427 protein-coding genes, 7 tRNA genes and 4 pseudogenes (2 of these 438 running past the window's edge) are annotated in these 461,373 nt (G+C 51.8%); 245 read left to right on the top strand and 193 right to left on the bottom strand.

Annotated features, from left to right (window positions below):
* The 6 genes in view from J4G78_RS07885 to J4G78_RS07860 are tightly spaced (at most 9 nt apart) and all read right to left on the bottom strand, a layout consistent with a single transcriptional unit that may run on beyond the window.
* Positions 1-351 carry the start of a serine hydrolase domain-containing protein gene (locus J4G78_RS07885; protein WP_207989889.1) on the bottom strand. The gene continues 939 nt to the left of window position 1, outside the view, so 351 of the gene's 1,290 nt are visible here — the first part of the coding sequence; its start codon is at positions 349-351; its stop codon lies off the left edge, out of view.
* The gene (locus J4G78_RS07880; protein ID WP_207989887.1) at positions 335-1,318 is read right to left on the bottom strand and encodes an ornithine cyclodeaminase family protein; all 984 of its coding nucleotides are present in this window, start codon (positions 1,316-1,318) and stop codon (positions 335-337) included. The genes J4G78_RS07885 and J4G78_RS07880 overlap by 17 nt, the downstream gene beginning before the upstream one ends.
* Complete coding sequence (locus J4G78_RS07875) at positions 1,318-1,818, bottom strand: cupin domain-containing protein (protein ID WP_207989886.1); 501 nt, start codon at positions 1,816-1,818, stop codon at positions 1,318-1,320. Before J4G78_RS07875 ends, J4G78_RS07880 begins: the two co-directional genes overlap by 1 nt.
* Before the next feature lie 9 nt (positions 1,819-1,827).
* Positions 1,828-2,637 (bottom strand): alpha/beta fold hydrolase, encoded by an 810-nt coding sequence (locus J4G78_RS07870; RefSeq protein WP_207989884.1) that lies wholly within the window; start codon positions 2,635-2,637, stop codon positions 1,828-1,830.
* Positions 2,634-4,112, bottom strand: coding sequence for an aldehyde dehydrogenase family protein (locus J4G78_RS07865; protein WP_207989882.1), 1,479 nt, complete (start codon positions 4,110-4,112; stop codon positions 2,634-2,636). Before J4G78_RS07865 ends, J4G78_RS07870 begins: the two co-directional genes overlap by 4 nt.
* The gene (locus tag J4G78_RS07860) at positions 4,112-5,488 is read right to left on the bottom strand and encodes an MFS transporter (protein ID WP_207989880.1); all 1,377 of its coding nucleotides are present in this window, start codon (positions 5,486-5,488) and stop codon (positions 4,112-4,114) included. The genes J4G78_RS07865 and J4G78_RS07860 overlap by 1 nt, the downstream gene beginning before the upstream one ends.
* 126 nt (positions 5,489-5,614) lie before the next feature.
* Between J4G78_RS07860 and J4G78_RS07855 the strand changes: the two genes are divergently transcribed.
* Complete coding sequence (locus tag J4G78_RS07855; RefSeq protein WP_207989878.1) at positions 5,615-7,186, top strand: FAD-binding oxidoreductase; 1,572 nt, start codon at positions 5,615-5,617, stop codon at positions 7,184-7,186.
* 19 nt (positions 7,187-7,205) lie between these two features.
* The gene (locus J4G78_RS07850) at positions 7,206-8,375 is read left to right on the top strand and encodes an FAD-dependent monooxygenase (RefSeq protein ID WP_207989876.1); all 1,170 of its coding nucleotides are present in this window, start codon (positions 7,206-7,208) and stop codon (positions 8,373-8,375) included.
* 2 nt (positions 8,376-8,377) lie between these two features.
* Here the strand turns inward: J4G78_RS07850 and J4G78_RS07845 are convergent, their stop codons facing one another.
* A complete protein-coding gene (locus tag J4G78_RS07845) occupies positions 8,378-9,469 on the bottom strand; it encodes a class I SAM-dependent methyltransferase (protein WP_207989874.1) in 1,092 nt (363 codons plus the stop codon).
* Between the two features lie 13 nt (positions 9,470-9,482).
* Complete coding sequence (locus tag J4G78_RS07840) at positions 9,483-9,821, bottom strand: hypothetical protein (RefSeq protein ID WP_207989872.1); 339 nt, start codon at positions 9,819-9,821, stop codon at positions 9,483-9,485.
* Between the two features lie 139 nt (positions 9,822-9,960).
* On the opposite strand from J4G78_RS07840, the gene J4G78_RS07835 reads away from it, so the two are divergent.
* The 4 genes from J4G78_RS07835 to J4G78_RS07820 are packed head-to-tail and all read left to right on the top strand — an operon-like array spanning position 9,961 to position 15,233.
* Positions 9,961-11,865, top strand: coding sequence for an AMP-binding protein (locus J4G78_RS07835; RefSeq protein ID WP_243457272.1), 1,905 nt, complete (start codon positions 9,961-9,963; stop codon positions 11,863-11,865).
* A complete protein-coding gene (locus tag J4G78_RS07830; RefSeq protein WP_207989870.1) occupies positions 11,862-12,722 on the top strand; it encodes an isocitrate lyase/PEP mutase family protein in 861 nt (286 codons plus the stop codon). Before J4G78_RS07835 ends, J4G78_RS07830 begins: the two co-directional genes overlap by 4 nt.
* Positions 12,709-13,821 (top strand): alcohol dehydrogenase catalytic domain-containing protein, encoded by a 1,113-nt coding sequence (locus J4G78_RS07825; RefSeq protein WP_207989868.1) that lies wholly within the window; start codon positions 12,709-12,711, stop codon positions 13,819-13,821. The genes J4G78_RS07830 and J4G78_RS07825 overlap by 14 nt, the downstream gene beginning before the upstream one ends.
* A complete protein-coding gene (locus J4G78_RS07820; protein ID WP_243457271.1) occupies positions 13,818-15,233 on the top strand; it encodes an FAD-dependent oxidoreductase in 1,416 nt (471 codons plus the stop codon). Before J4G78_RS07825 ends, J4G78_RS07820 begins: the two co-directional genes overlap by 4 nt.
* Here J4G78_RS07820 and J4G78_RS07815 read toward each other — a convergent pair.
* The 8 genes from J4G78_RS07815 to J4G78_RS07780 all read right to left on the bottom strand — a co-directional run bounded on the left by J4G78_RS07815 (position 15,230) and on the right by J4G78_RS07780 (position 24,527).
* Positions 15,230-16,027, bottom strand: coding sequence for an IclR family transcriptional regulator domain-containing protein (locus J4G78_RS07815; protein WP_207989866.1), 798 nt, complete (start codon positions 16,025-16,027; stop codon positions 15,230-15,232). The two genes, J4G78_RS07820 and J4G78_RS07815, sit on opposite strands and share 4 nt — an antisense overlap.
* Before the next feature lie 86 nt (positions 16,028-16,113).
* Positions 16,114-17,718, bottom strand: a complete 1,605-nt coding sequence (locus tag J4G78_RS07810; RefSeq protein ID WP_207989864.1) for a GMC family oxidoreductase — start codon at positions 17,716-17,718, stop codon at positions 16,114-16,116.
* An 81-nt stretch (positions 17,719-17,799) separates the two neighbouring features.
* Positions 17,800-18,453 carry a class I SAM-dependent methyltransferase gene (locus J4G78_RS07805; protein ID WP_207989862.1) on the bottom strand — a complete coding sequence of 218 codons (654 nt, stop codon included), beginning with the start codon at positions 18,451-18,453 and terminating at the stop codon, positions 17,800-17,802.
* A gap of 296 nt (positions 18,454-18,749) precedes the next feature.
* A complete protein-coding gene (locus J4G78_RS07800; RefSeq protein WP_207989860.1) occupies positions 18,750-19,577 on the bottom strand; it encodes a YncE family protein in 828 nt (275 codons plus the stop codon).
* Positions 19,571-22,123 (bottom strand): TonB-dependent receptor, encoded by a 2,553-nt coding sequence (locus J4G78_RS07795; protein ID WP_207989858.1) that lies wholly within the window; start codon positions 22,121-22,123, stop codon positions 19,571-19,573. Before J4G78_RS07795 ends, J4G78_RS07800 begins: the two co-directional genes overlap by 7 nt.
* 105 nt (positions 22,124-22,228) lie before the next feature.
* Positions 22,229-22,498 (bottom strand): site-specific integrase, encoded by a 270-nt coding sequence (locus tag J4G78_RS07790; protein ID WP_207989856.1) that lies wholly within the window; start codon positions 22,496-22,498, stop codon positions 22,229-22,231.
* A 135-nt stretch (positions 22,499-22,633) separates the two neighbouring features.
* Positions 22,634-24,004, bottom strand: coding sequence for an aromatic ring-hydroxylating dioxygenase subunit alpha (locus tag J4G78_RS07785; protein WP_207989854.1), 1,371 nt, complete (start codon positions 24,002-24,004; stop codon positions 22,634-22,636).
* Positions 23,994-24,527 carry a nuclear transport factor 2 family protein gene (locus J4G78_RS07780; protein WP_207989852.1) on the bottom strand — a complete coding sequence of 178 codons (534 nt, stop codon included), beginning with the start codon at positions 24,525-24,527 and terminating at the stop codon, positions 23,994-23,996. Before J4G78_RS07780 ends, J4G78_RS07785 begins: the two co-directional genes overlap by 11 nt.
* Before the next feature lie 81 nt (positions 24,528-24,608).
* Here J4G78_RS07780 and J4G78_RS07775 point away from each other — a divergent pair, with 81 nt between their 5' ends.
* Positions 24,609-25,133, top strand: a complete 525-nt coding sequence (locus J4G78_RS07775) for a nuclear transport factor 2 family protein (protein ID WP_207989850.1) — start codon at positions 24,609-24,611, stop codon at positions 25,131-25,133.
* A gap of 46 nt (positions 25,134-25,179) precedes the next feature.
* On the opposite strand, the gene J4G78_RS07770 is transcribed toward J4G78_RS07775, so the two are convergent.
* Positions 25,180-26,082 carry a prephenate dehydratase gene (locus J4G78_RS07770; protein WP_207990538.1) on the bottom strand — a complete coding sequence of 301 codons (903 nt, stop codon included), beginning with the start codon at positions 26,080-26,082 and terminating at the stop codon, positions 25,180-25,182.
* Positions 26,083-26,302: 220 nt separating this feature from the next.
* Here J4G78_RS07770 and J4G78_RS07765 point away from each other — a divergent pair, with 220 nt between their 5' ends.
* Positions 26,303-26,959, top strand: coding sequence for a c-type cytochrome (locus J4G78_RS07765; RefSeq protein ID WP_207989849.1), 657 nt, complete (start codon positions 26,303-26,305; stop codon positions 26,957-26,959).
* Between the two features lie 15 nt (positions 26,960-26,974).
* Here J4G78_RS07765 and J4G78_RS07760 read toward each other — a convergent pair whose 3' ends face one another.
* Together J4G78_RS07760 and J4G78_RS07755 are read right to left on the bottom strand one after the other, a co-directional pair.
* Positions 26,975-27,844: an LOG family protein gene (locus J4G78_RS07760; RefSeq protein WP_207989847.1), complete on the bottom strand. Its 870-nt coding sequence runs from the start codon at positions 27,842-27,844 to the stop codon at positions 26,975-26,977.
* Between the two features lie 67 nt (positions 27,845-27,911).
* Positions 27,912-28,577, bottom strand: a complete 666-nt coding sequence (locus tag J4G78_RS07755) for an extensin-like domain-containing protein (protein ID WP_207989846.1) — start codon at positions 28,575-28,577, stop codon at positions 27,912-27,914.
* 134 nt (positions 28,578-28,711) lie between these two features.
* Between J4G78_RS07755 and J4G78_RS07750 the strand changes: the two genes are divergently transcribed.
* The 6 genes from J4G78_RS07750 to J4G78_RS07725 all read left to right on the top strand — a co-directional run bounded on the left by J4G78_RS07750 (position 28,712) and on the right by J4G78_RS07725 (position 35,189).
* A complete protein-coding gene (locus J4G78_RS07750) occupies positions 28,712-29,353 on the top strand; it encodes a protein-methionine-sulfoxide reductase heme-binding subunit MsrQ (RefSeq protein WP_207989844.1) in 642 nt (213 codons plus the stop codon).
* 45 nt (positions 29,354-29,398) lie between these two features.
* Positions 29,399-29,710 (top strand): PepSY domain-containing protein, encoded by a 312-nt coding sequence (locus J4G78_RS07745; RefSeq protein WP_207989842.1) that lies wholly within the window; start codon positions 29,399-29,401, stop codon positions 29,708-29,710.
* Positions 29,711-29,835: 125 nt separating this feature from the next.
* Positions 29,836-31,005, top strand: coding sequence for a phosphoserine transaminase (locus J4G78_RS07740; protein WP_207989840.1), 1,170 nt, complete (start codon positions 29,836-29,838; stop codon positions 31,003-31,005).
* A 118-nt stretch (positions 31,006-31,123) separates the two neighbouring features.
* On the top strand, positions 31,124-32,707 hold the full coding sequence (serA, locus tag J4G78_RS07735; RefSeq protein ID WP_207989838.1) for a phosphoglycerate dehydrogenase: 1,584 nt from the start codon (positions 31,124-31,126) through the stop codon (positions 32,705-32,707).
* 59 nt (positions 32,708-32,766) lie between these two features.
* Entirely contained in the window at positions 32,767-33,882 is a 1,116-nt protein-coding gene (locus tag J4G78_RS07730) for an ATP phosphoribosyltransferase regulatory subunit (RefSeq protein ID WP_207989837.1), read from the top strand.
* A 17-nt stretch (positions 33,883-33,899) separates the two neighbouring features.
* Complete coding sequence (locus J4G78_RS07725; RefSeq protein WP_207989836.1) at positions 33,900-35,189, top strand: adenylosuccinate synthase; 1,290 nt, start codon at positions 33,900-33,902, stop codon at positions 35,187-35,189.
* Positions 35,190-35,299: 110 nt separating this feature from the next.
* On the opposite strand, the gene J4G78_RS07720 is transcribed toward J4G78_RS07725, so the two are convergent.
* The 8 genes from J4G78_RS07720 to J4G78_RS07685 all read right to left on the bottom strand — a co-directional run bounded on the left by J4G78_RS07720 (position 35,300) and on the right by J4G78_RS07685 (position 43,220).
* Positions 35,300-36,538, bottom strand: coding sequence for a dicarboxylate/amino acid:cation symporter (locus J4G78_RS07720; protein ID WP_207989835.1), 1,239 nt, complete (start codon positions 36,536-36,538; stop codon positions 35,300-35,302).
* A gap of 76 nt (positions 36,539-36,614) precedes the next feature.
* On the bottom strand, positions 36,615-38,414 hold the full coding sequence (locus J4G78_RS07715; protein ID WP_207989834.1) for an SLC13 family permease: 1,800 nt from the start codon (positions 38,412-38,414) through the stop codon (positions 36,615-36,617).
* An 11-nt stretch (positions 38,415-38,425) separates the two neighbouring features.
* Positions 38,426-39,493 carry a chorismate synthase gene (aroC, locus tag J4G78_RS07710; protein ID WP_207989833.1) on the bottom strand — a complete coding sequence of 356 codons (1,068 nt, stop codon included), beginning with the start codon at positions 39,491-39,493 and terminating at the stop codon, positions 38,426-38,428.
* A complete protein-coding gene (locus tag J4G78_RS07705) occupies positions 39,490-39,918 on the bottom strand; it encodes a hypothetical protein (protein ID WP_207989832.1) in 429 nt (142 codons plus the stop codon). Before J4G78_RS07705 ends, aroC begins: the two co-directional genes overlap by 4 nt.
* 5 nt (positions 39,919-39,923) lie before the next feature.
* Entirely contained in the window at positions 39,924-40,727 is an 804-nt protein-coding gene (gene fabI / locus J4G78_RS07700) for an enoyl-ACP reductase FabI (protein ID WP_207989829.1), read from the bottom strand.
* 79 nt (positions 40,728-40,806) lie between these two features.
* A complete protein-coding gene (locus J4G78_RS07695) occupies positions 40,807-41,751 on the bottom strand; it encodes a YihY/virulence factor BrkB family protein (RefSeq protein ID WP_207989827.1) in 945 nt (314 codons plus the stop codon).
* 18 nt (positions 41,752-41,769) lie between these two features.
* On the bottom strand, positions 41,770-42,690 hold the full coding sequence (locus J4G78_RS07690) for a DnaJ C-terminal domain-containing protein (protein WP_207989825.1): 921 nt from the start codon (positions 42,688-42,690) through the stop codon (positions 41,770-41,772).
* Between the two features lie 71 nt (positions 42,691-42,761).
* Positions 42,762-43,220 carry an ABA4-like family protein gene (locus J4G78_RS07685; protein ID WP_207989824.1) on the bottom strand — a complete coding sequence of 153 codons (459 nt, stop codon included), beginning with the start codon at positions 43,218-43,220 and terminating at the stop codon, positions 42,762-42,764.
* 163 nt (positions 43,221-43,383) lie between these two features.
* Between J4G78_RS07685 and J4G78_RS07680 the strand changes: the two genes are divergently transcribed.
* From J4G78_RS07680 to J4G78_RS07670, 3 genes are read left to right on the top strand one after another with little or no spacing between them, the layout of a single operon-like run.
* Positions 43,384-44,202 (top strand): ImuA family protein, encoded by an 819-nt coding sequence (locus tag J4G78_RS07680; protein WP_207989822.1) that lies wholly within the window; start codon positions 43,384-43,386, stop codon positions 44,200-44,202.
* On the top strand, positions 44,102-45,658 hold the full coding sequence (locus J4G78_RS07675) for a Y-family DNA polymerase (protein ID WP_207989820.1): 1,557 nt from the start codon (positions 44,102-44,104) through the stop codon (positions 45,656-45,658). The genes J4G78_RS07680 and J4G78_RS07675 overlap by 101 nt, the downstream gene beginning before the upstream one ends.
* Complete coding sequence (locus tag J4G78_RS07670) at positions 45,655-48,975, top strand: error-prone DNA polymerase (protein WP_207989818.1); 3,321 nt, start codon at positions 45,655-45,657, stop codon at positions 48,973-48,975. Before J4G78_RS07675 ends, J4G78_RS07670 begins: the two co-directional genes overlap by 4 nt.
* Before the next feature lie 40 nt (positions 48,976-49,015).
* Here J4G78_RS07670 and J4G78_RS07665 read toward each other — a convergent pair whose 3' ends face one another.
* The 3 genes from J4G78_RS07665 to J4G78_RS07655 form a co-directional block, all read right to left on the bottom strand.
* The gene (locus J4G78_RS07665) at positions 49,016-49,693 is read right to left on the bottom strand and encodes a type 1 glutamine amidotransferase domain-containing protein (protein WP_207989816.1); all 678 of its coding nucleotides are present in this window, start codon (positions 49,691-49,693) and stop codon (positions 49,016-49,018) included.
* A 135-nt stretch (positions 49,694-49,828) separates the two neighbouring features.
* Positions 49,829-51,127: a DUF2254 domain-containing protein gene (locus tag J4G78_RS07660; RefSeq protein ID WP_207989815.1), complete on the bottom strand. Its 1,299-nt coding sequence runs from the start codon at positions 51,125-51,127 to the stop codon at positions 49,829-49,831.
* A 137-nt stretch (positions 51,128-51,264) separates the two neighbouring features.
* Positions 51,265-51,723 carry a hypothetical protein gene (locus J4G78_RS07655; RefSeq protein WP_207989813.1) on the bottom strand — a complete coding sequence of 153 codons (459 nt, stop codon included), beginning with the start codon at positions 51,721-51,723 and terminating at the stop codon, positions 51,265-51,267.
* A gap of 350 nt (positions 51,724-52,073) precedes the next feature.
* Here J4G78_RS07655 and J4G78_RS07650 point away from each other — a divergent pair, with 350 nt between their 5' ends.
* Complete coding sequence (locus J4G78_RS07650) at positions 52,074-53,102, top strand: DNA topoisomerase IB (RefSeq protein WP_207989811.1); 1,029 nt, start codon at positions 52,074-52,076, stop codon at positions 53,100-53,102.
* A 232-nt stretch (positions 53,103-53,334) separates the two neighbouring features.
* Here J4G78_RS07650 and J4G78_RS07645 read toward each other — a convergent pair whose 3' ends face one another.
* The 3 genes from J4G78_RS07645 to J4G78_RS07635 all read right to left on the bottom strand — a co-directional run bounded on the left by J4G78_RS07645 (position 53,335) and on the right by J4G78_RS07635 (position 55,869).
* Positions 53,335-53,562, bottom strand: coding sequence for a hypothetical protein (locus tag J4G78_RS07645; protein WP_207989810.1), 228 nt, complete (start codon positions 53,560-53,562; stop codon positions 53,335-53,337).
* A 70-nt stretch (positions 53,563-53,632) separates the two neighbouring features.
* On the bottom strand, positions 53,633-54,373 hold the full coding sequence (locus tag J4G78_RS07640; RefSeq protein ID WP_207989808.1) for a Crp/Fnr family transcriptional regulator: 741 nt from the start codon (positions 54,371-54,373) through the stop codon (positions 53,633-53,635).
* Positions 54,373-55,869 carry a sensor histidine kinase gene (locus tag J4G78_RS07635; protein ID WP_207989807.1) on the bottom strand — a complete coding sequence of 499 codons (1,497 nt, stop codon included), beginning with the start codon at positions 55,867-55,869 and terminating at the stop codon, positions 54,373-54,375. The genes J4G78_RS07640 and J4G78_RS07635 overlap by 1 nt, the downstream gene beginning before the upstream one ends.
* A 75-nt stretch (positions 55,870-55,944) precedes the next feature.
* On the opposite strand from J4G78_RS07635, the gene J4G78_RS07630 reads away from it, so the two are divergent.
* A complete protein-coding gene (locus tag J4G78_RS07630) occupies positions 55,945-56,517 on the top strand; it encodes a pyridoxamine 5'-phosphate oxidase family protein (protein WP_207989805.1) in 573 nt (190 codons plus the stop codon).
* A gap of 70 nt (positions 56,518-56,587) precedes the next feature.
* Here the strand turns inward: J4G78_RS07630 and J4G78_RS07625 are convergent, their stop codons facing one another.
* Positions 56,588-56,878 (bottom strand): ElaB/YgaM/YqjD family protein, encoded by a 291-nt coding sequence (locus tag J4G78_RS07625; protein WP_207989803.1) that lies wholly within the window; start codon positions 56,876-56,878, stop codon positions 56,588-56,590.
* Positions 56,879-57,043: 165 nt separating this feature from the next.
* Here J4G78_RS07625 and J4G78_RS07620 point away from each other — a divergent pair, with 165 nt between their 5' ends.
* Together J4G78_RS07620 and J4G78_RS18265 are read left to right on the top strand one after the other, a co-directional pair.
* Positions 57,044-57,832: a response regulator gene (locus J4G78_RS07620; RefSeq protein ID WP_207989801.1), complete on the top strand. Its 789-nt coding sequence runs from the start codon at positions 57,044-57,046 to the stop codon at positions 57,830-57,832.
* A gap of 8 nt (positions 57,833-57,840) precedes the next feature.
* Positions 57,841-57,972: a hypothetical protein gene (locus tag J4G78_RS18265; protein WP_259371353.1), complete on the top strand. Its 132-nt coding sequence runs from the start codon at positions 57,841-57,843 to the stop codon at positions 57,970-57,972.
* Positions 57,973-57,981: 9 nt separating this feature from the next.
* Here J4G78_RS18265 and J4G78_RS07615 read toward each other — a convergent pair whose 3' ends face one another.
* From J4G78_RS07615 to J4G78_RS07600, 4 genes are all read right to left on the bottom strand, one after another.
* Entirely contained in the window at positions 57,982-58,533 is a 552-nt protein-coding gene (locus J4G78_RS07615) for a sigma-70 family RNA polymerase sigma factor (protein ID WP_243457270.1), read from the bottom strand.
* 31 nt (positions 58,534-58,564) lie between these two features.
* Positions 58,565-58,846 carry a NepR family anti-sigma factor gene (locus J4G78_RS07610; RefSeq protein WP_207989797.1) on the bottom strand — a complete coding sequence of 94 codons (282 nt, stop codon included), beginning with the start codon at positions 58,844-58,846 and terminating at the stop codon, positions 58,565-58,567.
* A gap of 166 nt (positions 58,847-59,012) precedes the next feature.
* Positions 59,013-59,432 (bottom strand): BLUF domain-containing protein, encoded by a 420-nt coding sequence (locus J4G78_RS07605; protein ID WP_207989795.1) that lies wholly within the window; start codon positions 59,430-59,432, stop codon positions 59,013-59,015.
* 111 nt (positions 59,433-59,543) lie between these two features.
* Positions 59,544-60,956, bottom strand: coding sequence for a mechanosensitive ion channel domain-containing protein (locus J4G78_RS07600; protein WP_207989793.1), 1,413 nt, complete (start codon positions 60,954-60,956; stop codon positions 59,544-59,546).
* Positions 60,957-61,072: 116 nt separating this feature from the next.
* On the opposite strand from J4G78_RS07600, the gene J4G78_RS07595 reads away from it, so the two are divergent.
* The 3 genes from J4G78_RS07595 to J4G78_RS07585 all read left to right on the top strand — a co-directional run bounded on the left by J4G78_RS07595 (position 61,073) and on the right by J4G78_RS07585 (position 63,345).
* Positions 61,073-61,516, top strand: coding sequence for a PA2169 family four-helix-bundle protein (locus tag J4G78_RS07595; protein ID WP_207989792.1), 444 nt, complete (start codon positions 61,073-61,075; stop codon positions 61,514-61,516).
* A 40-nt stretch (positions 61,517-61,556) separates the two neighbouring features.
* Positions 61,557-61,739, top strand: coding sequence for a PLDc N-terminal domain-containing protein (locus tag J4G78_RS07590; protein WP_207989791.1), 183 nt, complete (start codon positions 61,557-61,559; stop codon positions 61,737-61,739).
* Between the two features lie 154 nt (positions 61,740-61,893).
* Entirely contained in the window at positions 61,894-63,345 is a 1,452-nt protein-coding gene (locus J4G78_RS07585) for a phospholipase D-like domain-containing protein (RefSeq protein ID WP_243457269.1), read from the top strand.
* Positions 63,346-63,507: 162 nt separating this feature from the next.
* Here the strand turns inward: J4G78_RS07585 and J4G78_RS07580 are convergent, their stop codons facing one another.
* Positions 63,508-64,518, bottom strand: coding sequence for an NAD(P)H-binding protein (locus J4G78_RS07580; RefSeq protein ID WP_207989789.1), 1,011 nt, complete (start codon positions 64,516-64,518; stop codon positions 63,508-63,510).
* A gap of 135 nt (positions 64,519-64,653) precedes the next feature.
* Between J4G78_RS07580 and bchI the strand changes: the two genes are divergently transcribed.
* From bchI to J4G78_RS07560, 4 genes are read left to right on the top strand one after another with little or no spacing between them, the layout of a single operon-like run.
* On the top strand, positions 64,654-65,655 hold the full coding sequence (gene bchI, locus J4G78_RS07575; RefSeq protein WP_207989787.1) for a magnesium chelatase ATPase subunit I: 1,002 nt from the start codon (positions 64,654-64,656) through the stop codon (positions 65,653-65,655).
* The gene (locus J4G78_RS07570; protein WP_207989786.1) at positions 65,652-67,355 is read left to right on the top strand and encodes a magnesium chelatase subunit D; all 1,704 of its coding nucleotides are present in this window, start codon (positions 65,652-65,654) and stop codon (positions 67,353-67,355) included. Before bchI ends, J4G78_RS07570 begins: the two co-directional genes overlap by 4 nt.
* A 2-nt stretch (positions 67,356-67,357) precedes the next feature.
* Positions 67,358-68,254 (top strand): alpha/beta fold hydrolase BchO, encoded by an 897-nt coding sequence (bchO, locus tag J4G78_RS07565; RefSeq protein ID WP_207989785.1) that lies wholly within the window; start codon positions 67,358-67,360, stop codon positions 68,252-68,254.
* 26 nt (positions 68,255-68,280) lie between these two features.
* Positions 68,281-68,448: a hypothetical protein gene (locus J4G78_RS07560; protein ID WP_207989784.1), complete on the top strand. Its 168-nt coding sequence runs from the start codon at positions 68,281-68,283 to the stop codon at positions 68,446-68,448.
* 26 nt (positions 68,449-68,474) lie between these two features.
* On the opposite strand, the gene J4G78_RS07555 is transcribed toward J4G78_RS07560, so the two are convergent.
* Together J4G78_RS07555 and crtD are read right to left on the bottom strand one after the other, a co-directional pair.
* The gene (locus tag J4G78_RS07555) at positions 68,475-69,437 is read right to left on the bottom strand and encodes a carotenoid 1,2-hydratase family protein (RefSeq protein ID WP_510621982.1); all 963 of its coding nucleotides are present in this window, start codon (positions 69,435-69,437) and stop codon (positions 68,475-68,477) included.
* Positions 69,368-70,924: a 1-hydroxycarotenoid 3,4-desaturase CrtD gene (gene crtD / locus J4G78_RS07550; RefSeq protein ID WP_207989783.1), complete on the bottom strand. Its 1,557-nt coding sequence runs from the start codon at positions 70,922-70,924 to the stop codon at positions 69,368-69,370. The genes J4G78_RS07555 and crtD overlap by 70 nt, the downstream gene beginning before the upstream one ends.
* A 76-nt stretch (positions 70,925-71,000) precedes the next feature.
* Here crtD and J4G78_RS07545 point away from each other — a divergent pair, with 76 nt between their 5' ends.
* From J4G78_RS07545 to pufM, 9 genes are all read left to right on the top strand, one after another.
* Entirely contained in the window at positions 71,001-72,149 is a 1,149-nt protein-coding gene (locus J4G78_RS07545) for a methyltransferase (protein ID WP_243457267.1), read from the top strand.
* Between the two features lie 103 nt (positions 72,150-72,252).
* Complete coding sequence (gene bchC / locus J4G78_RS07540) at positions 72,253-73,188, top strand: chlorophyll synthesis pathway protein BchC (RefSeq protein WP_207989782.1); 936 nt, start codon at positions 72,253-72,255, stop codon at positions 73,186-73,188.
* The gene (locus J4G78_RS07535) at positions 73,185-74,168 is read left to right on the top strand and encodes a chlorophyllide a reductase iron protein subunit X (protein WP_207989781.1); all 984 of its coding nucleotides are present in this window, start codon (positions 73,185-73,187) and stop codon (positions 74,166-74,168) included. Before bchC ends, J4G78_RS07535 begins: the two co-directional genes overlap by 4 nt.
* A 111-nt stretch (positions 74,169-74,279) precedes the next feature.
* Positions 74,280-75,716, top strand: a complete 1,437-nt coding sequence (gene bchY / locus J4G78_RS07530) for a chlorophyllide a reductase subunit Y (RefSeq protein WP_207990532.1) — start codon at positions 74,280-74,282, stop codon at positions 75,714-75,716.
* A gap of 64 nt (positions 75,717-75,780) precedes the next feature.
* On the top strand, positions 75,781-77,226 hold the full coding sequence (gene bchZ / locus J4G78_RS07525) for a chlorophyllide a reductase subunit Z (protein WP_207989779.1): 1,446 nt from the start codon (positions 75,781-75,783) through the stop codon (positions 77,224-77,226).
* Positions 77,227-77,353: 127 nt separating this feature from the next.
* Complete coding sequence (gene pufB / locus J4G78_RS07520) at positions 77,354-77,587, top strand: light-harvesting antenna LH1, beta subunit (protein WP_207989778.1); 234 nt, start codon at positions 77,354-77,356, stop codon at positions 77,585-77,587.
* A gap of 12 nt (positions 77,588-77,599) precedes the next feature.
* Entirely contained in the window at positions 77,600-77,785 is a 186-nt protein-coding gene (pufA, locus tag J4G78_RS07515) for a light-harvesting antenna LH1, alpha subunit (protein WP_207989776.1), read from the top strand.
* 122 nt (positions 77,786-77,907) lie between these two features.
* Positions 77,908-78,732: a photosynthetic reaction center subunit L gene (gene pufL, locus J4G78_RS07510; protein WP_207989775.1), complete on the top strand. Its 825-nt coding sequence runs from the start codon at positions 77,908-77,910 to the stop codon at positions 78,730-78,732.
* 15 nt (positions 78,733-78,747) lie between these two features.
* Positions 78,748-79,677 (top strand): photosynthetic reaction center subunit M, encoded by a 930-nt coding sequence (pufM, locus tag J4G78_RS07505; RefSeq protein ID WP_207989774.1) that lies wholly within the window; start codon positions 78,748-78,750, stop codon positions 79,675-79,677.
* Between the two features lie 79 nt (positions 79,678-79,756).
* On the opposite strand, the gene J4G78_RS07500 is transcribed toward pufM, so the two are convergent.
* The 8 genes from J4G78_RS07500 to J4G78_RS07465 all read right to left on the bottom strand — a co-directional run bounded on the left by J4G78_RS07500 (position 79,757) and on the right by J4G78_RS07465 (position 86,452).
* On the bottom strand, positions 79,757-80,032 hold the full coding sequence (locus J4G78_RS07500; RefSeq protein WP_207989772.1) for a hypothetical protein: 276 nt from the start codon (positions 80,030-80,032) through the stop codon (positions 79,757-79,759).
* Between the two features lie 8 nt (positions 80,033-80,040).
* Positions 80,041-80,523: a TspO/MBR family protein gene (locus J4G78_RS07495; RefSeq protein ID WP_207989769.1), complete on the bottom strand. Its 483-nt coding sequence runs from the start codon at positions 80,521-80,523 to the stop codon at positions 80,041-80,043.
* Positions 80,520-81,716, bottom strand: coding sequence for a geranylgeranyl diphosphate reductase (locus J4G78_RS07490; protein ID WP_207989768.1), 1,197 nt, complete (start codon positions 81,714-81,716; stop codon positions 80,520-80,522). The genes J4G78_RS07495 and J4G78_RS07490 overlap by 4 nt, the downstream gene beginning before the upstream one ends.
* A complete protein-coding gene (locus J4G78_RS07485; RefSeq protein WP_243457266.1) occupies positions 81,713-83,056 on the bottom strand; it encodes a BCD family MFS transporter in 1,344 nt (447 codons plus the stop codon). Before J4G78_RS07485 ends, J4G78_RS07490 begins: the two co-directional genes overlap by 4 nt.
* Positions 83,056-83,958: a chlorophyll synthase ChlG gene (gene chlG / locus J4G78_RS07480; RefSeq protein WP_207989767.1), complete on the bottom strand. Its 903-nt coding sequence runs from the start codon at positions 83,956-83,958 to the stop codon at positions 83,056-83,058. Before chlG ends, J4G78_RS07485 begins: the two co-directional genes overlap by 1 nt.
* A 103-nt stretch (positions 83,959-84,061) precedes the next feature.
* A complete protein-coding gene (gene ppsR, locus J4G78_RS07475; RefSeq protein WP_207989766.1) occupies positions 84,062-85,477 on the bottom strand; it encodes a transcriptional regulator PpsR in 1,416 nt (471 codons plus the stop codon).
* Positions 85,478-85,493: 16 nt separating this feature from the next.
* Positions 85,494-85,841, bottom strand: coding sequence for a hypothetical protein (locus J4G78_RS07470; RefSeq protein WP_207989765.1), 348 nt, complete (start codon positions 85,839-85,841; stop codon positions 85,494-85,496).
* Positions 85,841-86,452 (bottom strand): hypothetical protein, encoded by a 612-nt coding sequence (locus J4G78_RS07465; RefSeq protein WP_207989764.1) that lies wholly within the window; start codon positions 86,450-86,452, stop codon positions 85,841-85,843. The genes J4G78_RS07470 and J4G78_RS07465 overlap by 1 nt, the downstream gene beginning before the upstream one ends.
* Positions 86,453-86,597: 145 nt before the next feature.
* Between J4G78_RS07465 and bchF the strand changes: the two genes are divergently transcribed.
* From bchF to hemA, 14 genes are read left to right on the top strand one after another with little or no spacing between them, the layout of a single operon-like run.
* Entirely contained in the window at positions 86,598-87,197 is a 600-nt protein-coding gene (gene bchF, locus J4G78_RS07460) for a 2-vinyl bacteriochlorophyllide hydratase (RefSeq protein WP_310737259.1), read from the top strand.
* Positions 87,194-88,477, top strand: coding sequence for a ferredoxin:protochlorophyllide reductase (ATP-dependent) subunit N (locus tag J4G78_RS07455; RefSeq protein WP_207990526.1), 1,284 nt, complete (start codon positions 87,194-87,196; stop codon positions 88,475-88,477). The genes bchF and J4G78_RS07455 overlap by 4 nt, the downstream gene beginning before the upstream one ends.
* A 3-nt stretch (positions 88,478-88,480) precedes the next feature.
* Positions 88,481-90,031: a ferredoxin:protochlorophyllide reductase (ATP-dependent) subunit B gene (gene bchB, locus J4G78_RS07450; protein WP_207989762.1), complete on the top strand. Its 1,551-nt coding sequence runs from the start codon at positions 88,481-88,483 to the stop codon at positions 90,029-90,031.
* Positions 90,021-93,605 carry a magnesium chelatase subunit H gene (locus J4G78_RS07445; protein ID WP_207989760.1) on the top strand — a complete coding sequence of 1,195 codons (3,585 nt, stop codon included), beginning with the start codon at positions 90,021-90,023 and terminating at the stop codon, positions 93,603-93,605. Before bchB ends, J4G78_RS07445 begins: the two co-directional genes overlap by 11 nt.
* A 16-nt stretch (positions 93,606-93,621) precedes the next feature.
* Positions 93,622-94,512 (top strand): ferredoxin:protochlorophyllide reductase (ATP-dependent) iron-sulfur ATP-binding protein, encoded by an 891-nt coding sequence (gene bchL / locus J4G78_RS07440; RefSeq protein ID WP_207989758.1) that lies wholly within the window; start codon positions 93,622-93,624, stop codon positions 94,510-94,512.
* Complete coding sequence (gene bchM, locus J4G78_RS07435; RefSeq protein WP_207989756.1) at positions 94,509-95,204, top strand: magnesium protoporphyrin IX methyltransferase; 696 nt, start codon at positions 94,509-94,511, stop codon at positions 95,202-95,204. The genes bchL and bchM overlap by 4 nt, the downstream gene beginning before the upstream one ends.
* Before the next feature lie 53 nt (positions 95,205-95,257).
* The gene (locus tag J4G78_RS07430; protein WP_310737258.1) at positions 95,258-96,628 is read left to right on the top strand and encodes a BCD family MFS transporter; all 1,371 of its coding nucleotides are present in this window, start codon (positions 95,258-95,260) and stop codon (positions 96,626-96,628) included.
* Positions 96,629-96,664: 36 nt separating this feature from the next.
* A complete protein-coding gene (puhA, locus tag J4G78_RS07425) occupies positions 96,665-97,438 on the top strand; it encodes a photosynthetic reaction center subunit H (RefSeq protein WP_310737257.1) in 774 nt (257 codons plus the stop codon).
* Positions 97,435-98,055, top strand: coding sequence for a photosynthetic complex putative assembly protein PuhB (puhB, locus tag J4G78_RS07420; protein WP_207989752.1), 621 nt, complete (start codon positions 97,435-97,437; stop codon positions 98,053-98,055). Before puhA ends, puhB begins: the two co-directional genes overlap by 4 nt.
* Positions 98,052-98,528, top strand: coding sequence for a photosynthetic complex assembly protein PuhC (gene puhC, locus J4G78_RS07415; RefSeq protein ID WP_207989750.1), 477 nt, complete (start codon positions 98,052-98,054; stop codon positions 98,526-98,528). Before puhB ends, puhC begins: the two co-directional genes overlap by 4 nt.
* Complete coding sequence (locus J4G78_RS07410; protein WP_207989748.1) at positions 98,525-98,821, top strand: O2-dependent cyclase accessory protein; 297 nt, start codon at positions 98,525-98,527, stop codon at positions 98,819-98,821. The genes puhC and J4G78_RS07410 overlap by 4 nt, the downstream gene beginning before the upstream one ends.
* Entirely contained in the window at positions 98,821-99,912 is a 1,092-nt protein-coding gene (acsF, locus tag J4G78_RS07405) for a magnesium-protoporphyrin IX monomethyl ester (oxidative) cyclase (protein WP_207989746.1), read from the top strand. Before J4G78_RS07410 ends, acsF begins: the two co-directional genes overlap by 1 nt.
* The gene (gene puhE / locus J4G78_RS07400; protein ID WP_207989745.1) at positions 99,906-100,688 is read left to right on the top strand and encodes a putative photosynthetic complex assembly protein PuhE; all 783 of its coding nucleotides are present in this window, start codon (positions 99,906-99,908) and stop codon (positions 100,686-100,688) included. Before acsF ends, puhE begins: the two co-directional genes overlap by 7 nt.
* Before the next feature lie 13 nt (positions 100,689-100,701).
* A complete protein-coding gene (gene hemA / locus J4G78_RS07395; RefSeq protein ID WP_207989743.1) occupies positions 100,702-101,922 on the top strand; it encodes a 5-aminolevulinate synthase in 1,221 nt (406 codons plus the stop codon).
* 84 nt (positions 101,923-102,006) lie between these two features.
* Here hemA and J4G78_RS07390 read toward each other — a convergent pair whose 3' ends face one another.
* The 5 genes from J4G78_RS07390 to J4G78_RS07375 form a co-directional block, all read right to left on the bottom strand.
* Positions 102,007-102,534: a c-type cytochrome gene (locus tag J4G78_RS07390; protein WP_207989741.1), complete on the bottom strand. Its 528-nt coding sequence runs from the start codon at positions 102,532-102,534 to the stop codon at positions 102,007-102,009.
* A 110-nt stretch (positions 102,535-102,644) separates the two neighbouring features.
* Positions 102,645-103,904, bottom strand: coding sequence for a DUF3422 domain-containing protein (locus J4G78_RS07385; protein WP_207989739.1), 1,260 nt, complete (start codon positions 103,902-103,904; stop codon positions 102,645-102,647).
* A gap of 861 nt (positions 103,905-104,765) precedes the next feature.
* A complete protein-coding gene (locus tag J4G78_RS07380; RefSeq protein WP_207989737.1) occupies positions 104,766-105,518 on the bottom strand; it encodes a dienelactone hydrolase family protein in 753 nt (250 codons plus the stop codon).
* Between the two features lie 913 nt (positions 105,519-106,431).
* A complete protein-coding gene (locus J4G78_RS18430) occupies positions 106,432-106,827 on the bottom strand; it encodes a GFA family protein (protein ID WP_445669911.1) in 396 nt (131 codons plus the stop codon).
* A gap of 538 nt (positions 106,828-107,365) precedes the next feature.
* A complete protein-coding gene (locus J4G78_RS07375; protein WP_207989735.1) occupies positions 107,366-108,190 on the bottom strand; it encodes a MipA/OmpV family protein in 825 nt (274 codons plus the stop codon).
* Between the two features lie 118 nt (positions 108,191-108,308).
* Here J4G78_RS07375 and J4G78_RS07370 point away from each other — a divergent pair, with 118 nt between their 5' ends.
* Positions 108,309-108,455, top strand: coding sequence for a hypothetical protein (locus tag J4G78_RS07370; protein ID WP_207989733.1), 147 nt, complete (start codon positions 108,309-108,311; stop codon positions 108,453-108,455).
* A gap of 512 nt (positions 108,456-108,967) precedes the next feature.
* Here J4G78_RS07370 and J4G78_RS07365 read toward each other — a convergent pair.
* The 3 genes from J4G78_RS07365 to J4G78_RS07355 all read right to left on the bottom strand — a co-directional run bounded on the left by J4G78_RS07365 (position 108,968) and on the right by J4G78_RS07355 (position 111,813).
* Positions 108,968-110,257, bottom strand: coding sequence for a sensor histidine kinase (locus tag J4G78_RS07365; RefSeq protein WP_207989732.1), 1,290 nt, complete (start codon positions 110,255-110,257; stop codon positions 108,968-108,970).
* Positions 110,258-110,260: 3 nt separating this feature from the next.
* Complete coding sequence (locus J4G78_RS07360; protein ID WP_243457265.1) at positions 110,261-111,025, bottom strand: response regulator; 765 nt, start codon at positions 111,023-111,025, stop codon at positions 110,261-110,263.
* 320 nt (positions 111,026-111,345) lie between these two features.
* On the bottom strand, positions 111,346-111,813 hold the full coding sequence (locus tag J4G78_RS07355) for a pyridoxamine 5'-phosphate oxidase family protein (RefSeq protein ID WP_207989730.1): 468 nt from the start codon (positions 111,811-111,813) through the stop codon (positions 111,346-111,348).
* A gap of 190 nt (positions 111,814-112,003) precedes the next feature.
* Between J4G78_RS07355 and J4G78_RS07350 the strand changes: the two genes are divergently transcribed.
* The gene (locus J4G78_RS07350) at positions 112,004-113,599 is read left to right on the top strand and encodes an ABC-F family ATP-binding cassette domain-containing protein (protein WP_207989728.1); all 1,596 of its coding nucleotides are present in this window, start codon (positions 112,004-112,006) and stop codon (positions 113,597-113,599) included.
* Positions 113,600-113,722: 123 nt separating this feature from the next.
* On the opposite strand, the gene J4G78_RS07345 is transcribed toward J4G78_RS07350, so the two are convergent.
* Positions 113,723-114,238: an AAA family ATPase gene (locus J4G78_RS07345; RefSeq protein WP_259371361.1), complete on the bottom strand. Its 516-nt coding sequence runs from the start codon at positions 114,236-114,238 to the stop codon at positions 113,723-113,725.
* A 295-nt stretch (positions 114,239-114,533) separates the two neighbouring features.
* On the opposite strand from J4G78_RS07345, the gene J4G78_RS07340 reads away from it, so the two are divergent.
* Positions 114,534-115,700, top strand: coding sequence for a hypothetical protein (locus tag J4G78_RS07340; RefSeq protein ID WP_207989726.1), 1,167 nt, complete (start codon positions 114,534-114,536; stop codon positions 115,698-115,700).
* Between the two features lie 448 nt (positions 115,701-116,148).
* Here J4G78_RS07340 and J4G78_RS07335 read toward each other — a convergent pair whose 3' ends face one another.
* The 11 genes from J4G78_RS07335 to J4G78_RS07285 all read right to left on the bottom strand — a co-directional run bounded on the left by J4G78_RS07335 (position 116,149) and on the right by J4G78_RS07285 (position 125,591).
* Entirely contained in the window at positions 116,149-116,604 is a 456-nt protein-coding gene (locus J4G78_RS07335) for a nuclear transport factor 2 family protein (RefSeq protein WP_207989724.1), read from the bottom strand.
* A 211-nt stretch (positions 116,605-116,815) separates the two neighbouring features.
* Positions 116,816-118,237 (bottom strand): S41 family peptidase, encoded by a 1,422-nt coding sequence (locus J4G78_RS07330; RefSeq protein ID WP_207989722.1) that lies wholly within the window; start codon positions 118,235-118,237, stop codon positions 116,816-116,818.
* Positions 118,238-119,054: 817 nt separating this feature from the next.
* The gene (locus J4G78_RS07325; protein WP_207989721.1) at positions 119,055-119,657 is read right to left on the bottom strand and encodes a TetR/AcrR family transcriptional regulator; all 603 of its coding nucleotides are present in this window, start codon (positions 119,655-119,657) and stop codon (positions 119,055-119,057) included.
* On the bottom strand, positions 119,654-120,193 hold the full coding sequence (locus J4G78_RS07320; RefSeq protein WP_207989719.1) for a dihydrofolate reductase family protein: 540 nt from the start codon (positions 120,191-120,193) through the stop codon (positions 119,654-119,656). The genes J4G78_RS07325 and J4G78_RS07320 overlap by 4 nt, the downstream gene beginning before the upstream one ends.
* A 176-nt stretch (positions 120,194-120,369) precedes the next feature.
* Entirely contained in the window at positions 120,370-121,224 is an 855-nt protein-coding gene (locus J4G78_RS07315; RefSeq protein ID WP_207989717.1) for a hypothetical protein, read from the bottom strand.
* Between the two features lie 257 nt (positions 121,225-121,481).
* Entirely contained in the window at positions 121,482-122,450 is a 969-nt protein-coding gene (locus tag J4G78_RS07310) for a GlxA family transcriptional regulator (RefSeq protein ID WP_207989715.1), read from the bottom strand.
* Between the two features lie 129 nt (positions 122,451-122,579).
* Positions 122,580-123,185, bottom strand: coding sequence for a glutathione S-transferase family protein (locus J4G78_RS07305; protein ID WP_207989713.1), 606 nt, complete (start codon positions 123,183-123,185; stop codon positions 122,580-122,582).
* Between the two features lie 120 nt (positions 123,186-123,305).
* Positions 123,306-123,728 (bottom strand): hypothetical protein, encoded by a 423-nt coding sequence (locus J4G78_RS07300; protein WP_207989712.1) that lies wholly within the window; start codon positions 123,726-123,728, stop codon positions 123,306-123,308.
* Positions 123,729-123,734: 6 nt separating this feature from the next.
* On the bottom strand, positions 123,735-124,214 hold the full coding sequence (locus tag J4G78_RS07295) for an SRPBCC family protein (protein ID WP_207989710.1): 480 nt from the start codon (positions 124,212-124,214) through the stop codon (positions 123,735-123,737).
* Positions 124,215-124,226: 12 nt separating this feature from the next.
* Positions 124,227-124,673, bottom strand: a complete 447-nt coding sequence (locus J4G78_RS07290) for a DUF1330 domain-containing protein (protein WP_207989708.1) — start codon at positions 124,671-124,673, stop codon at positions 124,227-124,229.
* A 237-nt stretch (positions 124,674-124,910) separates the two neighbouring features.
* On the bottom strand, positions 124,911-125,591 hold the full coding sequence (locus tag J4G78_RS07285; RefSeq protein WP_207989706.1) for a glutathione S-transferase family protein: 681 nt from the start codon (positions 125,589-125,591) through the stop codon (positions 124,911-124,913).
* Between the two features lie 193 nt (positions 125,592-125,784).
* On the opposite strand from J4G78_RS07285, the gene J4G78_RS07280 reads away from it, so the two are divergent.
* The 14 genes from J4G78_RS07280 (at position 125,785) to J4G78_RS07215 (ending at position 143,179) form a co-directional block, all read left to right on the top strand.
* On the top strand, positions 125,785-126,084 hold the full coding sequence (locus J4G78_RS07280; protein WP_207989705.1) for a winged helix-turn-helix transcriptional regulator: 300 nt from the start codon (positions 125,785-125,787) through the stop codon (positions 126,082-126,084).
* 390 nt (positions 126,085-126,474) lie between these two features.
* Positions 126,475-128,760 (top strand): efflux RND transporter permease subunit, encoded by a 2,286-nt coding sequence (locus J4G78_RS07275; RefSeq protein ID WP_207989703.1) that lies wholly within the window; start codon positions 126,475-126,477, stop codon positions 128,758-128,760.
* Positions 128,761-128,923: 163 nt separating this feature from the next.
* Positions 128,924-129,565: an outer membrane lipoprotein-sorting protein gene (locus tag J4G78_RS07270; protein WP_207989701.1), complete on the top strand. Its 642-nt coding sequence runs from the start codon at positions 128,924-128,926 to the stop codon at positions 129,563-129,565.
* Positions 129,566-129,789: 224 nt separating this feature from the next.
* Positions 129,790-130,752: a hypothetical protein gene (locus J4G78_RS07265; RefSeq protein ID WP_207989699.1), complete on the top strand. Its 963-nt coding sequence runs from the start codon at positions 129,790-129,792 to the stop codon at positions 130,750-130,752.
* Between the two features lie 199 nt (positions 130,753-130,951).
* Positions 130,952-132,346, top strand: a complete 1,395-nt coding sequence (locus J4G78_RS07260) for a M1 aminopeptidase family protein (protein WP_207989697.1) — start codon at positions 130,952-130,954, stop codon at positions 132,344-132,346.
* A gap of 351 nt (positions 132,347-132,697) precedes the next feature.
* Positions 132,698-133,993: a threonine aldolase family protein gene (locus J4G78_RS07255; protein ID WP_207989695.1), complete on the top strand. Its 1,296-nt coding sequence runs from the start codon at positions 132,698-132,700 to the stop codon at positions 133,991-133,993.
* A 48-nt stretch (positions 133,994-134,041) separates the two neighbouring features.
* Positions 134,042-135,295, top strand: a complete 1,254-nt coding sequence (gene alr / locus J4G78_RS07250) for an alanine racemase (RefSeq protein ID WP_207989693.1) — start codon at positions 134,042-134,044, stop codon at positions 135,293-135,295.
* Between the two features lie 2 nt (positions 135,296-135,297).
* The gene (locus tag J4G78_RS07245; RefSeq protein WP_207989691.1) at positions 135,298-135,978 is read left to right on the top strand and encodes a GntR family transcriptional regulator; all 681 of its coding nucleotides are present in this window, start codon (positions 135,298-135,300) and stop codon (positions 135,976-135,978) included.
* Positions 135,979-135,980: 2 nt separating this feature from the next.
* On the top strand, positions 135,981-136,931 hold the full coding sequence (locus tag J4G78_RS07240; RefSeq protein ID WP_207989689.1) for a threonine ammonia-lyase: 951 nt from the start codon (positions 135,981-135,983) through the stop codon (positions 136,929-136,931).
* A 180-nt stretch (positions 136,932-137,111) separates the two neighbouring features.
* Positions 137,112-138,293, top strand: coding sequence for a class C beta-lactamase (ampC, locus tag J4G78_RS07235; protein WP_207989687.1), 1,182 nt, complete (start codon positions 137,112-137,114; stop codon positions 138,291-138,293).
* A 125-nt stretch (positions 138,294-138,418) separates the two neighbouring features.
* On the top strand, positions 138,419-140,194 hold the full coding sequence (locus J4G78_RS07230; RefSeq protein WP_207989685.1) for a CocE/NonD family hydrolase: 1,776 nt from the start codon (positions 138,419-138,421) through the stop codon (positions 140,192-140,194).
* A gap of 188 nt (positions 140,195-140,382) precedes the next feature.
* Positions 140,383-140,958 (top strand): PaaI family thioesterase, encoded by a 576-nt coding sequence (locus tag J4G78_RS07225; protein ID WP_207989683.1) that lies wholly within the window; start codon positions 140,383-140,385, stop codon positions 140,956-140,958.
* Positions 140,959-141,121: 163 nt separating this feature from the next.
* Positions 141,122-141,703, top strand: a complete 582-nt coding sequence (locus J4G78_RS07220; RefSeq protein ID WP_207989680.1) for a class I SAM-dependent methyltransferase — start codon at positions 141,122-141,124, stop codon at positions 141,701-141,703.
* Between the two features lie 438 nt (positions 141,704-142,141).
* Positions 142,142-143,179, top strand: a complete 1,038-nt coding sequence (locus J4G78_RS07215; protein ID WP_207989678.1) for a GSU2403 family nucleotidyltransferase fold protein — start codon at positions 142,142-142,144, stop codon at positions 143,177-143,179.
* Positions 143,180-143,347: 168 nt separating this feature from the next.
* Here J4G78_RS07215 and J4G78_RS07210 read toward each other — a convergent pair whose 3' ends face one another.
* The gene (locus J4G78_RS07210) at positions 143,348-144,067 is read right to left on the bottom strand and encodes a helix-turn-helix transcriptional regulator (RefSeq protein ID WP_207989677.1); all 720 of its coding nucleotides are present in this window, start codon (positions 144,065-144,067) and stop codon (positions 143,348-143,350) included.
* A gap of 87 nt (positions 144,068-144,154) precedes the next feature.
* Between J4G78_RS07210 and J4G78_RS07205 the strand changes: the two genes are divergently transcribed.
* Both J4G78_RS07205 and J4G78_RS07200 read left to right on the top strand, forming a co-directional pair.
* Positions 144,155-145,099, top strand: coding sequence for an alpha/beta fold hydrolase (locus J4G78_RS07205; protein WP_207989675.1), 945 nt, complete (start codon positions 144,155-144,157; stop codon positions 145,097-145,099).
* Positions 145,100-145,480: 381 nt separating this feature from the next.
* A complete protein-coding gene (locus tag J4G78_RS07200; RefSeq protein WP_207989673.1) occupies positions 145,481-146,410 on the top strand; it encodes a DMT family transporter in 930 nt (309 codons plus the stop codon).
* 312 nt (positions 146,411-146,722) lie between these two features.
* On the opposite strand, the pseudogene J4G78_RS07195 reads toward J4G78_RS07200, so the two are convergent.
* Positions 146,723-146,851 (bottom strand): annotated as a pseudogene (locus J4G78_RS07195) (IS110 family transposase); the annotation flags it as partial.
* A gap of 771 nt (positions 146,852-147,622) precedes the next feature.
* Between J4G78_RS07195 and J4G78_RS07190 the strand changes: the two are divergent.
* A complete protein-coding gene (locus tag J4G78_RS07190; protein ID WP_207989672.1) occupies positions 147,623-148,042 on the top strand; it encodes a hypothetical protein in 420 nt (139 codons plus the stop codon).
* A 314-nt stretch (positions 148,043-148,356) separates the two neighbouring features.
* Positions 148,357-149,235 (top strand): serine hydrolase domain-containing protein, encoded by an 879-nt coding sequence (locus J4G78_RS07180; RefSeq protein WP_259371360.1) that lies wholly within the window; start codon positions 148,357-148,359, stop codon positions 149,233-149,235.
* A 92-nt stretch (positions 149,236-149,327) separates the two neighbouring features.
* Here J4G78_RS07180 and J4G78_RS07175 read toward each other — a convergent pair whose 3' ends face one another.
* Both J4G78_RS07175 and J4G78_RS07170 read right to left on the bottom strand, forming a co-directional pair.
* Entirely contained in the window at positions 149,328-149,492 is a 165-nt protein-coding gene (locus tag J4G78_RS07175) for a hypothetical protein (protein ID WP_207989666.1), read from the bottom strand.
* Entirely contained in the window at positions 149,489-150,505 is a 1,017-nt protein-coding gene (locus J4G78_RS07170; RefSeq protein WP_207989664.1) for an alpha/beta hydrolase, read from the bottom strand. The genes J4G78_RS07175 and J4G78_RS07170 overlap by 4 nt, the downstream gene beginning before the upstream one ends.
* A 680-nt stretch (positions 150,506-151,185) precedes the next feature.
* Between J4G78_RS07170 and J4G78_RS07165 the strand changes: the two genes are divergently transcribed.
* The 4 genes from J4G78_RS07165 to J4G78_RS07150 all read left to right on the top strand — a co-directional run bounded on the left by J4G78_RS07165 (position 151,186) and on the right by J4G78_RS07150 (position 158,660).
* The gene (locus J4G78_RS07165) at positions 151,186-152,163 is read left to right on the top strand and encodes a DUF4350 domain-containing protein (RefSeq protein WP_207989662.1); all 978 of its coding nucleotides are present in this window, start codon (positions 151,186-151,188) and stop codon (positions 152,161-152,163) included.
* Positions 152,164-152,362: 199 nt separating this feature from the next.
* A complete protein-coding gene (locus J4G78_RS07160) occupies positions 152,363-152,620 on the top strand; it encodes a hypothetical protein (RefSeq protein ID WP_207989660.1) in 258 nt (85 codons plus the stop codon).
* The gene (gene rlxS / locus J4G78_RS07155; protein ID WP_207989658.1) at positions 152,617-154,590 is read left to right on the top strand and encodes a relaxase/mobilization nuclease RlxS; all 1,974 of its coding nucleotides are present in this window, start codon (positions 152,617-152,619) and stop codon (positions 154,588-154,590) included. The genes J4G78_RS07160 and rlxS overlap by 4 nt, the downstream gene beginning before the upstream one ends.
* A 281-nt stretch (positions 154,591-154,871) precedes the next feature.
* Positions 154,872-158,660 (top strand): anti-phage protein Upx-like protein, encoded by a 3,789-nt coding sequence (locus tag J4G78_RS07150; RefSeq protein WP_207989656.1) that lies wholly within the window; start codon positions 154,872-154,874, stop codon positions 158,658-158,660.
* A gap of 243 nt (positions 158,661-158,903) precedes the next feature.
* On the opposite strand, the gene J4G78_RS07145 is transcribed toward J4G78_RS07150, so the two are convergent.
* A complete protein-coding gene (locus J4G78_RS07145) occupies positions 158,904-160,076 on the bottom strand; it encodes a hypothetical protein (RefSeq protein ID WP_207989655.1) in 1,173 nt (390 codons plus the stop codon).
* A gap of 249 nt (positions 160,077-160,325) precedes the next feature.
* Complete coding sequence (locus tag J4G78_RS07140) at positions 160,326-161,702, bottom strand: Fic family protein (RefSeq protein WP_207989654.1); 1,377 nt, start codon at positions 161,700-161,702, stop codon at positions 160,326-160,328.
* 687 nt (positions 161,703-162,389) lie between these two features.
* Between J4G78_RS07140 and J4G78_RS07135 the strand changes: the two genes are divergently transcribed.
* From J4G78_RS07135 to J4G78_RS07100, 8 genes are all read left to right on the top strand, one after another.
* Entirely contained in the window at positions 162,390-163,673 is a 1,284-nt protein-coding gene (locus tag J4G78_RS07135) for an RES family NAD+ phosphorylase (protein WP_207989653.1), read from the top strand.
* A 323-nt stretch (positions 163,674-163,996) separates the two neighbouring features.
* The gene (locus J4G78_RS07130) at positions 163,997-164,302 is read left to right on the top strand and encodes a hypothetical protein (RefSeq protein ID WP_207989652.1); all 306 of its coding nucleotides are present in this window, start codon (positions 163,997-163,999) and stop codon (positions 164,300-164,302) included.
* A gap of 198 nt (positions 164,303-164,500) precedes the next feature.
* Positions 164,501-164,893 carry an antitoxin Xre-like helix-turn-helix domain-containing protein gene (locus tag J4G78_RS07125; RefSeq protein WP_207989651.1) on the top strand — a complete coding sequence of 131 codons (393 nt, stop codon included), beginning with the start codon at positions 164,501-164,503 and terminating at the stop codon, positions 164,891-164,893.
* The gene (locus tag J4G78_RS07120; protein ID WP_207989649.1) at positions 164,890-165,570 is read left to right on the top strand and encodes an RES family NAD+ phosphorylase; all 681 of its coding nucleotides are present in this window, start codon (positions 164,890-164,892) and stop codon (positions 165,568-165,570) included. Before J4G78_RS07125 ends, J4G78_RS07120 begins: the two co-directional genes overlap by 4 nt.
* A 51-nt stretch (positions 165,571-165,621) precedes the next feature.
* Entirely contained in the window at positions 165,622-167,019 is a 1,398-nt protein-coding gene (locus J4G78_RS07115; protein WP_207989647.1) for an SH3 domain-containing protein, read from the top strand.
* A gap of 72 nt (positions 167,020-167,091) precedes the next feature.
* Positions 167,092-167,490, top strand: a complete 399-nt coding sequence (locus J4G78_RS07110; RefSeq protein ID WP_207990879.1) for a hypothetical protein — start codon at positions 167,092-167,094, stop codon at positions 167,488-167,490.
* Positions 167,490-167,693, top strand: a complete 204-nt coding sequence (locus J4G78_RS07105) for a helix-turn-helix transcriptional regulator (protein WP_310737256.1) — start codon at positions 167,490-167,492, stop codon at positions 167,691-167,693. Before J4G78_RS07110 ends, J4G78_RS07105 begins: the two co-directional genes overlap by 1 nt.
* A 130-nt stretch (positions 167,694-167,823) precedes the next feature.
* Positions 167,824-168,246, top strand: a complete 423-nt coding sequence (locus tag J4G78_RS07100; protein WP_243457263.1) for a cupin domain-containing protein — start codon at positions 167,824-167,826, stop codon at positions 168,244-168,246.
* Positions 168,247-168,255: 9 nt separating this feature from the next.
* Here J4G78_RS07100 and J4G78_RS18375 read toward each other — a convergent pair whose 3' ends face one another.
* The 4 genes from J4G78_RS18375 to J4G78_RS07080 all read right to left on the bottom strand — a co-directional run bounded on the left by J4G78_RS18375 (position 168,256) and on the right by J4G78_RS07080 (position 171,319).
* Entirely contained in the window at positions 168,256-168,456 is a 201-nt protein-coding gene (locus J4G78_RS18375; RefSeq protein ID WP_207990514.1) for a LytTR family transcriptional regulator DNA-binding domain-containing protein, read from the bottom strand.
* Positions 168,457-168,710: 254 nt separating this feature from the next.
* Positions 168,711-170,054 (bottom strand): type II toxin-antitoxin system HipA family toxin, encoded by a 1,344-nt coding sequence (locus J4G78_RS07090; protein WP_207989645.1) that lies wholly within the window; start codon positions 170,052-170,054, stop codon positions 168,711-168,713.
* Positions 170,054-170,305 (bottom strand): helix-turn-helix domain-containing protein, encoded by a 252-nt coding sequence (locus J4G78_RS07085; protein ID WP_207989643.1) that lies wholly within the window; start codon positions 170,303-170,305, stop codon positions 170,054-170,056. The genes J4G78_RS07090 and J4G78_RS07085 overlap by 1 nt, the downstream gene beginning before the upstream one ends.
* 384 nt (positions 170,306-170,689) lie before the next feature.
* The gene (locus tag J4G78_RS07080; RefSeq protein ID WP_207989642.1) at positions 170,690-171,319 is read right to left on the bottom strand and encodes a helix-turn-helix domain-containing protein; all 630 of its coding nucleotides are present in this window, start codon (positions 171,317-171,319) and stop codon (positions 170,690-170,692) included.
* 276 nt (positions 171,320-171,595) lie between these two features.
* Here J4G78_RS07080 and J4G78_RS07075 point away from each other — a divergent pair, with 276 nt between their 5' ends.
* Entirely contained in the window at positions 171,596-171,868 is a 273-nt protein-coding gene (locus J4G78_RS07075) for an HU family DNA-binding protein (RefSeq protein WP_207989641.1), read from the top strand.
* A 388-nt stretch (positions 171,869-172,256) separates the two neighbouring features.
* On the opposite strand, the gene J4G78_RS07065 is transcribed toward J4G78_RS07075, so the two are convergent.
* On the bottom strand, positions 172,257-173,477 hold the full coding sequence (locus J4G78_RS07065; RefSeq protein ID WP_207989639.1) for a tyrosine-type recombinase/integrase: 1,221 nt from the start codon (positions 173,475-173,477) through the stop codon (positions 172,257-172,259).
* 162 nt (positions 173,478-173,639) lie between these two features.
* Positions 173,640-173,710, bottom strand: a tRNA-Glu gene (locus J4G78_RS07060).
* Between the two features lie 214 nt (positions 173,711-173,924).
* On the opposite strand from J4G78_RS07060, the gene repC reads away from it, so the two are divergent.
* From repC to J4G78_RS07040, 4 genes are all read left to right on the top strand, one after another.
* Positions 173,925-175,139, top strand: a complete 1,215-nt coding sequence (gene repC / locus J4G78_RS07055; protein WP_207989638.1) for a replication initiation protein RepC — start codon at positions 173,925-173,927, stop codon at positions 175,137-175,139.
* 422 nt (positions 175,140-175,561) lie between these two features.
* Positions 175,562-176,869: a M24 family metallopeptidase gene (locus J4G78_RS07050; RefSeq protein WP_207989636.1), complete on the top strand. Its 1,308-nt coding sequence runs from the start codon at positions 175,562-175,564 to the stop codon at positions 176,867-176,869.
* Between the two features lie 38 nt (positions 176,870-176,907).
* Positions 176,908-178,281, top strand: coding sequence for an MFS transporter (locus tag J4G78_RS07045; RefSeq protein WP_207989634.1), 1,374 nt, complete (start codon positions 176,908-176,910; stop codon positions 178,279-178,281).
* A 150-nt stretch (positions 178,282-178,431) separates the two neighbouring features.
* Positions 178,432-179,238, top strand: a complete 807-nt coding sequence (locus J4G78_RS07040; RefSeq protein WP_207989633.1) for an alpha/beta fold hydrolase — start codon at positions 178,432-178,434, stop codon at positions 179,236-179,238.
* A gap of 31 nt (positions 179,239-179,269) precedes the next feature.
* Here the strand turns inward: J4G78_RS07040 and J4G78_RS07035 are convergent, their stop codons facing one another.
* The 4 genes from J4G78_RS07035 to J4G78_RS07020 form a co-directional block, all read right to left on the bottom strand.
* Positions 179,270-180,289 carry an SMP-30/gluconolactonase/LRE family protein gene (locus J4G78_RS07035; protein WP_207989631.1) on the bottom strand — a complete coding sequence of 340 codons (1,020 nt, stop codon included), beginning with the start codon at positions 180,287-180,289 and terminating at the stop codon, positions 179,270-179,272.
* A gap of 41 nt (positions 180,290-180,330) precedes the next feature.
* A complete protein-coding gene (locus J4G78_RS07030; protein WP_207989629.1) occupies positions 180,331-181,269 on the bottom strand; it encodes an alpha/beta fold hydrolase in 939 nt (312 codons plus the stop codon).
* 100 nt (positions 181,270-181,369) lie between these two features.
* Entirely contained in the window at positions 181,370-182,635 is a 1,266-nt protein-coding gene (locus J4G78_RS07025; RefSeq protein ID WP_207989627.1) for a M24 family metallopeptidase, read from the bottom strand.
* A gap of 121 nt (positions 182,636-182,756) precedes the next feature.
* Entirely contained in the window at positions 182,757-185,156 is a 2,400-nt protein-coding gene (locus J4G78_RS07020) for a TonB-dependent receptor (RefSeq protein ID WP_207989625.1), read from the bottom strand.
* Positions 185,157-185,491: 335 nt separating this feature from the next.
* Between J4G78_RS07020 and J4G78_RS07015 the strand changes: the two genes are divergently transcribed.
* Positions 185,492-186,226 carry a GntR family transcriptional regulator gene (locus tag J4G78_RS07015; protein WP_207989623.1) on the top strand — a complete coding sequence of 245 codons (735 nt, stop codon included), beginning with the start codon at positions 185,492-185,494 and terminating at the stop codon, positions 186,224-186,226.
* 30 nt (positions 186,227-186,256) lie between these two features.
* Positions 186,257-187,078: an IclR family transcriptional regulator domain-containing protein gene (locus J4G78_RS07010; protein WP_207989621.1), complete on the top strand. Its 822-nt coding sequence runs from the start codon at positions 186,257-186,259 to the stop codon at positions 187,076-187,078.
* A 224-nt stretch (positions 187,079-187,302) separates the two neighbouring features.
* On the opposite strand, the gene J4G78_RS07005 is transcribed toward J4G78_RS07010, so the two are convergent.
* Complete coding sequence (locus J4G78_RS07005; RefSeq protein ID WP_243457262.1) at positions 187,303-188,148, bottom strand: helix-turn-helix transcriptional regulator; 846 nt, start codon at positions 188,146-188,148, stop codon at positions 187,303-187,305.
* Between the two features lie 258 nt (positions 188,149-188,406).
* Here J4G78_RS07005 and J4G78_RS07000 point away from each other — a divergent pair, with 258 nt between their 5' ends.
* From J4G78_RS07000 to J4G78_RS06990, 3 genes are read left to right on the top strand one after another with little or no spacing between them, the layout of a single operon-like run.
* Entirely contained in the window at positions 188,407-189,177 is a 771-nt protein-coding gene (locus J4G78_RS07000) for a ThuA domain-containing protein (protein ID WP_207989619.1), read from the top strand.
* Positions 189,174-189,743: a carboxymuconolactone decarboxylase family protein gene (locus J4G78_RS06995; RefSeq protein WP_207989617.1), complete on the top strand. Its 570-nt coding sequence runs from the start codon at positions 189,174-189,176 to the stop codon at positions 189,741-189,743. The genes J4G78_RS07000 and J4G78_RS06995 overlap by 4 nt, the downstream gene beginning before the upstream one ends.
* A 9-nt stretch (positions 189,744-189,752) precedes the next feature.
* Positions 189,753-190,508: an SDR family NAD(P)-dependent oxidoreductase gene (locus tag J4G78_RS06990; RefSeq protein WP_207989616.1), complete on the top strand. Its 756-nt coding sequence runs from the start codon at positions 189,753-189,755 to the stop codon at positions 190,506-190,508.
* Here the strand turns inward: J4G78_RS06990 and J4G78_RS06985 are convergent.
* From J4G78_RS06985 to J4G78_RS06970, 4 genes are all read right to left on the bottom strand, one after another.
* Positions 190,505-191,281, bottom strand: coding sequence for an SDR family NAD(P)-dependent oxidoreductase (locus J4G78_RS06985; protein ID WP_207989614.1), 777 nt, complete (start codon positions 191,279-191,281; stop codon positions 190,505-190,507). The genes J4G78_RS06990 and J4G78_RS06985 overlap by 4 nt on opposite strands.
* 129 nt (positions 191,282-191,410) lie before the next feature.
* Positions 191,411-192,112: a TetR/AcrR family transcriptional regulator gene (locus tag J4G78_RS06980; protein ID WP_207989613.1), complete on the bottom strand. Its 702-nt coding sequence runs from the start codon at positions 192,110-192,112 to the stop codon at positions 191,411-191,413.
* Positions 192,109-193,194 carry a cytochrome P450 gene (locus tag J4G78_RS06975; protein WP_207989612.1) on the bottom strand — a complete coding sequence of 362 codons (1,086 nt, stop codon included), beginning with the start codon at positions 193,192-193,194 and terminating at the stop codon, positions 192,109-192,111. The genes J4G78_RS06980 and J4G78_RS06975 overlap by 4 nt, the downstream gene beginning before the upstream one ends.
* Positions 193,195-193,351: 157 nt before the next feature.
* Complete coding sequence (locus J4G78_RS06970) at positions 193,352-194,710, bottom strand: aromatic ring-hydroxylating oxygenase subunit alpha (RefSeq protein ID WP_207989611.1); 1,359 nt, start codon at positions 194,708-194,710, stop codon at positions 193,352-193,354.
* Positions 194,711-194,939: 229 nt separating this feature from the next.
* Here J4G78_RS06970 and J4G78_RS06965 point away from each other — a divergent pair, with 229 nt between their 5' ends.
* The 8 genes from J4G78_RS06965 (at position 194,940) to J4G78_RS06930 (ending at position 207,639) form a co-directional block, all read left to right on the top strand.
* Complete coding sequence (locus tag J4G78_RS06965) at positions 194,940-195,713, top strand: SDR family NAD(P)-dependent oxidoreductase (RefSeq protein WP_207989610.1); 774 nt, start codon at positions 194,940-194,942, stop codon at positions 195,711-195,713.
* A 213-nt stretch (positions 195,714-195,926) separates the two neighbouring features.
* Positions 195,927-197,258: a spinster family MFS transporter gene (locus tag J4G78_RS06960; protein ID WP_207989609.1), complete on the top strand. Its 1,332-nt coding sequence runs from the start codon at positions 195,927-195,929 to the stop codon at positions 197,256-197,258.
* A gap of 332 nt (positions 197,259-197,590) precedes the next feature.
* The gene (locus tag J4G78_RS06955) at positions 197,591-200,008 is read left to right on the top strand and encodes a TonB-dependent receptor (RefSeq protein WP_207989607.1); all 2,418 of its coding nucleotides are present in this window, start codon (positions 197,591-197,593) and stop codon (positions 200,006-200,008) included.
* Positions 200,009-200,151: 143 nt separating this feature from the next.
* Positions 200,152-202,374 carry a molybdopterin-containing oxidoreductase family protein gene (locus J4G78_RS06950; protein ID WP_207989605.1) on the top strand — a complete coding sequence of 741 codons (2,223 nt, stop codon included), beginning with the start codon at positions 200,152-200,154 and terminating at the stop codon, positions 202,372-202,374.
* 451 nt (positions 202,375-202,825) lie between these two features.
* Positions 202,826-203,299, top strand: a complete 474-nt coding sequence (locus tag J4G78_RS06945) for a hypothetical protein (protein ID WP_207989603.1) — start codon at positions 202,826-202,828, stop codon at positions 203,297-203,299.
* A gap of 136 nt (positions 203,300-203,435) precedes the next feature.
* Complete coding sequence (locus J4G78_RS06940; RefSeq protein ID WP_207989601.1) at positions 203,436-203,831, top strand: hypothetical protein; 396 nt, start codon at positions 203,436-203,438, stop codon at positions 203,829-203,831.
* Between the two features lie 4 nt (positions 203,832-203,835).
* Positions 203,836-204,288: a hypothetical protein gene (locus tag J4G78_RS06935; RefSeq protein ID WP_207989600.1), complete on the top strand. Its 453-nt coding sequence runs from the start codon at positions 203,836-203,838 to the stop codon at positions 204,286-204,288.
* 729 nt (positions 204,289-205,017) lie between these two features.
* Entirely contained in the window at positions 205,018-207,639 is a 2,622-nt protein-coding gene (locus tag J4G78_RS06930) for an AAA family ATPase (protein WP_207989598.1), read from the top strand.
* Between the two features lie 133 nt (positions 207,640-207,772).
* Here the strand turns inward: J4G78_RS06930 and J4G78_RS06925 are convergent, their stop codons facing one another.
* Positions 207,773-208,180 (bottom strand): hypothetical protein, encoded by a 408-nt coding sequence (locus J4G78_RS06925; protein WP_207989596.1) that lies wholly within the window; start codon positions 208,178-208,180, stop codon positions 207,773-207,775.
* A gap of 4 nt (positions 208,181-208,184) precedes the next feature.
* The gene (locus J4G78_RS06920) at positions 208,185-208,559 is read right to left on the bottom strand and encodes a helix-turn-helix transcriptional regulator (protein ID WP_207989594.1); all 375 of its coding nucleotides are present in this window, start codon (positions 208,557-208,559) and stop codon (positions 208,185-208,187) included.
* A gap of 554 nt (positions 208,560-209,113) precedes the next feature.
* On the opposite strand from J4G78_RS06920, the gene J4G78_RS06915 reads away from it, so the two are divergent.
* Positions 209,114-210,187 carry a site-specific integrase gene (locus tag J4G78_RS06915; RefSeq protein ID WP_207989592.1) on the top strand — a complete coding sequence of 358 codons (1,074 nt, stop codon included), beginning with the start codon at positions 209,114-209,116 and terminating at the stop codon, positions 210,185-210,187.
* Positions 210,188-210,213: 26 nt separating this feature from the next.
* Here J4G78_RS06915 and J4G78_RS06910 read toward each other — a convergent pair.
* Positions 210,214-210,288, bottom strand: a tRNA-Glu gene (locus tag J4G78_RS06910).
* Between the two features lie 133 nt (positions 210,289-210,421).
* Positions 210,422-212,188: a single-stranded-DNA-specific exonuclease RecJ gene (recJ, locus tag J4G78_RS06905; RefSeq protein ID WP_207989590.1), complete on the bottom strand. Its 1,767-nt coding sequence runs from the start codon at positions 212,186-212,188 to the stop codon at positions 210,422-210,424.
* Positions 212,189-212,253: 65 nt separating this feature from the next.
* On the opposite strand from recJ, the gene J4G78_RS06900 reads away from it, so the two are divergent.
* Positions 212,254-212,745: a flavodoxin family protein gene (locus J4G78_RS06900; RefSeq protein WP_207989589.1), complete on the top strand. Its 492-nt coding sequence runs from the start codon at positions 212,254-212,256 to the stop codon at positions 212,743-212,745.
* On the opposite strand, the gene J4G78_RS06895 is transcribed toward J4G78_RS06900, so the two are convergent.
* Genes J4G78_RS06895 through glpX form a run of 3 tightly spaced genes read right to left on the bottom strand, consistent with a single transcriptional unit; the run spans position 212,729 to position 215,551 of the window.
* Positions 212,729-213,328, bottom strand: a complete 600-nt coding sequence (locus J4G78_RS06895) for a uracil-DNA glycosylase family protein (protein ID WP_207989587.1) — start codon at positions 213,326-213,328, stop codon at positions 212,729-212,731. The two genes, J4G78_RS06900 and J4G78_RS06895, sit on opposite strands and share 17 nt — an antisense overlap.
* Positions 213,329-214,576, bottom strand: a complete 1,248-nt coding sequence (locus tag J4G78_RS06890; RefSeq protein ID WP_207989585.1) for an alpha/beta hydrolase — start codon at positions 214,574-214,576, stop codon at positions 213,329-213,331.
* A gap of 3 nt (positions 214,577-214,579) precedes the next feature.
* The gene (gene glpX / locus J4G78_RS06885; RefSeq protein WP_207989583.1) at positions 214,580-215,551 is read right to left on the bottom strand and encodes a class II fructose-bisphosphatase; all 972 of its coding nucleotides are present in this window, start codon (positions 215,549-215,551) and stop codon (positions 214,580-214,582) included.
* Positions 215,552-215,607: 56 nt separating this feature from the next.
* On the opposite strand from glpX, the gene J4G78_RS06880 reads away from it, so the two are divergent.
* Positions 215,608-216,096: a hypothetical protein gene (locus J4G78_RS06880; protein ID WP_207989581.1), complete on the top strand. Its 489-nt coding sequence runs from the start codon at positions 215,608-215,610 to the stop codon at positions 216,094-216,096.
* A 10-nt stretch (positions 216,097-216,106) separates the two neighbouring features.
* Here J4G78_RS06880 and J4G78_RS06875 read toward each other — a convergent pair whose 3' ends face one another.
* Both J4G78_RS06875 and J4G78_RS06870 read right to left on the bottom strand, forming a co-directional pair.
* Entirely contained in the window at positions 216,107-217,405 is a 1,299-nt protein-coding gene (locus J4G78_RS06875; RefSeq protein ID WP_207989579.1) for a homoserine dehydrogenase, read from the bottom strand.
* A gap of 141 nt (positions 217,406-217,546) precedes the next feature.
* Positions 217,547-218,398, bottom strand: a complete 852-nt coding sequence (locus J4G78_RS06870) for a hypothetical protein (RefSeq protein WP_243457261.1) — start codon at positions 218,396-218,398, stop codon at positions 217,547-217,549.
* A gap of 262 nt (positions 218,399-218,660) precedes the next feature.
* Here J4G78_RS06870 and J4G78_RS06865 point away from each other — a divergent pair, with 262 nt between their 5' ends.
* The 4 genes from J4G78_RS06865 (at position 218,661) to J4G78_RS06850 (ending at position 221,324) form a co-directional block, all read left to right on the top strand.
* A complete protein-coding gene (locus tag J4G78_RS06865; protein WP_207989577.1) occupies positions 218,661-219,323 on the top strand; it encodes an energy transducer TonB in 663 nt (220 codons plus the stop codon).
* A gap of 80 nt (positions 219,324-219,403) precedes the next feature.
* Complete coding sequence (locus J4G78_RS06860; protein WP_207989575.1) at positions 219,404-220,180, top strand: MotA/TolQ/ExbB proton channel family protein; 777 nt, start codon at positions 219,404-219,406, stop codon at positions 220,178-220,180.
* A gap of 126 nt (positions 220,181-220,306) precedes the next feature.
* A complete protein-coding gene (locus tag J4G78_RS06855) occupies positions 220,307-220,828 on the top strand; it encodes an ExbD/TolR family protein (protein WP_207989573.1) in 522 nt (173 codons plus the stop codon).
* A 43-nt stretch (positions 220,829-220,871) separates the two neighbouring features.
* A complete protein-coding gene (locus J4G78_RS06850; RefSeq protein ID WP_207989571.1) occupies positions 220,872-221,324 on the top strand; it encodes an ExbD/TolR family protein in 453 nt (150 codons plus the stop codon).
* Positions 221,325-221,723: 399 nt separating this feature from the next.
* On the opposite strand, the gene J4G78_RS06845 is transcribed toward J4G78_RS06850, so the two are convergent.
* Positions 221,724-223,553, bottom strand: a complete 1,830-nt coding sequence (locus J4G78_RS06845) for an ABC transporter transmembrane domain-containing protein (protein ID WP_207989569.1) — start codon at positions 223,551-223,553, stop codon at positions 221,724-221,726.
* Between the two features lie 299 nt (positions 223,554-223,852).
* On the opposite strand from J4G78_RS06845, the gene J4G78_RS06840 reads away from it, so the two are divergent.
* The 4 genes from J4G78_RS06840 (at position 223,853) to J4G78_RS06825 (ending at position 226,342) form a co-directional block, all read left to right on the top strand.
* The gene (locus J4G78_RS06840) at positions 223,853-224,401 is read left to right on the top strand and encodes a TspO/MBR family protein (RefSeq protein WP_207989567.1); all 549 of its coding nucleotides are present in this window, start codon (positions 223,853-223,855) and stop codon (positions 224,399-224,401) included.
* A 43-nt stretch (positions 224,402-224,444) separates the two neighbouring features.
* Complete coding sequence (locus J4G78_RS06835) at positions 224,445-224,807, top strand: accessory factor UbiK family protein (protein ID WP_207989565.1); 363 nt, start codon at positions 224,445-224,447, stop codon at positions 224,805-224,807.
* A gap of 172 nt (positions 224,808-224,979) precedes the next feature.
* Positions 224,980-225,486, top strand: a complete 507-nt coding sequence (locus J4G78_RS06830; protein WP_207989563.1) for a type III secretion system chaperone family protein — start codon at positions 224,980-224,982, stop codon at positions 225,484-225,486.
* Positions 225,487-225,529: 43 nt separating this feature from the next.
* Complete coding sequence (locus tag J4G78_RS06825) at positions 225,530-226,342, top strand: pyrroline-5-carboxylate reductase family protein (protein WP_243457260.1); 813 nt, start codon at positions 225,530-225,532, stop codon at positions 226,340-226,342.
* A gap of 103 nt (positions 226,343-226,445) precedes the next feature.
* On the opposite strand, the gene J4G78_RS06820 is transcribed toward J4G78_RS06825, so the two are convergent.
* A complete protein-coding gene (locus tag J4G78_RS06820; protein ID WP_243457259.1) occupies positions 226,446-226,958 on the bottom strand; it encodes a MarR family winged helix-turn-helix transcriptional regulator in 513 nt (170 codons plus the stop codon).
* Positions 226,959-227,046: 88 nt separating this feature from the next.
* On the opposite strand from J4G78_RS06820, the pseudogene J4G78_RS06815 reads away from it, so the two are divergent.
* The 5 genes and pseudogenes from J4G78_RS06815 (at position 227,047) to J4G78_RS06795 (ending at position 233,000) form a co-directional block, all read left to right on the top strand.
* Positions 227,047-228,143, top strand: a pseudogene (locus J4G78_RS06815) (branched-chain amino acid aminotransferase).
* Between the two features lie 92 nt (positions 228,144-228,235).
* A tRNA-Gln gene (locus tag J4G78_RS06810) sits at positions 228,236-228,310 on the top strand.
* A 274-nt stretch (positions 228,311-228,584) separates the two neighbouring features.
* Positions 228,585-229,280, top strand: coding sequence for a response regulator transcription factor (locus J4G78_RS06805; RefSeq protein WP_207989559.1), 696 nt, complete (start codon positions 228,585-228,587; stop codon positions 229,278-229,280).
* A 14-nt stretch (positions 229,281-229,294) separates the two neighbouring features.
* Positions 229,295-230,650: a FecR family protein gene (locus J4G78_RS06800; RefSeq protein ID WP_207989557.1), complete on the top strand. Its 1,356-nt coding sequence runs from the start codon at positions 229,295-229,297 to the stop codon at positions 230,648-230,650.
* 64 nt (positions 230,651-230,714) lie between these two features.
* Positions 230,715-233,000 carry a CHASE2 domain-containing protein gene (locus J4G78_RS06795; RefSeq protein ID WP_207989555.1) on the top strand — a complete coding sequence of 762 codons (2,286 nt, stop codon included), beginning with the start codon at positions 230,715-230,717 and terminating at the stop codon, positions 232,998-233,000.
* 8 nt (positions 233,001-233,008) lie between these two features.
* On the opposite strand, the gene J4G78_RS06790 is transcribed toward J4G78_RS06795, so the two are convergent.
* The 5 genes from J4G78_RS06790 to J4G78_RS06770 all read right to left on the bottom strand — a co-directional run bounded on the left by J4G78_RS06790 (position 233,009) and on the right by J4G78_RS06770 (position 238,423).
* On the bottom strand, positions 233,009-233,527 hold the full coding sequence (locus tag J4G78_RS06790; RefSeq protein WP_207989553.1) for a DUF4136 domain-containing protein: 519 nt from the start codon (positions 233,525-233,527) through the stop codon (positions 233,009-233,011).
* 134 nt (positions 233,528-233,661) lie between these two features.
* Positions 233,662-233,895, bottom strand: coding sequence for a hypothetical protein (locus J4G78_RS06785; protein ID WP_207990877.1), 234 nt, complete (start codon positions 233,893-233,895; stop codon positions 233,662-233,664).
* 3 nt (positions 233,896-233,898) lie between these two features.
* Positions 233,899-235,272, bottom strand: a complete 1,374-nt coding sequence (locus J4G78_RS06780; protein ID WP_207989551.1) for a class II 3-deoxy-7-phosphoheptulonate synthase — start codon at positions 235,270-235,272, stop codon at positions 233,899-233,901.
* 120 nt (positions 235,273-235,392) lie between these two features.
* On the bottom strand, positions 235,393-236,772 hold the full coding sequence (locus J4G78_RS06775) for a cell wall hydrolase (protein WP_243457258.1): 1,380 nt from the start codon (positions 236,770-236,772) through the stop codon (positions 235,393-235,395).
* A 220-nt stretch (positions 236,773-236,992) separates the two neighbouring features.
* On the bottom strand, positions 236,993-238,423 hold the full coding sequence (locus tag J4G78_RS06770) for an MATE family efflux transporter (protein ID WP_207989549.1): 1,431 nt from the start codon (positions 238,421-238,423) through the stop codon (positions 236,993-236,995).
* A 39-nt stretch (positions 238,424-238,462) separates the two neighbouring features.
* Between J4G78_RS06770 and J4G78_RS06765 the strand changes: the two genes are divergently transcribed.
* The 3 genes from J4G78_RS06765 (at position 238,463) to J4G78_RS06755 (ending at position 241,605) form a co-directional block, all read left to right on the top strand.
* Positions 238,463-239,710 (top strand): DUF2891 domain-containing protein, encoded by a 1,248-nt coding sequence (locus J4G78_RS06765; protein ID WP_243457257.1) that lies wholly within the window; start codon positions 238,463-238,465, stop codon positions 239,708-239,710.
* A gap of 99 nt (positions 239,711-239,809) precedes the next feature.
* Entirely contained in the window at positions 239,810-240,877 is a 1,068-nt protein-coding gene (locus J4G78_RS06760) for a sensor histidine kinase (RefSeq protein ID WP_207989548.1), read from the top strand.
* A complete protein-coding gene (locus tag J4G78_RS06755) occupies positions 240,874-241,605 on the top strand; it encodes a LytR/AlgR family response regulator transcription factor (RefSeq protein WP_207989546.1) in 732 nt (243 codons plus the stop codon). The genes J4G78_RS06760 and J4G78_RS06755 overlap by 4 nt, the downstream gene beginning before the upstream one ends.
* A gap of 43 nt (positions 241,606-241,648) precedes the next feature.
* On the opposite strand, the gene J4G78_RS06750 is transcribed toward J4G78_RS06755, so the two are convergent.
* From J4G78_RS06750 to J4G78_RS06735, 4 genes are all read right to left on the bottom strand, one after another.
* Complete coding sequence (locus J4G78_RS06750; RefSeq protein WP_207989544.1) at positions 241,649-242,689, bottom strand: CaiB/BaiF CoA transferase family protein; 1,041 nt, start codon at positions 242,687-242,689, stop codon at positions 241,649-241,651.
* Between the two features lie 81 nt (positions 242,690-242,770).
* Complete coding sequence (locus J4G78_RS06745) at positions 242,771-243,181, bottom strand: PilZ domain-containing protein (protein ID WP_243457256.1); 411 nt, start codon at positions 243,179-243,181, stop codon at positions 242,771-242,773.
* Positions 243,182-243,409: 228 nt separating this feature from the next.
* The gene (gene dksA, locus J4G78_RS06740) at positions 243,410-243,820 is read right to left on the bottom strand and encodes an RNA polymerase-binding protein DksA (protein WP_375140362.1); all 411 of its coding nucleotides are present in this window, start codon (positions 243,818-243,820) and stop codon (positions 243,410-243,412) included.
* Positions 243,821-244,698: 878 nt separating this feature from the next.
* Positions 244,699-245,709: a ribosomal eL19 family protein gene (locus tag J4G78_RS06735; RefSeq protein WP_207989542.1), complete on the bottom strand. Its 1,011-nt coding sequence runs from the start codon at positions 245,707-245,709 to the stop codon at positions 244,699-244,701.
* A 92-nt stretch (positions 245,710-245,801) separates the two neighbouring features.
* Here J4G78_RS06735 and serS point away from each other — a divergent pair, with 92 nt between their 5' ends.
* On the top strand, positions 245,802-247,088 hold the full coding sequence (serS, locus tag J4G78_RS06730) for a serine--tRNA ligase (protein WP_207989541.1): 1,287 nt from the start codon (positions 245,802-245,804) through the stop codon (positions 247,086-247,088).
* A gap of 101 nt (positions 247,089-247,189) precedes the next feature.
* Entirely contained in the window at positions 247,190-247,957 is a 768-nt protein-coding gene (surE, locus tag J4G78_RS06725; protein ID WP_207989539.1) for a 5'/3'-nucleotidase SurE, read from the top strand.
* Positions 247,958-248,085: 128 nt separating this feature from the next.
* Here the strand turns inward: surE and J4G78_RS06720 are convergent, their stop codons facing one another.
* The gene (locus J4G78_RS06720; protein WP_207989537.1) at positions 248,086-248,532 is read right to left on the bottom strand and encodes a hypothetical protein; all 447 of its coding nucleotides are present in this window, start codon (positions 248,530-248,532) and stop codon (positions 248,086-248,088) included.
* Between the two features lie 240 nt (positions 248,533-248,772).
* On the opposite strand from J4G78_RS06720, the gene J4G78_RS06715 reads away from it, so the two are divergent.
* The 5 genes from J4G78_RS06715 to J4G78_RS06695 all read left to right on the top strand — a co-directional run bounded on the left by J4G78_RS06715 (position 248,773) and on the right by J4G78_RS06695 (position 253,261).
* The gene (locus J4G78_RS06715; RefSeq protein WP_207989535.1) at positions 248,773-249,846 is read left to right on the top strand and encodes a M23 family metallopeptidase; all 1,074 of its coding nucleotides are present in this window, start codon (positions 248,773-248,775) and stop codon (positions 249,844-249,846) included.
* Between the two features lie 7 nt (positions 249,847-249,853).
* The gene (locus tag J4G78_RS06710) at positions 249,854-250,921 is read left to right on the top strand and encodes a potassium channel family protein (RefSeq protein WP_207989533.1); all 1,068 of its coding nucleotides are present in this window, start codon (positions 249,854-249,856) and stop codon (positions 250,919-250,921) included.
* Positions 250,922-250,996: 75 nt separating this feature from the next.
* Positions 250,997-251,725: an esterase/lipase family protein gene (locus J4G78_RS06705; RefSeq protein WP_207989531.1), complete on the top strand. Its 729-nt coding sequence runs from the start codon at positions 250,997-250,999 to the stop codon at positions 251,723-251,725.
* A 65-nt stretch (positions 251,726-251,790) separates the two neighbouring features.
* Entirely contained in the window at positions 251,791-252,267 is a 477-nt protein-coding gene (locus tag J4G78_RS06700) for a hemerythrin domain-containing protein (protein ID WP_207989529.1), read from the top strand.
* A 97-nt stretch (positions 252,268-252,364) separates the two neighbouring features.
* On the top strand, positions 252,365-253,261 hold the full coding sequence (locus tag J4G78_RS06695) for a phytanoyl-CoA dioxygenase family protein (protein ID WP_207989527.1): 897 nt from the start codon (positions 252,365-252,367) through the stop codon (positions 253,259-253,261).
* 4 nt (positions 253,262-253,265) lie between these two features.
* On the opposite strand, the gene J4G78_RS06690 is transcribed toward J4G78_RS06695, so the two are convergent.
* Positions 253,266-253,676, bottom strand: a complete 411-nt coding sequence (locus J4G78_RS06690; RefSeq protein WP_243457254.1) for a DUF1761 domain-containing protein — start codon at positions 253,674-253,676, stop codon at positions 253,266-253,268.
* Between the two features lie 37 nt (positions 253,677-253,713).
* Positions 253,714-254,319, bottom strand: coding sequence for a hypothetical protein (locus J4G78_RS06685; protein WP_207989526.1), 606 nt, complete (start codon positions 254,317-254,319; stop codon positions 253,714-253,716).
* Between J4G78_RS06685 and rimO the strand changes: the two genes are divergently transcribed.
* Positions 254,282-255,649 carry a 30S ribosomal protein S12 methylthiotransferase RimO gene (rimO, locus tag J4G78_RS06680; RefSeq protein ID WP_207989524.1) on the top strand — a complete coding sequence of 456 codons (1,368 nt, stop codon included), beginning with the start codon at positions 254,282-254,284 and terminating at the stop codon, positions 255,647-255,649. The two genes, J4G78_RS06685 and rimO, sit on opposite strands and share 38 nt — an antisense overlap.
* A gap of 2 nt (positions 255,650-255,651) precedes the next feature.
* Here rimO and J4G78_RS06675 read toward each other — a convergent pair whose 3' ends face one another.
* The 4 genes from J4G78_RS06675 to J4G78_RS06660 all read right to left on the bottom strand — a co-directional run bounded on the left by J4G78_RS06675 (position 255,652) and on the right by J4G78_RS06660 (position 258,255).
* Entirely contained in the window at positions 255,652-256,302 is a 651-nt protein-coding gene (locus J4G78_RS06675; protein ID WP_207989522.1) for a glutathione S-transferase family protein, read from the bottom strand.
* A gap of 130 nt (positions 256,303-256,432) precedes the next feature.
* Entirely contained in the window at positions 256,433-257,083 is a 651-nt protein-coding gene (locus J4G78_RS18120; protein WP_243457253.1) for a PEPxxWA-CTERM sorting domain-containing protein, read from the bottom strand.
* A gap of 194 nt (positions 257,084-257,277) precedes the next feature.
* On the bottom strand, positions 257,278-257,793 hold the full coding sequence (locus J4G78_RS06665; protein WP_207989520.1) for a DUF1993 domain-containing protein: 516 nt from the start codon (positions 257,791-257,793) through the stop codon (positions 257,278-257,280).
* Between the two features lie 45 nt (positions 257,794-257,838).
* On the bottom strand, positions 257,839-258,255 hold the full coding sequence (locus J4G78_RS06660) for an MAPEG family protein (protein WP_207989519.1): 417 nt from the start codon (positions 258,253-258,255) through the stop codon (positions 257,839-257,841).
* A 212-nt stretch (positions 258,256-258,467) separates the two neighbouring features.
* On the opposite strand from J4G78_RS06660, the gene J4G78_RS06655 reads away from it, so the two are divergent.
* From J4G78_RS06655 to J4G78_RS06625, 7 genes are all read left to right on the top strand, one after another.
* Positions 258,468-259,355: a LysR family transcriptional regulator gene (locus tag J4G78_RS06655; RefSeq protein WP_207989517.1), complete on the top strand. Its 888-nt coding sequence runs from the start codon at positions 258,468-258,470 to the stop codon at positions 259,353-259,355.
* Positions 259,356-259,479: 124 nt separating this feature from the next.
* Positions 259,480-260,319, top strand: coding sequence for a GGDEF domain-containing protein (locus J4G78_RS06650; protein ID WP_207989515.1), 840 nt, complete (start codon positions 259,480-259,482; stop codon positions 260,317-260,319).
* Between the two features lie 80 nt (positions 260,320-260,399).
* The gene (polA, locus tag J4G78_RS06645) at positions 260,400-263,225 is read left to right on the top strand and encodes a DNA polymerase I (RefSeq protein ID WP_207989513.1); all 2,826 of its coding nucleotides are present in this window, start codon (positions 260,400-260,402) and stop codon (positions 263,223-263,225) included.
* A gap of 140 nt (positions 263,226-263,365) precedes the next feature.
* Positions 263,366-264,487, top strand: coding sequence for a hypothetical protein (locus tag J4G78_RS06640; protein ID WP_207989512.1), 1,122 nt, complete (start codon positions 263,366-263,368; stop codon positions 264,485-264,487).
* Positions 264,488-264,588: 101 nt separating this feature from the next.
* A complete protein-coding gene (locus tag J4G78_RS06635) occupies positions 264,589-265,425 on the top strand; it encodes a hypothetical protein (RefSeq protein ID WP_207989510.1) in 837 nt (278 codons plus the stop codon).
* Between the two features lie 174 nt (positions 265,426-265,599).
* On the top strand, positions 265,600-266,202 hold the full coding sequence (gene pdxH, locus J4G78_RS06630) for a pyridoxamine 5'-phosphate oxidase (RefSeq protein ID WP_207989508.1): 603 nt from the start codon (positions 265,600-265,602) through the stop codon (positions 266,200-266,202).
* A complete protein-coding gene (locus J4G78_RS06625) occupies positions 266,199-267,005 on the top strand; it encodes a PhzF family protein (protein WP_207989506.1) in 807 nt (268 codons plus the stop codon). Before pdxH ends, J4G78_RS06625 begins: the two co-directional genes overlap by 4 nt.
* A gap of 96 nt (positions 267,006-267,101) precedes the next feature.
* On the opposite strand, the gene J4G78_RS06620 is transcribed toward J4G78_RS06625, so the two are convergent.
* Positions 267,102-268,241, bottom strand: coding sequence for a serine hydrolase domain-containing protein (locus J4G78_RS06620; protein WP_243457252.1), 1,140 nt, complete (start codon positions 268,239-268,241; stop codon positions 267,102-267,104).
* A 29-nt stretch (positions 268,242-268,270) separates the two neighbouring features.
* Between J4G78_RS06620 and J4G78_RS06615 the strand changes: the two genes are divergently transcribed.
* Complete coding sequence (locus J4G78_RS06615; RefSeq protein WP_207989502.1) at positions 268,271-268,645, top strand: hypothetical protein; 375 nt, start codon at positions 268,271-268,273, stop codon at positions 268,643-268,645.
* 4 nt (positions 268,646-268,649) lie between these two features.
* Here J4G78_RS06615 and mnmA read toward each other — a convergent pair whose 3' ends face one another.
* Positions 268,650-269,795, bottom strand: a complete 1,146-nt coding sequence (gene mnmA, locus J4G78_RS06610) for a tRNA 2-thiouridine(34) synthase MnmA (protein ID WP_207989500.1) — start codon at positions 269,793-269,795, stop codon at positions 268,650-268,652.
* 199 nt (positions 269,796-269,994) lie between these two features.
* Here mnmA and J4G78_RS06605 point away from each other — a divergent pair, with 199 nt between their 5' ends.
* From J4G78_RS06605 to J4G78_RS06580, 6 genes are all read left to right on the top strand, one after another.
* Positions 269,995-270,297, top strand: coding sequence for a hypothetical protein (locus J4G78_RS06605; protein WP_207989498.1), 303 nt, complete (start codon positions 269,995-269,997; stop codon positions 270,295-270,297).
* 140 nt (positions 270,298-270,437) lie between these two features.
* Complete coding sequence (sciP, locus tag J4G78_RS06600) at positions 270,438-270,737, top strand: CtrA inhibitor SciP (RefSeq protein WP_207989496.1); 300 nt, start codon at positions 270,438-270,440, stop codon at positions 270,735-270,737.
* Positions 270,738-270,949: 212 nt separating this feature from the next.
* Positions 270,950-271,222: a GlsB/YeaQ/YmgE family stress response membrane protein gene (locus J4G78_RS06595; protein WP_375140361.1), complete on the top strand. Its 273-nt coding sequence runs from the start codon at positions 270,950-270,952 to the stop codon at positions 271,220-271,222.
* A gap of 260 nt (positions 271,223-271,482) precedes the next feature.
* A complete protein-coding gene (locus J4G78_RS06590) occupies positions 271,483-272,676 on the top strand; it encodes an efflux RND transporter periplasmic adaptor subunit (RefSeq protein WP_207989493.1) in 1,194 nt (397 codons plus the stop codon).
* 10 nt (positions 272,677-272,686) lie between these two features.
* Positions 272,687-275,842: an efflux RND transporter permease subunit gene (locus tag J4G78_RS06585; protein WP_207989491.1), complete on the top strand. Its 3,156-nt coding sequence runs from the start codon at positions 272,687-272,689 to the stop codon at positions 275,840-275,842.
* Between the two features lie 95 nt (positions 275,843-275,937).
* The gene (locus J4G78_RS06580; protein ID WP_207989489.1) at positions 275,938-277,143 is read left to right on the top strand and encodes a DUF445 domain-containing protein; all 1,206 of its coding nucleotides are present in this window, start codon (positions 275,938-275,940) and stop codon (positions 277,141-277,143) included.
* 7 nt (positions 277,144-277,150) lie between these two features.
* Here J4G78_RS06580 and J4G78_RS06575 read toward each other — a convergent pair whose 3' ends face one another.
* Together J4G78_RS06575 and J4G78_RS06570 are read right to left on the bottom strand one after the other, a co-directional pair.
* A complete protein-coding gene (locus tag J4G78_RS06575) occupies positions 277,151-281,833 on the bottom strand; it encodes an NAD-glutamate dehydrogenase (RefSeq protein ID WP_207989488.1) in 4,683 nt (1,560 codons plus the stop codon).
* A 187-nt stretch (positions 281,834-282,020) separates the two neighbouring features.
* Positions 282,021-283,373: a PAS domain-containing protein gene (locus J4G78_RS06570; protein ID WP_243457251.1), complete on the bottom strand. Its 1,353-nt coding sequence runs from the start codon at positions 283,371-283,373 to the stop codon at positions 282,021-282,023.
* Between the two features lie 216 nt (positions 283,374-283,589).
* Here J4G78_RS06570 and J4G78_RS06565 point away from each other — a divergent pair.
* Positions 283,590-283,665 (top strand) — tRNA-Thr (locus tag J4G78_RS06565).
* 216 nt (positions 283,666-283,881) lie between these two features.
* Here J4G78_RS06565 and J4G78_RS06560 read toward each other — a convergent pair.
* The 3 genes from J4G78_RS06560 to J4G78_RS06550 are packed head-to-tail and all read right to left on the bottom strand — an operon-like array spanning position 283,882 to position 286,185.
* The gene (locus J4G78_RS06560; RefSeq protein ID WP_207989486.1) at positions 283,882-285,498 is read right to left on the bottom strand and encodes a recombinase family protein; all 1,617 of its coding nucleotides are present in this window, start codon (positions 285,496-285,498) and stop codon (positions 283,882-283,884) included.
* Positions 285,491-285,949: a DUF2924 domain-containing protein gene (locus J4G78_RS06555; RefSeq protein ID WP_207989484.1), complete on the bottom strand. Its 459-nt coding sequence runs from the start codon at positions 285,947-285,949 to the stop codon at positions 285,491-285,493. The genes J4G78_RS06560 and J4G78_RS06555 overlap by 8 nt, the downstream gene beginning before the upstream one ends.
* Positions 285,946-286,185 carry a DUF3489 domain-containing protein gene (locus tag J4G78_RS06550; protein WP_207989482.1) on the bottom strand — a complete coding sequence of 80 codons (240 nt, stop codon included), beginning with the start codon at positions 286,183-286,185 and terminating at the stop codon, positions 285,946-285,948. Before J4G78_RS06550 ends, J4G78_RS06555 begins: the two co-directional genes overlap by 4 nt.
* A gap of 186 nt (positions 286,186-286,371) precedes the next feature.
* Between J4G78_RS06550 and J4G78_RS06545 the strand changes: the two genes are divergently transcribed.
* Positions 286,372-286,620, top strand: a complete 249-nt coding sequence (locus J4G78_RS06545) for a hypothetical protein (protein ID WP_207989481.1) — start codon at positions 286,372-286,374, stop codon at positions 286,618-286,620.
* 43 nt (positions 286,621-286,663) lie between these two features.
* Here J4G78_RS06545 and J4G78_RS06540 read toward each other — a convergent pair whose 3' ends face one another.
* Positions 286,664-287,341 (bottom strand): hypothetical protein, encoded by a 678-nt coding sequence (locus tag J4G78_RS06540; RefSeq protein WP_207989479.1) that lies wholly within the window; start codon positions 287,339-287,341, stop codon positions 286,664-286,666.
* 47 nt (positions 287,342-287,388) lie between these two features.
* Positions 287,389-287,625 carry a DUF2188 domain-containing protein gene (locus J4G78_RS06535; RefSeq protein ID WP_207989477.1) on the bottom strand — a complete coding sequence of 79 codons (237 nt, stop codon included), beginning with the start codon at positions 287,623-287,625 and terminating at the stop codon, positions 287,389-287,391.
* Positions 287,626-287,748: 123 nt separating this feature from the next.
* Between J4G78_RS06535 and J4G78_RS06530 the strand changes: the two genes are divergently transcribed.
* From J4G78_RS06530 to J4G78_RS06515, 4 genes are all read left to right on the top strand, one after another.
* Positions 287,749-288,069, top strand: coding sequence for a helix-turn-helix domain-containing protein (locus tag J4G78_RS06530; protein WP_207989475.1), 321 nt, complete (start codon positions 287,749-287,751; stop codon positions 288,067-288,069).
* A 44-nt stretch (positions 288,070-288,113) separates the two neighbouring features.
* Positions 288,114-288,917 carry an ImmA/IrrE family metallo-endopeptidase gene (locus J4G78_RS06525; protein WP_207989473.1) on the top strand — a complete coding sequence of 268 codons (804 nt, stop codon included), beginning with the start codon at positions 288,114-288,116 and terminating at the stop codon, positions 288,915-288,917.
* Between the two features lie 312 nt (positions 288,918-289,229).
* A complete protein-coding gene (locus tag J4G78_RS06520) occupies positions 289,230-290,807 on the top strand; it encodes an anti-phage dCTP deaminase (RefSeq protein WP_207989471.1) in 1,578 nt (525 codons plus the stop codon).
* Positions 290,800-290,967, top strand: a complete 168-nt coding sequence (locus J4G78_RS06515; RefSeq protein WP_207989469.1) for a hypothetical protein — start codon at positions 290,800-290,802, stop codon at positions 290,965-290,967. The genes J4G78_RS06520 and J4G78_RS06515 overlap by 8 nt, the downstream gene beginning before the upstream one ends.
* Positions 290,968-291,312: 345 nt before the next feature.
* On the opposite strand, the gene J4G78_RS06510 is transcribed toward J4G78_RS06515, so the two are convergent.
* Both J4G78_RS06510 and J4G78_RS06505 read right to left on the bottom strand, forming a co-directional pair.
* Positions 291,313-292,272, bottom strand: coding sequence for a hypothetical protein (locus J4G78_RS06510; RefSeq protein WP_207989467.1), 960 nt, complete (start codon positions 292,270-292,272; stop codon positions 291,313-291,315).
* A 48-nt stretch (positions 292,273-292,320) separates the two neighbouring features.
* Positions 292,321-293,814 carry a peroxidase family protein gene (locus tag J4G78_RS06505; RefSeq protein WP_207989465.1) on the bottom strand — a complete coding sequence of 498 codons (1,494 nt, stop codon included), beginning with the start codon at positions 293,812-293,814 and terminating at the stop codon, positions 292,321-292,323.
* A 191-nt stretch (positions 293,815-294,005) separates the two neighbouring features.
* Between J4G78_RS06505 and J4G78_RS06500 the strand changes: the two genes are divergently transcribed.
* Positions 294,006-294,659 carry a Crp/Fnr family transcriptional regulator gene (locus tag J4G78_RS06500; RefSeq protein WP_207989464.1) on the top strand — a complete coding sequence of 218 codons (654 nt, stop codon included), beginning with the start codon at positions 294,006-294,008 and terminating at the stop codon, positions 294,657-294,659.
* 10 nt (positions 294,660-294,669) lie between these two features.
* Here the strand turns inward: J4G78_RS06500 and J4G78_RS06495 are convergent, their stop codons facing one another.
* The 5 genes from J4G78_RS06495 to J4G78_RS06475 all read right to left on the bottom strand — a co-directional run bounded on the left by J4G78_RS06495 (position 294,670) and on the right by J4G78_RS06475 (position 299,706).
* Entirely contained in the window at positions 294,670-296,166 is a 1,497-nt protein-coding gene (locus J4G78_RS06495; protein ID WP_207989462.1) for a tetratricopeptide repeat-containing protein, read from the bottom strand.
* 1 nt (position 296,167) lies between these two features.
* Positions 296,168-296,890, bottom strand: a complete 723-nt coding sequence (locus J4G78_RS06490) for a hypothetical protein (protein WP_207989461.1) — start codon at positions 296,888-296,890, stop codon at positions 296,168-296,170.
* A gap of 11 nt (positions 296,891-296,901) precedes the next feature.
* Positions 296,902-298,461, bottom strand: a complete 1,560-nt coding sequence (locus tag J4G78_RS06485; protein WP_207989459.1) for a toll/interleukin-1 receptor domain-containing protein — start codon at positions 298,459-298,461, stop codon at positions 296,902-296,904.
* 145 nt (positions 298,462-298,606) lie between these two features.
* Positions 298,607-299,128, bottom strand: coding sequence for a tyrosine-type recombinase/integrase (locus J4G78_RS06480; RefSeq protein ID WP_207989457.1), 522 nt, complete (start codon positions 299,126-299,128; stop codon positions 298,607-298,609).
* A 287-nt stretch (positions 299,129-299,415) separates the two neighbouring features.
* The gene (locus tag J4G78_RS06475; protein ID WP_207989456.1) at positions 299,416-299,706 is read right to left on the bottom strand and encodes a DUF5818 domain-containing protein; all 291 of its coding nucleotides are present in this window, start codon (positions 299,704-299,706) and stop codon (positions 299,416-299,418) included.
* A 530-nt stretch (positions 299,707-300,236) separates the two neighbouring features.
* On the opposite strand from J4G78_RS06475, the gene J4G78_RS06470 reads away from it, so the two are divergent.
* From J4G78_RS06470 to J4G78_RS06455, 4 genes are all read left to right on the top strand, one after another.
* Positions 300,237-302,432, top strand: coding sequence for a type I secretion system permease/ATPase (locus J4G78_RS06470; RefSeq protein WP_207989455.1), 2,196 nt, complete (start codon positions 300,237-300,239; stop codon positions 302,430-302,432).
* A complete protein-coding gene (locus J4G78_RS06465; RefSeq protein ID WP_207989454.1) occupies positions 302,429-303,886 on the top strand; it encodes an HlyD family type I secretion periplasmic adaptor subunit in 1,458 nt (485 codons plus the stop codon). The genes J4G78_RS06470 and J4G78_RS06465 overlap by 4 nt, the downstream gene beginning before the upstream one ends.
* Before the next feature lie 310 nt (positions 303,887-304,196).
* Positions 304,197-304,805: a hypothetical protein gene (locus J4G78_RS06460; RefSeq protein WP_207989453.1), complete on the top strand. Its 609-nt coding sequence runs from the start codon at positions 304,197-304,199 to the stop codon at positions 304,803-304,805.
* Between the two features lie 5 nt (positions 304,806-304,810).
* Positions 304,811-310,411 (top strand): putative Ig domain-containing protein, encoded by a 5,601-nt coding sequence (locus J4G78_RS06455; protein ID WP_207989452.1) that lies wholly within the window; start codon positions 304,811-304,813, stop codon positions 310,409-310,411.
* A gap of 194 nt (positions 310,412-310,605) precedes the next feature.
* On the opposite strand, the gene J4G78_RS06450 is transcribed toward J4G78_RS06455, so the two are convergent.
* From J4G78_RS06450 to J4G78_RS06415, 8 genes are all read right to left on the bottom strand, one after another.
* The gene (locus tag J4G78_RS06450; protein WP_207989451.1) at positions 310,606-311,514 is read right to left on the bottom strand and encodes a DUF5681 domain-containing protein; all 909 of its coding nucleotides are present in this window, start codon (positions 311,512-311,514) and stop codon (positions 310,606-310,608) included.
* Positions 311,511-312,848: a site-specific DNA-methyltransferase gene (locus J4G78_RS06445; RefSeq protein WP_207989450.1), complete on the bottom strand. Its 1,338-nt coding sequence runs from the start codon at positions 312,846-312,848 to the stop codon at positions 311,511-311,513. Before J4G78_RS06445 ends, J4G78_RS06450 begins: the two co-directional genes overlap by 4 nt.
* Before the next feature lie 408 nt (positions 312,849-313,256).
* Positions 313,257-314,660, bottom strand: a complete 1,404-nt coding sequence (locus J4G78_RS06440) for a DUF3526 domain-containing protein (RefSeq protein ID WP_207989448.1) — start codon at positions 314,658-314,660, stop codon at positions 313,257-313,259.
* Entirely contained in the window at positions 314,657-316,072 is a 1,416-nt protein-coding gene (locus J4G78_RS06435) for a DUF3526 domain-containing protein (RefSeq protein WP_207989446.1), read from the bottom strand. Before J4G78_RS06435 ends, J4G78_RS06440 begins: the two co-directional genes overlap by 4 nt.
* Positions 316,069-316,797 carry an ABC transporter ATP-binding protein gene (locus J4G78_RS06430; protein ID WP_207989444.1) on the bottom strand — a complete coding sequence of 243 codons (729 nt, stop codon included), beginning with the start codon at positions 316,795-316,797 and terminating at the stop codon, positions 316,069-316,071. Before J4G78_RS06430 ends, J4G78_RS06435 begins: the two co-directional genes overlap by 4 nt.
* A gap of 5 nt (positions 316,798-316,802) precedes the next feature.
* On the bottom strand, positions 316,803-319,235 hold the full coding sequence (locus J4G78_RS06425) for a TonB-dependent receptor plug domain-containing protein (protein WP_207989442.1): 2,433 nt from the start codon (positions 319,233-319,235) through the stop codon (positions 316,803-316,805).
* Between the two features lie 497 nt (positions 319,236-319,732).
* A complete protein-coding gene (locus J4G78_RS06420; protein WP_207989440.1) occupies positions 319,733-322,033 on the bottom strand; it encodes a putative bifunctional diguanylate cyclase/phosphodiesterase in 2,301 nt (766 codons plus the stop codon).
* Positions 322,030-322,665, bottom strand: a complete 636-nt coding sequence (locus J4G78_RS06415; RefSeq protein ID WP_243457250.1) for a methylamine utilization protein — start codon at positions 322,663-322,665, stop codon at positions 322,030-322,032. Before J4G78_RS06415 ends, J4G78_RS06420 begins: the two co-directional genes overlap by 4 nt.
* A gap of 223 nt (positions 322,666-322,888) precedes the next feature.
* Between J4G78_RS06415 and J4G78_RS06410 the strand changes: the two genes are divergently transcribed.
* Both J4G78_RS06410 and J4G78_RS06405 read left to right on the top strand, forming a co-directional pair.
* Complete coding sequence (locus tag J4G78_RS06410; RefSeq protein ID WP_243457249.1) at positions 322,889-323,671, top strand: DUF3034 family protein; 783 nt, start codon at positions 322,889-322,891, stop codon at positions 323,669-323,671.
* Between the two features lie 12 nt (positions 323,672-323,683).
* Entirely contained in the window at positions 323,684-324,190 is a 507-nt protein-coding gene (locus J4G78_RS06405; protein WP_207989438.1) for a group I truncated hemoglobin, read from the top strand.
* Here the strand turns inward: J4G78_RS06405 and J4G78_RS06400 are convergent.
* A complete protein-coding gene (locus J4G78_RS06400) occupies positions 324,187-324,972 on the bottom strand; it encodes a formylglycine-generating enzyme family protein (RefSeq protein WP_207989437.1) in 786 nt (261 codons plus the stop codon). The genes J4G78_RS06405 and J4G78_RS06400 overlap by 4 nt on opposite strands.
* 346 nt (positions 324,973-325,318) lie before the next feature.
* On the opposite strand from J4G78_RS06400, the gene J4G78_RS06395 reads away from it, so the two are divergent.
* Positions 325,319-325,981, top strand: a complete 663-nt coding sequence (locus J4G78_RS06395; RefSeq protein WP_310737255.1) for an MBL fold metallo-hydrolase — start codon at positions 325,319-325,321, stop codon at positions 325,979-325,981.
* A gap of 45 nt (positions 325,982-326,026) precedes the next feature.
* Here the strand turns inward: J4G78_RS06395 and J4G78_RS06390 are convergent, their stop codons facing one another.
* The 3 genes from J4G78_RS06390 to J4G78_RS06385 all read right to left on the bottom strand — a co-directional run bounded on the left by J4G78_RS06390 (position 326,027) and on the right by J4G78_RS06385 (position 327,704).
* Positions 326,027-326,413: a DUF1304 domain-containing protein gene (locus J4G78_RS06390; protein ID WP_207989435.1), complete on the bottom strand. Its 387-nt coding sequence runs from the start codon at positions 326,411-326,413 to the stop codon at positions 326,027-326,029.
* A 91-nt stretch (positions 326,414-326,504) separates the two neighbouring features.
* A complete protein-coding gene (locus J4G78_RS18260) occupies positions 326,505-326,630 on the bottom strand; it encodes a hypothetical protein (RefSeq protein ID WP_259371352.1) in 126 nt (41 codons plus the stop codon).
* 33 nt (positions 326,631-326,663) lie between these two features.
* Complete coding sequence (locus tag J4G78_RS06385; RefSeq protein ID WP_207989434.1) at positions 326,664-327,704, bottom strand: zinc-dependent alcohol dehydrogenase; 1,041 nt, start codon at positions 327,702-327,704, stop codon at positions 326,664-326,666.
* Positions 327,705-327,817: 113 nt separating this feature from the next.
* On the opposite strand from J4G78_RS06385, the gene J4G78_RS06380 reads away from it, so the two are divergent.
* Positions 327,818-328,696 (top strand): LysR family transcriptional regulator, encoded by an 879-nt coding sequence (locus J4G78_RS06380; protein WP_207989432.1) that lies wholly within the window; start codon positions 327,818-327,820, stop codon positions 328,694-328,696.
* On the opposite strand, the gene J4G78_RS06375 is transcribed toward J4G78_RS06380, so the two are convergent.
* Positions 328,693-331,359 carry a DUF2339 domain-containing protein gene (locus J4G78_RS06375; RefSeq protein ID WP_207989430.1) on the bottom strand — a complete coding sequence of 889 codons (2,667 nt, stop codon included), beginning with the start codon at positions 331,357-331,359 and terminating at the stop codon, positions 328,693-328,695. The genes J4G78_RS06380 and J4G78_RS06375 overlap by 4 nt on opposite strands.
* A 4-nt stretch (positions 331,360-331,363) precedes the next feature.
* Positions 331,364-333,316 carry a S9 family peptidase gene (locus tag J4G78_RS06370; RefSeq protein WP_207989429.1) on the bottom strand — a complete coding sequence of 651 codons (1,953 nt, stop codon included), beginning with the start codon at positions 333,314-333,316 and terminating at the stop codon, positions 331,364-331,366.
* 72 nt (positions 333,317-333,388) lie between these two features.
* On the opposite strand from J4G78_RS06370, the gene pabB reads away from it, so the two are divergent.
* The 6 genes from pabB (at position 333,389) to msrA (ending at position 339,719) form a co-directional block, all read left to right on the top strand.
* Positions 333,389-335,173 (top strand): aminodeoxychorismate synthase component I, encoded by a 1,785-nt coding sequence (gene pabB, locus J4G78_RS06365; RefSeq protein WP_207989427.1) that lies wholly within the window; start codon positions 333,389-333,391, stop codon positions 335,171-335,173.
* 30 nt (positions 335,174-335,203) lie between these two features.
* Positions 335,204-336,478 carry an O-acetylhomoserine aminocarboxypropyltransferase gene (locus J4G78_RS06360; RefSeq protein WP_207989425.1) on the top strand — a complete coding sequence of 425 codons (1,275 nt, stop codon included), beginning with the start codon at positions 335,204-335,206 and terminating at the stop codon, positions 336,476-336,478.
* Positions 336,478-336,780, top strand: a complete 303-nt coding sequence (locus tag J4G78_RS06355; RefSeq protein ID WP_207989424.1) for an alkylphosphonate utilization protein — start codon at positions 336,478-336,480, stop codon at positions 336,778-336,780. Before J4G78_RS06360 ends, J4G78_RS06355 begins: the two co-directional genes overlap by 1 nt.
* A gap of 289 nt (positions 336,781-337,069) precedes the next feature.
* Entirely contained in the window at positions 337,070-338,272 is a 1,203-nt protein-coding gene (locus J4G78_RS06350) for a pyridoxal phosphate-dependent aminotransferase (protein WP_207989422.1), read from the top strand.
* A gap of 509 nt (positions 338,273-338,781) precedes the next feature.
* Positions 338,782-338,955 carry a hypothetical protein gene (locus J4G78_RS06345; RefSeq protein ID WP_207989420.1) on the top strand — a complete coding sequence of 58 codons (174 nt, stop codon included), beginning with the start codon at positions 338,782-338,784 and terminating at the stop codon, positions 338,953-338,955.
* 26 nt (positions 338,956-338,981) lie between these two features.
* Positions 338,982-339,719 (top strand): peptide-methionine (S)-S-oxide reductase MsrA, encoded by a 738-nt coding sequence (gene msrA, locus J4G78_RS06340; protein ID WP_207989419.1) that lies wholly within the window; start codon positions 338,982-338,984, stop codon positions 339,717-339,719.
* 210 nt (positions 339,720-339,929) lie between these two features.
* Here msrA and infC read toward each other — a convergent pair whose 3' ends face one another.
* From infC to thrS, 4 genes are all read right to left on the bottom strand, one after another.
* Positions 339,930-340,469: a translation initiation factor IF-3 gene (gene infC / locus J4G78_RS06335; RefSeq protein WP_207990486.1), complete on the bottom strand. Its 540-nt coding sequence runs from the start codon at positions 340,467-340,469 to the stop codon at positions 339,930-339,932.
* Between the two features lie 96 nt (positions 340,470-340,565).
* Positions 340,566-340,874 carry a CopM family metallochaperone gene (gene copM / locus J4G78_RS06330; protein ID WP_510621981.1) on the bottom strand — a complete coding sequence of 103 codons (309 nt, stop codon included), beginning with the start codon at positions 340,872-340,874 and terminating at the stop codon, positions 340,566-340,568.
* Positions 340,823-341,086, bottom strand: coding sequence for a hypothetical protein (locus J4G78_RS06325; RefSeq protein ID WP_207989417.1), 264 nt, complete (start codon positions 341,084-341,086; stop codon positions 340,823-340,825). Before J4G78_RS06325 ends, copM begins: the two co-directional genes overlap by 52 nt.
* Positions 341,083-343,089 carry a threonine--tRNA ligase gene (gene thrS / locus J4G78_RS06320; RefSeq protein ID WP_207989415.1) on the bottom strand — a complete coding sequence of 669 codons (2,007 nt, stop codon included), beginning with the start codon at positions 343,087-343,089 and terminating at the stop codon, positions 341,083-341,085. Before thrS ends, J4G78_RS06325 begins: the two co-directional genes overlap by 4 nt.
* 372 nt (positions 343,090-343,461) lie before the next feature.
* Here thrS and J4G78_RS06315 point away from each other — a divergent pair, with 372 nt between their 5' ends.
* The 9 genes from J4G78_RS06315 (at position 343,462) to J4G78_RS06275 (ending at position 348,630) form a co-directional block, all read left to right on the top strand.
* A complete protein-coding gene (locus tag J4G78_RS06315; RefSeq protein ID WP_207989413.1) occupies positions 343,462-343,878 on the top strand; it encodes a hypothetical protein in 417 nt (138 codons plus the stop codon).
* On the top strand, positions 343,875-344,318 hold the full coding sequence (locus J4G78_RS06310) for a hypothetical protein (protein ID WP_207989412.1): 444 nt from the start codon (positions 343,875-343,877) through the stop codon (positions 344,316-344,318). Before J4G78_RS06315 ends, J4G78_RS06310 begins: the two co-directional genes overlap by 4 nt.
* A complete protein-coding gene (locus J4G78_RS06305; protein WP_207989410.1) occupies positions 344,315-344,746 on the top strand; it encodes a hypothetical protein in 432 nt (143 codons plus the stop codon). The genes J4G78_RS06310 and J4G78_RS06305 overlap by 4 nt, the downstream gene beginning before the upstream one ends.
* A complete protein-coding gene (locus J4G78_RS06300; RefSeq protein WP_207989408.1) occupies positions 344,743-344,934 on the top strand; it encodes a helix-turn-helix transcriptional regulator in 192 nt (63 codons plus the stop codon). Before J4G78_RS06305 ends, J4G78_RS06300 begins: the two co-directional genes overlap by 4 nt.
* Before the next feature lie 22 nt (positions 344,935-344,956).
* Positions 344,957-345,922 (top strand): alpha/beta fold hydrolase, encoded by a 966-nt coding sequence (locus tag J4G78_RS06295; protein WP_243457248.1) that lies wholly within the window; start codon positions 344,957-344,959, stop codon positions 345,920-345,922.
* A 28-nt stretch (positions 345,923-345,950) separates the two neighbouring features.
* Positions 345,951-346,313 (top strand): hypothetical protein, encoded by a 363-nt coding sequence (locus J4G78_RS06290; protein ID WP_207989406.1) that lies wholly within the window; start codon positions 345,951-345,953, stop codon positions 346,311-346,313.
* A gap of 156 nt (positions 346,314-346,469) precedes the next feature.
* Positions 346,470-347,216 (top strand): alpha/beta hydrolase, encoded by a 747-nt coding sequence (locus tag J4G78_RS06285; RefSeq protein WP_207989405.1) that lies wholly within the window; start codon positions 346,470-346,472, stop codon positions 347,214-347,216.
* Positions 347,217-347,256: 40 nt separating this feature from the next.
* Positions 347,257-348,045, top strand: coding sequence for a tetratricopeptide repeat protein (locus J4G78_RS06280; RefSeq protein WP_207989404.1), 789 nt, complete (start codon positions 347,257-347,259; stop codon positions 348,043-348,045).
* A 78-nt stretch (positions 348,046-348,123) separates the two neighbouring features.
* Positions 348,124-348,630 carry a DUF3617 domain-containing protein gene (locus J4G78_RS06275; protein WP_207989403.1) on the top strand — a complete coding sequence of 169 codons (507 nt, stop codon included), beginning with the start codon at positions 348,124-348,126 and terminating at the stop codon, positions 348,628-348,630.
* 100 nt (positions 348,631-348,730) lie between these two features.
* Here J4G78_RS06275 and J4G78_RS06270 read toward each other — a convergent pair whose 3' ends face one another.
* Positions 348,731-349,504: a hypothetical protein gene (locus J4G78_RS06270; protein ID WP_207989402.1), complete on the bottom strand. Its 774-nt coding sequence runs from the start codon at positions 349,502-349,504 to the stop codon at positions 348,731-348,733.
* A 126-nt stretch (positions 349,505-349,630) separates the two neighbouring features.
* On the opposite strand from J4G78_RS06270, the gene J4G78_RS06265 reads away from it, so the two are divergent.
* Complete coding sequence (locus J4G78_RS06265) at positions 349,631-350,512, top strand: LysR family transcriptional regulator (protein WP_207989400.1); 882 nt, start codon at positions 349,631-349,633, stop codon at positions 350,510-350,512.
* Here the strand turns inward: J4G78_RS06265 and J4G78_RS06260 are convergent.
* A complete protein-coding gene (locus J4G78_RS06260) occupies positions 350,502-351,278 on the bottom strand; it encodes a PdaC/SigV domain-containing protein (protein ID WP_207989398.1) in 777 nt (258 codons plus the stop codon). The two genes, J4G78_RS06265 and J4G78_RS06260, sit on opposite strands and share 11 nt — an antisense overlap.
* Positions 351,279-351,295: 17 nt before the next feature.
* A complete protein-coding gene (locus tag J4G78_RS06255; protein WP_207989397.1) occupies positions 351,296-352,030 on the bottom strand; it encodes an SIMPL domain-containing protein in 735 nt (244 codons plus the stop codon).
* 112 nt (positions 352,031-352,142) lie between these two features.
* Between J4G78_RS06255 and J4G78_RS06250 the strand changes: the two genes are divergently transcribed.
* Positions 352,143-352,583, top strand: a complete 441-nt coding sequence (locus J4G78_RS06250; RefSeq protein WP_207989395.1) for a VOC family protein — start codon at positions 352,143-352,145, stop codon at positions 352,581-352,583.
* 12 nt (positions 352,584-352,595) lie between these two features.
* Here J4G78_RS06250 and J4G78_RS06245 read toward each other — a convergent pair whose 3' ends face one another.
* Positions 352,596-354,254: a sensor domain-containing diguanylate cyclase gene (locus tag J4G78_RS06245; protein WP_207989393.1), complete on the bottom strand. Its 1,659-nt coding sequence runs from the start codon at positions 354,252-354,254 to the stop codon at positions 352,596-352,598.
* Between the two features lie 196 nt (positions 354,255-354,450).
* Here J4G78_RS06245 and gloB point away from each other — a divergent pair, with 196 nt between their 5' ends.
* Both gloB and J4G78_RS06235 read left to right on the top strand, forming a co-directional pair.
* Entirely contained in the window at positions 354,451-355,173 is a 723-nt protein-coding gene (gloB, locus tag J4G78_RS06240; RefSeq protein WP_207990479.1) for a hydroxyacylglutathione hydrolase, read from the top strand.
* A gap of 72 nt (positions 355,174-355,245) precedes the next feature.
* Positions 355,246-355,662, top strand: a complete 417-nt coding sequence (locus J4G78_RS06235; protein ID WP_207989391.1) for a hypothetical protein — start codon at positions 355,246-355,248, stop codon at positions 355,660-355,662.
* Positions 355,663-355,684: 22 nt separating this feature from the next.
* Here the strand turns inward: J4G78_RS06235 and J4G78_RS06230 are convergent, their stop codons facing one another.
* The 3 genes from J4G78_RS06230 to J4G78_RS06220 form a co-directional block, all read right to left on the bottom strand.
* On the bottom strand, positions 355,685-357,442 hold the full coding sequence (locus J4G78_RS06230) for an AMP-dependent synthetase/ligase (RefSeq protein WP_207990477.1): 1,758 nt from the start codon (positions 357,440-357,442) through the stop codon (positions 355,685-355,687).
* 182 nt (positions 357,443-357,624) lie between these two features.
* The gene (gene ggt / locus J4G78_RS06225; protein WP_207989389.1) at positions 357,625-359,331 is read right to left on the bottom strand and encodes a gamma-glutamyltransferase; all 1,707 of its coding nucleotides are present in this window, start codon (positions 359,329-359,331) and stop codon (positions 357,625-357,627) included.
* A gap of 55 nt (positions 359,332-359,386) precedes the next feature.
* Complete coding sequence (locus tag J4G78_RS06220; protein ID WP_207990475.1) at positions 359,387-360,424, bottom strand: quinone-dependent dihydroorotate dehydrogenase; 1,038 nt, start codon at positions 360,422-360,424, stop codon at positions 359,387-359,389.
* Positions 360,425-360,613: 189 nt separating this feature from the next.
* Here J4G78_RS06220 and J4G78_RS06215 point away from each other — a divergent pair, with 189 nt between their 5' ends.
* The 6 genes from J4G78_RS06215 to J4G78_RS06190 all read left to right on the top strand — a co-directional run bounded on the left by J4G78_RS06215 (position 360,614) and on the right by J4G78_RS06190 (position 366,709).
* The gene (locus tag J4G78_RS06215; RefSeq protein WP_207989387.1) at positions 360,614-361,777 is read left to right on the top strand and encodes an isovaleryl-CoA dehydrogenase; all 1,164 of its coding nucleotides are present in this window, start codon (positions 360,614-360,616) and stop codon (positions 361,775-361,777) included.
* Complete coding sequence (locus J4G78_RS06210; protein ID WP_207989385.1) at positions 361,777-362,739, top strand: NAD-dependent epimerase/dehydratase family protein; 963 nt, start codon at positions 361,777-361,779, stop codon at positions 362,737-362,739. The genes J4G78_RS06215 and J4G78_RS06210 overlap by 1 nt, the downstream gene beginning before the upstream one ends.
* Positions 362,736-363,437 carry a glutathione S-transferase family protein gene (locus J4G78_RS06205; protein WP_207989383.1) on the top strand — a complete coding sequence of 234 codons (702 nt, stop codon included), beginning with the start codon at positions 362,736-362,738 and terminating at the stop codon, positions 363,435-363,437. Before J4G78_RS06210 ends, J4G78_RS06205 begins: the two co-directional genes overlap by 4 nt.
* A 123-nt stretch (positions 363,438-363,560) precedes the next feature.
* Positions 363,561-365,048 carry a SulP family inorganic anion transporter gene (locus J4G78_RS06200; RefSeq protein ID WP_207989382.1) on the top strand — a complete coding sequence of 496 codons (1,488 nt, stop codon included), beginning with the start codon at positions 363,561-363,563 and terminating at the stop codon, positions 365,046-365,048.
* A gap of 126 nt (positions 365,049-365,174) precedes the next feature.
* Positions 365,175-365,807 (top strand): glutathione S-transferase family protein, encoded by a 633-nt coding sequence (locus tag J4G78_RS06195; protein ID WP_207989380.1) that lies wholly within the window; start codon positions 365,175-365,177, stop codon positions 365,805-365,807.
* Between the two features lie 176 nt (positions 365,808-365,983).
* A complete protein-coding gene (locus J4G78_RS06190) occupies positions 365,984-366,709 on the top strand; it encodes a DMT family transporter (RefSeq protein WP_207989379.1) in 726 nt (241 codons plus the stop codon).
* On the opposite strand, the gene J4G78_RS06185 is transcribed toward J4G78_RS06190, so the two are convergent.
* On the bottom strand, positions 366,684-367,205 hold the full coding sequence (locus J4G78_RS06185; protein WP_207989378.1) for a sterol desaturase family protein: 522 nt from the start codon (positions 367,203-367,205) through the stop codon (positions 366,684-366,686). The two genes, J4G78_RS06190 and J4G78_RS06185, sit on opposite strands and share 26 nt — an antisense overlap.
* Before the next feature lie 111 nt (positions 367,206-367,316).
* Here J4G78_RS06185 and leuC point away from each other — a divergent pair, with 111 nt between their 5' ends.
* From leuC to grxD, 7 genes are all read left to right on the top strand, one after another.
* Positions 367,317-368,747: a 3-isopropylmalate dehydratase large subunit gene (gene leuC, locus J4G78_RS06180; protein WP_207989377.1), complete on the top strand. Its 1,431-nt coding sequence runs from the start codon at positions 367,317-367,319 to the stop codon at positions 368,745-368,747.
* A gap of 9 nt (positions 368,748-368,756) precedes the next feature.
* Positions 368,757-368,993 (top strand): hypothetical protein, encoded by a 237-nt coding sequence (locus tag J4G78_RS06175; RefSeq protein WP_207989376.1) that lies wholly within the window; start codon positions 368,757-368,759, stop codon positions 368,991-368,993.
* A complete protein-coding gene (leuD, locus tag J4G78_RS06170) occupies positions 368,990-369,583 on the top strand; it encodes a 3-isopropylmalate dehydratase small subunit (protein WP_207989374.1) in 594 nt (197 codons plus the stop codon). The genes J4G78_RS06175 and leuD overlap by 4 nt, the downstream gene beginning before the upstream one ends.
* 36 nt (positions 369,584-369,619) lie before the next feature.
* Positions 369,620-370,621, top strand: coding sequence for an NADPH:quinone oxidoreductase family protein (locus J4G78_RS06165; protein ID WP_207989373.1), 1,002 nt, complete (start codon positions 369,620-369,622; stop codon positions 370,619-370,621).
* 89 nt (positions 370,622-370,710) lie between these two features.
* Positions 370,711-371,037: a DUF1476 domain-containing protein gene (locus J4G78_RS06160; protein WP_207989371.1), complete on the top strand. Its 327-nt coding sequence runs from the start codon at positions 370,711-370,713 to the stop codon at positions 371,035-371,037.
* Between the two features lie 11 nt (positions 371,038-371,048).
* A complete protein-coding gene (locus J4G78_RS06155) occupies positions 371,049-371,282 on the top strand; it encodes a BolA family protein (RefSeq protein WP_207989370.1) in 234 nt (77 codons plus the stop codon).
* 38 nt (positions 371,283-371,320) lie between these two features.
* The gene (gene grxD / locus J4G78_RS06150) at positions 371,321-371,656 is read left to right on the top strand and encodes a Grx4 family monothiol glutaredoxin (protein ID WP_207989368.1); all 336 of its coding nucleotides are present in this window, start codon (positions 371,321-371,323) and stop codon (positions 371,654-371,656) included.
* A gap of 27 nt (positions 371,657-371,683) precedes the next feature.
* Here the strand turns inward: grxD and J4G78_RS06145 are convergent, their stop codons facing one another.
* Positions 371,684-372,094: a YidH family protein gene (locus J4G78_RS06145; protein ID WP_207989366.1), complete on the bottom strand. Its 411-nt coding sequence runs from the start codon at positions 372,092-372,094 to the stop codon at positions 371,684-371,686.
* 493 nt (positions 372,095-372,587) lie between these two features.
* Here J4G78_RS06145 and J4G78_RS06140 point away from each other — a divergent pair, with 493 nt between their 5' ends.
* From J4G78_RS06140 to J4G78_RS06085, 12 genes are all read left to right on the top strand, one after another.
* Positions 372,588-372,956: a BlaI/MecI/CopY family transcriptional regulator gene (locus tag J4G78_RS06140; protein WP_207989364.1), complete on the top strand. Its 369-nt coding sequence runs from the start codon at positions 372,588-372,590 to the stop codon at positions 372,954-372,956.
* Entirely contained in the window at positions 372,953-375,088 is a 2,136-nt protein-coding gene (locus J4G78_RS06135) for a M56 family metallopeptidase (RefSeq protein WP_207989363.1), read from the top strand. The genes J4G78_RS06140 and J4G78_RS06135 overlap by 4 nt, the downstream gene beginning before the upstream one ends.
* A gap of 113 nt (positions 375,089-375,201) precedes the next feature.
* The gene (locus J4G78_RS06130; RefSeq protein WP_207989360.1) at positions 375,202-376,080 is read left to right on the top strand and encodes an MBL fold metallo-hydrolase; all 879 of its coding nucleotides are present in this window, start codon (positions 375,202-375,204) and stop codon (positions 376,078-376,080) included.
* Positions 376,062-376,778: a DUF4230 domain-containing protein gene (locus J4G78_RS06125; RefSeq protein WP_207989358.1), complete on the top strand. Its 717-nt coding sequence runs from the start codon at positions 376,062-376,064 to the stop codon at positions 376,776-376,778. The genes J4G78_RS06130 and J4G78_RS06125 overlap by 19 nt, the downstream gene beginning before the upstream one ends.
* Positions 376,775-377,857 carry a Kelch repeat-containing protein gene (locus J4G78_RS06120; RefSeq protein ID WP_207989356.1) on the top strand — a complete coding sequence of 361 codons (1,083 nt, stop codon included), beginning with the start codon at positions 376,775-376,777 and terminating at the stop codon, positions 377,855-377,857. The genes J4G78_RS06125 and J4G78_RS06120 overlap by 4 nt, the downstream gene beginning before the upstream one ends.
* 54 nt (positions 377,858-377,911) lie before the next feature.
* Positions 377,912-378,925: a quinolinate synthase NadA gene (gene nadA / locus J4G78_RS06115; protein ID WP_207989354.1), complete on the top strand. Its 1,014-nt coding sequence runs from the start codon at positions 377,912-377,914 to the stop codon at positions 378,923-378,925.
* 5 nt (positions 378,926-378,930) lie between these two features.
* Complete coding sequence (locus tag J4G78_RS06110) at positions 378,931-379,551, top strand: glutathione S-transferase family protein (protein ID WP_207989352.1); 621 nt, start codon at positions 378,931-378,933, stop codon at positions 379,549-379,551.
* The gene (gene nadC, locus J4G78_RS06105; protein ID WP_207989350.1) at positions 379,548-380,408 is read left to right on the top strand and encodes a carboxylating nicotinate-nucleotide diphosphorylase; all 861 of its coding nucleotides are present in this window, start codon (positions 379,548-379,550) and stop codon (positions 380,406-380,408) included. The genes J4G78_RS06110 and nadC overlap by 4 nt, the downstream gene beginning before the upstream one ends.
* Positions 380,409-380,443: 35 nt before the next feature.
* The gene (locus J4G78_RS06100; protein ID WP_207989349.1) at positions 380,444-380,869 is read left to right on the top strand and encodes a hypothetical protein; all 426 of its coding nucleotides are present in this window, start codon (positions 380,444-380,446) and stop codon (positions 380,867-380,869) included.
* A gap of 111 nt (positions 380,870-380,980) precedes the next feature.
* Positions 380,981-381,388: a hypothetical protein gene (locus J4G78_RS06095; protein ID WP_207989348.1), complete on the top strand. Its 408-nt coding sequence runs from the start codon at positions 380,981-380,983 to the stop codon at positions 381,386-381,388.
* 47 nt (positions 381,389-381,435) lie between these two features.
* A complete protein-coding gene (locus J4G78_RS06090; RefSeq protein ID WP_207989347.1) occupies positions 381,436-381,906 on the top strand; it encodes a hypothetical protein in 471 nt (156 codons plus the stop codon).
* A 1-nt stretch (position 381,907) separates the two neighbouring features.
* Positions 381,908-382,642, top strand: coding sequence for a ribonuclease T2 family protein (locus J4G78_RS06085; RefSeq protein WP_243457300.1), 735 nt, complete (start codon positions 381,908-381,910; stop codon positions 382,640-382,642).
* Here J4G78_RS06085 and J4G78_RS06080 read toward each other — a convergent pair.
* Genes J4G78_RS06080 through J4G78_RS06070 form a run of 3 tightly spaced genes read right to left on the bottom strand, consistent with a single transcriptional unit; the run spans position 382,639 to position 386,151 of the window.
* Positions 382,639-383,061, bottom strand: coding sequence for a DUF4112 domain-containing protein (locus J4G78_RS06080; RefSeq protein ID WP_207989346.1), 423 nt, complete (start codon positions 383,059-383,061; stop codon positions 382,639-382,641). The two genes, J4G78_RS06085 and J4G78_RS06080, sit on opposite strands and share 4 nt — an antisense overlap.
* A gap of 31 nt (positions 383,062-383,092) precedes the next feature.
* Entirely contained in the window at positions 383,093-384,610 is a 1,518-nt protein-coding gene (locus J4G78_RS06075; protein ID WP_207989345.1) for an ABC transporter substrate-binding protein, read from the bottom strand.
* Positions 384,607-386,151 (bottom strand): peptide ABC transporter substrate-binding protein, encoded by a 1,545-nt coding sequence (locus J4G78_RS06070; RefSeq protein WP_207989344.1) that lies wholly within the window; start codon positions 386,149-386,151, stop codon positions 384,607-384,609. Before J4G78_RS06070 ends, J4G78_RS06075 begins: the two co-directional genes overlap by 4 nt.
* 77 nt (positions 386,152-386,228) lie before the next feature.
* On the opposite strand from J4G78_RS06070, the gene J4G78_RS06065 reads away from it, so the two are divergent.
* The 4 genes from J4G78_RS06065 to J4G78_RS06050 all read left to right on the top strand — a co-directional run bounded on the left by J4G78_RS06065 (position 386,229) and on the right by J4G78_RS06050 (position 389,850).
* A complete protein-coding gene (locus J4G78_RS06065; RefSeq protein ID WP_207989342.1) occupies positions 386,229-387,413 on the top strand; it encodes an acyl-CoA dehydrogenase family protein in 1,185 nt (394 codons plus the stop codon).
* 12 nt (positions 387,414-387,425) lie between these two features.
* Positions 387,426-388,064 (top strand): glutathione S-transferase family protein, encoded by a 639-nt coding sequence (locus J4G78_RS06060; RefSeq protein WP_207989340.1) that lies wholly within the window; start codon positions 387,426-387,428, stop codon positions 388,062-388,064.
* Positions 388,065-388,256: 192 nt separating this feature from the next.
* Positions 388,257-388,883 (top strand): DUF6445 family protein, encoded by a 627-nt coding sequence (locus J4G78_RS06055; protein WP_207989338.1) that lies wholly within the window; start codon positions 388,257-388,259, stop codon positions 388,881-388,883.
* Positions 388,884-388,902: 19 nt separating this feature from the next.
* Complete coding sequence (locus tag J4G78_RS06050; RefSeq protein ID WP_207989337.1) at positions 388,903-389,850, top strand: MBL fold metallo-hydrolase; 948 nt, start codon at positions 388,903-388,905, stop codon at positions 389,848-389,850.
* A gap of 13 nt (positions 389,851-389,863) precedes the next feature.
* Here the strand turns inward: J4G78_RS06050 and J4G78_RS06045 are convergent, their stop codons facing one another.
* Positions 389,864-392,218, bottom strand: coding sequence for a patatin-like protein (locus J4G78_RS06045; protein WP_207990471.1), 2,355 nt, complete (start codon positions 392,216-392,218; stop codon positions 389,864-389,866).
* 104 nt (positions 392,219-392,322) lie between these two features.
* On the opposite strand from J4G78_RS06045, the gene radA reads away from it, so the two are divergent.
* The 4 genes from radA to J4G78_RS06025 are packed head-to-tail and all read left to right on the top strand — an operon-like array spanning position 392,323 to position 396,419.
* Positions 392,323-393,687 carry a DNA repair protein RadA gene (gene radA, locus J4G78_RS06040; protein ID WP_207989335.1) on the top strand — a complete coding sequence of 455 codons (1,365 nt, stop codon included), beginning with the start codon at positions 392,323-392,325 and terminating at the stop codon, positions 393,685-393,687.
* A 9-nt stretch (positions 393,688-393,696) separates the two neighbouring features.
* Positions 393,697-394,209 carry a CvpA family protein gene (locus J4G78_RS06035; RefSeq protein WP_207989333.1) on the top strand — a complete coding sequence of 171 codons (513 nt, stop codon included), beginning with the start codon at positions 393,697-393,699 and terminating at the stop codon, positions 394,207-394,209.
* A complete protein-coding gene (locus J4G78_RS06030; RefSeq protein WP_207989331.1) occupies positions 394,206-394,646 on the top strand; it encodes an iron-sulfur cluster assembly scaffold protein in 441 nt (146 codons plus the stop codon). Before J4G78_RS06035 ends, J4G78_RS06030 begins: the two co-directional genes overlap by 4 nt.
* A gap of 24 nt (positions 394,647-394,670) precedes the next feature.
* The gene (locus tag J4G78_RS06025; RefSeq protein ID WP_243457247.1) at positions 394,671-396,419 is read left to right on the top strand and encodes a monovalent cation:proton antiporter-2 (CPA2) family protein; all 1,749 of its coding nucleotides are present in this window, start codon (positions 394,671-394,673) and stop codon (positions 396,417-396,419) included.
* Between the two features lie 9 nt (positions 396,420-396,428).
* Here J4G78_RS06025 and aroB read toward each other — a convergent pair whose 3' ends face one another.
* On the bottom strand, positions 396,429-397,529 hold the full coding sequence (gene aroB / locus J4G78_RS06020) for a 3-dehydroquinate synthase (RefSeq protein ID WP_207989328.1): 1,101 nt from the start codon (positions 397,527-397,529) through the stop codon (positions 396,429-396,431).
* Complete coding sequence (locus J4G78_RS06015; protein ID WP_243457246.1) at positions 397,526-398,089, bottom strand: shikimate kinase; 564 nt, start codon at positions 398,087-398,089, stop codon at positions 397,526-397,528. Before J4G78_RS06015 ends, aroB begins: the two co-directional genes overlap by 4 nt.
* A 255-nt stretch (positions 398,090-398,344) precedes the next feature.
* Between J4G78_RS06015 and J4G78_RS18335 the strand changes: the two genes are divergently transcribed.
* From J4G78_RS18335 to J4G78_RS05995, 4 genes are all read left to right on the top strand, one after another.
* The gene (locus J4G78_RS18335; protein WP_310737253.1) at positions 398,345-400,189 is read left to right on the top strand and encodes a hypothetical protein; all 1,845 of its coding nucleotides are present in this window, start codon (positions 398,345-398,347) and stop codon (positions 400,187-400,189) included.
* A 57-nt stretch (positions 400,190-400,246) separates the two neighbouring features.
* Positions 400,247-401,146: a tyrosine recombinase gene (locus J4G78_RS06005; protein ID WP_207989325.1), complete on the top strand. Its 900-nt coding sequence runs from the start codon at positions 400,247-400,249 to the stop codon at positions 401,144-401,146.
* Positions 401,147-401,177: 31 nt separating this feature from the next.
* Positions 401,178-402,125 carry an acetyl-CoA carboxylase carboxyltransferase subunit alpha gene (locus J4G78_RS06000; protein ID WP_207989324.1) on the top strand — a complete coding sequence of 316 codons (948 nt, stop codon included), beginning with the start codon at positions 401,178-401,180 and terminating at the stop codon, positions 402,123-402,125.
* Positions 402,126-402,255: 130 nt separating this feature from the next.
* Complete coding sequence (locus J4G78_RS05995) at positions 402,256-403,761, top strand: M48 family metalloprotease (protein WP_207990469.1); 1,506 nt, start codon at positions 402,256-402,258, stop codon at positions 403,759-403,761.
* A gap of 81 nt (positions 403,762-403,842) precedes the next feature.
* Here J4G78_RS05995 and J4G78_RS05990 read toward each other — a convergent pair whose 3' ends face one another.
* Entirely contained in the window at positions 403,843-404,007 is a 165-nt protein-coding gene (locus J4G78_RS05990) for a Flp family type IVb pilin (protein WP_207989323.1), read from the bottom strand.
* Positions 404,008-404,121: 114 nt separating this feature from the next.
* On the bottom strand, positions 404,122-404,292 hold the full coding sequence (locus tag J4G78_RS05985) for a Flp family type IVb pilin (protein WP_207989321.1): 171 nt from the start codon (positions 404,290-404,292) through the stop codon (positions 404,122-404,124).
* Positions 404,293-404,409: 117 nt separating this feature from the next.
* Here J4G78_RS05985 and J4G78_RS05980 point away from each other — a divergent pair, with 117 nt between their 5' ends.
* Entirely contained in the window at positions 404,410-404,799 is a 390-nt protein-coding gene (locus J4G78_RS05980) for a (deoxy)nucleoside triphosphate pyrophosphohydrolase (RefSeq protein WP_207990467.1), read from the top strand.
* On the opposite strand, the gene J4G78_RS05975 is transcribed toward J4G78_RS05980, so the two are convergent.
* Positions 404,794-405,663, bottom strand: a complete 870-nt coding sequence (locus J4G78_RS05975; RefSeq protein ID WP_207990466.1) for a methyltransferase domain-containing protein — start codon at positions 405,661-405,663, stop codon at positions 404,794-404,796. The two genes, J4G78_RS05980 and J4G78_RS05975, sit on opposite strands and share 6 nt — an antisense overlap.
* Positions 405,664-405,703: 40 nt before the next feature.
* Here J4G78_RS05975 and J4G78_RS18100 point away from each other — a divergent pair.
* The 6 genes and pseudogenes from J4G78_RS18100 to J4G78_RS05950 form a co-directional block, all read left to right on the top strand.
* A pseudogene (locus J4G78_RS18100) lies at positions 405,704-405,853 on the top strand (double zinc ribbon domain-containing protein); the annotation flags it as partial.
* A gap of 57 nt (positions 405,854-405,910) precedes the next feature.
* Complete coding sequence (locus J4G78_RS05970) at positions 405,911-406,444, top strand: ComF family protein (RefSeq protein WP_243457298.1); 534 nt, start codon at positions 405,911-405,913, stop codon at positions 406,442-406,444.
* Between the two features lie 87 nt (positions 406,445-406,531).
* Positions 406,532-406,789: a glutaredoxin 3 gene (gene grxC, locus J4G78_RS05965; protein WP_207989317.1), complete on the top strand. Its 258-nt coding sequence runs from the start codon at positions 406,532-406,534 to the stop codon at positions 406,787-406,789.
* Positions 406,790-407,629, top strand: a complete 840-nt coding sequence (locus J4G78_RS05960; protein WP_259371351.1) for a carbon-nitrogen hydrolase family protein — start codon at positions 406,790-406,792, stop codon at positions 407,627-407,629. It begins immediately after the preceding gene.
* Positions 407,626-408,132, top strand: a complete 507-nt coding sequence (locus J4G78_RS05955) for a DUF1178 family protein (protein ID WP_207989315.1) — start codon at positions 407,626-407,628, stop codon at positions 408,130-408,132. Before J4G78_RS05960 ends, J4G78_RS05955 begins: the two co-directional genes overlap by 4 nt.
* A 40-nt stretch (positions 408,133-408,172) precedes the next feature.
* A tRNA-Arg gene (locus J4G78_RS05950) sits at positions 408,173-408,249 on the top strand.
* A gap of 23 nt (positions 408,250-408,272) precedes the next feature.
* Here J4G78_RS05950 and J4G78_RS05945 read toward each other — a convergent pair.
* The 6 genes from J4G78_RS05945 to aroA form a co-directional block, all read right to left on the bottom strand.
* Positions 408,273-408,359, bottom strand: a tRNA-Leu gene (locus J4G78_RS05945).
* Between the two features lie 127 nt (positions 408,360-408,486).
* On the bottom strand, positions 408,487-408,768 hold the full coding sequence (locus J4G78_RS05940) for an integration host factor subunit beta (protein ID WP_207989313.1): 282 nt from the start codon (positions 408,766-408,768) through the stop codon (positions 408,487-408,489).
* Positions 408,769-409,027: 259 nt separating this feature from the next.
* Positions 409,028-410,731 carry a 30S ribosomal protein S1 gene (gene rpsA, locus J4G78_RS05935; protein WP_207989312.1) on the bottom strand — a complete coding sequence of 568 codons (1,704 nt, stop codon included), beginning with the start codon at positions 410,729-410,731 and terminating at the stop codon, positions 409,028-409,030.
* 206 nt (positions 410,732-410,937) lie between these two features.
* Complete coding sequence (locus J4G78_RS05930) at positions 410,938-411,582, bottom strand: (d)CMP kinase (protein WP_207989310.1); 645 nt, start codon at positions 411,580-411,582, stop codon at positions 410,938-410,940.
* Positions 411,579-411,839, bottom strand: coding sequence for a CBU_0592 family membrane protein (locus tag J4G78_RS05925; protein ID WP_207989309.1), 261 nt, complete (start codon positions 411,837-411,839; stop codon positions 411,579-411,581). The genes J4G78_RS05930 and J4G78_RS05925 overlap by 4 nt, the downstream gene beginning before the upstream one ends.
* Positions 411,839-413,206, bottom strand: a complete 1,368-nt coding sequence (aroA, locus tag J4G78_RS05920; RefSeq protein WP_207989307.1) for a 3-phosphoshikimate 1-carboxyvinyltransferase — start codon at positions 413,204-413,206, stop codon at positions 411,839-411,841. Before aroA ends, J4G78_RS05925 begins: the two co-directional genes overlap by 1 nt.
* Before the next feature lie 180 nt (positions 413,207-413,386).
* On the opposite strand from aroA, the gene J4G78_RS05915 reads away from it, so the two are divergent.
* From J4G78_RS05915 to J4G78_RS05900, 4 genes are all read left to right on the top strand, one after another.
* The gene (locus tag J4G78_RS05915) at positions 413,387-413,713 is read left to right on the top strand and encodes a TIGR02300 family protein (RefSeq protein WP_207990462.1); all 327 of its coding nucleotides are present in this window, start codon (positions 413,387-413,389) and stop codon (positions 413,711-413,713) included.
* 69 nt (positions 413,714-413,782) lie between these two features.
* Positions 413,783-413,858: transfer RNA gene (locus J4G78_RS05910), tRNA-Ala, on the top strand.
* A 361-nt stretch (positions 413,859-414,219) separates the two neighbouring features.
* On the top strand, positions 414,220-414,531 hold the full coding sequence (locus J4G78_RS05905; RefSeq protein WP_207989305.1) for an SCP2 sterol-binding domain-containing protein: 312 nt from the start codon (positions 414,220-414,222) through the stop codon (positions 414,529-414,531).
* A 67-nt stretch (positions 414,532-414,598) separates the two neighbouring features.
* The gene (locus J4G78_RS05900; protein WP_207989303.1) at positions 414,599-416,110 is read left to right on the top strand and encodes a flavin-containing monooxygenase; all 1,512 of its coding nucleotides are present in this window, start codon (positions 414,599-414,601) and stop codon (positions 416,108-416,110) included.
* Here the strand turns inward: J4G78_RS05900 and J4G78_RS05895 are convergent.
* Positions 416,099-416,722 carry a TetR/AcrR family transcriptional regulator gene (locus J4G78_RS05895; protein WP_207989301.1) on the bottom strand — a complete coding sequence of 208 codons (624 nt, stop codon included), beginning with the start codon at positions 416,720-416,722 and terminating at the stop codon, positions 416,099-416,101. The two genes, J4G78_RS05900 and J4G78_RS05895, sit on opposite strands and share 12 nt — an antisense overlap.
* Before the next feature lie 65 nt (positions 416,723-416,787).
* Positions 416,788-417,474, bottom strand: a complete 687-nt coding sequence (locus J4G78_RS05890; RefSeq protein WP_207989299.1) for a TetR/AcrR family transcriptional regulator — start codon at positions 417,472-417,474, stop codon at positions 416,788-416,790.
* Between the two features lie 197 nt (positions 417,475-417,671).
* On the opposite strand from J4G78_RS05890, the gene J4G78_RS05885 reads away from it, so the two are divergent.
* Positions 417,672-419,447 carry a CocE/NonD family hydrolase gene (locus J4G78_RS05885; protein WP_207989298.1) on the top strand — a complete coding sequence of 592 codons (1,776 nt, stop codon included), beginning with the start codon at positions 417,672-417,674 and terminating at the stop codon, positions 419,445-419,447.
* A 29-nt stretch (positions 419,448-419,476) separates the two neighbouring features.
* Here the strand turns inward: J4G78_RS05885 and J4G78_RS05880 are convergent, their stop codons facing one another.
* Together J4G78_RS05880 and J4G78_RS05875 are read right to left on the bottom strand one after the other, a co-directional pair.
* The gene (locus J4G78_RS05880) at positions 419,477-421,546 is read right to left on the bottom strand and encodes a beta-glucosidase family protein (protein WP_207989296.1); all 2,070 of its coding nucleotides are present in this window, start codon (positions 421,544-421,546) and stop codon (positions 419,477-419,479) included.
* 46 nt (positions 421,547-421,592) lie between these two features.
* On the bottom strand, positions 421,593-423,374 hold the full coding sequence (locus tag J4G78_RS05875; protein WP_243457297.1) for a carboxylesterase/lipase family protein: 1,782 nt from the start codon (positions 423,372-423,374) through the stop codon (positions 421,593-421,595).
* A gap of 236 nt (positions 423,375-423,610) precedes the next feature.
* Between J4G78_RS05875 and J4G78_RS05870 the strand changes: the two genes are divergently transcribed.
* The 8 genes and pseudogenes from J4G78_RS05870 to J4G78_RS05835 all read left to right on the top strand — a co-directional run bounded on the left by J4G78_RS05870 (position 423,611) and on the right by J4G78_RS05835 (position 438,332).
* Positions 423,611-425,020: an MFS transporter gene (locus J4G78_RS05870; protein WP_207989292.1), complete on the top strand. Its 1,410-nt coding sequence runs from the start codon at positions 423,611-423,613 to the stop codon at positions 425,018-425,020.
* 205 nt (positions 425,021-425,225) lie between these two features.
* Positions 425,226-427,643, top strand: a complete 2,418-nt coding sequence (locus tag J4G78_RS05865) for a TonB-dependent receptor (protein WP_207989290.1) — start codon at positions 425,226-425,228, stop codon at positions 427,641-427,643.
* 153 nt (positions 427,644-427,796) lie between these two features.
* Positions 427,797-430,256 carry a glycoside hydrolase family 2 protein gene (locus J4G78_RS05860; RefSeq protein ID WP_207989288.1) on the top strand — a complete coding sequence of 820 codons (2,460 nt, stop codon included), beginning with the start codon at positions 427,797-427,799 and terminating at the stop codon, positions 430,254-430,256.
* Positions 430,257-430,259: 3 nt separating this feature from the next.
* Positions 430,260-431,078, top strand: a complete 819-nt coding sequence (locus tag J4G78_RS05855; protein WP_207989286.1) for an SDR family NAD(P)-dependent oxidoreductase — start codon at positions 430,260-430,262, stop codon at positions 431,076-431,078.
* A gap of 51 nt (positions 431,079-431,129) precedes the next feature.
* The gene (locus tag J4G78_RS05850) at positions 431,130-434,282 is read left to right on the top strand and encodes a glycosyl hydrolase (RefSeq protein ID WP_207989284.1); all 3,153 of its coding nucleotides are present in this window, start codon (positions 431,130-431,132) and stop codon (positions 434,280-434,282) included.
* A 136-nt stretch (positions 434,283-434,418) separates the two neighbouring features.
* The gene (locus J4G78_RS05845) at positions 434,419-435,603 is read left to right on the top strand and encodes a BaiN/RdsA family NAD(P)/FAD-dependent oxidoreductase (RefSeq protein ID WP_207989282.1); all 1,185 of its coding nucleotides are present in this window, start codon (positions 434,419-434,421) and stop codon (positions 435,601-435,603) included.
* Between the two features lie 100 nt (positions 435,604-435,703).
* Positions 435,704-437,434: pseudogene (locus J4G78_RS05840) on the top strand (DEAD/DEAH box helicase); the annotation flags it as partial.
* Positions 437,435-437,876: 442 nt separating this feature from the next.
* A complete protein-coding gene (locus tag J4G78_RS05835; RefSeq protein WP_207990460.1) occupies positions 437,877-438,332 on the top strand; it encodes a YaiI/YqxD family protein in 456 nt (151 codons plus the stop codon).
* On the opposite strand, the gene J4G78_RS05830 is transcribed toward J4G78_RS05835, so the two are convergent.
* Together J4G78_RS05830 and J4G78_RS05825 are read right to left on the bottom strand one after the other, a co-directional pair.
* Positions 438,329-440,419, bottom strand: coding sequence for a DUF11 domain-containing protein (locus J4G78_RS05830; protein ID WP_207989278.1), 2,091 nt, complete (start codon positions 440,417-440,419; stop codon positions 438,329-438,331). The two genes, J4G78_RS05835 and J4G78_RS05830, sit on opposite strands and share 4 nt — an antisense overlap.
* A gap of 179 nt (positions 440,420-440,598) precedes the next feature.
* Positions 440,599-441,360, bottom strand: coding sequence for a 16S rRNA (uracil(1498)-N(3))-methyltransferase (locus J4G78_RS05825; protein ID WP_207989277.1), 762 nt, complete (start codon positions 441,358-441,360; stop codon positions 440,599-440,601).
* Between the two features lie 121 nt (positions 441,361-441,481).
* Between J4G78_RS05825 and ubiA the strand changes: the two genes are divergently transcribed.
* The 4 genes from ubiA (at position 441,482) to J4G78_RS05805 (ending at position 445,662) form a co-directional block, all read left to right on the top strand.
* Positions 441,482-442,399 (top strand): 4-hydroxybenzoate octaprenyltransferase, encoded by a 918-nt coding sequence (gene ubiA, locus J4G78_RS05820; protein ID WP_207989276.1) that lies wholly within the window; start codon positions 441,482-441,484, stop codon positions 442,397-442,399.
* 103 nt (positions 442,400-442,502) lie between these two features.
* Positions 442,503-443,522 (top strand): aldo/keto reductase, encoded by a 1,020-nt coding sequence (locus J4G78_RS05815; RefSeq protein WP_207989275.1) that lies wholly within the window; start codon positions 442,503-442,505, stop codon positions 443,520-443,522.
* Positions 443,523-443,555: 33 nt separating this feature from the next.
* The gene (locus J4G78_RS05810) at positions 443,556-444,491 is read left to right on the top strand and encodes an NAD(P)H-dependent flavin oxidoreductase (RefSeq protein WP_207989274.1); all 936 of its coding nucleotides are present in this window, start codon (positions 443,556-443,558) and stop codon (positions 444,489-444,491) included.
* Positions 444,492-444,525: 34 nt separating this feature from the next.
* Positions 444,526-445,662, top strand: coding sequence for an MDR/zinc-dependent alcohol dehydrogenase-like family protein (locus tag J4G78_RS05805; RefSeq protein WP_207989273.1), 1,137 nt, complete (start codon positions 444,526-444,528; stop codon positions 445,660-445,662).
* A 56-nt stretch (positions 445,663-445,718) separates the two neighbouring features.
* Here the strand turns inward: J4G78_RS05805 and J4G78_RS05800 are convergent, their stop codons facing one another.
* The 3 genes from J4G78_RS05800 to J4G78_RS05790 all read right to left on the bottom strand — a co-directional run bounded on the left by J4G78_RS05800 (position 445,719) and on the right by J4G78_RS05790 (position 447,205).
* On the bottom strand, positions 445,719-446,333 hold the full coding sequence (locus J4G78_RS05800; RefSeq protein WP_207989272.1) for a pyridoxamine 5'-phosphate oxidase family protein: 615 nt from the start codon (positions 446,331-446,333) through the stop codon (positions 445,719-445,721).
* An 82-nt stretch (positions 446,334-446,415) separates the two neighbouring features.
* On the bottom strand, positions 446,416-446,742 hold the full coding sequence (locus tag J4G78_RS05795) for a VOC family protein (protein ID WP_310737252.1): 327 nt from the start codon (positions 446,740-446,742) through the stop codon (positions 446,416-446,418).
* The gene (locus tag J4G78_RS05790; protein ID WP_243457243.1) at positions 446,660-447,205 is read right to left on the bottom strand and encodes a VOC family protein; all 546 of its coding nucleotides are present in this window, start codon (positions 447,203-447,205) and stop codon (positions 446,660-446,662) included. Before J4G78_RS05790 ends, J4G78_RS05795 begins: the two co-directional genes overlap by 83 nt.
* 197 nt (positions 447,206-447,402) lie before the next feature.
* Here J4G78_RS05790 and soxR point away from each other — a divergent pair, with 197 nt between their 5' ends.
* A complete protein-coding gene (gene soxR, locus J4G78_RS05785) occupies positions 447,403-447,846 on the top strand; it encodes a redox-sensitive transcriptional activator SoxR (protein WP_207989268.1) in 444 nt (147 codons plus the stop codon).
* Positions 447,847-447,936: 90 nt separating this feature from the next.
* On the opposite strand, the gene J4G78_RS05780 is transcribed toward soxR, so the two are convergent.
* Positions 447,937-448,470 carry a PEPxxWA-CTERM sorting domain-containing protein gene (locus J4G78_RS05780; protein ID WP_207989266.1) on the bottom strand — a complete coding sequence of 178 codons (534 nt, stop codon included), beginning with the start codon at positions 448,468-448,470 and terminating at the stop codon, positions 447,937-447,939.
* Positions 448,471-448,823: 353 nt separating this feature from the next.
* On the opposite strand from J4G78_RS05780, the gene J4G78_RS05775 reads away from it, so the two are divergent.
* A complete protein-coding gene (locus tag J4G78_RS05775; protein ID WP_207989264.1) occupies positions 448,824-449,141 on the top strand; it encodes a hypothetical protein in 318 nt (105 codons plus the stop codon).
* Between the two features lie 2 nt (positions 449,142-449,143).
* On the opposite strand, the gene smc is transcribed toward J4G78_RS05775, so the two are convergent.
* The 4 genes from smc to J4G78_RS05755 all read right to left on the bottom strand — a co-directional run bounded on the left by smc (position 449,144) and on the right by J4G78_RS05755 (position 454,806).
* On the bottom strand, positions 449,144-452,581 hold the full coding sequence (smc, locus tag J4G78_RS05770) for a chromosome segregation protein SMC (protein WP_207989263.1): 3,438 nt from the start codon (positions 452,579-452,581) through the stop codon (positions 449,144-449,146).
* 67 nt (positions 452,582-452,648) lie between these two features.
* The gene (locus tag J4G78_RS05765; protein ID WP_207989261.1) at positions 452,649-453,395 is read right to left on the bottom strand and encodes a DsbA family protein; all 747 of its coding nucleotides are present in this window, start codon (positions 453,393-453,395) and stop codon (positions 452,649-452,651) included.
* Between the two features lie 35 nt (positions 453,396-453,430).
* The gene (locus J4G78_RS05760) at positions 453,431-454,138 is read right to left on the bottom strand and encodes a thioredoxin domain-containing protein (protein ID WP_207989259.1); all 708 of its coding nucleotides are present in this window, start codon (positions 454,136-454,138) and stop codon (positions 453,431-453,433) included.
* Positions 454,135-454,806 carry a DUF721 domain-containing protein gene (locus J4G78_RS05755; RefSeq protein WP_207989257.1) on the bottom strand — a complete coding sequence of 224 codons (672 nt, stop codon included), beginning with the start codon at positions 454,804-454,806 and terminating at the stop codon, positions 454,135-454,137. Before J4G78_RS05755 ends, J4G78_RS05760 begins: the two co-directional genes overlap by 4 nt.
* A gap of 27 nt (positions 454,807-454,833) precedes the next feature.
* On the opposite strand from J4G78_RS05755, the gene mutY reads away from it, so the two are divergent.
* The 3 genes from mutY (at position 454,834) to nudC (ending at position 458,353) form a co-directional block, all read left to right on the top strand.
* Complete coding sequence (mutY, locus tag J4G78_RS05750; RefSeq protein ID WP_207989255.1) at positions 454,834-455,955, top strand: A/G-specific adenine glycosylase; 1,122 nt, start codon at positions 454,834-454,836, stop codon at positions 455,953-455,955.
* Positions 455,956-455,957: 2 nt separating this feature from the next.
* Entirely contained in the window at positions 455,958-457,310 is a 1,353-nt protein-coding gene (locus tag J4G78_RS05745) for a serine hydrolase domain-containing protein (protein ID WP_243457242.1), read from the top strand.
* A gap of 116 nt (positions 457,311-457,426) precedes the next feature.
* Positions 457,427-458,353 (top strand): NAD(+) diphosphatase, encoded by a 927-nt coding sequence (gene nudC / locus J4G78_RS05740; protein ID WP_243457241.1) that lies wholly within the window; start codon positions 457,427-457,429, stop codon positions 458,351-458,353.
* A 129-nt stretch (positions 458,354-458,482) separates the two neighbouring features.
* Here the strand turns inward: nudC and J4G78_RS05735 are convergent, their stop codons facing one another.
* Entirely contained in the window at positions 458,483-458,929 is a 447-nt protein-coding gene (locus J4G78_RS05735; protein WP_207989254.1) for a PA2169 family four-helix-bundle protein, read from the bottom strand.
* A 61-nt stretch (positions 458,930-458,990) separates the two neighbouring features.
* Positions 458,991-459,155: a DUF1328 domain-containing protein gene (locus J4G78_RS05730; RefSeq protein WP_207989252.1), complete on the bottom strand. Its 165-nt coding sequence runs from the start codon at positions 459,153-459,155 to the stop codon at positions 458,991-458,993.
* 228 nt (positions 459,156-459,383) lie between these two features.
* Here J4G78_RS05730 and J4G78_RS05725 point away from each other — a divergent pair, with 228 nt between their 5' ends.
* Both J4G78_RS05725 and J4G78_RS05720 read left to right on the top strand, forming a co-directional pair.
* A complete protein-coding gene (locus tag J4G78_RS05725; protein ID WP_207989250.1) occupies positions 459,384-459,749 on the top strand; it encodes a hypothetical protein in 366 nt (121 codons plus the stop codon).
* Positions 459,750-459,938: 189 nt separating this feature from the next.
* A complete protein-coding gene (locus tag J4G78_RS05720) occupies positions 459,939-460,535 on the top strand; it encodes a hypothetical protein (RefSeq protein ID WP_207987069.1) in 597 nt (198 codons plus the stop codon).
* Between the two features lie 145 nt (positions 460,536-460,680).
* On the opposite strand, the gene J4G78_RS05715 is transcribed toward J4G78_RS05720, so the two are convergent.
* Together J4G78_RS05715 and J4G78_RS05710 are read right to left on the bottom strand one after the other, a co-directional pair.
* Positions 460,681-460,836 carry a hypothetical protein gene (locus J4G78_RS05715; protein WP_207989247.1) on the bottom strand — a complete coding sequence of 52 codons (156 nt, stop codon included), beginning with the start codon at positions 460,834-460,836 and terminating at the stop codon, positions 460,681-460,683.
* A 5-nt stretch (positions 460,837-460,841) separates the two neighbouring features.
* Positions 460,842-461,373, bottom strand: the final stretch of a protein-coding gene (locus tag J4G78_RS05710; protein ID WP_207989245.1) for a phosphatase PAP2 family protein. 1,580 nt of this gene lie beyond the right edge of the window; the window shows 532 of its 2,112 coding nt (coding positions 1,581-2,112); the start codon falls outside the window, past its right edge; it ends in the stop codon at positions 460,842-460,844.

Below are 461,373 nucleotides of genomic sequence, written 5' to 3'. Positions count from 1 at the left end.
CAGCGCGCCGTCATGCCAGACCAGAAAGGCGGAACTGTTGCGCTCCCTGGCAAATTGCTCTGCCTTTTGCAGGGCCGATGCATTGATGCGTGCTGGCCCTTCCGGTAGCGGCTGATAGGGAGAAGCGCCGCGGACCGGCTCCAGCGGGTCGTAGGCGGGCAGGCCGCCACCGGCGATGGCGGCCTTCTGTTGTGCTTCGTAACGCTGCATGTAGAGCGCTTCGTCGGCCGCGCCGGTGCTTGCGGCGCTACCAAGCGGTGCGGCTGCGCCAACTTCCGTTTTTATGGTGCATCCGCCAATCGCCATGGCAAGCGGCAGGATGAAGTGCGCGGTTCTAGTCCATAAGGTCAACGGTAATCCCCTTGTTTTCGGCCTCGGCCATCCGCCAGATCGCATGCGCGGCGGCGAGATCCTGCGAGGCGACACCGAGTGATTTGTACATCGTAATCTGGTCATCATTGTTCCGGCCCCGTGTCTCATCCGTCAACACTTCGCCAACTTCCGCAACGATATGATCGGCCGTCACAACCCCGCGCTCAATCGCGCCCAGCAGCTCTCCTGCCGCTGCCATCGCCGCGTCGCGATAGTCCACGTAGAAACTTGCCCTTTCTACGGCAACATCGTCAACTTCCGCCGCAGCAGGGATGGCAGAGCCAACCAGATTGACATGCTGGCCCGCCTCCAGCTCCTCGCCACTCAGCACCGGTTCTTTCGCCGATGTCGTGGTGCAGATGATATCGGCCCCCGCCACAGCCTCTGCGGCGCTTTTGCAAGCTATAACTGGAATGCCGGTGTCATCGGCCACCGCGGCAGCAAAGGTGCGAGCACGCTCTATATCACGGCCCCAGACATTGATATGATCAACGGCCCGCACCGCGCACATGGCATGCACATGGCGCATCGCCTGTTCGCCATTGCCGATAATCGCCAGTCTGGTTGCGTTCTTGCGCGCCAGAATGTCCGTTGCGAGCGCGCTTGCTGCAGAGGTCCGGATCGCGGTTAACGAGGACCCCTCGATCATCGCCAGCGGAATGCCCTTGACGCTATCAAATAGCATCACCATCCCGACATGGGTGCCCAACGGGTCGTCATGCGGGCGATCATATTTGCAAACCAGCTTGATGCCAAAACAGGCTGGTTCTCCCAATGTACCGGGCATGATTGCCAGTTTTCCGGGCGCATCGGGTATCGGCATGAATTGCCGGATCGGAAGAGTCACGTCGCGGCGGGACGTTGCGGACATGGCTTGCCGCATAACGCCAACACATGGTCCAACCGGCAAGAGCCGCTCGACTTCGGATTGGGTAACAATCCGCATCAGCCCGAATTTCTAGGCGGCAGGAAGCGCATCTTGTCCATCACTTCCTGAACATTGTCGGGCCGGTCAAATGGTTCCGGCATAGCGTCACCCGGCTTGCGGTCCTTGCCAATGGCATAGAACCAGTCTTCCAGTCCCGGCGGGAAGAAGACCCAGAACATTTTCATGTCGATATCACCGGTATTCTTGATCCAGTGAGTGCAGTTGCGGGCAAACAGGATTGTCGTGCCGGGAACGAATTTTGAGACCTTTCCGTCAATATTGACTTCACCCGTGCCTTCATAAACAAAAACCAGTTCGTGATTTTGCTTGTGCCCATGTTCGCGCACCATACAGCCGGGCGGTAACAACTGTATCCCGCTGGAGAAGGTGTCGTAGGGCATATTATCGGGGGTGAGATTGACGTCGACATAGCCGCGTGAGGGCATGGGCTGCCATAGGGAGCGACCCTCATCCGGTCCGATAATGACCGATTGTCCCTTGGTGATGTCGTCTGCCATGACAGCCTCCTATTGCGTCAAGAATTCCAGTACGCGTTTGTTATAAATTTCGGTTGCTACAATCGGGCTGAAATGCCCGCCGCGGTCCAGCAGGTGGGTCTCCGCGCCTTCGATCAAATTGCCCATTTCCTTGGTAAAACCGGGTGGTGTTATTTGGTCATCCATTGACCCGATGCACAATGTCGGTGTCGCAATCTTATGCAGACGGCTGCGCAAGTCATGCGTATAGACTGCGTTAATTCGCGACAATTCCACCTCTAATCCTGGAAATGCCGCCAGCCTTTCTTCCATAAAGGCCCGTGCCGATGTCATTTGCGGCTGCAAATGAGAACTCGGCATGGCGAGATAAGTGCCCATCGTAAGATAGGCGAGCGGCCCGCAGCTGATCAGTATCTCACGCCGCGTCCGGAATAGTTCGGTCAGATAAGTGTCAGGACCGGCCCAGCTGCATGAAAGCACAAGCTTTGTAAGCCGCTCCGGGTGATCAAGAGCGATATGCTGCCCAATTGCGCCACCGGTTGAGTGGCCAACAAGGCTGGCCTGCCTGATGTCCATTGCATCCATGAGCGCGAGCACGTCATGCGCCATATGCTCTGCGCCATAAACCACCTTGTCTGGCGTGCTGTTGCCGCAACCGCGATGATCGAAAGTGATAACCTGAAAATCTTTGGCAAAGTCCTGGACCTGATTGTTCCAGAAGGCTCCGCGCCCTCCCAGGCCGGCAACCAGCAAAAGATTTGGCCCATCACCGGTAATCTCGACGTGGATTTCCGCATCACCGACATCAATGCGCTGTATATCGGTTGGGATCACACTCATAGGGCAGTGAATACCGTTTTCGTGTTGAGGTAGTTTTCCAGGCCGTCTTTGCCGTTTTCCTGGCCAATGCCTGACTGTTTGTAACCACCGAGCGGCACATCCCAATCCGCCCCCATGACCGCGTTGATACACATGATACCGGCTTTGATCTTGCCGACCATACGGTGCGCGGTAGAGATATTTGGCGTCCATACGGCTCCGGCCAGACCGTATTGGGTGTCGTTGGCTAAGGCGAGTGCTTCTTCCTCGGTCTTGAAACTTTGTGCGACGACAACAGGACCAAAGATTTCTTCCTGCACAATTGTCATGTCATTTCTGGTCTGATCGATAACCGTTGGTTCCAGAAAATAGCCGCTTTCGCCATGACGAACGCCGCCTGACGCGATATTCGCACCTTCTTTCTGGCCTTCTGCGATATAGGCGCTGACCCGCTCAAACTGTTTGGCGGATACCAAGGGACCCATGGTGCTCTCTTCATCCAGACCATTGGCAAGATTCATCGATTTACCAACAGCGGCGATACCAGCGATAACCTCGTCTTTGATATCTTCATGGACGTAAATGCGTGATGGTGCCGTGCAGGTCTGACCGCTATTGAAGAATATACCCATGGCAGATGCTGGAATGGCTTTTTCAAGGTCCGCATCGGACATGATGATATTGGGTGATTTTCCGCCCAGCTCCAGGGTGACTTTCGTCAGATTCTCGGCCGCTGCGTGAGCAATGATCTTACCTGTTGCAGTAGAGCCGGTGAATGCAATTTTATCAATACCGGGATGATTGATTAAAGCATTGCCAACCGTGTGACCATAACCGGTCACGATATTCAATACCCCTTCGGGAAGACCTGCTTCCAAAGCCAGCTCTCCCAGACGAAGTGCAGAAAGCGACGTGTCTTCGGCCGGTTTCAGTATGGCGGTGCAACCGGCGGCCAATGCAGGGCCGAGTTTCATTGCTGCCATGACCAGCGGATAGTTCCATGGCACAATCAATGCCACCACGCCCACGGGCTCTTTAAGGGTGTAGACGTGATGATCGCCCGGCAGATTTATGGTGTGAGTTGTTCCCTGAATTTTGTCAGCCCAGCCTGCATAATAGCGGAAGGCTCCGATAGATGCGAAGACATCGCCGCGGGCAAAGTTAATCGGTTTGCCATTATCGAGTGTTTCCAGCTGTGCCAATTCCTCGGCATGCGTCTCCATCAAGTCCGCAATTTTATGGATCACACGTGAGCGTTCGCCAGGCTTCATCTCCGGCCAGGCGCCACTTTCAAATGCGGCACGTGCGGTATCAACAGCCTGATCAATATCTGCTTCGGTCGCATCGCCAATTCCCGAAATACGGTTACCATCAGCAGGGTTTATGACGTCAATCAGGGCATCACTACCGGCATCTTTCCATTGTCCACCAATGAGCAGTTTCTGCTCCTTGGCGATAAAAGATTTGGTTTCAGGGGCTAGGGTGATCAAGGCCATCAATTAGACTCCATTGCGGTTTTTTCTACCATATTGCGATACGGTTTGAATGCGCACCATACCAAAACCAAGCCAATGATCATCGTAGCGGGCGGCGCTAGTGCAAGCGACTGGTCAATGGCAGTAGGCGATCCGAAAACATAATCTGTCAGCCACGCCACCAACAGCGGTCCAGCAGAATAGCCAAGTAAATTGGCGATTAGCAGATAGACGGCAATAACCTGCGCCCGCATGCGATTAGGGGTGATCAACGGGAATGTTGCAACACCGGCGCCAAAAGGAACAGTTCCAAAAAACAGCACTAGGGCCAGCAGGGCCAGTGCAACCCATGGCGATGACACCAACGGGAAAGCGATTGCGAAGGGCAACGCGCACAATATCGCGATTATCGGCAACCGCAACGTTGCGTCCTTTATCCCCGCAGCCAGCATCTTCTCTGCAGCAAAACCGCCTGCGACAACGCCGGTTACGCCGCCAAACATCACTACTGGCCCAAAAAATTGACCGACTTCCAGTTGAGTCCATTCATGAACCCGAATGAAATAGCTTGGTGCCCATGCGCCGATACCAAACTGGGCTGCTGCAAAACAGGAGAAGCCGAAGAACAGCGGAAAGAAAACAAGGGCATTGTTGCGGATAAAGCTCAATATTTCCAAAGCTGGCGGGGCGTCATCATCGGCAAGAACGACATTGCCATCTTTGCGGGCGGGTTCGCGGATCAACAACAGGCAAAAGAAAACCGGAACACTGAGCAGGGATACGGCAAAGAATGTCATTTGCCACGGCTTGAACGTCCCGAAAGGCAGCGTAATCGATCCTATCGCTTCCAATTGTGCGTAGAGATAGCCGCCGATTACAAGAGCCAGACCAGATCCGATAAAGCCGGTACCGGTAAAAACACCGATGGCGGCAGGCAGTTTTTCTTTGGGAAAATAGTCACTTATCATTGAAAATCCAGCGGGTGACAGGGTTGCCTCGCCGATCCCTACGAACATTCTTGCGAAAAAGAGAAAGACAAAGCCCATGGCGAGGCCGCTGCCAAATGTTGCTGCAGACCAGCAGATCAAGCCGCCCAATATTACCCATTTTCGGTTATAACGGTCGGCGATCCACGCCAGTGGAATAGCCATGACTGCGTATAGCAAGGCGAAGGAAAAGCCCTGTAACAAGCTAATCTGGACATCGCTAAGACCAAGATCGATCTTTATCGGATCCACCAGCAGATTGATAATTTGCCGGTCGATATAACTCACGATTGCGGCAAAAGAGAGTGCTGCCACAACCAGCCAAGAACGCAATGGGGAATAGGCGGTATCGTCTGGCGATATCGACGGGCCGGTCGTTTCCAAATCGATTGCGGGTGAAACTGAAGTCATCGTTTCAAATATTATGATACTGTTGGTAAAAGCGCATCATGAGAAGCGCGTTTAACCGTCAGCCGGATAAGAAGTTTTGCTGCCCTCGTCATTATCGCCATGCTATCGCACTAAGGGGAAATGAATATGGATGCAGGGATAGCAAAAGGACAGGAAGCCGGAGGCATCGATGGGCTGGTTACCATTTGTGGCACGGATGCTGTAAATACTGACGAAGCTGACTTGCGCTATTTTTCGCAGGACTTGTTTTTTGAAGGAATTCTGCCGCTTGCAATTGTGAGCCCGGCAACGACCGATATAGTCGTCAAGATAGTTGAATTTTGCCGAGCGCAAGGTCTCGCAATCTTCCTGCGCGGTGGAGGAATGTCTTACACAAAGGCATTTCAGCCCACATCTGCCAATGCAATCATGCTTGATTTTTCCAGATTGTCAGCAATCCGGGAGATATCGGTTGAAGACGGCCACGTCACGGTGGAAGCGGGCTGCACATGGTTGGCACTGGACGAAGCTCTTGCCAAGCATGACCGGCGTGCACGATTTTGGGGACCCATGTCGGGGCGATCGGCCACAATTGGCGGTTCCATGAGCCAAGGTACGGTGACATTCGGTTCTGGCACAAATGGCGCTTCGGCCAACGCGGTGAAAAGCTTTGAGGTCGTGACCGGTACCGGCGAAATACTAAACACCGGCTCCGATGGTACGGCTGGAACACGGCCATTCAACCGCAACTTCGGACCGGATTTGACGGGTATATTTGCCAATGACGCGGGCGCGTTGGGAATTAAGACGGCGGTGACTCTTGAGATTGAGCCACGCCCGGCGCAGGTTAGCGGACTATCCTTTGCTTATGATGATTTCGATGCAATGGCGAAGCTGTTTTCGGATCTGTCCATACGCCGTCTGTCATCGGAGATGATTGCAATGGATGGCGATGTCGCGCGGCAGAATTCTGGCACGCCCAATTTGATGGAAGACATGAAAGCGATGTGGCGCATTGGCAAAGCGGCAGGCAATCCACTCTCAGCAATTGGACGAATGTTTCGCATTGCTATGGGCGGACGACGATTTCTCGATAAAGCAAAATATACCGCGCATTTTGTCATAGAAGGCCGGGACCAGGCTGATCTTAAAAGCCGGATAAATGCCATTCGCGGATTTGCCAAATCGGGGACAGAGATTGTCAATACCGTGCCGCTGATGACACGGGCAGATCCGTTTCCGGTCCTTCCCGTAACGCATCCCGACGGCCGCCGGATGTTACCGATTCATGGGGTGTTTCCTCAATCAGCATTACACGCTTTTCATCAGGATTATCTATCCCTCAAAGCCAGTTTTGCAGAAAAGATGAATGAAACGAACGTCACCGTTGCAGAATTTTTTGCCGGGATTGCGGGCATTGGCTTGCTTTATGAGCCTGTGTTTTACTGGCCGGACAGCCTGTACGACTATCATAACCGCCTTACGCCTGATTACCTTGAAGGAAAAATGCCGGAGTTTTCCGAAAATCTGACGGCACGGGAATTGGTCGAGGAGTTCGTGTCGGCTTTCAATGCGTTGGTGCATCAGCATGGCGGAACGCATTTCCAGATCGGGCGGCTCTATCCCTATGCAGAAAACCGGGAATGTGGGGCAGCCACATTGCTTCGCGATCTCAAAACGGCGCTGGATCCAGATAATACCATAAACCCGGGGCTTTAGGCTTGTGAACCAAAGACGCATGATTGATGCAAACACCAAAATTGCGATTGTTGGCGGCGGTATTGGGGGATTGGTGGCCGGTATCGCGCTTCAGAAAGCTGGATTTAATCCAGTCATATATGAACGTGCGCCGGAATTTGGCGAAGTGGGGGCAGGTATTTCCATCTCACCCAATGCGACGCTCGGTTTGGAATCTCTCGGCTTCACTGATTATTTGAACGCCAATGCCAATGAGCCCCTGGAACAGCGACTATATCATGGCGAGACCGGAGAATTGCTCAAGACTTTTGATCGCCGCGATTGCCGAGAGACATATAAAGCGGCCTATTGTCAGCTACACCGAGCTGACCTGCTCAATATGCTGATAGATGCTTTTGGCCGAAGCAATTGCGCAATGAATCATGCGCTTGCCGCAATCGACAGTCGTGCAGATGGCGTTACGCTGACTTTTGAGGATGGCAGCATCGCCGAAGCCGATGTTGTGATCGCCGCCGATGGGTTGCGGTCGATCATCCGGGACAGCTTGTTCGACTCCGACCCACCGGAATTTAGCGGGCATGTGGCATGGCGCGCGCTGGTGCCAGCAGAGAAGCTGGGGCCAAAATCCGTTGATCGACTGAATATCAATCATTTGGGCACGGGGCGGAATATTGTCAGCTATCCGGTGCGCGGGAGCGAGCTCGTCAATATTGTCGCGCTGACCAAGGCTGAAGCCTGGGCTGAAGAAAGCTGGAACGCAAAGGCGGAGAAGAGCGAGCTGGCGGCGCATTACGAAGGCTGGGCAGATTATGTGATGGAGCTGTTGGAGGCGATACCCGGTGATGAATTATATCGCTGGGGTCTGTTCATTCGCAAACCGCTTGAGAACTGGGTGAGCGGGCGCACCGCTTTGTTGGGCGACGCTGCTCATCCGATGCTGCCTTATATGGGGCAGGGTGCATCCTGCGCGATTGAAGACGGGGTCATTCTTGGGCGTGCTTTTGCCGCTGCGAAAACAGTGGATGAAGCGCTCAAAATCTATGCCGATAGCCGGATAGAACGCGCTTCCCTCTTGCAATCCGAATCCAATCTGGGTGGCGAGCGGTTGCAAACTATTGATCCCTACGCCTTTCGGAATACCCCGATCAAGAATGAGGACGCATTGGGTATTTTCGCCTATGATCCCGCCACCGTACCTTTGGTCAAATAGCGTCAGGCCGGTTTGGTTGCGATCAGGGATTGCAGGAAATCATTGGAAACTGCAGGTCCCGGTTTCACTTCGAAACCGGCTGCTTCCAATATCCCCTTGAAATCGCTTGCCACAAAAGCGGGTGAATAAGGTTCGCAATTATCACGGCTGTCATTGTCGATCATGAAGCGATAGCCGGCGGGCACCTGGCCTTTGTCGTTATTGGGAAATTCAAAGATCGAAAACACACCGCCGGGTCGTATGATCCGGAATAGCTCGGAGATAATTTCTTTCATCTTTTTGACCGGCACTTCATGGAACAGGATATAGGCCAGCACCATATCGAAATGGTCATCGGGATAGCCGCTATCTTCCGCGAGCGCCTGCTTGAAATGAACATCCTTGCCACGTTGAACAGCGCGCATGTGGGCATAGCGGATAAGTGGCAGGCCCACGTCAAGACCCCAGACTTCTGCGTCCGGATAAAGATCTTTCAAGACCGTTGTGGACTGTCCGATGCTGCAGCCTACATCCAGAATGCGCTCGATTTTTTCGTCGGCAGGCTTGGTCGTTTTCTCGGCATGCTCGGTATGCATCTCGTCCTGGTCATTAAAACCTTCGTAGAAAATTTTGGTGCCGTAATGAAAAACAGCGCCGCCCAATGGATCATCGGTGTAGCCGCCCGGCTGACAATGAATTTCGCAACGGGTATAAGCAGGTGGTTCGAACGATGGATTATAGTGGATATTGTCCGGATGCGATTTTTCTGCCGCGTCCATGTCGGCCATGATCTTGTCTGCATTGCGAAAAAAACTGGCCCTTGTGCCGCGCCACATCATCTCCTGCTGCGAGCGGACAAAACGTTGCCAGGTTGGCGTGAACGGGACTTTGGCAAAAACCTTCTTTATCTCGTCAAGAGGGAGTTCCGAACCATCGTCGGGCTTTTCCACTTCACCAGTTTCGAAGGCTTTTTCCAAGGCTGCTTCGCCGTTCGCCGACATGACAGGAAAGCCTTTTTGAATAGCGAATTTGCGAAAGCTGGTTACAAATTCAAGATAGCTTTCATCTGCCAGTTTCGTCGGGCGGGGCAGTACACCAATATTTCCGCGGTCCATATTCAAGCTCCTGTCAAATCTTCACTTTATCAGCCAAATCGCTGGTCGGACGGCGCAGAAACGCACCGAAAATGCGTTCTACAAAAGCATCCCGCTCCGCCGTTCGGGCGGCAATCTCCGCCTCGTCAGGTAAATGGGCCTCAATTTCCTCGCTCACGTCAATGCCTTTGGCAGCGAGGATTTTTTCCAGCACAATCACCCGGTCATGATGGGTCCAGACGGTCGCCGAGAGTTCCAGCAAGGCGTCCAGCATATTGTCGATGACGACATTATCAAAATAGACCCGTCCATTGCCGCCAATTTCATCACCAAGTTCTTTCGGAACCTCCATTTTCCGGGACTCATCATTCATGTTTCATATCCTGATTCTTTACGTTTCCAATATGTAGCAAATGTGCAGATAATCGAAGCAAGTCTCGCATAATATCCGCGTAATGGATAGGCGTTAGGGATATGCGCCCCTGACAGATAAAATCGGCGAAGGAGAGACAATGAACCAAAACCGGATGAGATACGCGCAGTTAAGCGCCTTCGCCGCTGATGAGCCGGACAGATTCTGGGTAGAAGTAGCGGACAAATTGGCATGGACCAAGCGCTGGGACAAGGTGCTGGGCGATGGCCAGGGACCTATCCCGCGCTGGTTCATTGGCGGCGAACTCAACGCCTGCCATAATTGCGTCGACCGGCATGTTGACGATGGCTTTGGCGATCAGGTCGCTATCCAATATGAAAGTGCTGTAACGCAGATATCTCGCAGCCTCACCTTTGCCGAATTGAAAGATGCGACGGCCCGGCTGGGCGGCGCCATGCGAGCCCGCGGTGTTGCGAAAGGCGATCGTATCATCATCTACATGCCCAACTCCCCGGAGGCGGTAATCGCCATGCTCGCCTGCGCGCGCATCGGCGCGATCCATTCTGTTGTTTTTGGAGGATTTGCGGCCAAGGAACTGGCGGCGCGGATCGATGATGCAACGCCAAAACTGGTTATTGCTGCCAGTTGCGGGATTGAGGGGGCAAAGGTGCTGCCTTATCAACCGATGCTGGAAGAGGCCTATGCGATTGCCGATCACAGGATCGAAGCGACTATATATTGGCAGCGGGAGCAAGCGCCAGCAGATATAGGTAAGACGGATGCTGTGGACTGGGCCGATGAAATCGCGAATGCTGAACCCGCCCCATGCGAGCCGGTCAAAGCGACTGACCCGCTTTACATATTATACACATCCGGCACGACCGGGCAGCCCAAGGGCATTGTTCGGGACACGGGCGGGTATCTCGCTGCGCTCGCTTGGACGATGGAAGGCATTTACAATTGCCCGCCCGGTTCAACCTATTGGGCGGCCAGCGACGTTGGTTGGGTCGTAGGGCATAGCTATATTGTGTACGGCCCGCTTTTGAACCGCAACACGACTGTGGTCTTTGAAGGCAAACCTGTCGGCACCCCGGATGCTGGCATATTCTGGTCGATCATGGCGAAGCACAAGGTGCGCAGTTTCTTTACCGCACCGACAGCCATCCGGGCGATCAAGCAAGTGGATCCTGAAGGTGCACTAGCAGCGGGGCACGATCTTTCGAGCCTGAAAGCCGTCTATCTGGCGGGTGAGCGGACTGATCCTAGCACATTGGAATGGACCGAGAAGCTATTGAGCAAGCCAGTGGTCGACCATTGGTGGCAGACCGAGACGGGTTGGGCGATTTGCGCCAATCCCTTGGGGGTCGAAGAGTTACCAACCAAAGCCGGTTCGACAAGCGTTCCGATGCCGGGGTGGGATATCGCATGTCTGGATGAAGACGGTGTACCGGTTGCTGCCAATGAAACCGGTGCCATTGTTGCTAGGCTACCGCTTCCCCCTGGCGCTGCACCGACGCTCTGGAAGGCGGAAGAACGCTATGTCGAAGCCTATCTTGAACGCTATGTAGGCTATTATCTGTCCGGCGATGCCGGTTATATTGATGAAGACGGTTTCGTCTATGTGATGACACGCACGGATGATGTGATCAATGTCGCGGGGCACCGGCTATCCTCCTCTGCGATTGAAGAGGTTCTGGCAGCCAATCCATCGGTTGCAGAATGTGCTGTAGTCGGAATCCATGATGACTTGAAGGGCCAGATACCAGCTGGTTTCGTAGTCTTGAAGGCCGGGGAGCAGAGCGATTCCGGGTTATTGCAGCAACAGCTGGTTCTGGACGTGCGCACGGCAATTGGACCGGTTGCAGCCTTTAAACAGGTCCATATCGTCAGCAAGTTGCCGAAGACGCGCTCCGGTAAAATCTTGCGCCGCAATATCAGGCAGATTGCCGACAGGGAAGAGGCTACAATTCCCGCAACTATAGAGGATAGAGCCGTGCTGGAGGAATATTATAAACTGTTTGAGTATGAATCGGGCGCGGTATGAGCGGTACCGAGCTTCGCGCGAAAATGGCTGGTGATCAGATAATCGCAGCGCCGGGAATCTATGATCATATGAGCCTTTTAATGGCTAACGAAGTCGGTTTTGACGCGCATTATGCCTCTGGCTATTGGGGGACGGCCTCTGCCATGGGTGAACCCGATGTTGGCATTGCTGGCTATAGCGATTTCATTCGGATTTTTGGGGCTTTTGCGGCCAAAAGCAAAGCGCCAGTCATTGCGGATGCGGACACCGGTTTCGGCGGCATTGCCAATTTGGCCCATGCCGTAAAAGGGTATCAAAAGGCCGGTATCGCGGCGATCCAGATTGAGGATCAGGGCTTTCCCAAAATATGCGGGCATGTAGGGCAGGCGGTTTCAGTCGACGCCGAGGAGATGATCGCGCGCATGAAAGTCGCTGTCGAAGCTCGTGGTGAGGGGGATATACTGATTATTGCGCGCAGCGATGCCAGGCGGACAGAAGGTCTGGACGCTACCATTGACCGGCTTGATAAATATGCAGAAAACGGAGCAGACATATTGTTTCTGGAGGCCCCGCAAAGCCTGGAAGAAATCGAACAAGCGGCCAGTCGATTGAATAAACCTGTTCTGGTCAACGCGGCTCATGGCGGCTTTACGCCTGTTCTGCCTCCGACGGATTATCAAAAGCTTGGTGTGAAATTTGTCATCTATCCGGCCGGAGCACCACTGGCGGCGGCGCAGGCTGCGCGAAATTTCTACGCGGGTTTGAAGGCGGGCGATGCCAATGGAGAAGGTGCGGGAAATTTTGACTTCGGCGAGATGTCACGTTTGCTAGGCATTGATGATGTCGTCGCGCTGCAGAAACGACATGATCGTGCCTAGAGAGATTCAAGCCGCCGTATCGGCCGGAGACGGCGCATTGCCAGTTATCGAGCCGCTATTGCTCGACGACCCGCTGCCGGATGAATTGGTCATAGCCGTTCAGGCCGCGGCCATTTGTCATACGGATATCGGGATATCCCAATGGTCGGAAACGCCGCGTGTTTTTGGCCATGAAGGCGCTGGGATTGTGGTCGCGATCGGAAGCGATATTAGTCGTTTCCAGATTGGTGACCGTGTCATCGCGACCTTTGGATCCTGCGGCCAGTGCCGCAATTGCAACGACGATCACCCGGCTTATTGCTTCGACAACATCGCGCTGAATATCGAAGGTCTGCGCAGCCGCCCGGCGCTTATGCGGCCTGATGGCACCGAAATTGGCGGTGCTTTTTTCCAGCAAAGCAGTTTTGCCACGCACGCACTGGTGACTGAACGCAATGCCGTTGCGATACCCGATGATATGGATTTTGCCACAGCCGCGCCCTTGGGTTGCGGCATACAAACCGGTGTCGGAGCGGTTATCAACAATTTTGCCGCTGAAGCAGGCCGTCCGTTACTGGTGATAGGGTGCGGAGCTGTCGGACTGTCGGCGATAATGGCCGGCAAGATTGCCGGTTGCTCGCCAATTATCGCCAGTGATATTCAGGCGGATCGGTTGCATCATGCTGAAAAATATGGCGCGGATATTCTGGTGAAGGGCGATGATCCCGATCTTATTGCCAAGGTGCGGGAAGCATCAGGTGGCGGGGTCTCTTATGCACTGGATGCCGCGGGATCACAGACAACTTTTGAGGCCGGGATCGCATGTCTGCATCCCGGCGGCAATTTTGGTATATTGACCATTCCTGGCGGCTTTGAGGATCCCGTTCCGCATCCTGGTGGCCTTTCTTTCATGACGACTACGATGACTGGAATTATCGAGGGTGACAGTGTCCCGGATCGCCTTATTCCGTGGATGATTGAACAGCATCGCGCCGGCAATCTGCCCTATGATGAACTGATCACACACTATCCCTTTGAAGAGATAGCGACCGCGTTTGAAGCACAGCGCAGCGGTGCGGTCATTAAACCCGTTCTGATATTTGAAGAGATATCCCCATGAGCAAGATCGAGATTATTCGCGCGGAGACTATCGAAACCATAATGGACATCCCGGTGGTCATTGTCGGCGGCGGCGGCACAGGCCTGTGCGCGGCACTGGCGGTCAGGGATGCTGGGGTGGACGTTCTGGTGATTGAACGGGATCGCCAGCCACTTGGCACAACGTCCATGTCCACCGGCCTTATTCCTGCCGCTGGTAGCAAAGCACAAATGGCCAAGAGCGTTGAAGACAGTCCGGAAATTTTTGCGCAAGATATCATCGCAAAGACCAAAGGGAAAGTGGACCAGACGCTGGTCCATCATTTGACGGAACAGTCCGCGCGAACGATCGACTGGTTGATGGAAGATCATGATATTGGCCTTAGTCTGGTGGAAGGCTTTACCTATCCGGGCCACAGCGCTCTCAGAATGCACGGGATGCCAAGCCGGTCCGGTGGAGAGTTAATGGGAGCATTGGCCGCAGCATGTGAGACGGCTGGCGTGGATATATTAACCGATGCAACGGTTGATAGGCTGTATGTGAATGAAAGTGAGCGTATAATCGCCGTTGGCGCAACGCGTCCTGACGGCGGGCAAGATGTTATCGGCTGTAACGCCCTGATACTCGCTTGTTGCGGGTTTGCCGGCAATCAGGAGATGGTGGCAGAACTGATTCCTGAACTCGAACATGCAACCTTCCACGGCCATCCTGGCAACAAGGGGCATGCGGTAGCATGGGGTGAAAAACTGGGCGCCAGCATGGTTGATATGAGCGCCTATCAGGGGCATGCCGGACTGGCGGCCGGCTATGGCATACCCATATTGTGGCCACTCATTGCCGAAGGCGGTATACAGGTTAACCGCGCAGGAAGCCGGTTTTCCAATGAAGCGGCGGGTTATTCGGAACAGGCGGTCAAGGTTCTGGAGCAGGACGGACATGTTGCGTGGAGCATCTATGATGAAACCCGGCACCGCATCATGGAACAATTTGATGATTATCAGCAGGCCAAGTCGGCTGGATGCCTTATAAAAGCGGACACGCTGGAGAAACTGGCTGAACAGGCTGGTATCGCGATCGAGGGTCTGAAGGCGAGTGTGGCTGGGACATGGGCTTTGGCGGAAAGCGGCGAACAGGATCAATTTGGCCGAAGCTTTGCGGGCAAAGAGAAGCTGGCTCCGCCTTTTTACGCCGTGCGGGTAACAGGCGCGTTGTTTCATACGCAAGGCGGTCTCGAAGTGGATCAAGATGCCCGAGTTTTAAAGCCGGATGGAACAGCGTTTCCCAATCTTTATGCGGGCGGCGGTGCGGCACGCGGGATTTCCGGCCCCGGTGCCGATGGCTATATGGCCGGAAACGGTCTGATGACGGCGACCACCTTGGGGCGCTTGGCTGGCCAACATGCAGCGCAATCAAACAAGGCGGATGTCAGCTAGTCGGCGGATGAGCCGCTTTTTTCAAGGCTTTCGGTTATTTGTGATGCTGTCTCCTGCATCGCCTTCAGGAACGTTGCCGTCGCTTCATCCGCTTTCAATGCTGAGGCAAAATAGATAATTGCCAGAGAGCCAAGTATATCACCATCCGGACCATTGACCGGTACAGCTAGTGATGACGTTTTTCCCGGTTCTTCGTTGTAAAAATTACGCATCTGGTGCGCATAGCCATCTTCGCGGATTTTGTTCAGCACCACATCATCCGACACCAGAAGCAACCCCATTTTAGAGGTCTCATTGTCCGTTGCTTTCCATGCTTCCACAATCGTTTGACGTTCTTCATCGGAACAATGGGCAAGATATGATTTGCCAGTCGCACACTCGGCAATCGGTAAAGTATATCCTGGATAATAGTTGGTGAAGGTGAGCGATGTCATCTTATGTGTGGAATCAAGCACCATCATTCTTGTACCCACGCGCGTGGCCAATGATACCGGCCAACTAAATTTGCGGCACAGCTCTTCAAGATGCGGGCGGGCAACCGCCACCAGTTGATCCTCGGATTGAAATCCGGTGGCCAATGTTTGCACCAGCGATGTGACGCGATAACGTTTCCGGGCCGGCTCACGTTCAATCAAGCCTTCGTGCAAAAAGGTCTGCACAATCCGGCATGCGGTAGGGTAAGGAATATTGGCGCTTTTCGAGATATTCATCATTGTGATCGGGCCATCGCGATTGACAGCAGACAGCACCGCTATGCCGCGAGTAATTGCTCTGATGGGTACGCCGCGTTCCATATACGTGTCTTTCTATCCGTCAGGCGGATAACTAAGCCTATTTATACATTTATCGCAACCCATTTTGTGGCGTGGTTTTGTGCGTTTCATACCGGTCGGTGTTCTTGCAATATCATCTCCGCGCCTTTCTCGGCGATCATCATTGTGGCGGCGTTGGTATGGGCGCTGATCAGTTGAGGCATGATCGATGCGTCGATCACCCGCAGCTTCTCGATGCCCCTCACTTTGAGTTTCTCGTTCACCACTGCCATCGAACCCTGACCCATTTTACAAGTTCCGACCAGATGGTTTCCGCCAAAGACAGCACCGCGAATGTAATCTTCCATTTCGGCGTCCGACTTGACTGCTTCACCCGGCAAGTTTTCCCGCACCACATACTGGCCGAATTGCGAGGTAGAATAGACTTTCCTCACCATCCGGCAGCATTCCAGAATCAGCCGCATATCTTCTGCACTTTCGAGCATGTCGTGCCGGATGATCGGAGGCATGGCCGGGTCGTTGGAACGCAGGAGAACTTCACCCTTGCTTTCCGGGCGGCAAAGGCTCACAATCAGGTTTACGCCCGGCAATGCTGCAGGTTTCGGGCCTTTTTCGGTCCATTTGAAATCATGTGGGGCAAACAGAATTTCGAGATCGGGACGTCCCTTCAGGTCGCGTGAATTATAAAATGCCGCTGCTTGAGAATAGGGACTTGTTGCCGGACCAGTCCCGAAAACGAACCACCGTGCAAGATGCGCTGCCATTTTGAGAGGGTTACGAGCATCGATATTATATGTCGGCACGTTCACTTCGGCGCTGATCCCGACATTGGGGTGTTCCTGCAGGTTTTGACCAACCCCGCCGAGGTCGTGGATCACATGAATACCGACGTCCTTCAGCGCTTTTGCCGGGCCAATGCCTGATACCATGAGGAGTTTGGGTGAGCCAATCGCACCGGCGCTCAGGATCACTTCGCGCCGGGCATAGGCCGTAACGCTGCGCCCTTCGCGAATATAGCGCACGCCCTTGCAGACCCCCTCATCGATAATCATCTGTGTGCATTGCGCGTCGGTAAGGATCGTGAGGTTGCTTCTATTCCGCACAGGGGAGAGATACGCATCGGCGGCGCTTTGTCTCCGGCCATTGCGTTGCGTCACCTGAACAAGTGAAACGCCCGATCCGTGAATCCCGTTATAATCCTCTACCCTCTCGATGCCGCATTCCTCGACCGCATCCACAAAGCTTTGAGCAAGCGGGTGGACCTCCCGAAGCCTGGAAATGGTCAGAGGGCCGTTTTTGCCGCGCGTCGTGGCAGACCCGATTTCGGAGTTCTCAATCGCTCGAAAATAGGGTTCGACATCGGCATAGCCCCAGCCTTCGTTGCCCAATGCTGCCCAACCATCATAGTCTTGCGGCTGGCCGCGGGTGTAGAACAGGCCGTTAATGGCGCTGCTTCCGCCAAGTCCTCGCCCGCTGGGCCAGCTGTCGGGACGGCCCTGCCGGCTTTGGTCCGGTTCGACCGGATAGCCCCAGCTATATTTTGGCATTGCGATTGCAGTCGCCATGGCGGCTGGTATTGATAAGACGGGTGATTTGTTCCGCCCGCCAGCTTCAATCAGCAGAACCTTGAACTTGCCGTTGCTCGACAGTCGGTTCGCAAGCACCGCTCCGGCTGAGCCAGCACCGACGATAATGAAATCACACTCTGTCACGCCAGATCTTCTGGCATTAAAAGCTCGCCTTGGCATATTGCAAAGATATCGGCTGGCTGGTTTTTTGGTTCATCCGCAAGCCTATTTCCATGCGCCAAATGCATGCCATGCCGCGGCGCGGCCATGATCTTCGGTTTCACCGCTATCTGCCGTTGCAGGGAACACCTCTCGATCAACCACGGCTTTAACGTGCGCTTCAAACAGCGAGTCAGCATCAAATCCAGCGTCAGTCATGGCAGCGTTGAGATCAATCGCGTGCATGGAGGACCAGAATGGCTCATTGTTGTTGAACGCATCCCAGTCTCGAATAAATTGCTCATAGAGCGGCATCGCATCGGTATAGGCTGGCTGCTCAAGATGGAACATCAATCCGCCTTTGGCCAGCGTCCGATAACCTTCGTTGATTATCTTAGGGAGTGCGGTACCACTGGTCTCGTGCAGGAAGATGGTTGTTTGAACCCAGTCAAAATATTCGTCCGGCCAGCGGGATAAATCTTCGGCATTATGCTGAATGAAAGTGATATTATCAGCACCCAGCGCTTTGGCTCTGGCATGACCATAGCGCAATACGGGCGCATCAAAGCAAGCTTTTTTCATAAGGAAGCTAGCGCGAGCACGATCGATTCCCGTCACATCTGCATTGATGGGTTCAATTGGCTTTTTATATGCATGGGTCGCAGTCGACCCTAGCGTGGCGGAAAGAGCGCTCGCTGCCATGAAGGTTCTTCTGTCCATTTGTTTTCGTCCGTATATTTGTCGCCAACTGATAGAGGCTTAGTTGCGCAAGACGATTAACACAAAACAAGATACTGGCTTAGTCGACAGGTGGGAACTAGCAATTTCGCTCGCAAGCCAAATATCACCGATCCTTTGTCTGTAGCATCGCGAAAGCGGAAGCTGAGATTGCGTTTTTATATCCCGGCCAACCTAAGAAAAAGACCCTGCGATGGACTAAGGTTGGTTTTTGCGCCGAAAGCGGAGATTACAAGAATACTGCTTTCTCAATTTTTTACCCCAATCGCGCATAAATATCACTGTACGATGCTGGCGACCAGTTTCTCATTCATTCTGCTAATCGACCACAAGCGATTGGGCACCACAGGGTCCCAGTCTATCGCCTGACCGCGGGTGCGGATGGGTATGGTTTTGACGAGCTCCAGCACCGATCCGGCTTGCGGCAATTTCAGCGCATAAAGCTCTGGCCGGTCATGGCCGGATACGTAGAGCACGCCGTTCATGCCCCAACTCGCGCCCGAACAGCTTTTCGGCGCGAATTTCGCCAGCACGTCCGGTGGGAAAGTCCACGCCTGTTCCTGCTGAAAATTTTCGTTCATCTGCACCAGCAATGTGTGGCGATGGTCGCGGGTCGGGTCGCCGCCCTTGCCATCATAATTGGCGAAGACCGCCCACCATTTGCTGCCCCGATATTCCATCGCGGTCAGCGATCCAGGACCAAGACCCAGGCTGACCGTGCGGACATGGCGCAGCGTGGCGGTGTCAAAAAACTCTACTGCGCTGGTCTGCGGCACGGCGGGATAGTTGGACGCGGCGCAGGCCAGTTCGCTGCCGACAATCGTGCAGCTGTTCATATGGGGGAACAGCGCCTTGTCACCCTCCCAGCTCGCGACTTTTTCGCCCGTGTCGATGCGATATTTGCCGATCCGGTTGTTATCGAGCGCATAGACATGGGTGCCGTCAGAGGCAACGCCCTGCCGCGCCTCCACTGCGTCAATCTGCCGGGCAATCGGGGCGGCATCGGCGGCTATCGGTATGTCTTCCTGCGCCATCCCGATCTCCGCTGCCCCGATCACGAACAGAGCAGCCAAAAGACCGGCCAACAGGCTGAACAGTCTTACCATCGGACTGACACGCCGGCATAATAGGTCCGCCCATAGCGTTCCTGCTGGATCACCCGGTCACGAAAATCCTCACCCTGATATTGCCGGGTGGGTTCGTCAGTCAGGTTCTTGCCCTCGGCAAAGATGCGGATATTGTCGGTCACATCAAAAGCGATTTTTGCATCCAGCCGCCTCAGGTCATCATTATATTCGTCCGTCACCGGCGCGCCGCTGATCCCGATGGGCGCGCGGCCGGTATGATTATAGGCGACAGAGGCTTCGACCGGGCCTTTCTGATAGAAAAGCTGCGCGCCCCACAGCAGGTCGGACTGTTCCGGAAAGCCGCCATTTTTCCGGTCCGGCACGCGCAGGTTTGAGTCGATGAACGTGACGTTGAGATTGACGCCAAGCCCGGAAAGCAGGCCGGGGAGCATCGTGAACTGCTGCTGATAGGCCGCTTCCAGACCAATGATATCACCCTGCTCGGCATTTTGCGGCTGGCTGAACCGCAGGATATCATAATCCCGCCCGGCAAAGCTGGTGTCGAACAGGGTGAGCGTTTCGGTGAAGATCGGATTGTCGATAAATTTCGCAAAAGCGCCGAGCGAGAGCAGACCGCCGGGCGCGAAATACCATTCGGCCGTCATGTCGAAGGAATCGGCGACAAACGGGTCGAGGTCAGCATTGCCCAGGCTGGCGCTGCCTTCGACAATGCCGGTGTCGGAAAGATCAAATGAAATGGCCCCGCCCGGCGATAAGTCGGCATATTGCGGCCGCCCGATGCTGCGCGAATAGGCGGCGCGAAAAATGACGTCATCGGCCGGGCTGATCCGCACGACTATGCTCGGTAGGAAATCGGTATAGCGCTTGCGCTCCGTCGCGGGGAGCACGGTGGTGGTTTCCTCATCCAGCCGGAAGCCGGTAATATCCAGTTCCGTGCGTTCCACCCTCAGGCCAGCGGTCACTGCAATTTCACCGAAATCGAGATTGGCCATCATATAGCCCGCATAGATATTCTCATCGAGGCTGAAATCATCCAGCGTGCCGTCTTCCAACGTGTCGCCGTCGTCGAAGACGAACAGCGGCCCATTGAGATTGGCATTCGTAAAATCCTGAATCAGGAATTCATCAATCACCGGCGTGATCCGGTAGCCGCGGCCGCTGCGCGGGAAGACGGTGACATCCGGGCCAGACAGGCCGTCAAGCGTGAAGCGGTTATCCGCATCGCCGCGGCCGTAATTGGCGGTCTCGGCATCAAAGCTCTTGTCGGTCAGCCGGATATTGGCCCCAAATTTCAGGAAGCTGTCCTCGCCCAGCGCCAGGTTCCGGGTGAAATCCAGCCGTCCCTGCCAGATATCCTCATCGCCGCTATCATCCTGCGCGGTGAAGCTGCGAAAACCGAGATCGGATGGCTCCAGAAAGCCATTATCCGGAATCACAGTGTAAAGCCGGTCGGAAAAATCAAGGCTGACTGGCCCCGGATTGCCGCGAAACTGCCAGCTCTGGTTCGGCTCTCGCACTTCATTGTGAACAAAGGCGGCCCCGTAATCGATGATCCAGTCGCTGCCAATCTCGCTGCTGCCGCCGGCCATGATAGCGAGCACGGATTTTTCCTTCTGTTCGAGACGCAGGTCAGAGCGCTGCTCGGTATCGGTGGCGCTGCCAGTCACGCCGCCGGGGTCCAGCACAGCGTCATCAAAGTCGATGCGCAGGCGCTGGCGATACTCGTCTTCCTTGAAGATCGAATAGATGCCGCGAATATACAGCTCCGTTGCTCCGCCGCGCCAGTCGAGCGAGCCGGACGCGCCGATGCGTTCGCGGTTGAGCCGGTAATCGGTATATTTGATATTGCTCGGCAGGGCGCCGCGCGCCGCTTCGGGCACTTCAAACCAGTCATCGGGGAAAAAGCCGAAACTGGTGAAAGTGCGGTCGGAATAGCTCGCGCCGAGCAATATGCCAAATTCCTCATCTGCGCCAAAGCGGCCGCCAATGGTGACATCCCCTTCAATCGGCTGACTGCCCTCACGCAGTTCCTGATAGCCGACCTTGCCATTGGCCGAGAAAATAAACGGCCGGTCGAAATCGAAGGCGGTCTGCGTGACGAGATTGATCGTGCCGCCAATCCCTTGCCCGAGCAGATCGGATGTTTTCACCTTGGACACCTCAATCCGGTTGAGCAATTGCCCGGAAATGACATCCAGCGGCAGGGCGCGGGTGTCGCCATCGGGATTGCCAAGCTCAAAGCCGTTCACGGTATAGCCGTTCAGCTCTGCGGGTACGCCCCGGATGGAAACGAAGCGCCCTTCGCCCTGATCATATTGCACGCCTACGCCGGGCAGCCGCTCGACCACTTCAGCGACATTATTATCGGGCAACTGGCCGATTTCGTCCGCGGACGCGACGTCAATAATGCCAAGCGCGCTTCGTTTTTCGGCAATCGCATTGGCTTGCTGCGCGCGTTGGCCGGTGACGACAATTTCATTATTGGCTGCGCTGCTTTGGGCAAAAGTTGGTTGCGAAATGACCAACGCCGACAAACTGGAAGTAATAAATACACATAGTCTCATAACACTGGGCTCCCTCAAGAAGAGAGATGCTAGCGTTCTTGAACGTCATTAATATGGATATCAGGGGATGGTTTGATGACAGTGAACTGACCTATTTGTTACAAGCTATGACAAGGAAAAGCGTACAGAATTTCCTATCAGGAAGATCCGCTTTTGCGCATAAATAGCGGTTGATCGCGGGTTGGCATGGCCAAGGATGGCACCGGTAAGCGCCATGGCTTCATTAGAGGAAATGGCAAGCGAGGCGAGGGTATGGCGCAGCAAAGCAGTCAGGGGTGTATAAAATCTTGCCTTGATCCCCTGATCTGCCGCCGCAACTGCAACTGCTTTCCTACATGCAGTGCCATTGCTATAGTGCGCACCATGCACATCCATCCAACCGAGATATTCCGCCTCCGTTCATCGCTGAAAATACTCGCTTCAACAGAATTTCAACCCCAAAACGCGTATAAATTGTATATTTTACGGGCCTGGCTTCAGCAGCTTGTCAACGCTCTCAGGCACGTCCTGTTAAGCCGTTAAATATTCATCCAGCGTCATTTGCAGCTGCCTGATCCGGGCTTCCTGATAGTTGCCGAGGGACTGCGCGCCCTTTTTTGATGCTTTCGCGCCATCTCTTTGCATCGCCAGATTATCTGTATCCTGATCCAGTATCTCCGCGAGCGCGAAGCCGGGCACATTTGTATAACTATCCCCAATCTCCAGCCGGATGGGTGCGGCGGGGGCAGGGCGTTCACCGTTTTCGGGCAGGGGTTGTAGCACCAATATTTCATGCAGGCAGGTATCAACATCGATGGGACGAAAACGATAACACAGACGGATATTAATGCCGGGAAAGAAGAACATGTTGGGAAACAGAAAATATTCGATGCTGTCCATCATCTCGCTGGTCGAAACATCGGATAGATTGACATTAAACGCCTCACCATATTCCGCGCGCAGCATTTCGGCATGTACCGCTCTGGCGGATGCGCCCTCTGGCAGATCAGCGGGATCACGGCCGAGCTTTTCGAACAATTTTGCCTGGCTAACCGGCTGTTTCAGGTGCGGGCTTGGCACCCCGACCGCATGCATGAAGCGGCTCACATTTTTGCCAAATATATCATATTGCGCATTGGCGTCGGCAGCGTTGTAGATCGCCTGCGAATGGGTTTCGAGGACGTGATAGGCCTCCAAAAAAGCCTCCATCGCCATTTTCCAGTTGGCAGGCAGAACTTTTTGCGTGTGCAGGGCGACATAGCGGTCATCCATTGGCCATTGCTTGAAATGCTCCGGGATGATTTCAAGATAATCCATCAGCGGCGGCGCATCATCGTCCATGTTGATGAAGACAAACCCGCCCCATGTATCGCACTGCACCTCGGTCAGTCCAAAATTATCCTCGTTGAGATGCGGGAAGTCCCAGCGGCAGGGAATTTCTTTCAGGGATCCATCGAGATGGAATGTCATCCCGTGAAACGGACAGCGAATATGCGGGCGCTTGGCGCTGCTGCTGCCTTCTGTTGCAAATTGCATCCCGCGATGGGGGCAGCTGTTAACGAAGGCGCGAATCTTCTGGTCATCACCGCGGACAACCAAAATCGAATAGCGGCCGACGTCATAAACATGCCGATTGCCAGGTGCGGGTATATGTTCCTCCCGGCAGGCCCATTGCCAGGTCCGGTTCCACATATGGTCGATTTCACGCCGGGCGAAATCCTCGCTGATATAGCGGTCAAAGCCGATATCATTATCGCCGAGAAACGCATATTGCTCCGTCCGCATGGGTGCGGGCGGATTATCGCCATCGGCATCCATGATATCCTGCATCGATGGGCCCGGGCAGCGCGCTTCTCCCGGAGCCAGATCGGGATCCGATGGCTTGGTCAGATCATAGCCCATCGCTGTCTCCCGATTTGCGGCGCATCGCCTGCCGGTCGTAAAGCGAGTCGTCCGGCTTTCTTTTACCGACGATCATCCGTGGGTCGAGGAACTGATCACTGGAGGGCATATCACTGGCCCAATCGACAATTTCCGAACGATAGGCGAATTTCCAGACGTCGCCGCGTTTTTCATAACGGTCCAGATAACGGCCGCTCACGAACACATCATGCGGTTCACCGGATTCTTGAGGGACCTTGTGATAGGCTTGGTAATAGACTTCCCCAAAGCCTTCATCGCCATCAATGTCTATAATATGTTGTCCGATGATATGGTGATTACGGTCATGACCCTCCAAGGCGGCCATGCAAAAATCCGCAAAGCCATCCGCGCCGCCTGCATAAATTCCATAGTCAAGAAAAGCGTCGTCCCAGAATTGGGCACGGAACAGGTCGCGGTCCAGCCGGTCGAGGCCGCGCATGTAGAGAGCCGCCAGATCTTGGATGGCCAGCTTTGCCAAGGCCATGTCATATGCTTGTGCCAACCTGCATCTCCTGTCTCTTTGGGTTATAGTAAACCAGCGCGCCCTGAGGTAAATTGGCCATATCGATAGCGGGAGGATGGCATGACAACAGCAGCAGGGCGCGTCCCTGATGTCTCGGAATTAGCCGATCGCGCGGCTATCGAGGAAATACTGGCCTTGCATTGCCGCGGCGTTGATCGCGCCGATGAAGCGGCGTTGAAACACTGCTACTGGCCCGATGCCACCACGGCTTACGGAGAAGCTGCGGTACTGGCGCATCCGTTTTGCAGCCAACTGGTCAGCGCGATCAAAGCCTATAGGCAAACCCATCATATGGTGACCAACAGCCTGTTTGTTTTTGATGGTGACCGGGCAAAAGTCGAAACTATATTGCTGGCTTTTCATTATATGGTGAACGATGATGGCGATGATAATGAGATGACCTATTTGGGGCGCTATCTCGATGATTTTGAAAAGCGCGACCATGTCTGGAAAATCAAACATCGCGAACCGATCATGAGCTGGAGCCAGAATGGTTCTGCCACGCATGACGCCGACCATCCCGCTTTGTCGGCCTTGCGCAGGGCCAAGCGCTATCCTGATGATCCGATCTATGAAACGGACTAGTTTCGATTGGATGCCACGCCCGTTTCATCGGGCAACTTTTAGCCTTTTATTGCGGCATTGCTGTTCGCGGCCGGGCTTGGTGATAGGTGCCTAGCAAGCGGACACTGTTGCAATGAAAGCGCAATTCTTCCAGCGCACGGTCAACCGCCGGGTCGCCGGGAGCGCCTTCAATATCGGCATAGAATTTTGAGGCCGAAAAGCTGCTGCCTTCCTGGTAGCTTTCCAATTTGGTCATGTTGACGCCATTGGTCGCAAAGCCGCCCATCGCCTTGTAGAGCGCAGCGGGAATATTTTTTACTTCGAAGATGAAGGTGGTCATGTTGGGACCATTGGCTTCCGGCACCGTCGCTTTGGGGGCCAGCAACACGAAACGCGTCATATTATGATCTTCATCCTCGATCGCATTGGCGATGGGTTGCAAGCCATATATTTGAGCGGCGAGCGGCGGTGCTATTGCCGCTGCATTGGGGTCGTCATGTTGCGCAACATAGGCTGCGGCTGCCGCTGTGTCGGCATAAGCGACCGGAATAATATCGTGGGTGCGCAAATAATGGCGGCACTGGCCCAGCGCTTGCGGATGGCTCATCGCTGTTTTGATCTGTGCATCCGCTGTTTTGGCCATCAGACAGTGGCGGATTGGCATGAAATGTTCGGCAACAATATGGAGACCCGATTCGGGTAACAGAAAATGGATATCGGCAACCCGCCCATGAAGACTATTCTCAATCGGAATTATGGCGGACCCTGCAGTGCCATGTTTAACAGCATCAAGCGCGTCTTCGAACGAAAAACAGGGTAAAGTCAGGCAGTCCGGCGCATATTCCAATGCTGCGAGATGGGAATTCGCGCCCGGTGCGCCTTGAAAGGCTATGGCCTGAGCAGGTGATTCCGCTGCAGTCTCGGCCATTTTCCGGACCATGCCGAGGGCGTTTTGCGGGAAGCTATTCATGATATCGTCGGTTCCTGTTCTATGCGCCCGTTCATTCATGGCCGCGATTGCCGCACAAATCGGGTCTACGCAAGACCTGATCGCATATCGCGAAACTGGCGCAACAATATTAGCAACTGCAGGCGCAATTGAGGTCTTGCTTTGAATCAGCGCCCTTATTAGAGAAAGCCCTAAGTTTTGGCAGGCAGCTCCTGTCCGTAATGCAGGGATTTGAGACGAGATGGACAATAACAACACCATTGCTGGCTGGGTATTGGCAGGCGGAATCGCGGCGCTAGGCTTTTCGATTCTCAGCGGGAAATATTTCCACGCTGATGGGAATGAACGGCCTGAAACAATGGGCTATATTATTGAAGGTGTTGAAACAGCAGACAGCGGTACGGACGAAGTACCAATGAGCATGATGCTCGCCAAGGCCGATATTGCGGCTGGCGAAGCGGTGTTCAAAAAATGCATTGCCTGTCACACAATCAATCAGGGCGGTGCAAACGGTATCGGACCTAATCTTTATGATTCGCTGGGCAAACCTCATGGTCATGTTGCCGGCTTTGCTTATAGCGATGCCTTAAAGTCCATCGAAGGCGACTGGAATTTCGACAATATGAACGCGTGGTTGATATCTCCGCGTAAATATGCGCCGGGTACGAAGATGACCTTTGCGGGTCTTGGCAAGCCTGAGGACCGCGCGAATGTCATCGCCTACATGAATGCGCAGGGATCAAACCTGCCTTATCCTGAACCACCAACAGAAGAAGCACCGGCTGAAGGCGAAGAAGTGGTTGATGCTGGCGCCCCGGCCGAAGCAGAAGCCGCTGCCGCAGCCGAGCAAGTTGCGGAGGAAACCGCAGAGGCGAGCGAAGCGGCTGCTGAAGAATAGTTTAGCGGCTAGCGATTAGCTGCAATCGAGACCGTAGAAATCCTGGATGATGTTCCAGGCTTCATCAGCGGTTTCGACAAATTGGAACAGGTCGAGATCTTTGGCGCTGATCGTGCCTTCCTCGGCCAACGCATCAAAATTAATGACCCGATGCCAGAAGTCCTTGCCGAACAAGATGATCGGTAGCTCCTCCATTTTGCCGGTCTGAACCAGCGTCAGCAGCTCAAAAAATTCGTCAAAGGTTCCGAAACCACCGGGGAACACAGCAACCGCGCGGGCCCGCAGCAAAAAGTGCATTTTGCGCAAAGCAAAATAATGGAACTGAAAACTCAAAGATGGCGTCACATATTCATTGGGTGCCTGTTCATGGGGCAAGACAATGTTCAGGCCGATGGAATCTTTGCCAACATCAGTCGCTCCGCGATTGGCAGCCTCCATTATTGAAGGTCCGCCGCCTGAGCAGACAACAAAGTCCCGCTTGCCGTTTTCTTCAATGCCACAATTACTGGCAAGTTGGCCCAATTTACGGGCTTCATCATAATATTTGGACTTTTCTTTTAGTCGCCGCGCTGTTTTCAAAGATGCTTCGTCAGTTGCTGCTTCAATAAGTGCATCGGCCTTGCTGGGTTCGGGGATACGCGCCGAACCATACATCACCAGAGTGGAGCCAATGCCCGCCTCATCCAGTAGCATCTCGGGCTTCAGCAGCTCCAGTTGGAACCGGACCGGGCGTAATTCTTCGCGGAGCAGGAAATCATTATCCTGAAAGGCGAGAGTGTAAGCGGGGTCTTCGGTTTGAGGGGTGCTGAGCGCTTGCTTTTTTGCGAAATCTGCTTCTTGTTTTGCACGATAGAAGCGGCGGTCGTGTAGATCTTTATTTGTCATAGCTTTGCCCTAGAGCATAGCTATGTGACTTGCCAATGAAGTTAACGGTTTAAGTGCAATATATCGTTCAGCGACAATAACCGCTGCCGCCCATGTCAAAATGAAAATGATCGTGGTGATCGGCGTTAAAGTCTGGGCTGAGCACCGTGCCAAAGCGCCGACAAGCGCTTTTGTGGATCGCTCTTAGAAACTGTTTTTCCTTACGGCCATTGCGCCAGTTTTTAGTCAGCGTGATCCGCCTACCATCAGCGAGCACAAAACCGGATACATCAATGGCATTGGCGCGGCCATGTTCTGACAAACGGCCGGATCCTGCGATCCGGCGGCAGCTATAGCTTCCCATAGTCTCTATCCGGACCAATTCGCTTCCCAAATATTGGCGAGCTGCGCGTTTCACCGCATATTCCGTCCAGGCAGCAAATTTACTGGCCAACTGACATTTCACCGGGCCGAGATTGGTGACTTCCGTGCGGCGGCCGACGTCCAGCATTTTGATCGTGTCTATCTGACTGCATCCACCGCTGAAATTCTGATTGGGCAGTGGAGAGAAGCTGACACCAGCGTTACGCAATTCGCCGAAACACTGCCTGGCGCTGGGACTGGGATCGATTTTTCCAGCGCCACTAGAGGGGCGCTTATTATCGGGTATCCCGCAAGCGCCAAGTGCCAGCGACAAAAACCCCAGGGCCAAAAAATTACGTATAATTATCGCTTTTTCAAATGATATTTTCATACAAACCGCTTGACTAAGCGTTCCTAAATCTCGGCTGAAGATTGATGCTTATAACCGCTTTTACGCCCGATGGGACAGATTTTGCGACAGGCTGTTACAAATAAATTCTGGACCTATCGAGTCGGACTATTCAAATGGAAGCGATGACAGCGCTTTTGCGAATATTGAACAGTTTGCCCATTTTTTGGCTATTACTCAGCCTGCCAGCCGTGGCGCTCATGCGCGGCTATTGGGTCGGCGATATTATTGCGATGGATATGTTGCATCCCACTGGCGAGTTTTCTGCGCGGTTCATGATTGTCGCAATGATCATATCGCCGCTTATCACGATTTTTGGTAATCGGGGCTGGACCAGTTGGCTGCTCCGGCGGAGACGGTCGTTGGGTGTTGCGGCCTTCGGTTATGCCATGTTGCATCTGGTCTTCTACATAATCGATATGGAGGAACTGGAGCCCATATTGGCAGAATTTTGGGCGCCTGGTATCTGGACCGGCTGGGCCGCGATGTTGTTATTTGTACCACTCGCTATCACCAGCAATGATGCTTCCATGCGCTGGCTTAAACGCCGTTGGAAGATGTTGCAGCGTTTGGTCTATGGCGCTGCGCTGCTAACATTGGCTCACTGGTTGCTAATTCATGATGGCATGACCGGAGCGCTTGTGCATTTTATTCCGCTGTTCATGCTACAGTTATTGCGAATGATTATCATCTATGGCAGAAAGAACAAGAATGTCGTGAAAGCCGATTCGCCTCCGGCTTCTGTGACAACCGAATGATTGAAATCCGATCCTAACCCGATTTTTAGTTGGAGTTTTTTGAAAATGAAATACCCCGCAATTACCGCTACACTCGCAGCCGCTACAATGGCTTTTGGTTTCTCGGCCCCAGCACATGCCACGGGCAAAATGAAATGCGAAGCCGGACCACAATCTGGGTGGGTTAGCCGTGATGATCTGGAAGCCGATCTTGTCAAAAAAGGCTGGAAAGTCAAAAAGTCCAAGGTCGATGGTGGCTGTTATGAAGTTTATGGCACGACCCCGGAAGGCGACCGGGTTGAAGCCTATTTTCACCCGGTATCAATGGAGAAATTGCTGGTCCTGCGGCGGGGCAAAGAGCTCTTCCGCAAGCAATAGTCTGTTCAGCACAATTTGCTGACGCCATGATATTTGTTGCTTGACTTGCTGCGCTGCAACAACCATTGCGGCGACGGGCCACGCGGTCCCAACGCCGCGCGAGCTCTCTGTAAGGAGAAGCGTACATGACTGATACTACCGTTGCGACGCCTGAATTGCGTCCAAATTGCCCGAATTTTTCTTCGGGCCCTACCGCCAAATTTCCTGGCTGGTCTCTCGACAAAATCAACACTGTGGCTATGGGCCGTTCCCATCGCTCTGCTACCGGCAAGGCGCGGCTGAAATACGCGATTGACCTCAGCCGGGAACTGCTCGGCATTCCCGACGACTATCTTATAGGCATTGTTCCTGCGTCTGATACGGGCGCGGTTGAGCTGGCGATGTGGAATATGCTAGGCGCGCGTCCCGTGACGGTTGCGGCTTGGGAAAGCTTCGGCAATGTCTGGATTCAGGACGCCGTGAAACAGCTCAAGCCTGCTGATCTGACAGTTCTCGAAGCCGATTATGGCGAAATTCCCGACCTTACCCGGATCGACAAAGGCGACGATATCGTCTTTACCTGGAACGGCACGACATCAGGCGCGAAAATTCCCAATACCGACTGGATCGCCGATGATCGTGATGGCGTGACCATCAACGATGCAACCAGCGCCGTTTTTGCACAGCCAATGGACTGGGCGAAGCTTGATGCAACGACTTATAGCTGGCAGAAAGTTATGGGCTCGGAAGCTGGTCACGGGATGCTGATCCTCAGCCCTCGCGCGGTTGAACGGATGGAAAGCTATTCACCCGATTGGCCGTTGCCGAAAATCTTCCGCGTGAAGAAGGGCGACAAGCTCAACCGCGCCATCTTTGAAGGGGCGACGATTAACACGCCGTCTTTGTTGGCGACCGAAGACTATATTGCCTCTCTGGAATGGGCCAAATCCATTGGCGGCTTGAAAGAGCTGCACGCGAGGGCAGACCGCAATGCCAAGATCGTCCATGACTGGATTGAGGCGACTCCGTGGCTCCGCAACATGGTCAGCGATCCGGTAAAATGGACCAACACGGGCGTCTGCATGATGTTCCAGGGTGATTGGTATGATGGCCTGAACGACGATGATAAGGCCGCTGTTCCCAAGAAAATCGCTGGCATGCTTGAGAAGATGGATATTGGCTATGATTTCAATGGCTATCGCGATGCGCCGCCTTCTTTGCGTATCTGGTGCGGTTCTACCGTAGAGGAAGAAGATATCCGCCGCCTGCTGCCCTGGATTGAATGGGCTTACGCACAGGTCAAAGCCGAGATTTAATTTTCTTTGTGCCCCTGCGAAGGCAGGGGCCCATCTCCCCCGGTTTTGCTAACCGAGATGTCCGGAGATGGATCCCCGCCTTCGCGAGGACACCCGAAATTACAAGGATTCCAAAGAGATGCCTAAAGTACTTATTTCCGACAAAATGGACCCAAAAGCCGCCGAAATTTTCCGTGAGCGCGGCGTTGAGGTCGATGAGATTACCGGCCAAACGCCGGAAGAATTGATGCAGATTATCGGTGACTATGACGGTCTTGCCATCCGGTCTTCGACCAAGGTAACGCCTGAAATATTGGAAGCAGCCACAAACCTGAAAGTCGTTGGCCGGGCCGGTATTGGTGTCGATAACGTTGATATTCCAGCCGCTTCTGCCAAAGGCGTGGTGGTCATGAACACGCCCTTTGGTAACAGCATCACGACGGCGGAACATGCCATCGCCATGATGTTCGCGCTGGCCCGTCAGCTTCCTTCTGCAGATGCCTCAACCCAGGCCGGTAAGTGGGAAAAATCCAAATTTATGGGCGTCGAGTTGACCAATAAGACGCTTGGCTTAATCGGTGCCGGTAACATTGGTTCGATTGTTGCCGAGCGTGCCATTGGTTTGCGGATGAAGGTCGTCGCTTATGATCCGTTCCTGACGGCTGAACGCGCCGTTGAAATCGGCATTGAGAAAGTGACGCTGGACGAGCTGCTCGGCCGTGCTGACTTTATTACCATGCATACCCCGCTGACCGATCAAACACGTAACATCCTGTCGGCCGAGGCTCTTGCCAAGACCAAGCCTGGCGTACGGATCATCAACTGTGCCCGCGGCGGTCTGATCGATGAAGCGGCTTTGAAAGAAGCGTTGGAATCCGGCCAAGTCGCTGGCGCGGCGCTTGACGTCTATGCGCAGGAGCCGGCCAAGGAAAACGATCTTTTTGGTACGCCAAACCTGATTTGTACCCCGCATTTGGGCGCCTCGACGAGTGAGGCGCAGGTCAACGTCGCTATTCAGGTTGCAGAACAGATGGCGGACTATTTGGTCAACGGCGGTGTAGAAAATGCGCTTAACATGCCCAGCCTGTCGGCGGAGCAGGCGCCGAAGCTGAAGCCCTATATGGTGCTTGCAAACCAGTTGGGTTCACTAATTGGCCAGCTGTCCAGCAGTTCGCTTAAAGGCATTTCGGTAGAAGTCGAAGGCGCGGCAGCCGAGCTTGATCCCAAACCGATAACCGCTGCTGTTCTCGCAGGATTGATGGCTGCTTATAGCGACTCTGTGAATATGGTGAACGCGCCCTATCTGGCGAAAGAACGTGGCCTTGATGTCCGTGAAGTACGGCATGATCGCGAGGGCGACTATCATACATTGGTCCGCGTGTCGGTCACCACCGATGAAGGCGAGAAATCCGTAGCCGGTACATTATTTGGTTCTTCTGGTCCGCGTCTGGTCGAGATGTTCGGCATCAAGGTTGAGGCTGATCTGGAAGGCGACATGCTTTATATCGTCAACCAGGATCAACCCGGCTTTATTGGTAGTGTCGGTTCAACCCTGGGCGAAGCCGGTGTGAATATCGGGACGTTCCATTTGGGGCGCCGGTCTGACGCGCCGGGTGGAGAAGCGGTGCTACTGCTCTCCATCGATTCGCCGGTAGAAGAGCCTGTCCTGTGGGCCGTTTGTAAACTCGAAGGGGTCAAAACAGTCAAAGCGCTGCGCTTCTAAAAAATAGGCCAAAAAACCGGTGGCCTGAGCGCGCGCTTAGGCTATGGAGACGAAAGTCTATGCAAAAGCTGTCTAACCTGCTGCCCGAAGGCTTTCACGATTCCCTGCCTCCCCATGCGGAAGCAGGGTCTCGACTCGAACGTGATGTCCTCGATACGCTGGCCAGCCATGGTTATGCGCGCGTGTCTGCTCCGCTGGTGGAATATGAAGATGTGCTAACCGGCCGGATGACTGGTTCGGCGAAGAGCGATCTTATGCGCTTCGTTGATCCTATCTCGCAGCGGACATTGGCGCTGCGCCCCGATGTAACTATGCAAATTGGCCGGATCGCAGCGACCAGCCTTTCGAGTGCAGCTCGGCCATTGCGTCTCAGCTATTCTGGGCAAGTGTTGAAATTGCGCTCTGGGCAGCTGCACCCTGAACGCAGCCGCATGCAAATTGGCGCTGAGCTGATCGGAACCGATAGCGTCGCAGCGGCGAGCGAGATAGTGGCTGTGGCTATCGAGGCTCTTGGACGGGCTGGTCTGATCGGGATCACGGTGGATTTCACGATGCCCGATTTGGTCGATGTCCTGTCGGCCGGGCCGTTACCACTTAGCGAGGCGCAAGCGGCTGAAGTACGTAGCGAGCTGGATATGAAAGATGCGGGCGGCCTTACCGAACTGGGTGCCACCGGTTATCTGCCGCTGATTGAGGCCACCGGACCATTTGATGATGCGATGGCAAAAATGCGGGCCTTTGATTGCGATGGTCTGCTGACATCGCGGCTGGATGGAATAGCCGCCATTGCTGCGAACATAAAAGACAAAGCAGAACTAACCCTCGACCCGACCGAACGCCATGGCTTTGAATATCAAAACTGGTTCGGCTTCACTCTATTTGCCGAAGGTTTCGTCGGCGCAATGGGACGCGGCGGCAGTTATGAAATTCCGACAGCTGATGGCGAGACCGAAAATGCAGTGGGCTTCTCGCTCTACCCAAGCCCGCTTGTAGACGCTGGTTTCAGCGCCAAAGCCAAGGATATCTTGTTTCTGCCATTGGGGCATGACAGTAAAATCGCCGCATCTTTGCGGGCAGAGGGATGGCGCACGGTTGCGGCGCTTTCGGACAGCGATGACGCAGCGACTTTGGGTTGCACCCATCATCTGGACGGCAAACAACCGATAGCAATTTAACAGGAAGATAAGCGAATATGGCCAATGTAACCGTGATCGGTGCCCAATGGGGTGATGAAGGCAAAGGCAAGATCGTCGACTGGCTGTCGGAACGCGCTGATGTCGTTGTCCGGTTTCAGGGCGGTCACAATGCTGGCCATACTTTGGTCGTTGATGGTGAAGTTTATAAGCTATCCTTGCTGCCCTCCGGCATTGTCCGCGGTGCGCTTTCGATTATCGGCAATGGCGTGGTACTCGACCCTTGGCATCTTCGTGATGAAATCGAAAAGCTGAGCAAACAAGGTGTCGCGATCAACGCAGATAATTTTGGCATTGCGGAAAACTGCCCCTTAATTCTGCCGATCCACCGCGACCTCGACGCGCTGCGCGAAGACGCCAGCGGCAAGGGCAAGATTGGTACGACCCGGCGCGGCATTGGTCCGGCCTATGAAGACAAAGTGGGCCGCCGGTCAATCCGGGTGTGCGATCTTGCCTATCTCGATGATCTGGGGCCGCAACTGGACCGGCTCTGCGCGCATCATGACGCATTGCGCGCCGGTTTTGGAGAAAAGCCAGTTGATCGCGAGCGGCTGCTGGCGGACCTGCGTGAGATTGCGGACTCCGTTTTGCAATATGCGCAGCCTGTCTGGAAGCGCCTGAACGAAGCCCGCAAGCGGGGCGATCGGATATTGTTTGAAGGTGCGCAAGGGGTTTTGCTGGATGTTGATCACGGCACCTATCCTTTTGTAACCAGCTCCAACACGATTTCGGGAACTGCAGCAGGTGGCTCGGGCATAGGCCCGTCGGGCACGGGTTATGTGCTCGGCATTGTCAAAGCCTATACAACCCGCGTCGGATCTGGACCGTTTCCGACCGAATTAGACGATGATGTCGGCCAGCGTCTCGGCGAGCGTGGCCACGAATTTGGCACTAACACCGGGCGTCAACGGCGCTGTGGCTGGTTTGATGCCGTGCTGGTAAGACAAGCGCTGGCAGTATCTGGTGTGGCTGGCATTGCGCTGACCAAGCTGGACGTTCTCGATGGCTTTGAAGAACTGAAAATTTGCGTTGGTTATGATTTGAACGGCGTTACTTATGACTATCTGCCGCCCCATCATCAGGATCAGGAAGCGGTGAAACCGATCTACGAAACCATGTCCGGTTGGAGCGAATCCACCGCTGGTGCGCGCAGCTGGGCCGATCTACCGGCGCAGGCAATCAAATATATCAAGCGCGTCGAAGAGTTGATCCAGTGCCCGGTTGCGCTGGTATCAACATCTCCCGAGCGTGAAGACACGATTCTGGTTAAGGATCCCTTTGCGGACTAAATTTTTCCTGTTCGCCGCTCTGGCAATGGTCTGCAGAGCGCATATCCAGACTTGTCACAACAGCAGCAGATCCGGGACGTGGTACCTGGCGCTGTGATTGCCATTAAGCCTTAAACATCATCCGCCGAAATCATTTCTTCAACATCAATTTCACCGGTCATCACAGCCACTGTAGTTGCGATAGCAGCATCGCCGGATACATTGGTTGTCGTGCGCATCATATCCATGATCCGGTCAACACCAGCGACAAAGGCAATGGTTTCAAGAGGTACGCCGACACTGCCGAACACCAAGGCCATCATGATCAAACCAGCGCCGGGAATGCCTGCTGCGCCAATGGCCCCGAGGGTAGAAGTAATCGCGATCAGCACATAATCACCAAAGCTCAAATCCACGCCAAAAATCTGTGCTCCAAACAAGGTTGCCAGCCCCAAATACATGGCCGTACCGTTCATATTGATTGTCGCGCCCAGCGAGACCACAAAGCTGGCAACTGAGTTGCTGACACCCAGATTGCGTTCCACACAACGCAAGGTGACGGGCAGTGTCGCATTGGATGAGGCGGTGGAATAGCTGACAGCAATCGCATCGATAATCCCGCGGAAAAAATCAATCACGGGCAGTTTAGCAATAAATTTGATCATTGCGGAATACATCACGCCTATGATTAGCAGGCAGCCAAGATAGTTAAGTCCAACCAGCTGTGCGAGCGAGATGAGTGCATCTGGACCCAGCGTCCCGGCAACCCATGCCATCAGCGCAAAGACACCAAAGGGAGTCAACTCCATGACGATCATCGTCACCTTCTGCATGACGACAGCACCGCTGTCGAAAATCTTTGCGAGCGGTTTGCCGTCTTCCTTGGCCATTAAAATGCCAATGCCGATGAGGAGCGCGAACACAATTAGTGGCAATACCCGAACGTCGGCCATGACTTGCACCGGACTGTCCGGGACGATCGAGAGGATCATATCAACGGCGGTGGTTTCGTTGGGGGCAGGCGTCTCGCCTTTCTGTATGGCCGCAGTGTCGACCCCTTTACCGGGCGCAAAAAAAGTGCCCAATGCCAAGCCGAGCCAGGCCGCAATTTGGCCGGTTATCACGAATAATATCATGGCTCGACCGCCGACACTGCCGAGTTTTCGGAGGTCGCCAAGAGCAGCGACGCCCGCGACCAGCGAAAAGAAAATCAATGGTACGACCAGCATCTTGATCGCCTTGATGAAGAAATCACCGATCCATTTGATGGTTTCTGCTTCGGGGCCCCATGCTAAGCCAGTGATGACCCCCAAAACCAAAGCTGCGATAACCCGCTGCCAAAGCGGTATTTTGAACCAGAATGACAGCATGTCACAGACCCCTGTTTTTGTTTTATTTTAGCCTATAGCGGCAACTGAAATACGGCAAGCGATTAGCGGCCTGTTGTTACATTGTGAAACTTATCGCCAGACAAGTGGCTAATCCCACACCAACGGTGAGAGGAATACCGGCCTTGAAAAAGTCAGTGAACCGGTAATTGCCTGCTGCATAAACCAATGTGTTGGTTTGATACCCAATGGGTGTTGCGAAACTAGCCGAGGCAGCAAACATGACGGCGATGACCAATGGCCTTGGGTCAACACCTAAATCCTGACCAAGCGCAATAACGATCGGCGTTATAATAATCGCTACGGCATTGTTGGTTACAATTTCAGTCATAATCACAGACAATATATAGATCGCGAAAACCAGAGCCCATGGCGGCATCGTTTCCAGCAAAGGTGTGAGATAGGTGACAATCAGGTCAACGCTGCCTGCCTGTTGCAAGCCAAGGCCAACTGCCAACATCCCGAAAATCAATACGAGTACATTGCCGTCCATCGATCCCCATGCTTCCTCTGCATCAATACAACGTGCCAGCAATATCGCGCCTACCGCCAATATAGCCGCGACAGCTAGTGGAACGATATTAAGTGCCGCCAAAGCGACCACCGCGACCAAAGCACCGATGGCAATCGGCGCGCGGTCCCGGCGAAAGGCTCTTATCTTGGTTTCGCCAACACCAAAGAGATTGGGATTTTCATACATTCGCTGAATGTCTTTGCTCGACCCGGTAACGAGCAGGCGGTCAGCGGCATGGATGCGTGCATTTGTAAGGTCGGATCGCGGCAGATTGCGATAGCGGGTCATGCCTAATATGCGGACGTTTAATTGACCGAGAAACGGGATATCGAACAGGCGGTTTCCGATGCTGGGATGGCCGGGCGCCACTGTGGCTTCAACCAGTTCTTCGCCCAATGGCCCGACATCGCCAGACCGAACAATGCCGATCTTGAAATCTTCCGAAGCCCGCAGGGATATAAGTTCAGCAAGATCGAGCCTTACAACAATACGATCGCCGGCACGCAGTTCATGATGTTCCAAGTCATGGCGAATATAGCTGCTCAGGCGTTTCACGGCAGAGACATTGACGCTGGTCCGGCGGATGATCGGAACCTCTGACAGCATTTTGCCAATGGCGGATGATTTGTTGCGTACAGTCAGTTCGGTCAAGAAGTCGCTTTCATCGCTGCTGGCAAATTCGCCGCCGACTTGCCCGCCGGGCAACAGCCAGCTGCTAAATAAAACCATCATAATCGTACCAGCCACTGCAGCCACCAAGCCGTAAGGCGAAATTTCAAAAATCCCGAAGCCGCCCATGCCGCTGTCACGCGCAACCGAATCAACAATCAGGTTGGTCGATGTACCGATCAATGTCGTTGTACCGCCCAGGATACAGATGAAACTTAACGGGATCAGCAATTTTTTGGACGAGATACCTGTGGCGCGGGACAGGCGGATAATGATCGGGATTAGCACTAACACAACCGGGGTATTATTCATAAAGGCAGACGCAACAAAAGCACCCAAGAACATCTCAACCACCGCCAGTTTGGGATGCTTTTTCGCGCGCTCGATAATGAAGCCAGCAATGGCGTCAATTGTTCCGGTTCTTAGCAACGCTCCGGACAATATGAACATCGCAGCAATGGTAATTGGTGCGGTGTTGGAAAAGACCGAAAACAGCCCATCGGAATCGATGATACCGAGGAATAGAAACGTACAGGCGCCAAGCACTGCCACAACAGCCGCGGGAAAGCGTTCCATGATGAAACCAGCGAAGAGGAAGCATAATATGACAAGGCCGATGATCGCTTTGTGCGCCTGGATATAGTCATCAATGACGTGAAGGACGAGGTCGATCATCTAGATATTGCTCACCCGCATTGTGCCCGATGCAGCAGTTTTTGATCTGCCAATACCAAAGCCATCATTGCCTCCACAACCGGAACACCGCGTATGCCGACACACGGATCATGGCGCCCTTTTGTAACGATTTCGGTCGCCTCGCCGTCACGCGTGATCGTATCAACTGGCGTGAGGATAGAGCTGGTCGGTTTGAATGCGACGCGGCAAAATAAGGGTTGGCCGGTGGATATTCCGCCTGCTGTTCCGCCGGCATGGTTGGACGCAAATCGTGGCCCTTCATTTCCCGGCCGCATGGCATCCGCATTATCCTCGCCGCGCAGACGGGCCGCATGAAAGCCATCGCCAATTTCAACGCCCTTGGTGGCGTTGATGGTCATCATCGCAGAAGCAATTTCACTGTCGAGCTTGGCATATACCGGCGCCCCCCACCCGGCAGGAACGCCGGTTGCTTCGCAGGCAATGATTGCGCCAAGACTGCTGCCATCTTTACGCGCACCGTCGACTAGCGCTTCCCAACGTTTGGCTGCTGGGGCGTCCGGGCAGAAAAACGGGTTATTGGTAATTTCGTTGGCATCGAAATTCGCCATATCAATCGCGTCGCCGCCAATTTCAGCAACCCAAGCACGCACGGAAACTTCAGGGATCGCAAGTCTTGCCACCGCACCCGCCGCCACGCGCGCTGCGGTTTCGCGGGCGCTGGAACGTCCGCCACCGCGATAATCGCGAAAGCCATATTTGGCATCATAGGCATAATCGGCATGGCCGGGGCGATAGGCCTTGGCGACTTCGCTATAATCCTTCGACCGTTGATCCACATTCTCAATCATTAGTGAAATTGGCGTACCGGTTGTTTTGCCTTCAAAAACGCCGGACAGGATTTTAACCTGATCAGGCTCTTGGCGCTGCGTCGTATATTTCGATTGACCGGGACGGCGTGCATCCAGAAACGGTTGGATGTCGGATTCGCTCAGCTCTAACCCCGGAGGACAGCCATCCACAACGGCGCCGAGCGCAGGTCCATGACTTTCTCCCCACGTGGAAAAGCGAAAAACGCGGCCGAATGTGTTGTAACTCATGGATTGCTTTCGCTATTATTCGGACCTCTAGTGAGGCTCGTCCCTTCTATCATCCGATAAAACCTATCGCATTTTTCCTGACTGGTTTCGCAGCGAACGTCCACCACCAAATTTTCAGGCTTTGCTTCGAGATCGGTATAATAGCGACAGGCAACGCTGGGATAGGCGCTGTTTACCTTTGTCGCAAAGACCAGGACCCCGCTGTCTTCCGTCATAAAATGTGCATAAACATCAAAGTCACTGAGTTTCAGTATGCCAGGACTGGTCTCGGCAATTTTTCGCAAGGCGACGATATTCTTGGCAGTAAGTCCGCAAAGTTCAAAAGTCTCACCTTGATTGCCTTTGGCATCAGTAGAGCCTAATGCATTCGCACCCGTGCCCGCCAAAAGCGATGCCGCTGTAAATAAGCCGAGCCAAACCCTCATGACGATCAATCCAATGCGATATCAGGCGCATCTTCCTGTTTCATACCAATCGTATGATAGCCTGCGTCCACATGATGCGTCTCACCCGAGACGCCGGAGGACAAATCAGATAGAAAATAGAGCGCGGAAGACCCAACGTCGTCAATGGTTACGTTGCGGCGCAGCGGCGCATTATATTCATTCCATTTCAAAATGTAGCGGAAATCTCCGATACCCGACGCTGCTAGCGTCTTGATCGGACCGGCGGAAATCGCGTTGACCCGGATGCCGTCGGGACCGACATCATTGGCGAGATATTTGACCGAAGTTTCCAGCGCAGCCTTGGCAACGCCCATAACATTGTAATGCGGGATGACCTTTTCTGCGCCATAATAAGAAAGGGTCAGCATCGACCCGCCCGGGTTCATCATCGCTGCCGCGCGTTTCGCGACAGCGGTGAAGCTATAGACGCTGATATTCATCGTCATCAGAAAATCATCGAGTGTCACGTCAAAATATTTTCCGCGCAGGGCTTCTTTGTTGGTGAAACCGATTGCGTGCACGATAAAGTCAATTTTGGGCCATTTTTCGGCCAATTCGGCAAAGGTTTTGTCTAGCTGTTCCATATCGGAAACATCGCAATCCAAAAGGAAATCGCAGCCGAGTTCTGCTGCCAGCGGTTTGACGCGTTTGGCCATAACCTCACCCTGATAGCTGATCGCCAGTTCTGCTCCGGCCTCAGAAAGCTGCTTTGCAATGCCCCAGGCAAGCGACTTATTATTCGCCAACCCCATGATTAGGCCGCGTTTGCCTTTCATCAGTTCATTCATTGCCTATCCTTTTCAGATGTAAATTTATTCATCAATAGCGCCCATGCCGCTGAGATTCCAGAAAATCATCACCACATGTTTATGAGTCCGGTTCTCTAGGTTGCGGCCGATCGGCCAGCGCGGCATTCAGTTCTGATCCGATAACCATGCCGAGACCAATTAAATAGAAAAAGATCAGCGTGATCATGACGCCAGCGAGACTGCCATAGGTCAATTGGTAATTGGCGGCATATTTCAGGAAGAGTGGCAGCAAGCCGGTAATCAGCAGCCACCAGCCGCTGATGAATACGGCGCCGGGCCATTTGGGATAGGCTCCTGGACGATATTGTCGCGGCGTGAGCAACCGGAACAACAGGTACAAAGTGATGAATAGGATCAAGAAGGGCAGAGCATTGGAGAGCGAAAACCAAGTAGTACTTTCTTCCAAATTTGGAAAGAAATCGCCTAAGAATTCGCTGATTCCTGCCAATATGAACTGGGCGCTCAGCGCAAGCATCGCGAAAAATACGGACAGGATGATCAGTCCGATCGAGGTTAGACGATATTCCCAAAAAGCGCGCTGGGCAGTTACACCATAAGCGCGGTGGAGGATTTCGCGAATGGTTTCGATCAAGCTAGCGGTGGTCCACAAACCAACGGCGGCACTGAACCAAAGCAAAGGTCCGGTTCGTGCGCCCATTGCGTCGCTTATCGGAACACGCAAAGCACCAGCAACCGACGGCGGAACGGTGCGCAAAAACGCTTCGACGAAATCTGTGCCGATGGCGGTCTGGCCAATAGTACCCGCAATAGCTGCTGCGACGATGAAAAAGGAAAAGACCGCCAAAAGGGCAAGATAGGCAAAATTTCCGGCAAAGGTGAAGCCATCTGTATAGACGCCTACCGCTGTGCGTTCGATGACCGAAACAATCTGGCGCGGTAAATGACCTTCCGCCAATGATTTGGCCGCTTGCTCGCTTTTTTTCCCAGGCCGTGACGGTTCTTCACGCCGCGCTTCGGGTGAGAGAGGCGACGAGTCAGACATGAAGCCGTTCAGTCAAAATCACACACCCATATCAGCGCGTGGATTTTCGTCATTGTCCCAGTCTTTGACAAATTCTGTCAGCTTTGCGTCGTCGTCTGGCAATGTGATCATCAATGTCACGAGTTGATCGCCGCGCCCGCTGGTTTTCTTGTGAAAGCCTCTGTTTTTCAGGCGCAACGTCTTGCCGGAGTCAGAGCCAGCGGGAATCGAAAGCATTACTGGCCCATCTACGGTCGGCACCTTGATCTTCGCGCCTTCGACGGCTTCTTTCAGGCTGATCGGCAGCTCCAGTGTCACATTATCGCCATCGCGCTCGTAAAAGGGGTGGCCGTTGATGTGAATGGTGACAATTGCATCACCATTGCCGCCGGGGCCTTGCCGCCCCTTGCCGCCCAGCCGCATTTGCGTGCCTTCTTCTACGCCTTTGGGCAGGCTAAGGTCGATGGTCTTGCCATCTTCAAGGGTTATCCGCTGTTTTTCCAGCATCGCCGCTGCGATAAACTCGACTTTCAGGCGATAGGAAACATTTGCGCCCTTTGGCGGTGGAGCACTTTGTTGGCGCGAACCAAAGGGACTGGAACTGCGGCCACCGCCGCCAAATAGGCCATCAAAAATATCACCAAAATCGGAGCCGCTATTACCAAAATCAAATTGCTGGCCGCCCGCCCCGCGCGAATAACCGCCGCTTTGCCCGCCGCCAAAGCCATATCCGGCCGGATTGCCGTCTGCATCAATTTCGCCGCGATCAAATTGCGCGCGCTTATCTTTGTCGAGCAGAAGGTCATAAGCCTTAGTGACGTCGGAAAATCGTTCCGTCGCCTTGGGATTATCCTTGTTGCGATCGGGATGCAGCTCTTTGGCAAGCTTGCGATAGGCACTTTTAATGTCCTTTTCGCTGGCGCCTTTTGCCACGCCCAATGCCTGATACGGATCTGCCATTATACGCCCTTTATCAATTCCTTATCTCTCTTCAAGATTGGAACTACTACTCTTTAATTCAACTCAGTGTCTTATTGAGGTACTACGGCATCCGCAACTCTATTATGACGCGTGAAGCGCAGCAGTAGATAGAGTACTAGACCCAATGGCCCCAGCATTAACACGAAAAATAATATGGGAACCTGAATCCAGCGTGCAAATCCGTATTGATCCGCATTGCGGGCGACCCATAGGCCGACAAACAGATCAAAGGCAAGATAGTGGATCCAGCCTATGGTTGCCCCGCCGTCACTGGCAAGCAGGGTTTGCACTCCGGCCAGAGTGGTAAAGTCCGGACTACCTCCACTGCCGCCACCGATCATGCCAGTCATCAGTGGTATGATGATCACAGCATAGGTAAGCGACAGCACGGCAATTCCGCCATAGAAGATGCCTTTCATCACGATTTCGCGCCGGGGTGCAAAGGCCAATATCAGCCACATTACCAATGCCCAGTTATTGGCGATTGTGAATATGAGTTCCCAGTTCATGATATGTGTCCCCTCGTCCTTTTGGAGGGGTTAGCATGAAAAAGACTGCGGGGCTATTTGCTACGCCGCCATGTGGAATAAGGTCAGTCAAAACTTTCCGTTACAATGGGTTACGACCTTGACGCTTGACAGCAGCGCGGAGTCATAGAGTATAGAACAAAACATGAACAAAAGTGATTCTCTACGTCCAGTAAGTCTGAATGGAGCGGCTGCCCTGTCGCTGTCCTCTGCATCTTGCTTGGGTGATAATATCAAAAAGGAGGATACTATCCTGCTGGGTGCCCAGCGTTTTGATCATGCGCTACGGCATGCATTGCCGAGAGCCGCTTTGCATGAAGTACAAGCCGCTTTGAAAGCGGACATGCCCTGTGCATCGGCATTTTGCGCGCTAGTTGCAGAACGCTGCAGATTATCGGGGAAAATGGCAAACAGCCCGATATTGTGGGTTGATGAAAAACAGTCTCAACGGTGCAGAAATCTGCTCTATCCGCCGGGCCTGGTTGAGCTAGGCATTGACCCTGACCAGATAATATATGCGCAGGCAGAGAGTATAATCCCTGCGCTAAAAACGGCGGCAGATGCCGTGCGTTCTTACGCCGTTTCTGCGGTGATACTGACGCTATCCGGAAAAAACCCCCGTGGTCTGGATTTGACGGCAACCCGCCGTTTGTCTCTTTTTGCGCGGGAAAGCGGTGTGACCGTTTTCCTGTTGCGTGATCAACTCTCTTCGCTTTCAACCGCTGCCTATAGTCGTTGGCAAATATCATCTGCGCCATCCCGGCCTTTGGAAGCGAACGCCCCCGGTCATCCTGTTTTTGATGTGAAATTGCTGCGCCACAGGCGCGGGATAGAGGGGCTTTCAAGCCGATTGGAATGGAATCGTGACAGTAGAATATTCAAGGAATACGCGCCGGATATTGGCGTTGTTCCTGCCGTTTCTGTCTTCGGAACGGATTATCAGGAGCAGCGCAGGCGCGCTTGATACCAAGGATCCGCGGCCTTTTGCGCTTGTGGAAAAAAGCCGCGGTGCGCTTGTTTTAGCAGCGCTTGACCGACAGGCACAGGCGCAGGGGCTGCATATCGCTATGCCCCTGGCAGATGCGCGTGCGCGCGTGCCAGAGCTACTCATATTCGATCATGACAGGGATGCCGATACCCGATTGCTGGCTAGGCTTGCCGAAGCTTGTGAGCGCTATACGCCGGTGATCGCGCTGCATCTGCCGCAGTCATTGGTTCTTGATATATCAGGCTGCGTGCATTTGTTCGGTGATGAGCAAATATTGGTGCAGGATATCGAAGACCGCTTTGATGGCGCCGGTCTGTCTTTCCACTGGGCTTTGGCCGGGACGGTGGATGCCGCGCTGGCGCTCGCCCGCTTTGGCCTGAAGGAAGGCGCGCAGGCGCAGCTACCGGTGGCGGCGCTGGATATGAATGACAAAACGCACAGATCGCTGGAGCGCGCCGGGCTTTATCATATCGGAGATTTGGCAGAACGTCCGCGCGCACCATTGGCGGCCCGTTTTGGAGCAGAGCTGGTATTGAAGCTGGAGCGTTTGCTGGGACAGGAGGATCGCCCCGTCAATCCGAAGCGTAAAAGCGCTGCTATCATCACGGAACGACGCTTTGCGGAACCGATGGGGCATATTGATAGCGCCTTGCTATGCCTGCATGAGCTGTTCATCGAGGCTGCGCAGATGCTGGAAGACAGAAAGCAGGGCGCCCGCAAAATACGGATGCAACTCTTCCGCTGTGATGGCCACGTGGCTGAGCTGGCGATTGAAACGGGCGCACCGACCCGTGACGACAAGCTGTTTCGGCGTTTGCTGAATGAACGGGTCGATACGCTGAACGATCCGCTTGATCCCGGTTTTGGTTATGATCTGGTGCGCTTGTCCATTGCCGCTGCAGAATCCTTGGACGCGGTGCAAACCGACATGGATGGCGGGCGCGATGCGGCATCGGATGAAGCCGCTTTGCTCAGTCAACTCAGCATTCGGCTGGGGCGGCAAGATGTGCAGCGTTTTGAGCCAGCCAATAGCTATATTCCCGAACATGGCCTGCACGCTCGCGCTGCGCTCGATTACAAAGACGCTTTTATCTGGGATCAGCCTGAATCAGGCGCGCCGCCCACCCGGCCCCTGTTCCTGTTTGACCCGCCGCAACATATCAAGGTGATGGCCGAAGTGCCGGATGGCCCGCCGCGCCGCTTCATATGGAAACGCGTTACCCATGATGTCACGCGCGCCGAAGGGCCGGAGCGCATCGCGTCGACATGGTGGCGCAAGCGGCAAGGGCATTTGCCGGGCAAGGCGGGTCTGACCCGTGATTATTACCGCGTCGAGGATAGCGAAGGACGGCGTTACTGGCTATTTCGTTACGGACTCTACGGAACAGAAAAAGCCCAGCCTGACTGGTATATTCACGGTAGCTTCGCATGACCGACTTTGCCGAACTGGTTGCTGCGACACATTACAGCTTTTTGCGCGGAGCCTCTTCGCCGGCGGATATGGTGCTGCACGCCATGAACTTGGGGATGAGCGGGCTTGGCATTGCCGACAGAAACAGCGTGGCTGGCGTGGTGCGCGCGCATGTGGCGCTGCGTCAGGTGCGGGAGGATGCGGCTGAAGAAGGCGTGGAGCTGCCACCCTTTCACCTGATCGTTGGTGCGCGCTTGTGTTTTGTGGATGAGACGCCGGATATCATTGCGTATCCAGTCAACCGCAAAGGTTGGGGGCGGCTGACGCGGCTGCTTTCTACCGGCAACTTGCGCACGGAGAAAGGCGCTTGCCATCTTATGCTTAGCGATCTCTTGGACTTTCATGAGGATCTGCAATTTATCGCCATGGCTGGTGAAGATGAGCTGAAGCTTTTGCAGCCTCTGATTGACGTCGCGCATGACCGGTTATGGGCCGGCGTGACGATGCCGCGCGATGGCGCGGATCGCCGCTATCTTGCAAAACTGCAAAAAGAGGCGGCGCGGCTGGACTTGCCTTTACTGGCCACCAATGCGCCCTTGTTTGCGACGGCAGAGCAGCGCCCGTTGAGCGATATACTGACATGCATATCCGAAAAAACGACGATCGGCGAAGCGGGACGCTTGCTCGCCAAAAATGCCGAAGCCCATTTGAAACCACCGCAGGAAATGGGGCGGCTATTTGCCGATTGCCCGCAAGCGATAGAGGAAACCCAGCACTTTCTGTCCGGCATCCATTTTTCGCTCGATGAGCTGAGCTATCATTATCCCGACGAGCCGGTACCGGAAGGATGGACACCGCAAGGATGGCTGGAACATCTTGCCCGGGAGGCGGCAGCAAAGGCTTACCCGGGCGGTGTTCCAAGTAAATTGTCTGGCAAGCTGAACGAAGAATTAGAGCTGATCGGCAAGCTTGAATATGCGCCTTATTTTCTGACGGTCCATGATATTGTCCGCTATGCACGCTCCAACGATATCCTCTGCCAAGGCCGCGGCAGTGCCGCCAATAGCGTGGTTTGCTATCTGCTCGACATTACAGCGGTTGACCCGATGAAGCATGACCTGCTTTTTTCCCGTTTCATTTCCCAAGAGCGCAAGGAACCGCCCGATATCGATGTTGATTTCGAGCATGAGCGCCGAGAGGAAATCATCCAATATGTCTATGACCGCTATGGCCGCAGCCGCGCCGCCATTGCGGCAACAGTCGTTCATTATCGATCACGCAGCGCCATCCGCGAAGTGGGCAAGGCGCTGGGCCTGTCGGAAGATATTACCAGCCGCTTGTCGAGCACCGTTTGGGGCAGCTGGTCGACCAAGGACCCCGACAAGCGTTTCGGGGAAACCGGGCTGGATCCGGATAATGCGGAAATCGCGCGCCTCGGCGCTCTCGTGCAACAGATACTGGAATTTCCCCGGCATCTTTCCCAACATGTCGGCGGCTTTGTGTTGACGCAGGACCGGCTCGATGAAACCGTGCCGATCCATAATGCCGCGATGGACGGCCGCACCTTCATCGAATGGGACAAGAATGATATTGATGCACTCGGGCTGATGAAGGTGGATGTCCTGGCGCTTGGCATGCTCACCTGCATCCGTAAAAGTTTCGATATGATGCGGACATATGGTCTGGGTAATTATGAGCTCGCAACCGTTCCAGCAGAAGACCCGGTCACTTATGACATGCTATGCGAAGGCGATAGTGTCGGCGTGTTTCAGGTCGAAAGCCGCGCGCAGATGAACATGTTGCCGCGCCTGCGCCCGCGTGAATTTTATGATCTGGTCATTCAGGTCGCGATTGTCCGTCCCGGCCCGATTGAAGGAGACATGGTTCACCCCTATTTGCGCCGCCGTTCCGGTGTCGAGAAAACCGAATATCCGTCACCCGCCCCGCCGCATGATCCCGACGAACTGAGAGGCGTATTGGGGCGGACCTTTGGTGTGCCACTATTTCAGGAACAGGCGATGAAACTGGCTATTGTCGCGGCCGATTTTTCGCCCACCGATGCCAATAAACTGCGCCGCGCAATGGCGACATTTCGCAATGTCGGTACCATTCACCATTTTCAGGCAAAGATGATCGATGGCATGGCCGCACGCGGCTATGAACGCGAATTTGCCGAGCGATGCTATAAGCAGATACAGGGTTTTGGCAGCTATGGCTTTCCGGAGAGTCATGCCCAGTCCTTTGCCATATTGGTTTACATATCCTCGTGGATCAAATGCCACCATCCCGCTGTTTTCGCAGCCGCCTTGCTCAATTCACAGCCGATGGGATTTTATGCGCCAGCACAAATCATCCGCGATGCATGCGAACATGATGTCGAGGTGCGCAGCATCGATATTAATCACAGCCAGTGGGATAATATCTTGGAAGCATCAGACCCCTTCTCCCCTTCAGGGGAGAGGGTTGGGGAGAGGGGGGCATCGACGATGGCGCGGTCTTTGAATTCCCCTCTCCCGGCGTCTCCCCTGAAGGGGAGAGGAGACTTGGCTCTGCGTCTGGGTTTGCGGCAAATTGATGGTTTCCGCGAGACCTGGGCCGAGCGGATGATCGCTTGCCGGCCCTTTGCATCGATTGAAGCGTTGGCTCATGAAGCGAAATTGCCCCAGCGCGCCATGCAATTGCTCGCCGATGCGGATGCGTGCCGGTCCATCGGATTGGATCGCAGACAGGCGTTATGGGAGGTGCGCCGCGCGCCAAACGGGACGTTGCCATTATTCGCTGCGGCTGATGCAAGGGAGCTGGCTGTGGAGGACGATGCACAGCTTCCCGGTATGACCAAGCGCGAGCATGTGATTACGGATTACCAGACCACCCGGTTATCACTGAAAGGCCATCCGATGGAATTTCTGCGGGGTGCGTTTGACCGGCAGAAAGTGCTGCGCTGCGCTGATGTTGACCATGCCAAAAACGGATCATTTGCAGACGTGGCCGGGATAATATTGATCCGCCAGCGGCCGGGCAAAGGCAATGCGATCTTTGTGACGCTGGAAGATGAAACGGGTGTTGCCAATATCCTCATCTGGGCACGGCTGTTCGAACGCTATCGCCGCCCAATCATGTCCGCGCGCTTGATGAAGGTACGCGGGGAAGTGCAGAAAAGCAAAGAAGGCGTGATCCACATCATCGCCAGCCATGTGGAAGATTGCACCGATAGTCTCGATAAAATTGCTACGGCTAAACAGGATATCAAATCCGAAGATATTCAGACAGAGTTTCCAGCCAATCGAGGCCATCCTCGTAATGTCCGTATCTTACCTAGGTCGCGTGATTTTCATTGAGCGCAACAATTTTATGTGCGGGCGACTTTTGCCAACCCAGTTATTTGAGCAGTGCCAGCAATGCGCGAGCAGCTTCCTCCGAAGAGTCTGGGTTTTGGCCAGTGACAAGCTTCCCATCGGTTAAAACGAATGAAGCCCAGTCGTCGCCCTTTTCGTAAAGACCCCCGTTTTCCTTGAGCATATCTTCGACCAAAAAGGGTACGACATCGGTCAGGCCAACGCCTTCTTCCTCGGTGTTTGTGAAGCCGGTCACGCGCTTGCCAAAAACAAGCGGCTGGCCGTCGGCGCTTTTGATATGCTTGAAGACAGCCGGGGCATGACAAACAGCACCCACAGGCCTGTCAGAATTGGCAAACGTTTCGATTAATCGTTTGCTGTCGGCATCATTGGTCAGATCCCAGAGCGGGCCATGGCCCCCGGGAAAGAAAATTGCGTCAAAATCTTGGTCACGGATGTTAGCCAAAACACGCGTTTCAGCCAAGATCTTTTGCGTGCTCTCATCTTTTTTGAACCGCTTTGTCGCTTCTGTTTGTGCATCTTCTGCATCGCTTTTGGGATCAAGTGGGGGTTGTCCGCCTTTCGGAGAAGCTAAGGTAACGACTGCACCTGCATCCTTGAACACATAGTAGGGAGCGGCAAATTCCTCTAACCAGAAACCGGTCTTTTCGCCAGTATCACCAAGTTCATCATAGGATGTGAGGACCATCAAGATTTTCATAACGTGTCTCCAGATTAAACTTCAGAACTATCGTGGCGTGTCTTTCACAATAAAAATATAGCCGTTGAGATAGGAACAACGCGGATAGTGACGAAGCGTTCCAGCACATCGAAAATCACGACTATAGCTATGAATTTAGGCTTGGCGCACTTCTTCAATGGCTCGTTCAAGTTCCTGGATTTCCATATGGATAGTCTTAGCATGCCTTTCGCTAACATTCGTTCTAACTCGTGCGAGCAAATCCAGTGCCGCTTCGCTCGCTATAGGATCAGCTGCAATATAACTGCGTAATTTGCTAAACCCCAATTCCATTAATTGGGAAGACGAAAGTGCTTCTGCGTAAATCCGCGGAATATCATCCTTATCATGTCTTACCGATTGCGGTTCATCATGAGTAATTAGTTGCATTTGCGCGGCCGCCAGCCAATTCAAACAGGCAATGGCTGTGACCGGATCGTTGATCCCGGGAGATAAAGCACGTGCTGCTATTTCGACCAGTTCTTGCACCAAAAATCGGATATCTTGAAACGGTGTGCGCTTTTCGCCAATCGTAAATATGGATCGGATATCGTCACATACACCTTCAGAAATCGACGCATCGGGAGGAAGGTAGACCAAAGCTTCACCCGGGAATATGAAGTCCCCTGGACGCTTTGCTAGCCTTATGAAAATGTCATTAGAGGCCGCCGTATCAATTAGGCTTTCCGTATCGATTAATCGCAGATAGCCTGATGCCTTAGCGTTAATCCTTACAACATTCTCTCCGACCGGATTGTGCAGAGATTTTGGTACAAGATCCATGTCGAAACCATCTTTTTTGGGTTCTGTATCCTGTCCCAAAGGCTCAGGAAACCGTTCGGAGACCCGCTCACAAAGCTCTTTGCCGATAGAGGTTGTCACAAGGCTAATATGTACGGACTGGGGAACATGGTGAATGAAGCGGATAAGGACAGCGATCGAACACAGACTGAAACCAATACCGATTAACAGCGCAATATGCGGTACAAAATAGGCCGCCTCTATATCGTTCGCATCTGGCGGCGCATTTTGAACCGCGCGCAATACTAGCAGACAATAGAGAAACGTAGCTATAAAAGTGCCGAGCGTGATCTGGTTGGTTGTATCCCGCATGAAATTTGTCAGCAGCCTTGGACCATATTGAGCGGCAGCAGTAGATAGTGTTACCAGCGTGATGGAAAACACGACACCTGCTACCGTTATCATGGACCCAGCAATTGTAGACAACACCGCACGAGCACCATCAGGCTGATTATTGAAAAAGCTCTCTAGCCAGATTGGAATTGAGAGATTGAAATAGGTGTCAAACTCCACCGCTAAGGTCGACAATATGATTGCCCCTAGGCTCATCAATGCTGGAATGAACCAATAGCTTGATCTGATTGAGTCCCAATAGCCAACAAAACGGGTCCACATAAATTTATGCTCCAACAGGTTTGGCTCAGAACATCGCCAAGGAAAAATACTGTCTAACATGTTCTTAAGCTATCGGACTAATTGTTGATATCGGAGATAAACGCAAAAAACCGATGATTAAAGAAATTCGAAACCTATCAGCCAGAAACAATCTTGAGACCGTCACCTTCGGACAAAAAATCCAAACTTTTGGAAATCAAAAAATCGATTTGCGAAAGCGGGATATCCGTTATCTGTGAAACTTTCTCGGGAGAAAATTCTTCGATAAGCAGAAGTGAAATAATTGCTTTTTGTGAATAGGCCAGCGATTGGAATTTCACAAAAGTGTTTACCAGTTCGGACCTTAGAGGATTTAACAAGGATATGTTCTGAGACCTGCTCTGCCTGCTGCGGATATCCTGATACACAGCCTGAAGCAATATCATCAGCTGCATCGTAGGGCATTTTTCTGATACCAGAACAGACTTATGAATTCTCATAACATCCAGCACGACCCGATCAGCTGCATTTTGGTTACCTATCAGAGAAACAGCGAAGCGCCTCAGCCTTTTAACTCTCCGCTCAGCTACATGTCTGTTCAACAATCGGTCCGACATGTCTTTGTGTTCCTTCTAAAGAACACTTGCATAGAGATTGCTGAAATCTGCACACTAACCTGTATTAGTGTCAATCATTTGAAGCCTGTTAAATCCCGTTATGCTTCCGTTAAAGCTGCTTCTGGCTTTGGGTTAAATGATCTGGAGGTTTTATAGTCAACAGATAGGAACCAAAGAACGGCAGCGGTGTTACACTTTGATAAGCGGATTATTCCGCTAATCCTTTTGCAAGCCTCCCCTTGCAAATCGGCTGGGAAATTGAGCACGTTAGTTTAACCCCAATCCTCATTTGGAGAATAAACCGCTCAATTTTCCAGTCTTTTTTGTCGATAAAATTGGCTGGAACGAAAATGCAGACCGCCATCGCGAATAATCTCATCTATGTATCGGACACTATGCCGGGCATTGTCAGGCAACCCGTTGAAAATGATTTTCAATATATTGATCCTAAGCAAAATCCGATCAAAGATATGCGAATAATTAGCCGGATTAATGCGCTTTCCATTCCCCCGGCTTACCAGCAAGTCTGGATATGCCCACTTGATAATGGCCATATCCAAGCCACCGGTGTTGATGAAGCTGGACGCAAACAATATCGATATCATCCTGATTGGCGAGAATATCGTGATCGCCAGAAATTTTCACAGCTTGTAGATTTTGCACATGGGCTGCCTAAATTGCGCCGCGACATCCGCCGTATTTTTAGGGCTGCAAATCCCGATCAAACTATCGGCAAAGAGCTCGCTTGCGCGGCTCTGGTGCGTCTGTTGGATAATGTTCCTTTGAGGATTGGCAATAAACAAAATGATAAAGCACGCGGAGCGACAACGCTGGTTGCCAAGAATATTCGGATGAACGAAAATGAGCTACGGTTGGACTATATCGCAAAAGGTGGCAAACGCGTCCGGCGACAAATAAAGGACCGGCGTTTGCTCCAGATATTATCATCGATAGATGATTTGCCAGGCAAGGCGCTATTCCAATATTTCGGCCGAGATGGTGAGATATACCCGCTGGATTCAGGAGATGTGAATCAATGGCTTAAGGATCAGTCAGGCAATGCAGATATTAGCGCGAAAGTCTTTCGAACTTGGCATGGAAGCGTCGCCGCGTTTCGCTATGTGAGGTTGGCAAAAAACCCGACTATCAAAGCCGCTTGTGAAAAAGCCGCTGATCGCCTGAAAAACACTCCAGCCATTTGTCGATCAAGCTATATTCATCCGGCGATCATAGCACTCACAAGAAAGAGTCAATCTGAACGCGAAGCTTTGGCGAAGCTTTCAGGGCCGTCCACAAGCGACCTGAGAAAAGACGAAAAAATATTGCTGCGGTTTCTCGAAGAAACTGATTGGCCGCAGGAAACTTCCTGCAGTCGTTAAGATTTTAAGTACCAAGCTACTTCTTGCCTTCTTTATCAACATAATAATTGCAAAAAACTTGTTCCTGAGGAACATATTGGCAAGCATAAAGAAAATGCCCGGATGCTAAAATATCTGGGTGAAAAAGCAGCTGAGAACTAAAAGGAAAGCCGCTCTAAAGCAGCTTTTTTTGAATGAGAGTAAAAAAGGGGCGGAGTATTAGCTCCGCCCCTTTTCAAAATAACGGCAGAGCCTATTTCTCGTCCGGCATTGTCACGTCGACGTCAGGCACTTCAATAGTCTTTTCTTCGGTACCAATTTCAACATCGGCTGTTTCAACGTCAATTTCTGGCAAGTTACCTGCATCTCCTGAGACATCAACATCCATTGATGGCATTTCGCCTTCTTCGGTGACAGTTGCTTCGCAGGCAGTAAGTGCAAGTCCTGCGGTCAAAACGGCGGCGATTGAAAACTTTTTCATAATAACTCCCTTTGTTGGATAGTGACAAAACGCAGCACCAGGTGAAGGGTTCCATGGAGCCTGAAAAAATTTACTCAGTTCGGCCCAATCGCATGCGAAAAGCATCGAGATGGAAGTAGCTAGGATCAAAATCGCTGATTTCTGCCAGGCGTTCGGCGTTTTGAAAAACGACCCAACCTTTTTCTCTTTCGATGAGCCCGTCTCGTTCCAATTGCCGCAAAACCCGATTGGTATGGATAGGGGTCAAGCCCAAAGCATCAGCGATCACGGTCTGAGTAAGCGGTAAGCGAAACCCGTCACGGGTCCCTTTTTTAACGATCTGTACGCGGCGATGAAGCTCGAGTAAAAAATGTCCAATCCGTTCCCGCGCTGTTTGCTGGCCATTTCTGATGATTTGCTCTCTTAAAAAAGCTTCTTCTTGAACTTGCATCCACCAAAAGGCGAGCGTCAGTTTACCTGATTCTGTCAATATGTTTCGAAATGTAGCCGGTTTTATAGAGAGAACTTCGAGATCTGTAACCGCGAGAACCGAGTGATCCGCTTCAGCAGCAACCAATACTTGAAGGTCAAACATGTCACCGGGCAAGAGGACGTTGAGCACCTGTCGGCGACCATCTTCGAGCGTCTTGTAGCGGATAGCCCAGCCTTCCTTGACAATAAGCACGCTATCCAATTGTTGTCCTGCATGGATAACTTCGGAATTGCGCGGAAACCGTTTTTCATGCCCGTTTAAAGAACGGACTTCGGTCTTATCGTTATCGTCGAGATCAGCGTAGAATGAAATACGTCTCAAGAGTGCTTCGCGGGCCACTAATGTTCGCTTTCAGCCAAAGGGAATGATATTGAGCAGACTAACCCATCTTTTTGCCAATCCCTAACTATTTCGCCTTTGAGGTTGCGTCCGACACTATGGTCGATCAGCGATGATCCGAAGCCAGTTTTCGACGGTGATGCCGGTAACGCTGGACCTCCCTGTTCCTGCCAGAGCAACGTGATTGTCTGTTTTTTCGCTGGCGCGTCGTCAGTAATTGTCCAATTAATGGTCACGGTGCCATCTTCATGGTTCAAAGCACCATATTTTGCAGCATTTGTGGCCAGTTCGTTAAGCACGAGCGATATTGAAACCATTGCATTTTCAGGCAAACTAATATCGGGGCCTGCCCAAGTTATTCTGGGATAGGTGGCGCATAGATCGTTCACCAGAGCGGCGAATGAGCCAGTTACAAAATTGGCATCCAGCAATATTTGCTGCGCGCGATTTAATGCACGAAGCCTTCCTTCAATGCGTTCAATATAATCATCAATCGAAGTCGCTGAATTTTTGGTAAGCGTCATGATGGATTGCAATGTGGCGAACAGGTTGCGCAAACGGTGGTGCAATTCGCGGGTGTGAAGCTTCTGTTCTTCTTGCTGTATAATTGTTTTGGTAATGTCGTAATTAATTCCGGTGATCGCATCATAGTTGCGATTGCGGACAAAATTTCCACGGCCTGACAGCCACCGGGTTTCCCCTGAAGGCAAAACGATCCGAAAGCTCTCCTCATACCCCTTGCTATCAGGCAACGCGGCTTCGTTCATCGCGTTGCGAATTCTTTCACGATCTTCAGGATGAATCCTGGCGAATGCTTCATCGCCGGTCGTTAATGCCTGGTCGGCATCTTTGCCCCAGACTTTAAAATAAGCACCGCCCCAACTCACTTTGTCATTAGACAAATTCAAGGTCCAGCTTGCTGTTGAGCTGAGCGCGAGCGCTAATTCAAGATCTAATCTTGATTGAGCGGCTTCCTGTTGTGCCGCTTTGCGTTGCTCGACTTCGCGCCTTAATTCCAGCTCGCTCATGACAATCTCAGCCATACTTCTGAGTCTGTCCAACTGATCGTCTGACGGACGTCGGCGGTTTTTTTTGTCGCCGATCCATAATGTGCCGATGACCATGCCATTTGGCGAAATCAATGGGTAGCCAGCGTAAAAAGCAATAAATGGCGGGCCTGTGACGAGAGGGTTGCAATCGAATCTACTGTCATTGCTGGCATCTTCTATAACCATCGCTTCCCGGTGTTCAATGATATGCGAGCAAAATGCTACATCTCGGGGGGTTTCACGCTCATCAAGACCAACTGCTGATTTGAACCACTGACGTTTATCGTCGATAAGGGACACCGAAGCCATCGGTACTTCGAAAATATCAGCAGCCAGCCGGGTTAGTCGATCAAAAGCTACCTCGGGGGGACTATCCATGATCTTGTAGCTGTCCAATGTTGCCAGGCGTTCATCTTCAAAAGGAGTTGATATGTTTTTCTGCTGCATCTTTTTCTACCAGTTCATTCAACTTCGGGCATTTAATCATGCTATTAGACCAATAACGAGAAACTCCAAAAACTGTTGCAATTTAAAGGAACTGATGGGCCGTTCGAGCGTTATTCTTACTTAACCCGGCGCCACAAAAAGCGCCAAAAATGGAGAAAGAAGAATATGCGCGATAACGATTTGGACGACCTTTATGATATGATCGATGATGTGGAAACCGCGATGTTGGTCACCGAAAATGCTGGTGCGTTGCGCAGCCGCCCAATGAAAGGCAAACTCTATCGCGATAGTGGTGAGATCTGGTTCTTGACGGAAAGTGAATCTGGTAAGACGGGAGAAATTGACCAAGAGCATTCCACCAATCTGACCTACGCCTGCCCTGAGAAAGAAACTTATATTTCGATTAGCGGGACATCAGCAATAAATCGAAACGTCGAAAAAATTGATGATCTTTGGGGACCGTGGGCAAGCATCTGGTTTGGATGCGAAAAGGATGATCCAAAGGTTGCCGCTATTTGTTTTCGACCAGATATCGCTGAATATTGGTCATCACCTGAATCAAAAATGGTGCAGGCTTGGGAGCTGGCTAAGGCCTATGTGACTGACGATCAACCGGAAATAGGTACTAATAAAACGGTCGCAATGTAGACGTTGAAATCGACAAAAAGGGCTCGCTTGATCTGACATCAAGCGAGCCCTTTTTTATCCGCAGTTAAGTTTATTTGCGAGCAATCAGCGCGCCGATGATTAGGGCAATGCCGGCCGTCGCTGCGATACTCACTAGTGGATTGGCAGCAACAGTTTGATGGGCTTTGTCCCTACTTTGTAAGCTGACCTCTTTCGTCCGGTTGGATGCCAGCTTGACTTTATCTTTGGCTTTTGACGTTAAAGCAGAAGCATTCTCTTGCGCATCACTTGCAACGGTTTTGGTAAGTTTCGTTATATCGTTTTTCAATGCTTGCAAGTCGGATTTTACTGCGCCCATTTCTTCTGTGTAATTCGCTGTCATATGATTAGCTCCATAAAAAGGTGTGTATGTTCAATCTACGCATGACAACGAGTTGAGTTCCGATATAAATCAGTTAGATGGAGTCAGCGTTCGAAAACTGAAAATTCACTTTTTTGGGAACCAGCATGGTCAATGTGCGTTGGCGCATATGAAAGGAATTTGCCGATGTCTTTAGCAGCAACATTAAAGTCGCATTTGCCATATCTGCGCAGGTACGCAAGGGCTTTGACAGGCAGCCAAAAAAGTGGTGATGCTTTTGTCAAAGCTACGCTGGAAGCGATTGTCACAGAGCCGCAATCTTTGGATCAAAACATCGCCCCGCGCGTAGAATTGTACAAAATTTTTCATCGCATTTGGGAAACAGCTAATGTTGACACTGGTGATGTAGATTATGTCGGCGATACGGAATCTGGGCAAAACCGGTTGCGGAAGATCGCACCAATAAGCCGGCAAATATTATTACTGACCGCGCTTGAAGGCTTCTCCACGGAAGAGGTAGCTAAAATTGCTGACGTAGGTGTGAATTCTATCAATGGTCTTCTCGAAGATGCGATAACCGACATCGACAAAGAAATACGATCAGATGTGCTGATTATCGAAGACGAAGCCCTTATTTCCATGGAGTTGGAGCAAATCGTCGCTGGTCTTGGTCACAATGTGTGTGGGACTGCCATAACACACAAAGAGGCGTTGATTGCTGCTGAAAAAAATAAACCCGGTCTTGTTCTCGCGGATATTCAACTGGCGGACGGCAGCTCGGGAATAGATGCTGTGAAAGACATTTTGGAAAAGTTTTCAGTACCGGTCATCTTCATTACCGCTTTTCCAGAACGGTTGCTAACAGGCGAGCGTCCTGAGCCGACATTTTTGATCACCAAGCCATTTCAACCGAATGCGATCCGCGCTGCCATTAGCCAAGCGCTATTTTTTACAACAGAAACGCAAGATGCGTAGAGGGTATCATGACTGATAAAATTAAAATCGAAGAAGCTCGCCAAGGTGAACCGCGACGTATGGTCCGGCAAACCCTCGCATGGTCTTTGCCGTTAGCGGTTATCGGTTTGGGAGTAGTGGCGTTTCTATTTTTGTTTTAGTAAAATTCTCTAAGACGCCTGCTCAGCAACAGCCTCTATAATATTTTCGAGAGCCGTCGCAGTGGATTTGTCATGCCCTGCAGATGCCTCTGTAAATCGTCCGTCTTCCAAAATCCCTTCTAAGGTTTGTCGCGCGCGTGAGACCCGGCTTTTCATAGTGCCGATAGCGCAACCGGCAATTTCCGCCGCTTCTTCGTAAGAATAGCCGCCGGCACCAACCAATATGACGGCTTCACGTTGATCATCGGATATTTCCATCAAAGCTCGCTGGAGATCGGCCAGATGGAGCGGATCCTGTTGCGGAGCAGGGGCCGATAAAATCCGCTCGGCGGCAATCTCGTCATAATTTCCTGTGAATTTTTTACGGCGCATATTTGAAAAATACGTATTGCGTAAGATGACAAATGTCCAAGCTTTCATGGACGTGCCGGCTACAAAGCGGTCCCGTGCTGCCCATGCTTTTAATAAAGTATCCTGAACGAGATCGTCAGCTAAATCCGGGTTGCCAGAAAGACTGCGACCAAAGGCACGCAGATGTGGAATAGCATCTGTCAATTGCATCTTAAAGTCCGTAGCGGACAGTTTTGGAGTATCATTCACTGGATGTCGAACCCGCGTCGGATTTGCTGTCATCGAGATTTTCATTCTCATCTAGCTGATCGAGAAGCGCCATCATGTCCGCAGGTAATGGCTCTTCCAAGACATTGCGGTACATAGAGCGCAATCCGAACCCCAAACGTTCTTGTATTTCGTTAGTGCTGTTCATTGGCTTTCCTGCAGAAGGTGTTTCAAAACCGTCGTCTTCTGATTCAAACTCATTCTTTTTTTTCTGATCTGGCAAAACACGTCTCTTAATTTCTGTTCCATTGAGCATAAAACACGCAATCCTAGGGTTGGTTCCATAAATTTTTCGAACCAACAAGTCCAACGGCTACGAAATTTCATATGAGAACGATATCGATAACATCGAATTTGCTTGACCGAGTTCAAAATATTTATGTCGAAGCAGGGGATGACAGCGCTGCTCAATTGAAGCTTTGTTACATGCCGAGTCCAATTGATCGAAAATTATTGAATATTTCGCGGGTTTCCTCACTCACCGTACCGATGGCCAAAATATCTGTTAATTTTTGATCGGTATTCTGGTTTTCCAAATTGATGACGCTGCTGGCCATGTGCCAATCTGGAAATTCACGCTTTTTTGTTGTTCGGTGATTCATGGTGATCATACCACTGTGCCGGTTATCTGATCCTATAAGACGGAGCTGATCGTTGATTATTTTGCGATCACCTTCCAGAAACTGGATAAAATTCGTGCCGTTGAAACAAAGAATACCTGTGATTCCAAGGTCTGCATTTTTCCGCCGTGAAATTTCGACGATATCGGAAAAATCCTTTGGACTAAGATCGGACCGAGCCGTGCTGATGTAGATCACGGAGTTTATAGAGTAGTCTGTCATTTCAATAGGCCCCAGGCTCTTTACTCGAAAATATATCTAATCCCGTCTAACTGGGAAGTCCTTAGGGATGTTGGTCACGGGGATAACTAACTTACATCAATATTGGGCTAATTATTCTACCGGTTGCTTGCTATCCAGCAAATCGGCCTCACCATGTTCTGCCCGCTCATCACCGACTAATCGTTCCACGTGGGTTTCCGGCGAAACATCAAATTCCTGCTCTGCCAGAGAAGCCTGCTTTTCGCTGACCGTGCTACTGTCGTCTGTAGATTTATCGCTTCCAGCCTGCAGGTTCATAGGCGGTGCTCCATCAAAGCGGAGCCGGTAAATGGGTTCAGGTAGTGCAAAGCCCTCTGCTTCCAGCGCGTTTTTTGCCGCCCGAATGGCGGCTCCTCTGGCTTTTTTAAAGTCGGTTTCGCGCTGATCGACCCAACCATGAAAGACGATGAGAATATTGGAATCACCGACCTCCTGAATTTCAGCTGTTGCGGCGGGATCATCCAGAATAAAGGTTTGCGTATTGATAGCCTCCAAGCCGGTGTCAACGGCCGCTGCCGGATCATCATCTGCGTCCACACCAAGTTGAAAAGTAAAGCGCCTTTGCGGATTGCGGGAATAGTTTAATATCTCGGCCTTGAAAACGGTTGCGTTCGGAATACGCAAATGATTGCCGTCCAAAGTCATCAAAATTGTTGCCCGTGACGATAGGCGGACAACACGCCCCTCCCTGTCACCGATCAGTACATGGTCGTTGGCGCGAAAAGGCTGACGGACGCTGAGCATTATACTTGAGACGTAATTGTCGACTGTATCCCTTAAGGCAAATCCGATTGCCAGGCCAATAACACCTGCGCCTCCCAATACGGCACCCAAGACAGCGGTTGCGTTTAGGATATCCAGCGCGATGAATATACCAAGGCCGATAAATAATACCCTGATCGATGTTGCCAAAAGTTCGGCCAGAAAAATGTTTGGAGTAATTTTCGTCCAAAAAGCTTTTATCGACGCGAGCAGATGACCGAATGTGCCAATCGCGAGAGCGAGGGTAAGCGCGATTCCGATCAAAGGAAGTGCACTGATGAACTTGTTCAAACTCTCGCTAAGGTCGCTGACCACCGGTTCGACATTGCCGTCCACTGACAAGTCTCGTTCAAAGTCGGTGTCGACCGTCACGACACCCGAGACCCGCTGAGCAATTGATTCAGCGCGCGCGGCGTCGTCCTGGTTCTTAATTGGCCCGGTTAGATTGACCACTCCCGCCTCTACAGAGATATCTATAGCATTAAATTCGTCTATTTCCGCGAATATGCCCGATATCCGGTCTGAAATTGCCTGGTCGTCTGATGCCGCAACACTTGCCGATATGATTGGTTCAGGATCTTCTGGTTCAGGATCGACGACTTCTAATTGGGCATAAGCTGTTCCGGCAAGGCTCAAATAATAGCCGGTCGGGCTCACGCCGATAAACCACAATGTTAATGCAACCAGTAAAGCACCTCGAATGATATATCCCCTACGTAACATCGGCTTAAAACCCTAGTTGGTGGAAAAGGTTCCATTGAAAGAAAAAAATCTTTTTTGGAACAACAGGCTTCCCAGGTTCGTTGATTAGCACAACTGTAAATCAGGAGGGAAATTTTATGACCAATGAAAAATCAATTTCGCATCTCAATGATGTGCTCGAAACTTTAATCGATTCCAGCGACGGCTATGCCAAAGCAACCGAAGTGGCTGATCGCGAAGTTTTCAAAAATTTCTTTGTCCGGCGCTCAGCAGCGCGGCGCGCCATGGCCACGGAGATAAAGGCCGAGATAAAACAGCTAGGTGGCGAGCCTGAAAATGAGGGAACCATCCTTGCTAAGGCGCATCGGGTATTTCTGACAATCAGCGCAGCTTTGCAGGATAATGACGAAGCCGCAATTGAAGCGGTCGACACCGGGGAAGAACATCTTCGGGATAAGATTGAACAGGCTCTCCAAACGGACGAGCTAAGCGTATCTTCCAAGGCGATCTTAAGTAATTTTCAAGGCGAATTGCGCGCTGATAAGCGATTGATCGACTATCTGGAAGAAGCCGTCGACTAAAAACTGTGACAGACCAAAATTAAAAATAAAGGATTTCGATATGAGTTATGGAATTGTGGGGTTGATCATACTGGCCTTGGATATTTGGGCACTACTCGGCGTTTGGGGTAGCGGTGCCTCTGTCGGTACTAAAGTTATTTGGAGTGCGATAATCATCATATTGCCGGTTATAGGGCTATTGCTCTGGTTCTTTGTCGGACCAAAAGGATCTGTCGCTGCTTAGGTAAATGCGATATGCAGAGATTGAAGCCCGGCTATTCTTGTGTGAATAGTCGGGCTTTTGATCGCTAGCCCCTGTTTTCGGACACGAAACCGTATAGATTGAGAATGCTGCGATATATGTATGCAATATGGTGTCTGTTAGAAATGATTTTGAAGTGACGGAACATAAGAGTTTTTGGCGCACAGAAATCGCCAACCGTGCCCGCATAATTATAGATGGAGCGGATTATTTCGAGATTTTGCGCAAAGCAATGTTGCGTGCCAAAAAACGGATCATTCTTATCGGTTGGGACTTTGATACACGTATCTCGCTATCGAAAGACGAACATGAAAAGGGCGAGCCGCCCGTTCGATTGGGAGAGTTTATCGAATGGCTGGCAAACAATCGGCCTGATTTGGAAATTAAGATATTAAAGTGGCAAACATCGGCAATAAAATTACTTGGCCGCGGCTCAACTATCATAACAGTCGCGAAATGGGCCATACATGACCAGATAGAATTCAAGCTGGACAATGCGCATCCCGCCGGATGCAGCCATCATCAGAAAATTGTCGTGATCGACGATAATTTTGCAGTTTGCGGTGGCATCGATATGACCACCGATCGCTGGGATACACGGGAACATGTCGGGCAGGACGAACGCCGAAAACGCCCCAATGGCAGCCAATATCACCCTTGGCACGATGTCACGATGATTGTTGATGGCGAAGCAGCATCCGCACTTGGTGATTTGGCGCGCAGCAGGTGGTCAACCGCTGGCGGCGAAACGTTGAAACCGCTCAATACCGACAATGACCCTTGGCCAGAAGATATCGAACCACAGTTCGAGAATGTGAATATAAAAATTGCGCGAACGCGGGCTAAATATGGAGAAGTTGACCAAATCCAAGAGATTGAAGCACTATTTCTGGAGCAAATCCGCGGCGCTCAAAAGTTCATCTATATTGAAAACCAATATTTCACATCTCGCAAAATAGCCGACGCCATCGCTCTGCGCCTGGAAGAAGATGATCCGCCAGAGATTGTATTGGTTATGCCAGCTACAGCAGACGGCTGGCTTGAACATATCACCATGGATAGTGCTCGTGCAAAAATGATCAGCGCGATCCGCCAAAAGCAAAACGCCCACAGATTCGCGGTTTTTACCCCCGTTAACGAAGTTGGCGAGGATATCTATGTCCACGCGAAAATAATGATCATTGACGATCAGATCGTGCGCGTTGGGTCAGCGAATATGAATAACCGGTCTTTGGGCCTCGACAGCGAATGCGATCTGGTTATCGATAGTCGAGAGGATGGCAATCAGATGGCCGGGAGCGAAATATTTAAATTGCGTGTATCCCTGATTGCCGAACATTGTGGGACCACAGAGCGGATGACCGAAAAGGCGATGGCAGCTGGCCAGCCCATGATTGATTTTATAGAAAGTCGGAGCGCTTCCAAAAGAAAATTGGTCAGGTTCGAAATACCCGATTTAGATATGACCGAGGAGCTTCTTGCGGACAATAAATTACTCGACCCTGAGAGACCGGAAGAGTTTTTTGAACCTTTCGCGGATAGGGAACTTGTCGGCAAAGTTGCTCGACGTTCCAAACCTTCAGATTAATATTTAGTCGGAATCTCTCAAAAGAGGCTTGGCCAGAACGCGTTATCTTATGAGATAGCAGCGTTCTGGCCAATTTTTTTCAGCTCAAAGTAGCGTGTGAATTCGGCCGCCCTCCTCGCTTCTGACTATATAACGGCCGTTGGTGCATTAGGTTCCATTCACTCAAAATACGGCGTGATCGCTGCGATCGACCTTCGCATTGTCCTTGATGATCCGCGCGTAGAAATCGAACAATCTGTCTGAACCGGTAGAGGGCGTCTCCGCTGCATTATATTGTTCGGTTTCTGGATCCAGCAGAAGCATGGATTCGGTGGCGTAATAGCGACCGATCTTTGCCAGCTCAGCCTTATTTGCGGCTTTTGGAGAAATTTTGCCCAATATTTCAAGTATCATGATAATCAGGTCGAGCATTTTGATGGGCACATGTTTGAAATGCGGTGTGATCCCCAGCAACGCGAACAGCCGTTCACCTTGTTGTTTTGGTGTGATCGCGCTGCCTGGACCGCCAATGGGTAAGATACAATCATGTTTGCTCTTATCTTCAAGGCAGTCCGCGATATAATGGGCAAGATCACGGTCGCTAATCGGTTTGCAGGATGTGATGTTGCCGTCGCCGAATAGCAAAAACGGCTTTCCGTTTCTTACCCGGTCGATCTGCCCGGACAATGACTTGAAAAACGCCGTCGGCCGCACGATCGAATAGGTGAGGCCGGATTTAATGAGTGCCTCTTCAAAAGCGAGCTTGGCATGTTGAAAGCTCAGCAGAGGTTTCTGAACACATATTGCCGAGAGCAATATCATATGGGACACCCCGGCTGATTTCGCTGCCGCTAACGCTGCCAGATGAGCATCGTGATCAATCCGCCATGCATCTTTTGGTGCACCACTGCGTGATGCAAGACATGAAACCAGGGCATCAAATTTTTTGTCCTCAAACCCCTCTCGCTGCAGTGAATTTGGATCCGTCACTTCGCCGAAACGAAACTCCGCGCCTGCAAATTTCACACTGAGATCAACCGCAGCGTCGGTCCGTCTGACAAAGCAGACGACCGCGTGGCCGCGTTCCAATAATGCGTTGACGGTCGCTTGACCAATGGTCCCGGTGGCGCCCAGCAGAAGGATCCGTTTAGGGGTGTCAGTATGCTTTGTCGCAAGAGATGATGTCATTGTCATCCGGCTACCATAAGTTCGGGATTCGTCCAATTCTCTACCTTAGACTACCTCCGCTGTGGCGAGATGGCGTGCGGATGTTTGCTTCATCTGCTTGATGGCGCTTGTAGTGAACCATCCTTATGCTAATAAATCGTTATGTCTGTGTTTCCGTTTAGCGCCATTGTTGGCCAGCAAGAGATGAAGTTAGCGTTGTTGGTGGCTGCGGTTGATGCGCGCATTGGCGGTGTGATGATTTTTGGCGATCGGGGAACCGGCAAGTCTACCGCTGCAAGAGCGCTAGCGGCGACGCTGCCAACCATTAGGGTTGTGGATGGTTGCCGGTTCAATTGTGAACCTGAGCATCGCGATGATTGTCCCGATCCCTGCACCAACAAGCGCGTGCGCAAAATGGCGGTTCCTTTTGTCGACTTGCCCTTGGGGTCAACTGAAGACCGCGTGCTCGGAACGCTTGATCTGGAGCGGGCGCTTGCGAATGGCGAGAAGAAGTTTGAAACAGGTTTGCTGGCGAAGGCGCATCGGGGTTTTCTCTACATCGATGAGATTAACCTGCTGGAAGACCATGTTGTCGACTTGCTGCTGGATGTGGCTGCATCCGGGGAGAACCTGGTGGAGCGGGATGGTCTGAGCATCCGTCACCCGGCCCGGTTTGTCCTGATTGGTAGCGGGAATCCGGAAGAGGGAGAACTTCGCCCGCAGCTTCTGGATCGTTTTGGTCTTTCGGTTGAAGTGCGCACCCCAGAAAAAATTGACGACCGGGTTGAGATTATGAAGCGCTGTGATGCGCAAGAACAAAATGCCCAAAAATTTGCCGAAAAATGGAAAGGTGAGGACGCTAAGGTCTTGCGCCAGATTGCCCGCGCCAAAAAGGCGATCGGGTCGATTAAAACCTCTGCGAAAGTTTTGAGAGATACGGCTGAAATTTGCAAAGCTGTTGGTGCGGATGGGTTGCGCGGAGAATTGACCCTTATGCGCGGCGCCCGGGCTTTGGCTGCATTAGAGGGTGACAAGGTGGTGACTCGTGATCATCTTAAACAAATGGCACCGCTGGCGCTGCGGCACAGGTTACGCCGGGATGTGCTTGACGAGACGGGATCAACAGTCCGGATTGAACGGGCGCTGGAAGAGCTATTCGGGTGAAGTCGCGGCCGGACAGCGGAACGGCGCTAGCCGATCACCTGCTGGCCGCGCGTTTGTTTTCGTGCAATCCATCATCCTTCGGCGGCATATGTCTGCGCGGGACTGGGCCAGTGCGCGATGCTCTGGTTGCAGCGCTTCAAGCGGCCTTATCATCGCAAAAACCGGTTATCAAAATTCCGATCAACGTGGATGCTGATCGCTTGCTAGGCGGGGTTGATCTAACCGCGACGTTGGAGATCGGAAGAACGGTCCGCCGTGATGGTTTGCTGGATCAAATGGCCCAGGGCGTTGTGATAATTCCCATGGGCGAGCGGATGACGGATGATATTGCCGCGCATATAGCGCAGGCGATGGATATTACCAATCTGGCGGTGATTTTGCTGGATGACTCTCCAGATGCCGACGAAGTACCGCCTTCCGTATTGCTGGAACGGATGGCCTTTCATTGTGATCTGAGCGCTGCTCGCGATTTGAAATGTACGTTTCAAGCTGGTTCTTTCGTAGCCAATGCGAAAATCAAACCACTCCGTAAAAAGCAACGCTCAGCTATCGCTGCAACAGCGTCCGCCTTAGGCGTTTACTCCATCCGTCCACTGGTCTTTGCGGAGCGAGCGGCCCGATATCATGCTGCAATAGCGGGTCGCTCTGTGACGAGCGATGCAGATATTGAAGCCGCCATCAGGTTGGTTTTGGCTCCACTTGCGACACAAATCCCCGATTTTGAAAAGCCGTCAGCCGAACCGCCTAAGCAAAACTCTGAAAACCAGTCTGAAGACAGGTCCGATTCTGACGAGGATAAGCAAATGCCGGCCGATATACCATTTGAGGATATATTGCTTGAAGCAGCCGCTGCGGCGATACCACCGAAAATACTGGACCAGATCAAGGGCAAGGATCGATTGACAGGTAAAGGGCAGGCCGGGCGGTCTGGGCAGAAGCAGAAATCGGCAAAGCGCGGACGTCCGCGTGGATCGCGCCCCGGTGTTCCTGGCAACGGCAAGAAGTTGGCATTGATTGACAGTCTGCGTGCAGCCGCACCATGGCAGAATATCAGGCGGCTGGATGCGAAAGCCGATGACCAGCGTATCGTTCATGTTCGCAAATCCGACTTGCGGGTCCGGCATTTTGAAGAGCAGCGCGAGACGTTGACCATCTTTGCAGTGGATGCGTCTGGTTCCTCGGCCTTATCGCGGCTGGCGGAAGCGAAGGGTGCCATCGAATTGATGCTGGCGGAAGCTTATATCAAACGTTCACAAGTAGCATTGATCGCCTTCCGCCAAACCGACGCAAGCATTTTGCTGCCACCAACCCGGTCTTTGACAAGGGCACGGCGCGCATTGACAGCCTTGCCGGGCGGCGGCGGGACACCCATAGCGGCTGGATTGATAGCTGCGCAACGCCTGGCCGATGCAGCGGTCAAGCACGGTCAGACGCCGACGATCGCGCTGCTCACCGATGGTAAGGCCAATGTCATGCTCGACGGGACGGCTAATCGCAAAGGCGCGAATGAAGAGATGCTGGCTGCGGCGAAGGCGATTGCGGTGTCTGGCATTCAATCCATCGTAATCGATATTTCGCCGCGGCCAAGGCCGGAGGCGGCGGAGCTGGCAGAGACATTACGCGGACGATATTTGCCCTTGCCGCGCGCTGGCAGCAAAGCATTGGTCGAGGCCATCGAAACCGTCGGAGCGGAAGGTTAGATATGAGCAGACGGTATCCTGAGTGGGAGCGCGACGGTATTGACTGGCCCAATCATGGGGCAAGCCAGTTCGTCAAAGCTGATGGCTATGATTGGCACGTTCAGATGATGGAACCAAAGTCGAAGAACCCCCCGACTTGTCTGTTGATACACGGCACAGGAGCGGCAACGCACAGCTGGCGTGATATGATGCCCATCTTGGCGAAACGCTTTCGGGTCATTGCGATTGACTTGCCGGGCCACGGCTTCACGCGACCCAACCCTAGACGGCGCGCATCTTTGAGCGGAATGGCAGGGTCCATTGCGCTACTATTGGAGGAACTGGAGACGATACCGGACCTGATCGTAGGGCATTCTGCCGGTACGGCAATCGGGCTGCAGCTGATGTTGGACAATAGTTGGAAAAACCCACTGGTTGGTTTTACGCCGGCGTTGAAGCCGTTTCCGGGGCTGGCGGCCAAGATTTTTCCGCAGCTTGCCAGGATGCTGTTTACCAATCCGTTTATATCGCTGATTTTCGCTAGGATCGCCCGGGGGCCGGGGCAGACGGAAAAGTTTTTGCAGCGTTCGACTGGATCGAAAATTGATCGATCTGGAGTGGAATATTACAAACGGCTGTTCAGCCGATCCGGTCATTGCGATGGCGCGATCCGGATGATGGCAAACTGGCGACTGGAATCGTTGCAGAGCCGGTTAGGCGATGTTGCTGGACCTGTCTTGCTGTTGCATGGTCAAAAAGACAGTGCGATTCCCAAGTCTGCGGTGACAGGCTCAGCTGCGTTGATTCCCGGCTGCGAGGTACAGGAGATTCCCAATCTCGGACATCTGGCACATGAGGAGAACCCGGAACTGGCCGCCGAGATTATCGAGACATTTGCGAAAAAGCATCGCAGGCGTTAGTCTTCAGATGCAAAGGAGATGGATCAATGGAAGCCAGCGCTTGGGACAATCTGGGATTTGTCGAGATCATCTTTTCCGGTGCCGTGGCTCTCGGCATCGGCTTTTGGCAGCTTTGGTCGGTCAATAAGGAAATTGCCAAAGACAAGGAAAAGGCCGCCGCGAAAGAAGCCGCGGAAAAGTCGAAGATCGAGTAGAGCGCATTGACGCAATGTGCGCTTGATCAATCCCTGTGTAGGAAGATCGGCGTAGGAATATGAAATGCCTGTGATTGCTTGTCCGCATCACGCGGCATTTTGTAGGGCAGCATGAATTGGATAGCCGGGTTGATCAGCCGGTCCAGCGAAATACTCTCCTGAATAGCGACTACCGATTTGCCATATATCCGCGCTGATAAGGCCGTGCGCGCATAAAAGGGTGAATCTTCCCATGTCTTGATCACCGAAGCCAGCCCGCGATCTGCGCGGGTTTGCCGGGCCATGCCCCACCATGTCCGAGGGAGGGGGGCAACCAAGGGCAATTCTTCTTCACAGGGTTTGCCGGTTTTGTCGAACCGCAAAGCGCTGGCAAAATGGCTGCCATCGCGGCGCTTACCTTCATAGGTCACGGCCACTTCTTCACCAACATGCGCGCGCGACCAGTGCCAGCTTTGAAAGCCATCCTCAATCGCTTCGCTGCCATGATTGCTGTCGAGATAGCCGCTGCCTTCCCATGATATATCTGGCTGTTCCATACGGACTTCAATGCGCGAACGCGGGGCAATGGCACGCCAGTGATGCCGGCCTGCGGGGTCAAGTTTGAAAGCGCGATCATTGATTATCTCGGGGTGGAGGATGATTTGTCCCTTTACCTTGCGTCGCCACGGAACGCCGAGGCGAATATCGCGTTCTTCTATATCAATTATAAGCCGGTCCTTGTCCCAGCGCATCGCGCTTGGTCCGATTTGCAGGACATCGCGCTGCTGACTGGTATCAGCAGCGCCGCGTTCCGTCATCACCCAGCGCGCACCGCGATTTCCATAGAGCGCCACATTCAGGCAACTATGATCAAGCGGAATGTCACGCCCTGATTTCTTGTAATAGGGTGAAAAAACGCTGCCGATAAAGCCGATGATGGTCAGGCCATAGGCTCGGTCATCGCTGAGCGCATCGACATACCACCAGCGATAGCCTTGCGGTGGTACCAGCGTGTCGAAATACGGTCGGCTAGCACGGCTTCGCTGGCGAGACGCCCCGACAAGGCGGCCATCGGCACGCCCGCACCCGGATGGGTCGCTCCGCCCGCGCAATAAAGCCCACGGATCCGTGTCCGGCTCCCGGGCCGGAGGAAGGAGGCCGCCCATCCGTGCGAAGCCCGACCATAAAGCGCTCCGCCGGTCGCCGGAAAGAGTGTCGAGAAATCGTTCGGCGTGACCAACCTGTGTGGCAGCGGATTGTCCAGCTCCAACCCGCAGGCGTTCAGCCGTTTCAGCATGTTTGACGTGCATCTTTCTCTCTCCTTCATGTCATAATTATTCGTGTCGCCGTTGGCAGGTGCATTGACGATGATTTGTAGACGTTCCGGCCCGGTGGCAGGAGGGCTACTCGCGCCGCGATCGAGCGCACAGACATAAGCTGTCGGCTCACTTGGCAGTCTTCCAGCCTTGATATCGGTAAATTCGGCTTCGTAGTCGGATGAGAAAAATACATTATGATGATCCAGCGCAAAACCGCTGGGTTTTGTTTTGGTGAGCCACACCATGGCCGACAAAGACCGCTTACCGGTTGGGGTAGCCCGTACGGCAGACTTCGCGGTGTACCCGAAAAGGCCGGACCCCAGGGCGGCAGGATCAGCGTTACATATAACCGACTGTGCGGAGAGTGCCTCGCCGCTCGCCAAACCAACCCCGGAGACTCTTGAATAAGAGACCCGGATGTCAGAGACCGCTTCGCCATAACGAAAGCGCGCGCCATTTTTTCGTGCCACTGTTTCCAGGGCATGGGCGAGCGCGCTCATACCGCCAGCGATTTTCCAAACGCCTTGCGATTCAACATGGGCGATCAACATTAGTGTGGCCGGGGTATGGAAGGGGGACGAGCCGCAATAGGTCGTGTAGCGCCCGAACAGCTGCCGCAGGCGAGGGTCATCGAAATGCTCGCCGAGTACTTTCCAGATGCTTTCATAGGGGCGGATGTCGAGCAATGCCTTCACGCGCCATAGACCAATACGCCACATTAATCCGGGCGGATAGGTTTTCGTATTTTGCAGCAAGGGTTTGTCGAGAATATCGAAAATCCGTTTGGCTTCGGCAGAAAAGCTTCGGAAGCCCTTGGCGGCTTTGGCACCGGCAAACGCACCAATGGCATCCGCGCTTTTTGCGGGGTCGGCAAACAGATCAAGCTGCTCATTTTCGTTCCAGGCGTGGCGGGCGATCGTGTCTGCCCGTTCGAGTGTTAGATGATCGGAAGCGACGGCTCCGGCGGTTTTAAAAATATCATCAATGACGCCGCGCATGGTGAAGACCGTGGGGCCAGCGTCTATTGCAGCACCGTCGACATCAAGCTGCCTGACCTTGCCACCGGGTGTTTTTTCCTTTTCGATAACCGTAACCGAAACGCCGTGTGCGGATAGCAAAGCGGCGCTAACCAGGCCGCCTATTCCCGCTCCGATGACGATCGTATGGTTGTCTTTCACAGCCTCTCCGGTTGACCAGTTGCAGTTTCGGTTTGACGCCAGGTTATCAGAAGTCCACTCTTATGGACATAATATTATGTCAGAAGATGAGGACTCTTTGCGGGAAACGCTGACCTGGAAAAGCCGATGGGTGATGAAGCGCAACCGGATTTTGGGAAGCAAAGGCTTTCAACGCTGGGCATCGCGAACGCCCATTGTGCGCGCTATTGCACGGCGACGGGCCTCGGCCCAGTTCGATATGATTGCGGGTTTCATCTACTCCCAGATATTGGTGACGATCGTGGAATCCGGCCTGCTCGAATTTCTGCAATCAGATGTTCGAAGCTTTGCCGACATTGTTCAAAAAACCGGTTTCAGTGCGGCGGCGACGGACCGGTTGCTGCGTGCCGGGCAATCTCTTGATCTTATCGAGTCGCCGCAAGAAGGGGTTTGGACATTGGGCGAGGCGGGGGCGCCGCTTACTGCCAACGCAGGCGCCATTGCGATGATCCGTCATCATCACTTACTTTATCGTGATCTTGCTGACCCACTATCACTACTTCATGCCGATAGAACCGAAGAAACGGGGCTTTCAGAATTTTGGAGCTATGCTTCTAAGGCAAAAAATAAAAGCCAAAGCGGTCCGACAGGAACGACTGATTACTCCCAGTTGATGGCCGCGACTCAGCCGATGGTGTCGGAACAAATATGCGATGGCTATGATTTTTCGCAGCATAAAAAGATGCTGGATATTGGCGGTGGTTCCGGTGGGTTTATTTTAGCCGTCGCCGCTATTGCTCCCGATCTGCATTTTGGATTGTTTGATTTGCCGGATGTCATCCCGCAAGCGCAGACACGTTTGCAACCTCTCTTTTTGGCCGAACGGATGGCCTTTCATTCGGGCAGTTTCAAAGCCGATCCAGTGCCGGAAAACTATGACCTAATCACTCTGATCCGTATATTGCACGATCATGACGATAATGTCGTCTCGGCACTGTTACCCAAAATATACCAAGCCCTTCCCGCCGGCGGCCGACTCATGATTGTCGAACCCATGGCGGAGACAAAAGGCGCAGAAAAGATGGGTGACGCCTATTTCGGATTCTATCTTTGGGCGATGCGGTCAGGGCGGCCCCGGTCCTTTTCAGAAAACCGTCAAATGCTGCTAAACGCCGGTTTTTCGGCCGTTCGTGAAGTCAAAACCAACCTTCCTATTATCACGAAGGCCCTTGTCGCGGACAAATGACATGAAAACTGTCCAAAAGAATTGACATTTATTAGTGTTTCTATAGTTTGACACTCCACAGAGTCTCTATCTTTGGGGGTAGAGAACGAAGGAGAAGGAAACGTTGGACACTTCCGCCATCATTTTAGATGCACCAGGCAAGCTTGCGATGCGCAAAACCGCGCTAAATGCAATAGAAGCTGCAGATGTCCTCGTCGAAATTCATTGGAGCGGAATTAGCACGGGTACGGAAAAACTGTTGTGGACCGGCCAGATGCCGAATTTCCCTGGCATGGGCTATCCGCTGGTTCCTGGTTATGAATCCGTCGGTCGTATCATTGATGCGGGACAGGATGTGCAAAGCCGGATTGGCGAGTGGGTATTTGTGCCCGGTGCCAATTGTTATCGCGATGCCCGCGGATTGTTTGGCGGGTCGGCCCGTAAAGTCATATTGTCGTCCACTAGAGCATTGCCAATATCCGAAAAGCTTGGACGCGACGGCATATTATATGCGCTGGCTGCGACCGCACTTCACGCCATCAGCCATGGCGATGCGCCTGACCTGATTGTTGGTCATGGGATATTGGGCCGGTTGCTTGCCCGGTTGACGATGGCGGCGGGTGCGCCTGCACCAACGGTCTGGGATACCAACCGCTCGCGTCAGGAAGGCGCTGCGGGATATCAGGCAATCCATCCTGATGATGATGACCGCCATGACTACAACCATATTTATGATGTCAGCGGCGATGCCAGTTCAATCGAAACGTTCATTAGCCGCTTGGCAAAAGGCGGCGAACTGGTTCTGGCCGGCTTCTACAATCAACCGATCAGCTTTGCTTTCCCGCCAGCCTTTCAGCGTGAAGCGCGGCTCCGCATTGCGGCCGAATGGCAGCCAGATGATTTGGCATCGGTTAATGCGCTGATCGAAACCGGCGCGCTCGACCTCACCGGCCTGATCACCAATGCGGAGCCTGCGGCCAAGGCGGAAACCGCCTACCCCGAAGCTTTTGAAAATCCCGACTGCCTGAAAATGGTGCTCGACTGGAGAGATTGCGAATGACCATGCTTGATGTTGATAGTCTGCGCGAAGAAGCAGCCATCGAACCCGATCCCGTCCATACAGGAGAGGTGAAGAAGGAAACGCAGGTCATAGCGATTTATGGCAAGGGCGGCTCTGGTAAAAGTTTTGCTCTGTCCAATCTCAGCTATATGATGGCTCAGCAGGGTAAGCGGGTCTTGCTGATCGGTTGTGATCCGAAGTCTGACACGACCTCTTTGCTGTTTGGCGGCAAAAGCTGTCCGACGATAATCGAGACATCGTCCAAGAAGAAGCTGGCAGGCGAAGAAGTCCGCATCGAAGATGTCTGCTTTCAGCGCGACGGTGTTTTTGCCATGGAACTTGGCGGTCCCGAAGTGGGTCGCGGTTGCGGTGGGCGCGGAATTATTCATGGTTTTGAATTGCTCGAAAAACTCGGTTTTCATGACTGGGGCTTTGATTATGTGCTGCTCGACTTTCTGGGAGATGTGGTCTGCGGCGGCTTTGGCCTGCCGATCGCGCGGGACATGTGCCAGAAGGTAATCGTTGTCGGATCGAACGACATGCAGTCCCTTTACGTTGCCAATAATGTTTGCAAGGCGGTTGAATATTTCCGCAAAATGGGCGGCAATGTTGGCGTCGCGGGTATGATCATTAACAAGGATGACGGCACTGGTGAGGCCCAGGCTTTTGCTGATGCCGTCGACATTCCGGTGTTGACCGCCATCCCCGCCAACGAGGATATCCGCAGGAAATCAGCCAATTATCAGATTGTCGGTACACCCGATAGTGAATGGGGCGGCTTGTTCGAGGAGCTTGCGAAAAATGTCGCTGAGGCGCCGCCGCAGCAACCCAAGCCATTGGAACAAGACGGTCTGCTTGATCTGTTCAGCCCCGAAGAAACTGGCGGAAATGTTCAACTGGTTCCCGCCACGCAAAGCGATATGCGCGGCGGCACTTACGAAGAAAAACCATCATTAGAAGTGATTTACGACGAGGTATGATGCGTGACTGAAACGGCCACTCCTGCTGAACGAACACCTGACCGGATCACTCTTGCTCCGGCGCAGGATGCGAATGCGGATGGCGGCGGATGCCATGGCGGTGCAGACACGATGCGTGAGGCGGCGAAAAAAGCCGGCAAGTCGGATATTCTCGATCGATATGAAAAAGATTACCCGGTTGGTCCGCATGATCAGCCGCAGAGCATGTGTCCGGCTTTCGGATCATTGCGTGTTGGCCTTAGGATGCGGCGGACCGCAACCATTTTGTCAGGCTCCGCTTGCTGCGTTTATGGTTTGACGTTCACCTCCCATTTCTATGGCGCGCGGCGGAGTGTTGGCTATGTGCCGTTTAGCTCCGAAACGCTGGTTACCGGCAAATTGTTTGAGGATATCAAGGAAGCCGTCGAACAGATGGCCGACCCGGAAAAATATGACACCATTGTTGTCACTAACTTGTGCGTCCCAACCGCCAGTGGCGTACCGCTTCGCCTATTACCGGACGCGATAAACGGCGTCCGGATTGTTGGTATTGATGTACCGGGATTTGGTATCCCGACCCATGCGGAAGCGAAGGATGTTCTGGCCGGTGCCATGCTCAACTATGCCCGGCAGGAAGCAGAGCAGGGCCCAGTCGCTGCGCCAAAAGAACGTGCTGATAAGCCTTCTGTGACTTTACTGGGTGAGATGTTCCCCGCCGATCCTGTCGGTATCGGTCATATGCTCGAGCCTCTGGGGCTGGCTGCTGGCCCCGTAGTTCCCACCCGCGAATGGCGGGAACTTTACACGGCATTGGACGGTGCAGTGATAGCCGCTATACATCCATTTTACACCGCCGCGATCCGCGAATTTGAGGCGGCTGGTCGCCAAGTTGTCGGTTCCGCACCCGTTGGCCGCGACGGCACGGCGGCATGGCTCACCGCCATTGGACAGGCCACGGGCGCAAGCCAGAACCAAATTTCTGCGGCTCATAGCGCCTTCCTCCCCGCGATCAAAGGCGCGCTGGAGGCGATGCCGATTAAAGGCCGGATAACCGTTTCAGGCTATGAAGGGTCGGAACTGCTGGTTGCCCGTTTATTGATCGAAAGCGGCGCGGAGGTGCCTTATGTTGGCACTGCTTGCCCAAAGACGAAATGGTCTGATCCAGACCGGGAGTGGCTCGAAGCCAAAGGCGTTCGGGTTAACTATCGCGCGAGCCTGGAAGAAGATATTGCCGCGGTTGAGGAATTTGGTCCTGATCTTGCCATTGGTACCACGCCGGTTGTGCAGCATGCCAAGGCGAAATCCATTCCATCGCTTTATTTCACCAATCTCATCTCTGCGCGGCCATTAATGGGGCCAGCGGGCGCAGGTAGCCTTGCCACAGTCATAAACGCGGCGATGGCGAACAAAGAGCGCTTTGAACGGATGACGAAATTTTTCGAAGGCGTGGGCAGTGGCCATACGGCGGGTATCTGGGAAGATACGCCAACCGATCGGCCGAAGTTCAAAAAGAAATATGCTGCCCAAAATGCAGCTGCTGCCAAAGCGGCAGAGGCGGTCGGGTCATGACTCATATCCTCGATCACGGCTTTTTTGATCTTATCATGATCGGTTTAGGCCTGGGGGCAAAGCTGTGACTCTTATCCTCGATCATGACAGGGCCGGCGGATATTGGGGGGCCGTCTATGCCTTCACAGCGATTAAAGGCTTGCAGGTGATTATCGATGGCCCGGTAGGATGTGAAAACCTGCCCGTGACGTCGGTGTTGCATTATACTGATGGCTTGCCGCCCCATGAATTGCCGATTGTTGTTACAGGCCTTGGCGAAGAAGAGCTTGGCAAGACCGGAACCGAAGCGGCGATGAAACGTGCATGGAAATCGCTGGATCCTGATTTGCCTGCCGTCGTGGTTACGGGCTCAATTTCCGAGATGATCGGCGGCGGCGTGACGCCGGAAGGCACGAATATCAAACGCTTCTTGCCACGCACAATTGACGAAGATCAATGGCAGTCTGAAGATCGGGCACTGTCTTGGCTATGGACCGAATTTGGGCCTAAGAAAATGCCCAAGCCGAAAGCGCTTCAGGAAGGTGAAAAGCCCAAGGTCAATATTATCGGGCCATCTTATGGCATGTTCAATATGCCGTCCGATGTTGCCGAGATCCGCCGGTTGATAGAAGGCATTGGCGCAGAAGTGAATATGGTCTTCCCACTGGGCAGCCATCTGGCAGATATCCGCCAATTGGCTAATGCTTCGGTTAACATCTGCATGTACCGGGAATTTGGCCGTAACCTCTGTGAATTGCTCGAGCGTCCTTATTTGCAGGCGCCGATTGGACTGGATTCAACCACAAAATTTCTCCACCAACTGGGAGAAATGACGGGCCTCGATCCAGAGCCGTTTATCGAAAAAGAAAAGCACACCACCATCAAGCCGCTCTGGGATTTGTGGCGGTCGGTGACACAAGATTTCTTCGGTACTGCTAATTTCGGGATTGTCGCAAACGAAACCTACGCACGCGGCATTCGCAATTTCCTTGAGAATGACATGGGGTTGCCCTGTGCATTTTCGTACAGCCGCACCGCGGGCGTGAAGCCAGATAATCAGGCGGTCCGTGAGTCCATTTTCGAAACACCGCCCATGGTAGTGTTCGGCAGCTATAATGAGCGTATGTATATGGCCGAGGCGGGTTCGCGCGGTATATTCATTCCCGCATCCTTTCCGGGTGCCGCGATCCGGCGTCATATCGGTACGCCCTATATGGGCTATTCCGGCGCGACCTATTTGGTGCAGGAAGTCTGCAACGCGCTGTTTGATGCGCTTTTCCACATTTTGCCGCTTTCGACCCAGATGGATGCGGGTGAAGCCACGCCAGTACGCGCCGAAGCGCCGCTGCAATGGGACCGGGATGCCAAAGAAAAACTCGACGCAATTGTTGAGGCACAACCGGTGCTGGTGCGTATTTCCGCAGCCAAGAATTTACGCGACGCCGCCGAGCGACAGGCCCGGCGTGCGGGCGAGAAAAATGTTTCTGCCGACCGTTTGGCGGCATCAATGCTTCAAGGGGCAAACGCATGATACGCCCTCGATATTTGCCAGGCAATAGCCCGGCATCCGCAACCTTACCGGCAATGGGTGCCGGAAAGGCAATACCCGTGGGAGGCACTTCTGGTGGCTTGCAAGGGGCTAAACTGGAGAAGGAAATATGAGCGATACAAACGACGACCGCTTCGGTCCGGGGGCCTATTTAACCCCTGAGGAGGCCAAGGAGTTTCACAAAATATTTGTGACAAGCTTCATCGGATTTACCATCATCGCAATCATTGCACACGTGTTGGTATGGATGTGGCGGCCCTGGTTCCCAGGTGTCAATGGCTACGCAATGTTGAATGACGGTGTCCAGGTCGCGCAAGCAACCCTCACCTCGTTCCTGGTTTAGGGAGACAGAATCATGTGGAGACTTTGGTTAATATTTGATCCGCGCAGGACCTTGGTTGCTCTGGCAATCTTCCTGTTTGTTCTGGCTCTTTTGATCCATTTCATTCTGCTCAGCACAGATCGTTTCAACTGGATTGAAGGCCCCGGTGCTGGACCAGCTGCGACGGCCTCGCTGGAACAGTCTGAACGATTGACCTGAACCCAAGCCCCTTAAGAGGTCACGATGCGAGAGCATCGTGCCTCTCACTGGGATTTGGCTGACTATTCGAAACCCTTATGCGCCTATTTTGGTGCCTTGGGTAATACCCAGAGGATATTGCAATGTCGCTGTTAAGCTTTGAGAGAAAATATCGTGTCCGAGGCGGCACGTTAGTCGGCGGGGATCTTTTTGATTTCTGGATTGGCCCGTTTTATGTCGGGTTTTTCGGCGTCTTATGCGCAATATTTACCATTTTGGGGACTGCGCTTATATTTTACGCAGCCGCGATTGGGCCAACTTGGAATCCTTGGCTCATCTCAATAAACCCCCCAGATATCAGCTACGGACTCAGTTTCGCACCGCTAAAAGAGGGCGGTTTCTGGCAAATCATCACAATGTGCGCGACTGGTGCTTTTGTCACTTGGGCGCTGCGCGAAGTCGAGATTTGTCGGAAACTTGGTATGGGTTATCATGTCCCGATAGCATTTGGTGTCGCGATATTCGCTTATGTCACATTGGTTATTTTTCGCCCGTTTTTCATGGGCGCATGGGGGCATGGCTTCCCATACGGAATTTTCAGCCACCTCGATTGGGTATCCAATGTCGGATATCAATATGTGAATTTTCATTATAATCCGGCCCATATGATAGCGGTTTCGTTCTTCTTTACGACGACCCTGGCGCTGGCGCTGCATGGTGCGCTGATCCTCTCAGCGGTTAATCCGAAAAAGGGTGAGGAAGTCAAAACACCGGAATATGAAGACACGTTCTTCCGAGACTTTATCGGCTATTCGGTCGGTACGATCGGTATTCATCGGGTCGGTCTGTTCCTTGCGCTTAACGCTGGCTTCTGGAGTGCGGTCTGCATTTTCATCGCTGGCCCGATCTGGTCAGAAGGATGGCCGGAATGGTGGGAATGGTGGCGCAACATGCCGATCTGGAATTGAGGGGAGAAATAGCACATGGCACGTTATCAAAATATATTCACTCAAGTGCAGCTGCAGCATTCCCCTGAAATGGGGGTGGCATTGGCACCCATAGAACAAGGTGACCGTACAAAAGACACCACATTCAGCTATTGGATGGGTAAATTTGGCCAAGCACAAATCGGCCCGATCTATCTTGGATGGCTCGGCATCGCGTCGTTGTTGTTCGGTTTCCTTGCTATTGAGATAATCGGATTCAGCATGCTGGCGTCGGTAAACTGGAATCCCTCCGAATTTCTCCGCCAGTTCTTTTGGCTCACCCTGGACCCACCCGGTCCGGAATATGGTTTCTCGCCCTTTGTGCCGCTGAACGAAGGTGGTTGGTGGATATTGGCAGGGTTTTTTCTGACCCTTTCAATCTTGCTCTGGTGGGTAAGAACATATCGCCGCGCACGGGCACTTGGCATGGGGACACATGTCGCATGGGCTTTCATGAGCGCGATCTGGCTCTACCTGGTTCTGGGTTTCATCCGGCCGTTCTTTATGGGAAGCTGGTCCGAAGCGGTGCCTTTTGGCATATTCTCGCATCTGGAATGGACCAACAATTTTTCGCTCATGTACGGGAACCTGTTCTACAATCCGTTCCATGCGCTATCGATAGTCTTCCTCTACGGGTCGGCGCTGCTTTTTGCGATGCACGGAGCCACCATTTTAGCTGTGGGCCGCTATGGCGGCGAGCGCGAGTTAGAGCAAATTACCGATCGCGGAACAGCATCTGAACGCGCGGCTCTTTTCTGGAGATGGACGATGGGTTTCAACGCGACGATGGAATCTATCCATCGTTGGGCTTGGTGGTTTGCCGTACTTGTCGGCATCACCGGTGGTATCGGAATCCTATTGACCGGCACGGTCGTGGACAATTGGTATCTGTGGGCCATTGAGCATCACTATGCCCCCGAATATTAGGGCTTAAACTTTACTCCGGTGGGGCGCATTGTCCTGCCCTTCCTCCCTGGACCCGGCCCTGAAAAGGTCGGGTCTATTTTTATGTGCCTGGATCGTCCGAACCGTTGCGCAGCATCTTGCGGCGATGCAGATCATAAAGGTGGATCGGGAAGGCCAGCGTGAGGGCGATCGAAATCAGATACCAAGGCTCACCGGTAAGGGCGGCGCGCAGGGCGATCATCATCAGTACGGCAGGTAACAAGGCGGGGAGAATATTCATCCACCGATTGCCACGCCACTTGAGCCACAAAGCTTCGATCACCAACACGGCCAGCACCACATCCACGGCGCGGCCACTGGCGAAAAACTCTGTCATTGAAAAGGCTATCCGAACGGCCCGTTGAGCTGAAGCACTTCATAGTTCAGCGCCCCTGCAATGGTTACCCAAACGATATAGGGCACCAGTAAGGCTGCCGCACCTTTAGAAAAGCGGCCGCAAAAAACGATCAAAAACAGTATCGAAAGCCACAGCGCTATGAGTTCATAAAAGGCCCAGTCCGGTCGTTGCATCCGGAAAAACAAAAAACTCCACATCAGGTTGAGGAAACCGTTCAGCGCAAACAGGCCGAGCATGATTTCGCTGTGCCGTTTGGTGGGAGCCTTCTGCCAAGCCAGAAACCCGGCCAGCGCGATCATCGCAAATATTGCCGTCCAGATGACACCGAACATATATCCTGGCGGTGCCCATGCTGGCTGTTGCAGGGAATAATACCAGTCATCGAGAACCGTGATTGTGCCGCCTACTGTTGCCGTTATCAAAGCGAGTGTGCCTGCGGTGATAATGGGCAATATGGCGGCTCGGTTCATCTCTCTACGGCTTTCAATCCAAATAAGTGTCCGAGATCCTTAAAGAAGATTTTGACATGCGCCATTGGATCTCGCTTGACTAGTTCCTTGTTCATATATGCTTCCCAAGTCAAGCGCTGGACGTCTGGATCATCGCACATTTTGACAAAGCGTTCGCGCCGTTTGTCATTCTTGTACCAGAAATATTGCATGATACCGAGGATCCAGAATACCTTGCCGTGGGCCTTCATAAAGCTTTTGCGGGCTAGCTTCAGTGCCTTGGCATCTCCGGTTTGCAGGAATTGACTGACCGCGGTGGCACTCATGCGTCCAGCGGTCATGGCGTAATAAATGCCTTCACCTGAAGAGGGTGCAACAACGCCAGCCGCATCGCCAGCCACGACGACATTTTTACCATTATCCCAGCGTTTTAATGGCTTGAGCGGTATCGGCGCACCTTCTTTGCGCACAGTTTCCCAATGTGAAAAACCGGTCTGTTCGCGCATCATGCGGGTCGTTTCGCGTAAGGGGAAGCCCTTGTTCGCGCTGCCCAGGCCAATGCTCATATGTTTGCCATGCGGGAATACCCATGCATAAAAATCAGGCGATAAATGGCCTTGATAATAGACGTCGCAGCGATCTTCTTCATAATCTGCGTCGACCTTTTCAGGGACTTTTACCACTTCGTGATAGGCATAGACGCAAGGAACACGTTCAGCATTTTTCAGGCATTGCTGTGCTACTTTTGATCGGGCACCATCTGCGCCAATGACAGCCTTGGTTGTGACCGTTTGCAGGTCCGCACCACGGCCGCTACGGAAGGAGACTATTGCCAGCCCGAATTGTTTATCCTCTACTTTTTCGCAGCGCCCGGTGACACGGTGGGCACCCGCCTCGTTCGCCCGATTGCGCAACCATTCGTCAAACTCGTCCCGATCAACCATGCCAACAAAGCCATCGCCAACCGGCATGGTGACCTTCTTATTGGATGGCGCGATGATCCGCGCGGAATGCGCGTGCGCCACTAACAGGTTATGCGGGATATCAAAGTCCTTGAGCAGCCGCGGCGGGATAGCGCCACCGCAAGGTTTGATCCGCCCCGCTTTGTCGAGCAGCATCACTTTATAGCCTTCGCAGGCCAGGTCATGGGCCGCGGTTGCACCGGACGGTCCTCCGCCAACCACGACGACATCATATTCTGCTTCCTGGGTCATATCTCCATTGCCTCTCTCGATTGGTTCGGGCGTGCGATCTTTGTTCCCGTAGCGACGAGAGCCGCAAGGATGAACATGATTGCCTCGACGCCGAAGACAATCTGGAATGCGGTGACATCTTCACCAGTAAATGCGCGCAATTGATCCACTATAATCGCGCCTGTCAGACCGCCGGTCCCGAACGCAATTGCCTGTGATGCTCCCCAGACACCCATGCGAGCTCCTTCACCGGATGCGACACCTTTGCTGGCCAGTCCAAGCATGGCACTGACCGCAGCCACGGCGAAAACACCGTTGGCGACGCCGAGCCCGAAGACGTTGGCTTTCAGTGGCCATGTGGCGCCCGTGGTGGCTGCGATGGAAAGCCCAGCCAGCATCACTGCCGAGCCTAGACAGCCGAGAACTATCCATAGCTTGAGGTTCTGACCAAAACGTTTTGTGTAAAGACTGCCGCCAACCCCTGATAACAGCATGCCAAGCAATATGCCGCTATGCTGCAGGCTGGAGAGTTGGGTCGATTGTCCAGGTGTCATTTCAAATAGAAAGCCAGCAAATGGTTCCATGATCAGGTCCTGCATGCTGTAGGCGAGCATTGAGATAAAAACGAAATAGGTGAACCGCCGCGCTTCCTTATCTTGCCAGATATCTTTCAGGACATCGGGAAAACTTGCCGATTGCTGATCAGCCTGTGGACGCGCCACCACAGGGTTCTTGTCCTCAAGTCCCTTGAGCGCCAGCATCGCCAGACAAAAGGCAATAAGTGCGACAAAGCTGGAAACAATGGCGAGACGGGGCGCGGTAAAGGGATCCAGATAGGCACCCGAAACACCGGCAGCGATAACGATTCCAGCGACCATCATTGTCCAGCTTATTGCTGCAGCGGCGGGTTTTCTTTCGACCGATACGCGCGAGGCCAGCAAGGCGAGCAGGGCCGTCCCTGAAACGCCGACGCCTAAACCTATCATCGTAAAGCTGACAATTGCGAGCAGAAATGCGCCAACGCCTGGGTTGGCCATCATGATTGTCGCGTCCACAGCCAGAACTGCACCGAGCGCCAAAATACCCATTCCGCCAACAATCCAAGGCGTCCGCCGGGCGGTCTGGTCCGACTTATGACCCCATAGAGGCCGGCTTAATTGCACGGCGTAATGCCAAGCCACCAATGCCGCCGGGATAGCGGCAGCTATGGAATATTCAACGACCATGACTCTGTTTAGCAAGGATGTCGCGAGCATCACGATAGCGCCGATAGCCGCCTGAACCGTGCCAAGCCTAATGATACCAAACCAGCTCAAGCCGTTGGCCTGCGTCATGTCTCTTTCAGCCAAAACCGTTGCCATTAAATATATCCTCCCAATCCCAGAGCCGCCGCGAGCATCCCGAATACGTAGAGCAAGATACCGGTTGCGTTATACCAAGGCGCAAATTTGCTTGGGTCTCGCAATAGACGGACCATCAAGCCGAGTTGAACGATCAAAAAGAGCGTGACTATAATCGCCGAAAGTCGGAAGTCTTGGATCGCTAACAGGGTGATGACCGCGACCTGGGCCAGAGCCATAGTCGCGCATGCAAAAAGAGCAGCGTTACGCACGCCCATGGTAACGGGCAGCGACCGCAAACCCATTTCGCGGTCTCCTTCAACCGCTTTAAAATCGTTAAGCGTCATAATGCCATGGGCACCTGCGCTATAAAGTAAGAGTATGGTTATGATATTGGTGCCGGGTAATCCGCCGATCATCACAGTGGCGCCGGTAAACCATGAAAGGCCTTCATAGCTTAATGCGCAAGCCGCCGGCCCCCACCAACCGCTGCGCTTCAGGCGTAAAGGGGGGGCGCTGTAAGCCCAGCCAAAAAACAGCGCGACGCAGGTAGCGATAAATACCCACGGTCCGAGCGCAGCGCCAACGGTTAGCGATATAGCGGTTCCAAGAAGAGCAATCCATACACCCCATTTGCCGGGAATTCTTCCAGAGGGAATGGGTCGATCTGGCTCGTTAATCGCATCGACATGGCGATCGCACCAGTCATTGATTACTTGGCTGGTACCACAGACAATCGGTCCAGTAAGCAATATCCCCACAGTCAGGAAAACCCAATTTTCAGCTATTGAAACACCCGATGATACCACGCCGCACATGAAGGCCCACATTGGTGGGAACCAAGTTACCGGCTTGGTGAGTTCGACCACGTCTTTCAGTGCGGGAGGCCGCGAAAAACTCTTCGAAAGGGTCGATTCTGACATGGCTCATAAGCTATGCCACCATCAGCAATGTGTCAAATTATTTGGACATATAATTAGTCCATATATATAGTCACTTATTGGCTATTTTGTGCGAGGCCTTTTATCAGTCTTTACCTTGCAGATTGCCAAGCCCGTGACGGTGTAGTTTTGAGTAAAGACTTTGGCGGCTCAGCCCTAGAATTTCGGCGGCCGAGGCACGATTGTCTGATGTATGTACCAACGCCGCTTCGATGCACATACGTTCGATCAGGTCGGTGCTTTCACGGACAATTTCTTTAAGCGGTTTGCGTCCGACCAGGTCGGTCAGCTGATCAACCGAGCGCGGAAGCTCATTGCTCTCGCGCGGCAGATCACGTTCGCGCCTGCCGACACTGCGCACAGAATAGCCGAAGAGGCTCTTGTCGCGTTCGATCATGATGGCCGAAATCTCAACCGGCTCTTGGCCGCCATTTAGATCATTGACAATCGAGCTAAAATTGCGAACATTTTGATGATCCTTTAGCTGCTTTCTAAGCAAACCAAGGTCTACATCGGGGCGTCCGATGAAACGGTTAAGCGAAACACCGATAAGCTGTTCAATCGAACTCGCCTGAACCAGCTCGGAAAAAGCACCATTTGCGACGATGATATTCTGATTGTCGTCAGTCAGAACGAAGGCATCAGGCATCTGTTCAACAGCATCGAGTACATATTGATCGGACGTCTTGCCCGGCACATCATGTTCACCGTCATCAATATTTAACAGCAGATAGTCCCGCCCGGATTGTCGGAATGGAGATGCGTTGATTTTTACGGGATCAGAGCGCCCCAATAAATTGACCGCCACCGGAGCCGTCGATGTGCTCACCGAGATCGCGCCTAGATAGGCGATGACTTTATTGCGATCGCCCTCCTGAACAAGTTCCAGGTAATCCAATTTTTCCAGTGAACCCGGTGCAACACCGAAAAGATTATAACAGGCGCGATTGGCCTGCTGGATTTGGCGCGTGTCAGTGGCGGCAATCATGACCGGGTAGGAAATATTGTCGAACAGCAACCGGTAGCGGGTCTCTGTCTGACGAAGGTTGAGATAGTCCCGCTCCATGGATTGCTGCGTTTTCAGCAGTCGCTGTTGAAGGGCCGAAACGGCACGCATATCGCGACCGATTGCAAACAGGGTATTTTTCTTTTCAGGTTTGATCAATTTATATTTGACGGGAATGTCGCCGTCATCATGCGCATAATTGACCTGTCGCCATTCTTGAAGTCCGGTCTGGTCGTCATCCAGCATTTGCTCAATTTTGGGGACGCTCTCGATGGTGACAGTGTCCGCCCATTTTTGGCCAATCCATTGATATGCCAAGCTATGATCGCCAGAATTAATGGCGACATCACAAATAATATGGTTTTCATCAATGGCGAGCATAAAGTCGCCAGAACAATAAGCCAATTGGATTAAATCGTCTTTGGTAAAGCCTTCGAATATCGCATCGGGGTCGTTAAAAGGGATCAATTGATCGTTAGGTTGATGGATATTCATTCCGCTTCACAATCATTTATGCCGAACCGTCAAATATATTTGCTTTGACAGGAATAATGGAGTCCGCCAGCAAAACTGCGCTTGGCGCGTCTTGTGCGGTTGCATCCGCTCCGCATTCTTCAACTAGTTCAGGTTTCTCGTTAATAAGCCGACCGCCCATCATTATGCGGGCTCCGGGGTTGTTTGATACCGATCGAATGGCATTGACCAGATTGGTCAAGGTCGCCTTAGGGCAGTCGCGACTAATGGTCAATCCGATGAGGTCATAATGGCGATCGGCAAATTTTCCGATCAATTCCGATTGTGTGGGTTCAATTAAAATGTCGGCATCCCAGCCGGCGCGGTAGAAACATTCAGCGATCATCAGTGTGCCAAGGCTGTGCTGCTCCCCGGCATCGTCGAGAAGAGGGCAGACCGTTGCCCGAAACCTGCGACAGACGGCGGCGGGAAGCGCAAAGTCAGTTCCCTTAATATCTCTTGGATACGCCAAAGGCCCATTGTCACATCGACAAAATCGCCTTGATCGTCTTCCCAATATTCACCGAGCCTGCGTGCTGACGGTGCTAGCAAATCTACGAAAATTGAATCTATTGAACTGCCGTCATTAATATGTTGATCAACAAAACCCATTAAAGCGCGGGCATCTGCCTTGACAGATAACTGTGTAAAATCTTCAACGTCAGTCGCCGAAATTGCATGTATATTATCAGCGGTATCTGTGGATGAAACTTGAGACGACATTAGCTCAGAAAATGAGCGGTCTGGGTCTTGGGAATCCGCTATCAACTTGGGTATGACCAGATTTTGGATCAAAAGAGACAGGTCATTTGCTGCATGAGAATCTCTGTTTTCCTCATTTTGCTCTAGACTGTCTGAATCCGAATTTTCAGGTTCAGTCCCAGGGGTAATCTTCCAGTTTGAACGCCAATCATCGAGTTTTGATCGAAGCTCCGTCAATCCAAAAACCGTAGCCATGGTCAGACTCTCCTAAAGTCTCTCCGGCACCTAATAGTGCTCGAACCGTCGGATGTTTTTACACCTCTACGAGTCGCTTACTATGTCAAAAAAATAAGTATCTGACAATCTACTCAGTGTCAATTAAAATGGACGTCTAAAAAACTTGACACTAATCGAAAAAGAACGCAGTCTCCTCACTCCAGCACGAGGAGCGCTTGATCTGTCCATAAGCAGGCATAACCATTCCGGAGAGGATCACAGGAAAAAGGCGGGTTCGCCCGCCTCTGACACTCGCTATGCGCTCTACACCGAGGCCCAGCGTAAGCGCCGGGACGAATCGACATGGACCCTCGTTCAGGGTATTTTGGCTCCCGTTCAGTTTCTGATTTTCATCATTAGCCTAACACTTGTAATACGCTTTCTATCGTCTGGTGTCGGTGAATCTATCGCTGAATATTCGATCCTTTTGAAAACGCTGGCCCTCTATCTGATCATGATTACAGGCTCCATTTGGGAAAAGGTCGTTTTTGACGAGTGGTTGTTCGCCCGCCCGTTCTTCTGGGAAGATGTGTTCAGTATGGCGGTGCTTGCTTTGCATACCGCTTACGTTGTTATGGTGTTGGGTAACTGGGGCACGGCGCAAGAGCAAATGTATGTCGCGCTGGCTGCTTATGCGACTTACCTGATTAATGCTGGGCAGTTCCTGTGGAAATTGCGGATGGCACGTCTTCAGGGACAACAATCAGTGGTGGTGGCGGCATGAATGCGCAACTGCCACTTGCGAAAACCAACGGACAAGATTGTGCGCCGGTTCTGAAAGAGCGTGGCCAGCGGGAAGTGTTCTGCGGCCTGACAGGTATTATCTGGCTGCACCGGAAAATGCAGGATGCGTTTTTCCTTGTTGTCGGTTCCCGCACCTGCGCACATCTTTTGCAGTCGGCGGCTGGCGTGATGATTTTTGCGGAGCCACGTTTCGCCACAGCGATCATGGAAGAGCGCGATCTTGCTGGTCTTGCGGATGCCAATGAAGAGTTGGACCGTATTGTTGATCAACTACTTGAGCGTCGCCCCGAAATTAAATCGCTGTTTCTGGTAGGCAGTTGCCCATCCGAGGTGATCAAGCTAGACTTGGCTAAGGCGGCTCAGCGTCTCGGTGCGAAACATGCGCCAAATGTGCGCATCCTAAACTATTCCGGCAGCGGTATTGAAACCACTTTTACAGAAGGTGAGGACGCCTGCCTCGCGTCGTTAGTCCCAGAGATGCCGCAACTCGATGCCAGTGTACCGGAAAATCTGGTTATTGTCGGATCGCTTCCCGATATCGTTGAAGACCAGTTCATACGGTTGTTCAAGCAACTTGGTATCAACAATGTCGCAAGCCTACCCGAGCGCGCCGTGGCCAATTTGCCTGGCGTAGGACCTAACACACGTTATTTGCTCGCCCAGCCGTTTTTGGGTGATACCGGACAAGCACTAAAAGAGCGCGGCGCGCAACGGATCGATGCATTGTTCCCGTTCGGGGTTCAAGGAACGACCGACTGGTTGAATGCGGCAGCCGAAGCCTTTGGCGTTGATGCGCGGCATGTTGAAACGGTTTTGGCTCCTTATCAAGAGCGCGCCAAAAAAGCGTTGGCGCATCAGCGGGACCGTCTCGAAGGACGATCGATTTTCTTCATGCCGGACTCACAGCTGGAGGTACCTCTTGCGCGTTTCCTTTCCAGTGAGCTCGGCATGGTATTGACCGAAGTTGGCACGCCTTATTTGCATCAAACCCATCTTGCCCGGGAATTGGCTGCGCTACCTGCTGGTGTCCAATTGAGCGAAGGCCAAGATGTCGACAAGCAGCTTGACCGGGTTCGTTCTGTGCAGCCCGATCTAACGGTTTGCGGATTGGGTCTTGCCAATCCCTTGGAGACCGAAGGCCTGTCGACCAAATGGGCAATCGAACTGGTTTTCTCACCTATACATGGTTTTGACCAAGCTGGTGACTTGGCCGAACTTTTTGCGCGACCTTTGCGCCGTCGCGATGTGTTGAGAGTATAGCAGATGCAGCTTTCCGTCTGGACATATGAAGGCCCGCCCCATGTTGGAGCGATGCGGGTTGCCACGGCGATGGAAGGCATTCACTATCTGCTACATTCGCCACAAGGCGATACTTACGCTGACCTGCTATTCACTATGATTGAGCGACGCGGTAAACGTCCACCGGTTACTTACACGACATTCCAAGCGCGGGATCTCGGCAAGGATACCTCGCAGCTATTCCAGACCGCGGCGCTTGATACTGTGGAGCGTTTTAACCCCGATGCAATGCTGGTGGGCGCGTCCTGTACGGCTGAACTCATCCAGGACGATCCAGCAGGCTTGGTCGAAAATATGGGTCTACCTATTCCGGTGATTCCGCTTGAGCTGCCCAGCTATCAGCGCAAAGAACATTGGGGCGCGGCAGAGACTTTCTATCAGATTGTTCGCAAGCTTTCGGACAAGAGCCGTCGTCCGTCCGATAGGAATGGTCGCCGTCCATTGGTAAATCTGCTTGGGCCAACGGCTTTAGGCTTTCGGCACCGCGACGACATTATCGAAATTACCCGCTTGCTCGACAACATGGGCATTGATGTGAATGTGACCGCACCGCTGGGTGCTAGTGCGGCTGATATTGCTCGTCTTGGCGAGGCTGATTTTAACATTGTGCTGTATCCAGAAACAGGAGATTTGGCTGCGGACTATCTGAAGCGCGAATTTGGACAGCAAGCCGTGCGCACTGTGCCCATTGGCGTTGGCGCGACGCGGGACTTTGTTGGCGAAGTGGCCGCACTAGCCGGGGTTGATCCTGAACCAATGTTGGCGGATGGCTTGTCTCACCTGTCCTGGTGGAGCCGTTCCATTGACTCCAACTATCTGACCGGCAAGCGAGTTTTTATCTTTGGTGACGGCACGCATGCGGTGGCTGCCGCCCGCGTTGCCAGCGAAGAGCTGGGCTTTAAAGTTGTCGGCCTTGGTTGCTACAACCGTGAATATGCGCGCGATGTTCGGGCAGCGGCCAAACTCTATGGTGTCGAGCCGCTGATCACCGACGATCATCTCGTCGTCGAAAAAGCCATAGCGGACGCGCAAGTGGAGCTCGTGCTGGGCACGCAGATGGAACGTCACATCGCAAAGCGGCTCGGTGTCGGTTGCGCCGTGATCTCTTCACCGGTGCATGTTCAGGATTTTCCCGCCCGTTTCTCACCGCATATGGGATTTGAAGGCGCGAACGTTCTGTTTGACGAATGGGTCCATCCCCTTGTCATGGGGCTTGAAGAGCATCTGCTCACCATGTTCCGCGATGATTTTGAGTTTAATGATCATGCCGGTCCATCGCATCTGGGTCCCGGGCACAGCGCGCCAACCGCTGAAGCTGTGGGCGAGGCTGTCGCTGCGCCCGCGAATGATACCGAAGCGGTGTGGAGCGAGGATGCCAGTCGTGAATTGAAAAAAATTCCGTTCTTTGTGCGCGGCAAAGCCAAACGGAATACTGAAACATTTGCCGCCGAGCAGGGTGTGTCCACCATCGAGTTGGAAACCCTCTACGAAGCAAAGGCGCATTATGCCCGGTAATAGCCGTCCTTCCGTCCGCGTCGTCATTGTGACGCTGGACAATCACCTCTCCGGAGCGGTTGAGCGTGCCAACCAGCAGCTTGCAAAGGACAATGTCAGCATCGGTTTTTATGCGGCTGCGGACTGGGATCGCGATGCTTCGGTGCTGGAAAATGCGAAAACAGATATTGCCACAGCCGATATCATTATTTCGACCATGTTGTTCCTGGAAGACCATGTGCGCGCCATTCACCCGGCTTTGTTGGCCCGTCGAGATGATTGCGATGCGATGGTCGGTATAATGTCGACGGCCGATGTTGTGAAGCTGACGCGGCTTGGCGATTATGATATGAGCAAGCCGACCAAGGGGCCGTTGGCGTTGCTAAAGAAACTGCGCGGTTCCAAAAAATCAGGCAGCTCTGGTGCTGGTCAGATGAAGATGCTGCGGCGCTTGCCCAAAATTTTGCGCTTCATTCCTGGCGCTGCGCAGGATGTGCGGCAATATTTCCTGACCCTGCAATATTGGCTCGCCGGTTCTGACGACAATGTCGTTGATATGGTGCGCGGACTTATCGACAAATATGCCAGCGGCGAGCGCGCTGTTCTTAAAGGGCAGTTTGAAGCAGAGCCACCGCGCGAATATCCAGAAGTCGGTGTTTATCATCCGGACCTTGAAGAGCGGTTGACCGAAGATGCCAGCAAGCTTCCAAAAGCGAAAAAGACATCTGGTACAGTCGGCGTGCTGATGTTGCGGTCTTATCTGCTGGGCCGCGACACCGGCCATTATGATGGCATGATCGAAATGCTCGAAGCGCAGGGCCTTCGCGTGATCCCAGCCTTTGCCAATGGACTGGATTCGCGTCCTGCTATCGACAAATATTTCGTTGAAGATGGCAAGCCTGTGGTTGATGCCGTGATCAATTTGACGGGCTTTTCGCTGGTTGGCGGACCCGCTTATAATGATGTCGATGCGGCGGTAGAGACATTGTCGGGACTAGACGTGCCTTATATTGCCGCCCATCCAATCGAGTTTCAGTCTCTCGAACAATGGGGCGCGGGCCAGCGGGGTTTGCTGCCACTCGAAACTACGATGATGCTGGCTATTCCGGAACTCGATGGCGCGATTGCTCCGAGCGTGTTTGGCGGGCGTTCGGACGGTTCTCCCGAAGGGTGCTCCGGCTGCAGCCGCAATTGCCACTTTGCCACCAATGACAATGTCCGCGCCATGGAATTTTGCTTTGAACGGGCGACGGCATTGGCCAAAAAAGTTTCCGAGCTGATTGCCATGCGCCGTGTTGAAAGAGCGCAGCGCAAGCTGGCGATCGTCTTGTTTAACTTCCCGCCCAATGCGGGGGCAGTAGGTTCAGCAGCGCACCTTGCTGTTTTTGAATCACTTCATGCTACTTTACAACGCTTGCAAGCAGAAGGATATGATCTGGAAGCGCCTGCTACGGTGGACGAGCTTCGTGAGACCATTCTTCATGGCAATGCGGAGCAATTTGGCGCTGATGCCAACGTAGCGGTCAAGATCAGTGCGGATGACCATGTCCGTAGCGAGCCTCATTTGAAGGAAATCGAAGCGCAATGGGGACCGGCGCCGGGCCGTCAGCAAAGCGATGGCCAGAGCATCCATGTTTATGGCGCGCATTTCGGCAATATCTTTGTCGGTGTTCAACCGGCTTTCGGCTATGAAGGCGATCCGATGCGGTTGTTGTTTGAAGGCGGCTTCACCCCGACCCATGCTTTCTCGGCCTTCTATCGCTATATCCGCGAGGATTTTGGGGCGCATGCTGCTTTGCATTTCGGCACGCATGGTGCGCTGGAATTCATGCCTGGCAAGCAAGCGGGTATGAGTGCCGATTGCTGGCCGCAGCGGTTGATCGGTGATCTTCCGAATTTCTATCTCTATGCGTCGAATAATCCGTCCGAGGGCATTATCGCCAAGCGCCGGTCGGGTGCGACGTTGATCAGCTATTTGACACCGCCGCTTGCGCAAGCGGGATTATATAAAGGCTTTACCGATCTCAAGGCGCTGCTGGAGCGCTATCGGGTAACGTCAGATGAAGATCAGGAACGTGGCGATCTGGAAGACATGATCCGCGATCAATGCGCAGAACTGGATATCGAAGCGGGCGATATGGATAGCTTGCCCGGACGGCTATATGAAGTTGAACGCGAGCTAATCCCTCAAGGTTTACATGTTTTTGGCGGCAAGCTGCCTGAAGATGATCGCAACAATCTGGTCGACGCGATGTTGGACGCCACACCGGCACTGGAGCGCGCCGATATCGAAGCGAAGCTCGATGCGAACGACGAACTAGATGCATTGGTCGGGGCGCTTGATGGCAATTATGTTCCTCCCGCTCCCGGCGGCGACTTGCTGCATAATGCAGAGATATTGCCAACAGGGCGCAATATTCACGGCTTTGACCCGTTCCGCATGCCCAGCCAGTTCGCGACCAAAGTTGGCTTTGCACAAGCCGATCATCTGATCGCACGGCATCAGGCGGATGGCGGCACGCTCCCTGAAAGCATTGCGATGGTGCTGTGGGGCACGGACAATATGAAAAGCGAGGGCGCACAGATTGCGCAGGCGATGGCCTTGATCGGCGCACGGCCGCGGTTCGATGATTATGGTCGTTTGGCTGGCGCAGAGCTTATTTCGCTGGAAGAATTGGACCGTCCACGGATTGATGTTGTTGTTACGCTATCCGGAATTTTCCGCGACCTTCTGCCATTGCAGACCCGCATGCTTGCCGAGGCAACCTATTTGGCAACGGTAGCGGATGAGCCAGTAGAACAGAATTTTGTCCGTAAACACAGCCTTGCGCATCAGGCGCAGCATGGTTGCGATCTAGAGACCGCAAGCCTGCGTGTCTTTTCCAACGCCGAGGGCGCTTATGGTGCCAATGTCAATATGATGATTGACGACGGCGTTTGGACCGATCCCGAAGAGCTGGCCAATATGTTTGAAACGCACAAGGGCTATGCCTATGGCCGCACGGGTGAACCAGCGCAGCATCGCGAACTGCTCGAAAGCGAACTGGCAGGGGTAGAATTAACCTACCAGAATCTGGAATCAGTTGAACTCGGTGTGACCGACATCGACCATTATGTTGATGGTCTGGGCGGTATGAGTAAAGCGGTCGAAAAAGCCCGTGGCAATGCCGCGCCTGTTTATGTCGTCGACGCGACCCAAGGGGACACGAAAGTCCGCACCCTCGGCGAGCAGATTGATCTGGAAACCCGCACCCGGATGCTCAATCCCAAATGGTATGAAGGCATGCTCAAGCACGGTTTTGAAGGCGTACGCGAGATTGAAAGTCACGTTACCAATACTATGGGCTGGTCAGCGACAACCGGTACGGTTTCCCCTTGGGTCTATCAGAAAATCAGCGAAACCTTTGTTCTTGATGAAGCAATGCGGGCGCGGCTTGCGGAACTTAATCCGAAATCATCATCCCGTGTCGCCGATCGTCTGCTTGAAGCCTGCGACCGCGAATTGTGGAGCCCCGACGAAGAAACTTTGGCAGCTCTCAGAGCAGCCAGCGACGATTTGGAGGACCGGCTCGAAGGCCTGGTCGCAGCAGAATGACAGGAGCGATAAAAGCATGACACTTTTAGATGGAAGCGACTCCCCACCCGATGGCGAAGGCAGCGTTCAAGTTGCCCTTGACCCCGATGACAAAATCAAGGGCGCAAAGGTATTTGCGGTTTATGGCAAAGGCGGGATTGGCAAATCCACGACGTCGTCGAACTTGTCTGCCGCCTTCTCGAAACTCGGTCACCGGGTCCTGCAAATTGGTTGCGATCCCAAGCATGACTCGACCTTCACGCTGACCAAGAAAATGATGCCGACGGTTATCGATGTTCTCGAAGAGGTCGACTTTCACAGCGAGGAACTGCGGACCGAAGACTTCATGTTTGAAGGATATAATGGCGTCATGTGTGTCGAAGCAGGCGGCCCTCCTGCTGGTACAGGCTGCGGTGGCTATGTGGTTGGCCAAACGGTCAAGTTATTGAAACAGCACCATTTGCTGGAAGATACGGACGTCGTGATTTTCGATGTGCTTGGTGATGTGGTGTGTGGCGGTTTCGCGGCTCCCCTCCAGCATGCAGACAATGCGGTCGTTGTCGCTGCCAATGATTTTGACAGCATTTTCGCAATGAACCGGATCGTTGCCGCGATTAATGCAAAAGCAAAAAACTATAATGTCCGATTGGCCGGGGTTGTCGCCAACCGGTCAGCAGCAACTGACGAGATTGATCGTTTCAGTGACGCCATCGGCATGCGGCGGCTAGCGCATTTTGCTGATCTGGATGCCATTCGGCGTTCACGGCTCAAAAAATGCACACTTTTCGAAATGGAGGATTCTCCAGAAGTCGAGGAAGCACGGCAGGAATATATGAACTTGGCTCGTAAACTCTGGGATGGTGTCGATGCTCTTGACGCTAAACCCATGAAGGATCGCGATATCTTTGAATTTTTGGGGTTTGAATGATGGAAAATAGCTTAACCTCCACGACATATCATGAGAGCCGCGTACGGTTGGAAAATTATTTCGACAAGACCGCGCGCAAAGCGTGGGAAGATCTGACGTCGGACGTCCCGGTAAGCGGCATTCGCGCCACCGTACGGGCTGGGCGCGATGAGATGCGCAATTTGCTGCTCTCTTCCTTGCCGACAGATATGCACGGAATGCGCCTGCTTGACGCGGGCTGCGGTACCGGTGCTCTTTCTATCGCCGCCGCCGAGCGCGGCGCAGATGTGATTGCTATTGACGTGTCGCAAGGCTTGATCGATGTGGCCCGGAAAAGGGCTCCTGAGGGTCTTTCGATTGATTGGCGGGTGGGCGATATGCGCAACCGCGATCTTGGCATTTTCGATCATATCGTGGCGATGGACTCGCTCATTCACTATAATGTGGATGACGTAGTTGCTGTTCTCCGCGCATGGGCGGATCGTGCGAACGAGGTCGCGTTTACCTTTGCGCCAAGCACGATGTTGCTGCAAACCATGCATAAGGTTGGCATGCTCTTTCCGCGCAGCGACCGGTCGCCAGCGATCAAGCCGATTGCGGAATCCCGGCTTTCCAAAGAGATCGGTTCGATTCTACCTGAGTGGAAAATTGATTTCACGCAGCGGGTTTCCAGCGGTTTCTATAAATCGCAAGCCATGGGGTTGAGCCGCTAATGGACCAAAAGCCCTCAGCTGTAACATTTTGGCAATCCGTGGGAACGCGGTTTTTGCCTTTTGCAGATGCGGGCAGTGCGGACCTACCTTTGGCCCGGATTTTACGGTTGGCGCTGTTTCAGGTCAGCGTTGGTATTGCGGTAGTATTGCTCAATGGCACCCTGAACCGGGTGATGATTGTCGAGCTTCGGACGCCCACGTGGATTGTCGCTTTGATGATCGCGATCCCGCTCTTGGTTGCGCCCTTCCGGGCTTTAATCGGCCATCGCAGCGATACGCATCGTTCTGTGCTTGGCTGGCGACGTGTGCCATATATCTGGTATGGTACTTTGACGCAGTTTGGCGGTCTTGCGATCATGCCCTTTTCCCTTGTCTTGCTGACCCGGCCCGATACCTTCGCGATTGGTCTGGTTGCTGGTTGTCTTGCATTCCTGCTCACCGGCACGGGCATGCATGTAACCCAGACAGCCGGCCTTGCGCTGGCGACCGACATTGCATCCGAAGACAAACGCCCTCGGGTGGTGGCGCTGCTTTATGTGATGCTGCTGATCGGCATGACGCTGGCTGCCTTCACCATTGGAAATTTGCTGGTTAATTTTACAGCGACCAAGCTGGTGCAAGTAATTCAGGGCGCGGCAGCGCTTACAATAGTGCTCAACATCATCGCGCTTTGGAAACAGGAAGCACGTAATAAGGCGGTGACCATGTCCAGCGAGCCCCCGACCAGATTCTCCGACATATGGGCAGCTTTCACAAGCCAACCCAACACCAAGCGTTTGTTGCTCGCAATTGGACTGGGCGCGATGGCATTCGCGATGCAGGATGCTTTGCTCGAACCGTTTGGCGGAGAGATTTTAGGGCTTTCTGTGGGCTCGACCACTGCGCTGACAGGCGCTTGGGCAATGGGCGCGCTGGTTGCCTTTGCCTATTGCGCCAACCGTCTTTCAGCTGGTTCCGATCCCTTGCGGCTTGCCGGATTTGGCGCAGTTGCGGGTGTTGCCGCTTTTTTAATGACGCTTTTTGCAGCGCCTCTAAGTTCCGCATCTTTGCTGTTTATCGGCGCCGCAATAATTGGTTTCGGCACCGGGCTATTCTCGGTGGGAACAATGATCGCCGCGATGGGACTGGCGCAAAAAGGTTCCGAGGGCCTGGCCCTGGGAGCATGGGGTGCGGTGCAGGCGAGCTGTGCCGGTCTTGGTATCGCCTTTGGCGGCTTGATCCGGGATGGGATGGCCTATTTCGCGATGGCAGACGGTCTGGGTTCAACATTGGCGGATCGCGCGACCGGATATGGCACAGTTTATTGTCTGGAAATCCTGTTGCTGCTGGTGACGCTGGTGGTGCTTGGCCCGGTCATCGGTCTTGGTCGGCCGAAAAATACGGATGATATGGAAAGTTTTGGTCTGAGTGAATTCCCGACTTAACGGCGGGATCGGAAACATGTTTCGAGAGGAGAATGGATGATGGATGATGTAAAACTGGTGGGCACATTTGATGTGACCGAGTTGGTGTTTTTGGCGTTTGTCTTGTTCTTTATCGCGCTCGTATTCTATCTTCGTCGTGAAGATCGCCGCGAAGGCTATCCGTTGGAAGATGAGACAACGGGGCGGGTCGACACGCATGGCGGCACGCTGCTAACGGGAAAGCCTAAGACCTTTCTAATGCCTTTTGGTCGCGGAACAGTGACGACTCCGACACAAGGTCGCGAAAAGGTCGATGTGGCTGGCAAGCGGACATTTCGCTCTCCCGGCGCGCCTTATTATCCGACCGGAAATCCCCTTGAAGATGGCATTGGACCAGCCTCGTGGGCAGAGCGCTCCAGGCATCCCGATCTTGATGCAGAAGGACATAACCGGATTGTTCCCATTGGTACAACGCCGCACATCACGGTTGATCGCCGGGATAGCGACCCTCGTGGTATGGCTGTGATAGGCGCAGATGGTGAAACGGCTGGCACTGTATCTGATATCTGGGTTGACCGCGCCGAGCATCAAATCCGCTATCTCGAAGTCGATACCGGTGCCAAGAAAGTGCTCGCACCAATGGGTATGTCCAAGGTGAAAGGCAAAAAGAACCAAGTCGTGATTGATGCCATTAATGCGGATCAATTTGCCGCTGCGCCGGTTCCTGCCAAAGCGGACGAGATTACTTTCTACGAAGAAGAGCGCGTCGTCGCTTATTTCGGTGGCGGCTATCTCTATGCCAACAAAGACCGCCAGGAGCCGATCTTATGAGTGAATATGATCATGAACCGGTAAGAGGACTTCCCGAAGAGCTGCCAGAGGATGAGCATATCATCTGGCAAGACGCTCCCGATTGGAAAGCCATGGTGATCTCGGCATTGCACATCCGACTCACCGTCATCTACTTTCTCGTCATTTTTGCGGTTGCGATATTTCGCGGCGATACGGGAACGGCCATTGCCATGACCGCATTGGGTGCGACCGCCACAGGTTTGTTCGTGCTGTTCGCTTGGGGAGTGGGTCGGACAACTATCTATACCCTAACCAACAAACGTGTTGTGTTGCGGATTGGCGTAGCGCTGAACAAGTGTATTAATTTGCCCTTGAGTGAGATGGAAGCCGCCAATTTGAAACTGGTGGATGGTGATCATGGTAATATCGCGCTGAGCCTCAAAGGCATGCCGCGTCTCGGCTATCTGATGCTTTGGCCGCATGCTCGTTCGCTGCGCTTCGTGCGGCCGCAACCGATGTTGAGAGCTATTCCGGATGCGGAAAAAGTGGCGCGCTTACTGTTTGAAGCGACCGAAAATATTCAGCGGATCGCACCAGCCACCGAGACCAAAAATACCGAAACTCGCAATATTCCAATGGAAGGTCTGCCGGCATGAGCCAAGCGCATAATCATGATCCCACCATCCCGCGTGGCGCATTAATTGGCGCGGCCGTGCTACTGACATTTACCATGGTTTTGACTGGAGCAGTGAGTTGGGGATGGATTCCCCAATCCGCTAATCCCGAGCTATCCCGCGCCGCAGAGCAAGTTGCGCCAGCGGAAAAACGGAATTTGAATTTCGCTGATCGGGAAGATGGTGCCGTGATTATATCGGATGCGGCGACACAGGATATCGTGAAAGTCATAGCCTATGGCGAAGGTGGCTTTGTTCGCGCAACCATGCGCCGGATGGCCAAGACACGGGCTGCTTCCGGAATCGGCTCCGAACAGCCATTCACGCTAATCCGCTGGGAAAATGGCGCGCTGTCACTGCATGATCCAGCAACTGGCAAAAATGCTGAAATTCATGGCTTTGGTGCAGACCATAGCACAACATTTGCAGAGATGCTGAAGGAGCCGAGCGCATGATTAGCCTATTTTCCAAAGAAAAATTCGATACCCGCTGCCGGGTCGAAATTGAACAAAGCTCGGACCACTTTCATGCCCATGTCGAATTGGCCGGGAATGTTCCGATTTTCCCTGGTGACAGTGTGAAGGTACATGGCGAACCGATCATGGTTTCTTTTGGCGAAAAGGTTTTTTTTGACCGGGTCGCCACGGTTCAGCGCGCTGGTATGTTCCGCCGCGCATGGACCAAATTCGCAGGTCATTTTGAAATGGCCGAACTCTATGAAGTCAGCTTTACCCCTGGGAGGCTCTGATGAACGCACAGACGAAAATCGAACTGGCCAAAACCAAACTAGTATTGGACGAAACACCAGATACGATGGCGATTGCCACGCAGGACACGGTCCTAGCTCCGCGCTTCTATACCACCGATTTCGATGCCATGGACAAACTGGATGTTTCTCTCGTTCGTGAGGAATGGGATGAGTTGATGGATGAAATGGAGGGTGATCCCAACAAGAAGCATTTCAAGAAAACGGATGCGTTTGATGGGGTGATCGAAGGTCTGGAGCCAGAGCTGCAAAAGGAGTTTATCGACTTTCTCGCGAGCTCGCTAACCTCAGAGTTTTCCGGCTGTATCCTTTACGCCGAAATCGCAAAGCGCACAAAAAATCGCGACATGAAGCGCTTGTTTAAGCTGCTCGCCCGCGACGAGAGCCGCCATGCTGGCTTCATCAACGAAACGCTGAAAGGCGCTGGCATCGGCATTGACCTGAGTTTCCTGACCAAGGCCAAGAAATATACGTTCTTCAAACCGAAGTTTATTTTCTACGCGGTCTATCTGTCGGAAAAAATCGGTTACGCACGCTACATTACAATATTCCGTCATCTGGCGAAAAGCCCTGAAAATAAGTTCCACCCAATTTTCGATTGGTTCGAGGAATGGTGCAATGATGAGTTTCGCCATGGCGAAGCCTTTGCTCTGCTGTTGCGGGCCGATCCGAAACTGTTGAAAGGTATGAACAAGCTGTGGATCCGCTTCTTCCTGCTGTCGGTCTATGCAACCATGTATGTGCGCGATCATAACCGGCCGGTTTTCCACAAGGCACTCGGTGTGCATCCCGCAGACTATGGCTATGAGGTATTTTCGATCTGCACCGAGATCAGCAAACAGGTATTCCCCGTCAAGCTGGATACCGATGATCCGCGTTTTCGCAAACAAATGGAAAATTTGCGCCTCGCTTCTGTTGCGATGGAAGATGCCAAGGCACGCGGCGGGATCAGCGGCAAACTAGGCCGGGTCAAACATATGTGCAAAGCTGGTTTTGCTTTTGCACGCATGTACTTCATGAAACCTCAGGTGAATGAATTGCCCCAGCAGATCAGGCTCTCTCCTGCATGGTAGGATTTGCTGATCTTGGTTTGCCCTTTATCGTAGTGATTGCACTATGGTTTGTCGGCACCGGGCTGGTAGCAATGCTGAACCATCGGCTGCGCCAATCCTTTGGCCGAGCACTGATTATCTCGGGAGCCTGCGCGATCGGAGGGCTGGCTTTGCTCGCTCTGACCAGTCAATCGACCGCGATATGGGCGACTTACGTCTCTTTCGTCGGCGGTCTGATGATCTGGAGCTGGCATGAAATCAGTTTCCTCACCGGTGCCGTTGCGGGATCGCATCGTGATCCATGTCCAGAAGGGGCAACCGGATGGCGACGTTTTTCTTATGCAACTATGGCATTAGTCCATCACGAGATCGCGCTGGCCATGACGGCAGGGCTGCTGCTTTCTCTGGCTGCTGTTACCGCCAATCCAACGGGTGCCTATGCTTTTGCACTGCTGCTAATTTTCCGGCTCTCATCGAAGCTGAATATCTATTTCGGCGTTCCGAATATGAGTGATGAGTTGCTGCCGGACCATTTGGAATATCTCAAAAGTTATTTCGGGCCGAAGCATTTGCGGCCGATGCTGATTATTTCAATGGTTATGATTCTCGCGCTGGCCGGCTATTTCGCAAGCGCAGCTTTTACGGCGACTTCAGCAAATGAGACGGTGCAGGCGGCCTTGCTATGCTGCCTCTCCCTGCTCGCTGCGCTTGAGCATTTTTTTCTCGCGATACCGTTCAAGGATTCTGCTTTGTGGCAGTGGGCCTTGTCGGCGCGCAACAACAAGAACCGAATTTGAGGAGGGAAATAGGATGGATTATCAAGAATTTTTCGGGAGCGAGCTACAGGCGGTCAGAGACGAAGGTCGCTATCGTGTCTTTGCCGAAATAGAACGCAAAGCCGGAAATTTCCCGCAGGCGACACGCTATGTTGAAGACGGCACAACTAATGTGACAGTTTGGTGTTCCAACGACTATCTCGGCATGGGGCAACATCCAAAAGTTGCAGCGGCCATGCACAAGGTCATCGATGAATGCGGTGCCGGTGCAGGGGGTACCCGCAATATTTCCGGTACGAACCACCATCATGTTCTGCTGGAAAAAGAGCTTGCCGATCTACATGGTAAAGAAGACGCTCTGTTGTTCACTTCCGGCTATGTTTCAAACTGGGCCGCGCTCGGTACTCTCGCTGCGCGCATTCCCGACTGTGTCGTCCTTTCCGATGCGCTCAACCATGCCTCTATGATAGAAGGCATTCGTTACAGCGGTGCTGAGCGGATGATTTTCGAGCATAATTCTCCCGAAGATCTTGACCGCAAGCTGAGCACTTTGGACCCGGACAGGCCGAAATTAGTGGCCTTTGAAAGCGTCTATTCCATGGATGGCGATATCGCGCCAATTGCAGAAATTCTGGATGTTTGCGAAAAGCATAATGCGATGAGCTATATCGACGAGGTGCACGGTGTGGGCCTCTATGGACCGCGTGGCGGCGGTGTTGCAGAACGCGAAGGCCTGATGGACCGGATCACAGTTATCGAAGGCACATTGGGCAAAGCATTTGGCGTGATGGGCGGATATATCTCTGCTTCGAAAGACCTTTGCGATTTCGTGCGTACTTTTGCCAGCGGCTTTATCTTCACAACCGCTATGCCGCCCGCCGTTGCTGCCGGAGCCTGTGCGAGCATCAAGCATTTGAAAGAGAGCAATATCGAACGGGATACCCAGAAAGAACGGGTTGAAAAGGTGCGCGATGCACTGGATCGTTTAGGTATTCCGCATCTGCCAAATCCGAGCCACATCATTCCGGTAATGGTTGGCGATGCCCATAAATGTAAGTTTATAAGTGACTGGCTGATGGATAATCACGGGATTTATGTTCAACCGATAAACTATCCGACAGTGCCGCGCGGAACGGAACGGTTGCGGATTACCCCGTCACCCGTTCACAGCGATGACGATGTTAATCGGTTGATCACCGCGCTGAGTGAAATCTGGTCACAATGCGAACTGGCGCGGCGGGACATTGCTGCTTAAAAGCGCGACAAAGGTAGCTCATTAGAAACAAAAAGGGCCGGGAATTACCCCGGCCCTTTTTGTTTCTATCCAAGGATCAGAAGATCAGCTTGGGTCTTTCAGATAGGCGATCACATCTGCGCGTTTTTGTGCATCAGGCAAACCAGCAAAGATCATCTTCGTCTTCGGGATCACGCGTTGCGGATTCTCGAGATACTGGAACATTTTTTCTTCGGTCCACGTAATGCCGCTATTTTTGTTGGCATCTGTATAGTTGAACCCTTCAACTGTGCCCGCTTCGCGGCCCACAATACCTGCCATAGATGGGCCGGTACGGTTCACGCCAGGATCGGTAACATGACAAGTGCGACATTGCGCAAATACCATCTTGCCAGCTGCTGCATCTCCGGTCAGGCTCGCATACTCGACGCCATCGAGAGTTTCTACGTTATCTACAGCGGGTGGACCAGTATCTGCTGGAGCCGCAGATGCTTCAGCTGTTTCCGGAGCTGGTTCGGGTGTTGCCGTTTCAGTTGTTTCTGCTGGCGCACTTTGTTCGGACCCACCGCCAGAACAGGCTGCCGCTAAAGCTGATAAAGCGACGACCCCCGCCAATGCTTTAAACCTGACCATATTCTCTCCTATTCATTTATTGATAGCATAATCAATATCTTAGCTACATAGCCTAGAATCCCGCCGAATAAAAGAAAGTTTTTAGTAGCGGTACGGCAAATGTCTGAAATCTAGTCCTTATTTGCGTCGTTTTCTTTGAGTACTTTTCCGCGCAAGCTACGCACCAGTAAATAGATGGCCAGAATCACCGGAAGTGTAACGGCACCAACGAAAATATCCGCTTTCGAACCAGATGGAAAAGCTGCGATGCCTTTGGTGACATAGCCGATTAATCCGACGAGATAGTAAGCGGCTGCAATGATCGATAGACCTTCAACCAGAGTTTGCAGACGAAATTGTAGCTGGGTTGAGCGTTCCATCGATTGGGTAAGGCTGAGATTCTGTGCCTTTATGCGTGTATCTATCCCGACATCAAGAGTGTGCATGACCCTCGATATGCGTTCGGCAATGTGGCTCAGCCGGTCGCGAAATACCGAGCAAGTGCGGGAAGCAGGCACCAGCCGCCGCTCGGTAAAATCAGTAAGGCTCTGATAATTCGCCACCGCCTGAACGTTGAGAGCATTTAAACGATCCGCAGCAACTTCTGCATAGGCCGTCGTTGCATTTAGCCGAAAACTGGTAGCAGATCTAATGAGCTCCAGTTGCGATGAGATATTGGCCAGTTGCTGCAGAAGATCTTCATCATTCTCATCACTTTCATCATCACTGGCATTGGCAACCCGTTTCGCATGGTCCGATAATTGCTGTTCGAGCTGATCGACATCCGGTCCATATTGTTGAACCGTAGGAAAACCCAGAAGCGCGAGGTTGCGATAGTTACCCAATTCCTGAACCCGTTGAATAATACGCCCGCGCTCATCATCACTGACATCTCCTGCAGTAACAAATAGCCGTCCGTAGCCATCCTTGTGAATGCCGAAATCCGACCAGATGCGCAGCCCGGCATTGACGTCGCAGCAAACCATTTCCTTCTCGTCAATTTCCTGCGCGGTCAGATGCGCTTTTATCTCTGAACCGTCCGGAGCAACGAAAATGCGGACGGCGCGTACGACTGATCCGTTCCACTGTTCGAGCCACTTAATATAGGGTGCCCGGATTTTATCGGGACAATTATGCGGCAATATCAGCGTCACCGTGCTGGCTTCGGTATGCCGTTCCCAAAGAAAATATATGCCAGATTTAGTATGACCCGATCCGTGACGCGGAGCCAGACTCCATTTATCAAACGTTGGCTTGTCGTTGATCAGTCGGTGGTCTTCATTGTACCGTTCATCTGATTCGATGAGCCTGACAGTCTGGTAAATTTCACAATGACTAACGACCGGCGCAAATCGCCGCAGATGCATTTCATCAACAGCCCATTGTCTCAAGGGGTGATCATTGTGGCGCAAATGCAATCCTTCTGTGGCCCGAATCCTCTTATCTTTTGCCTGTCAACCTTAGCGCAAAACTCCTTTCATGTCCTGTGGGTAATTGAGTTTCGATAAGAGTCGCGAACCGGTGATCGTATTGGAGGCGCAACAGGTTTTAATGCCCGGCACACAATTGAAAATCTTCTGGCTATCATGGAAAGCCGGCATTTTGAATTTTCGGTGGAAACGGTAAATCATGCGCCAATAGTGCCGGCTGGCTGGCAGAACGAGTAGATACAGCCCATCTGAGTTTGCAAACTTAATATTGCTTGTCCTGGCCCTTCGCCGCCTCGATCGCGAATGCTGCCGGATCTATGAGGATATCTTCAAAAGATGCCTTGGCGATATACTCCCAAGTGCCTCTGATTGCGATGAATTTTGTACAATAAAACCACGAAAAACAGCCGTTCTTTGAACGTTCATAGATGTGTCTCGATAGTGAAATGGTGACCCCTACGGGAATCGTGAAGATAACTTAAGTATGTGATATATTAACAAATTATTTTGATTTTATAGAATTGTACCCTCAAATATACCCTCACAATATCTGGATTTATGCGGAAAAGGGCGGATCTGCTATCACTCCTTCAAAGCAGAAAGAGATCTGATTTTAAGGTCGGATTCTCTGCGCCGAAACTGATAAAATGGCAGCGCTTGTATTTGATCAAACGGCTGAAATATCCCGATTGCAGAATGTCGGCTTCAAGCATGATGCGATCGAAAAGCGGACAGACTTCTTACGATCCAATTGCGGGCGTTGGAGCAGTTGAACATCGATCCCGAAACTGGATGCTACAGGCAAGTCAGAGCTTTCAAGATCTAGAAGGTTTCGCCGAATAGATCGAGCACAGCCTGCCATGCGTGCGGCGTGTGTTCCGGGTGATAGCTGACGCCGGGCACAGTGGTCATGGTATGGGCATCACCTTCGGCGAATGATCCATCCGGGTTTCTGGGTTGTGCCCAGAACGCGTGCTCGGCCCCACCATAGATGTTGACGCGCCAGTCAGCGCCCACTTCCTGAAGTGCGCTGCCGAAGTCTAGAACTTGCTGAGGGGTGCAAAGGGGATCTTCCGACCCCGTGCAGAGAAGGAAAGCGCCGGTAACGTTGGCCCAGTCTTCGGCCTTGGCATCCGGGAAGGCAGGATGGACGACCGCAATAGCTTTAAAGGGGACGCCGGTCCTTGCAAGTTCGAGCACGATCTGGCCACCAGCGCCATAGCCGAGAGCAGCGATTCTATCAGGGTCAACACCGGCTTGCGCGAGAAGAAGATCAAGCGCAGCACGACCAATAGCCTGCATCCGCTCGACATCGGCTAACAAGGGCATCACCCGGGCCAGCATCGCAGCCGGCTGATCGAAGAAAACCTCACCGCCGTGATAATCCATCGCCAGCGCCAAATAGCCATGCGCGGCCAGATCGTCGGCCCGCTGCCGCTGGTACTCTTCGAGGCCGACTCCGTCATGTCCTATCAGCACCGCCGGCCAAGGCCCAGGACTGTCCGGCTGCGCTAAGTGGGCGATCATTCTCAGACCGTCCACGACGTAGGTAACTTCACGCGTTGTGATCATCATCCACTTTCTATCTAACAAGTGGGGTCTAGTCTAGACGATTTTGGTGACAGAATGTCGGCTAATCTGACGGGCTCCCCGAAAGCCGAGTGGCACGAAACCACCACCCCAAAGCGGACACTCGTCGTATGACAGGAATATCCCAAACATGGATGTGAGAGTGAAACCAGATTGGCGTTTTGATTTATTTCATCAGGCAACTGAAAGTATCCGTTTCGGTCTTAGTGCCCATCTAAAGCTAGTCGTTTCAGGTGACATTGCTAGCCTCGAATGCTTTTGATTGCTTCCAGCACGCAGAGTGAAGAGGTGATATTTATGCGCTATAAATCGATACTCCTTTTACACCTATTGCATTGACGGCATGCCAAAAACACTAGTCGAGAGCCCTTATGAGGAACTTGAACTGAACCGCATTGTGGTCGCGGCTGATGATCGCAGTCTTTTGAGTATACAGAGCAACCAGGGGGTAACTCCTGCGTATCACCCGGTTCAATCAGCAATAGCTATCGGATCGCTAGCACAGGTTCGAGCGGAAGCTCTTGCACCCATAGAGGGCTCTAGAGTTTAGTTGATATTATGTCTTGTGGAGAGGACGGGGACTGGCGTCCGCTTTATCCCGAAATTTCGCGGATTGAGTCAAAGGTTCGCGACTTTCCACAACCGAGCTAGATCCGATTGGATAAGGCGTAGCGAATGACCATCATCCTTCAGGTTAGATCACCAAGTGGCTTGTGAACAAGTTGAAAAGTCCAGGGCCCGACTCTAAAGAGACCGGACAAGGGGCTACTGATGCGGAGATTATCTTCGCCCACAATTGGTGGGCTTTGTAAGGCGCAGAAAAGTAGGCTCTCCGCACCTATGCGGGACCCAACAGTCTTTCATCTGCTATTCGTCAAAGCCGTTATCTGGAAATATTTCAAAACCAGATATCTTTCACCATTCGCCCATCGCGTGGAAGTTCTTTGAAGCTGTCGTGCCCGTCGAAGTGGCGGATTGGAAGCGAGTTGATTGGTGAAGGGTCAGACATCCTAACATTTACGGCAGTCCGCTTGCGCCCGTTTTCGTCCTCGGAACAAGCAATAAAATGCGTCACACACCCACAAATGGCACAAAAATGGAATAAGATATCCCCGCCATCGCGCCGCCGATAAATACTTGTATGCCCGGTCGTTTGAATGTCATGACCATCGTAACCGTAGGCCCACAGAGTGCCGTAGCGCCGACAGATTGTGCAATTGCAAGCCGTGACCGACTTTGGCTCCCTATCGAGAGCCCAGCCAACTTTGCCGCAGTGGCACGTCCCTTTTAACATGTTTCAATTTCCATTCTGAGCAATTTCGGCGATTCCTTGCGATGGCTCCGATCAGCTATGTCCGTACTTTGTTGAGGATACCTCTGTCAAAATTGGCATTCCAGTCTACCGATAGAAATAGTCGGACCGACGGCCTTCCGTGTTAGCAGAAACTTTCCAAGACCGACCGCAACGTGCTATTCTAAGCACCTATAAAATTCTCTTCACAGGCGCTTTCAAGCTATAATCTTTGCTGTTCAAGCGTCCCAAAGATCTGGAAATATCGTGTCTCGCTGACTTCCCACTTTACGCGTGTAGCCAGAATCCGAGTTGTTACCGCAATCTCTGGAAAGTGGGTATTAGCGGCATGCTCAAGACTACTCGAACGAAAGTATATAGTTGGATGAGATCGCGCGCCAGTAGCGAGCGTCTTAAGACTTCATCTGACGAGCGATCTCATCCGATTGTGAAGTTACCCATTCTTTGCAGGGCACGGGGAGAAGGGTAGCATCACAAATATTTTCAAACGTCTAGCACGTTCGTTTTTATTGAGCCGAGACTAAAATCTGTAGCTCAGCATAATTCCGGCCATTCCCTGATCTTCTGAACCGCGCTCCTGAACCAATGAAGAATCGGCAATATCACCAGATAGTCGGTCATATCCGGCAAAACCCGTTACAGAAATCCGATCACTTACAGGCACTACAACAGACCCATGGAAGCCATAAGAATTCATTCCGCTACCAGCGTCATATTGCGACAATCCGGATGCTATTGATTGGGCTGCGTTGACGTCAAAAAAGGCGCTGTTATATTTCTTGTCTCCGAATGTAATTCTAGGACCGAGTGAGAAAGATCCGGTTCTGCCTAAGGCGTCAAAAGTGCTGCCATATTTCAATTCAGCATCACCGACCAATCCCTTGTGGCCATTTACGCCCTGACGCAGTTCGGCTTTTGCGCTGAAATTGCCAATCGAGTATTGAGCAAAGCCACCAAGTTCGACGGTAAAATCAACATCGCCCAAACCGATCAGATCATCGGTGCCATCGCCAAGGCCAAGCGGATTGCCGCCATCTTCATCACGGCCAAAGTTGAAACGCGCCACCGGTCCGGCCTTAAAACCGTTAGAGTTGATAGCGTTCACTTCAATGCCCTGGATAGAAGCGGTAAGCAGGTCGTCATATTGGACGATCAAGTTGGGAAAGACACTTACCTGGTAATCATCGTCACCAAGGTAGATGGGATTGTAGAGGGCACCTGCAGATAGCGATACCTGCCAACCTTCGTTCTGGACCCGATCCTCGGGTTTATCTGGGTTTTGTGCATAGGCCGAGCAATGCAGCATGGCAGCACCAGCAAGCACAGAAATGAATTTTTTCTTCATGGAAACAATCGCCTTCTTCGGGGTCTGTTTGGTTGACTTCCAAGGCAATAATCACTTTGCGTTTCGACGTTTTTTCTGCAGTGTAAAGATTTGTTAAGCGGGCTGGAGAACGGTAATATTGTCTCTGAATTCTGTTATTCAGAGTTTTGAAATATGCATTTATAATGTCACCCAACTCTTTCTGGACGTCATTCCCTTCATGTATGAACAGGGGCCACCGATGCTGCAATCAGCTGCTGTGAAAGATCATAATGAAGCGGCATAACGGTTGAGAGCAAGATAATCGATAAAATCAATATTTATGGATCGGCGCGGCAGCAATATGATCGGCAATTAATGAAAGCAGCAGATACGCCATATTGGTATGGACCGCGCGTTTGATTGCAAAATCACCGGGGCAAAGAAATGCGAAGGCTTTCTGCATATCAATGTCAATGAATATGATCACCGGACCTCATGGCAAACGGTAGCTAACAACCCGATGGTAGTACATGCAGTATCAAAAAGTATAGGGTTATACGGATGTATTTTGAAGCGGTACGCTGCAAGTTTGAAAGCGGGTCAGATGACGGTGATGGCCGATTGCCATTCCGCCATATGAAACCCAGTATCAATAAGATCGTGATCAATATACCGTCGTTTGATGCGAAGGAACAGGAAAACGGGTAGCCCAGTCTAAATGGCATGAAGGCATAGATTTCAAAAAAATCGTTTGATCTCAACGCTATTAGCAATAATGCGAGGGTCTCTCCTACCCTATTCGCGAATATGTGAGCGCTAGCTGACATGATCAAATTCTCCTTCAGTGGCAATGTGAGGATTGGGGAAAAGAACGCGCACTGTGGATATTGTAGCGTTGTCGATCATGATCGTACCACCATGTGCATGCGCGATTTTTTGCACCAACGGCAGGCCCAATCCGGAGCCTGGTACATTCTGTTTGTTCTTTCCGCGGTAAAAGGGTTGCAACACGTTTTGGCGCTCACCTTCCGAAATACCTTCTCCGGCATCCATAACAGCAAGCTCAACCGCGGATTTATTTGCATGTATAATTACCTCCACTGGCGCCAAACCATGAACGACAGCATTGTCGAGCAAGTTACGCATCAAGTGTTGGATCAATCGCGGGTCCCCATTAATCTCGGCAGCGTCGCCAGAGACGGAACAATTTTGATAGCGTGCGCATTCTTCTGCGGCGATTGCCATCAAATGCACATTTTCAAATTTCTGTGTAGCCAAACCGGTATCGATACGGCTGATCAAAATCAGTTCGTCGATAAGCGCATCCACTTCCTTAATATCATCCTGCATTGCCACGCGCCGTTCAGGATTGTCCTTCTTTTGAAGCATTTCAATGCCCATGCGGATGCGGGCTAAAGGCGTTCGTAGTTCATGAGAGGCATTGGCAAGTAACAGGCGTTGTGAGGTCACCAGCTTTTCAATTTGCTCGGCCGCTTTATTAAAACTGCGTGCAACGCCCGCGACTTCATCACTGCCTTCAACCAACACGCGTGCGTTCAGATTGCCAGACCCTATTCGTTCCACGCCTCGCTGCAACCGTTCCAGGCGCCGTGTCACGCGTCTGATAAAAGGGTATACCGCCAGGGAGATCAGGCCGGCAAGCACCAAAAGTGAGAATCCAATCCCGAAAGTGTCACTTGGTATGTCTGCCTGATTTACGTCAACCACAATGCTGCGGCCATCAGCAAGCATTTTCATGAAGCGCTTTCCTGCCGCATTGTCGTTCCATTGCACCGATCCAATATCAGATGGGTTCAATTCTGTTGGTTTACCGGTAGCAGCAATTAGTTGGTTGTCGGCACTCCATAATGTGATGTCAAAGTTGAGTGCACTGGAAATGTCATCAACTGCTTTTTTTTGCTGGGCTAAGTCTGCACCTGCTTCTGGCAACAATAATTCTGTGAGGGATGAGGTTTTTTGGAACAGAAGATCTTCATATCTGTCATGGCCGGACACATCGACAATGAAGTAAGCGATCGCAGCAAATACCAAAAGGCTAGTCACGAAAATCGCACAAAGCTGGAGATATAAATGACGCAGGAACATAGGTTACTCCTGAACCTTTGCAAAGACATAGCCGACGCCGCGGACCGTTAAAATCCGGCGCGGCTGTTTGGGATTATCTTCTATTTCTGACCGAAGGCGGGAAATATGGACATCTATGGAGCGGTCATATGCCTCTAAAGCGTCACCTTGCAGTTGGCTCATTATCTGATCGCGCGTAAGGACGCGACCCGCACCTTTGGCTAAGATTTGAAGCAATTGGAATTGATAGGACGTAAGATTGCAGCGCCGGTCATTAATATGTGCTTCGAGTGCATCATTGTCTATCTCGAGTTGGCCAAAACGCATAATTTGGTATCGGCCCTCGGCCTCTTTGCGGCAGCGTCTTAATATGGCTCGCATTCGGGCAAGCAATTCTCTCGGCTCGAAGGGTTTTGGGACATAATCATCTGCCCCAAGTTCCAGTCCGACTATCCTGTCCAACGGATCGCCTTTCGCTGTCAGCATCAAGATTGGAACATCTTTTTTGGTGCGCATCTGGCGACAGATTTCCAGGCCATCGATATCCGGAAGCATCAAGTCGAGAACCACAAGATCGAAAGCCCTTGAATTGAACAGATTTAGACCATCGGTTCCATTATGAGCGACCGTTACATCAAAAGCATTGTCACCAAGATAGTCCCGAACCATCGCAGCAAGCCGGAGATCATCGTCAATCAACAGGACTTTGACTTGGAGTTTGATCGCATCGGTCGTCGCCCGGTTGTCGTCCCTAATCCTCTTTAACCCTTGTTTCGTTTTCTCAATCAATCTTGGCTCCTGTCTCAAGTCTAACTATCGCTGCATTGTTTATGACTTTTCTCTAGCAGGTTAAGAAATGTAAAGCTGAGGAGTGGGGGAACGCCCAAGACAACTTGATTCCTGGCATTGGAAAACCACACTGTGAGTTAGCGATCAAAATATGCCGCCAGTTTTCCGGTGGTACTTGCAGATCACAAAGAAAGTCGTCTGGAGCAACCTGCTGCGACGAAGAAATTCCGAAGTCGGCTTCTTGCGCCCAAGGCAGACACTAGAGTCCTGACAGCTCTACCCTGAAACTGGACTTTGAAGAGCGCTTGATAGCCTCATACTCACTTTTCAATACAATCACAATCAAGGGCATCGTAATAGCGCGTCCATTCACTTCGAACTTCCTCCTCAGAAGCACCTCGATCATATACAGGTGACGAAATCTGATTTGCATGTTCAACAGTCATAACAATTATCGAATGTATGGTGGAAACAGCTCCGTTTGAACACAGAAATTCCGTGAGAAGATCGAATTCTTTACCCGTCTTGTGAACAACACAAGTTCCCTTAAAACGATACCCCTTCCTCAAGTTTCGATCGACAACATTTAACTCGGCAACTGGTTGAAGCTCGAGATTATATATAGACGCTGGTGATCTCACTTCACCGATAACTATTCGTCTATCGTCCAAAATAAAGGCGAGACCTTTGGGTGAGAGATTTGGTGATCCATCTGGACACACAGTTGCCAGGAACGCCAAACGCTGATCAGCGACAAAGTCTTTCATTGCTGTTGTGAGCTTCGGCATGTTTGCAACTGTATAGCATTCTTGCCCGACTATCACTTGCTCTCGAACAATCCCCCCAAAATTGGCGTTGATTAGATTGGTTGAATATCAGTTATCGCAAGCCTATTCTATAAAGCTAATCAAAAGGATTTTATCATGAACAACTCTGTTTTGGATCGCCTGCCTCATTTCCAAACTATCGAGTTGTTTTATGTCTGCCTTTCTCACATTCGATCATCTATCGGTCGCCGCACCTGACGGCCGCCGTCTATTTTCCGATCTGACAATATCAGTCGGGCGCGAGCTCGTGGGGATTGTCGGGCGTAATGGCTCTGGCAAGTCAACCCTTCTCTCCGTTGCAAGCGGCGAGCGCGAACCCAGTTCCGGCACTATAAACCGATCATCGCACATCGCGATGCTGCGACAAATTCAACCCGATGACAGCAGCATTGCCGAGGCATTGGGTGTCGCAAGCGACCTAGACCGACTCCGCCGTCTCGAAATCGGGGAAGGCTCCGCCGAGGATGCTGGTCTCGCCGACTGGACACTGGAACAACGGATTGAGGATGTGTTCGATCGGGTAAAGCTACCTTCCATTAATACCCAGCGAAGCGTCGCCTCGCTCAGTGGGGGTGAGAGGACCAGGCTTGGCCTCGTTGCGATGCTTTTGACAAATCCAAATCTGCTTCTGATGGACGAACCGACCAACAATCTCGACGTACAAGGCAGAGAAGCTATTGCCGATCTGCTCGACGCCTGGCCCGGCGGCGCGCTGATCGCCAGCCATGACCGCGATCTGCTCGAACGAGTGGATCGGATCGTCCACCTTTCCCAAGTCGGTATATTTTCTGTGACCGGAGGATGGAGTGCATTTATCGCAGAACGCGACGCCTTGCGCGAGCGGCTCGAAACCGAACTTGCAAGTGCCGAGCATGATCTGAAACAGCAAAGAATTGCCGTTCAGCGCCAAGTAGAAAAGAAAGCCCGCCGCGATAAAGCGGGACGCGCGCGGCGCGCAAAAGGTATCGATTCAAAGCTGTTCTTGAACGCACAGGCAGAGAGAGCCGAGCACAGCGCAGCACGTGATTCACATCTCGCTGATCGATTGATCGGCGACGTCCGCAACGCTGTCGATGAAGCGCGGCGACAGGTCGAGATCGTCACACCGCTGACAATCGATCTGCCACAACCTGATCTGCCAGCAAATCGTACGCTCCTCAAATTCGACGAGGTAAGTTTTGAATGCGATGGCAAAATGCTGTTTGGTCCGCTATCTTTTTCCCTTACAGGTCCGATGCGCGTGGTGGTGAGCGGCCCTAATGGCAGCGGTAAAACCAGTTTACTGCGGTTGGCGATGGGACTTTCGGAGCCGAGCAGCGGTCATGTGAAGCGCATCAATAACGCGCTTGCAATGCTCGATCAGCATGTTGAACTTCTCGATCCCCGCCTCGATCTTGTCGCGAATATGCAGGCACGTCATGCCAAGATGACGAGAGGGCAGGCGCATGAAGTGCTTGCCCGCTTCGCGTTTCGTAACCAGGATGCCCTGCGTTCTGTATCAACCCTGAGCGGAGGTGAACGACTTCGCGCAGGACTGGCAATGATCACGGGTGGTCCATCCACGCCGCAGATGCTGGTTCTCGACGAACCGACGAACCATCTTGATGTCGAGTCAATCGAGATGCTGGAGCAATCGCTCTCATCCTACAAAGGCGCGCTCATGCTTGTGAGTCATGACCGGAAATTTCTCGACAACATTGGTTATGATGACGAAATTCATATCGCAGGATATTGCGAAAATGAATGACTGGTTTGAGGACAATCTCGAATCACTGTGTATGGCGACAATTGGTTCGCTCGCTGACCAACATCCAGCGTATCTGTAGCGTCCGTTTTTGCGCCCATAACCGCAACATCCCGCAAGCGGAAATTAAGTTTCAAGCGACCTGATCACAAATTCCGCACGTTCAACTACATTGTTTTTAGGGATCAGAAAAATCTTATAACCAAGCAGAGAATAGGCTTCAACTAGCCTTGAATATTCGGCAGTGGCCTCACTAAAGTCGTGCTTGCGGTCCGTATCTTGAGAGTATATTTCTTGCCACGGAGGGGTTAGAAACACTTGTGAATGATATGGATGATGTTGGGCGAGCTCGTCGAGAACGGGTGTCGCTGTTAAATGCTCCAATGCTGTGGCTGCATCGACAAGCCCACGGTCGAAGAACACCCAACTATCTGTAGCGCTCACTTCCTTTCGATCAGACAAAGCCATTTCGATTGTGCGGCGAGCAAAGGCTTTTGGATTGATCCAGGGAAGTGCATTGCCTCCACTTTTCCTCTCTTCTTGCACGATCCTTCGGCCAGGTTCTTCAATTACCTGATATCCGCGCCTGTTAAGTTCAGACAGCAAGGTAGATTTCCCTCCTCCCGAGCAACCTGATATCACTACAAACCTGTTCAGTTTAGTACTCCCTGTACATTCGAGTTTGTTTGCTTGTAGATTAACTACAGCCAAACCTCGCAATTTGAAAATATTTAGAACGCTGTAATTTCCTCTAAATCCCGGCAGCGGAGGTTAAGAGAAATCGCAATTGTCTAGAGTGTGCCGTTTCCAGAACGAATTTTCGAGACAATGTGATGTGTTGCACAGCCGACATTCTAAAATCATGCTCTATCCATCACTATTGCGACGGTCGACCCGTGGAAGCGGTCGCCATAGCTTCAGCAAAGGGAGGCAAATCATGTTTAGATATTTATCAATTTTGATGACCGGAGTTCTCTTGACGACGGTTCCGTTTTCCTTTGATTTGGGACAATCTGCCGCCCATGCACAATCGAAAAAAGCAGTTAAAGAAAAAGCGGTCAACGAGGGGCCGGCTGTGAGGCGTGTGAGGAAAGAATTTGACCAACGTACTGCTGCTTCGATTGAGGGTATAAATCTCGGGGTGTATGAAAAATTATATGATGAGTTAGTTGAAAATCGAGAAACTTTGAAAAAGCAAGCCGAGTTATATTCTCCTGACCGCTCTTATCCAAGCAAAGAAAGAGAGCAATACGCGGCCGGGCGCTTCGCTGATATCAACGCTGCACAGCAGATCACGGACAAATATATCATTGCGATCCGTGACGCCCATGATGTGGAAAGCTTGCGCTCGCGTATCGAATCTTTGAGGCAGCAATGTGAGAATGAAAAAGCCGACAAGCTATTGGAACGGATCAAAAACCTTATCCCTGAATTTAAAAAGCGCTGGCAAGCTGCAAAACTTGCTGGCTCCCACAGTAAAATTGATTCCGAAAGTGCGTTCTATGAATATGACAGAGCGCGAAATTTCTATCTGATAGCCAAGAGCTACCCCCGGAAAAAATGCAAGATCAAGAACAACTCAGGCGATTCAGACAGTGGCGGTGAGGTAATCGAGCTTGATGATATTGGCGGCGAACCAGATGCCGAGCAAGTTGAACTTGATCCCTGCGAGCGAGTTGATGGTCGACTTAATCCGATGAATGCAAGTGAATGCAGAGCTTGGGCGCCCGTCTTGGGCACTTGGGTCAACCGTCAATATGGCGGCTCTATCACATTCCGCTTGCGATCTGATCGTACCGTATCCGCCTACATCGGCAATACCAATGAACGCATGCGCTATTACGGTTATGAAAACGGCATGGAAATATTGCATGGCTGGGGGCTTGCTGGGTCAAATGGCGCCACTTGGCTAGTCTGGGCCAATGGCGGATTTGAGTTTGCTGCAAAGATGCCCGGAAGAAAACCGGGACAGACCTTTGGCCAAGCCGCTTGGAATCGAAGTGGAACAATCTTTGTTGACAAGAAAAATCCGAACTCAATCAGTTTACCAGGTCAACTGAAATGGCGATTGTCAAACGGTACCGCTTGGGTACGCCAGCAGTAAGCTGTGGTTATCCGAAGCTCCGCAAAATTTCTTCGCTTACGCAAAAGGCCGAACAGATGCCCGCTAACGGCCACTCCGCATTGATCAACAAAAAACTCTTGCTAAAAACACGCCGTCCACAGATGCGCCCTTAGCAGTCATGACCGATTCATCTCGAAAGCGAACATTGGCGAACATCTTCTTGAGCGACCCAGTTGTTCAAAGATGAAACGCCAACTGCCTGACTGTTTATTCGCAACTGCTTCGGCCCTTTGGTAGCCCTATGCATTGTACGCCAAGTTTTGGAACCGGTTTCGCAATGATGACAAGCACTAGGCAAACGTTGATTACGAGCTGGGAAATAGGAAAGTAGGCGGCTCCCTCAACGGAAAAATCCTATGCAGATGAAGATCAAAAGGAACAACTTCCATCAAATTTATGTTAGAAAAAGCTGCTGATCCTTGAATATTTATATGGGCTTTGAGAGGGTTTTGTTGACTATCCGCCACCCGGCAGAGGTTTTTTGTAGGTTGAAATAGTCCGTGCTCGTTGTGCCGTCGCCACCATTCGTTATATCGATTCTGGCTATCGCGGCATGTCCAGAGACATCAATAATCAAAATTTTGCTGGTTCTTGGTGCCTGATCTTCAGGGATTTGAGACACGCGCTCCCACCAAAAATCCTGCGTCAGAGATCGCAACGCTCCCTTGCTACTCACAGACATCAATAATGCAGTTGGATGAAAGGATTTCTCAATCGCCGAATGGTCCTTTTCGTCGGTGACAGTCAGATATGTATTCAGGGTTTGTAGAACCGCCATACGTTCCGATTTTGGGCCATCGCCCATGACATCAGCAAGGCCGTTGGCTGTTGCCGGTTGGCTGAATGCGCACAGAAAGTAAATTGCTACAATCCAATATTTCATCGTTTCACTCCCAAGAAAGACAGGTTTGTTCGAGAAAGGTTGTTATCCCTTGGTAAATTAAGATGGCTTTCGTTCAGAAAGGTCCGAGACATGCATAGCATAGTTTTGAAGAAACGGAGCCATATCGCCAAGAAATTTCCGATTTCTTAGACCTGATAGTGATTGACAACTTATGTCCAAATGACCGAAATTTGTTCGATGAGTTCGTGTGCTAGTTTGCCAATGTTTTAACCCATTGTGCAACCGCTTCATCTTCCATCTCACCTCCCGTCCACCGGATGACCGGATCATACCAGATGTTATTCGCACATAATCTGTTTCTGTAGACTTTGAGTGACCAAGAAAATTTCATCTCTCCACTCGGTAGATCTTTCCAGACATTGTCGATATACACAGAGTCAGCAGACGTGGGTTGGCCAATATGGACAACGTCAGCGAGATTTCGCATATTGTCGGCAAAATCCAGACACGCGCTAGCGCAATACCAGTCGGTCAACAAATAGACTTTTCCTTGAAACGGGGATGGCGTTTGTAGAGGCAGTCCGGGACCTGTTGGGCGGGCCTCATCAAGCATTAAGTCGGTACCATTTATGCGGGATTTTCGCATATCATCTGCCACGCGGATTCGAAACTTTGATGCGTCAGTCAATCCGGCATCCGCGCTTCTGATAGCCTGTTCACGCAAAGCTTGTTCATTGTATTCCGAAACCCGCCAATCGACCGTTTGATCCTTGCTTGTTTCCAAATTACGCGCCGTTCTTGCTCCCCATAGTTTTGCGACTATTTGATCACCCCAACCGCTATTGCCGCCGTCGTTACCGCGAACGTCGAATACAACAAATTCGGCCTTATGAAGGGCCTCTTTTTTGTCACCAAGCTCTGTAATCAGGTTTTGGATTTTGACAGCCCGTTCGCCCCAAAAGTTGAAAGTGGGTAACGAAATAAACCAGACGCCGTCAATCTTTTGAATGCCGAGTTCAGGACGATGGTTGCCACTCGCTTTGCGGACGTTTGACTCTGCAGTTTCTGGATCAATGGCAGACCAATCAAGATACAAATCAGTCAATTTCCCATTCACAAGAAAGCTGCATGTTTTTGGTTTCGTTTGATCATTTTGCGCAACCAGAAAAAGATGGGGTGAATCGACAATCTTTTCATGGGGAATGTCCTTGTTGGTTCGTACGTTGAACACACGCTGCTCTAACAAATCGCTGGTTTTGGTCCCATCGCAGCCAACAAGCTTGCTCCCTTCGAGAAAGGAAGAGAGTGGCGATGTGAAACTAACAGTCGTTTTGCCTTCACCATCAGACCGCGTTAGAAAACCGGGCCAGATAAGGTTTTCTGGCTTGGCTGGATAAAGCAGCAAATGACCGTCCCTAAATCCATTCACATACTGGCGTAATACTCGTTCATAATCTGCTTTCGTTTTGGCTTTCTTGGCAAGTTTTTCCGCAGCCTCGTATCCGTCATTCAACCAGTCTACAAATTTGGGGTTTTCGGGATCAACAGGCCCTGGATGGTTCTCTGATATGGCCTCTTTAATATCTGTCAGATCATCCAGTGTATTTGCAGGCCAATTGGCTGCAAATGCGGATGAGCTAACAAGGGCCAAAAAACAGACTAGGCCAGCCATGACGCTAGCCAGGCCTCGGTTCGTCCGTATTGAAATACAGTAAGCTATTTTTACTATGGTAGGTTTGGTCATCAAGCATCACTCACTTAAACTTTAGGTATAATTTACCGCATTATCCCAAGAGTTTATAGCGTCGAACATATAATGACGACCAATGCCGCTCTTTTTGTCATGGTTTTCTTCGGTACTTGGGTTTCGCCATAGAAATCCCTTGTTCGAAAACGGTATGGGTTCTTGAACCGTCGCTTGGTTTGCGCGGGTGTCAGGTACAAGCAATGTTGCTTGCCTTGATTAAGTAAAAAGCAAAGTGGATTTCCATGGCGAAAAGGGCAAAATATTTCCGTGTATGTTGAATATTAGGTCCAAGATCTCATTGTTGAACGAAAGGCGCAAGTAGGCAGTATTTGCGTGGTCGGTGCCTGGTGAGATACTCAGTGTTATGAAATATACCGGCCATAACTAGTTTAATTATTTGATATATATAGTAAATGGCGGAAGAGGTTTTGGTGATGGATTGAAAAGAATGACAAAAAATTTGTTTTGATGGTTCTATCCAAGGGCTTTGAAAGCAATTTAGGTACTGACAATCGAAGTTTGGCGGTCAACTCGAACTTCCGGCAAAGCTTGAATGGGCCTTATGCTATGTTACGCCGCACCCGCTATCTGGATGCGGCAGCAACAAAAAGATTCGTCGAGAACTTGATTAAATTTTTGTCATGGCTGTTTGCAATGCACTGTCACTAATTGCGGGAAGATAAGAGGTGCCATGCTCCAATATAGCCAGCGGTCAAACGGGCCGTATCTTTTCGCAACGGGTTCAGAGGTCATTTTTTTGTTCTGCCTCAATTTGGGCTGTTAAAAGGCGTAACAGAAGACGAACACCGGCTTGATAATCCCCAGTTGTCATGCTGCCAGCAGTATCACTTGAGGTTTGAACGGATTGCGCTAACGCATGGCCATGTGTGTAGTCGACAAGTACATCCAACCATATATTTATTGATTTTGCCGGTAGTTTGGTTGCAACGAGTTCACCGTGCAAAGACTCGGTGATGCGCTTGACTTGTCCGGCAAAAGCACTGGGTTCTCTGAAAATACACAATGTGAGTTCTGGAAATATCGCGACGCGTTCACAATATGCCATCAGCAATGCTTGAATTCGTTCAAATGGACTATCGTCTTTGGGCAGGTTGTCTAAAACATTATCATAGACGGCATCGGCCAGAACCTGAATAAGTTCTTCTCGGTTGCCTGTGTGATGGTACAGCGCCATCGGCGTGACCGACAAAGACTTGGCCAATCCCCGCATTGTCAAAGATCGTTCACCGCCCGTTTTCAGTATATCGAGTCCCGCTGTCACAATGTCAGAGCGCGTTACGCTTTCCTGGCCTTTTTTTGGGCGACCTACAGGATTCTTGTTCATTGACTGACCTCATAACGACTTTGCGTTAAGCCGGAAGGGAAAGCCTTAGTTTTAATATGGCGCAATGAGACATCGCTCTCGATAACACCGAATAATGGCTTTCCTTCACCAATAAGAACAGGGATGCGGGTCAGTATCAGATCAACAATCAACGCCTCGCGCAGAAAGGACTGAATGATCTGGCCGCCGTCGATATAGGCTTTTTTCCATCCTTCATCGGCGCATAGCTGCATGACGGTTCTAGGGTCAGCATTAATAAAACGGATGCTATTTGCTGAATCTGGCGGCGTGGCTGACTGTTCAGAAAGTGTGCGGGACAAGACAATGACGGGAATTTTGTAAGGCCATGTTTTGAAGCTTGAGACTTTCTCAAAAGTTCCTCGCCCCATGACGATAACATCCATTTGTTCAATAAATTGTTGATAGCCGTGATCTTCGTCGCGGCTAGCTTCAACCTCTAGCCAGTCTATATCGCCATTAGTTCGGGCAATGAAGCCGTCCAAACTGGTGGCGATGAATACGTGTCCCGTGGTCATGTGGATTCCTATATAAATATACAGTGTATAATAATAAAGGAATCCCGTTTTCTATCAAGCCAAACTTACTATCTCGCGACAAATAGAGCTATTCTTCGATATGTTTGATGACCTCCATCCGAAGGTCTCAACAAGCGGTATTATATGAGGCACAAACGATGATCAGTGCTGTCCAATCACGGATAGAGAAGTCTTGCTGCCGCGTTGGTCATAGCAACAAAATCATGACCTGTTCGAGGAACTGTTTGCAGTTTCCAGCCAAATTTCAATTTTTCTGCTTTGGCAAGATTTGATCCGGTACGGAAAAAGTTGCGGCCCCGTGCCAGTCGATTTGGCCCTTGCTTGTCAATCACGGGGGTGTGGAGGAGAGTGCCGCCTGCAGCATCGGAATTGTCCTCTTCTCCAAGCAGGATTGTCAAAGGTGCACTCAAAATGTTGGCCAGTTGCTCTTTGTCAATTCCTGTTCCCATCATCCCGCTCGGTGGTGGTTCTGGCAGAGAAGGCAATGTATAAAATCCGGCATTCGCCGCAACGATCCGGTCCGCTTTTGAGTCAGGGTGAAACAAGGCAAGCCTGTGAAGGACTTGCCCACCTGCTGAATGTCCGAAGATATCATATCCGGATCGTTTCGATCCAGTTATCTTTACCAATAGATCAAAGACGCGATCAAAATCGAAAAATATCCAGTTGTTGCTGTCGGGTTCCGGCCGCATTTGAATGTCTTCATCTCGAAGTCGTAGAATGCGCGCATTTGGCCCGGTTCTAACAAACTTTGGATTGTTGAGCATGAGATCCTTAACCACCCCTCCCATCTGATAGGCCGCGAAGTTGTAGGTTTCTTCTGGATAGCCCAGAGCGGCTACCAAGATACCCTTGCGACAAGCCACTTCTAGCCAGGCATTTCTGTAGTCATCGCTGTTTCGGCCAGCGCCGGGTATTACAATCAGCAGGGGTGATTGCGATGTGAACCCAGTTGGCTTGTAAAAATGCACATTGATGAGCTTGTTTTCCCGTCCAAGTCCGCCCGCCATTTGGAAATGCCCGGCGCCAGATGGGAGATGATCAGGTTGGAAACCCAAATTTCTGTCTTCGGCCGGTTTCAGGATCATCCCGCAATCAGGACAGCGCCCTGGTGCTGGAAATACATGATTATCCATCGAGCAGCCGCAAGGAGGGCAAGAAAAACCCTCCGAGCCTGAGGTTCTCGCCGCAGCGGTATTCGGCATGATTGAAAAAGCGGGGAGTGTCAGTGTGGATGCGACAAATGTTCTTCGGGACATGGAGAATATCATAACGGGCTGCTTTCGCTGAAATGTTTTTGATAAGAACTAGGATCAATTCCAAATCGCTGTTTGAAGGCGCGTTGGAATCCGTCGGAACTGGAAAAGCCGACCATGAATGCCGCCTGCGAAATGCTGGAACCTTTGCTCAGCAAGGACCGACCATGATCGAGGCGAATGTTTTTGATGTAAGCGGCTGGCGGCATATCGAAAACATTCTTAAATCGCCGAGCAAATTGGCGGGAACTCAGGCCTGTTCTCTCCGCCAGTCTCTCAATCGTTAGATCTTCGTGAAGATTGCTCGCGGCCCATCGGCAAACATCACTTAAGCGATCATCAGTCATGGATTGCATCTGCAAGGGTAGGGAAAATTGCGTTTGCGCCCCTGGGCGTCTCAGAAAAACCACCATTTCACGTGCGACCGACATAGCAGCCGCTTCCCCCACATCGCGATGAATAAGATCGAGCGCGAGATCAATGCCAGCCGTTACGCCGCCCGAGGAATGAAATTTCCCATCTTTCAAAAACAGTGCATTGGCATTCACTTGCACATGGGGAAATCGTTCTTGAAAATCATCTGCATGAGCCCAATGGGTGGTTACCTTCCGTCCGTTCAGCAATCCCGCTTCGGCCGCTGCATAGGCACCAGTGCAGATTGAAACTATGCGCGCGAAATTTTCATGATGCTTGCTAAGCCATTGGGCCAGTCGGGTCAGATTACCGGAATGGCGTATGCCCGCTCCGCCAGGAATGATGAGAGTATGCGCATCCGGTTTTTTCGGCGCGATGTAATCTGCACTGAGTTTCAAGCCGGATTCGGTTATGAACGTGTGTTTCTCAAGTCCCCAGAATTCGATTGAATATGGACATGTATCTTCGCCATTCTTGGCCGTAGAGAAAGCCTCGATCGGTCCTGTTACATCAATCGCATTGACGTTGTCGAACAATAGCACAGCAATGGAGCAGACGGTTTGCATAGTCGGACCATATCAATTTCGGTGATTGTCTCATATGACCTTTATCCGACTAAAACGGACAAGCAAGGGCAGTCACCGAATATTGGAGCGAAGTATGTAGCTCTCGGTCAAGACATTCACCAGACACAGTCATGCTGTCCAACTCGACCGCCGGCGCAGGGAATTGGCCCAATTTAAAACATTTTTACAATCGCCCGGAACACTGAGATCAAAAATATCTCCTAGCATCAACGGAACCATTCCCTGAATATCAGCAAAAGAGAAACTGTTACCTACGATAAATCGTCTACCATCTGACATTTCCCGGTCTAACCAACGCCACTTGCCGGGCATGGCGCGCCTCTGTGCTGCGGCAAATTCGGGAACTTGTTCGAGAACGTTGGAGAATAGCGGCAATTCGTGCCGCACCATTTGCCCAATCGGCAAAAACAGCTGCCAGAAAATACGCTGGGACCACATTTCAATTTGAGCCTGCTCAATTGGGCTTTTCCGCATCAATATTTTGTCAGGATATATCAATTCCAAATAACGAGATATCGCCATACTTTCCGTGATGATTTGCCCGTCATCTAATGCCAGAGCAGGAACTTCAACCAGAGAGTTTATCTTTAGGTATTCTGGAGACCTTGTATCGGTTCCGAGGTCAAGCGTTTCACGTGGCAATTCTATACGCTTTTCGGCTATGAAAATTCGAACTCTCTTGGCATTGCCAGCGTTCGCGCCATAAAGTTTCACAATGAACTGCCACCTTAAGTTAACTGGTGTTCTTGGATGTTGTGAAAAAGATAAGCATTGGCGGTTAGGAGCGGCTCCCGTATCCTCAAGTACATATGAAATTAATCACCAAGTGACCAATCACAACTCATACTCCATACCCAGTTTCCGATTGAGCCATCCGACGGCTAGCCCAAGCATCCCAAAATGCGCGGCGAGAAATCCGCCGGAAAGCAAAAACCATTGCGTAAGATCATTGATCTGTACCTTTGCAGCGGAGCCCATCACGGATGCCGCTGCGGTAAAGATAGCCATCAACATTGCCAGTTTTAACCCGCCAGAAATACCTTCACTTGACCAACTGCTGCGAAAATAGATTACGACAAAAGCCGTACTTTCCATCAGCCAGGCCACTAGGCCAAAGCCATAAATGGGACTGTCCATACGGGTATAGACACCGAGATTAAGATAGGCCTGTTCAAATAGAATGACGTGCCAGAAGATACTGATGAAGATGGTAATCACCAACGCCAATGCCCAAATAACCAAATGTTGTTTAGTCATCGCGGATTATCCGTGTCGGTCATTTGTAGGTGCACAGTGAGGATTCCCTTTTCCAGTATTGAGAAATGCCTGCAGGCTATCGACGAAGAACATGTCCCACCCGGCTTCGCAGATTTCATAACAATGAAGACCCGGAATGAGGCCGTGATGTTCAATCATAATGTCGGTCTGGTTACCATTTGAGCGAATGTCCCAACGAACTCGAGTGTCCAGCCATTCGGTTTCAATCTCTTGGGGCATATCTTCATGCAAATGAAGAGCCTCGATACAGACCATTTCAACACATCTGCCAGGTTCAAGGGCGGTAGCCTCAAAAGTCCAGTAACCGTTTCCCGGTGGAAAGGTGAACTTTGACCGATCTCCCATTTCCTTCATCGGAGCGTCCGGTCTGGTCCACCATTCATGCATGCCTTCGGTCAAAGCCCAATAGGACTTTTCGGCATCAGCTTTCACGGCGATGATGCGTTTGTAATTTTGCGATGTCATTATGAATTCTCCTTATTCCGTTGCCACAAGGACTTTTTGCCTCGCGCAAGCGGCGGTTCGATGGATGAAGGCGGCGCGGTAACCTTCATCGGAGTAAAGGGAGACGAGCGCATGCAAGTCAGGATATGCGCCGATCGCAACGATATCCCAGTGCTCTTCTTCGCCAATAAACATGCCGGAAAAAGGGCCAACATGAAGAAACTTGCCCCCAACGCGCTCCATCGTCGGGACACTGACCTCCGCATATCGGTTAAATGCTTCCTCACCCGAGACACTGGTTTCGAAGGTATCGGAACGGGCGGGATAATTTGCGGTTTCGTTCAGCTTGAAGAAGTTGATCAACGTAACCGGTTCATTCTCCGGCAGCGTAAGAATCTGCCTCCATTGCTGTTCTGTTGGAGAGGCGCCATTTGACCCTTCCCCATACCAGTCGATAAACTGCTGCACATTCAAATTCATATTGGTCTCCTCGAAGTTTGGGTCACCCCATTGTCCGCAAAATTAATTGGCCAGCCGCACCATCTCTGCTCCCAATTTCGAAACAGAAATATGGAAAGTTTCTTGTAAATCCCGATATATTTTGAAGCGAGTACACAGCCATTCATACCGATCAAATCGCTTATCGTTTTCGACCCCGATGCACCTCGATTGCAATAACCACGATGGTAAAGCGTTGATCCGGGCCAACTTCCAGCCCTATGACGACCAATGAGGCGGCAGCGTTTTCGACATTCCGGGCAAAGCTTCCACGCGAGATTTCCAAGCTTCAAGTTTGGGGAACTCACGATCCAATCCATCAAGTCCCAGCATCACCATATCATCGGGCTTTATTTCCATCGCACGCTGTATCAGTCGGATATCGGGAAAGGCGACCGCATCCGCTGCGGTTGGATAGTCACCGCACAAATAGTCTGCCTGAGCCAACATTTTTTCAAGGCGTTCGCATTCAAACCTAAGTTTGTCAGCAGCTTGGTCCTTCGCCTTGCGCTCGTCAGATGGAGCCTCGGTCACCGGGATTCCCTGTACAAGGATTGAGAAGAAAACATCATTGTGGGCGGCACGCAGATAATCGACCGTTTCCAGTACATTTTGCCAGATGTTGGCTGCCTCGGCGGCATTTCGCCCAAATAGCGGTTTTTTCGGAAACTCGCGATCCAACCAGGCCAGAATGCCTATCGAATCCCGCAAGATGAGATCATCTTTAACAAGGGACGGCACGGTGCCGCGGGGATTGATTTCCAGATATTCGGCGGCTTTATGCTCACCCTTCGAGGCTTCGAGGTAATGAATATCATATTCGAGTTCTTTGAATGTGAGGCCGGCAAGCACTCTCCAAGCTCGAGGAGCGCCTGATACGGCATATACGGTCATGGTCATAATCGTTCACTTTCCTAAATGATGAATGGTGTTTGCAAAGAAACTATAGGTTTGGTATTCTTTCGCAAGAAGGCAGATTTTGCGTATATAGTATCAAGAAAGATACCAACTCTGAAAACTGGAGGAAGCATTGAATAAAGTCACATCACTGAAAGCTGCACCCATTCCTGTTTATGAAGACGGATTGTGTCCCATGCCCGACATAGCAAAATTGATCGGCGGGAAATGGAAACTTATAATTCTGCAGATTTTGGTTTTTCGCGGCATGAAACGTTTCAACGAACTGCGCCGGATGATTGATGGAGTGACGCAGACGATGTTGACGAAACAATTGCGTGCGCTGGAAGCCGACGGATTGGTTGAACGCAAAATTTACCCGGAGGTGCCGCCCCGCGTCGAATATACCGCCACGAAGCGCGCGCATGAGTTGCAGGAAATGTTCATGGCCATGCACGACTGGTGGGTGAAAGAGAATCCTCCGCAAAAAAAATGACCTATTTTTTGCAGCCTATGTAATGGTCATTCCAGTCTAAAAAAACGTCTAAATTTGGCCATTCCGCTTAGTATGTTATCGCGTACCTGGTAGCCTGTAGTGCTGCTTCTACGCAATTACTGCCTTCTTGCGACCGCCTCCCAACACTGAAATATTGATCGCACGCGAACGAGAAGGTTTCGGTTTTGCGTGCAACAGTCATCCTTGCACAAAACGAAAATTGACGCAGTTCCGGTAACCTGAGCGTTCTTTGAAATTAAAATCAGAAAAATCTGAGCGAATTGCCATTCCTCAGAGCAGGGAGTCTTGCGGTCAAAAAAAGGCCGAAAATATCTTATGCCAGAACCAACCAACCACTCCACCAAACCATATCATATCTCAGATTTCATCGTGAAATTTCGCTGGCTTCTGGCGCTTATGATCATCGTTGTTAGCATCACCGCCGGCGGCGGTCTCTCGAAATTGACCTTTGATGGAAACTACCGGGTATTTTTTGGTGAGAATAATCCAGACCTGATTGCTTTTGGTGAATTTCAAAATGTTTATACGCGCAACGATAATCTGTTTTTCCTGCTCTATGATGAAAAAGCGCCAGGATTTTCACGCTCCTTGGCAGAGGCCTCGGAAGCTCTGACCGAAAAGGCGTGGACCATTCCATTCGCGTCCCGTGTCGATTCAATCACGAACTATCAGCACACATATGCGGATGGAACCGATTCACTGGTTGTCGAAAATCTGTTTCGAGACACCGAGAATATGTCGGATGCTGAAATTCGGTCACGCGCCAAAATTGCGCTGAGAGAGCCCACACTGGTCAACAATGTCATTTCCGAAGATGGCCGGGCTGTCCTTGTGTCGGTAACGCTCCCGTTCCCAGAGCTCAATCCTAGTGAGATCCCACAGGCCGTTGCTGCGGCGCGGTCACTGGTCGACGAAATTGAAGCGCAATATCCGTCGCTTCAAGTGGCACTTTCAGGCACGACAATGTTCAACAATGCGTTCAACGAGGCCGGTCAGACAGACTCTGAAACGCTTATCCCGCTTACATATGCCGTGATGTTGCTGTTGGTGCTTGTCTTGTTGCGATCCTTTTCAGGAACCGTGGCAACTTTGCTGGTGATCGGACTCTCAACAGTGACCGCACTGGGACTCGCTGGTTGGGTCGGCATAAAACTCATGCCAATCGCGATCGCTGCCCCGACAATAATATTGACATTGGCGGTGGCAGATTCCGTTCACTTGATATGGGCGGTTAAACGCAATCTGGCGAATTGTTTGCCTAAGCGCGAAGCCATAACCGCAGCATTGAAATCCAATCTGGCGGCTATCTCGTTGACAAGTATCACGACCGCTATTGGTTTCCTCAGTTTGAACTTTTCAGATTCACCGCCGTTTCGGACGCTGGGAACGCTCACGGCCATTGGCGTAATCGCGGCTTGGTTATATTCGTTGGTCTTGGTTCCTGCACTGCTGATGCTGATGCCGTTGAAACCGGCAACTCAAGCAAAGACAGGTTGGCTAGAGCGATGGTTGAGTGCTTATTCAGGCTTTGTTGCCCGGCGCCCCAAGCAAATATTTGTGATTGGAGGGTTGATCACGCTGGGTTTCGGCGCGTTGGCGACGCTCAATCAGAATAATGACCGATTTGCTGAATATTTTGGTCATGAGATGGAATTTCGTCACGATCTCGAACTTGGTATAGATGTTCTAAAATCGGCGGATATTTTTGAGGTGTCCGTATCATCGGGCGAGCCTGAAGGCATCAACAATCCCGAATATCTCACGCAGCTCGACGCTTTTGCGAAATGGGCACGGCAGCAACCTCATGTGAGACATGTCTACGCCTATTCTGACGTAGCCAAACGCCTCAATATGAACATGCATGGCGACGATGCGAATTTCAGAAAATTACCAGACAGTTCAGAATTGGCGGCGCAATACTTGCTGCTTTACGAACTATCGCTTCCCTACGGCCTTGATTTAAATGACCGCATTGCCGTCGACAAATCTGCAACGCGTGTCAGCCTTTCGATGAACGACCCGACAGCGCAGGATTTGCGGAAACTCAGCGAGGATATCCAGGCCTGGTTTTCTAAAACCAACGCACATGATCTGGAGCCTGCGCGCCCAACCGGCCCTTCTGTCATGTTCTCTTATATCTCTAAACGCAACGTGGATGCCATGTTCTCTGGTACTTTGCTTGCCGTGGTGCTGGTCGGTATGTCGATCATGATTGGACTGAGAAGCGTCAAATTTGGTCTCCTCAGTCTTGTACCCAATTTGGTGCCACCGATTATTGCCTTTGGTCTTTGGGGATTACTGGTCGGAAAAATAGGGATGGCAGCATCCGTCATCGGTGCCACATCTCTTGGAATTGTGGTCGATGATACCATCCATTTCATTGCAAAATACTTGCAAGGGCGCCGTGAAAACGGATTGCCTCCCGAGGCGGCTATAGCGTTTGCCTTTACGCGGGTCGGCGGCGCCATGGCGACCACGACTCTTATTGTTGCGGTAGGTTTCGCTGTTCTGGCAACGTCTGTGTTCGCTGTAAATTCCCAACTCGGTTTGCTGACCGCGATCACAATCATCATTGCGCTAATTTTTGATTTCACCGTCTTACCAGCGATGCTCCTGATCGGCGCAAAGCGTGAGACGCACATACAGGAAGGATAATCCCATGACATATTTTAAAGGAACATTGATACTCGGCCTGCTTGCGCTGTCCGCGATGCCAGCGTCGACCCTGGCGCAAAGCGGCAAGGAGCGGGCGATCCAAATTGCGAAAAAAAGTGACACGAGCGATGATGGTTTCAAAAGCAGCGTCGTTGATCTGCAAATGATCCTTCGCAACGCGCAAGGTCAACAAACAAAAAGGACACTGCAAATTCGAACTTTGGAGCGCGTGAACGGCAAGGTAGGTGACAAAAGTGTCTTGATAATGCGCACCCCGGCAGATGTAAAAGGAACAACCTTTCTCTCGCACGCAAAGCTCACCAAGCCAGATGATCAATGGATATTTCTACCCGCGCTCAAGCGCGTGAAAAGAATAGCTTCAGTGAACAAGTCCGGCCCCTTCCTTGGCAGTGAATTTGCTTATGAGGATTTCACTTCACAGGAATTTGGGAAATTCACCTATCAATTCCTGCGGCAAGAAAAATGTGGTAGCCGCATATGTGATGTGATTGAAAGAAAACCTCTTTATCGACATTCGGGATATAGCAAACAAATTGCCTGGATTGATCAAAAGGACGCTCAATTTCGACGTATCGAGTTTTTCAATCGCGCCGGAAGCCGGGTCAAAACTCTGAAATTCAGCGATTATCGAAAATATTCAGGACGGTTTTGGAGGGCCCATCGCCTTGAAATGACCAATCATCGCAACGGCAAATTCACAGCGTTAGTGTTTGGACAGTTTGCTTTCAACCGGAAGCTCTCATCAAGCGATTTTGTCAAAGGCTCGCTGGCTCGTTTGAGATAAGCGTGATGAAACAGATTGTCTTCATCACACTTTTGTTCACCGCTTCGCTGGCGCATGCCGGTGAAACAGAGGTTACTGGAAGTGCGGGTATCGAAAGCAGGGTTTTTACGCAGCAGGCGCAATATCCGGCTCAGTTATCTGGTGCACAGATTTCGATATTTGCAGAACCCGAGTTTCAGTTCACGACAGATGATCAAACTTCAACCGTTCGGTTCAATCCCTTTGTGCGACTGGATAGCCGGGATAGTAATCGCTCCCACGTCGATGTGAGAGAAGCCAGTGTTGAACATTTCGGCGACGGTTGGGATGCGCTGCTGGGGATCGGTTCTGTCTTTTGGGGAGTGACAGAATCTCGTCATCTCGTGAATATCGTCAATCAAATCGATGGGTTGGAAGATATTGATGAGGAGTCATTTCTTGGGCAGCCAATGATACGAATAGGAACCCAACGTGACTGGGGGCGGCTGGATGTTTTCGTGATGTCGGGATTTCGGGAACGCTCTGTCCCCAGTGCTCGAGCCAGACTCAGATCACCAATTTTGGTGGTTGATGAAGCGCGCTTCGATAGCGGCGCTGAAGAGTTCGCTTTGGACTTGGCTGGTCGTTATTCCCACACCCTTGGCGACTGGGATATAGCATTGAGCGGATTTTATGGGACAAGCCGCGAGCCTGTTTTTGAACAAATTGCCGGAACAGACAATCTGCGGCCATTTTATGATCGCATAGGTCAAATTGGCGTTGAAGCGCAATATACGTCGGGTGCGTGGCTTTGGAAATTTGAGGGGATCCAAAGAGCAGGATATGGAGAGACCTTCCAAGCGGCAGTGGGTGGTTTTGAATATACACTATATCAGGCGTTCGCTTCATCAACCGATGTCGGGATTCTTGCTGAATATTTGTATGACAACCGAAGTGAGAGCGCTCCAGTGACTGTGTTCAATAACGATCTGTTTTTGGGAACACGCATGGCGCTTAATGATACTCAGGACTCCTCGCTTTTGGTGGGAAGCGTTTTTGATCTGGAAAATGGGTCGACAAGCATCCGGCTGGAAGCGGAGCGCAGATTGGGTGAGAATTTTCAATTCGAAGTCGAGGGACAGTTTTTTGCGAATGCTGATGCGATCGATCCGTTGAGGGTATTTAATGAGGATGACTACATCACGCTGCGTCTTACCTGCTTTTTTTAATGAACGATTGGCTGATTATATTGATGAGTAAGAAAAAACCGATGAGGCGCAGCGAAACGGCCGAGCACCGAGTGTCTTCAGGCAGAAAGATCACTCTACGCGAGATGGACAAGCATTGGGCGCAATCGCTTGAAAGGCTCAGAAAGCTATTGGAATTCGGCGCTTAGTATAGCTTTGGTTGACGGTGGGACCTTGCAATATGCAAGAACCGGTTGAAATCCATGTGCTAGATCGAATTTCGAAATATATTCAAACTAGGGCTCTGGACATGAAAAGAAAATATTTGGTCTGGCTTAGTGTTATCGGCCTGATGAATTTTAGCGACATCTTTCTGCACAAAGGCCATGCCGAGGTCGCGCCAAGCAGCTCGAACACACATTTTGAGCTGGACATTTCTCTGTTACATCAAACGGAAATATTGGTCACAGCCATTATCAATCCATCCTCCACATATCACGATGATGGCTTGATACTGAATCGCGGTGCAACAAACCTGACGGTCAAGGCAAATGATACAGATTTAAAATATGACTTTCTGATTGAAGGGGAGCCTCCCAACCCATTCATTGTCCGAGGTCGCCCACTTAGATTCAAGTGGCCGAAATGTGGTAAGCGATTGTGTAGGCTGACTATTTCTTACGCGATCCCTAGAACGGAAATAGACTATGGTTCTCAATGGGGTTCAGAACAAACAGAAGCATTAGAAACAGGTCTTTATGCAGCCTGGATTCCGGTGATCGAGGGAGATGCTGACACGGGCAAATTTACCTTCGATGCGCGCCTGAGCCTGCCACATGGATGGAACATGTCAGGCAATGGGAAGCTGGAGCAATGGGGCGATACAATCCATTTTAGGCGAATGTCTCCGGGTATCGACTTTACCTTTTTAGCAGGTGAGAAGCTGTCGGTGGTCGCCACAGAAAAGGGCACAACCAACGTTGAGATTGCGCATTTTGAAGATCGTAAATCAGATGCCGAAAGAATAGTGCCAATTGCGTCCGGTGCCCTAGATTTCCTTACAGAACATTTGGGTTCGTTAAGTGGGGTATCAGACCAAGCGCTGAAATTTATTTTGAGCGATCGTCGATCAGGCCCTTCTTATTCACGGGGTAATTATTGGGTATTGACGCGAGCAGATGAACCCGGAGCGCTTGCCAATCTTGTTGCCCATGAGACTGCTCATTTTTGGTGGAACCACGCGCCGACGTCAACATGGGAGGATTGGAGAAATGAGGGTTTTGCGACTTTTTATGCGTGGTTGATACTTGACGATATGGGGTTTCGTACACTGGAAGAAAGCGTTTCCATTGCAAGGAAGAGGTCTGCAGAGGTTCCGCATATCTTCGGGCTGCCGCGCAATCATCCCCGCGCCCATAATGTGCTCTACGACTCAGCAGGCATATTGCTTCATGGTCTCTATAATCGAATGGGCAAGGTTGATTTTCTGAAATTCTCTCGCGATATTTTGAATCAGAAGCCAGCAAAAACAACGCAGTTGCTGGAAATTTTGAGCAATTATCCTGGGCAGAATCAATTGTGGCTTGCCAAATGTCTGGGCATTCCAGTCCAAGCGGAAATTCTTTCGCCATGTTGAATGGATGCATTCAGTATCTCGTGTCATCGGCCCAACGGTTCCGTTACGGCATCAAAAACCTACAGAAGATATCCCATGAAATCCGACATATCCACAAAAGTCTCTCCGACATTGGTTTGGGAAAATCCGCTGTTCAGCAATGAACTTTGACAGCACGACCCTTGGATCAAGAACACTAGAAGTGCTCCAAGATCATTGCCGAGTGGTAGCACTATTTTGGGTTTTTCTGTAAGTTTTTGACGAGAAAGAACCGCCAAGTCTCCATCCCGATAGGCATTGTTTCCGAACCAACGCTCGCTGATTCCGGAGATGATAATAAAGGAAGCCTGACCAGGCAGCGCTTGACAAGTTTTGCGATCGCTGATTGAATACAATATAAATAGATTGGATACAATCAGCGATCTGATGCTTGGAGTTTATGCGGTGGAGAAAACAAGGCGCAATTTACTGACGGGAATGGCTGTTTGCGCCAGCGGCGCCGCGAATGTTGGATATACCGCTGGCCTTAGTGCGCCTTTGGGGGTTGGCGGTAAACGCGACTCGGAGAAAGCTCGGACTAGTAGCCAAGCGATAACCAAAGAGGATCTAACGATTGAACATGACCTTGCGTTCCCCTTTCAACATTTTGAGAAATCGTTTTCCGATCGGTTGCCGCTTATCGAAAATTATATGCGATCCGCGGGTTTGAGTGAGGAGTATTATTGTAAAGGAGAAGCGATCTCCCAATTGGAAAGCAAGGTTGCTGCGTTGTTTGGTAAGCCGTCAGCTATGTGGTGTCCGACTGGTACACTCGCCCAAAGTATAGCCATTCGAATCCATGGTGACAGGACCGAACGAAACATTTTGCAGATGCATCCGACATCGCATTTGGTTCTCCACGAGGAAGACGGCTACAAGCACGCCCATGGTTTTGAGCCATCAATTGGGGGAGAGTGGCGAGAGCCCTTAAAAGCGGAGTCGATTGATAAGTCAGCTGCGTGCATGATAATCGAAATGCCGCAGCGTCATAGCGGCGGTATATTGCCGACTTGGGAAGAGCTTGAAGCTTTAAAAAGCAGGTCGCATGCGCTTGGTGTACCACTCCATATGGACGGAGCCAGGATATGGAGTTGTCGTTCGTTCTATAATCAGAGATCGTTCGCTGAGATAGCAGATGGGTTTTCGTCAGTGTACGTATCTTTTTATAAAGATATTGGCGCTTTTGGTGGTGCCGCTCTTGTTGGAGATAAGGATTTTATAGAAACTGCGAGAGTCTGGAGATCCCGGCTCGGCGGTGTTGTGTCGGAGCACTGGCCGGTTGTCTGCGATACACTGCGCTTAATTGATAACAAGCTGGTGGAAATAGACGGGCTCGTAAAAATGACGCGCAGCTATGCAGCGTTTGTTGACCAGACAAGCCAATATTCGGTTTCCCCCAATCCACCACAATCGAATTTCTTCCATGTTCTTCTACCGGTTCCAGCGCATGTCGCCGAAGCAGCTCAAATTGAAGCGGCAAAGGAAACGGGTGTTTGGTTCACAAATGTATTTTGGAACTACGAAAGCGAAAGTACATGCGCCATGGAGGTAAAATTCAGTGAGACGACAGCTGCAATGCCCCGAGAATTATTGGAAAACGCATTCTCCAAATTTTTTGCGCATATTTAGTTTGATCAAGCAGGACGTCGGGCCTCGCGGCTTAAGGAGTATTTTAGGATGGACAAGACAAGGCGCAGTTTCTTATCGGGCGTGGCCGTTTGTGCCGGGGGCGCTTTAAGTACTGGATGCGCAACCGGTGCTGCATTGTCCCAGAGCAAAGGCGCTGTATCTGATGTATCGAACATTTCGCGTCTGCGACCGGGGGGCAGCATCAATAGTAACGATCCCTGGATCGAAATCGATGCTGAGGCATTTCGAAACAATGTTCGTGAAGTGTCACGTATGGCGGGCGGGACACCAATTATGGCTCCCGTTAAAAACAACGCCTATGGGCTGGGTGATATAGTCGTAGGGCCACTACTCGCTTCCATGCCGGAAGTGTCGAGACTTGCCTGCGTTCGGGTTTCAGAAGGTCTCGCCCTCCGAGCGGCTGGAGTGAAGAAACCGATCTTGAATATGAGTGAAGTTACCGAAGAGGAAATCGAGGAGCTCGTTCTAAACGGTATTGAGATCACGTGCTGGCTTGACGATGCAGGCGAGAGATTAGATCGCGTTTCCAAACGGCTCGGCAAACCTATTCCTGTACACTTCTTCATCGATACCGGGCTTAATCGGGAGGGAATGCCCTATAATCGGGCGCTGCCATGGATGAAGGACCTCGCGCGGCGCTCATCGGTTAAGGTCGCTGGGATCTATACGATGTTCATCCATGACATTGAGCACGATAAGGTGCAGTTGGCCCGATTTAATCAACTCATAGCTGAAGCGCGAAAGGAAAATATCCCTCTAGGATTAATCCACGCATCTCCATCCTATACAACCTTTTATCTTCCGGAAGCGCGTTTTGACACAGTGCGATCGGCAACGGCGTTATTCGGATTGTATCCAGATGCGAATGCCGTTTCGATGGCGGACTTAAAATATGTTTGGCGATTGCGCGCGCGCGTTGTCAGACTGGAGCAGTTACAGCCCGGCGAAACAGTCGGGTTTGGGCCTAAATACACAGTCGAGAAGCCGACAACACTTGCCTTGCTCCCCGTCGGATCAACGGATGGTTATCCAAGTTCGGCTGTCAATAACTGTAAGGTCCTGATTGGTGGTCATCTCTATCCGGTAGTTGGATCCATTAGCTCGGCGCATACGATCATTGACGTGAGCGAAAAACCGGATGTGAGTGTTGGTGATGTCGCCACATTGGTCGGTCCAGACCATAAAGAAATCGAACCCAGGGCTGTGGCGAAACAGGCTGGCATCGGTCACTATGCGCTCATGAGCCGTCTCAATCCATTATTGCCAAGAAAGCTGGTGTAAAGATGAAAGATCAGAACGAAAATCTCAAAAAGCCGCGGGGCACTGAGGCGTACGAACTCATCTTGAACAAGATTCTCGCTGGCGAAATCCAGCCAGGTGCGCCGATCGTCGAGGCGAGACTGGCAGAAACCCTGGGTGTTAGTAGAACACCGATTAGGCAAGCACTATTCAAGCTGGAGCAAGAAGGGTTCGCAACCAGCTCATCCGGGGCGGGTTTTTCAGTGTCGCCCTTGACTGAACGTGAGGCGCGAGAAGTATATCCCCTGATTGCAGGTCTTGAGGTGATAGCAATTGAAGAATCTGGACCGCTGCTTCCAACAATTGTCGATAAACTTTTGAACTTGAACAAGAAATTAGCCGAAGCAAAGAATATTGCCGCTGGCATTCAACTCGATTCAATGTGGCACGATACGCTAATCTCTTGCTGCGGAAACAATCGACTTCAGTCATGGGTTAGTACGCTGAGATGTACAGTCTATCGCTACGAAACATACTATATGTCAGACACGGCTTTGATCGCAGAATCTGTGAAACAACATGCCAAACTTATTGAACTTCTCCGTGACGCCCGCTTGGATGAACTCAGCAGTGAGTTAAAGCGCCACTATAAATTCGGTATGGAGGCGGTGGTCCTCAAGCTTACTGCAGAAAGCGCTGCAATTGCTGCGGGCAAATTGCATTGATAATGAAGAGCGCCGACATTCAGGATCAAATCTATGCCGCACGTTCCGGTATAGACAAGGTCTTTCTCGATACGCCGCAGTTCAAAGCTGACGTTTTATCGGCACATCTGGGAAAAGCGCCCATCTTGAAAGTCGAAACGGTTAATCCAATCAGATCCTTTAAGGGGCGTGGTGCTTGTCTTCTGGTTGGTGCTGCTGAACCAAATACGCCCTTGGTCTGCGCGAGTGTCGGAAATTTTGGTCAAGGCATGGCCTATGCAGCGCGCGTTCGCGGCGTGCCATTGACGGTGTTCCTGGCCGAAGATGCAAATCCATTGAAGGTGGAACGGATAAGATCGCTTGGTGCAACGGTCGTACAATATGGCGCTGATTTCGATGCTGCCAAATCTGCCGCCAGAGATTTTGCGCACGCCAAAGGACATGCATTTGTTGAAGATGGGGCCGCATCTGCGATCACTATCGGGGCGGGAACGATCGGAATGGAAATGCTCGCCAGCAAAGAAAAACTGGGAGCAATAGTCGTCCCTGTGGGAAATGGTGCGCTGCTCAATGGCGTAGCTTCATGGATAAAAACCCACCAGCCCGGCGTTCGCGTTATCGGTGTGTGTTCGCGAGCTGCACCAGCCATGGCTATGAGTTGGAAAGAGGGCAGGTCGATTTCAACAGCCGAAACATCGACTGTGGCGGAAGGCATAGCCGTTAGGGAGCCCGTGCCAGAAGCTGTCGATTTAATGCAGGAGCTCGCCGACGATATCCTCCTGGTGAGCGACAAATCAATGATCCAAGCCGTTCAGCTTTGCTTCCAGGAACTAGGCTTGCTCGTTGAGCCCGCAGGCGCTGCAGGATTGGCTGCGCTCATCGAACACCCAGATGCGATCCCAGAGGTAGAAGTAGCGACAATACTCTGCGGCGGAAATGTATCGAAAGCTCAGGTTAAAGCATGGATTTCTTAAACTATCAGCTATTTGGATCGGGTTGCTTAAACCTTGGGTGCAATTCGCGGCTACGTAATCCGTTTGCGGGTTTGTTTCTCAGAGGAGAAGATATGAGCGCCGTGACCTACTGCTATTTCTAAGATCGAGCGGACAAAGCCATGCTGAATTTGGCAATTATTTGGAATCTGAAAGGGTAAAATGAAACAGCAAAAAAACCACAATTTATGTTTAGTGTTATTCACTCTCATTGTTGGCGGTTGCATCAGGAATGATGCTTCCGAGGTCCAACAACTTCCGATAACACCCATTGTAGAAAATCTCGTGCCAAGTCTCATGGCAGAGCATGAAATTCAAGGGATGTCCGTGGCAATTTCACATAACTCCCAAGACTATTTCTACAATTTCGGTGTGTTAGATCAAGAGTCCGGCAAAGCAGTAACCCAAGATACAATTTTTGAAGTTGGTTCCATCTCCAAATTATTCACCGTCACATTAGCAACAAAGGCCGAGCTGGAGGGTGTGATTTCTCTGGACGCACCTATCGGTAAATATGTGGATGAGTTAACAGACAGTCCGCTAGGTGAAGTTCCGGTCTTTCACCTAGGAACGCATACGGCTGGTGGATTTCCCCTTCAACTGCCAAAACAGGTGCAGACAAAGAAATCTCTTTACGAGTATTACAGAGCGTGGCGCCCCGAGCATCCCGCCGGTAAACAAAGGCACTATGCCAATCCCAGTATCGGGTTACTGGGATTGCTTGTTGCCCAAGAAAGAAAAGAGAGCTTCGTCAGTTTGATGGAGCAAGGGCTATTCCCGAGTATTGGGATGGAAAGCACCTTCATCGATGTGCCGGACGAAGCCTTAGACAATTATGCTTGGGGTCATAGCCGAAAGGGAGAAGCGGTAAGGCTCAAGCCAGCATTACTGTCAAATGAAGCCTATGGCGTCAAAACAACAAGCGCGGATTTGCTAAAATTCCTCAAACTGAACTTGTCTGGCACCGATCACTCTAACTCTTTATCGAACGCCGCTTATCAAACTCAAGAAAGCTATTTTGAAACTGAATATTTTCAACAATCTTTGGTTTGGGAAAAGTACGAATATCCAATAGATACTTGCAACCTAAAGGAAGGAAATTCAAATAAGATGATCCTCCAACCATCACCTGTGACGGGAGTTGAAGCGCAAAAATCAAACCATTATGTACTTAGTAAAACTGGGTCTACTAATGGTTTTGGAGCCTATGTATTTGCTGTTCCAAGCGAAGATTTTGCATTGGTTTTGCTGGCTAACAAATACTATCCGAACGGCGCACGTGTAGAAACAGCCTATAGAATCGCGGCTGAAATTCTCTCATGGAATGCCGAATATTGTGAATAGTTTAACTGCCCCAAACAGGATCAGTACAGTAAAGATGAGTTCCCCTACGTTTACTTGATGCAGATAGTATAAAGAATAGGTCGGCAGATTCAGTTTTTTGGGAGATTCAAGATCTTATGAGAACTATGTTTTTTTTGATAAGTATTCTTATTGCGATTGCACATTCGTGGACTAGCCCAGTCGCCGCGCAGGGTGGAGGCCAGGACCAAAAGACGGTTGATGTTCTTCTTCAAAATATCGTTGCCGCTGAAGATGGAACGCCTCTTGCTATAACAATTTGGAAACCTGGGCCGGACAATCAGCGCTATCCAACAGTGCTTGTCGCGACGCCTTATGTTTCGGATGAAGCGCATCCACGCGCCCGTAAATATGCCGATCGAGGATATGCTATGGCGAGTTTGGATCTTCGTGGGCGGGGTGGATCGAAAGGCGAGTTTATCCCTTTCAGCGATCATGGTACGGATATTTGCGACGCAATTGCCTGGATCAAGGAACAGCCATGGTCGGACGACAATGTCGTGATGCGAGGCGGCTCTTATCGCGGCATGACGCAATGGATGGCCGCGCGGTCATGTCCTGATGAGATCGAGACGATGATCCCCACTGCCTCGGTTTATCCCGGGTACGACTTTCCAATAGTCGCTGGCCATCGCAGCCAGAAATATACTGCTGGATGGCTGGGTTTTGTGGCGGGCTCTGCGATGAATCCGAATTTCTACACGGACAGCGACTATTGGCGAGAGCGTACATCCTACCGCGACCACGTTCCCTTCAGTGAGTATGATGCGTTTATTGGGCTGCCGTCTGAGCATTTTCAGACATGGGTGAATAGGCTTTCAGAACCAGAAGCTTGGGCTGCATCAGCATGGGAGCCGAACGATTATGCACAAATGCATATGTCTGTCCTGACCGTTACTGGCTATTATGATGGCGACCAACCCGGTGCACTTCGCTATTTCCGCGAACATCAAGAAGGCGCTCCCCAAAGCGCGGCGATAAATCATTATCTGGTCATGGGGCCGTGGAGCCATGGTGGAACGCGAGAGCCAAGGCAGAAGTTGAGTGAGGGCGTCGAATTTGGACCAGCTGCCGTCTTCGATATGGATCAGTTTAACTTGGACTGGTTTGATTGGCGCCTCGGCCGTGGCGCTAAGCCCGACTTGCTGAAACGTCGGATCGCCTACTATGTCGGCGGCGCAGAAGAATGGCGCTATGCCAACAAGCTTGACGAGATTTCCAGCGAACGCCGTAAGTTCTATCTTTCTGCCACCCCCGATGAAGCTTATGATGTTTTCCGCTCAGGCCATCTTGTCGATGCACCGGTAAACCAAGAAGAGCCGCACCGGTTTAGAAGCGATCCACTCGACACCAGTCCCGCTGACCTCACGGATACTGATTGGAATGCCATTCGCGATGGCAGCCTTCGATCAACGGTACCCGCATATATGCCGGAAACGCTGATTTTCCATTCGCCTCCCTTGGACAAAGGTCTAACTTTGGCCGGCCAAATGCGCCTGAGGCTCTATCTGGAAATGGATACTCCTGATGCCGATATCTTCGTAACAGTCTATGCCATGTTCCCGGACGGCCAGCCGCTTTACCTCGGTGGAGATGTCGTACGCGCTAGGTTTCGCAATGGTCTTAAACCGTCACTGGTTGAGCCAGGCGTGGTGGAAGCCTATGAATTCAAAAATTTCCTTTGGAATGCCTGGGCGCTGCCAGAAGGAACAAGGCTGCGTCTTACTGTTGGTCCCTATAATGATCCTTCCGCTCAGAAAAATTATAACTCAGGCGGCCGGCTTGGATTTGAAACGCTAGACGATGCCCGTGTTGCTCAGATCAAATTGTATCACAGCACTGAATATCCAAGTGTCTTGGAAATTCCCGTAGTTGCCGACTGACCTTCGGGTTGGCGGTCGATAGCGGTTTGATTTTGATTTGGACAACGGGAGACGCGATGTTCTGTAAGGGCAGTATCTTGAGATCGAAATTTGGCAGCGTCTTGTGTTCGGCTACATCATGAACGGATTGTTTGTCTGGAAGGCCGTTTAAGTGCCGGTGAGGGTTGGTTCGGGACGTCTTGCGGTCCATGAAATTGAACCATTTGGCAACGCTGGCTGCGAATTGGCAATATCATTTGCTAGTGGAGGAAACGGACGTTGACACTGTACTTTGTTCCTTTATTTTTCTCCTAGACCAATTTCAGAAGAGAACAGAAATTATGAGTGAATCGGATCTGCAAGACGCTCTGAGTATCTTTGCTCGCTTTCCTACACCGCCTTGTGCGGCGACTCTTGGATGGGAATTGCTCGATGCCAATTTTGAAGCTGGAACGGTTCAAATTGGATTTTTGGCAAAATCTGATTTTTGTAATCCATCTGGTTATGTACAGGGTGGATTTTTGGCGGCAATGTTGGACGACACTATGGGTCCAGCTGTGGTTGTCAAAAGTAGGGGCTCCATGTTCACCCCAACAATCAATTTGAATGTAACTTTCATTGCCCCAGCAAAGACCGGAAAACTGGTCGGCAATGGAAAGATCATTCAACAAGGCAAAAGTATCTGTTCGCTCGAGGGTGAGCTTTTTGATGAAAGCCAGAATCTGGTCGCTCGCGCAACAGCCTCTTCCCGCCTTGTATCTATGGCAAAAGCTGTAGGGCGCTAACTTTTCTGCTTCACCAAAACCTTCATGATTCCCAAGTTCGCCGCTGCACGGATATAAATCGTTCCCTCGCTCATCAGCTGAATGGAGATATTCTGCTGCTTCCGGTATAACCTAATCTAGTAAACAAGATGTCTGATTTCGAGGTGTATAGGAGAGACTGGCTTTGGCTGACGACATGTCCAATGGCTATAATGCAATTGCAGAAGAGTTCATCGCGGTACGCTCAGAGGTTGGCCGGATTGTTGTTATGAACTGGGCCGCCACTCTTCCTGCCGGGGGCTCTATTGTAGATGTTGGTGCTGGATCCGGCGAGCCATTGACGTCAGTATTAATCGACTCAGGGTTGGTCGTATCTGCAATTGATGCTTCTCCCAAAATGGTCCGTGCATTCAGGCGACGCTTTCAAGGTGTAGAAGTCGCCTGTGAAGCTGCTGAACGCAGCTCGTTCTTCGATCAAACTTTCGACGCAATACTGGCAGTCGGTTTGGTATTCCTGCTACCACCCGACCGCCAATACGAGCTCTTTTCTAGGATGACCGGTGCGCTCAAGCGAGAGGGTAGGATGCTGTTTTCAGCGCCTCATCAAGTTTGCACTTGGGACGATGTTTTAACCGGTCGGCGGTCGTGGTCGCTTGGCGAAGAGGAATATGGTCATATTTTGACCAATTGCGGGCTGCAACTGACTAACCAACTTACTGATGAAGGCGGAACGCATTATTTTGAAGCACAGAAGGCCTCAAGCTAATATCTGAAATTGTTCAAGAAACCGCTGACTTCGTGGTGGCCTATTGCTTTGCAATGGCCCGATGTTTCAATCAATTGCTTAGTTATTGATGAATAAGCAGGAACTGATCGATAGCATGATTGCGCAAGGCGGACTGCCAAAAGGGATACCAGAAAAGCACTTGCTGCCTTTTTGAGAGCGGTCAGAGTAACGCTCGAAAAGGGCGGCGAGGTTCGTCTGTTAGGTTCCGACATCTAAGCGCAGGGCATCGACTGGCTGCAATTCGCAAAACTGGGGACGCGATCACAATTCCCGCAACCAGTCAGATTAGATGCAAAGCTGGCAATTTGATCGTTTCTCTAAAGCGCTGGGATATAGCAAAATACTCGACTGAATCGGTCGATTGTCTCTAACGTATTATCACTAAGTAATTGACATTTAAAAAATTATCCTGCATCTATGAAAAATAGAGAAACGCAGGATAACAAAACCGTGCCAATTGTCGTTCCGTTTACAGATGAACAGTCCCGAATGCTCATCAATCTGGAGCAACGCTATCAGGTCTGGATGGCCGCTGAGCAAACTCTTCAGGCCATGCCGTATAATCTTGCCCGCAAACAGGTCAAAGGCCATTCCTATCTTTACGAGATACGAAACCGGAAAGGCGACGCCAAGAGCCTGGGGCCATGGTCCGAGGAACACGAGGCTAAGTTTGAAGAATATCACGACACCAAACGGACTGCAAAGGATCGTCGTGACAAAAGCCGCGATATGCTTGCAGAGACGTGCAGGTTGTATCGTGCCCTGAAGCTTCCTCTACTGTCTAGTGGCGCTGGTAAGATACTCAGAGAAGCTGATCGCAGGCAGTTACTAGGTAGCCATCTGATCGTTGTTGGAACAAATGCCATTCCGGTATATTCCATTGAGGCATCGGGCTTTATTCAGGACGTGCCCGATGAGACTGAAGATTTCGACCTCGCATGGGCGTCGACGGTGCCAGAAGAAGATACACAGTCTGTCTGGCATATGCTTAAAGCCGTGGATTCCACATATACAGTCAATACTGAAAAGACATTTCAAGCACGCAATGCGACGGCCTATGAGGTGGAACTTCTGGCGGCTCCTTCCCGAATAGATACGATCTACCGTACTGATAAACCGAAGCCGGTTGCCTTACCGGAGCAGGAATGGTTGCTTAATGGCGACTTTGTCAATCATGTAGTCGTATGTCGTGATGGATCACCAGCCCGCATTGTTGCGCCAGATCCGCGCTGGTTTGCACTTCAGAAATTATGGATGTCAGATCAGAAAAAACGAAATGCGCTGAAAAGACCGAAGGATTTGAAGCAGGCCATGGCGCTACTTGATGCAACATATCTGGCGATGCCTCAATATCCCCTCAATGATCGTTTTGGAGAATCTTTACCTGATGAATTGAAGGAATCTTTTCAGAAATGGAGCAAAAACCGACCTGAATTGGATAAGCCTGACTGGTGAGTCCAATCCATCCAGGCCCAACTTATGTGCTATATTTTTCAAGAAATTAAATTACAGCTCTCGGCTGTAACGAGCCGCGAACTGCCTATTTTACTTTAATCTCAACTACTCCGATTGGCCCGTAAAGCTTGGACCAAGCAATGCCAAATGCTGCTCAATGTGAGAAGGTCAACTTGGTAAATGCCGAATTGGACGGACGCCATCCTCGAACTGCACAAGTCGCCGCCGAAATGTTGCCCCTTCAACATATTCTGGTTCGCTGATCCGGTCCATTCGAAAATGCCGGAAGTCTTCGCGCACAGGATCCCAGGCCACCAAATACCAGAGTGGCGGCAAGATCAGCATGGCTTGCGGTTCAACATGTCGGCTCGTTACGGCGCCTTGGGCGTCGCAGTACTGAAAACGCAGATGTAGTCGCTGAAGAAAAGCTGTCTCGAATGAGCGCAGCAACGCGGGGTCCATCGCTCCCATATCGGATATGTCTACCTGCGGAGAGAGTTGCCCGATGTACAAGCAATCCAAAAACCGGCGCAAATCTCGGACTTTGTCCGACGGAAGGGCTTTCTCAATTTTGGCAAGCCCGGCGTCTGCGAGACCTGAAAAGGGCAGGCTTCCAGTTGCACGCATGGACGCAACACTGATGAGAAGTGCAAAAACCTCAGCAACCGAGAGCCGGGCGCTGGTCTGAAGCGACTGCGGATCAAGTTGCAGGCCGCCGCCACGTCCAGGTTCAGAGTGTATGACAAAGCCTTCATCCCGAAGCGCGCCAATATCGCGCAAGACTGTGCGCCGGGATGCGCCGACCTCTTCCGCCAACTCTTCTACTGTCGAACTGCTTTTGCGGCGAAGGTTGCGCACAATGGCATCTTGTCGGAGACGAACATTCATTTCGTAAGGCTAGCATTCAATAGTGTCAGAATTTGGCACCATTAGCGTTTAGGCAATTGCTAAACCTATCAGCAAGGAGATAATGCCATGTTTAATCCCGCCGACTTTCCCAAGCCCAACTTCATATCTGTCAACGGTGTGGAACTCGAAGTCTTTGAAGCAGGGCTCGAAAACGCTGGAAACCCGATTGTGCTCTGTCATGGTTGGCCAGAGCATGCCTTTTCCTGGCGCTATCAGATGCCAGCCCTTGCTGCAGCGGGCTACCATGTGATCGTTCCAAACCAGCGGGGCTATGGCCATTCATCCCGTCCGTCCGAAGTGACAGGCTATGACATAAAGCATTTATCTGGTGATCTTGTGGGGCTTCTTGATCACTACGGTTACGAAGATGCCACCTTTGTCGGCCATGATTGGGGTGCTATGGCCGTTTGGGGGCTGACCTTATTGCATCCAAGCCGTGTTAAAAGGCTGATAAATCTGAGCGTACCTTACCAAGAGCGTTGGGAAAAACCCTGGATTGAGATGATGGAACAAGTCTTTGGCAGTGACTTCTATTTTGTCCACTTCAATCGACAGCTTGGCGTCGCAGACGCCGTATTGGAAGAAAATACATTCCAGTTTCTTCGCAACATGTACCGCAAGAACCTGCCCCTTGCAGAGCCTGCGCCCGGTATGATGATGATCAATCTCGCCAAAGCGGAAGCGCCCATTGGGGAACCCGTCATGAGCGACAGAGAACTGGCCGTTTTCGTCTCGGCCTTTGAAACATCAGGGTTCACAAGCAGTATCAACTGGTACAGAAACCTTGATCGAAACTGGCATTTATTGGCGGACGTGGATCCGATCATCCAACAGCCCGCACTTATGATCTACGGCGACCGCGATCCGGTCGCGAAGTCTGAAAACCTATCAGATTTTGTGCCCAATGTGGAGGTGATCAATCTGGATTGCGGTCATTGGATTCAGCAAGAAAGGCCTGAAGAAACAAACCAAGCGATTTTGAATTGGCTGGAGCAGCAGACCGCCACCTAGCCCAAACCTCGCCAAAATTAATGCCTACCCTCCAAATTGATCGAAGGGTGGATTAAGACGCTCAAGCGTTCACGCGAAACATACAAGTGTCCTTTATTGGGCGAATATGCGCAGCGGCGCTCTATGGTGTTTGCGCCATTAAACTCGGTACTTCACAACGCTCTCAACCGAAGGCGAAGATTGCTAGCGCTTGTTCAGCTCATGGCATCGCCAAGCTCTGACTTTATGGAAGTTCGAGAACCGTTACAATTCATTCAGTGTGTCCGCAACATCCCGAAAGCGCACACTAGGAAAGATCAATGATTGATTTGAACACAAGAAACGGGATGCCCGCCGCGCATAAAAGCTTAAGAGAATTCAAATCATCCTATGGAGGCAGATTTGCACGAATCTATTGCATCTACAATGGGCAAAAGAGAATGGGCAATGCTGCTGGCACTATCTGTTCTCTGGGGTGGTTCCTTCTTTTTCGTAGAGGTCGCATTGGAGGCGATTCCACCGTTGACCCTCGTTGCGCTTCTGGTGTTTTTCGCTGCTGCTATCTTGTGGCTCTATATTCTAATAAGCGGGCGCAAGATACCGATCTCGAGTTCCGTATGGCGCGCTTTTACGGTCATGGGGATACTAAACAACGTCATTCCCTTCACTCTCATTGTGTGGGGGCAGACTACTCAAATAGCCTCAGGAATTGCGTCCATATTGAATGCAACCACACCATTGTTTACGGTGGTTGTCGCGAGCATGTTCCTTGCGGATGAAAGAGCAACACTGCTCAAATATACCGGCGTTGTGACGGGATTGATCGGGGTGATCATCTTGATCGGCCCCTCCGCGTTGTCGGGTTTGGGAATTGCCGTATATGCGCAACTAGCTGTGTTGGTCGCCGCGCTTTCCTACGCTTTTGCCGGTGTCTACGGTCGGCGGTTCAATGACATGAAAATAGATCCTGTGGTGATTGCCGCGGGACAAGTTAGCGCGTCGGCGACCCTCCTAATGCCCGTTTCAATGTTTGTGGATGATCCGCTTTCCCTTGCAATTCCGTCCATCACAGTCTGGGCGAGCGTGTTTGGATTGGCTGCATTGTCGACTTCGTTGGCGTATATCCTCTACTTTCGACTTCTATCGTCGTCAGGGGCGACAAACCTGCTACTCGTTACCTTTCTAATTCCGGTCACTGCCATCATATTGGGTACAGGCCTGTTGGGTGAAAGCCTCCGTGCGACCCATATCATTGGCATGTTCATCATTGGACTGGGGCTCTCGGCAATTGATGGGCGAATGTGGCAAAGACGAAAAGGTGAGTGTGGTTAGATCACAATTGGCACAACTGCCCAGTCACCTAGTGTCCTGTGTGGATGGCTCCCTCATTGCAAGGATTATTCGAGTGATTTGACCTAAGTTAGATACGGTCCTGTGTCCGGCCTGTTGATGTGGCGCAGATTATTTATCTAGCCACTGGCCCTGATGGTTTGCGCGAACACAGTCCCATTCCGCTTTTCGGACTATTGATGTCCTGGACACTAGTCGGGGTGTCTGAGTTCCCGGTCTAACCGGTTTGCCATCACTCTCATCGTCCTTGTAAACTGATTGCTCTACTCCTGTTTTATTAAGTGTTGATGCTCTTTATGCTGCGGTTCTCGGCGTATAAGGCTCATTGCGCGTTAACACCGCCCAGATGATGCGGGCTGTCTTGTTCGCCATGGCAACTGTCGCCAAGCGGGCCGGCTTTCGTTCTAATATGGATGCGGTCCACGGATCAACACGCTCAGGATGTGAGCGGGCTGCTCTGACCCTTGACGGTGAAGGGTGAGAGGTTCAACCCACAACGGTTGATGCCCGCATAAGTTTAATGCGCCACGACGGCGCAAACGAGTTTGGTAAGAGCAAAGGAGGTCGTGCAGAAGCTGTAGTTAAACGAGTGAAGACAACCCAGTTGGGCGCAAGCACCATAGAGTGCGGGCTTTTGTTAGGAACTTAATTCGCGAAACGCATGATGGCGAGCGGCATCCGAACGCCGCCCAAACAGGCCGAACAGATGCCCGCTATCAGCCAAGCTGCGATGACCAATAAAAAACTCTTGCCAAATGCACGCCGTCCACAGATGCGCCCATAGCAGACGCTAGGCTTGTGGCAGCTTCATGCCGAAAGCGCGCGTAATTGTCGGAACTGATTACGAGTGGGGCGAGACAACCGTAGATATTTGATAACAAGTGATAAATTTTCGATCAAGCTAAATTTGTTTAAGGTTTTATGTAAGTATACCGCCCAAAGCAGCGCCGCCAGCTAGCCAGAAAATCCTAGATATTGGAATCAGTGACACTACCTCCCCCCTCCTCTGTCGTTTCGCTTTGAATGCAGAAAACCAATTTCCTATGGTCGCTTCGCGTCCTATTGTCGTCATTACCGCTATCGAAACTTGCGTTTGAAAACAGCTTGGTTTCCTCGACGCGCATTCTATTCATGCGTTGTTGTAAACTTTCCCGGTCCCCTTTTGATCGGCCAAAGCCAAACGAGCTTCTGCAGATGTTGAGTGGCAGTATTGAATTCGATCCATTTAGCCAACAAGATTTAAAAGATTTGCATTGGTTTGGTCAACTAAACTCGTTGAGTACGTTTTTTATGAGGCAGTTTTTGATTGATCTAAACCGGAGTTCAAACAACGGTATTTCCTTCGTACAAGTGTTCTATGCAGCCCCTATTTTCCTCACTAAGGTTTGTTTCTTTCTGGCAGAAATAGTCGATATTGGCTTCTTGCATATGGGGTTGCAAACCGACACCATATTTGCGTCAAAACAGAAGTTCTCTACATCGCGCTACGCGTTCAAAACCTATCGGGAAAAAATTCGATTTCCCGTGGCAAAGAATATCTTGATTGAGAAAAATTCAGCGTCAAAAAATCAGTGGCCTTTTCAGATCGACCGCAATCCTGCCTTTTGCTCGTAGAACGCACTATACTTGCCCAATCAGTATTAGTGTACTAATACAGCAAAATGCAAACAACTAACCGATATCAAGGTGGCCATGAATCTTCCTACCAGCATTACATTAGTTTGCTGGGCAGTTTTGACTATTGGGTCTGTGCATACTGCGGCTGCACGGCAACGGGTCGAACGTGACGTTGCGGCTAAAAATGAGATGAGTTTACATGGCGCAGCAGTCGTCTATAAAAAAGGAACTCGGGTATTCAGCCGCTACCAGGGCATGGCGAATGCAAACTGGAATATTTACATTGACAAAAGGACAAGGTTTAGGATCGGATCTGTCACAAAACCGTAACAGCTATGATAATTCTTGAGCTTGAGTCACAGAAGAAATTATCCTTAACCGACAGCATCAAGAAGTGGTTGCCGGACCAGAATATCATCGGCTCAGAGAAGATAACAATTCACCATCTGCTCAGTCACACTTCCGGCCTGCATCATTTTCCTGACGGAAAACAGTTTGAACACCTTCGAGCCGCTATTGAATCGCCTGATGAACTCGTAAGGCTTTTTGCAAACAGACCTCTTGCATTCAGTCCCGGCTCAAAATGGGGATATAGCAATGCAAATTTTGTTGTTCTCGGTTTGATTGCAGAACAGGTTTCGGGACAATCATATCTGAAACTTGTTAACGCGTATATTGCAAAACCCGCTGAACTATCGAAAACGGGCCACGAAGAGCGGTATGAGATAGTTTCACACCTTGCGTTACCTTACTATTTAACGAAAGATGGGAGTTACTCCGGTTTACCCCGTGTCTCACCGATGGCGCGGTTCGCAGCGGGATCCATATATTCCTCAGCAGACGATATGGCAAAATGGATGCAACATTTGATCACAGGAAAAGATTCTTCAGGCCGTATTTTCAGAAAAATGACAAAACCTAGAGTATCATTACCCGATAGTGTAGCACAGCAAGGAGGAGTTCCGCCGAATTACGCATATGGGTGGTTTGTTGGTGAACTGGATGTTTTGGGATGCAAGACTTACGTTGTGGAGCATGGTGGCAGTATCTTGGGTTATAGCTCAAAGCTTCGTTACTTTCCTGATCATGATACTATTATCTCGGTCACGAGCAATACCACTCAAAATATCAAAAAAGTCGTGAATCAACTGTCCTATCAGTTCCTGGATTCGACCCTATGTAAACCTTGAGAGCCGTAAATAATTCGAGAAAACAAACTGAGATTTGAACGTAAGTTTCTAAGCTTTGGTGACCTGCCCGATTTAGTGGTCCAGCTATTAAGTCAGAGCGCGGCAGTCAAAGCTATGCGCTGGACATGGATAGCCAGACACTCCCGGCCATATTCGTCAATGACGGTGAGCATTCTGATCGCCTTAGTTGAAAGATTTGGCGAAGCGTCAGCGCCCAAAAGGGAGAATGCCATGATCTGTCTGATCGTAAAAGTCATGATTGCACTTGGGATAACCACTCTACAATACGTGACAGGGCGATTGTCGAAAACGGTTCACCCAGAGAATCATAGTTTGACAAAGCGCCGACTTTCGTTTGCTGAAAAAGATGGTTGTGATCTTCGAGAACCTCAGTTTGTACATCCAAAGCCCGTCCATGAAAGCATGCCTTTTTTATGGCATCGATGTTAGAAACTGCGTCAACTTGCATATCTTTATCGCCAGTCATCGCAAAAATGGGGCAATCAATTTTACTGAGGTCATCTGCAGGGTCAGTCGAGAGAAGGAAGCGCCATTCCCATTCCATCAAGTCATTGACAATGTAGCGGATATCTTGCTGTTCTGAAGGAGTGAACATCGAGATCGGTATACCATCTAGCAAAACTGCAAGCAGTTTTTCTTCCAGAGATTGTGATTTATCTCTATCTAATCGCGATGTTAGCCGGTCTTCACAAGCCGCAATTAATATATCGAACAAACTTGCCTTTTGCTGGGTGCTAACCGCAATTTCATCCTCAGGCCATGCTTCGGAACGGCAGACCATTTCGTGTTGCATTAATAACGCTTGCCGTCCAGGCAATCCGATGCCTGCAAGTAGCCCAATACCAGCCACCTTTGCCGGGTAATTGACAGCCACATTTGCCGCAATGATTGTTCCCTGACTATGGCCAAGAAGTATTTGTCGTTCAAACTTTGTTTCATCGACGAGGCGATTCATCGCTCTTACTACATCTGCTGCAAGCTCTGATGCCGAGGCGGCTTGATAATTTCCCGCAGACTCACCGACACCGCGGTCATCCCAGCGAAAAACATAAAAACCCTCATGAACCAGCGCTTTTGATAGCACTCGAAATGGCCGTTTTCCGGCAATTGTTTCATCCCTGTCCTGCGGTCCGGAACCGGAAAGTAACAAAATTGAACCTCGTGGACGTGCAACTATTGGTAACTCCAAAGTGCCCGTCAAATGCACTCCATCAGAATCAAACTCGATTGTTTTTTCGGTCTCTTGCATATTTTAGTAGCCATTATTCAGTTGTCTTGCCGAGTATAGATCTCTTTATATTCAGTGCCCAAGCTTACAATTTAAAAGGGGAATACGGGTTCGATGTAGCGTGAACTGGAATAGACCAAGCATATTTCGACAGATACGTGATAAAAAACCCCAAAGTGAAGATGAAGTGTCGTTTGGTACTCCCGCGAGACTTTACTTATCGGCCCTTGAGTTAAATAGAGCTGATGTGAAACCTGCACGTGCACCAGTTGCTGTACTCTTGCGATAAACAGCCAACATGTTGTATTTCTCCAACAGTAGCCGGGGAAATCGCTTGGTTATTGTTAACCGATGTAATGCCGCGCAAACGAAGCGAGGTAATATTGGCATGCAAGTCTCGGTCAGGTAGAGATCATCTGGTGGCTGCGTTGACGCTCATAGCAATCATGTCTACTTCGTCCAGAAAGTAAGCATTTCTTTGATGCTCAAAGTGACAAATGCAAACTTGCCAAACCTATCGGCGGCACATCAAGAAGCTTTCATTGGAATGCCGGTTAGGGGTGTGAACGTGTCATTGCTTCGCCACTTCGTCGATGTCATTGATATAGGAAATTACTTTCGATAAACCAGAGGATGAAATGTCTGTGTTCAGAGTTCAGAATCCGACCGTTTGGGCGTAGTTGTTCGCGAGGAAAACGAGTATGCACTGTCATAAACTATCAGTCATAATTTTATCTATCATCTTTTTTGTTGTCGAAAACTCGGCACTTCATGCAAAAAAGATGGAAGTAACCGACGCGATTGAAGATAGTGAATTTGTTCACAACTTTAATCCATTGCAAAATCAGCACAAGACACGCGTGCTAATCGACCGATATCACAACACAATCTACTCGAAAAGTAGGGAGGCATCCGGCGCTCGAGCGATGTTGGATATATTGCAGAAAGACGGCTTTAAGATATCCTATGCCGATCAGCCACTTGATAGTGTACTGGATGAGACTGAAATTTTGATCGTCCATGGATTGCCAAACAATAAAGTCAAACTGCCCAGTGGCGAAAATCTCTGGCAATCTCCACTTTCTGCTAAAGAGGTTGAAGCTATCGTTCGTTGGATAGATGGAGGTGGGTCGTTGTTTCTTACGCTTAGCCATTTTCCGAATGGTAGTGGCGCTCGCCCTTTGCTCGACGCTTTGGGGGTAAAATTTGCCGACGGCTATATCTGGCACGAAAGTGCTCCAAGCTTCAATGATCCAGATGCAGGGAGATGTTCGCACTTCTTTGGCATGTCTCCAGTTCAAGGATTGGTTAACTCCAATCATCCTGCCTTGATCGAAGGCTTGCCTGTAAATCGAGTGGACTATCTTTGCGGCGCAGCCATTTTTCGGAAGCAAGAAGATGTAATTCTCCGCTTCCCCAAGGGTTCCCAGAACCACGCACAAGGGACGGTTAGCCCAGATTCTCATAGTTTTTTCGAAGAATCTGATAATTACGCCGGTTTAATCGGTTTCAACTATGGAAAGGGTCGCGTAGTTGCCAGCGGTGACCAAGGCATGTTTCGCAACTTCATTTTTACATTTGACACAAAAGAAAAAGTGTATGTTACCATTAGCAATCCGGAGAATGACAATGCCAATTTGTTTGTCAATTTGATGCGTTGGCTAATCCCCAAAAAATGATTCGCTACATAAGACCGGCCAAAATCTGTATTGCCGTCGCGGTAAGACGCCAAAAAACTGGTACAAATAGCAAATTGGACTAAGAGCAAAACTGAAAGCGCCGATTTTATCCCGAAAGCATGCGTAATTGTCGGAACTGATTACGAGTCGAGTTCCCGTTAGATTGCTGGTTTTCATCAGCAACTGAAGGGATAAGAAGATGGGATTTTATGTAGGACTGGATGTGGCGCTGCGTTCTGTTGCGCTTTGTGTGATTGATGGTGATGGCAAGATAAAAGCACTATCTCGCGATGCGAGCTATGTCATTGTCTGCACATCCTTTTTTAGAGAGAATCCCGCTTCATCGTTGCCAATTAGAGAGATTATTGGGCGAGAACTCCAGTTTTTTCGGGCTTTCGCAATGTCTCGCTGCCCGTCGCGCCACCGAAATATCCTACAATTGGTACGCTCGGCATGAGTGATGATAAGTTCAAACCCAGGCTTGGACGCATCCGCAGCAAGGGCGGCAAGCAAGCCAAACGCTTCTTGCATAAGGTGCTGGCATCCTCGGCCCTGATGGGGGGTATCAGCCGATCTGGCGGCAAATCCAAATTTACCGGTGCGCGCATCGGACGCGGTGCCGCTATTGGCAGGGTGCTTGGTTCTCGCGATCGCCATTCCGGGATGCGGTCGCGGCGTGCCATTATCAAATCGCGCTACGTAAAACTGGCGGGTAAGGGACGAGTGGCGGCGCAGGCCCATCTGCGCTACATTGAGCGTGACGGCGTCACCCGTGAAGGCGAACCGGGCGAGCTTTATGGCGCCGAAACCGATCATGCTAACGGCAAGGAATTCCTGGAGCGGGGACAGAAGGACCGGCACCAGTTCCGGTTTATCGTGTCGGCGGAGGACGGCGCACAATATGATGACCTTAAGCCGCTAACGCGGCGTTTCATGGCGCAGATGGAGTCTGATCTCGGCACCGAGCTCAATTGGGTCGCGGTCGATCACTTTAATACCGGTCATCCCCATACGCATATTGTGCTGCGCGGCGTCGATGATCGTGGCAAGGATCTGGTCATCGCGCGTGATTATTTGTCTAACGGCATGCGCGAAAGATTGTCTGAATTGGTCACGCTGGACCTGGGACCGCGCAGCGATCTCGAAATAGAACAGCGACTGCGGCATGATGCCGGCGCAGAGCGACTGACGAGCATTGATCGCCGACTTATTCGAGACATGGATAACGAGCGAATTGTGACCGCTATGGATCGTGATCCCTTGCAGCAATCCTTGCGAGCGGGACGGTTACAAAAGCTCAAATCTATAGGTCTGGCGGAGTCGATAGGACAAGGCCGCTGGCAACTGGAACAAGGCATTGAGAACACGCTTCGGGAAATGGGTGAGCGCGGCGATATTATTCGAACGATGCAGCGCGATCTGACCGCTCAAAATTTGAAACGGGCGCGGATCCATCAAGTCATCCATGATATGAAATCACCGCCGACTGATCCCATCGTCGGTCGTATCGTCAAGCGGGGATATTCTGATGAGGTGAATGACAGGCATTATGTGATTGTCGACGCCCTTGATGGGCGGAGCCATTATGTTGATATTGGAAAAGGCGACGGTCATGAATCCGTTCCTAATGACGCGATCATAAAGGTGACGCCCAGACAATCTGGCATCCGCAAAGTTGATCAGACCATTGTCGATGTCGCAGCACAAAACGGTGGCCACTATGACGTCGATGCGCATCTGCGTTTTGACCCGGGTGCATCCGAGCGCTTTGCCGAAACCCATGTCCGCCGTCTCGAAGCCATGCGTAGGATCATGGGCAGCGTGGAACACGAGGCCGATGGGCGCTGGATCATTACACCGGATCATCTAGAAAAGGCGTCTGCCTATGCGGTTCATCAGGCTCGCGACAAACCGGTGATCATCGATACCTTGTCACATGTTCCATTGGATCAGCTAACCTATATCGACGCTGCGACCTGGCTTGATCGAGAGCTTGCTGCAAAGACACCTGAAACTGTTCGAGACACAGGCTTTGGCAGAGAGGTTCGTGCAGCTCTCAACAAGCGCCGACAGTGGTTGGTTGAGCAAGGTCTGGCGAATGATCAGGGCAGTTCTGTAAGCTATAGCAAGAGCATGATCGCAAACTTGCAGCGGCGGGAATTGCTGCGGATCGCAAGGCAGCTGTCAGGTCAAAGCGGACTAGCTTTTCAGGAGGCGAAGTTGGGCGAGCAAGTCGAAGGCGTTTTGAAGCGGCGGGTTGATCTAGTGAGCGGCAAATTTGCCATGATCGAAAAATCGCGCGAGTTTAGTTTGGTGCCTTGGCGACCGGTACTTGAAAAACAAATCGGGAAACAGATGTCCGGAATTATGCGGAGTAGTGGGGTCAGTTGGGCAATTGGGCGCGGACGTGGCGGGCCTTCAGTCTAACAGCATCCATATCCCGCTCTTATTCGTCATTCGCAAAATCAGATTAGCCTTGCAAAATTGAAGTTTGAGTACGTTATTGCAAGGTTCAGCCGTTCGGCACTTGAAAGTTCAAACACAACAAAACTGGCTGGCGCAGATAGCGAGACCATACCGTTTCAAAACTAATCTCCTTGCACCTGACCTCTAACAAGAGCGCAGCAAAGTGAATGTGGTCTCCGATGTGGCTGATGGCCAACCCACTTGTCTTTCGAACAAAATAGCAACATATTCACTCGCAAGAGATGAGAACGAAACCAGAAATTACTCCTGACATCAACATCGAGGCCATTCTAAAAGAGATGGAGCCGCCGACCTTGCCGTGCGAGCTATATAACAAGGTTCCCAAGCTCCAGACGTTCATTTCCGGCCTCGACAAATCACATTCTCTGTCGATACTTGGCGGTCTGCAAACCCTGCCGGAATTTCAAGCGAATACTGTGCGCTTGGACTGGGCTATGCGGTTGGTAGCCGCAGACGCCAACGGCACGCGCCGGCTCAAGCGAACTGATTGGGACCGGTTCCTTAACAGTCTACTCGGCAAGTCTGGCGTTAATCGTCTGGAAGACCCGATCGAGGACTTCTTCGTTGCACCTATCCTTACGAGTAAAGGTGAATTTTCGGCGATCCTGTCGTGCTGGCAGAACCCCACCTATCATGCGGAGCAATTGATAGAGGCGTTCTCGCAATTGCCGGATGGTGGACCCAAAGAAGATATTCTGGCGAGCACCTTCGCCATATTGTCTCTAAGTGATGCCCTAGTGCAGCGAGCAGGACTTGATCGCCGGATGTTAGGTTCAGGACAGCCTGCCAATAAATTAAAAGTGCCAAGCCAGCGCTGGCTTAACACCCTTCCGTCAGTTGTTCGCTTTACATGGGCGGAGGTCAAAGAGCTGATCCCGGATTCGGATCTATTACTGCCATATATCCTTCCATCCGAAGAGGCGCATCAGATTGCAGATCACCCAGTCGGCAATGCATTGATCGACTATAAACCGCTGCTGGCATCTGAGGATGGTATTACCGTTTTCGCACCGGGAGCGATTACGACTGCTATCCGCGGGCTCCTCATCAACACTGCGGTAACGCATCGCATGGGCCGAAAACTCCAAAAGTCCTTGAATGACCAAAACGCGAAGAATGTGAAGCTGGCTGGGTTAGAGGACCTCGTCGAAGCGCCAGATATGCCAGTCGGCGAACTGCTCATTCGCCAGAGTGTCAAGGAAATATCGGCCGGTCGTTACGTTCACACTGTGTTGGCGGTTGATGGGTTTAACACATGGGCTGATGAAGGATTCAGCGGAACCACAGCTTATGAGAATCGCTTTGCCGATGCCGTGTTCGATGGCGCACGATTTGCCAAAAAAGCAGCTGAGAACAGGCCGGGTTTCAAAGAAGGGCTTACGTTGCTCCTTTTAGGCGGTTGGGGCCAAGGTCGTGCGTTGGAATTTGAAGTTCCAGAAGACCTGCGTGGTTGGCAAATTGAATATATCGAACCAAGCGAAGCTGCGCTGTTTGCTGGTTTGGACGATGCCAAATTGTCTGATTTGTGGCGCATCTGGCGTCTGGCCCGAGTGGTGCATGGCATGGGCTTCGAGCTTCACAATCCCAGCGGTTTTCTAAACCTGTTTCAATGGTGGCGCGAAAGTGATCACGCCTTCATTCCCGAGCACGAACTCGAAATGGTTCCACCATGTAACATCAACTTTGGCTCTGATCGCCTGCTCGAAGCGCGCAAAGAGGCCGTGCCCGCAATTGATCGGCGTGTAATTGACCACCCTGACGGAAAACTTCGCGAGGTTATGCGCGTTGATCCGCGTTCAACCTTCTCGCGGCTCGAAGACATATATGCGAGTGTTGATGATCTCGAACAAGGCAAGTTGCTTGGCGCGGTGCTGGCCGGCAGCGCTCCCGTATGGGTATCGCGGAAAGTAGTCGGCCCGCGCTCCCTCGATGAGTATGAGAACTGGCGCACCATTCTACGCTGGCTTGAACTCTTGATTGCGCAATTCGAGGATCAATTCCCGGCATTTTCAGGCCAACCAGTCTTGATTGAGATCGATGTTGAGTGGCCGGACGCCTCCGATCTGGCAAATGGCCTTAAGGCCGATGCGCTGCCCGGTACAACAGAGATCACCGCCAACGCTGACACGTTCACTGCGCAGCTGCGCATATTGCGTGATTGGCACGGCGCACTGAATCACGAGGACAATCGAGCCGAACGTTTCTTGGCAGAGCAACTCCTGAGCTGTGTTGCGCAGTCGCGCGGAATTGAAGTGACAACAGCTGATATCCGCGAGTTGGTCAATGTAGCGATCGGCTCGAATGACGTTCGTTGGCGGCATGCGTTCGTGGTCGAACGACCGATTGAAACTATGCGAGCTAGCGGGCTGTTGGATGATCGTTTTCGGCCCGTTCCAACGTCTGCCGCTGCGCTGATCAAATGTTGTTCTGCGTTTTCGGTTGCAGACGCGAAGCCAGGTCAGAAAATCACTGGTGCGGACGAATGTTATTCGTTTCTCGCTGAGCTGCATTCCGAACTACTCATGACTCTGTGCAATGCAATTGCGCAGTTTGACCGAGAGGCAATGGTGGTAGCTGCGCTTGACCAATATCAGGCAGCATTGGTCGAGGAACGAAGCTGGTCGATGACGGCCCGCGCATTGCAAGCGATTCACGGATTGGAGGAAGATCGAAAAGCAAGTTTTGAACGGCGTGGGGAGATAAACTCGGTCATTCGCGGTTGCTCGATTCTAGCCGAGATTGCCGCGTCTCATGCTTCAACTGATGGCGGCTTAGCCGTTGGCGAAATGGACTTGGACGAGTTTCAGGCTGCGGCTATACAGGTGTTCTCAATCGCCGACATGATCCCCGCACTTAGAGGTGGGCAAATCGCGCCAGAAATAGCGATCAGCCCAACCGGCCATATTTTGCTCGACTATGAGTTTCACGACACAGCTCTTGGTTCGACCGTGCGCGTTCTCCATTCAAAAGACCGCGTCGAGCATAGCAATGCCTATGCGAAATTCTTCGCAAAACGAGAAGCCGAACCGCAACCAGTCGAGCAGCAGGCCCTTTTCGATGCTTTGCAATCAGAGTTTGGAGTGCCTGCAGGAACTTTCCTGGAATTGGGCTATCTTCTGGCCGATTTGGCTATCGAGCGGAGGCAATCGACTTTTACAATATTGCGTTCGGAATTGATAGGCTGGCTTGATGGCCGTGAGGTCGAAGGGCAACCGAATTTTAAAAATCTCGTTGATCGATTGACTTTGGCATCGCGTCCAAACTGGCAGAGTTTGCCTGAAGGGACATCGGAGCGCGATTTCGATATTGCTCGGTTTGATCGCCGTCACTCCTTGATCGGTCGCCCGCTCGTGGCGCTAAATGCCGATCCTGATCCTCTCATAGCAGTCGCACCGGCACTCGTTGAGCGTGCAGCACGTCACAATATAGGCGGTGCGTCGGCGGGCGGCTTGCAAGGAGAGTTCTGGGTTAGCAAGCAAATGCGTAGTTATGTCGGCGGTGCGGGCGAGCGATTGGGCATGGAGTTCAACGAACGCGTCGCTGAGGCTATTGGAGCACTTGGCCTGAGCGCTAGCGCTTCCGTAAAACCGTCTGCATGCCTCAACCAAAAAGCTACCGATACGCTCAAGCGCCTTGGCGATATTGATGTGCTGGCATTCACCCCAGACGGCCGTCGTGCTTGGGTGATTGAGGTAAAGGACATTAAGCTATGCCGTACCCTTTCGGAAACCGCCAAGAGACTTTCGGAATATCGCGGATTGCCGTTGGCGAATGGGAAGCCGGACAATTTGTTGAGGCATCTCAACCGCGTTGAATATGTTCGGGAAAATGCCGCCGATTTGGCTAAGCGCAACAAGCTACCAGCAGTGCCGGAAGTACACGGTCTTGTGGTTGTCGATGTACCGCAGCCCATGACATTTGTGACTGCCAGCGACTCTCCCGATGCGCGTTTTGTGACCGTTGATGCGCTTGAAGAAGTCGATTGGAGCGCAGGTGAAGCGACCAGCTAGGGTCGGTCTTTCCAATCTCAGCGCCTACTGCATCGCTATAGAAAATTGAACTTAGTTTGAGTTTTCGCTCAAATGGGAACGATTACGACTTGCATGGCACGCCAGCGCAAGCATTCTTTAGCTGCGTCATTTGGGCTGTGGCGTGGTTAGCTGGACCATTGGCTGTAAACGCAATGGTCCGTCTATATCCTAATTTAGTGAAACTCTTTGATAAAGGGCTGGTGCAAGCGCGAAACCTCCGGCTCACTTTCTCTCGGAAGTGCGCGCGCGCTCAACCATGTCATCTATGATGTTGTTCAGGTTTACACCGACGCCAAAAAAGTTCGGTTGCAAAACCGTATATCGCGATAAATTATCGAGCTGGCTGTATATGCCCGTCAGCTCGGGCAACGGCTTACTTTCGTTGATTGCGACAACCGTATCTTTGACATCGATTAGATACTGTAGTCTCCGCTTTTCAAAATGCGCCTCTGGCGTTTTGGCTTTCTTCAAGAGTGCTTCGGCGCGTTCTAAAGCCGCTGCGGTTTTCTTCGCAGCGGCCATATAGAAATATGTGAAAGCATAGTCGGCAAATTCAGGATCATCGAGTTTGTCGCACTCAATTGCATTGAGCAAATCGCAGGCCTCGTCAGCCTGCTGATTGCGAACCAAACACTCCGCTTCAAAAATTCGTGTTTCTGGTTCAGTGCTATACTCACGCCCAGTTCGATATGTCGCAATGGCTTTGTCCCAAAGCCCAGCATAACGATAAGCATCGCCTTTCATGAGATGAAGATTGGCGTATCCAATGGGTTTCCAGTCCTCGTTAGCGAGCAGAGCATCAAGGCGCTCGATCAATTCTTCGTAAAGCTCATTTGAGCGAGTAATCAGCCCATAACCCTCTAGGGTTTTGCAAAGCCATATCTCGGCTGTTGAAGAGAGCGGCTCTTCCTCTTCGAGCGTCTTGCCCAAATTGAACGCAGCCTCAAATGCACGCTTGCCGGCTTTCACATCATCGATCATGAGATGATGAAATGCTCTCGCGCCAGAATATTGCAGCCTATCGCTAGGGCTTTCGGATTTCTCTATGATTGCATCGAAAAAGGCCCCGCGCTCATCAAAACCAAGCGTATCCCGATAGAGATCGATATACATCTGCATAAGCTCAACACTTGAATGGGCTGGCGTGATCTCTCCGAGCTTTTCGAATTCGGTTTTCGCTGCCGCACGGTCGCCCGCTACTATAAAGCTCATGGCTTTGTGGTATGCGATTTTCTGATCCCAACGAGGATCCTTGATGTTGCCCCTTAACCATTCAAGGACGGTCTGAATATCGCCTTGCTTTCCAGCCTGTTCATGAGCTGCGACGAGACTCCCAACATGGTCGGAAAGCGCTGCGATATCGATTTCAAAGAATCTTTCTCGGGAAATCGGCATTTTGAGATGCATCGGCACAGTGTGGCTGAGATGCCAAATCGTATACTGCGTTACGTCGGCGCGAATATGAAGCAAAACTGCGCCCCATTGTTTCTTGCGTGAAGAGATCTTCCACGCTTCTCCGATTTGCCTGCCAGGAAGTCGCTTTGAACAACAATCTCGAAATTTCTTGCCCGATCCGCACAAGCAGGAACTCGCTAATTTTGGTTTGAATGGTTTGTAGTCTTGCCTATTTGCTAAAACCATCGTTCACTCTCCGAAAATATCGGAATACATTTTCTCGATGGCTTTAGTCTCGGCTTCCGACAATGCGGCAAACTCTTTTGAGCGCGCGCGCTCTGAGAATTTGCCATCGTTTTGCTCAAGGAATTTGAAAAGCAAGTTGATTAGTCGCTCTGGCATATCCACGATATTCTGAACAGCTTCATCGAAACGGTCATAATTTTGGAGGAACTGCGCTTCTTTCGGAAGGTCGATCTCTATTGTTTGCGCAACGCATTCATACAGGAACTCTGCGTGCGGCGTTGCATCGAAATATCGATATAGATCAGCAGTTTCATTGGTGACCTCTACATTGTGCTCTGGTGTTTCTCTCCACTCCACAAAAGGCAGCGCCTTAGACGAATGGCTTTCTAGCACGCTGCGGTAAGTCTCAATGTGCTCCAATATCGCTGCCGATACAGGAAACACGATACCCGGTGGATTAAATCCACGCAGGGCAAGGGCATGATGAATCAAAAAGCGGTGCAGCCTGCCATTCCCATCCTCAAACGGGTGGATGTAGACAAAACCAAAAGCTAGCATGGCGGCGGCGACAACCGCATCCAATTCTTTGGAATGCTCTCCGCCGAAGGTAATCAAACCCTCCATTAATGGCTCTAAGTCTTCATGCTTTGCGCTGATGTGATCAGGGAGCGGCGATTGGGTGGAGAAATCGCGCTCACCAACAAACCCGCCTTCGTCTCTATACCCGAGCTTCACAAAACGATCATCGCCAATGACGATGCGCTGAAGCCGCAAAAATTCATCGTGGCTAAGCGCTTGCCTGCCAGCTTCGCCAATAGCCTTGCCCCATCTTTGAATACGATCTTGTGGAGGGCGTTCGCCTTCAATCGCATAACTCGACTTTGAATCCTTTAGGAGCAGAAAGGCAGCCGTGCGCGCCATTACGTCCTTTGGTACTTTTGCAATAGTGTCTTTGGCTCTCGCGGCCAAATCCATCCCGATGAATCCGTCCAATGTGTCGGTATAAAAGACCATTGGGCAAAAGTCTTTTGTACCTGGAAGATTGTTGACGACGCGGTATCGCGGCAACTTTTCACCTTTGATACAAAATTGGAGATCGGGATCAACCGCCTGAACGTAGTTGCTAACCGGCGGCTCGGGCAAATCGATCTTGTCGCTTGTCAGCCATTCATAGAGGAACCAGATGCGCCGTGCGTAGCTTCCCGTTGGTGTGGCGGCTACAATCTCCTTTATCGGATCAGAGCCGGTCGCTTCAAAAATCCGCTTGAGGACATAGAGGTCGAGACCCTCATTTTTGAGCGCAAATACTAAATGCCCCTCAATACTGGCATCGGGAGTGTAACGCACGCCCATGACACGCCACCCATCATGATCGATCATTTTATGATGCTCGCTGGTGGCAAACATTTTGTGAGGTAAAACTACATCGAGATCGAGCGCATCAATGAGGGCGCTATATCCAGCAAGCCGAACCTCTTCTGGAAGCAGCTTTTCTCGAAAAGTCTTTTTTGGCCCTGAAAACTGAATTTTTTTTGCCCTCGCTTTAGAATTTTCATTTTTTAAGCTGAAAAATTTGTTTCTGAATTTTCCGCTATGAAAAATCGTTTTAGCACATGAATTTTCATTTTTGAACGAGTTTTTTTTGAATTATTATTTTTATCGATTTTCGGGGAGTTGAATTCGCGAATAGAATGTGGACAGCAAAAACGCACATCCAATGAGCGTCTGCTGCTCATATGGAGAACAACGGCGTCCGCCCCGCTCGCACGCGCCGCGAATATTAGGAGGAGCATCTCCGGTCCGATAATAGCAGAAAAAATGCAGTCTTAATTGTGAGAGTAGATTCCGGGCCATCGCCATGGTGACACAAAAGCTGTTGTGTTGGACCTAAGCCCTCAAAACATCCAAACTCTAATTGGCTTCGCCAAATTCCCTTAACTGTCACCATATGACAGTGTTGAGAATTTCTCGGTAAGCTAGTTAAATTGGATGGTTGATAATGTAGCTAAAGAATTAGATCAAAAACGTTCCGCTTTATGGCGGCAAAATTAATGAAGAGAGGGTTGAATGCTAGTTTGTCCAGACTGTTTTGGTAATGATGGCTTGCAAAAACGCATTGTCGGAATACGGCCTTCTCAGCCCAATGAAAAGTGTGATTATCACCCTTCAAAAAAAGGAGTTCCAATCGAACTTGTAAGCAACATTATCGATACAGTCTTTCGAGAAAACTACATTGGCGGCGTTGATGATGACAGTGTTTACAATGAACGCAGAGGTCAGGAGCTTGAAGAGCTCCTATATGATATTACTCACGCAGACGATCATGATGTGATCAGAGCATTGATAGACCAGCTTATTGATGATGACTCGTATTGGCCTCCGGACGGAGAAGAGGCATTTTATGACGAGGACTACAGGTATGTCACAGACGATTATTCGTTAGGGGAACATAGCAGGCTTTGGTCAAGCTTTCGAAGAAACATGATGCATGGTCAGCGATTCTTTAATGCTGAAGCACGCGCATTGATTGAGAGAATATTTGAGAATGTGCATCAGCAGCGGGACAATCATAAGCAGGGGCCCGTCTATATGATTTCGCCTGGCGATGAACTGGCACAGTTTTTTCGAGCAAGAATAGCGAACGATGAAAAATTGCGTGAACGGATCGAAAATAATCCGGCAGAAAATCTTGGGCCGCCTCCTGAAAGACTACGCAGAGCAGGGCGGCTGAATCCGTCGGGAATTTCGGCATTTTATGCAGCTTTCGACATCGACACCTGTGTAGCCGAATTAAGACCAGTTGTGGGCAGCATCGTTACGACGAGCCAATTTGCGATCACAAAACCCATATGTGTGCTGGATACCACACGGTTCGACGCAAAACCAAAAGCACTTGATATCTTTGCTCCGGGGGCGAATAGGCGCATGGCTCAATGGAGATTTATGCAAAACTTCATGCGAGAAATCGGGCAACCAATATCGCCAACCGATCAACACTTAGAATATATACCTACACAGGCGGTGGCGGAATATCTACTGAACCACCATCGCTTCAAATTTGAAAAAGAAGAACGAACTATTGATGCAATAGTCTTTAATTCTGCCCAGAGGTTGGGTGGAAAAAATATTGCCATTTTAGGCGATGCAGCGGTGACCGGAAGCTTGGCTAATGATAAAGAAAAAGCGGAAAAACGTAGCTTTACTGAACAGTTTCTTGATATTGATTGGGAGTATGAGTCTTTCCCAAAGCCTGTGCGAATTGTTGCGGTTCCAGATACGCTGGAAGAGCGGCGCGTAACGGGAGTATCTTTCAAAACCGAGCACAACCATGATCTATATGAGCATGAATAGTGAAAAGTACCCATCGCCATAACATACTGCGCAAATAGCCACGCCGAAGCCGAGATTGCCGTCAGGTGCAGGCTCAAACAATATTCGATCGCTAGATTACAAAAAAGCCCAGATGGTTCGAGTCCCGATTTCCTATCAATGACGAATGACGGTATATTTGTCGGTATATAAGCGTCTCAAAAGAGATGTTTATAACGATATTACAATGCACTAGTTACAAGTCACGGTCCCTCTTCTGGTCATCTCGCAGAGTCATTATGCACCTCTGTCTGTCGTCTTATGGACTTTGATACAATGCGATGGCTACAAACAGGAGAGCCAATATGAGCAATGTGATCGACATGCGTGGAAAGTTTGCCGGTGGATGCAATATCCTTGATCGGGCCCGGAAAGAGTTGCCTGAAGAAATCACAGAATTGTTTCCGCAGGTTGAGGCAAAACCTAGTCTAACTCAATCTCCGGAACTGTTGATCTTGATGGCCATGTTAAAAGTTATGGCCAAGAAGCAACGGCACAGCGTCTTTTCGACATGCTTTAAAGCTAGTTTCAAAGATCCGGGAAACGAAAGCGCCTATTCGGCCTATTGGGTGGTAAAGGAATTATGCAAAAAAGACGATTTTACACATTAATCTATTGAACCACACAAAACTTGAAAAGTTGTCAGCCGAGAAGTCAATTCCGCCATAGGTCGATTGTTGTCCGGGTTCGTTTAGAAAAAGCTTGATCGCGTAAGCCGGGCCCTTTCGCGTACCATGAATGTGTATTTAGTGCACATATATTGACTTTTGTTTATAAATAGATCATATCTTCTCTTAAGGAGATATCCAATGGCCAAAGCATTAACTGCCGATGTCAAAAATCGTAAAGACTTGACGGGTCCTGCCTTGCGCACATTCTTCCGCGTGGCGGATGCTTGGAATCTCAATGAGCAGGAGCAAATGAGGATATTGGGGCTCGATAGCCGGTCCACACTACAATCCTGGAAAAGAGGAGGCGTAGCGGCAATATCAAAAGATGCTCTTGAACGGATCTCTTACATATTGGGAATTTATAAGGGCCTGAAAGTCTTGCTCCCTAAATCGGCAGATGAATGGGTGCGAAAACCCAATGATGCGCCTTTGTTCGGTGGGGAGCCCGCTCTGCGCCGACTGGTTTCCGGTAATGTTGCTGATCTTTTTGTGGTGCGCCAATATATTGATGCTCAACGTGGATATCCGTGAATATCCCGGTTGCCACAATCAGCTGGCATCCCTGTTACCGCATAATCCCCAGCAGGTTTCCGCCCGTTAATCTGTTCGAAGAAGTTGCTGATCCGGAGGATCTGGATGCTATTTATGCTATTGAAGCCTTGACCAATGACCGGCTACGGCAGGAAGTAGGAGATCTTGACCTCGTTCCTGTGGACGAGCGTGTGTCTGGGCCTGGAACATCTCCTATCATGGCGGCTTTTACCCATCTGAACCCCGAAGGGGATCGTTTCACTGATGGAACATTTGGAGTTTTTTATGCAGGCGACAGCATCGATACCGCCGTTGCAGAAACGAGATATCATCGGGTGAAATTCATGCTGGCGACAAATGAACCGGCGCAAGAAGTGGATATGCGGGTATATGCTGTCGACCTTGATGGCGACCTGCATGATATTCGCGAAACCTATGATGCGCATAAGCCCTATTATGATCCCGAGAATTATGGAGAGTCACAGAAACTCGGGATCGAACTGCGAAATGCCGGTGCAAATGGTATTGTCTACAAAAGTGTCCGATATCAAGATGGAGAATGCGCAGCAATATTCCGGCCAAAACTGTTGTCAAATAGCAGGCAAGAACGGCACTTATGCTATGTTTGGGACGGATCAGAGATATCCGATATCTACGAAAAAAGTGAATTTGGTTGAGCCTTCAAATTTGATGCTTTTCCAAGAATGAAATTATGATGGCGAGGCGAAATGATGAATAGAGAAGAGTACGACAAGCTGATGAAGCCATATTCACACGACTTTTCAACGCTCTATGAAGAGGTTTTTGGCGACCGCAAACGTTTGCAAGACATTCTAGGGGGTCGTTCACCATGTCAAAGTGCGGTGGATAGAGTTGCGCTTGGATTAGGGGAAAATGATAAGCTGAAAGCGATCACAGAGTCCAATTTAATGATACAGGAACAATTGGGCCGTATCTCAGAAATCTACCGGCGGGGCATTGTAGGTGACAGCATCTCTGCGGGCGTCATGTCCCACGCAGAGGAATTGGCAAAGATCCAAGATCGCATTTTTCCTGAACGCGTCGGATTGGCCGCCGCGGCCGGATTATCTGATGTTGTATCCAAAAGCTTATCCGGTTTGGAAAACGTCGGGCTGGATGAAGATGTGCTCGCCAGAATTGCAGACTCAACCTCAAGACTGACGCGTCAGATAGATCGCGACCTGCATCTCGGAACAGACAAATCCCTTTTTGGCAGCATGGCGGATTTTGACAAATTGTTTGAAGATCAAATGGCACCCATCCGGGATGCCATTTCGGGATTTGCAAAACCGTCATCGCTTGGTTTGGCAGCACTGACTGCTAGAGATATGGTTCCGCGTGGTGCCGTTGCCGGTATTTTCAAACAGATTACCGACCCTCTGGCGTTAGAGCGAGATTCCTTCTTTGAAAATTCGCTCAAAGGGCTGCAGGCTTTTGACCGACCTGACATTGAGCCTGATATCTTGGCAAATGCGATCGTAAAGGCTCATGATGAGGTCGAGAAGAGCAAAATGGGCGGCATGGGCTTGGAATTCGCCGTGGCCTGGATGACCTTCCTCATGCTGCTTGTCACTCTTTGGTCCGCATATATGCAGCGTGAAATGTGGCAGATGCAGGATGAAAGCTCAAAGGCCAATGAAAAGCTGAATGCTACCGTCGAACAGATCAAGAAATCTGCATCCGGTATTTCCAGCACTTTGAGGCAAAGGGCTGAAGATCAGCGCACAGTCCGGTATCTTCACGGAGATGCAGCTCTCAGGATTGAACCGCACAAGAGCGCTGAGGTGCTGCGCTATATCTATCCGGATCAGCTTATCAGGGTGGTGGATACGAAAGGGCATTGGGCCAAGGTAGAAATTCTCGATTACCGCACGGAAAAACCAGAGCGAGGATGGATAGCGCGATCGCAGTTGCGGATTAAACCGGTAGGTTTATATCACTCCCGATCAGCGTCGAAGCTGATCGTTCAGGAAGCCTCGGCACAAAAATTCGATTTTGATGATCAGGTCTCCAGCATGCCCTCCCTACGGTCTACGCATATGACGACCTTGAATCAGCACAGCAGTGCCTCGATGATCAAATTGCGCCTCATGATATCAGCTTAAATGGAAAGCTATCTTGACATTATATCAATATAATATATGGAAAGGAAGCTTTCCATAATTTGGAGAAACATGATGACTACCGAGAAGGCTACTTATCGCTATTTCAAGATATTGATTCCAGCCATGTTAATCTATTTGGCTGGTTCGATCGGCACAACATGGGCTGCGGACAATGTTTCACTGCCGCCACCGGCTTTATATGCGTTGGCTTGCGTACCGGTCGTATCAATATTCTTTGTCTTTTTTGCGCATTGGCGGTTTGCCGTAGAAGTGGATGAGTTCATGCGCCTTATACAAATCAAGGCCACGTTGTTTGGTGTCGCTTGCGTTATGACCGTCTCTTCAGGATGGGGCACATTCGAGATGCTGATAGATGCGCCGAAGCTCCAGGTGTTTTGGTTGTTGCCCATATTCTGGATATCACATTCCGTCGCTGTTGCGTTGATCTCCAAGAGAGAACAAATGTACTGATGCAAAACCGTTTGAAGATTCTACGTAAAGAGCGTGGATGGTCGCAAACAGTTTTAGGTGAGAAACTGGATGTTTCACGCCAGACAATAAATGCCATTGAGGCAGGGCGCTACAATCCGTCCCTACCACTGGCGTTCAAGATTGCGAGGCTATTTGAACGACCAATAGAAGACATCTTTCAAAGCAATTCAGAAGATATTTAGGATTGCAGCTCGGAGGAAGGTTAAACGACACTGAAAACCGATGGGTTGACGCAATCGGGGTAGCGCACCTTTGAGCTGCACCGGAAGAAACATGGGGTTTTAAATGCCACCGGTACAAGGACGGAACCATATGAGCCAAATGCACGCAGCGGACATAATCAAACATTTCGAGATGAAACCGCATCCGGAGGGTGGGCACTTTGTTGAAACCTTCCGTGACGATGCTTCAACGGCGATTTATTTTTTGCTGGAGGCGGGCGAATACTCTCACTGGCACCGAGTGCATGGTAGTGCAGAGCTTTGGCATCACTATGCTGGCGATCCGTTGGAGCTCGTGCTTTCGTCAGATGGAGAGGAGAGAAAGGCATACAATCTGGGTTTAAGATTTGAGAGGGGTGAAAGGCCGATGATAGTTGTGCCCGCAGGATGTTGGCAGATGGCAAGAAGTTTGGGTGCCTGGACTCTGGTCGGATGTACCGTTGCGCCCGGTTTCGATTTCAAAAATTTCGAGATGGCATCGCCAGATTGGCAGCTCGGTATGAACCGAGCTTAAGCTGGCGACTTAATGGAGCGAGGCACATGGTATCTCTGTATTCTGAAACGATAGCAGTTCTTCCAAAGCACTTTTGAACCTTGAAGAAACCGGGGCTTTCGATCCGTTTGACATAACCAGATCAGCCTTGCGACCGGAGCGCGAGAGCCTTTTAATTTCGGAACTGACAACCCACCAGGACTGAAGTACCTGAAAGGCACAGCGATAAATTTAACACCATTGGGTTTGCCTAGCGCCTTCACCATTCAAGCAGGTGTGGCCGATTGAGCGAGCAGCGTTTCGAGATTTAGATCATAGTTGGCAGTCATTAGTTCTGCTCTCTGCCATATCTAGAACCACTATTATATGGGTGCGGGTGAAGTTTGGTAATTTCTTTATTTCAAACTCTTTGAGTTGCTCTAAATATGCACAATCTGGTCACTTCAATATGACCAGGTGAACACATTTCGGTCACCTGTACATGCTCAAATTTCTGCAAAAGCGGTTTTGAGTTGGCTCATCCGATCTTTAATGGCTTTGGAGATACTCTTGTGAATATTCGTGTGAAAGGCTTTCGGCATTCCCGCCAGAGCATAATCTAGCGCAATTGGTGCGTGCTCAATGATCTCATCTAGTGTCTTGCTAATCAGCGTCGGCCCGAGGCCGGCTTCCTTGGCAGTTTCTACAAAATGACGGCCGTGAACATCCAGTATCTTATATTTCCGGCTTCGTCCCACAGACATGGCGAGTTTATATTTGTTGTGAGCAATCTGCTTTTTGTCAAATACCGGTTGGGCTGAGAGCACATCATAAAACGGTGTGAGAGCAAATCCGCCACCGGGCTTTAGAAATATGCTGAAATTCTTACCATGTCCGTCAGTTGCGCTAATCAACCAAAATATGATCTGGCTTTTGAAAAAATCAGCTTGATCCTTCAGAGGATCGTCGCTGCTTTGTAATAGGTCTAATATATCGACTGTGCTTGGTCCATTTTCTCCACCTTGCACCGTGCTTTGATATTTTCGGCTGGAAGGAATACCGAGTGCCTGACAGCAATCTTCCTGGGGCAGTCTTATCAGTCGGCCATCATCTTGCCATTGGCGATCAAATCTCTCGACAACAAGTACCTTACGTGCGCCGAACGTCGCCACTTCCGTTTGTGCGACGTCCAAACCAAAGCCTTCCATAAGCTTTAAGCAATAATGCTCATTCTCAACGCTGTTGGTCATATCGATCATGCCACTTGCGCTGGGTATCTCTCCGATTTGAGGTTTTAGGATATGCGTTGTCGGCGTTGTACCTATCGGACGTTTCCATTGACCTTCCTGCCGAAGAAGGGCTGTTTTTTCCTGTGCGCCGGCTACCGAAATTCTAAATTCATGATCTTCATCGATGCCAAGCGGCGCTGCTTCAAGGTTGGCAAGCATCGCCTCTATTTCTAATTCGTTGATTGGCTCGCCTTCAACTTTTGCCCTCGCATCATGGTCCACACCATCGGGCAGAAATTGCATGGCTCCAACACAATCGCGGCCAATACGTTCCAACAGGCTGTATGAATCTGTGCCTTGCGCGCCGGTCCTTTCGGCGACACGCTGGCGCACTTTGTCGCTGTCAGGCAATAGATTGTCAAATACGGCGACAACCTGTTCGCCGCGAAACTTCGTTGGCAGTAATGGAAGTGATAGGGAGATTGGGAAGCGATGCTCCCAATCCAACCACATCCGATCATAAGTAAATCTGATCGCGCCGTCGGTTTGTTTTTCCAAACGACCTGCCAGCCTATTATTGATCAGGACATTGAGCGGTTCATGTGTTTTACGGCGAGCCATTAGAATATATCACCGATATTTTTTGACGCGGTTTTACTGCGCGACAGTAATGTCATTTGCATATCTAGCGCCGCCATAAGTGCAAAGACGGTTTCAATCTTTGTCGCTGGATTGCCATTTTCCACTTTAGAAATAGTTTTTTGACTCGTTCCGGTGAGTTTAGCGAGTTCGCTTTGAGACATGGCACGCTTAAAGCGCTGCTGTTGGATAGCGACGCCAAGTTGTTTTGGGGATCGTGCCATTTGACTCATGAATTTTTCTCCTGAGTCAGTTTATAACCCAAATGGGATAAATTGGCAATATCCCATTTGGGTTATAAATATGATTTATCCCAATTAGGTAATAATAATGAATTATCCCATTTGGGTTATAGGGTTGGGGCCAAGGATCATCAGACGGCTTAAAAAATGAAAGTCAAGGCAAATAAGCCTATGGCAAACAGCATTCGAGCACATATCCGCCCGGCTTCCTCAGCCATTGATTGGCCAAATCGTGATAGAAGGGACGTGTCAGGATGTTCCATCACACATCTGCCTTGAGAAAATCAGCGAACACCTGTTTGGCATCAATATGTGCCGGTACGAACAGACGTCCGATTTTTCGTGCCGCTGGGTTTGTCTCCAGTGAACGAAAGGCTATATTCCAACACGGGCCTCTTTCAATGCGACATCATTAGAAGACGCAATATAGGTGCCCATCAAACAAACCGCTTTGTGTGCGCGCTGCAAATCATCAACCACTTCAAGAACGTCTTTATACAACCGGCGCATTTTGAAGCTGCGTTCTCGCCTTTGTAAAAAAGCACCGTCTTGCGCGCGCATAAAACTTGTGAAGTCTAAATACTCACGCAACCCCTCAATATCATCTTGCGCGCATTCTCCCAGATCGCTGTCAAATATTACCAAGTCGGTAGATGTCAAATCACGAACGTGTTTTTGGTTTGTCATGGGCGCAACGACCACCTCGACTGTGCCTTTGAAGATATCCAAGGTTTTCTCGATATTCTCGGCAAGTTTTTCGACGCTGACAGGTGCGCGCGGTTCGGTAAATGCACCTGGTTTTTGACCGAGCGCATTCGCAACTTTATCCAAACTGTCATCGCTGACATGTTCTGCCCGCTCAATACGCTGGATCGTGGCCAGTGACACACCAGCCTGTGCCGCTAAAATATCCTGTTTCCAGTTCAAGAAACCGCGCTGCCATTTAACAAATGCAGCGAGTGTTTCTTTGGGCGGCAGGCGCTTGCGAGTAGATTGATCGGTCATGTTCTAAATATGATATGGAGTGTATGACAAAAACAGACCCAAAAAGCCTTCACCCCTTTTTTATGTTTGTTGACCTCAAGACCTCTGATGTGCTTGCCCTTTTCGAGTTGAACCACCTCTCTTGTGTCTCTGTTCTAATAAGACACGATATCCAAATTTAAGTTCGAATGGCTAAGCCGCTAGAAAAGATCGCAAGCTTAATGCTGGTAACGGCTGGAACTATTTGCAATAACAATTTGAACAGACCACCGGCAATTTAGGCAAAGAGGATACTCCATGAACAAACAGGAATTAGTGGATCAAGTTTCAGAGCAAAGCGGACTTAGCAAAACGGATGCAGGCAAAACGGTGGATGCGCTTGTCGATACGATTTCCGGAGCGCTGAAAAAAGGCGAGGAAGTGCGATTGGTCGGTTTTGGAACTTTCTCCACTTCCAAACGCAAAGCATCGACCGGCCGAAATCCCCAGACAGGAGAAGCCATCAAGATACCGGCATCAACACAGGCCAGATTCAAGGCCGGTAAAGGGCTTAAAGACGCCATTAACTAGCTCCAACTATTTCAAACCTTGAATTCGTGCGTCAGTTGCCCGTAACCTGCGATCAAGCGGTAATATAACAGTTCGCCAAAGGCGGTCATATTGGCCTGATGTTGCTTTCTGCAAATCATATGATTCTGGAACTTTTATATGTTTGCGAGTTTGGTTGATGTCACGCCGTTCGCCTCAGACAATCAGTTCCATAGAGTCCCTAAAACTCCCGCTGGAGCCAATTTCGGTAAGGATCCCGGTCGCCGTTCAATTGACGGGAATAGGTCGGTCCAAACTTTATGAACTGATTGCCGGTGGCCAACTTGAAACGGTTAAAATTGGTGCATCAAGACTAATTCTTGTTTCGAGTTTGAAGAAGCTTATCCGCCGATCCACGGAAGCTTAGCATCTATTTCTGTCCAAACTTTGGAGTCAATATCTCCGCGCCAGATCGCAACTGATCGAGATAGTCCGACCAATATTGCATCATTTTAACTCGCTCATCCCAATATTCTCCGCGAGCATAGGCGCTGCGTACCGTATTGCGGTCAACATGGGCGAGTTGCCTCTCTATGGCATCGGGGTTCCATTTACCCATTTCATTGAGCAATGTTGCGGCCATTGACCGGAAACCGTGACCGGTCATTTCATCTTTTGAATATCCAAGTCGCCGTAGTGCTGCGTTGATTGTATTTTCTGACATGGGCCGATTGGTTGATCGAATGGAAGGAAACAGAAAGCTGCTAAAGTCCCTATTCGTCTCGATAGCATTTATGATGTCTAGCGCCTGCCGAGAAAGCGGAACGGTATGCGCCCGCCGCATCTTGGTTTTTTCAGGCGGTATGGTCCAGAGGGCACGATCAAGATCAAAGTCACCCCACTCCGCATAACGCAATTCACCAGGGCGAACAAAAACATGCGGCAAAAGCTTTAATGCAGAGATTGTCGTGGCATGTCCTTCAAAGCCCTCAATCGCGCGCAGTAATGCGCCAGCTTCCGATGGCGTAGTGATAGCTGCCCTGTGCGTTACTTTGGGTACAATGAGCGCGCCTTTCAAATCGGCAGCGACATCGCGGTCAGCCCGTGCTGTTGCGATGGCATAGCGAAATACTTGGCTGCATGTCGCGCGGATACGTTTTGCAGATTCGTGACGGCCTCTCTTCTCGACCTTATGGAGAACGGCGAGCAATTCGTGGGGTGTGATCTCGGTAATTGGCCGATTACCCAATACATCGTAGGTAAAGCTAAGCAGCCAGCGGTTTTTTTTAAGCGTGACAGGAGATCGGCCTTCCTGCGCAATCTTGTCTATCCATTCATCGGCGACCGCACGAAACGTATTGGCGGCCGCTACGCTTGCAGCAATGCGATCCAGCTTCTGTTGTTCTGCCGGATCAATGCCGTTTGCTAAGCATTGCCGCGCTGCATCCTTCTTGGCCCTGGCATCACTAAGTTTGACTTCTGGCCATACACCAAATGCAATCGTTTTGAATTTTCCGTGGAACCGGTAGTTCATTCTCCAATAGCGACGCCCGGTTGGCAGAACGAGCAAATACAGACCATCTGCGTCTGCAAGCTTATACTGCTTGTTTCGCCCTTTTGCTGCTTTGATCGCTACCGCCGTCAGACCCATGAGGGTATCTCCTAAAGACGCCTCGGCGATATACCCTCAAATATACCCTCAATTTTTTCGGATATACCCTCATCGCCATGGACTAGGATGGATCTTATAACATAAAAAGTGTTGGGAAACAGCCGTTTCGTGGACGTTTGCGGACGTCTCCGGACTGTGAAATGGTGACCCCTACGGGAATCGAACCCGTGTTTCAGCCGTGAAAGGGGAAAAATGTTTAAATTCAACAGGCCATCCCCTTTTTATCAGGAATTCTGAGCTAATAGATTTCAATGAGTTAGCAGGTAGGGGGGACGAAATCTGGTTGCCAGATAAGCAAAGAAAAACCGCCGAAAGGGCTGCCACCCTTGTCGACGGTCGTTTCTTTAGCTTTGCAGCGCTATTGCTATACAACTCAGCAGAATCCGACGCAAGTAGAGCGTCAAAGGCTGGAACAGGAGGCACACTATGAGTGTTTCCTTGAAGCATCGGGGTCTTCCTAACGGAATTGGCAAGTTTGATCTACTAACGGTATTTGAGCAAGTAGCGAAGTCCGAATATCGGCTTTCTCGGACGGCGGTAATGCTCATTCGCCAGTACATTCTGGGGACCATGACTGATGATTATCAGCAGGGTCGTATTTGTGCTGTCTGGAAACAGGTCTCTCGAATTGCACGATCGATTTCTGTGACACCAAAGTCCATCAACAATGCTGAGCGTGAATTAGAATACGCTGGATTTATTGTTCGTACAACGGGTGTAAATGGGGCTCGCAATGGCGAGAGGTGCCATGGTGTCGTGCGATGGGCTGCTGGAATAAACCTCGCACCACTTATTGAACGCTTTGAAGAAATGAGCGCCAAACTAGAGGCACGGAGACTTAGCCATCTAGCAATTGATCAATGCCGCTCAGAAATTCGTTATATATCGCGATCAATCCGCGATAGCGGCGATGCCCAGCTGCGCGAACAAGCTGACGCAGTTCTGCCATCAGGCCGCACTTGTCGCATTAGCTCGCTCCAGAGACTTGAGACAATAAAGGCAGATTTGATTGCCATAATGGAAGCTATTGATGACAGGTCAGGCGCGACCAAAACTTCCGATGCATCGGAACAAAATAGGTCGCCTAATATACAAGATCAAAAATTAGAAAAAACTTGTAGGGCCGGGCCGGATAGCAAAGCGACGAAAATCAGTTTGAGGACGGTATTCGATATCGCATCACCAGACTACCGGAGTTTGATTCAAACTCCAGGAAGTATGAATACTTCAAATCTCGTGGAAGCGTCCGGAATGGCCTGTCACTGGTTAGGAATTTCTCAAAACATTTGGAGGAGTGCTTGTCACGAGTTAGGTCGAGAACGAGCAGCGCTATGTGTTATAATTATTGATCGCAATGCAAGATTAGATGAACATCACCGTTTTCGAGCTCGAGAACCCGGTAGGTGTCTTTCAGGAATGATCAGAATGTCGAAGAATGGAGGCTTTAACCCTCACAGTCTGTTTCGTGCTTGCCAAGGGCAAAAAAACGAAATTCCTTCCGCTGAAACCGAGGCAATGACTTACTTGCCATTCAAAAAGACTGATGGTGCTTCGGTATTTTCGGAATGTGTGAGGTCCATCGTGGATAATCTATCTGTTAGCGACTTAGCGAACAATCCACAGCAGTTAATCCCTGAGTGATGTTTTGGCTGCCCATTGTGTCCGCAATATCCCGAAAGCGGACATTAGCTTAGGTCGTTTCTAACGACAGCAATTGGGCCGTTAGCGGAATGTCTGCTTTTGGTTGGCTCCATCCTCCGGAAAGCTCTCAATCCCCTTACATCCAGTAGTTGATTGAGTTTGACCTCAAGTAAACCAAAGCGATCACTGAAAGTGAAAATAGCGGATTGCAACTCGTTGTCCCGGGGCCGTCTATCCAACAATCGCCATCGTTAGGGTCGTCGCATCAGTATGTCGGCAGTAATCGTGGATTCTTCACGGTGCTTGGCTGGCGGATATTCATCGCATTCATGCGCGCAAACACATTTCACACGCTAAGATAGGCAATCCAAACCGATGCAAAAGCTATTCTCGGTTGAAAGCTAAAATGGGCGAACAGCGCAGTGAAACTACATAAACCAGAACAGATAATTGAGCATGCGTTTGCAGCTGAAAAGTTGATCAATGTCGAGCGCGCTTATGAGGTCATGGACAAGTATGAATTGAGCGGAATCGTTGCATCGATTCCCCACAATATCTATTATATCTCTAGTCATTCCGGAATCATGCAGTGGATGGGCCGGCATTTCTCGACATTCGCCTATTTCCCGCGTGATCCGAACGCGGCACCTGCGCTTATCGCTCATGGCACCATGCTCTATCATTTTGATTATCGGCCAACCTGGATCGAAAACATTAAGGCCATTTCCGGACCCAGAATGGATGCTTCCGGCAATCCGATGTTCGGTGAAGATGGTCAGCCACTTGCTTCCCAGCGACCCGGTATCTGGAAGGTCCGTGAGAATGCCGAGATGTCACGCGGCGATAAAATCCAACTGGCATTCTTCGATCATTACACTGATCGAACTGTAGTCAACGCGTTGCAGGGTTTGCGAGAGGCTATTGTCGAAGGTGGATCGGCTCATTCTAAAGTCGGTTTCGACGATCCCCGGGTTGGACATTGGCTTATAGACATGGGGCTGAGCCAGATGGAGACCGTTGATGCCTGCAACATCTTCAAAGAGATCAGACAGGTCAAGACTCCGGTGGAGATAGAGCTGCTGAGGGCCGCCGCGCAGACTGGTGAGGCATCTTTAATGTCCGCCATCGGTCAGATCGAAGAAGGTCAATCGCTCGCGCAAATCGAGCATAATTTCTCGGTCAAATGGGCTGAGTTGGGTGGCACCGCCAAGTGGTTAATTGCCAATGTAAACGGGATCAATTCCGGGACTATTGAACGCGGCGACTGGATGAAACTTGATTCTGTCGGCGTGCTCAAGGGCTACACAGGAGATATTGGGCGGACAGTGATGATGGGTGATCCGCCGGACGAACTGGCGCGCCGGATTGAGGCGAATACCAAAGTCAGCAAAATGATTTATGATATGATCCGGCCGGGTATGCTGTACATGGAAGTGTTTGAGCTGTTCGGTGAGATGATGAAGGACGAGGGAGTGGAAAATGCCGTTGCTGGCCCGCATGATGTTGGGCTGGAGCACACGGACCATCCATTCGAAATAGGTACCGGTAATGTGCCCGGCGATCTTCCGTACACCGAGTTGAGGTTCCTTGAAGGTACGGTGTTTACCCTCGACATGCCATATAATGAAATCGGTTGGGGCACGACCCATGTTGAGGACATGATGGTTGTCCGCAAAGATGGGTGTGAATTACTATCGTCCGGCGATACTAGTTTGAAGGTTATCAACTAAATGATCACCTTCAATCTTTGTGTGGCGAGTATGGGCAGTTGACTATCAAGGCAGTGGCCGAAGACGGGCGAGACACCGGAAAAGTGGAAGGTTCTCTGGCAGCGAAAGGAAAGCTTCCCTTCCCTGTCGTATTCGGCTGGGGTCTTGGGTCGGTTGGTACATTAGTTTTACTCAACATCACCAACACCTTGGTTCTGAAATATCTCGTTGACATTGTTGGCGTTGCCGCTGCGATTGCCGGTACGATTATTGCCGCAACCAGGATTTTTGATGCCTTTCTTGACCCTTTTATGGGAAGTTTCAGTGATAACACGGTAAGCCGCTGGGGACGCAGGCGACCGTTCTTGCTGGCTGGTGGCGTAATGTGCGCCGCTGCACCCATTCTGATCTTTGCAGCCCCCTCGGCACTTACCGGTACGGCGGCCATGGCTTATATGGTGATGGCACTGCTATTCTATGCGCTTTCATATACGACCTTCAATGTGCCCTACATGGCAATGCCGGTTGAGATGACGCAGAACCATCATGAACGGACGTATCTTTTTTCCTTCAGAATATATGCGACCGCCATTGCGGGTGTGATTGGCGGTGCGATGGCCCCGTCATTGGTCGAATATTTCGGTGGTGGCCGCGACGGTTTCGCGACAATGGCTTATATTATGAGCGCTGTCATTTTGGCTGCATGCTTTGCGTCCTTCTACCTTACAAGAAACGCACCGGTCAGTGACGTCCCGGTAGCTGACAAGAGTCCCAAATTCACGCAGATTAGATATGCGCTTAGGAACAAGCCATTTCTGGCACTGATGACGGCAAAGATATTCCTTGTATCTGGTACTGGAATCGGTGGTGCTGCAATGGCATTTTTTGTTACTATTGTACTGGACAAACCCCTGTCATGGTTGAGCTTCTTCGTGATCGGCGCGACCATTGGGATGATGGGTTCACAAGTTGTCTGGCTTAAGATCGCCCGTGCTTTAGGAAAGCGCAAATGCTTTCTTATTTCGGCAGCCTTTTACATCATGGTAGTCCTTAGTTGGCTATTGGCGGGCCCTGAGGAAACACAAATTGCCGTTGCATTACGCGCATTCGCATTGGGCGTATTCGGTGGCGGCTTGTTGCTGACAAGTCAGGCTATGTTACCCGATACATTACAGCACGAGTTGGAACTGACTGGCGTCCAGCACGAAGGCGTGCTGACCGGCATCTACACCACTGTTGAACGCGGCGCGTCTGCGCTGGGAGTTGCGATAGCAGGCCTCGTTTTGGGTGCAGGCGGCTATGTCGGCGGGTTGGATTCGGCGCAGCAAAGCGCATCTGCGATCTCTGCAATCTATTTATGCATGGCAGTGTTACCCGCAGTGGCCGTGTTGTTAAGCTCAGCGGCTATCTGGAAATATGATCTGCCGGGTTGACCCTCAATCAATGGAGTGACGACTATATTTAAGCAGATATGGCACAATATACTAATCGCTATAGCATCCCTCTGGTTGCCGACTTCCGCACTAGCACAAGACTCTGATATAGCAGCTACCGAGCGCATATACTCTACGATCGAGGGTGCGATGGGTGTTCCATTGCTGGTGATGGAAACCGGAAATCGAAACGGGCCGCCTATATTGTTTATTCATGGCATGTCACAAAGCCATTTGTCCTGGGAACCGCAATTCAACAGCGAACTGGCCCAGAAGTATCGGCTCGTCGCTTTTGACATGCGCGGGCATGGCGGTTCAGGAAAACCTTGGGATGAACGTGACTATGCTGGATCACAAATTTGGGGCGGAGATGTTGCTGCTGTGATTGATGGGCTGGGCCTCAAGGACGTAACCATCGTTGCCTGGTCATTCGGTGGATTTGTGGCCGTGTCCTATGTCCGACATTACGGCACGCAAAATGTGCGCGCTATCAATCTTTCCGGCACGCTGGGCGGCCTGATTGAATTCCCACGAAAACCATCAAAAGACTATGACAAGATCCTCGAAGGATCAAAAATGCGTGGTTCGCTTGACCTACGCGCGAATATCGAAGGTTACCGCGCTATGCCAAATAGCTTTACCGCCCAACCGATGGCCGCCAAAGATCGGGAGACGGCATTCGTAACTGGTTTAATGAACCCGTCATATGTACGCCGGGCGATGAGAAAGCTACCGCTTCAGAATTACGATATGGTTGACAAAATTAATGTTCCGGTACTCATCACGGTCGGAACAACGGACCTCGAATGGCCAGATGATATTGCGGATCAGCTGGCCAGCGAACTGCCAGATGGACGTATCTCAACATATGACAACAAGGGTCACTTTCCATCACTTGAAGATGCTGGCCGCTTTAACCGAGAGCTAGATGAGCTAGTCAGGTCATCTCGAAAATAGGCCCACTAAGATACTTATGGCGAGATAATGTTCATTTGTTTTCATCTGGCTGGACGAAACTGATCCTGTCACCAAACGACGTGCCGAGCAAAAAACCGCTCCCCAAGGGTATGGCCACCGATGCGCCCGGCAGAAAATGTCCGGGATCGGAATAGACAGTTTTTACTTTATAAGGCATCTTTTTGGACGGGTCTCTGGTCATCGGGCTCACCGCAACAACGTCAAATGGAAACGCGCAGGGGGAAGTTGGTTCTGCACGGCACTGAGCAATACCGGTTATCGGCACGCCGCTATGTCCGGTGGTGATAAAGCCGTCGTTGGTCGGCGTAATATTGTCCGGCTGTATTTTGAGATCGACTTGCGTAGATTTGCCGTTAGCTAAGTCGATAAATATAATTGCCTGCTCATATGTACCGCCAACAGCGAGAGTTTTCCCATCCTTACTCACCGCAATACCATTGACGAAAGACAATGATGTATTGTCGACTTTTTGCCAACCGGCCTGTCGACTCCAACGGATGGCAAAACCGGTTGGCTGTCTTGCTGCAAATTTTTGCCTTAATGCGTCCAACCCTTCTTTGTTAGATGGAAGGTCAAACATGTGGCTGGCAAAAATATCTCCATCAGGTGCCAAAGCAACGTCATTCAATTGGTATCGTGCAGAAACATGCACGCAGCCGATCCAGTTTAGATGGGGATTTTTCTGGCCTGTGACTTCGAAGATTTCAATACGCGGCACGCCTGATATATTGATTACAGCGAAAAGCCGCTGGCCGTTGCTAGTTACAGAAGAATTACCGCGCGCGACAATGGCGCTGGGCGGGCCTTTGCAGGCGGCCCACTCTTTCCGGGGCTCACTATTTCCGTTGATGCTAAGTTTCCGGCGTTCGCCATTTTCTGGATTAAAAAGCACGATGGGCGTTTCACCCGATTGGCTGATCGCCATCCATTCGGTTCCTGGAAGTTTTACAATATCTTCGGGGCGTTCAAATTCGCAATATATCCCGTCGTGACAAGCCGGGATCCTTTTGGCACCATCGGTTATGATCACGGCAAGTGCCAACTGCCAAATAATGGCGGAAGGGATCGGTATCACTTTGGCTGTCGTGCATCGTTATCAAGCTCGCCGTTCAGAAATGCGACTAAGTCCTTTACCGTCAATTTCGGCTGCTCGAGCATCGGCATGTGCCCCGATTTTGGATATCGGATAAGGGTCACCGGTGCGTTAGCGAAAGCGTCAACGGCTTGCTGGGCAAATTCTGGCGGCAACACCACACCACTATCACCCCATTGTACCAGAACCGGCGCTTTCACGTCAGCATAAAGTTCTAACAGGGGCTTGGTCTTGTACATCTCTAGGTTAGTGCGAACATATTCATCGACCGCAGCATAACCGCCTGGGTTGTTGTTCATATCGGTGTACATCGTTACGACTTCGTCAGTCACATTAGCCGGGTCAGCGAAGATACCTTTCAGGATTTCGCGATAAAAGCTAGCAGGTCGATAATTCTTATTCCCCAGGTAAAGTGTGATCTGCTCTTGCAACTCGGGTGAGAGTTCCCTTGGGGGTGGCGGACCAAGCGGCAGCGTACTGACGGCAAGACGGTTGACCCGCTCGGGATAGAGAGCAGCAATATGAGCTGCTACGGTAGCGCCGTTCGACGTCCCGATCATATGAGCCGATGATATGCTCATTTTGTCCATAAATGCTTTGACCAATTCGGTACCGCGATCAGTGCCATATTGCCCGCTCGGGTCAGGAATCGACAATCCATATGGTGGCCAATCGAGACGGATGACGCGGAAGTTTTTCTTGAGCTCTTTTGCCCAGCGATCATACATGCGAAGATTGCCCAAATGACCGGGCAGCAATATCAATGTAGGCCCCGTTCCTTCATCGCGATAGTGCATCCTGACACCATCAATCTGAATAAATTGAGACGGCGAAGTTGCATACCGTGCTTCGAGTTTTTTGGCGGTTGGTACTGCAAGGGCTGTGGTGTTGTCATCAACGAATTCCTTATCTTCCATGGTGGAGCAGCCAATTAGCGCTAAAAAAATGCTGAAAAACATTAGTCTACGATACATGGAAGATATCCTCGCTCAAAAGGGCATAACGGGCTTGCGAATTTCATATGATTATTTGCGTGACGCTAGTGTCATGGATAGCCTCAGCGCCATTTTCGGTGATGAGCACAAGATCTTCCATATGCACCGTGCCGCCGGGATCAGAGTGCATCAGCGGGCAGTCGACGCTGATAATCATGCCGGGCTCAAGGACAAGGTCAATCGGCTTCCCGTCAAGATCAGTCAAAGGTTGGTCAGTATGTGCCAACCCAACTGAATGTGGACCAAAAGGCACGCGATAATCCCCCGTTTTCGATAATATTTCCTGACCCATGCTCGTTATTTGCGAGAATGTGATGCCTGGCCGCAATTGCGCAGAAAGTTCAGCCCAAGTGGCCGCAATTGCGCTAACAGCGTCCTTTATATTACTGGGCGGATCACCCACAAAGATCGTTCTTCCGTAGTCGCCATGATATCCGGCTAAATGGCTCACGCAGTCAATGAGGACAGCCGTGCCGTCCTTCAGCTCCGCATCATAATCTTCATTAATCACACCATCCACTGACATGAATACCGGGCTGTTGCCCAATGCTGTTGCCTGCGCGAAAAACTCTTTGCGCACGCTTTTTATCGAGCCCAGTTGACGCAGTTTTTTTGCCGTTGAAAGGGCCGCCTTAACATTGGCTGCAGATGCCATTCGCATCAGGTCAATCTCGGTAGAAGATTTGACAACGCGCATATATTTGACCACGTCGCAGGCGTTACGACTGGTCGCCATTGGCGCCGCTGCTTGGATCAACATAAACGATGAAAGAGAGTCAAAACCCAGATTGCCTCGTAACAACCCGCGTGATCGCAGCGCCGCCAATACCGCTTCATCTCTGGTAGCATAACACTGACCAGCTGCTTCCACACGCTCCCGGCGATTATGCTCTCTATCTGTAACCTGAGCGCGCTCGTTCAGGATATACATGCTGGGTGACGCTGCGGAATTGCCGTCAGGTCGCGTCACCAGATAGGGCTCTATATCGTCACTCCAGCCAGAATCAGCGACGCCGTAATAATAGACAAATTGATATGTGACATAAGCTATTGGTTCTGACCGGTTTCGAGGTACGATGACGACAGCTGAATCGTTTAATCCCAAGCGGGCCAAAGGAGGCCATATACCGCTGGCATAATATGCATTTTGTGGGTCTGTGAGAACCAGCGCGTCTAAGCCTGCCTTACCGAGTACAAAAGAAGCCCGACCGCGGTCTATCAGCTGTCTGGCAGGAGTCTGGTGCACTGTTTTCTCCATTTCACTGGCGGCGTGGGTTAGTTCCAACACGATTTCTTCTTATAGGGCAGAACGGAAGGATTTTACGTTATCGGCCATAAAAAATGAGAGCAGGCCCGCTGTACACAACCAATTGCCAGCCTGCTCCGCCCCCATCACCTCACACAGCAGCTTAATATTTAAAGCGTGCTGTAACACCGAACATCCGCCGTTCACCGAAAATTGTGCCAAGGAAATTGTTACTGGGCGGTGTCTGATAAATAAAGTTCGCTGCCGCTGCATATTTCTTATCGAAGACATTTTTAGCCCATGCGTCGATACTGAAACTTTTATACTTCAACCCGACACGCGCGTTGACCAACGTGCGACCTGGAGAAATTACATTGTTGGTCGGATCCGCGAATTGTTTCGACTGGTAGTTGCCGTCCAGGCGCACGAAATAGGATGTCTCTGGATTAATGTCACCATCATATTGGACGCCCAACGCCGCTGTGAACTCTGGAGAGCGGGGCAGGAAATTTCCATCGATATCGGGATCCTGACCCTGTTCTCCAGCCAGAGGATCAATTGCGCCCGCGGCGAATTTTGAGCTGATATAAGCCGCATTTCCATCAATACTAAAGCCGTTGTCGAACTGGAAAGCCGCTGATCCTTCGATGCCATAAACTTCTGCATTACCCACATTGGTCGTAATGGCTTGAATAAAATTACCAGGTCCTCCCGGATTAGTCGGGTCTCTGACGCGCAATTGCTGGTCAGACCAGTCGGTATAAAATGCAGCAATGTTTAAAGTCAGGCGGCGATTGAACAAAGTATTTTTTAAACCAACTTCGTATGTCCAGTTAAACTCTGGATCAAAATTACCGGCCACTTCAGTATCAAAAGCACCAGCGTTGAACCCGCCCGCCTTCGCACCGCGCGCAACTGACGCATAGACGAGAGTGTCGGGCGTTGCATCGTGTTCAACTGTGAACCGCGGCGTTAGGAACTTGAACGTCTGGGGACTATTACCCACCGTAAAATTTCTGAGGGTGTTTTCCGTACTTATTTCTTCCCAAGTGTATCGCCCTTCCGCAGAAATACGTGTGCGGCCATCGTTGAACGCGTAACTCGCCTCAGCAAATATAGCTTTAGTTTCTGTCTTGGTTTCCTCGATTCGCGCCACAAAGTTCCTGAAGCGTTCAGGATCCAACGGCGATGAAAACGGTGACTGTACTGGGATCAAGTTTAGTGGGGCAAACTCACTTGGATCAAGCGTGTTCAGAGCCGGTACACTTGCGCTGATGAAAAAGTTGATATCGGTCCCATCCAAATAATAGCCGCCCAATGCCAAGGTCAGGCCATTATCACCCTGATAGGAGATCCTTGCTTCATGTGAATCATAGTCAACCGAACCAAGAGGTGATGCTTGGAAGTTGCAGAGAAACGCTCCAAATACTGCAGGATTTAGAATTCCCCCGCAATTGACGGGATCACTTTCAGACTGGAATGCTGTTACTGAATCAGCCTGGATGCGGCCAAAAAGATAACTCGCAGTCACATTATCAGAGACTTCATATGTAACAGCAGTGCGGACAATCTCTGTATTGACTTGGCGTCCAAATCCGCGGGGTTCAACTACCACCGTATCTGCAGGTTCGGGAAGCGGCCCACAAAAAAGCCTGGGGAAACCATCTGCTCCGAGGGTACCGCAATTCCCAATACCTGTCGGACCATTGACAGTATTATATCGCGTCGCATTGGCTTCATCGCGGATCTCGCCATCGAAATATGAAGTTTCGATCGTCAGGGACGGCGCGGGCCTGAATATAAAACCGACTGACCAAGATTCATTATTTCGACCACCAACATTACCGTTCGTCCCTGGGCTAAATCCAAAATTAGCTTGCGGATGGTCGTTCGTCCAGGAACCGTCAAATTCAGTGTGAGCATAAGAACCAAATATAGCGAGCATATCCGGAATGACTGTGAGGTTTACATTCCCGCCAATATCAAAACGCTCATCACTACCGTATGTCATAAAGCCTTCTGCGGAAAAACCGCGAAGATTGGCTTTTTTCGGAATGTAGTTTATGGCTCCAGCGAAAGCGTTCCTTCCGAACCTTGAGCTCTGCGGACCTTTCACGACCTCAACGCGCGCCAATCCTTCTGTCGTTGCGTCAAACAGATAAGAGCGTGGAAGATAAATATTGTCGTAAAAAACGGCTGTTGTTTGTTCACGGTTAAACTGCGCAATTTGCGATATTCCACGTATCGTTGGTGCGCCACCTGCCCCGTCGAGCGTTTCGAAGGTTAGGCCTGGTGTAAACCGAGCAATATCGTCAAGAGTATCTATACTCTTTTCTTCCAACGCCTCTGCGTTAAATGCGGTAATGTCCAACGGTACGCTTTGCAGGTCTTCCTCACGCCCACGGGCAGTCACAATGATGACATTTTGATCAGCCCCGCTGATATCTTGACTGTCTTCTACCGAGGCACTTTCACCAGATTGTTGCTGCGCCAGGGCGATGCCGGGAAATAGCAGAGCCCCCGTTGACATCAGGATGAGATATGTTGCTGATGACTTTTTCATTCTTTTTCCCCTTGTGAATTGTAGACCTGAGCCCTGAACCGGCGCCAATCCTATTGCTTATTTTTATGGGTGTATTTTTCTCCCTAAAAACGTTTTACACATTGATTCACATTATAATATCATGATCTTTCTACATGCTCGGCTAGCGGATAGCGATCATATTATGATTATATAACAATTATTTAACATAATTTAATGCTAGAATAGTAGACAACTAGATTGCTAGTATACTAGTAATCTAGTTGTCTACTTTATGTTCAGCCGTCTGACGATCGCATATACGCTGAGCATGGCTTAGATTTGCATTCAGGTTGTTCAGAAATGAGAGGTACGTAATGAAAACACCAGTTCTTGTTAAAGATCGAAATTCGGGGCTACCTCAATACCTGGTTATCGCCGAAACTATTAGAAGCTGGATTCAAAGTGGTCGATACAAGGCTGGTGATAGTATCGCGACAATAGGCGAACTTGCCCGTGAGTTTAAGGTTGCCAAAGGCACCATCCAGGAAGCTCTCAGAGAATTGTCTGACAATGGGATTATAATCACATCCAGGGGCCGTCGATCACGTGTTGGATCGCAACCGGAAATTCGGCCGGTATTTGGAGATATAACGACGAAGGACCTTTTGCTTGTCGAGACGTCAGGCGATACTCCTTCACAATTGGCCAGCGCCAAGATTATCAAACCCAGCAAAAAATTATCGAAAATGTTTGAATTTGAGGCGTCTCAAAGGGTCGCTGAATATCGGTCGCTATTATATCTAAATGGTCGTCCAAACGGATACAGCATTGTTTATGTATCCGCTGGGAAGCGCACGAAACTCCTCCCTTTGCTTTCGCACGACGATTTCAAGATTGAGGTCCGCGATCGTATCGACAACGCCGCTCGTTCGGAAAGGCATGTCGCTGCGACTACTGCAGACATTGAAATGGCTCACCTTCTAGACATTCCCGTTGGCTCGCCGATCTTGCGGTATAGTTGTGCAATGTGGAATTCTGGCGATGAATTTCTAATCTATTTCATAAATTTTCTTAGAAGTGACGGGTGTGAATATCGTCTCGACACATAAACTACATTCAAGTGAGCGGAGGAGGCGTTGATGTCGCGTGATATTCCAATAAGAGCACTTAGCCGCGGCTTGGCCGTTCTATCGACTGTTAACCGCGATGGGCCTATGTCGATGATGGATATAGCAAAGGCCACGAACCTTCCATACCCCACCACCAGTCGTGTTGTTCAGACTTTATTGCATGAAGGTATGATAGAGAAAGAAGCGGCTAGGAAGTATTATCGAGCGACATCTCTAGTCACTTCACTTTCAACCGGTTTCCAATGGGAAGATGGCTTAGTCGATGTCGCCCGCCCGCATATCAAACAGCTGTGCCTTGATACTGGATGGCCAATATCTATTGTAACTAGGGTCGGGACACGTATGGTCATCCGCGATTCCACGCACAGGATGACATCTCAGACATTTTCAAATTACTATCCCGGCTACACCCTACCGATTTCCGAATGCGCATCAGGAAAAATATATCTCGCTTTTTGCAAGGAAGCTGAGCGTGATTTGATCGCAGAAGCTTGGAAAGCAACTGATAGCGAAAGCGCTCGGCGAGGCTTGTTACTCATCCGTGACGAAGGGTATCTTAACCAGCTACGCACGAAAGGCTATGCACTGAACTTTCGTAACATTCATAATGCGGAACCGGGCAAGACTTCATCCTTATCGGTTCCGATATTAAACAGTAATGGCGAGGTCCTTGCAGCCCTTACCATGATATATTTTTCTTCTGCGATGAATTCTGAAGAGGCAGTCGACAAATTCCTGCATAAATTACAATTGGCAGCTGGAATAATTGGAAGACAAGCTAAGGCGGAAAACGGGGTTGTCGAGAACTCAAACCATATCCCGCATCACTGATAGACTGTTGGAGATGTCCGCTTTCGGGATAAAGCGTTCACAACGCTAGCGTCCGCTTTGGGTACAAAAGCGGATACAAAGAACGCTGAAAAACCGGGCGATTTTCTTTGCAAAGTAGAAGCTTAACAGGTTCGTTTGGTTAGTATTGATGGCGTCGTGTTTTTATCTATTTTTGAATTTATAATAACCAGAACCCTCATTGTTACTGCAATATGTGATGTGTTTTAAGCGCTAGCCCCTAGATACCCGAGTTGCCCTGCCTTGAAAATCGCTTGACCGCGATTGACCGAGTTAAGCCGCTCGCCAGCGCGTATCATATGATAACGCACAGTGGCAGGGCTCAATTCCAATATCATGGCGATTTCGCGATCAGTTTTACCAATTGCAGCCCAGCTCAAACACTCGACCTCACGTTTGGTAAGGTCGCAATCTGAAGGGATAAGGCGACGCGCCGAACGCATAGCCACGGTATATCCACAGACAAAACGTCGAGCCATGATCGCAAGGAGTTCACCATATTGAATGAACAGGTCGGATAGGTCCTCGATCGATTTGTCTATCGGTGTAAAAGTGACCACGCCGATTTGGGCAAAGGGCTGATGCACAGGCACAACAATCGCCGCTGGAACAAGCGAACGCTGCTGGAATTCATGCAGATCTATTTCCTCAAGATATTCGTTGCGCCAATTGCCCTTGAATCCATCCTTGTTTACCCAGAATGGCTCGGCTTCATAGCGGCAGGCTCGGGGAAGAGGCGAAGAAAGAGCCAGGTTTTTATCTTCCCACCAGCGTTCACCATCCGCTAGCCAACCGAAAACCTCGCCATTGAGACTATTTCCTTCAGCATCGACCATCGCTTCAGTAGAGGAGATGTCGGCAGTGACTGCCACACGCAGTTGAAGTTCCGTGGTTATTTCATACAAGGAAATGGCAGCATCGTGAATATCGTCCGGAGAGGAGATAGTGACACGATTTAGCAGCGCCTGTATTTGGTCGTTCGTCGAAAAAGATCGAGCAGAATCCAGCAGATCGATAAGGTCGGTATTCAAATTTTGAGCCATCTTGTTCATGGTGCCTATTTCTTGCAGCAGTCGCGCCAATCTATGCATGAATAAAGGGTCATAGCCCGCTCCCGTTCAATATTCACTTTCGCTGCCCCTGCAACGCCAGTGTGTTCTATTAATGTCCACCAACATCCGCAGCGCGAAACAGGTTCCTCCTCGTTCATCTTCCAAACGACCTAATTGACGTCGTGATCGCTCCCAAGTGTGATAGTCGCGAATAATTTGACAGCACTGTACAAAAGTTGATAGCGTTTGAGCTGGAGAATGCAAATGGCAAAAAGAGAGCAAAAGCGCCTTGATGCGCATTTAATAGCGGGTGGAATGGCCCACGACTTTGATCATGCGCGAATGGAATTGCTCAAGATACTGGCGGAAGATGATCGTATCAGAACCAAAGTATCGTCAACATGGGAAGAGTTTGACGACGACCCCGCAAGCCTTTTGATAACATATTGTTGCAATATGGAGCCTTCCGAAGAGGCATCACGAAAGCTAAGAAGTTTTCTTGAAAATGGTGGCAAGTGGATAGCGCTACATGGCACAAATTCTCTCTTTCAGTGGACTGAGGCCGGGGTTGAATGTGCAACCGCAGAAGGTCATTTTCTCGGCGTACTTGGCAGCGCATTTCAGGCTCATCCCCCCATCGGCGATTATACAGTAGAAAACGCTGGTTCCGATCACCCGATAGTGTCTGGTATCAAACCTTTTACGGTCAAGGACGAGCTATATCTCTCCGATTTCTCTTCCCCAGTGGAGATCTTGTTATCTACCCGTTTTGGAGGAGAAACTCCGGGCTTTATCAAAGATCAATGGGAAGAGGACGACCACCCCGTGCTGTATATCCGTAAGCTCGGCAAGGGGGAGATTTTATACTGCACATTGGGCCATGCCCGCGGCCACTATGATGCGCAGCATCGCATATTATTTTCTCCGGAGGTGGAGCGCGGTGCCTGGGATGCGCCCGAGTTCTTCGAAATACTGCGACGGTCTATAAAATGGGGGGTCAGCCCTCAACTAGAAATGGAAACAGGATGACGTCTCATCACGGTAAGCCAGGTCTGGAACCAATGGCTGAAGCGGACCTTTCACCGGAAATCAGGGAAATGCTCGGTCAGTGGGTTTTCAACCTTCATAAGACGCTCGCCTATTCCGAAAAGTCGCTTGAGAGATGGATGCCATTTGCAAAGCATATACTGCAGGATAACACTCTGTCGGTCCGGGATCGAGAGATTGCCATTTTGCGCGTGGGCTGGAATTGTCGAAGTCCTTACGAATGGGGCATGCACGAAGGTGTGGCCCGGTCCGTTGGCTTTACTGACAAGGATTTAGAGGCAATTTGTGTTGGCAAGGATTCTGACAATTGGACAGAGTCTGAGGCTTCTATAATAGCTGCCGTAGATGATCTGCACTCGCAATCAACCATTTCAGATGAAAGCTGGGCAAAGCTGAAGCCGCATTTTAGCAAACAGCAACTGGTCGACATGGTTTACCTGATCGGTCAGTTCCACATGATCTCGATCATGCTGAATGCGATGCGCACGCCGCTTGAAGATAATGTTGCTTCCATGCCCCAAGACAAACCACATTTCACACGCGCATAAGGAAAAACCATGGATCTTAAATTAGGCGGCCGTAAGGGCATTGTCACGGGTGCATCCAAAGGCATCGGAAAACGTATCGGGAATCTCATGCTGGAAAGCGGAATGTCACTCGCCTTCTGCGCACGCAACGAAGATGAAATTGTCGCAGCGGAAGAAGAATGGGCGGGCAAAGGCTATAAGGTAAAAGGTACATCCGTTGATGTTGCTGATGCTGAAGCTTACAAAGCCTGGCTCGCCGATGCGGCAGATTGGCTTGGTGGGTGCGATGCCTTCGTTCCGAATGTTTCTGCTGGTGGCGGCAGCAACGAGGAACAGTGGCGGGCAAATTTTGAAGTCGATCTGATGGGCGCTGTGCGCGGAATGGAGGTTTTGCTTCCACATCTTTCGAAGAATAATGGCTCTGCCGTATTTATCGTCTCGACTGCTGCATTGGAGACTTATCCGGTTGTTCAACCTTATAATGCCCTAAAGGCATCGCTCATCGTATATGCCAAGCAATTGTCGCAAGTTATCGCGAAAGATGGCGTTCGCCTCAATTGTGTCTCACCTGGGGCAACGTTGTTTGAGGGCGGAAACTGGGAGAGGCATCAAAAAAATCTCCCTGATTACTACAAGGCGACAATAGAAAGCATTCCCTTTGGTCGCCTAGGAAGCGCCGAAGAGATCGCCGACGCAGTTGTGTTTCTGCTTAGTCAGCGGGCATCATGGATTACAGGCATCAACCTTACGGTCGATGGCGGGCAGACAAAGCGCGTTTCGCTTTAGCAAAATGCGGTGGCGCCACCATCTACAGGCAAATCAATACCTGTTATGAATTCGGCATCGTTGCTCGCAAGGAACAGCGCTGCCTTTGCGATGTCTTCTGGCAGAACAATTCTGCCAAGAACTTTGCCCAAAGGATGTGCCTGTATTCGCAAATCATAATTACGCTGCCGTTCCTCTTCGGTCTTGCCTAGATTGGCTTCCATCATTGGCGTCAATGTTGACCCGGGATGAATCGCATTGCAGCGAATGTTATCCCCATTGTCAGCAAAGTGTAGAGCAAGTGACTTTGTAAGCGCGCGCAAGGCGCCCTTCGATGCAGAGTAGGCAGGAAGGTTTGGATTGGGCTGCAGGCCTTGCGTAGACCCGATATTTATTATTGAGGCAGCTTTCGCCTTGCGTAGCATCGGAAGGCAGTGCTTTACGCTAAGGAAAACAGAATCAGAATTGACCTCCTGAAATCGCTTCCAGAATTCAAAATCAATCTGGTCTATGTTCCCAAAGCCGGAAACTCCAGCAGAGTTTACCAATATGTCAAGACGGGGAAATCGTGTTTCGATTTGCGATAATGCGTTCAACCAAGAAGGGGCGCTTGCAACATTCAGTTCAACAGCAATCGCCTGATCGCCTAGATTCTGGGCAACGCCGCGCGCGGCAGATAAATCACGATCCGCGACAATGGCTTTTGCCCCTTCACTGATCATCATCGCACATATGGCTTGACCGATACCGCCAGCCCCTCCGGTTACCAACGCGATATTTTCTTCAAGCTTCATAATGCATCTCTCAATAGATCTCGCTTGAGCGGTTTAGCCATCAGTTTGGTAATCTGGTCGAGATATGAACGATTATTCTCGTCAACCCGGCATGGGCGACTGTTTGAGAACCTCTCAGGTTCGCCACCATTAGCGCTGTGCTTTTAACACGGCTTCGCGCAATAGCTCCACGCCCGATGGTGAGCCAAACAAGGTTTTTAGAAACGTCTTCAGAGCGCGTTTCCGCTCATGTTCGTTGTAAGTAATGCCATTTTGTTGTGCGATGCCTTCAATCAGAAAGCGAACAATATCGCGCCGCAAGTCAAATTCAATGCCACGTGTTTCCTGGTCGGGGAATATTTCAAGCGCAGCCTGTTTGCGTTCTTTGTCATATGCGGCCATCGCCGGGTTAAATGTTTTTGCTAACTCAGGATCGGTGCGTGCCGCTAGCGAGAGTTCAGTAAATGCAAAAAATTCAGGTGTCTGGAGCTGATCCCAAGCAATATCGATTGCGGCATCGAGAAAATGCTCATCGTGAGGGATTTTGCTCATCGCTTCTTGATACATGGACAAGCGCCTACGGGTTACGTGCTGGACTATCGCTGAGATCAATTCTGCACGTGAGCCGAAATGATAGAGCATGGCAGAACGTGTAATTCCCGCACGCTTCGCCACCATTGTTGTCGACAATTTCTTGTGCCCGTGATCGGCAAGACTGACGACACCTGCATTCAGTATCTTCAGCCTTGTCTTCCGACTTTTATGGATTTCCCCTACATTAAGCATAGCCGGATCATCAATCGACCCGCTGTAATTTTGGGAGTCTTTGTTGAGGTTCTTGGCTGTGGTCAATTAATGAACTCCAAAGGCAAGCGATCATGCCTGCGTTGATGGAAATGTGTGCAAAGGGGCAACTGATCAACAGGCACTTGCAATCTTATTTCACTATACCGATTTACAATCGCCTGCAAGGCGTGCCTCAATTCAAGCCTGGAAAGGGCAGCTCCAACGCAAAAATGTATTCCATTGCCAAAGGCCATATGAGGTTTTGGTTGGCGCTTTTCGAGATTGATATTCAAGGGATGGTCACCCCAAATCGCCTCATCATGATTGGCGGACCCAAAACGGATGTGAATCAAGGCTCCATCCGGAATGGTTTCTCCGCCCAGTTTTTGATCTCCGACCGCCTTTCGGAACTGTCCCTGTATTGGGCTTTCGATACGAAGAATTTCTTCAATGAAAGGACCGATAAGATTCGGATCTTGGCGCAGCCGCTCAAGGCATTCCGGCGACTGCGCCAAATTTATCAGTGAAAAATTCAGAGTTGATGTTGTTGTCTCATTCCCGGCAACGAGAAGTTGAACCAGAATCGACAATATCTCTTCATTTTCCAGCTCGCGACCATCTGGTAGCTTTGCATTCGCAAGCGCGGTAATGATATCTTCACCCGCTCCCCCGCGACGTTCATCGCTCAACTTGACCATGGCATTTTGACAGTCCAGCGTGAGCTGCGCAATTTCGATTGCCCGGTTATCATCCGTTAGGAAACCAACCTCATCAGCGAAGGCATCCGACCATATCTTTAGTGTCTCATCACCAAGATGACGCATGCCCAGATATTCACCGATAACAGAAACAGGAAGCGGTACCGAAAAGGCATCAAGAAAATCGCACCGCCCGCCCTTGTCGTCAATGTCAGCAAGCAGTGTTTCTATACGTTCCTCAACAAATGGCTGAACGAGTTTAAGTTTTCGCGGCATAAAAAAAGAGCCGACGAGGCTACGATAATCTTTATGGGAAGCTTCATCATTATGGCTTAAAGTTGGAGCAAGCGTCCACGCTTTTTCCCTTATCTTCTTAGCTTTCTCGGGCAACCCTCCCGCGCGCATGGACACCCTATCAACCAGACTTGAAAATCGATCATGATTCCGCATGACTTCCTCAGCACAGGAATAGGATGTCACAAACCATGTGCCTGTATCCGGCTCACACCAAACAGGTGCCCGCTCTCGCATCACGCGATAGGCGCTTTCCGGATCATCCATGAAACCGGCTTCTCTTGGCCGGAATATCTTCGCGATAAGAGGCTGCTCAGACATCAGGAATATACTCTTCCAGGATTTCATGGAAATGTCGGATGCGCGCCTCTTGATAATTTGCTGTTACAGGACCCTTGCCTTTCATGGCTTTCAAGCCTTTTTGCAGCGCTGCCAGATTTCCCGAGTCTTCATCAAATACCGGGGCAAATCCGCCAAGTTGCGGCGCAGTGTGATGGCTTTCATCCGGGCCGATAATCTGGGGCTCTATCCGCTCCCCGGGTTCACCTGTGGGATCCAGAAACATAATGTCCATCACGGACATATCGGGATCTTTTTCGTAGGGGAGAAACCGATAGACGAGATAGGCTCCCCATCCTGCCCAGCACACTAGATTTGGAAAAATATGATAGTGTATCGTGTCGATCAACTCGCTGTCTGTCGCCTCTTCGGCAATATCCAGCCCAGCTTCTACAAGGCTGCGGCGACGCGCATCGCCAATGGCTGCCCGCGGATTTTCTAGGCCATCAGGAAGCTTAACATCATCTGCTGCATCCCCAAGACTCCCGCGCAGCGCGGCGCGAAAGACCTCAACATCAGAGATCGGCTTGGAATTGGGACTATGCAAGCCGCGTGGAGCGATCATCCGGGTATGCTTTGAATTTTCCCAAACGTCATATTGTGTATTTGCATCGCCCAGAAAAGGAGCCGCGCTGCTGTGCGTTGCTGTGACGTGGAAACTTTCAATAAAGGCTTCAAGCGCCACCTTCCAATTGCAGCGATTAATCTTTCGAATATGAACGGTCTTTGTGCGGTCGCCTAATGACCAGCCTCTCGTCCGGTAAGCTTGCGGAACAATATCGAGAAACTGATCCAGAGATTCAGCCTGTTCGTCAAAATTCACGAAAACGAATCCTTCCCAAATTGACACGAGCGCCTCCGGCAAGAAAAACGCTTCTTTATTGATGTGGTCAAAATCCCACTTGTTGGGAATAAATTTACAGCTTCCATCAATGTTCCAGGCGAATCCATGAAAAGGGCATCTGAAATCGCGTGCTTGCCCATCCTCCTCTCGCAAAGTTCGACCACGGTGGAGGCAGACGTTATGATGGGCTCGCACCTCTTCGGGACCCAGGCGGACGACCAGCAAGGATTCATCGCCTATTTCATAAACAGTATAGTCTCCCTTGTTCGGAATATCCTCGAGCCGGCAAACCATCTGCCAGGCCTGGCTCCAGAGCTTCCGGAACTCTTGCTCACAATAATCGGGAGAAAAATATCGCTCCTTCGGGATAGGGCGCTGATCGACCTGCGCCTCCCCTTGGTCCAAAAGTACCTCCGGGACGGGGCGGCTATCAATTTCAAGCATTTCAGCTACCGTTGGACGAGGCCCATTTTCAGCGCGCTTTGGCATCGATATCTTACTCCTTTGACTTATAGACAGTGCTGTCTAAAAGTTTTTTGACAAACTAGTATAGTTTATTATGGAATCTCTGCAAGACAGGAATCTTGGGAAGAGCGAAACGTGACAATTGAAATTTGTGCAGCTCAGTCAAAATCGATGTTGTTGGTACTGCGCAGATCGTAACAGTCTACCCCGTTCTCACCGTGGCAGCATAAACAAAATAAAAATGGAGCTGAATATGGATTTGCAACTTAGAGACAGGATCGTTTTTATCGGTGGCGGAAGCCGGGGTATTGGGCTTGGCATAGCGGAAACCTGCCTTGAAGAGGATGCGAAAGTTGCGATAGCTGCCCGCGGCGAAGAGCGGCTGGAAGAAGAACGAAAACGTCTCGCATCAATCTATGGCGAGGATCGCATATGGTCTCGCGCAGGCGATCTCACAGATCCGGAAACCATCAATGCTACGGTCAATGAAATAGAGAGCGATTTTGGTCCTATCTGGGCTGCAGTAGCAAATGTAGGTCTACACCCTACACCACCGGGATATGATCTCGAGGACGATGTGTGGCGTGCAGGTTTTAACCAGAATCTGGATTCCGCATACATGTTATCGCGAGCTGTGTTGCAACGGCTTGAAAAGCGCGGCGAAGGTTCCTTGCTGCTGATCAGCTCGATTGCCGGTATGGCTGCATTGGGAACTCCCCTTACATACGGCACGGCGAAGGCAGCCATGAACCATCTGGCAAAAGAACTGGCCGGCATAATGGGGAGCAAAGGTATCAGGATAAACGCGCTTGCGCCAGGTAACGTAATATTCCCAGGAGGTGATTGGGAAAGACGCAAGAATGGCGAGCGCGGTGACGCATGGATCCGATGGATAAAGCGAGAAGTTGCGCTTCAGCGTTTTGGAACACCGGATGAAATCGGTTCCGCCGCCGCCTACATGATAAGCCCGCTGGCCAGCTTCATGACTGGCGCAATTGTGCCGGTGGATGGCGGCCAATCGAAATAGGCCGGGGTTTGTTTCCAGTCCCTGTTGGCGCGGGCCTGATGATAAAAAGCTATACACAACCATGCCATGCTGTATATCAACTTTATTACAGTGTTGTACAAATCCTATTTCACCGAGTTTACGAAGACTATAGGGCAATCCACTCTTTCTCAGTGAACATGTCGAACATTCCTTTTGATAGAGGATGCTTAATAACCTTGGGAGGGGCGAAGAATGGCAGATGCTACTGGCGATAAGGTTTCTGAAAAAGGCGTTCCTTGGCCATCGCGCAAGCTAGCTTGGACCGCCTTGGCGATTTTAGCGACTGCAAACATTCTGTCCTATCTAGACCGGATAATTATCAACCTTCTGGTTGAACCGATAAAATCGGATTTGGTGATTACTGACACCCAATTCAGTTTGCTACAAGGTGTGGCATTTGGTTTGTTCTACGCCACTTTAGCTCTGCCGATAGGGCGAATGGTTGATATGCGATCACGCAAGCCAATCATTATAATCGGTGTTCTGGTATTTAGTGTGAGTTCTTTGTTTTCCGGTCTTGCCAGAAGTTTTCAGCAAATGTTTTTATGCAGGGTCGGCGTTGGTGCAGGGGAGGCCAGCATCCTGCCAGCATCTTATTCCATGATTACCGACTATTTCGCGCCGCAATATCTTGGCCGGGCCATAAGTATTTTCACAATGACCTCTTTTGTCGGGATAGGGCTTGCTTATATTGCTGGCGGAGCAGCTATTGAGGCAATTGCTGCTTGGAACGCGCCATGGCCGCTAGCCCAACTGGAACCATGGCGCAGAGTTTTCATAGTGGTCTCACTGCCGGGAATCTTGATAGTTCCGCTGTTGCTATGCCTGCGCGAACCAGAACGGCGGGGGGTGGTTACGTCCAAGCCGATTTCCATTAAAAACGCATTTGGCCATGTAAAAACACAGGGCAAAGTTCTATACCCAATCTTTGCAGGGTTCAGCCTGATCACAATGGCGGGCTACGCCGCGACCGTTTGGACCCCAGCTGTTTTTATTCGCGTGTATGATTGGTCGGCAGGCGATGTTGGCTATTATTATGGCATAGTATTTCTCATTTTCGCACCTCTGGGTGCTTTGATTGGCGGGACGCTATCCGACCGGTTGACTGCAAAAGGATATAAAGACGCGCCGCTACGTGTTGCAGCTTTCGGATATATCGGGGCAGGGCTATTTGGTGGAATTGCGCCGCTGATGCCCAATGGAACAGCAGCTCTAGCATGCTTCGCGCCAGCCATCTTGCTCACCACGCTGCCCTATCCCCTTGCCGGGACTGCTATCCAGCTCATCACGCCAAACAACTTACGCGGTCAGGTGACGGCGCTTTATATGCTGGTGATAAATATGGTTGGTCTGGGGCTTGGGCCGCTAATCGTGGCGGTATTTAGTGATTTGGTTTTTGTGGAGGCTGACGGTATCCGTTATTCTCTGGCCATTGTAAGTGCGGCTTGCGCTCCGCTTGCTTTCTTCTGCTTATTGAAAGCTATGCCGCATTTTCGAAAGATCAGAGCGTCTGAAACTGCCTGACCTTTGACTTTTGATTATAATCGCCAATCCGCGGCATTTTTGGCTTCGATCTCTCGTAGGGTTCATGAGCTTCGACAGGGCCGAATCAGACTGCGCATTGGAAAATTCCAAATTTTAATCACTCTCGCCACGATCTTTGCACCTGAACGCGTGTGAAAATAGCGTCTCCATTACATATCGAAACCCAAAGCAATAAGAGCGTTTCACGGTGATTTGAACACTCCCCAAAATCAAATTAATACAACTCTGTCAAAACATATCTGTACAATACTGTAGTAATGTAGCATGGTAATGTCATTGCCTCGCCAGAAGGCATTGAATGGGAGAATGAAATGTCTGTTTGTAAAAAAAAACTACCATTGAAATCTGTTTTGTTGGCCTCTGCAGGTATTTTGCTTTCTCCAGCACAAGCGATCGCGCAAGACGGTCCAACGTCTGGTGATACTCAACAAGCAGATGAAGGTGGCTTTGGTGTAATCATTGTTACTGCCCAGCGGAGAGAACAGGAGATTCAAGATGTGCCAGTTGCGATTACTGCGCTGAACGAAGATGCGATTGAGAATTTGAACAGTCGAGACATTCGCGATCTGACGGGTTCAGTACCGAATGTTGTGATTTCGGAAATTGGCCTTGGTCCCGGACTGGCACAGATCGCGATCCGCGGCGTGAATACACAGGACCCGGAAAAAAGCTTTGACCCAGCGGTTGGTGTCTTCGTTGACAACATCTATCTCGGCTCAAGCGCATTTAACTTGCTTGATCCGTTTAGTCTTGAGCGGATCGAAGTACTTCGTGGGCCCCAAGGCACTCTTTTTGGCCGTAACACAACCGGTGGCGCAATCAACGCGCAGCGGCGTCGTCCAAAAGGCGAATTTGGCGCGCGTGGTCAGGTTATTGTCGGTAACTTTGGCCAGCGCGACTTCCAGGGCGAATTGAACCTGCCAGAGGTTGGCGGTATATTGTCCGGGTTGATCCGCGGTCAGCGCATCAAAGATGATGGCGTCTTTGAAAACTCAGCGGGCGGCGCCACAGGTGCGCGCGATAGCTGGTCCATCGGCGGTGCCCTTCGGTTTAATCAGCCTGGCGTTGCTGACATCACCATCACCTATGATCACGTCGAAGATAATAGTGAACTGCAGCCGTATTTTGCGTTCGGCTTGAGGGAAAGAACGCCAATCCCTATTCGGATCACACAGACCGATCTTCCAGTTCCAGCGACTATCACACCTGCACTTTCGCTTGACCCCTTATGCACGATATTAAATCGATGCTTTGACACCGAAAATCGCGTGTCGAGTGTGACAGCGCCTAACCGGATTAATGCAAAGCTGGATGCGATTTCGTTTAACGGCGATTTCCCGATTTCAGACAATCTGGACCTCACCACTGTTCTCGGGTGGCGGTCATCCACTGAGGAAGTTTTTATTGATTTCGACGGAACGGATGAGCCAGTCTTGAGCGTCGTTCGTGATCAGGATTACGAACAGTATAGCGCCGAAGTGCGACTGGCCTCTAATTTCGATGGGCCGATCAACTTTGTTGCAGGTGCATTCTATTTCAACAGTGAATATCGCTTGGATCAAGCCGTTAAGCTTGATCTTGGCATATTGGGCATCCCTGGTATTCCTCCCGGCGTGTTGTTTGCTAACGGCCCTGGAGACAATGATGACTTTACGTCTGAAACATTTGCGATTTTCTCGCAAGTTGACTGGGAATTCGCACAAGACTTGACGCTTACTCTGGGGGGGCGTGCTACATGGGACAAAAAAACCATTTTTACCCAGTTCCGCGATGCGAATATTGGGCTGACAGATCCATATGAAGTTGACGAAGGCGTTCCCGCCAATCGTCCACTGGATGCGGACAAACCGTTTGGTGCCGAAGGCGGAGCAGAGGAAAGCTGGTTTCAGTTCACTCCCAAGGTGATGCTTACCTATAAACCAAATGATGATGCCCTGCTTTATGCATCGTTCACGCGCGGATATAATGCAGGCGGTTTCAGTGCCCGTGCCGGTAATGTTCCGGATGCTACAAGAGCTTTCGATCCAGAATTCATCAACAGCTATGAAGTCGGCGGTAAGTTTGATTTGCTTGATCGGCGTCTCCGCGTGAACTTTGCGGCCTTCTGGAATGATTATTCTGATAAACAGGAAGAGACAACTCAGCCCACCAACGAGGCTCCATTTACTTCTTCCACCGTACAGAATGTGGCTTCTGCTCGCTTTCGCGGTTTTGAAATTGAAGTAAGCGCTCTTCCGGTTGATGATCTGCGGATTGATTTGTCTCTCGGCTATCTTGACGCGAAATACACTGACTTTACCGCGTTACTGTCTCCCGCTCGGTACATTTCTACGCCAGCGCAGCCAGCAGGCACATTGCTCGAAGCTGACTTTTCTGACTTGACGCCAAGAAGGGCGCCAGAGTTTACGGGCAGTCTTTCTCTGAACTATTCTGTTGATGTTGGCTTTGGCGAGCTTGTGCTGAACGGCCAGGGGCGCTATGTGTCAGAGCAACAAATGGATTTCTTCAACGACGAGCGCGGTTTGCTGCCGGAGAGCTTCTTGTTTGATGCCGCGGCTACGTTGCAGTTCGGTGGTCCTAATCAAGATAACTTTAGCGTTACTTTGTTTGGTAAGAACCTTACGAACAACGTAGATGTCAATTCCTTCACGCAGGCCGGGATACTTACTACCTTCGGAACAGAAACTCTCCCAAGAAGATATGGTATTGAATTAGGTTTTGATTTCTAATTCCATCGAGCTTCGGCTTACAATCAATCTCTCCTTGTGGCGGGCTTTGCGCCCGCCAATTTTTTCATACCTATTTTGCTAATTGAACTTTTTGACAGAGCTGTATAAAAATTATCACGATTTCAAATGGAGAAGCTGGACAAATGGAAACCGAACGTAAGCATGTGATTTGTCGGGCTTGTCATGCCCAATGTGGTCTTATCGTCGATTTTGAGGACGGTGTTCCGGTTGCAACACACGGTGACAAGGACAATCCTGCATCAGCTGGCTACTCTTGCATCAAGGGCCGTGAATTGATGAACTACCACAGTTTCCCAACTCGCTTGAAACACAGTTTGGAACGACAGCCTGATGGCTCGCACGCGCCTTGCTCATGGAATGATGCTGCTGCCAAAGTCAGTGACAAAATTCAGGCCATCATCGACGAACATGGCCCGGAATCAGTCGCGATCTATATAGGTACATTCGGCTTTAATACACTGACTGCTCAGGCGTTCGCTCTTGCCTTCATGGAAGCGATCAACTCGCCAATGATTTTCACATCTGTCACTATCGATCAGCCCGGCAAGGGGATAGCATGGTTTCAGCATGGCTTTTGGCAGGCAGGGGCCTATCGCCATGAGGAATGGGACGGGTTGATGCTCGTTGGGACAAATCCCGTGGTCTCCATGCAGGGTGGTCTAGGGATGAACCCAAACAAAAACCTGCATGCGGCCAAAAAGCGCGGCATGAAACTTATTGTCATTGATCCACGTGTATCGGATGTTGCCAAAAAAGCGGACATACATCTTCAATGCCGCCCCGGTGAAGACGCTGCTATCCTTGCTTGCATTGCACGCCAAATCATAGAAGAAGATCTACATGACAAAGCATTTGTCGAAGAGGAAACAGTCGGGTTTGAAGAGCTGAAATCGACACTGGCTCCGTTTACGCCTGAGGCTGTTTCGAAACGTTCGGGATTGAAACCCGAAGAACTCATTGCGGCTGCACGTATGTATGGTTCCTTCAAGAAAGCCGACATTGCATGCGGAACTGGCGCAAATATGTCTGGCTACGGAAATGCAGCTGAGTATCTAAACAAGGTGCTCATGTCACTTATGGGCCACTGGAAGCGCGAAGGCGACCTTCGCCGCAATCCGGGCGTCTTGATTGAAGGCTTCCCGCCGATCGCTGCTGGAACCGGTTCGGAACCGGCTTGGGGGTTCGGCAAGAAGCTTCGTGTACGCGATCTTGAAGAAAGCGCTTCAGGTCTGCCTACAGCTGCATTAGCAGATGAAATTCTTACCCCGGGCGAAGGACAGATCAAGGCTCTGATTGTTCTGGGCGGTAATCCCATGCTGGCTTGGCCCGACCAGATTAAAACTTTCGAGGCTATGAAGGCGCTTGATTTGTTGGTGTGCTTCGATCCCCGTATGTCGAAGACATGCGAGTTAGCAGACTATGTGATTGCGCCCAAAATTCACTATGAGACGATTGGAACTACCGCGCTCAACGAATTTTTGACCAGCTTCGGCGGTGGTTGGGGATATGAAGAGCCCTATGTTCAGATTTGTGATCCAATCCTTGATACGCCGCCCGGTTCAGACCTCTGCGAAGAACATGAATTCTTCCATGCAATGGCCGGCAGCATGGGTCTTGATCTCAATGTCAAGACGAAGGCGATCCTAGACCATGATCAGGCAGCAAACCATAAAACGCTGTTCCCTGCAGGCTCTCCCCTCCCTGATCCGGTCACGGTATGGGACGCGGTTCTAAAAGGCTCGCCCATGCCCTTCCGGGAAGTTTACAACGATCCGGAAGCTCGTAAAGGCAGGCTCATGGATTGCCCGGAAGAGCGAATTCAGGCCAAGCCAGCAGACTGGGCAGAGCGTCTTTGTATAGGCGCGCCAGCCATGCTTGAGGAGTTGGATGAAGTCGCCGCACGGTTGGATGTAAAACAAGATTTTGAAACGTACCCCTACCGGGTGATTTCGCGTCGTCTGAGCGATATTCATAATTCCAATTGGCACGAGGACCCACTGCAGCGCAAGCGGGTGCCTCACCATCCGGCATTTATAAACCCAAAGGATATGAATGACCTAGGTCTTGCGCCAGGCGATGTTGTAGAAATTGAGTCTGCCCGTGCAACAATCAAGTGCGTTACAATAGAGTCACCGGAAGTCCGCGCGGGATGCCTTTCTGTGCCACATGCATGGGGAGGCAATCCCGATGAGGACGACGACCCGCTTGGTGCAGGTGGCAATACAGGACGGCTATCGTTCAATGATCGAGACTTCGACCGAAGGACAGGCATTCCGCTTATGAGCGCAATTCCGGTCCGCTTGCGCCGCGCATCTAATCAACCAGTGGCCGAAGCCGCAGAATGAAAATTTGATCCTACGGGTTGTACTCTAGTGTCCACTTTCGGGATAAAGCAGAAACCATCGGAAGGTCCGAGATTGGGGCGCTTATCCGACGGACAACTTCTGCATCCCTAATGTCCGCTTTTGAGCCCATAGGAGACATTGGCGGGAGTAAAAAAGCCCTTCGAACCGTTGAATAGAATTCCCTCAATTTTTTAGCACCAGTTTACGGGGGTAGCTAACATGATTTCTCCATTGCTCCCGGACTCCATATTTGCCATTGTAGGTTTTGCAGTTCGGTCAATCCCGGCTGTGAGGCTTTGTAACCTCCAATGTTGTCGCCGGTCAGATATTCTGACCGGGTGGCCGTCACGTATGTCCAGGGTCCGCCTAAAGGTGGCGGCGCTCCGTGGCAACGTGGAGTTACAAACGCCCGGTTACGGGCCAGCCTCCAATTTATACCTTCGGAGGCTTTATGATCAAAACCCTTTACTTATTTCCTGCCCTAATACTTTCAATTGGTTGTGCACCATCCGCTCCGAGTAAGGTAGAGTATAAATCAGCGATCGAGGATTTCTGGCCAACCGCGCAGGCGAAGTGGGCTGAGAAAGCCGAGTTTTTCGATAGTCATGCAGAGAGCTTTCGTCGAGGCGCGGAATTGCGCCGCAGCGTTTCAGCCAGTCTTGGCAGACAAGACGATGGAGCATCTACCGACGAAACCGCTAACGAGTCTGCTGATGCGGCAAGATTTTCGCGCTGGTTGAGCACAGCAGCTGTTGAAGATGTTGAAAACATACGGTGCGTTCCTGCCGCCAACTTGCCTGGTCAAAATTGTGAGATGGAAGTATTAATTAAGGGGCTTGATGGCAAAGATGATAAAATTAGCGGTGCTTGGCGCTTTGATAAGCTGGACGGTAAGCTGGCGATTGTGGGATATGTGCAGAACTAGATGGCGTGTTTCGCCATCTGCCCCAGGTAACAGTCACCTTTGATAGATGAAGGTGACTGTTACCTGGGGCTAAGCTAGTTTCTGTTCACCCGTTTTTTGTTTAGGTTTATGGATTGAAAGAAAGAAGGGCCCCAACATGCTCTGCTGGATTGCAACATTATGCCGCAAGATCGTGGCACTGATTGATGTTTATGACGTGCAGATTGTGATAGCTGTTTTCAGCGTCCAGGCCATGTCGTTGGTTGCGATTGCTAGTTTTGATATTGGCCCACTTGGCCTTGTGGGAATGCTGTTTTCTCTGACCCTATTCGCAGTGCTGATCAGGCCAGATACAATAGCTTCACAGACCTTACTCCAAACCCAGCTCGACCTTATCGGTATTGAGCGCCAGCTGGCACTGAGAGAGCGATGGGCGCTTTATTCACGCGAGCGAACGGGCCGACTCATGTCCCGCAGAGAAAGCGTCGACTGTTTTCAGGCAGCCTCAATGACCGATTCTGGTCAGGATACGAGAGCTGGGCAGAGGTGGTGAAATCATGATAGGCAATTTATTTGCTGAGCCGGTTGATCCGGATATAATCCTCCAGGATACGGCCAGAGAGCATCAAGATCACGAGATACGCGCAATGGCGAGTCTCACACTCGGCATGGGCCTAGATGACGCTTATTTTGCCGTTCAAGAGCTAATCCAAGCTGCGCGGTTAATCATATTATGCCCGAATGAAGGGAAAACCGTTTTATCAAATATACTTTCCGACAACTGGTGCGACTATCAGCGGTGTATTTATTTTTGCGTTGCCGGTCGAGGGCAGGGTAAAATGATAAAAATGCTCGAGACGTTTGCGCATATATTGGAAGCCAGAGGACGCGCTGACAAATTTTTGCGAGAACAGGGCGTCAAAAGACGAAAGCTCAAGGACCCTTATCATCAGTTTCTATCTGCCAATCTCAATTGCAATATCAGCTTCTCAGCTGGATCCAAAATTTAAGCGGCCAGGTTGCGGCAAACGCACACCGTTTTAAAGTTAATTTAAGACGTCAAAATCAGGCAATTCAGAGACAGTAAGCAGGAATTATTAAAAGTGGCACACCCTACGGGCCCATAGTTGGGCAGGTTTTGTTTGTATTTCAGTAGTTTAGTCTGTCAGCATCGCTGGCAGATTTGTCAGCCCTGCTGACAACCACCCCTCTAGCCGCAGAATTCCTAGGCTGACAATGCTGACAACAAAATTTGCGTTCAAGGGGAGCGAAACCGATTTTCTAAGTGTTCGAAATGTTGGTTTTTTCTGAGATGAAATCACGACGCGAAGGCAATGAGGATAATTGCGAATTGAGGGGGTGCTATTATGCCTTATTCGGCGAGATTATTTATTCGGGTAAACGCGGATTGAGTCGATATGCTTGATGGTTTCGGTATGCGAAACAGGAACAAAAAATCCTCCGCCATGCTGATGATATCAGCAAAGTGTTTTGAGATGGCGGACACTAATTATGGTAGCTATATCTTCAAAACAAACTCCAAATTTGACTTTATTGGCTGGCCATAGGTGGAGGGTTATCGGGTAATCAAAAAATTGAAATTGACGAGCTAAATTTGGACCTTTAGCGGCTTATCTTCTTTCAACTTTGAACAAGTAGCAGCGTATGACTAAGGTTGCCTAGTTGTGGTGTAAATATTTTCGTTTTATTATTGGAAGTTATGCTAACTTGTCCAACATATGTCAGACAATATAACAATAAATACAGAATCAGACGCTTTTCAAGCGATACTGGATTGGTCGAAGGACAAAGCAAATTGGCAGCGCGATTGCTTGCGCCGCTTGATCGTCGATGGCGATTTGTCGAAAAGCGATCATGATGAGCTTCTTGCTCTTTGCAAGGATGAGACAAAGCCCTGCATTCCGCTTGATGATACACATATCGGTGGACACAGCGCCGGCGTGCCAACGGTTACTCTGAAATCGATTAAAGATGCGCAGAATATCAATGCTCTTGCCGAAGGCCAAACATTGCCATTTAACCCAAACGGGCTAAGCGTTGTTTATGGAAACAACGGTTCGGGCAAGTCTGGCTATGTGAGGATCTTGAAGCGTGCCTGTCGCGCACGGACGCCAAAGGGCAAAACCGAAGTCTTACTTCACAATATTTATAGTGATGGTTCAGGTAAGCAAACTGCCGAAATTGAATATGTCGCAGGCGGGCAGAATCAGAAAGTAAAATGGGAAGTGGGTGTAGCCGCTGACGCGCTGCTGTCGGAAGTTAGCGTTTTTGATACGAAAACCGCCAACGTGCATGTCGAGGAAACAAATAACTTGGCCTATACACCTCGACCAATGAAGGTGGTCGAGGAACTGGTTAGCGCCAGCAGAGAGTTGAAAGAAAGATTCGATGCCGAACATCAATCTCTTAAAGATCAAACCCCTCAAGCCATAAGCTCACCGACCTGCTCCGACGGTAGCCAAGTTGGAAAACTGCTCTCAAAACTATCCGGCGCTACCAACCCAGAAGAAGTCATTGCCTTGGCGAAGCTATCTGACGGCGAAGAGAAGCAGTTAAAGACGCTTGAAGGTGATTTTGCCCAAGGTGCTGACGTAATCGCAAAGCGACTTCGCTCATACAAAGCTGGGTTGGCAGAATTGCTCGTAAAGCTGAGGAACCTAAGCAATGCAGTATCAGACGAATCTGCAAGCGGTTTGGCTTCTCTTACAGCGAATGCGAAGGCAAAATCTGATGCTGCTAAATTGGCATCATCAGAATTGTTTGATGGAGAGCCGCTTAAAGGCGTTGGATCGGAATCTTGGAAGGCGCTTTGGGAGACGGCACGCGCCTTTTCTGAACTGGAGGCCTATCAAGCACGGCCATTTCCAGTCGTGGATGGTGACGCGCACTGCTTACTGTGTCAGCAGAAACTTCAAGGCGCTGCGCCCGAACGGCTAAAACGGTTTGAGGTGTTTGTGCAGGATCAGACACAGACGCAGGCACGTGACGCGAGTAACATGCGCGATACCACACTCAGCGAGCTTGCACGAACCGCGCCGACACAATCTCAATTGCTGAAGCGCATTCGCCAGATTTCAGATGAGATAGAGCTTGATGCACTCGCTGCCGTTGTCCGCACGTTCGTAGCCAAAGCAAAATGGCGTTTGCGCGATATGATGAGACTGAGAGGAGATAGTGGAATAGCCATTCCGCCGTTGCCCGAAGCCGAACTGACGAATGCGATTGAAGAACTTGAAAAACGAGCAGCGGCTATTCTGGCTGAAGAAGATAGCGAGGAAAGAAAAGCCCAACGGGCGCAATATTGCGAACTCAAAGATCGCAAGTGGTTGTCAACAATTCTTGACGATGTAATTGCAGAAATTGGGCGCAGAAAGGCCATCGCTGAATTGGAGGTGGCGGTAAAATCAACACGTCCGAATGCGATCACTGCGCTTAATACTCAGCTTTCCAAAGCCCTCATTACCGAACGATTGCGCGCTCGTTTTGCTCAGGAAATCGATGATTTCAAACTCGCAGGACTGGCAATAGAGCTGAAACAGGCGAAGTCGCAGCTTGGAGTTTCGCGGTTTCGTATCGGGTTAATGGAAGCCGGATCTCAGAACGCCGGTGAAATTCTCAGTGAAGGAGAATATCGGTGCGTGGCTTTGGCAGGATTCTTGGCTGAACTGGCAACTAGCGACAGTGACTCTGGGATCATCTTTGACGATCCGGTATCTTCGTTGGACCATTTGCACAGACAAGCAATCGCGGAACGGTTGGCGAAAGAAGGGAAAAAACGTCAAGTGATCGTGTTTACTCACGATATTGCATTTCTCTTTCTGCTCCGTCGAGCGTGTTTAAATGTGGATAATCCTGCCGAAAAATCCGAAATCGTTTTCAGGCATATCCAAAAACGCGGAAAAGAGCCGGGTCACTGCCGAAACGAAGCACCCGACAGTGCGAAGCCAACTGGCAAGCGCCTAAGCACAGTAAGGGCGCATCTTGCGAATACGAAAGTGAAATATGACCAGGATCCAGATGGCGATGATTGGCTAATGACCTCACGGGGATTGATTAACAGCGTTCGCCAGATATGGGAAAAAGCAATCGAAGATGCGATTTCTCCCGTGTTGAGAACATTTCAGTCGCAGGTGAACACTAAGGGATTCAAGAAATTATCTGCGATCGAGCTGGCAGATGCCATCACAATGAAGGAGTGTTACGGGCATTGCTCCGTTCTCCTGCATCAGGCTTCGGACGAACTTAATCCACAGGCTCCAACACCGCAGCAGATTGAGGACGAGATTAAGGCACTCGAAAATTGGATAGACGATCTCGAAACTAGGCAGAAGGCTATTTGAATCGCCCGCGATTGACGTCTTTATACTGAAGGAGGCCGCCTCTTAAGACCGGAATTTTAACATTTCGCTGTGAACTCACTAAGCGTCATTTCAGCAGTTCGTTATATTTTTGGGCGCCTAATTGAAGACCGCCTTAGTGTTTTTGTGATTTAGCTGGAAAAAAATGCAAAACGGAAATTCGCAAATGTGAGATTGATCCGCTCTCCCAGGGCAGTACTAATCTCCATTTACCAACTAGACCCTCAATCCGTTCGACCGCGATCATTGCCGCAATAGCCAAACTTTCTATCAACAATGCTAATATGATAGCGGTGGAACCCCAATCTGGTTGATATTCACTTACGAAAATAATCAGAGCCAAAGGGAGCGCGATTACGATAATGGCTAGGTATTTTAGGATCACAACTACATATGCATTCTCTGGCTTAAGTGTCTCAAAGAACGAATGCTGAGCTCGATCAGTGCTCTCGGCTTCGCGTTTTTCATTCTTAAATGCTTCGCGTAAAGCCTCGTTTTCTCTGGGCTCTCCATGTGATTTCATCGTTTTACTCCGCCACTAACTTCTTCAACAATGGATCAACCGAACTCTTGTCCAAACCTGATTCATCTTGAAGATTCAATATTACCGCCACCGCTTTGTTCGTATTTTTCGCATTCAACTCCAAGCCCTCTTCAGACAAAAAAGAAAACGCGCGTTCGATGCTGTCGGAAATTTTGTCGAGATCCTTGTTGCTCGGTTTGCTTTTGCCAAAAAGGATCCAGTTCGCATCTACCGCGTAGGTTTCGCAAATCTGCATGATCAGACTGAGAGGGGGATCGAAGGCTCCGCGCTCGTAATTTTTGTAGGAACTTTTGGGTACTGATAGCTGCTCGGCAAAGTCGATCTGATTGAGACCAGCGGCCGCGCGAACCTCGGCCATCCTTTTTCCTATTGACATCATGCCTTCTCGTATGGTTTCATAATTTAGTCCAAAGTATCATATTTTGTACCAATGATGTGATTCTTGGATAAATGTAGCAGCAGTTAGCATGGGAGCCAAGAATAAGACATGGAACAATTCGAGAGCCCAAGAGCATTAGCTCAACGTTGCGGGTGGCCTGAAAGGCGCATTCGGACATTAATTGCTCAAAAGAAACTAAGGCACCTCAGGATCGGAGCCAATCTTTACATTCCGTCAGGAGCACTGGAAGAGTTCGTTACAGCGAACATGGTGGATCCCATACCAGTCAAGAAATCAAGCTAGGCCATGCAAGATCTCCGCAAATTACCAACCTGGCCAGCGAGACTTAGTGAAGATAGCGCAGCCGCTTACATGAGCGTCAGCAAGTCTACTTTTCGCACGAGAGTTGCTGATCGTTTATATCCTCAGCCGATACAGGATGGCTCTCTCAAATTTTGGTCACGGATACAATTGGACAGGCATATCGCCGCTCAATTCGGCTACACAAATTTCCAGTCAAGTGAGGACAGCACGTGGGCAGATCTTCGCTAAAAAACATCTGTCAAAAGCAAGGCCGTATCTATTTTCGGCGAAAAGTAGCGGGTAGAGACACCTATATTCGATTGCCGGAACTGGATGACCCAGATTTTGCCGTTGAGTATCAAAGAGTATCTTCACCAGAAAACAAGAGGCGACGCGTCGCTGCGGATACAATGGCGGCGTTGGTCATCGATTATCGAAAGAGCTCCGAATACCAGCTCATTAAATCACCAAAAACAAAACGTAATAAAGCACGCTATTTGGCAATGATCGAGAGTGAGGACGGTCATCGAACCGTCAGTGGATGCAAGAATCCCCATGTGCGAAAAATGCGTGACCGCTATCTCGATAAGCCAGGAAAAGCGAATAACTGGCTGAGCACGTTTCGGTCATTGATGAAATATGCGGTTGAGAACTCTTGGCGTGATGACAATCCTGCGATTGGCATCAAACCTCTAGATACCGGTGAGCATGAGCCTTGGCCGACAGAAGTATTGCGGGCAGCTTTGGATGTCGCAAGCCCGATGATGCGTCTAGCGATCATCACCGGTTTTTGCAGCGGCGCAAGAGTAGGCGACGTCATCCGAATGCAGCATAGTTGGCATGATGGTCAAATGATGCAATTTGTGACAGCAAAAGTGGTGGGTAAAAAGGACAAAGGCGTCGGAGTTGCCGTTCCCATGCATCCTTTGTGGCTTGCGGAAATAGAGAAAGTTCCCAGACGATCTCTTACCGTGCTCTACGACAGAAGTGGATCCCCATTCAGTAGTCCGAAGGCGATTCAAGAAAGAATGCGTAGGCTCATGGCTGAAATCGGTTCACCAACATATTTGAGTAATGGTAAGCCGAAGCTATACAGTTTCCACGGCCTTCGCAAAAATGCGGCCTGCTATCTTGCCGAATTAGGGCTTAGCGATAATCAGATCGGCTCCATCTGTGGCATGACGCCGCCGACGGTGCGGCATTACACCAAACGGAAACGTATTCTCATGGTCGCAGAAGGTGTGGCGAGCAGAGTCACAAGGGGGGACGTCCTACCCTTAAAAGGGGGACGAAATGGCAAGTAAGGAGAAAAAATTATGACAAATCAAAATGGTGACCCCTACGGGAATCGAACCCGTGTTTCAGCCGTGAAAGGGCCGCGTCCTAACCGCTAGACGAAGGGGCCATACCGATGCTCAAAAGCATCTCTGGTCAGCAGAATTGGGCGATTAGGGGCATCGGGCGTTTTGGTCAACCCCTTTTTGGCGGTTTGCTGGCATATTGTCGGATATTTATTATACCATATTGAATGGGAGAGATTAATCGGCCCAGGCGGCGTCTTCCAGATGGATTTCGGCGGCGGGGCGGCTGCCCCAATCGTCGATCTTGGCGCGGCCGGCGATCCATAACTTCCGGTTCTTTGGAGCACTGAGCAGAGCTTGACCCAAATCGCTTTCGGCTGCTCTGAACGCGATAGTCTTGATGGAACCGCCATCATCGCCTGCGACAATCATCCGGACATGGTCCTTGCCGACAATGTCGCATTTGATGATCCGCACGGGCCCGGCGGCAATGCGCGGTGCCGGCCAGCCCATACCGTAGGGGCCCGCGCCGTCCATGGCTTCTACAAACAGCGGATTGACCCCTTTGGGGGAGAGAACAGCGTCAAGCAGCAAAGCCTTTCCGGCTTGCGCTGTGCCGACAGTGTCAGCCAGCCGGTCATTGAGAAATTCGCTAAATGCATCAACTTTGGTGGCGTCGATGGTAACGCCGGCCGCCATGGCGTGCCCCCCGCCAGCGATCAGCAAGCCCTGGTCTTTCGCTGCGATTATGGCTGCGCCGAGATCTACGCCAGAAATGGAGCGGCCCGACCCTTTTCCAATGCCGTCTTCGTCTTCGGCAATGATGATGGCTGGGCGGCCCAATTTTTCCTTGATGCGGCCGGCAACGATCCCGATCACGCCCGGATGCCAGCCTTTGGCTGACAGGACCACAACGGCCTGATTCTGTTGGGAGGAACACATGGCCTCGGCTTCTTCCAGTACATGCGCCTCAATCGCCCGGCGTTCCTCATTATAATGATTCAGTTCTGCGGATATTTTCTGTGCTTCTTCGGGGTTTTGGGTCGTCAGCAAGCGGACGCCAAGGTCGGATTTACCAACGCGGCCGCCAGCATTGATCCTTGGTCCCAAGGCAAAGCCGAGATCTGAGCATATCGGCGCGCGTTTCAAACGACTGGCGTCGATCAAGGCGGAGAGGCCGATGTTTTTGCGACCTGCAAGCACTTTCAGTCCTTGCGCGACAAAGGCGCGGTTGAGGCCGCGAAGTTGGGCGACATCGGCAACGGTTCCCAGCGCGACAATGTCGAGCAGTTCGAGTAATTTCGGTTCGGGCCGGTCTTTGAAAAAGCCCTTGCCACGCAAATTACGAACCAAGGCTGCCCCTAACAGAAAGGCGATCCCAACGGCGGCCAGATGCCCATGCTCGGCTCCGGCATCGCTCTCATCGAGGCGATTGGGATTGACCATGGCGCTGGCTTTGGGCAGCTCGGCGGCGCATTTATGGTGATCGACGACGATGACTTCGACGCCGGCTTTATGCGCCATATCAAGCGCTTCAAAGGCCATTGCACCGCAGTCCACTGTCACGACAAGATCAGAGCCTTGCTGACCGAGCTTGACCAGCGCTTCTCCGGACGGACCATAGCCTTCCATCAAGCGATCGGGAATATAATAGCCCGCCTCCAGTCCGAGGTCGCGGAGCAATCGGATAAGGAGCGCGGCACTGGTCGCACCATCAACATCATAGTCACCAAAAACCGTTATTTTGTCACTATTCAGGACGGCTTTTGACAGTCGCTCGGCGGCCACGTCCATGTCCTGAAAAACTGACGGATCCGGCATAAACCCTCTGATCGTCGGATCCTTGTTTATATCCAGTGTTTCACGGGTCGCGCCGCGGGCCAGCAATAATTGCGTGACCAGATCATCGGGCTGAAAACCGGGGTCGCGTGCGTCGGCGCTGGTGCTGCGCCATTGCCAACTTTGACCCGATAGCGATTGCGTGACATTGAGAACTGCATTCATGGCAATAGCTATGCGCGAACCATGGTCCGCTGACAATTGCTTTGATCGCTGTTAGGGCAGGGCTCATGAAAAATCTGCTGATCATCTATCACAGCTACACTGGTGGAACCGAGCAAATGGCCGAAGCCGCCGCAGCGGCTGCGCGCGAAGAAAAGGATACCAAAACCCGATTGCTTCGCGCCGAAGATTGCAAACCTGCCGATATGCTGGCTGCTGATGGTTATATTTTTGCCACGCCTGAAAATCTGGCGGCGATTGCGGGCGTGATGAAGGCGTTTTTTGATCGCTGCTATTATCCATTACTTGGGCAAATGAAAGGTCGCCCCTATGCGGCGATGATTTGTGCGGGTTCGGATGGTGAAAATGCGCAGAAACAGCTGGAGCGAATTGCGACTGGGTGGCGGCTTAAAAAGGTTGTTGATACGCCAATTATTTGCACCCATGCGCAGACTGAACAAGCGATAATGGCACCCAAGACGATTAGCGAAATGGATAAAGCGCAATGCGCTGAAATAGGGGCCACGCTTGCCGCTGGTCTGGCTATGGGTGTTTTTTGATCAATCGCGCGACGCGCTCGTGAAGTACCGGGACAAGTTCGGCCTCAAACCAGGGATTGGCATTAAACCAACGAATATTGCGTGGGCTGGGATGCGGTAGGGGCAGCGCGCAAGGCCAGAATTCTTCCCACCGTTTGACGGTTTCTGTCAGCGTTTTCGATTTGGCGTCGCCGAGATGCCAGTGCAGCGCATATTGGCCGAGGATCAGGGTCAGCTCAATCGCGGGCAGACTATCAAGTAAAGGCTTGCGCCACAGCGGTGCGCATTCTGGGCGCGGAGGCAGATCGCCGCCCTTACCTGTTCCCGGGAAACAAAAACCCATTGGAATGATCGCAAACAGGCCTGGATCATAAAATTGATCTTCGGTCACGCCAAGCCATGTGCGCAGGCGCTTGCCGCTCTGATCATCAAAAGGTCGGCCTTTCTCGTGGGTCTTGCTGCCCGGTGCCTGTCCTGCGATCAGGATTTTGGCGGTCGACCCGGCTTGCAGCAACGGGTCGGGGCCAAACGGCAGCCCGCTACAAACCGTGCATGCGCGGACATCTTTCAAAAGTTCGTCGAGATTGCCCGGATTAACAGCCATTCAATCGGAGTCGCGGCGGCAGATTGCCAGATCGTCTAGCTCCTCGTCTTCCAAAGGCGGCGCTAGCGCAAATACATAGGATAAATGGGTTGGATCACGGCCTTTTATTGCTCCCCTCTCTCCATTCACGACGGCAGCAAAATCCCGGCAAGCAATGGCACTGCGCAGATAGTCGCCATGCCCCACCCGGCCCTGACTGACAGCGGTAGTATCTACAATGGTGAGGCCGCTTTTTTCTGGCGGATCGTCATATTGCGATTTTGCCGCATAGCAGCGTTCGGGCAAGCCTTTGTCTTTGAGTTCTGCGGCCTTGAACGGATCAAAACATCGCGGATTACCTAGTCGTGGATAGCCGTGAACGTCATCCGATAACGACAAGGCGCTATCTTTGGCTGAGGCATAAACGGTTATTCTCCGGTCATTATTGACCCGGCGTGCGGACAAAATTTCCTCTGCGATATCCCGTTCAAAATCCTGACGATCAACATCGGGTGATACGAGAATGATATTCGAGATATTGCTGGAGTCAGCGTCGGAACTGTTGCGATCGACAAATTCCACTGCTGGCAGTATGAGCCGTGCGCCCAGTGAATGAGAGACCAGCACAATTTCTTTGGTCCATGGTTGCTGGGCCAATTTTGTCAGAAATTTGCGGAAATTCCGTTCGTCCCAGTACATATTGGTTTCATCGACCGTGTATTTGAGAAACTGCCCTTGCGACGGCCATGAATATTGGATGACGGGACCGGTAAAATTTGTCAGCCGTGCAATTTGGGCGGTATCGCGGGAGCTTGTGAAAAATGTCTCGCGATAGCCGTGCACATAGAGCAGGACCCGGCCTTCACGGTTGCCCATAGTTTTGGATAAGCTTGCCCACCATTGTGTTTCGTTGGATATGGAAAACGGGATGCGCCGTCCGTCTACCTTGCCTTTCTCGTCCAGCATATCCTGCGGGGCCCCAAAGCGGCCAAAGCGAACTTTATCTCCGCGATGATTGAGCAGTTTGATATCATCGGCTCGGCAATCTGGTAAACGACTAGTGACAACGAAAAACGGTTTTTCCGCGGTATCCGGGTCATTTGTCGCCGCGCTATTTTCTACCGGATCACAGCGCCCATTGGCAACGTAGTCCGCATGCCGGATCGGACCATAGTCAACCGGTGAAATACAGGCCGCCGCCATCAGCGGCAGCGCAAATATCACAGGTCTGAAGCGGCCTACCAATGCTCGAATTGCGCCTTCCGTCATGGATCAGGCGCGGTGCTCGCTCTTGACCCAGCGCACTGTGCCGGACGAAGCACGCATCACCACGCTTTCGGTCGTCATGACACCGCTGCGCAGTTTCTTGACGCCTTCCAAAAGGGAGCCGTCAGTAACACCCGTCGCTGCAAAAATGACATCGCCTTTTGCCAGTTCTTTGAGGTCATAGATTTTGTCGAGATCTTCGATGCCCCATTTATGGGCGCGTTTGCGTTCATCGTCATTGCGGAAGGTCAAGCGGCCCTTAAACTGTCCACCGACACAGCGCAGTGCCGCTGCGGCCAAGACACCTTCAGGAGCGCCGCCGCTGCCCATATACATGTCGACAGTCGTTTCTTCATCGGTGGTCGCAATAACACCGGCCACATCACCGTCGGGGATCAACATGATACCGCAACCGATTTCACGCAGTTCGGCAATGATTTTCTCATGGCGTGGCCGGTCAAGCACGCAGACGATAATATCCGCTGGCTCAACACCTTTTTCCTTCGCAACCGCTGAGACATTCTCTCGTACAGATTTGTCGAGATCTATAATATTGTCGGAATAGCCCGGGCCGACGGCGAGCTTGTCCATGTAGACATCTGGCGCATTGAGAAGATTGCCTTTCTCCGCGATGGCGAGAACCGCAAGGGCATTGGGGCCGGCTTTTGCCGTAATCGTGGTCCCTTCCAACGGGTCCAGGGCGATATCGATTTCTGGTGATTCGCCCTCGCAGCCATGGCCGACTTTCTCACCGATAAACAGCATCGGTGCTTCGTCTCTTTCGCCCTCGCCGATGACAACGGTGCCGCAGATATTGAGCCCGTTCAGTGCTGCGCGCATAGCCTCGACCGCCGCGGCATCAGCCGCTTTTTCGTCGCCCCGACCAATGAGCTTGGCAGCAGAAACTGCGGCTGCCTCGGTCACACGTACCATTTCCAGTACCAATACGCGTTCGAGAATATCACTTGATTTAGGCATTTGAATGTCTAGTCCTTCTATAGGGGCCAATTTTGAACTCTCGATAGGGGAGCGATATGACATTGTCGAGAAGCCTTGTAATCTTGTCCTTAATCCTGACATTCGGCACGGTTTTCGAGACGGCTTATGCCCAAATAGAGACAGTTAGCCGCACCGATCAGTTGATCGACAATGCCCACCAATTGGTCGCCGTTGATGCTGATGGCTGTCTGAAAAATTCTGATCCGGACGAAATTGTGGTTTGCGCAGCATTTGATGCCAATCGCAAATATCGGCTGCCCTTTCCGGAACTGCTGGAACGTGGTCAGAGGATTAGGGAGCCAATTCCCACCGGAAATGCGGAATATGTGAATACTGGCCGCTGTTATGTCGATGCCAGTGAACGCAAATGTTTCAAAGGGCTGCCGATCATGACTATATCGTTTGGCGGGCCCGGTGGCGGTGTTGACGGTCCGGCTGGAAAGCTGTGGCGCGTGATAAAGCCGACTGTTCCGGATGAAGATTATGTCAAACAAGTCCAGATCAGAGCGAATGAGCCGGAATGAGCTGTGATTTTTAGTCTTCGTCACTCAATAGGTGCATAACCACTGGAGCGCCTTGCAGGCTGCTGGAATCCGATAGTTTTTCAAGGCTCTGAATAACATCCCGTTCCAGGCTTTGATGGGTTACCATCGAAATAAGCACAGAACCCTCGTTGGTTTTCTCGGTCTGGATCAGGCTTTCGATCGACACTTCCGCATCCCGCATCGCTGCTGTGATTTCCGCCAACACGCCCGGTTTGTCAGCAACGATGAAACGGATGTAACTTTTCCCGGTACGATTACCGCTTTCCGCCCGCTCGCTAGCCGCCATTTTACTAGCTGGCATCGCAAAAACGGTGCCGCTATCGCCGCGCGCAATATCGATCAAGTCGGCGACTATGGCAGACGCAGTAGGGCCATCACCGGCACCAGCGCCCTGAAACATCAGCCGTCCGGAAAAATTGCCCTCGGCGACGACAGCGTTAGTCGATCCATCGATATGAGCGAGGGGATGACTTTCAGGGACCAGATAAGGATTAACACGTTGGAATAGCTTTCCATCGTCTATCCGTGCCATGCCAAGCAGGCGGATGCGATAGCCAAGCGCCTTTGCCTGCCCAATATCTGCTGCCACAATATCGCGAATGCCAGCAATTTCTACGCCATCAAAATCAACCGCCTTGCCAAAAGACAGCGCCGCCAAAATCGCCAGTTTATGGGCGGCATCAACTCCATCAATATCAAAACTGGGATCAGCCTCGGCATATCCCAGATCCTGTGCATCTTTTAATACCGCATCAAAATCGCTGCCGTGCTTTTCCATCGTGGTGAGGATATAATTACAAGTGCCGTTCAGGATGCCATAGACCCGCTCGATACGGTTGGCCGAGGCGCCTTCGCGCAAGCCCTTTATGACCGGGATACCTCCAGCGACAGCGGCTTCATATTTCAAAGCCAGATTCTGTTTTTCTGCAAGGCTGGCCAATTCCATACCATGGTGGGCGATCATGGCTTTATTCGCGGTCACAAATGATTTGCCGCTTTTCAGGCTGTTGCGGGCCAGATCGAGAGCCGGACCATCAGAACCGCCGATCATTTCAACCACGCAATCAACGCCCGGATCAGCGGCGAAATCGTTCATATCGTCGGCCCATTTATACGGGCTAAGATCCATTCCGCGGTCACGGGCCCGGTCGCGTGCCGAGATGGCGCTAATCTCTATAGGGCGTCCAGCGCGCTGCGCTATCATCGCACCATTTTCATTGATCAAGCGGATGACGCCGGAACCGACAGTGCCAAGACCAGCCAAAGCGATGCGGAGAGGTGTAGTCATAGTGATGGAAACCTTGAGTTCGGGCTGATAGATTAGCGGTGTATATTGGGCATTGAAATATTGAGCCCGTTTAATAGCGCCGCGGCCCTATAATGCCAGCCTGTCTTTCACGTTACTGGCATAAATTTGTGATCCAGCGTGTCAGCTAGGGCGATATTCAGCCGGGCGCGTACGCGGGCAATTCCCCAGATCTTGTATGACCAGATCATAGTCTCGGCGGGCTTGATTGGCATTGGCAGCCGAATCACCTGCCAAGGATTCCTCTGGTAGTGATCTTGGTAAAAAGCAGGCGAGCCGATACCATAACAGGCTGTTTCGGACCGGCGCAGTTGCTGCTTCATCAACTATCTCGCTCAAAGACACGGCCCAGACTTTTTGCTGGCCCTCTCGGCTCAATATCGTGATGGAAACTGGGTTTCCGGTAACGGTTTCCAAGAAAATTTGCGTTTCGCCTTCGCCGATAATTGTACCGGGAACGTGAAAAGCGCTACCTACTCCCGTGATTGATGGCGCAGCGTTGCGAGCGACGATTTCCCGAACAAGTGATCGCACGCGCTGATCTCTCTCGGGCGTCCAGTCAATCTGTGCATCCGGCGCGGCGAGCTGAATATCACCGCTGGAGCCGCTGAGATTACGGGCGAAAATGATAAACTGTTTCTTCTTGATCTTGGGCGCTCGTCCGCGTTCGTTCAACGGTAGATCAATGATATAGCGAATCGTTTCCGGTATTCCGCCCTGACCCCGAATCAGCGCGTTGGTTGTCGCCACAATATAATATCTTTCCGTTCCCGCCGGTGCGTTAGTGACCCTTTTTGGGTCAACTTTAATGGCTTCTTTAATCGTAACATGCGCAATCAAAGGCGCATTAACACTAAGGTCAGCAACATCCGCATATTGTAATGGATCAGCATTCGCATCCGACTGCGAAAAAGCAGGGAAACAGGCTGTTAGCGCTATTAGCAAGCCAATGAATTTATAGGGTATGGTGTGCATGAATATCCTGTAATTTTCCGCTTTTAATGGACTATTCTCTAAGCAACATCTTGTGTTTTTGACAGCTTAATCAACCCTGAACTAACAAAGCGATTGCCTGACCCCAACTACCGCGTTAAAACATTTTTAAGGCGGCTTTCATCGCAACGAAAGGCTGTCGTGGGGAATCTAGGGATGGTGCGGGTTACACGCCGGCAGTTCTTGATAAGAATCTTTTGCGAGGTTTTGATTCCCGAGGGAAGAAAAGGAGTTATGTTTCTGAATGGCTTATGCTGACCAACAACAGATGAGTTCGAGCAAGCTGGTATCTATTGCCCTTGTCGTCATCATACACGCGCTGTTTGGATATGCTTTGGTCACCGGACTGGCTTATAGTGCAGTCAAGAAAGTGGCGTCAGAGCTTGATATGATCGATATCCAAGAAGAAGAACCCCCGGAAGAGATTGAGGAACCACCTCCACCGCCACCGGATCAGCCGATTGAACCACCACCCGTGGTGACACCACCGCCGATCGTGACGCCGCCACCGATTGCGCGGCCTCAGCCACAGCAGGTGAGAACACCGCCACCGGCCCCAGCGCCAGTTGCACCGGCCCCACCGCCAGCTCCACCGCCACCGCCACCGCCGCAACGGGCTAATCCCGAACCGCGCGGTAATCCAGGCAACTGGGCGAACGCGAACGACTATCCGTCTCGTGCGCTGCGTGAAGAGCGTGAGGGTACGACAAGCTTTAGCGTGGTTGTAAATGCCAAAGGTAGAGTGGACAGTTGTCAGATTACTGGTTCTAGCGGCCATAGTGATTTGGATGCGGCAACTTGCAAGAATATCCAGCGACGGGCGCGTTTTCGTCCCGCTCTGGATAGTGCAGGCAATCCCACCAGTGCTTCATGGTCCAGTAGGGTTCGTTGGCAGATACCAAAATAAGTAACACCGCAGTGGATCGGTTTGAACACCGCTCCGCTGCAAAATTTGAAAATCTAATCCATCCTTGAGGGGAATATATAATGTTTATTGAAATTTTAGCTGCAGCCGGAACGGCCGCACCGAAGAATCAGTTTGGCTTTTGGGAAGCGATGCAACAGGGCGGTATTATCGCCTGGTTCACGCTCGGCGTTTTGGCCATCATGTCTGTGTCCTCATTCTACATCCTGTTCTCGAAACTTTTTGAGCAAAACAAAGTGATGAAACAGGGTGAAGCGGCCCGGGCTTCTTTCTGGAAAGCCAATAGCTTGAAAGAAGGCGCTGCAAAGCTCGACAAGAATAGTGCTTACCGCCAGATTGTTGATGACGGCATCAAGGCCGAAGAAGATCACGCACGTTTGACCGACCCTGTGGAAGCCCATGATTGGCTGCACGGTTCGCTGAACCGCTCGCAAGGTCTGATCAACTCCAAGCTGGCAACTGGCCTTCCTTGGCTCGCAACTGTGGGCGCGACATCGCCATTTATCGGTCTGTTCGGTACGGTTATCGGTATTTACCGCGCACTGATTAAAATTGGTATTGCTGGTCAGGCATCAATCGATGCCGTTGCTGGTCCGGTTGGTGAAGCTTTGATCATGACCGCACTGGGTCTTGGCGTGGCTGTTCCTGCCGTTCTTGCTTATAACTGGCTGCAGGGCCGCAACAAGCGCATCGCCGAAGATATCAGCGATTTCTCCAATGATGTTCTGGGTTATATTTCGTCAGACGGCGCTGTGAAGCCAACCACGACTAAAGGCGGCATCCAGACGAAGCCTGCAACAGCAGCAGCTCCGGCGGCTAAGCCAGCTGTAAAGAAGTAAAGCGCTAGCCAAAGCCGTTTGCAGGGTCTCGACCTTTTGCAAACGGCTTGGGCCGCTCTTGATTTTCGAATGTGCAGGTTCATCCTGCTATTTCGGTAAAGTATAATTATAAGAGGATAGAATCTTATGGCGATGAATGTTGGGGACGGCGGTGGAGCGGAAACTCCTCTATCGGACATTAACACGACCCCGCTAGTGGACGTCATGCTGGTTTTGCTGATCATTTTCTTGATCGCTGTTCCGGTCGTGATTCAAACTGTGGAGCTGGAACTGCCGGTTCTACCGTTTGAAGTGACGACAACCAAACCGGAAAATGTTCTGCTCGCTGTTACGACAACAGACTCGGCTGGTCGGGATCCTGGTGATCCGGAATTTTCTGGCGCTAATCCAGGCGGCAATTGCCGGATTTACTGGAACACGACTCCGATCGATTCCAATGAATTGGTGCAACGAGCTGTGACCCAGTTGGAAAACCAGATCGAAGCTTTTGGCGGCGTAGAGAATATGACAGCGGATGATATGCCGGAAGTTCATATTCGCGGAGATATTAACACGCCATATCGGTGCATTGGTGGCGCAATTTTCGCCATGCAGCGGGCGGGTTTTGCCAAAGTTGGCTTCTTGTCGACACCGGTTGCAATCGAATAGCCTGAGATGGCATGAAGTTTAGAGTATTTAAGGAGACGCACTAATGGCTATGAGCGGCGGCAAAGATGATGGCACGCCGATGATGGAAATGAACACGACGCCGTTGATCGACGTCCTGCTCGTTCTCCTCATCATGTTCATCATTACAATCCCGGTCCAGACCCATGCGGTTAAACTGGATCTACCTGTCGATGATCCCAATGCACCACCGCCACCGGACATTGATCCGGTGAAAAATCGGTTGGGCATTACCCCGACCAACCAGATCTTATGGAATGACCAACCGGCTTCCTTGCAGCAGATTAAACAATATCTCGCGCAGACCAAATCAATGGTTCCAGAGCCTGAGCTCCAGTTCCAGCCTGACCCGGTCAGTGCTTATCTGACAGTCGATCGCGTTCTCGCGGAGATTAAGGATAGCGGCGTAAGCAAGTTTGGTTTTGTCGGTAACGAACAATATAGCAGCTTTGGTAAAGCGTCACGTTTGCCAAACTAGAAGCAGCTAACAATAATATAGAGGGCGGTGGAGCGATCCATCGCCCTTTTTTTGTCCGTTTTGGCAACGATGTCGCTTTGTTGTTTACCTGCACTTCACACTGCGGACGGTTATCAAACAAAGCGATAGCGCATTCGGCTCTATACTCGGGTTTGAGACATGCTCAAACCCGAGCACCCCCTTATAAAGCTAACGGCTCTCAACGGCGTATGGATCAGAAATAGGTGATTAGTCCAGAACGCAGGTTCCGTTCCAAGGTCATTTTTTAGGGATAACTCATTCGCCCTATTATCTCATCATGTTCGCTACCAACGGCTAAATACCAAACCAAATTTCCGGGTTAAGCATCCGCTGAAGCAATAACACATTCATCTGTAGCCGTGGGTCTGGTCTAAAGTGCTAGATGGCAATAGCGGTTTTGGACTGTTCAACGCCATTAAACTGCAACTCCGCGAGTTTGGCGTAAAGGCCGTTCTTGGTTATCAAGCTGTCATGATCGCCTTGTTCGACAATCTGCCCTTCATCCATAACGATGATACGATCTGCTGATCTTATGGTCGCCAACCGATGCGCAATAACAAGAGTGGTACGCTCGCGCATCAGCCTGTCGAGAGCATCCTGAACCAGTTTTTCGCTTTCGGCATCCAAGGCCGAGGTGGCTTCGTCCAATAATAATATGGGCGTTTGCCTGAGCAAAGCGCGTGCAATGGCGACCCGCTGGCGCTGCCCACCAGACAGCCGCGTGCCCGCTTCGCCCATGAAGCTGTCGAGCCCCTCTGGCAATTCAGCCAAGAATTTCTCGGCATTGGCGGCGCGCGCGGCGGCCCAAATCTCTTCGTCCGTTGCATCCCACTTGCCATAGCGCAAATTGTCGCGCGCAGAGGCTGCGAATAGCACAGTGTCTTGTGGTACCAGCGCCATGCGTTCGCGGATGTCGGCCGGGTCTGCGGAGGGCAAAGCGACACCATCAATACGCACGCTGCCGCCTTGGGGATCATAAAACCGTTGGGCCAGCTGAAAAAGGGTGGATTTACCGGCGCCGGATGGGCCGACAACCGCAACGGTTTCGCCTGGTGTTACCTTAAGGGAGAAATTTTTAAGCGCTGCGGTATCCGTGCGCGTGGGATAAGCAAAAGTCACATTATCAAAAGAGATTTGACCCCGCGGTGGTTCCGGCAAAGCAATCGGAGAGGCTGGTGCGGCAATGCCCGGCTCTTCCGATAGCAGCTCTGCAAGACGGCCAGCCGCGCCAGCTGCTCTTAAAAGATCACCATAAACTTCGGTCAGTGCTCCAAAGGCTCCGGCAACCAAACCGCCGGTAAGAACGAATGCAGCAATTGTACCACCGGAGATACTGCCGTCGGCAACGCCGATAGCGCCGCGCCACATCAGGAGTGTGATACCGGTAAACACGAGCGCGATAATCACCGCGGTCAGCGCCGCCCGCAGTCTGATACGCCGCTTGGCGGTGTCAAATGTGCTTTCGACGGCGCTGCCGAATCTTTCATGTTCGCGCGTTTCCTGACCGAAAGCCTGGACGATTTTCATGGCACCAAGTGTCTCAGATACCATTGCGCCCACATCGGCTACCCGGTCCTGACTGAATCGCGAGACATTGGTCAATTTGCGGCCGATGAATACAATCGGTAAAATGACGATAGGAATACCCAGCAATAGTCCAGCCGTCAGTGTTGGCGCCAATGTGAACAGAAAGATAATGCCGCCAATGCCGATGATGATATTACGCAGCGCCACAGACACTGTGGTGCCAACGACCTGTTCGATAATCGCGGTATCCGACGTCATCCGGGATGCGATTTCCGATGGCCGGTTCTCCTCGAAAAAGCCGGGCGCGAGGCGGAGCAAATTCCGCTGGACGGCCAGCCTGATGTCGGCAACGACCCGTTCGCCAAGCCAGCTGACGAAATAAAAGCGCAGCGCCGTGGCGACAGCCAGAATGGCGACAATCACCAAGAGAATTTGAAAATAGGGGGCAATATCGCCGCCGCCAGATGCAAAGCCTTCGTCAACTATGGACTTAAAACCCCAAGGGATGGCCAGTGTCGCCATGGCAGCTACGAAAAGCGCTATCGCCGCAAAGGCAATCTGCTTAGGATAATTAACGGCCCGCTCCCAGACCATCCGAAGATTGCCGATCTTCTTCGTTGCTGGCTTTTCAGTATTTGACGGCTCCTTTTCAGGGGCATTGTCATTGGTAAGTTCACTCATAAAAAGCCCCTAGCAGCCCGGCCCTGACGTCACAATCCTGTTCGCAGTCATGGCAGGAAGGAAAATCATGCACGCAAGTGAACCGGTCTATCTAACATAGGGCGTAATTGTTCGATGCCAAGCACCGGGACCGCCAAATGGCCTAAATTGGGACCATCATAGTTGCCTGGCCCAAGTGACTGGAAAAGCGCCGCCGGATTGCCTAAGAAACCATAGAAACATGGCGGTTTTCCGTTGTATGATTCGTTTTATGGGGTCGTAAAGCCGGACACGACAAAGTGGGTTAAGGGAATGAAGCCGTGAACCAAATTGCATCCAAAGGCCAGTTGCGTATGTCGCTGTTACGTTGGGCCTTGTTCATCGTTCCGTTGATCGTGTTGCTGGGATTTTTAGCGGCCCAGGTGACGGGCCCTGCTGACGAAAACCGCTGGTTCCAAGCGCTCGTAAAGCCGGCGGCTCAGCCACCTGATTTGGCTTTCCCCATTGCGTGGACAATTCTTTATGTCATGATAGCTATCGCTTTTTCCATGATATTGAACGCGCGTGGTGCGCCGCTTCGCGGGCTCGCCATCATTTTATTTATCGTGCAATTTGCGCTGAACCTGGCCTGGTCACCCTTATTTTTCGGTATGCATCAGGTGTCTGCTGCTTTTTGGTTGCTGGTTGCGATATTTGCCACTGCCTTTGTGACCACACTGGTTTTCGGCCGCGTTCGCAAGGCCGCTGCTTGGTTAATGGTGCCCTATCTTGCTTGGCTTTGTTTTGCGGCGATATTAAATAAACAGATAGATGATCTTAACCCGGGCGCGGAAACCCTTGTCGTTCCGGCGGCGAGTACCCAGATATAGTCGTAACCGAGCCAAATATTCACCCCCAGACGGAGCAAATGACATGCAAAGCCAGAACCGATTTTTTGATGATCTTTCCAAAGTATTGAATGGCTTGGCTGGAACTGTGGCCGGCGTAGGTCGCGAAGCCGAAGCGGGCGCGCGGGAGCGCGCAAAGGAATGGTTTGGCGGCATGGACTTCGTTTCGCGCGAGGAATTTGAAGCGGTCAAGGAAATGGCATCCAAGGCTCGCGCCGAAGCCGATGCGCTGAAAAAGCGTCTGGATGCCCTGGAGAAAACAGCACCAAAATCTGCTGCTGCGAAGCCAGCCGCGCGCAAGGCAGCGCCAAAAAAACCAGCGGCGCGCAAGCCTGCAGCTCGTAAAGCGGCGCCAAAGAAGACAACACCGCCAAAATCCGGAAACTAGTTTTCGTCCCATGGCTGGACGACCATTTTGGCATTGAGAATCTTTGGCGATTATCCACAGTCTTCCCACAAACAATATGATCGAAGGCATAGCCCCGCCTTGCCCTGTATGATGGGCTAGGCCACTAAGGCTCGTGATGCAGGGGCAATGATGCAAAAGATGTGGAACCGTAATGCTTGACGATATGTGGTCTGAGCTTGATCAGGAAGAGGCGCCGCCGGTTGATATGCTGGTTGCTTTTTTCGAGGCACGCGGCTGGACGGTTGATCATGTTAGCGATGAAGAAATCTCGGTAGAGATTAAGGGCAACTGGACCAGCTATCAATTGCGGGCGATCTGGCGCAATGAAGACCATGTACTACAATTGTTGCTGCTCCCTGACATTCGCGTACCTGACGACAAGAAAATCGCCATTTATGAATCGCTCGGCCTGATCAACGAACAGCTTTGGCTCGGTCATTTTGATCTATGGTCGACGAACAACATATTACTGTTCCGTCATGCGATCATGCTTGGCGGTAGCGGCATGCTCGGTCTTGATCAGGCCCAGACGATTGTCGATATGGCGATTGATGAGTGGGAGCGTTTCTATCCCGTCTTCCAATTTGTGCTGTGGAGCGACAAAAGCCCTCAGGACGCAATTGAACATGCGATGATCGACACGCAGGGTGAAGCTTAAGTAGGGCGAAGTGTAAATAGGGCAAAGCATAAAGGAGCGAAGCGTGATCGGAGACGGCTTTAATAGCATCTGGTTTGTCGGTTGCGGCAATATGGGCGGTGCGATCTTACAAGCCTGGCTCGATAACGGTCTGGATGCCGCTAAAGTCACTATAATCAAACCGCATGCTTCTCAGCTTCCGGGTGGATTGCAATCACAGCCTGATTATCCTGAAGGAGCAACTCCCGATCTGGTGATGCTGGCGATGAAACCTTATCAGCTCGATGATGTGGCGGCTAAGCTCGCACCGCTGGTCGGAGACAATAGCCATATCGTGTCGGTGCTGGCGGGAACCGAAATCGACATTTTGCGGGCCGCTTTTCCAAAGGCCGGTAAAATTGTCCGCTTGATGCCCAATATGGCTGTGACAGTCGCCAAATCGCCGATGATCCTGATCAGCGAGGCTGATGACGTTAATCTGAAGGATCAGATGAATCACCTATTCTCACCGCTCGGACAGCCGGAATGGCTCGAAAATGAAGGCCAGATGCATATCGCGACGGCTTTATCTGGTTCTGGCCCTGCTTTCCTGTTCCGGTTTATAGACGCGCTAGCGGTTTCGGCCGCCGAGCTAGGCATGGACAAGGATCAAGCCGCGCGTCTGGCATTGGCGATGGTTGATGGCGCAGCGACGCTAGCTTCCCGTTCAGCCGTCAGTCCGGGAGAACTCGCTAATCAAGTGGCTAGCCCCAATGGTGTCACCCGTAAAGGGCTTGATGTGCTGGATGCCGATGGCCGGGTGAACGCGTTGCTCCATGATGTCTTGAAAGCAGCAATGGAGCGCAATCGGGAAATGGCGGAAGAAGCGAAGGCCTGAGCTTTCCTGCACGATGGGTGAGACTTGTGTGAACTTTGAAGTTCCATTGCGTGCTAGCAATGACGCAAAGAAGCTTGCGCACTTTGTAAACTTAACAGCTGGTTCAGCTCTTGTCCTGGCGCAAATCGAACACCATTTGCTGATCACTCTCCGGTACAAGCCCTTCCAGCACGTGCCAGAAGCCTGTGACCGATTCCTGTCCCGCAGTGACATAGGCTGCAGAAAGCCGCTCCCGCAATTGTGCAAACAGCTCTGCTTCAAGCGCCGCACCACTGTCGGTCAGGCGCAGTAATTTCTGGCGACGATCCAAGGCTCCTGTTTTTGTGACGACCAGCTCGCGGTCATGTAATTCCTTTAACACCCGGCCCAGCGATTGTTTGGTAATCGCGAGCAATCGCAGCAACTCGCCCACCGTCAAATCCGGTTGACGCGCGATGAAATAAAGAGCCCTGTGATGCGCGCGACCTAGACCTTGTTTGGCAAGCTCTTGATCAATCGCATTGGTCAGGCGGGTATAGCCAAAATACAGCAGTTCCACGCCGCGTCTGATCTCGTCTTCGCGGAGAAAAAGCGGTGATGCTCCCGGGGAAGCAGAAGGGCGAGATATGTCAGCCATGTTGACGTATCTTGACATGCTGTTTAGGTGATTGCAAGATAAACAAGGCTACGAATCTTCCAAATCAGCATAGCGAGAGAGACGGGATATGGCGCACGACGATAGTCTGGAAATCCGTATCGAACGAAACGGTGCGCCAGTCCCGGATGCAGAGCGGACACAATTGCTCGAAAACCCTGGCTTTGGAAATTTGTTCACTGATCATATGGTGGTTATCCGCTATACTGAAGGGCAGGGTTGGCACGATGCCAAGGTCGAAGCACGCCGGCCAATTCCGATGGATCCTGCATCGTCGGTGCTGCATTATGCGCAGGAAATATTTGAAGGCATGAAGGCTTATCGGCTCGCCGATGGGGGACTGCTTTGTTCCGGCCTGATCAGAATGCCAAACGTTTTCAGGCCTCTGCGCGACGCATGGCAATGCCGGAATTGCCGGAAGAATTATTTTTGAAATCCGTTGAAGCGCTGGTTGATATCGACCGTGACTGGTTTCCGGCAACAGAAGGCGGATCTCTGTACCTGCGCCCCTTCATGTTTGCGAGTGAGGTTTTTCTGGGCGTCCGTCCGGCAAAAGAATATCTCTATATGGTGATCGCATCGCCAGTGGGTGCTTATTTCAAGGCTGGGGTCTCTGCTATTACGATCTGGGTTTCCCAAGATTATAGCCGGGCCGCACCGGGCGGTACGGGCGCTGCCAAATGCGGCGGAAACTATGCTGCGAGCCTTGTGGCACAGGCCGAGGCAATCGCTCAGGATTGTGACCAAGTGGTGTTTCTTGATGCCGCCGAACAGCGCTGGGTCGAAGAGCTGGGCGGTATGAATTTGTTCTTTGTGATGGATGATGGCCGGTTAATTACGCCGCCGCTAACTGGTACCATTTTACCGGGAATTACTCGGGAATCGATCATGGTCCTCGCTCGCGAAGAAGGTTTGGAAGTCCGTGAAGAGCCCTATTCCATCGACCAATGGCGCGATGATGCCGTCAGTGGGAAATTGCGGGAAACTTTTGCCTGCGGAACGGCTGCAGTGGTGACCGCGGTGGGAACCGTGCGATCCGAAAGCGGTGATTTTACCATTGGTAGTGGCGGTCCGGGGCAATTGACGGAAAAATTGCGGATGCGGCTGGTCGATATTCAGCGCGGACTTGCGGAAGATACGCATGGCTGGGTGAAACGCCTGTTCTAAAAAATGTTCTGAAATAAGCTGTAACTGGCTCTTGCCCCTTTGGGGTAAGTTAGATATTAGGCCCCTTCGCTGACGAATGAAGCAGCCTATATTGGGGTGTCGCCAAGTGGTAAGGCAGCGGCTTTTGATGCCGCCATGCGCAGGTTCGAATCCTGCCACCCCAACCAATTTATCATGTTCGAATCGAATCACTGATGTCGAGCAGCCATGTAAATCGCATTGTTAACGCTTCCCACGGCCCGAAAAACTCCGAAATTGATTGATCGTTTCTTTATTTCATCGCCGTTTTAACAGAATTCATCCGGATTTATGTAAAGGAATGTAAATTACATGTCGAAGTTCTGGTAAAGTCTGCAAAAATAGAGGTAAATGGGCTCGGGTTTGGGAAATTGAAAATGGCGAAGCAATCGAGATGTTGCTTTTCGCCACCGGGGAACATCTATGCGTATAGCGATTGCGGACGACGACAATGAAATCGTCGAATTCTTAGGAAAAATTGTTGAAGGACAAGGCCACGTCTTTGTTGGTTTTGCGGAAGGCAATGCTTTGGCCAACGCGTTGCTGCGAGATACTTTTGATCTGGTGATATTGGATTGGAATATGCCGGGCAAAACCGGGATTCAGATTCTGGAATGGATGGAAGAAGCGGTTGATGATCGCCCGCCCGTCATGATGATGACGAGCCGAACCGCCAAGCAGGATATCAGCGAAGCACTCAACGCAGGCGCTGACGATTATATAACGAAACCGGAAGACCCGTCAGTCATCGCAGCCCGTATCAATGCCATCTTGCGGCGTAATAGCGGCGCATCGGCGATGGAAACAGAGGCCCAATATGGCGAATATATACTCGACCGTATCGAGCAAAAGGTCCGGCACAAGGACAACGAAGTCGCGCTGACCGCGAAAGAGTTTGAGCTTACGGATTTAATGTTCCGTAATCGTGACCGGACATTGTCGCGCCGCTATATCATGGAAACCGTTTGGCGGACCAATGCGCATCTTGCGACCCGGACGCTTGACATGCACGTGTCGCGCGTGCGCTCGAAATTATCGCTTACACCGGAAAACGGGTTTCGGATTTTCACTGTTTTCGGTTATGGCTACAGACTGGAGACCTTAACTAAAGGGGTATGACCGTGGTCGTTGAGATGAGTAAGCGCAGATATTTCAGATATTTGCGGGTTTCAATTCTTCTGTCATTCATACCCGTTTCCGTTTTACCAATGGCCGCTCAGGCCCAGACCGCCGCGGATAATATGCAGGTGGAATATACCTTCAAGCGAGGCGATACATTGATCGCCCTGTCTGAGAAATATATGCGCAAGCGGTCCGACTATGTCGCGGTTCAGCGGCTCAATCGCATAGCTAATCCGCGATTCATTCCCATCGGGAAAACGGTATCCATTCCTTTTCGTCTGCTGAAATACCGTCAGAGCGAAGCCAGTCTGAGCGCCTTTCGCGGCAATGTTGTGATAGCTGCTGACGGGCAGGCCATCACGCCTGTGCAAGGTCTCGAGATCGGCGAAGGCAGCCGGCTTGCGACATCCGCTGGCAGTTTCCTGACGCTGCAGCTCGAAGACGGATCACGTATTTCGATGCCCTCTAATAGCAAGATGCGGATCACGCGGCTTCGCCATATTCTGCTGACCGACAGCATTGATTACGAGTTGGCGGTCGATAGCGGTCGGGTTCGCTCTAAAATCACGCCATTTGACAAAAAAGCTGATCGCTACCGTGTAAGAACACCGGTCGCCGTTTCCGCCGTAAGGGGAACCGATTATCGAACCCGTGTCGACGAAGAAACAGGCACTGCTTTTTCAGAAACGGTTGAGGGATCGGTTGAAGTCGCGGCGGGCGAAAGCTTTGATGGAGCGTCCAGCGTTTCGGTGCCGGCCGGGACCGGCGCTGCGGCAACTGTAACGGGCGAGCTTGCGATGGCAGATCTGCTCACACCGCCCGAACTGGTGGATCCGGCGAAAGTACAATCGGAAGACAGTTTGGATTTTGTGATCGCGCCTCGCCCAGCGGCGAAAGCACACCGCATATTGATATCGTCCGACGCGGGCTTTGTTGACATTGTTGCGGAGCAGCGCAGTGAGAGCAATATGGTAAGTCTGGATGGTTTGGCGGACGGCCGTTATTTTGGGAAAGCAACGGCCTTCGATGAAGACGGCTTTGAAGGTATGCCAGAGACTTATTCCTTCAAGCGCCAATTGAGCACTTTAAGCGGCAGTGCTGATAGCGGCGATTTTGGTTATCGTTTCAAATGGATTGGGGCTGGCAGCGGCAAACGAACGTACCGGTTTCAATTGATGCTTGGCAGCACCAAATCCGTTCCGATTGTTGACGAGGCTGGACTGACACGAGACGTTATTACTTTATCTGATTTACCAGACGGCGAATATTATTGGCGTGTCGGGGTTACGCAATATTCGTCCGATCCTGAAGATAAGGATGTGTTCCAGAAATGGACCGATTATGAAAAATTGACGGTGGCTGGTTAGGCGCTTAATCGCAAGGGTCGATGGAGGCCCTTTCTATAGTCCGATTTAGGAGAGCCGACGATCTATGAAACTACGCCGTCGTCTGGGGATTGAATGGGCCGGTGTGGCTTTGGCGGCCTCGCTGATCGTTACCGGTCTAATCTATTGGAACAGTCTCGCAAATTTCGACAACCTGCTTTACGACCAGCTCTCGGAATATGACCGACCGGCGGCACCAGATGACGTTTTAATTATAGCCATTGACGAAGATAGTCTGGCAGCCTTTGGCAAATGGCCTTGGTCGCGGGATCGTCATGCCGAGCTCTTGGCATTATTGGCTGATGCCGACCCAAAAGCGATCGCCTTTGATCTATTGTTGAGTGAGCCCGGTGATAGCGCGGAAGATATGGCGCTTGCTGATGCAGCCGCAAAAAACGAGAATCTGCTGCTGCCGTTGCATTTCGTTTTTCCCGGAAGCAATGGCGCTGACTTTGATATCAAGGAGCCAATTGCACCGCTGAAGCAAGCGGCGAGTGCAATTGGCCACGTCAATTTGCTGTTTGATCGCGATGGGGTCGTTCGCCGAACGTCGCTTTGTTTCCGGGGAATAGCGGATCCCGCCACCAGTATGGAGGTAACCTGGCCGCATTTGATGGAACAGGTTTATCGCAGCATCAATGGTGGCATTTCGCCGGCCTTTAGCCGCCGTCCTGATTGCCAGAAACCGCTGCTCATGCCCTATGCGGACCGGGGGACCTTTGCTCAGGTTTCTTATGCGGCTGTCGCAAATGGCGAGATGCCTGGGGCGTTTCTAAAGGACAAAATCATCCTGGTAGGGGCAACGGCACAGGGTTTGGGTGACCAGCATCCGGTTCCGCTCGGCGACGGCGGTACCATGGCGGGTGTAGAGATTATGGCCAACCTGCTGAATGATATTAGAGAAGACAACTTCATCACGCCGGTTTCTGTTCCCACGCAAATCGCATTGTCGCTAATCCCGACATGGATATTGTTGATCGGCTTTTGGCGCTGGCGGCCGCGGACAACGATTTTTGTTTCGGTCGGACTGGTGATCTGCATATTGGCGGCGAGTGCAATCTTGCTGTCGCTCCGCATTTGGTTTGCGCCGGGTGCTGCATTGGTTGGGTTGGCGCTTGTTTATCCGGTCTGGGGCTGGCGACGGCTGCAGGCGACCAGTGATTTCATGGACGATGAGCTGAAAAACTATCGGTCGGACACGCCCGATATTCCGGTTTTACAGGCGCCGCTTGGCCCGGTCGATTTGGTCACGGAACAGGCCGAAGAACTGGCCCACGCCATCAAACATGTCCGCGATTTGCGGCGGTTCATTTCCGATGCGCTGACCAATTTACCTGATCCGATGTTTATCACCGATCTCGACGGCAAAGTGAAATTCGTCAACAAGCTGGCCCAGACTGGTGTTGAAGATGGTGCACAGAATCTTGCGCTCGACGATATGCTAAAACGCTTTGTCGCGCCGGAAGATTTGGACGATGTCAAAGATTATCTGGCGCTGGACCAAAATTTACGGGAACATGACTATGTTGATTTCACGTCGCTGAATGACGAGGTTTTCGCGATGCGCCGAGCGAGGGTTTTGTCTGATGAGGGAGACCTGCGCGGTCATATCCACTATCTCGCTGATATCACCGAGGTTGCCAATGCTGCCCAGGAACGCGAAGAAGTGTTGCAGCTTCTGTCTCACGATATGCGATCGCCGCAGGCCGCCATCCTTGCCCTGTTGGATGGTCAAGATGCGACTGATGACAATAGGCGAATAGAAAATCACGCCCGGCGGACGCTGGCCTTGGCGGATAACTTCGTTGGCTTGGCGAGAATTAAATCCAGTGAGTTTTCGGGAGAGGAAATATTACTTTCTGATCTCGTGATCGAAGCAAATGACAGTCTTTGGCCACTGGCCAAGCAGCGCGGCATTCAATCCTCCGTCGAGGACCAAACCGATGGGGCCTTCATCATTGGTGAGCCATCAAGCCTTTATCGCTCCTTCGCCAATCTGATCGACAATGCAATCAAATATAGCCCGGATAACAGTAAGATCACGATCCAGTTGCGTAATATCGCCATCGATAAACAGCTTTTTGTATCGGTAACTATAGCCGACCAGGGCAACGGTATTGCCGAGGATATGGTGGATCATTTGTTCGAGCGATTTGCCAGCAACGACCTGGATTCCAAAGGCGCGGTCAAAGGCGCTGGATTGGGATTGAATTTTGTGGCCGCGGTCATTGCGCGTCATGGCGGAACGATCCGCGCAGAAAATATGAGAGACAGCGGTGCGTGTTTTACGGTTCTGCTTCCGCTTGCGCCGGATCCGGTGGAACCAGCATGATTTGCTGGCTATTCTATGCCAGCGCGCGTGCGCGTTATTTTATTCGGTATCTGGCTTGGATCGTCGCCCAGACCAGAGAGCGCACCATCGATCAGATAGGGTAGAGACTGTTCCAAAGAGCCTTTGCAATGATATTCCGCCGCCGTTCCGGAATATAGGGTAGAGCCATCTGCCACATCGACCATCGTAAGCGTGAGGCGATGTTCTATATCATCGCAGGATTGCAGAAATTTACGCTCTTTTTGCGGCGCGATTATATCGATCTGATCTTTCTCACCGGTTGTCATTGCAATTGAAGCCGTGCGGTTAGCCAAGGCGATATGAACCATCACCGGTGCTTGCTGGGCAGCCACGAAATTCTTGGCTGACAGGGCGTCAGCGACCAATTCGCGCGCCTGGTCATAGGTTTTGTTATTTTGTTCGGGCTTTGCTGAAAAGCTATATTGTGTTTGCGCGGGTAGTGTCGATGCGGCCTGGGTTTGAATGCGGGTTTCTATCGGGCCGCTGCAACTGGCGGTGATAGCCATTATCGGTATCATCAAGATGGCAAAGCGGTGCATAGCAATCCCCAGGTTCATTAGTAACCGTGTGTATCAATAAAGGGAAAGCTCTGAAATGTCACGATAATAGACTGTTATCATCGCCATATTGCACTCTCGCCTTAACGCGTCAGTACATAGTAGATGACGTAAAGCCACGAAAGAAAACCGTGGATGATCGCCCAGATAATCGAATTGTGGGTCGTAAAACTGATCGCAATGGCCAGCGCGCTGCCAAAGCCTACGCCCTTGCTGACAATTTCCTTGCGAACATAGGTGGCCCCTCTGCTCATCGGTGATCCTCCTTGCGCATAATCTTCCGGACGCATGCGTTCCGGCTTGATTTTCTCCGCCATGTCTTAAGCAGCTTCCTGAGCACGGTCTGACAGTTCCTGATTGAGCATTTCTGCCAAAAGGAAAGCCAGTTCCAACGATTGCGCTGCATTGAGCCGTGGATCGCAATGGGTGTGGTAGCGATCACCCAGCGCCGCGTCGGTAATAGCGACAGCGCCGCCAGTACATTCCGTGACATTCTGGCCAGTCATTTCGCAATGGATACCGCCGGCAAAAGTGCCTTCGGCGCGGTGCACGGCAAAGAAGCCGCGAACCTCGGCAAGAATGCGTTCAAACGGGCGGGTTTTATAGCCGCTATCCGCTTTGATAACATTGCCGTGCATCGGATCACAGGACCAGATAACTGGATGACCTTCTTGCTTAACCGCGCGAACGAGCGGCGCGAGGCCGCTTTCCACCTTGTCATGTCCGAAACGTGAGATCAGCGTAATCCGGCCAGCTTCCCGTCCCGGGTTCAGCGTATCCAGCATTTTCAGCAAGTCATCGGCCTTCAGCGATGGCCCGCATTTCATACCAATCGGGTTGCCAATGCCGCGCAAAAACTCGACATGAGCGGATCCTTCAAAGCGGGTGCGATCACCAATCCACAGGAAGTGCGCGCTGGTGTCATACCATTCACCGGTCAGACTATCCTGCCGCGTCAATGCTTCTTCATAGGGCAGCAGCAAAGCTTCATGACTGGTGTAGAAAGAAGTCGCCTTAAGTTGCGGCACCGTGTCAGGATTGATCCCGCACGCTTCCATGAAAGAGAGCGCTTCACCGATACGGTCCGCCATTTCTTCGAATTTCTTGGCCCACGGGCTGCGGCTCATGAAATCATGGGTCCAGCCATGCACCTGTTGCAGGTTGGCATAACCGCCAGTTGAAAAAGCACGCAGCAGATTGAGCGTCGCCGCGGCCTGATTATAGGCGCGGACCATCCGGTCTGGATCGGGCTGACGGCGGCCTTCTTCAAATTCGATGCCGTTGATAATGTCGCCGCGATAGCTGGGCATTTCGACGCCATCTTGCGTCTCGGTCGGGGCAGAACGCGGCTTGGCGAATTGCCCTGCCATGCGGCCCAGCTTCACTATCGGCATTTTTGATGCGTAAGTTAAGACCACAGCCATTTGCAGGATGACCCGGAACGTGTCGCGAATATTATTGGGGTGAAATTCGGCAAAACTTTCGGCGCAATCACCACCTTGCAGCAGGAAGCCTTTGCCTTCTGCCACTTCCGCCAAGTCTTTTTTTAGGCTACGCGCTTCACCGGCGAAGACCAACGGCGGATAGGTGCCAAGCAGCTGTTCGGTATCCGCGAGCTTTGCAGCATCGGGATAATCAGGCATCTGCAGCCCTTCAAAATTTCTCCAACCGTTCGGCGTCCAGTTCGTCGCCATGAGCACACTCCAATATCTTTCACTTAAAATCGGGTGGCTTTAGGCTCGTTTCAAGGGGAATGGCAAGCAAAAGCGCCGTTTGGTTGCGCCAGAAACTAACAAATTGCCTTGTCGAGCGAACTAACTGCCCGGTTTTGTTTTCCAACTGCCAGCATTACGATATTCTGGTTTGATTTGACTGACATTTGGCAATTTTTGACCGGCAAAGGCTTCCTCTCCGCCCTTTTTCAGCGCTTGCTTGCTATAGCTGGGCGCTTGGTAGGTCTTGGGTGCGCTGGCGTTGTTGGTCGGAGCCGGCAAGCTGTGTCGGCGCGCATTGTCGGCTGCGATTGCGGCTGCTTTCTCGGATTTCGCGGCTTCTGCTTCTGCCTTTCGCCGTCCAGCTTCATAAGCTTTTTCCAATGCGATGGGGTCGAGCGATGTGGCGGGACTCGGATCATATCTACGCGGTTTTGGTGCAGGCAGGGGTTCACCGCCGCGATAGGCCTGACTAAACGCCGTCGCTTTGCCAGCGCTGCCTTTCCAGCTATAAAAGCGGTGCGCGCCGATAGTGCCAAGGAACCGCAGGCTGGGCGCCCAATAGGGGTAAATTTCCGTCGTGTGATAGTGTGTTGCCGTTCCAACGGGCGATGCGATCTTGCCGGATAGAGCCAAGGCAGCGACTTTTTTAGCGCGATTCCAATGATATTTCGATGGTGAGCGGCGCAAGGATCCATCGCACGTATAGGAAAACTGACATCCGGTACGCCGTTCGCTGCCCTGAAAAACCACACCGCAAACGGTACGCGGATAGCTGGGATGGCGCACCCGGTTGAGCACCACCTGTGCGACGGCGCGTTGTCCCGCATCAGGTTCAAGACCGGCTTCATAATATATGGCCGAGGTCAGGCATTGGAGTGCCCGACTATTGTCCGTCAGCGAGGCCCGGAAGGCAACAGGGTGGATCAGATGTGCGGAGGCGGTTTGATCGCGGCTGGCAGCGGAACCGTCACTATCCGTGAGTAACCCGTCAATTTCGTTACTGCCTTGTTCGGCCAGCGGATCAATGGCGAGGTCCCCGTAATTTTGCGGGATCGCATAGCCGGGATCGATAAAGTAAAATGCCGAGCCCGCGAAATTTTCTTCGGCGCGTTCGACTGGCTGCAAGTTGGGGTCGCTTGGATTATTTGGCTGCGCATCAAGACTGGCTTGCGGTATCGTGGCAGGGACCATGATGAGGCTAAAAATCAACAGGCCCAGCAATATCCGTTCACGGACATTTAGCATCAACCAGCGCGGCAGGCGACCAGTTATTGCAGGCTGTGGTTGGGTTACATCGGTGTCCGGCGTAACGAAGTTTGTCTGTTTTGGCGCCGGTTTCTGTTCCGCAACAATTCGCGTTTGAGCGGGTTCAGGCGATGGCGAAAAAGCATATCCTGACGGTCCAGCAACGGCTGAATCACCACTGCTGAGCTGCGGCACGTAGGGAGGAGGAACACGATCTGTAATTGGTCGACACACCTGAAAAAGCCCATCCGGGCCGGAAGCGACGGAAATACAGTCTTTTTCAGCAGGTATCGCTGGCCAAAATCAGGCTGTTTCAAGATGGGACGGGGCGCCGCCGGGTGTTAAATGGTTAACGCAGCAATTCTGCCGCCTACCAGATGCCGGACCCAAGAAATCGGAGAAAATGAGCGGCCGATTGGGCAAGGTCTTCATGAAAAACTGCCAATTGGCGACCCTAGCTGGAAATGTGATTCGCTTCCTGCACGTTTACCAAATACCGAGTAATGCCATAGCCGATAATGCCAAATAGCACGCCGCCTATAGCCGGCCCGATGACAATACCGGGCAGGCCGTAAAGCGCTCCCCCAACCAACAGAAAGGGGTATATCCCCAATGTGTTGCGCAACCAGTTCATCACCATCGACCAGGTAGGGCGTTCCAGGTTGTTGCATGCCGCATTGGAGATGAACAATATGCCGTTGAAGAAAAATAGCGGAGTCAGATAGACAGCAAAAAGCCAGAACACATCGCGTCCTTCGCCTTGCAAATTGAAAACATCGCTGATCGGACCCTGGAGCAGGAACAAAAGCGGCCAGACCAGCAATGTATAGCCGAGCGCAAAGCCCATGGCTTGCTGGATGGTCAGACGGATACGGTCAAATTGCAGGGCCCCGAAATTCTGTCCGATAATCGGTCCAACGGCACCTGAAAGGGAAAATAACAGGCAAAAGGCGACCGGAACGACCCGTCCCATAACCGCAAAACCAGCAATGATTTCATCGGGATAGCTGGCGATGAAACGATAGGAGATAAAGCCGCCTACCGGGGTTGCAACATTGGTCATGATTGCAGGCAACAGGATCGCCATAACCGGCTTTAAATCCTCTTTGAACAGGACCGATGAAATCCTTTGAAATCCGCCATAATGCCTGATGATAGGTACGACAGCGAGGATCGATGAAACAATGGCTGCACAAGCTGTGGCCATAGCGGCGCCGTTGACACCAAGGCCAAAACCAAAGATGAAAATCGGATCCAGTATCGCATTGGCAATGCCCATGCTTAGCGTTACATTCATCGCCCGCCGCGCTGCTCCGTGGGCCCGTAAAAAGCCGGAACAGACCATAGCTGTTACGCTAAATGGCATGAATGGGGCTACGATGCGGATATAGCCGATCGCGGCGTCTTTTGCCGTTCCGGTTGCGCCGGCAAGATCCAATATTTGCGGCGCGAAGATAAAGAAAATAATCGCCAGCGGGATGATGAGCATCATGCTCAGCGCCAAGATGTTGGTAAGATATCGCCGGGCATAGGCGGTATCACCTTGGCCGATTTTCCGCGCTGCCAAGGCGCTGGCTGCGATCATAAGGCCGATATTGAAAGCGGTTCCGAAAAACAGGATCGTGGCGGCAAAGCCCATAGCCGCAGTCAGCGCGCTGTCGCCGAGCTGTGCGATATATAACAGATCGACAAAATCGACGATGAACATCGTCAGCAAACCGATGCTTGCCGTCAATGTCATCACCGTAATATGCCGCATCGGACTGCCGGTAAGAAATATTGCGGGCTGGCTGGCGATAATATGATCCTGAAAAATGAATATGTTGACAGAAAACGGCAAAAATCTATCGAATATTTGCCCTATAGCGTTTTGCCATCCGGTCAATTCCTCTCTATGCTAGAAATGCTTTTTGGGGAGCAATATATGTTAGTGCGCTTAACTATTCTTTCGGTAATGACGATGATGATATCATCCTGTTCGGTAAGCGATGATGAAGGACAGAGAAGTACGTCCGAGCAGAGCTATTTCGAACGTAAAAATATTGCGCCTGATCCCGCGGAAAACGCGCAATCACCGCGCAAGCCGGAACATGCCTATGCCCGGATCGCCCTGGATTGCGTGAACAAACAATATCCCAATAAAATCAGCCATGTGATGACCAGCGCCAGTGATGTGCAGGAACCGGTTCGGCTTACGCCTGTATTTTACGGATGTTTTGACTGGCACAGCGCAGTGCACGGTCACTGGTTACTGACCAGATTGTGGGGCAATGGTTCTGTGCCGGAAATGGAAAATGAGATTGCCGCAGCGCTGGCCAATAATTTCACATCCGACAAAATTGCCGGAGAGGTTGCTTATTTCAATGGCGAAGGCCGGGCTTCTTTTGAGCGGCCTTATGGACTTGCCTGGTTTTTGCAGTTGACCGCTGAACTGACCGAAATCGCGGCGGGTGACGGTGCGAAGGCGGAGCAGGCACAAACTTGGCTAAACGAACTAAAGCCTCTGGAATCGATCGTGAAAGACCGGATCAGCACATGGGTGCCCAAGCTTGCTTATCCGATCCGGCTCGGCACCCATAATCAGTCTGCTTTTGCTTTTGGTCTGTTTCTCGATTGGGCGCGGATTAGCGGCGATGACGAGATGACAAAATTGATTACGGATAAGAGCATGGGCTTCCATCGCGAGGATCGTGATTGTCCAATTGCCTACGAGCCGTCCGGCGAAGATTTTCTCTCTCCCTGTCTGATGGAAGCAGATTTGATGCGGCGGATTATGCCCGCGACAGAATTTGCCGATTGGCTGACCGCCTTTTTGCCGAACATACCGACAGACGGCAGCGCCGAATGGCTGGCGGTCGGTATTGTCAATGATCCCACTGATGGCAAACTTGTTCATCTGGATGGTGTGAACCTGTCGCGCGCATGGGCATTGGAAGGCATAGCGACGGCTCTGCCGGAAGGCGATGCGCGAAAAGCGGCGCTGCTGGCTTCAGCAAAATTGCACGGAGATGCCGGTGAGCAATCCGTTCGCACACCGCATTATGCCGGTAGCCATTGGTTGGCCAGCTTTGCAACTTACTGGCGAACCGAAAGGGGCTTGAACCGCACGCCGGCTTTAACAACCGAGGAAGACCAAAACGATCAGTCCGCATCAGAAGCAGTTTCGGAGTAAGCTATTGTGGCGACGAGATTGATCCCTGTCGTAGACAATCTATCGCCCAAAGTTTCGCCTTTTTGGCATCGGATATTCCCGATTAATATTGATCTCGCGATGAAAAGTATCTTTGGCATTTGGACAGCCTATTTCATGGTCAATGCGCTAAGAGCGATGCTTTGGGGAGCGCCACACCATAGCCATTCGCTTATAGCTTATCTGATAACTGCCGTGATTTCAGTGACCGTAACTTGGGCGCTATATCGATGCTTAATTCTAGTTGGCGATCGTACGGCCCGCGCCGTATTGATTTTGACGATACCGACCATATTTCTGGCGATCGCCATCGCCTATTTGACGGATTTGATATTGGCTTTTCCAACTCCGATACTGGCGCATATCAGCGCCAATCACGATCTTCCGTTGGATATGGCACTGTCTCATTTTTTTGACACAGCCTTTGTTGACTATCTGATATTGGTCGGCTGGGGCGGGCTTTATCTGGCGATGGCCAATAGCCGCAAGACACAGGCGGCTTTGATTCATAGCCGGAATCTGGAACGCGTGACGCGTGAGAGCGAAATGCGTGCGTTGCGTTATCAGTTAAACCCGCATTTTGTCTTTAACGCTTTAAACTCTGTCAGCAGTCTGATCATCGACAATAAAAACAGTCAGGCGGAACATCTTGTAGACGGCCTGGCGGACTATATGCGTTCTGTCCTCAATGATGAAGACGGCGATATGATTACGGTGGAACAGGAAATCGCCCAGCAAGTCCGCTATCTTGAGATTGAGCAGGTTCGTTTTCCCAAGCGCCTGTCTTTCAATGTGCATATCGATAATGATGTGCGCAGCTGGAAAATTCCGGCATTGATTATTCAACCGCTCGTTGAAAACGCGATCAAACATGGTGTTGCTCGCTCGTGCCAGCCGGTGTCTGTCACTATCTCGGCACGCAAGGACGCTGACCGCCTGAAACTTGTCGTCACCAACGATGGCGGAATTGAGATTGGCGACGCCAAAACCGATGGCACCGGAACGGGGCTCTCCAATATCAGGGAACGATTGGCCGCTCTATATGGACCTGCTGCTGCCTTGCTCACGCATAGTGAAAATGATGAGAAGATGGTGGCGACGATTATCATTCCCGATGAAGAACAGATTTTCCGAGATTATTGTCTATGACATCAGACCAAAAGCTCGACATATTGATTGTCGATGATGAACCCTTGGCACGCGGCCGCATAAAATCCCTGTGTAACAGGATGACCAACATCAATCGCATAGATATGGCGAGCGGCGGTCGCGAAGCGCTGGACATAATATCGGAAAACTGCCCCGCAATATTGCTGCTCGATATCGATATGCCAGATCTTTCCGGTATGGATGTTGCGAAACGATGTCAGCAACTGGCAACCGCACCAGAGATTATTTTCACCACCGCTCATGACCGCTATGCGGTTGAAGCGTTTCGCTATGACGCCGCAGATTATCTTCTGAAACCGGTCAAGGAAGAGTTGCTCAGAGAAGCTGTCAGCCGCGTGCAGCAAAGGCGACAAACCGATCAAACTGGCTTGCAACCGACCGGTGATCGGCGGCTTTGGGTTCAGGACGGCGATAGTGCCGTACAGATTAGCAGCGCTGATATCGGATGGATTGAGGCAGATCGCGATTATATGCGGCTATGTTTGCCAGATCGCAGCTATTTGGTGCACGAAGCAATGCAATCGCTATTGAAACGGCTACCTCCCGGTTTGTTTGTTCGGATTCATCGCTCGGCTGCGGTAAACCGGAATTATGTGCGCGATATTCGCCGCAAAGGGCGCCGCAAATATCTGGTAATGCAAAACGGAACAGAGCTCACGATCGGGCCAAGCTTTGTCAAAAGCGCAATGAGCGCGCTGGGCAATTAGCTTTGGCGGCTCTGATCCACTCTGCATAGCGCAAGGCAGTTGGTCAGCTTGGCGGTTTGGGCTTGTCTGATATCGTGACGGAATAGCGCGGCGCGGGCGCTGGTTGCAGATGTCCGCCAACATCAACAAACGTCTCCCGCTCAACATTATGTGGATGCTTTTTGGCTTCTGCCAGCGACAGAACCGGGGCAAAGCAGATATCCGTGCCCTCCATTAGCGCACACCATTCATCTCGGGATTTTGACAGGAACAAGGCGGTCAGTTTCTCCTTCAATGGGCCCCAGGATTTCGGGTTCATCTGAGGGTCAAAATCTGCATCCTCTTCCAATCCCGCGACCTTGCGTAACTGTGCATAGAATTGCGGTTCAATCGATCCGATGGAGATATATTTCCCATCGGCCGTTTCGTAACTGTCATAAAAATGTGCACCGGTATCAAGCAGATTGACGCCGCGTTCATCGCGCCATTGGCCGACGTTATGAAAGTCAAAAATCATCGCCATCAAAGCGGCTGAACCGTCTGTCATCGCGCAATCGACGACCTGTCCCTCGCCGCCGGTTTTGGCGTGCAGCAGGGCCGATACCATGCCCAGTGCCAGCATCATGCCACCACCGCCGAAGTCCCCGACCATATTGATCGGCGGGGTCGGCTTGTCTCCAGCGCGGCCAAAGGCATGCAATGCGCCGGAGATAGAGATATAATTTATATCATGTCCGGCCGCATGGGCGAGCGGCCCATATTGTCCCCATCCGGTCATCCGTCCGTAAACCAGCTTGGGATTATCCTGTAATAGGACATCCGGTCCAAGGCCGAGCCTTTCCATGACACCGGGACGAAAGCCCTCGATCAACCCATCAGCCTCTTTGACCAGGTCGCGCGCTTTTCGAATACCGGCGTCGGATTTGAGATCCACTTCGACAAGATTGCGCGAGCGGGATAGTGAGAGACGGCCATCAGGTGCACCGCCGGGCCGGTGCAGAACCGTAACCGTAGCCCCTTGGTCGGCAAGCATCATGCCGCAAAAAGGTCCGGGCCCAATGCCTGCAAATTCGATAATATTGATTCCAGCTAGTGGCCCAGCCATATCTTGCTCCCGTTTAATCAAATGATTAAACGGTCCTATGCAGCGGTTGGGTTCTAATCAAGCAGATTTGTGATTGCGCTTTTAGCGCGGACGCTGCCCATGGGCTAATGGCTGGCGTTTGGCGTTGTGCTGTTTCAAATAGCGGGGCAGTTCCACCTTGGATTGTCCGACGGGTTTCCGTGCCAGTTTTGGATCAATGGGGTGATCAAATGCAATACCCAGGCGGCCCTGCGCAACCCAAGCAATATACCCTGTAACGCGTCCGATATTGCGCAATTCCAGCTCGACTTTATCACCGCGCTTGGCAATGACCGGAGCTTCCGCCATCAAGCCGCCAGCGGAAAGATTGCGAATCCGTACTTCGCCGCAATCATCGCCATCGACAAAACGCAAAACAGCTTTGAGAAAGAGGCTATCACGATCAAGCTCGCGTTTCGGCAGGCCGCTCGTCTGGGCATTTTTTCCCAGATTATCGTCAAAAGGTTCTTTCATGTGCTTCCCGCAAATTGATGTAACATAACGTTTTCTAGCGCCAATTATTGCCCCAAAAAGATGGAAAATTGGTTAACGTTACAAGGCGATGGTTAGCGGGAAATCAGTGGAACGCTTTGATCGTTTCAAACGGGCCAGATGCTTTAAGCCCTTCGTGTTAAGGCTGAATCATCATTTTGGATGGTTGAGGTCGGCCCGGCAGGGGACCGATAATTCGATAACGGCAAGCTATTGATCGCGAGAGATTTTCTCGTTGCGTTCATGGGCTTCCTGCGCCTCCACGCTCATCGTTGCAATAGGCCTTGCTTCGAGCCGTTCGAGCGAAATTGGCTCGCCGGTAACCTGACAATAACCATATTCGCCTTCTTCGATCCGCCGCAGTGCAGAATCGATTTTCGATGTCAGTTTGCGTTGCCGGTCGCGGGTGCGCAGTTCGAGACCCCAATCGGTTTCGCTGGACGCACGATCATTCAGGTCGGCTTCTTGAATGGGTCCGTCCTGCAGATGAGCCAGGGTTTCCTTGGATTCCTCGATGATATCGAGCTTCCACTGTTCCAGAGCACGCTTGAAATAGGCCAGCTGCCGGTCATTCATAAATTCTTCGTCTGCACTGGGTTTATAACCGCTTTCGAGCACGATTTCATCTTTGGAACCGCTATCCGAACCGGATGTTTTTTTCGCTGAGGACGCCAAATATACTCTCCAACATCTGCCCCCAACCCGATATGGGTCGGCGAAGGAACGGCCGTGAATCGGGCCTATAAACTTGGCGTTCGTCTTAGACAAGATGCAATATGCCGCTATCGATCAAATAATGCTGCTGATGTCCTGATATGGCGCGGAAACGTCTGGATGACCGTGCGTCAGCCTAGATTCGGCGAATCAATGGTCGACCTAAACACCGGATTTATCGATAGTTTTAGACCATAAGGGCAAGATGTTGAAAGCAAACGGTATCAATTCGGGACATTAACTCTGCTTGGCGAGAAGTTGATAACGGTTTTTCGATTTTTCTTGCCGGAAACAAGGTTAACGGAATTGTGATGAACAGTTTCTTCTGCGCTTTTTATGGATGTCGGGAAACGAAATCGACGACGAGCATATTCTTGCTGTCCGATATATCGCGTTTCCAAGCGGAAGAGAGTGAATCTTATGTCGGTAAAAATGGCTTTAGCAAAATTATGCGCTTGCACGTGCGGCGGCGCGTTAATTGGTGGTGGTGCGGTGCATGTCACAGAAGCACCCGCTGCGCCCTACATCAAAAAGGTCGACAAAAAGAAACATGTGCGCGCACGGGTCCTGAAACGGGGCCAATCGGCGCGGAAAGTCAAACGCACCCGGCGCACGGTTACGAAAACCGTTACCGCCTGTGCGCCCAGCGTGGTGACGATCACGCAGGCACCAGCTCAACCTGTACCGCTTCCAGCGCCAGCTTATATTCCTGCTCCTTTGCCGGAAATACCTGTGCTGGAAAGCGGCGGCGGCTCCGTTCCGGTGGTGATTGGCGGTAGCGGCGGCTATGGCGGCGGTTTCGGCGGCGGCTTTTTTGGCGGCTTTTTCGGCGGCGGTGGATCGGGAGGCGGTTCTGTTGTTATCTCGTCAACCAGCAGCGGCGGCTCTACCAGCACGTCTTCCGGAGGCAGTTCAACAAGTGGTGGTTCGACCAGTACGTCCACCGGTGGTTTTTCCAGTACTTCAACCGGCGGTTCGACCAGTACATCCTCAGGCAGCATCAGCACATCCACTGGCGGCGTAAGCACGTCTACGGGCGGTGTGAGTACGTCAACCGGCGGCGTAAGCACATCTACAGGTGGCGTCAGTACCTCAACGGGCGGGGTTAGCACCTCTACCGGCGGTGTCAGCACCTCCACTGGTGGTAGTAGTTCATCCAGTTCGTCGAGCAGCTCCAGTTCTTCCTCGTCGAGTAGCTCTTCAAGCTCCTCCAGCTCCGGCGGCAACACGTCAAGCGGCATGACGTCGAGCGGTATGACCTCAAGCGGCAACACTTCCAGCGGCCATCCCGGTGCGTCCACCAGCAGTGGTATGACCAGCACAGGCAGCTCCGGCTCCTCGGGAAGCTCCGGCTCTTCAGGCAGTTCCGGTTCCTCCGGTTCTTCGGGGAGTAGCGGCTCATCCGGCAGCAGTTCGAGTAGTTCGAGTAGTTCCTCATCCAGCAGTTCCAGTTCATCCAGCAGCGGCGGTTCCGGTGGCAGTACAGGGTCTTCGGGCAGCAGCGGATCATCCGGTTCGTCAAGCTCAACCTCTTCAGGTGCGACGGGCGGATCATCGAGCTTTGGCAGCAGCGGTTCGTCCAGCAGCTCCAGTAGTTCGAGCAGCAGCTCAAGCTCCAGCACCTCATCCGGTGCCAGCAGCGGCGGATCAACCGGCGGCTCCACCGGCGGAACGCCCGTTCCTGCCCCGCCCGTTGTCTTGCTATTCGGCGCAGCGGCAGCCGCTTTGTTTGCCCGTAGCCGCAAAGCCAAGAAGGCGGTCGCCGCGTAAACGGCAACCCACGTAGAAGAAATCAAAAAGCGGCCTGTGCAATCTGGCCGCTTTTTTTGTTGGGAGGTTCGTGCTCTGCACTTGAACCAAAGCCCGTGTCTCGGCATAGGCTTGTCCCATGCATGATCTAAAATATATCAGAGAAAACGCGGCCGATTTTGATGCCGCATTGGCGCGGCGCGGTGTGGAACCAGTGGCGGCGACCATTTTGGCGCTCGACGAGGAAAACCGCAGTCTCGCGACCCGACTTCAGGAAGGCCAGGCGCGGCGCAACGAGGCATCCAAAGCGATTGGCAAGGCCAAGGGGCAGGGCGACGAGGAAACCGCGCAGGCGCTGATGGCCGAAGTGTCGGAATTGAAGGCGAGCCTGCCCGAGTTGGAAGACCAGGCGCGCGCAGCGGCGGAGAAGCTTCAAAATCTTGTCGCGGCCTTGCCCAATTTGCCGAGCGCGGAAGCGCCTGATGGTGCGGATGAAGAGGATAATGTCGAGATCAAGCGCTGGGGCACGCCGCGCGATTTTGATTTCACGCCGCGCGAGCACAGCGATATCGGTCCCGCGCTGGGGCTGGATTTTGAAACCGCAGCGCGCATGTCCGGCGCGCGCTTTGCCTTCCTGCGTGGTCAGATGGCGCGGCTGCAACGCGCGATCGGGCAATATATGCTCGACAAACAGACGACGGAAAATGGCTATACCGAATGTGCGCCGCCGCTGCTGGTGCGTGAAGAGGCGGTATTCGGCACCGGGCAGCTGCCCAAATTTGCCGAAGACCTGTTCCAGACGACCGATGGCCGCTGGCTGATCCCGACATCAGAAACCAGCCTGGCCAATAGTGTGCGGGAACAAATTCTTGATGGCGCCCATCTTCCGCAACGGATTACCGCGCTGACCCCCTGTTTCCGCAGTGAAGCAGGGTCGGCTGGTCGTGATACCAAAGGCTATATTCGCCAGCATCAGTTTGAAAAGGTTGAAATGGTCACGGTGGCCCAGCCGGATCAGGATGAGGCCGAGTTTCAGCATATGCTGGCCTCGGCAGAATCGATCCTCGAAGCGTTGGAACTGCCCTATCGTAACCTGATGCTCTGCGCCGGTGATCTGGGCGCGACGGTGCGCAAGACGATCGATCTGGAGGTCTGGTTGCCAGGCCAAGGCGCTTATCGCGAGATTTCCAGCGTCTCGACCTGCGGCGAATATCAGGCACGGCGGATGAATGCGCGCTACCGGCCCGAAGGCGAGACCAAGGGCACGCAATTTGTCCACACGCTCAACGGTTCGGGCCTTGCGGTCGGGCGCACGCTGGTGGCCGTATTAGAAAATTATCAGCAGGAAGACGGGAGTGTAACAATTCCGGAAGCATTGAAGCCTTATATGGGCGGGATGGAAAAACTGGAGGTTGCGACAATTTAAAGCCACCGTCATTCCAGCGAAAGCTGGAATCTCCTTAAGGCCAGCGCTGAACCTAACGAGATCCCAGCTTTCGCTGGGATGACGATATAAGGAGAAAAACGATGCGTATCTTGCTGACCAATGATGATGGATTTGATGCCCCGGGCATGAAGGTCCTGCTCGACATTGCGCAGCATTTTTCCAACGATATCTGGATTGTCGCGCCGTCAGATGAAAATTCGGGCGCTGGTCATTCGTTAACAATTACCCGCCCCTTGCGCGTCCGCAAGCGCGGCGATCAACAATATTCGGTCGATGGCACGCCGACCGACAGCGTGATGATGGCAGTCGCTAAAATCATGAAAGACGGCCTGCCCGACTTGATCCTTTCTGGCGTCAATCGCGGGGCGAACCTTGGTGAAGACGTGACCTATTCGGGGACAGCGTCGGCCGCGATGGAAGGCGCGCTGGCCGGTATTCCGTCCATTGCGATCAGCCAGGCCTATGCGCGCGGCGAAATGGGTGATGACGTGCCCTTTGAGGCGGCTTTGCAATGGGGGGAAAGGGTGCTGCGTCCGCTCATCAAGCAAAGCATGGATCACCGGACCTTGGTCAATATCAACTTTCCGGCCTTGCCCGCGAGTGAAGTCAAAGGCATCCGCGTGGTATCGCAGGGTATCCGCGACTATGGCCGCATGCAATTTATCAGCAATCGCGACCCGCGCGGCTTCGAATATCATTGGCTGAACCTTGGACCAATGGTCGAAACGCCTGCGCACAGCACCGACCTCGAAGCGATTGCCGACGGTTACGTGTCGATCACGCCGCTGCATCTGGATCTCACGCACTATGAATCGATGGATAGGTTGCACAAGCTTTACGAAACATAGGCGGGCGTATCTTCTGCGGTGAAAGAATGACCCAGACAGGGCTTCTTTCCTGCAGAAGGGTGGTCCTGCAAGCGGGCGTTTGTGACTATAATATCCCGCAAGCGGACATTAGGAGCTGATTATCCATATTATTTGAAGATTAATTCGTGCAATTGAGCTGGAGTGACATCAGTCAAATATGTTTTTAATCGGAACTCGGTCCCATCGTGACACACGATAACATCGTCATGAATGGGGAAATTCACATGTTTAATGGACTTTATGTTGGAGATTTGGATTTGATTGCGATCTGCCAGTTCCACGTATTCTTCCGATATTCGAAATACCCGTTCACTCTTAAAAAACTCTTTGCATTTCAATGCTAAATAGCTTGAACCCAATATTAAAAATATCGTGACAGCTATTAATTTTGCGCCTTCGAATTTATCCAAGTCGATATTCTCGTTATCCCAGAGCCCAAGAATAACTCCAACACAGTAAGCGCTGACTATCGCAGCCATCAAGGTGAAGGCACACACGAACATGCGCCGGTTCTTGTTCACATTAAAATCAATATTATCTGGTCCAGTTTTCATTCTAATTCAGTATGTGACCGCCTTAGTTCGAGCAATCTCTAATCTCCCTTTTTGCACCCAAAGCCAACGCTGCTACATAACCCGCTGACATCTCCTTCGCTGCTTAGCCTCTTCACTCAGGCACAAACCAAACACAACGCTTTCCATACCGGACCGCTAAGCGGGGGCTGGCAACGAACCGATTTGATGCTAGACAAGCGATGCTCTTATAGGGGTAAGGGTGAGTGAACGGGGCGTTCTATGCGTAACTTTATCATTTGTTGTCTGCTATTCACTGTATCGGCCTGCATTCCGGCCGGCCGTGATTATGGCTTGCCGCAAAATGCAGCGGCGGAGCCTCCGGCACCGATGCTGGAAACCGATGCTTCCATATTTGGAAAAAGCCCGGCGGACGCGCCGCCGCCAACCTGGACGGCCCAGCGGGTCACACCCAATGCCATGGTGATTGGTGACAGCATTTATACCGTGAAACCGGGCGACACGCTGCGCGCTATTGCCAATGAAACCGGGGCCAGCGCTCAAATCATTGCCACCACCAATGGCCTGATGGCACCCTATGTGATTCAGCCGGGGCAACAGCTGACCATCACCGGTGGCCGCTATCATTGGGTCAATGACGGAGAAACCGGCATCGCGATTGCGCGCGCTTATGGTGTGCCGTGGCGAGATGTGGTCGCGCTGAACGAGCTGGAAGAACCGTTTGTCTTGCGGGTCGGAGAGAAATTACTATTGCCATCGGCGACACCGGTAGATCCGCAGCAAATGAGCATCGAGCAGCGCGCGGCGGCTTTTGATCTGGATATCGACGACATTGTTACCGGCAGTCAGCCAGCGCTCGCAGAGGCTTCCGCCGCTGAAGAACCCTCTGATTGGCGCAAAGCCATTGCGCCGGTGAAAAAACCGGCCGCGATTGCCGCACCGACCGGATCGTCTAGCCGCTTTAATTGGCCGGTGGATGGCAAGCTGCTCTCTCGTTTTGGCAGCAAGGGTGGCGGTAAAGTCAACGACGGGCTGAATATCGCCGTCGCCAAGGGCACGCCCATTCGCGCCGCTGCCGATGGCGTGGTGGCCTATAGCGGCGATGAAATCGATGTTTTTGGCGGTTTGATCCTGCTCAATCACGGTGATGGCTGGGTCACCGCTTACGGTCATGCGGACAAACTCAATGTTACGCGTGGACAAAAGATCAAGGCTGGTGATATCATCGGCCTGGCTGGAGACAGCGGCTATGTACAGGAACCGCAATTGCATTTTGAAATTCGTAAAGATCGAAAACCGGTAAACCCCGTCTCCCATCTGCCGAAGCGGACCTGATTCTTTTATGTCCAGGCGCTATTCCCGCAATATTTCCGATTATCTGACGCTGCGGCGGCAATCGAGCATGCCCGTCTGGGTGGATATTGCATGGCGGGTGCTGTTTGTCTTTGGCCTGATCGCCGCGGCTGTTGCCGTGCACTGGTTCGATCGCAATGGTCTGCAGGACAGCTATGACGGGGATGTCAGCTTTCTGGATGTGATCTATTTCACGATGATTTCGATCACTACCACCGGATATGGCGACATCGCCCCGGTAACCGAACGTGCGCGGATGTTCGATGCTTTGCTCGTGACTCCCATTCGCATCTTCGTTGTGCTTATATTTCTTGGCACAGCCTATAATTTTGTATTCAAAAGAACCTGGGACAATTGGCGTATGAAAATCATCCAGAATAATCTGCACGACCATATTGTGATCGCCGGTTTCGGGACCAGCGGCAAGGAAGCGGTGCAGGAATTGATCGCACGGGGTACAAATCCCGAAGAAATCGTCGTTGTTGACCCGTTTGACGACGCACTGGCGCAGGCGGAAAAGCTGGGCTGTGCAGTCATTAATGGCGACGCGACACGTGATGTGACGTTAATGAACGTCAAGATTTCGCGGGCGCGATCAATGATCGTGTCGGCAGGCCGCGATGATACCAGCATCCTGATCGTGTTGACCGCCCGCCACCTTGCCTATCATCTGCCGATCAGCGTATCGGTGCGCGCGTCGGATAATGAAATGCTCGCACGGCAAGCGGGCGCGACGACCGTGATCAACCCGGTCAGTTTTGCAGGATTGCTGCTCGCGGGTAGCTGTGAGGGCGCCAAGATATCTGACTATCTCAGCGATTTGGCCTCTGCCACTGGCCGCGTGAAGCTGGTCCAACGCCCGGTCGAGGAAGACGAGGTTGGAATGGCGATGAAAGATATCGTCAAAGAAGGATTGGGCGTTCGTATCTATCGTGACAATAACATGTACGGCTTTTGGGAAGACGAGGCGTCAGAGCTGGAAGCGGGCGATATCATTGTTGAAATCATGCCCGGCAATGGCGCTGATAAAGAAGGCGCTGACGCTGACGCTGATTAGGCAGCAAATGTTGCACCTGCGAACAAAAAGTTTATAACGGCGTCTTGAAAGCAGTTTTTCTGCAGGAGAAGCCCGATGACCAATGCCAATGTGATACCGATGCCAAGCGGCCTGCGTCCACCGAACCGGTTGGCCCAATTTAGCGAGCTGGCCCTGCCGCTGGACTTTATCGGTTTTGGTCTGCAATGGCCGCGCCTTGTCACGGCCCCCAAAGGAGACGGCCGGCCGATTTTCCTGATTCCCGGCTATGGCGGCAGCGAATTGTCGATGAACCCGCTAAAAGGCTTTCTGAGCCGCCTCAACTACGATGTTTTTGATTGGGGCCTGGGCCGGAATCAAGGCTCTGTAGATCGCGATATCGAACGGTTTACTGCCGTTGCAAAAGATCAATATGATGCCAATGATCGGCAACCGCTGACCTTGATCGGATGGTCACTGGGCGGCATTATCGCCCGCGAAGTCGCGCGGCTGTCACCCGATATGGTCCGTGAGGTGATTACCATGGGCACGCCGATTATTGGTGGTCCGAAATATACGACGCCCGGCCAACGCTATGCCAAATCGGCGCAGATCAATCTCGACCGGTTTGAAGAAGAGGTTCACGCGCGCAACAGCCTTGGTTTCAGCCAGCCGCTCACGGTGCTCTATTCCAACCGCGACGGGATTGTCGGACCAGATATCGCCAAGGATATCTATAACCCACAGGCGCGCAATATTCGCGTGGACGGCGGGCATCTCGGCCTTGGCTTCAACCCCAAGGTCTGGCGGATCATTGCCGATACATTGGCGGGAAACATGAAATAGACTGGATGTTGGTGGAACCTTTCGATTGCGCGCGGGTTGTGTGAAGCAAAAGGAGACCAAACATCATGGCGAAGATATTCAAACTGCTCAAAGACGATCACGACAAGCATCGCGAACTGCTGGAACAGATTTCCCAGACAGAGGGTGACAGTCCCGACCGGCGATCACTTTATACCCAATTCAAAGAAGAGGTAACAGCGCACGCCAATGCCGAGGAACAGTCGCTCTATGCTGAAATGCTGGCGCGTCCCGAGTTGCAGGAAGACGGCCGGCATTCGGTCGCCGAGCATAAGGAACTGGACGACCTGATGGCGGAGCTGGACGATATCGAAATGTCGTCCCCAGGCTGGCTACAGAAATTCAAGGTTCTTCGCCACGAATATGAACATCATATCGAGGAAGAAGAGGAAGATATGTTCCCGGTCGCCGAGGACGAATTTGTGACCAAATGCGAAGAGCGTCTGGGCGATATTTATGCTGACCGCCTGGAAGCCGAATTGGAAAGCGCGCAAGAGGGAATTTCTCACGACACGCGTGACTGATTTTCCCTGCGTTTTAGACTGCTAGCGGCGGGCATGCTCGCCGGGTTGCACCGAACCGGTGAGCTGTATATTCTTTTCCAAAAAAAGGAGAAGGATTATGGCACAGTTGCAACGTCTGTCGGCGAGCAGCAGCCCCGATCAGCTGGCCGAAGTCCTGAAAACCGACGGGGCCGCGATCGTCGAAAATGTGCTTGACGCTGCGGCGCTGGATCGGCTGCGCGCGGAAATCATGCCCTATGTCGAGGCGACCGAGCCCGGCCGGGATGATTTCACCGGACGCAAGACGACGCGTACTGGCGCGCTGGTCGCGCGGTCCGCGGCGTGCCGCGCTCTGGTCATGGATGACCTGATTTTGGGTGGTGCCAACGCCTTTCTGAAACCTTTTTGCGAGCGGGTGCAACTGCACCTGACGCAGTTGATCCGTATCCAGCCGGGACAGGTCAAGCAACCGCTTCACCGCGACCGGCTGGCCTGGGGCGGCTTTCTGCAGGACAGTATTGAGCCGCAATTTAACACGATCTGGGCAGTGACCGATTTCACGCAGGAAAATGGCGCGACGCAGGTCGTGCCCGATTCGAACAACTGGGAAGCAGGGCGCGAAGCCAAGCCAGATGAAATCCAATATGCCGAAATGAAAGCGGGGTCCGTCCTCGTCTATTCTGGGTCGGTCATTCACAGCGGCGGGGCCAATCAGGCCGATCATGACCGGATGGGATTGAACATTACCTATGCGCTGGGCTGGTTGCGGCAAGAGGAGAACCAGTATCTGTCCTGCCCGCCGCATATTGCCAAGGATTTCGATCCGGCGCTGCGCGATTTGCTCGGCTATTGCATGGGCAGCTATGCGCTCGGTTACTATACACCACCGACAGGGCCGGGCGACGGACCTGAAGTCGTCCCGCCGCAGCATCTCTTCTCCGGCAAAGTAACCGACTGGAGCGACGGTGACGATCTTTACAAAAGCGTCAGTCGCCGCTCCAGTGAAAAGGTTTGAGAACCTAGCTCAGCAAGGCATGCACAGCGCCCATCGCAGCATAGAATAGCAGCCAATATCCCGCATCAATGAAAAACAGCGCTTTGCCTTTTTGCGAGAAGAGATAATTGGTCCCGATAGCGGGAATGATGAAGCCCAGCGCAATGCCCGTGGACATCATCATCTTGACATGAAACGGCGGCTGGCCCAGCCGGAAAAACATATGCGCGAGCATGGCGGAGGCGACAAGGCTGAACGCAAAGGCCCCACCATAGATCAGGCCCATATTGCCGCCCTGTATCTCTTCTTCCGTCAGGCCGACAGCGCCCATCCATTTCTTGCCCATGATCGGGCCGTACCAGATACCGCCGACCAGAAATCCGCAGGCCGCCGCCAAAATGATGGCGAGCCAGTTTACCTCCAATAAATTCATCATTTCCCTCCCAGAAAATTGCTAGTTACATCGACATACATCATTTCCAGTGGAGTTGGAAAGTTTCCCCGATTTCGGCGGCCATCCACTGCTTTGCAAAAGCGCTGATCGAAGAGCGGATGGTGTTTATTTGGTCATCGGACAGCGCTGGCGGGTCGATATAAGATGACTGGCAGGCCGCGTTAAAGACGTCTCGCAACGTCTGATTATCACTGGACTCGCTCCACATATCGGCTTCAAAACATTCGACCAGCCGTTCTGCCTGCAACAGCTCTATGATCTGCGCCTTGGGCGTTGCGGCGCGAGTGGAACTGGCATGGCCGGCCTCTTTGGCGATATGCTGGATGTCTTCAGGACGGGTGCCATCAGCCACCATTCCCCAGAAACCCTGACGCATCGCCAAGACCTGCTCGACATGGTAATGGACGGCATCATGCGGAATAGTTCCCTTTTTGGGAAAAGTGGTTTGCTCTACCGAACCATCCTGCCGCTTAATCTTTATCCAGTCCTGGTCCGAACCTTTGGTGATGTTGATGATCATAAGGCTGAAATAGAAGCAGACATTATCGATGACAAGCGGGCACAATGCGACTATGCGGCGAGGGAATATGGCTACCGCAATCCCTTCTCCGCCCAAAGTCGGCATGGTGTCCCTTGGCTGTCCCAAGGCGCTGGTCGACAGTGAACGCATTTTGACGCAGCTTCGCTCTGACGGTTATCAGATGTCGCCAGACTATTCCGGCGCGGATGTCGTGCTGGTCAATACCTGCGGGTTTCTCGACAGTGCGAAGGAAGAGTCGCTCGAAGCTATTGGCGAGGCAATGGCGGAAAATGGCCGCGTGATCGTCACCGGCTGCATGGGCAATGAAGCCGACACGATCATGGAACGTTTCCCCGAAGTCTTGGCCGTCACCGGCGCGCATCAATATGAAGATGTCGTCACGGCGGTCCATGCGGCGGCCCCGGCGGCGCGCGGGGCTTTTGTGGACCTGGTCCCCGATGCCGGCCTGAAACTGACACCGCGCCATTATAGCTATTTGAAGATTTCCGAAGGCTGCAACCATCGCTGTTCCTTCTGTATCATCCCGTCCTTGCGCGGCGATCTTGTGTCACGGCGACCCGATGCGATCCTGCGTGAAGCGGAAAAGCTCGTCGCCAATGGCACCAAGGAATTGCTGGTCATCAGCCAGGACACCTCGGCCTACGGCGTCGATATCCGCCATCAGCCGCAGATCTGGAATGGTCCGATCGGGCAGGGCCGTGAAGTGCGGGCGCATATGACCGATCTGGCGGTGGCGCTCGGCGAACTCGGCGTGTGGACGCGGCTGCACTATGTCTATCCCTATCCGCATGTCGACAAGGTCATCCCGCTGATGGCCGAGGGCAAGATCACGCCCTATCTCGACATCCCGTTCCAGCATGCCGCGCCCAATGTGCTGAAACGCATGAAGCGGCCAGCCAATGAAGCGAAAGTGCTGCAACGGGTGAAGAACTGGCGCGATATCTGCCCCGATCTCACCATCCGCTCCACCTTTGTCGTAGGCTTCCCGGGAGAGACGGAAGAGGATTTCCAATATCTGCTCGACTGGCTGGAAGAAGCGCAGCTCGACCGGGTTGGCGGCTTCCGCTTTGAACCCGTGGAAGGCGCAGCGGCCAATGCGCTAGACGGCGCGGTGCCGGAAGAGGTTAAGGAAGAGCGCTATCAGCGCCTGATGGAAAAAACCGCCGCGATCAGCGCCGCGAGACTGCAAGCCAAGGTCGGCCGCACGCTACCCGTCATCATCGATGAAATTGGCGCACCGGACGAAGATGGCGACATCGGCGCAACCGCGCGGTCACAAGCCGATGCGCCAGAGATCGACGGCAATGTGTTCCTGCGCAATATCAGCGCGGACGTCGCGGTTGGCGATATTATTGATGCCGAGATCGAAGATGCCGACGCCCACGATCTGTTCGGAGCGCCGGTCACCGTTTGAGTTTAATGCTGGCTTGGCAGGGGCGGCCTGGTGGTCTGAAAACTCTGCTGGCATGATATCCAACTCCACCAGCGATTGAGCGCTTGATGTTCTTCGAACTCTTTCTCCCCCTCGCTCACTTGCACAAAATAGCCGACCATTGGCGCGAGATGGCAATCCGCCAATGTGACCTGTTGGCAATTAAGGACAAGCCCCTCGCGGGCAATTTTGTTCAAAGTGGTCAATACAACTCGAGATTCTTGCAAGCCTTTCGCAACCTCGGCTTCGTCGGACGCTTGACCGTATAAAGGCGCAAAAACCCGCTGCGATGCAACTTGGCGAACCATTGGCCAATAGCCATAATTATCGATGATCGAGATGACCTGCATCATCCGCGCTGCCTGTTTGGCGCCCGCCGGAACCAGAGACATTCCGTCAAAGGCCTGGTCAATATAGCGGGTTATCGCTGCCGTTTCATAGATTTGAAAATCTCCATGTACCAATGATGGCACACGTCCAAAGGGGTGCATTTCAAGATAGCTTTCCGGCACCGTGTCCGCGAAGGGGTCAATCTCAACAGACGAATAAGTCACATTTTTTTGCTGAAGCGCCATTCGCACGATCTGGTTATAAACACTGAACCGATAGCCATGAACGATAACCGGGTCTGTCATATATTGCCCTCATCTACTGATGCGTTCGAACATAGAAGGATGTTCCTGGCTAGCCAATATGGCACCCAACAAAAAACCCCGCTGGATCGGCACCAACGGGGTTTTTTAAATTTTTGCTGTGGAAAGTCGCTTAAGCGTAGCTGACTTTCACATTGGTTTTGCGCCCCATATCTTTCTTACGGCGTAGCGCTCCGCCGATGGCGCCAAAGCCAAAGATCATGAAGGCCCATGTGGCGGGTTCTGGAACAGCAGCCATATTGGCGACGCCGAACGAGAGCGCATCAAAGCCGACCTCAGGTCCGCCAGACATATCGAACTGCAACGTCGTAAATGCGGTATCTGAAATTACACCAAAGAATGTTGGAGTATCTGCGCCAAGAGCAAAAGATCCGGCAGCACCGCCTGAAAAGGTCATGGTGCCAGCCGCAGCTGCCGCAACGTCAAATCCGAACGCGGTTATCGGTGCGTCGAAAACGAAGGTTGCCAAACTGCTGCCATTGTCATCAAACCAAATGGAATTTGCTCCATCAGATGTCGCAGAAGTGAAGAAGCTGTTGATTGCGGTATGGGTAATAAAATTGGAACCGTCCGATTCCGTAACGGAAAAGCCGGGATAATTTACCGTTGCGCCGGACTGTGCCGTTTCAAAACTTTCGAAAGTCAGGCCTGCTCCGGCAGCCGCGTCAAATGCCGTCCGGTCGGTGAAAATGACCTCCGCGGCTTGCGCCGGAACGGCTGATAATAGCGCAAAAGCGCTACCAGCTAGTAGATATCTTTTCATGAAGACTACCCTATTCAAGACACTGGATATTAAACCAGTGGGGACAAAGAAATTCCCGAGTTATGCGACCCTAATTTTTCGTTAACATAATTCACAGGTACGTGCAAATTTTTGGTCTTGGGTTTGGCGTACCTCGCTGATGAAGGAAACGTCATGTAAGCCTTTTTTAAATCAGGATAAAAGCTTCTATGGTTTCATATCCCCATATAGTCTTTCTTACCCACGGCCACGCCCTGCATCCGCAGCAGATTATAAGCGGTGGTGACATGGAAAAACAGGTTGGGGAGGTAAAAGCTCAGCACATAGGTTTTTCCGTCCAGATCCATCGTCTGATCGGGCCCGATGGGCATCGAAATCATCATGGTTTCATTGCCGTCGATTGTCGCGTCATCGGCTTTGGCAACCGTGTCCCCGCAATCGGCAATCCGCGCGATCAGAGCGTCAAATGTGTCGCCTTCCATCGGCAGATCAGGCAGCGCGTCACCGGCTATGCCTGTCATCCGCGCGGCCCCGCGCACCGCAAATTCGGTGATCATCTGCACCTGCCATTTCATCTCGTGCATGTCGGGGAACAGCCGGTTTTCCATAAAGGCATTTTCTGGGGCGTCTGTCGCCTCGGCATGGGCCTTGGCTTTTTCCAATATATTGGTCAGGCCGCGAAAAGCCTGGGCAGTGGAGGATTTGAAAATATGGGAAAGCGCTACGGTCATAATTGTTCCTTGATGATATTCTGTAATGATATGGGTGTGGGCGTATCACATTAGATTTAAAAGAAGAAACGCGCCCAGTGCGAGAAAACTCAGCAAGGTTCCGAAGGCGCCGATTATCCGGGCAAGCACGAAAATCTTGCCCGTTTCAGCGCCATGCGATCCCGCTTCGGTGGATAAGGCAATGGCATGGAAAAGACGCACGACGACGAAGACGATGGCGATAGTCATGATAACCTGTGTGGTCACACCGGTCATTTCCGCCAGCGCCAAAACGGCCACGAACAAACCCGCATTCTCGGCCAGATTGCCATGGCGCCGGATTTTTCGTTCCATGACAGGATCATCGCCAACACCCAGATTGATACCAGACTTGGCGCGATGGAGCCCGGTCAGCACCATTAATATCGCCTGCATTATAATCAGAAAGCCGCCAGCATAAGCGGAAATAATTGGCACAGTCATACAGGATCTCCTCATTGGATTATTTTTATAGCGTTCGCTTTATGGGCCGTGATGTCGCGGCAGCTTCCAATTGCTATCGGCTCAAAAACCCAATGTCCAAAAGAGTATATGCACCCTGATGGTGCATAAATGAGCCATGGATTTGTCTCGCTATCGCGTTAGAATTGGCTTGTCAGACGCGATCGGTTGATGACAGAAAGAGGGGAAGCCAAATGGATTGGGAAGATATCAAGACATTCCGGGAGGTCATGACCGGCGGCACCGTCCGCGCGGCGGCGAAAAATCTGAATGTTCATCACAGCACAGTCAGCCGGCGGATCGAACATCTTGAAAAGTCTCTCGGGGTTACGCTGTTCGAACGCAGGCCGGAAGGATATTTTCCGACGTCCGCTGGCGAAGATCTCGCGCGTGCGGCCGGAACATTTGCGGATGATCTTGTTACTGTGGAACGCCATATCGCTGGCCGTGATAATGAACTGACCGGTACCATTCGCGTGACCATGGCGGAACCTTTTGCAACATCGATGTTTGCCTCTCGATTGCCCGAATTTTGCGAGGCATATCCCGGCTTGGAGCTGGAAATATTGACAAGCTATGACCTGCTTGATGTCGCTCGAAGGGAGGCCGATGTGGCGATCCGCATGGATAATAATCCGCCGGATATGTTGGTTGGTAAAAGGCTATTTGCTTATACGACATCGATCTATGCCCATCCCGATTATCTCGCCCGCCACGATTTTGTTAACCAGCCTGAGCAAGCACGTTGGCTCGGCTGGACCGATCGGGACAGCCGGTTTCCCGACTGGACTCAGAGCACTGAATTTGCGGGTGTTCCGGTCTGGGGAAATTTCGGCAGCATAGCTTTGCAGATCGAAATGGCGCGGGCGCAAATGGGGCTGGTTATGATTCCCTGTATTGCGGGCGATAGCACGCCTGATTTGGTGCGGGCGACAAGACGAGAACCAACACCGTCGCGCGACATCTGGATATTGACCCATGATGATCTGCGGCGCACCGCCCGCGTGAAAGCCTTTATGGATTTTGCGGAATTGGTCCTGCGCGACAATAAAGCCGCGCTGGTGGGACAATTAACGGAATAGAGAAACCGCTGTTCAATATTAACCAAATAAGGTCAAATGCGACTGAAAATCAGGGGTTTTTATCATTGGCTCTTAACCATGAAATTGCATCTCCTATCAACTGACTTTGTTTAACATCATTGTTATGATCAAATCATTTCCCGAGATGCCAGCAATCCGCCAAACAGCGATCATCACCGCGATTGCGACTATATCGTCGTCCATATTGGCGGCGATATTGCATTATATCGTGGTGGGGTTTGGCCGGGAATTCTGGAACGGCGTCACTTTTGCATTTCTAATTCCCTGGGCGATCAGCATACCGCTGGGCTGGTATCTGGCGCGGCAGAATGAGAAACTGGTAAAGCTGGCCAATCGCCTGCGTGACACACGTCAACATTTGCAGGAGGTAAACAAAGCTCTCAAGCATAAAGCCAGTTTCGACGGTTTAACCGGCTTGGCCAATCGCGAACATTTTATGGAAATTTTTGATGAGCGTCGCAAATTGTCGCAGGACAATGTGTTGATGATTATCGATGCGGATCATTTTAAAATTATCAACGACAGCTATGGGCATCCGGTGGGCGACAAAGCTTTGATCCTCTTCTCTTCTGTTTTTAGACGTATATTGCGCAAGAACGATATAGTCGGGCGGATTGGCGGCGAGGAATTTGGCGTGTTGCTGCCAGACACCAGCAGGGCCGAAGGCGAGATGATTGGCGAGATGATCCGTTACGAGATCGAAAATACATTGTTCGAACCCCAAGAAGGCGTGTCCCATCGTATTACCATCAGCATCGGATTAACCGGCGTATTGCCGCACGAAGAGCGCGCCTTGCCGATGCGCAATGCAGACAGCGCCTTGTTCGAGGCGAAGCGGCGCGGTCGCAATCAATGCGTGCTTTATACGCCCGGCATGCGCGAAAAACCGCGACCCTTTTTTGAGGCGGAGAGCTTACAAGATGCGATCGCGATGCCTGCCTGATTACGGCATAAAACCATTCCACAATCTGCCCGGTAAATTAGCGATGACGGATACTGTTACCACTGCTACTGATTGTCGCCATGACAGATGCAGATTCTTCCAGCACGGATTCGACGAAACAAAAACATCTCTATCTGGTTGATGGTTCGGCCTATATTTTCCGGGCCTATCACCGGCTGCCGCCGCTCACCAATATTCATGGCGAACCGGTCGGAGCGGTTTACGGATATACCACCATGTTGTGGAAGCTGGCGGATGAGCTGCACAAATCGGATGGCCCGACCCATATGGCGGTGGTGCTCGACAAGTCATCGCAAAGCTTCCGCAACGAACTTTATAGCGAATATAAGGCCCATCGCCCCGAGCCTCCGGAGGACCTGCGCCCGCAATTCCCGATGATCCGCGATGCGACCCGCGCTTTTTCGCTGCCGCTGATCGAGGAAGAAAATGTCGAGGCCGACGACATGATCGCCAGCTATACCAAGGCAGCGGTCGCCGAAGGCTGGAAGGTCACGATTGTCTCGTCCGACAAGGATCTGATGCAGCTGATCGAGCCATCGGACGACAGCCGCGTCGATATGCTCGACACGATGAAAAATGTCCGCATGGGCAAAGCGACGGTGGAGGAAAAATTCGGCGTTGGTCCGGAAAAGCTGGGCGATGTGCTCGGCCTGATGGGCGACAGCGCGGATAATATTCCCGGCGTCCCCGGCATTGGTCCGAAAACCGCGTCCAAATTGATCAACGAATATGGCGATATCGAAGCGGTGCTCGCCGCCGCGCCGGACATGAAAAAGTCCAAGATGAAGGAAAATATTCTCGAGAATATCGAACAGGCCCGCCTTTCTCGCGTGCTGGTGACGCTGAAAGAGGACTGTCCCTTGCCCGATACGCTCGACAGTTTCCTGATCAAGGATATTCCAGATGCCCCGCTGCGGGAATTTCTGACCCATCACGGGTTTAACTCGCTGCTGAAGAAGCTCGGCGGTGGTCAAGCCGAGCCGCAAAATCCCGATGTCGATGGCAGCATCGGCGATAGCGCGCCGCCCGCCGCGGCCAAGCCGGTGGAAGCGCCAGCGATTGATCGCAGCACCTATGAATGTGTGCAGGATCTGGAGACGCTCGACATATGGATTGATCGCGCGCGCACCAGGGGCGTGATGGCGGTCGATGTTGAAACGGACAGTCTGGAAAGCGTCACCGCGCGGGTTGTCGGTGTCTGCATGGCGACCGGGCCAAACGAGGCCTGCTACATCCCGCTGGGCCATGGCAGCGGCGACATGTTTGCAGAATCGCCCAAGCAGATTGCGACCGACGAGGCGCTGGCGCGGCTGAAACCGCTGCTGGAAGACGACGCGGTGCTGAAGGTCGGGCAGAACCTGAAATATGACATGACCGTGCTGGCCCAGCATGACATTCAGATCACCCCGTTTGACGACACGTTGGTGATGAGCTTCAACCTCGACGCGGGTCTGCATGGCCACGGGATGGATGAACTCAGCAAGCTGCATTTGGGCCACGAGTGTATCAGCTTCAAATCGCTGACCGGCACGGGCAAGAAAGCGATCACCTTCGCCGAAGTCCCGCTCGATAAAGCGACCGAATATGCCGCCGAGGATGCCGATGTCACCCTGCGCCTGTGGGAGATTTTGCGCCTGCGTATGGCCCCGGAACAGGCGACGCGCGTCTATCAGATGGTCGACCGGCCGCTGGTCCCGGTGATCGCGAAAATGGAAGAAACCGGCGTGCTGGTCGACCGCGAAGAACTGGCGCGGCTGTCGCGAAGCTTTGCCGAGAATATGGAAAGCCTTGAGAAGGAAATTCACGCGCTGGCGGGCGAGACTTTTTCCATTGGCAGCCCCAAGCAACTGGGCGAAATCCTGTTCGGCAAGCTGGGCCTGAAAGGCGGCAAAAAGGGCAAGAGCGGGCAATATTCCACCGATGTCACAGTGCTCGAACGGCTGGCCGGCGATGGCGAGCCGATTGCGCAAAAGGTTGTCGACTGGCGGCAATTGTCGAAGCTCAAATCCACCTATACCGATGCGCTGCAGGAACAGATTAACGCCAAGACCGGCCGCGTGCATACGTCCTATAGCCTTAGCGGCGCGCAGACCGGGCGACTGTCATCGACCGAGCCGAACCTTCAGAATATCCCGATCCGCACCGAAATCGGCCGGCAAATCCGGCAAGCCTTTGTCGCCGCGCCCGGCAATGTTATTCTCGCGGCCGACTATAGCCAGATTGAACTGCGCCTCGCCGCGCATATTGCGGACGTTAAAACCCTGAAAGAGGCGTTCGCGGCGGGTGAGGATATTCATAACCGCACGGCACAGGAACTCTTCGCCACGGTTGATCGCGATACGCGCGGGCGGGCCAAGACGATCAACTTCGCGATCCTCTATGGCATCTCGCGCTGGGGCCTCGCCAAGCGGCTGGAGGTCGACGCGGATGAAGCGCAGGCGATGATCGACACTTATTTCGAACGCTTCCCCGGCATCAACCGCTATATTTCCGAAACCCTGCAAGCGGCGCGGGAAAGCGGTTATACGGAGACTTTATTCGGCCGCAAAACGTGGTTCGAGCGCCTGAAATCCGCCAACCAGACCGAGCGCCAGGGCAGCGAACGCGCCGCGATCAACGCCCCGATACAGGGCACCAGCGCCGACATCATCAAACGCGCCATGGCCCGCATGCTCCCCGCGCTGGCCGAGGCCAAGCTACCAGCGGTCAAGATGCTGATGCAGGTCCACGACGAACTGGTCTTCGAACTGCCCGAAAGCGACGTCGCGGCGGCGTCCGATGTGATCCGCACGGTCATGTCCGGTGCGGCAGAGCCAGCGGTGAAACTATCGGTGCCGCTGGATGTCGATATCGGGACCGGCAAGAGTTGGGACGAGGCGCATTAGGGGTTTGGGTATCGGTTTGGAAGTGGATATTGGATTGTTATCAGATTGCAGCCTCTACACATCACAGGATATGATACTGTATAGTCTCGAATAATTCCTATAAAGACAAGATAACTGGACATAAGAAAAATACTGATGAGATGATAAATGCAGAAATCGCACTTTTTGCCGATTGGTCAGAACTAAAAAAATATGTCACAAGTGTGCGATCAACTGATGCAATCGATGCAGGTCAGTTATCGCTCAGGCTGAGGAGACTTTTATTAGATTCCAGTCCGCTTATCCACATTGTCAATCGTACAAAAAAAAGAAAGCTACACTTCCCATACCAGCCTCGAATCAAGGAAAATATTTCAGATCGGGTTAGTGTATTGGGGAATGTGGAAACTAACGACGTAGCTAAGCCAATTAATGCCAACAGCGTTACAGGACATTCGTTAAAATCTTTCTTACAACAAGATATTTTGGAGATTGATGGTTGTAAACACACCGTCCGAACTGTGATTAAAGAGGTCGCTAACCGCTTTGGCGGTGTCCACTTTGATTTCTCGTCTGCCCAACTTGAAGGCGGGCTAGATCCAGCCGCTCCTGATGTCGCCCAAGGTTATATTGGAGCTATTTGCACCATCGCAAAATTGGTTTCAATCGGCATTCATGATTTAGCCAACGCCTGCTCTCCTTTGCCGCCATATGATGACTGCTTCGGTCACTTTTCTTCTGATCCTGGTGTAATTGACTTCGACTCAAACCACCTTCTCGAAGTGATTTATGAAGACCAAAAATATACAATCGATGCCTTAACCGTTTTGGCAGTATTAGAAATGAAGCCACAACAAGTTGATGAATCAGTGCTTTTTACAATGCAAAGCGGCCCTGATCAGGAAGCGTTCAAAATCTCTTTCAGTTATGATGGTGAGCTAATTTTGGACTTGAACTGGACAGATAACCAAAATCGGATGATTCTGCACGATCACGGCAAAGTGCGACCTATCGGCAAAAAGATCTTTCTAGCAATAAGCATTGAGCCTACCGATGACGGCATAACCATCTCGATGCAAATCAATGCCAATCGAAAAGAGCAATCCGTTATCGGCAATTTCGGAAAGATGATCCCTTATCGATCAATCCTTGCTGCAGATAGCGAAAATAAGAACGGGTGCGGTGTCAGGTTATTCGAGCTGATGCTGATATCGACTGCCGATCGTCAACAAATCCAAGGCTATCAACAATACGCCTACTATAGATATTCTTTAGACTATTAGAAGTATCTTTTTTTAAACAGATACATATAATTAGTGGCTTTCCTACAAAGTACCATATAGGTTATATCATGTGTTCCCCATAACCAATGTGAGAATGCATGATGACCCAACTATCCCCCGAACAATCTGCCACTGAAACCCTCGACGCACCCGCCCCGCGCTGGACGCCCGAAAAACAGGGCAAGTTTCTCGAAGCCCTCGCGCGCTGTGGGTCGGTTAAGTCGGCGGCGGCCTTTGTCGGTATGAGCCGGGAAAGTGCGCATCGGTTGCGGCGGCGCACGCAGGATTGCGGTGAGGGCAGGGCCTTTGCGCGGGCGTGGGATGCGGCGCTCATTCATGCGCGGGATCTTTATGCCGAGGAAGTGCTGGAGAAAGGGCTTAATGGCTGGAACGAGACGGTCTGGTATCATGGCGAGGAAGTCGGTGAGCGGCAGCGCTTTTCGGTGCCCTTGCTGCTCGCGGCGCTCGGCCGGCTGGATAAGAAGGCGGATGAATGTGATCTGGCGGGCCATCCGGCGCGGGCCGCTGCGGCCGAGTTTGACGAGATGGTGGAGGCAATCAGCCAGGGCAGCGATTGTGCCGCCATGCTGGAGGAACAAGACAAGGCGGGGCAGCCGGATATCGAGCCGCCCTTGACCGGCATCGGTAGTGACGGTCTGCTCAAACGGCTGCGCGAAAAACAGGCACGCGCCCAGATTGCGGCCACCGCACCGGACGATATTGACATATCCGACCTCGACCCCAATGCCGCCGCCGATTGGGACGACATGCAATGGGAACGCGCGATGCGCAGCGGCATGAACGATGATCCCGATTTCTGGAGACAGGTCCGGGCCAGCGAAGCGGCGGCGGGGATTGTCCATGAGGACGGGGAGTTTAAAGGCTCTATGCCGGGCGAGAACATGGCCGCGACGGGGGCACAGGATATTGCGCTTTAGGGGGTGTGACCCGGTGTGACCCGCTGTGACCCTATGTAGACCGCGCGCATCGCTCAACCCCGTCGGGGCCATGATAGACCCATGATAGACCCATGAGGGAGCGGTCATAACGAACGGGCAAATTTCAAAACACAAGTCTTTCGCGGCCGCCGACACCCTGATACAGCCAGCATCATGACCCATGATCCCTTCCCCCTTTTCGACAGCTGGTTCGCGGAAGCCCGCGAGACGGAATTAAATGATAGCAATGCGATGACCATCGCAACCGCCGATGCGAGCGGACAGCCGGCGGCGCGCATGGTATTGTTAAAAGGCCATGATCGCAGCGGTTTTGTCTTCTATACCAATCAGGAAAGCCGCAAGGCCGCCGATATCGCCGCCAATCCGCAGGCCGCGATATTATTCCACTGGAAAAGCCTGCGCCGGCAGATCCGCATAGAAGGACCGCTCTCGACTGTGTCTGACGAGACGGCGGACGCCTATTTTGCCACGCGCAGCCGGGATTCGCAGCTCGGTGCCTGGGCGTCCGATCAATCGCGGCCGCTGGATAGCCGTGCGACGTTTGAAGCGCGCTATGACGAGATGAAGGCGCATTTTGAAGGCAAGGATGTCACGCGTCCGCCGCATTGGTCGGGCTATAGATTGACGCCGCAGCGCTTTGAATTCTGGCAGGATCGCGAACACCGGTTGCACGAACGCCGTGTTTTTGTGCGTGCCAGTAATGGTGCCAGTGATGGTAATGGCGATGATTGGACGGAAGGAATGCTCTACCCATGACGCAGGAAAACGGAATACTTCCTTATTTTCATGTCGATGCCTTTGCCGAGCGCCCCTTTACCGGTAATCAGGCGGCGGTAATGCCGCTCGAAAGCTGGCTTGATGATGCCGTGTTGCAGGCGATTGGCGAAGAGAATAATTTTGCCGAGACCGCTTTCTATCTGCCAGATGCAACGGGCGCGGCGGATTATGAACTGCGCTGGTTTACCCCGACGATAGAAATAGCGCTCTGTGGTCATGCGACTTTGGCGAGCGGTCATATCATCCTCTCGCAAAATCCGGACAAGGATCAGGTGACGTTTCGGACCCGCACAGCCGGCATTTTGACCATGGTGCGGGATGGCGATGGCTATGCTCTGGAATTACCGGCCTATGCGCCGGCACCGAAAGCTTTGCCCGATATTGTTGCATTGCTCGGCGGCGCGCCGGTTGAGACCCAGTTTCATGCCGGGCGTTATAATGTGATCCGCTATGCGACCGCGGATGAAGTTTTGGCGCTGAAACCGGATATGAAAGCATTGGCTGCTCTTGGTAACGCGCAATTTATCTGCACGGCTCCCGGTAAAGATACCGATGTGCTCAGCCGTGTCTTTGTTCCCGGTGCCGGTGTTGATGAAGACAGCGTGACCGGTTCGGCCCATGCTGTCCTGACACCTTATTGGGCAAAGCAGCTGGGCCGCGACAGTTTTACCGCTTACCAAGCCAGTGGGCGTGGCGGCTATGTGCAGTGCCGGCTCGACGGTGATAAGGCATGGCTCGGCGGGAAATGCGTGACCGTGGTTGAGGGGCTGTTTCGGTTGTAGTTTTGACCAGCGGGTCAACCACCCCGCTCATGCTGAGCCTGTCGAAGCATCGTGGCAAAGACCCTTCGACAAGCTCAGGGTGAGCGGAGAAGGGGGCTATTGAACCGGAAACAGCGCCACGATCCGGCCCATCTGATCGGTCATCGGCCGGTTCACGTCATCCTGTGTCTTGCCGAGCCGGACGAGTGTCAGCTTCTGTTCCGGCGAGACGATGATCTGCTGGCCCAGATGGCCGAGCGCGGCAAACACCGTATCGGGCGCCATGTCGGGGAAGAGCACTTGGTTGCGGCCTTCGGGGCGCTTTTTGTTGAGCCAGATATGCCCGCCATAAGCGGGATCATTGGCAGAGGAGGTACGCATGAACTTGACCCAGCTGACCGGCAGATGCTGCGCGCCTTTGCGGGCGCCGTTGTTGCGGAGGAACTCTCCGAATGTCGCATAGTCGCGGGCGGTGGACTGAATGATGCTGCCGCCCAGAAACGTGCCATTGGCATCGAACTCGAAATAGGTGCTGTCCATGCCAAGGGGTTCGAGCAGACGGCCGCGAATGAAGCGCATGGCGGTGTCGCGGCGCACCTTCGGGTCGGTGCTGTTGGTCAGGGTGCGGGTAATGATGTCAGCCAGGATCATGCTGGTCGCGGTGCTATATTCGAACTTTGCCCCGGGCTCGGCTTCCATCGGCCGGGCTTCGGCATAGTCAGCCATGTTGCCGGAGCCATCCAGGAACAGCATCCGATTGGTATCGGCCTCGAATATCGTAGCGCCGCCTTCTTCGGGGACTTCGGTATGATCGAGGCCGGATGACATGTGGATCAGCTGGCGCAGCGTAATGTCACCGCGCGGGTCGCCGGGCCGCTGCCAGGCGGGGACCGGGGCGGGGTCGTCCAGCACTAGCCGTCCATCCGCGACGAGAAAGCCAATCAATGCGCCGGTAAAGGATTTGGCCATTGACCAACTGATGAAGCGGGTGTCCTCGTCATAGCCTTCGCCATAGCGCTCTGCGATGATTTCCCCGCGATGCATGATCAGCAGGGCGCGGGTCTCGGCCATGGCGGGGTCTTCGAACAGGGGCGAGATGGCAGCATCCAGCCGGGCTTTCGGAACCGGGCTGGCATCGGATATATAGGCCAGCTCTTCGGCGGTCTTGGGCGGCGGTGCAGCGGGTTCATCGCTGGTGCCGCAGCCGGAAAGTATAAGCGTGAGAAAGGACAGGGCTGTGAATTTGATCTTGTGCATGGGCATCCGTTGCACCAATAGGACCAGCCATGGCAACCGTAAATGACAATACCGAAACCGCGTCCGAGACACAAAGCCGTAAAGGCCGCATCGCGCTATATATATTGGCCTTGTTCGTGCTGATATTGGCCGCGGTCTTTGCCTATAATTACAGCTTCATCAAAGGGCAGCTTGGTATCGGCACGGCTTATGGAGCGCGCGTGGCCTGTTCGTGCCACTATGTTGGCGGCCGCGATTTGGCCGACTGCGAAAAGGATTTTGAACCCGGCATGGAAGTCATCGGCTTGTCGATAGACGACGACAAGCGCCGGGTAACCGCTTCGGTACCGCTACTCGCATCCGCCACCGCCGAGTTTCGGGAAGGCTGGGGCTGCGTGATGCTGACGGAGGCCGAAGCCGACTAAGCGATCAGGCGGTTGCCGCCGCCAGCCATTGCTGCGACACCGCGCCGGTTTTTTCGATCCAGCCGCCACCGAGAACACGGTCCTTATGATAGAAGACAGCGGCCTGACCGGGAGAGACACCATATTCGGGATTATGAAAGCGCAATGTATCGCCTTCCAGCCGGGCATGTGTCGGCTTCGCCATCGAACGCACCTTCACTTGCATCGGTCCTTCAAAGTCGCCGCCAATCCAGTTGATATCGCGCAGGGTTGCAGACGCCACTGCGAGCGCCTGTTTCGGTCCGACAAAGACACGTTTGGTCTCCGGTTCCAGGCGGATGACATAAAGTGGTTCGGCCTGTCCGCCAATTTCCAATCCCTTGCGCTGGCCCACAGTATAATGGATCAAGCCCTTGTGTCGGCCCATGACGGTGCCGTCGATATGGACAATCTCGCCATCATCATCCGCTTCTGGGCGCAGCTTGCGAACGACTTTTGCATAATCACCATCCGGGACGAAACAGATATCCTGGCTATCCGGTTTGAAGGCAACGGCAAGACCCATGTCTTTGGCAATCTGGCGCACTTCGTCTTTTGGCATGTCCCCTAACGGGAAGCGCAGATAATCGAGTTGGTCCTGTGTGGTCGCAAACAGGAAATAGCTTTGGTCGCGAGCAGGATCCATGGCGCGGTGCAGCTCAGAGCCATGCTCACCCAAGACGCGCCGGACATAATGGCCGGTGGCGAGGCAATCGGCACCCAGTTCGCGGGAAAGGTTTAGCAGGTCTGTAAATTTCACGCCCATATTACACTGTACGCAAGGGATAGGCGTCCGGCCGGCCATATATTCATCGGCAAAGACATCCATCACCGATTCCTGAAAACGGCTGGCATGGTCAAAGACATAATGGGCGATACCAAGCTTCTCGGCCACCGCCCGCGCATCGCGAATATCCTGGCCTGCACAGCAGCTGCCAGCGCGGCCCACCGCTTCGCCATGATCATAAAGCTGCAAGGTGATGCCGATTGTCTCTGCACCCGTGCGCGCAGCGAGTGCCGCGACAACGCTCGAATCGACGCCGCCGGACATGGCGACGACGATGCGCTTGCCTGCCAGATTCGTGGCCGTATCGTCTCCGAGCTGAAATTCACTGTTGATTCGGTCTGCCATAATCCCACGTCCCTTAACGATGAACCGAGCGAAGCGCCAGTATTGCGCAAATTCGCCATCGAAATTCCCGTTCAAATCCTGTTTTGGTTCATATTGGGACGAAAGGGCGAATTGGAAGGAAGATTTGCTTAACCAGTCCTAAGACCGCGTGAACACCGCCTTTACGGATGTTTATACCTTCGCTGTTAGACAGCTGTTTATGGAAATGAACTTCCCACATAAGAGTCTGACACAGACCAGTGCCGATACGGATGTAAAAGCAGACAGTGCTCATGAAGCACTGATTGCGCATGCGATCGCGCGTCAGGCTCTTTCTCCCTCGGCACGTGCTTATCTTGCACAACGGAAAGGTTTGGCTGGAAAGCTGACCGACCCAAGCCGAGGGCCGGTGGAAGATCGGATCAAGTTTTTTGCCGGCGAACTTCCTGAACGGAGTCCGCTTGCGAGACGCGCACGCATTTTTGAAAAGGCCCATTTCCGGCCGGATCTATTGCGTGAATAATTGCCGACTAATCGGACGCAAACGTAAATATGAACGCGTTCTTTACCTTGGTGATTTAGTAGTTTGAAAAACTCTATGTCTAAAGATGTAACATCATTTGGACGTAAGTATAAATGCCGCAAGGCTAATTTGAGGGTAGTATGATCGAAAACCAAACCATCAAGCCAGCACAAGTCGTAGGCCCATTGGGTGAGCCGCTAACGGTTGCTGATTTGCCGGCTCCGGGGACCACACGTTGGGTCGTTCGGCGTAAAGCTGAAGTCGTAGCGGCGGTAAATGGCGGATTATTGACGGTCGATGAGGTTTGCGATCGGTATAGCTTGTCGCTGGAAGAATTTGCGTCATGGCAGCGGGCTGTGGATCGTTCAGGCATGCCAGGTTTGCGTGTGACGCGTATCCAGCATTACCGGGACCTTTACGAGCGTCAGCAAAAATACTGAGCAAACATTAATAGCTGCGTGAACACAGCTCTTTGAGCTTGTTGCTGGATTAATCATCAATATTAATGGCTTGGAGGCCTCGGAAATTCGTTTTTCGAGGCCTTTTCAGCGACATCTTTTGACTATTTTCTGGTTTCACGCTGTCATTCGTATAAGATCATCTGATCGGCTCGACAAAAATCGGGCGAAGTAAGGATCAGGAGGATAATATGATTAACTTTATCATCGCACTTGTGATGGGTGGTATCATCGGCTGGCTTGCCAGCATGGTAATGGGCCGGGATGCATCTATGGGTATTTTCTGGAACGTCATAGTGGGATGTGTCGGCTCAATGATGGGCGGTTGGCTGTTTAGCTTCTTCACCGGCGGCACTCAAAACTTGAGAGACGCGCCATTTAGTCCGATGACATTATTGGTTGCGTTTGGCGGAGCGATTGTCCTGCTCGGTATCGTCAATTTAATCAAACGGGGCCGTGTCCGTTAAACAAACCACTTTTTCTCTATAAAAAACAAGAGGCTGGCCTATTTGGGCCGGCCTTTTTCGTGCAGAAACATTTACGGCTATGGTATTTTAGCAACGTCTAAGAACTGGCGTTTGATATGGGTGATTGTTCGGGCTTGTGGTAACTGGTTTATTGATATAATACACCAAAATCAGAATTTGCCGTTTTCCCCGAAATTTGGTGATTCTTTTGTATATTGCAGCGCAAAAACAAGATAAAGACTGGCTGACGAGTATTGACTATGAACTATGAATCGAAAATTTCTGGCGAAGACCTCGACGTCTCGACGTTAGACGATGGCGAAGATGAGGCGCGCAACAAAAAGCGTTTTATGATCGTCGCGGCTGTCGCTGCGGTTATTATCCTCGCCTATGTTGCCTATCAAGTCTTGGCTGGCGGCGGCGATGGCGCTGGGGCGGCAGGGGCAGAAGATAGTCAGGCTCCCGCTGTGACTGTGGTAGTTCCAGGTCGGCAGGACGTTGTCCGGACGATCAACGCAACAGGTACCGTGGCGGCTCGCCGCGAAATCCCGGTCGGCGTTGTTGGTGACGGCGGGCGTGTAACGCAGGTTTATGTCGATGCCGGCGATTGGGTAAAGCCCGGTCAAGTCATGGCGAGCATTGATCGTTCGGTACAAAATCAACAAGTAGCGCGGTTAGAAGCTTCGGTGGCATCAGCTAGAGCAGACCTAAACTTGGCGCAGGCCAATCTTGATCGTGCAGCAAGGCTTGTTGAACGCGGATTTATTTCCAAAGCCGATATCGATCGCCTAACCGCGACGCGGGACTCAAACGCCGCGCAGCTGCGGGTGGCGCAGGCACAGCTTGGAGAAACCCGTGCCCGTAATAGTTTTCTGAATATTGTTGCGCCAAAAGGCGGCTTTGTCTTGGAGCGCAATATAGAAGTTGGGCAAACGGTCAGTCCAGGCAGCGGCATTTTGTTCCGTTTGGCGCAAAATGGTGAGATGGAGTTGCAGGCCCAGTTGAGTGAAAGTGATTTGGCCAATATCTCGGTCGGCGTCAGCACAGAGGTAATTCCTGTCGGAACGAACAAGGTTTTGACAGGGCAAATCTGGCAAATTTCGCCAATGATTGATTCGGATTCACGGCAAGGCATTGCAAAAGTTGCGCTTAGCTATGACCAGGCGCTTCGCCCTGGGGGTTTTGCGAGCACTCGCATAACGAGCGGGACCTCTCAGGCTGCTGTTTTGCCTGAATCAGCGGTGCAAAATGATAGCAAAGGCAGCTTTGTCTATATTGTTGATAAGGATAATAAAGTTGTGCGCCGTGATGTCGAAATTGGCTCGGTTTCTGCTGCTGGTCTGTCTATAACGTCAGGCTTGAATGGAACCGAGCGTGTTGTGCTAAGGGCAGCTGGTTTCTTGAACCCCGGACAGACGGTCCAGCCCATGGTCGAAAAAGACAAGGCCGCGTGAAAGAATAGTCATGAACCTCCGCAATATTTCAGCCTGGTCGACCCGTAATCCCGTTGTTCCGCTCGTTCTTTTTACAGCATTGTTGCTGGCGGGTTTGTTGAGCTTCAACCGGATGGATGTGGTAAACAACCCTGATGTTGAGTTTCCTGGCGTCAGTGTCAGTATTTCTCAGCCAGGGGCCGCGCCGACGGAGATAGAAAACCAAATCACGCAACGGATCGAGGCGTCGGTTCGCAGTATCAGTGGTGTTAAAAACATAATTTCGACTGCCAGTGAAGGCAGCAGCCGCACTTTTGTTGAATTTGAAATCGGTACCGATGTCAACGACGCGGTCAATGAAGTCAAAAATGCCGTTGATCAGGCGCGAGGATCCTTGCCGGATGGCATATTGGAGCCCCAGATCTCCAAAGAAGATGTTGCGGGCGGCCCGATAGCCTATTTCGCTGTCAAAGCCGATGACATGACAGTGGAACAGCTGAGCTGGTTCGTTGACGATACAGTCGCTAAAAACCTGCTGACAGTCGAAGGGATGGCTGAGGTTGACCGCTTCGGTGGTGTCGATCGCGAAATTCGGGTGATTCTGAAACCAGCTCGTATGCAAGCGCTTAGTGTTACCGCTAATCAGATCAACACCGTCTTGCGACAGGTTAACGTCAACGCCGCTGGTGGCCGCGCAGAAGTTGGTGGGACGCGGCAATCGGTCCGGGTCCTGGGCAATGCTGATGATGCTTATGCTCTCTCTCAAACGCAAATTTCTCTGGGCAGCGGTCAAACCATAAAATTGAGCGATGTCGCAGATGTAAATGACTCCTTCGGTGAGCGCAGCTCTATCAGCAAAGTCAGGGGCGTGGAGGTCGTGAACTTTTCCATGTCTCGTGCGCGCGGCGCGTCCGACGTTACAGTCTACGACAATGCTGTTGAGATTATGGATCGGATTACGGAGGAAAACCCCGGGGTTGAATTTATCCGTCTTGGCAGCAGCGTAGACTATACGAAAACTCAATATAAGAGCTCGATGGCCGCTATGGTCGAGGGCGCGCTGCTGGCTGTGGTAGTTGTCTTTCTATTTTTACGGGACTGGCGGGCAACGCTTATCTCTGCGATTGCTATTCCGTTGTCGGCTATACCGACATTTTGGTTCATGGATTTACTGGGGTTCAACCTGAACTTCCTTTCTTTGCTAGCGTTAGGCCTTGTTGCGGGTGTTTTGGTGGATGACGCGATTGTGGAAATCGAGAATATCGTGCGCCATATGCGCATGGGGAAATCCGCCTATCAGGCGTCTATCGATGCCGCCGATGAAATTGGCTTGGCCGTCGTGGCAACATCTTTTTGTATCGTTGCAGTTTTTCTTCCGGTCGGGTTAATGCCTGGCATTTCAGGTCAATTCTTTAAGAACTTCGGAATCACCGTTGTGATTTCTGTACTGATGAGCCTTGCCGTTGCGCGGATGATTACCCCGATGGTTGCGGCCTATTTCTTAGAATCCAAAGGCCATGCCGAGCATGGTGAAGGCGTATGGATGGATCGCTATATGCGCCTTTTGAACTGGTGTCTGGATCAGACGGCGGCTCGAAAATATGCTGAAGGTGGAGGTTTACGGCGCCGGTTCGTCGCCAAATTCCTGGATCACCGTATCTGGATGATGGGTATGGGGCTTTTTGCATTTTTGTTGACGGTGGTTTTGTTCGCCGTAACACCGGCCCAATTCCAACCCACCATCAATGAAGATTCCAGCCGGGTTCAGATTGAAGTTGTGCCGGGAACCACGCTTCAGCAGACCGAAAAAATTGCCGATCAAGTCTCTGAGCTTATGTATCAGCAGCCGGAAGTCGAGCGCGCTTTAACCCGTGTGCGGGAAACTAATGCGACGGTATTTGTGAACTATAAAACCGAGCGTGAAAAAACGTCGATAGAGTTTGAACGCAGCATGGCGCCGCTCTTGCAGAAAATACCCGATGCACGCATTTCTTTCCAATCGCAAAGCGGTGGCGGCGGTACCGGGCGTGATATTTCAATCATGTTGACCGGCTCCGATCCCAAATTATTGGATGAAACGGCATTTCAGCTGGTCGAGCAAATGAAGGGTGTCAACCTGATAGTCGCTCCCCGTATCGCTGCCGACCTCAGCCGCCCGGAAATTTTGATCACGCCTTATACCGACTTGGCTTCTAAACTGGGCGTGACTACATCCGACCTTAGCCAAACAATCCGTATCGCGACATTAGGCGAGATTGATCAGAATGCGGCTAAATTTTCTTTGTCAGATCGCCAGATTCCGATCCGGGTGATGCTACCGGAAGAATCCCGTACCGATCTGACGACCATTGAAAATTTGCCCATTCCGACGGCAAGCGGCGGTACGGTCCCATTGAGCAGAGTGGCAAAAGTCAGTTTTGGATCTGGGCCAACAACAATCCAGCGTTATAACCAGAACCGGCGGACTTTCGTTGGTGCTGATCTCGCGCCCGATGTGATCAAGGGTGAGGCGATGACGGCGATCAATAATCTGCCGATCATGAAAAATCTGCCAACCGGTGTTTCTAACGCGCCCTTTGGTGAAGAAGAATGGCAACAGGAATTGTTTGTCAACTTCATCATTGCCTTAATTTCGGGAGTTCTACTGGTCTTTGCGACTTTGGTCTTGCTTTACAAGCGCCTCATGTCGCCGCTGGTAAATATGGGGTCACTGGCACTGGCTCCTCTTGGCGGTATATTCCTCGTCTGGGTAGTCGGCCAACCATTGTCGATGCCCGTGCTGATTGGTGTATTGATGCTACTTGGAATTGTTAGTAAAAACTCGATACTCTTGATCGATTTCGCGATTGAGGAAATGCAAAAAGGTGTTCCCAAGTTCGAAGCAATCATGGACGCTGGCCATAAACGTGCGCAGCCTATTGTTATGACGACTGTCGCTATGACAGCAGGTATGGTGCCAACGGCACTGTCTTTGTCCGGCGACGGCGCTTGGCGTGCTCCTATGGGAACAGTGGTGATTGGCGGCTTGATTGTATCGACGCTCCTCACGCTAGTGATCGTGCCGGCTGGTTTCAGTCTCGCCGATGGTTTCGAACGCCGGGTGGGTCCATGGCTTCGTAGAACGATGCTCACTTATAATCCGGGTGATGACGCGGATGATAAGGCAAGGGTTCAGCCAGCCGAGTGAAGCCGCTTTCTTCTAAATTAGCTCCAACGTCCAATAGCAATCCGGTTTCTGGTTCATCCGCCATCTCTCCGGATTTGAACAATGCTGGCCGTGATATGAAAATAATCGCCACCGGTTTGCTGGTATTGATGGCGGTAATCTATTTTACCGCAAAATCCTATGAGGAGGTGCACCCAGCACTAGGGTTTGTGCGCGCATTTGCAGAAGCCGCCATGGTTGGTGGATTGGCGGACTGGTTTGCGGTCACAGCCTTATTCCGCCACCCTATGGGGCTCCCGATTCCACATACAGCGATTATTCCGCGCAACAAGGACCGGATTGGCGACACGCTCGCGAATTTTCTAAAGAATAATTTTCTGGTCTCAAAGATTGTTGCGCAGCGCATGCATGGTATTGACATGGCTGGCGGTGTCGGAAGGTTTCTGAAATCACCCAGCGGTGGGCAAGGGCGACTGCGCATGGGGGCGTCTCGGTTGATCGGCGATATTATTGGTTCGCTGGATCAGGACCGGTTGGGCAGCATGTTCAAAGGTGCAGTTAAAACGCAGGCCAAAGAGCTAGATCTGGCAACGCCTATGGGGCAGATATTAGAGTCCGTGATGGCGGAAAACCGGCACGGGCCGCTGATAGACTCTACCATAAAATGGGCTTACCGAACGCTAGATGCCAACGAGTATGTTATTCGTGCCATAGTGCATGACCGCGCCAATACCGTAATGCGCTGGACTGGATTGGATGATCGACTGGCCAATGAAGTGGTCGATGGACTCTATAAGCTATTGGCGGATATGGCCTCGGATCCGGATCATCCGGTGCGGGCCAAAACCGAAGAGAGCATGGTTCAACTGGCGCAGGAGCTCAAAAACGACCCAGAATTGCGACAACGGGTCAACGAATGGAAGCTTGAGATGATCGAAAATCCAGCGATTGCCAGCTGGATTGACGGTATGTGGGAAACAGGACGGGAAGCTTTGTTAAAGGCATCCCGCGATCCTGAAGCAGCTATGGCGGGCCATTTTGGCGATGCATTGATGCAATTGGGCAGCAGTTTGCAGCAGGATCCGTTGCTGAATCGTCAGCTCAACCGCTTCGCTCGCCGTGCGGTTGCGGGGGTTGTTGCTAGCTATGGTGACAATATTGTCAAACTGGTGTCCGAAACCATTCGCGGCTGGGATGCGCAGACCATTACGGATCGCGTGGAAAATGCTGTAGGTCGGGATCTTCAATATATACGCGTAAACGGCACACTGGTCGGTGGTTTGGTTGGCGTTATGCTGCATCTGCTCGGTTATTGGATATGACTTACGCCTAGCGGGTCAATAAAATTCGAGCCTGTCCAGCTATCTGCGCAAGCATGGCGATAGATGGTCGCGGTGACAATTGAGCCCGATCAACAATATTCCGGAATTGAGCCACCCGAGCACTATTCTTTTCTGCCCAAGTTTCTAGAAATTGATCCATGTCTTTACTGCGCGCCCGTCTCAGAAAATCGAGCCGCATTTGCTGAAAATCACGAGCCAGTCCTGCGACCAATAAGCGATCCCATGGATCGGACGGATTAATCCGGGTCGCGGTCATCTGGGCCCAGTCCAATCCCAGCAGGCTACCCAATTTAGTAAAGGCGATTGCGACTTCAATCGCATCAATTTCTCTTGTTTTCGCAAGATAAGCTATGCCGGCGGCACCATCATTTTTATAGATATTTGCCATTGTCTGGGCGATATCGTTGGTCGCGCCAGCTTCTATAAGCAACCGAGTTTGCTTGGTCGCTTGCAACTGGCCTTCCGCTGTAATCAGGCTGTCGACTTTATCATTCAATATACTGATGCTTGGTGCCAGCATTGCAACGGCATCGTCAATTGTTCCATCCGTCAGACCAACACGCATCAAATCCGCCATGTGGGATCGCAGCACATAAGCCACTCGGTCAAACAACAGGAGCCGAACATCCTCGGCAATATTGGCTTCTTCCAAAGATTTCCATATAGCGTCCGCATGAAATAGGCGTTCAGCGATGACAAAAGCTGCGGTAACTTCGGCCAGCGAACAGCCTTCTTCTTCGGCCAACTCAAAAGGATCAATCAAGCCAAGTCGATTGATCATCCGATTGGCGAGCTTTGTCGCAATAATCTCCCTGCGCAGCTGGTGATGGAGCACGGCGTCCTGGTGCTTGGCTTTTATGGCGCTTGGAAATGCATTGAGCAGCTCGCTATCGAGACCGGGGTCATCGCTAAGGTCACTATTTTCGATTGCGTCCTGCAGCGCCAGTTTTGCAGTTGAGATAAGGACTGCGAGTTCGGGACGAAACAGTCCGCGATCTTCCTGTCCACGACGGACCAGATCTTCATTGGTTGCAAGCCCTTCGACCGCACGATCAAGCTTGCCTTGTTCCTCGAAATATTCAATCAAACGGATATAGGACGGTAAGGTTTTTTTACCCCCAATTTCGGCGATGGAAAGACCGAGGGCTTGCAGTCGATTGTCTTCGAGCACCAGCGATCCGACATTGTCAGTCATTTTCTCCAACAGCTTGTTGCGCGCGCTTAGTTTTAACCGGCCAGCGGCCATCTCCGCGTTGAGGGCGATCTTGATGTTAACTTCATTGTCTGAGCAATCGACGCCTGCGCTATTGTCGATAAAGTCGGTGTTGATCCGACCCCCTCGTCCTGCAAAAGCAATACGACCAGCTTGAGTGATGCCCAGATTAGCGCCTTCCCCTATGACTTTTACGCGCAGTTGTTTTGCATCAATGCGAATAGCATCGTTGGAAGGGTCACCCACCTCAATGTTATTTTCAACGGATGATTTCACATAGGTTCCGATGCCGCCGAACCACAGCAGGTCTGTTTTGCTAGCCAATATCGCGGAAATGAGACGCGATGGTGTAATGTCTGTTTCGTCGGATAGATCCAGGAGAGCCGCAATTTTCTTGCTGACTTTCAAGGTTTTGGAACTGCGAGAAAAGACGCCGCCACCTTTGGATATCAAGCTTTTGTCATAATCATCCCAGCTTGAGCGGGGTAATTCAAACAACCGTTTCCGCTCGCTCCAACTCTTCGCCGGATCGGGATCGGGATCGATAAATATGTGGCGGTGGTCAAAAGCAGCAACGAGGCGCAAAGATTTGGATAACAGCATACCGTTACCAAAAACGTCACCGGACATATCGCCAACACCAACAACATTTACCGGTTCTTTCTGGATGTCGACGCCCATTTCGGCAAAATGCCGTTGGACTGACACCCATGCTCCGCGGGCAGTAATACCCATCGCTTTGTGATCATAACCATTACTACCGCCGCTGGCGAAAGCATCCCCCAACCAAAATCCCTTGTCGGTCGCAATGGCATTGGCAATATCTGAAAAAGTTGCTGTGCCCTTATCCGCGGCGACAACAAAATAGGGGTCATCGTCATCCAAGCGAACCACGTCTTTTGGCGGAACGACTTCTCCCTCTTTTATGTTATCAGTAATCGACAGCAGTGCGCTGATGAAAACCTTATAGGATGCTATCCCTTCGGCAATGAAAGCGTCACGGTCGTCGCCTGCAGGCAGTTGCTTGGCATAAAACCCGCCCTTGGCTCCTGTCGGAACAATGACAGCATTCTTGACCCGCTGGGCTTTCATCAATCCTAAAATCTCTGTGCGGAAGTCATCACGCCGATCTGACCAGCGCAGCCCCCCACGCGCAACCGGTCCTGCTCGCAAATGGATACCTTCAACCCGGGGGCTGTAAACGAATATCTCACGCCATGGCACAGGCGCAGGCAGGTCTGGAATTTTGGCACTTTCAATCTTAAATGCCAAAGCGTCGTCGCTACTATCGGCAAATGCATTAGTGCGCAAAATAGATCCGATAACCGCGCGAAACAGACGCAATATTCGATCGTCGTCAATGCCCTGAACTTTGACCAGACCGCTTTCAATCGCTTTAACCGCTTCCGATGAAGCCGTATTTCGGTCGCCGTCAAAGTTGGGGTCATGCAATGTTGCAAACAATCGGATCATGGCGCGGGTTACGTCACTTGCCTCCGCCAAGGCTTCAACTACGGTGATCATTCCATAGCTTAAGCCTGTTTGACGAAGATAACGGAACCACGCCCGGATCCACACTGTAGATTGAGCGCTGATCCCAGTTGTGGTGATCAGTTGATTGAAACTGTCATTCTCCGCCGAACCCTCCAAAACGCAGGTGATTGCGTCCTGAATTTCCGACGCGCGGGCAATCAAATCGTCACGTGCTTCCGGATTGCGCAGTGAAAGTTGGAAGTCGTGAATATAACCCAAGCGCCCTTCGTTAAGCGGTGTTGGTATTTCTTCTAGAACCGAGAAGCCAAAATTTTCCAGCGTAGGCACGGCATCAGACAGCGGCAATACACCACCGAGATGATAGACTTTTAGTCGCAGCAAATGTTCCGCATCGCCGTCCAATTGATATAGCCGCGTTGACTTTTGTCCGCCACGTTCCAGCTGGAACAGCCGCATGATATCGCGAGAAGCCTCTTTCGCACCATAAAGAGACTGATATGTCCCAGGAAAACAATCGGCATAGCGTTGAGCCAGAATTGCCGCCCGGTTATCGGGAACAAATTCGCTCAGATGGCTTGCTACTTCGGGTCGCCAGCCACGGATCATATTTTCCAGTTGCTGGTCCAGCGCATCCGGATCGGGTATTTTGCTGTCGACACCCATATCCAGAATATATCGCAGCGATGAGATGCCGCCTTCGTCCAGTGTATTGGACCAGCTCAATATCCTGGCACCGGTCGATTCAGTAAGCATCGCCTGGATATTTTCCCGCCGCCGCGTTGATAGCTGCTCGCGTGGTAGCCAGATAAACGCAAAGAGATGGCGATTCAGTGGAGACATGACACTATGCAATTTGGGTCGCGGACGATCAATCAGCGACATGGAAATCAGAGCGAGTTTTTCCAGGTCTTCCTGCTTGAAGGTGATCAGTATATCATGGGGCAAAGACGTAAGTGCATGGGTCAACGATTTGCCAGCATGACCTGTGGGCGCAAATTCAAACTTGTCGAATAATCGTGCCATCTGGGTGCGCAGCAGGGGAACCTTCTCGGGCGGTGTGGCTAGAGCAGCGCTGGTCCATAGTCCGGCTGTTATAGACAGGCCAATCAGCTCATCTTTATCGCGCAGCGGCATGATAATGACATCCATCAGGACATGCCGATGGACTGTAGAAATCTGATTGGATTTGACAATCAACGGTGCCTGGCCGCCGGATTTAAACCAAGCAAAAGCCTTTTTCTGACTGATTTTAGAAAGCGCCGGCGTGTCTCGCATCCGTGCCACGCCGATGCGGTCAGATCGTTGCCCTTTTCCATCTATTTTTTCGTGGGCGAGCAATGTGAAATTGCGATCCAGAAACCAGCGTATGAGCGCCGTGCCTTCGCCCTCGGGCAAGCTATCCGCGTCTTCGCCCAAAGCGATTTGTAATTTTAACCAGTCTGTGACTGCGGCGCCCACATCCAACAGGTTTTTGCGCAATGACCGCTCCAGTGCCCGGCGGACCTTGGCATCTGTGCGTTCCAGCTCAATATAGATGATAGACTCGCGTTTTTCGCCGCCGTCTGGATCATTATGAATCGCGCTGAGCTTACCCTTTTTATCACGTTTCACGCCGACAACCGGATGGATGAGTCGTCCAATATTCAGTCCAAAACCTGCGATAGTGGCGCATACAGAGTCGACCAGAAACGGCATGTCATCATTTATGATGGCAAGGCGCAGATGTCTTTTCCCGTTGGCATTTATGACGCTTTCGAGCGACAGGTTCGTTTCAGAACCTGTCCGGTGCAAACCCGTATCGAGCGCGAAAAGGACAGCTTCCTTACAAGCCTTATCGTCAAAACCGATATTTTCACCGGGCAAGGCGCTGTCTTGAAATGCGGCGGTTAAATTTTTCTTGAGTGTTTTGCCGACCGTAGCATTGGTCGTTTTCGCTGCTGTCGCGTCGCGGTTACCCGTCATGGTTCCCCCAAAATATCAGTCCGGATCATATGTCCGACCGTCGGGCAGTCTTATGGGCCTAATGTAGTTCATGCTCAAGAGTCTTCCGCATATCACTTTATCGTGCTGTCGCGAATATCAGAGAAGCGTGATATATCGGTTACAGATGAAACCAATATATCAGAAAGCAATGAGCGGAAAATAATTGTCAGACGCTGGCCTGTTTAAGAGCCCTATCAGTCAGTTTTTGATCACCGAGTACAGGGCCAACAATTGATAGTTGTCCGCTATTCTCGCGGCGTGCAACCAGGACAACAAACTCAGCATCGCCTGCATCAATATCGTCCAGTTGACGGCTAGGAGCGTTGCGCAGTCGTTCCAGAACGTCTTCATTCTTGTCAGCCGTGTCGACAGGCGTCTGCTTAGGATTACGCGCATCTCTCTCGGCATAAACAACTGCTTTCAGGCCGCCCTCATAATTTTCGAGATAGTCAGCAAAAGCACCCTTCTCAATACCAGCATCTTTGGCAAACCGCAGCGCTGCTGCATATTCTGTCAACCGGGTTTTGTCGTAATGAGCACCGAAAACCAGCTTTACGATGGGCGTCATCGGCGCACGTTCCTGGGCCTTCAGTCCTGAGTCCTCTAGCAAGGCAGCATAATCCTGCGGATGAGCTTGCGTCATAAGGTAGAAATCATAAGCTTGGCCCACGGCATTATAAAGCGCGATGCGGCTGCGTTGTTCGCTGTGGGCTGCATTGTCGGCGCTACTGCGCGCAGCTACTAACCAGTCGGCGAGGCCTGCGTCTTCGCCGGGTTGTTCGCTGATATCTTCCAGTTCAATATGATCGCCGCCGACCAACGCGGCTGTCGCAGCAGCTGCATCGTCTGCGGTCAGTTCCAGAGGAGCCGAAGTGGGGCTATCAGCCCAGATCGGTCCTGTTTCGGTTTTGGCAGGGGCGGAGCGCATTGCTTGTGCGACCTGTTCTTCCAGTTCTTTCGCAAAGTCATCTGCTGCTACTTCTTTCCAGTTGATCACACCGTAGATGAAATCAATCGTGTCATCGTCGGTGGAAAAAGGTAGCAAGATACCGCGGTACATGATGGTTATGCCGCGTTGATTGACAAATTCAGCCTCAAAACCAATGGGCGCCTGATTGGCGATAATCTGAAGATAGTGATCGGTAATGCGCGAAAGCAGGGAGCGCGCTGGTACTTGGTCAATGGTTGTGATGCTGTCATCCAGTTCACATTCCTGGCGCAGCGATGTTCCTAGAAACTGTATTGATGGATTTTCCACACCGTTGGTGAAATCCAGTAATACGCTATTCGGTCCAAAATCCTTGTCTGCTTCCGGATCCAGATCTTCGACGCTGGGAAATTGCCGGTCGCCGAGCAGTCCCGCCCAGAAATTATAAGCGCGCACGTGCATGCGGCGCTCGTCCTGACCAATAGCAGGCGGGGCTTCGGTCGTTACGTCTTCGTCTTCATAGGCGATGTAATCGGCATCAGAGCCTACGCTCAAACCGCCGTTTTCATCAGAATTGCGAAGATTTTCCATGCCTGATCCTACTTTATCTACTCGTTTCAAGTCTGGTTTGCATCGGCCATGGTAAATATCTGGTAAACGTTCTTAACTTTTCTCTTCTTTGTGCACATGGTTTGCGCGGCAGATATACGCGAAACGAACGGTCGGGCTTGTCACGAAGCAGACCGGCTGTTAAAGGCGCGATCGTTAAGTATTTGACCGGCGGAATGAACGCCAAACAGGTTAAATGCCGCTTTAGCTCAGGTGGTAGAGCACATCATTCGTAATGATGGGGTCAGAGGTTCGAGTCCTCTAAGCGGCACCACGCATATTTCCCTTATATATCAATAACTTGACGGCTCTGATGTTTGTAGATTTAGTCCCCGAACTTCCGAAGGTTAGGTAAACTGCGGGATTCAAAATGGTGACTAGAGACGATTTGGCGGTCGCGATATAGGCGAACATATGTCGTCTGTCTCACAGGCCGTTTTTGTGGCTGTCAGATGTATGTTACTATTTTTGAAAGTTGGGGTGCAGCGGTTCAGGTGAACCCGAACATTTTGCGCTGGCTTGGCCAATCGAGTGGAATGCTATTGACGCGAGTAAGCTTGCGGCCCGTTAGTTCAGATGGTTGAGTGCCATCCATTATGGCTGCAATAATATCCGGTGCGAGCCAGGATATCCTGACAAGCTGTCCCAAATAACGACGGCTGTAATGTGCGATAGCGGAATTTGGTTTGTTGCCGAGCATATGATCTTGAGCCGCAAAAGCTTGCGCAACGAGTTTCTGGAGCGTCGGATTTGGAACGGACTTTAGGGGTGATCCGCTCGGTGGGATAGCAAGTTTGACTTCGCTACCTCGCTTAACCAGCTTGGCATCGACGGAGACATGCATTGGCTCGTTATCAGGCTCTGGCTTGAAGCTTAGTTCGACATTCTGCTGGCGGACTTGAACCCTTAGATGATGGTCCAGCAAATTCTTTCTTTTTTGAGTGATGGTCCCGTGGAGCAATCGATAAGCAATGTCCTGATATCGGTCGATTTGGTCCTGTATGAACTTCGCATCACCTGAGGTAGGTATTATGCTTATCAAAGCTTTGGCGAAAGTGTCAGTGACTAATCGCTCAATCTCATTGGATGGCAATCTCCAAGCTTCGGTTTTTTCTTCTCCGAGTTTAAACCGCGTCACATAGTAGCGATACCGTTTAACCCCGCGAGATGCATGACAAGGCGTCATCGACCTTCCATCAGGATCTGTAATAAGTCCGGTCAGCAGACTCGGGTTCTTCGCCTTCTTGCCCAATGCATTGTCGTTTCTGTTGGATGCAAAAATCGCTTGAACCTGATCAAATAGTTCTTGCTCGATGATGGCATCATGCTCCCCATCATAGATTTCATCTTTGTGACGCACCTTGCCTACATAGATTGGATTTTTAAGCAGTTGAGCAAGTGGGCCTTGATAAAAGGTCACGCCACCAATTTTTCTTCCGTCCTTGTAAGTACGAATCTTCGTTCGATAGCCCTGCCTTGCCAGTTCATCGACAAGCTGGGGCACCGACCTCAGTTCTGTATAGCGTTTGAAGATATGCTGTACTGTTTTGGATTCCTCATGATTGATGAGAAGCTTCCGGTCTCCAAGGTCATAACCAATGGGAACTGGACCGCCCATCCACATTCCCTTCTTCTTGGAGGCGGCAATCTTGTCACGGATGCGTTCGCCCGTTACTTCGCGTTCAAACTGGGCAAAGGATAGAAGTACATTTAGTGTTAGTCTGCCCATACTGGTGGTGGTATTAAATGATTGGGTGACGCTTACAAAACTGGCACCATGTTCATCCAGTATTTCGACGATCTTGGCAAAGTCAGCAAGCGACCGCGTGAGGCGATCAACCTTGTACACGACAATGACATCAACTTTCCCTGCTTTCACATCCTGCAGTAGCTGTTCAAGACCCGGTCTTTTCATTGAGCCACCGCTGAAGCCTCCATCATCATAAAGTTCCGATGATCCCTCCCATCCTTCGTGAGTCTGGCTCAATATATAGGCCGCACACGCATCACGTTGCGCATCTAGACTATTGAAGGCCTGTTCCAAGCCATCTTCGGTAGATTTGCGAGTATAGATAGCGCAGCGGGTTTTGCTTTTCTTCTCAGGCATCCGCCGGCACCTTCGGCTTGAACCCACCGCGTTTCCTCAATCCAAAGAAGCGGGGTCCTGACCAATGAGCGCCCGTAATTTCTTCGGCGATATGACTGAGACTGCGATAATGCCGATTATCAAATTCAAAACCTTCTTCACAGACAAGTACGTGATAGCTTTTGCCATTCCATTCCCGAACCAATCGTGTCCCAGGTTTGAGCGCTATATCATTTGTGAGATCGGCGCCTCCAGATTTCTCCAAACGCTTTTGCAGTTGAACAATCTTCTTTTTGACCGATGGTGCCAGCCTGCCATGTTGGCGCTCCTGCAATCTCCAAGCTATGGATCGGCGCAGAAGGTCGGGTGCTATTGCTGGCGCAGCCTGCCGGAATAGATCGCGCCACCTAGACCGGAGCTGGGCAGGGGGCATTGTTGCAAGCTCTCTTAATTGGGCATCCAGCTCACTCATGTTTGTTCATTCTCAAAAGTGGGTTTGGAAGCTATTCGATAAGCCGTGCCGTCTTCTCTCCGCGCCTCTCGATTGATCACAAAGTTCTTTTTACGGAGACCAGTCAAAAAGGCTCGGACGCTGTGCGGTTGCCAAGACGTTGCTTCGCAAAGTTCTTCAATGCTTGCGCCCTTGGCACGCGACAGCAGTTGTTGGACTTTAGCGGCTTTGGTTTGTGGTTTTTTGGCTGTGGTCATTTATTAGGCTCCAGTTTGGCGCTGGAGGATCCAACGCTTCCACTGACCCAAGCCGCAGGACCTTCAAGTCCTACAGCTTGTCACAACTTGTCTGCGTGACATCAACAGCAATGCTCGATCGAACACGGAAGTCCAGTCGAAAGATTGGGAGAAATCCAGAAGCTGCATATGGACTTCATGCTGATAATGAGCGTTGCTGAACGCATGAAAAATGACGATAAAATCGACCATATCGCTGTGCGAACAGGACTATTTACACTAATAACTGCTCGGCTTGAAGATGCGCATGAAATTGCCGTCAAAGGGCAGTCGACCAAAATCGATGAGCAGCTTGTTTCTCAACTCTCAAGTGATCTTGAATCCAACTTGGACGAAATTCAAATTTTATTGAACGCCACAGCTGTTATTTTGAATCTCAGACCAGCGGGATCATAATCCATGAGTCGGGGGATCCAGTCCCTCCTCCTCTACCACCTAGTTAACGGGTGACGTTTTCAACCTGCAGTTGAGTCCAGTGTGTCATTAGTTCGTGGCAACGCTCAAGCAATATTGCTTCTTCGTCACCATTCAGCGGATAATTCAAAACAGAATATCCATTGCCACGCTGAACGTCCAGAATACGCATGTCTTCAATTTCAAAACCATCCAGTGCCGTTTGCATCAACCATAATCCGACCCGTGTCCAGCGAGGAGAGAGTGTGGGAGTTTCCCTGAAATATGGATAGATGATTCGATGCCGGTCTTCCCCAATCTGTAATGACAACAAATTGTCCACTTTCACCGTTATGTTGAAGTCCTCAAGGTTGTATCGAGCGTGAACGCTTTCTTCCAAAGGCAAGATAAGTTCATTCGTTCCGCGCTGTTCATCATCCCACCACTCAAGAAAGCCATCTTTCAATAGGGGGTATAATCTACTTCGATGAACTGGGTTCTTCGCAATTCGTTCTTCTGTGGCTTCTTCAAGGTCGAGTCCATGAACTACGTGAGACTTTGCATCACTCCAGAATGGAACATAAAAGTCTCCACCGCCTTCATCAGGAAATTCGATCTTTCGGCGATCTTGGTATAGTTCCCGTTTTAACGCACTAATTAGAGTCCGTTCCTCTAACGCACAAAACTGCAGTAGCTTTCTTAAGTGGATACTATGAATTGTCATTTAGTCTTCCTTTATGTGGGTTTTCAAATGTCCACATGCGCAAAGACCTAACCTTTGGGAGGGCTAGGATCGTTGCCATGGCTATCGCTTTGAGCAATGCGCCCATCCCGATTGTGAATGCGAAATTCGGTACCTTGGTTTCTACTGATTTGACGACCGATATTGACCGCATCGCTTTTCAATTCGAAATGTCCGCTGGCTCTTTCACTTCCGCCACGCTTGACATCCCAACCACCTTTTGGATTAGGTACAACATGATGGCTTTCTGGACCTTTTTTCGGCATTGAGAATCTCCTTATCGAATTAATATGTTCGGTATATATCGAACAGCCGGATAGCTATTGTCAAGAACATATTTGTTCGATATATACCGAACACCATCTGAGGGGGCAAATAGATGAGGAATCATGGGTAAAACACTAGGACAAAAATTATCGGAATGCCGAAAGCAAAAGGGTCTTTCGCTCGACGAATTGGCAAAAATTGCCGCAACGAGCAAAAGTTACTTGTGGGAATTAGAGAATCGAGATGTGAGGAAACCATCTGCGGAAAAACTCACCAAAATAGCGGATGCGCTTGGGACAACAGCGGGTTACCTGATGGACGACAAGTCAGAACCCGATGAAGCTCAGAAACAAGAAGCCTTTTTCCGAAAGTTTAGCAAGTTAGGTGAAGCCGACCAAACAAGGTTTCAGGAAATGATCGATGTATGGAGTAAAGGGAAATAGGTCTTCCAAAAACTCCATCCGGATGGGCAATCCACTTATCGAAAGTGCTAACCGCCTTCAATGCGGCCCATGGACTTGCACGCTTTCCAATAGATGTTACGCAGGTTGCCAAGGAGTACTCCAGAAACGTTTTTCCAGAAGAACCCATTACAACAGTTGAAGGCCAGAATTTTTCCAACGATTTCGAAGGTGCATTGGTCAGAAACCCAATCAGCACCAATGAGTGGGGCATATTCTACAATTCTGGCCTGACTTCTAAGGGCAGGATCAATTTTACTTTGGCTCATGAATTGGGCCACTATTTGCTACACCGCCAGTTGCTCGAAAATGAAATTTTCTGCGCAAAGTCCGACATGTGGGCTTGGAATTCTGAATATGGTCAAATGGAAAGCCAAGCAAATGAGTTTGCGTCTTTTCTGTTGATGCCTCTCGATGATTTTCGCCTACAAGCTAATTCAATCAAGAAACCAAAGGTCGACGATTTTGCAATACTTGCTGAACGCTATGAATCTTCAATCACAGCCACAATTTTGAAATGGTTGGAAATAACAACTAAGCGAGCGATGCTCGTAGTGAGCAAGGACGGGTTTATCGATTGGTCTTGGAGCAGCAAACCACTTCTAAGAAGCGGTGTTTACTTTCGTGCAAAACAAAAAACTATAGAACTTCCAGCAAAGAGCCTTGCTGCTCAGGGTCAATCTATTGCAGCTATTGAAGGAGATTGGCTTCCAGCAGGCATTTGGGCTGACCACGAAGAAGTGTTCGAAACAGTCCTTTTTTCAGAGTTTCATAACCAAGCAATATCACTTCTTGTATACCCCAACATTCCTCCAATCTTTGATCAATAAAGTACATCAGCCCTTTTTCTACAATGTGCCACATAATTTATGTTCATGGTTATTGGAATGAACGTCAGAAAGAATTTGTCTTGTCTCGTGATTTCCCCGACGATTTAATGAAATTTTCTCACAATCATTTCAAATCCCTCCTCCGCTAACAAAAAAGATGCCTTAGTCTTCCGCTCTTGTTTGATTTGCGAATTTCAGGACAACGGTCTTTATGCTCAAACCGATAGTTGTAAGATAGATTGTATCGATATTGACATATGTATAAACTGTATGCCTTATCAAGTAATTATTGTTGATATCAAAGGTTCTATCATGAAACATTTTAATAGTGATTGCCCAAAGCCCGAATTAATTATTGGTATAGCGGGGCCTGCAGGAACGAACCTTGGTAATGTGGCTGATACGATTGAAGAACTCGTCAAAGTATATGGGTACGAAAGCTTTCAGATTAGAGCAAGTAAGCTGATTTCGTCTGCATGCGATGAAAAAGTTTTTGAAAAATTGGATGCAGCTAAATTTGAAAAAAAGGTTCAATATTTGATGAATGCGGCAGATCACATCCGGAGAGATGTTGGAAGTGGTGCGGCAATAGTCCCGTTAATATTGTCCAAAATAAGGAATCTTCGTCAAACATTCTTACTTAGCGAAGACTGCTCGGTCGACTTTGAAGATATCGAATTGTACAATCGATGTTATATTATCAATAGCTTGAAGCATCCTGAAAAAGTCAAACTTTTGAGAAAGGTGTATGGCTCAAAATTCATAATGATATCTGCGTTTTCGGAACATCAAGACCGCGTAGACGAATTAGTTTCGAAAATACAAAAGTCGTACCAAACTGCAGATGCTGCAACCTTTAAAACTGAAGCTTTAAAACTAATTTCCCTTGATCAAAAAAAACCTGGTTCGAAGATAGGTCAGAATCTTTCAAGTACCTTTCATTTAGCAGATTTCTTCATATCTACAGATCAAGACTTTGAAACCAATTTGAAGAAATTTCTAAAGCTACTCTTCGGTGACCCCTACATTACACCAACGCGCGATGAAATGCACATGTACGAAGCTCAAGCTGTCGCGTTCCGATCTGCTGATTTATCGCGACAAATCGGAGCGGTCATTGTTGATCGAGATGGCTTTGTGGTTGCGAGAGGTTGTAACGAAGTGCCAAGTGTAAATGGAGGTGCGCATTGGCAGGGAGACCCTAACGAAGACGATAATAGAGATTTTGTAAAAGGCCGCGATTATAACGCGGTGAAAAAACAAGATGTTCTAAAAGAACTTTTAGATTTTGTGGATGAAAACGTTGGATTTTCCGAATCTAGTGATCGGAACACTGACGAACTTGTCTCCGACTTAATGTTTGGTAAGCATACAGGGGAGTTTAAAGACCTACGAATTTCTAACCTGATAGAGTTTGGTCGTGTGGTTCATGCCGAAATGCACGCGATTGTAGAAGCAGCTAGGCGGGGTGTCTCAATTGATGGTGGAACCGTTTATACCACCACTTTTCCATGCCACATGTGTGGACGACACATCGTTGCAGCAAACATTGATCGAGTTGTTTACATTGAGCCATATCCCAAAAGCATGACTTCTGAATTGTATGATAGAGAGGTCAAAATCGATGGTGAATTGGAAAATTCACAGATATCTGAACATGCAGTAAAATTTGAACCCTTTATCGGCGTTGCACCAAGGTTTTTTGAGCAAGTATTTTCTGCACCAAAAAGGAAAGACAGCGCTGGATATACAATTGATTGGATTAAAGAAAAGGCATTGCCTCGATGCACCAGTCTTTCTACCTCACATCTACCTCGAGAAGCAATATTGGCCACGCAAATTAGTCAAATCTCAAAAATAACAAACCCTCAGGTGCTAGAAAATGAATGATGAAAACAAAGTTCTCATTGAGACAATTACTGAACAATGGGAAAGAGATTTAGCATATGTTGCAAAAATGAAAATCAACCCTCGGCAGGCAATTATTCAAGAGTTCCACAGTTTTTGGGATTTTTCTGACAGCACTGGAAATTATGTTGATAAATCTTAGGTCGCGATTTGTGAATTTCGAATTTCAACAATGTTAGTTTCTGCTGAACAATGGATTCAAAATCTGATGTTCCGGTATTTCAATTTACTCGATTTCAATTACGCCTGATATGTCGCTGTTTCTAAAGCAACATCGGTTGGCATTGCGCTGAAAATCTAATTGTTGATGGTGAATTTATCTTAATCCGTTTCGAGGCATCTCAAATGAGCTTGGTAAAATAGATTCACCAAAAAGGTTGATAATATCCAGTATGTTGAACTTATGGGAATGAAACTGTGTATTCACCGATAGCCATAAATCTGCGAATATCGCGCTTCATAAATATCATCTAGTTGAGAGAGAAAATCAGGCTTTGGCTCGAAGTACGCAGATCTTCAATTGGGCTTGGAATCCATCTAGGCCGCTGTCTAGAAGTTGCCTATTCTGGATAAGTAGAGCCATTTCTTGACCACTAACGATACCATCATTTTCCAATTTTTGTATCGCATCTGCGGCTTCTTTTGCAGCTTGAGCAGCTTCTAACTCAGCTAGGACGGCTGTTTTGAATTGATCTGCCAATGCCGAGGCGTCCGTGAATTGGCCGGCGCTCAGCAGTCTGTGAGAAAGAACCGTCCTAACACCTAGAACACCGTTCTCTATCGAACGATACATTTTTTCATCTAGTTCTAAATCACTCATTTTCGAGACCAAGCCTGCGTTATTTTCCGCTAGCATCAGCGGACCGATTGTGTCCGCTACATTCTTGGCTTTGCCGCCATCAGCGACTTGGCGAAGGCAGATTAATGCGTTGAGTGCGTCTGCATACATCTCCGCTTTTGCTTGCGGCGCATAGTATTTATTTCCAGCGCCGAGAGTCGAGCTAACCGCCCCTCCGAACAACACCGCATCGGGATTACCTCCAAAAGCTGTGGCTGCAACGCCTCCAATGGCAGCAGCTAAAGACGGCAGTTCGAAAACTTGCCGACCATTTGCCGTTTCGCGAAAGGCAATCTCATACTGTTTGATAAATTTATCGATTAACAAAATCCCACCTTTGGGATTTCGTTCGAAATTTGAAGTCAGCCAATTGTTATATTGTTCAATGTAAGCATTCCTAGATTCCCTTACTTTCTTAGCACTTGATGTTTCAAGCCCTCCCGGTGCTGCAATAGTACTGAGTTTCTTTGCCTCATTCTCACTGACGCTTTGGGTAGAAGTCATTGCCACAGGAGGTGGCGCAAAACTGTACGGCGCAGAATTTAATGAAGAGCACCCAGTTATTGCCAGTGATGAGATTAGAAGAGTCGGTAGTTTGAAAGAAGACATGAAATTTCTCCCTGTTGGAAATTTGATTTGTGCGAAAAGTTAACGTTTTCAGACGCCGGCCATCTTCAAGATATCTGGCAACTCATTTTTGTTCCCATCGGATTTCCCGCTTTTGTAAGGCCGCGAGTAACAGAGGATATTCCAAAACGTCTCGGCGACGATCCGACTGCCAACGGATCCAAGGTGATTACCATTGACTCCTGACGGGTCTCCTGACTCAGCCAATATATAGTACCAAAGTGGTGTGCGATTGTGGAAGCCGCCCGCAGACACGGCCTGTTTTTGTTCTGGCGGCAGAATATCAAGAAAGTCATTCCCCTGCAGAACATCGGTGCCAATACAATCGGCCACTGCTTGGCCTGTCGGTAGCCGCAAGCGGTAGCCCCTGACAAGATTGAGCGCCGAAAGTTGGCGAGCTATCATACTTCCAACTGGCTCTCCACAATGTTGAAGATTGGCTAGCGATAAGGCTATACGGGCATCGATCTTTCTCGCCATATTGAGTTCTGTGTGATCGGATCGATCACTGAATCTATCCCAATCTAAACGCCAGCTATCCGGAAGATTTCCGCTGATGCTGCCACTTAAACTTGTAAAGGTGAATAACTCTTCCAAAGACTGATCCGGAAAACTGTCGTTTACACCGTAGCGCCCTCGCACCATCGAATGCCCAAATCTGAAAGCTGCTGCACTAAACTCGAGTGGCATGGCGACCTTTGACCGGTCTGACCATTTTAGAAAACTTGGGCCGTTCTCAAAAACGTCAGCTACAATTTCTCGGTCACAGATCCTCGGCAGATAATCGTTAACAATCACCGATTGATAAAGACGCACCAAATTTCCCTGAGCTTCGATAAACCGCGTATCACCTTTGCCGCCTGTGCTTGCCTTGTTGACCAAAGCATTGTGGGCTCTCAGAAAGGCTACGTGGAGTTGCCCGACGACCAGGTTCTCATCGTTTCGTGGATCACCAGTAAGAGCTACCCTGCCGTGACGGCAACTTGTGTCATCCATATTCTCGCGCGGCAAATCGTGGAACGGATCATCCAAGGGCCCGCCATCAGTGGGGTCCAACAGCATTTTCGCTTTGTCTTCTGGCTGCCGGGGCGCAGGTGCGTTGTAGATCGAATCCAATTCAAGAAACGGTGATCTATGTGACCGCAACGTGGAGGTAGGGTCTTTTAGAATTTCATAGAGATTGTCTTCATCGATTTCGCCACTCGAAATGTCCAAGGTCAAATCGTGATCAATAAACTGGCCAAAATATGTATATGCTGCAGGTATTGGGCCATCCACATCCTGATCTGCCGGCGTTGCCGCGATGGCTTTGGCAAGCTCTAAAAGATTGTCCACTGTTTGGTTTTCTTCGATCAGTCTAGAACTCGAATTTTGTAGATTTGGGAACATGTAAGAAAATGGGAACGTCCCATCTTGCAGAGGGCCCGGATCATTCAGAGTCAAATTTGCTTGCTGCATTTGGTCTTGCATCTGATGTAGGTTTTTGCCGCCTAATTTTTCCCCGTGAGACATACGCATTGTCATTTTTTGAGCTCCTTTATTTCCATACAATCGAACATGAATTCGACTGTGCTGCTTAGATGATCGACCTAAGTGGCGAGTTTGAACTAGAAGGGCAGGCAGTCAGGAGCCCGTGACGGCGGTCACGGACATTTGAATTTATTGATGACAACCAGATACCTGTTAGTGTTGAATACTAATGGGGGCGGAGCTTTATGGACTACAACGATCGACTCTCTGCGCTTGCTTCGTTTTTTCAATGTTCAAGCGAAGCCGCGGCCAAGCTTAATGAGGCTATGTCGTTGGTTGAATATCGCCATAAAGACACGCTCATACATCAAGGGGACTTCGGATCGCATATATGGCTTGCGCTTGACGGACATGCTCAAATGCAAGTGATCGGAGTCGACGGTCAGGTTCGACTGTTAAACGCGTATGGTCCGGGCGAAATATTTGGAGCATTTCCAGAGCCGCGCGAGTCACTAGCGGACATAATCGTCCAACATAAATTGGTAGTGTTGCAAATATCAGCGGCGGATATGATACAACTGCTTCGAGAAAATCCCGATTTTGGTCTTGGACTATCAAAAATTCTTGGTGATCAATTCCATAGTGTTCTCGATCGTATGGCTGCGCGAGTAACCCTGACAGCAATTGGCCGGGTCTATTCAGAGTTGTTGAAGACAGTCGGAGAAGGGAACGAGATTTCGCCACCTCCTGTGATCGCAGCCTTAGCTTTAACCGCTCAAACGACACGAGAGACTGGCTCTCGTGCAATCAATGCCTTGGAGCGGCGAGGAATTATCCGTCGGAATGAAGAAAGATTGGAAATTTTATCACGGTCGATGCTAAAAAATTTGATAGTATAGTAATGATCGGTCAGGCGATGATCCAGATCGGAATTGCACCATATGCAGTCTTCAATTCTCCAATTTCCTGAATGGAGTTTTCCTTGCTCAAAAGTGTTAGGACCATGGCAGACTTGTAGTCTGTTAAAACCGATCCTCCGCTAGAAGCAAGCGCGATATCTTTCGCCTGCTCAAGAACTAACTGTGAAGGGTTATCTCGATCCATCACATCGATCATTAAACTTGCTCGAATGCCATCAAACTTTTTAGCAACGCTTTTAGCAATGGCACAAACTTGTAAGATCTGAGTGGATTCAAAGCAATATCCACTCCCAACTTTTGTAAATTCAATTTGTTGAGATTGTTGTATATCAGCAATCTCTTTGCACACATTTCCCAAAAACAGTGTTGCACATAAGGTATCGGACGTATTGTCGATTGGATTGCTCCCCGATCCTCTTACCATATTTGGTTTTCGATCAGCTTCGATCACCGTGTAATCTCGGTCAGAGGCGAGCCAAGACGGAAAGTTTCGTCCAGGTTTTTTACCTAAATCCACGATAGTCAGCGCGTTCGCTGTGCTTCTAAGCAAGCCAGCATTTCGAATAGAATGTCCCATAGCTACAAGATTGGCCATTTCAACAGCAGCGTCTAAAGAACGTTCCTCAGCGCTGGGCATTTCCGGCAGGGAATAGACATTAACGGCGCTCTCGACGAGCGCATCAAAACGCGGCACCCATTGCCGCCCAAATGGTGTAACCGAAACTTCCCTAAAACGATCAATCGAATAGGGTAGCGTAACATGTAGCTCAGCTCCTGATTTAAGTAACGCTTCGGCGATTAATATATCAGCGCCGGCAGCCAATGCACCAAAACCAAAGCGGGGCGCCTTGTTATCGATAACCTCTTTGATGGTGCTCAAGGTTTTTGGATTATTCTCATCTAGCCCTATCATCCCACTGAAATATAGACTGGCAGGTGGGCGATGTCGGTCAAGCCAAGAACCATCCTTTCCTTGTTCAGAAAGAATCAATTCAAATTGACCGATGGTTGCAGCGTGATCTTCCCATGCCAGCGGAAGCTTTGCGATAGCTTCAGTAAGCGTTCTACGAGCTGCTGAATCGTTGCCCAGCAACAACAAAGCTTCTGAACGTGTAGCAGCCCTCCAATAAGCATTCTCACCTTGTGTCGGATCTCTATCAATAAGTGACAAGGTTTCTTTCGCGAGCTCGATCGACCGTCCAGCGTTGCCGCCTAGGAGCGCGAGAGTGGCTGCATTGATCAACGGATAGCTATTGTCACCTTCTATTTCTGCAGCAAGCATATAGGCTTGCGCTGCCTTGCCATAATACCTCTTACACTCAGTTCCAGACGTTGCTTTGGCCCGATCTTTGAGCAATCGTCCCTTTAATGTAAGTGCTTTAGGCTCATCAATTCGCTCATCCCATCCGGCGGCATGGAAAAGGCTCCATGCGCGCGTTGGATTACCAGAACGGGCAATGGACAGGATTTGCAATAGCGTGGTCATATTATGCTAGTGGAGGTACCAATGGTTCTGTTCCATCAGGAAAGCCAACATCGGGATCAATTATGAGCGGTACACCGTTCCCGGTAATTGGATCTATGAGTTCCAAATGGATATTGTATCGAACAGCGAATTTTGGTTCGTATTTGTGCGCCAATTCACCATCAAAAACAAAATACGCCCATTTGCTGTCGCACGTTGCGGGATTCTGCGAAGTTGGGTGGGCTATTTTCAATTTGGACCCAACCATTTGTAAAAGCCTAGCTTCAGCCATTATGGCGCACATCGGCGGAAACCCTTTTCTTCCTTCTGCTTTTTGGAATTTCTCATCTCCAGAAGAAAAGGGAGGCAGTGTTTTGGGGAAGCGCCAGTTATCAAAATCTGCTTCCGACAATTTGATGATGATATAATCCAGTGTTTTGCAATTTAACGAAAACCCGTTTGGATTCCCGGGCCGGCCTCGACCAGTTTGCTGTGTTGGTTGATTGTTAGAATTTGGGAAAAGGCCCGTTGTCATGGCCTTTTTGACATAAGACTTAAAGCTTTTCCCATCTTCTATATCTACGCATCCAGTTTGGATGATCTTGGGTGAGAGTTTTCGGTTTTCGATAGCTAGCGTGATCTCAAAAAAGGCTATCCGTTTTGGTGTATCATAGGCATTGTGAGACATGCTTCCTTGGTACGGGCCTACTAAAGCTGCGTTTTCGTCATTGGTTTCGGCGGTCATATTAATCCCCTTTATTTGCTTGGGCTTTTATCAAACTCGATTGCGCGTTTCTGCCAATCACGCCATTTCTGGTTGCGAATGTCGCGCTTCACCATCTGTTCGGCTAGTTGCAGGGATTGGCGGTTTTTTTGGATTGCTTCTTGGGGACGACGTGCTGTTAATAGAAGTTCAGCATAAACCATTCGTACACCCATAAGTAGGTGAACGCTCTCCATATCTCGCAAATCTTGCCCGACAAGATCAAGCAATAGATCTTCGCTTATTTGCAATTGGGCTAAAGCTTTTTCGGTTTCGCCTCTTTTATCATAGAATTTGCTCAACCAACTATGCCTGTTTGCGACATCGCGTTGTAGTTGGCGGTCATCAGGCAGTTCATCCCGCAATAGTACCATAATGTCTAAGGCCGGTTCACAGTATTTGTCATTGTCTAAGTTTTTATCGTTTCGAACGACACTTAAAGTGCATAGATTGCCGAGCGCATAAGACTCTTCTTTTTGCCACTTAGAGTTGGTTTTTGAGATTGCTGTCAGTTCGGAGGCTAATGCTTGATAGCTGGTCCATCGTTCTTCTGCTGCCGGCCATTTCTTTTGGCGATAATGTATATAACCTAACCAATATTCGCTTTGTCCGTGAGCAAAAATACGTTCCGGTTTTTTGGGATTTCGTTGCAATAAATTCGCAGTCACGCGTCGAGCTTCAACAAACTTTGTGATGGCTCTATCCATATCGCCGCGATTAGTGTCATCCTCACCCATGGCGTGCAGTATTCTCGCTCGCCGTTCCAAGCTGTCGGCGGTTAGGTCGCTCAGATTATCCTGCCCTTCATAATAGCTCATTGCTTGCTCATTAACGTTGGACATGACATCCAAACGTCCAACACCCTTGAGTTGGTTTCTCAAGTCAGTGAGCATATATTCGACAAGCCCTTCAGCCTTGGCTCGTTCGAGTTGCGCTTCGTTGCGCGATTGGATTGCTAACATTGTCATCCCGACCATGGCTAGCAGACCAACCAGCACACCACCCGTGACGACCATCACGCGGTTTAAACGCCTCTGTGCATCGCGTTGAACAAGAGAGTCCAGGGATACTCCCGCAATGCCAGCGACGATTTTTAGAAAACCTAGCTTCCAACCGTCTCCCTCTTTTCGGAGATCAGCTGCCAATGGTTCTCGGCCTTGCAAGAGTGGCTCTGGAAAAGACTCTTCAGGCTCTCCTCTAATCAGTGCTGCAAGAATAGGTCGATCGGGATGTAAAGACCGGAACAAGTCAATCTCTTGCGATACCCAGGGAGACGATTTGGCATCGGGCGAACATAATACAATTAGGGCTTGGGAAGAGGAAAGTGCTTCTTTTACGGCTTGAGAAAGATCTTGAGATGCGGGTAAATCTTCACGGTCCCGGAAAATTTTACCGAGGCGCCCATCGGTCAATCCCGTTTCAACGCTAGTCGACCCCTTTCGGAACTGGGAAGGTAGCCGATAGGTTTCCATCTTGCGGTGCAGCTTGTGCGCAAAACGCGCATCTGCATGGCTGTAGCTTACAAACGCACGAAAGTGATCGCTTGCGCGCATATCATCTGTAGTCGCCCCCAACTTATATTGCCCCCTTTACGAGGATCTAAACACAGAAAATTGCCGATTTCAATTGTAGATTAAAATAGTTGATTGCTGTTTTTCTAGAATTGAGTGGTATAAATAACTCAGCTGCGCAATTTATTTACCACTTCGTTCGATATTCGTCGATCACATGCGAGTCCTGCATATTCAAATATATCGCGGTCGTTTCCAAATTTTCATGACCCAATATTTTTTGCAGGGCGGGTAATGAAAAGCCTTTCATCAAAGCGAGGATCGCAAATGTATGCCGGAGCACATGCGGCGATACCGGCGTCGTAATTTTTGCGCGGTTGGCTATGATTTTTACGCGCCGCTGTGCCGAGCGAATGGAACAATCCATATCATTGCGGATGGCAAAATGCTTTTCGAGCAAGGCCATGGATCGATTGGACACCGGCACGGTGCGCCTTTTGGATTGACCGCCAGTGCCTTTGCCAAAAATGGTCAGCGTGCGTTCTTGCCAATTGACATTTTGCGGGGTGAGCGACTGCCACTCGCCGATGCGCAAGCCGGTATCGAGCAAAAGCCAAGCAAGCAGTTTGTCCTCAAATTCCAGGCACGCCTGTTCGAGCGCCTGGACTTGATCCAGGTTGAGAGGCACGCGTTTATATTGGTATTTCATAGAGGTGGTTATAGCATATCGGCGTGAGCGCCCTTGGATCACGCCAAACTGTCGCCTTCTCTCCATCACGCTCCACGCAACCCCAATGACTTAGCGTGGTAAGGCGCCTGTAAGGCGTGTGTTTCGAAGGTAGTTGGCGCTTTGTAATGCTACTCGTGTGCACAGAAATTGTTGATGATATCCCATATCCGAAAAGAAGGCTGATCCTTAAACCTTGCCCAATGAAGCAGCTATGGGCTGGCGGGATATACTGAAGATATTTGACAAGACCTGGCTGTTACCAACATTCAAATGAGGGAAAGAACAATTCCCAAAATCATGGTCGACGAGAATAGCCAAAGCACAACCCTTTTCCAAATACTAAGCTTCCATAGCTTTCCATCAACCCAGATGTGATCCACATAGATCAGATCAAACCCCATCCGCTTGCCTTCAACGGTAAGGCGTTTTCCAATCAACGTTCGCATACTGCCGTTTATATCAAGCATCCAGCTGCTGCCGCCGTTCATTTCCAGCGCATAGCCCAACGGCGCCCGGCGTAATATGCCGGTTTCTCTATGTATTGTTCCTCTTGGCATTTCCGGTCTCCCCGGAAGTCGTCTGCGGTACGCCCCCGCTTTCGACTTCACACCTGATCCTTGGTGATCGGGGAGTTAGTATACCGATACAGATCGGTCCTATGGCCTTTAGACCCGAGAGCCCTGGACATACGCCACAGGCTCCCCGACCATAAGATCAAAGAGTGCGACGCTGTTACGGTCAGCATCTACCGTCTGTATCGGGGTTACTAATCCCCAATGCCCTGCGTGTGGGCATCACCGAGGTGTATGGGATAGTCGCGTCCAACAGACAATAGAAAAGCTGACTTTCCAGTCTTACTTAGACCCTAGGCTGAATATTCCGCGAGCCGCCCACTGTAGAGTGACTTTCGATCCCACCAGGTACCGATAATGCTCAAATTACATCCAAAATGGATGTAACGGTGTCCTTACATCAAAAGAAGTCAAGTAAATCAAAGTAGTTGACCATCGGTTATCAGATTAGTTGGCAAATCTAGAAAATGATTGTTACACCTTATTGCCTGAGTACAGCAGGGGCGCGTAAAATCATGTCCGAGGGGGCAGACGATCAAAACACCAGTGCAGATGTCGATCAGGCTGCGTTGACCAGTTCGGCGCCGCTTGACCCGGCGTTGGCTTGCTTTGTGTTGCTTGCCAAATTTCTCGGCGTTCCCGCAGACCCTAATCAGATCCATCATGACCGCGGGCAGGGCGATGAGCCTTATACGCTGGAACATCTGTCGCGCATTGCCAAAAAACTCGGGCTGATATCAAGGCTGCGCGATGCAAAGCGAGAAGAGCTGAGCAAGATACCGCTGCCAGCGATCTTGCGAACCCAAGATGGCGGCGCGTTTATCTTGCTGAAGATCGAAGAAGAGAGTCTAGCGCCCCGCTATTTGATCCAGCGCGGCGATGCCGAGCGACCAGAAGTCTTGTCAGTAGAGCAAATGGACGAAGTTTTTGCCGGGCGTTTGTTGCTGCTAACCTCGCGCGAAAAAGTTACTGGCGATAAACGGCCCTTTGACATAAGCTGGTTCATCCCGGCGCTGGTGAAATATCGCCGCGCCTTGCGCGATGTGCTGATCGGCAGCTTCTTTCTGCAACTCATGGGACTTGCCTCACCGATTTTCTTTCAATTGGTGATTGATAAAGTGCTGGTGCACCAGTCGCTCACAACCTTGGAGGTGCTGGCCTTTGGCTTGGCTGTTGTGCTGACCTGGGAGACATTTCTGTCGGCGCTGCGAAACTGGCTGTTCGCCCACACGACTAACCGTGTCGATGCTGAACTGTCGACCAACATGTTCCGGCATCTGGTCAATTTGCCGGTTAGCTATTTCGAAGCACGGCGCGTGGGCGACAGTGTCGCTCGCGTCCGCGAACTGGAAAATATCCGCCAGTTTCTCACCAGCAATGCCGTGACTGTGGTTATCGATCTGTTCTTCACCATCGTCTTTTTTGTGGTCATGTATATCTATTCGCCGCTGCTGACGCTAATCGTGGCGCTGACCATTCCGATCTACATTGCGATCTCCTTGTTCATCACCCCGCCGCTGCGGGCGCGGCTTGACGAAAAGTTTCGCCAGGGAGCAGAAAACCAGGCCTTTCTGGTGGAAACGGTTACTGGCATTGGCACGCTTAAATCCATGGCGGTGGAGCCGCAGATGCGCGACAAATGGGAAAAACTTTTCTCTGGCTATACGCAGACCGGTTTCAAGGTCGCCGTGCTGTCAAATTGGGGCAGTCATCTTATCCAGATCGTATCGAAGCTTACCACCGTGGCAATTCTCTATTTTGGTGCAAAAGCAGTGATAGCCGGTACATTCACCGTCGGTTCTCTCGTCGCGTTCAATATGCTGGCTGGGCGCGTTGCGCAGCCGATTTTGCGATTGTCCCAACTATGGCAGGATTTTCAGCAAGTGCGCATCTCTGTCGACCGGCTGGGCGATGTGCTCAACTCTCCGGCAGAGCCAGAATATAATCCGGGCCGCGCCAGCTTGCCGCCGATCAGTGGCCGTATAGAATTTGATAAGGTGCGCTTCCGCTATCGTCCCGATGCAGCTGAAGCTTTGCGCGGCGTCAGCCTGGAAGTGAAAGCAGGCGAGATGATCGGCATTGTTGGGCCTTCCGGTTCTGGCAAATCAACACTGACCAAATTGGTGCAGCGGCTTTATGTGCCTGAGCAAGGCAGGGTGCTGATCGATGGCGTTGATCTGGCGCTGGTCGATCCGGCCTGGCTCCGCCGACAAATCGGCGTCGTGCTGCAAGAGAACATCTTGTTCAATCGGACGGTCCGTGAAAATATCTCATTGGCTGATCCAACGCGGCCAATGGAAGCGGTGATCGCTGCGGCAACGCTAGCCGGAGCGCACGAGTTCATATTGGAACTTCCCCATGGCTATGACACGATCATTGAAGAACGTGGTGGCAATCTGTCCGGAGGTCAGCGTCAAAGGTTAGCCATAGCCAGAGCTCTGATTGGTGATCCGCGTGTCCTGATCCTTGATGAAGCTACCAGTGCGCTGGATGCGGAGAGCGAAGAGATTATCCAGAATAATTTGAGCAAGATCGCGCAAGGCCGTACGACCATGATTATTGCCCACCGGCTATCCGCTGTGCGCCAATGCAATCGCATCGTGACCGTTGAGGCTAGTGAAATTACGGAAATTGGCACGCATGACGAACTTATCAAAGCCGATGGGCGTTATGCCATGCTCTACAAAAAACAAATGGGCATCGGGGCATGAGCGAAGAACAAGCCAGCGCGGAAGATGCAGCGGTAAAAGAAGGATTTTTCGCACGCCGCTTCCCCGGCTTGGCGCGCCATTGGATGATCCTCCGGGAAAGCTGGGCGCAGCAAAATGTAGCCGATGATAATGCCAAGCCGCAAAGCGATCATGAATTTTTACCAGCTGCTCTGGAGATCATGGAGAAGCCAGCGAGCCCCGGCCTGCGCTGGTTGATGCTAATTCTGTGCAGCCTGTTTGCGATAGCCTTGCTGTGGTCGTTTATCGGCAAGGTTGATGTGGTCGCCACCGCCACCGGGAAGGTTGTGCCCTCGGCGAGCAGCAAGGTCATCCAGCCGATTGAGATCGGATCCATCCGCGCCATCCATGTGAAAAACGGTCAGCGGGTCAAGAAAGGTCAGTTGCTAGTCGAGCTCGACTCCACGATCAGCAATGCCGATGCGGCGCAAAGTTCTCAGCAGCTAATGTCTGCCGAAATTGTCCGTGCCCGCAATGATGCGCTGATGGCGCATCTAAAGGGTTTGAATGCGCAGTTTGTACCGCCAGCGGGAACGCCGACCGATGTCGCACTCACCCAGACGCAATTTGTGCGTTCGGCCATTGGTGAATATGAAGCCGAAAAGGCGAGCCTCGAGCAGCAACGCGCCGAACGCCAGGCGCAGCTTATCGGTGCGCAGGCGGAGATAGCAAAGCTCGAACAAACCCTGCCATTGCTCGACCGGCAACTGGCTGCGCGACAGGAGCTGGCTGAGAAAGGCTATTTCTCGCGCTTGCGCCTGCTGGAATTTGAGCAACTGCGCGTCGAGCATATCCAGAATATCGAAGTGCAGCACGCCAATGCGGCGCAGGCGCGGGCCTCCATCGGCAACCTCGATGCGCAGATCACAAGGTTGCGTCAGGCATTTGGCCGCGGCGCGGTATCGGAAATGGCGGAGGCAGAGGATCGCTCGGCCATGGCCGTTTCTGAGCTGCGCAAGGCCGCCAAGCGCCGCGAGTTCCAGCAGATCCGTTCACCGGTCGATGGCACGGTGCAACAACTCACCCTGACCACCATTGGCGGCGTGGTGCAACCCGCCGAGCCGATCATGGTGATCGTGCCGAATGATGCCGAGGTGCAGGTCAGCGCGCAGATCCTCAACAAGGATATCGGATTCATCTATGAGGGCCAGCCGGTACGGGTGAAGCTGGAGGCGTTTAACTTCACCGATTACGGCCTGATCGAAGGCGTGGTCGACAATATCAGCCGCGATGCGATCCAGGATGAAAATCTCGGGCTGGTCTATGCAGCGCGGATCAAACTCAACAAACGCCACCTGATGGTGGGTGGCAGGCGTCAAGCGATCGGCCCGGGTCTACAAGTACAGGCGGAGATCAAGACCGGCGAGCGGCGTATCATCCAATATTTACTGTCGCCCATTGCCAAGACAATGGATGAAGCAGGGCGTGAACGATAGATTAAGTATAGAAGCTACACTATACCGAGGGATTTAAGTAAACATCCGAAATGGATATATGATTTTTGAATCACGCACTTGTAAACCCCAGTAAATTCGCTAGCCTATTAAATTGGAGTCGCGCAATCACCGACAATGATCGGAGTCGCTAATATTTCGTCTCCCTGTTTCAGGGAGAAAGGGGCGTTGTGTATCTGACGAGGGGCTATTTAAAGTATTTGAAAAGCCCAGTGGGCGATGGATTTTTATTCTGGTCCATCGGCATCATGATCGACGAGTGTTACATAACGCCGAAAAGGGGTAAGAAGACATGATACGTCGTTTCTTGTTTAATCCTCCCTTCACCGTCACTCTTATGGCTGTGGCCGTATTGTTAACTATGGCATTCGAACGAAAGTCGGAAATTGATGTGCAGGCTAGGTTGCTTGGCGTACTGCCTAATCCAGAAACATGTCTATCAACAGATACTACTGATATACTGTTTCTGAACCGTCTCCGTAATCCTGAGGTAAGCGATGAACATCGAGGGGCTTCGGCTTATTTGATCAAAGACTTCGAAATTAGAACCGGATTGTTATCGGGCAAAAAGACAGTAATCGACCGTGAAAATTCTGACCATTGCATGGCAATCGCAGATCTTGATTCTGAAATTGCTCTTACGGTTGTGTTTAACGACGATACCGTTTCAACCGACTTGATTGATGTTTCTGTAATCAAAAAAAGATGTGCCGTTGGTTCTGAGCTTAAGATGAGTTTCGGTGTACCATTATTCGTTGGATCGAAAGCAAACGAAGTATACTTACACAAACTTTTGAATTTGAAAAACAACACCATTCGCAATGTTTACGAAATGGAAGAGGTGCAATATTCGAGCGACCTAAGCCCGCGGTGTTTTATTCCAGTATTGAATAGGGAGTAGCAAAATTGACCCAGCTAGCCAAAACATCCAACTCAGATTTAGTTTTTTCAAGCGTGGGAGACAACCTTCGGGGCGGCCTTTCAAATAATGTCAATGAGTTTAGAATTGCGGTTGCAACTGACCGAAATAATGATCCATTTCAGAATCCGACCTTCTCACAACTATCTGAAACCCTCAAAATTGGATTAGCTCAAGTCGGTATCAGTGATAGGTTCGATTTTCCAATTATTACACTAGCCCAAAGCCCAAATTACATATGGAACGTGGCGATGCGTCGAGCGTTCGCACTTGTATCATCAGTAGCGGATATCAGTTTTATATTTAATGCTCCTGGATTTGACAGCGAAGACAATGATGCTGATTATTTTTATGGTGTTTTGAATAGGGAATTGGATCTCGATGAAGATCCGGGATCGGGAGGCGTTATTCCTGAAGGGGCAGCTAAAGGTATCACTTTGGGTAATTTGAGCGTAAATCCGCTCGATCGCGATCCCATTCGCGGCACAGCGCAGACTTGGTTTTATGGCCCCACCAATGATGAAGAGCAAGTCTACAATACCAGCCTCCATGAAATGATCCATGCATTCGGCGGTGCCAATTCAACCCTTGGTCACGATTTGGATGCTAGATTGACGGCTCTAAGTAACGACAAGCTATCGCTATTAGGGGGCTATACCTATGATCTTGGCATCCTCGATATTTACGCCCTTCAAAAAAATTGGGGCGTCAATACGACCACTAATTCTGGGAATGACCTATATTCCATTACAGGCGAAGAAAAATGGGACAATATTGGCGACGGAAGTTTCGATAAAACTTATCAAACGATTTGGGACGCGGGTGGTATCGATCAAATAAGCGCCGCAGCGACAGAGGGGGACCTTTTCGGTAGCGGTTCTGTGATCGATCTTCGTCAAGGATCTTTTAGTTCAATAGGCGGTCTCGTCGATAATGTAGGGATCGCCTTCGGAGCTGTGATTGAAAATGCAACTGGCAGCGGCGCCGATGACGTGATTGTTGGCAACTTGGCCAGCAACACAATTTTGGCTGGACAAGGCGACGATTATATATTTGGTTCAGGTAAAGCATTACAGGAATTCCAGCAATCCCCAGGTCAATTTCTGAACCCATTACCAGTATTTGATTCCGAATTTTCCAAAGTGCAGGCTTTGGGCTCATCAGAAGAAGAATTCTTTAATCGTGACCTGATTTCAGAAGTGCCGCTTGGTACCAGCGACACAATTTTTGGCGGCGAGGGAAATGATTATATTTTTGGTGCAGATAGCGCCGATACTATTGTTGCCGGGGATGATGACGATACCGCTTTAGGCGGAGGCGGAAGGGATTTTCTTTTCGGTGGCAATGGTGAAGACGAACTGTCAGGTGGCGGTGGCAGTGATACTCTGATTGGCGGCGGTGGCAGTGACATACTCTATGGAGACGCTAAAGGTGGGGGCAATGATGGATCCACTGTCAATTATCTTTTCGGCGGCGATGGAGATGATCATATTCACTTGGGCTATAATGACTTTGCCATTGGCGGGGAAGGCCAGGATACATTTTACGTTTACACTGAAATTGACAATCCCAGTTCGTTCGACCTGAAAAGTGTTTTCATTTTGGATTTTGATCCACAACAAGACCAGCTATTTGTAAACGGCGTTCGGTTTACAGGCTATCAAAAAACCGTTTCAGGCATTCAACAATTGGCTACAATCTTGACGGAAGGCGACGGCGGCGGTTCGGTTACAAGCGATATTTATATACTCGATCAGCAGGTCAGTGGTTCATATGGCTCAAACCAATTTCGACCTAATATCATTCCATCAACAATCGATTTTTTCGCAGACCTAAGCGCCCCAGGGCTGAAAACAGCGTTTCGTAACGGAAATTATAGAGATGTTTCCGTTAGCAATATCGGGTCGCTGTCGTCGAACTTTGGTCTTGTCTCATTTGTCGACGCAGACATCACTTTCCCGACAAATGATGACGCCCCTCTATCCTTTAATTTGAACGATTATCTGAATGTCTTTGTTGGAGAACTCTGGACGAATGACGATTCTTTTTTTAGTCGGGACGCAGTCAGATTTCAGTCCGGTACTGTCGGTTTCAATTCGAAAATTGAATTTGATTCATCGCTTCGCGGACTAATTGAAAATTTCAATATCAATGTGCCTTTTGGAGGACATCGCATTGATCGCGAGCTGCCTGAAATTGAGAATACTGGAACTTTCACTGGTTTCAATGCCGAGCAAAAAACAATTTCGCGTTTTAGGCTGGATGAGGCCGTAGATTCGGCCAAAGCAGCAGCACAAACTGGCGCTGCGGCTTTTTCGAGCGCAAGATTTGCCGCTTCGGAAATTGCAGCGCCGCAACGCGCTATCCAAACGGGAGCGATCGCTAATGAACCGATTTCCTTCGTTTATGGTAATTTAATTGAAATTACCCTTCCTCCGCTGTCTACTGATCTGCAATTCGTCGCTTTTGAAGGCTTGCTTCAAGAAAGTGATCTTTCTCAGTTCAGCTTCTCGGAATTTGGAAATATTCTGAGTCTCAATGAATTAGGGTTAGTTCCAGACAATGCTGTTCTCACGTCGGTTGGTGATGACATCGGTGTCGTTCAGTTTGGTTCAGCTAGTGATGAAATTTTATTGGGATCATCAGGCAATGATTTACTCGTTGGCAATGGAGGCAATGATAGACTTACTCTCAACACCGATAGTGTTGCTGATATCGATCTATTAGTTGGTGGCGCCGGTGACGACGAATACATCCTCTCGGGCGCTCAAGGGGCGTTTGACAAGATAGTCATCGCAGAACGCCTTGCTGATGATGAAGCTGCCGATGGCAATGATATTCTAAGAATAAATGCCAGCTCGACTGTAATCACTGTGGTTGACGGCAGTGGTCCTGACGATTTGAGAATTTTGGTCCCAAATGTCCCTAATCCCGGGGATCCGAACCCAATCAGCGACGGTTTTGGAATTATTAATCTTATGAAACAGTTAGGTGACAATCCCGATAATTGGATTGAAGAAATTCATTTTTCAGATCGTGTGGTATGGACTAGAACGCAGCTTATTGCCGCAGCAGTTGCGGCTGATCCTATTTCCGTTGGTGTTATTGATGATGTAACAACATCCGAAGATACTGCGGTAGCATTTTCGGTGCAAGGTGCTTTCGTTGATACCTATCGTCGTGATTTTGAATATTCGGCGACTCTGGTTAACGGAGACGCGATCCCAGAATGGCTGAGCGTAGTCGGCGGCAACATAGTCGGTACGCCGCCAGAAAATTTCAATGGCCAGCTTGATATAGTTATTACTGGCACCATTGGCGCTGAATCAGTTTCAAGTGGTTTTGCATTGATCGTTACGCCGGAAAATGACGCTCCTGAAATCGACAATCCACTGAGCAGTGTGGTTTTGGCTGAGGATGATGTTATCGATCTTGTTGTTCCGCTTGATACATTTATGGATGTCGACGGAGATACGCTCTCGCTTTCTGCTGCGCTTTCGGACGGTTCTGTTTTGCCCGCTTGGTTAGCGTTCGATGGCGTACGGTTCGTCGGCACGCCGCCGCAGGACTTTAACGGTATTCTAGAGCTAACCGTTACAGCCAGCGACGGCGTTCTGCAGGTCAGCGACAATTTCCCGTTGACGATTGACCCAGTTAATGACGCACCTGTTCTATCGCTCATGATCTCCGATCAATCGTCCCTTGAAAATGAAACGATCAGTTTCGTGGTGCCAGTTGGAACATTTACGGATGTCGATGGCGACGTCCTCACATTGAGCGCTGCATTAACGGACGGGAGTAGTTTACCCGCATGGCTCCAATTTGATGGTTCTAGCTTTACCGGTGCTCCTCCAGCAGGTTTTACCGGAGATCTGGAGTTGACAGTGACGGCTAGCGATGGCGCGTTGAGCGTGAGCGATGATTTTATATGGACCGTACAGGCTCCTGCCGTTGGTACCGGCATTCCATATCCAGCCATCACCAACATTGTCGAATATGACAGCTATTACATGGAAGGCGGAGCAGCCAATGATGCGATGTTTGCAGCTTCTTCTTCGAATAACACCAATATGGTTGGCCTTGGTGGTAATGATCTACTGATTACAGAGAGCTGGAATTCATCGCTTCAAGGTCGCGACGGTTCTGATATACTAATCGTTCGCAATCTTGCTGCACGCGTCTACGGCGATGCCGAAGGCGATCAATATGGTAATGTGACGGGGCCGGGCAATACGCAGTCCGCCGATTACTTCGTTTTTAATGTTGCTAATTATGTGGGCAATCCGGCGGAACTTGATCCCCAATTTGTGTGGGCGGAAATAAAGGATTATAGTGATGGCAACGATAAGATTGCGATCCTTAACGGCTCGGGCGGCGTGAATGGTTTTGGTGATCTCACGATAACTCAAAACGGTGCAAATGTGGACATCAGTACGGCCACAATTCCCAAAATTATACTCGAAAATACATTGCTGTCAGACATTGATGCATCGGACTTTATCTTCGGTGCTGGGGCTAGTGGTGTGACACCGCCCGGCAATAACGGCATTCCTTATCCCGCTATCACCAACATTGTTGAATATGACAGCTTTTATATGGAAGGCGGAGCAGCCAATGATGCGATGTTTGCAGCCTCCTCTTCGAATAACACCAACATGGTTGGTCTTGGCGGTAATGACCTTCTGATTTCAGAGAGCACGAATTCATCATTACAAGGGCGCGATGGTATTGACGTGCTTGTGGTTCGTAATCTTGATGCGCGCGTCTACGGCGATGCAGAAGGCGATCAATATGGCAATGTGACAGGACCGGGAAATACGCAATCCGCCGATTACTTTGTCTTTGACATTGCAGATTATGTCGGGCCGGCCTGGGCTCTGAACCCCAGTGAGATTTGGGCAACGATCAAAGACTATAGCGATGGCAACGATAAGATTGCGATTCTAAATGGCTCTGGCGGCGTGAATGGTTTTGGTGACCTGACAATCACGCAAAACGGCACCAGCGTGGATATTAGCACGCCGACCATTCCAAAGATTGTGCTCGAAAATACCCTCCTGTCCGATATCAATGTATCCGACTTCATCTTCGGTGGCGGTTCAACCACGAGCACTCAATCTTCGGCTGCACCGCAGGCTATAATTGGGGATAGCTATGCAAGATACGAGAGAAATTTGAGGCTGCAAGCCCCTGTCGAAGGGCGATTTAAAGAACCCGGCATGCGGTACTCGGAAGTGCCAGAACTTGAAGCCCTGCGCGCTGGTTTGAACAGAGGACTTACTGATCTAGAAAGACAGGGATCGGCTTCGGCTTTCACCCGTAACAAAAATATATTCGACTATTATGAACAGCTAAGTAAGGACGGGCATAGGCAATCGACATCAACCCGCCGCACTAAAATGAGCGCCAAATCCGATCTCATATCCAAAGAAGCGATTTCGGTTTCTTATGGAACATCTGGCGGTTCAGATGCTCTTAAAATCGCTTTGATGACGCAGGATATGAATATGTTCGGTGCTTCTTCGGCAGGGACCTCGATGAAAATGCGCGACAGAGACATAACGGTTATGGCGTATTTTGCAGCTTGATCTTCTGCAAAGTGTTTAACTTTGACACTGAACTCACAAAGCAAATGCTGGTCGAATAACTATCAGATACGACAAAATAACCTCGACTTTATCCACCGCATTGCATCCTGCTATGGATGCTCCTATTTGCGAATGGCTTTGTAACCTAGCAGAATGCAAATAGTCGCTTCCAACATGGTGGCTGGCTTATTCACCTATTGATAACCCAAATTTTCGCATTCACGCTCCAGCTCAGCAAGCGACCGAAACCCCTTGCGCTTCAACAGAGGCTGCATGGTCTTATTGACGATCTGATACGTCTCCCGCCGTGCTTTCTTGTCGAGCTTGGGCTCTGGCAGCAGCTCTGCTTGCCGCTTGGCTGCTTGTGCCCGTGCATGCAACTGGTGGATCGGCACCGCCAAGAGTTTCATATACTCCCGGTCGATATCATCTCGCTCGATCTGCCAACGCCGCGGCAGCATATTGTTCAAGATAACCCAAGTCAGATGCGCTACCAGGAGTAGTGGATCATTACCGCCGCTTATCTCTGCGACCAGGGCGTACAGACGATAATCGCGCAGATATCTTATGCGCCTGTACATAGGCACATCTGATGGATCTAACGGTCCCCTGATGGTCCACGTGCGCCTGTGATGATCGATTATAAAATCATCGGGATGCGGCCATGGATCATCTGGTTCACAGCCTTCTTTGGCTTTTGCCCAGATGCGCTCCTGTTGGGCTTTCCATCGCAGCGCAGCCTTGAAATCTTTTTCTTGCCTTTCGCGCTGATGCTGCTCGCGCAAATACGCCCGCTCCTCGAGTAGCCTTGCCTCCTTCAAAACCTCTCGCTGTGCTGCAGAATTGCCTGCCAGCGCGCTTTTCTGCTGCGCCAGCAAGATGGCTTCCAAAACCTTCATGGTCTTGGCACCGCCCGGACCTTTGAGCGCAATCTCGCGGTCCAGTTGCGCCCGCAGGATTTTGTCTACCTTTTCGCCTGCTATCGGTTCTGCTGTAGGTTGCGCTTTCTTTGGCCTGCCGGCTGGGTTGCCAGATTGACCCTTGCGAAACTGTGTATAGCGCGGCGGCCGACCAAAACCGATGTCATAATCGTCCTTGCTCATGATGCATTTCCCTCGGCTGGGACTTGCTGCATCCATTCCATCTCTTCAAAAGCCAGCCCATCTGCTGTACGAACGGCAGGCTTACCGGTATAACCCTGCCAGCGCCTCACAATAGTGTCGCAATAGAGCGGATCATATTCAATCAGCCGGGCGCATCTCCCGGTTGTGTGAGCCGCAATTAAGGTGGAGCCCGATCCACCGAAACAATCGAGGATGATCTCTCCTCGCCGCGAACAATCGCGGATAGCATCGGCGACCAATGCGACCGGTTTAACAGTAGGATGCATGGCCAGCTCTTCATCCCGGCTGGTGCTCATGCTGCTGATACCGGCATAGTCCCAGACATTAGTGCGATAGCGTCCGCTTTCTCCCAGGCCAAAGCTGTTGGTATGAGGAGCGGTACCCTTCTTATACACAAAGATCAGTTCATGCTTGGACCGGTAAAAGGTACCCATCCCGCCATTGGTCTTGTTCCAAACCACAAGGTTCTTAAGCTCGGTAAAGACAGTATTGCCCGCTTCTAAGAGCTCGCTCATATGACGCCAATCCATGCAGACATAAGCAATGGAGCCATCGCGCATATGACCGGATGCATGACTGAGTGTCGTAGACAGAAACGCTGTAAATCCTGCTTTACTCATTTCACCGCTGGCAAATGCAAAGTTGCGATGCTGGACATTGCCGAGGCCGCAGACATGTCCATCAATTTTGACATTGTACGGCGGGTCGGTGAATAATAGATCAGCGCGCTCCCTACCGAGCAGCCGAGCAAAGACATTCCCATCCTGCGCATCACCACAAACGAGACGGTGCCGTCCCAACTGCCAGATATCACCGCTGCATGTCACGGCGCTTGAGAGCAGGGGAGGCACCACATCTTCCGCACTGTCGGCTTTAGCGGGATCAGAATCATCGGCTTCGTCGAGCACCAAATCGATTTCCGCCAGATCAAAGCCGGTGAGCTCTACATCAAACTCCAGATCGATTAGCCCCTGCAGTTCACCTGCCAGTAAATCCTTGTCCCAGCCGGCATTTAAGGCGAGCTTGTTGTCGGCCAGAATATAGGCCCGGCGATCCGCTTCGCTCATATCCGATAGCACTAAGGTCGGGACAGTTTTGAGACCTAACAGCTTGGCTGCCTCTACCCTGCCATGACCTGCGACAATCTCATTCTCATCGCTAACAAGAACAGGATTTGTAAATCCAAAACGCTCTATGCTGTCTGCAATCTGCCGGATCTGTTTTTTGGAATGGGTGCGCGCATTGCGCGCATAAGGGATAAGCGTATCTATACGGGCATCAGTAACGGCACGGGTAATATTACTCTCAAACATAAAACTTCTCCAATCATTTTGCGGGTTTTTAAGACGATCGGGTCGTTCATGAGATTGTTCCTCTATTATATTTTACGTTCTGTTACATTTATAGAATATGGATCATCAACTTTTTGTCAACAAGAAGTATTTCGTAACTGTTGATGGTAAGAAGCTTCTGGATTGACGCTTGGTTTGAACTGGTTTGGTAGTTTGCAGGCGCTCTTGAGTTTAGCAGCAGGGTATCCTGAACAAAGAGGATCGGGCGCAGATTAAATTCCCGGTCGTGCATGCATATTTTCCTGTTGTTCTTCCGCCGGGAGCAACGGGATCCATTTCTATATGTGCAGCATCGGGGGCGCTTAAGGATATAAATCGAAAGGAGATAGGTGGGGCACGAGCCGTAGCTCGCAAGACCGTATAGCCTGATTATTCACTTTCGGTCAGGCGTTTTGAACGCCACAAAAATGCGCTTAGCGCTACAAATAGAGAGAGAATGACAATATTGGTCAAAATTGTGCTTCGTGCACTCTCCAGCGGTTCTGGACGTGTTGTCATTTTTGGCAATGCTTTATACTCTCGCATGCTGATCCGTTCTCCCTGCATGATTGCAGGGCCCAGCCTTTCGGCTAGCTTGGACAGCAATACCCGCGCATCTGACTGAAAGATACGATAGCGAGCAGCGTCAGCACCGGCGACTGTTGTAAGTAGCTTCTCGGCCGCGATTGCAGGTGATAGTAGGCCCAGCCACGCCATCGCTTTGGCACGTTCAGTCTGTACCTTGTCTAAGTGCGTTCGGTGCGCCTCAGTAGCCGTTTCTACAACTGAGAGTCGGATAAATCCATCTCGAAACGGGGCGTCTGCAGACAAACTGTCAGCATGTGCTTGGGGATTGGCGATGGCAAACTCCTCCATTACCTGTCCTTGACGCTCATCTGCCTGCGATGAGGCGGCTCGCACCTCGGTGAGATAGGCAAGGCGGGACGGAGCAGGATATATCGCCTGCACTGCCGCCGTTGTCAGCGCTGGTACAATCAGAATTAGGAACGCCCAAAGGCCGATCAAGGCACCCGCCGCTTCGCCTGCGGCTCGAACACGCTGCACCACCATAGCGATGATCATGAACCAAAAGCCACCGTAGAGCAGCGCTCCACCCATCCAGGCAACATAGTGCGCGATCCGGCTACTGTGGATCGAACCAGGATATCCTATGGCGGCAGCTAGAGTAATCAGGATGATCACGAACCACAGCGCACCACATCGTACAGCAAGTCGATGGATTAAATAGCGACGTTCATTTGGCTCGGAGAGCAACACCAGCTTTATGCGTCCAGTAGCACGGTCGCTGCCGAGCGCGTCGAAGCTTAAGGCAATCATGAGCAATGGCATCAGGAGAATAACCATCGCCGTCATATCAAAGCCGCTGAGCCGCAGAAGCGTGGGATTGGAAAATTGGTAGTTCTCGAAAAGACTAGCAGAATTCTCCCACAGACGGACGTTGACGCGAGAAGGGAGCAGGTCGCTAACTCCAACCGCGAAATCTCCCAGCACGCTATTCTTTAGCACTGCAGCATGCGAGATAGCCATGGGCCGTCCGGCATAGTGAGATTGCTCGGTACCGGCTTCCACGTCCATAAGCATGTCACGAAAGCGGGTTTCTTTTTCTCGGGTATTTTCAAGAAAGCGTGTGTCAGCTTCTGCGCGGGATGCACTGTTCTCAGCGCCCGAGGCAAGCGCGCCTACGCTTAAACCGGCGACAAGGACCAATAGCAGAAGCGTGACCGGAGACCGGATGAGCAATAATAGCTCAAGACGGATCAGTGCACCGTTCATCGGCTCACCTGCCGCGTTGCATGCAGGATGGCCCAGCGGGCGAAAAGGACCGCGAAAAATGCCTGTGCAGCCAGGATGATGAAGAACAGACCGACCTGCGAACGTGTTTCTGCAAGCCGCGGGAGTTCCATTTTGAAATCTGGAATCTGCTTCCACAATGTCTGATCAGCCAGATAGGGGTCATCGCCTTGATGCTCGCTATATGTGAGGTCATCGTTCAACATTTTCACGATGGTGCGGCGATGTTTTTCGGCAGCAACAGCAAATCGCCGATGATGCGGCAGATCCGTGCCGCTAAGCGCCGCCGAAAGGCGTGTAATTAACAGTCCCGGCATCAGTGTGGATGATGCGGTCAAGACATTCTCCTGATCCTCGTGGATTTTTTCCACCTCGCCGTAAATGGCTTCAAATTTGGGGTGTGCTATCTCTTCGCTATGCTGAAGCTCATAGCCATCATAGCGTATGGGCAGGTTCGCCTTTTCATCTACGCCGTAGCGAGTTAATGCTTTTTGCAGCGTTTCTTCGCGGGCTGCGTCATCCTGAAAGTAGCTGTTTGATGCATCGACAATGCGCTGGTAAGTGGTTGGTCCGTCGACATCCTCATGCACCGTCAGTGCGAATTGTGCTGCCAGGTAAGGCCCGGCAATGATCACTGCTGCCCACAAACCGACCAATATACCTAGCGCACCGCGTGATGTCCGGCAAAGTGCGGATATGCCGACTGCCATTCCCGCAATGGCGATAAAGAAAAGGCCATAAGCCAGTAAAAGCAGCAAGATGCGCTGTGTAAGATCAGATTCAGTCGGTAGATCGAGCGTGGCGATCGCAAAAAGGACGATCAGCATCGTCAAGCCAAGGAGGCCGACAGTATAGAATAGCGCGCCGAAAAGCTTGCCAGCCGCAAAACGCCGGGGATCCAATCCGCTCGCTAGCACTTGTCGTAGCGTGCCGGTTTCTCGCTCCCCCGCTACGCTGCCATGGAGCGCAATAATAAGCAAAAGGGAACCAAATAATATCAGGACCCAGGCCGGTGAAAGTTGCGCCGCCTGTAAACCAGATGGTGCGTCCTCGGCTCTTCGGAATTGCGAGGGGTTTTGGTAATGTCCTTCCATCCAGATCGCGATGCCAGCGGTATCCAGCGTGCCGGGATCGAATAGGCTTAATGCAGGAATTGGCTTGAAAGCATAACGGGAAAAATGCGCTGCCGCGTGAGGGTTGTCGGCACCTTGATCTAACCAGATTTGGCGGTCGGCAACGCTTGCTGCTGCGCGTTCGGCTTCAAATTCCTGGACGCGCTGCGCGCCTAAGATGGTCGCCAGGGTCACGAGTATGAGTACGATCAATAATGTCGCAATCGCAGCCCTCCCCCGCAAAAATGTAAGAAGTTCCAGCCGGGTGAGATAGGTAATCATGAGACGGCCGGTTCTTCTTTCGCCATATGCGCGAGATATAAAGTTTCCAGCTCAGCCGCGTCGACTTGTTTGGCATCCAGCAATTCCACAAGACGGCCGGCTTTCATGATTCCGATGCGCGTGCCGACAAGGCGCGCCCGAAAGATATCATGTGTCGCCATAAGGATAGCCTTACCCTGGTCTTTTAGTGATGAAAGCAGGGTGCAGAAATCATTGGCTGCTGCAGGATCAAGACCCGACATCGGTTCGTCCAGCAAAAGCGCCTCGGCATTTCGGGCAACCGCGATCGCGATACCGACTTTTTGCCGCATGCCCTTGGAATAAGCGTGAGCACGGCGGTGCGCGTCCGCCTGGCTTAGTCCTGTTCTTTCAAGCATCGCCAATAATTCGGTCTGGTCGAGCCTGCGTCCCGAAAGCCGCGTGAAGTGATCAAGATTCTCTAGTCCGCTCAACTGCGGATAAAGGGCTACCTGCTCGGGTATGTAGGCGAGCTTCGGTGCGGTCAAATGGCGTTCGCGGACCGCATCATGTCCAGATACTAAGGCGGCGCCATCGGTGGGACTGAGAAAGCCCAGAAAAAGGTTGATTGTTGTCGTTTTGCCAGCACCATTAGCGCCAAGCAGACAGAGTATCTCGCCACCACCAACTGTCAGATCGAGCGAATGTAGGGCCCGGTTGGAACCAAATGATTTTGAAAGCTGACGCGCTTCTAATATCGCGGGCATCCTGCTCACCATGTTCGCCGTACAGAGATGCTGATAAACCGCCCACGTGCCGACGCATTGACAAAGTCATAACCGATATCGCCGGTAAAACTGTCATTTTCATTCGACAAACCGACCAGACGCGGCGGATCTTGATCGAATAAATTTTGCACCGAGAGGCTAAATTGCGTCCCTTCGCCGCCGACTTTTCCTTCCACCGCGACAGCCAGGTTCAGATCAAAAGTCAGGAAATCGTCAACCTTTCGATCGACGTCAAAACGGTTATCGACATAGTCATCGGCATAGTTGGCGAAGATATTGGCACGCAGCTTGTCATTCGACCAGAACAGACCCATTCGCGCGTTTAAGTTGAGGGGTTGAAACGGGGTATCAAGGCGATCAACCAAGGGCTGCGCGTCCGAACTGCGTTCTTTATATCTGGTTATAAGCACGACATTCGCTTCTGCGCCAATTTGCCCAGTGCCCAGATCGCGGCGGTAATCCAGGCCGAAATCAATCCCTTCATAAACCCGCTCTGTCAGGTTGGTTGTCGATGCGTTATAGATCGCCCCAATCGAAGCAAAGCCGCGATTGTTAAAATCATCCGCAGCTGCGCCGAATGTAAAGATATCGGCCGGTGTCAAGCCAAAGCTGGCAATAGCCGCACGTATCTGTTCCTCATTCGGATTGAGTATGACAAAATCGGCAATTAGCGGATTAGACGGGTCGCGGCTTCCGCTGGGCGAGCCCAAAACGTTACGCAAATCAATATTATAATAGGTTGCGGATAATGTCAGCCCAGGGGCGAAAGTCGGCCGCCAATCCGCACCGACGGTCCAGTAGGTCGACGTCTCCGGGCCTAGATCAGGATCAACGCCCGATAAGAACAGCGTGTTTGAAGCGTCATCTGGAAGGGCATCGACTGTTAAAAAACGGGAAGCGAATATACGATTATCCCGGCGCAGCGTCGTCAGCGGCGCCACTGTAAAGGATGTGCCATAGGTTGCCCGCAAATCGAGAGACGGGACAGGAGCGTAGAGCAAGCTGACCTGCGGATCGATGCTGTCTGCTTTGCCGCCGCGCGCAATATCTTCGCCAGTGGACAGGCTTTCATCTACATTGCCAAAACGTTCATAGCGGCCCGAAATATTCAGCTCCAGCTTGTGAATGCCGGCTATGCCATTGTCTGGTCCAATGAAGGGCAAGTAAATTTCGCCATAGCCCGATGCAACCGAACGGCGATTATCCGAAGCGGGCGAATCCGGCCCCAACACACGCACAAAACGTTCGTAGCGCAATTGACCACCAACCGCTAACCGCGCCGACCCGCCGGGCAGTGCGAATAACGGTCCGTCAAAACGCGGTTCGATGAGTGCAATACGGTTGTCGCGGGAAAATTCGATATTAGCGAATATATTTGTCGGTTCACCCGTGCGGGTATCAATATCAAATCCGTCCAGGTCATTGCGGGAAAAAGTCCCGATAAGCTGTGCCTGCCACGGGCCAATATCGGCGCGCAGTGTCGCGGTGGTCCCATAGGCAAGTGTTTCGATATTTTCTTCCAATGGGACATTTGAACCCAGGACATCGGCAACAAATGGGAATTGAGATGTCCGGCGGGTATCACTGCTCACCAGATAGCTATCGATCAAAAGCTCTACATTTTCCGACAGGTTCTGCCGGATAGCTCCGATGATTGAATGGCGGTTTATGGCTGGTACCAGGCTGGTTCGCGATAAGTCCGGATCCGTAAAATCGCGCTGACCGGCCTGTATCCTATCCTGTTCAAAATAGTCATAAGCGATCAGGGCGGAGCCTGTTTCCCAGCGGACACCCCCGCTTTGGGACAGGTTAATCGTGTTGCCGTCGCCATGCGTGGTGGTGCCGATAAGTGCACGGCTTTCCAGACCTTCATAGTCGTCGCGCAGCGTGAAGTTGATAACGCCGCCCACGGCATCTGCACCGTAAATTGATGATGCGCCAACCGGTACAATCTCAACCCGCTCAATCGCCGCGACCGGAATGAAATTTATGTCCACAAACGTACCATCCCCTTGCGGCGCTACGCGGTGCCCGTTGAGCAAGGTGAGTGCGCGATCCGGCCCGAAGCCGCGAAACGAAACCGCCGATCCGCCGAAAAAAGCGCCCAATGCGCGGCCTTCATCCGATGCAGAACCGCCGCCCGTATTTTGCGGAACCGTGCGCAGAAATTCGGCGAGGCTGGGTGCGCCGCTTCCCAGAATATCTTCCCGGTCAAATGTCAAAAGCGGGACGGCAACCGGTGCGATGCCGCGAATACTGGTACCGGTTACGACAATCTCCTTGGCTTCATCTTCATCATCAACAATGGTGCTAGTATTTGTTTGCGCACTTTCTTCTGGCGTTTGGGCGAGTGCAGATATTGTCACGTTCGCAGCAGAAAGCAAAATAGCGAGACGAAGGCCGTATTTTTTTTGCATAAGTACCATCAGAATTTGAGATTCGTGGGTTTCGTATCAGGTATGATATAACATCTCAAACAGAAATTCTTTCGCGAGTAAATGCCAGCCCATGTGTGGGCTGATGAGAGGCCTATGTCCCGGCATCGACGTTAATACTGGTAAGGCTTCCCGAACCAAGCCGCACGACATTCCGAATATAGAGGGTTGGAAGCAGGGCAAATTCCCTGCTCTTTGGAGACGATTTCCCTGTTAATGCCTGCACCGTTCCTCGTTGTTTTTTAGACGTAGAGTATCGATGCTAAGCACAGGATTGACAGGTTTACAGGACTTTCAGGGCGAAGTTCTTTGACGAAAAAGCAGTAAATTCCCCGGCTTTCTGAGTAAAATTCCTTGGAACAGGGAAAATCGCGCGTTTTAGACCCGTTCTCGACAAACTGCATCGCGCACCACTTTTTCTCAAACTTTAGCAATTCCGATATCCTGTCTGCCCCCCCATAGCCAAATCTCATTCCCTTCTAAGCGGTCTTCTGTTCCCGGTAGGACGGCAACGCTCCCTCCAAAAACGCACTGGCTGATTCCGCGGTGATCGGACGACTTATCAGATAGCCTTGGATGTTATTGCATCCGCGTTGCAGCAATATGTTGACCTGCTCTTGCTCTTCGACGCCCTCGGCTAGTGTTTCCATTCCCAGTGCAGCAGCCAATCCGGTAATGGCTTGCACTATGTCAGCACAACTCTTGTCCTGGACAATATCGACGACAAAACTGCGATCAATTTTGATCTTGTCAAAGGGGAAGCTTCGCAAGTAAGCGAGCGAGGAAAATCCGGTTCCAAAGTCATCCAGCGCAATTCGTACACCGATCACGCGCAGGCTATGCAGGACTTTCAGGGTATCTTCGACATTCTCAATCAACAAGGATTCTGTGATTTCCAGTTCGAGCCGCTCTGGCGGCAGACCGTATCGACTCAGCGCCTGCAACAAGACCGTGCGCAGCCCGTTTGACCGGAACTGAACCGGCGAGACATTGATGGCGATGCGAATATCATCGGGCCACTGTGATGCTTGACGACACGCTTCTTTAATCACCCATTCGCCGATTGGTACGATCAAACCGGTTTCTTCTGCCAACGAAATGAAGTTAATGGGCGAAATCGTTCCTTTGTCAGGATGATTCCATCGGATTAACGCTTCAAATCCGCTTATCTTTTGCCGCTGCGCGTCAAACAATGGTTGATAGTGAAGTTCAAATTGACCTTCCTCTATCGCGCGCTTCAAATCCAGCTCCATCTGCCGCCTTTTTTGCGCCTGGTCGTCCATCCCCTGTTCAAAGAAACGGTAACAGCTTTTTCCTTCATGCTTGGCCTTGTACAGAGCCAGATCCGCATTTTTCATGAGATCTTCGGATGTCAGGCCATCATGCGGAGCAACGGCTATACCAATGCTCGACGTGCTTGGCATCTCGTGTCCGGCAACCGTGAAACTTTTGCTGAATGATCGATCAAGCCGTTCAGCCAACAGGGTGATATTTTCGGAGCTTGCCGCGCCATCCATAAGGATCGCAAATTCATCGCCGCCGAGACGGGCCAGCAAATGTCCGTCGAGAACGTCTTCCATCCGGGCGGCTACTGCCTTTAACAAAGCATCTCCAACGGGATGGCCAAGCGTGTCGTTAACGGACTTGAAGTTATCCAGGTCGAGATAGAAAGCAGCCACCAAATTATCATCACCACATTTTTTCATCGCGGCTTCCAGATGGTCTTTGAAATATTTTCTATTGGGCAGACCAGTCAGAGCGTCATGCAACCCGATATGGGAAATTTCGTCTTCCCGCTCGACAATGGCATCGACCATTTGATTGAAACTTTCGGCCAATCGGCCAATTTCGTCGGTCGAATGTATCTCGACTTTTTTCCGCTGACCTGCCCGAATAAGCTGAGCGGCTTTGTCGAGCTTGGCAATCGGGCGGGTTATGCCTTTGGCAAGAAACCAGCCAGCGCCTACGATGATGAGCAAGCCGACAAGGCTTAGACTGATCAATATCCAGGTAATCGGTCGATAGGCACTTAGGGCATCGCTTAGCGAATGGCGCAGCAGCAATACCGGTTTATGATTGTTGCTCAGGGCTGGAAGAGCGGATGTGCGGTACAGGATCCGTTGCCCTTGCTCGGATAATTCTATCTGACTATCGGTTGTTGACTGGAGGTCGTGTGACAGGCGTGTGCGTTCAACAACCTTGGCGGTAAGTTCGATGGGCGCCAGCTCAGACAATTGAGCCATCTCAGCTTGATCAAGGGGTTTGCCAACAACCAGCCAGCCGAATAAATTAGGGGCTTCGACAGGCGAGGCGACAACGCCGTGATATTGGTCATTGATTTTGATGAGGCCGTTTTCTGCACCTTCGTCTAACGCCAACCACAAACTATCAGTGTCACTATTGGTCAAGGCATCTTGCAGCCCGATCGTATCGCCAGCAAGTGTCATAATGAACGCATTGGGCACGTCCAACCGTTTTTTCAGACTGATCAAAGCGCTCTCAATTGTCGGTTCATCGCCAAGCGCGACGGCTTCCCGGAACCCGAAATCGGCCGCCAAAATATCGGCAGCCGTCGCCATTCTATCGGATTCGAGTTCAAGAACCTTTTCAAATGCTTTGGCATTTGATCGCATTTCATCAGTGATCATTCCGGCCGCGTATCTTTCGATGCCGCCGGTGGCGACCACGATCAGGGCGCCGAATGTCATGATAAACAGCGCAGTATAAAGGAAAGCAATCCGGATCGACAGCGATCCGGACCGCATCAGTCTTGTTATCATCTGCGCAGCGCCAGTTTCACGGTTTGATTGGCAACGCTGCCGGTAATAGCAATATCGATTACCGTTTCGCCGCCGCGAACCCGGTTTTTCGGATGCCAGACTTTAAGCTTGGCGGAACCGCTCGGCAGGCTTGCGATCTGCACCAAGCCATTGTGATCGGTCTTTGCCGCGTAAGGCGTATCAACCACTTTTACAAAGCCCTTCATTTCATCGTGAATATTGCAGCCCAGCGCCACGGTACCGGCAATCGGGAAGTTTTGTGAGCGGGATTGGTCTTTGCCATATAGCTTCATCTCAAATCGGGCTGCTTTCGAAAAGCTATAGACGTTATGGCGAACGCGGTCCCGATTGGGGAAGCTAACGGTCGTGCCCTTACCCACAATGATTGTTCCAGGGTCAAATTGAATGTTGCGCTGGTTCATCACCGCTTTGCCCGATTTGTAGCGAAGCCCGCCGCTACCTTTGGCAGGATAGACCATAATCACAGCATCGCGCACTGGCACGCCATTACCATCCTTAACCGCTACATTGAGGCGCGCACCGGCAGGTGATTGGCTCGATACAACAGAGTTGGAGCCGAAAGGAATAATTGCCACCAGAGCAGCCAGAATGATCGTTAGTCGGTGTTTCATCCTTAATCCTATAGGCAGCAATGATTACTATTCGGATAATTCCTGCCCGGACGCGCAGGTCTCACTTGTTCTTTGAACGGGCTTAAGTTGATTTTAACCACAAGTGACTATCTCACTCCGTCTTATGAAATTCATTCGATTTGCATCCATAATATTTACGGGCGTGATCACAGTTTGTTTAGCCACACCATCCTTTGCCGAGGATTTGAGACCAGGCGGAAAATTGCTGCTCACCAATGGAATCGCCACTGTGGAAGGGTCTTCTGGCGGCGGTCTGGCGAGCTGGAGCTTGATTGCTGGCAATGCGACGAAAGACGGTATCGGCGCATCAGCGCATGTCACGCTAGCGGAGCTGCCGGATTACCGGCTGGATACAGAAGGTGTCGCCGTCGGATTATTTGACAGTGTAGAATTAAGCTACGCGCGGCAAAATCTTAACACCAAGGCTATCGGAGCTGCTCTCGGCCTGGGTTATGGATATAGTCTCAATCAGGATATCTATGGCGCCAAATTGCGCGTGGCTGGGCATGTCGTCTATGGCGATCCGCTAATGCCACAGATAGCGGTCGGTGTTCAGCACAAGCGAAACCTTGACGGCCAAGTCGTAACAGCGGTCGGCGCGGCAGAGACCAATGGAACGGACTTTTACGCCAGCGCCACCAAGTTGTTTCTGGCCCAAAGCATTTTGGCCAATGCCACTGTCCGCTATACCAAGGCTAATCAGGGCGGATTACTGGGCTTCGGTGGAGACCAGAATAACTCACGTTCCTTGGAATTTGAAGGATCGGTTGCCTATCAACTGTCCCGCAAATTTGTAGTCGGCGGAGAATATCGGAGCAAACCAAACAATCTCGGCATTGCCCGTGAAGATGACTGGTTCGACGTTTTTGCCGCTTACGCCATCAATCGCAATTTGACCATTGCCGGTGCCTATGTCGATTTGGGATCCATTGCCACCGCCGATAACCAGCGCGGTGCTTTGCTCTCGCTTCGCGCTTCATTTTGAGGACATGATAGCATGATTTTTTCAATCGCTTTGTTGATGGCTGTTCAAGAAGCGCCGTCTCCTGTCTTTGATGATAGGGAAACGCGCGATCCCGTGACCGGGGAGTTTCCGGTCGAGCCCTATGAAGAAAGTAACGAAAATGCAGGCACTCGCCAATTTTCCGGTACGTCTATGGCTCAAGCTTTCGGAGGCCAAAAGGGCATTCAACGCATTGCCGACCGACTTGTCGATATTAGTATCGAAGATCCACGGATTCGTGATATCTTCAAAGGTCAGGATATGGTCCGCCTGCGCCGCACTCTCTTTGAACAATTCTGTTTTATTCTCAACGCCGGGTGCGACTATTCCGGCAGAGACATGCGTGCCGCTCATAAAAACATGGGCATCCAGATGGCCGATATGAATGCTCTGGTTGAAAATTTGCAGATAGCGATGGAAGAGGAAAATGTGCCCTTCCGGAAGCAGAACCGTTTTTTGGCAAAGCTTGCGCCGATGAAAAAGGATGTAGTCGAGCGTTAGAAGCGTCCCCGTTTCAAAATTGAATCAATATTTGGCAATTGAATCGCTTCAATGTCGGGAGATGTTGGTATGATGGCGTTGATCGGTATCGGATCGCTTGCCGAATAATCCCAATAGGGATCCCATTCTGTAGCGATTTCGTAGATATGCCGAAAGCCTGAAATTATTATCTCGCGTTCGGGCAATTTCAGGTTGCGATATGCCAGATGATGCGCTCGCCATCGTGATGCGCTTTGACCATCAAAACCTTTATTATGTATCGCATTGATAAGAACAAGCGCGGTGCATCCGACGAAGCCGCTATTTTGCGGATCATGTGAGGCCAGTTCGATGACCTCGGCCGGGAACCAGCTTTCGCCGCTGCGAATTCGGCAATCTGACGATTCCAAAAGTCGATTGAGGCTGACCAACTGCTTTTTGGCATCAGCCCCGTAATCAGATTCCGCAATTTCACACCGTTCACGCGGGCTTAGTGAGCGTGCTAATTCCATCAAGGCGTTTAAAACATCATCCGTCATAAGAGTTGTGCGATCAGAAGCAGTGGGGTTTACCAGTTTGGATATCAGTGGGTGTTCTTGCGCCTGCCCAAAACCATTCATCAAAGCGGCCCGAACAGGGGGCATCGCTTGTCTGTAATTGTCTGAAAATTCGTCCCACTCCAGATGAAAATCACGCGCGCGCTCCGGATTTTCAAAGCAATCAAGTAGGCCTACACATGTTGCAAATAGAAACTCAGTCCTACTGTCATTTGGCAAACTTGCCTCCAAACGAAGATGAGCCAAGAATTCCTCCGTCAGATTCAGCCTCCGTTGCATTGTTGCGCTGTTTGTGAAGTTCGCAATGCCCTGAGCAAGTAAAGCTTCTTGGAACGTCAATTCGCGCGGCATGATATGAAGGAGATACAGAATTGCCGAATGAAGATCTGACAGGGACTGAAATTTTCGAAAACACATATTGTTTTTCCGCTCACTTCTCGATGTTCGCCCTGCATCTGGCTCTTTTATACCTCTGATCCGATAGAGTTACAAAACCAATTTTGGCAAATTACCGGCGTTCCGGTCGAAACGCGACGATGTACAAAAAACTTCAAGCCTTGCAACTTGATCGCCGTACCGCCAAATAACCGATATGACAGAAGCACCCTTGAAGGCTGTGATCATTCCGGTCACGCCGCTCCAGCAAAATTGCACTTTATTATGGTGCACCAAAACCAACAAAGCCGCGCTTAGCGATCCGGGAGGCGATCTCTCACGGCTTAAGGCAGCGGTGGCGGAACATGGCGTTGATCTCGAAAAAATCATTATAACCCATGGTCATCTCGACCATTGTGGTCAGGCCGGTATGCTTGCTGAAGAATTGGGACTGCCTATCGAAGGTCCGCATAAGGATGATCTGTTCTGGATTGAACAATTGGATGGAGACGGCGCGCGATATGGGATGGAGGCCAAAAGCTTTGAACCGGATCGATGGCTCAATGACGGCGATCAGGTCACGGTGGGCGATTTGGTGCTCGACGTTATCCATTGCCCCGGCCACACGCCGGGCCACGTGATTTTCTATCACCAGCCATCCAGGCTGGCTGTTGTTGGCGATGTTATATTTCAGGGATCTATCGGACGCACCGACTTTCCGCGCGGTAATCATCAGGATTTGATAGACGCGATCACCCAAAAGCTCTGGCCGCTCGGTGACGATGTCACTTTCATTCCGGGCCATGGTCCAACCAGTCAATTTGGCTATGAGCGCAAGACCAACGCGTTTGTGGCAGATGATGTGTTGGCTGCGCGATAGGGGTTAGTCGGTTATCCGTCGCTTATTTTGGGGCCTATCTCCTGATTATGCCGCGCGCGCGGTTTGTCGGTAGCCGAGATAGACGAATATCAGCGCGATGGTCGCTGGCACTGTCTGCACGACAATGATTTTCTGCGATACCGTAACCGCGCCAAAGATCCCGGCAACGGCGACGAATGATAAGAAGCAAGTGGCAACCTTGAACCGCCATTCGGCATTTCTGATAAAAAGCGACCATGATAGTCCGGCGGCCAAGAACGCATTATACAACCCTTGGTTTGCCGCCATGGATTGGGTCGGCTCGAACAAGTTCATGGGTAAGGTCGAAAAAACTTCGGGTCCCCGTGTTGTCCAGGCAAATATCTCAAACCATGCAATATAGAAATGGAGCGCGGCAATCAGGCCGACTAATAGCATTGCAATTCTGTTCATTTCTTTGCCTTCCTGGTCACGGTGAAGAAGGCTAGCAGCTTTAGTGGTGGATGTTAAACGACGGCTGGTTTTTCCTACGGTTGATCCGTTGTTACGGTGCTGTTCTTGTCGGAATGCTTTTAAGGAAAAATTTATATTCCAGCCATTGCAGCGCAAAGGCAGCCAGCGCCAAAGCCATAGCATATATAAGGATCGTGTTGAAAACAGGTTTTGTCATCCATAGTGATGATCATGGATGGCAGCGGTGGCGTCAATCCCTTTCAAAAACGATCTTGATATCGGGTTCGGTCATGGCGTCCACCGCTTCGGAAAAGGGAACGGACCGGGAAATCACTTCATCGGGATTGATGGTTCCGCAATGGGCGCAGTCAAGGATATGATCTATTTCTGTGCGGGCATGAACGCGGCCAATCGTATAGGTGATGCCTTTCATATACATGGACCGCAGCGGAACACTTGCTTTCGCGCCCATGCCTGCGAACACGCCGCTGCAGGTGCCGCACGGCTGGGTGGATCGTATTGCAAAGGTCAGCGCGTCTGGCAAGCCGGCTGCTTCCACCACAATCGGAAATTCTTCGATGGCTCTGAGGTCCGGACCATATTGGGTCTCGATCACCTCTGCGCCAAGCGCCTTGGCTTTGGCTAACCGGCCTGCATCATAGTCGCGATAGACGATGCGGCCAGCGCCGAGCGCGCGAGCGGCCTGCACCGAAAACAGGCCGACACTTTGTGCCAGGCCGCCGACGATCAATATATCTGCACCCGGTCGCTTCGCCAGCGGTTCTGCCACCGTGCGATAGCCATCGACGGCATTGTCAGAAATGGCGGCGGCGCCGGTGATGGAAACACCATCTGGTATTTTCACCAACATGGCATCGGCAAAGGGCACGTTGATCAGATCACTCAGTCCGCCGCCCCATTTCCGGTCACCTGTCGGGGCGAAGCCATAAGCTGCAAAAGGCTCCACTGCGGCGCAAGCATTGGTAAAGCCACGCCGACAATTGTCGCAAGTTCCGCAACTAATCTGGAACGGCACAATTACGCGGTCTCCCGGAGCAAAGCCTTTGACGCCATCCCCGACATCCACGACCTCTCCGGCAATTTCATGACCAAAGGCGAAGGGCCCTTGCATGGGATACATGCCGCTGGCCATATAAAGATCGAGATCGCAGCGGGTGACGGCAAGCGGCCTTACAATCGCTTCGCCTGCGTTTTGGATGACGGGCGCGGCGATCTCGTGCCATTCAAACTGTTCGGGTTTGATGAAGGTAAGCTGTTCTATGCTGGCCATGATCCAATTTCCTTTGCGCTGGATCGTCAACCAATTAGATTGATAGAGGAATTAACAAATTTGAATAACCATTATTCATTTATGAATAGCGCTTGCTGGTATATGGAAAGATTATGACAATCGACTGGGACACTGTGCGCTGCTTTATCGAAGTGGCCGAGAAACGTTCACTCATGGCCGCTGCCAATACGCTTGGCATGTCGAATGCGACATTGGGGCGGAAAATTGATGCGCTGGAAGTGGCAACGGGATTGCAACTGATCCTGCGCGGCCCGGGCGGTGTGGCCTTGACTGATCAGGGCAAGGAAGTGCTGGCATTGGCAAAGGCGGGCGGTGACCATCTGTTTCAGATGGAGCGGTTGGCATTTTCGTTAAAATCCGATCGCCGGGCCTTGCCTATCCGAATATCGACGACCGAGACGATGGTGTCGGCGGTGCTGGCTCCGCATCTGTCATTGCTTTGGGATAAACATCCGGGTCTGGTCGTTGATCTGATTATGTCGACAGAATTGGCTGATCTTAACAGGCGAGAGGCGGATATCGCCGTCCGCCTGGCGCGTCCGAAAAGCGAGGGTCTAATTACCCGAAAACTGCCCGAAATCACCGCTGGTCTCTATGCTTCGACAGGTTATCTCAACGGCCGCGATCCCGGCAGCCTGGACTTGCGCCACGAAAAGCTCGCGGGTCTGGATGATCAATTTGGCGATATCCCGGAATCGGTGTGGATCAGACAGCATGAATTGCAACAAGCATTGTCGGTACAATCCAGCAGCATTTATGCCCTGATGGAAGTAGCGAAATCTGGCGCGGCCATTGCCATGGTGCCTGACTTTCTGGCCCAGCGTCATGGGTTGTTCCGTGTTTCCGCGCCTCCGATACCGGTTCGTAAACCGTGGATTGTTTTTCACCGCGATAACCGGCGCAATCGCGAGATCAGGGCTGTCCGCGACTGGATTGTCGCGTGCTGCCAGAATAGTTTTACGCTTTCCTAGTCAGCTGCCTTTGCCGCATCCGCCCGCATCACCTTGCCGTAAATCCAGCCGATACCGATCAGCGCGATGGCAAGGCCAAGGAAGGACAGGATTCGCAACAGGCCTTCCAGTTGCGCGGCGTCGATTACAAACACTTTGAATGTAACAACGATCATCAAGAGTAGACCAGCGATCCGCAGCAAGGCATTGGTGGTCTGGATACCCCTGGCCAGCCAAGCAATGGCAAGGACAAGCAGCCCAGCACTATAAAGATAGGTCTCGGTAGAGGTGAACGGCGGCGTGGCTATATCTGTGCCATGGACGGCCTGACGCACGGTGACCATGACAGCGGCGATGGCGGCAAACAAGCTGCCAATTTCCAGCGGTTTGACCAGCGTGGGTAAGGCGGCCGTCACTGTCTCGGTTCGGGCATAGAGCCACAGCCATAGCATCGCGGCGGTAAAGTGCAGTGTGCCCAGATTGGCGACCGGTGCAGGTCCCATCGCCTGTTTGACGCTGGTCGGACTGAGCAGCAACAGGTCGAAATAGACGAACCGGAACAGCGCCAATCCAGCCAATGCAAAGCCCAAGGATTTGAGCGGTATGGCGAATTTCTCATCCCACGTCCGCCTCAACAACAGCCAACCGCCCAGTGCCAGCGCATGGGTGAAGACTGCACGCTCGGCAAAGCCATAAGCAACGAAATCCTCAATCGGGCCGATGGCGAGCGGCTGTTTGAGAAGCATATAGGCAAAACCACCCGCACCGATCAGGCCGAAACCAGCAATGATCTTCGACAATATTTTGCCGAACGGATCGCGAAAGAAAAAGGCTATGCCGGCAATGGCGATGGCCGGAAGCAACAGTTCGACGATGGAGGGGCCCAATTCCGGCAAATAGGAATAAAGGTCGGTTTGGCCGGCAAGCGAGCTAAAAAGGCTTTCGATCAAGCCGAAGGAATCGACCAGCATGATCAGGCCTCCGAAACCTATAGCGACGGCTGACTGTATGATCACGGCCTTGCGCGCTATGAAACGAGCCCAGAATGCAAGCCCGGCGGCCACGGCAATCGCTACAAGCGCTCCGAGGCTTTCGGGTGTCCATATCCACAGCGCTATGGCTATCAATATGGCGGTCAAACCACTGGCCAATGGCGGAGGCAGAAAACCGGTTTCGGCGCGTGTCCGCCACGCCATGAAAGCCGTGGTAATCGCGGTCAACAGGCAAGAAATGGCCCAGCTATTCTGGCTCCAGCTCAGATCGCCCAAAGCATAGATTAAAAGCAATATACTGGTTGGCGCGGCCAGGCCGATGACTGCCCATATCCAACCATCCTTTTCCCGCAAGGCAAAGAAATGACCCGCTGCGCCAAATAATACGGCCAAGCTTATGGCCGCAAATAGCTGAGTCTGGTCGGCTCCTGTATTTGAGAATGCCGTCGCAATCATCGCCAGAGACAGGGCAAATGCGCCCGCCATGGCCGGCGTCAGATCCTTGTCGCGCCAGGCAAGCGCAATGGCGAAGATGGCGAGCACACCAAAGAATAGCCAGCTGACCAGCGAGAATTGAATGAGCGGCGCAAGCGTGACAAGCTGCAACAGGCCGACAGCCAGCGGGATGGCCTGCATCACGGGTTTGGGAATCCCGAAGCTGGTGCCAGTGCGCGACAGGGTCAGCACACCGCCAATTGCGAGCAGCACGATAAAGGCGCCAACAAAGGGCACATCGCCGCTCAAATCCATGAACAGGAGGGCGGTTGTCCAGAGCACGCTGCCGCCCGTAGCGAGGAGAGCAAGCCAGGCCCAACCGCGATGGATAGCGAGACCGAACAGACCCGCCGTGAAAACGCCGAGATAGATGAGCAAGGGAGCGACCGATTCCGGTCCCAGCCCGGCGACATAGGGTGCCGCGAAACCACCCAGCAAGCCCATGATGGCGGTTGGCGGACCGTGGCGCTGTGAAAGCACGAACGCCAATATGGTGACCGCAATGACGCCGCCAAGAGCGCCGTAGAGGCTTAACAAGCCATATAGTTCGCTGGCCATGTACAGCGTGGCGTAGAGCACAGCGATCCCGGCACCGGCGATGCTGTGGCCGATGCGGACGTCGTCGGTGAATATCTTACCGAATTTCGGGATTTTATAGCCGAATTCGCTTAAACCGATGAGCAGCAATCCGAACAAAGCCGCCGTGGCACAGCGTGCAGCGGGGCCGAATAATCCCGCTTCGATGGAAAAGCGGACGAGAAAGAAACCGGCAAATATCAGCGCGATACCGCCAATCCAGATCGGCAGCTTTCCGCCGATAAGGTCTTCAAATCGTTTGGCGGCACTGGGACGCGGTGGCGATGGCGGCGATGGTGGTTCGGTGCTTGTGGGCGTTGGCGAGGGTGCAGCAGGCGACGTTGGTTTATACACGCGCCGGGATGGTTCGGGCGCCGGCTCGGCGACACGGTCTGGCTTTGTCGCTATTTTGGCAGCGCGCCTTACGGGGGTAGCCGGTTCCTGCTGGATATCAGTCTGTTTGAGGGGTTCCGCTGCCTCGGTCTGATGGGCTTCGCCCGCAACTTTTCGGGCGTGATTCTCAAGAGCTTCAATACGCCGGCGAAGAGAGGCGATGGTGCTGCGTGAGTCGAAAACCAGCACCAACAGGATGACGGTCCCTGCAAAGACAAGTATCTCCATGCACTTACTCTCCGTTTAGCAGGTATTTCTGCCAGAATAGCAGCGACGCCCAGAACTGATAGTCTGCATTTGCCTTTTTGCGAAACCCGTGTCCTTCATTTTTCGCCAGCAAGTGCCAGGCTGGCCGTTTATTGGCGCGTACCGCCTCCACAATTTGATCGGCTTCACTGGCCGGTACCCGCGGGTCATTGGCACCGGTGACGACCATCAAGGGGATATCAATTTCACTGGCGCGGCGCAGCGGGCTGATTTCTTCGAGCTTTGCGCGATGTTCCGGGATTCGCTCATCGCCATATTCCACCCGGCGCAGGTCCCGGCGATAAGGCTGGGTATTTTCCAGAAACGTGACGAAATTGGAAATGCCGACCACTTCCAGTCCGGCTTTGAGCTGATCGCCATAGCGCAGCATGGATGCCAGCGTCATATAGCCGCCATAGCTGCCACCGGTGACAGCGATGCGGCGCTTGTCGATGCGTTTGTCTTTGCGCAAGTGAGAGAGAAAGGCACCGATATCCTTGACGCTGTCTTCCCGCCGGAACGGACCATTGTCCAGCGCGACAAAACGCTTCCCGAAACCGGTAGAGCCGCGCACATTGGGATAGAAAATGGCAATACCAAGTTCATTGATCAGATAATTATTGCGGCCCAGAAAGCGCGGTGTCGCCTGACCTTCCGGTCCACCGTGGATATTAATAATCAGCGGGCGTTTGCCCTTATGCTTTGCGGTATCGGGGCGATAGAGAAAGCCCGACATTTTTTCGCCATCGAAACTGGTAATTTCGATCAGTTCCGGTGCGACATTCTGGGCGGCGTCAAGCCCGCCCGTTTCGCTTTTCGTCCAGCGTGTGATCGCCAGTGTTTCCGGGGTGAGGCTATAGCTATCGCTGCCCCCTTGGTTGGCGTTGAAGGTGAAACCCAATTCCCCCCAGGGCGCGAATTTTATGCTGCCGATAACGCCGGGGCCCAGATCGGACACCACGCGGATCTCGCCATTTTGCGTGTCGTATATCTTCAGGACCGATCGCCCTGCCTGATTGACTTCATAGGCGATCCAGCGGCCATCTTTGCTGATGTCAAAGTCGGAGATGTCCCAGATTTTCTCATCAACAATCGGCTCAAACATGGATGTTTCAATATTGACCGTGCCAAGACGCTGAACGTCGCTGCCATCATCGGAAGCCGCCCATAGCCGTCCATCCGGCGCAAATTGCAAACCGTTATAGGCAACCGGATTGCTGCTATTTGTCAATTTGCGCGATGTGCCATTGGCAATGTCGATCAAATAAAGCTGGTTGTCGGTAATCGAGACATAGTTGAACACCAGCAGATGTTTGTCATCTGGCGAAAAGTCGATTGGAAACCAACCACCGCCAGTTGACGCGACCAGCATGGTCGCTCCTTCTGGTTTGGCGGGGTTCATTAGATAGATGTCATTATATAGCCCGGTACGCTTGTTTGAACCGAAAGCGAGCAAGTTCCCCTTGCTCGACCATGGGCCCAGGCTGTTGCGGCTTTCGCCATCGGTCAGCATTTTCGGAATACCGTTTTCCAGCGCAAAAATCTGGTTCACTTCATTGCCGCCAATGTCCTTTTGGAACAACAGGGCAGAGCCATCGGGCGCATAGCCAGCCGAGCGCGCAGGTTCATTGCCAAAGGTCAGTTGTTCGCGCCTGGCGCCTGGTGTCGCTATCCGGTGCAGCTGGCTGGTATCAGCAAAGCGGGTGCGCACCAGCATCGCCTTGGTTTTCGGGTCCCAATCGACAAAAGCGGCGGTTCGGAATTCCATATAGGGCCGGGTCTTGTCGACAATGGCCTTGGGAATGCCCGGTACTTGGTCGGCGACCAATGCGGCGGGTTTGGGAGCAATCGCGTCAGTATTTTTATCTGCTGCAAGGGCAGCCGGAGCGAAGAGTTGCAATGACGCAGCGACCAGCGCGCCGATAAATGTGATGCGCATCAGGCGCTTCTCCCTGTTTAGATTCGTTCATGCTTATGGACGAACGGTATAAAAAGCAATTAGGGGAGGGGGATGGTCCCAGACAACAGTCCTTTCATATTGCTTGACGATGCCCGTGAGGGAGGCGATGCGGCACCGGCTCGTCTCTATCGCAATCCGGTCCAGATAGTGGAGGTGCGAAAACCGGACGATCTGGATACGGCTTTGGACAGTTTGGCCAAAGCACAGCAACGCGGGCTGCATGCTGCGGGCTACATGTCCTATGAAGCAGGAATGGCATTGGAAGACCGGTTGTTGGATCGCCTGCCCGGACATCGGCCTTGCCCACTGGCATGGTTCGGTTTGTTTGAAGACTATACCCTGTTGCAACCAGATGAAGTCATCGATCAGCTTCCGGATCCGAAAGGTGCTTGGTTAGGGACATTGCGACCCGGCGTGACCCGGCGGGAATATGACCGCGCCTTTGCCAAGGTGCAGGATTATATTATTGCTGGTGATATTTATCAGGCCAATCTGACATTTCGGGCTCATGCGCGGCGGGCCGGCCATCCTCTCGCGCTCTATGCCGCGATCCGTGACCGCGCCAAGGCTGGCTATGGCGGCGTTGTTTTTGATGGCAAGGACTGGATCTTGTCTTTTTCCCCGGAACTGTTTTTTGCAATGAAAGACGGCCGGATCACGGCCAAACCGATGAAAGGGACAGCAGCGCGGGTGAAGGATGCAGCCGCTGATCTGTTGGTTCAGGCGGAGATGCTCAATGACCCCAAACAGCGCGCCGAAAACCTGATGATCGTCGATCTGCTGCGTAATGACCTGTCGCGTGTGGCAGAGCCCGGCAGCGTAAAGGTGCCAGAGCTTTTCCATGTCGAAACCTATCCCACGATTCACACGATGACTTCGACCGTGACCGCGCAACTCAAAGACGGTCTCGATGCGGTTGATGCGCTGCGCCAGATATATCCGTGTGGCTCGATCACTGGTGCGCCGAAAATCCGGGCGATGGAAATTATCGATGAACTGGAAAAGGACCAGCGCGGGATCTATTGCGGGTCGATCGGCCGGATGGATGCCAATGGCGATGCTGCCTTCAATGTCGCTATCCGAACATTTTACCTCGAAATGGACCAAGATACCCTTTCCATCGGCCTCGGCTCTGGCATAGTTGCAGACTCTGTTGGGGGCGACGAGTGGCGGGAATGTCTCGCCAAGGGGAGATTTGCGGCCGTGGATGTAGGCGTGGATACAGACGTAAGTGACGCTGTGGACCTGATTGAGACGATGGCGTTTGACCCCGAACGCGGCATCCTGCGCCTTGAAGCGCATCTGGAACGGATGAAAGCCAGCGCCGCTGCCTTGGAGTTTGAATTTGACCGCCACGCCGCGCGCAACATGATACAGGCGATCACCTTTCATCAGGATCAACCCGCCAAAGTCCGGTTGATGCTGTCACGATCGGGCGCGATTGCAATTGAATTGCAGCCCATGCCCGAACCGCTAAGTGAGCCTGTATCGGTCAGGTTGGTGCCAATGTCCGCCCATCCGCAAGATTACCGCCTGCATCACAAGACGAGCGACCGCAGTGTCTATGCCGTGCCCGGTCTAAACGGCCGCGATCATCCCATATTCCATGACTCGCAAGGCTATCTGACTGAAGGCGCGATCTGGAGTATATTTGTCGAACGCGACGGCAAGCTGTTGACGCCGCCGCTTGGACGCGGTGTGTTGCCCGGGATCTTGCGCGGTCAATTACTGGAAAGCGGCGATGCGATCGAAGCGGATTTGCAGGCTGGAGATTTGGATAGCGGTCTCTATATTGGAAATAGCTTACGCGGTCTGGTGAAGGCTGAACTCGCCTAAACAATCCATTCGCTTTTGACGGAGATACTCATGACTGATCATCTGGAAACCATGGCTGTGCATGCTGGCACGGAACCCGATCCCACCACAAACGCCCGGATCACACCCATCTATCAGACCGCGTCTTATGTTTTCGACGATGTCGATCATGCCGCGGACCTGTTCAATCTCGACGCGGTGGGCAATATTTATACCCGCATCATGAACCCGACCAACGGCGCGCTGGAAGGCAAGATTGCCGCCATGGAAGGCGGAGCGGCCGCGTTGGCAGTGGCCTCGGGTCATGCGGCGCAACTGCTGATTTTCCACGTGCTGATGGACCCCGGTGCGCACATCGTTGCGGCGAAGAAACTTTACGGCGGTTCGCTCAACCAGCTGGCGCATAGCGTCAAGAAATTCGGCTGGAACGTGACTTTTGTGGATGCGGACATATTGGATGAGGTCAAAGGCGCGATTACCGATGATACGCGCTGTGTCTTTATCGAAAGTCTCGCCAATCCGGGCGGCGTGGTGCAAGATATAGCTGGCATTGCCGATATCGCCCATGCGGCGGGCATCCCCCTGATTGTCGATAATACCATGGCTTCCCCTGCGCTTTGTCGCCCGATTGAGCATGGAGCCGATATAGTCGTGGAAAGCGGCACAAAATTCCTTGGCGGTCACGGCAACAGCATAGCGGGCCTGATCGTGGACAGCGGCAAATTTGACTGGACCAAAAGCGAGAAATTCGCGTTTCTCAACCAGCCCAATCCTTCCTATCACGGCAAAGTTTTTACCGATGCCTTCGGCCCGATTGCCTTCATATTGGCGGCCCGCGCCCTGTCTTTGCGCGACCTGGGCCCTGCCTTGGCACCGTTTAATGCGTTTCAGGTTTTAACCGGCATGGAAACGCTCACCCTGCGGATGGAGCGGCATTGCGACAACGCGCTTGCCCTGGCGAAATGGCTGCAGAGCCGTGATGAGGTAAGCTGGGTCTCCTATGCTGGACTGCCCGATAGTGATTATCACGCGCTGGCCCAGAAATATCTCGGGGGCAAAGGCGGCGCGGTTTTCACCTTTGGCCTGAAAGGCGGATATGATGCGGGCACTCAGTTGGTTTCTGCCGTGAAGATGTTCAGCCATCTCGCCAATATCGGCGATACCCGTTCGTTGATCATCCATCCCGCCTCAACCACGCATAGCCAATTGTCTGGAGACGAGCTGGTTGCCGCTGGTGCTGGTCCGGACGTCGTGCGCGTCTCCGTTGGTATCGAGCATATTGACGATATTATCGCGGATATGAGCCAGGCGCTCGACGCGCTGTAATGGCTGACGGCGACGGCGAATATATCTATGACGAAGATAGTGGCGAGTGGCTGAGCCCTGAAGAGGCAGCAGCCAAAGCCAAGGGACCGGATGTTGTTGACGCGGTCGGCAATCTCTTGGCCGATGGTGATGCGGTAACCCTAATCAAGGACCTGAAGGTCAAAGGCGCAGGGCAGACGCTGAAGCGTGGTACGCTGATCAAATCCATCCGGCTTACTGGTGATGCGCAGGAAATTAATTGCAAGCATGAGGGGATTAAAGGCCTCGTCCTGCGCGCGGAATTTGTGAAAAAGCGCGGCTGAACCAATTCTGCTTTCCTACATAGGTCTGCCTCTGGTAAGTCAGGGCGGTGATAGAACCAAACTCGGCCTTTTGGACGGTATCATCGTCCTGTTTGGGCGGCTCGGCCTGTCGCTCCAGAGGCTCCGTTCAACAGAATTTCACCCCCGTTTTGCGTATTATTTGTATAATTTCTCAACCGAAGACGAATTAAAATCACAATAAAATGATGGTACGGGCAATCTCCCTGTTGCAGCAGGCTTGCATTGATATTAGGCATCGCTCGCACGCCTTCCATATAGGACCCACCCGATGACCAAAATTTCCCAAGCCCTCGGCAGAATACAGCCCTCCGCAACCATGGCCATGTCTGGCCGGGTTACCGAACTCAAGGCACAGGGCATTGACATTATAGGCCTGTCTGCTGGCGAACCGGATTTTGACACGCCGGATTTCGTCAAGGAAGCAGCGATCAAAGCCATTCGCGATGGCGATACGAATTACACAACAGTTGATGGCACAGCGGCAGTGAAAGAAGCGGTCGCCGCCAAATTTCTGCGTGATAATGATTTGACCTATGCGCCTTCCCAGATTTCCGTGAATAGCGGTGGCAAGCACACATTGTTCAACGCGTTGGTCGCGACGCTGGATGCTGGCGATGAGGTGATTATTCCCGCGCCATATTGGGTCAGCTATCCCGACATGGTCAATTTTGCTGGCGGTACGCCCGTCATCATCGCGGCAGGCGCGGACCAGAATTACAAGATCACACCGGACCAGCTCAGCGCCGCGATCACGCCGAAAACGAAATGGCTGATCCTGAACTCACCATCTAACCCAACCGGGGCGGCCTATAGCGGTGAGGAGTTGAAGGCGCTGGGCGAAGCGTTGCTACCGCATCCACAGGTGATGGTGATGACCGACGATATGTATGAACATATCTGGTATGCCGATTTCCCGTTCACCACCATCGCGCAGGTTTGCCCCGATCTTTATGATCGCACGTTAACGGTCAATGGCTGTTCCAAGGCTTATGCAATGACCGGGTGGCGGATTGGCTATTCCGGTGGCCCCGAGTGGCTGATCAGCGCGATGCGCAAGCTGCAGTCGCAATCAACCTCCAATCCCAGCTCCATTTCTCAGGCGGCGGCAGTGGCTGCGCTCAACGGCCCACAGGATTTTCTGGCCGACCGTAATGCCGCGTTTTTGAAGCGCCGGGATCTGGTCGTGTCGATGCTGAATGATACACCGGGCCTCAATTGTCCGACGCCAGAAGGCGCGTTTTATGTCTATCCTGATGCGAGCGAGTTGATGGGAAAGACCACGCCAAAGGGCAAGACGATCGAGAATGATCAGGATCTGATCGGCTATTTTCTGGATGAGGCAAAGGTGGCGGCGGTTCACGGTGCAGCCTTTGGTCTGTCTCCTGCTTTCCGGGTCAGCTATGCAACATCGGAAGATATTTTGAGGGAAGCGTGCACGCGGATACAAAAGGCGTGTGTGGCGTTGGTTTGATTTAACGGGGTTTTTGTTTGACCTCAGGCGCCGGGCGGGCACATCCGTGCCCTTGGCTACGCGAGCGGCCGGTCGGCCTTGCCTCGCTGCGCTCGGACGATGCTCCTGAGGGCAGGAATAGGGTGCTCGCTCTCGATCTGTGCTCCGCACTTGATGCGGAGCCTAGGTTAGACGGGCGTGACGGCCATCCTGGGCTCCGGGTCGGGGCCCGGAGCACGGCAGTGATGGCTGGGAAGTTGTCTAACAACTCAAACTTGCTACCAAACCGACGCGAAGCGGAGGCAAGGCTGACCGGCCGCCCGAGCTTATGCGAGGAAAGCCAAGGGCACGGATGTGCCCGCCCGGCGCCTGAGGTTAAATAAAGAATCGGTCCAATAAACAATTCCTTCACCCGCTAAAACTGAATGTCGTCCTGTGACGGTGTTCACAGCCGGGAAAGCAATCCTATATTATTAGTGTAACCAATTCAGGGGTCGCTCCGAACAGAGGGTAACCACAAGGAACAGAAAATGCCGAACTTTTTGAAATCAGATCTGACTTACAGCTTAAGCGGTGGCTTTATCCTGGGCGCGCTTATGTTATTCTTCATGCAACCAAATGAAGAGCAACAAAGTTATGATCAGACGGTATCTTCATCGGTCAGTGCCTTTGACGCAGCCCACAGCGTTGACGTTTTAAGCTAAACCAGATCAGAAACGGGGCGTTTGATATGAATAGTGTTTTTCCCAAATTGGCTATTGCCGGGGCCAGTCTGGCCACTTTTGCGGTCTTGTGGACCAGTATCGACGCATCCTCTCTGGAAGAACAAAGCCGCTCTAACCCATTCGTGAGCGAAGCCCATGCGGCTGAAAAAGTAACGATCATCCCCGCGCCCCGTGTTGATGCGGCGGAAAAGGGCAAGCGCGCCGTTGCGATATTCGCCGGCGGCTGCTTCTGGGGCGTTGAGGGTGTTTTTGAACATACTAAGGGCGTCATCAGCGCCGTATCCGGCTATCATGGCGGGACCAAGCGCAGCGCCAATTACAAGCTGGTAAGCGCTGGCTTGACCAATCATGCCGAGGTGGTTCGCGTGGTCTATGATCCGACTGTCGTCAGCTATGGTCAATTGATGCAGGTATTTTTCTCGGTCGTCGCTGACCCGACAATGCTAAATGCGCAAGGCCCTGATCGCGGCAAACATTATCGCAGCGCGCTCATTCCCACCAGTAACGCCCAAGCCAAGGCGGCCCGCGCGTATCTGAAACAATTGGATAGCGGAAAATATTGGAAACGACCAATCGTGACCAGGATCGAACCCTATAAAGCCTTCTATCCGGCAGAAACCTATCATCAGGATTTCATGCAGAAAAACCCCCGCCAAGGCTATATCGTTCGGTGGGACAAGCCAAAGGTTGCCAATCTCAAGCGTCATTTCGCGAAACAATATCGCGCCCGACCAGTGAGTTAGAGGCAGCACGGCAATTCCGGCACCGAAAGTCGCGGCCATTTAACCTGGCATTAGTTTTGCCGTGTTATTCATAAACAGAATCGCACGGCAATACGGACAAACCCATGGTATCGCAAAATTTCGAATTTGCTATCGCGCTGGCGTCGATAATCGTTGGTGTGGCTTTCATCTGGGTTGCGCACAAGCATCCCAACTAATCGCCTCACCGGACTATTTAGGGCACAGCACCATCAGCATCTGACGGCCTTCCAGTTTGGGATAGGCTTCGACCTTGGCGGTTTCTTTGGTGTCTTCCTGAACCCGTTGCAGCAATTGCATACCGAGCTGCTGGTGTGACATTTCACGGCCGCGGAAGCGCAAAGTGACTTTGACCTTGTCACCATTGTCGATGAACTTGTTCACATTGCGCATCTTCACCTGATAATCATGATCGTCGATATTGGGACGCATCTTGATTTCTTTGACATCCTGAACCTTTTGGGTCTTGCGCGCTGCATTGGCCTTTTTCTGGGCCTCATATTTGAACTTGCCCACATCCAGGAATTTCGCAACGGGCGGTGAGGCGTTAGGAGAAACCTCTACCAGATCGAGGCCAACATCCTTGGCCCGGTCAATCGCTTCGCCGGTATTCATGACGCCCAGGTTTTCACCTTTGTCGTCGATGACCCGAACGGTGTCGGAAATGATCAAATTGTTGAAACGCGGACCGCCTTTGACGGGCGGTGTGGGACGGCGTGGTGGTGCAGCTATGTTAAATACTCCTAGATTATTGAATGAAGCGGGCAATAGCGGGGAATCGCAAAAGCCGCAAATTGTATATATACTTAGTGGTGCGAAACCGCATGATCAATGGTTGGAATGATCTTCGGGGTCTGCTGGTGTCACTTGCGGGATATCAGCAACCTTGCCAGTATTCTCCAGCGATTTCGGTAATAAAGACTTGCGCGCTGGCAAAGCATCCCGTTTTTCCAACCATTCCCGCATCTGGGCGATTTCCTTGTTCTGGCTGTTGATGATTTGCTGCGCCAAATCGCGTGTTTCGGGATCTTTGCCATGCTTCAGCACAATTTCAGCCATTTCTACCGCGCCTTGGTGATGCGGGATCATGCCTTGCATGAATGCAATATCGGGGTCCGGGTCGATCGTCTTACCCATGTCAGCATGCATCTTTGCATTGGCGCGAATATAGGCTTTAACGGCGTCATTGCTATCACCGGACTCTTGTTCCTGAGCCCCTGTTCGTGGTTGCTGTGATCATCAGTAGCCATGGCGACTGTTTCCACCGCCGCGCCATTGTCGTCAACCGGTTTGCATGCGATCAGCACAAAAGCTGTCGCTGTTGCAAAGGCGATATTGCGTTGTTTCACGCTTTCTGTCCTTTCAAATCCGGTGCCAGCGCTTCTTCGGTCAGCATCGCGACCGCATCGTCTAAGCTTAAAAACATCTGCTCTTTTTGGCCCAGCTTCCGCAAGGCCACTTTGCCCTCTTCCGCTTCGCGCATGCCAACGACAAGAATATTCGGAACCTTGCCAACACTATGCTCACGCACTTTATAGTTGATCTTCTCGTTACGTAGATCGGCTTCGACCCGAATGCCGGCGGCCTTTAGTTTCTCGGCAACCTGTTCGGCATATTCATTCGCATCGGTCACGATCGTGGCAACAACGGCCTGTGTCGGCGCGAGCCATAGCGGCATCTTGCCAGCATAATGCTCGATCAATATGCCGATAAAACGCTCATACGAACCGAATATCGCGCGGTGCAGCATCACCGGCCGGTGGCGGGCACCGTCTTCGGCAATGTAGCTGGCGTCCAGGCGCTCGGGCAAAACACGGTCGGACTGGATCGTGCCAACTTGCCACGTCCGGCCAATTGCGTCGGTCAGATGCCATTCCAGCTTAGGGGCGTAAAACGCGCCTTCGCCGGGCAGCTCTTCCCAGCCATATTCTTCTGTCGCCATGCCGGCGTCAATAACCGCCTGACGCAATTCACCCTCGGCCTTGTCCCAGTCGGCGTCAGAACCAAATCGTTGTTCCGGCCGCAGTGCGAGTTTGATCGAATAGCCTTCAAAACCCATGTCTTTGTAAATTCGGTCGGCAAGCGCACAAAAGGCGCGTACCTCCTCGACAATCTGGTCTTCACGGCAGAAAATATGGGCATCGTCTTGGGTAAATTGCCGTACCCGCATCAGGCCGTGGAGTGCGCCATGGGGTTCGTTGCGATGACAGCAGCCATGTTCAAACAAGCGCAGTGGCAAATCGCGATAGCTTTTGATTCCTTGCCGGAAAACCAGGACATGTGCGGGGCAATTCATCGGCTTGATGGCCATCATGTCAGCATCAGACGATATGACGGGCGCATCGTCTTCGGTGCTCGGCACTTCATCCGGAACAACGAACATATTTTCGCGATATTTACCCCAGTGACCGGATTGTTCCCATTGCTTGGCATCCATGATCTGCGGCGTCTTGATTTCATCATAGCCAGCATCATCAATGGCGCGGCGCATATAAGCCTCCAGCTCGCGCCAGATCACAAAGCCTTTAGCGTGCCAGAATATGCTGCCCATGGCTTCTGACTGGATATGGAACAAGTCCATTTCCTGGCCGAGCTTACGATGATCGCGCTTGGCCGCTTCTTCGAGCCGCACCAGATGCGCCTTGAGCTGTTTCTTGTTCAGCCAGCCGGTGCCGTATATCCGGGACAATTGCGGGTTGCGCTGATCGCCGCGCCAATAGGCGCCCGATACGCGGGTCAATTGAAACGCCTGCGGGTCGAGCTTGCCGGTGGAGGGCAGATGCGGACCACGACACATATCCATCCAGTCATCGCCGGACCAATAGACACTGATTTCATCGCCTTCGGGCAGTTCGGCAGCCCATTCGGCCTTGAATTTTTCGCCATCTTTTTCCCACAGCGCGATCAGGTCATCGCGCTCCCACACTTCGCGGCGCAGCGGTTTGTCTGCCTTGATAATCCGGCGCATTTCCTCTTCGATCTTAGGCAGATCATCATCGGTAAACGGATCGCCGGCAGGCGCAAAGTCATAATAGAAACCATCATCGGTCGATGGGCCAAAAGTAATCTGCGTGCCCGGATAAAGCCTCTGCACCGCCTCTGCCAGCACATGGGCAAAGTCGTGGCGTGCCAGCTCCAGCGCTTCGTCTTCGTCGCGAGACGTGATCAGGGCCAGCTCGGTATCAACCTCCAATGGCCGCATGATATCGCGCACTTCGCCGTCAATACGCGCGGCCAAAGCTGCCTTTGCCAGACCCGGACCAATATCGGCAGCAATCTGTGCGGGTGTGGTACCCGATGCCACTTCACGCGCGCTGCCGTCGGGAAGGGTGATTTTGATCATCTTGGTCATCGGGTTTCAATCTTTAAAGTTCACACAATTCTCACCATAGAATCTCGGAAAACAGCGATTCCTGGATCGAGATTGACTTAGTCACTCGTCGGACCAAGTCAACCACCTCCGGCATAACGAAGGCGCAGGACGTAGGAAAGGATTTTGGCAACGAAGTCAAGGTAGCAATGCAAGGATCATTGACACTATGTAAAGGGTAATTGACATTTCAACGAGTCATGGTCATAAAGTCAAGGTAACCTGACATTATGTCAATTTCACTTGAAGGAGAAATGTGATGAGAACGAGATTTAACACCGGCTGTCGGACGGCGCGAAACGCAGATATCGCGATGTGGGCGAGTTTCGCCATATTGTTTCTGGCGATGTTCTGGTGAGTGAGCCATCCACCCGCAACCTCTGGCAGCGCACCTATCGCGCGATCAAACCGGACTGGGTCTTTGGGTTTCTTCTGTTGGTCAGCATCACCATGCTGATTGCCGAAAATCTTGACCCGGAACCGGTTATCGCGGTTGACCCGCTCATGAAAATTTTGGCTCTTTCCGGTTTGACCTTGGTGATTGCCTTCGTTGCTACCTATGCAGCGGCAATGGACCGGCGGAAAGTCGAAGACTATTTTTTCCAGCTTATGATCAATGGTGCCATTGTGGGTATTATAACCACATTGTTCGTCAACCTTGCCTGGGATTTACTCTATGGACGGCTAATGGGTGATGATGTCATTGCCGTTATGCTGGCGAGCTGGAGCCTGGGATATTTTTTCTATCGGATAAGAGGGTTGAACAAATGACCAATCACAAAGAGCAGATGCTAAAGCGCGGATTATGGCAAAGTCTTCACCGATTGATCAAGCCAGACTGGATGTTTGGCTTCATGACACTGATAGGGCTGGGCCTGACCGTAGCTTCTTTTGTCGATCCAGAGCAGACCAAACTGGCAAGTGTTGGCCTCTGGACAAGGCTGGGGGCTATGATTCCCTTGCTATTGATACTGTCTTACTGCGCTACTTTGTTGGCAGGACTCGATCGGCGATGGACGGAGGAGTATCATTTCCAGCTGATGGCCAATGGCGCCGTAATCGGAGTAATCACAGCGGTTTTTGCCAACATGATCTGGTTGTTATTTGTTGATACGTTGGGGACGCTTACCCCTAATAATCTCATCGGAATGATAATGATTGGCTGGGGCCTCGGCTATTTTTTCTACCGTATCCGGGGGTTAAGCAAATGAACAAAAGAGATGAACAAGTAGGGTTGGAGGCGAAATCCGAGATCCCCCCTTCGATGAAACGCTATTTCTGGCGTTTGGGTATTTTTATGACAGCCTATATGGTCATTCTGATTTGGGGCTTGTCACTTAAAAATTCCGCTAACCCGCCTGAAGGCTTTTTCGTCTACGCTCTCGCCATCCTCACGGCGTTACCAATGTGCGGCGTCTTCTGGACCGTGTTCCGATTGCTGGTCGAAATGGAAGATGAATATCAGCGCTTTCTCGTCGCCAAACAGATCATGCTGGCTACGGCGATCACTTTATGTGCGGCGACGATATGGCAGTTCCTGAACGTCTATGAGTTGATGACAGAGGGGCCGCAATGGTTCGGCGTCATCTGGTTGGTGACCTTTGGAATAGCCGGCGGCATTGTCCGGTGGCGTGCATGAAGAACCGATTGAAAGTTCTCCGTGCGGAGCGCGACTGGTCACAGGCGGATTTGGCTGAACGACTGTCCGTCTCTCGGCAAAGTGTCAATGCGATCGAGACGGGGAAATATGATCCGTCACTGCCGCTTGCCTTTCGGATCGCCGGCCTTTTTGATATGGCGATTGAAGAGATTTTTCTGGAAAAGTGAAAAAGCAGAGGGAACAGCGGGCATGAACATGAAAATCTTATGTTTTCTCGGGTTGCTGGCAGCTTCGTTATTGTCAGCCTGCACAACTACGGAATCTGCTGAGCCGGTGGTATTGAACGCTGCGCGCGGGGAGCGGATCGATTTGCCGGAGGGAGCGCAATTGCTTGGCGGCCGGTATTTCACTGTGCTTGTGGAAGGGCAGGGACGCGATGTCGTCCTGGTCCCCGGCCTGTCGACATCGCGCTCGGTCTGGGATGCGACCCGCGCCAGGCTGAAAGACCGGTATCGTCTTCATGTTATCCAGATACGCGGTTTTGGGGATGCGCCCATGTCTGGCCGTGATGGACCATTGCTTGAGCCATTTATCCGTGAATTGACGGACTATATTGATGACGAAATTATCGATCGCGATAGCGGTCAAAAAGCGCTGGTAATCGGCCATTCGCTTGGTGGGCTCGCCACAATGACTTTGGCCGCGCGCTATCCCCAGGGAGTCGAAAGAGCGATGATTATCGACAGCCTGCCGTTTTTCGGCTTGCTATTCGGCCTCGATACTACCGTCGAAACACTTCAGCCGCAGGCCGCAGCCATGCGAGATGGGCTGATTGCGCGGGGGAGCAGTGCAGCAGACGAACGGACGTTGCAGACCATGTCGCGCACCGAAGCCGGCCGGGCGCAGGTTGCAGCCTGGGCCCGCTCTGCTGACACCGGCACAATGGCACAGTTGACCTATGACCTGATGACGACTGACGTTCGGCCCTTGTTGCCCAGGATAACGGTACCGGTCACGATGCTCTATCCGGTCGATGCCAGTGTCATGGCGGAGCCACGGATTACCGAGATGTATCAAGCGGCTTTTGAAGGGGCCAAGACCGTTACGTTCGAGAAAGTCGAAGACAGTCGTCATTTTATCATGCTGGATCAGCCCGAAGCCTTTGCCGCTTCGGTGGAGCGGTTTTTGCAACGGGATGATGGTAACGATATGTAAATGGTTATAATCTATCGATTATCCCGTTATGAGCGATAACAATTCTGTCGTGTGGCACCGTGATGCCAAAGGTGCGCGCAAACGCAATGTGCGGATTGAAACCATTGGCAATACTTTCCTGTTTTTTGAGAACCAGTGGCGCAGTGAAGCCTATCATTTTGGTGACTTGGTTTATCGCGGTCTAACCGGCGGCGCTCATGTTTTTGGTCTGGATGATGGTATCAAGGCACGGCCGCATTGGCAGCTCGGCTTTACCGGGGATCCGCCAGCGGAATTGAGAGGGGCATTGCCCAAATATACTCCGCCTATGCTCAGCGGCGTCGGCATGCTGATCATCGCGTTTCTGTGTCTAGGCATTGTTTATTTCGGTTCTCCCCATATTTGGGTTTGATTGCAGTTTGTGCTCCTGCGCAGGCAGGAGCCCATCTCCCCGTTTTCGAATTTTTTGCAACAGAGCTGCCGTGTTGTCCACATCAAGGTTGCGTGCACCGGGACTGCTGCATTAAGGCCTGCGCTCAGGAGCAAAGTAACGTAAGGCAGCCAATAAATGGAAGAAGATATTCTCTACATGCAGCGCCCCGGCGGTGCCAATCTCGCCTATTGCTACCGCTCAGCCAAAGATGGCGTCAAAGGTAGCACTCTGGTTTTTCTCCCTGGCTATATGTCGGATATGGAAGGCGGCAAGGCGCTCGCTCTCGACGCGTGGGCCAAGGATCAGGGCCGCGCGATGCTGCGGCTAGACTATGCCGGTTGCGGCGCCAGTGGCGGCGCGTTTGAAGAACAGAGTTTGATCGACTGGCGTGATGATGTGCTGTTTCTGATCGAAAAAGTGACATCGGGTTCGATCACTTTGGTGGGATCATCCATGGGCGGTTGGTTGATGTTGCTTGTCGCGCTCGCTCGGCCAATGCGAGTAACGGCGCTGGTCGGTATTGCCGCGGCGCCTGATTTTACCGATTGGGGTTTCACGCAGGATCAGAAAATGACGATCCTGCGCGAAGGCAAGCTGGAGGAGCATAGCGAATATAGCGAAGATCCCTATGTCACGACCAATATCTTCTGGCAGTCGGGCGAGTCCAATCGCTTGCTTCACAAGGATATCGCTTTTGATGGGGCGGTGCGGCTGCTCCACGGACAGAAAGATGCCGATGTACCATGGGCCTATGCCTTGGAGATCGCCAAGAAAATGCGTTCAGCCGATGTGCAGCTGCATTTGGTAAAGGATGGGGATCACCGCCTGTCGCGCGATCAGGATATCGAGCTTTTGATCGACGTAGTTTCGCGGCTGAATTGAAGATAGTAATTTGCTGCAGCTATAAGGTTTAACGCTGGACATGTTCACACCTCTTTTCCTCATTCTTGCGCAATCGGCGACGCCTTATGGTTCGCCCGTGCCGCAAACCATCAATCCCTCCGCTCCTATGACCATGTCAGAAGTGCGCTTTAACGAATGCGTCGACCTTGCGGTGGACGATCCGGCAAGCGGGATTGTCGAAGCGAATAAATGGCGCATCGAGGGCGGCGGTTTTTTAGCCCGCCATTGTCTGGGCTTTGCCCATGCTGAGCAATTTAACTGGGCGGCAGCGACAAAGAGTTTTGCCGAAGCCGCACAAGAAGCAGAGATTGCCAAATATCCGCGCGTGGCAAATTTCTGGGCGCAAGCTGGAAATGCTGCGTTGGCAGGGAACGAGTTTGGCAAAGCTTTGGAATATTTGAACGCGGCCCTGGTGCAGGGGAGTTTGGTCGGGCTGGAAAAAGGCGAAGTGCATCTTGACCGTGCAAGAGCACATGTTGCGCTGAATGACTATGCGGCGGCGAAAACGGAATTTGTGCAGGTCCACAAGCTCGCGCCCCAAGACCCTTTGGGCTGGCTACTATCTGCCACACTGGCGCGGCGAATGAGTGATCTGACGCAGGCCAAGGCCGATATCGCCGTGGCAGCCAAACTGGCAGCCGATGACCCGGCGGTCGCCCTTGAAGCGGGTAATATCGCTTATGCTGGTGGTGATCTGGTGCAGGCCAAGGCCAATTGGGAAAAGGCCGTGGCGATGGATGCAAAAAGCCGGCCGGCCAAAGCAGCCGAGAAATATCTCGCACAGCTTGTCACCAGCGTGGCCGAATAAGGATTTACATGACAGGGCTTTCCAATCCTTTTGGTGAAGGATAGAGGTTTTGTATCACAACAACAGAAAGCACTCTTCATGACCAATAAATTCCTGCTGCCACTCCTGTCGGCTCCTCTAATGTTGGCGGCGTGCGGCAGTGGCGGAGACGGCAGCCCAACTGCCGGTCAATATAAGCAGACCGTGGAAATAACCGAGCTTGATTTTCCTGGTATGTCCGAAGACGTAAAGAAACGGACCATCACCCAGATGGAGCAAGCGGCTGGTGGAGGCACAGGTGGTCTGTTCTGCATGCAGGGTGATGATAATGGCGCGCAATGGAAAGAAGCCGCGAAGCAAATGTCGGGTGCTTTGGGTGGTCAATGCGAAACCACTAAAGATGAAGGATCAGCGACCTCGATAGACTTGGAAATGACCTGCAAAGGCACGGGCAAGGGTGATATCAATATCAAGATGAGCGGGCAGGCCAATCCGGAAGGCTATGACAGTTCGATGGCATTTGATATCAAAGACCCAGCCAGCGGCGAAACCGCTAAATTGGCAATGAATATAGGCGCTCAGCGGCAAGGCGACTGTCCTGGCTAGGCCGGACAGGAGACGGAAGCGAGCCTGACGACCTTAAAACTTGAAAACATGATTGGGCGAGGCGGATTAAACGCTGCCCCGCCCGCGAAAATAATAGATATCACGGTTTGCCGTTGACCGACATCTCATAAAATTCAACGTTTGTTATGCCGGACTGAAAATAAGGTGCACTGGATTTATAGTCAGCCGTTTTCTGCACTTTTGCAAAGCCATTGGGGGCATCCCATTCGACGAAGGTCAATTGATTGGGGGATTCCAATGCGGTCGCATGGGCCTCCATCGTGGGATTGTTCATCTTGTAGATAAACCGCCCGCCGGCGTTGCTCACTGCATTTTCGATGCCGGACAGATAGCGTTGATAATCCTCGGGCTTTTCCGGGTTGGTCCATGCAACAACCAACGTGTAATATTTGGCGGGATCGAAGCTTATATCCATATCTTTCTCGACAGCAGCACTATAGATTCTCAACTCGTTCCAAGCCGCTGGACGCATCGCTTTGATCGCGGGCCACTCTGATTGCTTCACTAATTGTTTTTCGGATGCATGATCCGGGTAGGAGAAAAATATCAGTCCTGAGGGTTCGTAATCGCTGATCACAGCATTATCAACTTTCAGTTGAACTTCTCGTTTCAGGCCAAATTTTTCGCCCAAAGGAAGCGCCTGGCGATAATAGGATTGGCGTGCGGCATCTGCATCCGGTTTTGCGTCGGGCATGATGATCGAGAGATACTGGCCTTTGGCAACGGTCAATCGCGGCTCTTCGGTCGCGGCTGGTGATGGTGATGATTGCTGAGCCATCGTGCTGCACGCTGGCATAGTCAGCGCGACTGCGAATGCGGATGCCAGTGTTATAGAGGTGCGATTAATCTTCATGGGTTAGATACCTTTTTCGTGTTGAAATGCGTAGCGCCATTTTTGTTGCGATATCGCACCTGAATAAACGGGTAATCGTCAAAATAGTGGATGTATTTTGGTTTCCATTGGTGCAATAATGCACCGATGGAAAATTGGGATGATTATCGATTCATATTGGCGCTCGATCGGTCAGGCACAGTGCGTGCGGCAGCGAACCTATTGGGCGTAACTCATAGTACCGTCTCGCGGCGGCTGGCGGTGATCAATGCCCGTTATGGCAAACCTGTCTTTGAACGCGCTGCTGGAGGATATAAAAAAACCGAGTTGGGCATGGAGTTGGTCGAAGCAGCGCAGCAGATGGAAGAGATTAGCTTTTCCGCCGATCGCCGGCGTACGGCAGGTGAAACGGATCTATCTGGGCCGATTACCTTGTCTATTCCCGATGTGTTGGGACAATATTTGTTGCTCGATTATCTCGTAGATTTTTGCCGCCAATATCCTGATATAAAGTTATCCTTGGACAGCACCTATCGTTTTGCCGACCTTGACCGATCCGAAGCTGATGTCGTGATCAGGAGTGTCGCAAAACCGCCGGATCATTTGGTCGGCCGCTGCCTTTTTCCATATGCACTAAGCCTCTATTGTCATCGCGATTATCTGGAGAAAACCGCACCGGTGGATCGGCGATGGATTACCGCAGCAACACCAGCTGGAAAACCGCGCTGGATTGCGGACAGTCCGTTCCCGGATGTTCCGGTCGGGATCATGAGTGATGATATTACGCTGCGCCACAAAGCCGTGTTAGAGGGTCATGGTATGACCCGCGGGGCTTGCTATATGGGCGATGCGGAACCCGATCTCATACGCTTGCCGCTATCACCGCCGCCCTTTCCAGTCGCCGATTTCTGGGTACTCACTCATCCCGACCTCAAGAACACACCGCGCATCAAGGTGTTGATGCAGTTTCTTACGGCGGCTTTGCTGGAGAATCAGGATCTGATTGAAGGCCGCTTGGCTAGCGCTTGATAGCAAAGTTTTCGCGATAAGCCGGTTTGACGGCGCCCATAATCGCCTTTGTGACCGACAAATCGATCTCATAGTCGCCCTCCACATAAGGGCCGGCCGCATAGGGACCGACATTGATTTTGATGCTATCGAAACTGTTGCCCGTTGTTGATCCCAATATGATCGCATGGCCTGAAGGTGTAATGCATTTATCAAAACTATCATCGCTATCAGTTACCACTGGCTGGCCTCGTTTTTCAGCGCGCTGTTCGTTGAGTTGTTTGCAAAACTCGGTTTGTAAAGCCTGATTAAATGCTTCGGCGCTGCGGAACAGCATCAGGGGTTCGACCATCTTTTTTTGGGATTTGTTCCATATCCAGCTTTTGGTGCCATATATGCCATGCGCCCCGCCATAAAATCCATACCAATGCTGGGTCAGGCTGATAAAGGCTGGAATGTCCGCTTCTTGGCTCCAGTGGACTTGATAGTCATAGGGGAGAAGTCTTGGCCCGTTTTCCCCAATTGCTGCTGCATCGGCATGATCGCGATCAGCATCGGTTGAAAATTTCGTGTATTCTTTTTTTCTGTCCTGATTGAGATAATCATACAATCTGGAATCGCGAGACAGTGATTTGGGATAGCGATATTCGAAGGTATAGTTATCCGTTTCCCGCGTCATTTTCTCCGTCAGCGGTGTATCGGCAAGCGGTGGATCAAGCGTTGCCGAAGCGGGAGCCGCCGCCAGCAAAACGGGCAGGACAGCAGTCGCCAATTGTCGGATCATCATGTCACCAGCTCCCGTGTTCAATCGAGATAGAAGTTGACGGTCGTTACAACGCGGACTTTTTTGTAAGGCGTATCCGTGACCCCATAGCCGCCGCCGTCGCCATCACGCGAATTGATTGAGAAATAGCCTTGGGTCGCGGATTTGATCCCGCCGACATCAGTGCCGCTATCCTCTGCAAATTGTTCAGCCGATTTGCGGGCGTCCTTTGTGGCCTCTGCCACCATTTCCGGCTTGATCTCGTCAAGTTTGGTGAAGGTATAGCTCATTCCGGAACCGTCTTCTAAAACGACACCGCGGCGAACGAGATCAAATTGCCGCGCGACCGCCGCTTGCGCTTTCTCAATATCGTCCGTGCGCAGCGAGAGACGTTGGCGGATGGTATATCGAGGGATGCCATTGCTACTATATTGGTTCACATTCGCGCCAGTGGGTTTCAGCGCATCTGCTTCAAAACCCAGCTCGGTGAAAAATTTGCCGATGGCTGCCGTATCCCGGTCCATATCAGCCTGCGCCTCGGCAAGGTTTGTGCTTTGCGCGCTATAGGCGATGGTCCATGTCGCGAGATCAGCGGTGACTTCTCTTTCTGCCAGCCCACGAACGGTAACGCTCCGATCCGCCATTTTGGAGCGGAGCAATCCATCACCCAGCAGGTAGCCACCTGCGATCAAGCCGATGGTCAGTAGACCAGCGCTGACCAGCAAAACGTTGTTCTTCTTGTCCAGAAACTTTTTGCCTTCAACATTATCAGTCATAGCTCTTTCCCTCTCGTGCCAAGCGTTCTAACCTGTTTTTTACAACCCGGTTCGGCTTTGTGGTATCTGCGATGAACCGTTTCTGAATAGCGATGAATGGAGTTTGTCTAAAATGCCGATTCAATATCTACATACGATGCTGCGCGTCACTGATCCTGATGCAACGATAAAATTTTTCAATCTTCTCGGCCTCGAAGAAGTGCGGCGCTATAATAGTGAAAAGGGCCGCTTCTCACTAATCTTCCTCGCTGCTCCGGGGCAAAAAGACGTTGCAGAGGTTGAGCTGACTCATAATTGGCCGGCAGAAGATGGCAGCAGTGAAAACTATGATGGCGGACGTAATTTTGGCCATCTCGCCTACCGGGTTGATAATATCTACGCGCTTTGCCAGACATTGATGGATGCCGGTGTGACGATCAACCGTCCGCCGCGTGATGGACATATGGCTTTTGTGCGTTCACCGGATAATATTTCGGTCGAACTCTTGCAGGCTGGTGATAATTTACCAGTGCAGGAACCTTGGGCAAGCATGGACAATATCGGAGAATGGTAGGTTCCTGAAGGGCTAAGCGATAGCGGAATCTGCTCCCGGTTTCGTTTTGAGATTGGAAATATCAAAACTGACGACCTGATTGCGACCGTTATTTTTGGCATTGTAAAGCCGTTTATCGGCGACAGACATTACGGTGCGCAGACCAGTTCGTTTGGAAATAGCGGCGACGCCGACCGAAAATGTGACAGGCTGCTTGATAACAGGCACCTGATTATGGACGGCTTTGATCAGTGTTTCGCAAATTTTGGTCAGCTCGCTTGCAGGATTTTCCTTGCGATTTTCGCGGCCATCAATTTTCAGTAGCAGCGCGAATTCCTCACCGCCTATACGAGCCACAAAATGGCGTGTGGCGGCCAGTTCTTTACCTACGATGCGCAGCACATCGTCGCCTACTTCATGGCCATAGAGATCGTTAACGCGTTTGAAGAAATCAATATCCAGAATAGCAAGATGGTTGTAGCGGCGCTGATGAAGATTGGCCTGATAGGCCTTTTCAAATGCGCGGCGGTTACCGATTGCGGTCAGACCATCGGTTTCCGCCAACAAAGTCAATTCGACCTGCTTGCGCAATGTATTTTCATGTTTGCGGCGCAATTGCATAATCCGGTTGGCAACACCAAAGGCCAGGACGATGGTTTCAAGCACAAGAGCAAAATAGAGCCCATAGTCCAGCTCGTGAATGCCAATATATAAATCCATGCCTCGGGCGATCCGATCGAAACTCAATACAATGATGGGCGTCCAAGCGGCAATCTGGAACCAGATAGCTCTGCTGCCGCGCCGCAAAGCATGAACCATCGTATAGAGAACGATGATCAAATAGGGGACAAAAGAAGCATGATAGTAATTTCGTATATTGGCGTCATAGCCATCAATGCTTTGAAAAATGAAGGCGGTTGTAAACACCGGAAGCACAGCCGCCATCAGCAGGATCGAGCGGAGCCATTTTGCAATTTTGCCTTGCTCGACAAATCGATCAAGAAAGAAGCCGCTGGCCGCTATTGCGATCGCTAACGTCCAGTAGTTTAAAAGAAACTTAGTCGTCAGGCTGGTTTCGGGAAAGACCAGAAAAATCAAGCCAGAAGAGCTGAAAGTATAAACCACCGTTCCTATGATCATGACACTGTGCCACAGCATGAAGCTGTGACGCAGCGCTCCGTAGAAAAAGGCGTTGTAGAAAAAGGGCATAATTGCCATGCCGCAGAGCAAAGCGAACATAGTCGATAGTGGAAGTTTGAGATCGTCCCATAGTTTTTTCGACTTTAGTTGCATTAGGGTGATCGAGCTAGCGACACGCGGATTGTCTAGGGAAATATAGACAGTTTCGATCCGGCTGCGTTTTAATGCATCCTCAGACCCCGGTATCTGTAAGCCGTAAAGCCCCTTTGGACGCCAGCTATCGATTACTTCCTGCTCTGAATAGTAAGCGGATTCAACGGTTCCATCGCTCAAAAGCGAATGTACGGCCATAGACGAAAGGCCGTTATTATCGCCTTGCACTTCTATCGCGCCAGGGGGGATTGCATCTCCTCTGAACGGGAATTTAATCCACAGCTTTGAACCGGTGAAATGATATTTGTCATCCGAGCAATCGAATTTGTCGCTGGCAGCGATGACTTCGGATATTTCGCCATTGAGAGGCGTACCATAAGTGCACAATTCGTCAGACAACGGCACCGCCGCTTGCACTGGACTGGACCATAGCGACGCTAAGCAAAAAGTGGCTAACGCCAGAATGATGACTGATAAGCGCAAATGCGACCCTTCTCAAAAGACTTTCGGTGCGTAAGCCTATGTCTCGTAAGGTAAAATGGTTATTTTGCCGTTAACCCTCGACAGAGCAAAGAGAGCATCGTAAATTATGGTCATGCTTGAAATTATCCGTATCCCCGTTTTGTCTGACAATTATGTTTGGCTCGTCCATGAACCCGATTCCAAAGAAACAATGGTTGTCGACCCGGCTGTTGCCGAGCCAGTGCTCAACGAAGCGGAGAAACGCGGATGGAAAATCACCCAAATATGGAACACGCACTGGCATCCCGACCACACAGGCGGCAACGCGGCGATAAAAGAAGCGACAGGTTGCCACATTACCGGCCCTGAAGCCGAGCAGGCGCGTATCCCAACGTTGGACACGATGGTCAAAGAGGGCGATCAGGTTCGGTTGGGCGAGGTTTTGGCTAAAGTTATGGATGTGCCTGCCCATACAGCTGGCCATATTGCTTTTCATATTCCTGACCAGAAGGTAGTTTTTGTCGGCGATACTTTGTTTGCCATGGGTTGTGGCCGCCTGTTTGAAGGCACGCCAGCACAAATGTTTGATAATATGCAGAAACTTTCGAAATTGCCGGGCGATACAAAAGTCTATTGTGCGCATGAATATACGCAGGCTAACGGCGAATATGCATTAGTCGCGGAACCGGATAACCAGGCGCTGAAAGAACGTATGGATGCGGTGCTGGCCGCGCGGGCGAAAGGCGAGGCAACAGTGCCCACCACTATCGCCTTGGAGGTGGCAACAAACCCGTTCATGCGGTCCGCATCCGTTGAACAATTGGCGGAGCGTCGAATCGCTAAGGATAATTTCTAAGCGCCGATTTCGGATTTTCTCTTACCTATGATATACTGTCGCATCGATGGGGGACATCGAAGGAGAATCGTCATGCGCAAAATTATTTTTGCAATACCACTCGCACTAATGCTTGCTGCACCCGCAGCGAATAGCGGCACTGCTGAGGTAAAGCTCAGCGAGAAAGATCAGGCCAAGTTTGAAAAGCTTGTTTCAGGCCGTACCGCGGGAAAACCAGTCAGCTGTATTAATCGAATTGATCAAGGCAATATGACTGCCGTTGGTGACAAGTATCTTGTCTACAGCCGCAGCAGCAGGGCAAAGACCATTTACGTAAACGAACCCTATGGCGGATGTCGGGACGTCGATCGCCATGCATTAGTGACGGTTAGGCCATCAGCACAGTTATGTCGTGGAGAGATTGCTCAGGTCAAAGATTTGCCCACTGGTGCTTTTATCGACAGCTGTTCTTTCAGTTCGTTTGTGCCTTACACTGAAACCGAAGGCTGATTGGATCGCACTGCTGGCACGTTTATTTTTTGTAAAGCGCGCTCAGTCTTTCCATGTAACGCTCGCGAATAACATGACGCCGGATTTTCATGCTCGGCGTAAGTTCTTCATTTTCAATCGCAAAAGGTTCGTCGGCAAATTCAAACCGGCGGACCTTTTCCGTTACTGAGAGATTTTTGTTTACCCGGTCCATGGCTTTGCTAACCGCTGATTTGAAGGCTGGATTGGCCTGCAGTTTAAGGAAGTCATAGGCCATGCCCTCCTCGCGAGACCATTCCAGTGCCCATTCAGGGTCTGGAACTATCAGCCCCACCATATAAGGGCGTTTGTCTCCAACAATCATCGCCTGAAGGATTTCAGGTTGCAGGGTCAACATACCTTCAAGTTTCTGGGGCGCTACATTTTCGCCTTTGTCATTCACGATCAGGTCTTTCTTGCGGTCGGTAATAGCCACGCGACCAGCCTCGTCGATCAGGCCGATGTCACCTGTGTGGAGCCAGCCATCAATTATAACACGGTCGGTTTCCGCCTGATTGCGCCAGTAACCTTTCATCACCAACTCGCCGCGAACCAATATTTCTCCATCATCCGCAATCTTGACCTCGGTGTCGATCATTGGCGGACCAACTGTATCCATTTTCAGGCCGGTGCTTGGTCTGTTGCAAGAGATAATTGGGCCGGATTCTGTCTGACCGTAGCCCTGTAGCAATGTCAGTCCGAGAGACTGGAAAAATACTCCGATATCGGGGTTGAGCGGAGCGCCGCCGGACACCATGGCTTTGATTCGGCCACCAAAACGTTTCTGTACCTTTGGCCGGAGCGTCTTATTCAAAAAGACATCCATCAGCTTGTCACGTTTGCGCTTTTTGCCGCCTGCTTCACGTTCGCCCATCGCTAAAGCCTTGCCGAGCAGATAGTTCGGCATTTTGCCTTGTTTCTCGACTGTCTTGATTAGTCGCGTTCGCAGCACTTCAAACAAGCGCGGGACCACGACCATGATCGTGGGCCGGACTTCTTCAATATTGGAAGCAAGCTTTTCGAGGCCTTCTGAATAATAGATTTCAGCGCCTAAACCGATCGGGAAAAACTGTCCGGCGCTATGTTCGTAGGCATGACTAAGCGGCAAGAAGGACAGAAAAACCTCGTCATCCCATCCAAAATCATTTTCTATTACTTCAGCAGGGCCTTTGACGTTGTGCAGGATCGCACCGTGTGGCTGCATCACCCCGCGCGGCTTGCCGCCCGTCCCGCTGGTATAGATGATACAGGCGACTTCATCGCGTTCGATGTCTGCCGCCTCGGCCCTGATGTCTGACACATCTTGGTCGGTTCCCTGAACCAGACCATCCCATTGATAGATATCAAAATCACCCGATTGGCCAATCCGGAGGTCTGACATGCCAATGACAATCTCTGCATCTGATGATTGCATAACAGCTGGAATTAGGTTCTGGGCCAGTTTCTGGTTTGATACGATAACTGCTTTTGCACCGCTATTATCAAGGATATGCTGATGATCGTTGGGCGTATTGGTAGTGTATGTCGGAACAGTAATACATTTTGCTGCCATAATCGCTAGATCGGCGATACACCATTGTGGACAATTGTCCGAGACCAGCATGATACGATCGCCGGGCTTGAGACCGATTTTCTTGAAAGATTTGGCCAAAGCCGCTACTTGCCGAGCTGCTTCGTTCCAGCTGGTGGCACGCCATTCACCGTCAATCTTTGTGCTCAAAAAAGGTTTGTCACCGCCTTCGCTAGCCCGTTGGAAGAACATGGAAACCAAGTTAGAAAAGCCGTCAAATTCCAAATAACGGTTACTCGTTTTTTTTGCCGACACTCTACTTACCCTCTCACGCGGCCAAACCTGTGAACGGCCGACCCCTATTGTGGTCGCAAGCTAGCGCGGATAAAAGTTTCGGGCAATGGTTTCCAGCCATCGTATCTGAAATGTAAGGTTTAAGGCAGTTCGCTAACCGCCTCGCCGGTGCTGCGGGGGTCAACGGCACCGACCCAGCCCTTGTCGGTCTTTTGGGCACCAGCAAGTTTTGACGGCAAGTTAGTCGATACGACCGTATGACCAAGCCGAGCCAAGTCATCTTGCAAAGCAATTAGATCGCTATCATTTTCAATCAGCAGTCCCGATCCGCCAAAATAGATATTGGGCATCGCCATGGCTTCTTGCAGCGGCAACCCATAGTCTAGCACTCCGATCAACGTCTTAGTCACATGCATGATGATTCGTTTGCCGCCTGCTGAGCCGAGAGCAAGAATCGGTTTGCCAGTCGCATCATATACAATCGTTGGGGACATCGAAGAAAGAGGACGCTTGCCGGGTTGAACCCGATTGGCAACGGGAGCACCATCTTTTTCCGGCGCGAAGGTGAAATCGGTCAGTTCGTTGTTAAGCACCATACCGCGAGCGAGCAGCTGGCTGCCAAATGGCCCTTCAACCGTGGAAGTCATATTGGCTATATTGCCTTCACCATCGACGGCGGTGAAATGGGTCGTGCCCGCCACTTCGGAGGAAATGGCGGCGGTGCGCGGCATAGCGCCCGGAGGGTTGCCAGCGGGATAAGTCTCAATCCCCGGGAATTCCGGTCGCGCGCGCTGCAGCGCAATCATTTGAGAGCGTTTACTAAGATAGCCTTTGTCGATCAGGCCAGCTACCGGCACGGACACAAAATCCTGATCGGCCAGATATTTCTCACGATCTGCATAGGCCAATCGCATAGCTTCGCCGATCACATGCCAAGCGCGGGCCGGTTCTTTTTCATAGAGCGCGCCCATATCAAAGCGTTCGATAGAACCCAGAATCTGAAGAACGGTGGTTGCCCCCGAAGAGGGCGGCCCCATACCGCAAATCCGATATTCGCGGTAGGTAGAGCAAACCGGATGGCGTAATATCGCGCTATAATTGGCAAAATCCTGCTCGGTCAAAACCGATGGGTTCTGCGGTGCATCGCCGACTGCTCCCATAATGGCGGCGGCAGTTTTGCCTGTGTAAAAAGATTCGGCGCCTCCGGTTTGCAATTCGCGAAGCAATTGGCCGAGTTCAGGGTTTTTGATGATTGTACCGCGCGGCGCGGGGACGCCATCGCGCCAATAAAGCTTCTGCATATCCGGAAATTTGATCCAGAGTTTTTCGAGCCGTTTCATCCAGTCATATTGCGGCGGACTGACGGCATAGCCTTCCTCGGCGAGCTTGATCGCAGGCTCGAACAGTTTTTCCCAGGGCAGTTTACCCCATTTTCTATGCGCCATTTCCATCAGCCGCATATTGCCGGGGACGCCTACTGACTTTCCACCTGGCGCGGCGTCGCGCCAGCCAAGAGGTTTACCATCTTCGCCGAGAAAGCGATCCGAAGCGGCCGCTGAAGGTGCCATTTCGCGTCCGTCAATCGTTTCCATCCAGCCACTTTTGCCGTCATGGTGTAGCAGAAACCCGCCACCGCCAATGCCGCTCGATTGCGGTTCAACAACGGTCAGCGCGAGCATCATAGCCATGGCTGCATCTGTCGCGGAGCCGCCGGCCTGCAGCATTTCAAATCCAGCTTTCGTGGCTTCGGGATGCGCCGATGCAGCGGTGCCAGCATTTTGCGCACTGGCCGGAACGGCGAGTGGAGTGATGAGGAAAAAAGCGAGCAAAGTCAGGAGTTTTTTCATGGCGCCAAGTTTTATGGATGGGTTGTCCGTTTGGCAAATCATTTGTCGCCAGATATTATCTGGCCCCGACGGCATCTGAAACCGATGCAAATCCGTCGCGTTTTAACCGTTTGGCTAGCCCACAGCTGATCGCGCGGGCCATGGTCGGACCTTCATATATCATTGCTGTATAAAGCTGAATCAGTGAAGCGCCGGCACGAATGCGTTCATAGGCATCGTTGGCATGGGCGATGCCACCTACGCCGATCAGTGGAATCTTGCCGCCACTGGCTTTACGAAAATCCTTAAGCCGTTGCAGCGCCAGATCCTTTAGGGGTGCGCCAGACAGACCACCGGTTTCATCTTTATTGGCTGATTGCAGATTGGGGCGCGTGATCGTAGTATTTGAGACGATAAGCGCATCAATCTTCTGTTTCATTGTGACATCGACAATGTCATCAATATCGGCCGGTGCCAGATCGGGAGCGACTTTGAGGAACACTGGCACTTTGTGACTAGCACGCGCCTGCATGACAGCGGCGAGCAATTCTTCCAGTGCACCCTTGTCCTGCAACGCGCGCAGACCGGGCGTGTTGGGCGAGGAAATATTGACCGTCAGATAGTCGGCCAATGGTGCCATATTCTCGACGCCAATGACATAATCGGCAATGCGATCGTCGCTGTCTTTGTTAGCGCCAATATTGATACCGAGCACACCTTTGCCCATCCGGACGCGCATCCGTTTCAAGCGTGGTGCTGCCTTTTCCTGCCCTTCATTGTTAAATCCTAACCGGTTTATGACTGCCTTATCCTCCGGCAACCGGAATATGCGCGGTTTGGGATTGCCCGGCTGCGCGCGTGGTGTCAGCGTGCCCACTTCGGCATAGCCAAAGCCCATGCGGATCAGGGCATCGGGCACTTCGCCATTTTTGTCGAAACCGGGTGCCATGCCGATGGGATTAGCAAATTCCAGGCCAGCGACGGTGGTGTTCAACACAGGGTCGGATTTGGGTGCCGGTCCCATAGGTAGCGCCTTTAATCCGGCAATGGTAAGGCCGTGGGCTTTCTCCGCTTCGAGTGCGAAAATAAATGGGCGAGCAAGATCGTATAACATGATCGCGCCTATGGCATCGGCTGAAACCAAGCGCAACTGTGCTCCTGCGAAGGCAGGAGTCCATCTCGTGATAGTAAAAAAACTGCCCGACCGGGAGATAGACCCCTGCCTTCGCAGGGGCACAAGGCGCTGGAAAACTACGCATCATCTGTTAAACGCGGTACAACAAAGGACAAAGGATATATCCGCATGATTGCTACCCCTGATTTTGATTTCCAACTTGGTGAAATGGCGGATCAGATTCGCGATACCACGCGGCGTTTTGCTGATGAAAAGATCATGCCGCTGGCCCAGAAAATGGATCGCGAGGACTGGTTCCCGCGCGAGCTTTGGGAGCAGATGGGCGAGCTTGGTCTGCACGGCGTAACGGTTGAGGAAGACGATGGCGGGTTAGGTCTAGGCTATCTGGAACATGCGATAGCGGTTGAAGAAGTCAGCCGCGGCAGTGCGGCACTGGGGCTTTCTTACGGCGCGCATAGTAATCTGTGCGTCAACCAGATCCGCCGCTGGGCCACGCCGGAGCAAAAAGCAAAATATCTGCCAAAACTGATTTCCGGCGAACATGTCGGCTCACTGGCCATGTCGGAAGCCGGTGCAGGATCGGACGTCGTGAGCATGAAACTCAAAGCCGAAGCGGTGCAGGGCGGCTATATATTGAACGGCACCAAATTCTGGATCACCAACTCAACCGACGCCGATACTTTGGTGGTCTATGGCAAAACACGGCCTGATGCAGGCTCCGGCGGTATCACCGCGTTCCTGATTGAAAAGGGTATGAAAGGTTTTTCCATCGGTCAGAAAATCGAAAAGGTCGGGATGAAAGGCAGCCCAACAGCTGAACTGGTGTTTGACGATTGCGAAGTTCCAGAGGAAAATGTCATGGGGCCAATTAATGGCGGCGTTGGCGTGCTGATGTCTGGCCTCGACTATGAACGCGCGGTTCTGGCGGCGATCCCCTTGGGACTAATGCAGGCGTGCCTCGATACCGTCATCCCCTACGTTCGTGAGCGTAAACAGTTTGGCAAACCAATTGGGACGTTCCAGCTGATGCAAGGCAAGATTGCCGATATGTATGTGCGGCTCAATAGCGCGCGGGCCTATGTTTATGCGGTGAACAAGGCGTGTGACGCCGGTCAGACAACGCGTTTCGATGCCGCCGGCGCTGTCATGTATGCGTCAGAGAGCAGTGTTCGGGTGGCTGAAGAATCGGTGCAGGCACTGGGCGGGGCCGGCTACACGACCGATTGGCCGGTGGAGCGTTACTGGCGCGATTCCAAATTGCTCGACATTGGGGCAGGAACCAATGAAATTCGCCGGATGCTGATCGGCCGTGAATTGATTGGTGGCGCCTGATGAAGCTGCTGCTCACCGGCTCTTCGGGTTGGTTAGGCAGGTTTCTCGCACCCAGGCTTGAGGCCATCGGTCACAAAGTGGTTGGTCTAGATGTTGCGCCGGGTGAGTATACCAATGTCAACGGTTCGGTGGCGGACCGTCCCTTGATCGACAAGACTTTCAGTGACCATGGTATTGAAGCGGTGATCCACGCGGGCGCGCTGCATAAGCCGGATATTGTCCGTTATCCGAACAGTGCCTTTGTCGATGTGAATGTGACGGGAACGTTGAACCTCCTCGAAGCCGCAGCGCAGGCTGGTCATGACCGGTTTGTCTTTACTTCAACAACCTCGCTGATGATTTCCGAGGCGGTTCGTGCGGGCCGCGCGGGCGGAGCTGAGCAGGCTGTTTGGCTGGATGAGGAATTCGGCCCTCTAAAACCGCGCAATATTTATGGCGTGACCAAAATATCGGCGGAGCATTTATGCCGCCTCTATCACAAGTTGCACGGTATCAATGTCGCGGTCTTGCGCACCGGCCGATTTTTCCCGGAGGATGATGACACGCTTGAAGTGCCAAGCGGTCCCAATCTGAAAGCCAATGAATTTTTAAACCGGCGATTGACCGTTGAGGACGCCGCCCAGGCACATGTAGCGGCATTGGATGCCATCGCTGATCTGGGATTCGAGACGTTCATATTATCAGCGCCGACGCTATTTGCCCGGGAAGATTGCAAGCAACTGATGGAAAATGCGCCGTCCGTTATCGCGCGCTATTTTCCCGAGGCTGCTGATTTGTATCACAAGAAAGGCTGGGTGTTGCCGGATCATATTGACCGTATTTATGATCCGGGAAAAGCGGAGAGACTTTTGGGATTTCGGGGAAAAACCGAATTCGCCAGCATATTGGAAGCTCTGGCCGATGATCGCCCAATGCCCTTTCACCATGATCCAAGCTACATCTCTCCAAAGGAGGCCTCATGAGTTACACGCTGATTACCGCCAACCGCAATTATTCGAGCTGGTCGCTGCGCCCGTGGATATTGATGAAGGCGCTGGATATCCCTTTCGAAGATGACATTATCTATTTTGAAGAAGATAATTACGAGCGGTTTCGGGCCTTTGCGCCCAATGCACAGGTGCCCTGCTTACAACATAACGGTCTGAAGGATGATGATCGCACGATCTGGGATTCGCTGGCGATTGTCGAATATCTCGCCGAGCGGCATGAAGGTGTCTGGCCAGAGGATGAAAAAGCCCGGACTTGGGCGCGTTGTACCGCAGCGGAAATGCATGGTGGGTTCGCGCCGCTACGCAACATCTGCCCTATGAACGTTGGAGTTCGCGCCAAACTGCATGAAATTGAGACACCGCTTCAGCGCAATGTCGACCGGATCAGAGAGCTGTTTGCCGAAGGTCTGGACAGCTTTGGCGGGCCTTGGTTGGCGGGCGGCAGATTTACTGCCGTCGATGCATTTTATGCACCGGTTGCCTATCGCGTGCGTTCATTTGATCTCGATATCGGTGCGAAAGGCCGGGCATGGGTGGACCATATCATTGCCCACCCCGCCATGCAGTTTTGGGAGAAGGAAGCACTTGCCGAGCCGCATCGCGAGATTAGCCATGAAGAGGAAATTGCTGCGGTGGCTACAGTGACCGAAGATTTCCGGGTGCCTGTTTGATCTGAAATGGATGTAAACAATGGTGCTTCGCTTGACGGTGGCAGGTCAATAGGCCATGGCCGCGCCTGATGATGTTGCGTTGCAGCATTTTAATCTGACATTTCAATCGGTGGGGACCGAATCATGGCAATACACAGCGATTTTAAGCGCGACTGGCTATCCAATCCGAAAACCGAGTTTTTGGCCGGTCTGGTGGTGGCGCTGGCCCTGATCCCCGAGGCCATCGGCTTTGCCATCATCGCCGGTGTTGATCCGCGTGTTGGTCTCTATGCCAGTTTTTCCATTGCAGTGATTATCTCCATGATCGGTGGCCGGCCCGGGATGATCAGCGCTGCGACTGCGGCTGTGGCCGTGTTGGTCGTACCGCTGGTCCGCGATCACGGTGTCGAATATCTATTCGCTGCGACGATATTGATGGGTATTTTTCAGGCTATAGCGGCTTTGCTAAGGTTGGACTTGCTGATGCGCTTTGTCTCACGATCGGTGATTACCGGCTTCGTCAACGCGCTGGCCATTCTCATTTTCATGGCGCAGCTCCCGCAATTGACCGGTGAAGCCTTTACATGGCAGACATATGCGATGGTCGCGGCGGGTCTTGCGATTATCTATGGCTTGCCAAAGCTGACCGGTTGGGTGCCTTCACCCTTGGCAGCTATCATTGTCCTGGCAGCGGTCAGCATCTATTTCAAAGTCGACGTTTCCACTGTCGGGGACATGGGCGAGCTGCCCGACAGCCTGCCGTGGATCCACATTCCGCAAATCCCGATCACTTGGGAAACATTGCAGATCATTGCGCCCTATTCATTGGCGATGGCAGCCGTTGGCCTGCTGGAATCCCTGCTCACCGCGTCGATTGTCGATGACATGACCGAAACCCGCAGCGACAAGAAACGCGAAACCTATGGTCAGGGTATCGCCAATTTCGTGACCGGCTGGATCGGCGGCATGGGCGGCTGCGCCATGATCGGTCAGTCGGTGATCAATATCAAGTCGGGTGGCCAGCGACGGCTTTCGACTTTTGTTGCCGGCGTTATGCTGTTGGTTCTGATTGTCGGTCTCGGGCCGCTTGTCGCGCAAATCCCGATGCCCGCGCTGGTCGCAGTGATGATCTTTGTGTCGATCAGCACCTTTCGCTGGAAAAGCTTTACCGAAATCACGCATCACCCTTGGCCATCTAACGTCGTGATGATTGCAACAGTGGTCATGGTTGTCGCGACCCATGACTTGTCGATCGGTGTGCTGACCGGCGTTCTGCTTTCCGGCATATTCTTCGCCTGGAAAGTGCGTCAGCTCGTCACCATTCAGGATTTTGTCGAAGTCACAACGCACCGCTATGTCTTTGGTGGTCAGATATTCTTCGGCTCCGTCGACATGCTTTATGAAGCGATGGAGTTTAACGAGGACGGTATTGATACCGTGGTTATCGATGTGCACGATGCGCATTTCTGGGATATCTCGGCAACCGGCATGCTCGACAAAATTGTCGAGCGGTTGCAAAATGAGGGCAAGACGGTTGAATTAATCGGCCTGAATGAAGCCAGCGCAACACTGGTTGAGAAATATAGCGACAATGACCGACCATTTGAAAGCCTGGGCGTCGTCGGACACTAGGCATTCGGAACGGATTGCGCCGTAGGTTTTTTGGTAAACGCAATCATTGTTTTTGTTGTTTGTCCTTTTGACTGCATCTAGGCTTTGGCATAGCGAAACTGTTCAAACCCTACAGGAGCCATTCCCATGATAAAATTGCACCATCTCGAATATAGCCGTTCGACGCGCATCATCTGGCTGCTGGAAGAATTGGGTATCGAATATGAAATGGTGCGGCATCAGCGGCATCCCGAAACCATGCGCGCGCAGGCTGATCTTGCGGCGATTCATCCGCTGGCCAAGGCCCCGACGGCGATTATCGACGGGCATCTGATGATGGAATCAGGCGCGATTATTGAATATATTCTGGAGCAATATGGCGAAGGCAAATTGACACCGGCACCGGGTTCCAAAGATCGCGCTGAATATCTCGAATGGCTGCATTTTGCCGAAGGCACATTGGCCAACCCGGTGATCGTCCAGATGCTCGCGCCGCGCTTCGGAGGACTGGGGGAAGGTTATGCCCCGTTCGTCGAGGGGGAAGTGGTTAAACTGCTCGACTATTTGGAGCACCATATCGATAATCGTGAATTTCTGGTTGGTGATGATTTTACCGGCGCCGATATCAATGTGATGTATGTGCTTGAGCTAGCAATGGCTGCGGGAATGCTCGCTAACCGCCCGGCGTCAATGGACTATGGCAAGCGGATGATGGCGCGGCCGGCGTATAAGAAAGCGATTGAGCTAGGCGGACCAGTTGTACCGACACTTGCTGGTTAGTGTCCGCTGGTGATCAGTCGTTAAACCAAACTGGCGGACCTCTTTTAACAGCTGTTCTGTTGGTTCTGACACTATGTGCTTTTGCCGGCAATAGTTTGCTGAACCGTGCGGCTTTGGCCGATAGCACCATTGATTGGGCAAGTTTTACAAGCATACGATTGGTTTCCGGAGGCATTATGTTGGGGCTGCTTTTAGGCTTTCAACATGGCCGCGCTGTGTTGCCGCGCGGTGATACTTTCGTTCCGGCCATTGCACTGTTCGTCTATGCGGTCAGCTTTTCCTATGCTTATGTCTCGCTTGATGCCGCTATTGGGGCATTGATCCTGTTTCCTGCTGGGCAATTGAGCTTGCAAATGATCGGGATAGTTCGCGGTATCTATCCGACGCCCATTCAATGGGCGGGCTTATTACTGGCTATTGCTGGATTGGTTGTTTTTCTGGCTCCTGGTGACACAGCGCCGCCGTTGATCGGTGGCCTGATCATGGCGCTAGCCGGTATTTCGTGGGGTTTTTACAGCTGGGCAGGAAAAGGAGCTTCACGCCCCGCTCTGACAACAACCCGTAATTTTTTTGGCGCATCCTTGCTTTGCTTGCTGCTAATCCCTTTTTTTGGCAACGCTGATCAAATTCAGCCAACCGGAATCGCGCTGGCAGTCATCTCTGGAACTGTCACATCCGGGTTGGGCTACATCACCTGGTATGCCGTCCTGCCGCGCCTGTCGGTCAGTACCGCTGCTGCCTCTCAGCTTTCGGTGCCCGCTATCGCAGCACTTGGCGGAGTTTTACTGCTCGGGGAGACGCTGAGCACGCGCTTTTTCGTCGGCAGCGCTATGATCTTTGCCGGTATTGGTTTGACGATGTTCAAATGGCCTGGATTCAGGATGCCCCGACAGAGTCTCTGACCACAGCTTTTCCGGTTTCGCGCTGTACCTTCAATTCCGCCTTCAACTTGGCGGGATCACGGGCGAAAACAAAACCAAAGCTCACGCCGCCTTCTTTACCGACGGTTGCGTGATGCAGCTTATGCGCTTGAACCAGACGTTTGGCATAACCGCGCTTCGGCACATATTTAAAATAACGCTGATGCACCAGGCCATCATGGATTAAAGTGTAGATGATCCCGTAGAGCATTATACCTACACCTATCCATGTGCCGGGTTCCCAAAAGGATGCGCCCATGATCATCGGGCTTCCGATGATGAACATCGAAATGCTCATTACCGCGCCGACAATGCCATAAAGGTCATTCTTTTCCAGTGCGTTATCGTGCGGTTCGTGATGATCACGATGCCAGCTCCAACCGAAACCATGCATGATATATTTATGCGCGCCCCATGCGATAAACTCCATCGCAATCACAGAGACAAGGATCGTGGCTAAAATTGCGAAAATGCTCATCCATCGATGATAGGCATTTTTGATGGGCTTTTGAAGTCACTTCTCACTTGCACGAGCAATTGATCTCGGTAAACGAAACACCATATTGCTTAAGAGGATGGTAAAACCGGGATGACCGAAGCAAGAACCCTATATGAAAAAATCTGGGATGCGCATGTCGTGGACCAACGCGATGACGGCACGGCGCTGATCTATATCGACCGGCATCTGGTGCACGAAGTGACCAGCCCGCAGGCTTTCGAAGGACTGCGTAAGGCAGGCCGCAAGGTTCGCCGCCCAGATCTAACATTAGCGGTTCCAGACCATAATTTGCCGACTACTCCTCGTATCGATGCTGCGGGAAACAAGATACCGATTGCTGATCCACAAAGCGCCGCGCAGCTGGAGGCGTTGGAAGCCAATGCGCCTGCCTTTGGCATCAAATATATCGGTGCGAGCGATACGGAACAGGGCATTGTTCATGTAATCGGGCCAGAGCAAGGCTTTACCTTGCCCGGCACAACGCTGGTCTGCGGCGACAGCCATACGGCCGCCCATGGCGCGCTGGGTGCGCTGGCTTTTGGCATTGGCACCAGCGAAGTCGAACATGTCTTGGCGACCCAGACGTTGCAGCTATCAAGATCTAAATCGATGGAAATTCGGGTCGAAGGGATGCTGGGGCCCGGTATAAGCCCGAAAGATCTGATCCTGCATATCATTGGCGTGATTGGCGCCGCTGGCGGCACGGGTCATGTCATTGAGTATCGCGGCGAAGTTTTCGAGCAAATGTCGATAGAAGGCCGGTTGACGGTGTCCAACATGTCAATCGAAGCCGGTGCACGCGCCGGACTGATTGCACCGGATGACAAGACTTTTGCCTATCTGAAAGGCCGTCCCATGGCTCCGCAGGGCGCTGATTGGGATGCGGCGGTTGCCTATTGGAAAACATTGCGATCAGATGATGACGCGCAGTTTGATAAAAGCGTGACTATCAATGCTGCTGATGTAGCGCCGACAGTGACCTGGGGCACCAGTCCCGAAGATGTTGTGCCGGTGACCGGTCATATACCGGCACCTGAAAGTTTCGCTGATCCGTCTAAGCAGGACGCAGCGCGCAAGTCGCTGGATTATATGGGATTAACGTCCGGTCAGGCGTTAGGCGATGTCGCTGTTGAAAACATCTTTATCGGCAGCTGCACCAACAGTCGCATCGAAGATTTGCGCGCTGCTGCCCAAGTGCTGGATGGGCGCAAAAAGGCCGATGGCGTGAAATGGGCGATTGTCGTCCCCGGCTCCGGTCTGGTCAAAGCGCAGGCGGAAGCAGAAGGGCTGGACAAGATATTCACAGATTCCGGGTTTGAATGGCGCGAGCCGGGCTGTTCCGCCTGCCTTGGCATGAACCCTGACAAAGTGCCGCCCGGTGAGCGCTGCGCCTCGACGTCCAATCGCAATTTTGTTGGTCGGCAGGGGCCAGGTGCTAGAACGCACCTTATGTCTCCCGCGATGGCCGCAGCGGCGGCAGTTACCGGAAAGCTTACCGATGTTCGTGAACTAATAAGATAGGGTTTGGTTATGACAGATGACAGGAAACAGCCCAAAGAGAAGGGTGACGAAGAGAAAAAGAGCAAATGGTCCACCGGTGCCAAAGTTGGCGCTGCGGTAGGTTCAGCAGCCGTGGCGGCGGCATTGATGTACGCTGGCCGTCACAAGATGCGGAAACTGGATGAGTTTAAGGCCGCTAAACCCAAGCCGGGCACACGCTATGAAAACGAGCCAGTCGATGATGCCGATGAAGAGGGCAAAGAATGAAGCCCGTTCGCAAAGTTGAAGGTCGAGCCATTCCGTTTGGGCGAAAAAATGTCGATACCGATGTCATCATATCGGCGGAATGGCTCAAAACAATATCGCGTGATGGGTTAGGTGAGGGCGCATTTGAATCGGTTCGTGCGCAAAAGGGTAATGTTTTTGACGACCCGGAATATGCCGGTGCGTCCATCCTGATCGCTGGCGATAATTTTGGCTGCGGCTCAAGCCGCGAACATGCCGCTTGGGCGCTCGACGACATGGGCATAAGGGCCATTATTGCACCCAGTTTTTCGGATATTTTTTCCAGCAACGCATTTAAAAACGGTCTGCTGGCCATTCCCCTGCCGCAGGCCGCCATTGACCGCCTGATGGAAGTCGCCAAAACCGATCCGATCACCATCGATATGGAAAGCATGAGCGTAACAACACCCTTTCAGGATCGCTTTACCTTCGAGATGGATCCTTTCCGGCAACAATGTTTGATGGACGGGCTTGATGAAATTGACCTGACAATGGCAAAATCCGATGCCATAGAAGCGCATGAAAAAAGTGTCGATTCTGCTCAGTCCTGGCATAAACCGGTGATGGCATAGCGCGCTCAATATAGATCAGGGAAAGAGGAAAAGAGTATGAAAGCATTGATGTCCACAAAAGTCGGCGGTCCGGATAGCCTGGAAATGCTGGATGTCGACGATCCGGTCGCTGGCAAGGGACAGGTAGTCATTGATGTAAAAGCGTGCTCGATCAATTATCCCGACGTTCTGATCATTCAGGATATGTACCAGTTTAAACCGCCTCGTCCTTTTGCGCCCGGCGGCGAGGTCTCCGGTGTCATTTCCGAAGTCGGCGAAGGCGTGAGCGGTCTGAAAGTGGGCGACCGGGTCGCTTCAACCACCGGTCATGGCGGTCTAGTGGAGAAAGTCGCGGTCGATTATAACAGCGTGTTCAAAATTCCGGATACCGTAAGTTTTGAAGATGCCTCGGCGCTTATCCTGACTTACGGCACATCGATCCACGCACTGGTTGATCGCGGCCACATCAAGGAAGGCGACACACTTCTGGTGCTGGGCGCATCCGGCGGTGTCGGTATTGCTGCCGTTGAATTGGGCAAAGCCTTTGGTGCGCGTGTGGTCGCCGCCGTATCTTCCGAAGAGAAGGCAGCCTTTGCCAAAGAGGCGGGCGCAGATGAAACGGTGATTTATGAACGTGCGCCCTTTGACAAGGATCAATCCAAGGCCCTTTCGGCGCAATTCAAAGCGGCGGTTGGCCCCAATGGCGCAGATGTTATCTATGATGCGGTTGGCGGCGATTACAGCGAACCTGCCGTACGTTCCATCGCTTGGGAGGGCCGGTTTCTGGTCGTTGGTTTTCCTGCTGGCATCGCAAAATTGCCGCTCAATCTGACCTTGCTCAAATCCTGTGATGTCTGCGGTGTGTTCTGGGGCGCTTATGCCATGCGCGACCCGGCGGGCAACCGGTCCCATATCAACCGGCTGTTCAAGCTTTGGGGACAGGGCATGATCCAACCTCGCGTCTCAGAGGTTTTCGACTTTGCTGATGCTGGGAAAGCGATCCAGAAAATGGCAGATCGTGGTGCGATTGGTAAACTTGTAGTGAAAGTTGCCGACTGATCGGCATTGGCCTCTTGTCGCTGATGCGGCCAATGCCTATTTCTATTTCATAAGGTTCTGGGATGGACCATTATTCGTGAGGGAAAATTATGGCCGGTTTTGAAGATCGTGAAAAAGCGTTTGAAAATAAATTCGCCCGCGATGAGGAAATGCAATTCAAGCTAACCGCAAGGCGTAACCGTCTGGTTGGTGAATGGGCTGCTGAGAAAATGGGGCTGACCGCTGAAGAAACCGATGCCTATGCCAAAGCTGTGGTTCAGGCAGATTTTGAAGAAGCGGGCGATGAAGATGTCATTCGCAAACTGCTTGGCGATTTGACCTCTGCGGGTGTCGATATAGACGATGCCGGTATTCGCACCGCGCTGACCGACAAGATGGTGGAAGCGCGGCGTCAGTTTATCGAACAGGCCGAATAGGATAGTCCGCGATGCCGATGGCGAGTGACGATATCAAGGCGATGATTTTGGAAGCCTTTCCCGATGCCGAGGTCGAGATTCAGGATCTGGCGGGCGACGGTGATCATTATGCAGCCAAAGTTCTGGCGCCGGCCTTTGCCGGCATGAACAGGGTTAAGCAGCATCAGGCCGTCTATGCGGCATTAAAAGGTAAAATGGGCGGAGAGCTGCACGCGTTGCAGCTTACCACTGGAGTCCCAGAATAGGCAGGATTTCCGAAAGGGGTCTGCAAAGGAGAATGAAGATGAACGACGCAGTGAATGCAAAAATTGACACAATGGTCACGTCCAACGATGTGGTCCTGTTCATGAAGGGCACGCCGTTGTTTCCGCAATGCGGATTTTCCAGCAAAGCAGTTGCAATCCTGGAACATCTCGGTGTCGGCTTTGAATCCGTCGATGTCCTGCAGGACATGGAAATACGCCAGGGCATTAAAGAGTTTTCGGATTGGCCGACCATTCCGCAGCTATATGTCAAAGGTGAATTTGTCGGCGGCAGCGACATCATGATGGAAATGTATGAAGCAGGCGAACTGGGCGAATTGATGGCTGAGAAAAAGGTCGCACCAGCCGCGAATTAAACAGTGGTTTTAGTGGCAGCGGCTGGCTTAGCTGTCTGGCATTTCGATAAGCCACATTCCGACGCCCAGGCAGAAGCTACCGAACGCCATTGCAGCGGCGATCAGTTTTAAATTCATTCCCTTCATTGGGGTAGCATCATGGCTGCTCAGTCTGTCTTGTACGCGGCAGCCATTACGCTGGGCCATGTAGAAAATGAAAATTCCTATCAGAATGAACAAGCTGGCAATCGCCCGCGGAAGCCAGAAAGGCTGCAGCTTCCCAAATAAGGCATTGAACCCCAACCCGATACCAGCGGCGGCCAAACCAGTGCGCATCCATCCTGCAAATGTCCGTTCATTGGCCAGTACGGTGCGATCCTCTGCCCAATCTGTGCGGTCTTCGGCGAGATCCGTACGATCTTCTGCAAGATCGTTGCTGCTCTTTTGTTCTTGTCCCAATTCATTTACCCCGTCGGTTGTCTGCTGCTAGAAAACGGCCCTACAGCAAAAATGTTCCAAGAACCTATGCCGATAATGAAAAACGGCCCGGATTAGGAGATCCGAGCCGTTTAAATGTGGGTATTGGTCGTGGGCTGTCTAGAATAATTAATGAGAGGGGACGGCGGAGACCAGTACGCTGTCCCCCTCATTTTGCGTTTCATGGGTGTGAAACATAGGAACACCAACAACCCTGCACTGCGTGTGCCAGTTTTCTTCATGTTATAACTTTTAAACACTTAGATGGTTAAAGCTGCGTTAACTTCTCGGTTTCTGTAAATTTTTTCGACAACAAGTGGGCACCAGTTACATTTTCCGTAGATTGAAATGCAATCACGGTCTGCCGCAAATGTAAAATTACACATTTACATTTGTAGTCGATGAAACTACAGCTGTAGTCAGTAGCGAGTCTTGTTCATTCAAATTTCGCAATTTCATTTGGGAGAAATTGGATATGGTCGAACGTATCAGTGATGCCGAACATGAGATTATGGAGGTGCTTTGGCAAACGGCACCGCTGACCGCTACCGAAGTGGCTGACCGTGTTGCCGATGCCAAAGGCTGGTCGCTGCAAACTGTTAAAACCTTGCTGTCCCGTCTCGCTGCCAAAGCTGTTATCGGCACCGAGCGTGATGGACGGCGTTTTTTATATTCACCACTGGTTGAGCGGGATACTTATCTGGCTGGTGTTTCACGTAAATTTGTTGACCGTCTGTTCGGAGGGAAAGTCACACCGTTGGTCGCTCATTTGGCCGAGGCTGATGAGCTAAGCGATGACGATATAAGGGAAATCGAAGAGCTTTTGAGGGAGTTGAAGGGATGACCAACTGGATGATAGACACGATGGTGTCGATGACGTTGCTCATGGCACTGGTGCTGATAATCCGTAAGCCGGTGGCCCATTTTTTTGGCGCGCATATCGCTTATCTTTTATGGGCACTGCCATTGGCACGGCTGTTTATGCCCACACTGACATTGCAAGCGCCGGCACCTGTTGAAGCCGGTGAAGCGGCGGCCGCAGCGCCGATACTCTCGGAAATCGCAATGGTTGCTCCTACAGAAACGGCGGCAGTCGGCGCTCTGGCGTCTGTCGATTGGATGATGATTGCTCTGGTTGTTTGGCTAGGCGGAGCCGGGATGCTGTTTATCAGCAAATTGGCAGCCTATTTTCAGTTTCGCGAAGATATCGTTTCGGATGGCCGTTTGGTCGGTCACCATGGAAGGATCAAGATACTTGAAACCGCTGCAGTCGGTGGACCACTGGCTTTTGGATTGTTCAAGAAATATATTGCTGTTCCGACAAATTTCTTTCGCGATTACGCGCCGCGCGAACGTGAATTGGCGCTGGAACACGAAATTGCCCATCATGAATCCGGTGATCTGGCCGCGAATTTTGTCGGTCTTCTGATCTTGTCGCTGCACTGGTTCAGCCCGGTAGCTTGGTTGGCGTGGATTGCATTTCGTCAGGATCAGGAGACCGCCTGTGATGCCCGTATTTTGAAAAATAACGGCCGTGACATGCGCGCTGTTTATGGTCGTACTATCGCAAAATCAGTATCAGGACATAAGCTTGGTCTTGCCAGTCCGTTGAATCAGAAGAACAAAATCAAGGACCGGCTGAAAATGCTCGGCCAGTCTGAAAAATCACCCTTCCGCAAGCACATGGGTGCGTTGATGGTGGGCGCCGGCACCGTAGTTGCCTTGCCACTAACGGCAACAGTTACCTACGCCGTGGAAGCAGAAGCGCATCCGCATGAAGATGGCGCTGCCTTTAATGATATTGTTGACAGCGATGTGATTGATGATCGCAATGTCTCGATTAATACCGGTGGCAAAAATAATCGCGTCAAAATCCGCTCCGGAAGCACCAGTGTCGATGTTGGGCGCAATGGCGTTGTTGTCGCCGAGAAAATCGCAGGCGGCTATAAATATACCGTGGCCAATGAAGATGGTAATTTCGAGTTTCAGTCAAAGCGTAAGCTGAAAAAGAAAGAAATTGCAAAAAAGCTCAGGAAAATTGGTTCTTCCGTTGACAATAAAGATACGGCTTGGACGCCAATCGCGCCGGTTCCTCCCGTTCCACCGGTACCACCTGTTGCCCCGGCGAATCTTGATTTTGTTGCGCATGATAAGTCTAAAGGCACGATCAATATCACCATGCTAAGCGGTGAAAAAGATTGGGCCAAAGTCCGCGCCAATGGCAATGAACATGTTCACAAGATCCAATATAACGGCCGGACTGTGATATTGCGCACCAACAGGAAACTGAGCAAAAGCGAAATTCAGGAAATGGTCAAGGAAGCCGAAGAATCGCGCCTTGAGGCGGAAGAAGCTGCGCGTGAGCATGCACAGGAAGTACGTGAAGCGAAGCGCGAAGCGCAACAAGATCGCCTTGAAGCCGAGCGTGAGGTCGAGCAAGCGCTTCGTGAAGCTGCGCGGGAAGTGCGTACTGCCGCTCGTGAGGCTCGCAATGAAGCGCGGGAAGCAGAAAGAGAAGCGCGTGCGGAAGCTCGCGAGGCTCAGCGTGAAGCTCGCGAGGCTCAACGTGAAGCGCGAGAAGCTGCTCGTGAGGCTGAGCAAGAAGCGCGCGAGGCCAAAAGCGTAGCGGCAAGAATTTGGGATGTCACCCAAATTGCCTTTAAACCCAATTTTCGCGCCGCTGTGACCAGTTCAAGTCGCTCGAAAAGTTCCAAAAGTGCAAAGCTCGATTGTACCGCCATGAACAAAGAAATCGCTTTTGCCGGACAAAGCACAATGAATGACCGAGCATGGGCAAGCGTTATTGGCTGCTCCGACAAGGATCGGAAAATGACCTTACAGATCACGCTGAAAAAGCTTGAAAAAAAGCGGGCTAAGGCGGTAGAATGTAACAGCAAAGACGTTAAACATCTGCTGAAAATCGAGAATTTTGATCAAGAGATCAAAAACCTCAAGGCCCAGCTTTCGATGACCTGAACCCTCTTAAACCTATCGTCACAAGATCGGGAGCGGCCCCATTTGCGGTTCGCTCCTGATTTTGCGATGATATTGGTGGTTGTTTTATGGCCTGAATATGCCACATCTTGACCATGAACAAAGAATTTGACCCGAGCAGCTTCCCAACCGGCCTATCCGAACAAATGGAACCCTTGGTCGCGCGCGTGCTCGCGGGCAATCCCAGCCCTTATACCTATACCGGCACGCAGACTTATGTTGTGGGTAATAAGAGTGACCGCGCTGTCATCGATCCAGGCCCGGCGCTGGACGACCATATCGATGCGATCATGGCGGCGGTTGGCGATGCCAAAATTAGCGCGATTATGTGCACGCATACCCATAGGGATCACAGTCCGGCGGCCGCGCCATTGTCCGAACGCACTGGCGCGCCGATTATTGGCTGTGCGCCTTTGGTGCTCGATGATGATGGTCCGCGCGCCGACGAGAGTTTCGATAAAAGCTATAGTCCCGACCGGGTGCTGGCGGATGGCGAAACCCTGGCTGGTGACGGCTGGACCATGGAAGCGGTAGCAACGCCAGGGCATACATCTAATCATCTCTGCCTATCGGTGCAGGAATCGGGCGCTTTGTTTACCGGTGATCATGTGATGGCATGGTCGACCAGTGTCATTGTCCCGCCAGATGGCGATATGGCCGATTATATGGCGAGCCTACAAAAGCTTTATGAGCGCGAAGACAAGGTCTATTATCCGGCCCATGGCAAAAAGGTCGACAAACCGCAGCAACTGGTGCGCGGCATGATGGGGCACCGCAAGCAGCGTGAACGCCAGATACTCAAAATACTCGAAAGCGGCGCATCGGTCATCCCCGATATGGTGACGCAAATGTATAAGGGCCTTGATCCACGGTTAAAGGGCGCAGCTGGTCAGTCCGTGCGGGCGCATCTGATCGACCTGCAGAATCGCGAGATTGTAGCGGTTGACGGTGATATATGGAAAATGTCTTCGTGAACCGCCGCGTCGCCATTCCCTTGGCAATTATGGCAGGAGTGTTGGTGATCTTAGGCGCCTTATCCTGGCTGTTGCTATCAAAGTTTGAAAGCAACTTCACGCCCGATCCGGTATCAATTGCTAGCGCGAGCCTCGACGGGTTGCGGGAACAGAACCGCCTTACAGTTTTCACGGCCAGCTATAATGCGACGGTGACGACCACAGTGAGCCGCATGGGGCTGTCGGCGCGTAAGACGCTGATCATGCCAGGATCGGTGCGTTACGAGGTTGATCTCGCCAAGCTGGATGCCGAAAATGTTCGCTGGGATGAAACGACGAGGACATTGTCCGTGGAAATGCCGCCTATTGAAATCGCCCGACCAGAGGTGCAGATTGACCGTATTCAAAGCTATGATGATGGCGGGATATTGATGGCTTTGACTGATGCCGAGAAAACCCTCGATCAGGCCAATCGCAAAAAAGGTGTGGCAGAACTCGCGAAGCAGGCGAAAAACCCGCTGCAGATGCGTTTGGCGCGCGATGCCGCAAGGCGAGCAGTGGAGAGCAGCTTTGTCCTGCCGCTGCGTGCTGCTGGACTAGACGCCAAGGTCGATGCGTTCTTTGCGTTTGAGCGGGGCGCAGCTAATACGGATCGCTGGGATGTATCCCGGTCGATCAAAGATGTGCTGGCGGACAAGGAAAAGCAGGGGGCAGAATGACGGGATATTGGGGCAAGGGTTTGATTGGTTTGGGCGCAATTGTGGCCTTGATCGGTTGTGGGCAGGAGCTTGCGGAACCACCCGTTTCATCGGTGGCAGAATTTGAGCTTCCCATCCCGATCAGTAACAACGCTGTCGCCTTGGCGGAAGGCCCTGATGGACCGACGCTTTATAGCTTCAACGGTTTAAAATCGGGCAAGAGCTGGCAAGATACCAGCAATGCGGCTTTTGCCTGCATCATCAGCATCAAGGAATGCGAAGAAATTGCTCCGGTGCCGGTGGATGAAGGACGTCTGGCCAGCTCCGCCGTCACCTTGGCAGGCAAAGTCTATCTCTTTGGCGGTTATACTGTGGCCGAAAATGGCGATGAAGTCTCAACGCCGGAAGTCTTCGCCTTTGATCCGAAGACCAAAGACTATAAGCGCCTCGCCGATATGCCGACCCCGGTTGATGACATGGTCGCACTGCCTTATCGCGGGCGCTATATATATTTGGTTTCCGGCTGGCATGATGAGGGCAATGTCAGCCTTGTCCAGTTATATGATACGGAATTTAATACATGGAGCGTAGCAACTGAGTTTCCCGGGAAGCCGGTATTCGGCCATGCTGGCGGGCTTGCCAATCACAGCATGATCATCGCCGATGGTGTGGCTGTTGCCGGGCTAGTTGACGGTAAACGCAAATTTGCCGCTGCCCCTTTTGCTTGGCGAGGCGATATCGATCCCGGTGACCCGGAGCGGATTACCTGGCGCGCGGTTGATGCCCATCCCGGTGGCCCGCAATACCGGATGGCGGCCATGGGCGATGGTGATCGCGGCATGATCCTGTTCGCTGGCGGCGGTGACAATCCCTATAATTACAATGGCATCGGCTATGATGGTGTCCCTGCGAAACCGACGGAGCGGGTTTTTGGCTATGATCTGAAGGCGGATCAGTGGACCGAGCTTGCTAAGCTCGCCGAACCCAGCATGGATCATCGCGCCCTCGCAAAATCGGGTGAGAACTACTATATCATGGGTGGAATGGATGCAGATCAGGCCGTGACAGCACGGATCATGAAATTCCGCATCGATGATTGATCTTCGCCGCTGCCTCGTGGCATAGCGGCTGTAAGTTATTTAAAGGGAAAGACAATGGACGCACGTGGTGGAATTGGTGGCTCGCTTGCCGGCGTAGATGTGGTCGAAGAAATCCATCGCCTGAAAAAAGAACGCAACGCGATTATCCTCGCTCATTATTATCAGAAACCGGAAATTCAGGATATTGCCGATTTTGTCGGTGATAGCCTCGAACTATCCCGCAAGGCGGCGGAAACCGATGCCGATGTGATTGCTTTTTGCGGCGTGAAATTCATGGCGGAAACAGCGAAAATCCTGTCGCCGGAGAAGATTGTTGTATTACCGGATATGGACGCGGGTTGCAGTCTGGAAGACAGCTGTCCACCGGACAAGTTCAAGGCGTTTCGCGACGAACATCCCGACCATATCGCGCTGACCTATATTAACTGCTCGGCCGAGGTGAAGGCGCTGTCCGATATTATCGTGACCAGCTCGTCTGCCGAGCATATTCTCTCGCAAATTCCAAAGGATCAGAAGATCATCTTTGGCCCGGACAAGCATCTCGGCGGCTATATCGCCAAGAAAACCGGCCGTGACATGCTGCTGTGGCCCGGTGTCTGTATCGTCCATGAGGCGTTCAGCGAGACGGAACTGCTGAAACTGCAAACCCAGCATCCCGATGCCCCTGTGGCCGCTCATCCCGAATGCCCGGCCTATATTTTGGACCATGCCGATATGGTGGGATCAACCAGCGCGATCCTGAAATATGCCAAGGAATTTGAAGGCGATACGATCATCATCGCGACCGAGCCGCATATCATTCACCAGATGGAAAAAGCGGTGCCGGAAAAGAATTTCATCGGCGCGCCCGGTGCGGACGGCAACTGCAATTGCAATATCTGCCCCTATATGGCGCTCAACACGATGGAGAAACTTTACGTCGCGCTGCGCGATCTGGAACCCCGCATCGAAATGGATGAGGAGCTACGCCTGCAAGCCCGCAAGTCGATCGACAAGATGATGGAAATGGCGAGTGCTACCGTAGGGCAGGGCGATTTGGGGCCGGCTGATTTGGCGCATGAAGATTAAAATCAATGTTGAAGTTATACTTCGCACCACTTACCCGCTCAATCAGAATAAAATGGCTTCTTGAAGAACTAGAAATCGCACATGAAATAGTCCCGGTTGCTTTTAATCGCGATGGCGACAAAGGTTTTGCGCAACACACACCGGCTGGAAATTTCCCATATATCGAAGATGGTGACGTTGCGTTGTCGGAGTCAGGGGCGATTGTCCAATATATATTGGAGCAATATGGTAACGGCAGGCTGGAACCCCCGGTAGGTTCTCTAAACCGTGCTAGTTACCTTCATTGGTTACACTTTTCGGAAGGAACTGCGGCTCAGCCAATAAACACGACTGTTTGGTTGACGGTTTATCGCGACGATGCGGAAAAGCATCAAGCCATTATCAACGCCGTCCGTGGTTCTGCCAATCATATTTTGGATAAGGTGGAGCAAGTGGTTTCCAAACAAGCGTTCCTGGCTGGAGATCAGTTGACCGGTGCGGACATAATGATGGGCTTTACACTTTGGTCGGCGAAAATGCTTGGCATCTTGTCCGACGCACATCCTTATACTGTTCAATTTCTTAAACAACTTACTTCAAGGCCTGCCTTTGAAAAGGCGTTGGCAGAAAGTCGAAGATTACAGTGACCTTCACCCTAGACTGCTTCGATCTCGACGCTTTTGTCGCTTCCACTCTGGCCGAAGACCTCGGCGCGCCGTTTGATTCTGGCGGTCGCGATGTCACATCCGAAGCCGTGATCCCCGAAAACGCCATCTTCACCGGCGTGATGGATAGCCGCCACGACGCGGTTATCGCGGGCCTGCCGATTGCCGAGGCGTTTTTTCGGTCGCTTGACCCTGATGTGGAGATTGAAATCCTCGCGGCGGAAGGAGAAGCGGTTGAGGCTGGCACTGATATTATGCGCTTGAAGGGCAAGGGCCGAGCAATGCTGACGGCGGAACGCAGCGCGCTTAACACGGTGCAGCATCTCACCGGCATAGCCAGCATGACCAATGAATATGTGCGCAAGATTGTCGGCACCGGCTGCACCTTACTCGACACGCGCAAGACTATACCCGGCCTGCGCGTACTGGAAAAATATGCCACGCGCATGGGCGGGGCACAGAACCACCGCATGGGCCTGTGGGACGCGGCGATGATCAAAGATAATCATGTCGCGGTGGCAGGAGATATCAGCGAAGCGGTGAAGCGCGCTGTTGATGCGGGAATTGAACGGATTATCGTCGAAGTGGACCGGGTTGATCAGATTGAACCGGCGCTGGCCGCGGGCGCGACGCATTTGTTGCTCGACAATATGGAACCCGCCACCTTGCGCGGGGCGGTGACGCTGATCGGCGGCCGCGTGGTGACGGAAGCATCCGGCGGCGTGACACTGGACACGATTTTCGACAAGGCGGATACGGGTGTTGATTTTATCTCCGTTGGCCGACTGACGCAGTCCGCACCAGCGGCGGATATCGGGTTGGACTTTACGCAGGCGTAGTCTAAACTAGTAAGCAATCTGCGAGGGAGAAGATCATGCGACCGACATCTATCATTCAATTTGAACGCTTTTATCTGGGCGCCCTGGGCATTGGTCTGGTCGGCAATATCCTGAATTGGGATAATGCGACGGCGATGCTTCAGGCAGATCCGAATGTTGCCATGCTTGGGTCCGGATTTCTGGTCATTTCGACTGTTGTTGGTCTCGCCATTTCGCTATTGCTATGGTTTTTGGCCGCGCGCAAGGCGGTAGGCGTTGCCAAATGGATCATCACAATTTTCTTTGCCATCGGATTGATATCGATTCCCTTTTCGCTGGGCCAGCTCAATGGCCTTGCGATCGCAATATCACTGGTGACGATGGCCATGCAGGCGATAGCCGTTTATATGCTCTTCCGGCCCGACGCAAAGAAGTGGTTTGCCGGTGAAAAGACAGTCGATCTGGAAAAAACGTTTGAGTGATTGCGTTTGACAAAATCGGACCAAGGCGCAGCTAATGGTTGGATTTGCTACAAATTCTGACTAACCCTTTCCTAGGGAAGCATGGGTTCTAGACAAAGTCCGGAGGCCATATTGCGACCAAATTCCATCATCAGGTTCGAACAGCTTTTTCTTGGCGCGCTTGCGCTGAATGTTCTCAATATCATTCTGAACTGGGACACCTGGTCGATGGTGATGGATCAGGGAGACGGTAGCGACGGTATGAACGCTTTCGCCACTTATACAATCATCATATTCCCCTTTCTTATCAACCTGTGGCTTTGGTTCAAGATCGCGCGCAAAGCCTCCAATATCGGCAAATGGTTGCTGATTGTGATGTTTTTGATCGGCGTCATCTGGTCTCTTGCAACGATTGATAATTATCGGACACTCGGCCTGACCATCCTGTTCACCATCCTCGCCTTGAAAGCGGCAGCAATTTATATGTTGTTCCGGCGCGACGCCAAACAATGGTTTGCCGGCAAAGCCGTGGCGACATAAAAAGCACTGGATCATGGCGCTGATATGGGGGTAGGGCTGCGATTGTTATGAGACAATCGCGCCCCAAGTCTATTCTGTGGTTTGAACGGTTTTATTTTCTGTCTCTGGCGATGGAGCTTTTCAATGAATATGTCACTTGGCCTATGCTCTTGGAAGATGTCGGTTGGGAGGCATCTAGCTATATCTTGGTTTGGGGGCTGATTGTCGGTGTCTCTTTCATCATATGGTATTTTCTTGCGGTAAAAGCCAAGTCGTGGGCGCGATGGACGCAAATCATCTTGGCCGGAATCGGAGCCATTATTCTGCTTTTCGATATCGGAGCCGTATTGGTACCAGCCTTGCAGGATTCAAACCTGACAAACGTTAGATGGGAAGCCATGGCGTGGCCTGAAAACATGACCGCCTTGTATGTGATGGGTGTTTTTGTGAACCTTTTTGCAACTCATTTCTTATTTCGAAAAGATGCGATTAACTGGTTCGATAGGAAGCATGTTGATATTGATACGGTCTTTGACTGAGATGAAAATGATCCGCCACGAAATACTGACTTTCCTCGCTTCCATGCTTATATTGTCATTGTTGGCGATCACCCCCGCCCACGCCCAAGCCTATCAATGCCGCGCGCCCGTGCTAACCCAACCCGCCGCGCCAGTTAGCAAACCAGCCAAAGAACCACGCCGGATTACACCGGTATCCGGCTATACGCTCGCGATAAGCTGGTCACCGGAATATTGCCGCTTGCGCAAGGATAGTCGGCGCGACAAAAGCCAATGTGGTGGAGATGATGGCAGCTTTGGTTTCATCCTCCATGGGCTGTGGCCGGATGCGCAGGGGAATAGCTATCCCCAATGGTGCCGCGCGACCAAGCCCCTGTCACCAGCGCTTGTGCGGCGTAATTTCTGTATGATGCCCTCGATCCGGCTTATGGCCAAGGAATGGGCCAAGCATGGAACCTGTATGACGCAGCGGCCGGAGACTTATTTCCGGATTTCAAAAATTATGTTCGATGCGGTGGAATTTCCCAATATGGACCGGCTTTCACGCAAGCCGCTAACTGTCGAAGGTTTACGCAGCGCATTTGTAGCGGCGAATGAGGGGCTAGGTGCTGACATGATCCGTCTGAAAGTTAATCGGCGCGGTTGGCTGGAAGAAGTGCGACTGTGCCTAGGAAAAAGTTTTAGGCCCCAGCGTTGTCCGGGCAATATGCGTGCATTGAAAGGCGATAAACCGGTGAAAATCTGGCGCGGCGCTTAACCTTCCAGCGTTCGGGTTCCCGGATGATGTTTATCAAGGTGCTTACGGATGATCCGTAAATTACGGCTGTTGGAGCGCCAGATGAAGTCAAAAACGTCGCCAGCGAGCGGGATTGCACCCAAAGCGGTATCTATGCCTACATTGGTCGCCATGCGGGTCAATTGCCATTTCGACATGCCCAGATTGCGGGCTTCCCAAACGATATAGGCGCCCATAACGGCCGTAACGACATCGCCGACAACGGGGATCAGGCCGACCAGAGAATCGACACCGATGGGCTTGTTAATGCCCGGAATGATAAATGCGCGTTCTAGCACCTTTTCCATGGCTTCGACACGAGTTCGCACCGCTTGCGGGTCGCGGCTTACATCTGGCAATTGTTCGGCCAAGCGCTTTAACTGTTCTTCCGAAATCGCCATAAGCCCTCCCGCTTGTTCATCATTATCATAGTCAAGATATAGGGATTCCGACCAACAGATTCAATGGATGCCAACCGCGCGGATTGACCGCCAAGCCTTGCTGGCTGGGCCTGCTAATCGACCACCGCACCGGCACGGCCAGGGGAATGAAGCTATAATGCTGAACCAGCATTTCCTCCGCTTCGGCATATAGCCGTGCCTTTACTTGCAGGTTGATCGCGCCCTCGGCCTCGGCAATTTTTGTATCTGCATCGTTCAGACAAACGGACATTTGCGAGCAGGTCAGCCGATATAGGAACCATTTGGCGCTATCATAAGCGGCGATCTCGTCCACCAAACGTATGTCGGCCGGTTGATCGGGACCAACTTGAACCGCATCAAGTCCGACGCGCCGCAGGTCGGATTGGACGCGCAAGAACAAAATGTCTGCGCCCGCCGCGTCGGGCAACGAAATGGTCAGAGGAAGGACCGGCCCTTCCAAGGCTTCCCAGCGTGCAACATGCTCGCGGGCAAAGGCCTGGCGATCTTGCATAGTCATGCTGGCCCAGCCCGGCCGCGCATCAATGCCATCGACATCCAGGGCTTCGGGAATGATTTTCTGACGGCTTTGCCACGCGGTCACGTTGGGAAAGGAGGTCAAAAGCGCTGGCCGGTCGATCGCCATCGCCAGTATTTCACGGTTTCTTGGCACGGCCCAAAAGCCATTGGCGCGCAAGAATTGAAATCCAAACAGGCCCGCTACTGGATCCAGCCGAAGATCATTGGTGCTGACGCCCGCTTCATCGACCAACGGAAGGTGATGGAACTTCCCGTTCAACACCACATCGGTATAGCCTGCCGTGTAGCGGGCGACCGCCCTGGCCGCGCTTTCACTGCGCAGGGTGACGCGGCGCGGGTCGTCTGCGACCGCTTCGTCCGCAGGTTGTTCGTCATCTTCGGTTTCATCATCATCCAGTTGCGGCGGATTCATAACACCCAGCGTGTAGGTGCTTTGATTGTCCAATCGGCTCATCGGACCTGCGCCATTTCCGGCACGAAACAGGCCCAATTCAGGTTGGGCCATGAGCTGCAGGAAATTGGGGTGGGCGGACGTGAGTCGGATTTCGATTACGCGGCCAGTCATCGGGACGATTTCATCAATGCTCAGCAGATCCGGGCCTAATCGGCTTTTGCTGAGCTCGCCAATGCGTTCGCGCAGCAATGTTGCCACCCGTTCGGCGGTAACAGGGCGGCCATCATTCCATTGCCCATCATTCAGCCGGAAAATATAGCTCATACCATCATCGGTTACGATCCAGCGAGCGGCGAGCGATGGCACCACACGTCCTTGTTCGTCAAAGCCGACCAGCCCTTTTGCTATCGCGGACCGGGCAATGGCCGAAGCGTAGGTCAGATCTATTCCAATTGGCTTGATCACCCATTCTTCATCTTCGATTACCGTGACTCTGGCGCGGTCTTCATCCTCGGCTAACCCGCAGGCCGCAAGGCTAAATGACGCCGCGACAAGAGCGAGCATAGATAAACAATTGGCGCGGCTGGCAAAGATCATTTCCTGCTTATACGCAGAGTGCGGCTGGGATGCACATTGGAAATATTATCCTGCCATCCTTCGATACGTTTGCTCACCAAAGAACGGGTAACATAGAAATAAAGCGGCAAGATCGGCATGTCGTTAACAAGCGTTTGATCTGCCAAACGCATGAGGCTGTTTCGCTTGTCCGGATCGACCGTTATCATTGCTTGCGCAACCACAGCGTCATAGGCGGCGCTATCATATCCCGAATAATTTCCGGAGCCATTGGCCATTTGATGAACGGTGAGGAAGTTTTCGGGTATCGGCAGATCGGCAATCCAGCCAGACCGGGCAAGAGCAAAATCATGCTGCCGGAGGGCAGCAAAATGCAGCGCGGCTTCGCTGTTGAACAGGCTCGCTTGTACATTCAGATCTTTCCACATAGCGGCCAGAGCGACCGAAACGCGGCGATGCTCGGCTGAACTGTTAAAGCGAATTTCAAAGGTCAAAGCTTTGGCCGGTCCATATCCCGCTTCTGCCAACAATTGCCGTGCCGCGACCAGCCGCCGTTCCCGATCCCAATCGGCCCAGATGGGCTTAGCGCTGATGCCGCCGGTTAGCTCGGGTGGTAAAAGATTCCATGCCGGAACATTCCCAATTCCAATGACCTTTTCTGCAATCCACTTTCGTTCTACTGCCATCGACAGTGCGGTGCGGACGCGGCTATCGTCAAACGGTGCTTTGCGGGTATTGAATGCGAAATAATAGCTGCCGAGATACGGCACGCTATGCGCAAGGTCAGGGTGGTTTTCGACCAGCCATTTGTGCCGACTTGCAGGATAATCAGCGGCTATATCAGCGCCGCCCGACAGGAATAGCCGCATGGCTGACAGGCTGTCATCCATCGGTTTCCAGATGATAGTGGCAGTGGGTGCCGGTTCATCGTGCCATTCCGGGTTACGGGTCATTCGGGCGTGATCGTTAAGCTGCCATGTGGCCAGTTGATAAGGCCCGCTGACAGTCATGGGACGCTCACTGGTCCATTTGTCTCCGGCCTCGTCTATACGGTGTAGCGGCAAGGCCGCCATCGCCGGATGGGCCAGTAAAATAGTCAGCGATGGTGCAGGTGCTCTTAACGTCACCACAACGAAAGCCTGGTCTTTTGCGCTCACTGACGCGATATTCTCGAATAGCGCCTTGGTTGGGGACGCTGTTTCTGATGCCAGCAGACGGGTCCAGATTTGCGGAAAAAGGGTAGCGTCAAAGGCTGTGCCGTCAGAAAACTCTAGCCCGTCACGCAATCGGAACGTCCATTGCAGCCCATCATCGGAAACGCTCCAGTCTCCCGCCAAACCCGGCTCGGCATTTCCGGCCGCATCAAGCCGAGTCAGTCCTTCAAACTGGTCGGCGGCAACGCGTAACGAGGACAGATCAGAAATTTTCTGCGGGTCGAGGCCCTTTATCTCTGAATCGGACAAGCGCACAATTTGATCCGGCCCCGGCATGCTGTCTGTATCTGCATCGCTGCCGCAGCCAACCAGCAATAAAACAAAACCCAGAAGTGTAATTATACGCATGGTATCTTCCGTATATGTTTTTGCTGGATCAACAAATAGTAACTCTTATGCTGGCGGTGATAAACGGAGATTCTTAGATGGCGAGTTTGCAGTATGACATTAGCGATATTGGCGGGCATACCGGCGCGGCAATATTAAAGCTGCTCCCGGAAATTGCCGACCGCGCGCCTGATACGGAACAGGCGCGGCGTCTGCCGGCTGACCTTGCCGCGAAGATGGCCGAAGCGGGCGCGTTTAATCTGTCCAAACCATCGGCATTGGGTGGTTTGGAATTGCCGCCGCTCGACTTCATGCAATTGATTGTAACCATGGCCGAGGCGGATGCCAGCGCCGGCTGGTGCGCGATGATCGCGGTTACGACGACGTTGGGAGCGGCCTATATGGACGAAAGTCCTGCAGCGGAAATCTTTGGACCTGACGATATTATTACCGGCGGAGTGTTCGCGCCGATGGGTAAGGCGGAGGATAAAGGCGATCACTATCTGCTGTCCGGGCAGTGGCAATGGGGTTCCGGCTCGGCCAATTGCAGTTGGCTTGGCGGCGGTGCAATGATCTTCAAGGATGGCGAGCTACAGAAATTCGAAAACGGCGCACCCTATCATCGCATGCTGTTCTTTCCCGCAGAACAAGCGACATTCATCGATAGCTGGCATGTCGCGGGCATGAAAGGGACAGGGTCGGGTGATTTCAGCGTCAAAGATGTAAAGATCCCCAAAGACCGCAGTGTTTCCTTTGTTTCTGACCGGCCACGCGACGGCGGCGCGCTTTATAAATTCCCGCTCTTTGGTCTATTGGCTCTTGGCGTGTCTTCGGTTGCATTGGGCAATGCGCGGGCTGCGCTGGAAGAAGTGAGGCAAATCGCTATTTCCAAGAAAACGCCAGGCGGAGGCCGCAGCATGGCTCAGCGGGCGACCGTTCAAGTCGATATTGCCCGGGCCACGGCCCAGCTAAGCGGCGCGTTTGCTTTCCTGGAGAGCGCGGTTGGCAAGGCTTGGCAGGAAGCAAAGAGTGATGGTGATATTTCCACGCAGGCTCGGGCAGATTTGCGTCTCGCCTGCGCGCACGCCACCGAAACCTCTGCGGATGTTTGCAAGACTGCCTATACATTAGGGGGTGGCGGCGCGGTCTATTCCAGCAGCAGCCTGCAACGCCGGTTTCGTGATGCACATGTTGCCACACAGCATATTGCAACTGCTCCCGCCGTATTCGAACTGGCTGGACGCGTATTGCTGGAACAGCCTGTAGACATGGCGATGTTATAGGCTTGTAAGCCAATGGCCCAACCAACCCTCCACATCCACGGCACGATCATCTCGACTTATAGCCGTATTGTGCAGACGGTCGCGGAAGAAGCGGGGATAAGTTGGACGATTACAGCGACGCCAGCGGGCAGTCCCGAAAATCGGCGACGCCACCCCTTTCGCAAAGTACCGACAGTAGAGATTGATGGCCTCAATCTTTATGAAAGTGTCGCGATCTGCCAATATATTGATAACGCCCATAATGGCGGCGCGTTGCAGCCGAATGACCATATAGCCCGTGCAGAAATGGATCGTTGGATTTCTGTCGCGAACAATTATCTGTTTCCTGTAGCGGAACACGGTTTGCTGATGCCGCGCCTCGCTCACCGGTTTCTAAAAACTCCGTTACGATCGGATATTATCGAGGCCGCATTGCCCGAGATTGCCGAGCATCTTGGGGTTATATGTCAGCGCGTTGAGGAAGCCCCTTATTTTGCCGGATCTGATTTTTCCTTGGCCGATATTTTCATCTATTGCATATTGCGCCCTGTCCAAATGACGTCCGAAGGCAATAATCTGATCGGGCAGCTTTTGCCGCTGCGGCATTGGCTCAACAAAACCGGCAAGCGGCCGAGTCTGATCCAGACGCAGTGGGAAACAGAGAAACAATAATAAAGCCCTGTCCTACAAGCGGGCGCTTGTGATAACGAAAATTGATAATCGGAAATAAGAGAGACTCTAATTTTAGCTAATGTTTATCAGGGAGATATAGACCATTATTGATTTCCTATCTCGAAATAACGGCCCCCCAATGGACCTTGTACACTTTGTAAACTTAACGCCAATATTCTTCAGGCGCTGACGATGCTACCATCGCTTTTGATCATTGATGATTTTCTGTCTGATCCGCTTGCGGCACGCAAAGCGGCGTTGGCGCTAGACTATGACCCATCCCGTAAAAACGGGAACTATCCCGGTCATATCTCGACAATGCCGCTGGATATTCAGGGACTGGATGACCGTGTGTCAGCGATGATCAATGCGCCCGTGGAGCAGGCCCCCGGCACCAGTCACGGACACTGCCGCATCACGCTAAAGGGTGATAAGGGGCGCAGCGGGGTACATATTGATCCGGCCTTTTATTCCGGAATATTATATCTCTCGCTGCCGGAACATTGCAAAGGCGGCACAGAATTTTTTCGTCATAAGCGTACCGGACTGGAACGGGTTCCCAGCGATCCGCTTGCCATCACCAAGGCGGGCTATGCAGACATCAATGCGCTGATTGAAGATGTCGTGAATCGCGACACGTTGCATAAAGCCAAATGGAAGCGGACCATGTTGGTGCCGATGCGGTTCAACCGCCTGATCCTGTTCAGCCCATGGCTGTTCCACAATAGCGGTGCGGCTTTCGGAACATCGCCGGAGGCCGGCCGGCTGGTGCATTTGATGTTCTTTGCCAAAAGCCAAAGATCGGTTACAAGGCCGTAAATCCTAGGAGAAACCCCTGATGAAAACCGTATTGACCAAGACAATTTCGCTGGCATTGTTGGCCGCATCCCCATTAGCGCTAACAGCCTGTGCCGAGAGTAATGCGCAGGAATCGGATCGTTTTGCCAAGGTTGAGATTAAAACCGAGCAGCTTGCTGACGGTGTGGCGGTACTTTTTGGCGCAGGCGGTAATATTGGTGTTTCTTATGGTCCAGATGGCACCGTGCTTATTGATGATCAGTTCGCGCCGCTAACACCCAAGATTCAGACCGCCATCGGGGCACTGGGTGCGGAGCCGGTTAAATATCTGATCAATACCCACTGGCATGGTGACCATAGCGGCGGAAACGAGAATTTCGGCAAGGCGGGTGCGTTGATCATGGCGCATGACCATGTTCGCGAGCGTATGGCAGGTGAGCAGAAAAGCGGTCGGGGTAATGATCCAGCGTCGCCGAAAGAAGCGCTTCCTGTTGTGACCTATCATGATGGTATCAAGTTACATCTCAATGGCGATGAGGTGTATGTGAAGCATATGAAACATGCGCATACCGACGGTGACAGCATTATCTTTTGGAAAAAAGCCAATGTGATCCACATGGGTGACCTCTATTTTAACAAAGTGACCTTGCCATTTATTGATCTGAACAGTGGCGGCAATGCGATGGGCGTCTTGGCAGCGGCCGAAAAGGCGCTGACCATGGTAGACGATAATACCCAGATCATTCCCGGTCATGGTCCGATGGCTACCAAGGCGGATTTGATGGATTATCGCGATATGCTGAAAACCGTCATTGAAGCGGTTGAAAAAGCGCGCGGTGAAGGCAAGACGCTGGAACAGATTCAGGCGATGAAGCCTGCGGCACAATGGGACACCAATGAAGACGCGTTTATCAAGGGCGATGCCTTTGTCGAGGCCGTGTATAAAAGCCTTGAAATGCCGGCTCATGAAGAAGGCGATCACCACTAATAAGGGCTAGTGATCAAGGGGTCGCGCGATTAACCTCTTTGCGCAGCGACGTAATTAGCGGGCCAACTTTGGTGAGCCGTTTTTCTTCTTCGTCAATAATCGCGCGGAAGAGTGTCTTTTTAAAGTCCAGTGTTTTGATTGCGTCGGGGCGTTTGGCTTCAGGGAGAGTGGACAGGACGATGTCAATCATCCGTTCCGCTCCGTGCAGCCGACCCCAGAGATAGTCATTCTCTCGATAGCTTCTGCTAAAGAAAGCACCAAAGTTATTGAATTCGATACCTTTTAATGTTGATGCCACGCCGCCTTTACGGATCGACTTGGCGTCTTCAGGCGAAATACGGTCGACTTTAATTGGGTCAAACTCGTCCAGGCCTTCGCCTTGCAAAAGGGGCAGGGTGGCGACGTCATAAAACGGGAAACCGAGAAACGCGAGCAGCATTGAACGTCGCTCCGCCTTGGGCAATCCCGCCATTGCTTCGGCTAGCTTGGCATCGACCAGGGCATCGGCGGAAACAAGGTCTCGCGCCTTAGCCAGACTGTCCAGCATGGCAGATGGATGATCCTCTGCTTGGATGGCCAGCGCAACAAAATCATCGCCGAGATATTCGATCGTTTCCCGCTCGATGTAGAGAGACAGGCAATCGTAAATCACATCATGCATTTGCTCTATCACCGCATAGTCATCGGGATGTGCGCTATCCAGATCTTCGGCAAACCGGCGTGCTAAAAACCGCAACCTGCGGATGCGATAGCCCAAATCATGTTCCCGGAAGAAATCAGCCGCCATTTTCGATGGCCCGGCGCCGCCTTTTTTCGCGATATTTTCAAAGCCTCTTTGGCGCAGTTCTTTCCATAACGCTTCCCGCATAGCCTGATGATTGTGGATATTCGCGTCGGCCTTGGCCCGCCTGACCGTATGGGTAATATCTTCGAGCACAGTCGCGAGTTTAAGGTGGCCGTAAGCGCTGTAGGAAAAGCCCGCAAGCTTGCCCGCTTTGTCCCGGGACTTGCGCCGCCATGCAGCCAATCGCGCAGCTGTCGGCTTGTCGAGGAACAGGGTCCTACCGAAAATAGCCTCGACATTCTGCTCGACTTCGCCGCGCAAATTGTCGGTTATTTGACGCATCTGGATGATTCGATTGGATCGCCGCGAAATATCGTCAAGATTGTCGCGAATAGGCTGCTCGCGCGGGATATTCGAAATCGCTCCAAAAATGGTGGAGAAGAAACCGGGCAGGCTCTCATCTTCCGCCTCTTGCGCTGCCTGCAAACGCTGTAGCGCCCGGTCGCTTTTGGCGACGTCGAGATCCGGCCGTGGGTCGATATAGACAAACCGCCGATCGACTTCGCGCTTGGCGGGCCGGTTTTTAAGCGCTTCAATGGCTTGCGCAAAAGGCGCGTTGGCCAGTACCGAGCCATCAATCAGCACCGTATCATCAGCGGTTCCGGCCCGGCTTTGATTGGGTAAAATGCGTTTCAGGAATTTGGAGCGATTGGCCCAGACATAATCACGGTCCGCTAATATGCTGTCCAGTTCCGTGACAGTGAAGGGTGGAAAGGCACCCGGAAAGCTGGCGGTTGCGCGGCCAGCAAAGACCAGTTCCGCAGGATCAGCAATATCTTTGCGATTTGTCCCTCGGGTCGAAAAACTGATTGTGATTCTGTGTTCCATCTCCAAAGCCTCCGGCGGACTATGGAGTTGTAGCTTCTCCGGATGACCAACAAAGTCGGTCACTGTCACAAATAAATCGAGCGGCTGGCCTGGTGGCAGTAATTTGGGGCCGCGTTCCGTCTTTTTCATCGTCGCCAGCGCGTCCATGATCAGGCCGGAAAATACCTTTCCGCCAAAAGGTGGTGCAAACCAGCGGGCGCGAACGAAGCGGGAAAGCTTCATTTTTACCTCTTCACGCGCTTCTTTGGAGACGGTCTGTTCCACCGCTCCGCCTTTGCGGCCCAGCGCCATCCAGGCAATAGGTTCTGCCCAGAATTTCGAAAAGCGCGATAGCGGTCTCGCGTCCGGATCGAGCAGCGTATCGACATCGGCTGTTTCCAGCCACATATCGGTCAGCGGTTCGAGTGATTCACCCGCGATGATCGCTTGGGACAGGAAAATTCCGTTTATCCCGCCTGCGCTGGCACCGGCGATAATATCAGGCAATATCCGCAGCTTTACCGCGGTTTCCTGCTCGATCCACGCCAATATATCATAATAGGTTCCGCGACTGCATGTACCATTTTTCTCACCATCGTGGAAATCCCGGCTGGCTTTTGCGAGCTTCCAGATTTCCTTGGTTATACCATGCATGTAGATGGCAAGACTTACGCCGCCATAGCAGATAAGAGCGAGTCTGAGTTCCTTCTGGCGCATTGTTTCAAGAGTGGCAGGGTGAAGGGAATCACGCAAGCAGGAAAGCAGTTGAAAAAGCCGCGGAAAACTATAACGTTCTATATTTGTTCTAGTAGAAGAGTGTGATGGCGAAGCCGAAGAAAAAATATGTCTGCCAAAATTGTGGATCTATCTCGCATCGCTGGGAGGGGCAATGCGCAGATTGTGGCGAGTGGAATACGCTGGTTGAAGAGGCGGGCGACACTATATTCGCGGCTAAGCACAATTTGCAGAGTGGCGGCCGGGAAGTTCGGCTGGTCGGGCTGGATTCGGAAATCCAACTGCCAGAGCGCAAGAAGACAGGGATAGAAGAATTTGATCGCGCGGTTGGCGGTGGACTTGTCGCCGGTTCGGCAACGCTGATGGGTGGCGATCCGGGAATCGGGAAATCGACGCTTTTGCTTCAGGTTTCTGCACGGCTCGCTGATGCGGGGTGCTCAGTGGCCTATATTTCCGGTGAAGAAGCCGCAGATCAAGTGCGCTTGCGGGCTCGCCGGCTGGGTCTGGGTAAGGCGCCAGTCAAATTGGCCTCGGCTACATCGGTTCGTGATATACTGACGACGCTAGGCAAAGATGCGCCGGATTTTGTTGTGATTGATTCGATCCAGACCATGCATAGCGACCTTATCGAAGGGGCTCCCGGAACGGTTAGTCAGGTGCGCGCATCGTCGCAGGAACTCATAAAATTTGCCAAAGAACATGGCACGATGATCATGTTGGTCGGTCATGTGACCAAAGACGGTAATATCGCCGGGCCACGCGTGTTGGAACATATGGTCGACACGGTGATGAGCTTTGAGGGCGAGCGTAGCCATCAATATCGGATATTAAGATCAATAAAGAACCGCTTTGGCGGGACCGATGAAATCGGCGTTTTTGCTATGGAAGAAATGGGACTCAGCGAGGTTCAAAATCCTTCCGCGCTGTTTCTTACTGACCGCAGTGAAGAGGTAACTGGTGCGACTGTTTTTCCTGCGCTTGAAGGAACCCGCCCGGTATTGGTTGAAATACAGGCTTTGACTGTTCGGCTGGCAAGTGGAGCAACCCCGCGCCGCTCGGTTGTTGGTTGGGACAGCTCTCGTCTAGCGATGATATTGGCTGTGTTGGAAGCACGATGCGGGCTGAGTTTCTCTGGGGCAGAAGTATATTTGAATGTGGCTGGTGGTTATCGGCTGACCGATCCAGCGGCTGATTTGGCGGTGGCGGCGGCCTTGATTTCCGCCCATGCTGAAAAACCGATGCCAAGCGATGCTGTGATTTTTGGTGAAATAGCGCTTTCTGGTGAGATTCGTCCCGTGTCCAACACGGCGCTCCGGCTTAAAGAAGCCTCGAAACTTGGCTTTGGCCGGGCGCTCATTCCAGCCTCAAAAGAACCTGCTCCGACGGGTGTGAATACTGTGAACTTTGGGACGCTTGCCAATCTCGTTGACCATATGCTTAGCCGCGATTAGCTAGTCTTTATGACTGGTCTTGATATTTTCGTATTGTTGCTAATGGGCGGCGCTGCTGTGTTCGGCTTCATGCGCGGCTTTGTGCAGGAAACGCTGTCTCTGATCGCTTGGGTGCTCGTCATTTTTTCCGTGCGGTTTTTGCACGCGCCAGTAACGGATTTTCTAATTGCCCCGATTGGCAATGAGGGCGGGGCTTCGGTCTTGGCGTTCGGATCTATTGTTATCGTAACCTATGCTTTGGGCCGGTGGATTGCTAAATCAATTGGTCGGAAGTCACGCAAATCACTACTTGGACCAATTGATCGTGTGCTTGGATTTGGTTTTGGGATGGTCAAAGGATTGATTGGCGCAACGCTCGCGTATCTGCTGGTGGTGCTAGTTTACGACAGCATCTATGGTGCAGGAGAGGCGCGGCCGGAATGGATCGCAGATTCCCGAACTTATCCACTGCTTAATGCCAGTGGCGATGCGCTGGTTGAATTTGTTGAAGAGCGCCGGGAAATGGCGGAGGCAGCAGAATGAGCGCAGCACTTTATACCCGTGAAATCCTGCGACTGGCGGTTTCGATCCCGCATCAGTCCAGGCTCGACAAGGCTGATGGAACAGCCGAGGTCCGATCACGCGCATGCGGCAGCCGCGTTGCTGCGGATATTCTATTGTCTGACGACAGGAAGATTGCAAAATTGGGCATAGAGGTGAACGCCTGTGCTTTAGGCCAAGCTTCTGCCGCGATACTTGCGACAGAAGCGGTCAGCAAGAGTGCTGACGAAATCGCCGATACAAGACAGCAGCTTGCCGGTTTTTTGGAAGGTGTGAACGACAGTCCCGGCGATTGGGCGAATATGGAGCACCTGATGGCCGCGAAAGAGCACAAAGGTCGCCACGCAGCGATATTATTGCCCTATGACGCGATTCTTGCTGCCTTCAAAGCAGCTACATCTGCAAGCGAGGCAGCTTAGAAGATGGAAGGCGCGGAAGCACATATGGGTGATCTGCTGCTGGGCGGTTTCATCATGCTCGGGGCTGCTTTGATATTGGTACTCCTCTTCCGCAAATTCGGTATCGGGGCGGTTCTCGGATATCTGATCGCTGGCATCCTTATTGGTCCCCAAGGATTTGGCCTGATTAGCGAGGGTGAGACCATTCTCGAATTTTCCGAGATAGGGATCATTTTGCTCCTGTTTCTCGTTGGACTGGAACTGGCACCCGCCCGTCTTATGCGGTTACGCCAAGCGATATTCGGACTGGGAATGAGTCAAGTTGCATTCTGTGGATTGGCGCTGTTCCTGCTGATCATGGCGACAACAAATTTCACCTTCGCCGCCGCGATTGCAATTGGCCTGCCGCTCGCGCTGTCATCTACGGCACAGGTGCTGCCAATGCTCCAATCCTCAGGGCGGCTCAACACACCAACCGGAGAGAAAGCATTTTCGATCCTGTTGTTTCAGGATTTGTCGATCATTCCGCTCCTGACCATTGTTGGAGTTTTGTCGAGAGCACCCGATGAGCCGGGAGCGCTGTCTGGTTGGATGACCGCTATACTTGGCGTTGCTGCAATCGGTGGTTTGATATTGGCTGGACGATACGTGCTACAGCCTGTGTTAGAGCTCATAGGGAAGATTGCCGAGCGTGAACTCTTCATAGTCGCAGGACTGGTAGCCGTGTTCGGCAGTGCCGCTTTGATGGAATTGATCGGTCTGTCACCTGCGCTTGGCGCGTTTATCGCTGGTGTGATGCTCGCCAATTCCCCCTATCGCCACGAATTGGAGGCGGATATTGATCCCTTCCGATCTTTGCTTTTGGGGTTGTTCTTTCTGGCCGTCGGCATGATGCTAGATGTCGATGTAATTGCGGAAAATACAGCATTTGTGTTCGGTGCCGCCATTGCGCTGGTCGCCACAAAAATTCTCATCATATTCTGTCTGGGTAAATTGTTCGGAATGGATACGCTGCCTGCGCTGGGCATGGGCATGCTGCTTAGCCAGGGCGGAGAATTTGGTTTTGTCTTGTTTGCTGAGGCTGAGCAAGCGCTGCTGATCCAACCGGAAGCCAGTAGCCTTTTTGGCGCTGTGATTACGGTTTCCATGGCAACAACACCCTTATTGATGTTGATCGTCGAACGTTTCAATGTGGCCCGTACAGAAGGTGAAGTCGATCTTGATGATCCTTCGCTTGCGGAAGAGTCATCTGTCATTGTTGTTGGTCACGGCCGTTTTGGACAGACTGTGGCCCAGATGCTCAGCGGCGCACATGTTCCCGTGACGATCATTGACATCAAGCCGCAGCAAATTGACGTGAGTCAGAAATTTGGCCGCAAGGTTTTCTATGGTGATGGAACTCGTGTAGATCTTTTGCGCGGCGCGGGCGGTGACCAATGCGCCGCAATTGTCTTCTGCATGGATGGCACAGGCTTGACTGCGGAGGCTTTGGAAATGATTGCAATGTCCTTCCCTAAAGCAAAGCTGTTTGTTCGCGCCTATGATCGCGTTCATCTGCTGGAGGTTAAAAAAGCGGGTATCGCCGGGGCGAAGCGGGAAGTTTTCGAATCTGCCATCCATCTGGCTCGTCAGGCGATGATGGCGATCGACGTTGATGAATCGCTAATTGATGAGGTTGATAGGGAATTCAGGCAGATGGACTGCGATCGCCTGGAGGCACAGCGCGCTGCTGGCGATATGCTTGCTGGAAAACATATTGGTTTTGGCCTTGGCGATTCAAATAAGGGGGATTAGAGACTAACCCTATTCAGCCTGATCGAGAAACATGGCGACGTCCTTCAATTCAACGTCATCCGCAAGAAAAGTCTGTCCGATGCCATTGGCCAACAGAAAGGGCAGGTTCCCCGCGGTCATCTTCTTGTCATGCAGCATATGTTGAACCAACTGCTCACCCGAAGCATCGATCGAAGCGCTTTTCAAGCTGTATGGTAGTCCTGAATCTTTCAAATGAGCGGCTACACGGCGCGCATCGGCTGCACCACAATGACCACGCCTTTCAGAATAATGAAAGGCCAATGCCATACCTGCTGCCACGCCCTCGCCATGAACCAGTTTGCTCGAGTAACCGGTTTCAGCTTCTAGCGCATGGCCGAATGTATGACCCAGATTGAGTAACGCGCGGCGGCCGCTGAGTTCCTTCTCGTCATCCGCAACGATTCCGGCTTTGGCTTGGACGCTTTGGCTTATGGCATAGCTCAAAGCCTCGGGGTCGCGATTTAACAAGGCGGAGCCATTTTCCTCGCACCAGTCGAAAAAAGGCGCATTGTTGATCAAGCCATATTTGACAACTTCCGCATAGCCAGCGCGTAATTCCCGGTCAGACAATGTGCCAAGCACCAGCGGATCAATGAGGACAAATTGCGGTTGGTTGAAACGACCGATCAGGTTCTTGCCAGCACGGCTGTTAATAGCGGTTTTCCCGCCGACGCTGCTGTCAACTTGCGCGAGCAGGCTGGTAGGGATCTGGATAAACCGACAACCGCGTTTCAGGATTGAGGCAGTAAAACCAGTAAGATCACCAATGACGCCACCGCCTAAAGCAATCAGTGTGTCAGATCGTTCGGTGCCATTATCCAATAACCAATCGGTCAATTGCTCAAGCACTTTCCAGCTTTTGGTTTGTTCGCCGGCAGGCAGAACATGACTGATCACTTTAATCCCGGAATTCTGCAAATTCATCTGCAATGGTTCCAGCCATTTGGCCGCAACATTCGAGTCCGTTATCACGAACGCTCGATTATTTTTGAGATGAGGTTCGAGGTGATCTGCGATGGTATTTAACGCGCCCGATTCCACAAGGATATCATACCCATTGCCAGCAAGATCGACAGGTATTCGAGTCATTTGCGCAGGGCTTTCACGATGTTGTCGACGGTCAATTCATGCGGGGCATCATTACCGGTGACATGGAGGTGGGCCAACGCATATACGGGATTTCTCTTGGCGGCGAGATCGCGCAGGATCGTTTCTGGATCGCCATTTTTGAGTAAAGGTCGTGTATCGCGCCGGGCCACGCGACTGACTAGAATATCAATATCCGCATCGAGCCATATTGCCGTTGCTTTGGACAATATAAGCTTTCTCGTTTCTTCGTTCATAAACGCGCCGCCGCCCGTGGCTATTATCTGCCGACCATCGTCGATAAGGCGCGCGATGACTCGCCGCTCTCCATCGCGAAAATAGTCCTCGCCAAATCGGTCAAAAATTTCGGCGATCTTGAGATCGGCTGCTTTTTCAATTTCCTCGTCGGCATCAATAAAGGGCAAATTCAGCCTTTTCGCAAGCCGACGCCCGACAGTTGTCTTGCCGACGCCCATTAAACCGATCAAAACCAGTGGTTTGTCGATTAATATACCACACTCCCCACCGGATTCTTCGGTGGATCGGTCAAAAGGGTCTTTCATGTTTTTGTCCATTGAGGCAAAGGCTATACATAGGAAGCGAACGAGTGCAAAACCCAATGCGCTTGCAGTTGTAAATTTGGTAAAAAGAGAGTTAGTAGAACAAAGATGCCGCGGAACTTGGTTTTTCTGATTGTCTTTCTGATTGTCGTCATTGGCGCGATGTTTTTCTTGGCTTCCATGGATGTGGAGCAGGACCTGAAACCTTTTGAAAAGCCTGTTGTTTTAGAAGAGCCGAACTAAGTCATGCGCTCTCACTTGAAACATATTTCTCTCGCCACAGCTGGTGTTGCCGCTCTGGCACTGTCCTTGCCCGTTTTGGGCCAAAGCTCGCCAGAGTCTCTGTTGCCGCCTGGTTTCGGAGACCCTCAACCCGCGCCGACACCAGCGCCTAGCCCGGCCCCAACACCAGCTCCAACACCGGCACCTGGCCCGGTTAACAGCCGTCCAACACCCGCTCCTGCTATCGGTCCTGTTGTTAGTGACCCTGATTCTGTGACAGGTGTTGCTAGCGGTTCGCCTTCATCTATTTTGGACTTAGATGAAAATAGTGATTTGAGCGAACTCGATGATGCTCTGCAACCGCAATATTATCTGCCGACAAGTGCCCGCCGCTCGCTGGCGCAAATTGGTGTATTGACTGAGGAGGCAGGCGGCATTGCACCGGATGGTTTTGGGGAAGAAGGCGGTCAATATCTGACCAATCTTATCGAAAATCTGAACGGACCGATAATATCTCGCTGGGCGTCCATTTTGCTTCGCCGGACCCTGTTGAGCAAAGTGAACAGTCCGGAAAATGTAAATCCAGCGGACTGGGTTGCCGAGCGTGCATGGCGACTCTTGCTAATGGGTGAAGCGGATGCTGCTCGTTCACTCGTGCTAAAGGTTGATGGCGGGAATTTTACGCCGCGATTATATGAAGTCGCCATGCAAGCGCATTTGGCAACCGCTGACCCGGCGGGAATCTGCCCCTATATTCAGGGCGGAGCCAATGTCAGCGATGCGCCGACTTGGATCATGTTTCGCCCCATTTGCGCTTCTTTTTCCGGTGAACAAAGCCGTGCATCGGCGCTTTTAAACGAAGCGCAACGGAAAAAAGTCGCAACTGGTATCGACTATCTGCTCGCTGAAAAAACGGTGGGCGCTGGTTTTCAGGGCCGCCGTGCGGTTACCATTAAGTGGGACGACATTGAGTTTTTTAATAACTGGCGCTTCGGCTTAGGTGCTGCCACCGGCGTTGAGCCGCCGGACCGACTATATGAGCAAGCCGGTCGGCATGTTCAGGGTTGGCGGGCGCGGGCACCGATGCTCTCGCGCGATTCGAGGATGACGGCTTCAGATACAGCGGCGGCAATCGGAACTTTGTCGAATAGGGCGATGGTTGATCTATATGCCGCGACCTACGATGACCCAGAAGCGAGTGATGATTTAAAGGCACGGGCCTCAACTCTAAGGCAAGCATATACAAATCCGACTGCGATCGGACGGCTTGAGGCGATGCGTACCTTGTGGACGCGTTCAAATGGAGCATTGACCTCCTATTCGGCTAAAATATTGACCGCACGCGCGGCCGCTAGAATCCCAGCATCGGCAAATGTGGATGACGGTAGTGCAGACTTGATTGCATCAATGCTGTCGGCCGGCCTGGACAGGAATGCCGCACGTTGGTCCACGCAGGTTGCATCTGGTAGCAATGGTTGGGCTTTGCTGGCCGTAGGGGCACCAGAGCCAGCCGTTACAATCGACAGTGCTGCGCTTGACGAATTTGCAGATAATGATGAAAGCGCTGACCAGTTGAGGAGTAAATTCTTGCTGGCTTCGGTTGCAGGACTGGGTCGTGCAGATTCCGCAACGATCGAGAGTCTTGCCAACGATCTAGAATTTGATCTCGACGGTAGCACTAAGTGGACCAGAGCGATCCAGTCCGCAGCGCGGCGCGGGCAAGCTGGCACCGTCGCTCTGTTAACGGCCGTTGGTATGCAAGGACGAGGCTGGAACGCGATGTCGCCCCTCCATTTGTTTTACATCACCCGCTCGTTGAAACAGGTAGGCATGGAACCGGAAGCCCGGATGATCGCTGCCGAAGCTTTGACACGGATATAACAATCACTCGATCACGCTGGACTTCCCATTGTGTATGGCCATCGCTATCTTTGAAATATGACGAGTAGTGACCCCGCCTATATTGAACGTTTCCTAGAGATGATGGCGGCAGAAAGTGGCGCTTCTCCCAATACATTGTCAGCCTATCGATCCGATCTTGAACAAGCATCAGGTATAAAAAGGGGTTCGCTTTGGGACGTAGATCGAGACGGATTGCAGGATATTATCAGCGCTTGGAGTGATTTGAAAAATAATAGCGTTTCCCGCAAGTCTTCGTCTTTGCGCCGGTTTTTTGGTTTTCTGGTCGAGGAAGGTTTCCGTCAGGACGATCCCTCCAATGGACTTCCGCGCCCCGCAGGACAGCGTTCGCTGCCAAAAATTTTGTCTCATGAAGAAATTGCGAGACTTTTCGAGACGATCGAATCCGCGTTGGAATCCGCTAAGGTTCTACCAAAAGATGTGCGGCTGGCGGCTCTTGTCGAACTGCTATATGGTTCCGGTCTCAGGGCCAGTGAACTAGTATCGTTACCGCGTAAATCTGCGATGGCGGATCGCCCATTCTTGATCATCAACGGCAAAGGCGGAAAGGAACGACTGGTTCCGATTTCTGATCGTGCGCGCCACGCCGTCAAGAGATGGACTGCATATGTCGAGCCAGATGAAAAATATCTGTTCCCATCACGGGCAGGTCATCTCAGCCGGATAAGATTGTTTCAGATTATCAAGGATCTCGCAGTCAAATCAGACATTAATCCAACGAAGCTAAGTCCCCATGTTCTGCGCCATGCGTTCGCCACGCATTTATTGGAAGGGGGCGCTGATCTTCGGGCATTGCAAACGTTGTTGGGCCACAGCGATATCAGTACAACTCAGATATACACACATGTGGACAGCGCTCGCCTAGTCGAGCTTGTAAACAGCCGGCACCCTCTCGGTCGTCATGATCTCTCGCGTTGACGTTTTTGTCTAGCGGTTCTAACCGAATAAGATGACATCTTTTCTTGATTTTGAAAAACCCATTGCAGCACTTGAATCGCGGATCATTGAACTTCGTGAGACAGCGGATGAGGGTTCTCTCGACATCGAGTCCGAAATCACGAAACTGCAGACCAAATCAGCAAAAATGCTTCGCGATACATATTCGAACTTGACGCCCTGGCAAAAGACACAGGTGGCTCGCCATCCAGAGCGTCCGCATTTTAAGGATTTTGTCGCTGGTTTATTTGACGAATTCATTCCACTTGGTGGCGACCGCAATTTTGGCGATGATCAGGCAATTCTCGGCGGTTTTGCGAAAATGGGTGGCCAACGTTTGATCGTTATTGGTCATGAAAAGGGCGACGATACTGAAAGTCGATTGCGTCACAATTTTGGCATGGGAAAACCGGAAGGGTATCGAAAAGCTATAAGACTGATGGATATAGCGGATCGGTTTTCTTTGCCGGTTGTGACTTTGGTCGACACATCAGGTGCATTTCCCGGCGTTTCAGCAGAAGAACGCGGGCAAGCCGAAGCCATCGCACGTTCGACAGAAAAATGCCTGTCATTGGGTGTACCAATGGTTGCTGTTATTGTCGGCGAAGGCGGTTCCGGCGGCGCAGTAGCACTGGCTGCGGCAGAACGCGTATTGATGTTGGAACATGCGGTTTATTCGGTCATTTCGCCAGAAGGCTGCGCGTCGATCTTATGGCGCACCGGCGACAAGGCTGACATCGCGGCAGATGCGATGAAAATTACTGCGCAAAACCTGAAAAAACTGGGTGTTATTGATCGGATAGTAAAAGAGCCGATCGGCGGCGCGCACCGGGACACTGGTTTGTGTATCGCCAATTTGGGAAAGGCCATAGCCGAAGAAATCGAGGACTTAACTGCTCTGGACCGCAGAGAGTTGAGAGCGATGCGCCGCGAAAAATTTCTGAAAATCGGAACCCTTTGAACCTGCAACGGTTATATTGAAAATCACTGTTGGTGCATTCGTTCCGTCGTGGTGACGCGGTTTTACACGGGCTGCCCTTCCGCTAGATGGCGGTGTGATATATAACATGCAGGAGGAGAGTCCGATGAAAATGAATAGCAAAACAATTCTGTCTACCGTTGCGATACTGTCATTGACAGCTTGCGGTGGTACTGGTGCTGATGCGGGGTCGGTTGAGTCCGCCAGCAACGGGGCCTCCGCGCAAGGGGGACCAGCAAGATCGATTTCAGCCGAAGACAAGAAAAAAGGTTCAGAGGCACATCCGCAACTATTACAGGAATTTGGAGGCATTTATTCCGGCCCTCAAACCGCTTATGTCGTTCGCGTCGGTCAGGATATTGCCGTGCAATCTGGACTGGGCGATGCTCGTAGCGACTTTACCGTTACCTTGCTCAACAGTCCGGTGAACAACGCTTTCGCGATTCCCGGCGGATATGTTTATCTTACTCGTCAACTTATGGCATTGATGAATGACGAAGCTGAAATGGCCGGCGTTCTTGGTCACGAAGTGGGTCATGTTGCTGCTCGTCATGGCCAGAAGCGCCAGAAAGCTGCGCAACGGAACAGTATTTTGGGCGCTTTGGGCCAAATCGGAGCCGCCATTTTATTGGGTGACTCTGCGTTGGGTAAGCTGGGGCAAGAAGTCTTCGGAACTGGCAGTCAGCTGCTTACCCTAAGATATTCTAGGAAACAGGAATATGAGGCCGACGACCTCGGCATCCGATATCTCGCATCTGCTGGTTATGATCCCCAGGCTTTGTCGACAATGCTGGAGTCACTGGCTGCACAATCGGCTATTGATGCGCGTGCCGCTGGCCGAGATGCTCGCTCGGTACCGGAATGGGCCAGCACCCACCCTGATCCTGCGCAGCGTGTCTCACGTGCTGCAAGAAATGCTCAAAAATTGGGCGTTTCAAGTGGAAAGCGCAATCGCGATGCGTTTTTGGCCAACGTAGATGGCGTCATGTATGGGGATGATCCGAAGCAAGGCGTTATTCAAGGTAATGACTTTCTGCATCCTGACTTGCGATTGAAATTTGCGGTACCCAATGGCTTCAAAATGCAAAATGGTGCTCGAGCGGTCACAATAAGCGGTTCTGCGGGACAAGGGCAGTTTACCACGGCAGCTTATAACGGCAATATGGCAAGCTATATTGATTCTGCTTTTCGGCAGCTGTCGGGGCAGGGCCAGGCTATTTCCTATGGAGATATTCAGCGAACAACTGTCAATGGTTTACCTGCATCTTATGCAATTGGACGGGTAAATGGCAAAAGCGGTCAGATCGATGTGACAATATTTGCCTATGAATTTTCAAAATCCAGCGCTTTTCATTTTGCAACTTTGGCACCAGCTGGCCGTGCCTCAGTCTTTACGCCGATGTATGACAGCGTCAAACGACTGACATCAGCTGAAGCTGCTGCCATCAAACCACGCAAAATTGATGTGGTAACAGTAAGAAGTGGGGATACAATCGATAGTCTATCACGCAAAATGGCTTATACCAGCTATTCGAAGGACCGGTTCTTGGTCTTAAATCGCTTGCGTTCCAATGACGGTCTTCGTGTCGGCCAAAAGGTAAAGATCGTTACCTATTGATTTGCGGCCAATTGTCATTGGCACAAAAAAAGACGGCAGCCTTTGCAGGCTGCCGTCCAAATTTCTAGATTAATCCGAAGATTAACCAGCCATTTCGTCATTCACTTCGTTGAAAGTGTTGCCGAGTGTGTTACCCAGCTGACCCATTGCAACAATAGCTGCAACAGCAATCAAAGCAGCAATCAAACCATATTCAATGGCGGTCGCGCCTTCTTCGTTCTTAAACATTTTACGTACGAGTTTCATGTCTGGTCTCCTATATTTGACAAACTTCACTTACCCAATCAAACCCAAATTCAGGGCCGATATTCAACACACTATGCTAGAAACCTTTAAGAATGTTTAACGTGCAACGGCGGCTTAGGAATTGGTGACAACCTCATCGGCAACGTCATTCCACATATTACCGGTTGTATTTGCCACATTGCTAATTGCTACAATTGTAGCAATTGCGATGAGCGCCAAAATCAAACCGTATTCTACTGCCGTCGCCCCCTGTTCAGAACGATATAACTTTTTAAAAAAACTCATTATATCCCCCTTCAACACTTCTAAGGTTCTGCTAAGTTGCGAACAGGGCTTTTTTCACAGAAAGGGATTAACAAAATCCTTACATCGCAAAAAAAAGTGGAAAATAATCCGACATACCTGTTTGTGGTCGCCGCTGCTCTGGTTGATCAAAAGAACAATATTCTGGTTCAGCAGCGACCGGAAGGAAAGCCAATGGCTGGTCTGTGGGAATTTCCTGGCGGAAAGGTAGAAGCTGGTGAAACTCCAGAAGATGCACTTATTCGTGAACTTGACGAAGAGCTGGGGCTGGTCGTTAAAACGAAAGCTTTAAGCCCGGTGGCATTTGCCAGCGAGCCCCTTGGTAGCAAACATCTCCTCCTCCTCCTCTACACGTGCCATGAGTGGACAGGTCAGGCTGTAAATTTGGAAGCCGCAGCCATGCAGTGGCTTCCTGTTCAGGAATTGAAGCATCTGGATATGCCACCTGCCGATCAGCCGCTGGTTGAACAGTTGTTGGTGGCGTTATGAATCGGTCGCCGGTTTGTTGAGTGCTGTTTTAAGCGACACCTGACCACTACCACGGCGCGCAGGAACCGGTTGTTCAGGATGAGGGGCCCATCCGCATAGATAAATTAGCTCCATATGTTCGGTTGTCTTTCCCGTTGCATCAGCTTGGTTTTGAAACATTGCCTTGGCCTGCTCATAAACGGTTCGTGAGAGAGGGCGAATGTTATCATTTAGTATATTACCGCCGCCGATATCCCTGACATCTTTGATCAGCTTGTCAAATTCCCGGTAGCGCAGATCAAAGCCATCGCTGTCTACAACCGGTAAAGCCAAGCCAACACGGGAGACAAGATCGCCGACTGTTCGTATGTCAATTTGGGGGTGTACATGGGACACAACACGATCACCTTCAGCTTGCATCAACAGAGATTTCAGAGTGGTCAAGCTCTCTGCCCCGATGAATGCGGCCAGCAGCAGCCCGTCTGGTTTTAAAATCCGCCGGGTTAATGCCAAAGCTCCGGGGAGATCGTTTACACTGTCTAGCGTTCCCATATTAATGACAAGGTCAAAGCTATGATCAGCAAAAGGCAAGCGATCTTCGTCACATTGAATGCCATGTGCTGCGGCCACTGAAGCAAAGCCGGAATCGGCAACTATTGTCTCAATGTCGGCATCTTCTAATGCGAGCCGCAGTGCATGCCCGGACTGCCCAATCACCAAGCATTTTTTAAAGTCGCGCTTTATCAGAGAGAGCCTGCCCAATATTTCTTCGGACATAATTTGACCTATAAAATCATTCCCTCGGGTGCGAAAAAAAGCACGGTCACGAAAGCGGCGGCGGCGCGCGCGATCAAATAACTCCTTGGGTTCATCTGGATTTTCCATATGGTCTTGTGCCTTCCGGAAGAACGGGCGACAAGAGCTAATGAGGTTTTTGTCGACTCTACTAAAAACGGCCGTTGAATTCGCACTGCCGCCGCGTTGCCCGATATGCGGCGTCACCGTTGAGGCCGATAATCGGTTTTGTTTGTCGTGCTGGCAAGATTTGGATTTCTTGGATGAGCCTTGGTGCTCATCATGCGGCAAACCATTTGCTTTTGCTCAAGGAAAGGATGCGCAGTGCGCGTCTTGTTTGAAAGAACGACCGGAGCATGACGGCGTGCGATCTGTGGCGGCCTATGACGATAAAAGCAGTTTATTGCCCATGCGGTTGAAATATGGAGCGCGTCTTGGGTTGGCCGAACTAATCGGGCAACATATGGTTCGATTTCTGCATGAAGTACCGGCCGATGCTCTTATAGTTCCCGTGCCCTTGCATCGCTGGCGTCTTTGGTCGCGCGGTTATAATCAATCGGTGCTGATTGGGCGGGCGCTTTCAAAACAAAGCGGTCTAGATATGACCAGCGACATTCTCACCCGCAAAAACGCCACGCCGCCATTGCGGTCGATGTCCGTGAAAAAACGCCGTACCATCGTCAATCGCGCATTTTGGATATCACCAAAAATGGTAGGCAGTATCGCAGGAAAAACAATCATTCTGGTCGATGACGTCTATACGACAGGATCGACAGCCAATGCATGTGCCAAATTGCTGAAAAAATCTGGCGCCGCGAAAGTACTGGTTTTCTGTTGGGCGAGAGTTTTGACAGATTACGATAAGGCCTGACTAAAGTGAGGAACTTGAGCTAGCGGAGTTGATTTATCATCTGATCGGGACCATCTGCAAGGCAACCGGGTAACATTGGAATTTTTAATGGCTAAAGTTGAAATTTACACCAAATTCACTTGTGGATATTGTTTTCGGGCAAAAGCATTGCTGAAAGAAAAGGGTGCGGCTTTTGAGGAAACCGACATCACTATGGGTGGGCCTAAGCGTGAGGAGATGATTCAACGGGCTGGAGGAAGGACAACAGTACCGCAGATATTTATCAACGATCACCATATTGGCGGTTCTGATGATCTTGCATCTTTAAATGATGCTGGAAAATTGGACGCGCTCTTGGCCGGATAATTGCCCAGTCGTATTGCCTTGGCCCAGATGTGCAGCAGCATAGATCCCGCTGCCAATGCATTATCGTTACGTAATCATATAAATGAGGCCGCAGGGCAGGGAGCTGAAATCCTGTTTACGCCTGAAATGACGGGCTTGGTCGATCGTGACCGAGGCCGTGCGAAATCGAACATACGCCAAGAACAGGATGATTTGGTTCTTCAGGAAGCCCGTGATTCTGCTGCCCGCAAAAAAATATGGGTCGCGATTGGTTCACTGGCCATAAGGCTTGATGCAGATGATGAGGCCAAATGGGTTAACCGATCATTCCTGATCGACCCAGCTGGACAGATCAGCGCGCGCTACGATAAAATCCACCTGTTCGATGTTGATCTAGATACTGGTGAGACATGGCGCGAATCCGCTGCCTATCAGGGCGGATCCGAAGCGATTGTTGCGCCCGTTGGTAACGCGACCATCGGTCTCTCCATTTGCTATGATCTCAGGTTTCCTACGCTCTATGCAGCTTTGACTGATGCAGGTGCGGATATTCTCTCAATACCAGCTGCTTTTACCGTCCCCACTGGCAAAGCCCATTGGGAGATATTGTTGCGGGCTCGTGCCATTGAGGCAGGCGTTTTTGTAGTCGCAGCGGCGCAATCAGGTTTGCATCAAGATGGTCGGGCAACTTATGGCCATTCCATGGTGATCAGTCCGTGGGGACACGCCTTGCTCGACATGGGATCCAATCCCGGTGTTGGGTTTTGCGACATAGACTTGGCTGATATTGGTGAGATACGGAATCGTATTCCAGCAATCTCTAATCGCCGCTCATTTACCTCCCCAAAAGCTTCTTCATGATAGTATTTGATCTTATCTGCCGCGATGGCGAGCATCTGTTTGAAGGCTGGTTTGGTTCTTCGCGTGATTATGAAGACCAACTGCGAGCTGGCCTGATTGATTGTCCGATCTGCGGCAGCGCCGCCATCGAAAAAGCGGTGATGGCACCTAATGTTGGCATAAAAGCGAATCAGCGTTCCAGCGCCGCCACGTCTTCAGCGAATCAAATGGATGTATCGGGTGAAACCGAGAATAAACAGCCAATAAGCAATGCGACGGAAATTTCTCCCGAATATAGCGAATTGGTCGGTAAGTTAGCGAAAGCCCAAGCGAAGATACTCGAAAAATCAAAATGGGTCGGGGCAGATTTTTCTGAACAGGCCAGAGCGATTCACTATGGCGAAAAAGATGCGAGTCCGATCCACGGTACGGCCTCTAAGGATGACGTTGCTGAATTGGAGGAAGAAGGTGTGGAGATAATGCCGCTACCGCTTCCAGTTAATCCCCCGGAATCACAAAATTGACGCTGGTCTATCAATGATGCAGCGGCTAAAAAGCTGCCACGCGCCCGTAGCTCAGTCGGATAGAGCATCAGATTCCTAATCTGGGGGCCACAGGTTCGATTCCTGTCGGGCGCACCATATCCTTGATATAAATTTAAAACTGGTGCGGACGGCGGGACTCGAACCCGCACACCCATTTCGGATAGCAGATTTTAAGTCTGCTGCGTCTACCATTTCGCCACGTCCGCACCGGTAGATCCAACTTGCGTTGGAATATGCGACAAGCATCATTGCGCGTAGCAGGTCAAGGCCTGAGATGCCTAATTTGATATTTTTTGATGAGCTGTCAATGATTTGACAGTTTCGGACATATGGTCAGTTCTTGTTGAGCTGCTCGCGAATTTCTTTGCCCGGTTTGAAATAGGGAACGCGTTTGGCCGGGACGTCGACTGACTCCCCAGTGCGCGGGTTGCGACCAATGCGCGGCTTTCGTTCGCGGGTCGAGAAAGCGCCAAAACCACGCAATTCAACACGTCCACCTTCAGCCAATTTTTGGCTTATCTGATTGAAAAACAAGTCAACAATCTTCTCAATCTCGTCTGGTTTCAGATCGGGATTTTCTTCGGCCAGTTTTTCGAGCAATTCAGAACGTATCATGAGCGTGCCTTTCCGATCGTGGGGCGACCACGGAATTTAAGCTGTTCGCGTTGTGCATATGCGTTTGATCTGCAGCGCGATATTAAGTGATACTGACAGAAAATTTACATGTTTTCAATGGGCTTTGGATTTTACATTGTAATACGTCTTGAACCGGGACGCATTGGCCGCATCCTAGTCAGTAGCAAATGAAAAAGCCCGCCTCGTTTCCGAGAGCGGGCTTTTTCTTGAAACCATATCGGGCTTTTGCCTGTAGGTTTTAGTCGTCCTTCTTCTTGAGCGCTTCGCCAAGAATGTCGCCGAGGCTTGCTCCCGAATCGGTAGAGCCAAACTGTTCGACAGCCTGTTTCTCCTCAGCGAGCTGATGGGCTTTGATCGAGAAGTTTGGCTTTTTGGAACGATCGAAACCGATAACCATAGCATCAACTTTCTGGCCAACCTGGAAACGGTCAGGGCGTTGCTCATCACGGTCGCGGCCGAGGTCGGTCCGTTTAATGAAGCCAGTTGCGCCATCGTCGCCGACTTGCACTTCAAGACCGCCATCGCGAACTTCAAGCACGGTAACGGTGGTAACAGACCCTTTCTTGAGACCGCCTGTGTCGGTTCCGCCAACCGCAGGAGCACCTTTTTCAAGCTGCTTCATGCCGAGGGAAATCCGCTCTTTCTCTACATCAATGTCGAGAACGATCGCTTTTACCTGTTCACCCTTGTGGTGGAGGTTGAGTGCGTCTTCGCCGGAAATGCCCCACGCGATGTCAGACATGTGAACCATTCCGTCCACGTCGCCTTCCAGACCGATGAATAGACCGAATTCGGTCGCGTTCTTGACTTCGCCTTCAACCGTGCTGCCGACAGGATGCGTATCGGCAAAGTCGGTCCATGGGTTGGACTGAGCCTGTTTGAGACCCAGCGAAATACGGCGTTTCTCGGTATCGACTTCCAGAACGATCACATCCACTTCCTGAGAGGTGGAGACGATTTTGCCAGGATGTACGTTTTTCTTGGTCCAGCTCATTTCGGAAACGTGGACAAGGCCTTCAATGCCGGCTTCGAGCTCAACGAAAGCACCATATTCGGTGATGTTGGTAACCGAACCGGTCAGTTTCGTGCCAACGGCATATTTCTCGGAAGCAGCATCCCAAGGATCGCTCTCAAGCTGTTTCATGCCGAGCGAGATACGCTGCGTGTCTTTGTTGATCTTGATGATCTGAACTTTCAGCGTATCGCCGATGTTGATCATCTCGTTTGGATGATTAACCCGCTTGTAGCTGAGATCGGTGACGTGGAGCAGGCCATCAATGCCGCCCAGGTCAACAAACGCACCATAATCGGTGATGTTTTTCACAACACCTTCGGTTACTTGGCCTTCAGCCAGCGATTCGATCAGACCCGAACGCTGTTCAGCGCGGGTCTCTTCGAGGATGGCGCGGCGAGATACTACAATATTGCCACGCTTGCGGTCCATTTTGAGGATCTGGAAAGGCTGTGAAATGTCCATCAGCGGGGTCACGTCGCGCACGGGGCGGACATCAACCTGGCTGCCGGGCAGGAAGGCTACGGCGCCGTCAAGATCAACCGTGAAGCCGCCTTTGACGCGTCCGAAGATAATACCGTCAACCCGGTTGCCTTCGTCATATTCTTTTTCAAGCTTGTCCCAGCTGGCTTCGCGGCGGGCGCGGTCGCGGGACAGCATGGCTTCGCCGTTCACATTTTCGATCCGGTCGACATAAACTTCGACTTCATCGCCAACATTGAGTTCGGCTTTTTGACCGGGAGCGGCGAATTCGCGCAGCGCCACACGGCCTTCTGATTTCAATCCTACATCGATGACAGCCATGTCATTTTCGATGCCGACAACGGTGCCTTTAACCACGCGGCCTTCAAAGCCTTGATCTTCACCGCCAATTGATTCGTTTAATAGTGCCGCGAAATCGTCGCGACTGGGAAATGCCGTAGAGGCCATATAAGAGTTCCTTAACAGATATTTTTTCGGGCCAAGCGGTTGGTTCCGCTGGTCTTGGACCAAAACATGACCGCCACCGCATGTGACAGCCATATCACACAGAAAACTACCAAATCCGGCGAATGGAAGGTTTGGCCAGAAATAGAAAAAGCTGCGCCAAAGCCAGAGCGGTTGTTCACCGTTCCGTCTTGCACATTGCTTTTTTGCTATGCCGGATCTTTGTCGCGCCGGCGGCTTATCTTCGCATTCACCAAGGCAATTGCCTGTTGAATGGCGTCGCCTATAGTCAAATCGGTCGTATCAAGCAAGTCCGCATCTCCCGCGGGTTTAAGCGGTGCGGTGACACGGCTGCGGTCGCGTTCGTCGCGTTTCAGGATATCGGCGAGGATATCATCGAAGTTCACCTTTTCCCCGCGGCGCTTCATTTCTTCGAAACGGCGAACGGCACGCGCTTCTGATGAAGCGGTGACGAACAGCTTTACGTCAGCATCTGGCGCGATGACCGTTCCGATATCGCGGCCATCCAGAACAGCGCCCGCCGACTGATAGGCAAAGTCTTTCTGGCGCTTGTCGAGCGCGCTGCGTACCTCGGGATGAACCGAGACACGGCTTGCGAGGCCGCCGACTGCTTCGCTGCGCAGGCCTGGTTCGTTCAGCAATGCGCCATCGAATGTACAAGCCCGGAGCGCGTGTTCCGGATTATCCGCATTTCCGCGTTGCTCTCGCAATGTCCAACCGACCGCGCGATAGAGCAGGCCTGTATCGAGAAAGGGTAGGTTGAAATGCTTCGCCAATTCCTTGGAGATCGTGCCTTTGCCAGAGGCGGTGGGACCATCGACGGCGATAATCATGGCCGCTGCTCCGTTTGCCCCTGATAGGCTTTCCACAAGCCGCCGACGGCAATAGCGATCCAGACAATTTCAAGTAGCAAAGACGCGAGATTGAAATGCACCAATAGCGAAACCGTGAGCAAAAGTGCCCCGATCAGGTTCATGCCGTTATAGACAAATGGGTTCACGTCCTGGGCATAGACATTGTATGCATAAGCCGAGACAATCAATATGCTGCCCAATATGCCGATCACATTGGCGGAGAAATCACCCAGCATCAGGATGCCAGCTCTTTCATGAGATCGGCAAAGCCAGGAAAGCTTGTTTCGGCAGGCGTAATATCATCTATTGTCAGGCCTGAAGCGGTCGCCAGCCCGGCCACCGCGAAACTCATCGCGATCCGGTGATCAAGAGCTGTTTCAATGGGTTTTATTTTCTTGCCACCAGTTAATGGTTCACCGCCGCTTCCAGTGATGACCAAACCGTCTTCCTTCTCGGTCACGTCCACGCCCAACAGACCGAGCCCTGTGGCCATCTGGTGCAATCGATCAGATTCCTTGACGCGCAGTTCATGTAGTCCGCTGGTCGTTGTTGTTCCGTCTGCCAGTGCAGAGGCAATGAACAGGATCGGAAATTCATCAATCATGCTGGGCGCGATATCCGCCGGGACATCAATACCGGTTAGTTTGCTGTGCTTCACATGAATATCGGCAACTGGCTCTCCGCCAACGGCACGTTTTTTCTTGAAGCTGATATTGCCGCCCATTTGCTGCAATATGTTGAACAGGCCGGCGCGGGTTGGATTAATGCCGACATTCTCGACCACAATATCCGAACCGGGGACCAGCAAGGCCGCTACGATCGGAAAGGCTGCGGAGGATGGATCCCCAGGCACCTTGATCTTTTGCGGTGACAACTCGGCTTCACCTATCAGCGAAATGATCCGGCTGCCTTCCTTGTTCGTTTCGACCGTGAGGTCTGCGCCAAAGCCTTTAAGCATGGTTTCGCTGTGATCACGGGTAAGCACTGGTTCGATCACGCGTGTGACACCCGGCGTATTTAGTCCAGCGAGCAGGATTGCTGATTTAACTTGTGCGGATGCCACCGGCAGGCGATATTCCAGAGGCACCGCTGGGCAAAGCCCGCGTACGGTTAGTGGTAGGCAAGCCTTGCCGTCCACAGAGGTTCGCGCCGTAAAATTAACTCCCATTTGCGAAAGCGGGTCTATCACACGGCCCATCGGACGTTTGGAGAGGCTCGCGTCACCCGTAAAAGTGACGCTAATATCATGCGAAGCAACCAGCCCCATAAGAAGGCGTACGGACGTTCCGCTATTACCCAAGTCAATCGCGGTTTCCGGTTGCAACAATCCGCCAACACCAACGCCATGCACCGTCCAGACGGTATCCTTCTTCTCGATTTTTGCACCCATTGCGCGCAGCGCAGCGGCGGTGGCCAGCACATCTTCCCCTTCCAGCAAGCCAGTAATCTCGCTCTTGCCAATGGCGAGGGCAGAGAGAATCAGCGAGCGGTGGGAAATGGATTTGTCGCCCGGTACGGTTATTTGACCGGTCAAAGGGCCGACCGGTGCGAAAGACGCCGGCTTAGCACCACTTGTCGTTTGATCTTTTGGTTTGCTGGTCATTTACAGGCTTTTCATGCGGTCGCACGCGTTTGAATCGCGCATGATTCGTTTTAGGATGTGAAACGGCTTTTGACAGCGCGGCTAAGCTATGGCAAGGCGCGGCAAAATTGATTGATCGATTCCGTAAATCTTGCGAGCGGTCGTTATATATTACTGACAAATAAGGATTTGGAACCAGCCATGGTGAAGCCAGAATGGGGCACGAAGAGAACCTGCCCAAAATGCGGAACACGTTTTTACGATTTGGGTAAAGAAGACCCGGTCAATTGCATCGAATGCGGTGAAACATGGACGCCCGAACCAGGCTTGAAATCCAAACAGCCTATGCCGTTTGAAGAAGCGCCGAAGAAAGACGCCAAAAAAGAAGACGAAGTGGCGGACGATGATTTGGACGTGAACATCGACGATGATGAGCCTTCACCAGATAATGAAGTCGATCTCGGCGGCGATGATGATTTGGGTGTCACCAAAGGCAAAGGCGACGACGACGATAACGCCGAAACTTAGGTTTGATTGCCGCGAGTCTCAATTGGGACTTGCAATAAGCGGCGCGCTTGGACTAAACGCGCCGCATAAGGGGCCTTAGCTCAGCTGGGAGAGCGCTTCGCTGGCAGCGAAGAGGTCAGCGGTTCGATCCCGCTAGGCTCCACCAATTTTCAGGATAAGAACCGATCCGAAGGATGGGTGGCCTAAAAAATTCCCGCAGCATTAAGCAAGCGCCCGGCGCGGCGCGGTACTTGCACCCTTTTGTCTAACTGTAGCAAGTTTGTGCGGTTCCAGTAACCATATCCCCAACCTCATATGACACGATTATACTTGGCGTCTATCGTCGGGGCCTGTCTCGAACTTCTTTTGAGATCTTCTTGTTTTGGGAAGTTAGCCGTAAAAACTGTCTCATCTAATATTAAATCAAATGATTTACTTTTGAAATTGACCCGGTTATGAGGCCTCTCCACGCGGCGATATTGTCTGACTGTAAACGCGATCGCCTGTACCAACCTTAGGAGATAAAAATGAGTGAAGTGGCCGACCAGATCATTGCCAGCATCAAGCCGCATCTTATCGAGGATGCAACCATCGGCGGAACAATCAAAGTCGATATGGGGGATTCAGGCACGATATATTTCGATGGGACATCGGCGCCCGCCAGCATTACCTCTGCTGATGACCCTGCAGACGCAACAATGGTTTGTTCTGCTGAAACTTTTGCTGGAATCATGAAGGGCGAAGTCGATGGTATTCGCGCCGTTATGACCGGCAAGTTAGCCGTGAAGGGCAATATGGTTTTGGCCGGAAAACTGGGGAACCTGTTTGCGAAATCATGACACGACACATTCAGGGGCGGATGGCCTTGGAGATGTGTGATCCATAAAATTATTGGAGAGTCCAGTCATGGAAAACACCAAACATTTTGACAATCTGATTGTCGGCGCGGGCTTATCCGGGATAAGCGCGGCTCATTATCTTCAAAAGCGCAGCCCGCATCGGTCATTTGCAATATTGGAACGACGCGCTGACATCGGCGGAACATGGGATTTGTTCAAATATCCTGGTATCCGGTCCGACAGCGATATGCATACTCTTGGCTTCGCATTCAAACCGTGGGTGGGCGCAAAAGCGATTGCTGACGGCCCCGATATTATGGCCTATCTGCATGAGACTGTAGATGAACTGGCGCTGCGTGAGCAGATCGCCTTTCATCGATCAGTGCTCTCAGCGGATTATGACAGCGCTCGCGCAATCTGGACTCTCGCCATCCAGAACGGGATAACGTCACAGACTGAAACTTGGACCTGCAATTTTTTGCATTTATGCTCAGGCTATTATGACTATGACGAAGGCCATACGCCAAGCTTTGATGGTCAAGATAAGTTCAAGGGGCAAATTGTTCATCAACAATTCTGGCCGCAAGACCTGGATTATGCAGGGAAACGGGTCGTTGTGATCGGCTCGGGCGCAACCGCAATTACTGTAGTCCCTGCGATGGCTGAAACGGCTGGCCATGTCGTCATGCTCCAACGCACACCGTCTTACGTCGTCAAACTGGAAGCAAAGGACGCTTTTGCAAATCGTCTCCGTAAATGGCTTCCGGGAAAGCTCGCTTATGCGCTGACACGCTGGCGAAATGTGCTTGCGAATCTGGTCTCCTATCGCTTGGCGCGGCGCTATCCCGAACGGGCGAAAAAGTTTTTGCTTAAGGAAATGAGAAAGCATTTGCCGCGTGAAATTGTGACGCAGCATTTCACACCGTCTTACGACCCCTGGGATCAGCGCGTTTGCGTGGTGCCAGATGGAGACTTGTTCACAGCAATAAGGGAGAAACGCGCGTCGGTGGTCAGCGACCATATCGCTCACTTTACCGAGGACGGTATTATGCTGGCATCGGGCGAAATGTTGCATGCTGATATTATCGTGCTGGCAACTGGGCTGAAACTCAATGTTTTCGGTGGTGCGAAACTCTCGCGGGATGGCAAACCGATCGTGTCCGGTGATTTGATGACCTACAAAGGCATGATGTTTGGAGGAGTCCCAAATCTTGCGGTTACAACAGGCTATACTAACTCGTCATGGACCTTAAAAGCGGATCTGGTCTCTGAATATATTGGCAGGCTCATGACCTATATGGACAAGAGGCAATATGTTGAATGTGCGCCAATGCTGAACGACCCGAACATGGACCGCGAAAATGCCATCAACTTCACGTCCGGCTATGTTCAGAGAGCGAGCCACTTTCTACCCAAACAAGGTTCCCGCTGGCCCTGGAAACTTGCCCAGAACTATGCGCTCGACATCAGGCAGCTGCGTTTTGGCAAGCTTGACGATGGTGTCATGCAGTTTCGCCAGCGCGCGGAGTTGACAGAAGCCGTTACGAAGGAAAAGCAGGCAAAACAATCAGTTGCCTAGTCCGCCCCTGATATATTTCAGCAGGTCGACCAGCGCCTCTGGGCCGTCGGCCATTGACAGATCACCAAACATGGTTCGATGCAGCCCACTGTCATTAGCCAGTCCGTGCACAATGTTCAGCGTTGAATAAATCAGACGGCGTTTGACGCTGGTTGGATCTTGATCTGGAAAAGCGTCAAAAATCAACTGGGGATTTATATCGTCACTGTTGCCAAAAACCTGTTCCCAGATATCCTGAATATCGGGATCATCGCTCTGCAGTAGCTGGGATAGAAATCCGAGGCTTTCTTCTCCTTTAGGCCGAGCGTAACGTACGACCAGCACGGGACCGAAAAAACGGGCGATTGCTTCTAGCTGTTTATCGCCGTTAATCGGTAAGCCGCCGACTATTAGCTCAACCTCTTCTGGCGTCGCGGTGTTGATATGCTCGACCATAGCGCGGATCAGTCCAAGCCGGTTTTTAAAATGATAGTGGGTAGCCCCAGAATTCTTGGCTTTGGCCGCTTGGTTTACAGCCCGCAGGGAGACGCCATCAAGACCGTTGCGGGCGAATAGAATCATTGCCGCTTCAATCAAACGAACCCGTGTGCTTTCCGTAGAGCGTTGCTTCATGCGTCAACCATTAGGCTTGTGTCGGCAAGCTCGCAAACCCATTTTCCAAGTGCTGCACGGCAATTTTAACTGATGGCGCGATCTTGAAAAAAGAGGTTCATTACAGATTCGATATGCGTTTCGACCATCTCATCTTCCAAAGTATTGATCCCGTAAAGTGCCTTTGCCTCCTGAGCGAGAACGAAGGGCATCTGACAGGCGGCAGTCAGAATATATACGAATGAGATAGGATGCATGTCGGGCATGCCTTGTATGCCACCACTTGTTTCAAACCGTTCACTCAGATTCTCATGAAGCGGACGAATGAACGTTTCGACAATCCAGTCCAATCTGTCACCACCGCGCACAGACTCCATGATCATGATTCTGGCGTGCTCCGGATGCGCGGCGCTATAGCGGATGTAGCGTTGCAAATAGGCCTTGAACCCTTCTAGCCCGCTTAAAGTGGCAGATGACTGATCATCCAGCGCTAGCGCTTCATCCAAAAGTTCGAACATGTCCCTGACCGATTCACGCCAAAGCTGATCCTTTGTACCGAAATGATATCGGATCATGGAGTGGGTGGTCTTTGCCGCAGCAGCGATGTCGCGGACATTGGCCGCATCACATCCTCGTTCGGCGAAGATGATGCGCGCTTGATGCAAGATTTCGGAGCGTTTTTGCTTTGATCGCGCCTGCACAGGCACACGGTGATTGAGGCTGTCTGTGTTTGGATCGGACGGTTCCATAGCTGCAATCTTTGTTTTGTTCATCTGTTCATTAATCCCCGAATTGAAAAACGCTAAGGCTACCGATTGTCCGGAAACTTGTGCCAATCTCAATATCATCAAGTTAGAGCGAGTCACTGATCAGGTCAATGCGTCCAATTGGATTAATAATATTGACGTCCTCTATTACTTGGCTAATCTGCTCCCTTTCAATGTGCGCCGTTGTTCAGGGAGAAGGCGATATGGCTTGGCGTACAATCGCTAAATGGACTGCTATTTTTGTGGCTGCATTCACTGTGATGTTGCTTGTTTTTGGCTCTGCTATCCTCGAACATTTGGTGGAGCAGGGCGTTGCGCCTTATCTGGGCGATAAGCCTGCCTATACTCATGAAGCGGGGCGCACGTTCGACTACCGAGTGAAAATGGACGACGGCGTGATGCTTCAGACCGAAGTCTTTCTGCCGGAGGGGGAAGGGCCATGGCCAACAGTGCTGGTCCGCGATGCGTACAGCTTCAACAAGCATCTCTTCTGTCACCCTTTAGTGCGTTACGGCTATGCCTGTGTCCATCAGGATGTCCGCGGCAGGTTCGCTTCCGAAGGGCAGTGGCATCCCTTTGTCAACGAAGCGAAAGATGGCAAGGCGGCGCTGGACTGGCTGGTCGATCAGGATTGGCAGAACGGCAACATCGCGATGATCGGGTTTTCCTATCTCGCGGTGTCTCAATGGGCCGTCGTAGATCGTTTGCCGCCGGAGGTAAAAACGATCATCCCGATGCTGGGGCATGGTGATGTATATGATATTGTCTATCGGGGGGGTCATTTTGCGCAAGGCGTGACAGGGCTATGGTCAACCGAGTTGTTCATGCCAGCCAGCAAGCGTGATGATGCGGTTAATATCTGGCAAAACCAAGTCGTGCCAGCGCGGCCGGCTCTGAATGTCGATTCCACGCTTTTTGGTGCTGCGTGGCCTGCTTATCGCCATTTTATCAGCCATCCGCTCCGAAGCGACAGCTATTGGCAACGCGCGGAATACAAGCAATTGCGAAGGGCGCATCGTAGCATTGACGTTCCTGTCCTTTGGGTTGCCGGGTGGCATGATTTTTTCCTTGAAGGCACGCTCGAACGCTTTGCCGAGCTACCAACGCGAGCGCAAAGTACCCTTCTCATCCAACCTGGCGAACATGCCGGACAGACGGGGGATCTGAGGGTTGAGGATACATCCGCGCAATATTTTCGTTCTGCGCTGGGTTGGCTTGACCACCATCTGCGCGGAAAACCGCTGCCGGACTATTTGTCCCCGGGCGTTCTTTACTATCGCAACGGCGTTGATCGTTGGGCAAAATCGTCAGCTTGGCCGCCGGTAAGTCAGCCGACAACATTGCAGCTTTCGCGGCTGGACAAAGCATCCCGTTGTGGCGGAATTCTTGTGACTGGAGATAAAGTGATTCCCGGTCATCCCGCAGCAACATTCACATATGATCCCGCGTCTCCTGCGCCAACAGTGGGCGGTGCCTATATGCTTAATGCCTCGGTTGCGCCGCCCGCAGTGGCTTCGCAAGGAACCACAGTCTGCGAGCGCGATGACGTTTTGTCCTTTATTTCCGTGCCATTTGAGAAAGCCCAGCGACTAGCCGGTCCCGTGTTCACAGATCTGGAGGTATCGAGCAATGCTCAGGACACAGCTTTTTTCGTTCGGATCTCTGAAATATTTGAGGACGGGCGAATCTTGAACATCCGGGATGATATTCTGGCTTTGTCCGCTCGGGACGGAGATGCGCTTGAAACGGAATATCAACCTGGCGACCGTGTTGGTCTCAACTTTCGGATGACGCCGATTGACTGGACGCTAACCGCCGGAAGTCGGATTCGGCTCGACATATCGTCATCAAACGCGCCTGCTTTTGCGGCCCACTTTAATCGGAGCGGATTATGGAGTGCGCAAGCTGAACCCAAAATAGCAAAACAGACTGTTTATGTTGGGTCGGTCGAATTACCCGTTGTTTCGATGGCCGATTGAGGACATCCAACCCGAAAGCACCAAGAGCGCTATTCAGGCCAGATCAATTGAGCGGGACAGCTTGTCAATGCGGTTGAGGATGAACCGACAAATATATCAAACGGCACTGGATCGAGGCGCCAGTTGTTCGTCTCCTCATCATAATGGGTAAATGCCGTGCGATCGAGCGTGAATGCGGCAATTGCGCTTTCTCCTGGAGCCAGTTCCAGTCGTTCGAAGCCGCGCAGCAGTTTCTTTGGCCGGTCAATCTTGCTGTTCTCGAAGCCGACATATAATTGAGCGATCTCGGCGCCTGTCATGGCCCCGCTATTCGTTATCTCGACCCGAATATGAACCTGTTCTCCCGTCCTTTCAATTGACGGTTCTCCATAAGTAAATTTTGTGTAAGACAGGCCAAAGCCAAATGGCAGTGCCGGAGTGATGTCGTTTCGGTCAAACAATGTGTAGCCGTGATACATCCCGTAGCTAATGTCATCGGCATGCTTGTCGAAGAAAGGCAAATCGCTCTCGTCGGCCGGAATGGCAAAAGGTAATTTCCCCGAAGGCGAGACATCCCCGAACAGGATTCGTGCCAAAGCAGTCCCGCCTTCCATACCAGGATACCAGATCATAAGGATCGCATCGGCCAGCTCGGACCACTCATCCATCATGATGGCACCGCCGCCCATCACGCAGACGATCATCTTTGTTTCCGTTTCGGCAACGGAACGAATGAGCTCAACATCTGCAGGCGGAAGCCGCAGTGAATTGCGATCGCCGCCGCGATGCGCTTCTTCCTCGTTTTTGACCTCCTCCAGGGCAACATCTCCGGGAATAAATTCGCCTTCATCAAAATAGGTATAGCCGACGACCACTATGGCGACATCGCTATTGGCCGCGAGAGTTGCCGAACTGGCCGGGTCGCCAGTGAAGTCAGATTGCAGATCGACGTCCTTTGCAACATGTTTTTCAATGCCGGCAAAAGGTGTGATCGCATAGGGCGGCGTAACGTTCGATGAGCCATGATCACCTAAGTTGATCTTGTCCGCTAGCTTGCCAAGCACGGCTATTCGAGAGCCATCTCTGGCGAGCGGAAGCGCATCGTCATTTTTTAACAGCACCATGCTTTTCTCGGCGGCTTCCTGTGCCAGCTCTGCATGTGCCGAACAGCCTATGTCGTTCTTGGAATAGCTTTGCGGATCGGTCGCCCGGGAAAATCTGAGCTGCATGCGCAAGATACGGCGAACCGCTTCGTCAACAACAGACTCGTCTGTTTCGCCGCTTTTTACCGCGTAAACCAGATCCTCACCGAAAAAAGTAGGTTCGGGATTTTCGATATCGAGTCCGGCTTCCGCAGCATCAGCGCCATAGACGCCCTTTACCCAATCGGAATGAACAAAGCCTTCGAAACCCCATTCCCTTTTCAGAATGTCGCGCAACAAATGCTCATTATGCGCGCAATAGTGACCATTGACCTGATTATAGGCAGACATCACTGTCGCGCACCCTGCGTCCACCACCCGCTTGAAATGGGGGAGATAAACTTCGCGTAGCACTCGTTCATTTACCGTCACGTCGACTTTGAACCGTGCGTTTTCAATACTGTTAAGGGCAAAATGTTTGACGGTAGCCATGACATTTTGCGACTGCGTGCCCTCTGCCAAGGCAGCGCCCATTTCGCCGAGATGATAGGGGTCTTCGCTATAAGTCTCTTGCGACCGACCCCAAGCCGGGTGTCGCAATAGATTTATGCACACGTTGCTCAGCAGTGTCAGTCCAAGAGCCCGGGCTTCGACACCCATGGCCACACCTATCCGTCGTTCCAGATCGACATCCCAACTCGCGCCGCGCGCCATCGATACGGGGAAACAGGTCGTGCCGTCAGGCATACGCACGCCTCGCGGCCCGTCTGCATAGCTGAGCGGCGCCAAGTCAAGCTGCTCGCAGCCGCCGCCTGCATTATAAGCGCGCACACCGAATTGCCGATTATCGATAGTGAAATAATATTTGTAAAAATCCTTTCCCGACATCATCGCGACTTTCTCTTTCAGACTTAGAGTCGGAATGAGGTCGTCCAGTTCTTTTTCAATAAGGGCATGATCGGCTTTAGATGTGGTCATGATTTCAATTCTGTTGCTGGTTGCTGGAGGAGATGGAGACGATGCGCTATTGTTGTCCGGCCGTGCACCTCGATTTCCGTAGTGCATCTATCTGGACACGGGCGGGCGGTGGAATTACGTTCCCGTCCCGATATGTCGTCAGAACATCAAGGATCGCACATCTGTCAGCTCGGGATACCTTCTGATCATTTTGCAGATCGCTAATCCATTTATCCATGGAGTCAGCGCCGGTCAGGACGGATATGCCTTTGTCTTCTTCGCTGTCAAAGCGCATGATTTTAGGCTGAGATTCATTCTCCGTATAGCGCGGCCATTCTGGCCCTGTTTGGGCCAGGGGTTGCCCGCCACGCGCAAAGGATGCCCAATATTCCATCATTGTCGCACTTAAAGCGTTACGGCTTTCGGCATTTTTCGGAGGGAAGAGATATTTTGAATTGTCGGTGAAAACGTCGAATGTACCAAAAATAAACGGGGCCTCGAAACCGTGTGAAGCGCCGAGTAACTTGGCGAGATCGGTCATTCCGACTGATCCGCTCTCATCCCAGTCGAACCGATAAGCCCATATTTCATTATGGCCTGCGCGAGATATGATGGCTGCCGGCTGATCTACAGCATGGATCCTCCACAAACGGCTGGTATATTCCGATATCAAATCATAGCGACGCTGGTTTCGCGCAGCAGGAAAAAGCCCAAGCCGTTTCTTAACAAGTTTTGGATCAGCCTGAAAAAGTGCTTTAAGCTCATCTCTGGTGGTGCCCATGATCATTGGCACGCTGTTAAATGTCTCCTGATCAGACAGCAGCGATCGAAGCGGAGCTTTGGGCAGGGTTACACCATCAGAAATAACAGCCGGGATATTAGGAAATTCCGGAGTCCCATCATTATATCGGAGGCGCGGCTTTGCCGCTTCTGCTTTGGTTGCATAGGTAGCGAATAAATCAGCCAAGGACGTTTTTCTGAGCGCCTTGGCAGTCTCTTTGCTGCCAAAATCCCGGTACCCCAGCTTGTCTATCACCACCGACGATGGATTGTAGAAGTCACTATTTGCAAATTCAGCCTGGTCCAGGGAAGCGCTATCAAAGCCTCCTGATTGCATGATGGCCTTGTGAAACAACCCTTTCGCCAATGGAGAGCCAATTAGAGCGGCAATATTCTGACCACCGGCGCTCTCGCCGAAAATCGTGACATTGTCTGGATTGCCACCAAATGTCGCTATTTCTCTACCAACCCATTTCAGGCTGGCGATCAGATCTAGAAGGGCAAAGTTCGCCGCCCGGTCAAGCGGCTTGTCAGCCGTATCACGTAGCGCTTCATGCGCAAAAAAACCGAGCGGTCCGAGCCGATACTGAACAGTGACCAGAATTACATTCTGGTCGACGGCCAGTTTCGATCCATCGCGCTCACTGGCAGCTCCCCAGACATTGGCCCCGCCGTGGATCCAAATCATGACTGGAAGGTCGCGGCCTTGCGCATCTGGTGGTGCATAGACATTCAAATACAGGCAGTCTTCCGACCCGATCAGTTCTCCAGCATCGGATTCTTCCCGCGAAAATTGGGGGCAGGATGGGGCGAATGTGGTTGCGGGCCTGATGCCATCCCACGCGGAAACGGGGCGCGGTGCGCGCCAACGATTTTGACCTGCAGTCGATTCGGCAAACGGAATGCCAAGCCAGACATGCGCGCCATTTTCTGCCTTGAAGCCAATTAACGATCCTTGATTTAGGGTCAGTTGGGTGCCCACATCTGGCTTAGGCTCTGTGGCAGCCTCAGACGGATTTCCGCAGGCTGCCAGGCCAAGGCATAGGGTAATTGCTGCAGCAATGCGCACGTTCAAACATCCTTCCAAGCGATTATTCTTGCTGCCTTTTCGCTCATCAATTGCGTGCGCGCAACTAAAATCGTCCAATTGGACGTAAAAGGAGAATATTGCTTATCTTGTACGATTGTGCGTTGACGGAACCGCACTAATCTGAAAGTAGTCCAAATGGACTAATAAAATAATATTGAGGATGTGATGCCTGATACAGGGAGCACCGCGCTGCGCGGTGATTTGCGACTATATCCATGACGGAAAAAATTGATAACAACCGCGCTGATCCCAATGCGACCAGCACGACTCTGGGCTCGCGGATTGCGTTTGGTTTTGGCGACTTCGGTGTGTCAATTGGTTGGAACGTCACCAATCTTTTTGTCCTATATTATTATACCGAAGCGGTCGGACTGCCAAACACAGTGGCTGGGACCATTATCATGGGGGCAATGATATGGGATGCGATTACCGATCCGGCCATTGGTATATTGGCCAGTTGGACCAGGACACGCTGGGGCCGCTATCGTCCCTATATGCTGTTTGGTTGCGTGCCGCTGGCTCTGTCTTTGGCGCTGATGTTTTATCACCCGGATCTGGAGGGGACGGAGCTGATCGTATTTGTCGCCGCCACCCATTTATTGTTCCGCACTTGTTACACCGTAGTTGCCATTCCTTATCAAGCGCTGATCGCGCGGCTGAGTAAAAATGCGGATGAGCGCAGCTCGCTTGCCGTATGGCGTTTGTTATTTGCCACGCTTTCCGGTGCATTGATCGGCGGCCTGACGCTGGACCTGTCCAAAGCATTGGGGGACGGTGATCTGGCTGCCGGCTTTGGTCAGACGGCCGTCCTTTATGCGGTTGTATCAGTCATCGCAATTCTGATCTGCTTTGCTGTAACGCGGGAGCGGGAAAGTGAAGAGGAGCAGAATGAACCATTGCCCAGCCTTAGAGATATTTTCCATATGCTGTCCAAAAACTCTGCTTTCTGGCTGTTATTCACGATTATATTCATTGGCGGCAGTGCAGGCACAATTGCTGGGAAATCGGGATTATATTTCCTGAAATATAATCTGGACGGGGAACATTTAATGGGCCTGTTTGTGGGCAGCTATGCGCTGATCATCGGATTGGCCGTGCCGTTCTGGAGTTGGGTCTCAAAATTGCGAGGCAAGAAATTCGTGCTTCTCACGGCCTTTGTCATAACTATTCTGGTCAATATCGCGCTTTACACACTGATCGATTTTGGACCAGCTGTTGTCCTTCCCTTCATGGTGCTGGGGGCTGTTGGGGTCGGGGCTGTATATCTTGCGATCTCTTCTGCCATGCCGGACACGGTCGAATATGGCGAATGGAAAACCGGCGTGCGTGCCGAAGGCGTGATATATGGGCTGATGGCATTTGGGCAAAAAATGTCCTTGGGCATTGCCACCGGAATATTGGGCGTTGGGCTTGATCTGATCGGATATCGTGCAAATGAAGTGCAAACAGCTGAGGCGGAGCAGGGGCTTCGCTATCTGGTGTCGCTGGTGCCCATGGGATTCTATATTATCTGTCTTTTTCTGGCTTCGCGTTTCGACCTTAATCAGGACAAGCATGCCAAGATTGTGCGTGAAATTGCTGATAGAAAGCGACCGTCCGGGGCAGGGCCGACCAGCGACGGGTAAAGCGGGGAGCTTCGGTGCCCATATTAAAGCCAATATCGCAGTTGCCATGATCACCATCATGGAGATTGCTTCGCAAACACTATCTAAAAACCATACAATCGGACGATTTTTTTGCAGTGGCCGATTTTGTGTGTTGACAAATAGTCCAAATGGACGATTATTGAAATCAATTAGGGTGCGAAGCATCCAATCAGGGAGGATGGAAATGGTTCGTCAGAGCAAAAGGCTGGTATTCACGTCATCGATCGCATTGGGGGCTTTCATTTGTTCTCAACCGGCGTTTTCGCAAACGCAGGAGGGTAACGATGAAGAGACCTCTGGCATCAAAACGATTATCGTAACCGCTCAGAAGGTCGAAGAGGATCTTCAGGACGTGCCGATTTCCACAACTGTGGTTTCTGGCGAGCAATTGCAGGATCGCCAGATCGATAGTTTTGAACAACTGCAATATGTCGCACCCGGCGTGACATTTAGCGGTGGGATCAACGCACGTCAGTCTGCGTTGACTGTTCGCGGTGTCGGCGTTGGCGTATTCAATATTGGCGTCGAAGCAAGCGTAGCGCTGTCAATCGACGGTGTTACGATTGGACGGACAGGCGCAGGAATTTTCGACTTTTCCGACGTCGAGCGTGTGGAGGTTTTGCGCGGGCCGCAAGGAACCTTGTTCGGCAAAAATGCTTCAGGTGGGGTTCTTTCGGTAATCACCAAAGGCCCGACAAATGACCTTACGGCGGAAATGAATGTCGCTTACGGCTCTTTCGACGAGGTCAATCTCTCCGGCGCGATATCTGGACCAGTTACCGATGGGATTACCGCCCGGATATCCGGATATCGCAACACGCGCGATGGCTATATTGAAAATATAAACCCTGATGCACCGCAAAGCGATCTGGCGGATCGCAACGAATATGGATTCCGCGCAAAAGTGAATTTCGAAATCAGCGATACGGTGGATTTTTTGTTGAACGTCGATCATTCGCGTCGGGACAATACCCCCGGCGGGCTAACATACCGGCAATTATCTCCTGATCTACCAGGTACTGGGTTATTGCCACAATTGGGGCCTGGGGCGTTTAATGCAATTGGTCTGGAATCGTTGAGAGCTGGCATCGTGCCGGGGCCAAAAAACAGGCAGATTGCTTCCGATGGTAATTGGGTGGCAGAAAGTGAAGTTACCGGTATTTCTGCTGAACTCACAGCATCACTGGGGGAGCATGATTTTGTTTCGCTAACGGCTTGGCGCGATTGGGATACATTTTCTGAGGAAGATGCAGATCTTATCCCGCAGCCGTTCCTATTGATCAACTCGGGCGCGCAACAGCAGTCGCAATTCAGTCAGGAATTTCGATTGTCCTCACCCCGGGACCGCAAGCTGACCTATACGCTGGGCGCCTATTATTTCTCGCAGCAAATCGACCAATTTAATCGGCAGGTGGGTACAGCGGGCCTTAATCTCCGTTCGCTGGCTCCCGGGATATTGCCGCCAATCCTGCCCCCGTTTGCCTTGACCGGAACAGATTTTGCATCCGATTTTGAGGAGCAAAATTACGCGATCTTTGGCCAAGGGGAATATGCAGTAACGCCGCAGTTTTCGTTAATCGGCGGGGTGCGTTTTTTGCGCTCAGAGCTTGAGGCGAGCCAGCTTCTATCGCAAACTCCAACATCGGTTTCACCCTTCATTATTGGGCCGTTTCTGCTTCGGGTTCTTGACGGGAATCGGGCAACCGTTGAAAATGATGACAACGCGATCACGTGGCGGGCGGGTGCAAAATACGACTTTACCGATGATTTCAATATATTCGCCACGGTAACACAGGGCTATAAATCTGCAGCACTGGTCACCGGTGAGGAATTTACTGAAGTCGGATTACCGATTGCCCGACCGGAAAAGCCGCTCCAATTTGAAGTCGGTCTTCGGTATCGCAGCGTCAATAATCGTTTGCAGGCTGGTATCACCGGATATTATACGGAAATTGAAGATTTGCAGGCGCAATCTCTTGTTCGCGGTCCTGACGGTACGTTGGTTGTTTCCCTTTCTAATGCCGCCAAGGCTGTATCGAAAGGCATCGAAGCTGATCTGACGATCGTGCCTGTGGATGGACTAACGCTCTCTGGCGCTGTGTCTTACAACGACGCCAAATATAAGAGCTTCGAGCAGGCACCATGCTATAGTCTGCAAACAGAGGCACAAGGATGTGTGCAGGTCAGGATTGATCCAGACGATCCTGATAATCTTGCCACCACTGAAGCGCAGGACCTGTCTGGCGCGCGGCTGGCCAACGCGCCGGAATGGACGCTTAACGGTTTTGCGCGTTATGATTTTCGGATCAACGATGCCGTTAATGCCTACATTCAAGGCGGCTTTCAATATCGTGATGACAGTTTAAGCCTGGTGTCCAATGACCCGCAAAGCCGGATCGATGCCTATACTTTAGTTGATGCACAAATTGGCGTGACATTCTGGGATGGCAAGGCAACAATGTCGCTTTTCGGGCGCAACCTCACGAACCAGAATTTCGTTGCTGCCATCGTGCCTATGCCGTTTGATGAAGGTGGCTATGCGCAATTCCGTACATTTGAAGCGCAGCGGACATGGGGCGCGCGGCTGAGCTTTCGATATTAGTCAGATGACACCATAATGTTTGTTCCCTCGAAACAGATATGTTTCTTCCCCGGTGGTGGAGGCCTGGCCTCCACCACATCCCTGCTTTGCAGAAAGCAGCGGGCGGACAGCATTATACATAGTCCATTTGATGGCGAATAATTACGAGGCGTCATGTTGAAAAAAATCGGTAAATTTCTTTTTATTTTCCTGTTAGTCATTGTCGTTCTGGGCGTTGTCATTTGGTTTAATCGCGGCATGATCGTGACCAGCATGCTTTCCAATGAAAGCATTTCAGCATGGCTGACCACATTTGAACCTGGAGACGATTATGAGGCAACGGTCGAAGGATCTTATCCAGTCGCCGCGTGTCAAAGCAGCCATGTTGATTGGGGGGAGCAAACCCGCCGTACGATGATGCTGGACGGCACTTGGGATGTTGCCGAAAGCGAAATGTCGGAGACGCTGCCGACAAGCTATGCGCATAAAGCGCCCGTGCCCGGATTGATTACAGATGCGCGTCCGGCCTTTACCGAAATGGGCATAGAAAGCGGGCAGCGCGATGTATTCTGGTATCGCACCGAATTTAAGGCCCCTGAAAAAGGATCCGCGCAGGCATTTCTATGCCTTCATAAAGCCAAAAACGGCGTTAAAGTCTGGCTGAATGGTAAGCCATTGGGCGAACATTTTACCACATTTTCCCTGTCCGAATATAACGCCTCCGATGCAATTAAATATGGCCAGACCAATGAGCTGGTCGTGCGACTGGGTGCAGACCGTAGTCAGCTGCCCAGCTTTGTCCCCGCCGGCGATGATGATGAAAAGGAAAGATGGTATCCCGGATTATGGGACACGGTAAGCCTGGTGCTGACCGAGCAGGCATCGATTGCCAATGTCAAAATTGAACCCGAAATTGATAATGACCGGGTCAAAATCAAAACCTTGATCCGCAATGGTGGTGCGCAGCCTTATGATGCTGTGGTGGTTCAGGATGTTCGCCCATGGAAAGATGGCGATACAGCAAGGCCGCTGCGTAGTGAAATGAATGTGACTATTCCTGCCGGTGAAACAAAACTGGTTGAGCAGACGGTTGCCATGCAGGATTATGAACTCTGGTCACCGGAAAACCCGTTTCTCTATCAGGTGCATGCGCAGCTGGGCCGGGCGGGCGAGGGCGATGTGGTTGAACCAAGCGACGACCGGGTCAAAAGATTTGGCATGCGCAAGGTTGAGTGGCGCAGCGGCGCGGACAAAGGCTTTTATCTTAACAACAAACTTTATTATCTGCGCGGCACGAATATCGGCCTCCACCGCTTTTTTGAAGATGCGCAGCGCGGGCAATTGCCGTGGGACAAGGCATGGGTACGCGAATTGTTGAGCGGCCATCCCAAGGATTTCCATTGGAATTCTTTTCGCAATCACACCGGACGTATGCCGAATTTCTGGTATGATCTGGCGGATGAAATCGGTTTCATTGTCGCCGATGAATATAGCTTCTGGTCCGTGGTTCGTAATACAGAATCCTCCAAATGGTCGGCGGCGGAGCTTGAAAAAGAGTTTCGCGGATGGGTGAGTGAAAACTGGAACCATGCGTCGATCGGCTGGTGGGATGCGGCGAATGAAAATCACAACCCAATATCGGATGATGTTATTCAGCGGATGCGCGATATTGACCCGACGCGCCAATGGGAAAATGGCGGTTACAGACCCCCGGTCGGGCCCAATGATCCGATTGAGGAACACCCCTATAAGTTGAACGCGGGCGGCGCGCTCAACATGAATGATCGCCGCTATACGCTGGATGATTTCACAACCATGAAGGGGCAGCCGCCGCAAGCCACCTGGGGGCCCTTCGCAACCTATTCCGGTGCGCCTGAGCATCCGTTTATCAATAACGAATATGGATTTTTATGGGTTACGCATCGCGGCCGCCCGACCGAACTGGGCAAGCTGTCTTTTGACAATATTGCAGAAGGCAAAACGCTGACGCCGCAGGAATATCTGGAAGGATATGCCTATATAATGTCGGAGCTTGCAGCCTATTGGCGAGCGATGCGTGGCTATGCCGGAGTCCAGCATTTTGTATATCTGTCAAAATGTGATGACGCAGCCGATATTCCCGAAAGCTGGGAAGTGAAATCGACCAGCAAAACCTGTGACAGCTTCATTGACGTGAAAAATCTCAAATTGGAGCCGCGCTGGGCCCGTTATGCGCGTAGCGCTTTCGCACCGCAGCTCATCTATCTTCGTGCTTGGGATGAGGCGTCCTATCCGCGAGGGAAACGCGCTTCTGTGCCGCTCATATTGTTGAACGACGACTATAATCCTGAGCCGGTTGTCGCAGAGGTTTTGGCGATAGATGCCAATGGCCGGGTTCTGTCACGCTCCGAACCAATGGACTTGGTTCTCGAACCGGTCAGTAGAAGAGATGTCAAAATAGAGCTCGATATTCCCCAGACCAGTCGTCTTCTATTTGTGGCGCGGCTTACGTCTCCGTCGGGTGCCTTTGATCCCGTCTATGGGCGGCGCAAGATTGGTTACGACCATGTTGGCAAGGCAATTCCCGACCCGCCATTCCGAATTATTACAATGCGAAAAGACATCTATCGCCTCGACAGCGGAAAAAAGGACTGAAAAATGACAGAGATACAGGGCAAGGTTGCTTTCATCACAGGGGGTGCGTCCGGCATTGGGCTGGCATTGGCGAAGACGTTGATCTCGCGAGGCGCGCGTGTTGCAATTGCGGATATCGACGAGCAAGCGCTAGACGCCGCGCAAAGCGAACTTGGCTCGCAGGCGACCGCAATTTCATGTGATGTCGCCAATCTCGCCAGTGTCGAACAGGCTGCTGAAAAAACTGTGTCAACTTATGGCGAAGTCCATTTGCTCTTTAATAACGCGGGCGTTGGCGCTGGCGGGATCGCCGGGGAGATATCAATTGAGGATTGGCGCTGGGCGATCGATGTCAATCTCATGGGCGTTGTCCACGGTATTGAGACATTTGTTCCGATTATTCAGAGCCAGAAGACCGGCGGCCACATTATCAATACCGCATCAATAGCCGGACATATCGCAGCACCTTATATGTCGCCTTATTCCGCGACAAAATTTGCCGTGGTAGGTTATTCGGAATGCCTCAAGCTTGAACTCGCAATCTTCAATATCGGTGTCAGCGTCCTCAGTCCGGCTTTTGTGCGTACCAATATTCACAATAGCGGCGCGAACCGCCCCTCGGCTGACAAGGGAGCCGACGGCGACGAGCCGGATACCTTTAAGGCACTAGTCGAGGGCGGCTTGAATCCTGCGGTTGTCGCCGACTGGACGGCGGATTCAATTGAAGCCAATCGCTTCCATATATTTACGCATTCGGAATTGATGACAGCGGTCGAGGATCGCATGGAGGACCTCTTGTCCGATTATGCCGCGAGCGCCGCCTCGGATCGATTCGCGGCTTAAGATGCTGCCAATATTTCTAGTATCTCAATTTCTGTTGATAGGGGAGCGCCGATGAAACGTGTGTTGAAATGGGGTAGCTATACTGCGCTGGCACTCGTTGGTTTAATAGCGATCGCCGCGATCGGCGGTTATGCATATTTACAAAATGCTCTCAGCAATGCTTGGGAGCCGCCGACGGCGTTGGAAGGCGTCCCTAGTATCAGCAGCTATGCTGGCGAACCGGCACCAGCTGATATCAAATACACGCCGCTCCGCCCCCGCCAACTGGACTTGCAGACTTTAGCGGCGATTGATCCTGCCGCCCGCCCTTGGGCCCGGTGGTGGTGGCCCGGAGGGGATGTTGACGCTAAGCAAGCGTGCGAGGAATTGCGCGTGATGGATGCTCGTGGAATCGGCGGCGTGGAAATCCAGTCTTTCAATATTGGCCTTGAACCGATCGAGGACGAAGCCGTCCGTGCGAAGATCAACTCTTTTGCGAAAGACGATTATTATCGCACTATGTCGGCTACTATGGCCTGTGCAGAGCGGCTCGGGATGGAAGTGTATCTGAACCACTTGAGTGGTTGGCCAGCGGGCGGTCCACAAGTCTTGCTTGAGGACGGCTTGCACAGTCTGGCCAGCGGGCATTTGGATGTGAAGGGCGGGCAAACTGTCCGCACCAGCCTGCCGGGGCCCGAAGCAGGTCTGAACGCCTACCTCCTTGGTCTTGCGGAGGTTTTCTTCGGACTGGAGGTAGCCGATTTTCCGAGTGATCAAGCAACTTTTTTAAGTGCGGTGGCAATGCGGCGAACGGGCGGTCAGCATTCCGATAATCTCTTGGACGTGACTGACACAATCACGCTCGATAGTGAGACTGCGATAGTTCTCGATGGCCATGTCACTGGCGATATTCTCGAATGGGATGCACCCGCCGGAGACTGGACCATTGTCGCAACCTATATATTGCCCTCTGGCGAGGCGCCGACTTTGGGAGCACATGATACGCCCGGTTTCGTCCTTGATCATTTTCGGCGTGATCAGGTTGTCGGACATTATAATTGGGCGTTCGGAAACCGCACGGGTTTGCAGGATCATTATGGCAAAGCATTTAAGGGTTTTTTCAACGATAGTCTTGAGTTCAAGGTCGACCGCTTGGCTGCGCATGATATTCTTACGGAGTTCGAGAAACGCCGGGGATATGACTTGCGGCCCCATCTTCCGGTCGTGCTCGTTGATGTGGCTGATAATTTCTTCCTGCGGGATGTCGCGCATATTGAGGCGACCCCAAGATATACACTTTCAGATACAGACGAGCGCGTTCGGCATGACTATCAGCAGACCTTGTCTGACCTGGTCGTCGAGCGATTTTTACAAACGTCGGCAAACTGGGCGGAGGCACGGGGCTTGCATTCACGCGGGCAAAGCTATGGTATGGACCTCGACGTGATCCGGGCACTGGGAGCCAATCATATCCCGGAAATCGAACAGCTTTATGCGGGCGGGTCGACCGCGTTCATGAAGATGGCTGCGTCGGCAGGGGCTCTATATGATCGCCCTTTAATTACAGCAGAATCTTTTGTCTGGATTGAACGCGATTACACCATTGCGCCAAGGCAGGTGAAAGCGGCGGCCGACCTGCTATTTGCATCAGGCGTGAACCAGATCATTTATCACGGCATACCCTATGACTTAAAAGATCAGCCCTATAAAGACCTATTCGGCGATATACCGTGGCATCCGTTTTCAGGTCCGGGTAATTTTAGCCACTTCAGTGAAAATTACGGGCAAGGCAGTATTATGTGGGATGCCCAGCCCCAGCTGAATACATATCTGAGCCGAACCCAGAAACTGCTGCAATCAGGACGCCCGGAGGTCGATGTTTTTATCTATTATCCGTGGCTTGGCTTTCCGTCATTTTTTGATGAGATGCCCGGGGTGACCGATGATTTTCTGTTCGAAGGTTACATGCCCGATGCGGGAAGACCGGCGCGCGAGAAGCCCGGTATCGACCTTACCGACCTTCCCTTTCTTAAAGTACCGGAAGATGAAGCTGATCCACGATTGGCTTGGTTGTCAAGGGCATCGGCATTGACGCGAGAACTTGATCGGCGCGGTGTCACTTGGGCCTGGACAAATAGTCACGCACTGGAGACGCGCGGGCGTGGATCGGGAAATGGTGCAGATAATGACATCGAAAACGATATCGCTGCGGTTGTGGTTTTCGAAACCGATCAGATGGAGCTTTCGACCGTCAAGGCTTTGGAATCGCTTAAAAAACAGGGCACTGAACTGCGCTTTTTCGGCCAGATGCCCACGCGACAGAGCGGATTTAAGGATGCAAAGACGGGTGATGAGGCGGTGCGGATGCGCATTGCCAAGCTGAGCCGCGATCAGGTCGTATCAACGCATAGCCAGCTGGTCGATGACCTGGCAGGATCATTGACAGTGACCGGCAATGCAAATGTGCGCCGCGTCCGCCGGACTACCGGCGTGCGGGAGACTGTGGATTTTTTCACTAATCTCTCGCTAGATGATGCTGCCAGCGTTGTTCATGTCGCTGGCGATGACGGCCTCAACCGATATTGGTTCGACCCGATGGGCGGACATGTTTGGCGCGCGGATAGAGACAATTCGGGCGGATTGCCACTGGCTTTGGGCTCGTTAGAATCGGTATTCCTGATTTCAACGCCGCAGATATTGGCAGAGACGGGCCGGCCGCTCTCTCGATTGGTTCGCGACGATAGTACCAAAGTACAGGCGCTGGACCGATGGACGATGAAATTTGGTGACGTCGAAAGAAAAATCGATGGCGGAATGATCGACCTGCGGACTGACGAGGATTTGAAATATGCAGCTGGTCCCCTCGTTTATCGCAACGATTTCATGCTCCAGCCGATGAACGCTGACCAAAGCTATGTGATTGACCTCGGGCGGGTTGAGGGCGTTGCGACCATCTTGGTCAATGGCAAGGCTGTAGGTCGAGCATCGGTCCATCCGTTTTTGGTCGATATTTCGGACGCCGTTCGCGCTGGAAAAAATACGATCACAGTGTCAGTGCGACCTCCGCAAAGAAATGCTCTGGTCGGTCGCGCGCTGGCTGGCGATAAATTTGCTGAGCACATGTCAGTCTATGAAAATGATCTGGTCCGGCTCGGCTTGGTTGATCCGGTCAAACTGTATCGCGTTGAGGGTGAGAGTAAAAGGGCAGCAGCAGCGAGACGATAGTCTGTATCAAAGAAATTTTGATCAGGAGCTTTGCAAGAGGAAAACAGAAAGTTGGGCAAGGCTTAGCGACTAGGGCGGTCCCAAAAGCAAATTTCGTTTGCTAATATTAGCTTTGGCGTAGAATGGCTTTCCGAATATGCGTCAAACTTCACTCCGATATGATGCCATCATTCTTGGCGCCGGCGGCGCTGGCCTGATGTGTGCCGCTATCGCTGGCCAGCGAGGCCGCAAGGTGCTGTTGATTGACCATGCCGATCAACCAGGGAAGAAGATTCTGATTTCCGGCGGTGGTCGTTGCAATTTTACCAATATCAATACGGCCGCTGACCGGTTTCTTTCGGCTAACAAGCATTTCGCCAAATCAGCCCTCAGCCGATATACGGCGCCAGATTTCATCGCGCTGGTCGACCGCCATAACATTGCTTGGCACGAAAAGACTTTGGGTCAGCTATTTTGCGACGGTTCGGCAAAGCAGATCGTTGCTATGTTGATGGACGAGTGCCCTGAAGACGCAGTCACCTTGTCATTGGGCCAATCGGTGACGGATATCCGCCACAACGATGGCTCCTATCATGTTGATTATGGCAATGAAGCTGCGACAGCGCCATCATTGGTCATTGCCACCGGGGGCCCGTCGATACCCAAAATGGGTGCAACCAGCTTTGCCTATGATATTGCCCGGCAATTTGGTCTAAAGGTTGTGGAGCCGCGTCCGGCCCTGGTTCCTTTAACTCTCGGCGGTGAAGAAACGCTATTTCGTTCGCTGTCCGGTGTATCTGCTCCGATAATCGCCAGCTGCGGCAAAACCGCCTTTCGCGAAGCGGCGTTATTTACGCATAAAGGCCTGTCCGGTCCGGCGATATTGCAGATTTCGTCTTATTGGCGGCATGGCGAGCCGATTAGCGTCGACTTTCTGCCCGATCTCAAGCCGGATTGGTTGACCCAATTGAAGCGCGAACAACCGCGTGTTTCGCTCAGCAAGGCCGTCAATGAGCATTTACCAGCTCGTCTTTCTGAGACCTTGTTGGATCGGATCGCGCTTGCGGGCGATTTGGGTAATCTTGCGGATCGCAAGCTTGATGAGGCTTCGAGGCGACTATCCCAATGGCGTTTCATGCCCAATGGAACGGAAGGCTATGCCAAGGCGGAAGTCACCGCAGGCGGGATCAGTACGGCGGAATTATCGTCGAAAAATATGGAAGCTAGGCAAATGCCCGGACTCTATGCTATTGGCGAAGCCGTAGATGTTACCGGCTGGCTCGGTGGCTATAATTTTCAATGGGCTTGGGCGAGTGGCCATGCTGCCGGTAAGGCAATATGATCGTGCCGCGCAGACCCTCTAAACAACCGATATAATATCACCGACCGCAGGCGATTGGCATTTCCGCGCGGCTTTCAATCTTTGCCACGGAAATTTGAACATGCCTTTCTCAGCAGTATCCCCGCTTCTTGCCGAAGCGTTAGCAAATCGCGAATATGCTAAGCCGACAGCGGTGCAAGCCGCAGTGCTGGAACCAGAAACCGCAGGCCGCGACCTCATTGTGTCTGCCCAGACGGGTTCCGGCAAGACGGTTGCCTTTGGCTTAGCCATGGCGCCGCAGCTATTGGACGATAATGGCCGGTTTCCGTTTCTGGTTGAACCGCTTGCCTTGGTTATTGCACCCACGCGTGAATTGGCTCTGCAGGTCAGCCGTGAACTCAAATGGCTGTACGAGCCGGCGGGCGTGCAAATAGCCACCTGTGTCGGCGGTATGGATGCGTCGAAAGAACGCCGGACCCTGCGCCGCGGGGCGCATGTTATTGTCGGAACGCCAGGCCGTTTGCGGGACCATCTTGAACGCGGCGCGCTCGACCTTAGCAAGTTGCGCGCGGCCGTGCTCGATGAAGCAGACGAGATGCTCGATATGGGATTCCGTGAGGATCTGGAAGAAATATTGGATGCGACGGCGGAAGACCGCCGGACATTGCTATTTTCCGCGACGATACCAAAACCGATCATCAATCTTGCCAAGCGTTATCAAAATGACGCGATGCGCATTTCTACGGTCGGGGAAGATCGCGGCCATGGCGATATTGCCTATCAAGCGATAACTGTTGCGCCTGCTGATACCGAAAATGCGGTGGTGAACCTGTTGCGCTTTCATGAAGCGGAATCAGCGATGCTCTTCTGTGGAACACGGGAAGCTGTGCGCCGTTTGCATACGAGCTTGGTTGATCGTGGTTTCAGTGCCGTTGCGCTTTCGGGCGAACACACACAAGCTGAACGCAATCAGGCGATGCAAGCGCTGCGCAGCAAACGCGCAAGGGTCTGTGTGGCAACCGATGTTGCCGCACGCGGCCTTGATCTGCCAACATTGTCGTTGGTTATCCATGTTGAAATTCCTCGCGATGCCGAGACGCTGCAGCACCGGTCTGGACGGACTGGCCGTGCCGGCAAAAAGGGTACGGCGGTTATCATCGTTCCCTATCAGCGGCGCAAGCGGGTGGAATCCATGTTACGCGGCGCGAAAATTAACGCCGAATGGAAAGATGCGCCGACGCGGGCAGATATTCGGAAAAATGATGCTGAGCGTCTGATCGAAACCCTGCTTCAACCGGTTGAAATTGATGAGGATGATCTGGAACTCGCGAAACGGTTGATGGCGGAAAAAACGCCGGAAGAAATTGCTGCGATGCTCGTTCAGTCGCATCGCGCAAAAATGCCCGCGCCGGAACAGATGCTGGATCGCGGCGCACAGTCAAAACCTGCACCCGGCGGACCGCGCCCTGGTTTTGAAGATACTGTCTGGTTCAAGATGGATGTTGGCCATAATCAGCGGGCCGATGCACGCTGGATTCTGCCAGTGCTTTGCCGCCGTGGTCATATTACCAAGAATGAAATTGGCGCAATCCGGATTAATGGCGATGACACATTGTTCGAAATTCCGCGCCGAGTGGTGGATAAATTCACCAAAGCGATTGCCGAGAAACGCGAAACTGGTGGCGATGACACGGACGATATTACGATCACGCAGTTTGAAGGCACACCGCGTGATGCAGCCAAACGCAACCGCAAGGGTGGGCGCCGAGATAATGCTGGCGGTGGTGGCCGAGATTACAGCAATGCCAGCAAGAAATTTGGCGGTAAGAAATTTGGGTCCAAGAAATTCGGCGATCGCAAAGGTGCCAGTAAATCAGAGGGCAGCAAATCCGGCGGAGGAAAATCGGACGGCCGCGATTTTGGCGGCAAGAAGAAATATGGCAATAAGTCGGATGAAGGCGGCAAGCCCTATGTGAAACGCAAAGCTGCGGGAGATCGTGAAGGCGGTAATGAAGGTGGCGCCAAACGCGAATTTGGTGATGGCTTCAAGAAAAAGTCTGACTTTAAGGGCGACCGGAAATCTGGCCCCAAAGGCAATTTCGGTGGCAAGAAGAAAAAGCCGCATCGCGGTAAACGGCCCTTCGAAGGTCAAAAAGATCGCGGGCCTAGGGCTGACTGATTAGTCTGTGCCCCTGCGTAGGCAGGGGGCCATCTCCCGGACGAGAAACCTGGCACTATCAGAAGATGGACTCCTGCCTTCGCTGGAGTACAAGTGCGATCTTATGAGCAACACCATCCAAATCTATGTTGATGCCGATGCCTGCCCGGTAAAGGATGAAATTTACCGGGTAGCTTATCGTCTTGAAGTGCCAGTTATTGTCGTAAGCAACAGTCATTTTCGCGTTCCAGCGCATCCATTGGTGAGCCGCGTGGTGGTAAGCGATGCCTTTGATGCAGCGGACGACTATATTGCAGAACGAGTCTCGGCCGGGACGGTCGTGATTACTTCTGACATATTGCTGGCTGATCGCTGTATCAAAGCAGGATCAGAGGTGCTGGCGCCAAACGGCAAGCCGTTTACCGCCGACTCCATTGGTGCGGCTGTGGCGACGCGGGCTATCATGGCGGACTTGCGCGCTGGAATGGGAACTGAAAATATTGGGGGCCCGCCGCCATTTAGCAAAAGTGACCGATCGAGATTTCTGTCATCTTTAGACCAAATATTGGTACGATTGAAACGCAGTGTTTAGTCTACAGTGACCTGAAAAGTGAGGGCATAGCCTTCTGCAGGCCCTAAGCTTGCCGCGGTTGCAGTGAGCACTGCTCCGCTAACCGATGCACCAAATGGATCGCTCTCATCTGCGCCGGTGGCATCATCATCCTCCGCGGTTGCCGCCGAGCCGCAATTGCTGCCGCTTTGCATTGACGCTGCCGTATAGGTCACGTTGCTTGGAATAGTATCGGTCGCGCTGATCGACGAGGCGGTCGCGCTGCCAGCATTTGAAATCAGTATGCAATATTGAATAGTCGCACCAGGAATAGATTTTGGGTCGCTCGTGCCGTTGACAGGATCACTGATAACGCTGCTGATCTTGGTGACACTCAGCGTCGTGGCCGGACTACAGAAATTGATATCGTGAATGGATATCGCCTGTCCGTCAGGATTAGCAGGCGCGGTGCCGGCATTGCCATATTCGATCGTAATTGTATCAACCGGCGACGAGAATGTAACCACGACATTGCCATTGGCCGAGTCGGAGTTGGATCCGCCGTCTCCGACGGCAACATTCCCAACCACATAGTTGACGACACCATTGGTCAATGTCGGCATGACAGTGGCACCATTGAAACTGCCCGTAACGGTCAGTTTATCAGCAAAATCGTTGGCCGCGAAATCAATATCAAAAACGGTAAACTGCAAGCTTGGCACCGCAGTTGGTAACGTAAGCACCGTTGTTGCCACCTGGGCCCGGTTATCGAATTGCAGATTTTGATAAAGCGACTGTTCCGTTGCCGCCAGGCCGCCGGTATTATTACTGTTATCTTCCGGGGAACCGTCATCGTAGGTACCGCCCGTGTTGCTCAGCGCAAAGTTTATTGTCCCGATATTGGCCACCGTATAGCTGTTGTTAAGCGTTCCCGATGTCCAAGTGACCCCTGCCGCGTTCCAATCAAACAGGGTCTGATTGACGATAGGGCAAATCGCGTTGAAATTCGGCGGCGTCCCTGCCGTCCGTGTCCCCTGGACCGTAAAGCTGCGGCTGGCATCGTCGTCTTCGTTAGTGCTGCCGTTACCCGGGGTGCTGTCTGTGTCAAAATTGGTTTGCGAAAAGACTTCGGCAAAATTGGTGATTGTTACGCCGGCCGGTGCGGTGACCGTTCCGCTAATTGTGATGGACCGGGTTTGTCCCGAGGCTATATTCGGAACCGTCCATAGGTTAGTAGCAGTAGAATAGGACCCGAAGCCTGCTGCTCCTGTGAAGCTGAAACCGGAGGGTAAAATATCCTCGACTTGTACGCTGGTTTCGGCAACTGGGCCGTTATTGGTGAGGCTTAATGTATAACTGATCGCGCTGCCGCTTGTTGGTGTCGCATTGCTAACGGTTTTCGCCAGCGAGAGGTCGGAAACTGCCGTTCCTGCCACCTGAAAGGTGAAATCCGACAAGCCCATATATTGCAAGTTGCCAGCTGGATTACCAGTTTGATTTTGTCCGAAATGATAGGTGATACGGACGCGCTCCACTGAGATAGCGCCGAAATCGACATTTATATTGCCCGTTGTGCTTGTCAATCCGCCTGCGGACCCGGTGCCCACAAACCCTTGCACGCCAGATAATGTCGTGGTTCCTACAACAGCGCCCAGAGTGAAAGTAGCAGGAACACTGCGTATATTTTGCCACACGCCAGTTCCCGTATCATATTCAATCGTAACACCATCGCTACGCGGGCTGGTGCCGCTATCGACATGGGCAACAGCGAACGCCAAATTTGTTACACCAGAGTCAAAGGTAAAAATACTCTCAAATCGGTCGTCCGGATCGAACGTGTCATTGTCCATCGAATAGAGCAATGTCCCGTTTTGCGTTCCGATGGTGCCGTTAAAATAGTTCAGCATTTCAGTGCCGTAGAAGTTCGTAAACGGTCCACCATCAGTAATTTCTGTATGAGTGACCGTAACCGTACGCGGCCCTGCTGTTACGGAAGATCCGCTAGGTACGCCCTGGATGCTGCCGACGCCAAGATTTGTCCAATCTGCGGTGAATGTCTGGGCCTGCGCAGGAACCGACAGCATGGCAAAGACAGCCAAGCCCAGTAGCAACCGAACAAGGTTGCTCACAGCCGCGCTCATGCCGGATCTGGTCAATCCGTTATGATATGTTCCCACAAACATGGCATTTCGGTAGAGCAATAGGCTGAATATTTGGTAAAAATACCATCCATCAAACGCGCTTAACGAAATTTTACATTGTTTGCATTCTCAATATTTTCAGTAGGTTACGACAAGATACCTTTGTGTCAGCCATTCCAGTCGCCGCGACCAGCCATCCACAGGCTGATTGCCGCTACAGCAGCTGTGTCAGCGCGTAATATGCGGGGACCAAGTGAAACGGGTACGGATTGGGGCAGGGCGCGGATCATTTCATTTTCGACGTCAGAAAAGCCGCCTTCCGGGCCGATTAACAGCGCAGCTGGCCCTGCATGGGCGACCAGCGCTTTGCGGAAGCTGCCCGCGCCGCTTTCATGGATGCGTTCGTCGGCGAAAAACAGATGGCGATCACCGGGCCAGCTATCCAGCAACGCCTCAAGCTTGATGAGCGGTTCGAGTTCAGGCAGCGCCGTACGCTCGCATTGCTCGGCCGCTTCGATCATATGCGCGCGCAGTTTATCCGGTTTAATCCCGGTGTTTTGGGTGCGCTGCGTTTGTATCGGAATCATTTTGGTAATGCCGAGCTCGGTCGCTTTTTCTGCTATCCAATTATAGCGATCCTTCTTGATAGGTGCCGCAAGTAGCCAAAGATCGGGTACATTCTCCCGCTCGCGCGTTTTTCCATCAATCAACAAAATGAGATCGCGTTTTCCGACCATCGTGACATGCGCCAGATATTCACCCGTCCGGTCATCAAACAGCTTTACCGGCTGATCTTGTTTGATGCGCATGACTTTAAGGAGATAATGTGCGTGGCTGCCATCCAGCCGAATTTCCGCGCCCTCGCTAAGTTCGACATCGACATAGAGGCGCGGGGCGCTGTGTGGAGGATAAGCGGGTGTGGCTGGCATAAGTTGTACCATTATCCGTTAGTGGTGCGCCTGTCGAACCAGTTTCTCGCTTGCCCTAAAACGCCGATAGCTTCGCTGGTCTTCGGCTCGACAAGCTCAGGACTAACGGTATAAAAGCGATATGTCATCCGATCTTCCTTCCCATGTCCCCGACACTGAATATCGCGGCTTTATCGGGTTGCTCCCGGCATCAGCACGTCCCTATGCGCTGCTCGCCCGGCTCGACCGGCCGATCGGCTGGTGGTTGCTCTTTTGGCCATGCGCATGGGGTGTGGCCTTGGCTGGCGGGGCGCTCTTGCGATGGGATCTGATCCTTTGGCTATTGCTGGGTTCCATCGCGATGCGCGGCGCGGGCTGTGTGTATAATGATATTGTCGACCGTGATCTCGACAAGCAAGTCGAACGCACCCGCTTGCGGCCACTCGCTAGCGGCGTGGTTTCGTTAAAGGCGGCTTGGGCTTGGCTCTTCATTCTCTGTCTGATTGGCTTGACGGTTTGGTTGCAGCTCAATTGGACGGCCCGGCTGATCGCGCTCGGTAGTCTCGCTCTGGTCGCGGCCTACCCGTTTATGAAGCGAATAACCTGGTGGCCGCAAGCCTGGCTGGGAATGGTTTTCTCATGGGGCGCGCTGGTGGGTTGGCTGGCAATAAAACCGGAATTTTCGACCGCCATGCTGCTGCTCTATGCTGGCGCTATATTCTGGGTGATCGGTTTCGATACCATTTATGCGCTGCAAGACCGGGAAGATGACGCATTGGTCGGCATTCGCTCCAGCGCGCTGCGCCTCGGTGAAAATGTGCGTTTTGGCGTGTTGGTTTTTTACGCATTGGCACTCGCCAGTTGGGCCGGGGCTTTTTGGATCATGCGTCCGCAATGGCTTGGTCTGGCTGCGCTGATTCCGCTGGCGCTGCACCTGTTTTGGCAGGTTGGCACACTGAACAGCGGCGATGGCGACGATGCGCTTGCCAAATTCCGTTCCAATCGCTTTGCTGGATTTCTTATGTTTCTCGCCTGTTTGGTGCTGGGACAAGCCGGATAGAAAAAACTGTTTCCAGAATAGTTACATTGCCTCTTGCAACCTATGCAGTTTCTGGCATCTTTAATCGCATAATTAAAATCAAAAATTCTCCCGGAGAGCCTGAATGAAACGACGCCGTCTTGGCAGAAGCGCCCTGCATGTGTCCGATATCTGCATGGGAACGATGACTTTCGGCACGGGTGCTGATGAAGCCATGTCGCACAAGATCATGGACCAGTCGCTGGATGCAGGGATTAATTTCTTCGATACGGCTGAAATATACCCAGTACCTCCCAAGCTCGAATATGCGGGACGGACCGAGGAAATTGTCGGCCGCTGGTTGAAGGACAAAGATCGCGATTCGATCATCCTGGCGACCAAGGTGGCGGGGCCAAGCGGCGGCTGGTTTCAGGCAGCTGTGCGGCAAGGCAATACCGCGCTCGATCGCCACAATATTGTCAAGGCACTGGATGACAGCCTGAAGCGGCTTGGTACTGACTATATCGACCTCTATCAGACCCATTGGCCGGACCACGGCACCGCTTATGACGAAACTATGGAGGTGCTCGACGATCAAATTCGTGCGGGAAAAATCCGCGCCATTGGTTGCTCGAACGAAACCAGCTGGGGCTTGATGAAGTCGCTGGAGGCGTCCGAGCGGCTCGGTGTCACCCGCTATTGTACGATCCAGAATAATTTTAGCTTGAACAACCGCCGGTTCGAAGATGAACTGGCGCAAGTTTGCAAGAAAGAGGGCGTTAGCCTGATTCCCTATTCGCCGCTCGCGGGCGGGGTGTTATCCGGCAAATATAATGATGGCGCGAAGCCGGAAGGATCGCGTTTCTCCGCCTATCTCGCGATGGAAGGCAAGCGCCAGTTTAAAATGGCACAACGCTTTGTGAACGAGAAAAGCATCGCATCAACCAAGCGCTTTATGGCTATTGCCGAAGAAGCCGGTATCGCCCCGGTTACGCTGGCTACCGCCTGGTCGAAACAGCATAAATTTGTGGCGTCCACGATTGTGGGGGCAACCCACACCGATCAATTGGCCGACATATTCGCCGCCAGCGAGCTAGTGCTCAGCGATGATGTGATGAAGGCCGTGGACGAAGTTACCAAAGATATTCTCTACCCCATGGGCTGATCGGCGAATATCCATGCAACGAAAGACAAATCCATGAACCGTTTTCTTCAACATACCGGCGCGAAATACCCAATTGTGCAGGCCCCTATGGGTTGGATCGCTCGGGCTCAGCTCGCTTCTGCGGTCTGCAATGCTGGCGGGCTTGGTATTATTGAAACATCTTCCGGTGAGACTGAAAATTGCATGGCGGAAATCGCGAAGATGAGCGATCTGACTGATGCGCCATTTGGCGTGAACCTGCCGATCATGTTTTTGAAAGACCCGGCGATACTCGATCATATTTGCGGTTCTGGGGTGAAATTTGTAACGACCTCAGCAGGCAGTCCAGCCAAGTTTATCGGTCCTTTGAAAGAGGTGGGGATTACCGTTTATCACGCTGTTCCCACCGTCGATGCGGCGATGAAATGCGTGGAAGCGGGCATTGATGGCTTGGTGGTTGAAGGCGCGGAAGGTGGCGGTTTCAAAAACCCCGAAGAAGTGTCCACGCTCGTTTTGCTGCAAGCCATTCGCCGTCAATCCGACATACCGATGGTCGCAGCTGGCGGTATCGCGGATGGCAAAGGTATGGCGGCGGCCTTTGCATTGGGCGCCGAAGCCGTCCAGATGGGTACGCGCTTTGTCTCTAGCGCCGAAAGCCCGGTCCACCGTAATTACAAACAGGCAATATTGGATGCCAAGGAAACCGGGACCTATGTCCTGAACAAGAAGGCCACGCCCTGTATCCGCGCCCTGAAGACAGAGCGCACCGCGAAAATCTATGAAGACGGTCTAATGCCGCCCGATACGTTCAAAGGCATACTCGATGTCTATTTTGGCGGCGATATGGAGGCCGCGGTTGGCCTTGCCGGTCAATCATCCGGTTTGATTGACGAGATAAAAACTGCCAAGCAGATTATCGACGAAACGGTGGCTGAATTTTTCCGAATTACGGAGCGTATGAGCGCTCTCAACGCCGCAAAGAGTTTTTAATGTAAACCCACCTATCAAGAGAGGAAAACCCCTGATGAGCCACGATATTACAGACGCAAAGCAACTATTCACCACGGTAACCGATGATGGAAAACTCGTTCTATCGATTGAGCCTTATGCCGTGCCAGACCTGGAAGACCATCAAGTAGTCGTCGAGATGGAAGCGGTGCCGATTAATCCATCCGATCTCGGCTTGCTGCTCAGCCCGGCGAAAATGGACACGGTGCGGTCTGAAACCGTAGACGGCCATCCCGCGCTGGTCGCTGATGTCGATCCTGCGATGATGCGTATTTTTGCAGGCCGTAAGGGCAAGAAGCTCCCCGCAGGCAACGAAGGCGCGGGTAAAGTTGTTGCCGCTGGCGCGGCTGACGCGGCGCAGGCATTGCTCGGCAAGACGGTAACCATAGTCGGCGGTGAAATGTATCGTACCCACCGGGTGATGCCAGCCATGATGTGTGTCCCGCTTCCTGAAGGTGCAGCCGCCAAGGAAGGCGCATCGCTGTTCGTTAATCCGATGACTGCGCAGGGTTTTATCAACACGATGAAAGCCGAAGGCCATGAAGGTCTGGTGCACACAGCAGCGGCGTCCAATCTTGGCCAGATGCTCGCGAAACTCTGCGTAAAAGATAATATCCCGTTGGTCGCAATTGTCCGTTCGGATGCACAGAAGAAAATCCTTACTGATTTGGGCGTCACTCACGTACTCGACAGCACCAAGGATGACTTCATGCCAAGCCTTGTCGATGCGTTGGCAGAAACCGGAGCGACCCTGGGCTTTGACGCCATTGGTGGTGGTAAGCTCGCTAGCTATATCCTCACGGCGATGGAACAAGCGGCAGCGAAACGTGGCGCTGAATTTAGCGTCTATGGCTCAACCGTCCACAAGCAGGTCTATATCTATGGCCGCCTTGATACCGGCGAAACCATTTTGGGCGGCGGACTGGGCCTTTATTGGGGCGTCGGCGGCTGGCTGCTGACCCCACATCTCGAACAGGTTGGCGGTGAGCGCATGATGGAAATGCGCATGTATTCGGTTGAAGAGCGCAATGGTATCTTCCACAGCGAATATTCGAGCGAGATTTCGCTGCTGGATATGATCGATCCAGACATTGCCAAAGGCTATGAGAAGAAGGCGACCGGCGAGAAGGTGCTGGTGAATCCGAGCCTTTAGGATAGCGTACCACTTCATATTTCGTCATCGTGAACTCGTTTCAGGATGACGAGGGTTCATCCCAACTTTCTCCGCAACGCTTCATTTTCTTCGGTGAGCCTAGCAATTTCTTCTTGCAGCGGTCTCGCCGCGAGATCGACCATGTCTTTCGTGAAGCGCGGGACGATATGTTGCGGGCAATTCCAGTCGTAGGATTCCAGCGACAAGGTCATCAGCCGCTCCGGCTGGCCCTGATAGTCGGTATCGATAATCCGCTGGGCCAAGTCAGGATTATCGTCCAGCTGATGAACCGTCATATGCGCCAGCAATTTCAATCGCTTGCGCCGCGGATAGTCGACCAGGAACAAAGCCACTCGATCATCAGCCTTCACATTACCCAGGCTGATATATTGCCGGTTTCCCTGAAAATCGGCAAATCCCAGCATTTTGTCATCAAGGACTTTCAGAAAGCCGGGCGGACCGCCGCGATGCTGCACATAGGGCCAGCCATTTTCCGAAACGCTGGCCATGTAAAAACTGTCCCGCGCGGCGATGAAGGCCGCCGCCCGTTCGTCAAAATGGTCAAAGCGGCGGTCACCGGCAAAATCATCCCATTGTTCGCGAGCGCCATTTTCGGACTGGGCGTCGCGGACGCTGTCGGTGGTCAGCATATCGAGAAATTTATACGGCATAGCTCTGGTGTCTCCGACTTCCCATTCGAACGAGTGGGCGAGAAGGTTACCGTATCGAACGCATTATGGGAAATTGATTGCTTTATTTATAGCTCACGATTTCAAACTCTATCCCGTTCCAGTCAAAAAAATAGAACCGTCGGCCCGGATCATAATCATCATGGCCAAAAGGTTTCAGTCTCGCCGCGACGACTTTTGCCTCGACGGCATCCAGATCATCAACGGTCATCGCAACATGGTTCATCGGCTCGCCCTTGCGAAATTCGGGGCCAGCACCAGCATTGGCGGCCTTCACATCCTTGTTGGTGTAGAGCGCGAGATATTGATCATCCGTCCCGATGTGGATCGTGTGGCCACCCAACATTGATGGCCCCTCCCACCGGATATGCCATCCAAAAAGGTCGTGCATCAGGTCGGCGGACCGCCGTGGGTTGCTCACGGTCATGTTTACATGTTCCAGCTTTGCATTTGTCATTTTTCATGTCCTTTTCTTCTTTGCTGTTTGAAATTCGCCACGGCGGGAAGCGGCGATTGTCTCCGCCATGAAAGAGGCACAGCGCATTGCCGGCGGGATCATGCAGACGCGCCTCGCGCCAGCCCCAGTTTTGATCTGTTGGCGGCGCGTTGAAGATGATGCCTTTAGCCTCCAGTGCCGCAACGTCAGCATCGAGCGTGTCGGTTTCGAAATAGATCATTCCGGTTGGTTCGAAGATTTGGTCCACCTTCTGAATGGAGAAAGTTTCGCCGCTATCCGTTTCAAAGCGCGCATAGCGGGGCGGGGCATCGACGATCTGGACCAGGCCCAGCATCTGGTAGAATTTGACGGAGGCGCCGTAATCAAGACATCCGACGGTAACCTGGTTCAATCTCACAATCACTATCCTCCTCACAAACAGGCATTTTTTGTGCTCACTTGCGATTCGTACAACCTCAAGCTAAGTTGAGGTCAAGAGATTTATTTGCGCTGGCAGTTTGTGCTCCTGCGGAGGCAGGAGCCTATCTCCAACGCGCGAAGTTATAGAAGAGGCGGGAGATGGATTCCTGCCTACGCAGGAATATGGAGACAAAAATGCCCGAAACCAAATCGCTGACCATTGGTGATCTGGCTAAGCGCACTGGCTTGTCGGTCTCCGCTATTCGTTTCTATGAGGAGAAGGGGCTGGTCGAACCTTTCCGTTCCAGCGGCGGGCAGCGACGCTTTTTGCGCTCCGACATTCGGCGCTTGTCCTTCGTGTTGATCGCGCAGCAATTGGGATTGAGTATCGGCGAGATTGAGGGGCAGCTGTCAGGTCTCCCCCATGGCCGAACGCCGACGCAGGCTGACTGGACCCGGATCAGCAAGGCGATGCGCACAGTAATCGACACGCGGATTGCACAGTTGGAACGAACGCGAGACCGGCTGGATGGGTGTATCGGCTGCGGTTGTTTGAGCTTGAAGAAATGTCAGCTCTATAATCCGGAGGATCGCGCCGGACTAAGAGGGCCTGGGCCGCGGCTGGTGATGGAGAGTTGAATTCGTTCTGCTTGGCAAAGGAAGCTGGCAGACAATAAAAAGCCCCGCCGAATTTCTCCGGCGGGGCTGAATTTCAACTAAATCGCGAATTTACGCGTAGCTAACTTTCACGTTTGCTTTGCGCTGACGACGCATGGCACCGCCAATGGCACCAAAGCCTATGATCATGAATGCCCATGTCGCTGGCTCAGGCACCGAACCGACAGCGAGCTGAACAGAGTCGCCTGCAGATGCGTCTGTATCAATGAAGTCGAGTGTCAAAACGCCGTTGGCAAGCGTAATGTCGCCTGCGTCGAAGTCGTTGACCGAGCTACCGATGAACGAAAACGAGTTAAACTGGTTGGTCAAATTGGTAAATTCCAGAACCGTTCCGCCCAGGTTAAAACCTCTAAGCGCGGTAAGCTCCAGCGTGCCTGTGCCAAAATCAACACCAATGAAATTGGTTCCGTTACCGACTAGAAATTCGTCGCCAGCGCCCACCGTGTTGCTTCCCTGATCACAGAAAAACGTTCCGGATCCGGTTTGTGCACAGGTAACCGTGTCCATGATATTAGCGGCTTGCGCAGCCTGCGGAAGTGCCGCCGATGCAGCGATTGCTGCTGACGCAAGAAGAAGTTTTTTCATAATTTTGATTGCCCCGTTAGTTTCAGTCCAACTGCGAAAGTAAGACTGTTATTCAAAGAGATCATGCGATCCTAACGTCTCCTTAACTATTTCGGACTCGCGCCGCAATGCGCTTAACCAAGATTTTACGTTTCATTTTGGGACACTGTGTGGGTGATGCTGAAATCTGTCAGAAAATTCGCCTCGACTACATCCTCTTGGAACAAGCCCGTCAGGCTGACGAGCCCGCTGATCGTGCTTGGATTAAGGGAGTCTGGGCCCCAGCTAATATACGGTTATGCGAATCTATTCTGTTAGTGCGCTGCGCAGGTTTGTCGGTTATATAGGGTTAAATACTATCACGGGGCATGGTTATGGAAATCAACATTGGTAATATGAAGAAGCGCTCGATATTGAAGTTGATATTTTTTTCGGCACTGACAATATATTTACCTCTATTTCTTATCGTCGGCGGACTGGGTGCTTCGGGCTATGATACTGTGACGCTGAACGGCGGAAATGTTTATGGAGTTACTGCGGTTATCGTTTCGCTGATTCTATGTGTGATTTTCAGTTTTGTAGGTGCGGCATTTTTGACGCTGGGGGCATGGATTTTGGGCAAGATTCGCCCTAATAGCGTATCGATCGTCGCCAAACAGAAATTAGAGGATGTTAGAGAGGTTTTCGAGTAAACCTATTCCGCCGCCAATAATTCTTCCGCTGCGTCCAGATCCACCGATACCAGCTGCGAAATTCCGCGTTCGATCATCGTCACACCGAACAACCGGTGCATGCGGCTCATCGTCACCGCATTATGGGTCACGATTAAATAACGCGTATCGGTCTCGGCGACCATCTTGTCGAGCAGGTCACAAAACCGTTCAATATTCGCATCATCCAACGGCGCATCTACCTCATCGAGCACGCAGATGGGAGCAGGGTTGGTCAGGAACAGGCCAAAGATCAGCGCGACCGCTGTCAATGCTTGCTCGCCGCCGGATAGCAAGGTTAGCGATGTCAGCTTCTTGCCCGGTGGCTGCGCCATAATTTCAAGGCCGGCTTCGAGCGGATCATCGCTATCGACCAGCTCCAGATGCGCCTTGCCGCCATCAAATAATGTCGTGAAAAGCCGCTGGAAATGCTGATCGACTTCTTCAAACGCCGCGAGCAGTCGCTGCCGTCCTTCCCGATTGAGACTGCCGATGGAACCGCGCAACTGGTTGATCGCTTCGTTCAGCTCATTACTTTCCTTCGTGGATTTTTCCCACTCGGTTTCCAGTTCCTCCAGCTCGTCCGCGGCCACCAGATTGACCGGGCCAATGCGTTCGCGGCTCAGTGTCAGGCGTTCCAGTTCCGCTGATTCCAGTCCGGCTTCACCCACCGTTGCTTCGTCAAATTCGCATTTTTCAGACAATAATTGCGGCGGACATTCAAATTTCTCACCCGAAATCCGCCCCATTTCCACCCGGCGTAAATCCTGATTTTCGGCGCGCGCCTTGGCCCCGGCCCGGTCTTCTCGCGCTTGGCTCAATGCCTCACTGGCCGCGTTTAACCGATCTTCATGGTCGCGCTGGGCCAGTTCGGCGGCTTGCTGAGTGGCGCTTTTTTCAGCGACCACCGCGTTGAGGGCATCTTGCTGTTCCTGAAGCTTGACCACTTCCACTTCGATCACGCGCGGACGATCGGCGAGCTTTTCAACTTCCGCTTCAATCGCTGTTCCGCGCTTGCTCATCTCGGCCATCCGCGTCGCGGCTTCGCTGGAGCGATCCTGCCAGGATTTAATCTGTGCGCCAGCGACCGCTTTCTGTTCTTTTACCTGCGCCAGTTTCTGATCGAGCCCGGACAAGGCGGCCTGGGAAGACATGACCTGTTGCCGCGCCGCATCGCGCTGGTCTTGCAAGGCTGCACGCGCGCTTTCCTGCGCTGCGCCATCGGGTTGACCGGAGCGTTCCTTTTGCGCTGTTTCCAGCTCTGCCTGTGCGGTCGCCGCCTCCTCTTTCAAGGCTGTTTCCCGCTCGATCAGGCTGGCAGTCCGTTTTTGCAGCCAGCCCAAGGCTTCCTCGGCTTGATCTGCTTCGCGCAGCGCCTGCCGCAGCAAATCCTCTGCTTCCCGGCGAGCCGTGCGGGCCTCGCCAAGCTGTTGTTCCGCCGTTGCGATAGCATCCTGCTCGCTGTGCAGGGTTGTTTCTGCTGCCGTAACTTTCGCTTCGGCCGGACCAAGCAACGCGGTTAATTCTGTGAGGCGATTGGCGCGCACCAGCCGTTCGGCGCTGGCATTGCCGTCATCGCGCGCCACAAACCCATCCCAGCGGCGCAAGGCTCCCGATTTGGTAACCAGTCTCTGGCCGACGGCCAATGACTGGTTTGTATCGCTATCGGCGACAAAAATCTGTGACAGCCGGCTATGAAGTTCTTTTGGCGCTTCAACATGGTCAAGCAAGGTTTCGGTTTGAGCCGGTGCTTTGCCAGGTGCAGCGGCGCTGCCACCGCCCCAGAAGCGATCGCCATCTTCGCCAATGGCAGCCAGTAAATCATCGCCCAGGGCCGCGGCCAAAGCGCGCTCATAGCCGGGCTCGGCTTTCACCTGATCAATCGCTTTGTGATCGCTCTCGCCTTTGGAGAGTTCCCGTTCCAATGCACCATGTTCAGAATTGAGGCCTGCCAGTTCGGCTTTTAACGAGGCAAGGGCCGATTCCGCTGCATCGCGCGCCTCGCTGGCGGCCAGCCGCTCAGCCTCCAGCGCAGCGATTTGCGATCCGCTACCATCAGCCTGTCTCTGGGCGTTTTCCCGTGCAACCACGGCGTCGGCAAGAGCGGTTTTGAGCTCCGCCTCATCGCCCATCTCGGCGCGCTCCTGCGCCAACCGTTCCAATTCCATAGCCAAGCGGCCATGGCGGGTCTGCGCCGCCTCCAGTGCAGCGTCGGCGACCTTGATCTCCGCTTGAATGCGGGCTTCTTCTGCAACCGCTTTGGCGAGTTCCACTTCGCTATCGCTCGCAGCGCGTTCGGCTTTCTCGGCTTGCTTTTCGAGCTCGGGGCGTTCTGCCTCAAGTGTAACCAGTTCGGCGGACAGGCGTTTGTCATCCTGCTCCAACCGCGACAATGCCTCCATCGCATCGCGGGTCAATTGATCCTCGCGCGCATTGTCATCATGGATGCGCTGCGCCTGTGCTTGGAGATCCAACAGCCGTGATTTCAGGTTGTCGCGTTCATTGGTCAGGGACAGCAGTTTGTGGCTGGATTCGCTGGCCTCTTCACGCGCTTTCGTGAGCTCTGCGCGCAAGATACCCAGTGTTCTGGCGCTTTCATTTTGCGCTTTCACTGCCGACTGCTGGGCGTTTTGTGCGGCGTTGACTTTGGCTTCTGCCGCTTCTGCTTCGGCCTTCGCGGCATCTGCGGCCGCAGCCGCCTCTTTCCAGCGCGCAAAGATCAGCCGCGCTTCAACAGTGGTAATCTGACCGCTGAGTTTCTTGTAGCGTTCTGCCTGTTTGGCTTGTCGGCGTAAGGCGGAGGCGCGCTGCTCCATATCGCCCAATATGTCGTCCAGCCGTGCGAGATTTTTCTCCGCTGCGCGCAATTTTTGTTCGGCATCTTTCCGGCGCACATGCAGACCGGAAATGCCGGCTGCTTCTTCCAGCATTTCCCGGCGGTCTGTTGGCTTGGAAGAGATCACATTGCTTATTTTGCCCTGACTGACCAGCGCCGGGCTATGCGCACCGGTCGCCGCGTCCGCGAAGATTAGCGCGACATCCTTGGCCCGGACATCGGTGCCGTTGGCGCGATAAGCGCTGCCCGCGCCGCGCTCAATCCGCCGGACAATTTCCAGCTCGCTATCATTGTCGCCAACATGCAGGGAGGAAACATCTTTGGTCTCCCGCTCGGCATGCAGCGCGACCTCGGCAAATTGCCGCTGCGGGCGCTGGTCGGTCCCGGCGAAGATCACATCTTCCATGCCGCCGCCGCGCATGGATTTGGGAGAGCTTTCGCCCATGACCCAGCGAATGGCCTCTAACAGGTTGGACTTGCCGCAGCCATTGGGGCCGACCACACCGGTCAGCCCTTTTTCAATGCGCAGCTCGGTGGGATCGACAAAGCTCTTGAAGCCCGAAAGTTTGAGCTTTTTTATTTGCACGCAGGTTGCCCCGCTTGAACTCTATCCATCCGTGGCATTACTCGCTCCCCCAGGCGATAACGGACGCCTATCGCGCGCCCGCCTCTTTCAACTTGGTTTCCACCAGTGCCCAACTTGTACCCTCAATTTTCTGGCCGTTTAGCAGGAAGGTTGGTGTCCCCTGGACATCAAAATCGTCCACCGCTGCCTGCGTATCAGCCATGAGTTTTTCAGCGGTTGCTTCTTCGCTCAGGCACGCTTTAGCCTGATCCTCCGATACACCGAGCTGCTGAAAAAAGCTTATCAGATCAAGCTGTTCGGCCAGTTTGACAAACCGTTCATTCGGCGCTGATTGCAAGATGCTGTTATACGTCGGTTCTCCCATTCCTTGGGCTTTTTCAAACATCGGGCCTTGATTGCTCAAGGCTTGTTTGGTCAGCGCGAAATAAGGTCCCTCGCCGCTACAACGCGACAATATGGCTGCCGTCAGGTCCAGTGGATCGCGGACAAAATTCCGGATTTCAAAGCTTACCCGGCCGGATTCAACATAATCGTCGCGGATACTGGTAAATGCTTCCTCTCCGAAAGTGGCGCAAACCCCGCAGGTAATCGACATATATTCAACCAGTTTAATCGGCGCATCGGGATTGCCCATCACATATCCACCCGCCTCGGTTTGCGAAACCGTGGTGGACCATTGCTGACCTTCCGGTGCCGCCACCGTCTCCAACGCGTCACCTGAGGTCGCGCCGCCTTCGGTTGTCTCAGCACTTTCGCCACATGCGGTCAGTGCAAGTGCCAGAGCGATCGGTGCAAAATAGAGTGATTTAGACATGATATATTTCCTGTTATTCCAATAATTTATGATGTTTATTCGGCTAAGGCCACAAGAGTTGGGCGTAAACGCGCCCAGCTGTGAACCTTGTCGACGGGTTTGTCGTTTAACGTAAAGCTTGGCGTGCTGGACAGTTTCAATGTTTGCGTCGCATATTTGGTCATACCCAAAATCGCGTCCTGCGCTGATTTGTCCGAGAGGCAGGCATCAACCTGTCCGTTCGAATAGCCGCGTTTCTTCATGAGACCATAAAAATCTGCCGCCTTGGCAATCTTCTTCAGCCGCTCAGGGACTGTGCCTTCGCTCAATGATTTCATAACCTTAGGGGATGAGGACTGAAATGTTTTCACCCAGCTTTCCTGGGCAATCAGCAATGCGCGGTGATTGCCGAAAAACTTGGTGCGTCCGCCGCAGCGCGCCAGCATGGCTGCGGTGAGGTCAATCGGGTTGAGGACCAGATTGCGCACTTCAAAGCTGACATGGCCCTTATTCACAAAGCCGGATTTAAGCGGGTCGTGCGATTCTGCTTCAAAATTCGCGCAGTGATTGCAGGTATAGCTCATATATTCGGTGAGCCGATGCTTGGCCAAGGGATTGCCCATGATATGGCCGCCCTGATCAGACATTGTGATGCGCTGCGTCCAATCGGTTTGTTCTGTCTGTGATTGGGCGACCGCCGGTGCCGCAACCATAGTCGCTGCCCCCAGTGCCGCTGAAGCAAGATACGCGCTTCCAAACTTCATGTGCTGTCCTTTTCCTTGTTCGGCTTTCGCCTGTCGCTTCCGCCGATTTTCCCCAAGATGGCAATCGGCTTCGGTTTCTCTATTTGCGGAGCCCCTTCCGACTTGGCAATAGCTGTTGCCAGGGATTCCAGCACCCTGTTCAATTCCGGGTCACCAATATCGCGCAGACTGTCGCCCAATTCTATCGGCGCGGGTTTTAGTGACGGCGGCGGTGTGACCCGTTTTTCCCTTGGTTTTTCAGGGTCTTTAGCCGAATTTACTGGTCCTTGCCTGAATCGCACCTGACTAATTGCGCCATAGCCGAAAAAGCGATTCACTCGCTCGATAATCTCCGGTGTAATATGTTGCATCAAGGTTGAATGCGCCCCGGAAACCAGCAGGTGAAGCGTTCCGCCCTCTTTTTCACCGCGGGGAAAGCGGATTGATTCGGGCAAAGACACGCCCGCATAGCGTTCTCCTACGATTTCCGGCCAGCGGCTGACTACCGAGCTTTGAATGAAACCATAGCGGCGAAAAGCGGCGCGGCCGATCTCTGGCATCAGGTCGGAAATACTGCGCGCATCGCCGCCGCGCGGCCTTTGGTATTTGCTGAATTTTTTGGCCGTCGATGGACGCTTGGCGCTTTTGCGCTTGGGCTTTTCACCATCCGGACTATTTTCCTTCGCCATAGCGCCGCATCATGGCATAGGCACCCCATGGGCGTCGACAGAATAACCGGTGAAGCGCAGGATATCACCGCCAAAATCAGTGCACATTATGTGGATAACGCCCGTAATCTGCCTTGGCGGGTCCCGCCCAAGCTTTCGGTGAGCGGTATGTTGCCCGACCCTTATCATGTCTGGATGTCCGAAGTGATGTTGCAGCAGACGACCGTGGCTGCGGTGATCGCCTATTTCCAAAAATTCACCCAGCGCTGGCCGACGGTTGCGGATTTGGCCGCTGCTGATGAAGCCGATGTGCTCGCCGCATGGGCGGGGCTCGGCTATTATGCGCGGGCGCGGAACCTGCACAAATGCGCGCGCCATGTGACCGAGCAACTGGACGGGATGTTTCCCTCGCAGGAAGCAGAATTGCTAAAGCTGCCGGGGGTTGGCGCCTATACAGCTGCGGCCATAGCGGCGATTGCCTTTGGGCAGCGCGCGGTCGTTGTCGATGCCAATATTGAACGGCTGGTCGCGCGGCTTTTTGCCATTGATAGACCGCTGCCAAAGGGCAAGGCGGATATTCGCATGGGAATGGATGCTTTGACGCCCAAAGACGGCGCTGGGGATTTTGCGCAAGCCTGTATGGATATCGGTGCCAGCATATGCAGCGCCAAAGCGCCCAAATGTGGTATCTGTCCGCTGCAAGAGCATTGTGCGGCCTATGCTGCGGGGGATCAGGAGCGCTATCCGGTCAAGCCGCCGAAAAAAGCAAAGCCGGTGCGTAAGGGGCGGTTTTTCTGGATCGAACAGGATGAGAAATTACTGCTCGTCACGCGCCCGCCAAAGGGCATGCTGGGTTCGATGCGCGCCCTGCCGGACGACAATTGGGCGGCGGGAACCGATGGTCATGGCAAGCCGCCGCTAGACGGCGATTGGCAGCTTCATGAAAATGTCGTTCAGCACAGCTTCACCCATTTTTCGCTTGAGGTTGATTTGGCGGTTTATCAAAGCGAGAAAATCGTTATTAACACGGGTGATAATAAATCGACTGAGGTTGGCCTTAAACCGGATGACATGCTTTGGTGGCCATTGGACGGGATAGAGGATGCGGGCCTGCCGACCCTTTTTGCGAAAGCGGTCCGCTGGGCTGTAAAACAAAAACTGAAGGAATGACGATGACGACAGATAACATGGCAGACGAGATTGCATTATCGGCTTTCAACCGCCGCTCGGTTCTGGGTGCAATTGGTGCTGGTGCCTTTTTGGCGGGTGCGCCAACTGCGGCTTTTGCGCGGTCATTGGCTCGGCCGACCACGCCGTTTCCTGGTCTGACGAAGATCATCAATGACTATGTCGCCGAGAAAAAAGTCGCAGGCATGCTTGCGGCGATTGGTATGGGGCAGGACGATCCCATGATTATTGCGGCTGGAACCCATAAACTGGGCGGCGACAAAGCGGTGGATAGAAATACGCTGTGGCGTCTTTATTCACAGACCAAGCCGGTAACCGGCATGGCGATCATGATGCTGATCGAGGATGGCGCGCTCAAACTGGACCAGCCACTGGCCGATATTTTGCCTGAATTTGCAGATATGCGGGTCTTGCAAGATCCCGAAGGATCGCTCGATGAGACCGTCCGGGCACGGACCCCAATCACCATCCGCCATTTGCTGACCCATACCGCCGGCCTTGGATATTCGATCATCAGCAAAGGACCGATCCAAACCGCTTATTTCGCCAAGGGTATCACCCCCGGCGTCGTCAGCCGCATGCCGCTTCCGGGAACGCAACCCGGCCCGCCAACCCCGGATGCGGCGACCTTCTCCAAAAATCTCGCTTCCCTGCCGCTGGTTTACGAACCCGGGACGAAGTGGAGCTATTCGGTCAGTCTCGATCTGCTCGGCTATGTTGTCGAAGTTGCCTCCGGCATGCCGCTGGAGGATTTTCTGCAGAAACGCATGTTCGATCCGCTGGGCATGAAAGACACGTTTTTCCGTCTGCCCGCTGATCGCGTGAAGGATTTCACGGACAATTATTCGCCGTTCGGTGGAACTTTGCTGCCGATTGATCCGGCAGAAACCAGCATCTATCTTGATGAACCTGCTTTTGCCTTTGGCGGCGCAGGTCTGGTTGGTTCCGCCGCAGATTATGACAAGTTTCTGACCATGTTGCTCGGTTTCGGAACCTATAGAGGAACCGCTATCATGCAGCCGGAAACGGCGAAACTCGGGATGTCCAACCTTCTGCCGGAAGGCTCTGATATGAAGGGCACATGGGTTGCCAATCACGGCTTTGGTGCCGGTGGCCGTGCCGGTTTGGGCACTACAGAAAGCCCCGCCGGAACATTTGGCTGGGGCGGTGCGGCAGGAACATCGGCCTTTGTCGATACCGGCAACGGGTTCCGTGCGGGTGGTTATACGCAATATATCCCGTCCAACGCTTATCCGTTCCAATCGAATTTCCCGAAATATGTCTATGCGGATCTGATGAAACAGGCGTCAGCGGGTGAAGGTAAAACGAGCCCATAAGAGCCGTAAAAAACACCGTTAGCCTTGAGCCTGTCGAAGGATGTTTCAAGAGCATAGGAGCTCTTCGCCAGGATTTAGACAAAGGGTAGTAAAACCAAAACCGGGGAAAAAATAATATGTCCGTCAGCCCGATCATGACCACCGATCTTAGCGCGATCATCCCGACTTTTGCGGGCGGCACCATCGACCGCGCGGATCAGGTTCGCGTCAATCCCGAGCGGCTCAAAGAAGCGATGATGCGGCCCAATGCACGGTTGTTAAAGCTCGACGGACTGAGCCCGGTTTTTGATGCGGCAGGCGATCTGGCCTGGGCGCCGCTTTACGAAGCCTCTCCGGACAACGACCTGCTGCTGCTCGGCATCGACGGCGATACGCCTTGCTTTGCAGAATTAAACGGTGCGGGGGCCGCCATGCCCGCTGCCGATCCGCGCCTTTGGCAATCGCTTGGCGTTTTGCCGCCGGAACAAGCCGCAATCTATGCCACCGCGCGCAGTCTTGTCGACTGGCACGCGCGCCACCGGTTTTGCGCCAATTGCGGCCAGCCCACTGAATCCCGCAAAGGCGGCTGGGCGCGGCAATGTAACAAGGAAGAAGGCGGCTGCGGTGCAGAGCATTTCCCGCGCACCGATCCGGTCGCGATCATGCTCGCCGAATGTGAAGGCAAAATCCTCCTCGGCCGCCAACCCCGCTTCCCGCCCAAACGCTTTTCCGCGCTCGCCGGATTTATCGAGCCGGGCGAAAGCATCGAAGGCGGCGTCGCCCGAGAGCTGTGGGAAGAGGCGGGTATCAAGGTCCGCAACGTTCGCTACATCGCCAGCCAGCCTTGGCCCTTTCCATCCTCCCTGATGATGGCTTGCACCAGCGTCACCGATGATCCAACATTGACACTCGACGAGGAAGAAATTGAGGAAGCCGCCTGGTTCTCACTCGGCGAGGTGAAAGCGGCGATGAACGGCGATCCTGAAGCGCCTTTCATTGCCCCGCCACCTTTTGCAATTGCCTATAATCTGCTCAAAAACTGGGTGGAGGAGCAAGAGGGGTGACAGCTCTATGGCCATATTAAAGCATGGCCATATTAAAGCTCGGTCCTATTGGAACTATGGCCTTTATAGTATCAAACAGCAAGAAGCCGGGGCTGGCCCGGCTTCTCTATCGTCTGTCGTAATGGGAAATTAGCTTTCGAGCTGATTTTTCAAGGCGCTCATTTGATCGTGGCCTTGTTTGACCGAGGTCCAGACATTTTGCACCACTGTTCGGCTGGCAGGGTCCAGATCATCATCTTGCAAGGCTTCTTCATATTTGGCCTTGATATGATCTTCTCCACGCTCCACTTCCTGCACAATCGCCTTGTCATCTTGGCCAACAACGGCTTCTTTCAAGCCCATGAACATTCTGTGCGCACCCGCAAGAACTGTGCCGTCGTCTTCAGGCTCTTCGCCAAGCCGACGAACTTCTGACCGGAGTTCCAATACAGCGTTATTACGTTCTTGCGCGCGTTCTTTGAACATCATTTCATAACGCTTGTCGGTTGTATCTTGAGCGGCTTCTTCATAGCCTTTCGCGCTGTCGATTGTCGTGGCGATCAAACCATTTAGGGTTGAAGCTTTATCGTTAAACATATTGGGGGCCTTTCGTTTGTGGTTAAACACAGCATGTTGCTCTCGGTATGCCTTCTCGCGTTCAAGTCTTTCGAAACAAATGCGAAATTAATCCGATCGCGAACAGGACTAGAAATATGTAGAATATTATTTTCGCAACTCCTGCGGATGCTCCGGCGATACCGCCAAAGCCCAAAGCTGCCGCCACCAGGGCGATTACCAAAAATATAATTGCATATCTAAGCACAAATATAGTCCATTGCTGATGCAGATATTTTACCAACACACCAGGCTATGAAAGGTTGCATCATGCATTCTTAAATCGCAGATACATTCATCATGATTACGGCCCCTAGGCCAGATCGGAAAGCGCATTTTTTCGGGTTGCAGCAAGCTTGCCAGTCTTTACTATAGCGAGCAAACCACATTCCATATTATAGGGCTATATTTACAGGGCCATATCTACAGGGGCAGCATGGAAAAAGAATTTATAGCAATATTTCTCGCCGTGCGATCCTTATACGCCGCCTATGACAAACAATGCGTTGTGACGCATGATGACAAGACGCGATATCATCTCGGCTCCCATGAAGTTCGAGAGCGCGATGGATACCGCACCGACTTTGGCGGAGTTGAAATTAAGAAAAATTACGTCTCGGTTCATCTAATGCCGGTCTATATTTATCCGGACATGCTCCAAACGATAAGTGGCGAGCTCAAGAAACGGATGCAAGGAAAGTCCTGCTTTAATCTTACGACACAAGATACCCAGCTTATTTCTGAACTGGGTGACCTAATTGCTATTGGCATTGCACGCTATAAAGAAGACGGACGGCTCTAAACCGGCAACGGAACGCCGGTTTGATGTCATATCCCTCACCTTTCTGATTGGGTTCTTATGCGCTGGTAAGCCAATGCACGCTTTGGGTATTCCCCCCGTCCAACCCCAACGACACCTAACAAGCCGCTTTCCTACAATGTGCCATATAGGTTATATGTGGTGTCATCTATTACCATGAAGGAAAGCGTCATGACCTCATCCCCTCACATCCCCAGCGAACAGGATCTGCCCGAACCCACGTTGCGGCCGCAGCATAATGGCTGGAGCAAGCCCAAGATGCGCAGCTTTCTCGAAGCGCTGGCAGCGTCTGGTTCGGTGACCACCGCAGCCAAGTCGGTCTATATGACCCGCGACAGCGCGTATAAGCTGCGCGCGCGGCTCGCGGGGACGCCGTTTGATCTCGCCTGGGAGGCGGCGCTGGAAAATGCGTTGCGGCAAATTACCCATGAAGCGGTGGACCGCGCCATTAACGGTGTCGCCCAGCCGATATTCTGGAAAGGCGAGCAGATTGGCGAGAAGCGGGTGTTTAACGAGAACCTGACCAAGTTCCTGATCGCCAATCCCTCACGCATTGGGCGCAATCCGATGGCGCGGGAATTTGCGCTGACCAAATGGGACAGCATTCTCGACCGGGTGGAACATGGTCCGCTGGACTGGAACGAAAAGGAACGCGAGGAGGACCCGGAAGGTGCTAAGATAGCGCGCGACTATATCAAACAGCATAGCGAATATGCCGCCGGCTGGATGTGGGAGCTTTCTGAGGACAAACCCCGCAAAACCGGCTGATTGCGGGCTGATCCCTGTCCGATGGCATGCGCATCGCTTTTACCGCCTCTCGCGTATAAAGCGTATAATCCCGGCGCCATCCTGTCGGATCGATCGGCCCGATAACGTGATTGGGGCGGTAATATCACCCCGCCAGATCGCTGCTTCACCCGTTTTCATCACCCAGCATCACCGCACCGCCCGCAAATTGCACGGCGGACCGGCGGTCCTGCGCGAGTAACAGGGGGGCGTGACCTTGGGCTAGCACCCAAACGAAAGCAGGCCGGATCGCTCCGGCCTGCTCCCCTGTTATCCTGGGCAATGCAATCACATGCCCAGAATCATCTGTTCCCCAGGTACATGGCGAAGCCACCATTCCTGATTGGAAATCTGCTGCCCATCGCGGTCGATGATGGTGAGCTGCGGTGCGGCATCGGCCTGTCCATTGATCGAGATGAAATCGCCATCAAAGCTGGTGAATGTCGTCTCCATCGGGTCACCATAAGTCGGTGCCTGTTCCAGCAATATCCCGACTGCAACACGCTCGCCCATGCGCATGCTGTCATAATAGTCGGAATAATAGTGGACGCCGGCCATGTTGCGGCCAATCGAGATATTGGCGGCCAGCTTGTCCAGCTCACCCTGAATGGTCAGCGTGCCGCTGAACTTGCTATCGGCTATCAAGCGATTGCCATTGGCATTGGGGACATAGACAATCGGTGTGCCATCCGGCTCGGTCAGCGGTCTTTCGACGCCGCTGTCATTGCCTTCGAACATCTCGAAAAACGCCTTGACCATGGTGACACAGCCGCCGGCTACCGTCGCATGCCCCGCGCCATAAGCCGGGTGCATCGGAGAG

The organism is Parasphingorhabdus cellanae, from assembly GCF_017498565.1.
In the GTDB taxonomy this organism is placed as follows: Bacteria; Pseudomonadota; Alphaproteobacteria; order Sphingomonadales; family Sphingomonadaceae; genus Parasphingorhabdus; species Parasphingorhabdus cellanae.
The sequence above is the reverse complement of the archived record's forward strand: the minus strand, read 5'-3'. Positions and strand labels throughout refer to the sequence as shown.

Bases quoted from the DNA above. Each gene is read 5' to 3' on its own strand.
- J4G78_RS07720 (WP_207989835.1), bottom strand. From the start codon at position 36,538: ATGCTGTCATTCTGGTTCAAAATACCGCTTTGGCAGCGGGTTATCGCA.
- bchO (WP_207989785.1), top strand. From the start codon at position 67,358: ATGAGCAGACGGTATCCTGAGTGGGAGCGCGACGGTATTGACTGGCCC.
- J4G78_RS06760 (WP_207989548.1), top strand. From the start codon at position 239,810: ATGAAAAGTATCTTTGGCATTTGGACAGCCTATTTCATGGTCAATGCG.
- J4G78_RS07805 (WP_207989862.1), bottom strand. From the start codon at position 18,453: ATGGACAGAAGAACCTTCATGGCAGCGAGCGCTCTTTCCGCCACGCTA.
- J4G78_RS07610 (WP_207989797.1), bottom strand. From the start codon at position 58,846: ATGCTCAATGGAACAGAAATTAAGAGACGTGTTTTGCCAGATCAGAAA.
- J4G78_RS06195 (WP_207989380.1), top strand. From the start codon at position 365,175: ATGATAAAATTGCACCATCTCGAATATAGCCGTTCGACGCGCATCATC.
- J4G78_RS07335 (WP_207989724.1), bottom strand. From the start codon at position 116,604: ATGAAATATTGGATTGTAGCAATTTACTTTCTGTGCGCATTCAGCCAA.
- J4G78_RS06265 (WP_207989400.1), top strand. From the start codon at position 349,631: ATGGAAAATTGGGATGATTATCGATTCATATTGGCGCTCGATCGGTCA.
- puhE (WP_207989745.1), top strand. From the start codon at position 99,906: ATGGTAGGATTTGCTGATCTTGGTTTGCCCTTTATCGTAGTGATTGCA.
- J4G78_RS06045 (WP_207990471.1), bottom strand. From the start codon at position 392,218: ATGCGCCAGAAGGAACTCAGACTCGCTCTTATCTGCTATGGCGGCGTA.
- J4G78_RS06950 (WP_207989605.1), top strand. From the start codon at position 200,152: ATGGAAACCGAACGTAAGCATGTGATTTGTCGGGCTTGTCATGCCCAA.
- J4G78_RS07770 (WP_207990538.1), bottom strand. From the start codon at position 26,082: ATGAATAGCTTCCCGCAAAACGCCCTCGGCATGGTCCGGAAAATGGCC.
- J4G78_RS07705 (WP_207989832.1), bottom strand. From the start codon at position 39,918: ATGAGGGTTTGGCTCGGCTTATTTACAGCGGCATCGCTTTTGGCGGGC.
- J4G78_RS06835 (WP_207989565.1), top strand. From the start codon at position 224,445: ATGCAAAGCCAGAACCGATTTTTTGATGATCTTTCCAAAGTATTGAAT.
- J4G78_RS06975 (WP_207989612.1), bottom strand. From the start codon at position 193,194: ATGCGGAATCATGATCGATTTTCAAGTCTGGTTGATAGGGTGTCCATG.
- J4G78_RS05975 (WP_207990466.1), bottom strand. From the start codon at position 405,663: ATGGAAAATCCAGATGAACCCAAGGAGTTATTTGATCGCGCGCGCCGC.
- J4G78_RS06055 (WP_207989338.1), top strand. From the start codon at position 388,257: ATGCTACCATCGCTTTTGATCATTGATGATTTTCTGTCTGATCCGCTT.
- J4G78_RS06065 (WP_207989342.1), top strand. From the start codon at position 386,229: ATGGCGAGTTTGCAGTATGACATTAGCGATATTGGCGGGCATACCGGC.
- J4G78_RS06140 (WP_207989364.1), top strand. From the start codon at position 372,588: ATGGTCGAACGTATCAGTGATGCCGAACATGAGATTATGGAGGTGCTT.
- radA (WP_207989335.1), top strand. From the start codon at position 392,323: ATGGCGAAGCCGAAGAAAAAATATGTCTGCCAAAATTGTGGATCTATC.
- J4G78_RS07695 (WP_207989827.1), bottom strand. From the start codon at position 41,751: ATGTCTGACTCGTCGCCTCTCTCACCCGAAGCGCGGCGTGAAGAACCG.
- J4G78_RS07800 (WP_207989860.1), bottom strand. From the start codon at position 19,577: ATGGTAAGACTGTTCAGCCTGTTGGCCGGTCTTTTGGCTGCTCTGTTC.
- J4G78_RS06510 (WP_207989467.1), bottom strand. From the start codon at position 292,272: ATGTCTTCTTTCAAACTACCGACTCTTCTAATCTCATCACTGGCAATA.
- fabI (WP_207989829.1), bottom strand. From the start codon at position 40,727: ATGAATGAACTGATGAAAGGCAAACGCGGCCTAATCATGGGGTTGGCG.
- J4G78_RS06435 (WP_207989446.1), bottom strand. From the start codon at position 316,072: ATGATTACCTATCTCACCCGGCTGGAACTTCTTACATTTTTGCGGGGG.
- J4G78_RS06900 (WP_207989589.1), top strand. From the start codon at position 212,254: ATGAAAAATCTGCTGATCATCTATCACAGCTACACTGGTGGAACCGAG.
- J4G78_RS06700 (WP_207989529.1), top strand. From the start codon at position 251,791: ATGGCGAAGATATTCAAACTGCTCAAAGACGATCACGACAAGCATCGC.
- J4G78_RS07845 (WP_207989874.1), bottom strand. From the start codon at position 9,469: ATGGACCGCGGAAATATTGGTGTACTGCCCCGCCCGACGAAACTGGCA.
- J4G78_RS06155 (WP_207989370.1), top strand. From the start codon at position 371,049: ATGCCGATGGCGAGTGACGATATCAAGGCGATGATTTTGGAAGCCTTT.
- J4G78_RS06125 (WP_207989358.1), top strand. From the start codon at position 376,062: ATGGAAAATGTCTTCGTGAACCGCCGCGTCGCCATTCCCTTGGCAATT.
- J4G78_RS05955 (WP_207989315.1), top strand. From the start codon at position 407,626: ATGATAGTATTTGATCTTATCTGCCGCGATGGCGAGCATCTGTTTGAA.
- J4G78_RS07245 (WP_207989691.1), top strand. From the start codon at position 135,298: ATGAAAGATCAGAACGAAAATCTCAAAAAGCCGCGGGGCACTGAGGCG.
- J4G78_RS06030 (WP_207989331.1), top strand. From the start codon at position 394,206: ATGAGCGCAGCACTTTATACCCGTGAAATCCTGCGACTGGCGGTTTCG.
- J4G78_RS07115 (WP_207989647.1), top strand. From the start codon at position 165,622: ATGATGAATAGAGAAGAGTACGACAAGCTGATGAAGCCATATTCACAC.
- J4G78_RS07105 (WP_310737256.1), top strand. From the start codon at position 167,490: ATGCAAAACCGTTTGAAGATTCTACGTAAAGAGCGTGGATGGTCGCAA.
- J4G78_RS07350 (WP_207989728.1), top strand. From the start codon at position 112,004: ATGTCTGCCTTTCTCACATTCGATCATCTATCGGTCGCCGCACCTGAC.
- J4G78_RS06580 (WP_207989489.1), top strand. From the start codon at position 275,938: ATGAAAATAATCGCCACCGGTTTGCTGGTATTGATGGCGGTAATCTAT.
- J4G78_RS07230 (WP_207989685.1), top strand. From the start codon at position 138,419: ATGTTTTTTTTGATAAGTATTCTTATTGCGATTGCACATTCGTGGACT.
- J4G78_RS07225 (WP_207989683.1), top strand. From the start codon at position 140,383: ATGAAATTGAACCATTTGGCAACGCTGGCTGCGAATTGGCAATATCAT.
- puhA (WP_310737257.1), top strand. From the start codon at position 96,665: ATGATGGATGATGTAAAACTGGTGGGCACATTTGATGTGACCGAGTTG.
- bchL (WP_207989758.1), top strand. From the start codon at position 93,622: ATGACACTTTTAGATGGAAGCGACTCCCCACCCGATGGCGAAGGCAGC.
- msrA (WP_207989419.1), top strand. From the start codon at position 338,982: ATGAATAGTGTTTTTCCCAAATTGGCTATTGCCGGGGCCAGTCTGGCC.
- J4G78_RS07840 (WP_207989872.1), bottom strand. From the start codon at position 9,821: ATGAATGATGAGTCCCGGAAAATGGAGGTTCCGAAAGAACTTGGTGAT.
- recJ (WP_207989590.1), bottom strand. From the start codon at position 212,188: ATGAATGCAGTTCTCAATGTCACGCAATCGCTATCGGGTCAAAGTTGG.
- J4G78_RS07285 (WP_207989706.1), bottom strand. From the start codon at position 125,591: ATGACCATGACCGTATATGCCGTATCAGGCGCTCCTCGAGCTTGGAGA.
- J4G78_RS05775 (WP_207989264.1), top strand. From the start codon at position 448,824: ATGGAAATCAACATTGGTAATATGAAGAAGCGCTCGATATTGAAGTTG.
- J4G78_RS07790 (WP_207989856.1), bottom strand. From the start codon at position 22,498: ATGGATGTGCATGGTGCGCACTATAGCAATGGCACTGCATGTAGGAAA.
- rpsA (WP_207989312.1), bottom strand. From the start codon at position 410,731: ATGGCCTCTACGGCATTTCCCAGTCGCGACGATTTCGCGGCACTATTA.
- J4G78_RS05870 (WP_207989292.1), top strand. From the start codon at position 423,611: ATGACGGAAAAAATTGATAACAACCGCGCTGATCCCAATGCGACCAGC.
- J4G78_RS06920 (WP_207989594.1), bottom strand. From the start codon at position 208,559: ATGGCCGAGGTTCGCGCGGCCGCTGGTCTCAATCAGATCGACTTTGCC.
- puhB (WP_207989752.1), top strand. From the start codon at position 97,435: ATGAGTGAATATGATCATGAACCGGTAAGAGGACTTCCCGAAGAGCTG.
- J4G78_RS06275 (WP_207989403.1), top strand. From the start codon at position 348,124: ATGACCAATAAATTCCTGCTGCCACTCCTGTCGGCTCCTCTAATGTTG.
- J4G78_RS06185 (WP_207989378.1), bottom strand. From the start codon at position 367,205: ATGAGCATTTTCGCAATTTTAGCCACGATCCTTGTCTCTGTGATTGCG.
- J4G78_RS07665 (WP_207989816.1), bottom strand. From the start codon at position 49,693: ATGAAAATCTTGATGGTCCTCACATCCTATGATGAACTTGGTGATACT.
- J4G78_RS06650 (WP_207989515.1), top strand. From the start codon at position 259,480: ATGATCAAATCATTTCCCGAGATGCCAGCAATCCGCCAAACAGCGATC.
- polA (WP_207989513.1), top strand. From the start codon at position 260,400: ATGACAGATGCAGATTCTTCCAGCACGGATTCGACGAAACAAAAACAT.
- ubiA (WP_207989276.1), top strand. From the start codon at position 441,482: ATGTCATCCGATCTTCCTTCCCATGTCCCCGACACTGAATATCGCGGC.
- J4G78_RS06465 (WP_207989454.1), top strand. From the start codon at position 302,429: ATGAGCGAAGAACAAGCCAGCGCGGAAGATGCAGCGGTAAAAGAAGGA.
- J4G78_RS06100 (WP_207989349.1), top strand. From the start codon at position 380,444: ATGCGACCGACATCTATCATTCAATTTGAACGCTTTTATCTGGGCGCC.
- serA (WP_207989838.1), top strand. From the start codon at position 31,124: ATGCCTAAAGTACTTATTTCCGACAAAATGGACCCAAAAGCCGCCGAA.
- J4G78_RS06895 (WP_207989587.1), bottom strand. From the start codon at position 213,328: ATGGCTGTTAATCCGGGCAATCTCGACGAACTTTTGAAAGATGTCCGC.
- J4G78_RS06300 (WP_207989408.1), top strand. From the start codon at position 344,743: ATGAAGAACCGATTGAAAGTTCTCCGTGCGGAGCGCGACTGGTCACAG.
- J4G78_RS06550 (WP_207989482.1), bottom strand. From the start codon at position 286,185: ATGACCACAGCCAAAAAACCACAAACCAAAGCCGCTAAAGTCCAACAA.
- J4G78_RS05990 (WP_207989323.1), bottom strand. From the start codon at position 404,007: ATGAAACTCGTACGTAAAATGTTTAAGAACGAAGAAGGCGCGACCGCC.
- J4G78_RS06220 (WP_207990475.1), bottom strand. From the start codon at position 360,424: ATGTTATACGATCTTGCTCGCCCATTTATTTTCGCACTCGAAGCGGAG.
- J4G78_RS07340 (WP_207989726.1), top strand. From the start codon at position 114,534: ATGTTTAGATATTTATCAATTTTGATGACCGGAGTTCTCTTGACGACG.
- J4G78_RS06305 (WP_207989410.1), top strand. From the start codon at position 344,315: ATGAACAAAAGAGATGAACAAGTAGGGTTGGAGGCGAAATCCGAGATC.
- J4G78_RS06490 (WP_207989461.1), bottom strand. From the start codon at position 296,890: ATGACCGCCGAAACCAATGACGAAAACGCAGCTTTAGTAGGCCCGTAC.
- J4G78_RS06830 (WP_207989563.1), top strand. From the start codon at position 224,980: ATGCTTGACGATATGTGGTCTGAGCTTGATCAGGAAGAGGCGCCGCCG.
- J4G78_RS06035 (WP_207989333.1), top strand. From the start codon at position 393,697: ATGACTGGTCTTGATATTTTCGTATTGTTGCTAATGGGCGGCGCTGCT.
- J4G78_RS06215 (WP_207989387.1), top strand. From the start codon at position 360,614: ATGATTGCTACCCCTGATTTTGATTTCCAACTTGGTGAAATGGCGGAT.
- J4G78_RS06090 (WP_207989347.1), top strand. From the start codon at position 381,436: ATGAGACAATCGCGCCCCAAGTCTATTCTGTGGTTTGAACGGTTTTAT.
- J4G78_RS05895 (WP_207989301.1), bottom strand. From the start codon at position 416,722: ATGAAGCAACGCTCTACGGAAAGCACACGGGTTCGTTTGATTGAAGCG.
- bchM (WP_207989756.1), top strand. From the start codon at position 94,509: ATGATGGAAAATAGCTTAACCTCCACGACATATCATGAGAGCCGCGTA.
- J4G78_RS07330 (WP_207989722.1), bottom strand. From the start codon at position 118,237: ATGGCTGGCCTAGTCTGTTTTTTGGCCCTTGTTAGCTCATCCGCATTT.
- J4G78_RS07750 (WP_207989844.1), top strand. From the start codon at position 28,712: ATGGAAGCGATGACAGCGCTTTTGCGAATATTGAACAGTTTGCCCATT.
- J4G78_RS06585 (WP_207989491.1), top strand. From the start codon at position 272,687: ATGAACCTCCGCAATATTTCAGCCTGGTCGACCCGTAATCCCGTTGTT.
- J4G78_RS07880 (WP_207989887.1), bottom strand. From the start codon at position 1,318: ATGCGGATTGTTACCCAATCCGAAGTCGAGCGGCTCTTGCCGGTTGGA.
- J4G78_RS07170 (WP_207989664.1), bottom strand. From the start codon at position 150,505: ATGCAAGAGACCGAAAAAACAATCGAGTTTGATTCTGATGGAGTGCAT.
- J4G78_RS07820 (WP_243457271.1), top strand. From the start codon at position 13,818: ATGAGCAAGATCGAGATTATTCGCGCGGAGACTATCGAAACCATAATG.
- J4G78_RS06640 (WP_207989512.1), top strand. From the start codon at position 263,366: ATGATAAATGCAGAAATCGCACTTTTTGCCGATTGGTCAGAACTAAAA.
- J4G78_RS06070 (WP_207989344.1), bottom strand. From the start codon at position 386,151: ATGCGTATAATTACACTTCTGGGTTTTGTTTTATTGCTGGTTGGCTGC.
- J4G78_RS07295 (WP_207989710.1), bottom strand. From the start codon at position 124,214: ATGACATCGCAAAATTACAAACGCATCATCGCCGTGAAAGCTGATGCC.
- J4G78_RS06500 (WP_207989464.1), top strand. From the start codon at position 294,006: ATGGACTACAACGATCGACTCTCTGCGCTTGCTTCGTTTTTTCAATGT.
- J4G78_RS06160 (WP_207989371.1), top strand. From the start codon at position 370,711: ATGGCCGGTTTTGAAGATCGTGAAAAAGCGTTTGAAAATAAATTCGCC.
- J4G78_RS06260 (WP_207989398.1), bottom strand. From the start codon at position 351,278: ATGATGATCCGACAATTGGCGACTGCTGTCCTGCCCGTTTTGCTGGCG.
- J4G78_RS06635 (WP_207989510.1), top strand. From the start codon at position 264,589: ATGACCCAACTATCCCCCGAACAATCTGCCACTGAAACCCTCGACGCA.
- J4G78_RS07580 (WP_207989789.1), bottom strand. From the start codon at position 64,518: ATGACAATGACATCATCTCTTGCGACAAAGCATACTGACACCCCTAAA.
- J4G78_RS07010 (WP_207989621.1), top strand. From the start codon at position 186,257: ATGTCGCGTGATATTCCAATAAGAGCACTTAGCCGCGGCTTGGCCGTT.
- J4G78_RS07325 (WP_207989721.1), bottom strand. From the start codon at position 119,657: ATGAACAAGAATCCTGTAGGTCGCCCAAAAAAAGGCCAGGAAAGCGTA.
- J4G78_RS07600 (WP_207989793.1), bottom strand. From the start codon at position 60,956: ATGTTACGTAGGGGATATATCATTCGAGGTGCTTTACTGGTTGCATTA.
- J4G78_RS07615 (WP_243457270.1), bottom strand. From the start codon at position 58,533: ATGCAATTGACAGATGCTATTCCACATCTGCGTGCCTTTGGTCGCAGT.
- hemA (WP_207989743.1), top strand. From the start codon at position 100,702: ATGGATTATCAAGAATTTTTCGGGAGCGAGCTACAGGCGGTCAGAGAC.
- J4G78_RS06925 (WP_207989596.1), bottom strand. From the start codon at position 208,180: ATGAAATCACATGGAGAGCCCAGAGAAAACGAGGCTTTACGCGAAGCA.
- J4G78_RS06370 (WP_207989429.1), bottom strand. From the start codon at position 333,316: ATGCGCATCACATTTATCGGCGCGCTGGTCGCTGCGTCATTGCAACTC.
- chlG (WP_207989767.1), bottom strand. From the start codon at position 83,958: ATGTCAGAATCGACCCTTTCGAAGAGTTTTTCGCGGCCTCCCGCACTG.
- J4G78_RS06485 (WP_207989459.1), bottom strand. From the start codon at position 298,461: ATGCGCGCAAGCGATCACTTTCGTGCGTTTGTAAGCTACAGCCATGCA.
- J4G78_RS07605 (WP_207989795.1), bottom strand. From the start codon at position 59,432: ATGACAGACTACTCTATAAACTCCGTGATCTACATCAGCACGGCTCGG.
- J4G78_RS06345 (WP_207989420.1), top strand. From the start codon at position 338,782: ATGCCGAACTTTTTGAAATCAGATCTGACTTACAGCTTAAGCGGTGGC.
- J4G78_RS06865 (WP_207989577.1), top strand. From the start codon at position 218,661: ATGGCTTATGCTGACCAACAACAGATGAGTTCGAGCAAGCTGGTATCT.
- copM (WP_510621981.1), bottom strand. From the start codon at position 340,874: ATGGGTAAGACGATCGACCCGGACCCCGATATTGCATTCATGCAAGGC.
- J4G78_RS07300 (WP_207989712.1), bottom strand. From the start codon at position 123,728: ATGACTAAACAACATTTGGTTATTTGGGCATTGGCGTTGGTGATTACC.
- J4G78_RS07005 (WP_243457262.1), bottom strand. From the start codon at position 188,148: ATGAACAAGATGGCTCAAAATTTGAATACCGACCTTATCGATCTGCTG.
- J4G78_RS06050 (WP_207989337.1), top strand. From the start codon at position 388,903: ATGAAAACCGTATTGACCAAGACAATTTCGCTGGCATTGTTGGCCGCA.
- J4G78_RS05845 (WP_207989282.1), top strand. From the start codon at position 434,419: ATGCGTCAAACTTCACTCCGATATGATGCCATCATTCTTGGCGCCGGC.
- J4G78_RS06495 (WP_207989462.1), bottom strand. From the start codon at position 296,166: ATGACCACGCTATTGCAAATCCTGTCCATTGCCCGTTCTGGTAATCCA.
- J4G78_RS05765 (WP_207989261.1), bottom strand. From the start codon at position 453,395: ATGTCTAAATCACTCTATTTTGCACCGATCGCTCTGGCACTTGCACTG.
- J4G78_RS07870 (WP_207989884.1), bottom strand. From the start codon at position 2,637: ATGAGTGTGATCCCAACCGATATACAGCGCATTGATGTCGGTGATGCG.
- J4G78_RS07850 (WP_207989876.1), top strand. From the start codon at position 7,206: ATGATTGATGCAAACACCAAAATTGCGATTGTTGGCGGCGGTATTGGG.
- J4G78_RS06655 (WP_207989517.1), top strand. From the start codon at position 258,468: ATGGATTGGGAAGATATCAAGACATTCCGGGAGGTCATGACCGGCGGC.
- J4G78_RS05850 (WP_207989284.1), top strand. From the start codon at position 431,130: ATGAAACGTGTGTTGAAATGGGGTAGCTATACTGCGCTGGCACTCGTT.
- J4G78_RS06675 (WP_207989522.1), bottom strand. From the start codon at position 256,302: ATGACAGACCCGGTTATCGTTCATGGCTATCGGTTCAGTGTTTATAAC.
- J4G78_RS06280 (WP_207989404.1), top strand. From the start codon at position 347,257: ATGTTCACACCTCTTTTCCTCATTCTTGCGCAATCGGCGACGCCTTAT.
- J4G78_RS06575 (WP_207989488.1), bottom strand. From the start codon at position 281,833: ATGACGGGTAACCGCGACGCGACAGCAGCGAAAACGACCAATGCTACG.
- J4G78_RS06420 (WP_207989440.1), bottom strand. From the start codon at position 322,033: ATGATAACAAGACTGATGCGGTCCGGATCGCTGTCGATCCGGATTGCT.
- J4G78_RS07380 (WP_207989737.1), bottom strand. From the start codon at position 105,518: ATGATGATCACAACGCGTGAAGTTACCTACGTCGTGGACGGTCTGAGA.
- J4G78_RS06110 (WP_207989352.1), top strand. From the start codon at position 378,931: ATGTTGAAGTTATACTTCGCACCACTTACCCGCTCAATCAGAATAAAA.
- J4G78_RS07745 (WP_207989842.1), top strand. From the start codon at position 29,399: ATGAAATACCCCGCAATTACCGCTACACTCGCAGCCGCTACAATGGCT.
- J4G78_RS06790 (WP_207989553.1), bottom strand. From the start codon at position 233,527: ATGGCTATCACCGCCAGTTGCAGCGGCCCGATAGAAACCCGCATTCAA.
- J4G78_RS05985 (WP_207989321.1), bottom strand. From the start codon at position 404,292: ATGAGTTTTTTTAAAAAGTTATATCGTTCTGAACAGGGGGCGACGGCA.
- J4G78_RS07815 (WP_207989866.1), bottom strand. From the start codon at position 16,027: ATGGAACGCGGCGTACCCATCAGAGCAATTACTCGCGGCATAGCGGTG.
- J4G78_RS05905 (WP_207989305.1), top strand. From the start codon at position 414,220: ATGAGTGAAGTGGCCGACCAGATCATTGCCAGCATCAAGCCGCATCTT.
- J4G78_RS06475 (WP_207989456.1), bottom strand. From the start codon at position 299,706: ATGCCAAGAGGAACAATACATAGAGAAACCGGCATATTACGCCGGGCG.
- J4G78_RS07740 (WP_207989840.1), top strand. From the start codon at position 29,836: ATGACTGATACTACCGTTGCGACGCCTGAATTGCGTCCAAATTGCCCG.
- J4G78_RS07000 (WP_207989619.1), top strand. From the start codon at position 188,407: ATGCAAATGGCAAAAAGAGAGCAAAAGCGCCTTGATGCGCATTTAATA.
- bchB (WP_207989762.1), top strand. From the start codon at position 88,481: ATGCAGCTTTCCGTCTGGACATATGAAGGCCCGCCCCATGTTGGAGCG.
- J4G78_RS06235 (WP_207989391.1), top strand. From the start codon at position 355,246: ATGCGCAAAATTATTTTTGCAATACCACTCGCACTAATGCTTGCTGCA.
- J4G78_RS07660 (WP_207989815.1), bottom strand. From the start codon at position 51,127: ATGTGGACCCGTTTTGTTGGCTATTGGGACTCAATCAGATCAAGCTAT.
- rimO (WP_207989524.1), top strand. From the start codon at position 254,282: ATGGCTACCGCAATCCCTTCTCCGCCCAAAGTCGGCATGGTGTCCCTT.
- J4G78_RS07655 (WP_207989813.1), bottom strand. From the start codon at position 51,723: ATGTCGGACCGATTGTTGAACAGACATGTAGCTGAGCGGAGAGTTAAA.
- J4G78_RS06290 (WP_207989406.1), top strand. From the start codon at position 345,951: ATGAGCGATAACAATTCTGTCGTGTGGCACCGTGATGCCAAAGGTGCG.
- J4G78_RS06285 (WP_207989405.1), top strand. From the start codon at position 346,470: ATGGAAGAAGATATTCTCTACATGCAGCGCCCCGGCGGTGCCAATCTC.
- J4G78_RS07280 (WP_207989705.1), top strand. From the start codon at position 125,785: ATGCCCGACATAGCAAAATTGATCGGCGGGAAATGGAAACTTATAATT.
- J4G78_RS07645 (WP_207989810.1), bottom strand. From the start codon at position 53,562: ATGAAAAAGTTTTCAATCGCCGCCGTTTTGACCGCAGGACTTGCACTT.
- J4G78_RS06120 (WP_207989356.1), top strand. From the start codon at position 376,775: ATGACGGGATATTGGGGCAAGGGTTTGATTGGTTTGGGCGCAATTGTG.
- J4G78_RS06385 (WP_207989434.1), bottom strand. From the start codon at position 327,704: ATGGCCAGCATAGAACAGCTTACCTTCATCAAACCCGAACAGTTTGAA.
- J4G78_RS06870 (WP_243457261.1), bottom strand. From the start codon at position 218,398: ATGCACACCATACCCTATAAATTCATTGGCTTGCTAATAGCGCTAACA.
- J4G78_RS06060 (WP_207989340.1), top strand. From the start codon at position 387,426: ATGGCCCAACCAACCCTCCACATCCACGGCACGATCATCTCGACTTAT.
- J4G78_RS06480 (WP_207989457.1), bottom strand. From the start codon at position 299,128: ATGAAATACCAATATAAACGCGTGCCTCTCAACCTGGATCAAGTCCAG.
- J4G78_RS05810 (WP_207989274.1), top strand. From the start codon at position 443,556: ATGAACCGTTTTCTTCAACATACCGGCGCGAAATACCCAATTGTGCAG.
- J4G78_RS05915 (WP_207990462.1), top strand. From the start codon at position 413,387: ATGGTGAAGCCAGAATGGGGCACGAAGAGAACCTGCCCAAAATGCGGA.
- J4G78_RS05805 (WP_207989273.1), top strand. From the start codon at position 444,526: ATGAGCCACGATATTACAGACGCAAAGCAACTATTCACCACGGTAACC.
- J4G78_RS07535 (WP_207989781.1), top strand. From the start codon at position 73,185: ATGACCATGCTTGATGTTGATAGTCTGCGCGAAGAAGCAGCCATCGAA.
- J4G78_RS05925 (WP_207989309.1), bottom strand. From the start codon at position 411,839: ATGCTGGGTGATTTCTCCGCCAATGTGATCGGCATATTGGGCAGCATA.
- J4G78_RS06250 (WP_207989395.1), top strand. From the start codon at position 352,143: ATGCCGATTCAATATCTACATACGATGCTGCGCGTCACTGATCCTGAT.
- J4G78_RS06750 (WP_207989544.1), bottom strand. From the start codon at position 242,689: ATGGCTGGGCCACTAGCTGGAATCAATATTATCGAATTTGCAGGCATT.
- J4G78_RS07075 (WP_207989641.1), top strand. From the start codon at position 171,596: ATGAACAAACAGGAATTAGTGGATCAAGTTTCAGAGCAAAGCGGACTT.
- pufM (WP_207989774.1), top strand. From the start codon at position 78,748: ATGGCACGTTATCAAAATATATTCACTCAAGTGCAGCTGCAGCATTCC.
- J4G78_RS05885 (WP_207989298.1), top strand. From the start codon at position 417,672: ATGGCTTGGCGTACAATCGCTAAATGGACTGCTATTTTTGTGGCTGCA.
- pufL (WP_207989775.1), top strand. From the start codon at position 77,908: ATGTCGCTGTTAAGCTTTGAGAGAAAATATCGTGTCCGAGGCGGCACG.
- J4G78_RS07130 (WP_207989652.1), top strand. From the start codon at position 163,997: ATGAGCAATGTGATCGACATGCGTGGAAAGTTTGCCGGTGGATGCAAT.
- J4G78_RS07625 (WP_207989803.1), bottom strand. From the start codon at position 56,878: ATGACAGCGAATTACACAGAAGAAATGGGCGCAGTAAAATCCGACTTG.
- J4G78_RS07030 (WP_207989629.1), bottom strand. From the start codon at position 181,269: ATGGAAGATAAGGAATTCGTTGATGACAACACCACAGCCCTTGCAGTA.
- grxC (WP_207989317.1), top strand. From the start codon at position 406,532: ATGGCTAAAGTTGAAATTTACACCAAATTCACTTGTGGATATTGTTTT.
- J4G78_RS07690 (WP_207989825.1), bottom strand. From the start codon at position 42,690: ATGGCAGATCCGTATCAGGCATTGGGCGTGGCAAAAGGCGCCAGCGAA.
- J4G78_RS07795 (WP_207989858.1), bottom strand. From the start codon at position 22,123: ATGAGACTATGTGTATTTATTACTTCCAGTTTGTCGGCGTTGGTCATT.
- J4G78_RS07390 (WP_207989741.1), bottom strand. From the start codon at position 102,534: ATGGTCAGGTTTAAAGCATTGGCGGGGGTCGTCGCTTTATCAGCTTTA.
- J4G78_RS18260 (WP_259371352.1), bottom strand. From the start codon at position 326,630: ATGACAAAACCTGTTTTCAACACGATCCTTATATATGCTATGGCTTTG.
- J4G78_RS07680 (WP_207989822.1), top strand. From the start codon at position 43,384: ATGAACAAAAGTGATTCTCTACGTCCAGTAAGTCTGAATGGAGCGGCT.
- J4G78_RS07875 (WP_207989886.1), bottom strand. From the start codon at position 1,818: ATGGCAGACGACATCACCAAGGGACAATCGGTCATTATCGGACCGGAT.
- bchY (WP_207990532.1), top strand. From the start codon at position 74,280: ATGCGTGAGGCGGCGAAAAAAGCCGGCAAGTCGGATATTCTCGATCGA.
- aroB (WP_207989328.1), bottom strand. From the start codon at position 397,529: ATGACTCGAATACCTGTCGATCTTGCTGGCAATGGGTATGATATCCTT.
- pufA (WP_207989776.1), top strand. From the start codon at position 77,600: ATGTGGAGACTTTGGTTAATATTTGATCCGCGCAGGACCTTGGTTGCT.
- J4G78_RS07310 (WP_207989715.1), bottom strand. From the start codon at position 122,450: ATGCAAACCGTCTGCTCCATTGCTGTGCTATTGTTCGACAACGTCAAT.
- J4G78_RS07110 (WP_207990879.1), top strand. From the start codon at position 167,092: ATGACTACCGAGAAGGCTACTTATCGCTATTTCAAGATATTGATTCCA.
- J4G78_RS06690 (WP_243457254.1), bottom strand. From the start codon at position 253,676: ATGATGAATTTATTGGAGGTAAACTGGCTCGCCATCATTTTGGCGGCG.
- J4G78_RS06190 (WP_207989379.1), top strand. From the start codon at position 365,984: ATGTTGGGGCTGCTTTTAGGCTTTCAACATGGCCGCGCTGTGTTGCCG.
- J4G78_RS07545 (WP_243457267.1), top strand. From the start codon at position 71,001: ATGTCAGAAGATGAGGACTCTTTGCGGGAAACGCTGACCTGGAAAAGC.
- J4G78_RS07765 (WP_207989849.1), top strand. From the start codon at position 26,303: ATGGACAATAACAACACCATTGCTGGCTGGGTATTGGCAGGCGGAATC.
- J4G78_RS06800 (WP_207989557.1), top strand. From the start codon at position 229,295: ATGAGTAAGCGCAGATATTTCAGATATTTGCGGGTTTCAATTCTTCTG.
- J4G78_RS05795 (WP_310737252.1), bottom strand. From the start codon at position 446,742: ATGCACGACCTTTTTGGATGGCATATCCGGTGGGAGGGGCCATCAATG.
- J4G78_RS06570 (WP_243457251.1), bottom strand. From the start codon at position 283,373: ATGGAAAATCTTCGCAATTCTGATGAAAACGGCGGTTTGAGCGTAGGC.
- J4G78_RS06535 (WP_207989477.1), bottom strand. From the start codon at position 287,625: ATGCCGAAAAAAGGTCCAGAAAGCCATCATGTTGTACCTAATCCAAAA.
- J4G78_RS06440 (WP_207989448.1), bottom strand. From the start codon at position 314,660: ATGAACGGTGCACTGATCCGTCTTGAGCTATTATTGCTCATCCGGTCT.
- leuD (WP_207989374.1), top strand. From the start codon at position 368,990: ATGAAGCCCGTTCGCAAAGTTGAAGGTCGAGCCATTCCGTTTGGGCGA.
- J4G78_RS06295 (WP_243457248.1), top strand. From the start codon at position 344,957: ATGAACATGAAAATCTTATGTTTTCTCGGGTTGCTGGCAGCTTCGTTA.
- J4G78_RS07135 (WP_207989653.1), top strand. From the start codon at position 162,390: ATGCTAGTTTGTCCAGACTGTTTTGGTAATGATGGCTTGCAAAAACGC.
- J4G78_RS06200 (WP_207989382.1), top strand. From the start codon at position 363,561: ATGGCAATACACAGCGATTTTAAGCGCGACTGGCTATCCAATCCGAAA.
- J4G78_RS07165 (WP_207989662.1), top strand. From the start codon at position 151,186: ATGCACTGTCATAAACTATCAGTCATAATTTTATCTATCATCTTTTTT.
- J4G78_RS05815 (WP_207989275.1), top strand. From the start codon at position 442,503: ATGAAACGACGCCGTCTTGGCAGAAGCGCCCTGCATGTGTCCGATATC.
- J4G78_RS06860 (WP_207989575.1), top strand. From the start codon at position 219,404: ATGTTTATTGAAATTTTAGCTGCAGCCGGAACGGCCGCACCGAAGAAT.
- J4G78_RS06660 (WP_207989519.1), bottom strand. From the start codon at position 258,255: ATGACTGTGCCAATTATTTCCGCTTATGCTGGCGGCTTTCTGATTATA.
- J4G78_RS06375 (WP_207989430.1), bottom strand. From the start codon at position 331,359: ATGGAGATACTTGTCTTTGCAGGGACCGTCATCCTGTTGGTGCTGGTT.
- J4G78_RS06165 (WP_207989373.1), top strand. From the start codon at position 369,620: ATGAAAGCATTGATGTCCACAAAAGTCGGCGGTCCGGATAGCCTGGAA.
- J4G78_RS07190 (WP_207989672.1), top strand. From the start codon at position 147,623: ATGTTGAGTGGCAGTATTGAATTCGATCCATTTAGCCAACAAGATTTA.
- J4G78_RS06715 (WP_207989535.1), top strand. From the start codon at position 248,773: ATGCGTAACTTTATCATTTGTTGTCTGCTATTCACTGTATCGGCCTGC.
- J4G78_RS06460 (WP_207989453.1), top strand. From the start codon at position 304,197: ATGATACGTCGTTTCTTGTTTAATCCTCCCTTCACCGTCACTCTTATG.
- J4G78_RS05890 (WP_207989299.1), bottom strand. From the start codon at position 417,474: ATGAACAAAACAAAGATTGCAGCTATGGAACCGTCCGATCCAAACACA.
- J4G78_RS06875 (WP_207989579.1), bottom strand. From the start codon at position 217,405: ATGACTACACCTCTCCGCATCGCTTTGGCTGGTCTTGGCACTGTCGGT.
- J4G78_RS07670 (WP_207989818.1), top strand. From the start codon at position 45,655: ATGACCGACTTTGCCGAACTGGTTGCTGCGACACATTACAGCTTTTTG.
- J4G78_RS06970 (WP_207989611.1), bottom strand. From the start codon at position 194,710: ATGCCAAAGCGCGCTGAAAATGGGCCTCGTCCAACGGTAGCTGAAATG.
- J4G78_RS06615 (WP_207989502.1), top strand. From the start codon at position 268,271: ATGGCAACCGTAAATGACAATACCGAAACCGCGTCCGAGACACAAAGC.
- J4G78_RS05725 (WP_207989250.1), top strand. From the start codon at position 459,384: ATGGAAAAAGAATTTATAGCAATATTTCTCGCCGTGCGATCCTTATAC.
- J4G78_RS07650 (WP_207989811.1), top strand. From the start codon at position 52,074: ATGCAGACCGCCATCGCGAATAATCTCATCTATGTATCGGACACTATG.
- J4G78_RS06965 (WP_207989610.1), top strand. From the start codon at position 194,940: ATGGATTTGCAACTTAGAGACAGGATCGTTTTTATCGGTGGCGGAAGC.
- J4G78_RS07685 (WP_207989824.1), bottom strand. From the start codon at position 43,220: ATGAACTGGGAACTCATATTCACAATCGCCAATAACTGGGCATTGGTA.
- J4G78_RS07040 (WP_207989633.1), top strand. From the start codon at position 178,432: ATGGGTGTTCCATTGCTGGTGATGGAAACCGGAAATCGAAACGGGCCG.
- J4G78_RS06540 (WP_207989479.1), bottom strand. From the start codon at position 287,341: ATGACAATTCATAGTATCCACTTAAGAAAGCTACTGCAGTTTTGTGCG.
- J4G78_RS06505 (WP_207989465.1), bottom strand. From the start codon at position 293,814: ATGACAATGCGTATGTCTCACGGGGAAAAATTAGGCGGCAAAAACCTA.
- J4G78_RS06000 (WP_207989324.1), top strand. From the start codon at position 401,178: ATGACATCTTTTCTTGATTTTGAAAAACCCATTGCAGCACTTGAATCG.
- aroA (WP_207989307.1), bottom strand. From the start codon at position 413,206: ATGACCAGCAAACCAAAAGATCAAACGACAAGTGGTGCTAAGCCGGCG.
- J4G78_RS07490 (WP_207989768.1), bottom strand. From the start codon at position 81,716: ATGACCCAGGAAGCAGAATATGATGTCGTCGTGGTTGGCGGAGGACCG.
- J4G78_RS06080 (WP_207989346.1), bottom strand. From the start codon at position 383,061: ATGGCGATTTCGGAAGAACAGTTAAAGCGCTTGGCCGAACAATTGCCA.
- J4G78_RS07835 (WP_243457272.1), top strand. From the start codon at position 9,961: ATGAACCAAAACCGGATGAGATACGCGCAGTTAAGCGCCTTCGCCGCT.
- J4G78_RS06785 (WP_207990877.1), bottom strand. From the start codon at position 233,895: ATGGCGGAGAAAATCAAGCCGGAACGCATGCGTCCGGAAGATTATGCG.
- J4G78_RS07175 (WP_207989666.1), bottom strand. From the start codon at position 149,492: ATGACTTTTACGATCAGACAGATCATGGCATTCTCCCTTTTGGGCGCT.
- J4G78_RS07260 (WP_207989697.1), top strand. From the start codon at position 130,952: ATGCAAGAACCGGTTGAAATCCATGTGCTAGATCGAATTTCGAAATAT.
- J4G78_RS06555 (WP_207989484.1), bottom strand. From the start codon at position 285,949: ATGAGTGAGCTGGATGCCCAATTAAGAGAGCTTGCAACAATGCCCCCT.
- J4G78_RS07465 (WP_207989764.1), bottom strand. From the start codon at position 86,452: ATGGCTACGGTTTTTGGATTGACGGAGCTTCGATCAAAACTCGATGAT.
- J4G78_RS07825 (WP_207989868.1), top strand. From the start codon at position 12,709: ATGATCGTGCCTAGAGAGATTCAAGCCGCCGTATCGGCCGGAGACGGC.
- J4G78_RS06820 (WP_243457259.1), bottom strand. From the start codon at position 226,958: ATGGCTGACATATCTCGCCCTTCTGCTTCCCCGGGAGCATCACCGCTT.
- J4G78_RS06430 (WP_207989444.1), bottom strand. From the start codon at position 316,797: ATGCCCGCGATATTAGAAGCGCGTCAGCTTTCAAAATCATTTGGTTCC.
- J4G78_RS06135 (WP_207989363.1), top strand. From the start codon at position 372,953: ATGACCAACTGGATGATAGACACGATGGTGTCGATGACGTTGCTCATG.
- J4G78_RS06405 (WP_207989438.1), top strand. From the start codon at position 323,684: ATGATTTTTTCAATCGCTTTGTTGATGGCTGTTCAAGAAGCGCCGTCT.
- J4G78_RS06955 (WP_207989607.1), top strand. From the start codon at position 197,591: ATGTCTGTTTGTAAAAAAAAACTACCATTGAAATCTGTTTTGTTGGCC.
- J4G78_RS07730 (WP_207989837.1), top strand. From the start codon at position 32,767: ATGCAAAAGCTGTCTAACCTGCTGCCCGAAGGCTTTCACGATTCCCTG.
- J4G78_RS07495 (WP_207989769.1), bottom strand. From the start codon at position 80,523: ATGAACCGAGCCGCCATATTGCCCATTATCACCGCAGGCACACTCGCT.
- J4G78_RS05860 (WP_207989288.1), top strand. From the start codon at position 427,797: ATGTTGAAAAAAATCGGTAAATTTCTTTTTATTTTCCTGTTAGTCATT.
- J4G78_RS06130 (WP_207989360.1), top strand. From the start codon at position 375,202: ATGAACAAAGAATTTGACCCGAGCAGCTTCCCAACCGGCCTATCCGAA.
- soxR (WP_207989268.1), top strand. From the start codon at position 447,403: ATGCCCGAAACCAAATCGCTGACCATTGGTGATCTGGCTAAGCGCACT.
- J4G78_RS07125 (WP_207989651.1), top strand. From the start codon at position 164,501: ATGGCCAAAGCATTAACTGCCGATGTCAAAAATCGTAAAGACTTGACG.
- J4G78_RS05755 (WP_207989257.1), bottom strand. From the start codon at position 454,806: ATGGCGAAGGAAAATAGTCCGGATGGTGAAAAGCCCAAGCGCAAAAGC.
- J4G78_RS06720 (WP_207989537.1), bottom strand. From the start codon at position 248,532: ATGAAAACTGGACCAGATAATATTGATTTTAATGTGAACAAGAACCGG.
- J4G78_RS07065 (WP_207989639.1), bottom strand. From the start codon at position 173,477: ATGGGTCTGACGGCGGTAGCGATCAAAGCAGCAAAAGGGCGAAACAAG.
- J4G78_RS06945 (WP_207989603.1), top strand. From the start codon at position 202,826: ATGATCAAAACCCTTTACTTATTTCCTGCCCTAATACTTTCAATTGGT.
- J4G78_RS07715 (WP_207989834.1), bottom strand. From the start codon at position 38,414: ATGATCGACCTCGTCCTTCACGTCATTGATGACTATATCCAGGCGCAC.
- J4G78_RS05735 (WP_207989254.1), bottom strand. From the start codon at position 458,929: ATGTTTAACGATAAAGCTTCAACCCTAAATGGTTTGATCGCCACGACA.
- rlxS (WP_207989658.1), top strand. From the start codon at position 152,617: ATGAGTGATGATAAGTTCAAACCCAGGCTTGGACGCATCCGCAGCAAG.
- J4G78_RS06205 (WP_207989383.1), top strand. From the start codon at position 362,736: ATGAGTTACACGCTGATTACCGCCAACCGCAATTATTCGAGCTGGTCG.
- J4G78_RS06270 (WP_207989402.1), bottom strand. From the start codon at position 349,504: ATGAAGATTAATCGCACCTCTATAACACTGGCATCCGCATTCGCAGTC.
- J4G78_RS07210 (WP_207989677.1), bottom strand. From the start codon at position 144,067: ATGAATGTTCGTCTCCGACAAGATGCCATTGTGCGCAACCTTCGCCGC.
- J4G78_RS06415 (WP_243457250.1), bottom strand. From the start codon at position 322,665: ATGAAACACCGACTAACGATCATTCTGGCTGCTCTGGTGGCAATTATT.
- pdxH (WP_207989508.1), top strand. From the start codon at position 265,600: ATGACCCATGATCCCTTCCCCCTTTTCGACAGCTGGTTCGCGGAAGCC.
- J4G78_RS06175 (WP_207989376.1), top strand. From the start codon at position 368,757: ATGACAGATGACAGGAAACAGCCCAAAGAGAAGGGTGACGAAGAGAAA.
- J4G78_RS07100 (WP_243457263.1), top strand. From the start codon at position 167,824: ATGAGCCAAATGCACGCAGCGGACATAATCAAACATTTCGAGATGAAA.
- J4G78_RS06515 (WP_207989469.1), top strand. From the start codon at position 290,800: ATGAATGATGAAAACAAAGTTCTCATTGAGACAATTACTGAACAATGG.
- alr (WP_207989693.1), top strand. From the start codon at position 134,042: ATGGACAAGACAAGGCGCAGTTTCTTATCGGGCGTGGCCGTTTGTGCC.
- J4G78_RS07160 (WP_207989660.1), top strand. From the start codon at position 152,363: ATGGGATTTTATGTAGGACTGGATGTGGCGCTGCGTTCTGTTGCGCTT.
- J4G78_RS18265 (WP_259371353.1), top strand. From the start codon at position 57,841: ATGACTGATAAAATTAAAATCGAAGAAGCTCGCCAAGGTGAACCGCGA.
- acsF (WP_207989746.1), top strand. From the start codon at position 98,821: ATGAACGCACAGACGAAAATCGAACTGGCCAAAACCAAACTAGTATTG.
- J4G78_RS06530 (WP_207989475.1), top strand. From the start codon at position 287,749: ATGGGTAAAACACTAGGACAAAAATTATCGGAATGCCGAAAGCAAAAG.
- J4G78_RS07455 (WP_207990526.1), top strand. From the start codon at position 87,194: ATGAATGCGCAACTGCCACTTGCGAAAACCAACGGACAAGATTGTGCG.
- J4G78_RS06755 (WP_207989546.1), top strand. From the start codon at position 240,874: ATGACATCAGACCAAAAGCTCGACATATTGATTGTCGATGATGAACCC.
- J4G78_RS06890 (WP_207989585.1), bottom strand. From the start codon at position 214,576: ATGACGGAAGGCGCAATTCGAGCATTGGTAGGCCGCTTCAGACCTGTG.
- ppsR (WP_207989766.1), bottom strand. From the start codon at position 85,477: ATGAATATCCATCAACCTAACGATCAATTGATCCCTTTTAACGACCCC.
- mutY (WP_207989255.1), top strand. From the start codon at position 454,834: ATGGGCGTCGACAGAATAACCGGTGAAGCGCAGGATATCACCGCCAAA.
- J4G78_RS06450 (WP_207989451.1), bottom strand. From the start codon at position 311,514: ATGAGCAAGGACGATTATGACATCGGTTTTGGTCGGCCGCCGCGCTAT.
- J4G78_RS07375 (WP_207989735.1), bottom strand. From the start codon at position 108,190: ATGAAGAAAAAATTCATTTCTGTGCTTGCTGGTGCTGCCATGCTGCAT.
- J4G78_RS05900 (WP_207989303.1), top strand. From the start codon at position 414,599: ATGGAAAACACCAAACATTTTGACAATCTGATTGTCGGCGCGGGCTTA.
- J4G78_RS06940 (WP_207989601.1), top strand. From the start codon at position 203,436: ATGCTCTGCTGGATTGCAACATTATGCCGCAAGATCGTGGCACTGATT.
- J4G78_RS06395 (WP_310737255.1), top strand. From the start codon at position 325,319: ATGACAGAAGCACCCTTGAAGGCTGTGATCATTCCGGTCACGCCGCTC.
- surE (WP_207989539.1), top strand. From the start codon at position 247,190: ATGCGTATCTTGCTGACCAATGATGATGGATTTGATGCCCCGGGCATG.
- J4G78_RS07015 (WP_207989623.1), top strand. From the start codon at position 185,492: ATGAAAACACCAGTTCTTGTTAAAGATCGAAATTCGGGGCTACCTCAA.
- ampC (WP_207989687.1), top strand. From the start codon at position 137,112: ATGAAACAGCAAAAAAACCACAATTTATGTTTAGTGTTATTCACTCTC.
- J4G78_RS06745 (WP_243457256.1), bottom strand. From the start codon at position 243,181: ATGAAAGAACCTTTTGACGATAATCTGGGAAAAAATGCCCAGACGAGC.
- J4G78_RS06545 (WP_207989481.1), top strand. From the start codon at position 286,372: ATGAGCGTTGCTGAACGCATGAAAAATGACGATAAAATCGACCATATC.
- J4G78_RS07365 (WP_207989732.1), bottom strand. From the start codon at position 110,257: ATGTTCCTGCGTCATTTATATCTCCAGCTTTGTGCGATTTTCGTGACT.
- J4G78_RS06425 (WP_207989442.1), bottom strand. From the start codon at position 319,235: ATGCAAAAAAAATACGGCCTTCGTCTCGCTATTTTGCTTTCTGCTGCG.
- mnmA (WP_207989500.1), bottom strand. From the start codon at position 269,795: ATGGCAGACCGAATCAACAGTGAATTTCAGCTCGGAGACGATACGGCC.
- J4G78_RS07090 (WP_207989645.1), bottom strand. From the start codon at position 170,054: ATGGCTCGCCGTAAAACACATGAACCGCTCAATGTCCTGATCAATAAT.
- J4G78_RS06850 (WP_207989571.1), top strand. From the start codon at position 220,872: ATGGCTATGAGCGGCGGCAAAGATGATGGCACGCCGATGATGGAAATG.
- J4G78_RS06695 (WP_207989527.1), top strand. From the start codon at position 252,365: ATGGCACAGTTGCAACGTCTGTCGGCGAGCAGCAGCCCCGATCAGCTG.
- puhC (WP_207989750.1), top strand. From the start codon at position 98,052: ATGAGCCAAGCGCATAATCATGATCCCACCATCCCGCGTGGCGCATTA.
- J4G78_RS06025 (WP_243457247.1), top strand. From the start codon at position 394,671: ATGGGTGATCTGCTGCTGGGCGGTTTCATCATGCTCGGGGCTGCTTTG.
- J4G78_RS06625 (WP_207989506.1), top strand. From the start codon at position 266,199: ATGACGCAGGAAAACGGAATACTTCCTTATTTTCATGTCGATGCCTTT.
- J4G78_RS06665 (WP_207989520.1), bottom strand. From the start codon at position 257,793: ATGACCGTAGCGCTTTCCCATATTTTCAAATCCTCCACTGCCCAGGCT.
- J4G78_RS07315 (WP_207989717.1), bottom strand. From the start codon at position 121,224: ATGGCGGGCGGACTTGGACGGGAAAACAAGCTCATCAATGTGCATTTT.
- J4G78_RS06380 (WP_207989432.1), top strand. From the start codon at position 327,818: ATGACAATCGACTGGGACACTGTGCGCTGCTTTATCGAAGTGGCCGAG.
- J4G78_RS07145 (WP_207989655.1), bottom strand. From the start codon at position 160,076: ATGCCGATTTCCCGAGAAAGATTCTTTGAAATCGATATCGCAGCGCTT.
- J4G78_RS05800 (WP_207989272.1), bottom strand. From the start codon at position 446,333: ATGCCGTATAAATTTCTCGATATGCTGACCACCGACAGCGTCCGCGAC.
- J4G78_RS06705 (WP_207989531.1), top strand. From the start codon at position 250,997: ATGACCAATGCCAATGTGATACCGATGCCAAGCGGCCTGCGTCCACCG.
- grxD (WP_207989368.1), top strand. From the start codon at position 371,321: ATGAACGACGCAGTGAATGCAAAAATTGACACAATGGTCACGTCCAAC.
- aroC (WP_207989833.1), bottom strand. From the start codon at position 39,493: ATGAGTTACAACACATTCGGCCGCGTTTTTCGCTTTTCCACGTGGGGA.
- J4G78_RS07085 (WP_207989643.1), bottom strand. From the start codon at position 170,305: ATGAGTCAAATGGCACGATCCCCAAAACAACTTGGCGTCGCTATCCAA.
- thrS (WP_207989415.1), bottom strand. From the start codon at position 343,089: ATGACCAAGATGATCAAAATCACCCTTCCCGACGGCAGCGCGCGTGAA.
- J4G78_RS06930 (WP_207989598.1), top strand. From the start codon at position 205,018: ATGTCAGACAATATAACAATAAATACAGAATCAGACGCTTTTCAAGCG.
- J4G78_RS06355 (WP_207989424.1), top strand. From the start codon at position 336,478: ATGGCTGACGGCGACGGCGAATATATCTATGACGAAGATAGTGGCGAG.
- glpX (WP_207989583.1), bottom strand. From the start codon at position 215,551: ATGCCTAAATCAAGTGATATTCTCGAACGCGTATTGGTACTGGAAATG.
- J4G78_RS07775 (WP_207989850.1), top strand. From the start codon at position 24,609: ATGACAACAGCAGCAGGGCGCGTCCCTGATGTCTCGGAATTAGCCGAT.
- J4G78_RS06520 (WP_207989471.1), top strand. From the start codon at position 289,230: ATGAAACATTTTAATAGTGATTGCCCAAAGCCCGAATTAATTATTGGT.
- nudC (WP_243457241.1), top strand. From the start codon at position 457,427: ATGTCCGTCAGCCCGATCATGACCACCGATCTTAGCGCGATCATCCCG.
- J4G78_RS06710 (WP_207989533.1), top strand. From the start codon at position 249,854: ATGTCCAGGCGCTATTCCCGCAATATTTCCGATTATCTGACGCTGCGG.
- J4G78_RS07355 (WP_207989730.1), bottom strand. From the start codon at position 111,813: ATGCCGAAGCTCACAACAGCAATGAAAGACTTTGTCGCTGATCAGCGT.
- J4G78_RS05930 (WP_207989310.1), bottom strand. From the start codon at position 411,582: ATGATTATCGCCGTCGATGGTCCCACCGCCTCTGGCAAAGGCACGATC.
- J4G78_RS07755 (WP_207989846.1), bottom strand. From the start codon at position 28,577: ATGAAAATATCATTTGAAAAAGCGATAATTATACGTAATTTTTTGGCC.
- J4G78_RS07290 (WP_207989708.1), bottom strand. From the start codon at position 124,673: ATGAATTTGAATGTGCAGCAGTTTATCGACTGGTATGGGGAAGGGTCA.
- J4G78_RS06960 (WP_207989609.1), top strand. From the start codon at position 195,927: ATGGCAGATGCTACTGGCGATAAGGTTTCTGAAAAAGGCGTTCCTTGG.
- J4G78_RS06445 (WP_207989450.1), bottom strand. From the start codon at position 312,848: ATGTTTGAGAGTAATATTACCCGTGCCGTTACTGATGCCCGTATAGAT.
- J4G78_RS06805 (WP_207989559.1), top strand. From the start codon at position 228,585: ATGCGTATAGCGATTGCGGACGACGACAATGAAATCGTCGAATTCTTA.
- J4G78_RS07595 (WP_207989792.1), top strand. From the start codon at position 61,073: ATGACCAATGAAAAATCAATTTCGCATCTCAATGATGTGCTCGAAACT.
- gloB (WP_207990479.1), top strand. From the start codon at position 354,451: ATGCTTGAAATTATCCGTATCCCCGTTTTGTCTGACAATTATGTTTGG.
- J4G78_RS06390 (WP_207989435.1), bottom strand. From the start codon at position 326,413: ATGAACAGAATTGCAATGCTATTAGTCGGCCTGATTGCCGCGCTCCAT.
- ggt (WP_207989389.1), bottom strand. From the start codon at position 359,331: ATGAAAAAACTCCTGACTTTGCTCGCTTTTTTCCTCATCACTCCACTC.
- J4G78_RS06780 (WP_207989551.1), bottom strand. From the start codon at position 235,272: ATGGCGACGAACTGGACGCCGAACGGTTGGAGAAATTTTGAAGGGCTG.
- J4G78_RS07270 (WP_207989701.1), top strand. From the start codon at position 128,924: ATGATCCTTCGCAACGCGCAAGGTCAACAAACAAAAAGGACACTGCAA.
- J4G78_RS07150 (WP_207989656.1), top strand. From the start codon at position 154,872: ATGAGAACGAAACCAGAAATTACTCCTGACATCAACATCGAGGCCATT.
- J4G78_RS06210 (WP_207989385.1), top strand. From the start codon at position 361,777: ATGAAGCTGCTGCTCACCGGCTCTTCGGGTTGGTTAGGCAGGTTTCTC.
- J4G78_RS06620 (WP_243457252.1), bottom strand. From the start codon at position 268,241: ATGCACAAGATCAAATTCACAGCCCTGTCCTTTCTCACGCTTATACTT.
- J4G78_RS06085 (WP_243457300.1), top strand. From the start codon at position 381,908: ATGAAAATGATCCGCCACGAAATACTGACTTTCCTCGCTTCCATGCTT.
- J4G78_RS06935 (WP_207989600.1), top strand. From the start codon at position 203,836: ATGATAGGCAATTTATTTGCTGAGCCGGTTGATCCGGATATAATCCTC.
- serS (WP_207989541.1), top strand. From the start codon at position 245,802: ATGCATGATCTAAAATATATCAGAGAAAACGCGGCCGATTTTGATGCC.
- J4G78_RS07445 (WP_207989760.1), top strand. From the start codon at position 90,021: ATGCCCGGTAATAGCCGTCCTTCCGTCCGCGTCGTCATTGTGACGCTG.
- J4G78_RS07240 (WP_207989689.1), top strand. From the start codon at position 135,981: ATGAAGAGCGCCGACATTCAGGATCAAATCTATGCCGCACGTTCCGGT.
- J4G78_RS07470 (WP_207989765.1), bottom strand. From the start codon at position 85,841: ATGATCGCTGAATGTTTCTACCGCGCCGGCTGGGATGCCGACATTTTA.
- J4G78_RS05880 (WP_207989296.1), bottom strand. From the start codon at position 421,546: ATGACCACATCTAAAGCCGATCATGCCCTTATTGAAAAAGAACTGGAC.
- J4G78_RS05940 (WP_207989313.1), bottom strand. From the start codon at position 408,768: ATGATACGTTCTGAATTGCTCGAAAAACTGGCCGAAGAAAATCCCGAT.
- J4G78_RS18430 (WP_445669911.1), bottom strand. From the start codon at position 106,827: ATGTTAAAAGGGACGTGCCACTGCGGCAAAGTTGGCTGGGCTCTCGAT.
- pabB (WP_207989427.1), top strand. From the start codon at position 333,389: ATGGTCCCAGACAACAGTCCTTTCATATTGCTTGACGATGCCCGTGAG.
- J4G78_RS06990 (WP_207989616.1), top strand. From the start codon at position 189,753: ATGGATCTTAAATTAGGCGGCCGTAAGGGCATTGTCACGGGTGCATCC.
- bchI (WP_207989787.1), top strand. From the start codon at position 64,654: ATGTCTGTGTTTCCGTTTAGCGCCATTGTTGGCCAGCAAGAGATGAAG.
- J4G78_RS06765 (WP_243457257.1), top strand. From the start codon at position 238,463: ATGTTAGTGCGCTTAACTATTCTTTCGGTAATGACGATGATGATATCA.
- J4G78_RS07860 (WP_207989880.1), bottom strand. From the start codon at position 5,488: ATGACTTCAGTTTCACCCGCAATCGATTTGGAAACGACCGGCCCGTCG.
- J4G78_RS07760 (WP_207989847.1), bottom strand. From the start codon at position 27,844: ATGACAAATAAAGATCTACACGACCGCCGCTTCTATCGTGCAAAACAA.
- J4G78_RS05825 (WP_207989277.1), bottom strand. From the start codon at position 441,360: ATGCCAGCCACACCCGCTTATCCTCCACACAGCGCCCCGCGCCTCTAT.
- J4G78_RS06560 (WP_207989486.1), bottom strand. From the start codon at position 285,498: ATGCCTGAGAAGAAAAGCAAAACCCGCTGCGCTATCTATACTCGCAAA.
- J4G78_RS06015 (WP_243457246.1), bottom strand. From the start codon at position 398,089: ATGAAAGACCCTTTTGACCGATCCACCGAAGAATCCGGTGGGGAGTGT.
- J4G78_RS06590 (WP_207989493.1), top strand. From the start codon at position 271,483: ATGAACTATGAATCGAAAATTTCTGGCGAAGACCTCGACGTCTCGACG.
- J4G78_RS06075 (WP_207989345.1), bottom strand. From the start codon at position 384,610: ATGATCTTTGCCAGCCGCGCCAATTGTTTATCTATGCTCGCTCTTGTC.
- J4G78_RS06795 (WP_207989555.1), top strand. From the start codon at position 230,715: ATGAAACTACGCCGTCGTCTGGGGATTGAATGGGCCGGTGTGGCTTTG.
- J4G78_RS06230 (WP_207990477.1), bottom strand. From the start codon at position 357,442: ATGTTCTTCCAACGGGCTAGCGAAGGCGGTGACAAACCTTTTTTGAGC.
- J4G78_RS05995 (WP_207990469.1), top strand. From the start codon at position 402,256: ATGAATAGCAAAACAATTCTGTCTACCGTTGCGATACTGTCATTGACA.
- sciP (WP_207989496.1), top strand. From the start codon at position 270,438: ATGATCGAAAACCAAACCATCAAGCCAGCACAAGTCGTAGGCCCATTG.
- J4G78_RS07855 (WP_207989878.1), top strand. From the start codon at position 5,615: ATGGATGCAGGGATAGCAAAAGGACAGGAAGCCGGAGGCATCGATGGG.
- J4G78_RS07410 (WP_207989748.1), top strand. From the start codon at position 98,525: ATGATTAGCCTATTTTCCAAAGAAAAATTCGATACCCGCTGCCGGGTC.
- J4G78_RS06360 (WP_207989425.1), top strand. From the start codon at position 335,204: ATGACTGATCATCTGGAAACCATGGCTGTGCATGCTGGCACGGAACCC.
- J4G78_RS07500 (WP_207989772.1), bottom strand. From the start codon at position 80,032: ATGACAGAGTTTTTCGCCAGTGGCCGCGCCGTGGATGTGGTGCTGGCC.
- J4G78_RS06310 (WP_207989412.1), top strand. From the start codon at position 343,875: ATGACCAATCACAAAGAGCAGATGCTAAAGCGCGGATTATGGCAAAGT.
- J4G78_RS05760 (WP_207989259.1), bottom strand. From the start codon at position 454,138: ATGAAGTTTGGAAGCGCGTATCTTGCTTCAGCGGCACTGGGGGCAGCG.
- J4G78_RS07830 (WP_207989870.1), top strand. From the start codon at position 11,862: ATGAGCGGTACCGAGCTTCGCGCGAAAATGGCTGGTGATCAGATAATC.
- J4G78_RS07560 (WP_207989784.1), top strand. From the start codon at position 68,281: ATGGAAGCCAGCGCTTGGGACAATCTGGGATTTGTCGAGATCATCTTT.
- J4G78_RS06685 (WP_207989526.1), bottom strand. From the start codon at position 254,319: ATGCCGACTTTGGGCGGAGAAGGGATTGCGGTAGCCATATTCCCTCGC.
- J4G78_RS06985 (WP_207989614.1), bottom strand. From the start codon at position 191,281: ATGAAGCTTGAAGAAAATATCGCGTTGGTAACCGGAGGGGCTGGCGGT.
- J4G78_RS05780 (WP_207989266.1), bottom strand. From the start codon at position 448,470: ATGAAAAAACTTCTTCTTGCGTCAGCAGCAATCGCTGCATCGGCGGCA.
- leuC (WP_207989377.1), top strand. From the start codon at position 367,317: ATGACCGAAGCAAGAACCCTATATGAAAAAATCTGGGATGCGCATGTC.
- J4G78_RS07725 (WP_207989836.1), top strand. From the start codon at position 33,900: ATGGCCAATGTAACCGTGATCGGTGCCCAATGGGGTGATGAAGGCAAA.
- J4G78_RS07020 (WP_207989625.1), bottom strand. From the start codon at position 185,156: ATGAAAAAGTCATCAGCAACATATCTCATCCTGATGTCAACGGGGGCT.
- J4G78_RS06880 (WP_207989581.1), top strand. From the start codon at position 215,608: ATGACATTGTCGAGAAGCCTTGTAATCTTGTCCTTAATCCTGACATTC.
- J4G78_RS05745 (WP_243457242.1), top strand. From the start codon at position 455,958: ATGACGACAGATAACATGGCAGACGAGATTGCATTATCGGCTTTCAAC.
- J4G78_RS06350 (WP_207989422.1), top strand. From the start codon at position 337,070: ATGACCAAAATTTCCCAAGCCCTCGGCAGAATACAGCCCTCCGCAACC.
- J4G78_RS07485 (WP_243457266.1), bottom strand. From the start codon at position 83,056: ATGGCAACGGTTTTGGCTGAAAGAGACATGACGCAGGCCAACGGCTTG.
- repC (WP_207989638.1), top strand. From the start codon at position 173,925: ATGAGTGTTTCCTTGAAGCATCGGGGTCTTCCTAACGGAATTGGCAAG.
- J4G78_RS06605 (WP_207989498.1), top strand. From the start codon at position 269,995: ATGGAAATGAACTTCCCACATAAGAGTCTGACACAGACCAGTGCCGAT.
- J4G78_RS06005 (WP_207989325.1), top strand. From the start codon at position 400,247: ATGACGAGTAGTGACCCCGCCTATATTGAACGTTTCCTAGAGATGATG.
- pufB (WP_207989778.1), top strand. From the start codon at position 77,354: ATGAGCGATACAAACGACGACCGCTTCGGTCCGGGGGCCTATTTAACC.
- J4G78_RS07635 (WP_207989807.1), bottom strand. From the start codon at position 55,869: ATGCAGCAGAAAAACATATCAACTCCTTTTGAAGATGAACGCCTGGCA.
- J4G78_RS07080 (WP_207989642.1), bottom strand. From the start codon at position 171,319: ATGACCGATCAATCTACTCGCAAGCGCCTGCCGCCCAAAGAAACACTC.
- J4G78_RS05720 (WP_207987069.1), top strand. From the start codon at position 459,939: ATGACCTCATCCCCTCACATCCCCAGCGAACAGGATCTGCCCGAACCC.
- J4G78_RS07320 (WP_207989719.1), bottom strand. From the start codon at position 120,193: ATGACCACGGGACACGTATTCATCGCCACCAGTTTGGACGGCTTCATT.
- J4G78_RS05865 (WP_207989290.1), top strand. From the start codon at position 425,226: ATGGTTCGTCAGAGCAAAAGGCTGGTATTCACGTCATCGATCGCATTG.
- J4G78_RS06995 (WP_207989617.1), top strand. From the start codon at position 189,174: ATGACGTCTCATCACGGTAAGCCAGGTCTGGAACCAATGGCTGAAGCG.
- J4G78_RS07865 (WP_207989882.1), bottom strand. From the start codon at position 4,112: ATGGCCTTGATCACCCTAGCCCCTGAAACCAAATCTTTTATCGCCAAG.
- J4G78_RS07620 (WP_207989801.1), top strand. From the start codon at position 57,044: ATGTCTTTAGCAGCAACATTAAAGTCGCATTTGCCATATCTGCGCAGG.
- J4G78_RS07205 (WP_207989675.1), top strand. From the start codon at position 144,155: ATGTTTAATCCCGCCGACTTTCCCAAGCCCAACTTCATATCTGTCAAC.
- J4G78_RS18120 (WP_243457253.1), bottom strand. From the start codon at position 257,083: ATGAAAAGATATCTACTAGCTGGTAGCGCTTTTGCGCTATTATCAGCC.
- J4G78_RS06845 (WP_207989569.1), bottom strand. From the start codon at position 223,553: ATGAGTGAACTTACCAATGACAATGCCCCTGAAAAGGAGCCGTCAAAT.
- J4G78_RS07590 (WP_207989791.1), top strand. From the start codon at position 61,557: ATGAGTTATGGAATTGTGGGGTTGATCATACTGGCCTTGGATATTTGG.
- J4G78_RS05855 (WP_207989286.1), top strand. From the start codon at position 430,260: ATGACAGAGATACAGGGCAAGGTTGCTTTCATCACAGGGGGTGCGTCC.
- nadA (WP_207989354.1), top strand. From the start codon at position 377,912: ATGGACGCACGTGGTGGAATTGGTGGCTCGCTTGCCGGCGTAGATGTG.
- J4G78_RS07140 (WP_207989654.1), bottom strand. From the start codon at position 161,702: ATGATCGATCATGATGGGTGGCGTGTCATGGGCGTGCGTTACACTCCC.
- J4G78_RS07785 (WP_207989854.1), bottom strand. From the start codon at position 24,004: ATGGGCTATGATCTGACCAAGCCATCGGATCCCGATCTGGCTCCGGGA.
- J4G78_RS06255 (WP_207989397.1), bottom strand. From the start codon at position 352,030: ATGACTGATAATGTTGAAGGCAAAAAGTTTCTGGACAAGAAGAACAAC.
- J4G78_RS06855 (WP_207989573.1), top strand. From the start codon at position 220,307: ATGGCGATGAATGTTGGGGACGGCGGTGGAGCGGAAACTCCTCTATCG.
- J4G78_RS07215 (WP_207989678.1), top strand. From the start codon at position 142,142: ATGAAAAATAGAGAAACGCAGGATAACAAAACCGTGCCAATTGTCGTT.
- J4G78_RS06470 (WP_207989455.1), top strand. From the start codon at position 300,237: ATGTCCGAGGGGGCAGACGATCAAAACACCAGTGCAGATGTCGATCAG.